The 453,743-nt window shown below is 68.3% G+C and carries 391 protein-coding genes, 1 tRNA gene, 2 pseudogenes and 2 riboswitches (2 of these 396 only partly in view); of the genes and pseudogenes, 206 read left to right on the top strand and 188 right to left on the bottom strand.

Annotated elements, in window-relative coordinates:
- From ACVN9Z_RS26105 to ACVN9Z_RS26075, 7 genes are all read right to left on the bottom strand, one after another.
- Positions 1-384, bottom strand: partial view of a peptidase M14 gene (locus tag ACVN9Z_RS26105; RefSeq protein WP_458212807.1) — the start only. Its footprint begins 1,356 nt before the window's first position; the window shows 384 of its 1,740 coding nt (coding positions 1-384); it begins with the start codon at positions 382-384; its stop codon lies beyond the left edge, outside the window.
- A gap of 57 nt (positions 385-441) precedes the next feature.
- Positions 442-1,308, bottom strand: coding sequence for an ABC transporter permease (locus ACVN9Z_RS26100; protein ID WP_024069588.1), 867 nt, complete (start codon positions 1,306-1,308; stop codon positions 442-444).
- A gap of 5 nt (positions 1,309-1,313) precedes the next feature.
- A complete protein-coding gene (locus ACVN9Z_RS26095) occupies positions 1,314-2,237 on the bottom strand; it encodes an ABC transporter permease (RefSeq protein WP_006385014.1) in 924 nt (307 codons plus the stop codon).
- A gap of 197 nt (positions 2,238-2,434) precedes the next feature.
- Positions 2,435-3,967: an ABC transporter substrate-binding protein gene (locus tag ACVN9Z_RS26090; protein ID WP_006385015.1), complete on the bottom strand. Its 1,533-nt coding sequence runs from the start codon at positions 3,965-3,967 to the stop codon at positions 2,435-2,437.
- A 53-nt stretch (positions 3,968-4,020) separates the two neighbouring features.
- Positions 4,021-5,874 (bottom strand): ABC transporter ATP-binding protein, encoded by a 1,854-nt coding sequence (locus ACVN9Z_RS26085; protein ID WP_054447735.1) that lies wholly within the window; start codon positions 5,872-5,874, stop codon positions 4,021-4,023.
- Between the two features lie 9 nt (positions 5,875-5,883).
- Positions 5,884-6,396, bottom strand: a complete 513-nt coding sequence (locus ACVN9Z_RS26080) for a winged helix DNA-binding protein (protein ID WP_006385017.1) — start codon at positions 6,394-6,396, stop codon at positions 5,884-5,886.
- Positions 6,397-6,555: 159 nt separating this feature from the next.
- Positions 6,556-7,044, bottom strand: coding sequence for an Lrp/AsnC family transcriptional regulator (locus tag ACVN9Z_RS26075; protein ID WP_006385018.1), 489 nt, complete (start codon positions 7,042-7,044; stop codon positions 6,556-6,558).
- A gap of 122 nt (positions 7,045-7,166) precedes the next feature.
- On the opposite strand from ACVN9Z_RS26075, the gene ACVN9Z_RS26070 reads away from it, so the two are divergent.
- Positions 7,167-8,648, top strand: a complete 1,482-nt coding sequence (locus ACVN9Z_RS26070; RefSeq protein WP_458212806.1) for an aminotransferase class V-fold PLP-dependent enzyme — start codon at positions 7,167-7,169, stop codon at positions 8,646-8,648.
- 55 nt (positions 8,649-8,703) lie between these two features.
- Here ACVN9Z_RS26070 and ACVN9Z_RS26065 read toward each other — a convergent pair whose 3' ends face one another.
- Positions 8,704-9,060 carry a hypothetical protein gene (locus ACVN9Z_RS26065; RefSeq protein ID WP_053500466.1) on the bottom strand — a complete coding sequence of 119 codons (357 nt, stop codon included), beginning with the start codon at positions 9,058-9,060 and terminating at the stop codon, positions 8,704-8,706.
- A gap of 136 nt (positions 9,061-9,196) precedes the next feature.
- Between ACVN9Z_RS26065 and ACVN9Z_RS26060 the strand changes: the two genes are divergently transcribed.
- From ACVN9Z_RS26060 to ACVN9Z_RS26050, 3 genes are all read left to right on the top strand, one after another.
- Complete coding sequence (locus ACVN9Z_RS26060; protein WP_081004584.1) at positions 9,197-9,814, top strand: class I SAM-dependent methyltransferase; 618 nt, start codon at positions 9,197-9,199, stop codon at positions 9,812-9,814.
- A 198-nt stretch (positions 9,815-10,012) separates the two neighbouring features.
- Positions 10,013-11,242 carry a formamidase gene (gene fmdA, locus ACVN9Z_RS26055; RefSeq protein WP_054485259.1) on the top strand — a complete coding sequence of 410 codons (1,230 nt, stop codon included), beginning with the start codon at positions 10,013-10,015 and terminating at the stop codon, positions 11,240-11,242.
- A 20-nt stretch (positions 11,243-11,262) separates the two neighbouring features.
- Complete coding sequence (locus ACVN9Z_RS26050; RefSeq protein ID WP_006385023.1) at positions 11,263-11,595, top strand: zinc ribbon domain-containing protein; 333 nt, start codon at positions 11,263-11,265, stop codon at positions 11,593-11,595.
- A 151-nt stretch (positions 11,596-11,746) separates the two neighbouring features.
- Here the strand turns inward: ACVN9Z_RS26050 and ACVN9Z_RS26045 are convergent, their stop codons facing one another.
- The 11 genes from ACVN9Z_RS26045 to ACVN9Z_RS25995 all read right to left on the bottom strand — a co-directional run bounded on the left by ACVN9Z_RS26045 (position 11,747) and on the right by ACVN9Z_RS25995 (position 21,718).
- Positions 11,747-12,493 (bottom strand): ABC transporter substrate-binding protein, encoded by a 747-nt coding sequence (locus ACVN9Z_RS26045; protein ID WP_020928518.1) that lies wholly within the window; start codon positions 12,491-12,493, stop codon positions 11,747-11,749.
- 41 nt (positions 12,494-12,534) lie between these two features.
- The gene (locus tag ACVN9Z_RS26040) at positions 12,535-12,960 is read right to left on the bottom strand and encodes a copper resistance protein NlpE (protein WP_006385025.1); all 426 of its coding nucleotides are present in this window, start codon (positions 12,958-12,960) and stop codon (positions 12,535-12,537) included.
- 133 nt (positions 12,961-13,093) lie between these two features.
- On the bottom strand, positions 13,094-14,011 hold the full coding sequence (locus ACVN9Z_RS26035) for an SMP-30/gluconolactonase/LRE family protein (RefSeq protein WP_006385026.1): 918 nt from the start codon (positions 14,009-14,011) through the stop codon (positions 13,094-13,096).
- Positions 14,012-14,027: 16 nt separating this feature from the next.
- Positions 14,028-15,026: a Bug family tripartite tricarboxylate transporter substrate binding protein gene (locus ACVN9Z_RS26030; protein WP_053500160.1), complete on the bottom strand. Its 999-nt coding sequence runs from the start codon at positions 15,024-15,026 to the stop codon at positions 14,028-14,030.
- A gap of 59 nt (positions 15,027-15,085) precedes the next feature.
- A complete protein-coding gene (locus ACVN9Z_RS26025) occupies positions 15,086-16,036 on the bottom strand; it encodes a Bug family tripartite tricarboxylate transporter substrate binding protein (RefSeq protein WP_006385028.1) in 951 nt (316 codons plus the stop codon).
- Between the two features lie 70 nt (positions 16,037-16,106).
- Positions 16,107-17,177 carry a cyclase family protein gene (locus ACVN9Z_RS26020; protein WP_006385029.1) on the bottom strand — a complete coding sequence of 357 codons (1,071 nt, stop codon included), beginning with the start codon at positions 17,175-17,177 and terminating at the stop codon, positions 16,107-16,109.
- A gap of 11 nt (positions 17,178-17,188) precedes the next feature.
- Positions 17,189-18,136 (bottom strand): NAD(P)-dependent oxidoreductase, encoded by a 948-nt coding sequence (locus tag ACVN9Z_RS26015; RefSeq protein ID WP_232067156.1) that lies wholly within the window; start codon positions 18,134-18,136, stop codon positions 17,189-17,191.
- A complete protein-coding gene (locus tag ACVN9Z_RS26010) occupies positions 18,133-18,816 on the bottom strand; it encodes an RraA family protein (RefSeq protein WP_006385031.1) in 684 nt (227 codons plus the stop codon). The genes ACVN9Z_RS26015 and ACVN9Z_RS26010 overlap by 4 nt, the downstream gene beginning before the upstream one ends.
- Before the next feature lie 37 nt (positions 18,817-18,853).
- Positions 18,854-19,849, bottom strand: a complete 996-nt coding sequence (locus tag ACVN9Z_RS26005; RefSeq protein ID WP_082387846.1) for a Bug family tripartite tricarboxylate transporter substrate binding protein — start codon at positions 19,847-19,849, stop codon at positions 18,854-18,856.
- 26 nt (positions 19,850-19,875) lie between these two features.
- Positions 19,876-20,742 carry an amidohydrolase family protein gene (locus ACVN9Z_RS26000; protein WP_110059071.1) on the bottom strand — a complete coding sequence of 289 codons (867 nt, stop codon included), beginning with the start codon at positions 20,740-20,742 and terminating at the stop codon, positions 19,876-19,878.
- Between the two features lie 7 nt (positions 20,743-20,749).
- Positions 20,750-21,718 (bottom strand): Bug family tripartite tricarboxylate transporter substrate binding protein, encoded by a 969-nt coding sequence (locus ACVN9Z_RS25995; RefSeq protein ID WP_054436884.1) that lies wholly within the window; start codon positions 21,716-21,718, stop codon positions 20,750-20,752.
- An 84-nt stretch (positions 21,719-21,802) separates the two neighbouring features.
- Here ACVN9Z_RS25995 and ACVN9Z_RS25990 point away from each other — a divergent pair, with 84 nt between their 5' ends.
- The 7 genes from ACVN9Z_RS25990 to ACVN9Z_RS25960 all read left to right on the top strand — a co-directional run bounded on the left by ACVN9Z_RS25990 (position 21,803) and on the right by ACVN9Z_RS25960 (position 25,873).
- Positions 21,803-22,552 (top strand): IclR family transcriptional regulator, encoded by a 750-nt coding sequence (locus ACVN9Z_RS25990; RefSeq protein WP_006385034.1) that lies wholly within the window; start codon positions 21,803-21,805, stop codon positions 22,550-22,552.
- Positions 22,553-22,754: 202 nt separating this feature from the next.
- Entirely contained in the window at positions 22,755-23,228 is a 474-nt protein-coding gene (locus tag ACVN9Z_RS25985; protein ID WP_049054242.1) for an OsmC family protein, read from the top strand.
- Positions 23,229-23,252: 24 nt separating this feature from the next.
- Complete coding sequence (locus ACVN9Z_RS25980) at positions 23,253-23,900, top strand: glutathione S-transferase family protein (protein WP_006385036.1); 648 nt, start codon at positions 23,253-23,255, stop codon at positions 23,898-23,900.
- Positions 23,901-23,977: 77 nt separating this feature from the next.
- Positions 23,978-24,553 carry a GNAT family N-acetyltransferase gene (locus ACVN9Z_RS25975; RefSeq protein ID WP_054516992.1) on the top strand — a complete coding sequence of 192 codons (576 nt, stop codon included), beginning with the start codon at positions 23,978-23,980 and terminating at the stop codon, positions 24,551-24,553.
- A gap of 64 nt (positions 24,554-24,617) precedes the next feature.
- A complete protein-coding gene (locus ACVN9Z_RS25970; RefSeq protein ID WP_049054241.1) occupies positions 24,618-25,163 on the top strand; it encodes a cysteine hydrolase family protein in 546 nt (181 codons plus the stop codon).
- A 6-nt stretch (positions 25,164-25,169) separates the two neighbouring features.
- Positions 25,170-25,394 (top strand): DUF3820 family protein, encoded by a 225-nt coding sequence (locus ACVN9Z_RS25965; protein ID WP_006385039.1) that lies wholly within the window; start codon positions 25,170-25,172, stop codon positions 25,392-25,394.
- A 146-nt stretch (positions 25,395-25,540) separates the two neighbouring features.
- The gene (locus ACVN9Z_RS25960; RefSeq protein ID WP_054505413.1) at positions 25,541-25,873 is read left to right on the top strand and encodes a hypothetical protein; all 333 of its coding nucleotides are present in this window, start codon (positions 25,541-25,543) and stop codon (positions 25,871-25,873) included.
- Positions 25,874-25,970: 97 nt separating this feature from the next.
- Here ACVN9Z_RS25960 and ACVN9Z_RS25955 read toward each other — a convergent pair whose 3' ends face one another.
- The gene (locus ACVN9Z_RS25955) at positions 25,971-27,197 is read right to left on the bottom strand and encodes an MFS transporter (protein WP_024069573.1); all 1,227 of its coding nucleotides are present in this window, start codon (positions 27,195-27,197) and stop codon (positions 25,971-25,973) included.
- A 101-nt stretch (positions 27,198-27,298) separates the two neighbouring features.
- Here ACVN9Z_RS25955 and ACVN9Z_RS25950 point away from each other — a divergent pair, with 101 nt between their 5' ends.
- The 7 genes from ACVN9Z_RS25950 (at position 27,299) to ACVN9Z_RS25920 (ending at position 36,760) form a co-directional block, all read left to right on the top strand.
- Positions 27,299-28,264 (top strand): GlxA family transcriptional regulator, encoded by a 966-nt coding sequence (locus ACVN9Z_RS25950; protein WP_458212805.1) that lies wholly within the window; start codon positions 27,299-27,301, stop codon positions 28,262-28,264.
- A gap of 65 nt (positions 28,265-28,329) precedes the next feature.
- The gene (locus ACVN9Z_RS25945) at positions 28,330-29,208 is read left to right on the top strand and encodes a helix-turn-helix transcriptional regulator (RefSeq protein WP_458212804.1); all 879 of its coding nucleotides are present in this window, start codon (positions 28,330-28,332) and stop codon (positions 29,206-29,208) included.
- A gap of 93 nt (positions 29,209-29,301) precedes the next feature.
- A complete protein-coding gene (locus ACVN9Z_RS25940; protein ID WP_458212803.1) occupies positions 29,302-31,446 on the top strand; it encodes a TonB-dependent siderophore receptor in 2,145 nt (714 codons plus the stop codon).
- Between the two features lie 178 nt (positions 31,447-31,624).
- Positions 31,625-33,757: a TonB-dependent siderophore receptor gene (locus ACVN9Z_RS25935; protein WP_458212802.1), complete on the top strand. Its 2,133-nt coding sequence runs from the start codon at positions 31,625-31,627 to the stop codon at positions 33,755-33,757.
- A 60-nt stretch (positions 33,758-33,817) separates the two neighbouring features.
- A complete protein-coding gene (locus ACVN9Z_RS25930; protein ID WP_024069568.1) occupies positions 33,818-34,225 on the top strand; it encodes a cupin domain-containing protein in 408 nt (135 codons plus the stop codon).
- A gap of 44 nt (positions 34,226-34,269) precedes the next feature.
- A complete protein-coding gene (locus tag ACVN9Z_RS25925) occupies positions 34,270-35,442 on the top strand; it encodes a RhtX/FptX family siderophore transporter (RefSeq protein WP_049055224.1) in 1,173 nt (390 codons plus the stop codon).
- 64 nt (positions 35,443-35,506) lie between these two features.
- The gene (locus ACVN9Z_RS25920) at positions 35,507-36,760 is read left to right on the top strand and encodes an Hsp70 family protein (RefSeq protein WP_149895273.1); all 1,254 of its coding nucleotides are present in this window, start codon (positions 35,507-35,509) and stop codon (positions 36,758-36,760) included.
- A 55-nt stretch (positions 36,761-36,815) separates the two neighbouring features.
- Here ACVN9Z_RS25920 and ACVN9Z_RS25915 read toward each other — a convergent pair whose 3' ends face one another.
- Positions 36,816-37,739, bottom strand: coding sequence for a LysR family transcriptional regulator (locus tag ACVN9Z_RS25915; protein WP_054485321.1), 924 nt, complete (start codon positions 37,737-37,739; stop codon positions 36,816-36,818).
- A gap of 475 nt (positions 37,740-38,214) precedes the next feature.
- Here ACVN9Z_RS25915 and ACVN9Z_RS25910 point away from each other — a divergent pair, with 475 nt between their 5' ends.
- A complete protein-coding gene (locus tag ACVN9Z_RS25910) occupies positions 38,215-38,802 on the top strand; it encodes an NUDIX domain-containing protein (protein WP_024069563.1) in 588 nt (195 codons plus the stop codon).
- Positions 38,803-38,820: 18 nt separating this feature from the next.
- Complete coding sequence (locus ACVN9Z_RS25905) at positions 38,821-39,156, top strand: 2Fe-2S iron-sulfur cluster-binding protein (protein WP_054443704.1); 336 nt, start codon at positions 38,821-38,823, stop codon at positions 39,154-39,156.
- A gap of 17 nt (positions 39,157-39,173) precedes the next feature.
- Here the strand turns inward: ACVN9Z_RS25905 and ACVN9Z_RS25900 are convergent, their stop codons facing one another.
- The 6 genes from ACVN9Z_RS25900 to ACVN9Z_RS25875 form a co-directional block, all read right to left on the bottom strand.
- The gene (locus ACVN9Z_RS25900; protein WP_458212801.1) at positions 39,174-39,620 is read right to left on the bottom strand and encodes an SRPBCC family protein; all 447 of its coding nucleotides are present in this window, start codon (positions 39,618-39,620) and stop codon (positions 39,174-39,176) included.
- Positions 39,524-39,961, bottom strand: a complete 438-nt coding sequence (locus ACVN9Z_RS25895) for an ArsR/SmtB family transcription factor (protein ID WP_458212800.1) — start codon at positions 39,959-39,961, stop codon at positions 39,524-39,526. The genes ACVN9Z_RS25900 and ACVN9Z_RS25895 overlap by 97 nt, the downstream gene beginning before the upstream one ends.
- A 132-nt stretch (positions 39,962-40,093) precedes the next feature.
- Positions 40,094-41,395, bottom strand: a complete 1,302-nt coding sequence (locus ACVN9Z_RS25890) for an MFS transporter (RefSeq protein WP_006385055.1) — start codon at positions 41,393-41,395, stop codon at positions 40,094-40,096.
- A 122-nt stretch (positions 41,396-41,517) separates the two neighbouring features.
- The gene (locus ACVN9Z_RS25885; RefSeq protein WP_458212799.1) at positions 41,518-42,720 is read right to left on the bottom strand and encodes a hypothetical protein; all 1,203 of its coding nucleotides are present in this window, start codon (positions 42,718-42,720) and stop codon (positions 41,518-41,520) included.
- A 14-nt stretch (positions 42,721-42,734) separates the two neighbouring features.
- A complete protein-coding gene (locus tag ACVN9Z_RS25880; RefSeq protein WP_026384438.1) occupies positions 42,735-43,463 on the bottom strand; it encodes a helix-turn-helix domain-containing protein in 729 nt (242 codons plus the stop codon).
- A 124-nt stretch (positions 43,464-43,587) separates the two neighbouring features.
- Complete coding sequence (locus ACVN9Z_RS25875; RefSeq protein WP_458212798.1) at positions 43,588-44,022, bottom strand: gamma-glutamylcyclotransferase family protein; 435 nt, start codon at positions 44,020-44,022, stop codon at positions 43,588-43,590.
- 152 nt (positions 44,023-44,174) lie between these two features.
- Between ACVN9Z_RS25875 and clpB the strand changes: the two genes are divergently transcribed.
- The gene (clpB, locus tag ACVN9Z_RS25870; protein ID WP_006385057.1) at positions 44,175-46,781 is read left to right on the top strand and encodes an ATP-dependent chaperone ClpB; all 2,607 of its coding nucleotides are present in this window, start codon (positions 44,175-44,177) and stop codon (positions 46,779-46,781) included.
- Positions 46,782-46,893: 112 nt separating this feature from the next.
- Here the strand turns inward: clpB and ACVN9Z_RS25865 are convergent, their stop codons facing one another.
- The 4 genes from ACVN9Z_RS25865 to ACVN9Z_RS25850 all read right to left on the bottom strand — a co-directional run bounded on the left by ACVN9Z_RS25865 (position 46,894) and on the right by ACVN9Z_RS25850 (position 51,144).
- Positions 46,894-47,334, bottom strand: coding sequence for a helical membrane plugin domain-containing protein (locus ACVN9Z_RS25865; RefSeq protein ID WP_110059077.1), 441 nt, complete (start codon positions 47,332-47,334; stop codon positions 46,894-46,896).
- Positions 47,331-48,521 (bottom strand): NAD(P)/FAD-dependent oxidoreductase, encoded by a 1,191-nt coding sequence (locus ACVN9Z_RS25860; protein ID WP_047991227.1) that lies wholly within the window; start codon positions 48,519-48,521, stop codon positions 47,331-47,333. The genes ACVN9Z_RS25865 and ACVN9Z_RS25860 overlap by 4 nt, the downstream gene beginning before the upstream one ends.
- 172 nt (positions 48,522-48,693) lie before the next feature.
- On the bottom strand, positions 48,694-50,340 hold the full coding sequence (locus ACVN9Z_RS25855; protein ID WP_458212797.1) for an S-layer protein: 1,647 nt from the start codon (positions 50,338-50,340) through the stop codon (positions 48,694-48,696).
- A 138-nt stretch (positions 50,341-50,478) separates the two neighbouring features.
- The gene (locus ACVN9Z_RS25850; protein WP_026384440.1) at positions 50,479-51,144 is read right to left on the bottom strand and encodes a TetR/AcrR family transcriptional regulator; all 666 of its coding nucleotides are present in this window, start codon (positions 51,142-51,144) and stop codon (positions 50,479-50,481) included.
- Between the two features lie 160 nt (positions 51,145-51,304).
- Between ACVN9Z_RS25850 and ACVN9Z_RS25845 the strand changes: the two genes are divergently transcribed.
- Genes ACVN9Z_RS25845 through ACVN9Z_RS25835 form a run of 3 tightly spaced genes read left to right on the top strand, consistent with a single transcriptional unit; the run spans position 51,305 to position 53,856 of the window.
- Positions 51,305-52,516, top strand: a complete 1,212-nt coding sequence (locus ACVN9Z_RS25845; protein ID WP_054514870.1) for a Tm-1-like ATP-binding domain-containing protein — start codon at positions 51,305-51,307, stop codon at positions 52,514-52,516.
- Positions 52,517-52,527: 11 nt separating this feature from the next.
- Positions 52,528-53,358, top strand: a complete 831-nt coding sequence (locus tag ACVN9Z_RS25840) for a phosphoenolpyruvate hydrolase family protein (protein ID WP_020928481.1) — start codon at positions 52,528-52,530, stop codon at positions 53,356-53,358.
- 54 nt (positions 53,359-53,412) lie between these two features.
- Complete coding sequence (locus tag ACVN9Z_RS25835; RefSeq protein WP_006385064.1) at positions 53,413-53,856, top strand: SRPBCC family protein; 444 nt, start codon at positions 53,413-53,415, stop codon at positions 53,854-53,856.
- Between the two features lie 69 nt (positions 53,857-53,925).
- Here ACVN9Z_RS25835 and ACVN9Z_RS25830 read toward each other — a convergent pair whose 3' ends face one another.
- Positions 53,926-54,894, bottom strand: coding sequence for a LysR family transcriptional regulator (locus ACVN9Z_RS25830; protein ID WP_038503978.1), 969 nt, complete (start codon positions 54,892-54,894; stop codon positions 53,926-53,928).
- A gap of 150 nt (positions 54,895-55,044) precedes the next feature.
- Between ACVN9Z_RS25830 and ACVN9Z_RS25825 the strand changes: the two genes are divergently transcribed.
- Complete coding sequence (locus ACVN9Z_RS25825; RefSeq protein ID WP_458212796.1) at positions 55,045-56,511, top strand: N-acyl-D-glutamate deacylase; 1,467 nt, start codon at positions 55,045-55,047, stop codon at positions 56,509-56,511.
- Positions 56,512-56,544: 33 nt separating this feature from the next.
- Positions 56,545-57,504, top strand: a complete 960-nt coding sequence (locus ACVN9Z_RS25820) for a tripartite tricarboxylate transporter substrate binding protein BugE (RefSeq protein WP_024069551.1) — start codon at positions 56,545-56,547, stop codon at positions 57,502-57,504.
- A gap of 65 nt (positions 57,505-57,569) precedes the next feature.
- Here the strand turns inward: ACVN9Z_RS25820 and ACVN9Z_RS25815 are convergent, their stop codons facing one another.
- From ACVN9Z_RS25815 to ACVN9Z_RS25795, 5 genes are read right to left on the bottom strand one after another with little or no spacing between them, the layout of a single operon-like run.
- Positions 57,570-58,940 carry a sulfite reductase subunit alpha gene (locus ACVN9Z_RS25815; RefSeq protein ID WP_110059079.1) on the bottom strand — a complete coding sequence of 457 codons (1,371 nt, stop codon included), beginning with the start codon at positions 58,938-58,940 and terminating at the stop codon, positions 57,570-57,572.
- A 3-nt stretch (positions 58,941-58,943) separates the two neighbouring features.
- Positions 58,944-59,957, bottom strand: a complete 1,014-nt coding sequence (locus tag ACVN9Z_RS25810; protein WP_082395049.1) for an FAD:protein FMN transferase — start codon at positions 59,955-59,957, stop codon at positions 58,944-58,946.
- Positions 59,958-59,971: 14 nt separating this feature from the next.
- The gene (locus ACVN9Z_RS25805; protein WP_458212795.1) at positions 59,972-60,772 is read right to left on the bottom strand and encodes a DUF4198 domain-containing protein; all 801 of its coding nucleotides are present in this window, start codon (positions 60,770-60,772) and stop codon (positions 59,972-59,974) included.
- A gap of 17 nt (positions 60,773-60,789) precedes the next feature.
- Complete coding sequence (locus ACVN9Z_RS25800; RefSeq protein WP_054471725.1) at positions 60,790-61,305, bottom strand: DUF2271 domain-containing protein; 516 nt, start codon at positions 61,303-61,305, stop codon at positions 60,790-60,792.
- Between the two features lie 27 nt (positions 61,306-61,332).
- Complete coding sequence (locus ACVN9Z_RS25795; protein WP_054482155.1) at positions 61,333-61,959, bottom strand: PepSY-associated TM helix domain-containing protein; 627 nt, start codon at positions 61,957-61,959, stop codon at positions 61,333-61,335.
- A 153-nt stretch (positions 61,960-62,112) separates the two neighbouring features.
- Here ACVN9Z_RS25795 and ACVN9Z_RS25790 point away from each other — a divergent pair, with 153 nt between their 5' ends.
- Positions 62,113-62,667: an HdeD family acid-resistance protein gene (locus ACVN9Z_RS25790; protein WP_006384303.1), complete on the top strand. Its 555-nt coding sequence runs from the start codon at positions 62,113-62,115 to the stop codon at positions 62,665-62,667.
- Positions 62,668-62,671: 4 nt separating this feature from the next.
- The gene (crcB, locus tag ACVN9Z_RS25785; RefSeq protein WP_269878267.1) at positions 62,672-63,064 is read left to right on the top strand and encodes a fluoride efflux transporter CrcB; all 393 of its coding nucleotides are present in this window, start codon (positions 62,672-62,674) and stop codon (positions 63,062-63,064) included.
- A 78-nt stretch (positions 63,065-63,142) separates the two neighbouring features.
- On the opposite strand, the gene hpnE is transcribed toward crcB (ACVN9Z_RS25785), so the two are convergent.
- The 3 genes from hpnE to hpnC are packed head-to-tail and all read right to left on the bottom strand — an operon-like array spanning position 63,143 to position 66,178.
- A complete protein-coding gene (hpnE, locus tag ACVN9Z_RS25780; RefSeq protein WP_020928474.1) occupies positions 63,143-64,468 on the bottom strand; it encodes a hydroxysqualene dehydroxylase HpnE in 1,326 nt (441 codons plus the stop codon).
- Complete coding sequence (hpnD, locus tag ACVN9Z_RS25775; RefSeq protein ID WP_006384298.1) at positions 64,465-65,328, bottom strand: presqualene diphosphate synthase HpnD; 864 nt, start codon at positions 65,326-65,328, stop codon at positions 64,465-64,467. The genes hpnE and hpnD overlap by 4 nt, the downstream gene beginning before the upstream one ends.
- A gap of 19 nt (positions 65,329-65,347) precedes the next feature.
- Positions 65,348-66,178: a squalene synthase HpnC gene (hpnC, locus tag ACVN9Z_RS25770; RefSeq protein ID WP_006384297.1), complete on the bottom strand. Its 831-nt coding sequence runs from the start codon at positions 66,176-66,178 to the stop codon at positions 65,348-65,350.
- Positions 66,179-66,342: 164 nt separating this feature from the next.
- On the opposite strand from hpnC, the gene alr reads away from it, so the two are divergent.
- Positions 66,343-67,473 (top strand): alanine racemase, encoded by a 1,131-nt coding sequence (gene alr, locus ACVN9Z_RS25765; protein ID WP_006384296.1) that lies wholly within the window; start codon positions 66,343-66,345, stop codon positions 67,471-67,473.
- Positions 67,474-67,737: 264 nt separating this feature from the next.
- Positions 67,738-68,457, top strand: a complete 720-nt coding sequence (locus ACVN9Z_RS25760; protein WP_020928472.1) for an SDR family oxidoreductase — start codon at positions 67,738-67,740, stop codon at positions 68,455-68,457.
- Between the two features lie 111 nt (positions 68,458-68,568).
- Here the strand turns inward: ACVN9Z_RS25760 and hpaI are convergent, their stop codons facing one another.
- Genes hpaI through ACVN9Z_RS25740 form a run of 4 tightly spaced genes read right to left on the bottom strand, consistent with a single transcriptional unit; the run spans position 68,569 to position 72,012 of the window.
- Positions 68,569-69,369 (bottom strand): 4-hydroxy-2-oxoheptanedioate aldolase, encoded by an 801-nt coding sequence (hpaI, locus tag ACVN9Z_RS25755; protein ID WP_054471728.1) that lies wholly within the window; start codon positions 69,367-69,369, stop codon positions 68,569-68,571.
- Positions 69,370-69,383: 14 nt separating this feature from the next.
- Complete coding sequence (gene hpaH, locus ACVN9Z_RS25750) at positions 69,384-70,187, bottom strand: 2-oxo-hept-4-ene-1,7-dioate hydratase (protein ID WP_006384293.1); 804 nt, start codon at positions 70,185-70,187, stop codon at positions 69,384-69,386.
- 25 nt (positions 70,188-70,212) lie between these two features.
- Positions 70,213-70,962: a fumarylacetoacetate hydrolase family protein gene (locus tag ACVN9Z_RS25745; protein WP_006384292.1), complete on the bottom strand. Its 750-nt coding sequence runs from the start codon at positions 70,960-70,962 to the stop codon at positions 70,213-70,215.
- A gap of 21 nt (positions 70,963-70,983) precedes the next feature.
- Positions 70,984-72,012 carry a fumarylacetoacetate hydrolase family protein gene (locus ACVN9Z_RS25740; RefSeq protein WP_076469102.1) on the bottom strand — a complete coding sequence of 343 codons (1,029 nt, stop codon included), beginning with the start codon at positions 72,010-72,012 and terminating at the stop codon, positions 70,984-70,986.
- Between the two features lie 210 nt (positions 72,013-72,222).
- On the opposite strand from ACVN9Z_RS25740, the gene hpaE reads away from it, so the two are divergent.
- Positions 72,223-73,689 carry a 5-carboxymethyl-2-hydroxymuconate semialdehyde dehydrogenase gene (hpaE, locus tag ACVN9Z_RS25735; protein ID WP_054497536.1) on the top strand — a complete coding sequence of 489 codons (1,467 nt, stop codon included), beginning with the start codon at positions 72,223-72,225 and terminating at the stop codon, positions 73,687-73,689.
- 39 nt (positions 73,690-73,728) lie between these two features.
- On the top strand, positions 73,729-74,580 hold the full coding sequence (gene hpaD, locus ACVN9Z_RS25730; RefSeq protein ID WP_006384289.1) for a 3,4-dihydroxyphenylacetate 2,3-dioxygenase: 852 nt from the start codon (positions 73,729-73,731) through the stop codon (positions 74,578-74,580).
- 1 nt (position 74,581) lies between these two features.
- On the opposite strand, the gene hpaR is transcribed toward hpaD, so the two are convergent.
- Both hpaR and ACVN9Z_RS25720 read right to left on the bottom strand, forming a co-directional pair.
- Complete coding sequence (gene hpaR / locus ACVN9Z_RS25725) at positions 74,582-75,028, bottom strand: homoprotocatechuate degradation operon regulator HpaR (RefSeq protein ID WP_006384288.1); 447 nt, start codon at positions 75,026-75,028, stop codon at positions 74,582-74,584.
- 113 nt (positions 75,029-75,141) lie between these two features.
- Positions 75,142-75,786, bottom strand: a complete 645-nt coding sequence (locus tag ACVN9Z_RS25720) for a hypothetical protein (protein WP_020928470.1) — start codon at positions 75,784-75,786, stop codon at positions 75,142-75,144.
- Positions 75,787-76,217: 431 nt separating this feature from the next.
- On the opposite strand from ACVN9Z_RS25720, the gene radA reads away from it, so the two are divergent.
- The 3 genes from radA (at position 76,218) to ACVN9Z_RS25705 (ending at position 78,808) form a co-directional block, all read left to right on the top strand.
- A complete protein-coding gene (gene radA / locus ACVN9Z_RS25715; protein ID WP_026384454.1) occupies positions 76,218-77,582 on the top strand; it encodes a DNA repair protein RadA in 1,365 nt (454 codons plus the stop codon).
- A 12-nt stretch (positions 77,583-77,594) separates the two neighbouring features.
- Positions 77,595-78,368: a sulfite exporter TauE/SafE family protein gene (locus tag ACVN9Z_RS25710; RefSeq protein ID WP_020928467.1), complete on the top strand. Its 774-nt coding sequence runs from the start codon at positions 77,595-77,597 to the stop codon at positions 78,366-78,368.
- A gap of 200 nt (positions 78,369-78,568) precedes the next feature.
- Positions 78,569-78,808 (top strand): hypothetical protein, encoded by a 240-nt coding sequence (locus tag ACVN9Z_RS25705; protein WP_006384018.1) that lies wholly within the window; start codon positions 78,569-78,571, stop codon positions 78,806-78,808.
- 202 nt (positions 78,809-79,010) lie between these two features.
- On the opposite strand, the gene ACVN9Z_RS25700 is transcribed toward ACVN9Z_RS25705, so the two are convergent.
- From ACVN9Z_RS25700 to ACVN9Z_RS25690, 3 genes are all read right to left on the bottom strand, one after another.
- Complete coding sequence (locus ACVN9Z_RS25700) at positions 79,011-79,967, bottom strand: 2-hydroxyacid dehydrogenase (RefSeq protein ID WP_047991214.1); 957 nt, start codon at positions 79,965-79,967, stop codon at positions 79,011-79,013.
- Positions 79,968-80,077: 110 nt separating this feature from the next.
- Positions 80,078-81,049 (bottom strand): Bug family tripartite tricarboxylate transporter substrate binding protein, encoded by a 972-nt coding sequence (locus ACVN9Z_RS25695; RefSeq protein WP_006384016.1) that lies wholly within the window; start codon positions 81,047-81,049, stop codon positions 80,078-80,080.
- A gap of 73 nt (positions 81,050-81,122) precedes the next feature.
- Positions 81,123-82,124 (bottom strand): tripartite tricarboxylate transporter substrate binding protein, encoded by a 1,002-nt coding sequence (locus ACVN9Z_RS25690; protein WP_006384015.1) that lies wholly within the window; start codon positions 82,122-82,124, stop codon positions 81,123-81,125.
- A gap of 229 nt (positions 82,125-82,353) precedes the next feature.
- Here ACVN9Z_RS25690 and ACVN9Z_RS25685 point away from each other — a divergent pair, with 229 nt between their 5' ends.
- The 5 genes from ACVN9Z_RS25685 (at position 82,354) to garL (ending at position 87,226) form a co-directional block, all read left to right on the top strand.
- Positions 82,354-83,283 carry a dihydrodipicolinate synthase family protein gene (locus ACVN9Z_RS25685; RefSeq protein ID WP_458212794.1) on the top strand — a complete coding sequence of 310 codons (930 nt, stop codon included), beginning with the start codon at positions 82,354-82,356 and terminating at the stop codon, positions 83,281-83,283.
- Positions 83,284-83,403: 120 nt separating this feature from the next.
- Positions 83,404-84,117, top strand: a complete 714-nt coding sequence (locus ACVN9Z_RS25680) for a FadR/GntR family transcriptional regulator (protein ID WP_006384013.1) — start codon at positions 83,404-83,406, stop codon at positions 84,115-84,117.
- Positions 84,118-84,171: 54 nt separating this feature from the next.
- Positions 84,172-85,278 carry an Ldh family oxidoreductase gene (locus ACVN9Z_RS25675; protein WP_458212793.1) on the top strand — a complete coding sequence of 369 codons (1,107 nt, stop codon included), beginning with the start codon at positions 84,172-84,174 and terminating at the stop codon, positions 85,276-85,278.
- 115 nt (positions 85,279-85,393) lie between these two features.
- Complete coding sequence (locus ACVN9Z_RS25670; protein ID WP_458212792.1) at positions 85,394-86,389, top strand: Bug family tripartite tricarboxylate transporter substrate binding protein; 996 nt, start codon at positions 85,394-85,396, stop codon at positions 86,387-86,389.
- 69 nt (positions 86,390-86,458) lie between these two features.
- On the top strand, positions 86,459-87,226 hold the full coding sequence (gene garL / locus ACVN9Z_RS25665) for a 2-dehydro-3-deoxyglucarate aldolase (RefSeq protein ID WP_020928461.1): 768 nt from the start codon (positions 86,459-86,461) through the stop codon (positions 87,224-87,226).
- 48 nt (positions 87,227-87,274) lie between these two features.
- Here garL and lysA read toward each other — a convergent pair whose 3' ends face one another.
- A complete protein-coding gene (gene lysA / locus ACVN9Z_RS25660) occupies positions 87,275-88,504 on the bottom strand; it encodes a diaminopimelate decarboxylase (RefSeq protein WP_458212791.1) in 1,230 nt (409 codons plus the stop codon).
- A 118-nt stretch (positions 88,505-88,622) separates the two neighbouring features.
- Here lysA and ACVN9Z_RS25655 point away from each other — a divergent pair, with 118 nt between their 5' ends.
- The gene (locus tag ACVN9Z_RS25655; protein ID WP_054482147.1) at positions 88,623-89,537 is read left to right on the top strand and encodes a LysR family transcriptional regulator; all 915 of its coding nucleotides are present in this window, start codon (positions 88,623-88,625) and stop codon (positions 89,535-89,537) included.
- A gap of 163 nt (positions 89,538-89,700) precedes the next feature.
- Here the strand turns inward: ACVN9Z_RS25655 and rpsT are convergent, their stop codons facing one another.
- The 7 genes from rpsT to ACVN9Z_RS25620 all read right to left on the bottom strand — a co-directional run bounded on the left by rpsT (position 89,701) and on the right by ACVN9Z_RS25620 (position 95,849).
- Positions 89,701-89,964, bottom strand: coding sequence for a 30S ribosomal protein S20 (rpsT, locus tag ACVN9Z_RS25650; protein WP_006396042.1), 264 nt, complete (start codon positions 89,962-89,964; stop codon positions 89,701-89,703).
- 378 nt (positions 89,965-90,342) lie between these two features.
- Positions 90,343-91,314 (bottom strand): FecR domain-containing protein, encoded by a 972-nt coding sequence (locus ACVN9Z_RS25645; protein WP_006384006.1) that lies wholly within the window; start codon positions 91,312-91,314, stop codon positions 90,343-90,345.
- A gap of 199 nt (positions 91,315-91,513) precedes the next feature.
- Positions 91,514-93,073: a murein biosynthesis integral membrane protein MurJ gene (gene murJ, locus ACVN9Z_RS25640; protein WP_006384005.1), complete on the bottom strand. Its 1,560-nt coding sequence runs from the start codon at positions 93,071-93,073 to the stop codon at positions 91,514-91,516.
- 177 nt (positions 93,074-93,250) lie between these two features.
- A complete protein-coding gene (locus ACVN9Z_RS25635; protein ID WP_006384004.1) occupies positions 93,251-94,009 on the bottom strand; it encodes a 3-hydroxyacyl-CoA dehydrogenase in 759 nt (252 codons plus the stop codon).
- Positions 94,010-94,140: 131 nt separating this feature from the next.
- Positions 94,141-94,797 carry an adenylate kinase gene (gene adk, locus ACVN9Z_RS25630; protein WP_006384003.1) on the bottom strand — a complete coding sequence of 219 codons (657 nt, stop codon included), beginning with the start codon at positions 94,795-94,797 and terminating at the stop codon, positions 94,141-94,143.
- A 92-nt stretch (positions 94,798-94,889) separates the two neighbouring features.
- Positions 94,890-95,654 (bottom strand): 3-deoxy-manno-octulosonate cytidylyltransferase, encoded by a 765-nt coding sequence (gene kdsB / locus ACVN9Z_RS25625; RefSeq protein WP_006384002.1) that lies wholly within the window; start codon positions 95,652-95,654, stop codon positions 94,890-94,892.
- 12 nt (positions 95,655-95,666) lie between these two features.
- Complete coding sequence (locus ACVN9Z_RS25620; RefSeq protein WP_006384001.1) at positions 95,667-95,849, bottom strand: Trm112 family protein; 183 nt, start codon at positions 95,847-95,849, stop codon at positions 95,667-95,669.
- 195 nt (positions 95,850-96,044) lie between these two features.
- On the opposite strand from ACVN9Z_RS25620, the gene ACVN9Z_RS25615 reads away from it, so the two are divergent.
- The gene (locus tag ACVN9Z_RS25615) at positions 96,045-98,282 is read left to right on the top strand and encodes an IgaA/UmoB family intracellular growth attenuator (RefSeq protein WP_024069538.1); all 2,238 of its coding nucleotides are present in this window, start codon (positions 96,045-96,047) and stop codon (positions 98,280-98,282) included.
- Here ACVN9Z_RS25615 and lpxK read toward each other — a convergent pair.
- From lpxK to ACVN9Z_RS25600, 3 genes are read right to left on the bottom strand one after another with little or no spacing between them, the layout of a single operon-like run.
- A complete protein-coding gene (gene lpxK, locus ACVN9Z_RS25610) occupies positions 98,279-99,328 on the bottom strand; it encodes a tetraacyldisaccharide 4'-kinase (RefSeq protein ID WP_024069537.1) in 1,050 nt (349 codons plus the stop codon). The genes ACVN9Z_RS25615 and lpxK overlap by 4 nt on opposite strands.
- Positions 99,325-99,738 carry an ExbD/TolR family protein gene (locus ACVN9Z_RS25605; protein ID WP_024069536.1) on the bottom strand — a complete coding sequence of 138 codons (414 nt, stop codon included), beginning with the start codon at positions 99,736-99,738 and terminating at the stop codon, positions 99,325-99,327. Before ACVN9Z_RS25605 ends, lpxK begins: the two co-directional genes overlap by 4 nt.
- Positions 99,735-100,352 (bottom strand): MotA/TolQ/ExbB proton channel family protein, encoded by a 618-nt coding sequence (locus tag ACVN9Z_RS25600; protein WP_020928454.1) that lies wholly within the window; start codon positions 100,350-100,352, stop codon positions 99,735-99,737. Before ACVN9Z_RS25600 ends, ACVN9Z_RS25605 begins: the two co-directional genes overlap by 4 nt.
- A 355-nt stretch (positions 100,353-100,707) precedes the next feature.
- On the opposite strand from ACVN9Z_RS25600, the gene xseA reads away from it, so the two are divergent.
- The 6 genes from xseA (at position 100,708) to pcaF (ending at position 110,969) form a co-directional block, all read left to right on the top strand.
- Positions 100,708-102,072 carry an exodeoxyribonuclease VII large subunit gene (gene xseA, locus ACVN9Z_RS25595; RefSeq protein ID WP_038503967.1) on the top strand — a complete coding sequence of 455 codons (1,365 nt, stop codon included), beginning with the start codon at positions 100,708-100,710 and terminating at the stop codon, positions 102,070-102,072.
- Between the two features lie 67 nt (positions 102,073-102,139).
- Positions 102,140-105,415: an ankyrin repeat domain-containing protein gene (locus ACVN9Z_RS25590; RefSeq protein ID WP_458212790.1), complete on the top strand. Its 3,276-nt coding sequence runs from the start codon at positions 102,140-102,142 to the stop codon at positions 105,413-105,415.
- 129 nt (positions 105,416-105,544) lie between these two features.
- On the top strand, positions 105,545-106,123 hold the full coding sequence (gene sodB, locus ACVN9Z_RS25585; RefSeq protein WP_006383994.1) for a superoxide dismutase [Fe]: 579 nt from the start codon (positions 105,545-105,547) through the stop codon (positions 106,121-106,123).
- A gap of 286 nt (positions 106,124-106,409) precedes the next feature.
- A complete protein-coding gene (locus tag ACVN9Z_RS25580) occupies positions 106,410-108,137 on the top strand; it encodes a methyl-accepting chemotaxis protein (RefSeq protein WP_024069532.1) in 1,728 nt (575 codons plus the stop codon).
- A 96-nt stretch (positions 108,138-108,233) separates the two neighbouring features.
- Positions 108,234-109,643 (top strand): chloride channel protein, encoded by a 1,410-nt coding sequence (locus ACVN9Z_RS25575; protein WP_458212789.1) that lies wholly within the window; start codon positions 108,234-108,236, stop codon positions 109,641-109,643.
- Positions 109,644-109,763: 120 nt separating this feature from the next.
- Positions 109,764-110,969, top strand: a complete 1,206-nt coding sequence (gene pcaF / locus ACVN9Z_RS25570) for a 3-oxoadipyl-CoA thiolase (RefSeq protein ID WP_006383991.1) — start codon at positions 109,764-109,766, stop codon at positions 110,967-110,969.
- 119 nt (positions 110,970-111,088) lie between these two features.
- Here the strand turns inward: pcaF and ACVN9Z_RS25565 are convergent, their stop codons facing one another.
- Positions 111,089-111,607 carry a DUF192 domain-containing protein gene (locus ACVN9Z_RS25565; protein ID WP_006383990.1) on the bottom strand — a complete coding sequence of 173 codons (519 nt, stop codon included), beginning with the start codon at positions 111,605-111,607 and terminating at the stop codon, positions 111,089-111,091.
- A 92-nt stretch (positions 111,608-111,699) separates the two neighbouring features.
- Complete coding sequence (locus ACVN9Z_RS25560; protein WP_006220277.1) at positions 111,700-111,945, bottom strand: cold-shock protein; 246 nt, start codon at positions 111,943-111,945, stop codon at positions 111,700-111,702.
- Between the two features lie 226 nt (positions 111,946-112,171).
- Here ACVN9Z_RS25560 and clpS point away from each other — a divergent pair, with 226 nt between their 5' ends.
- The 13 genes from clpS to ACVN9Z_RS25495 all read left to right on the top strand — a co-directional run bounded on the left by clpS (position 112,172) and on the right by ACVN9Z_RS25495 (position 135,483).
- Entirely contained in the window at positions 112,172-112,486 is a 315-nt protein-coding gene (gene clpS / locus ACVN9Z_RS25555; RefSeq protein WP_006383989.1) for an ATP-dependent Clp protease adapter ClpS, read from the top strand.
- Between the two features lie 231 nt (positions 112,487-112,717).
- Entirely contained in the window at positions 112,718-117,862 is a 5,145-nt protein-coding gene (locus tag ACVN9Z_RS25550) for an alpha-2-macroglobulin family protein (protein WP_227740243.1), read from the top strand.
- Positions 117,859-120,081 (top strand): penicillin-binding protein 1C, encoded by a 2,223-nt coding sequence (pbpC, locus tag ACVN9Z_RS25545; RefSeq protein WP_107315709.1) that lies wholly within the window; start codon positions 117,859-117,861, stop codon positions 120,079-120,081. Before ACVN9Z_RS25550 ends, pbpC begins: the two co-directional genes overlap by 4 nt.
- Before the next feature lie 55 nt (positions 120,082-120,136).
- Entirely contained in the window at positions 120,137-122,446 is a 2,310-nt protein-coding gene (clpA, locus tag ACVN9Z_RS25540; RefSeq protein WP_024069529.1) for an ATP-dependent Clp protease ATP-binding subunit ClpA, read from the top strand.
- Positions 122,447-122,717: 271 nt separating this feature from the next.
- Positions 122,718-124,034, top strand: coding sequence for a paraquat-inducible protein A (locus ACVN9Z_RS25535; protein ID WP_458212788.1), 1,317 nt, complete (start codon positions 122,718-122,720; stop codon positions 124,032-124,034).
- Positions 124,035-124,090: 56 nt separating this feature from the next.
- Entirely contained in the window at positions 124,091-125,755 is a 1,665-nt protein-coding gene (locus tag ACVN9Z_RS25530) for a PqiB family protein (protein ID WP_020928439.1), read from the top strand.
- Between the two features lie 4 nt (positions 125,756-125,759).
- Positions 125,760-126,452, top strand: coding sequence for a PqiC family protein (locus ACVN9Z_RS25525; protein WP_047991200.1), 693 nt, complete (start codon positions 125,760-125,762; stop codon positions 126,450-126,452).
- Between the two features lie 168 nt (positions 126,453-126,620).
- Positions 126,621-130,442, top strand: coding sequence for a trifunctional transcriptional regulator/proline dehydrogenase/L-glutamate gamma-semialdehyde dehydrogenase (gene putA, locus ACVN9Z_RS25520; RefSeq protein WP_047991199.1), 3,822 nt, complete (start codon positions 126,621-126,623; stop codon positions 130,440-130,442).
- Between the two features lie 187 nt (positions 130,443-130,629).
- Entirely contained in the window at positions 130,630-131,775 is a 1,146-nt protein-coding gene (locus tag ACVN9Z_RS25515) for a branched-chain amino acid ABC transporter substrate-binding protein (protein WP_006383980.1), read from the top strand.
- Between the two features lie 162 nt (positions 131,776-131,937).
- Positions 131,938-132,867: a branched-chain amino acid ABC transporter permease gene (locus ACVN9Z_RS25510; RefSeq protein WP_006383979.1), complete on the top strand. Its 930-nt coding sequence runs from the start codon at positions 131,938-131,940 to the stop codon at positions 132,865-132,867.
- A complete protein-coding gene (locus ACVN9Z_RS25505; protein ID WP_006383978.1) occupies positions 132,864-133,952 on the top strand; it encodes an ABC transporter permease subunit in 1,089 nt (362 codons plus the stop codon). Before ACVN9Z_RS25510 ends, ACVN9Z_RS25505 begins: the two co-directional genes overlap by 4 nt.
- A complete protein-coding gene (locus ACVN9Z_RS25500; protein ID WP_006383977.1) occupies positions 133,949-134,749 on the top strand; it encodes an ABC transporter ATP-binding protein in 801 nt (266 codons plus the stop codon). The genes ACVN9Z_RS25505 and ACVN9Z_RS25500 overlap by 4 nt, the downstream gene beginning before the upstream one ends.
- On the top strand, positions 134,746-135,483 hold the full coding sequence (locus ACVN9Z_RS25495) for an ABC transporter ATP-binding protein (RefSeq protein ID WP_006383976.1): 738 nt from the start codon (positions 134,746-134,748) through the stop codon (positions 135,481-135,483). Before ACVN9Z_RS25500 ends, ACVN9Z_RS25495 begins: the two co-directional genes overlap by 4 nt.
- Before the next feature lie 71 nt (positions 135,484-135,554).
- On the opposite strand, the gene ACVN9Z_RS25490 is transcribed toward ACVN9Z_RS25495, so the two are convergent.
- Entirely contained in the window at positions 135,555-136,838 is a 1,284-nt protein-coding gene (locus ACVN9Z_RS25490) for an MFS transporter (protein WP_038503956.1), read from the bottom strand.
- A 132-nt stretch (positions 136,839-136,970) separates the two neighbouring features.
- On the opposite strand from ACVN9Z_RS25490, the gene ACVN9Z_RS25485 reads away from it, so the two are divergent.
- Both ACVN9Z_RS25485 and ACVN9Z_RS25480 read left to right on the top strand, forming a co-directional pair.
- On the top strand, positions 136,971-137,600 hold the full coding sequence (locus ACVN9Z_RS25485; protein ID WP_024069526.1) for a TetR/AcrR family transcriptional regulator: 630 nt from the start codon (positions 136,971-136,973) through the stop codon (positions 137,598-137,600).
- Between the two features lie 176 nt (positions 137,601-137,776).
- Entirely contained in the window at positions 137,777-137,998 is a 222-nt protein-coding gene (locus ACVN9Z_RS25480) for a hypothetical protein (RefSeq protein WP_006383972.1), read from the top strand.
- A 65-nt stretch (positions 137,999-138,063) separates the two neighbouring features.
- Here ACVN9Z_RS25480 and ACVN9Z_RS25475 read toward each other — a convergent pair whose 3' ends face one another.
- Complete coding sequence (locus tag ACVN9Z_RS25475) at positions 138,064-138,948, bottom strand: LysR substrate-binding domain-containing protein (RefSeq protein ID WP_006383971.1); 885 nt, start codon at positions 138,946-138,948, stop codon at positions 138,064-138,066.
- Between the two features lie 177 nt (positions 138,949-139,125).
- Between ACVN9Z_RS25475 and ACVN9Z_RS25470 the strand changes: the two genes are divergently transcribed.
- Both ACVN9Z_RS25470 and ACVN9Z_RS25465 read left to right on the top strand, forming a co-directional pair.
- Positions 139,126-139,749 (top strand): glutathione S-transferase family protein, encoded by a 624-nt coding sequence (locus ACVN9Z_RS25470; RefSeq protein WP_024069524.1) that lies wholly within the window; start codon positions 139,126-139,128, stop codon positions 139,747-139,749.
- A 25-nt stretch (positions 139,750-139,774) separates the two neighbouring features.
- Positions 139,775-140,824 carry an LLM class oxidoreductase gene (locus ACVN9Z_RS25465; protein ID WP_049050840.1) on the top strand — a complete coding sequence of 350 codons (1,050 nt, stop codon included), beginning with the start codon at positions 139,775-139,777 and terminating at the stop codon, positions 140,822-140,824.
- Positions 140,825-140,827: 3 nt separating this feature from the next.
- Here the strand turns inward: ACVN9Z_RS25465 and ACVN9Z_RS25460 are convergent, their stop codons facing one another.
- Together ACVN9Z_RS25460 and ACVN9Z_RS25455 are read right to left on the bottom strand one after the other, a co-directional pair.
- Entirely contained in the window at positions 140,828-142,117 is a 1,290-nt protein-coding gene (locus ACVN9Z_RS25460) for an Nramp family divalent metal transporter (RefSeq protein ID WP_035181048.1), read from the bottom strand.
- Between the two features lie 124 nt (positions 142,118-142,241).
- A complete protein-coding gene (locus ACVN9Z_RS25455) occupies positions 142,242-142,667 on the bottom strand; it encodes an OsmC family protein (RefSeq protein WP_006383967.1) in 426 nt (141 codons plus the stop codon).
- Between the two features lie 249 nt (positions 142,668-142,916).
- On the opposite strand from ACVN9Z_RS25455, the gene lhpI reads away from it, so the two are divergent.
- From lhpI to ACVN9Z_RS25420, 7 genes are all read left to right on the top strand, one after another.
- Complete coding sequence (lhpI, locus tag ACVN9Z_RS25450) at positions 142,917-143,861, top strand: bifunctional Delta(1)-pyrroline-2-carboxylate/Delta(1)-piperideine-2-carboxylate reductase (protein WP_047991191.1); 945 nt, start codon at positions 142,917-142,919, stop codon at positions 143,859-143,861.
- A 37-nt stretch (positions 143,862-143,898) separates the two neighbouring features.
- A complete protein-coding gene (locus ACVN9Z_RS25445) occupies positions 143,899-145,071 on the top strand; it encodes an ABC transporter substrate-binding protein (protein ID WP_006383965.1) in 1,173 nt (390 codons plus the stop codon).
- Positions 145,072-145,248: 177 nt separating this feature from the next.
- Positions 145,249-146,160, top strand: coding sequence for an ectoine/hydroxyectoine ABC transporter substrate-binding protein EhuB (gene ehuB, locus ACVN9Z_RS25440; RefSeq protein WP_054471746.1), 912 nt, complete (start codon positions 145,249-145,251; stop codon positions 146,158-146,160).
- A 9-nt stretch (positions 146,161-146,169) separates the two neighbouring features.
- Positions 146,170-146,823 (top strand): ectoine/hydroxyectoine ABC transporter permease subunit EhuC, encoded by a 654-nt coding sequence (gene ehuC, locus ACVN9Z_RS25435; RefSeq protein ID WP_006383963.1) that lies wholly within the window; start codon positions 146,170-146,172, stop codon positions 146,821-146,823.
- Positions 146,820-147,491, top strand: a complete 672-nt coding sequence (ehuD, locus tag ACVN9Z_RS25430; RefSeq protein ID WP_006383962.1) for an ectoine/hydroxyectoine ABC transporter permease subunit EhuD — start codon at positions 146,820-146,822, stop codon at positions 147,489-147,491. The genes ehuC and ehuD overlap by 4 nt, the downstream gene beginning before the upstream one ends.
- Positions 147,488-148,258: an ectoine/hydroxyectoine ABC transporter ATP-binding protein EhuA gene (gene ehuA, locus ACVN9Z_RS25425; RefSeq protein WP_006383961.1), complete on the top strand. Its 771-nt coding sequence runs from the start codon at positions 147,488-147,490 to the stop codon at positions 148,256-148,258. Before ehuD ends, ehuA begins: the two co-directional genes overlap by 4 nt.
- Before the next feature lie 123 nt (positions 148,259-148,381).
- Positions 148,382-149,494, top strand: coding sequence for an NADH:flavin oxidoreductase/NADH oxidase (locus ACVN9Z_RS25420; protein WP_458212787.1), 1,113 nt, complete (start codon positions 148,382-148,384; stop codon positions 149,492-149,494).
- 68 nt (positions 149,495-149,562) lie between these two features.
- Here ACVN9Z_RS25420 and ACVN9Z_RS25415 read toward each other — a convergent pair whose 3' ends face one another.
- From ACVN9Z_RS25415 to ACVN9Z_RS25405, 3 genes are all read right to left on the bottom strand, one after another.
- Positions 149,563-150,213: a dUTPase gene (locus ACVN9Z_RS25415; protein WP_035181018.1), complete on the bottom strand. Its 651-nt coding sequence runs from the start codon at positions 150,211-150,213 to the stop codon at positions 149,563-149,565.
- A gap of 95 nt (positions 150,214-150,308) precedes the next feature.
- Positions 150,309-150,845: a hypothetical protein gene (locus tag ACVN9Z_RS25410; protein WP_026384481.1), complete on the bottom strand. Its 537-nt coding sequence runs from the start codon at positions 150,843-150,845 to the stop codon at positions 150,309-150,311.
- Between the two features lie 11 nt (positions 150,846-150,856).
- On the bottom strand, positions 150,857-151,495 hold the full coding sequence (locus ACVN9Z_RS25405; RefSeq protein ID WP_006383956.1) for a DedA family protein: 639 nt from the start codon (positions 151,493-151,495) through the stop codon (positions 150,857-150,859).
- A 105-nt stretch (positions 151,496-151,600) separates the two neighbouring features.
- Between ACVN9Z_RS25405 and ACVN9Z_RS25400 the strand changes: the two genes are divergently transcribed.
- The 6 genes from ACVN9Z_RS25400 to ACVN9Z_RS25375 all read left to right on the top strand — a co-directional run bounded on the left by ACVN9Z_RS25400 (position 151,601) and on the right by ACVN9Z_RS25375 (position 157,023).
- Positions 151,601-152,641 (top strand): metal-dependent hydrolase, encoded by a 1,041-nt coding sequence (locus ACVN9Z_RS25400; protein ID WP_172999586.1) that lies wholly within the window; start codon positions 151,601-151,603, stop codon positions 152,639-152,641.
- Between the two features lie 204 nt (positions 152,642-152,845).
- Positions 152,846-153,613: an IclR family transcriptional regulator gene (locus tag ACVN9Z_RS25395; protein ID WP_238926318.1), complete on the top strand. Its 768-nt coding sequence runs from the start codon at positions 152,846-152,848 to the stop codon at positions 153,611-153,613.
- 90 nt (positions 153,614-153,703) lie between these two features.
- Positions 153,704-154,408: a dipeptidase PepE gene (pepE, locus tag ACVN9Z_RS25390; RefSeq protein WP_020928418.1), complete on the top strand. Its 705-nt coding sequence runs from the start codon at positions 153,704-153,706 to the stop codon at positions 154,406-154,408.
- Positions 154,405-155,334, top strand: a complete 930-nt coding sequence (locus ACVN9Z_RS25385; protein WP_150100698.1) for a DUF1177 domain-containing protein — start codon at positions 154,405-154,407, stop codon at positions 155,332-155,334. Before pepE ends, ACVN9Z_RS25385 begins: the two co-directional genes overlap by 4 nt.
- Positions 155,331-156,020: an AroM family protein gene (locus ACVN9Z_RS25380; RefSeq protein ID WP_070781109.1), complete on the top strand. Its 690-nt coding sequence runs from the start codon at positions 155,331-155,333 to the stop codon at positions 156,018-156,020. Before ACVN9Z_RS25385 ends, ACVN9Z_RS25380 begins: the two co-directional genes overlap by 4 nt.
- A gap of 13 nt (positions 156,021-156,033) precedes the next feature.
- A complete protein-coding gene (locus ACVN9Z_RS25375) occupies positions 156,034-157,023 on the top strand; it encodes a Bug family tripartite tricarboxylate transporter substrate binding protein (RefSeq protein ID WP_047991185.1) in 990 nt (329 codons plus the stop codon).
- A gap of 106 nt (positions 157,024-157,129) precedes the next feature.
- On the opposite strand, the gene coaBC is transcribed toward ACVN9Z_RS25375, so the two are convergent.
- From coaBC to ACVN9Z_RS25355, 4 genes are all read right to left on the bottom strand, one after another.
- Positions 157,130-158,326: a bifunctional phosphopantothenoylcysteine decarboxylase/phosphopantothenate--cysteine ligase CoaBC gene (coaBC, locus tag ACVN9Z_RS25370; protein WP_006383949.1), complete on the bottom strand. Its 1,197-nt coding sequence runs from the start codon at positions 158,324-158,326 to the stop codon at positions 157,130-157,132.
- 155 nt (positions 158,327-158,481) lie between these two features.
- Positions 158,482-159,006: a signal peptidase II gene (gene lspA, locus ACVN9Z_RS25365; protein WP_458212786.1), complete on the bottom strand. Its 525-nt coding sequence runs from the start codon at positions 159,004-159,006 to the stop codon at positions 158,482-158,484.
- A gap of 2 nt (positions 159,007-159,008) precedes the next feature.
- A complete protein-coding gene (ileS, locus tag ACVN9Z_RS25360; RefSeq protein ID WP_269876732.1) occupies positions 159,009-161,870 on the bottom strand; it encodes an isoleucine--tRNA ligase in 2,862 nt (953 codons plus the stop codon).
- A complete protein-coding gene (locus tag ACVN9Z_RS25355) occupies positions 161,860-162,825 on the bottom strand; it encodes a bifunctional riboflavin kinase/FAD synthetase (protein ID WP_026384487.1) in 966 nt (321 codons plus the stop codon). The genes ileS and ACVN9Z_RS25355 overlap by 11 nt, the downstream gene beginning before the upstream one ends.
- Positions 162,826-162,888: 63 nt before the next feature.
- On the opposite strand from ACVN9Z_RS25355, the gene purN reads away from it, so the two are divergent.
- Positions 162,889-163,554 carry a phosphoribosylglycinamide formyltransferase gene (gene purN / locus ACVN9Z_RS25350; RefSeq protein WP_006383945.1) on the top strand — a complete coding sequence of 222 codons (666 nt, stop codon included), beginning with the start codon at positions 162,889-162,891 and terminating at the stop codon, positions 163,552-163,554.
- 961 nt (positions 163,555-164,515) lie between these two features.
- A complete protein-coding gene (locus ACVN9Z_RS25345; RefSeq protein WP_349666354.1) occupies positions 164,516-165,886 on the top strand; it encodes an RsmB/NOP family class I SAM-dependent RNA methyltransferase in 1,371 nt (456 codons plus the stop codon).
- 190 nt (positions 165,887-166,076) lie between these two features.
- Here ACVN9Z_RS25345 and ACVN9Z_RS25340 read toward each other — a convergent pair whose 3' ends face one another.
- On the bottom strand, positions 166,077-166,361 hold the full coding sequence (locus tag ACVN9Z_RS25340; protein ID WP_020928409.1) for a hypothetical protein: 285 nt from the start codon (positions 166,359-166,361) through the stop codon (positions 166,077-166,079).
- Positions 166,362-166,796: 435 nt separating this feature from the next.
- Here ACVN9Z_RS25340 and ACVN9Z_RS25335 point away from each other — a divergent pair, with 435 nt between their 5' ends.
- From ACVN9Z_RS25335 to ACVN9Z_RS25325, 3 genes are read left to right on the top strand one after another with little or no spacing between them, the layout of a single operon-like run.
- Positions 166,797-168,005, top strand: coding sequence for a DesA family fatty acid desaturase (locus tag ACVN9Z_RS25335; RefSeq protein ID WP_006384332.1), 1,209 nt, complete (start codon positions 166,797-166,799; stop codon positions 168,003-168,005).
- On the top strand, positions 168,002-170,293 hold the full coding sequence (locus ACVN9Z_RS25330) for a UvrD-helicase domain-containing protein (RefSeq protein ID WP_070539905.1): 2,292 nt from the start codon (positions 168,002-168,004) through the stop codon (positions 170,291-170,293). Before ACVN9Z_RS25335 ends, ACVN9Z_RS25330 begins: the two co-directional genes overlap by 4 nt.
- 5 nt (positions 170,294-170,298) lie before the next feature.
- Positions 170,299-170,604, top strand: a complete 306-nt coding sequence (locus ACVN9Z_RS25325; protein ID WP_006384334.1) for a chorismate mutase — start codon at positions 170,299-170,301, stop codon at positions 170,602-170,604.
- A 119-nt stretch (positions 170,605-170,723) separates the two neighbouring features.
- On the opposite strand, the gene ACVN9Z_RS25320 is transcribed toward ACVN9Z_RS25325, so the two are convergent.
- The 11 genes from ACVN9Z_RS25320 to dapC all read right to left on the bottom strand — a co-directional run bounded on the left by ACVN9Z_RS25320 (position 170,724) and on the right by dapC (position 186,348).
- On the bottom strand, positions 170,724-172,043 hold the full coding sequence (locus ACVN9Z_RS25320; protein ID WP_006384335.1) for a cytochrome-c peroxidase: 1,320 nt from the start codon (positions 172,041-172,043) through the stop codon (positions 170,724-170,726).
- Positions 172,044-172,232: 189 nt separating this feature from the next.
- Positions 172,233-172,895, bottom strand: a complete 663-nt coding sequence (locus ACVN9Z_RS25315) for a hypothetical protein (RefSeq protein WP_006384336.1) — start codon at positions 172,893-172,895, stop codon at positions 172,233-172,235.
- Between the two features lie 126 nt (positions 172,896-173,021).
- Complete coding sequence (locus ACVN9Z_RS25310; RefSeq protein ID WP_269876739.1) at positions 173,022-175,658, bottom strand: TonB-dependent receptor plug domain-containing protein; 2,637 nt, start codon at positions 175,656-175,658, stop codon at positions 173,022-173,024.
- Between the two features lie 191 nt (positions 175,659-175,849).
- On the bottom strand, positions 175,850-178,420 hold the full coding sequence (locus ACVN9Z_RS25305) for a TonB-dependent receptor plug domain-containing protein (RefSeq protein WP_458212785.1): 2,571 nt from the start codon (positions 178,418-178,420) through the stop codon (positions 175,850-175,852).
- Positions 178,421-178,705: 285 nt separating this feature from the next.
- Entirely contained in the window at positions 178,706-179,638 is a 933-nt protein-coding gene (locus ACVN9Z_RS25300) for a FecR family protein (RefSeq protein WP_200221527.1), read from the bottom strand.
- A complete protein-coding gene (locus ACVN9Z_RS25295) occupies positions 179,635-180,123 on the bottom strand; it encodes an RNA polymerase sigma factor (RefSeq protein WP_026384498.1) in 489 nt (162 codons plus the stop codon). The genes ACVN9Z_RS25300 and ACVN9Z_RS25295 overlap by 4 nt, the downstream gene beginning before the upstream one ends.
- 123 nt (positions 180,124-180,246) lie before the next feature.
- Positions 180,247-182,181: an ABC-F family ATP-binding cassette domain-containing protein gene (locus tag ACVN9Z_RS25290; protein WP_109421605.1), complete on the bottom strand. Its 1,935-nt coding sequence runs from the start codon at positions 182,179-182,181 to the stop codon at positions 180,247-180,249.
- Entirely contained in the window at positions 182,178-183,074 is an 897-nt protein-coding gene (prmB, locus tag ACVN9Z_RS25285; RefSeq protein WP_006386217.1) for a 50S ribosomal protein L3 N(5)-glutamine methyltransferase, read from the bottom strand. The genes ACVN9Z_RS25290 and prmB overlap by 4 nt, the downstream gene beginning before the upstream one ends.
- A gap of 10 nt (positions 183,075-183,084) precedes the next feature.
- On the bottom strand, positions 183,085-184,302 hold the full coding sequence (dapE, locus tag ACVN9Z_RS25280) for a succinyl-diaminopimelate desuccinylase (protein WP_020928398.1): 1,218 nt from the start codon (positions 184,300-184,302) through the stop codon (positions 183,085-183,087).
- On the bottom strand, positions 184,302-185,123 hold the full coding sequence (gene dapD / locus ACVN9Z_RS25275; RefSeq protein ID WP_006386215.1) for a 2,3,4,5-tetrahydropyridine-2,6-dicarboxylate N-succinyltransferase: 822 nt from the start codon (positions 185,121-185,123) through the stop codon (positions 184,302-184,304). The genes dapE and dapD overlap by 1 nt, the downstream gene beginning before the upstream one ends.
- Positions 185,124-185,151: 28 nt before the next feature.
- The gene (gene dapC / locus ACVN9Z_RS25270; RefSeq protein ID WP_200221526.1) at positions 185,152-186,348 is read right to left on the bottom strand and encodes a succinyldiaminopimelate transaminase; all 1,197 of its coding nucleotides are present in this window, start codon (positions 186,346-186,348) and stop codon (positions 185,152-185,154) included.
- Positions 186,349-186,395: 47 nt separating this feature from the next.
- Here dapC and ACVN9Z_RS25265 point away from each other — a divergent pair.
- A tRNA-Leu gene (locus tag ACVN9Z_RS25265) sits at positions 186,396-186,482 on the top strand.
- A gap of 251 nt (positions 186,483-186,733) precedes the next feature.
- Positions 186,734-187,009 carry a hypothetical protein gene (locus ACVN9Z_RS25260; protein WP_133434333.1) on the top strand — a complete coding sequence of 92 codons (276 nt, stop codon included), beginning with the start codon at positions 186,734-186,736 and terminating at the stop codon, positions 187,007-187,009.
- 102 nt (positions 187,010-187,111) lie between these two features.
- Here ACVN9Z_RS25260 and ACVN9Z_RS25255 read toward each other — a convergent pair whose 3' ends face one another.
- The 3 genes from ACVN9Z_RS25255 to ACVN9Z_RS25245 all read right to left on the bottom strand — a co-directional run bounded on the left by ACVN9Z_RS25255 (position 187,112) and on the right by ACVN9Z_RS25245 (position 188,488).
- Entirely contained in the window at positions 187,112-187,624 is a 513-nt protein-coding gene (locus tag ACVN9Z_RS25255; RefSeq protein WP_172999577.1) for a hypothetical protein, read from the bottom strand.
- A 10-nt stretch (positions 187,625-187,634) separates the two neighbouring features.
- A complete protein-coding gene (locus tag ACVN9Z_RS25250; RefSeq protein WP_020928346.1) occupies positions 187,635-187,994 on the bottom strand; it encodes a hypothetical protein in 360 nt (119 codons plus the stop codon).
- A 104-nt stretch (positions 187,995-188,098) separates the two neighbouring features.
- Positions 188,099-188,488, bottom strand: a complete 390-nt coding sequence (locus tag ACVN9Z_RS25245) for a lysozyme inhibitor LprI family protein (protein WP_054485211.1) — start codon at positions 188,486-188,488, stop codon at positions 188,099-188,101.
- Positions 188,489-188,710: 222 nt separating this feature from the next.
- On the opposite strand from ACVN9Z_RS25245, the gene ACVN9Z_RS25240 reads away from it, so the two are divergent.
- The 6 genes from ACVN9Z_RS25240 to aqpZ all read left to right on the top strand — a co-directional run bounded on the left by ACVN9Z_RS25240 (position 188,711) and on the right by aqpZ (position 196,395).
- The gene (locus tag ACVN9Z_RS25240) at positions 188,711-190,168 is read left to right on the top strand and encodes an MFS transporter (RefSeq protein WP_006386209.1); all 1,458 of its coding nucleotides are present in this window, start codon (positions 188,711-188,713) and stop codon (positions 190,166-190,168) included.
- A gap of 14 nt (positions 190,169-190,182) precedes the next feature.
- A complete protein-coding gene (locus ACVN9Z_RS25235; RefSeq protein ID WP_006386208.1) occupies positions 190,183-191,721 on the top strand; it encodes an FGGY family carbohydrate kinase in 1,539 nt (512 codons plus the stop codon).
- Positions 191,718-193,406, top strand: a complete 1,689-nt coding sequence (locus ACVN9Z_RS25230) for an FAD-dependent oxidoreductase (RefSeq protein WP_458212784.1) — start codon at positions 191,718-191,720, stop codon at positions 193,404-193,406. The genes ACVN9Z_RS25235 and ACVN9Z_RS25230 overlap by 4 nt, the downstream gene beginning before the upstream one ends.
- Entirely contained in the window at positions 193,403-194,959 is a 1,557-nt protein-coding gene (locus tag ACVN9Z_RS25225) for an FAD-binding oxidoreductase (protein ID WP_458212783.1), read from the top strand. The genes ACVN9Z_RS25230 and ACVN9Z_RS25225 overlap by 4 nt, the downstream gene beginning before the upstream one ends.
- Position 194,960: 1 nt before the next feature.
- Positions 194,961-195,542 (top strand): glycerol-3-phosphate responsive antiterminator, encoded by a 582-nt coding sequence (locus ACVN9Z_RS25220; protein WP_006386205.1) that lies wholly within the window; start codon positions 194,961-194,963, stop codon positions 195,540-195,542.
- Between the two features lie 142 nt (positions 195,543-195,684).
- Positions 195,685-196,395 carry an aquaporin Z gene (aqpZ, locus tag ACVN9Z_RS25215; RefSeq protein ID WP_024069446.1) on the top strand — a complete coding sequence of 237 codons (711 nt, stop codon included), beginning with the start codon at positions 195,685-195,687 and terminating at the stop codon, positions 196,393-196,395.
- A 43-nt stretch (positions 196,396-196,438) separates the two neighbouring features.
- Here the strand turns inward: aqpZ and ACVN9Z_RS25210 are convergent, their stop codons facing one another.
- The 3 genes and pseudogenes from ACVN9Z_RS25210 to ACVN9Z_RS25200 all read right to left on the bottom strand — a co-directional run.
- Positions 196,439-197,656 carry a DUF1444 domain-containing protein gene (locus ACVN9Z_RS25210; protein ID WP_053500960.1) on the bottom strand — a complete coding sequence of 406 codons (1,218 nt, stop codon included), beginning with the start codon at positions 197,654-197,656 and terminating at the stop codon, positions 196,439-196,441.
- Positions 197,657-197,679: 23 nt separating this feature from the next.
- Entirely contained in the window at positions 197,680-197,979 is a 300-nt protein-coding gene (locus ACVN9Z_RS25205) for a nuclear transport factor 2 family protein (protein WP_411469340.1), read from the bottom strand.
- Between the two features lie 90 nt (positions 197,980-198,069).
- Positions 198,070-198,639, bottom strand: a pseudogene (locus ACVN9Z_RS25200) (HD domain-containing protein); the annotation flags it as partial.
- A 236-nt stretch (positions 198,640-198,875) separates the two neighbouring features.
- Here ACVN9Z_RS25200 and kdsA point away from each other — a divergent pair.
- Positions 198,876-199,733, top strand: a complete 858-nt coding sequence (kdsA, locus tag ACVN9Z_RS25195) for a 3-deoxy-8-phosphooctulonate synthase (RefSeq protein ID WP_006386201.1) — start codon at positions 198,876-198,878, stop codon at positions 199,731-199,733.
- A 66-nt stretch (positions 199,734-199,799) separates the two neighbouring features.
- The gene (locus tag ACVN9Z_RS25190) at positions 199,800-200,108 is read left to right on the top strand and encodes a hypothetical protein (protein WP_006386200.1); all 309 of its coding nucleotides are present in this window, start codon (positions 199,800-199,802) and stop codon (positions 200,106-200,108) included.
- 23 nt (positions 200,109-200,131) lie between these two features.
- Here the strand turns inward: ACVN9Z_RS25190 and ACVN9Z_RS25185 are convergent, their stop codons facing one another.
- The 3 genes from ACVN9Z_RS25185 to ACVN9Z_RS25175 all read right to left on the bottom strand — a co-directional run bounded on the left by ACVN9Z_RS25185 (position 200,132) and on the right by ACVN9Z_RS25175 (position 201,740).
- On the bottom strand, positions 200,132-200,437 hold the full coding sequence (locus tag ACVN9Z_RS25185; RefSeq protein ID WP_020928338.1) for a hypothetical protein: 306 nt from the start codon (positions 200,435-200,437) through the stop codon (positions 200,132-200,134).
- 70 nt (positions 200,438-200,507) lie between these two features.
- A complete protein-coding gene (locus ACVN9Z_RS25180) occupies positions 200,508-201,035 on the bottom strand; it encodes a hypothetical protein (RefSeq protein WP_020928337.1) in 528 nt (175 codons plus the stop codon).
- 123 nt (positions 201,036-201,158) lie between these two features.
- Entirely contained in the window at positions 201,159-201,740 is a 582-nt protein-coding gene (locus ACVN9Z_RS25175; RefSeq protein ID WP_006386197.1) for a TetR/AcrR family transcriptional regulator, read from the bottom strand.
- 134 nt (positions 201,741-201,874) lie between these two features.
- Between ACVN9Z_RS25175 and ACVN9Z_RS25170 the strand changes: the two genes are divergently transcribed.
- Both ACVN9Z_RS25170 and ACVN9Z_RS25165 read left to right on the top strand, forming a co-directional pair.
- Complete coding sequence (locus ACVN9Z_RS25170; protein WP_047991169.1) at positions 201,875-203,065, top strand: MFS transporter; 1,191 nt, start codon at positions 201,875-201,877, stop codon at positions 203,063-203,065.
- 67 nt (positions 203,066-203,132) lie between these two features.
- Positions 203,133-203,531: a RidA family protein gene (locus ACVN9Z_RS25165; RefSeq protein WP_054445157.1), complete on the top strand. Its 399-nt coding sequence runs from the start codon at positions 203,133-203,135 to the stop codon at positions 203,529-203,531.
- Positions 203,532-203,714: 183 nt separating this feature from the next.
- Here the strand turns inward: ACVN9Z_RS25165 and ACVN9Z_RS25160 are convergent, their stop codons facing one another.
- Complete coding sequence (locus ACVN9Z_RS25160; protein WP_006386194.1) at positions 203,715-204,632, bottom strand: LysR family transcriptional regulator; 918 nt, start codon at positions 204,630-204,632, stop codon at positions 203,715-203,717.
- Positions 204,633-204,778: 146 nt separating this feature from the next.
- On the opposite strand from ACVN9Z_RS25160, the gene ACVN9Z_RS25155 reads away from it, so the two are divergent.
- The 3 genes from ACVN9Z_RS25155 to ACVN9Z_RS25145 all read left to right on the top strand — a co-directional run bounded on the left by ACVN9Z_RS25155 (position 204,779) and on the right by ACVN9Z_RS25145 (position 206,721).
- A complete protein-coding gene (locus ACVN9Z_RS25155) occupies positions 204,779-205,927 on the top strand; it encodes a DSD1 family PLP-dependent enzyme (protein ID WP_026384512.1) in 1,149 nt (382 codons plus the stop codon).
- A gap of 26 nt (positions 205,928-205,953) precedes the next feature.
- Positions 205,954-206,349, top strand: coding sequence for a RidA family protein (locus tag ACVN9Z_RS25150; protein WP_020928333.1), 396 nt, complete (start codon positions 205,954-205,956; stop codon positions 206,347-206,349).
- 99 nt (positions 206,350-206,448) lie between these two features.
- Positions 206,449-206,721, top strand: coding sequence for a hypothetical protein (locus tag ACVN9Z_RS25145; protein ID WP_006386191.1), 273 nt, complete (start codon positions 206,449-206,451; stop codon positions 206,719-206,721).
- A gap of 93 nt (positions 206,722-206,814) precedes the next feature.
- Here ACVN9Z_RS25145 and ACVN9Z_RS25140 read toward each other — a convergent pair whose 3' ends face one another.
- Entirely contained in the window at positions 206,815-207,102 is a 288-nt protein-coding gene (locus ACVN9Z_RS25140; protein WP_006386190.1) for a DUF2513 domain-containing protein, read from the bottom strand.
- 122 nt (positions 207,103-207,224) lie between these two features.
- Here ACVN9Z_RS25140 and ACVN9Z_RS25135 point away from each other — a divergent pair, with 122 nt between their 5' ends.
- From ACVN9Z_RS25135 to ACVN9Z_RS25115, 5 genes are all read left to right on the top strand, one after another.
- Positions 207,225-207,623, top strand: coding sequence for a hypothetical protein (locus tag ACVN9Z_RS25135; protein WP_006386189.1), 399 nt, complete (start codon positions 207,225-207,227; stop codon positions 207,621-207,623).
- A 90-nt stretch (positions 207,624-207,713) separates the two neighbouring features.
- Positions 207,714-208,034 (top strand): hypothetical protein, encoded by a 321-nt coding sequence (locus ACVN9Z_RS25130; RefSeq protein ID WP_006386188.1) that lies wholly within the window; start codon positions 207,714-207,716, stop codon positions 208,032-208,034.
- A 369-nt stretch (positions 208,035-208,403) separates the two neighbouring features.
- Positions 208,404-208,607: a cold-shock protein gene (locus ACVN9Z_RS25125; RefSeq protein ID WP_006220190.1), complete on the top strand. Its 204-nt coding sequence runs from the start codon at positions 208,404-208,406 to the stop codon at positions 208,605-208,607.
- A 224-nt stretch (positions 208,608-208,831) separates the two neighbouring features.
- Positions 208,832-209,395, top strand: a complete 564-nt coding sequence (locus tag ACVN9Z_RS25120; RefSeq protein ID WP_020928332.1) for a DUF924 family protein — start codon at positions 208,832-208,834, stop codon at positions 209,393-209,395.
- A gap of 292 nt (positions 209,396-209,687) precedes the next feature.
- Positions 209,688-209,894, top strand: coding sequence for a cold-shock protein (locus ACVN9Z_RS25115; RefSeq protein ID WP_006225311.1), 207 nt, complete (start codon positions 209,688-209,690; stop codon positions 209,892-209,894).
- Between the two features lie 98 nt (positions 209,895-209,992).
- On the opposite strand, the gene ACVN9Z_RS25110 is transcribed toward ACVN9Z_RS25115, so the two are convergent.
- Positions 209,993-210,538, bottom strand: a complete 546-nt coding sequence (locus ACVN9Z_RS25110; RefSeq protein WP_006386185.1) for a TIGR00645 family protein — start codon at positions 210,536-210,538, stop codon at positions 209,993-209,995.
- A gap of 261 nt (positions 210,539-210,799) precedes the next feature.
- Here ACVN9Z_RS25110 and loiP point away from each other — a divergent pair, with 261 nt between their 5' ends.
- The 5 genes from loiP to lon all read left to right on the top strand — a co-directional run bounded on the left by loiP (position 210,800) and on the right by lon (position 217,792).
- Positions 210,800-211,555 carry a metalloprotease LoiP gene (gene loiP, locus ACVN9Z_RS25105; protein WP_006386184.1) on the top strand — a complete coding sequence of 252 codons (756 nt, stop codon included), beginning with the start codon at positions 210,800-210,802 and terminating at the stop codon, positions 211,553-211,555.
- Between the two features lie 167 nt (positions 211,556-211,722).
- Positions 211,723-213,033: a trigger factor gene (tig, locus tag ACVN9Z_RS25100; protein WP_006386183.1), complete on the top strand. Its 1,311-nt coding sequence runs from the start codon at positions 211,723-211,725 to the stop codon at positions 213,031-213,033.
- Positions 213,034-213,037: 4 nt separating this feature from the next.
- Positions 213,038-213,691, top strand: a complete 654-nt coding sequence (gene clpP / locus ACVN9Z_RS25095; RefSeq protein WP_006386182.1) for an ATP-dependent Clp endopeptidase proteolytic subunit ClpP — start codon at positions 213,038-213,040, stop codon at positions 213,689-213,691.
- 101 nt (positions 213,692-213,792) lie between these two features.
- A complete protein-coding gene (gene clpX / locus ACVN9Z_RS25090) occupies positions 213,793-215,091 on the top strand; it encodes an ATP-dependent Clp protease ATP-binding subunit ClpX (protein ID WP_006386181.1) in 1,299 nt (432 codons plus the stop codon).
- A gap of 250 nt (positions 215,092-215,341) precedes the next feature.
- Positions 215,342-217,792 (top strand): endopeptidase La, encoded by a 2,451-nt coding sequence (gene lon, locus ACVN9Z_RS25085; RefSeq protein WP_020928331.1) that lies wholly within the window; start codon positions 215,342-215,344, stop codon positions 217,790-217,792.
- A gap of 110 nt (positions 217,793-217,902) precedes the next feature.
- Here the strand turns inward: lon and lexA are convergent, their stop codons facing one another.
- Both lexA and ACVN9Z_RS25075 read right to left on the bottom strand, forming a co-directional pair.
- On the bottom strand, positions 217,903-218,553 hold the full coding sequence (gene lexA, locus ACVN9Z_RS25080; RefSeq protein WP_024069438.1) for a transcriptional repressor LexA: 651 nt from the start codon (positions 218,551-218,553) through the stop codon (positions 217,903-217,905).
- Positions 218,554-218,707: 154 nt separating this feature from the next.
- Positions 218,708-219,907 (bottom strand): amino acid aminotransferase, encoded by a 1,200-nt coding sequence (locus ACVN9Z_RS25075; protein WP_006386178.1) that lies wholly within the window; start codon positions 219,905-219,907, stop codon positions 218,708-218,710.
- A gap of 170 nt (positions 219,908-220,077) precedes the next feature.
- Between ACVN9Z_RS25075 and uvrB the strand changes: the two genes are divergently transcribed.
- From uvrB to ACVN9Z_RS25015, 12 genes are all read left to right on the top strand, one after another.
- Complete coding sequence (uvrB, locus tag ACVN9Z_RS25070; protein WP_006386177.1) at positions 220,078-222,117, top strand: excinuclease ABC subunit UvrB; 2,040 nt, start codon at positions 220,078-220,080, stop codon at positions 222,115-222,117.
- A gap of 249 nt (positions 222,118-222,366) precedes the next feature.
- Complete coding sequence (locus ACVN9Z_RS25065) at positions 222,367-222,858, top strand: low molecular weight protein-tyrosine-phosphatase (protein ID WP_006386176.1); 492 nt, start codon at positions 222,367-222,369, stop codon at positions 222,856-222,858.
- Positions 222,859-223,050: 192 nt separating this feature from the next.
- Positions 223,051-223,593, top strand: coding sequence for a Fe-S cluster assembly transcriptional regulator IscR (gene iscR, locus ACVN9Z_RS25060; protein WP_006386175.1), 543 nt, complete (start codon positions 223,051-223,053; stop codon positions 223,591-223,593).
- Between the two features lie 18 nt (positions 223,594-223,611).
- Entirely contained in the window at positions 223,612-224,823 is a 1,212-nt protein-coding gene (locus tag ACVN9Z_RS25055; protein WP_238878987.1) for an IscS subfamily cysteine desulfurase, read from the top strand.
- A gap of 33 nt (positions 224,824-224,856) precedes the next feature.
- Positions 224,857-225,261, top strand: coding sequence for a Fe-S cluster assembly scaffold IscU (gene iscU, locus ACVN9Z_RS25050; RefSeq protein WP_006386173.1), 405 nt, complete (start codon positions 224,857-224,859; stop codon positions 225,259-225,261).
- Between the two features lie 2 nt (positions 225,262-225,263).
- Positions 225,264-225,587, top strand: coding sequence for an iron-sulfur cluster assembly protein IscA (gene iscA, locus ACVN9Z_RS25045; RefSeq protein ID WP_006386172.1), 324 nt, complete (start codon positions 225,264-225,266; stop codon positions 225,585-225,587).
- A gap of 3 nt (positions 225,588-225,590) precedes the next feature.
- A complete protein-coding gene (hscB, locus tag ACVN9Z_RS25040) occupies positions 225,591-226,103 on the top strand; it encodes a Fe-S protein assembly co-chaperone HscB (RefSeq protein WP_238878988.1) in 513 nt (170 codons plus the stop codon).
- Between the two features lie 65 nt (positions 226,104-226,168).
- Positions 226,169-228,031 (top strand): Fe-S protein assembly chaperone HscA, encoded by a 1,863-nt coding sequence (gene hscA / locus ACVN9Z_RS25035; protein WP_238878989.1) that lies wholly within the window; start codon positions 226,169-226,171, stop codon positions 228,029-228,031.
- Between the two features lie 9 nt (positions 228,032-228,040).
- A complete protein-coding gene (gene fdx / locus ACVN9Z_RS25030; RefSeq protein WP_006386167.1) occupies positions 228,041-228,382 on the top strand; it encodes an ISC system 2Fe-2S type ferredoxin in 342 nt (113 codons plus the stop codon).
- A complete protein-coding gene (iscX, locus tag ACVN9Z_RS25025) occupies positions 228,382-228,576 on the top strand; it encodes a Fe-S cluster assembly protein IscX (RefSeq protein WP_006386165.1) in 195 nt (64 codons plus the stop codon). The genes fdx (ACVN9Z_RS25030) and iscX overlap by 1 nt, the downstream gene beginning before the upstream one ends.
- Positions 228,577-228,679: 103 nt before the next feature.
- Positions 228,680-229,570 carry a methylglyoxal synthase gene (locus tag ACVN9Z_RS25020; RefSeq protein ID WP_006386163.1) on the top strand — a complete coding sequence of 297 codons (891 nt, stop codon included), beginning with the start codon at positions 228,680-228,682 and terminating at the stop codon, positions 229,568-229,570.
- Positions 229,571-229,830: 260 nt separating this feature from the next.
- The gene (locus ACVN9Z_RS25015) at positions 229,831-231,936 is read left to right on the top strand and encodes a TonB-dependent siderophore receptor (RefSeq protein WP_242609316.1); all 2,106 of its coding nucleotides are present in this window, start codon (positions 229,831-229,833) and stop codon (positions 231,934-231,936) included.
- Positions 231,937-231,951: 15 nt separating this feature from the next.
- Here ACVN9Z_RS25015 and ACVN9Z_RS25010 read toward each other — a convergent pair whose 3' ends face one another.
- On the bottom strand, positions 231,952-232,755 hold the full coding sequence (locus tag ACVN9Z_RS25010; protein WP_150100678.1) for an enoyl-CoA hydratase/isomerase family protein: 804 nt from the start codon (positions 232,753-232,755) through the stop codon (positions 231,952-231,954).
- Positions 232,756-233,012: 257 nt separating this feature from the next.
- Here ACVN9Z_RS25010 and ACVN9Z_RS25005 point away from each other — a divergent pair, with 257 nt between their 5' ends.
- From ACVN9Z_RS25005 to ACVN9Z_RS24970, 8 genes are read left to right on the top strand one after another with little or no spacing between them, the layout of a single operon-like run.
- Positions 233,013-233,810: an ABC transporter ATP-binding protein gene (locus ACVN9Z_RS25005; RefSeq protein ID WP_169538040.1), complete on the top strand. Its 798-nt coding sequence runs from the start codon at positions 233,013-233,015 to the stop codon at positions 233,808-233,810.
- Positions 233,810-234,688: a branched-chain amino acid ABC transporter permease gene (locus ACVN9Z_RS25000; protein WP_076410094.1), complete on the top strand. Its 879-nt coding sequence runs from the start codon at positions 233,810-233,812 to the stop codon at positions 234,686-234,688. Before ACVN9Z_RS25005 ends, ACVN9Z_RS25000 begins: the two co-directional genes overlap by 1 nt.
- Before the next feature lie 2 nt (positions 234,689-234,690).
- Positions 234,691-235,728, top strand: coding sequence for a branched-chain amino acid ABC transporter permease (locus ACVN9Z_RS24995; protein WP_458212782.1), 1,038 nt, complete (start codon positions 234,691-234,693; stop codon positions 235,726-235,728).
- Between the two features lie 41 nt (positions 235,729-235,769).
- Entirely contained in the window at positions 235,770-236,951 is a 1,182-nt protein-coding gene (locus ACVN9Z_RS24990; RefSeq protein WP_241061117.1) for an ABC transporter substrate-binding protein, read from the top strand.
- 40 nt (positions 236,952-236,991) lie between these two features.
- Complete coding sequence (locus tag ACVN9Z_RS24985; RefSeq protein ID WP_026384304.1) at positions 236,992-237,786, top strand: ABC transporter ATP-binding protein; 795 nt, start codon at positions 236,992-236,994, stop codon at positions 237,784-237,786.
- The gene (locus ACVN9Z_RS24980) at positions 237,783-239,636 is read left to right on the top strand and encodes an AMP-dependent synthetase/ligase (RefSeq protein WP_458212781.1); all 1,854 of its coding nucleotides are present in this window, start codon (positions 237,783-237,785) and stop codon (positions 239,634-239,636) included. Before ACVN9Z_RS24985 ends, ACVN9Z_RS24980 begins: the two co-directional genes overlap by 4 nt.
- The gene (locus ACVN9Z_RS24975) at positions 239,633-240,787 is read left to right on the top strand and encodes a thiolase family protein (protein WP_047991160.1); all 1,155 of its coding nucleotides are present in this window, start codon (positions 239,633-239,635) and stop codon (positions 240,785-240,787) included. The genes ACVN9Z_RS24980 and ACVN9Z_RS24975 overlap by 4 nt, the downstream gene beginning before the upstream one ends.
- Entirely contained in the window at positions 240,784-241,437 is a 654-nt protein-coding gene (locus ACVN9Z_RS24970) for a TetR/AcrR family transcriptional regulator (RefSeq protein WP_006386150.1), read from the top strand. The genes ACVN9Z_RS24975 and ACVN9Z_RS24970 overlap by 4 nt, the downstream gene beginning before the upstream one ends.
- Positions 241,438-241,456: 19 nt before the next feature.
- On the opposite strand, the gene ACVN9Z_RS24965 is transcribed toward ACVN9Z_RS24970, so the two are convergent.
- Both ACVN9Z_RS24965 and ACVN9Z_RS24960 read right to left on the bottom strand, forming a co-directional pair.
- Complete coding sequence (locus ACVN9Z_RS24965; RefSeq protein ID WP_020928314.1) at positions 241,457-242,284, bottom strand: YggS family pyridoxal phosphate-dependent enzyme; 828 nt, start codon at positions 242,282-242,284, stop codon at positions 241,457-241,459.
- Entirely contained in the window at positions 242,281-243,534 is a 1,254-nt protein-coding gene (locus ACVN9Z_RS24960) for a benzoate/H(+) symporter BenE family transporter (RefSeq protein ID WP_172999567.1), read from the bottom strand. Before ACVN9Z_RS24960 ends, ACVN9Z_RS24965 begins: the two co-directional genes overlap by 4 nt.
- A 175-nt stretch (positions 243,535-243,709) precedes the next feature.
- Here ACVN9Z_RS24960 and pdxR point away from each other — a divergent pair, with 175 nt between their 5' ends.
- On the top strand, positions 243,710-245,218 hold the full coding sequence (gene pdxR / locus ACVN9Z_RS24955; protein ID WP_049053728.1) for a MocR-like pyridoxine biosynthesis transcription factor PdxR: 1,509 nt from the start codon (positions 243,710-243,712) through the stop codon (positions 245,216-245,218).
- Between the two features lie 56 nt (positions 245,219-245,274).
- Here pdxR and ACVN9Z_RS24950 read toward each other — a convergent pair whose 3' ends face one another.
- The 4 genes from ACVN9Z_RS24950 to prfB all read right to left on the bottom strand — a co-directional run bounded on the left by ACVN9Z_RS24950 (position 245,275) and on the right by prfB (position 249,050).
- A complete protein-coding gene (locus tag ACVN9Z_RS24950) occupies positions 245,275-245,598 on the bottom strand; it encodes a hypothetical protein (RefSeq protein WP_020928310.1) in 324 nt (107 codons plus the stop codon).
- Between the two features lie 15 nt (positions 245,599-245,613).
- Positions 245,614-247,137, bottom strand: a complete 1,524-nt coding sequence (gene lysS, locus ACVN9Z_RS24945; RefSeq protein WP_006386145.1) for a lysine--tRNA ligase — start codon at positions 247,135-247,137, stop codon at positions 245,614-245,616.
- A gap of 10 nt (positions 247,138-247,147) precedes the next feature.
- The gene (locus ACVN9Z_RS24940) at positions 247,148-247,903 is read right to left on the bottom strand and encodes an SDR family oxidoreductase (RefSeq protein ID WP_054443669.1); all 756 of its coding nucleotides are present in this window, start codon (positions 247,901-247,903) and stop codon (positions 247,148-247,150) included.
- Positions 247,904-247,945: 42 nt separating this feature from the next.
- Positions 247,946-249,050 (bottom strand): peptide chain release factor 2 gene (gene prfB / locus ACVN9Z_RS24935; RefSeq protein ID WP_102949866.1). Its coding sequence is split into 2 segments (ribosomal slippage): positions 247,946-248,968 and positions 248,970-249,050, totalling 1,104 coding nucleotides; the frame shifts between segments, so codons are not numbered across the junction.
- Positions 249,051-249,314: 264 nt separating this feature from the next.
- Between prfB and ACVN9Z_RS24930 the strand changes: the two genes are divergently transcribed.
- The gene (locus ACVN9Z_RS24930; RefSeq protein ID WP_006386142.1) at positions 249,315-250,625 is read left to right on the top strand and encodes an MFS transporter; all 1,311 of its coding nucleotides are present in this window, start codon (positions 249,315-249,317) and stop codon (positions 250,623-250,625) included.
- 423 nt (positions 250,626-251,048) lie between these two features.
- Here the strand turns inward: ACVN9Z_RS24930 and recJ are convergent, their stop codons facing one another.
- A complete protein-coding gene (gene recJ / locus ACVN9Z_RS24925; RefSeq protein ID WP_006386141.1) occupies positions 251,049-252,749 on the bottom strand; it encodes a single-stranded-DNA-specific exonuclease RecJ in 1,701 nt (566 codons plus the stop codon).
- Positions 252,731-253,669 carry a Regulatory protein, RpfE type gene (locus tag ACVN9Z_RS24920; protein WP_024069420.1) on the bottom strand — a complete coding sequence of 313 codons (939 nt, stop codon included), beginning with the start codon at positions 253,667-253,669 and terminating at the stop codon, positions 252,731-252,733. Before ACVN9Z_RS24920 ends, recJ begins: the two co-directional genes overlap by 19 nt.
- A 178-nt stretch (positions 253,670-253,847) precedes the next feature.
- Here ACVN9Z_RS24920 and ACVN9Z_RS24915 point away from each other — a divergent pair, with 178 nt between their 5' ends.
- The 3 genes from ACVN9Z_RS24915 (at position 253,848) to ACVN9Z_RS24905 (ending at position 256,642) form a co-directional block, all read left to right on the top strand.
- Positions 253,848-255,080 carry a lipoprotein-releasing ABC transporter permease subunit gene (locus ACVN9Z_RS24915; RefSeq protein ID WP_230846718.1) on the top strand — a complete coding sequence of 411 codons (1,233 nt, stop codon included), beginning with the start codon at positions 253,848-253,850 and terminating at the stop codon, positions 255,078-255,080.
- Positions 255,073-255,762 carry an ABC transporter ATP-binding protein gene (locus tag ACVN9Z_RS24910; protein ID WP_006384955.1) on the top strand — a complete coding sequence of 230 codons (690 nt, stop codon included), beginning with the start codon at positions 255,073-255,075 and terminating at the stop codon, positions 255,760-255,762. The genes ACVN9Z_RS24915 and ACVN9Z_RS24910 overlap by 8 nt, the downstream gene beginning before the upstream one ends.
- Positions 255,763-255,826: 64 nt before the next feature.
- Complete coding sequence (locus ACVN9Z_RS24905) at positions 255,827-256,642, top strand: TatD family hydrolase (RefSeq protein WP_458212780.1); 816 nt, start codon at positions 255,827-255,829, stop codon at positions 256,640-256,642.
- 52 nt (positions 256,643-256,694) lie between these two features.
- Here the strand turns inward: ACVN9Z_RS24905 and ACVN9Z_RS24900 are convergent, their stop codons facing one another.
- Both ACVN9Z_RS24900 and ACVN9Z_RS24895 read right to left on the bottom strand, forming a co-directional pair.
- Positions 256,695-258,089 (bottom strand): sensor histidine kinase, encoded by a 1,395-nt coding sequence (locus ACVN9Z_RS24900; RefSeq protein WP_038503894.1) that lies wholly within the window; start codon positions 258,087-258,089, stop codon positions 256,695-256,697.
- The gene (locus ACVN9Z_RS24895; RefSeq protein WP_020928301.1) at positions 258,089-258,784 is read right to left on the bottom strand and encodes a response regulator transcription factor; all 696 of its coding nucleotides are present in this window, start codon (positions 258,782-258,784) and stop codon (positions 258,089-258,091) included. The genes ACVN9Z_RS24900 and ACVN9Z_RS24895 overlap by 1 nt, the downstream gene beginning before the upstream one ends.
- Positions 258,785-259,009: 225 nt before the next feature.
- Here ACVN9Z_RS24895 and ACVN9Z_RS24890 point away from each other — a divergent pair, with 225 nt between their 5' ends.
- From ACVN9Z_RS24890 to ACVN9Z_RS24870, 5 genes are all read left to right on the top strand, one after another.
- Complete coding sequence (locus tag ACVN9Z_RS24890; RefSeq protein WP_020928300.1) at positions 259,010-261,031, top strand: ligand-gated channel protein; 2,022 nt, start codon at positions 259,010-259,012, stop codon at positions 261,029-261,031.
- 65 nt (positions 261,032-261,096) lie between these two features.
- The gene (locus ACVN9Z_RS24885; RefSeq protein ID WP_054471787.1) at positions 261,097-262,059 is read left to right on the top strand and encodes a siderophore ABC transporter substrate-binding protein; all 963 of its coding nucleotides are present in this window, start codon (positions 261,097-261,099) and stop codon (positions 262,057-262,059) included.
- A gap of 36 nt (positions 262,060-262,095) precedes the next feature.
- A complete protein-coding gene (locus ACVN9Z_RS24880) occupies positions 262,096-263,085 on the top strand; it encodes an ABC transporter permease (protein ID WP_458213524.1) in 990 nt (329 codons plus the stop codon).
- On the top strand, positions 263,078-264,061 hold the full coding sequence (locus tag ACVN9Z_RS24875) for an iron chelate uptake ABC transporter family permease subunit (RefSeq protein WP_172965842.1): 984 nt from the start codon (positions 263,078-263,080) through the stop codon (positions 264,059-264,061). The genes ACVN9Z_RS24880 and ACVN9Z_RS24875 overlap by 8 nt, the downstream gene beginning before the upstream one ends.
- Complete coding sequence (locus ACVN9Z_RS24870; protein ID WP_458212779.1) at positions 264,058-264,816, top strand: iron ABC transporter ATP-binding protein; 759 nt, start codon at positions 264,058-264,060, stop codon at positions 264,814-264,816. Before ACVN9Z_RS24875 ends, ACVN9Z_RS24870 begins: the two co-directional genes overlap by 4 nt.
- Positions 264,817-264,915: 99 nt before the next feature.
- On the opposite strand, the gene ACVN9Z_RS24865 is transcribed toward ACVN9Z_RS24870, so the two are convergent.
- Positions 264,916-267,021, bottom strand: a complete 2,106-nt coding sequence (locus tag ACVN9Z_RS24865) for a 5'-nucleotidase C-terminal domain-containing protein (RefSeq protein ID WP_458212778.1) — start codon at positions 267,019-267,021, stop codon at positions 264,916-264,918.
- Positions 267,022-267,267: 246 nt separating this feature from the next.
- On the opposite strand from ACVN9Z_RS24865, the gene ACVN9Z_RS24860 reads away from it, so the two are divergent.
- The gene (locus tag ACVN9Z_RS24860; protein ID WP_054443668.1) at positions 267,268-269,373 is read left to right on the top strand and encodes a TonB-dependent receptor; all 2,106 of its coding nucleotides are present in this window, start codon (positions 267,268-267,270) and stop codon (positions 269,371-269,373) included.
- Positions 269,374-269,414: 41 nt separating this feature from the next.
- Here the strand turns inward: ACVN9Z_RS24860 and thiM are convergent, their stop codons facing one another.
- On the bottom strand, positions 269,415-270,236 hold the full coding sequence (thiM, locus tag ACVN9Z_RS24855) for a hydroxyethylthiazole kinase (RefSeq protein WP_054443667.1): 822 nt from the start codon (positions 270,234-270,236) through the stop codon (positions 269,415-269,417).
- A 61-nt stretch (positions 270,237-270,297) separates the two neighbouring features.
- A riboswitch (TPP riboswitch) is annotated at positions 270,298-270,433 on the bottom strand.
- 98 nt (positions 270,434-270,531) lie between these two features.
- On the opposite strand from thiM, the gene ACVN9Z_RS24850 reads away from it, so the two are divergent.
- Together ACVN9Z_RS24850 and ACVN9Z_RS24845 are read left to right on the top strand one after the other, a co-directional pair.
- Positions 270,532-271,560 (top strand): hypothetical protein, encoded by a 1,029-nt coding sequence (locus ACVN9Z_RS24850; RefSeq protein ID WP_006384968.1) that lies wholly within the window; start codon positions 270,532-270,534, stop codon positions 271,558-271,560.
- 73 nt (positions 271,561-271,633) lie between these two features.
- Positions 271,634-272,065 (top strand): bleomycin resistance protein, encoded by a 432-nt coding sequence (locus ACVN9Z_RS24845; protein WP_026384284.1) that lies wholly within the window; start codon positions 271,634-271,636, stop codon positions 272,063-272,065.
- A gap of 111 nt (positions 272,066-272,176) precedes the next feature.
- On the opposite strand, the gene ACVN9Z_RS24840 is transcribed toward ACVN9Z_RS24845, so the two are convergent.
- Positions 272,177-272,851 carry a MarR family winged helix-turn-helix transcriptional regulator gene (locus tag ACVN9Z_RS24840; RefSeq protein ID WP_080969265.1) on the bottom strand — a complete coding sequence of 225 codons (675 nt, stop codon included), beginning with the start codon at positions 272,849-272,851 and terminating at the stop codon, positions 272,177-272,179.
- 189 nt (positions 272,852-273,040) lie between these two features.
- On the opposite strand from ACVN9Z_RS24840, the gene ACVN9Z_RS24835 reads away from it, so the two are divergent.
- The 3 genes from ACVN9Z_RS24835 to ACVN9Z_RS24825 are packed head-to-tail and all read left to right on the top strand — an operon-like array spanning position 273,041 to position 274,822.
- Positions 273,041-273,499, top strand: coding sequence for a VOC family protein (locus ACVN9Z_RS24835; RefSeq protein WP_020928292.1), 459 nt, complete (start codon positions 273,041-273,043; stop codon positions 273,497-273,499).
- A gap of 21 nt (positions 273,500-273,520) precedes the next feature.
- Complete coding sequence (locus ACVN9Z_RS24830) at positions 273,521-274,198, top strand: flavin reductase family protein (protein WP_053500703.1); 678 nt, start codon at positions 273,521-273,523, stop codon at positions 274,196-274,198.
- Positions 274,199-274,207: 9 nt separating this feature from the next.
- Complete coding sequence (locus ACVN9Z_RS24825; RefSeq protein WP_006384973.1) at positions 274,208-274,822, top strand: ABC transporter ATP-binding protein; 615 nt, start codon at positions 274,208-274,210, stop codon at positions 274,820-274,822.
- 15 nt (positions 274,823-274,837) lie between these two features.
- On the opposite strand, the gene ACVN9Z_RS24820 is transcribed toward ACVN9Z_RS24825, so the two are convergent.
- Positions 274,838-275,599, bottom strand: a complete 762-nt coding sequence (locus tag ACVN9Z_RS24820; RefSeq protein ID WP_024069412.1) for an SDR family oxidoreductase — start codon at positions 275,597-275,599, stop codon at positions 274,838-274,840.
- 146 nt (positions 275,600-275,745) lie between these two features.
- Between ACVN9Z_RS24820 and ACVN9Z_RS24815 the strand changes: the two genes are divergently transcribed.
- Positions 275,746-276,477: an SDR family NAD(P)-dependent oxidoreductase gene (locus ACVN9Z_RS24815; protein ID WP_070542093.1), complete on the top strand. Its 732-nt coding sequence runs from the start codon at positions 275,746-275,748 to the stop codon at positions 276,475-276,477.
- A 5-nt stretch (positions 276,478-276,482) separates the two neighbouring features.
- On the opposite strand, the gene fdx (ACVN9Z_RS24810) is transcribed toward ACVN9Z_RS24815, so the two are convergent.
- From fdx (ACVN9Z_RS24810) to ACVN9Z_RS24800, 3 genes are all read right to left on the bottom strand, one after another.
- Positions 276,483-276,821 (bottom strand): ISC system 2Fe-2S type ferredoxin, encoded by a 339-nt coding sequence (gene fdx, locus ACVN9Z_RS24810; RefSeq protein WP_006384976.1) that lies wholly within the window; start codon positions 276,819-276,821, stop codon positions 276,483-276,485.
- A 207-nt stretch (positions 276,822-277,028) separates the two neighbouring features.
- Positions 277,029-277,586: a methyltransferase gene (locus tag ACVN9Z_RS24805; RefSeq protein ID WP_458213523.1), complete on the bottom strand. Its 558-nt coding sequence runs from the start codon at positions 277,584-277,586 to the stop codon at positions 277,029-277,031.
- 32 nt (positions 277,587-277,618) lie between these two features.
- Positions 277,619-278,053: a hypothetical protein gene (locus ACVN9Z_RS24800; protein WP_458213532.1), complete on the bottom strand. Its 435-nt coding sequence runs from the start codon at positions 278,051-278,053 to the stop codon at positions 277,619-277,621.
- 190 nt (positions 278,054-278,243) lie between these two features.
- On the opposite strand from ACVN9Z_RS24800, the gene ACVN9Z_RS24795 reads away from it, so the two are divergent.
- Positions 278,244-278,894 carry a LysE family translocator gene (locus ACVN9Z_RS24795; RefSeq protein ID WP_006384982.1) on the top strand — a complete coding sequence of 217 codons (651 nt, stop codon included), beginning with the start codon at positions 278,244-278,246 and terminating at the stop codon, positions 278,892-278,894.
- 30 nt (positions 278,895-278,924) lie between these two features.
- On the opposite strand, the gene ACVN9Z_RS24790 is transcribed toward ACVN9Z_RS24795, so the two are convergent.
- The 10 genes from ACVN9Z_RS24790 to ACVN9Z_RS24745 all read right to left on the bottom strand — a co-directional run bounded on the left by ACVN9Z_RS24790 (position 278,925) and on the right by ACVN9Z_RS24745 (position 291,783).
- Positions 278,925-281,462 carry a fused MFS/spermidine synthase gene (locus ACVN9Z_RS24790; protein ID WP_458212777.1) on the bottom strand — a complete coding sequence of 846 codons (2,538 nt, stop codon included), beginning with the start codon at positions 281,460-281,462 and terminating at the stop codon, positions 278,925-278,927.
- A gap of 76 nt (positions 281,463-281,538) precedes the next feature.
- Entirely contained in the window at positions 281,539-283,182 is a 1,644-nt protein-coding gene (locus ACVN9Z_RS24785) for an arylsulfatase (protein ID WP_026381991.1), read from the bottom strand.
- A 46-nt stretch (positions 283,183-283,228) separates the two neighbouring features.
- Complete coding sequence (locus ACVN9Z_RS24780) at positions 283,229-284,251, bottom strand: HAD family hydrolase (protein WP_155873421.1); 1,023 nt, start codon at positions 284,249-284,251, stop codon at positions 283,229-283,231.
- A complete protein-coding gene (locus ACVN9Z_RS24775) occupies positions 284,248-285,630 on the bottom strand; it encodes a BatD family protein (protein WP_458212776.1) in 1,383 nt (460 codons plus the stop codon). The genes ACVN9Z_RS24780 and ACVN9Z_RS24775 overlap by 4 nt, the downstream gene beginning before the upstream one ends.
- Positions 285,627-287,138, bottom strand: a complete 1,512-nt coding sequence (locus ACVN9Z_RS24770) for a vWA domain-containing protein (RefSeq protein WP_458212775.1) — start codon at positions 287,136-287,138, stop codon at positions 285,627-285,629. Before ACVN9Z_RS24770 ends, ACVN9Z_RS24775 begins: the two co-directional genes overlap by 4 nt.
- The gene (locus ACVN9Z_RS24765; RefSeq protein WP_368931231.1) at positions 287,123-288,142 is read right to left on the bottom strand and encodes a VWA domain-containing protein; all 1,020 of its coding nucleotides are present in this window, start codon (positions 288,140-288,142) and stop codon (positions 287,123-287,125) included. Before ACVN9Z_RS24765 ends, ACVN9Z_RS24770 begins: the two co-directional genes overlap by 16 nt.
- Positions 288,129-288,626, bottom strand: coding sequence for a DUF4381 domain-containing protein (locus tag ACVN9Z_RS24760; RefSeq protein WP_346507495.1), 498 nt, complete (start codon positions 288,624-288,626; stop codon positions 288,129-288,131). The genes ACVN9Z_RS24765 and ACVN9Z_RS24760 overlap by 14 nt, the downstream gene beginning before the upstream one ends.
- Entirely contained in the window at positions 288,623-289,567 is a 945-nt protein-coding gene (locus ACVN9Z_RS24755; protein WP_054497488.1) for a DUF58 domain-containing protein, read from the bottom strand. The genes ACVN9Z_RS24760 and ACVN9Z_RS24755 overlap by 4 nt, the downstream gene beginning before the upstream one ends.
- 4 nt (positions 289,568-289,571) lie before the next feature.
- Positions 289,572-290,543, bottom strand: coding sequence for an AAA family ATPase (locus ACVN9Z_RS24750; protein WP_346507494.1), 972 nt, complete (start codon positions 290,541-290,543; stop codon positions 289,572-289,574).
- Positions 290,544-290,634: 91 nt separating this feature from the next.
- A complete protein-coding gene (locus tag ACVN9Z_RS24745; protein ID WP_006386594.1) occupies positions 290,635-291,783 on the bottom strand; it encodes a formylglycine-generating enzyme family protein in 1,149 nt (382 codons plus the stop codon).
- A gap of 625 nt (positions 291,784-292,408) precedes the next feature.
- On the opposite strand from ACVN9Z_RS24745, the gene ACVN9Z_RS24740 reads away from it, so the two are divergent.
- Positions 292,409-293,176 (top strand): bestrophin-like domain, encoded by a 768-nt coding sequence (locus tag ACVN9Z_RS24740; protein WP_006386593.1) that lies wholly within the window; start codon positions 292,409-292,411, stop codon positions 293,174-293,176.
- A 41-nt stretch (positions 293,177-293,217) separates the two neighbouring features.
- Positions 293,218-294,204 carry a hypothetical protein gene (locus ACVN9Z_RS24735; RefSeq protein WP_458212774.1) on the top strand — a complete coding sequence of 329 codons (987 nt, stop codon included), beginning with the start codon at positions 293,218-293,220 and terminating at the stop codon, positions 294,202-294,204.
- A 27-nt stretch (positions 294,205-294,231) separates the two neighbouring features.
- Here ACVN9Z_RS24735 and ACVN9Z_RS24730 read toward each other — a convergent pair whose 3' ends face one another.
- The gene (locus ACVN9Z_RS24730; RefSeq protein ID WP_448685173.1) at positions 294,232-296,142 is read right to left on the bottom strand and encodes a tetratricopeptide repeat protein; all 1,911 of its coding nucleotides are present in this window, start codon (positions 296,140-296,142) and stop codon (positions 294,232-294,234) included.
- A 258-nt stretch (positions 296,143-296,400) separates the two neighbouring features.
- Between ACVN9Z_RS24730 and ACVN9Z_RS24725 the strand changes: the two genes are divergently transcribed.
- Entirely contained in the window at positions 296,401-299,835 is a 3,435-nt protein-coding gene (locus tag ACVN9Z_RS24725; protein WP_458212773.1) for an autotransporter domain-containing protein, read from the top strand.
- A gap of 79 nt (positions 299,836-299,914) precedes the next feature.
- Here ACVN9Z_RS24725 and ACVN9Z_RS24720 read toward each other — a convergent pair whose 3' ends face one another.
- The 5 genes from ACVN9Z_RS24720 to ACVN9Z_RS24700 all read right to left on the bottom strand — a co-directional run bounded on the left by ACVN9Z_RS24720 (position 299,915) and on the right by ACVN9Z_RS24700 (position 303,805).
- Entirely contained in the window at positions 299,915-300,301 is a 387-nt protein-coding gene (locus ACVN9Z_RS24720; protein ID WP_047991142.1) for an Hsp20/alpha crystallin family protein, read from the bottom strand.
- Positions 300,302-300,335: 34 nt separating this feature from the next.
- Complete coding sequence (locus tag ACVN9Z_RS24715; protein ID WP_020928274.1) at positions 300,336-300,779, bottom strand: Hsp20/alpha crystallin family protein; 444 nt, start codon at positions 300,777-300,779, stop codon at positions 300,336-300,338.
- A gap of 274 nt (positions 300,780-301,053) precedes the next feature.
- Positions 301,054-302,676, bottom strand: a complete 1,623-nt coding sequence (gene groL / locus ACVN9Z_RS24710) for a chaperonin GroEL (protein ID WP_448685169.1) — start codon at positions 302,674-302,676, stop codon at positions 301,054-301,056.
- 31 nt (positions 302,677-302,707) lie between these two features.
- Entirely contained in the window at positions 302,708-303,025 is a 318-nt protein-coding gene (locus ACVN9Z_RS24705; RefSeq protein WP_006386586.1) for a co-chaperone GroES, read from the bottom strand.
- Positions 303,026-303,184: 159 nt separating this feature from the next.
- Entirely contained in the window at positions 303,185-303,805 is a 621-nt protein-coding gene (locus ACVN9Z_RS24700) for a hypothetical protein (RefSeq protein WP_006386585.1), read from the bottom strand.
- 204 nt (positions 303,806-304,009) lie between these two features.
- On the opposite strand from ACVN9Z_RS24700, the gene ACVN9Z_RS24695 reads away from it, so the two are divergent.
- The 4 genes from ACVN9Z_RS24695 to ACVN9Z_RS24680 all read left to right on the top strand — a co-directional run bounded on the left by ACVN9Z_RS24695 (position 304,010) and on the right by ACVN9Z_RS24680 (position 307,089).
- The gene (locus ACVN9Z_RS24695) at positions 304,010-304,606 is read left to right on the top strand and encodes an NAD(P)H-dependent oxidoreductase (RefSeq protein ID WP_058664749.1); all 597 of its coding nucleotides are present in this window, start codon (positions 304,010-304,012) and stop codon (positions 304,604-304,606) included.
- A 19-nt stretch (positions 304,607-304,625) separates the two neighbouring features.
- Positions 304,626-305,231 (top strand): TetR/AcrR family transcriptional regulator, encoded by a 606-nt coding sequence (locus ACVN9Z_RS24690; protein WP_006386583.1) that lies wholly within the window; start codon positions 304,626-304,628, stop codon positions 305,229-305,231.
- Positions 305,232-305,304: 73 nt separating this feature from the next.
- Positions 305,305-305,697 (top strand): hypothetical protein, encoded by a 393-nt coding sequence (locus tag ACVN9Z_RS24685; RefSeq protein ID WP_127913728.1) that lies wholly within the window; start codon positions 305,305-305,307, stop codon positions 305,695-305,697.
- Positions 305,698-305,832: 135 nt separating this feature from the next.
- On the top strand, positions 305,833-307,089 hold the full coding sequence (locus ACVN9Z_RS24680; protein WP_070781364.1) for a hypothetical protein: 1,257 nt from the start codon (positions 305,833-305,835) through the stop codon (positions 307,087-307,089).
- Positions 307,090-307,152: 63 nt separating this feature from the next.
- Here ACVN9Z_RS24680 and ACVN9Z_RS24675 read toward each other — a convergent pair whose 3' ends face one another.
- The gene (locus tag ACVN9Z_RS24675; protein WP_458212772.1) at positions 307,153-308,706 is read right to left on the bottom strand and encodes a flagellin N-terminal helical domain-containing protein; all 1,554 of its coding nucleotides are present in this window, start codon (positions 308,704-308,706) and stop codon (positions 307,153-307,155) included.
- 331 nt (positions 308,707-309,037) lie between these two features.
- Positions 309,038-309,913 carry a LysR substrate-binding domain-containing protein gene (locus ACVN9Z_RS24670; RefSeq protein ID WP_458212771.1) on the bottom strand — a complete coding sequence of 292 codons (876 nt, stop codon included), beginning with the start codon at positions 309,911-309,913 and terminating at the stop codon, positions 309,038-309,040.
- 105 nt (positions 309,914-310,018) lie between these two features.
- Here ACVN9Z_RS24670 and trpB point away from each other — a divergent pair, with 105 nt between their 5' ends.
- From trpB to ACVN9Z_RS24655, 3 genes are all read left to right on the top strand, one after another.
- Positions 310,019-311,227, top strand: a complete 1,209-nt coding sequence (gene trpB / locus ACVN9Z_RS24665) for a tryptophan synthase subunit beta (RefSeq protein ID WP_026384386.1) — start codon at positions 310,019-310,021, stop codon at positions 311,225-311,227.
- Between the two features lie 17 nt (positions 311,228-311,244).
- Positions 311,245-312,015 (top strand): tryptophan synthase subunit alpha, encoded by a 771-nt coding sequence (trpA, locus tag ACVN9Z_RS24660; protein WP_458212770.1) that lies wholly within the window; start codon positions 311,245-311,247, stop codon positions 312,013-312,015.
- A gap of 184 nt (positions 312,016-312,199) precedes the next feature.
- Positions 312,200-314,635 (top strand): DNA internalization-related competence protein ComEC/Rec2, encoded by a 2,436-nt coding sequence (locus tag ACVN9Z_RS24655; RefSeq protein ID WP_458212769.1) that lies wholly within the window; start codon positions 312,200-312,202, stop codon positions 314,633-314,635.
- A 49-nt stretch (positions 314,636-314,684) separates the two neighbouring features.
- Here ACVN9Z_RS24655 and ACVN9Z_RS24650 read toward each other — a convergent pair whose 3' ends face one another.
- Positions 314,685-315,995: an ArgE/DapE family deacylase gene (locus ACVN9Z_RS24650; RefSeq protein ID WP_458212768.1), complete on the bottom strand. Its 1,311-nt coding sequence runs from the start codon at positions 315,993-315,995 to the stop codon at positions 314,685-314,687.
- 29 nt (positions 315,996-316,024) lie between these two features.
- Complete coding sequence (locus tag ACVN9Z_RS24645; RefSeq protein WP_024069373.1) at positions 316,025-317,350, bottom strand: MFS transporter; 1,326 nt, start codon at positions 317,348-317,350, stop codon at positions 316,025-316,027.
- 130 nt (positions 317,351-317,480) lie between these two features.
- Here ACVN9Z_RS24645 and ACVN9Z_RS24640 point away from each other — a divergent pair, with 130 nt between their 5' ends.
- On the top strand, positions 317,481-318,458 hold the full coding sequence (locus ACVN9Z_RS24640) for a LysR family transcriptional regulator (protein WP_054482090.1): 978 nt from the start codon (positions 317,481-317,483) through the stop codon (positions 318,456-318,458).
- 22 nt (positions 318,459-318,480) lie between these two features.
- Here ACVN9Z_RS24640 and ACVN9Z_RS24635 read toward each other — a convergent pair whose 3' ends face one another.
- The gene (locus ACVN9Z_RS24635; protein WP_172965840.1) at positions 318,481-319,404 is read right to left on the bottom strand and encodes a TonB family protein; all 924 of its coding nucleotides are present in this window, start codon (positions 319,402-319,404) and stop codon (positions 318,481-318,483) included.
- A gap of 113 nt (positions 319,405-319,517) precedes the next feature.
- A complete protein-coding gene (locus ACVN9Z_RS24630; RefSeq protein ID WP_458212767.1) occupies positions 319,518-320,405 on the bottom strand; it encodes a LysR family transcriptional regulator in 888 nt (295 codons plus the stop codon).
- Between the two features lie 131 nt (positions 320,406-320,536).
- On the opposite strand from ACVN9Z_RS24630, the gene ACVN9Z_RS24625 reads away from it, so the two are divergent.
- Entirely contained in the window at positions 320,537-322,180 is a 1,644-nt protein-coding gene (locus ACVN9Z_RS24625; RefSeq protein WP_458212766.1) for a GMC family oxidoreductase, read from the top strand.
- Positions 322,181-322,317: 137 nt separating this feature from the next.
- Here the strand turns inward: ACVN9Z_RS24625 and cfa are convergent, their stop codons facing one another.
- Entirely contained in the window at positions 322,318-323,496 is a 1,179-nt protein-coding gene (gene cfa / locus ACVN9Z_RS24620; RefSeq protein WP_053500533.1) for a cyclopropane fatty acyl phospholipid synthase, read from the bottom strand.
- 452 nt (positions 323,497-323,948) lie between these two features.
- Here cfa and ACVN9Z_RS24615 point away from each other — a divergent pair, with 452 nt between their 5' ends.
- From ACVN9Z_RS24615 to ACVN9Z_RS24570, 10 genes are all read left to right on the top strand, one after another.
- Entirely contained in the window at positions 323,949-324,497 is a 549-nt protein-coding gene (locus tag ACVN9Z_RS24615) for a P-loop NTPase family protein (RefSeq protein WP_054436730.1), read from the top strand.
- A gap of 59 nt (positions 324,498-324,556) precedes the next feature.
- Complete coding sequence (locus tag ACVN9Z_RS24610; RefSeq protein WP_020928257.1) at positions 324,557-325,492, top strand: alpha/beta fold hydrolase; 936 nt, start codon at positions 324,557-324,559, stop codon at positions 325,490-325,492.
- A 168-nt stretch (positions 325,493-325,660) separates the two neighbouring features.
- Positions 325,661-326,506, top strand: a complete 846-nt coding sequence (locus tag ACVN9Z_RS24605; protein ID WP_026384392.1) for a 3',5'-nucleoside bisphosphate phosphatase — start codon at positions 325,661-325,663, stop codon at positions 326,504-326,506.
- Positions 326,507-326,597: 91 nt separating this feature from the next.
- A complete protein-coding gene (greB, locus tag ACVN9Z_RS24600) occupies positions 326,598-327,149 on the top strand; it encodes a transcription elongation factor GreB (RefSeq protein WP_053501199.1) in 552 nt (183 codons plus the stop codon).
- 210 nt (positions 327,150-327,359) lie between these two features.
- Complete coding sequence (locus ACVN9Z_RS24595) at positions 327,360-328,073, top strand: TonB family protein (protein ID WP_054482086.1); 714 nt, start codon at positions 327,360-327,362, stop codon at positions 328,071-328,073.
- Between the two features lie 5 nt (positions 328,074-328,078).
- Positions 328,079-328,627: an RNA polymerase sigma factor gene (locus ACVN9Z_RS24590; protein ID WP_107315841.1), complete on the top strand. Its 549-nt coding sequence runs from the start codon at positions 328,079-328,081 to the stop codon at positions 328,625-328,627.
- A 16-nt stretch (positions 328,628-328,643) separates the two neighbouring features.
- On the top strand, positions 328,644-329,618 hold the full coding sequence (locus ACVN9Z_RS24585) for a FecR family protein (protein WP_223203195.1): 975 nt from the start codon (positions 328,644-328,646) through the stop codon (positions 329,616-329,618).
- Between the two features lie 17 nt (positions 329,619-329,635).
- Entirely contained in the window at positions 329,636-329,785 is a 150-nt protein-coding gene (locus tag ACVN9Z_RS24580) for a hypothetical protein (RefSeq protein WP_155512474.1), read from the top strand.
- Positions 329,782-342,237, top strand: a complete 12,456-nt coding sequence (locus ACVN9Z_RS24575; RefSeq protein WP_458212765.1) for a filamentous haemagglutinin family protein — start codon at positions 329,782-329,784, stop codon at positions 342,235-342,237. The genes ACVN9Z_RS24580 and ACVN9Z_RS24575 overlap by 4 nt, the downstream gene beginning before the upstream one ends.
- A gap of 2 nt (positions 342,238-342,239) precedes the next feature.
- The gene (locus tag ACVN9Z_RS24570) at positions 342,240-343,004 is read left to right on the top strand and encodes an RNA polymerase sigma factor (protein ID WP_458212764.1); all 765 of its coding nucleotides are present in this window, start codon (positions 342,240-342,242) and stop codon (positions 343,002-343,004) included.
- Between the two features lie 220 nt (positions 343,005-343,224).
- Here ACVN9Z_RS24570 and ACVN9Z_RS24565 read toward each other — a convergent pair whose 3' ends face one another.
- The 3 genes from ACVN9Z_RS24565 to ACVN9Z_RS24555 form a co-directional block, all read right to left on the bottom strand.
- On the bottom strand, positions 343,225-344,256 hold the full coding sequence (locus ACVN9Z_RS24565) for a DctP family TRAP transporter solute-binding subunit (protein ID WP_006385114.1): 1,032 nt from the start codon (positions 344,254-344,256) through the stop codon (positions 343,225-343,227).
- A gap of 85 nt (positions 344,257-344,341) precedes the next feature.
- Positions 344,342-345,640, bottom strand: coding sequence for a TRAP transporter large permease (locus ACVN9Z_RS24560; RefSeq protein ID WP_006385115.1), 1,299 nt, complete (start codon positions 345,638-345,640; stop codon positions 344,342-344,344).
- Positions 345,637-346,188, bottom strand: coding sequence for a TRAP transporter small permease (locus ACVN9Z_RS24555; protein WP_006385116.1), 552 nt, complete (start codon positions 346,186-346,188; stop codon positions 345,637-345,639). Before ACVN9Z_RS24555 ends, ACVN9Z_RS24560 begins: the two co-directional genes overlap by 4 nt.
- A 364-nt stretch (positions 346,189-346,552) precedes the next feature.
- Between ACVN9Z_RS24555 and purL the strand changes: the two genes are divergently transcribed.
- Positions 346,553-350,602: a phosphoribosylformylglycinamidine synthase gene (gene purL, locus ACVN9Z_RS24550; RefSeq protein ID WP_070781720.1), complete on the top strand. Its 4,050-nt coding sequence runs from the start codon at positions 346,553-346,555 to the stop codon at positions 350,600-350,602.
- Positions 350,603-350,710: 108 nt separating this feature from the next.
- Here purL and ACVN9Z_RS24545 read toward each other — a convergent pair whose 3' ends face one another.
- The 3 genes from ACVN9Z_RS24545 to ACVN9Z_RS24535 all read right to left on the bottom strand — a co-directional run bounded on the left by ACVN9Z_RS24545 (position 350,711) and on the right by ACVN9Z_RS24535 (position 354,652).
- A complete protein-coding gene (locus tag ACVN9Z_RS24545) occupies positions 350,711-353,101 on the bottom strand; it encodes a TonB-dependent siderophore receptor (protein ID WP_458212763.1) in 2,391 nt (796 codons plus the stop codon).
- 70 nt (positions 353,102-353,171) lie between these two features.
- Entirely contained in the window at positions 353,172-354,149 is a 978-nt protein-coding gene (locus tag ACVN9Z_RS24540) for a FecR domain-containing protein (RefSeq protein ID WP_458212762.1), read from the bottom strand.
- Positions 354,146-354,652, bottom strand: a complete 507-nt coding sequence (locus ACVN9Z_RS24535) for a sigma-70 family RNA polymerase sigma factor (protein ID WP_458212761.1) — start codon at positions 354,650-354,652, stop codon at positions 354,146-354,148. Before ACVN9Z_RS24535 ends, ACVN9Z_RS24540 begins: the two co-directional genes overlap by 4 nt.
- Positions 354,653-354,841: 189 nt before the next feature.
- Here ACVN9Z_RS24535 and ACVN9Z_RS24530 point away from each other — a divergent pair, with 189 nt between their 5' ends.
- A complete protein-coding gene (locus ACVN9Z_RS24530; RefSeq protein ID WP_054436709.1) occupies positions 354,842-356,467 on the top strand; it encodes a methyl-accepting chemotaxis protein in 1,626 nt (541 codons plus the stop codon).
- Between the two features lie 33 nt (positions 356,468-356,500).
- On the opposite strand, the gene ACVN9Z_RS24525 is transcribed toward ACVN9Z_RS24530, so the two are convergent.
- Complete coding sequence (locus ACVN9Z_RS24525) at positions 356,501-357,253, bottom strand: LysR substrate-binding domain-containing protein (RefSeq protein WP_149895218.1); 753 nt, start codon at positions 357,251-357,253, stop codon at positions 356,501-356,503.
- Between the two features lie 30 nt (positions 357,254-357,283).
- Complete coding sequence (locus ACVN9Z_RS24520; protein ID WP_020928248.1) at positions 357,284-358,045, bottom strand: MipA/OmpV family protein; 762 nt, start codon at positions 358,043-358,045, stop codon at positions 357,284-357,286.
- Positions 358,046-358,190: 145 nt separating this feature from the next.
- Between ACVN9Z_RS24520 and ACVN9Z_RS24515 the strand changes: the two genes are divergently transcribed.
- The 3 genes from ACVN9Z_RS24515 to ACVN9Z_RS24505 all read left to right on the top strand — a co-directional run bounded on the left by ACVN9Z_RS24515 (position 358,191) and on the right by ACVN9Z_RS24505 (position 361,581).
- The gene (locus ACVN9Z_RS24515; protein ID WP_006385125.1) at positions 358,191-358,859 is read left to right on the top strand and encodes a response regulator transcription factor; all 669 of its coding nucleotides are present in this window, start codon (positions 358,191-358,193) and stop codon (positions 358,857-358,859) included.
- Positions 358,856-360,217, top strand: coding sequence for an ATP-binding protein (locus ACVN9Z_RS24510; protein ID WP_054471822.1), 1,362 nt, complete (start codon positions 358,856-358,858; stop codon positions 360,215-360,217). The genes ACVN9Z_RS24515 and ACVN9Z_RS24510 overlap by 4 nt, the downstream gene beginning before the upstream one ends.
- Before the next feature lie 104 nt (positions 360,218-360,321).
- On the top strand, positions 360,322-361,581 hold the full coding sequence (locus tag ACVN9Z_RS24505) for a hypothetical protein (RefSeq protein ID WP_070668523.1): 1,260 nt from the start codon (positions 360,322-360,324) through the stop codon (positions 361,579-361,581).
- A 74-nt stretch (positions 361,582-361,655) separates the two neighbouring features.
- Here ACVN9Z_RS24505 and ACVN9Z_RS24500 read toward each other — a convergent pair whose 3' ends face one another.
- Positions 361,656-362,642 carry a Bug family tripartite tricarboxylate transporter substrate binding protein gene (locus ACVN9Z_RS24500; RefSeq protein ID WP_024069359.1) on the bottom strand — a complete coding sequence of 329 codons (987 nt, stop codon included), beginning with the start codon at positions 362,640-362,642 and terminating at the stop codon, positions 361,656-361,658.
- Positions 362,643-362,660: 18 nt separating this feature from the next.
- Complete coding sequence (locus tag ACVN9Z_RS24495; RefSeq protein WP_107315652.1) at positions 362,661-363,614, bottom strand: alpha/beta fold hydrolase; 954 nt, start codon at positions 363,612-363,614, stop codon at positions 362,661-362,663.
- 113 nt (positions 363,615-363,727) lie between these two features.
- Here ACVN9Z_RS24495 and ACVN9Z_RS24490 point away from each other — a divergent pair, with 113 nt between their 5' ends.
- A complete protein-coding gene (locus ACVN9Z_RS24490; protein ID WP_020928244.1) occupies positions 363,728-364,645 on the top strand; it encodes a LysR family transcriptional regulator in 918 nt (305 codons plus the stop codon).
- 130 nt (positions 364,646-364,775) lie between these two features.
- Positions 364,776-366,248 (top strand): M20 family metallopeptidase, encoded by a 1,473-nt coding sequence (locus tag ACVN9Z_RS24485; RefSeq protein ID WP_155866154.1) that lies wholly within the window; start codon positions 364,776-364,778, stop codon positions 366,246-366,248.
- 155 nt (positions 366,249-366,403) lie between these two features.
- Here the strand turns inward: ACVN9Z_RS24485 and crcB (ACVN9Z_RS24480) are convergent, their stop codons facing one another.
- Positions 366,404-366,775: a fluoride efflux transporter CrcB gene (gene crcB, locus ACVN9Z_RS24480; protein ID WP_053499411.1), complete on the bottom strand. Its 372-nt coding sequence runs from the start codon at positions 366,773-366,775 to the stop codon at positions 366,404-366,406.
- Between the two features lie 163 nt (positions 366,776-366,938).
- A riboswitch (Fluoride riboswitch) is annotated at positions 366,939-367,002 on the bottom strand.
- A 104-nt stretch (positions 367,003-367,106) separates the two neighbouring features.
- Here crcB (ACVN9Z_RS24480) and ACVN9Z_RS24475 point away from each other — a divergent pair.
- A complete protein-coding gene (locus tag ACVN9Z_RS24475; RefSeq protein ID WP_458212760.1) occupies positions 367,107-367,667 on the top strand; it encodes a DUF1415 domain-containing protein in 561 nt (186 codons plus the stop codon).
- 111 nt (positions 367,668-367,778) lie between these two features.
- On the opposite strand, the gene ACVN9Z_RS24470 is transcribed toward ACVN9Z_RS24475, so the two are convergent.
- The 3 genes from ACVN9Z_RS24470 to ACVN9Z_RS24460 form a co-directional block, all read right to left on the bottom strand.
- Positions 367,779-368,483: an SDR family NAD(P)-dependent oxidoreductase gene (locus tag ACVN9Z_RS24470; protein WP_053501239.1), complete on the bottom strand. Its 705-nt coding sequence runs from the start codon at positions 368,481-368,483 to the stop codon at positions 367,779-367,781.
- Positions 368,473-369,441: a Bug family tripartite tricarboxylate transporter substrate binding protein gene (locus ACVN9Z_RS24465; RefSeq protein ID WP_054444097.1), complete on the bottom strand. Its 969-nt coding sequence runs from the start codon at positions 369,439-369,441 to the stop codon at positions 368,473-368,475. The genes ACVN9Z_RS24470 and ACVN9Z_RS24465 overlap by 11 nt, the downstream gene beginning before the upstream one ends.
- A 78-nt stretch (positions 369,442-369,519) precedes the next feature.
- Positions 369,520-370,458 carry a dihydrodipicolinate synthase family protein gene (locus ACVN9Z_RS24460; RefSeq protein ID WP_006386315.1) on the bottom strand — a complete coding sequence of 313 codons (939 nt, stop codon included), beginning with the start codon at positions 370,456-370,458 and terminating at the stop codon, positions 369,520-369,522.
- Between the two features lie 141 nt (positions 370,459-370,599).
- On the opposite strand from ACVN9Z_RS24460, the gene ACVN9Z_RS24455 reads away from it, so the two are divergent.
- The 3 genes from ACVN9Z_RS24455 (at position 370,600) to ACVN9Z_RS24445 (ending at position 373,977) form a co-directional block, all read left to right on the top strand.
- Positions 370,600-371,523: a LysR family transcriptional regulator gene (locus ACVN9Z_RS24455; RefSeq protein ID WP_024069354.1), complete on the top strand. Its 924-nt coding sequence runs from the start codon at positions 370,600-370,602 to the stop codon at positions 371,521-371,523.
- Between the two features lie 153 nt (positions 371,524-371,676).
- On the top strand, positions 371,677-372,669 hold the full coding sequence (locus ACVN9Z_RS24450; protein WP_070781381.1) for a Bug family tripartite tricarboxylate transporter substrate binding protein: 993 nt from the start codon (positions 371,677-371,679) through the stop codon (positions 372,667-372,669).
- Between the two features lie 9 nt (positions 372,670-372,678).
- Positions 372,679-373,977, top strand: a complete 1,299-nt coding sequence (locus tag ACVN9Z_RS24445) for an alpha/beta fold hydrolase (RefSeq protein ID WP_054506264.1) — start codon at positions 372,679-372,681, stop codon at positions 373,975-373,977.
- Between the two features lie 84 nt (positions 373,978-374,061).
- Here ACVN9Z_RS24445 and ACVN9Z_RS24440 read toward each other — a convergent pair whose 3' ends face one another.
- From ACVN9Z_RS24440 to ACVN9Z_RS24430, 3 genes are read right to left on the bottom strand one after another with little or no spacing between them, the layout of a single operon-like run.
- A complete protein-coding gene (locus ACVN9Z_RS24440; protein WP_006386319.1) occupies positions 374,062-374,817 on the bottom strand; it encodes a SapC family protein in 756 nt (251 codons plus the stop codon).
- 9 nt (positions 374,818-374,826) lie between these two features.
- Positions 374,827-389,490, bottom strand: coding sequence for a filamentous hemagglutinin N-terminal domain-containing protein (locus ACVN9Z_RS24435; RefSeq protein WP_458212759.1), 14,664 nt, complete (start codon positions 389,488-389,490; stop codon positions 374,827-374,829).
- Between the two features lie 24 nt (positions 389,491-389,514).
- On the bottom strand, positions 389,515-391,170 hold the full coding sequence (locus ACVN9Z_RS24430; protein ID WP_006386324.1) for a ShlB/FhaC/HecB family hemolysin secretion/activation protein: 1,656 nt from the start codon (positions 391,168-391,170) through the stop codon (positions 389,515-389,517).
- Positions 391,171-391,653: 483 nt separating this feature from the next.
- Here ACVN9Z_RS24430 and ACVN9Z_RS24425 point away from each other — a divergent pair, with 483 nt between their 5' ends.
- Entirely contained in the window at positions 391,654-392,475 is an 822-nt protein-coding gene (locus ACVN9Z_RS24425; RefSeq protein ID WP_006386325.1) for a response regulator transcription factor, read from the top strand.
- Positions 392,468-395,152, top strand: a complete 2,685-nt coding sequence (locus ACVN9Z_RS24420) for a hybrid sensor histidine kinase/response regulator (RefSeq protein ID WP_458212758.1) — start codon at positions 392,468-392,470, stop codon at positions 395,150-395,152. The genes ACVN9Z_RS24425 and ACVN9Z_RS24420 overlap by 8 nt, the downstream gene beginning before the upstream one ends.
- Before the next feature lie 7 nt (positions 395,153-395,159).
- On the opposite strand, the gene ACVN9Z_RS24415 is transcribed toward ACVN9Z_RS24420, so the two are convergent.
- Positions 395,160-396,059: a LysR family transcriptional regulator gene (locus tag ACVN9Z_RS24415; protein WP_006386327.1), complete on the bottom strand. Its 900-nt coding sequence runs from the start codon at positions 396,057-396,059 to the stop codon at positions 395,160-395,162.
- Positions 396,060-396,170: 111 nt separating this feature from the next.
- Between ACVN9Z_RS24415 and ACVN9Z_RS24410 the strand changes: the two genes are divergently transcribed.
- On the top strand, positions 396,171-397,706 hold the full coding sequence (locus tag ACVN9Z_RS24410) for an MFS transporter (protein ID WP_458212757.1): 1,536 nt from the start codon (positions 396,171-396,173) through the stop codon (positions 397,704-397,706).
- An 18-nt stretch (positions 397,707-397,724) separates the two neighbouring features.
- Here the strand turns inward: ACVN9Z_RS24410 and ACVN9Z_RS24405 are convergent, their stop codons facing one another.
- Positions 397,725-398,393: an O-methyltransferase gene (locus ACVN9Z_RS24405; protein ID WP_458212756.1), complete on the bottom strand. Its 669-nt coding sequence runs from the start codon at positions 398,391-398,393 to the stop codon at positions 397,725-397,727.
- 83 nt (positions 398,394-398,476) lie between these two features.
- Between ACVN9Z_RS24405 and ACVN9Z_RS24400 the strand changes: the two genes are divergently transcribed.
- Both ACVN9Z_RS24400 and ACVN9Z_RS24395 read left to right on the top strand, forming a co-directional pair.
- Positions 398,477-399,139 (top strand): TetR family transcriptional regulator, encoded by a 663-nt coding sequence (locus ACVN9Z_RS24400; protein ID WP_053497957.1) that lies wholly within the window; start codon positions 398,477-398,479, stop codon positions 399,137-399,139.
- Between the two features lie 46 nt (positions 399,140-399,185).
- Positions 399,186-399,929: an SDR family NAD(P)-dependent oxidoreductase gene (locus tag ACVN9Z_RS24395; RefSeq protein WP_024069348.1), complete on the top strand. Its 744-nt coding sequence runs from the start codon at positions 399,186-399,188 to the stop codon at positions 399,927-399,929.
- A 19-nt stretch (positions 399,930-399,948) separates the two neighbouring features.
- On the opposite strand, the gene ACVN9Z_RS24390 is transcribed toward ACVN9Z_RS24395, so the two are convergent.
- The 6 genes from ACVN9Z_RS24390 to ACVN9Z_RS24365 all read right to left on the bottom strand — a co-directional run bounded on the left by ACVN9Z_RS24390 (position 399,949) and on the right by ACVN9Z_RS24365 (position 406,828).
- On the bottom strand, positions 399,949-400,944 hold the full coding sequence (locus ACVN9Z_RS24390) for an Lnb N-terminal periplasmic domain-containing protein (RefSeq protein WP_458212755.1): 996 nt from the start codon (positions 400,942-400,944) through the stop codon (positions 399,949-399,951).
- Positions 400,941-402,320, bottom strand: a complete 1,380-nt coding sequence (locus ACVN9Z_RS24385) for an HdeD family acid-resistance protein (RefSeq protein WP_054516917.1) — start codon at positions 402,318-402,320, stop codon at positions 400,941-400,943. The genes ACVN9Z_RS24390 and ACVN9Z_RS24385 overlap by 4 nt, the downstream gene beginning before the upstream one ends.
- 126 nt (positions 402,321-402,446) lie before the next feature.
- Positions 402,447-403,898, bottom strand: coding sequence for an NCS1 family nucleobase:cation symporter-1 (locus tag ACVN9Z_RS24380; protein WP_026382985.1), 1,452 nt, complete (start codon positions 403,896-403,898; stop codon positions 402,447-402,449).
- Positions 403,899-404,088: 190 nt separating this feature from the next.
- On the bottom strand, positions 404,089-404,883 hold the full coding sequence (locus ACVN9Z_RS24375; RefSeq protein WP_054436683.1) for an alpha/beta fold hydrolase: 795 nt from the start codon (positions 404,881-404,883) through the stop codon (positions 404,089-404,091).
- A 75-nt stretch (positions 404,884-404,958) separates the two neighbouring features.
- A complete protein-coding gene (locus tag ACVN9Z_RS24370; protein WP_006386335.1) occupies positions 404,959-406,260 on the bottom strand; it encodes a UDP-N-acetylglucosamine 1-carboxyvinyltransferase in 1,302 nt (433 codons plus the stop codon).
- Between the two features lie 91 nt (positions 406,261-406,351).
- A complete protein-coding gene (locus ACVN9Z_RS24365; protein WP_024069343.1) occupies positions 406,352-406,828 on the bottom strand; it encodes a hypothetical protein in 477 nt (158 codons plus the stop codon).
- 61 nt (positions 406,829-406,889) lie between these two features.
- Between ACVN9Z_RS24365 and ACVN9Z_RS24360 the strand changes: the two genes are divergently transcribed.
- The gene (locus tag ACVN9Z_RS24360; protein WP_054444087.1) at positions 406,890-407,687 is read left to right on the top strand and encodes a hypothetical protein; all 798 of its coding nucleotides are present in this window, start codon (positions 406,890-406,892) and stop codon (positions 407,685-407,687) included.
- A gap of 60 nt (positions 407,688-407,747) precedes the next feature.
- On the opposite strand, the gene ACVN9Z_RS24355 is transcribed toward ACVN9Z_RS24360, so the two are convergent.
- The 3 genes from ACVN9Z_RS24355 to ACVN9Z_RS24345 all read right to left on the bottom strand — a co-directional run bounded on the left by ACVN9Z_RS24355 (position 407,748) and on the right by ACVN9Z_RS24345 (position 409,896).
- Positions 407,748-408,422 (bottom strand): hypothetical protein, encoded by a 675-nt coding sequence (locus ACVN9Z_RS24355; RefSeq protein WP_054445321.1) that lies wholly within the window; start codon positions 408,420-408,422, stop codon positions 407,748-407,750.
- 242 nt (positions 408,423-408,664) lie between these two features.
- Positions 408,665-409,450 carry an APH(3') family aminoglycoside O-phosphotransferase gene (locus ACVN9Z_RS24350; protein WP_006386339.1) on the bottom strand — a complete coding sequence of 262 codons (786 nt, stop codon included), beginning with the start codon at positions 409,448-409,450 and terminating at the stop codon, positions 408,665-408,667.
- Positions 409,447-409,896, bottom strand: a complete 450-nt coding sequence (locus tag ACVN9Z_RS24345) for an EF-hand domain-containing protein (protein ID WP_049053095.1) — start codon at positions 409,894-409,896, stop codon at positions 409,447-409,449. The genes ACVN9Z_RS24350 and ACVN9Z_RS24345 overlap by 4 nt, the downstream gene beginning before the upstream one ends.
- 165 nt (positions 409,897-410,061) lie before the next feature.
- On the opposite strand from ACVN9Z_RS24345, the gene ACVN9Z_RS24340 reads away from it, so the two are divergent.
- The gene (locus ACVN9Z_RS24340; RefSeq protein ID WP_155866143.1) at positions 410,062-410,787 is read left to right on the top strand and encodes an NAD(P)-dependent oxidoreductase; all 726 of its coding nucleotides are present in this window, start codon (positions 410,062-410,064) and stop codon (positions 410,785-410,787) included.
- 34 nt (positions 410,788-410,821) lie between these two features.
- On the opposite strand, the gene ACVN9Z_RS24335 is transcribed toward ACVN9Z_RS24340, so the two are convergent.
- Positions 410,822-411,730, bottom strand: a complete 909-nt coding sequence (locus ACVN9Z_RS24335) for a DNA/RNA non-specific endonuclease (RefSeq protein WP_080981665.1) — start codon at positions 411,728-411,730, stop codon at positions 410,822-410,824.
- A 148-nt stretch (positions 411,731-411,878) separates the two neighbouring features.
- Positions 411,879-412,778, bottom strand: a complete 900-nt coding sequence (locus tag ACVN9Z_RS24330; protein WP_241122703.1) for a LysR family transcriptional regulator — start codon at positions 412,776-412,778, stop codon at positions 411,879-411,881.
- Between the two features lie 212 nt (positions 412,779-412,990).
- On the opposite strand from ACVN9Z_RS24330, the gene ACVN9Z_RS24325 reads away from it, so the two are divergent.
- A complete protein-coding gene (locus ACVN9Z_RS24325; protein WP_054516914.1) occupies positions 412,991-413,932 on the top strand; it encodes an aromatic alcohol reductase in 942 nt (313 codons plus the stop codon).
- A gap of 87 nt (positions 413,933-414,019) precedes the next feature.
- Here the strand turns inward: ACVN9Z_RS24325 and ACVN9Z_RS24320 are convergent, their stop codons facing one another.
- The gene (locus tag ACVN9Z_RS24320) at positions 414,020-414,835 is read right to left on the bottom strand and encodes a DUF7822 domain-containing protein (RefSeq protein WP_054444083.1); all 816 of its coding nucleotides are present in this window, start codon (positions 414,833-414,835) and stop codon (positions 414,020-414,022) included.
- Between the two features lie 392 nt (positions 414,836-415,227).
- On the opposite strand from ACVN9Z_RS24320, the gene ACVN9Z_RS24315 reads away from it, so the two are divergent.
- The 3 genes from ACVN9Z_RS24315 to ACVN9Z_RS24305 all read left to right on the top strand — a co-directional run bounded on the left by ACVN9Z_RS24315 (position 415,228) and on the right by ACVN9Z_RS24305 (position 419,640).
- A complete protein-coding gene (locus ACVN9Z_RS24315) occupies positions 415,228-417,393 on the top strand; it encodes a TonB-dependent siderophore receptor (protein ID WP_080564182.1) in 2,166 nt (721 codons plus the stop codon).
- A 142-nt stretch (positions 417,394-417,535) separates the two neighbouring features.
- The gene (locus ACVN9Z_RS24310; RefSeq protein WP_458212754.1) at positions 417,536-418,711 is read left to right on the top strand and encodes a diguanylate cyclase domain-containing protein; all 1,176 of its coding nucleotides are present in this window, start codon (positions 417,536-417,538) and stop codon (positions 418,709-418,711) included.
- Positions 418,712-418,845: 134 nt separating this feature from the next.
- On the top strand, positions 418,846-419,640 hold the full coding sequence (locus tag ACVN9Z_RS24305; RefSeq protein WP_458212753.1) for a hypothetical protein: 795 nt from the start codon (positions 418,846-418,848) through the stop codon (positions 419,638-419,640).
- Between the two features lie 64 nt (positions 419,641-419,704).
- On the opposite strand, the gene ACVN9Z_RS24300 is transcribed toward ACVN9Z_RS24305, so the two are convergent.
- Entirely contained in the window at positions 419,705-420,127 is a 423-nt protein-coding gene (locus tag ACVN9Z_RS24300; protein WP_053499589.1) for a hypothetical protein, read from the bottom strand.
- 228 nt (positions 420,128-420,355) lie between these two features.
- Here ACVN9Z_RS24300 and ACVN9Z_RS24295 point away from each other — a divergent pair, with 228 nt between their 5' ends.
- From ACVN9Z_RS24295 to fhuE, 5 genes are all read left to right on the top strand, one after another.
- Positions 420,356-421,501 (top strand): alpha-hydroxy acid oxidase, encoded by a 1,146-nt coding sequence (locus ACVN9Z_RS24295; RefSeq protein ID WP_458212752.1) that lies wholly within the window; start codon positions 420,356-420,358, stop codon positions 421,499-421,501.
- Between the two features lie 109 nt (positions 421,502-421,610).
- Positions 421,611-422,207, top strand: coding sequence for a hypothetical protein (locus ACVN9Z_RS24290; RefSeq protein ID WP_127481478.1), 597 nt, complete (start codon positions 421,611-421,613; stop codon positions 422,205-422,207).
- 241 nt (positions 422,208-422,448) lie between these two features.
- Positions 422,449-423,051 carry a hypothetical protein gene (locus tag ACVN9Z_RS24285; protein WP_458212751.1) on the top strand — a complete coding sequence of 201 codons (603 nt, stop codon included), beginning with the start codon at positions 422,449-422,451 and terminating at the stop codon, positions 423,049-423,051.
- A gap of 102 nt (positions 423,052-423,153) precedes the next feature.
- Positions 423,154-423,711: a hypothetical protein gene (locus ACVN9Z_RS24280; protein ID WP_458212750.1), complete on the top strand. Its 558-nt coding sequence runs from the start codon at positions 423,154-423,156 to the stop codon at positions 423,709-423,711.
- 200 nt (positions 423,712-423,911) lie between these two features.
- Positions 423,912-426,107 carry a ferric-rhodotorulic acid/ferric-coprogen receptor FhuE gene (fhuE, locus tag ACVN9Z_RS24275; protein WP_458212749.1) on the top strand — a complete coding sequence of 732 codons (2,196 nt, stop codon included), beginning with the start codon at positions 423,912-423,914 and terminating at the stop codon, positions 426,105-426,107.
- An 84-nt stretch (positions 426,108-426,191) separates the two neighbouring features.
- Here the strand turns inward: fhuE and ACVN9Z_RS24270 are convergent, their stop codons facing one another.
- From ACVN9Z_RS24270 to ACVN9Z_RS24255, 4 genes are all read right to left on the bottom strand, one after another.
- The gene (locus tag ACVN9Z_RS24270) at positions 426,192-426,794 is read right to left on the bottom strand and encodes a hypothetical protein (protein ID WP_458212748.1); all 603 of its coding nucleotides are present in this window, start codon (positions 426,792-426,794) and stop codon (positions 426,192-426,194) included.
- A 58-nt stretch (positions 426,795-426,852) separates the two neighbouring features.
- Positions 426,853-427,296 (bottom strand): DUF695 domain-containing protein, encoded by a 444-nt coding sequence (locus ACVN9Z_RS24265; protein WP_049053443.1) that lies wholly within the window; start codon positions 427,294-427,296, stop codon positions 426,853-426,855.
- Between the two features lie 170 nt (positions 427,297-427,466).
- On the bottom strand, positions 427,467-428,330 hold the full coding sequence (locus tag ACVN9Z_RS24260; protein WP_458212747.1) for a prephenate dehydratase: 864 nt from the start codon (positions 428,328-428,330) through the stop codon (positions 427,467-427,469).
- Between the two features lie 23 nt (positions 428,331-428,353).
- Positions 428,354-429,235, bottom strand: coding sequence for a LysR family transcriptional regulator (locus tag ACVN9Z_RS24255; protein WP_026382935.1), 882 nt, complete (start codon positions 429,233-429,235; stop codon positions 428,354-428,356).
- Positions 429,236-429,320: 85 nt separating this feature from the next.
- On the opposite strand from ACVN9Z_RS24255, the gene ACVN9Z_RS24250 reads away from it, so the two are divergent.
- From ACVN9Z_RS24250 to ACVN9Z_RS24225, 6 genes are all read left to right on the top strand, one after another.
- Entirely contained in the window at positions 429,321-430,166 is an 846-nt protein-coding gene (locus tag ACVN9Z_RS24250; protein WP_241122907.1) for an HpcH/HpaI aldolase/citrate lyase family protein, read from the top strand.
- Positions 430,167-430,200: 34 nt separating this feature from the next.
- Positions 430,201-431,472, top strand: coding sequence for a CaiB/BaiF CoA transferase family protein (locus ACVN9Z_RS24245; protein WP_458212746.1), 1,272 nt, complete (start codon positions 430,201-430,203; stop codon positions 431,470-431,472).
- A gap of 52 nt (positions 431,473-431,524) precedes the next feature.
- Positions 431,525-432,523, top strand: a complete 999-nt coding sequence (locus ACVN9Z_RS24240) for a cyclase family protein (protein ID WP_458212745.1) — start codon at positions 431,525-431,527, stop codon at positions 432,521-432,523.
- A 70-nt stretch (positions 432,524-432,593) separates the two neighbouring features.
- The gene (locus ACVN9Z_RS24235; protein WP_047991103.1) at positions 432,594-433,580 is read left to right on the top strand and encodes a tripartite tricarboxylate transporter substrate binding protein; all 987 of its coding nucleotides are present in this window, start codon (positions 432,594-432,596) and stop codon (positions 433,578-433,580) included.
- A 65-nt stretch (positions 433,581-433,645) separates the two neighbouring features.
- On the top strand, positions 433,646-434,101 hold the full coding sequence (locus ACVN9Z_RS24230) for a carboxymuconolactone decarboxylase family protein (protein ID WP_116792491.1): 456 nt from the start codon (positions 433,646-433,648) through the stop codon (positions 434,099-434,101).
- Positions 434,102-434,318: 217 nt separating this feature from the next.
- Positions 434,319-435,035 (top strand): hypothetical protein, encoded by a 717-nt coding sequence (locus ACVN9Z_RS24225; protein WP_458212744.1) that lies wholly within the window; start codon positions 434,319-434,321, stop codon positions 435,033-435,035.
- Between the two features lie 18 nt (positions 435,036-435,053).
- Here the strand turns inward: ACVN9Z_RS24225 and ACVN9Z_RS24220 are convergent, their stop codons facing one another.
- Entirely contained in the window at positions 435,054-435,452 is a 399-nt protein-coding gene (locus ACVN9Z_RS24220; RefSeq protein ID WP_144419122.1) for a hypothetical protein, read from the bottom strand.
- 218 nt (positions 435,453-435,670) lie between these two features.
- Here ACVN9Z_RS24220 and ACVN9Z_RS24215 point away from each other — a divergent pair, with 218 nt between their 5' ends.
- Entirely contained in the window at positions 435,671-437,584 is a 1,914-nt protein-coding gene (locus ACVN9Z_RS24215) for a B12-binding domain-containing radical SAM protein (RefSeq protein ID WP_458212743.1), read from the top strand.
- A 98-nt stretch (positions 437,585-437,682) separates the two neighbouring features.
- Here ACVN9Z_RS24215 and ACVN9Z_RS24210 read toward each other — a convergent pair whose 3' ends face one another.
- Positions 437,683-438,501, bottom strand: coding sequence for a leucine-rich repeat domain-containing protein (locus tag ACVN9Z_RS24210; RefSeq protein ID WP_458212742.1), 819 nt, complete (start codon positions 438,499-438,501; stop codon positions 437,683-437,685).
- A gap of 368 nt (positions 438,502-438,869) precedes the next feature.
- Here ACVN9Z_RS24210 and ACVN9Z_RS24205 point away from each other — a divergent pair, with 368 nt between their 5' ends.
- Complete coding sequence (locus tag ACVN9Z_RS24205; protein WP_006384150.1) at positions 438,870-439,085, top strand: hypothetical protein; 216 nt, start codon at positions 438,870-438,872, stop codon at positions 439,083-439,085.
- Between the two features lie 25 nt (positions 439,086-439,110).
- Here ACVN9Z_RS24205 and ACVN9Z_RS24200 read toward each other — a convergent pair.
- Together ACVN9Z_RS24200 and ACVN9Z_RS24195 are read right to left on the bottom strand one after the other, a co-directional pair.
- A pseudogene (locus ACVN9Z_RS24200) lies at positions 439,111-439,335 on the bottom strand (SAM-dependent methyltransferase); the annotation flags it as partial.
- Positions 439,336-439,603: 268 nt separating this feature from the next.
- Positions 439,604-440,443 carry a DUF4034 domain-containing protein gene (locus ACVN9Z_RS24195; RefSeq protein ID WP_458212741.1) on the bottom strand — a complete coding sequence of 280 codons (840 nt, stop codon included), beginning with the start codon at positions 440,441-440,443 and terminating at the stop codon, positions 439,604-439,606.
- A gap of 362 nt (positions 440,444-440,805) precedes the next feature.
- Between ACVN9Z_RS24195 and ACVN9Z_RS24190 the strand changes: the two genes are divergently transcribed.
- Both ACVN9Z_RS24190 and ACVN9Z_RS24185 read left to right on the top strand, forming a co-directional pair.
- On the top strand, positions 440,806-443,301 hold the full coding sequence (locus ACVN9Z_RS24190; RefSeq protein ID WP_458212740.1) for an SIR2 family NAD-dependent protein deacylase: 2,496 nt from the start codon (positions 440,806-440,808) through the stop codon (positions 443,299-443,301).
- A gap of 155 nt (positions 443,302-443,456) precedes the next feature.
- A complete protein-coding gene (locus ACVN9Z_RS24185; protein ID WP_458212739.1) occupies positions 443,457-444,866 on the top strand; it encodes a GrpB family protein in 1,410 nt (469 codons plus the stop codon).
- A gap of 475 nt (positions 444,867-445,341) precedes the next feature.
- On the opposite strand, the gene ACVN9Z_RS24180 is transcribed toward ACVN9Z_RS24185, so the two are convergent.
- From ACVN9Z_RS24180 to ACVN9Z_RS24150, 7 genes are all read right to left on the bottom strand, one after another.
- A complete protein-coding gene (locus tag ACVN9Z_RS24180) occupies positions 445,342-445,653 on the bottom strand; it encodes a hypothetical protein (RefSeq protein WP_458212738.1) in 312 nt (103 codons plus the stop codon).
- 205 nt (positions 445,654-445,858) lie between these two features.
- Complete coding sequence (locus ACVN9Z_RS24175) at positions 445,859-446,707, bottom strand: class I SAM-dependent methyltransferase (protein WP_458212737.1); 849 nt, start codon at positions 446,705-446,707, stop codon at positions 445,859-445,861.
- A gap of 150 nt (positions 446,708-446,857) precedes the next feature.
- Positions 446,858-447,652, bottom strand: a complete 795-nt coding sequence (locus tag ACVN9Z_RS24170) for a transporter substrate-binding domain-containing protein (RefSeq protein WP_240294710.1) — start codon at positions 447,650-447,652, stop codon at positions 446,858-446,860.
- 174 nt (positions 447,653-447,826) lie between these two features.
- Positions 447,827-448,597 (bottom strand): MBL fold metallo-hydrolase, encoded by a 771-nt coding sequence (locus ACVN9Z_RS24165; RefSeq protein WP_049073321.1) that lies wholly within the window; start codon positions 448,595-448,597, stop codon positions 447,827-447,829.
- 4 nt (positions 448,598-448,601) lie between these two features.
- Positions 448,602-449,573 (bottom strand): Bug family tripartite tricarboxylate transporter substrate binding protein, encoded by a 972-nt coding sequence (locus tag ACVN9Z_RS24160; RefSeq protein WP_054498768.1) that lies wholly within the window; start codon positions 449,571-449,573, stop codon positions 448,602-448,604.
- Between the two features lie 27 nt (positions 449,574-449,600).
- The gene (locus tag ACVN9Z_RS24155) at positions 449,601-450,647 is read right to left on the bottom strand and encodes an Ldh family oxidoreductase (protein ID WP_458212736.1); all 1,047 of its coding nucleotides are present in this window, start codon (positions 450,645-450,647) and stop codon (positions 449,601-449,603) included.
- 34 nt (positions 450,648-450,681) lie between these two features.
- The gene (locus ACVN9Z_RS24150; RefSeq protein ID WP_458212735.1) at positions 450,682-451,674 is read right to left on the bottom strand and encodes a Bug family tripartite tricarboxylate transporter substrate binding protein; all 993 of its coding nucleotides are present in this window, start codon (positions 451,672-451,674) and stop codon (positions 450,682-450,684) included.
- A 109-nt stretch (positions 451,675-451,783) separates the two neighbouring features.
- On the opposite strand from ACVN9Z_RS24150, the gene ACVN9Z_RS24145 reads away from it, so the two are divergent.
- Complete coding sequence (locus ACVN9Z_RS24145; RefSeq protein ID WP_006387054.1) at positions 451,784-452,683, top strand: LysR family transcriptional regulator; 900 nt, start codon at positions 451,784-451,786, stop codon at positions 452,681-452,683.
- Positions 452,684-452,823: 140 nt separating this feature from the next.
- On the opposite strand, the gene ACVN9Z_RS24140 is transcribed toward ACVN9Z_RS24145, so the two are convergent.
- Positions 452,824-453,743 carry the 3' portion of a CMD domain protein gene (locus tag ACVN9Z_RS24140; RefSeq protein WP_458212734.1) on the bottom strand. Its footprint extends 250 nt past the window's final position, so the window shows 920 of its 1,170 coding nt (coding positions 251-1,170); the start codon falls outside the window, past its right edge — the gene reads right to left on this strand; the stop codon is at positions 452,824-452,826.

Here is a 453,743-nt window from a genome sequence, read left to right as displayed (position 1 = left end):
GGCGTAGGCCAGGGCGACGTCGTAGTGCAGGTCCGACGCGCCCGGCTTCATCGTCACGCGCACGCCTTGCAACAGCGCCACCAGCGGGTAGGCTTCGAGGGTGAAGCGCTTGGCCTGGGCGTGCTCGTGCAGCGGGTAGCGCAGCTCGACCGCCACCAGGCCGTCGCGCTCGACCTCTTCCAGGAAGTAGTGCAGCAGCGGCTTGTAGGCGCTGCGAAAGCGCGCCGTCACGCCGGCCTGCGCCAGCCGCGCCTCGGCCTCGCGGCGCGCATCGACGCCCTCGAACAGCCAGCCTTCGACGGCCGCGCCGCGCCAGGCCGGGGCCTTGTAGGCATGGATCCAGGCGTCCAGCGTGCGGTCGAATGTCTTTTCCAGCAATGCCATCGTCAGTAGTCCTCAAGTGCCTGCCGCAGCAGGCCGCCCCAAGGCGGGGGCATACATTTACACCTTGCCGGTGGGGTCCAGGCGGTCGCGCAGCCAGTCGCCCAGCAGGTTCAGCCCCAGCACGGTCAGCATGATCGCCAGGCCGGGGAATACGCTCACCCACCACGCCGTCTGCATGTAGGTGCGGCCATCGGCCAGCATACCGCCCCAGCTCGGGATCATGGGATCCACGCCCAGGCCCAGGAAGGTCAGGCTGCTTTCCAGCAGGATGTTGTTGGCGACGTTCAGCGTCATCAGGATCACCAGCGGGCCCAGCAGGTTGGGCACGATGTGGTGGCGGATCATGGCCAGGTCGCGCACGCCGAAGGCGCGCGCCGCCAGCACGAATTCGCGTTCGCGCAGCGCCAGCACCTGGGCCCGCACCACGCGCGCGTATTGCACCCACTGCGAGATGATCATGAAGAAGATCACGTTGAACAGGCCGCCGCCCAGGATGGCGATGAAGGTGATGGCCACCAGGATGAACGGCAGCGCCAGTTGCACGTCGGCAAAGCGCATCACGATCATGTCCCAGAAGCCGCGGTAGTAGCCGGCGATCAGGCCCATGATGATGCCGAGCAGGGCGCCGCCCAGCACCGACGCGAAGCCCACCAGCAGCGAGATCTTGCCGCCGACGATGACGCGCGCCAGCACGTCGCGGCCCAGCGGGTCGGTGCCGAACAGGTGGGCGGCGCTGGTGAAGGGCGCCATCAGGCGGGCGGTCAGGTCCATGGACTCGCCGCCATCGGGGAACAGCCAGCCCGAGGCCAGCACCAGGACGATCATGATGCCGGTCAGCATGGCGCCCAGCACGAACTCCAGCGAGCGGTAGCGGCTGCGCGGCTTGATTGCCTTGGGGGCGGCGGGGGAAGTAGTGGTCTGCATGGGGCTCACCGCGTGCGGATACGGGGATCGACGATGCCGTAGGCGATGTCGACGATCAGGTTGACCAGGACGATGACGGCGGCCAGCACGGTGACCGTGCCTTGCAGCACCGGGTAGTCGCGGCCGGAGATGGCGTCGAACGCCAGCGTGCCCAGGCCGGGCCAGTTGAACACCATCTCGATGACGACGATGCCGCCGATCAGGCCGCCGAATTGCAGGCCCAGGTAGGTGATGAGCGGAATGGCGCAGTTGCGCAGCGCGTGCTTGTACAGCACGATGCGTTCCTTCAGGCCCTTGCTGCGCGCCACCATGATGTACTGGGCCGACAGCGTCTCCAGCATGGTGGTGCGCACCAGGCGGATGTTGGTGGCCGACAGGATGATGGCCATGGTCAGCGACGGCAGCACCAGACTGGCCGGACCGCTCCAGCCCGACGGCGGCAGCAGCGGGAAGGTGATCGACAGCAGCAGCACCAGCATCAGCGCCAGCCAGAAGTTGGGGAACGACAGCCCCACCAGCGACAGGATGCGGATGGCCTGGTCGGTGGGCTTGCCGCGCTTGATGGCGGCCTGGATGCCCAGCGGCAGCGAAATCAGGATCGAGGCGATCAGCGAGGTGAACGCCAGCATCAGCGTGGCCGGCAACGCGTCGCCGATCAGCTTGGCGACCGAGGTGCCGCCCATGAAGCTGCGGCCGAAGTCGCCGTGCAGCAGGCCTTGCATGTAGCTCAGGTATTGCTCGTGGAACGGCCGGTTCAGGCCCAGCGCCTGGCGGATGTTGGCCAGGTCCTGCTCGGTGACGCTGCCCGAGCCCTGGCTGAGCATCAGCGCGGGGTCGCCGGTTAGGCGCACGGCATAGGAGACGAGCAGCGTCACGGCCACGATCACGAAGACCGCCTGCAACACGCGTTTAATCAAAAATCCGGTCATGAGGCTCCGCCCGGGCTTTCGCCCCGGCGAATCAGTAGGGTTAATGCGTCAAATGCTTCAAGTGCTACACAGACATCACGACGCCCAATCAGGCATCGCCCCCCCCTAGCGGGATGCCGGGGAGCCGGCTTTGCCGGTCCCCTGGCATGCCCCCTCGAGGGGGAAGCGCGCAGCGCTTCGGGGGTGGGCTCTACCGTCTACTCCACCGCAGTTTCCAGGAACCGGAAGCGGATGTCGCCCGGCACCTCCAGGCCCTTCACGCGCTTGTTCACGCCGACGATGGTGTTCAGGCTGTACAGCGGCAGTTCCAGCGCCTGGTCGGCCACGTAGCCGGCGATCTCCTGCAGCATGGCTTCGCGCTTTTTCACGTCATAGACGGTGCGCTGCGCTTCCAGCATGGCGTTCAGCTTGGGATCGTTGTCGTACGGATTCCACTTCTGGCCCGAGTGGTACATCAGGTAGGCCGTGTTGTCGTAGTCGTAGGTCCAGCCGCCCCATTGGTTCTGCCACATCTCGCCGGTCTTGCCGCCGGGGATGATGTCGTTGAGCAGCACGCCGGTCTCATACGGCTTGATGGTGGCGCGCACGCCCACCGCCTGCAGATAGCCCGACACCGCCTGGGCCACTTCGCGGAAGTTCGAATCGCTGCCGCGCACGTCGATCTGCACCGTCGCGCCCGGCTTGATGCCGGCGCCGGCCAGCAGCTTCTTGGCTTCGGCGGGGTTGAAGGGCAGGGGTTTCTGCTCGGGGTTGTAGCCGAACGACTGCGGACCCTGGAAGCTGGCGATGGTCTTGGCCTGGCCCAGCAGGAGTTGCTTGACGATGGTGTCGCGGTCCACCGCCATGATCAGCGCGCGGCGCACGTCGCGGTTCTGGGTGATGCCGTTCTTGGTGTTGTAGCGCAGCGCGAAGGCCACCGGGCCGCCGGTCGAGATGACGTCGGCGTTGCCCGACTTCTTGACCGTCTCGATCAGGCCCAGCGGGATCAGCGTGGCGATGTCCACGCGCCCGGCCTGCAGTTCGGCGACCTGGGTGCCGGGCTCGCTGATGAAGCGGTACACCACCTTGTCCAGCTTGGGCTTGCCGCCCCAGTAGTCGTCATTGCGCGCCAGGGTCACGTTGACCTTGGGCTGGTAGCTCTCGAACTTGAACGGGCCGGTGCCGACCGGGTGGGTGTTGAAGTTCTCTTCGCCCTTTTCCTGAATGTACTTGGGCGGCACGATCATGGCGCCGTAGCCGGCCAGCTTGGTCAGCAGCACCGGATCGGGTTGCTTGAGGATGAAGTCGACGGTGTACTCGTCCACCACCTTGACCTCGCCGATCGAGTCGTAGTTCGACTTCTGCGGGCCTTTGGCCCCTTCCGCGCCCAGCAGGCGCTCGAACGTGAACTTGACGGCCTCGGCGTTGAACGGCTCGCCATTGTGGAACTTGACGCCCTGGCGCAGCGTGAAGCGCAGGCGCTTGTTGTCGTCCAGGTATTCCCACTTGGTGGCCAGGCCGGGTTGCAGCTTCAGGTCGGCGCCGCGCATGGTCAGGCCGTCGTACAGGTTGCTGCCGACCGAACCCCAGAACGTCACGAAGGTGTCGATCGGATCCCAGCTGCCCGGATCCTGGTTGATGGCGACGTTGAGCGTGCCGGCGGCCTGGGCGGTCGACAGGACCGCGGGCAGCGCGCCGCCCAGCGCCAGGGCCAGGGCGGTGGCGGTGAAGGTTTTGCGTAGGGAGAGCATGTTCAACTCCAGGACGGGAAATCGGCCGGGCCGACGTGTAGAAAACGGAAGGTTCAGGCGGCGCGGGCCACGCGGTGGCCGGGCGCGAATTCAACCAGGGGAATGATCGCCGGCTCGTCGCCCACGCGCCGCACCGGGCTGGGGATTTCGCCCTCGATCAGCGAGGTGTCGATGTGGCGGCCGGGCTCGGCCACCGGCACGGCGGCCAGCAGCTTGCGGGTGTAGGCATGCTGCGGCGATTCGAAGATCTGGCGGCGCGTGCCCAGTTCCACGATCTGGCCCAGGTACAGCACCGCCACGCGGTGGCTGACCTTCTCCACCACCGCCATGTCGTGGGTGATGAACAGGTACGACAGGCCGCGGTCCTTCTGCAGGTCCATCAGCAGGTTCAGGATCTGCGCCTGGATCGACACGTCCAGCGCCGACACCGATTCGTCGGCGATGATCAGCTTGGGGTCGCTGGCCAGGGCGCGGGCGATGCAGACGCGCTGGCGCTGGCCGCCGGAGAATTCATGCGGATAGCGGCGCGCGTGCTCGGGTTTCAGGCCCACCTGTTCCAGCAGCTCGCCGACGCGGCGCGCGATGGCGGCCTCGTCGGTCAGCAGGCGATGGGTGCGGATCGGCTCGGCGATGCTGAAGGCCACGGTCTTGCGCGGGTCCAGCGAGGCATACGGATCCTGGAAGATGTACTGGATCTCCTGGCGCAGGCGCTGGCGGCCGGCGGCGTCCATCGAGAAGATGTCCTGGCCGTTGTAGCGCACCGCGCCCGAGGTCGGCGCCACCAGCTGCTGCAGGGTCTTGCCGATGGTCGACTTGCCGCTGCCCGATTCGCCCACCAGCGCCAGCGTTTCGCCGGGGTAGACGTCGAAGCTGACTTCCTCGACCGCGTGCACGCGGTGGGTGACACGGCCGAACAGGTTGTGGCCGACGTCAAAGCGCGTGGTCAGCTTCTCGACGCGCAGCACCGGCTCGTCGTAGCGGGCCGTGTCCTGCTCGCGGGTCTCGCCCACTTCGCGCAGCGTGTCGCCTTCCAGCACCGTCTGCGGCGTGCGCAGCGGCAGGTCGCGGCCGGTCAGGCTGCCCAGGCGCGGCACGGCGGCCAGCAGGGCGCGGGTATAGGGATGCTTGGGCGCGCGGAAGATCTCTTCCACCGGGCCCTGCTCGACCTTCCTGCCGCGCAGCATCACCACCACGTCGTCGGCCATCTCGGCCACCACGCCCATGTCGTGGGTGATGAAGATCACGGCGGTGCCCAGGTCGCGCTGCAATTCGCGGATGGTGTTCAGGATCTGCGCCTGGATGGTCACGTCCAGCGCGGTGGTGGGTTCGTCGGCGATCAGCAGGCGCGGCTGGCACGACAGCGCCATCGCGATCATCACGCGCTGGCGCATGCCGCCCGACAATTGGTGCGGATAGCGGTCCAGCAATTGCTCGGCGTCCGGCAGGCGCACCTTCTCCAGCAGCGCGCGCGCCGCCTTGCGGGCGGCCGAGCGCGACAACTGCTGGTGCAGCATGATGGCCTCGATGATCTGGTCGCCGATGGTGAATACCGGGTTCAGCGAGGTCATCGGCTCCTGGAAGATCATGGCGATGTCGTTGCCTCGGATCGCGCGCATCCGCTCGTCGGACGCGGCCGTCAGGTCGACCTCGCGGTCGTCGCCGTCGCGGAACAGGATCTGGCCGGTGGCGATGCGGCCGTTGTTGTAGTCCGTCAGCCGCATGATGGCCATGGACGTCACCGACTTGCCCGAGCCGGACTCGCCGACGATGGCCAGCGTCTTGCCCGGCCGCACGTCGAAGTCCAGGTTCTCGACGGCGCGGAACACGCCGTTTTCGGTATTGAAGTCCACCGAGATGCCGCGCACGGAGAGCAGCGGCTGGGGGCAAGAGGCGGGAATGCTAGACAACGTGGATTCTCACAGCGAGGTGGCGGCGCGCGCGGCCTGGTCGTACAGGCCCGACAGGGCGCGCAGGGTATTGGCCAGCTGGTGGCTGGCATCGTCCGCGGCGGGGGAGTCGATGAAGGGTTTCACCAGGCATTGCTCGCGCACTTCGGCGTAGCGCTGGATCGCGGCGGCGCCGGCATCGGTGGTGGTGTAGATCACTTCCTTGCCGGTCTTGGCGCTTTGCACCACGCCCAGCCGCTCCAGCTTCTTGAGCGAATAGTTCACCAGGTGGGTGTCTTCGACATTGAGCGTGAAGCAGATGTCCGCCAGTTTCTTGCCGCGGCCGCGATGGAACACGTGGTTCAGCACCAGGATGTCCAGCGAGGTCAGCTCGGGCAGCCCGGCACAGGCCATGCAGCGGACCATCCAGCGGTTGAAGGCGTGCGAGGCGATGATCAGGCCGAACTCCACCTCGGACAGCTCCGGGGCGGACGAGGCGAGATGGGAGGAGGAAACAATGGCGTCCCGGACGGAAACGGACATGGGCGGCGGTGGGGACGGATCGACGACAAAACGTTGGCGAATTATTGACGATTTGTGGATATGGAGGCATCCGGGATAACCCGTGGATATAAGCCGCCCCGGGCGATCATGACCGCCGGTTATTCAAGCCGCCGCGCCGCCCGCGGCCAACCGTGGGCGCTACGCGTTGCCCACGGACTCCTGCAGCAGCCCCAGGTCGGGCGGCCGGTTCTCGATGATGGCTTCCATGCTGAAGAACCCCGTCACCGTGGACAGCTCGAAATCGGTGATCAGCTTCTGGTAGAAGCGGTCGTACCCCGCGATGCCGCGGCAGACCACCTGGATCAGGTAGTCCCAGTCGCCGCCGATGCGGTAGAACCCGGTCACTTCGGGCAGGCGTTCCACGTGCTTGCGGAAACCGTCGGCCCATTCCTTGGCATGGTGGCTGGTGCGGATCATCACGAACACCGTCAGGTCCAGCCCGAGTTCCGCCAGGTTCACCTCGGCGCGGGTGCCGCGGATGATGCCGCAGGCGTTCAGCCGCTGCAGCCGCCGCCAGCACGCGTTCTGCGACAACCCCACCCGATCGGCCAGCTCGCGCTGCGACAGCGAACCCTCGCGTTGCAGGCAGGAAATGATATTCAGATCAAACTTGTCTATTTTTTCCATATATTCGTTCAAACGATCGAATTTTGACGATTTTAAGGAAAATTTAGGTGAGGTTTCAAATTTCCTTCCATCGTATGATATTTCGCTAACTTTCCTGCCAGCCGTTTCATCGAATCCACACCATGTCCACCCAAGCGACCCCGGCCGCCACAGGGCCGTTGCGCCAGTTCCAGCAATCCCTGCAATCCCCCGACATCATCGCCAGCCTGGCCGACGGCCTGATCGGCAAGGACACCGTCATCGAAGGCCCGTTCGGCCTCAAGCCGCTGGTCTACGCCGATTACGTGGCCTCCGGCCGCGCGCTCATGCAGGTCGAGCGCTTCGTGCTCGAGCACGTGCTGCCGTACTACGCCAATTCGCACACCGAGGCCTCGTTCTGCGGCGGTTTCATCACGCGCCTGCGGCGCGAGGCGCGCGCCGTGGTCGGCCGCTGCTGCGGCGCGGGCGACGAGCATGCCGTGATCTTCTCCGGCTCGGGCGCCACCATGGGCATCAACCGCCTGGTGCACCTGCTGGGCGTGCCGGCCGCGCTGGCGACGGGCCGCAAGGTGCGCGTCGTCATGGGCCCCTACGAGCATCACTCGAACATCCTGCCGTGGCGTGAATGCGGCGCCGATATCGTGGTGTTGGCCGAAAGTGCGCAGGGCGGGCCGGACCTGGACGAACTCGATGCCGCGCTGCAAGCGCCGGCGGGCACGCTGGTCATCTGCGCGCTGTCGGCCGCCTCCAATGTCACCGGCATCGTCGCCGACGTCGAAGCGATCACGCGCCGCGTCAAGCGCGCCGGCGCCCGGATAATCTGGGACTACGCCGGCGGCGCGCCGTACCTGGACATCCGCATGACGCCCGCGGCCGACGCGCCCATCGACGCCATCGTGTTCTCGCCGCACAAGTTCATCGGCGGGCCCGGCGCCTCGGGCATCCTGATCGTGCGGCGCGACGCGGTCGTGCCGACCACGCCCACTTTCCCGGGCGGCGGCACCGTCAAGTTCGTCTCGCCCATGAACCACGACTACAGCGCCAGCCTGGAAGCGCGCGAAGAGGCCGGCACCCCCAACGTGGTCGGCGACATCCGCGCCGCGCTGGTGCTGCTGGTCAAGGAGGCGCTGGGCGCCGACCTGATGGCGCGGCGCAACGCCGCCTTCGTGCGGCACGCGCTGGCCCGCTGGCAGGACCAGCCCCGCCTGGAACTGCTGGGTTCATTGAGCGCGCCGCGCCTGCCGATCTTCTCGTTCCGCGTGCGCAACGGCCAGGGCGGCTACGTCCACCAGCAACTGGTCACGCGCATGCTGAGCGACCGCTTCGGCATCCAGGCCCGCGGCGGCTGCGCCTGCGCCGGTCCCTACGTGCATCATCTGCTGGAGATCGACGAGGCCGAATCGGCGCGCATGCGCCAAGCCATCCTCGACGGCCGCGAGATCGAAAAGCCGGGTTTCATCCGCCTGAACTTCAGCGTGCTGCTGTCGGACGCCAAGGCCGATTTCATCCTCGATTCGGTGCTGGCCCTGGCCGCGGACGCCACCGAGTTCGAAGACCGCTACGACTTCGACCCCGCCCGCGCCATCTTCTTCCCGCGGCCCGCGGCGGCGGCAACGGCCGCCTGACGCGCCTGGCCGTTGCGAAGCGCGCGGAGCCCGCCCGCGCGTTGCGGCGGCCGCGCTATTGCTTCATGTAGGGGCCGCAGGTGTCGATCCACGCGCTCTTGCGCGCGGCCAGGTTGTCCGAGCGGTCCTGCATCGCGCGCGCGGTCTGCTCGGGAAACTTCCCGCCGTGGCGCGCGCATTGTTCGTAGTCGTCGACCAGCGCGAACTCCATGTCCAGCAGGTCCAGCCGCCCCTGGCACAGCAGTCCGTTCAGTTCCTGCCAGTTGGCCGTCTCGCGCCCCTTCTGCACGCCCACGGCTTCCTGGTAGCGGGCCACGCCCGCGTCGAACCGCGCCACGCATTCCTCGGCCGCGTGGGCCGGCAGGGTACAGGCGAACAGGAAAAGGGCGGACAGGGGGCGAAGCGGGAACATGGACTGGGACTTCCGTTGCGGGCCGGCCGCGAATGCGATGGACGCATCATAACTGTCGTGCAATATCGGACCAGTCCAATAGGCAGGTCCGCGCGCGCAAAGCATATTGCTTTCCCTCGGAGCAGGAGGGAATGTGATGCGCAAGTTGCGCAAGTTGAAATATATCGCCAATCGGGCGCTGTTCAGGCTGTCGCCTGTTCTGGCCGAACGCGTGGGAATCGATTTCAGGCTGGATACGCCCAGCCGGGTATTTCTCGAGACGCGCGTGTTCGCCTATCTGAACCGGCTGGCCGCCTTCCAGCGCGAACCGCAACAGTTGCTGTTCCTCGGCCTGGATAAGCACAACTGGCACTATCCCAGGCTGCTGCGCGCGACCTTCCATTCGTTGGATATCTCGCCGCGCAATGCGGTCTACGGCCGGCCGGGGCTGCACCGGATCGGCGATGCGCTCGACATGGCGGAACACTATGGCGCGGACGCCTTCGATGTGGTGGTCGCCAATGGCCTGCTCGGCTTCGGCATTGACGGCGAGGCCGGCCTGCGCCGCCTGCTGGCGCAATGCCACGCGGTGCTCAGGTCTGGCGGCGTGCTGGTGCTGGGCTACAACGATCTGCCGGAGCGCACGCCGTTTCCGGTCGAAGTGGGCCCGGAATTCGAAGAGTTCGTGCCCGCCATCGATGGGGTCATCGCTTCGCGCCACATGGTCGACGATCCCTATCGGCACGTTTACTGCTTTTGCCGCAAGAGTGGCTGAGGCTCGGACCGGGGCCGGGTGTCGAAGGGGCGTGTGACGGCTTCACTGTGAAAAAACCCAGTTTACCGTCGCCCGAAACTGTCCTACCGTGCATGACGAATCAGTCGCTGGCGACGCGCCCCGGCACGTTGGGCACCTTGGCCGGCCTCTGATGGCAAGTTCTGTTTTATCAACACGTTGCGTTGGAGATGAAAGAGAATGGCAAACACCCTCATCCAGGTCGACCTGGCCCAGTCCCCCTACGAAAACAAGCAGATCCACAACCGCTGGCATCCGGATATCCCGATGGCTGTCTGGGTCAAGCCCGGCGACGATTTCATCCTGGAAACCTACGACTGGACCGGCGGCGCCATCAAGAACGACGACAGCGCCGATGACGTGCGCGACGTCGATCTTTCCACCGTGCACTTCCTGTCCGGCCCCGTCGGCGTCGAAGGCGCCGAGCCCGGCGACCTGCTGGTGGTGGACCTGCTGGACATCGGCGCCAAGCCCGACAGCCTGTGGGGCTTCAACGGCTTCTTCAGCCGCAACAATGGCGGCGGCTTCCTCACCGACCATTTCCCCCATGCGCAGAAATCCATCTGGGATTTCCATGGCATGTTCACCTCGTCGCGCCACATCCCGGGCGTCAGCTTCGCCGGGCTGATCCATCCCGGCCTGATCGGCTGCCTGCCCGACAAGAAGCTGCTGGACACCTGGAACCAGCGCGAGCAGGCGCTGATCGACACCAACCCGAACCGCGTGCCGCCGCTGGCCAATCCGCCCGCGCCCAAGACGGCGCACATGGGCGCGCTGCAAGGGGCCGACCGCGACCGCGCGGCGGCCGAGGGCGCGCGCACCGTGCCGCCGCGCGAGCATGGCGGCAACTGCGACATCAAGGACCTGTCGCGCGGCGCGCGGGTGTTCTTTCCGGTCTACGTCAAGGGCGGCGGCCTGTCGGTGGGCGACCTGCACTTCTCGCAGGGCGACGGCGAGATCACCTTCTGCGGCGCCATCGAAATGGCCGGCTGGGTGCACATGCGCGTCACGTTGATCAAGGGCGGCATGGACAAGTACGCTATCCGCAACCCGATCTTCAAGCCCAGCCCGATCACGCCGGCCTACAAGGACTTCCTGATCTTCGAAGGCATCTCGGTGGACGAGGGCGGCAAGCAGCACTACCTGGACGTGAACGTGGCCTATCGCCAGGCCTGCCTGAATGCCATCGAATACCTGAAGAAGTTCGGCTATTCGGGCGCGCAGGCGTACTCGATACTGGGCACGGCGCCGGTGCAGGGGCACATCAGCGGGGTGGTGGACATTCCCAACTCCTGCGCCACGCTGTGGCTGCCGACCGAGATCTTCGATTTCGACATCCAGCCGTCGGCCTCCGGTCCGGTCAAGCACATCAAGGGCGGCATCGACATGCCCTTGTCGCGCGACCGCTAGGCCTTGCGCAGGAGACCGACATGCCCATGTATGACTACGCCTGCGCCGATTGCGGCGAATTCACGGCGCTGCGGCCGTTGGCGCAGTGGCGCGACCCGGCCGACTGTCCGCGATGCGGCGCCGCCTCGAACCGCATCGTCGGCGGCGCGCCCGCGATCTCGGCGCTGTCGTCGGCCGTCAATCGCGCCCATGCCGCCAACGAACGCAGCGCCAACGAACCGCGCAGCGCGCGTTCGGGCCACGGCATGAACTGCGGTTGCTGTTCGGGCGCCCGCCGGTCCGGCAAGACCCGCGCCACGCCCGACGGCGCCAAGTCCTTCGCCGGTTCGCGGCCCTGGATGATCAGCCACTGACGGCGGTTGCGATCCCTGTCGCTGGCGGCCCGCGCTGCGGGCCGCCAGCGACGGTTCACAGCAGGCGGCGGCGCGGCCGGCAAGGCGCGTGATGCCACCGCGTGCAAGGCTCGCGGCGAGCAATCGAGCGGGGTGGCGGCTACGCTGCCTTTTATTGCGGCGCCGCTTCCAATGGCGCCACGGCGGCGCCCTGGATCTTGTGGCGCGCCAGCGCCTCGGCCACGAAGCCGCTTTTCTTCATCGCTTCGACAAAGGCGGCCAGGTACGCGCTGGCCTTGGCGCCGCGGCTCTTGGGCACGCCCATGGCCTGGCGGATCAGCATGAAGTGGCCGTCCAGCAGGCGCAGGCCGCCCAGGCGGTGCGCGTCGGCCTCCAACTGTTGCCTGACGCCGGCCGCCACTTCCATGTTTTCCTTCACGAAGGTGTCGACCACGGCGGGCGAGGTGGGCGCGCGAAAGAGTTCGGCGTGCTTGATCTCGCGCGTCAGGTACAGGTCATAGGCGCTGCCCTTGCCGACCACCACGCGCTGGCCGGCTCGGTCCACTTCTTCCATGCGGGTGATGGGGGAATCGTCGCGCACCAGGTAGGCGCCTTCGATCACCACGTAGGGCGCGGTGAAGGCGATCTGTTCGCCCCGCAGCGGATCGATCGCGAAGAAGCCCACGTCAGCCTGTTCGGCGGCGACCGCGTTGACCGATTCGCCGGCGGACTTGAACACCACCAGCTCCAGTTTCACGTCGAGCCGGCGCGCCAGTTCGGTGGCCAGGTCGACCGACACGCCGCCGGGCGCGCCGGTGTCGGGATGGGTGTTGGCAAGGATGGGATTGCCCAGGTTGATGGAGGCGCGCAGCGCGCCGGTCGGGGCAAACGCGTCGAGCAGTTCGTGATCGGTCTTCATGGATCTTCCTTCCTTGGGGGGCATTTTCCGGCGCGGCGGCGCTATTGCGCGCGCCGCAGCACGTAGTGCGGCGCCAGCGGGCCGGTGGGCCGGGTGCCGTCGCGGTACAGCATGATCACCTGGTTCTCGGCGATGAAATAGCGCTGGCTGTCGCCCGAGGCGTCCAGGCGGATGGTGCTGCCATCGGATTCCCAGCTGAAGGTGCCGGCGACCGTTTCAGGCTGCGGCTCGCGGTCCAGGTACTGGGTGGCGCGCTCGTAGCGGCCGTCCTGCATCAAGGTCAGGCGGGTGCGGATGCCGGGGCAATCGGCGCAAGGCAGGGTGCCTTCGTAGCTGCCCGGCCAGTCGAGCGAATCGCGCGCCGTGTGATTGTCCACGGGCACGGAACGCGCGCTGATCGGTTTGGAGGGGGCGCAGCCGGCAAGCAGGGCGACTGTCAGGGTGCAGGTCAAGGTGGTTCTCATCATGGCGAGCTCCTGTGTTGCGGTGCGCCCACGATACGGACGCATGCCCATCCTTGCTGAAACGGGATGTAAAGGCAAGCGCGGCGCGCCCGTCGTGGATGCGTGGGATCCCGCCGGGTCCGTCGCCCGGAGCGCGTCAGCGCGGGGCCGCGGCCAGCAGGCCCGGATGGGGCGCGCGGGCGATGAGGATGGTGCCCGTCACCGACTCGGTGCAGAACAGGGTGCGGCCGTCCTCGCCGCCAAAGGCCAGGTTGGTGGTCGACATGCCGTTGGGGCTGCGCCAGACGATCACCGGCTCGGCGCGATGGTTCAGCAGCCACACGTAGCCCAGGCCGGGATTGCAGACCAGCAGATTGCCTTCGCGGTCCACCGCCAGTCCGTCCGGGCCGCTGGGACCGTACGAGGTGAAGAACTGGCTCACCTTGCTGACGCTGCCGTCCGCCATCAGCGGCACGCGCCAGACGCAGTTGCCGCGCGTCACCGCCAGGTACAGCACCTTGCCGTCCGGCGACAGCGCCACGCCGTTGGGGCTGGGCACGTTGTCGAGCAGGCAATCCAGCCGGCCGTCGGGGCGCAGGCGGTACAGCCGGCCGCTGGGATCGTGCAGGCCGCTCTGGCCCTGGTCCGTGAAGTAGATATTGCCGTGCGCATCGAAGATCAGGTCGTTCACGCCCTTGAAGCGCTCGCTGTTGCGGCGGGCCAGGTAGGGCGCGACCTGGCCGCTGGCCACGTCCAGGACCATCAGGCCATTCTTGTAGTCCGTGATCAGCAGTCGGCCGTCGTCCAGGAACTTCATGCCGTTGGGCTCGCCGTCGTATTCTGTCACCAACGACCATTGGCCGTCGGGTCCGATGCGGAACACCCGCCCCCACGGAATGTCGGTGACGTACAGGTTGCCGTGGCGATCGAACACCGGGCCTTCCAGGAACGAATCGACCGGCGCGCCGCCGCGGTTGGCGTCGGCCCAGTCGCTGCGCTGGGGGCGGCGGAAGTGGTCGGGCATGGCGCTCCATGCGTCCAATTGCGCCACCTGGGGCGGTTGCGGGAAAAACATGGCGTCTCCTCGGTGTCTATTTGGCGTCGTAGCCGATGCTGCGGGCCACGTTGCCCCACATCACGTTGCTGTCGGCCAGGATGCGGCCGAATTCCGCCGCGTCGGCGGCGCGCGGCTCGGCGCCCATCTTGGTGGCGAAGGTCTGCATTTCCTCCGACGCCATGGCCTTGGCGACTTCGCGTTGCAGGCGTTCGGTGACTTCCGGCGGCGTGCCCTTGGGCGCCCACAGGCCGGTCCAGTTGACCACGCCGAAATCCTTCACGCCAGCCTGCGCGAATGTCGGCACGTCGGGAAGTACCGCCAGCCGCTTGGCGCCGCTCACGGCCAGCAGGCGCAACTGTCCGCCCTGCGCCGGCCCCATCAGGCCGGTGGTCGAGGCGAACTGGAAGTCGATCACCTTGCCCAGCACCGCCTGCGTGGCTTCGGCGGCGCCCTTGAACGGCACGTGCATGAATTTCACGCCCGTCGCCCGCGCCAGCCCTTCGGCGGCAAAGTGCGGCGTGGTGCCGGCGCCGCCCGAGCCGTACGTCACCGAGTCGGGCTTGGCGCGCGCCCGCGCCAGCAGGTCGTCGAGCGTGCGATAGGGGCTGTCGGCCGCCACCGCCAGCGCCATGGGCGCGAAGATGAAGGCCGTGACCGGCTGCAGGTCCGCCGCCGGATCGAAAGGCAGTTTCTTGAAGATGTGCGGCAGCAGCGAATAGGTGGTGTCGTTGGCCACCAGCGTGTAGCCATCGGCCGGCGCGCGGGCCACCTGGCTGACGCCGATGGTGCCGGTCGCGCCGGGCTTGTTCTCCACCACGAAACTCTGGCCGGTCTGCGTCGACAGCATCTGCGCGACCTTGCGCGTGGCCACGTCGACCGCGCCGCCCGGGCCGTAGGGCACCACGATCCGCACGGGGCGGTTGGGCCAGGCGTCGGCGGCATGGGCCACGCCGCCCGCCAGGAGTGTCGCGGCGGCCGCGACGAGCAGCGCGGCGCGCCGGGGCGAGAAGCGGGTTCGATTACGGTGATTCATTTGTCGTCCTCTGTTTTTATGCGGGAATGTCATTCGGCCTTGAGCCCTCGCTGGCCGCGTCATTCCTTGTGGATGCCGGCCTCGGCCAGAATACGGGCCGAGCGTTCCATCTGGTCGTCGATGAAGGCGCGGAATTCGGCGGCGGTCGAGCCCACCGGCTGCGCGCCGAGTTCCTGCAGGCTGTGGCGCAGCGCCGGGTCCTGCAGCGTGGCGCGCAACGCCTGCTCGATGCGCGCGGCCACCTCGGGCGGCACGCCGGCCGGCGCCAGCACGCCATTCCACTCGTACACCGAATACTGCGGCACGCCGCTCTCCGCGACGGTGGGCAGGTCGGGCAGCGCCGCGATGCGCTCGGGCGACGTGATCGCCAGCGCGCGCAGCTTGCCGCTCTTGACCAGTGGGTAGGACGCCGCCATGTTGCTGAACATCATGTCGATCTGGCCGCCCATCAGGTCGGTCAGCGCTGGCGCGCCGCCCTTGTAGGGGACGTGGGTGAGTTCCAGCTTGTTGCCCTGCGCGTACCAGGCGGCGGCGATGTGTTGGGCGGTGCCCTGGCCGGGCGTGCCGAACGTCAGGTGGCCCTTGCGCGCGGCGGTCGTGAGGTCTTCGATGCGCTGGTAGGGCGACTGCGCCGGCACCACCAGGAGGTTGGGCGTCAGGCTGATCAGCGAGATCGGCAGGAAATCCCGCCGGCTGTCGTAGCTGAGTTTCTTGTAGAGCGAGGGATTGATGGCGAACGCCGTGGCGTCGTAGAGCAGCGTGTAGCCGTCGGCGGCGGCGTGCGCCACGCTGGCCGCGCCGATGGTGCCGCTGGCGCCGGGCTTGTTCTCGACCACGACGGTCTGGCCCAGGCGCGCGCCCAGTTTCTGGGCCACCAGGCGGGCCTGGGCATCGGCGGCGCCGCCGGCGGAATAGGGCACCACCAGCTTGAGCGCGCGGTCGGGGTAGTCGGCGGCGGCCACGCTGGCGCAGAACGCAAGCGCCAGGGGTAAAAGGCGGAACAGTTTCACGAGATCGTCTCCTTGTGGAAAGCGCGCCGCCTGTGCCGGCGGCTGCGCCTGGTTTGCGGTTTTCAGCGTTTCAGACCGTGGCGATGGGCGTGGCTGGCGAGCCGGCCGCGCCTGGCAGGCGCAGCGGGGGCGCGGTCAGCAGGAAGCGGTGGCGCCCGTTGGCGCGCAGCCAGCGCGCCAGCGGCGTCAGCCACCACAGTTCACCCAGGTGGATGCCGTTCTTGAACAGGCAGTGCTCGTGCAGCGGCAGGCGCGGGCGGCGCAGCGGCGTGGCCGCGCCCCCCAGGGCTACCGGCCGCACCAGCTCGACGGCGGGGTTGTCGGCAATCAGGCACGCCAGGCGCGTGTCGACGATCCAGCGCAGCAGGCGCGCATCGTCGCCGTCCAGGCCGCTGCCGGTGGCGTGCAGGCGCGCGACGTCGGGCTGGCGGTTCATCGACATCAGCGTGTCGCCGAAGCCGGTGTGCAGGCACACCATGTCGCCCGGCTCGATGGCCACGCCGTCGGCCTCCAGGATGCGCATCAGCGCGTCGTAGCCCACGGCGGTGCGCGTGCGGCCGACATGGGCCTCCAGGTCGATCAGCACGGCGCGGCCCTGCACGCCATGTTCGGCCAGTTGCTCGATGCCGAGCGCCCCGGCGCGGGGGCCGGGAAAGCGGGCCCAGTCCGCCACGGCTTGCGGATCCTCCGCGGCCGCCAGGATTTCGGCGCCGGCCCGAAAGCCGTTGTAGAACACCGCCTCGGCCTGCCCGTCGCCATCGGCATCGAACCGGCTGCCCATGTGCGCCAGGCTGTCCCACTGGGTGGAATACTGTGTGTTCATCAGCAGCACGTCGTCGCACACCACGTCCGTGAGCAGCGGGTCTTCCGACGCGTAGGACCAGCAAAAGCCCTGGGCTCCGGCGCTCTTGCCATCGCGCAGCGTGGCGTAGCGCTGCGGCGGCAGGCGCCGCGGGTTCAGCGCCATGCCGCCCGGCACGTCCAGCGGCAGCGACAGGCAGAACGTCAGGCCCTCGCGGACCTCCGCGATGCCCTGCAGCACCTTGGCGCGGTCCACCAGATTCATGCGGCCGCGCTGGTCGTCGGGGCCGAATTCGCCCCAGTTGCTGTCCGGCGGCGCATGCTTCCATCGTTGCGGCATGGCGCGGCTCCTCAGGCGGGGGCGGCCGCGCGGGCCAGCACGTCCAGCGCATTGCGCGCGGCGGCCACGCCCATGTTGACGTAGGCGGCGCTGGTCACTCCGCCGACGTGCGGACTGAGGAGAATGCGCGGCTCCTGCTGGAAGGGGTGGCCGGCCGTCATCGGCTCGACGGCGAAGCTGTCCAGGCCGGCGGCGCGCACCTGGCCCGAGCGCACCGCCTGCAGCAACGCGTCTTCGTCGACCAGGCCGCCGCGCGCGGTGTTGACCAGGACCACGCCGGGCTTGCACTGCGCCAGCGTCGCCGCATTGACCAAGCCGCGGTTCTCGTCGGTCAGCGGGCAATGCAGCGACACCACGTCGGCCTCGCGCCAGATCGCGTCCAGCGGCACGCTGGCGATGTATTCGGGCAGATCGCGCGCGTAGGGATCGAAGCCGATCACGCGCATGTTCATGCCGTGCGCCATGGCGGCCATGCGCCGGCCGATGGCGCCCAGGCCCACCAGGCCGATGGTCTTGCCGTCCAGCTCCAGGCTCTTGTGCGTCGACTTGTCCCAGTGTCCGGCGCGCATGCGCCCATCCAGGCCCACGACCGATTTGGCGCAGGCCAGAAGCAGCGCCAGGGCATGTTCGGCCACGGCGGCGGCGTTCACGCCCACGGCGGCCACGACCTGGATGCCGCGCTGGGCGGCGGCGGCCTTGTCGATGGTGTCGGTGCCGCTGCCGTGCTTGGAAATCACGCGCAGCGCGGGCGCGGCGTCCATGGCGGCGGCGCCCACCTTGCTGTAGCGCACGATGATGGCAACCGGGTTGTGCTCGCGGCACAAGGACACGATGCCCTCTTCGCTGGGCGTCTTGCCGGCAAACACCAGATTGAAATCCTGCAGCAGCGCGACGGCTTCCGGGGCCAGGTCGGCCGCGGTCACGACGATGGCGGCCTTGCCTGTGGCGATGTTGTTCACAGCGCTTCCCCTTCCTTGAGCACGCCGGCGGCGCGCAGCGCGGCCGTCAGCCACTTGGCCTCGGTGTCGCCGGCCTGGATCGCGGCGATGCGCGCGGCCTCGTCGCGCACCTTCTTTTCGGCGGCCGGCAGCAGGCCTTCGATTTTCTCGCGTTCGACCACCACCACGCCGTCGGCGTCGCCGATGACGAAGTCGCCGGGATGCACGGTCACGCCGCCGACCGACACGGGATGGCCGATGCGGCCGGGCACGTTCTTGGTGGGGCCGTTCGGGTTGGTGCCGGCGGCGAACACCGGATAGTCCATTTCGATGATCTCCACGCTATCGCGCGCCGCGCCATCCATCACCACGCCGGCGATGCCCAGCTTGCGGCAGGCGTTCATCATGATGGTGCCCATCAGCGCCGAGCTGAGGTCGCCCTTGCCGTCGATCACCAGCACGTCGCCCGGCTTGGCCAGCGAAATCGCGGCATGGATCATGAGGTTGTCACCGGGGCGCACTTCCACCGTCAGCGCCGTGCCGGCCAGCTTCATGCCGGGGTGCAGCGGGCGGATGCGGCCGCTGAGCGCGCCGCGGCGGCCGGCCACGTCGGCCAGGATGGCCGGTTGCAGTGCCGCCGCGCGGCGCACGATGTCGGCGCCGACGCGCGGGAAGTCCTTGATGATGTCCTGGTTTGCCATGAGTGTTCCTGTGGAGGTGAGAGTCGGAAGGGCAGGGTCAGGCCGGCTTGATGCCGGCGTCGCGGATGACCTTGCCCCATTTGTCGAAGTCCGCCCTGCGGGTGGTGTCCAGGGCCTGCGGCGTGCCGCCGGCCAGCGTGATGCCGAACTGCTCGGCCAGCGCCGTCAGCGCCGGGCTCTGCAAGGCGCGTCCGATCCCGGCGTTGAGCCGGGCGATGACGGACGCGGGCGTGGCGGCGGGGGCGAACACGGCCTGCCATTGCTCCACCACGAAATCGCTGAAGCCGGCCTCGGCCATGGTTGGCACCTGCGGCAAGGCCTGCAGGCGCCGCGCCGACGTGGCGGCGAGCGCGCGCAGCGCGCCGGTCTGCACGTGCGGCAGCGCGGCCGCCGCGGGAATGAAGGCGAATTGCACCTGCCCGGCCAGCGTGTCCTGCAGCGCGGGCGTGTCGCCCTTGTAGGGCACGTGCAGGAACCGCGCGCCGCTCTTTTGCTGCAGCAGCTCGCCCTGCATGTGCAGGATCGTGCCCGTGCCGCCCGAGGCATACGCCAGGCTCTGCGGGGCCTTTTTCGCGGCCGCGATCAGGTCGGCGACCGTGTGGAACGGCTGCTCCCTGCCCACCACCAGAAGATGGGGAATGGTGCCGATCATGATGACGGGCGCGAAGTCCGCCACCGGGTCATAGGTCAGCTTGCCGAGCACGTGCGGCGCGATCGCCTGGGGTCCGATCGAGGTGCCCAGCAGCGTCAGGCCGTCCGGCTCGGCGCGCGCCACGCGGGCTGCGCCAATGGTGCCGGTGGCGCCGGGACGGTTGTCGACGATCACGCGCGTGGCCAGCAGCGCGTCCAGTTGCTGCGCGATGGCGCGGCCCAGCACGTCGGTGCTGCCGCCGGCCGGATAGGGCACCACCCAGGTGATGGCCTTGCCGCCGGGCCAATCCTGCGCGGCGCGCGCGCCGAAGGCCGCGCCGGCCGCCACGGCCGCGCCCAGCGCGAGGAAGCGCCGGCGCGAGAGGAAGTAAGAGGTCTGCATGCGTTGTCTCCGTGTTGTTCTGGTATTCATGCCGCAAAGCCGTACAGGGTCGCCGGGTTGTGCACCAGGACCTGGCGCAGCCGGGCGCTGCCGGCCCAGTCGGCCAGCCGATCGAGCTGGCGCGCGTCGTCGGGCATGGGCTGCATGCCGGCCGACGCCGAGGCGTGGGGCCAGTCGCTGCCCCAGACGATGCGTTCGGGATTGGCGTCGAGATAGCCGCGGGCCAGCGCGTCCAGCGCGGGATCCTCGACGCTGTGGCGCGGGCTGACGAGGTAGCCGCCCGACAGCTTGAGCCAGGCGCGGCCCTGGCAGAGCAGGCGCAGCACCAGGGCATGGGCCGGATGCGCGCCGGCCTGCGCCGGACTGATGCGGGCCATGTGATCGAACACGATCGGCGCCGGCAGGGCCGACAGCAGGCCATCCAGTTGCGCCAGCCGATCGGGCGGCATCAGCAACTGCACATGCCACCCGAGCGGGGCGACCCGCGCCGCCAGCGGCAGCACCTGGTCGATGGTGCTCGTCACCCCCAGCGAAAGGTTGAGCCGGATGCCGCGCACGCCAGCGTCGTGCAAGGCTTGCAGTTGCGCGTCACTTTCGCTGCCATCGATCACCGCCACCCCGCGCGCCTGCTCGCCCAGTTGCGCCAAGGCGTCGAGCATGGGGCGGTTGTCGGCGCCATAGGTCGACGGCGTGACCAGCACCGCGCGCTGGATGCCAAGGCGGGCCTGGATCGCGCGGTACTGCGCCATGGACGCGTCCGGCGGTAGCAGCCTTGCGCCCTTCACCGTCGGGTAGCGGGCGTCATACGCGTGGAGGTGGCAGTCGCACGCCCCGGGCGGGGCGGCGGTGGCCGGCCTGGCGTCGCCGCTGGAGTAGGCGTAAAGGGCAGCCACGGCCGAATCACTCCACCTTCGCGCCCGAGTCCTTGACGATCTTGCCCCAGCGGATGCGGTCGTCGTGGATCAGCCTGGCGAACGCTTCCGGGGTGTCAGTGAGCACGCGCGCGCCCTGTTCCTGGTACTTGACGCGCAGCTCCGGCGTCTGGAGCGCCTTGTTGAACTCGGCATTCAGGCGCTGCACGATGTCCTTGGGCGTGCCGGCCGGCGCGGCCAGGCCGAACCAGGTCACGGCCTCGAAGCCGGGGAAGCCGCGCTCGGCGATGGTGGGCACGTCGGGCATGTCGGGCACGCGCTGCGCCGAGGTCACCGCCAGCGCCCGCATCTTGCCGTTGCGCACGTGGCCGATGAGCGTCGGCACGGAAGACAGATACATGTCGATCTGCCCGCCGATCAGGTCGTTGGACGCCTGCGCCGCGCCCTTGTAGGGGATGTGCGTGAGCTGGATGCCCGCCGCGTTCTGCAACTGCACCGCCGCCAGGTGGGCCACCGTGCCATTGCCGGAGCTGGCGAAGTTCAATGTCCCCGGCTTGGCCTTGGCCGCCGCGATCATGTCCTCGAAGGTCTTGAGCGGCGAGTTGGCCGGCACCACGATCACCAGCGGCGCATCGGCGACCAGGCCGATGGCGGTGAGGTCCTTCTCGGGGTCGTAGGGCAGCTTGGCGTACAGGGTCGGGTTGATCGCCAGGTTGCTGGTCTGGCCCAGCACCAGGGAATACCCGTCCGGCGCCGACTTGGCGACGGCGTCCACGCCGATGTTGCCGCCCGAGCCGGGCCGGTTTTCGGTGACGATGTTCCAGCCGGTGTTGCCGGCCACCTTGATCGCCGCTTCGCGGGCCAGCACGTCGGTGCCGCCCCCGGGCGGGAACGGCACGATCAGCCGGATGGGTTTGTCGGGGTAGCCCTGGGCCGCGCCCAGGCTGCTCATGCACACAAGGGCCAGGCCCGACAGCAAGCGTGCGAACGGCTTCATGTTTTGTCTCCGATGTTTGTTTTTGATGGGAGGAATTGTCGAGGGATGTTCCACCTAATACAATACGAGTTCATACAGCGGAACATGTTTCATATGACGAACGATGACCTGACCCCGGAATCCCCCGACGCGCCGGGCGAAGAGGGCGTAGTGGCGGTGCGCCGCGCGATGCGGATCCTCGAAGCCTTTGGCGTGGAGGACCCCCATCTGTCGCTGGCGGAACTGAGCCGGCGCACCGGCTGCCATCGCTCCACCGTGCTGCGGCTGGCGCGCACGCTGGCCATGGACGATTACCTGGCGCAGCGGCCCGACGGCACCTGGCGCCTGGCGCGCGCCGCCGGCTGGCTGGGCGCGTGTTACCAGGCCACCTTCAACATCGTCGAGGTGGTCCAGCCGATCCTGCGCGAGCTGTCGGCGGCAACCGGCGAAAGCGCGACGTTCTACGTGCGCGAAGGCAAGCAGCGCATCTGCATGGCGCGGGTCGAGGGCCCCAAGTCGATCCGGCACCACGTGCGCGTCGGCGCGGCCCTGCCGCTGGAACTGGGCAGCCCGGGCCGCGTGCTGCTCGCCTTTTCCGGCGAACCGGGCGAACCGTATGAATCGGTGCGCCGCGCCGGCTACATGGTGTCGCTGGGGGAGCGCGATCCCGAGGTCTCCAGCATCTCCGCGCCGGTCTATGGCATCAACTGGACGCTGCAAGGAGCTGTCTGTATTTCGGGGCCGATTTCTCGCCTGGGCGAAAGCGTGCTGCATGAGTTGAAGGAACCGATCCTCGCCGCGGCCAGCCGCCTGTCGCGCTCGCTGATGGGGGCGCGGCAAGGGCAGGGGGCCTGACGCCGCTGCGGCGACCGGCCAGGCCTTGCGCCGAGGCCCGCATGTCCGCCGCCGCCCGCCATCCTGGCCGTATCGGCGCGGCGCGCCGAGGCGGCCCGCGCTACGCTCATCGGCGGTAGCGCTCGTCGCCGTCCCCCGCCCGGCGCATGCGCTACGCTATCTATCTTTGCGCGCCGGCGTGGCGCGCCGCGAGGAAGCCGCAATGAAAGGCGAACACCATTACGACGTCGGCGTGACCTGGACCGGCAATACCGGCAAGGGCACCGCCAGCTACACCGCTTATGCCCGCGACCACGTGATCCAGTCGCCGGGCAAGCCCGATATCGCCGGTTCGGCCGATCCCGCATTCCGCGGCGACGCGGCGCGCTGGAATCCGGAGGACCTGCTGGTGGCCTCGCTGTCGGCCTGCCACAAGCTCTGGTATCTGCACCTTTGCGCGGTCGAGAACATCATCGTCACGGCCTACCGCGATGACGCGCAAGGTGTCATGCGCGAAGATCCGCAGCGCGGCGGCGCCTTCGTCTCGGTCACGCTACGGCCCGAGGTCACCATCGCCGCGGGCGGCGACGCCGGCCTGGCCGAGGCCCTGCATGCCCGCGCGCATCATTTCTGCTTCATCGCCAATTCGGTCAACTTTCCCGTGCTGTGCGAGCCGCGCATCGTCGTGGCCGGCTGACGCGCCACTCGAAGGGGGCTTGCGATGCTGACGATCTGGGGCCGGCGCAGTTCCTTCAACGTGCAGAAGGTCCTGTGGCTGGCGGGCGAACTGGGCCTGGCGTATGAGCACGTGCCGGCCGGCGGCCAGTTCGGGCTGCTCGATACGCCCGACTTCCTGCGGATGAATCCCCATGGCCGGGTGCCGCTGCTGCGCGACGGCGACACGGTGGTGTGGGAGTCGCACGCGATCCTGCGCTACCTGGCCGCGCGCCATGGCGCCGACGCCTTCTGGTCGGCCGATCCGGCGCGACGCGCGCGCGCCGATGGCTGGATGGACTGGGCCCAGACCGCGTTGCAGCCGGCCTTCCTGGCCGGCGTGTTCTGGGGCTATTACCGCACCCCCGAAGCGCAGCGCGACCTGCCGGCCATCGCGCGCAGCCTGGCCGCCACCCATGCCTGCCTGCGCCAGCTCGATGCGGTGCTGGCCGCGCAGCCCTACCTGGACGGCCAGGCGCTGACACTGGCCGACATTCCCGCGGCCACCGCGCTGTACCGCTACTACGAGCTGGACATCGACCACGAGCCCCTGGCCCACGTGCGGGCGTGGTACGAGCGCCTGCGCGAACGCCCCGCCTACCGCGAACACGTCATGGTGCCGTTCGGCGAGTTGAAGGGCCGGCTGGATTTCTGAGGGCGCGCTGGCCTGTTAAGCTGTCCCATGGCCGGCGCGAAGGCGCGCCGGCACTATCTTTGCGACGTGGCTTCCCCATGCTCCTGCCTCTTGCCGACTGGCCGCAACGCGCGCCTGACCTGGGTATCTCCGGCCTGCGCCTGCGTCCCTTGCGCGACACCGACGCGACACACTGGTATGCCTATCTGCGCGACGACAACGTGACCCGCCACACCAGTTGGCAGCTGGACGGCCCGGACGCGCTGGCGCCATTGATCCGCGGCTATGCCGACCCTGCCGCCAGCCACTGCGTGCGCCTGGCCATCGTCGAGGCCGACGACCGCCTGATCGGCACGATCGGGTTCAACGAGATCACGCCGGGCGCGCGTCGCGCCGAAATCGCCTACGACCTCGCGCCTTCGCACTGGCGCCGCGGCATCGCGTCGCGGGCCTGCGAGGCCATGACCGCGTGGGCCCTGCAGACGCTGGGCCTGGCGCGGGTGCAGGCCACGGTGCTGGACACCAATACCGCCTCGGCCGGCGTGCTGGAACGCTGCCATTTCCACCGCGAAGGGCTGCTGCACCATTACCGGCAGGTGCGCGGCGAGCCGCGCCATTTCTGGATGTACGCGCGCATCTGGCCGCCCGCGCTGGTCGGCGCCGAATGCGGTTAGCCCGCCTTTCCGTTCCGGTGGGCCCGGCCTTGCCGGGCCGCGACCCACTTTTTCCGAGAGAACCATGACGTCCGCCCTGATCGTGATCGACGTGCAACGCGCCCTGTTCGAGACCACGCCTGAACCCGCCGATGCCAGCGCCGTGCTGGCGCGCATCAACGACCTGGCCGAGCGCGCCCGCGCCGCCGCCGCGCCCGTGGTCTACGTGCAGCACGAGGCGGCCGGCAGCCCGCTGGCGCAAGGCGAACCCGGATGGCAGCTGGATACGCGCCTGCGGCCGGCCGACGGCGACATCCGGATACGCAAGACCACCCCCGATTCGTTCCTGCGCACCGGCCTGGGCGAGGCCTTGTCGCAGGCGGGCGTCACGCAGCTGGTGGTGTGCGGCTACGCCAGCGAATTCTGCGTCGACACCACCGTGCGCCGCGCCGCGGCGCTGGGCTATCCGGTCACCTTGGCGGCCGACGCCCACACCACCCAGGACAAGCCGCACGCGCCAGGCGCGCAGATCCGCGCGCACCACAACACCACGCTCTCGTCGATGACCAGCTTCGGCGTGAAGATCGCCGCCGTGCCGGCGGCCGACATTGCCTTCGGCCAGGCGAGGTAGCGGCCCATGGATCCCGAACTGCTGCAGCTGCTGGTGACGCGCACCATGCCTTTCGGCAAGTACCAGGGGCGCCTCATCGCCGACCTGCCGGGGCCGTACCTGGCCTGGTTCGCGCGCAAGGGTTTTCCGCCGGGCGAACTGGGGCGCCTGCTGGCGTTGATGCACGAGCTGGACCACAACGGCCTGTCGTCCTTGCTGGCGCCCTTGCGCCAGCCGCCGGCGGCGCGCTGAACGGCGCCGGGGAAACCGCAAGAAACAAATCTCGCGGCTGGCGTAGCGTCTTGGCACGCCCCGCGGGCGCGCGTGGGGCTACGATAGACCGGCGCGTCACCGGGCGGGGTATCTGGCCCGGGCGCGACCAACAAAGAGAGGTCGTCATGAAGAAACTCCCGCTCACCGCCGTCCTGCTGGCCCTGGCCTGCCTGGGCGGCGCGGCCCAGGCGCAGAACGCGGCGCCGGTCACGCAGGAATTCCAATATCCCAGCCAGCGCTCCAAGGACGGCAGCCTGTCGCCGCCTTCCACCTTGCGCATGACCGTCACGCCCGATCCGAACTCGGCGCCGGCCGTGATCCGCGACACGCCCGAGAGCCAGGCGCAATACGTGCGCTGCCGCGAGGTCTCGGACCGCGCCGCCGTCTCCAACGCCCAGATGCAGGCCGGGGTCGCCCAGTGCCTGCGCGAACTGGAGCAGCGCCGCCAGCAGCAGTAAGCGCCGGGCCCGCGGGGCTTGGCCCGGCCGGCCCGCTGCACGTCGGGCTCGGTCAGGTCAGCCCGCTTCAGGTCAGCCCGCTTCAGGTCGGACCTGGTCAGGCCGGGCCGGCCGCCGTGGCGGCCCGGGCCGAGCCGCGCGCCCAGTGCCAGGTCATCAGGCCGGCCGCCAGCACCACCGGCAGCATGGCGGCGTTCAGGACCTCCCAGCCGAACGCGTCCAGCGCCGGCCCGGCGGCCAGCGTCGCCACCGCGGTGGCGGCATAGCGCAGCATCTCGGCCGCGCCCTGGGCGCGGGCGCGCTCGGATGGGCGGTACGACTGCGCCAGCAGCGTGGTGCCGCCCACGAACATGAAATTCCATCCCACTCCCAGGCAGAACAGCGCCGCGTAGAACGCTGGCAGCGACGGCGAGGCCATCGCGATCAGCGCGCAGGCCACGTTCAGCAGCATGCCCGCGCCCAGCACCTTGGCCAGACCGAAGCGCTGGATCAGCGCGCCCGCGAAAAAAGCCGGCGCGTACATGCCGACCAGATGCCACTGCATGATGTTGGCGCCGTCGCCGATGCTGTGGCTGCACGCCACCGCCGCCAGCGGCGCGGCCGTCATGATGAACATCATCGACACCGATCCCACCACGTTGTTGGCCAGCGCGGCGATGAACACCGGCTGGCGCGCCACCGCGCGCAGCGGCCGCGGCGGCAGCCCGGCCTGCGCCTCGCCCGCGGCCACGGACGTTTCGGTATCGCGATAGAAACCGAACAGCAGGGCGGCGGACAACAGCGCCAGCAGCGCCACCATCAGGTAGGCGCCGGCGAACGCCACCGGCGCGAACAGGTCGCGGCTCCAGGCCGCCAGCGCCGGCCCGGCGATCGCGGCGATGACGCCGCCGGTCATCACCACCGAAATCGCGCGGCTCTTGGCGGCCGGTTCCACCGCGTCCGCCGCGGCCAGCCGGTAGTACTGCGCGAACGCCTGGAACACGCCCACCAGCGCGGTGCCCGCGCAGAAGGCCCAGAAGTGGTCGTGGAACACCGCCCACACCGAGATGCCGCCGCCCGCCGCGCCGGCCAGGGCGCCCAGCGCGAAGCCGTTGCGGCGGCCGATGCGCTGCATCAGCAGCGAAGCGAACCAGGTCACGACAGCGCCGGCGACGGTGATCAGCGCGAACGGCAGCGTCGACAGCGCCTTGTCCGGCGCCAGCATGTGGCCGGTCAGCGCGGTCAGCGTCAGATCGATGGAAATCGCGGCGATGAACAGGCCCTGGCACACGGCCAGGATACGGGCGTTGCGGCGGCCCGTGGCGGGCGAGGGCGAGGAGGGCATGGGAAAGGAAGGGGCGGACAGGTCGGGTTTGACAGGCCCCACTGTATCGACGCACACTTTGGCGTGAATGACATAATTCCCTCAAAAAACGCCAATCCGTCATGACCCACCACGTCGCCTTCCTGCTGGTGCCCGATTTCCAGCTGCTGGACATGTCCGGCCCCGCGGCCGTGTTCCAGACCGCCGGCCGTTTCGCGCGGACGGCGGCTGGCCCGGCATACCGGGTCCACGTCGTGTCCGAGCATGGCGGCGAAGTGCGCAGTTCCTGCGGCATTGGCGTGCAGACGCGACCGTGGCGCGGCACGCCGGCCGATACCCTGGTGGTGCCGGGCGGCGAGGGCGCGCGCGAAACCGCCGTCACCGCCGCCTTGCGCGCCCGCCTGCTGGCCCAGCGCCACCAGGGCCGGCGGCTGGCCAGCGTGTGCACCGGCGCGCTGGTGCTGGCCGCCGCCGGCCTGCTCGATGGGCTGCGCGCCACCACCCATTGGCGCCATGCCGCGGCGCTGGCGCGCAACCATCCCACGGTCCGGGTCGAGCCCGACCGCATCCATGTGCGCGACGGCGACACCTGGACGTCGGCCGGCATCACCGCCGGCATCGACCTGGCGCTGGCCATGGTCGAGGCCGACCTGGGGGTGGACGTGGCGGCCGAGACCGCGCGCGAAATGGTGGTCTACCACCGGCGTTCGGGCGGGCAGTCGCAGTTCTCGGCCCTGCAGGACCTGGCGCCCGACAGCGAACGCATGCGCGCCGTGCTGGAGCATATCCGCGGCAACCTGGGCACGGCGCTGACGGTGGAACAACTGGCTGGGGTCGCCTGCGTCAGCCCGCGCCAGTTCCTGCGCAGCTTCAAGGCCGAGACCGGCGAAACGCCCGCCAAGGCGGTCGAGCGCATTCGCGCCGAGACCGCGCGCGCGCAGATCGAACAGGGCGATGGCAGTATCGACAGCGTCGCCCGGCGGGTCGGCTTCACCGACAGCGAACGCATGCGCCGCGCCTTTCTGCGGGTCTACGGCCAGCCGCCACAGGCGCTGCGGCGCGCGGCGCGCAATGCCGCGTTGGCATGAAACGGGTGAAACGGTAATAATAGTCACTCTCAATAAAGCGTCGGATCCCGCCCGGGCCCGCCACCGTGACCGCTTCGCATCCTGAACTCGACTGGGCCGTTCCGGCCGCCACGCCAGCCATGTCCCTGGCCGGCGGCACGTTGCGCTTCGAGCGCGGCGAGCGGGTGCTCGAAGACCTGACACCCGGCCTGAAGCTGGTGCTGGTGCTGGAAGGGGAACTGCGCTACCGCGTGCCGGGCGCGCCGACCGCGCAAGTCAGCGGACCGCTGCTGCACCTGAGCCTGTGCCGCGACCCGCTGCGCATGGAGCACGAGTTCGGCGCGCGCCGGTCGCTGCGCTTTGTCTCGCTGCGCACCTCGCTGGACCACCTGCGCGACTCCCTGTCGCTGGATCCCGCCGACATCGTCCGCCTGCTGCGCGCGCCGTGCCACGATGATTCCTACGCCGAGGCCAACCTGCGGCTGGCGCCGCCGCTGCAGGCCCTGGGCCGGCAGATGCTGGCCTGTCCCATGCAGGGCGCGCTCAAGCGCATGTACCTGTCCGCCAAGGCCCTCGAACTGACCGCGCTGGCGCTGGGCGCCCTGCAGCCGGCACAGGCCGCGGCGCCGCCGCCCGGCCTGTCGCGCGCCGATACCGAACGCCTGCACCACGCGCGCGACCTGCTGCTGGCCGATCTTCAGCATCCCCCCACCTTGCCCGAGCTGGCGCGCCGCGCCGGCGTCAACGTCAACAAGCTCACCACGGGCTTTCGCCGCGTGTTCGGATGCAGTGTCTACGCCTTCGTGCGCGAGCAGCGCATGGCCCAGGCGCACGCGCTACTCGCCGCCGGCGAGATGAGCGTGTCGCAGGCCGCCTATGCCTGCGGCTATACCGATTCGCACTTCACCAAGGCCTTCCAGCGGCGCTACGGGGTGCTGCCCAGCGCGCTGGTTCCTGGTCGCTGAACATAGCAAGAGTCTTACAAACGCTTGCGCGCTGCGGATTCTCCTTCAAATTGTATGAGAATAATTCTCAGTATCAAAGAAGGAGAAGTACCCATGCGTTCAATGTCCAGGAACAAGGCGCGGCGCGCGCGGGCGGCGCGCCATTGGCCGCTCTGGCTGGCGGTGGCGGCGGGGCCGGCGCTGGCCGGCGACGCCAGGGATGCCAAGGACGCGGCCACGCTGCCGGCAGTCACCGTCAGCGGCGAACGCGAGGCCGCCAGTGCGCAACAGCCGACATTGGGCAAGCTGCCCTTGAGCGTGCGCGAGACGCCGCAATCGATCTCCGTGATCGGGCCGGAGCAGATGCGCCAGCAGAACCTGCAAACCCTGGACGACGTCATGCGGCACGCCACGGGCATCACGGTGCAGCCGCACAGTCGCCTGACCACGGCGTACTACTCCCGCGGTTTCAAGATCGACTCTTTCGAGCAGGACGGCGTGCCGACCATGATGGGCAATGTCGCCGCTACGCCCGAAGACGTGGCGGTGTTCGAGCGCGTCGAAATTCTGCGCGGCGCCAATGGCCTGCTGCACGGCGCGGGCAATCCGGCGGCCACCATCAACCTGGTGCGCAAGCGCCCGCAACGCGAGACCACTTTCGGTGGCGAACTCAGCGCCGGCAGCTGGGATCGCTATCGCGCCATGGCGGACCTCGGCGGTCCGCTCAACGACAGCGGCAGCGTGCGTGGTCGTGTCGTCGGCGTCCTGGAGGATCGTGGTTTCTTCTATCAGGCGGCAAACCAGAAGACCGGTCTTTTCTACGGCGTCGGCGAGGTCGACCTGGGTCCGGGCACCGTCCTGTCGGCCGGACTGCAATATCAACGGGTGCGTTCCAATCCGCCGCCCAGCATGGGCGGCGTGCCGCGCTACAAGGACGGCAGTCCGCTCGGTCTGAAGCGCTCGACCAACCTGGAATCCATCGACAGCCATTCCAATTGGAACACCACGCGCTTGTTTGCCGACCTGGAACACCGCTTCGGCCCGGGCTGGACCGCGAAGCTCAGCTTCAATCATCTGAAGTCCGATTCCGAAATGAAGTACCTCACCGGCATGGGCGGCGTCGACCCGAAGACGGGCACCGGTACGACGCTGTACGGCCAGGGCATCCGCTACGACAACAGCCAGACCAGTTTCGACGCCTATGTCAGCGGGCCGATCGAATTGTTCGGCCGGCGCCACGAACTGCTGATCGGGGCCAATTCACTGCGCACCACCTGGGAGAACTCCAACGCGGTCGCGCTCGGGACCGTCCATGGCACGCCCATCGATGTGTTCAACTGGAACCCCCATGATGTGCCGAGTTATGACGTCGGCCCCTACAAGTCCGATGGCAGGAATCCCGAGCGCGAACAGGGCATCTACGGCATGGGCCGTTTCTCGCTCGCCGATCCCGTGACCCTGGTGCTGGGTGGTCGCTTCGACTGGAGCCGTCTGGCGTCGCCGACTGCCGAAAAGCGCGTCAATGCGAAATTCACGCCCTACGGCGGGCTGATCGTCGACCTGAATCGCCAATGGTCGCTTTATGGCAGCTATGCGCAAGTGTTCAAGCCGCAGAGCGACAAGGACCGCGATGGCAAGATGCTCGACCCGATGACGGGCACCAACTACGAGGTTGGCGTCAAGGGCGAACTGGCGGAGGCGTTGAACGTGTCGCTCGCGCTGTTCCAGATCGACCAGAAGGATCGGGCCCAGGTCGCGCCTTCGCCGGTGCCTTGCCGGGGCAGGAATTGCCCTTCGATCCCGGGCGGCAAAGTGCGCAGCCGGGGATTCGAAATCGAGGCCGCGGGCAACATCACGCCCTATTGGAACCTGGCGGCCGGCTATACCTTCAATACCACCCGCTACCTGACCGACACCCGCTCGGCGGGCCTGGCCCTCGCCAGCTTCACGCCCAGGCACATCTTCCGCCTGTGGACCGAGTACGCCTTGCCGGGACTGGGGCGGCGCCTGAGCGTGGGCGGGGGCATGCAGGTGCAATCGGGCTTCTACAACGTGGCCGGACCGATCACGCTGCGCCAGGGCGGCTACGCGCTGGCCGATATGCGCGTGGCCTACCGCGTCGACAAGCACGTGACGGTGGCGCTCAACGCCAACAACCTGTTCGACCGCGTCTACTACCAGCGCCTGAACGATGCCAGCTGGACCAACTACTACGGCGAGCCGCGCAATTTCATGCTGACGGTGCGCGCCGAGTATTGACCGTCGTCATCGGCTGAGGCGGCCGCGCGCGTCGCATGGCGCGTCCCGGCCGCCTCGGCCCGCCCGGTAAAAACTTCCGCAATCGCCAGCGAGACTTCCGCAATCGCCAGTGGCGCGCCGGGCCGCTCTCTAGAATGGTTTGAGAATAATTCTCAGTAACCAGGAAAGAGGAACGGCGGTGCGATCAAGGTTCAGGAACAGGGCGGCACGGCCGCGCAAGGGCGCGGCGCGCCATTGGCCGGTGTGGCTGGCGTTGACGGCGGTGGGGCCAGCGCAGGCCCAGCAGGCGGGCGATGCGGCAACGTTGCCGGCGGTGACGGTCAGCGGCGAATCCGCCGCGACCGCGCCGACGCCCACCATGGGCAAGCTGCCTTTGACGGTGCGCGAGACGCCGCAATCGATCACGGTGATCGGCCAGGAACAGATGCGGCAGCAGAACCTGCAGAGCCTGGACGAGGTGATGCAGCACGCCACCGGCATCACGGTGCAGCCCTACCAACTGCTGACCACCGCCTACTACGCCCGCGGCTTCAAGGTCGATTCGTACGAGCAGGATGGGGTGCCGGTGCTGATGGGCAACATGGCCGCGTCGCCCCAGGACATGGCGGTGTACGAGCGCGTCGAGATCCTGCGCGGCGCCAACGGCCTGTTGCACGGCGCCGGCAACCCCGCCGCCACCGTCAACCTGGTGCGCAAGCGTCCGCAGCGCGAATTCGCCTTCAGCGGCGCGCTCAGCGCCGGCAGCTGGGACCGCTACCGCGTCGAGGCCGACCTCGGCGGCCCGCTCAACGACAGCGGCAGCGTGCGCGGCCGCATCGTCACGGCGCTCGAGGACCGCGGCTATTTCTACGACGTGGCGGACCAGAAGTCGGCGCTGTTCTACGGCATCGGCGAGGTCGACCTGGGCCCGGACACCGTGCTCTCGGCCGGCCTGCAATACCAGCGCACCCGCTCCACTACCAACATGGCGGGCGTGCCGCGCTACAAGGACGGCGGCGATATCGGCCTGAAGCGCTCGACCTACCTGGACGCCGCCTGGGACCGCTTCAACTGGAACACGACGCGGGTATTCGCCGACCTGGAGCACCGCTTCGGCCAGGGGTGGAGCGCCAAGGTCAGCGCCAACTATCTGACCGCCGACAGCAACCTGAAGTACGCCGGCGCCTATGGCGCCATCGACCGCCAGACCGGCCTGGGGTCGGCGCTGATGGGCGGCGCCTACAAGTTCGACAACACCCAGGCCAGCGTCGATGCCTACGTCAGCGGCCCGGTGCAACTGTTCGGCCGCCGCCACGAACTGCTGCTGGGCGGCAACGCCCAGCGCACCACGACCGAGCAGTACACCGGCCAGTTGTTGCCGGCGCTGCGCGTGCCGGTCAACGTGTTCGACTGGGACCCGCGCAGCGTGCCGGAGCCGGGCGTGGGACCCTATACCTCGCCGGGCGAGACGCGCGCGCGCCAGCAGGGCGTCTACGGCATGGGCCGCTTCTCGCTGGCCGACCCGCTGACGCTGGTGCTGGGCGGACGCATGAGCTGGTGGAACCAGGACGCGCCCGCTTCGCGCCAGCGCATCGATCCCGAATTCACGCCCTACGGCGGGCTGATCGTCGACCTGGACCGCCAATGGTCGCTGTACGGCAGTTATGCCGAGGTGTTCCAGCCGCAGACCCAGCTGACGCGCGACGGCCAGGGGCTGGACCCGGTCACCGGCACCAACTACGAGGCCGGCATCAAGGGCGAACTGATGGACGGCGCGCTGAACGTATCGCTGGCCGTGTTCCAGATCCGCCAGAAGAATCGCGCGCAGCAGGATCCCGCCTGGCCCTGCGTCGGCCAGAACTGCTACTACGTGGCTGGCGGCGAGGTGCGCAGCCGCGGCTTCGAGGCCGAGGCCAGCGGCAACATCACGCCGTACTGGACGGTGGCCGCGGGCTACACCTTCAACACCAGCAAGTACCTGACCGACACGCAGGCGGGCGGCCAGCCGTTCGCCAGCTTCACGCCCAAGCACATCTTCCGGCTGTGGACGAACTATGCGCTGCCGACGATGCAGCGGCGCCTGAGCGTGGGCGGCGGCCTGCAGGTGCAGTCCGGCTACTCGACCGAGTCGGGCCCGGTCACGCTGCGCCAGGGCGGCTACGCGCTGGTGGACCTGCGCCTCGCCTACCGCGTCGACAAGCACCTGACCGCCGCGCTGAACGTCAACAACGTGTTCGACCGCGGCTATTACCAGAGCCTGTCGGGCACGGCCTGGAACAACCGCTACGGCGAACCGCGCAACCTCATGCTGACCCTGCGCGCCGAGTATTGAACGGCGCGCCCCACACGGGCGGCGCGCGCCGCCCGGCCATCATTCGAAGGAGTAAACGGATTGGCCACGCTCATCCCCCCGCCAGTGTTCGACTGGCTCGATCATTTCATGGCGCTCGGCGCCGACGGCGCCATGCGCGATATCGGCAAGCTGCGCCGCTTGGCGCCGCACGAAGGCTGGCTGGTCGGCGTCAAGGCCGCGGCCTGCGACGCCGACGTGCATGGCGACGTCTGGGAACGCCATCCCGCGGGCGAGGAAATGCTCTGCGTGCTGGAGGGCCGCGTGGTGCTGACGCTGATGGACGCGACCGGCGCCGAGACCGACGTGCTGCTGGACGCGCGGCGCAGCGTGGTGGTGCCGCGCGGCGTGTGGCACCGGCTGCACGTGGCCTGTCCGGCCCGCATCCTGTTCGTCACGCCCGGGCATGGCAGTGAACACCGCCGCGCCGGCGCGGCCTCGCAAGCTTGAAGGAAATCGACGTGAAGCCTATCGCCAATGCGCGCCTGTTCGTCATGATCGGCGCGCTGTATTTTTCCCAGGGCATTCCGCTGGGCGTGGCCATGGAGGCGCTGCCCACGCTGCTGCGGCGCGATGGCGCGCCCCTGCATGCGCTGGCCTGGCTGCCGCTGGTGGGGCTGCCCTGGGTGCTGAAGTTCCTGTGGGCGCCGCTGGTCGACAACCGCTGGCGCGCCACGCTCGGCCGGCGCCGCAGCTGGATCCTGCCGATGCAGGCCGTGGTGCTGGCCTGCCTGGCGGCGGTGGCCATGACCGGCATCGCCGCAGCCAGCGCGCCCTGGGTGGTGGGCCTGATGGCATTGGCCTCGCTGGCCAGCGCAACGCAGGACATCGCCACCGATGGCCTGACCGCCGAGCGCTTCCAGGGCCAGGCCCTGGCGCGCGCCAACGCCGTGCAGGTGGGCGGCACCATGGTCGGCTTCTTCGCCGGCGGGCCCGGTTGCCTGGTGCTGGCCGGCCGGCTGGGGCAGGGCGGCGCGCTGGCGCTGCTGGCCGCGGTGGTGGCGTTCAGCCTGCTGATGGCGCTGGGGTGGCGGGAAACCGCGCTGCCCGAACCCGCGGCCGCGCCGCGGCGCGCCTCGCTGGCCGGTTTCGCGCGCCGGCCCGGCGCCTGGGCGCTGGTACTGGCGGCGTTCCTGTCGGCGATGACGGCGGTGGCGGGCTATGGATTGTCCAAATTGTTCCTGGTCGATGCGGGCTGGCCGGTGGACGCGGTGGGGCAGCTCGGCATGGCCGGCGGCGCGGTGACGGTGCTGCTGGGGTGCGGCGGCGGCGCCTGGCTGGTCGGGCGCCTGGGCGCGCGCGGCGCATTGGCCCTGGGGCTGGCGGCCTCGGGCGCGGCCGCGGTGGCCTGGCTGGCGCAGGCGCGGGGCTGGGCCGCGCAGCCCGCGCTGATGGCCTACCTGGCCCAGGCGCTGGGTTCGTTCGGCGCCGGCGCCGCCTCGGTGGCGCTGATGACGCTGGCGATGCGCTTTGCCGCCCGCGGCACGCAGGCCGGCACCGACATGACGGCGGTGCAGAGCGCGCGCGACCTGGGCGAAATCCTGACCTCGTCGCTCATCACCGCGCTGGCCGCCCAGCTCGGCTACGCCGCCGGTTTCGGCGGCGGGCTGCTGGCGGCCGTGGTCACGCTGGTTTTCGTGGCGCTGGCGCTGCGCCGCCCCGGGTGACATGGCGTTTCGGGCGGTTGCGGCTACACTTGTGCGCCGTTTTGCTTTCAGCCCCCGAATTTCCATGATTTCCACCGCATGCGGCGTCGACTTCGGCACGTCGAACTCCACCGTCGGCTGGAGCCGCCCCGACCAGCGCGCGCTCCTGGCTCTTGAAGACGGCAAGACCACCTTGCCCTCGGCCATCTTCTTTCACGATGAAGACGCCGAGGTCAGCTACGGCCGCGCGGCCATCTCCGACTACCTGGCGGGCTACGACGGGCGCCTGATGCGCTCGATGAAGAGCCTGCTGGGCAGCTCGCTGATCGACGGTTCCACCGAGGTGCAGGGCCGCTCGATCCCGTTCCGCGTGCTGCTGACGCGTTTCATCGCCGAGCTCAAGCGCCGCGCCGAAACGGCCGCCGGCCGCGACTTCTCGCGCGCCGTGCTGGGCCGGCCGGTGTTCTTCGTCGACGACAACCCCGCCGCCGACCAGACCGCCCAGGACACCCTGGGCGAAATCGCGCGCAGCGTCGGCTTCACCGACATCGAATTCCAGTTCGAGCCGCTGGCCGCGGCCTTCGACTACGAGTCGCAGATCGACCGCGAGGAACTGGTGCTGGTCATCGACATTGGCGGCGGCACATCGGACTTTTCGCTTATCCGCCTGGGGCCCGGCCGTGCCGCCAAGCCGGACCGGCGCGACGACATCCTGGCCTACGGCGGCGTGCACATCGGCGGCGTGGACTTCGACAAGCAGCTCAGCCTGGCGCACGTCATGCCGCTGCTGGGCCTGGGCAGCCAGTTGCGCAGCGGCAAGGACGTGCCGTCCACGCAGTACGGCAACCTGGCCTGCTGGCACACCATCAACCAGGCCTACACCCGCAAGGCCGCCGAGCACTTCGCCTACATCCGTGCCGAGGCTGGCGACCGCGACAAGATCGACCTGCTGCTGAACCTGGTCAAGCAGCGCGCCGGCCACTGGGTGGCGGTGCAGGTGGAAGAGGCCAAGATCGCGCTGTCCGAGGCGCCGGCGGCGCGCATCGACCTGTCGCGCATCGCGCCCGAACTTGGCGTGGACGTGAGCCGGCCGTCGTTCGACAACAGCGTGGCGCGGCTGATCGAGAAGATCGAGCAGACCGTCGGCACCCTGCTGCGCGACGCGGGCGTCGCGCCCTCCGATGTGGACACGGTGTTCTTCACCGGCGGTTCGAGTCGCGTGCCGCGACTGCGCGAATGCGTCTCGGCGCTGGTGCCGCAGGCGCGCAGCGTCGAGGGCGACCTGTTCGGCAGCATCGGCGCCGGCCTGGCGCTGGACGCGCGCCGCAAGTTCGACTGAGGCTCGGGCGGCGCTTGCCGCCCACACCGCGCGGCCGCCGCGCCGCGCGCTTTCGTCACCACGTCGCCAGCATCGCCGGCACCCGTTCGGCCAGCGCGTCGATCGCGGTGCGCGTCTTCGACGGCAGGTAGCGCGCCTGGGGCCACACCGCATGCACCGGCTGCGCCGCCATGCGGTCGCCGTGCATCAGCACATCCAGTTCGCCGGTGCGCACGTAGTGCGACAGCATCCAGCAAGGCAGCCAGGCCAGTCCGACGCCCGCGATGGCCGCGTCGGCGATGGCTTGCAGATCGTCCATGCGCAGGCGCGGCGGCACGCGCAGCTGCACCACCTCGCCGTCCGCCTCCATCAACGACCAGCCCTTTTCGACGCCGCCACGGGCGTAGGCCACGCCCACGTGCTGGCGCATTTCATCCAGCGTTTGCGGGCGCCCATGCGCCGCAATGTAGGCCGGCGACGCGCCTATGCCCATGGTCTGCAGGCCCAGGCGCCGCGCCACCAGGCTCGCGCTGTCGGGTAGCGCGCCGATGCGGATGCCCAGGTCGTAGCCTTCCTCGATCAGGTCGACCACGCGGTCGTTGAACGAAATCTCGATCTGCAACTGCGGATGCCGCGCCGCCAGTTCGCGCAGTACCGGGGCCACGCAATGGCGGCCGAACACCACCGGCGCGCTGACGCGCAGGCGGCCCTGTGGCGAGCGGCGGCCGCTGTCCAGCTCCGCCTCGGCGTCGTACAGCTCGGCAAGCGCGCGCACGCAGCGGTCGTAATAGGCCTGGCCGGCGTCGGTCAGGCTCTGCTGGCGCGTGGTGCGATGAAACAGCCGCGCGCCCAGCCGGGCCTCGAGCCGCGCGATGGACTTGCCGACCGCCGAACGGGTCAGGTTCAGGCGCTCGGCCGCCAGCGCGAAACTGCCGGCTTCGGCGGCCTGCACGAAAACCTCGATGCCGCCGAGCCGGTCGTGGGGGAGGGGTGTAGCCATCATGCCTTCCTGGGCGTCGCCGCCTGCGATTGAATTGGTTCCTTAAAGGCAACATTGGTGAGAATGAATGCCGCCACTGGATCGTGTGGTTCCCATATATCGTACTGGCGCCAGGCCACGGCGTGAGGCTTTTTTTGCCGCCGGGCCGCCCCAAGGCAAAAACGCCCCCTCGGGGGGCAGCGACCCGCGCAGCGGCGAGCGTGGGGGGCTTTTTTTCCGCCGGGCCGCCCCAAGGCAAAAACGCCCCCTCGGGGGGCAGCGACCCGCGCAGCGGCGAGCGTGGGGGGCTTTCTCTGCCGCCGGCCGCGCCCGTGCCGGCCGCGTTCGAGCGCCTGGCCTCGGGCCGTCACTTCGGCAAGATCGTGATCCGCGTCGACGCCTGGACGGCGCGGAGCCGATGGTAAGCTGCAAGCTCTTCGCGCGCGGGCCGGCACGGTTTCGCGCTGCCCCCGCGCTGAACTCCATCACGCCCGCCATGACCGACAAGCCCGATTCCCATCTGTACGAAGAACGCGTCTCCAGCGAGGCCGCCTACGACGGCCGTTTCCTCAAGATCCGCAACGACGTGGTGCGCCTGCCCAACGGCAACACCTCCACCCGCGAATACGTGGTGCATCCGGGCGCGGTGGTGGTGATCCCGCTGCTCGACGACGGCCGCGTGCTGCTCGAGCGCCAGTATCGCTATCCGATCGGCCGCGTCATGACGGAATTTCCGGCCGGCAAGCTCGATCCCGGCGAGGACCCGCTGGCCTGCGGCAAGCGCGAACTGCTCGAGGAAACCGGCTATACCGCCACGCAGTGGGCCCGCGCCGGCGCCCTGCACCTGGCCATCGCCTATTCCACCGAGATCATCCACATCTACTTCGCGCGCGGGCTGCGCGCCGGGCCCCGGCAACTGGACCAGGATGAATTCCTGGACGTATTCAGCGCCGACCCCGCCGATCTGTACGCCGCCTGCGCCAAGGGCGAGGTCACCGACGCCAAGACGCTGACCTGCACGCTGTGGCTGCAGAACGTGCTGTCCGGCGCCTGGCAGCTGGACTGGCAGGAACACGCCGCCTGAGCGCCGGGGACAACGCCCATGCCGTCCTTTGCCGTGCTGTTGCAGCCGTCCGGGTGGCGCTTCGCCGCCGATGCCGACACCTCCGTGCTGGCCGCGGCGCAGGCGGCCGGCATCAAGCTGCCCAGTTCCTGTCGCAACGGCACCTGCCGCGCGTGCATGTGCCAGCTGCGCGCGGGCGCGGTGCGCTACCGCATCGAGTGGCCCGGCCTGTCGCGCGACGAAAAGGACGAAGGCTGGATCCTGCCTTGCGTGGCCCACGCCACGGCGCCGCTCGAGATCCTGTCGCCACACGCCGAACGCATCACGGCCGCGCCCGAGGCGCCGGCGCGGCCCTTGACGGGCGCGCGCCGTTAGCGGGGCCGGGAGGGCGCCTACGCCGCGCCGGCCAGGTCGGCCGCCAGCCGGTCCATCGCGCCGGCCCAGCCGCTGCCATGGCTGTCGCGGGTGGCCTCGTCGACGAACGGGGTCTGCAGGAAGTCCAGGTCGGTGCCGTGGTCCGCGGGCGTAAATGTCAGCGTGATCAACGACGTTTCCTGCGGCGCGTCGCGCCAGGTCCAGGTGAAGACCAGTTTGCGCTGCGGCTGCACTTCCCGGTATTGGCCCCGGGCGTAGTGCGCCAGCCCGTCTTCGGTCGCAAAGCCGATGTGGTAGGCGCCGCCGACCCGCAGGTCGGTTTCGGCCAGCAGCACTTCGCGTGTTTCGGCGGGGCCGAACCAGCGCATCAGCGCTTGCGGTTCGGTCCAGGCTCGCCAGACGCGTTCGACGGGGGCGTTGAAGCGCCGCCGGAGGCGCAATTGGAGTTCGGTGTCGGTGGACATGGGTGGGTCTCCTCTTCGTGGTAAAGGTAGCGGGCCAGCGAGTCGAGCTGCCCGTTCCAGAATTTCTCGTAGCGCGCCAGCCAGTCGGACGCCGACCGCATCGGCCCGGCCGACAAGGTGCAGCGGACTACCCGGCCATCCTTGGCCCGGGCAATCAGGCCGGCGTCCTCCAGCACCCGCAAGTGCTTCATGAAGGCAGGCAGCGACATTGCATGGGGCCGGGCCAGCGTGCCGACGGAAGCCGGGCCCGGCTCCAGGTCGGCCAGCACCCGGCGCCGGGTGGCATCCGCCAGGGCGGAGAACACACGGTCCAGTTGAGCGTCGTCGAGCGGGGAATTCATTAACTTAACCATAAGGTTAAGTATTGGCCGAAGCGGCTGCCACCGCAAGCCCCCGGGCCGCACGCTTACACTTTTTTTCAAGGGACCCCGGCGCGACGGGCGAATTGCCGCGCCGCGCCGTGGGAAGCCGGATCACTCGTGCCGGTGCATCGCCGACTGGTGCTTGGTGTCGCGCATGGTGGCGTACACCAGCAGCGAAATGAAGATCACGCCCGCCAGGTAGTAGTAGAACCACTGCTCGTGGCCCTGCTGCTTGAACCACAGGGCGATGGCCGGCGCGGTGCCGCCGAAGATGGACACGGTGATCGCGTATGGCACCGCCACGCCGGTGGCGCGGATGTTGGTGGGAAAGAGCTCGGCCTTCACCACCGCGTTGATCGAGGTGTAGCCGGCGGTGAAGAGCCAGGCCGCGCAGATCAGCAGGAAGGCGATGAACGGCGAGCGGGTATGCGACAACGTCATCAGCAACGGCACCGTGAGCAGCGCGCCCGCGATGCCGAAGAACACCAGCAGCGGCTTGCGCCCGATCTTGTCGGACAGCGCGCCGTACAGCGGCTGCAGGATCAGCGCGAAGATCAGCGACGCGGCGATCACGTAGGTGGTGACGATGTCGGAGAACCCGGCCGTCTGCCGCACGAAGGTCTGCATGTAGGTGGTGAAGGTGTAGAACGCCGCCGTGCCGCCGGCCGTCAGGCCGACCACGATCGCGACCTCGCGCGGATAGCGCAGCAGGCCGCGCAGCGAGCTGGTCTGCGGCTTGTGCTGGCTGGCCTGCTTGTAGGAATCGGTTTCCGGCATGTCGCGCCGCATGACGGCGGTGATGATGGCCAGCATGGCGCCGATCACGAAGGGAATGCGCCAGCCCCATTGCACCAGCTGCTCGTGCGTCAGGAACACGTTCTGCAGCAACAGCAGCACCAGGATGGCGCAGAGCTGCCCGCCGATCAGCGTGACGTACTGGAAGCTGGAATAGAAGCCGCGGTGGTTCGGATCGGCGATCTCGGTGAGATAGGTGGCGCTGGCGCCGTATTCGCCGCCCAGGCTCAGGCCTTCGATGACCCGCGCCAGCGCCAGCAGCGCCGGCGCCGCCAGCCCGATCGAGGCATAGGTGGGCGTGACCGCGATGATCAGCGACCCCACGCACATCATGCCCACCGACACCATCAGCGACAATCGTCGCCCGTGGCGGTCGGCCAGGTGGCCGAACAGCCAGCCGCCCAGCGGCCGCACGATGAAGCCGGCGGCGAACAGCGTGGCGGCGTTCAGTTGCTGCACGACCGGGTCGTGCGAGGGGAAGAAGGCGGGGGCGAAATACAGGGCGAAGGCGGTATAGGCGTAGAAGTCATACCATTCGACCAGGTTGCCCATGGAGCCGACGAAGATCGCCTTGATGCGGCGTTTGGCGTCGGGCATGTCGAGATACGCTTGGCTCATATCTGTCTTCCACGGAGACGGTACCCGCCTATGTTGCGCCTGTCGGCGCCAAAATGCACCCCTGCGTCCGTCCGGGATATTCGTTCAGTTTCGCGTCAATAACCAGCACATGGCTTTCCGGGCTATTTGCGCGGCGGCTCGATCACCGTGCAGGCGGCCGCGCCGGCTGGCGCGATCGCGTTTTCACCCAGCAGCGCGCGCGCGCCGCAGACCGAGCTGAACATGCCCTTGTTGTCGTGGCCGACGCCGGTCACTTCGAAGCCGGCCCGGTGCAGCGTCACGGGGTGGTTGCCGCGCGCCGCGACGATGCGCTCGTATTGCAGGTAGGCCGTGCCGCGCGCCAGCCGCGTGGCGCCTTGCGCTTCGGCGCCGCAGGTCTTGTCCAGCAGGCGGTGCTCGGGGTTGTTGTCCGCGCCGCCCAGCAGGTAGGTCACGTCGCGCTCCGCGTAGCGGATGAACAGGCGCGTGTCGTCGGTTTCCTGCGCGTACGCCGGCAACTTGTCGGTGCCGTACTTGTACTGGTTATAGGTGGGGCAGATGCCGCGTTCGTAGGGCGCGTAGCCCTTGCCGTCGGGGCGCGGGCGCTCGTGGGTCAGGTACAGGTAGGAGGAAGGATTCGCGATCACGTAGCGGATGGCGATGCCGTCGCGCCGCAGCGGGCCGTCGACGGGATTGAGCACCGCATAGCGCTGCACCAGCTGGCCGCCGCCGGAGTGGCCGGCCAGCACGATGCCGGCCAGTATCGGCAGGCGCTTGCGGTCGTCCAGGCTGCGCAGCAGGTCGTCGATCACCTGGAACGAGCTGACCGGCGCCGGTCGGCCGCTGGCCTGCACGCTGTCCTCGCCGTCCTCCCAGCTGGCCTTGCGCCACGCGGCCATGCCGGCGAAGCCCGAGTCGATCGAGCCGACGAAGCGCGGCGCCAGGATCAGCGTGTCATTGGCGCGGGCGGGATTGGCGGCCAGCAGCGTGGCGACGGTTTCGTAATAGGCGTCGGCGTTGCGCTTGACGCCGTGGAACACGATCACGATTTGCTTGATATCGCGCAGGTCGGCGCGCGCCAGGTTCCGGTTAGCATAGACCGGTACCTTGTAGCGATGGCCGGGCCTGCCCAGTTCGAGCGCCTGCCAGCGCGGCACCGCCACCCGCTTGGGCGCGGGCACGGGTTCGTCGTAATCGTAGGGATCGGGCAGCGGCGTCTGCGCATGCGCCGCCAGAGGTAGCAGGGCCGCCAGGGCCAGCGCCGCCGCGCACCAGGCCCGGGGCGAGCGCGACAGGCGCGGCGCCGGGCAGGGCTGTGAGGCGCCGGGTGCGGCGGTGCGGCGCATGGCGCGGGCGGGCGTCAGCAGCCCTCGTGGCCCAGCAGTTGCTTGAGCGCGGGCTGGTCCAGGATGCGGACTTCGCGCTGGTTGATGCGGATCAGGCCGTCGCGCGCGAAACGCGAGAACAGCCGGCTGACCGTCTCCAGCGTCAGGCCCAGGAAGTTGCCGATTTCCTCGCGGCTCATGCGCAGCACGAACTCGGTGGACGAGTAGCCCAGCGAGGCATAGCGCTGCGACAGGTTCAGCAGGAACGCGGCCAGGCGCTGTTCGGAACGCATCGAGCCCAGCGACGCCAGCATCTGGTGCGAGCGCGTGATCTCGCGGCTCATCAGGCGGCGGAACTGCTGCTGCAGCGAGGGCAGGTGGGCGGCCACGCGGTCGACTTCGTTCAAGCGGATCACGCAGACTTCGGAGTCTTCCAGCGCGACGGCGGCCGAGACGTGCTTGCCGTCGAGCATGCCGTCCATGCCGACGATCTCGCCGGGCAGGTGGAAACCGGTGATCTGGATCTGGCCGGTGGCGTCCTCGAGCTGCGTTTTCAGGCTGCCGAAGCGCACGCCGTAGACGGCGTCCAGGGGGTGATCCAGCGAATACAGCGTCTTGCCCTTTTCAAGGCGCACACGCTCTTTCACCAGCTCGTCCAGCTTTTCCACTTCGGCGGCTGCCATCCCGACCGGGACACACACGTGGCCCAACATACACGTGGAACAGTGGGCGGCATCAGGGGCAACGGGAACCCGTTTTTGCATACGATGACCTTTATAGTGCCCGGACCCGGCGGGTGGCCTGGACGGGCTTAAAGCGTGAAGACAGGTACCCATTGTAGTCCGTTGTTACTACGGGTGTCTTACGGGGCGGTTTTGCAGTAGAACCTTACGGCGATACGGGGTGTCCGCGGGCCTGGCGGTAGGCGATCCAGTCGTCCGCGGCGACGTCCGGCGCCGCCCCGCGCCAGGCCGGATCGATGGGGTAGTACTGGCAGGCCACCGCGGCGGCGCCGGGCGGCGCCAGCGGGCGGGCCAGCACTGGCCGGCGCACGAAGCAGCCGGGCCGGCCGGGCGCGTATTCCTCGATCTCGTCCATCAGGGCGAGCAGGGCCGGGCAGACCGCGTAGATGTCGCCGCGCACGCGGCGGCCGTCCCGCACCGGGACCAGTCCGGGCCAGTCGCCGAAGTCCACCAGCGCGCCCGGCACGGTGGCCGCGCCGAGATGGCGGGCGGGCGGCAGCGCGCGCCGCGCGGCCGCTTGCGTCAGGTCGTTGATTTCGCCCGCGCGTAGCGTGCCGTAGACAAAAACGTATATGCTCATAGTTCAGATTGTTGCTGCACGCGGATGTGTCCACGGACATAAAGCCATGAGGCCGGCGAGGTATTGAAATTCTCGCATCCGGCCGCATATTCAGGTCATCGAGCCCGCCGGCGCGTATCGGTCAGGCTCACCAACAAGCCACAACGACCATTATGCGATTCGACAAACTGACCACCAAGTTCCAGCAAGCCCTGGCCGACGCTCAGAGTCTGGCCGCCCGCAACGATCACCCCTACATCGAGCCCGTCCACGTGCTGTCGGCGTTGCTGTCCGACCCCGACAGCGGCGCCGGCAGCCTGCTGGCGCGTGCCGGCGTGGCCGTCAACCGGCTGCAGCCGGCCCTGGATGCCGCGCTCAAGGCGCTGCCCCAGGTGCAGGGCGATGACAACGTCCAGGTCGGCCGCGACCTGCAGGGCGTGCTGACCCGCACCGACAAGGAAGCCGCGCGCCGCGGCGACACCTACATTGCCAGCGAACTTTTCCTGCTGGCCCTGGCCGACGACAAGGGCGAGGCCGGCCGCATCCTGCGCGAGGCGGGCCTGCAGAAAAAGGCCCTCGAAGCCGCCATCGACGCCGTGCGCGGCGGCGAGAACGTCTCCGGCGCCGAAGGCGAATCCAACCGCGAGGCGCTGGCCAAGTACACCCTGGACCTGACCGAGCGCGCCCGCCAGGGCAAGCTCGACCCGGTGATCGGCCGCGACGACGAAATCCGCCGCACCATCCAGATCCTGCAGCGCCGCACCAAGAACAACCCGGTGCTCATCGGCGAACCCGGCGTGGGCAAGACCGCCATCGTCGAGGGCCTGGCGCAGCGCATCGTCAACGACGAAGTGCCCGAGACCCTGCGCGGCAAGCGCGTGCTGTCGCTCGACCTGGCCGCGCTGCTGGCCGGCGCCAAGTTCCGCGGCGAATTCGAAGAGCGCCTGAAGGCCGTGCTCAAGGAACTGTCGCAGGACGACGGCAGCAACATCGTCTTCATCGACGAGCTGCACACCATGGTCGGCGCCGGCAAGGCCGAAGGCGCGATGGACGCCGGCAACATGCTCAAGCCGGCGCTGGCGCGCGGCGAGCTGCACTGCATCGGCGCCACCACGCTGGACGAATACCGCAAGTACATCGAAAAGGACGCCGCGCTCGAGCGCCGCTTCCAGAAGGTGCTGGTCGACGAACCCGATGTCGAGTCCACCATCGCCATCCTGCGCGGCCTGCAGGAACGCTATGAGATCCACCACGGCGTCGAGATCACCGACCCGGCCATCGTGGCCGCGGCCGAACTCTCGCACCGCTACATCACCGACCGCTTCCTGCCCGACAAGGCCATCGACCTGATCGACGAGGCCGGCGCCCGCATCCGCATGGAAATCGATTCCAAGCCGGAAGTGATGGACAAGCTCGACCGCCGCATCATCCAGCTCAAGATCGAGCGCGAGGCCGTCAAGAAGGAAACCGACGACGCTTCCAAGCGCCGCCTGGGCGTGATCGAGGACGAGCTTGAAAAGCTGCAACGCGAATACAACGACTTCGAGGAAATCTGGAAGGCCGAGAAGGCCGCGGTGCAGGGCACCCAGGCCATCAAGGAAGAGATCGACAGCGTGCGCGCCGAAATGGCCGAGCTGCAGCGCAAGGGCCAGTTCGACAAGCTGGCCGAGCTGCAGTACGGCAAGCTGCCCGACCTGGAAGCGCGCCTGAAGGCCGCCGAGGTCGGCGCCGCTGAAGCGGCCGAGGAGGCCGAGGGCGGCGAAGGTCGTCCGCGCCTCTTGCGCACCCGTGTCGGCGCCGAGGAAATCGCCGAGGTCGTGTCGCGCGCCACCGGCATCCCGGTATCCAAGATGATGCAGGGCGAACGCGAGAAGCTGCTGCACATGGAGGAATACCTGCACAAGCGCGTGGTTGGCCAGGACGAGGCCGTGCGCCTGGTGTCCGATGCCATCCGCCGTTCGCGCGCGGGCCTGGCGGATCCGTCGCGCCCGTACGGTTCGTTCCTGTTCCTGGGCCCCACCGGCGTGGGCAAGACCGAGCTGACGCGCGCGCTGGCCGAGTTCCTGTTCGACTCCGAAGAGCACATGATCCGCATCGACATGAGCGAATTCATGGAGAAGCACTCGGTGGCGCGGCTGATCGGCGCGCCGCCTGGATACGTGGGCTACGAAGAGGGCGGCTACCTGACCGAGGCCGTGCGCCGCAAGCCTTACAGCGTGGTGCTGCTCGATGAAGTCGAGAAGGCCCACCCGGACGTCTTCAACGTGCTGCTGCAAGTGCTGGACGATGGCCGCCTGACCGACGGCCAGGGCCGCACGGTGGACTTCCGCAACACGGTCATCGTGATGACCTCCAACCTGGGTTCGCAGCATATCCAGACGCTGGCCGGCCAGCCGTACGACGTGGTCAAGGAAGTGGTCTGGGGCGAACTCAAGCAGACGCTGCGGCCCGAGTTCCTGAACCGCATCGACGAAGTGGTGGTGTTCCACGGACTGGAAGCGCAGCACATCGAGTCCATCGCCCGCATCCAGCTGCGCCGCCTGGCCGAGCGGCTGGAAAAGCAGGAGATGCGGCTGGAAGTGACCGAGCCCGCGCTGGCCGAACTGGCACGCGATGGCTTCGATCCGGTGTTCGGCGCGCGTCCGCTCAAGCGCGCGATCCAGCAGCAGATCGAGAACCCGGTCGCCAAGCTGATCCTGGAAGGCCAGTTCGGGCCGCGCGACGTGGTGCCGGTGGATTGGCGCGACGGCAAGTTCGTCTTCACGCGCACATTGCAATAAGCGCCTACGCGCCGCCCGTCCAGGCGGCGTGTACAGAAAGCCCCGCAGGCGATCGCTTGCGGGGCTTTGTTTTGCCGGGCCGGGACCCGGGGGGCGGTGCCGGCCTACCGCATCAGGAGGCGGCGTAGTCCTGCCGCTGATCACCCAATTGCCGGCCCAGCCCTTGCAGCGTCCGCAGCACCAGCGCCAGCCCGCGCCGCGTATCCTCGTCGCGCGAGAGCTGGAACAGTCCGCCCAGGCCCGGCGGGCGCGCCTCTTGCAACCCTTGCGCCTGGGCCGCGCGCCAGGCGTTGGACAGGGTCCAGGCGGCGCCCGTGGCCTGCTCCGACAGCGCGCCCAGTTTTTCCACCATCGACGCATCGAGCAGGTCGACCAGGTCGGACGCCAGCGCCAGCAGGTCGACGATATTGTCCAGGCGTCCGCTGTCGGCCAGCGGTTGCAGCTTGTCCGCCAGTTGCGCCAGCGCATCGTTGCCGCCGGCCGCGGGCGGCGCGTCGAACACGGCGGCGCATTGCCCGGCCGCGGGCAGGCTGTTGTCGTGCGGAGCGTTCATAGCATTCCCCTGGCGACGGACCAGTACAGGCCCCGGTTGAAACCATGGCGCAGCAACCCGCCCAGCTTGGTCGGCGGTGTCGGCCGCACGTCATGGGTGTAGTCGTACCAGAGCGGCATGCCGGCGTTCAGGCCCATCTGCGCCACGGCCTGCACCCGGCCGTCGTACGCGCTGCAGGGATGGCCCAGCCGGATCTCGCCGGCGATGTTGTTGGCGATGACGGGCGCCTGGTTGTGGCACGAGCCGCCGGCCTTGCTGACCGGCAGGTCCACGGTGTCGCCGATCACGTAGACGTTGCGCAGGCCGTAGACCTGCATGGTCTCGTGATCGGTCGGCAGCCAGCCTTCGTTGTCGGGCGCCTGCGAGGCGCCCGATTCCAGCACCGCATCGACCGCGCGGATCGGCGGCGTGGCCATGAGGATGTCGAAGGGTTGCTCGACGCCTTCTTCCGAATAGGCGATGCGCCGGTCGGGGTCCACCTTCGCCAGCGTGAAGCCGCGCTGGAACCGGATGCCGCGCTGTTCGAAGATGGCCGGCAGCACTTCGCAGGTGGGCTTTTGCAGGAACAGGCAGTTACGCAGCAGTTGCGAGGTGGTCGGGTAGGTGTAGACGATCTCGACGCGGTCGCGCACGCCGCGGCGGCGCAGATAGTCATCCAGCATCAGCGTGGTCTCGATCGGCGCGATGCCGCACTGGTGCGGCACGTTCGGCGTCTTGGGAAAGGTGACGCTGACGAATACGCGGCCGCGCTCGATCGTGGCCAGGCGGCTGGCCAGTTGCCGCGCCGGCTCGTACTGGTAGAAATGATCGCCCGCTTCGCGCAGTCCCTCGATGCGCTCGGGGGCGGGCACGCAGCCCGTGGCGATGACGAGGTAGTCGTAGCCGTGGCGCTTGCCGCCGCGGGTGTGCAGTTGCTGGGCATCGAAATCGAAGCGCGTCACCTTGTCGACGCGGAACTCGATCTCGGGCCGCAGCAGGGAACGTTCGGGGCGTTTGAGTTCTTCCTGAAAGAACAGATTGAACGCCACATACATGAAGGCCGGCTTGTAGTAATGATCCGGCGAATCGGACAGCAGCATGATGCTGACCTTGCCGGCCGTCACTTCGGGGTAGAGCTTGTGCACCAGTTGGTTGGCCAGCATGGTGCCGCCGACCCCGCCTCCCACGACAACAATTCGCTTGCTCATAAAAATCCTCCGATGAGAATAATCAGGAACCAAGTGCAGTTGCGCCCTCATATGTAGCAAGAGAGGGGTTGGTGGTCAACAAAATAACTGTGACTTATAAAAGAGAATCCGTGCCGCTCGCGTTTCGGGCCGGGCCGGCGCGGCTCGACATGCCGCGCCGGCGCGAGCCGTCCTACTGTTTGACGGTGACGAACACCGGATTCGAATAGAACCACAGGTCGTTGTAGTTGCGCGCGTTGATGGCGTTGAAGCGGGCCGCGTTGTCGGCCAGGTCGATCTTGGCGTCCGCCAGCGGTTCGCCGTTGGCGGTTTCACCGGCCACGTCGGGCGCCAGGTTGGTGCCGCGCAGGCGCAGGTACTGGCTCTTGTCCGCGGTCAGCTTGACCTTGATGACGCTGTAGCCGTCCTGGTCCACCGTCCAGTCCTTGCTGGTGTAGCGGCCCAGCACCCGGGTGCTCGGATTGGTGGCATTGTCATAGGCCGGGGTGCCGGCGGCGGCGCGGGCGCCGACGTCGCCCACGATCAGGTCGACGTGATGCACGGTCGGCTTGACGTAGGTCGGGTTGCCGCTTTCGATCGGGTATTCGTAATGGTTGCTGCCGGGGCTGCGGAAGCGGATGGTCACTTCCACCTGCTCGCCCTTGGCCGCCACCAGTTCGCCGCCCATCTGCGCGGTGCCCGAGGCGCCGCGCGCCTGGAATTCGAGCGCGTCGATCAGGTCGCCGAACACGCCGAACAGGCGGCCGCTCTTGAGGCCCGCGACCACCGCCGCCATGTCCTTGCCGTCCTTCCAGACATAGGTCTTGGCGTATTCGCCCGGCGCGTAGCCGCTGCTGTACTGGCCGGGGGCGTTGACGCGGAAATGGAAGTCCGAATCGGCCACGGTCCAGATGCGGCGGCCTTCGCCCAGCAGCGCGTCCCAGGTGCCGCCGAGCTTGGCCACCAGGTAGTCGACGCCGCCGTAGGTGCGGTTGGGCAGTTTGTCGGCCGTGTAGGCCTCGGCGTAGCCGCCGCGGTCGGGTTCCATCTGGTTGCCCACCATGCCTTCGATGGCGAAGAAGATCGACGGCGCCAGGTCGTGCATCTCACGCAATTGGCCGATGGTGTACTTGCCGGCGTAGCGCGACGGGTGATTCAGCAGCATGTAGCTGTCGGGGTGCCTGTCGCGCAGCCACTTGAGCGCCGTCAGCGAATCGGCGTGGGTGGTGTAGGCGCGCGCCTGGCCGGCCAGGTCCGATACCAGCTGCGGATCGAACAGGTTGGCGGCCTTGTTGGTGTAGAGGTATTCGAACTCGGCCACGGCGCGCAGCGACTTCTCGGACATCGGGTCGTTGGTGCCGATGCCGATGTTGACGTGATCGTGCGTGGGCATGTCCCACTCGAACGACGAGAAGATGATCTTGCCGGCGTAGCGGCCCGCGGCCTGTGCCTGCTTGATGAACGGCACTTCGTAGCGCGCCATGCCGGTCGAGAACGGAATCGATCCGCCCGGGATCGCCAGGCCGGTGTGGTCGCGCCCGGACATGCGCAGGTGGTTAGAGAGCGCGGCCCAGTCCAGTTTGTAGCGGTCGAAGGCCTGGTCCAGCACGCTTTCCAGCGTGGTCTGCGCGTCGTCGGACTGGATGGTGTGCACGTGCAGATCGCCGGCGCTCCAGGCGCCCGTGCGGACCGGCGGCGTGGGGTCGGTCACGACCGGGGGCGGCGTGACGGCGGGGGGCTCATCGTCGTCATCGCTGCCGCCACAGGCGCTCAACAGGGTTACGCAAGCCAGCGACAGCGGCATCAGGGTCCGCCGCAGGCGGGTTACTTCGAACTGCATTCAATGCTCCAGCGTCATGCGGGCCGCTAGGAGGCGCGGCGCCGCGAAGGCCCGCACTATGAGGCGCGCGGGTGACGTGGCAATGACAGGGTATGCGGGGCGAGGCCGTGGCTGCGCCTCGGGCGGCGCGCGCGGCGCTCAGCGCCTGCGCGGATCGGCCGCCGGCGCGTCGGCGACGTCGGCCAGCGCCTGCCGGATGATGGCATTGGCGGTCCAGCGGGCGACCTCGGTGACCTCGGCCTGGCCGAGGCCCCAGATGTCCTTGAGCACCAGGAACACTTCGGTGCCGTAGACCAGCGACAGCGCCTGCGCCACGCGATCCTGCTGCGCCGGCGTCAGCACGCCGGCCAGCGGCGCGATGGCGCGCCTGAGGATGTCGACGCGATGGCCGCGCACCAGCCGGGGTTCGTTGCCGGCGCGGCCGGCGCTGGCATCCGCATGCTGCTGCAACGACACCTGGATGGCGGCGCGCAGCGGCGCTTCGTGCGCTTGCAGGCGCGGATAGGCGAAACGCAGCAGTTCATCCACGCGGGTGGCGGCGTCCGGCGCGGCCGAGTCCCACGCCAGGATCGGGCCCAGGCTCTCGTCGACCACGGCGGCGATCAGCGCGCTCTGGCTGGGAAAGTAGCGGTAGGCGGTGGCGCGCGACACCTGGGCATGCTCGGCCAGCTCCGCCACCGACGGCGTGATGCCTTGCGCCATCAGCCGCTGCGCGGCGTCCAGCAGGATCTTGCGCATGCGCGCGCGCGGCCCGTGCGGCGGCTCGCCGCTGGCTGCGGCCTGGCGGCTGGCGGGCGCGATCAGGCGCGCGGGCGCGGCCGGCGGCTTGGGGGCGGGTGTCGTGGTTTGACGTGAGACAGGTGTCTCAGTATGATTCTTTCGTCTCATTTCTTGATTCTACAGGCCCTGGGCGGCCCCAGACATATCGAGGCGCGCACCGAGTGTAGCCGCCCGCGGAGGAGTCATGACGCATTCGAATCGGCGGGTCTTCGTGGCCGCCACCTACGATACCAAGGGCCACGAGGCCGAGTACGTGGTTGCGCTGCTCAAGCGCGAAGGCCTGGACGTGGTCTCGGTGGACGTGTCCACCACGGGCGCGGCCAGCGCGGCGCAGGTACAGGCGCGGGAAGTGGCCCGCAGCCATCCGCGGGGCGAGCAGGCCGTCTTCACCGGCGACCGCGGCACCGCCATCGCGGCCATGGCGCTGGCGTTCGAACGCTACGCGGCCGCCAACCCCGATATCGGCGCCTTGCTGGGCCTGGGCGGTTCCGGCGGCACCGCGCTCATCACGCCAGCCATGCGCGCGCTGCCCATCGGCGTGCCCAAGCTGATGGTATCGACCATGGCGTCGGGCAACGTCGCGCCCTATGTCGGGCCGTCGGACATCGCCATGATGTATTCCGTGACTGACGTGGCCGGCCTGAACCGCATCTCGCGCCGCGTGCTGGCCAATGCCGCCGGCGCCATCGGCGGCGCCTTCCGCCTGGCCGCCAGCGTGGCCGGCGACGACAGCCGTCCGGCCGTCGGCATCACCATGTTCGGCGTCACCACCGCCTGCGTGCAGCAGGTGACGCCGCTGCTCGAATCGCGCTACGACTGCCTGGTGTTTCACGCCACCGGCACCGGCGGCCAGTCGATGGAAAAGCTGCTCGACAGCCATCTGTTGTCCGGCGTGCTGGACCTGACCACCACCGAGGTCTGCGACTTCCTGTTCGGCGGCGTGCTGGCCTGCACCGAGGACCGCTTCGGCGCCGTGGCGCGCACCCGGGCGCCGTACGTGGGTTCCTGCGGCGCGCTCGACATGGTCAATTTCGGCGCCATGGATTCGGTGCCCGAGCGCTACCAGGGCCGCACCTTCTATCCCCACAACCCGCAGGTGACGCTGATGCGCACCACGGCGGAAGAGAACCGCCGCCAGGGCGAATGGATCGCTGAGCGGCTGAACCGCTGCGACGGCCCCGTGCGCTTCCTGATCCCCGAAGGCGGCGTGTCGGCGCTGGACGCGCCGGGCCAGGCATTCTGGGACCCGCAGGCCGACGCGGCCTTGTTCGAGGCGCTGCAGGCCAATCTGGTGCAGACCGCCGACCGCCGCCTGGTGCGCGTGCCCTGCCACATCAACGACCCGCTGTTCGCCCGCACCGCGGTTGAACAGTTTCTCGACATCGCCACACACTGAGGATTGCCGCCATGCCGCGCTTTGACCGTAACCAACTGCTGGACAAGTTCCGCGCCATGGTGCGCGACCGCACCCCCATCGTGGGCGGCGGCGCCGGCACCGGACTGTCCGCCAAGTGCGAGGAAGCGGGCGGCATCGACCTGATCGTGATCTACAACTCGGGCCGCTACCGCATGGCCGGGCGCGGCTCGCTGGCCGGCCTGCTGGCCTACGGCAACGCCAACGAGATCGTGGTCGACATGGGCCGCGAAGTGCTGCCGGTGGTCAAGCGCACGCCGGTGCTGGCCGGCGTCAACGGCACCGATCCGTTCTGCGACTTCGACGTGTTCCTGGACGATCTCAAGCGCCAGGGTTTTGCCGGCGTGCAGAATTTCCCCACCGTGGGCCTGATCGACGGCACCTTCCGCGCCAACCTGGAAGAGACCGGCATGGGCTACGCGCTGGAAGTGGACATGATCCGCCTGGCGCACGAAAAGGGCATGCTGACCACGCCCTACGTGTTCAACGAGGACGACGCCGTGGCGATGACGCAGGCCGGCGCCGACATCATCGTCGCGCACATGGGCCTGACCACCGGCGGCTCGATCGGCGCCGAGACCGCGCTGACGCTGGATGACTGCGTCGCCGCCATCGACCGCATCGCCGCGGCCGCGCTGGCCGTGCGTCCGGACGTGATCGTGCTGTGCCACGGCGGCCCCATCGCCACGCCCGAGGACGCCGCCCACATCCTGCGCCACTGCCGGCATTGCCATGGCTTCTACGGCGCCAGCTCGATGGAGCGCCTGCCCACCGAACAGGCGCTGACCGCCGCCACCCGCGAGTTCAAGCAACTGACATTCTGAGTTTTCCCCTTCATCCGTTTCCGCCGGGGCGCTGCGCGCCCGTCAGGAGTCCGCATGCCGCATACCGTCTACACCAGCGCCATCGTCCAGGCGCCGCTGGCCAAGGTCTGGCCGCTGTTTCGTGATTTCAACGGCCTGGCGGGATGGCATCCCGGCATCGCGCAAAGCCGTCTGGAAGAAGGCGGCCGCCATGATGCCATCGGCTCGGTGCGCTACCTGTCGCTCAAGCCCTCGGGCTTCGTGCGCGAGCAATTGCTGATGCTGGACGATCCGGGCACGGCGCTGCGCTATTCGATCATCGAGACCGACCTGCCGATGCGCGACTATGTCGCCGGCGTCGCCTTGCGCGCGATCACCGAGAGCGGTGCCACGCTGGTCGAATGGTGGGCCGACTTCCGCGTCGAGGATGGCGCCGACCTGCAGGCGGTGGCAACCGCCGTGGGGCAGGGCGTGTTCGCCGCCGGACTGGCGGCGCTGGACGAAAAGCTGCGCGCCTGAGCGGCGCGTATCGTCGCGGCGGGGCGGGCGCATGCCCCGCCGGCGTTGCCGTGGCGACGCCGATCCGCCTCAGGCGCGCCGGCGGGTCGCGCCCGCGGCCAGCTTGCAGCCGGCCGGCAACGGCGCGCCGCGCAGGTAGTCGCGGATGGCGCGGATCAGCGCTTCGGCCGCCGGGCTCAGCGCGTGCTCCTTGTGGCGGATGATGCACAGCGTGCGCACCACCGTGGGCCGCGCCAGCAGCGCGTAGTCCAGTCCGGGTTCCAGCACGCGTTGCGCCGCCAGCGCCGGCAGCAGCGCTACGCCCATGCCGGCCTTCACCAACGCTGCCTGGGAAGTGGTGCTGGAGGCCTCGTAGAACGGCGCGGCGGCTTCGATCGGCAGGTCCGCGCGGGCCCGCAGCAGTGCCATGATGCCGGTCTCGTCCACCACCCCCACCAGCTTGCGGCCCGCCAGGTCGGACCAGCGCATGGCGCCGTCGCGCCCCGGCCGCAGGCTGGCGTCGTCGCGCCGGTACAGCACGCCGAAGCGATCCTCCAGCAGCGCGTCGAACTGCAGGCCGGGCGCGTCGGCCCAGCGGCTGGTCAGGCCGAAATCGACTTCGCGCGCGGCCACCTTGCGCTGGATGCGGCCGGAGTTGTCGTCGCTCAGGTACAGGCGGATGGCGGGGTACTGCGCCGCGAATGCCGCCGCCGCCGGCGCGATCACCTGGGTGATGGCCGAGGGCGCGGCCGCCACGCCGACACGGCCGCGCTCCAGCGCGCCGAAGCGCACCACGTCCTCGATCGCGCCGTCGAAATCGGCCAACAGGCGCATCACGCGCGGCAGGAATTCCTCGCCCGCCGCGGTCAGCAGCACGCGCCGGCTGGTGCGCGCGAACAGCCGGGTGGCCAGCGCTTCCTCCAGCTGGCGCACCAGGCTGGTGACCGACGACTGGGTCTGGAACAGGCGCTTGCCGGCGTGGGTGAAACTGGACTCCTGCGCCACCGCGACGAACGCGGTCAGGTGCTTGAGGGTGACGTGCTTGGGCAGGCGATACATTTCAAATCACGATAGATGGATCAATAAAAACAATTTTTCCAGATTGATCGGCCGGACGATACTAGGGGCTTCATCAAGCACCAGGGCCGTCCACGGGCGGGCCGCACAAGCGGCCGGCGTCATCGCCGGCCCCATCAAGGCGGAAGTTGCATGCAGGAAAAACTGGATCTGGTCATCGAAGGCGGCTGGGTGATCGACGGGCTGGGCGGGCCGCGCCGCCGCGCCGACGTCGGCATCCGTGGCGAGCGCATCGCCGCCATCGGCGACCTGTCGGCCGCGCCAGCGGACCGGCGCCTCGATGCCGGCGGCAGGATCGTCGCGCCCGGCTTCATCGATACCCATGGCCACGATGACCTGATGTTCGTGGAAAAACCGGGCCTGGAATGGAAGACCAGCCAGGGCATCACGTCGGTGGTGGTCGGCAACTGCGGCATCAGCGGCGCGCCGGCGCCGCTGCCGGGCAATACCGCCGCGGCGTTGGCCCTGCTGGGCGACTCGCCGCTGTTCGCGGACATGGCCACGTACTTCGGCGCGCTGGAGGCGCAGCGGCCGATGATCAACGTGGCCGCCCTGGTGGGCCACGCCAACCTGCGCCTGGCCGCCATGCGCGATCCGGCGGCACGGCCCAGCGCCAAGGAGCAGCGGGCGATGGAGCGCATGCTGGCCGACGCGCTGGAGGCCGGCGCGGTGGGATTCAGCACGGGCCTGGCCTACCAGCCCGGCGGCGTCGCCGAGCAAGCCGAACTGGACGGCCTGGCGCGCGTCGCGGCGGCGCGCGGCGCGCTGCACACCAGCCACATCCGCAACGAGGGCGACGCAGTTGAGGCCGCCGTCGACGAGGTGCTGGCGGTCGGTCGCCGCACCGGCTGCGCCACGGTGCTGTCGCACCACAAATGCATGATGCCGGCCAACTGGGGCAAGAGCGCCGCCACGCTGGCCAACATCGACCGCGCCCGCGCCGCCGGCGTCGACGTGGCGCTGGATATCTACCCGTATCCGGGCAGCTCCACCATCCTGATACCCGAGCGCGCCGACCAGATCGACGACATCCGCATCACCTGGTCGACCCCGCATCCCGAATGCGGCGGCCAGTCGCTGGCCGAGATCGCCGCGCGCTGGGGCTGCGACGCGGTCACGGCGGCGCGCCGCCTGTGCCCGGCGGGCGCGATCTACTTCGCCATGGACGAGAACGAGGTGCGCCGCATCTTCCAGCACGAATGCTGCATGGTCGGCTCGGATGGCCTGCCCAACGACGCCCATCCGCACCCCCGCCTGTGGGGCAGTTTCACGCGCGTGCTGGGCCGCTACGTGCGCGAAGCCGAACTGCTGACGCTGGAGGCCGCCGTGGCCAAGATGACCGCGCTGCCGGCGCGCGTGTTCGGCCTGGCCGATCGCGGCCGGCTGGCCGTGGGCGCCTGGGCCGACGTGGTCGTGTTCGACGCCGACACGGTGTGCGACCGCGCCACCTGGGACGCGCCGACGCTGGCCTCGGCCGGCATCGAGCACGTGCTGGTCAACGGCTGCGCGGTGTTCCCGCAAGCCCCCCCGGCGCATCGCCCCGGCAGGATCCTGCGCCGCGACGCCAGCATCGCGGGCGCGCCGGAATTTTCCCGATAACAAGCAGAACCGATCCCCACAGGAGACAACCCCATGATCCGCAAGACTTGCGCCGCCCTGGCGCTGGCCGCCCTGTTGCCCGCGGCGCACGCCGAATTCCCCGACCGTCCCATCACCTTGATCGTGCCGTTCCCGGCCGGCGGCCCCACCGATATCGTCGGCCGCCTGGCCGCCGCCAAGGCGGGCGAGATCCTGGGGCAGCAGGTGGTGGTAGAGAACCGCACCGGCGCCTCCGGCACCATCGGCATGGCCGCCACCGCGCGCGCCAAGCCGGACGGCTACACCGTGGGGCTGGCGACCGTCAGCACCCATGGCACCGCGCCGCACTTGTTCCCCAAGCTGGCCTACGACCCGGTCAAGGACTTCACGCCCATCAGCAACCTGGTGACCAGCCCCAACATCCTCAGCGTCAACCCGCAATACCCGGCGAAGACGCTGGCCGAGTTCGTGTCGCACGTGCGCGCCAATCCGGGCAAGGACGGCTACGCCAATGCCGGCGCCGGCGGCGTCAATGACCTGGGCATGATCTGGTTCCTGCAGATCACCGGGGGCAAGATGAACAGCATCTCGTACCGCGGCTCGGCGCCGGCCTTGACCGACACGGTGGGCGGCGTGGTGCCGGTGATCTTCGACAACTTCCCGTCGTCGCTGCCCTACATCAAGAGCAATCACCTGCGGGCGCTGGCCATCACCGGGACCGCGCGCAACCCGCGCCTGCCGGACGTGCCGACCTTCGCCGAGCAGGGCTACAAGGATTACGACGTCACCGCCTGGTACGGCGTGGTGGGGCCGGCGGGCATGCCGGCGGACGTGCGCGACAAGCTCGCGCAGGCCTTCGCCCAGGCGGTGCGCGACCCCGCCACCGCCGCCAAGATGGAGGAGACCGGCGCCTTCCCGCTCGGCAATACGCCGGCCGAGTTCGGCGAACAGATCCGCGCCGAACGCGATCGCTGGAAGTCGGTGATCGAGCGCGCGCAGATCAAGCTGCAATAAGCCGGGTTGCGCGAGCCGCTTGCAACGGGCGGCCCGGCGCTCGCGCGCGCGACGCCGGCGCGGCCTCAGTACACGTCGCGCCGGTAGCGGCCGTCGTGCTGCAGGGCTTGCAGGCGTTCGGCGCCCAGGATGTCGCGCAGGGCGGCATCCACGCCGCCGGCCATGCCTTGCAGGCTGCCGCAGACATAGATCGCGGCGCCCTCGTCGATCCAGGCGCGCACGTCGGCGGCCTGCTCCAGCAGGCAATGCTGCACGTAGCGGCGCCCGGGCTGGTCGCGCGAATACACGCTGTCCACGCGCGCCAGCGTGCCGTCCCGGCGCCAGGCCGCGATCTCGTCGCCGCAGAAGTTGTCGTGCGCCGCGTGCCGTTCGCCGAACACCAGCCAGTTGCGCTCGTGCCCGGCGGCGCGGCGCGCCTTGATCAGGGCGCGCAGGCCGGCCAGGCCGGTGCCGTTGCCGATGAGGATCATTGGCCGGCCGTCGACGGGCGCATGGAAGTTGCGGTTGCCGCGGATGCGCAGCGCGATGCTGTCGCCTGGCTGCGCGATGTGCGTCAGCCAGCCGCTGCCCACGCCCAGCGTGCCATCGGGCTTGCGCATCTGGCGCACCAGCAACTGCAGCACGCCATCGGCCGGCAGCGATGCGATCGAATACTCGCGATGCGGTTGCAGCGCGCCGCCGCGCGCCAGGCGCGGGCCGATTTCGGCGATGTCGCCCGCCAGCCAGACGGGCGCGCCGCTCGCGGGCGGGGCCAGCGTCAGCAGGTAGCAGGGGCCGCCTTCGCTGCCGGGATTGAGCAGTTCGCGGCCGGCGAGCCGCCAGGCTTCGTAGGCAGGCGTCTCCCAGTCGGGCAGGTCGGCGCGGCCGGCCAGCAGGCCCAGGTGATGTTGCCAATGGCGCAGGTCCGCCGGATCGCCGCCGTCCACCTCGACCCGGTCGAACAGCGGCGTGGCGCCCTGTTGCCGCAGCCATTCATCGAGGCGGCGGCCGAAGCCGCAGAAATGCGCGTAGTCGCTGTCGCCCAGCGCCAGCACCGCGTAGCGCAGGCCGTCCAGCGGCGGCGTCGCGGCCTGCATCGTCTGGCTGGCGAAGGCCGCGGCCGCGTCGGGCGCATCGCCTTCGCCGTAGGTGCTGGCGATGAACAGGATGCGGCCGCTGGCGGCCAGGCGCGCGCCATCCAGTTGCGCCAGGGGCGCGACACGCACCGCCAGGCCGCCGGTCCGCAGCGATTGCGCGGTCTGCGCCGCCAGCGCTTCGGCCTGGCCGGTCTGGCTGGCGTAGGCCACCAGGATGGCGTCGTCCGCCTGGGGGGCGTCCAGGTCCCGCAGGGCCTGCGCCGCCTGCGCCTGACGTCGCCGCGCGCGACGCCAGGCCCAGCCGCACAGCAGCAGCCAGGCCAGCACCACGCACGCGGCGGCGATCCAGCGGGACGTCATGACTCAGCGCGCGGCCAGGGCCTGGAAGGCCGCGCTGGCGCCGACGCGGTAGCCATCGGCGTCGCGCACGATGAACAGCGCCGCCAGGCGGTGGCGCTCGGCGTAGGCCAGTCCATCGCGCTCGCCGAGCACCGTCAGCGCGGTGGCCAGCGCATCGGCCTGCATGCAGCCGGCATGCAGCACCGTGACCGAGGCGACGCCGTTGCGCACCGGCTGGCCGCTGCGCGGGTCGATGGTGTGGGCATAGCGGGCCGCGCCTTCGCCGGCGAAACGGCGGTAGTCGCCCGAGGTGGCGATGGCGAGGTCGCGCAGCGGCAGGGCCAGCGCGTGCGCGTCGCTGCCATCCGGCACTTCCACCGCCACGCGCCAGGGCTGGCCGTCGGGGCGCTGGCCGCGCGCGCGCAGCTCGCCGCCCACTTCGACCAAGTAGTCGGTGATGCCAAGCGCGTCCAGCGCCTGCGCGGCGCGATCCACGCCGTAGCCCTTGGCGATGGAAGACAGGTCCAGGTAGACGCCGCCCGGCTGGAAGGCGGCGCCGCGCGCCGCGTCCAGCGCCACCCGACGCCAGCCGCAGCGCTGGCGCGCGGCGTCGATCGCGGCGGGAGAGGGCGGTTCGAAGGCGCGCTGCCAGGGGCCGAAACCCCAGGCATTGACCAGCGGACCGACGGTGGGGTCGTAGGCGCCGCCGCTGTCCTCGGCCAGCGCCAGCGCGTGTTGCAGCACGTGGAAGAAGGCCGCCGGCAGCGCGCGCCAGCCGGGGCCGGCGCGGTTGTAGCGGCTGATGTCGGACTCGGTCTCCCAGGTGCTCATCTGCGCCACCACCTCGTCCAGGGCTGCCTGGATCGCCTGGCGCGCGGCGCCGTCGCCCAGGCCGGCGGGCAGGGACAGCCGCGCCGACCAGGTGGTGCCCATGGTGGCGCCCGCCAGCGCGGCGGGGCGCGCCGGCAGGCCGCCGAAGCTGACCCGCGGCGTTGCCGCGACCGCGCCGCGCGGCGCGTAGGAGGGCGTGTCCGGCATGCGGTCGGCGGCTGTCAGGGTTGCAGCACTTCGACGGTGCCGGCGTACGACAGGCGGCGCTTCTTGGCCTGGGCCACCGTCACCTTGGCGTCCTCGGCGCCGGCTTCGACCCAGTACAGGCCGGGTTGCGGCCACTTCACCGAGAACTTGCCGTCCTTGTCGGTCTTGACGGCGATCTCGCCGACCTTGTCGCGGTAGCGGGCGCCGCCCGGCACGATGGTGACGTCCAGGTCGGCGGCGGGCTTGCCGTCCAGCAGCATCTGGAAGCTGGCCGCTTCGCCGGCGTAGAGATCGTTCGGGTGCGTCACCGGCGCCAGTTCCAGGCCGCGGCCGACGGGCTTGACCGCGCTGGGCTTGCCGGCGGTGACGAAGGTCTCGACGCGGCCCAGGCTTTGCGTGACCTCCAGGTCGGCGGCGTTGGCCGGCACGGCCTGCGCCAGGCCCTCGGGCTTGCCGAAGTAGCGCTTGGGCTTGCCGTCTTCCTTCCAGCGCGCGAACACGCCGTCGTTGACCACGGCGATGCGGTAGGTGCCGGTCTGCTTGAGCTGCAGGTCGAAGGTGCTGCGCAGCTTGCCGCGGTTCAGGTTCTCGGCGTCGGCGGCGGAGCCGTCCGGCGCCACCACGGCCAGGCCGTCCAGGCGCAGCGGCGCGTGGTTGAAGTAGAACTTGTCGTTGCCGACGGCGGCGTCCACGGTGATCCAGCTGTCGGTGCCGGACAGCACCGTCGAGGACGGCACCATCCAGACGTCGTGGGCCTGGGCGGCGAAAGGCAGGCTCAGGGCCAGGGCGGCGGCCAGTTTGGCGGCGGATTTCATGGTGGCGTTCCTCAGGGTCAGGGTTTCAGTTCCAGGGCGATGGCGCCCAGCTCGTGTTCACCGCGAGCGGTCAATTGCTCGGCCTTCTGCGGCGGCCACTGGAAGGGGATGCGCAGCAGCTCGCGGCCGCCGACTTCGCGTGCCGCTTCCACCACCACCGCATACTGGCCGGGCTTCAGGCCGGCCAGCGGCTTGGCGGCGGCATCGAAGCGCAGGGCATGCTTGCCCACCGGCTTGGTGGCGCCACTGACGCCGTCGACCGGGAAGGTCTGGTTGCGGCCGCTGCGGCGCCACCACTGGCGCATGTCCTTGAGCCATTCGGTGCCTTCGTTGTTCTTCTTGGCCACGTCGTACCAGACGGCCAGGTCGGCGGCCACGCTCTGGTCGGGGTTCTCGATCCAGATGGCGACGTAGGGGCGGTGGTACTCGGCCACGTCCAGCCGCGGCACTTCGATGGACAGGCCGATGTCGGCCGCGTGGGCCGTTCGGGCGATCAGGCCGGCCAGCATGGCCGACAGCAACAGCTTGCGCATGGATATCTCCAGGGCGGATCGGATGGATCAGTGAATGAAAAGCAGCGCCAGTACCAGCGGGATCACGACGCCCAGGCCGACCATGGGCCAGGTGGCGCCGCGGTTGCCCGCGTGCATCTTGAGCAGTACCAGCCCGGTCAGGGCAAAGACCAGACAGGCGATGGCGAAGATGTCGAGGAACCAGCTCCAGGCCAGGCCGGTGTTGCGCCCCTTGTGCAGGTCATTCAGATAGGCGATCCAGCCGCGCTCGGTGCGTTCGTATTCGATGTCGCCGCTGGCGCGATCGATGGACAGCCAGGCGTCGCCGCCGGCGCGCGGCAGCGACAGGTAGACCTCGTCGGCCGACCATTCGGCCGGCCTGCCGCCGGTGGCCGCGCCCAGTTCGCGGTCGAGCCAGTCGGCCACGGCGACGGGCAGCGGGGCCTTTTTCTGTCCATCGGGCGCCGTCAGTTGCGCCCGCACGGTGTCGGGCAAGCGGGCCTCGCGCGTGGTGACGACGGCCTTCGATTCGATGTGGGAGGCGTTGTTCAGCGTCAGCCCGGTGATGGCGAACAGCAGCATGCCCAGCAGGCACAGCGCCGAGCTGATCCAATGCCATTGGTGCAGCGTCTTGAGCCAATAGGCCCGGCGGCGGGAGGAGGCGTGACTGTCCATGGGGGGCTGGAATTCAAGGGCCGGAGTCTAACATCCAATGAGAATGAATCTTATAAAACACATCGTTAATGTGCGAAGGAGATTTCAATCGGTTTCGGACGGATCGGGGCGGGGCTAAGATAAAGCACCCGTTACACACCACCGGAGGTCGTCATGCTTGACTCGCAAGTCGTGGATCAGATCGGTCGTCACTGGGGTTGGGTGGCATTGCGCGGCGTCGTCGCCATCCTGTTCGGCCTGATGGCCATGTTCATGCCGGCGATCACCTTGTCGGCGCTGGTGCTGGTGTGGGGCGCGTTCGCGCTGGCCGACGGCGTGCTGGCGCTGATCGCCGGCATCCGCATCCGCGAGCGCGGCAAGCCGCTGTGGGCGCTGATCATCGTCGGCCTGTTGGGCGTGGCGGCCGGCATCGTCACCTTCCTGTGGCCAGGCCTGACGGCGTTGATCCTGCTCTACATCATCGCCATCTGGGCGCTGGTGGCGGGTGTGTTCCAGATCGTCGCCGCAATCCGCTTTCGCAAGGAAATCCGCAACGAGTGGTTCCTGGCGCTGTCCGGCCTGGTATCTATCCTGTTCGGCGCCATGCTGGTGTTGCAGCCGGGCGCCGGCGCACTGGCCCTGGTGTGGGTCATCGGCATCTACGCCGTGTTCTTTGGCATACTGCTGCTGGTCTTTTCCTTGCGCCTGAAGCAGCACCGCGCGCCCTGAGTCCATGTCCGCCTACCAGACCCTGATTCCCCTGAACTTCCTGGCCGTGGGCCTGGGCGCCATGTTCGGCGCCTGGGCGCGCTGGCTGGTCAGCCTGTGGCTCAACACCGAGTCGTGGCCCTGGGGCACGCTGGCGGTCAATCTGGCCGGGGGATATCTGGTGGGACTGGCGCTGGCGCTGGTGGCCGGCCATCCCGAATGGCCGGCCTGGGTGCGGCTGGGGGCCATCACCGGTTTCATGGGCGGGCTGACCACGTTTTCGACTTTCTCGGCCGAAACCGTGGCGATGCTCGAGCGCGGCGCCTATGGCGGCGCGCTGGGCTACGCCGGCTTCAGCCTGTTCGGGTCCCTGTTGCTGACGGGCCTGGGACTGGCGACGGCCAACCTGTTGCGCTGAATCTGCCGCTGCCCGCGCCAAGGCGGCGCGGCGCGCGCGCCGATATGCGCCGGCGCATTGCCATGGGCGCTGCGCGCCTCAGTCGTCCGCCCGCGGATTCAGCACCCGCGCCGCGTCCAGGCCGCTGCGCACCGCGCCTTCCAGCACGCCGGGGTAGCCGGTGTCGGTCCAGTCGCCTGCCAGCGCCAGCGTCGGCCACGGCGTGCTGTTCAACGGCCGGGTCAGGCCCGGCACGGCCGCAAAGGTGGCGCGCTTTTCGATGAACAGTTCCGCCGCCGCGACTTCCGGCATCGGCGGCAGCCGCTGCGGATAACCGGCGGCCTGCTCGGCCACCTGGTCGATGAGGGCCTCGATGGCCTGCTGGCGGTTGCGTTCGGCCAGACCGGTGGCCGCGCTCGCCACCACCGCCAATTCACCGGCCTGGGCGTCGCCGGCCAGTTGCGCGCGGTCGAACAGCCATTGGCCGATATGGCCGCGGCCCGGTTCCTCGCGCAGCATCATCATGGGTTCGGGCAGGCGCCACGGGCCGGCCAGGCGCAGGTTGAGGGTGGCGATCGGCAGATAGTCGAAGGCCCGCAGCGCGTCCAGCAGGCCGGTCGCGCCCACTGCGCGCAGCGGCGCATCCAGCAGGCGCGCGGCGAACGCCGGCGGCACCGCCAGCACGGCGGCGTCGAAACGTTCCTGGTTGATGTCGATGCCGTCTTGCGAGGGCCGCAGCTGGCGCACCGTGCTGCCGTAGCGCATCGTGACCTGGCGCGCGGCGGCGTCGGGCCACAGCGCAGACAGGTCGGTGCAGGGCAGCAGCAGGTCGCTGTCTTCACGGCGGCCGGCCAGGCTGTCGCGCAGCACGCGGGCGAACAGCGCGGCGCTGGCGCTGGCCACCGGCGTGTTTAGCGCGGCCAGGCACAGCGGTTCCCAGACCTGGCGGATCAGGGCGTCGGACTGCGCGTGATAGTGCAGCAGCTGCTGCACGGTCCAGTCGCGCGGCGGGGTCCAGGACATGGCGCGCAGGCCGCGCATCAGGCGCAGCGTGGCGTAGCGGTCGGCCCACGACAGGCCGCGCGCGCCCAGGATCGCCACCGCCATGTGCAGGGGCGCGGGCAGGCGCGGCGCCGACAGGCGGAAGCGCCCATCCAGGCTGGCCAGCCGCAGCGGGCGGCGCATCAGCAGGGCATCGGGATTGCGGCCCACGCGGCGCATCAGCGCCAGCGTGTGCTTGTAGGCGCCCGACAGCAGGTGCTGGCCGTTGTCCAGCGGCGATTCGAAGCCATCATGGAATACGCGCCGGGCGCGGCCGCCGGGCGTGTGGCCGGCTTCGAACACGGTGACCTTGGCGCCGGCCTCGCGCAGGGCGACGCTGGCCGCCAGGCCCGCCCAGCCGGCGCCGATGACCGCGGCCTTCACCGCGCCAACCGGCGGACCAGCCCGCGTCCGCCGCCCACCCAGGTTTTCCACGCCAGCCACAGCTTGCGCAGCGGCGTCAGCGAGATGCGCTGGTGCAGCACCTGCCAGTTGTCGCGCTCGATCTCGTCGAGCAGGGCATGGTAGATCGCCGCCATCATCAGGCCGGGGCGCTGCGCGCGCCGGTCGGCTTCGGGCAGGCTGCGCATCGCCTCGCGGTACAGCTCGCGGGCGCGCTCGGCCTGGAACTTCATCAGCGCCGAGAAGCGTTCGGAATATTCGCCGTTCAGGATGTCCGAGGCCTTGACCTCGAACTGCTGCATGTCGTTGACCGGGATGTAGATGCGGCCGCGGCGGGCATCGTCGCCGACGTCGCGGATGATGTTGGTCATCTGGAACGCCAGGCCGAGCTTCTCGGCGTAGACCAGCGTGGCCGGATCGGTGTAGCCGAAGACGCCGGCCGACAGTTCGCCGACCACGCCGGCGGCGTGCCAGCAATACTTGCGCAGGCCGGGCCAGTCCAGGTAGCGGGTCTGGTCCAGGTCCATTTCCATGCCGTCGACCACCGCCAGCAGGCGCTCGCGGGTGATCGAACAGCTTTGCAGGTGCGGCTGCAGCGCGCGGGTCACGGGATGGTCGGGCTTGCCGTCGAACATCTGGTCGACCTGCGTGCGCCACCAGGCCAGCTTGATGCGCGCCAGCGACGGGTCGGTGCATTCGTCCACCACGTCGTCGACCTCGCGGCAATAGGCGTACAGCGCCGTGATGGCGCGACGCCGCTCGGGCGGCAGGAACAGGAAGGAATAGTAGAAGCTGGAACCGCTCTTGGCGGCTTTCTCCTGGCAGTACTCGTCAGGGGTCATAGTTGGCAGGGCCGGTTGCTTACTTGATGGAGCGCCAGAGCATGATGGCCCAGTCCTTGGCGCCCAATTCGGGTCGGTTCATGAATACATCGTAGCCGCTCGCCTCGATCCGCTCCAGCACGCGCAGCCCGCCTTGCACCACCAGGCGCAGCTCCAGGCCGATGCGGCCCGGCAGGCGGCGCGCCAGCGGAGCGCCGAAGTGTAGCAGTGCGCGGGCGCGTTCCACCTCGAACGCCATCAGGGCGCGCCAGCCCGGCGTCAGGCGGCAGGCGGCCAGGTCCTCTTCCGAGACGTCGAAGCGGTTCAGGTCTTCCTGCGGCAGGTAGACGCGGTGCTTGTGCCAATCGACCCGCACGTCCTGCCAGAAGTTCACCAATTGCAGCCCGGTGCAGATGGCGTCCGATTGTTCCACGTCGCGCGGATCGGTGGCGTCGAACAGGTGCAGCATCAGCCGCCCGACGGGGTTGGCCGAGCGGGTGCAGTAGTCGGCCAGCGTGGCGTAATCGTCGTAGCGCTTGACGCTGATGTCCTGCTCGAAGGCCGACAGCAGGTCGTAGAAGGGCGTGATGGGCAACTGGTGGCGGGCGATGGTGGCCGCCAGCGGCACGAAAATGCCGGCCAGTTCGGGGGCGCCGGGGGCCGGCACCGCGCCCGGTTCGGCGCCGATACGATGCAGCTCGGCGCGGAATGCGGCCAATTGGGCCAACCGTTCGTCGTCGCTGGCCGCGCCTTCGTCGGCGATATCGTCGGCGGCGCGGGCGAACCGGTACAGATCGGTCACGGCGCCACGCAGCCGACGCGGCAACAGCAGCGAGGCGACGGGAAAATTCTCGTAGTGATCGATGGGCATGGGTCTGGTCCTGCGGGGTTGCTTTTTTGCGCGGCGCTCCGGCCGCGCCGGCGCAAGTGCGGCCCAGGCGGGAGGCCGACCCATTTTAGATGACCGGCGCGCCCGCGGCCCCGCGCCGCCGCCGCGCCGATCAGTTAGACTTAAGCGCCACAGGATCTCATACCATGCCCCGCCCAATTTCCGCCACCGTTTCCGTTTCCGCCCTGGCCCACAATCTGGCCGCCGTGCGCCGCCACCTCGACCAGACCGCCGCCGCCGCGTCCGGCGTGGCGCCGTCGATCTGGGCGGTGATCAAGGCCAATGCCTACGGCCACGGCATCGAGCAGGCGGTCGCCGGCTTCTCCAAGGCGCAGGGCCTGGCCATGCTCGACCTGGACGAAGCGGTGCGCTGCCGCGAGGCCGGCTGGGGCGGGCCGATCCTGCTGCTCGAAGGCTTCTTCAATCCGTCCGATCTCGACATCGTCGACCGCTACCACCTGAGCGTCACGGTGCACCAGCGCGAGCAGCTCGACATGCTGGCCCGCGCGCGCCTGTCGCGGCGGGTCGACATCATGCTCAAGCTCAACAGCGGCATGAACCGGCTGGGTTTTTCCCCGGCCGCCTATCCCGCCGCCCACGAGCGCGCGCTGCTGCTGCAACAGCAGGGCGTGATCGGCTCGCTCGGCAAGATGACCCATTTCGCCTGCGCCGACGGTCCCCAGGGCATCACCGAGCAACTGGCCGTGTTCAATTCGGTGACGCATAAGATGGCGGCGGGACCCATCAGCGTCTGCAACTCCGCGGCCACGCTGCGCTTTGCCGAGATCGCCGTGGGGTCCGAGGCCCAGGCGCACTGGGTCCGCCCCGGCATCTGCCTGTACGGCGCCTCGCCATTCGCCGACGCCGAGGCCGCCGCCTTCGGCCTCAAGCCGGCCATGTCGCTGCGCTCCGAGATCATCGCGGTGCAGGAATTGAAGGCCGGCGATTCGGTTGGCTACGGCGCGCTGTTCCGGGCCGACCGGCCCATGCGGGTCGGCATCGTGGCCTGCGGCTACGCCGACGGCTATCCGCGCCACGCCGCCACCGGCACCCCGGTGGTCGTGGCCGGCATCCGCACCCGGTTGGTGGGCCGGGTTTCGATGGATATGCTGATCGTCGACCTGGACCCGATTCCGGCCGCGGGCGTCGGCGCCCCGGTTTCGCTGTGGGGCGAAGAGGGGCCGTCGGTGGACGAAGTCGCGCTGGCGGCCGGCACCATTGGTTACGAGCTGCTCTGCGCCCTGGCGCCCCGCGTCCCGGTCACCCGGGACGCCTGATGCGTTCCGGCGCGGTCGCTGGCCACCCCTTGATCGTTTTTTGAGCACTCCAGGCGCGTTTTTCCGGCGCCTGGGCAGCGGGCGCCTTCCAAGCGCCTGATTTTTCTCCGGAAAGCCGCGCGCCCGATCCGAGGCGGAGGGTGCCCGGCACGCAAGAATTGCTACGCAATTTACAAGACAGGTAACGCCGGATGGTGTCTACTTGAAGACCGGGCGCCCAAGCGCCCGTTTTCGCCCCAGTAACGAACAACGAGGTTTCGATCCATGAAGGACAAATGCGTGCTCATCACGGGCGCCACCAAAGGCATAGGCTGGGCCCTTACTCAGCGGCTGTCCGACATGGGTTGTCATGTGGTCGGTATCGCGCGCAATACCGGCGATGTGGACTTTCCCGGCTACCTCTATGCCTGTGACCTGGCCGACGCCGGCCGCACCGAGGAAGTGCTGCGCGAGATCCGCGAGAAATTCCCGGTCGATGCCGTGGTCAACAACGTCGGCATCGCCTCGCCCCAGCCGCTGGGCGAGATCGACCTGGCCACCCTCTACAACGTGCTGGACCTGAACGTGCGCGTCGCCGTGCAGGTCACCCAGGCCTTCATCGAATCGATGAAAGCGCGCCGTGCCGGCCGTATCGTCAACGTCTGCAGCCGCGCCATCCACGGCGGCCTGGAACGCACCGCCTATTCGGCCGCCAAGAGCGCGCTGGTCGGCTGCACCCGCACCTGGGCGCTGGAGCTGGCCGAATACGGCGTGACCGCCAACGCGGTGGCGCCGGGCCCCATCGAAACCGAGATGTTCCGCGCCACCCGCCCGGCGGGCAGCGAAGGCGAAAAGCGCGCGCTGGCCTCGGTGCCGATGAAGCGCCTGGGCACGCCGGCCGAAGTGGCCGCCGCCATCGCCTTCCTGCTGTCGGACGACGCCGGCTTCATCACCGGCCAGGTGCTGGGCGTGGATGGCGGCGGCAGCCTGGGCGGCCGCTCCTGATCGCCCGGATGGGGCCAGGCGGCACGGCCCATCTGGCTACACCGTTCCTGGCCTCCGATGGAAAAACCGGCGCCCGTGGGCGCCGGTTTTTTCTGTTGCTTCCCGCCGGGCTCAGTACGGCCCGCCGGCCTTGCCGACCGGCTTGAGGTCCTTGAACTCGCCGGCCAGCTTTTCGGCCGCGCGCGCCAGCAGCACCGCGTCCACGCCCACCGCGACGAAGGTCGCGCCCAGCGACAGATAGTGCCTGGCCTGCGCCACGCCGCTGTGCAGGATGCCGGCCGCCTTGCCCGACTTGACGATGCGGCCGATGGCCGCGTCGATGGCGCGGGTGACTTCGGGATGCTCGGGCTGGCCCAGGTAGCCCATGCTGGCCGACAGGTCGGCCGGGCCGATGAAGGCGCCGTCGACGCCGTCCACCGCCAGGATGGCTTCCAGCGCATCGACGCCGCGCGGCGTCTCGATCTGCACCAGCACGCACATCTCGTCGTTGGCGCGCTCCAGGTAGTTGGGGATGCGGTTCCAGCGCGACGAACGCGCCAGCGCGCTGCCCACGCCACGGATGCCGGCGGGTGGATAACGCACCGCGGCCACGGCGGCGGCGGCCTCTTCGGCCGACTGCACCATCGGCACCAGCAGCGTCTGGGCGCCCGTGTCGAGGATCTGCTTGATCTGCACCGGGTCGTTCCAGGCCGGGCGCACCACCGGCGCCACCGGATAGGCGGCCACCGATTGCAGCTGCGCCAGCGTGGTCTGCAGCGTGTTGGGGGCGTGCTCGCCGTCGATCAGCAGCCAGTCGAAGCCGGCGCCGGCGAGGATCTCGGAGGTGTAGGCGCTGGCCAGCCCGGCCCACAGGCCGATCTGGGGCGTGCCGGCGCGCAGCGCGCGCTTGAACTGATTGGTCAGGATATCCATGGGCCGCGTTGAGGTCAGATGAAATGGCAGTTGACGGAGCCGAGCACGCCGTAGTCGACGTTGAAGGTGTCGCCGGGGCGCGCGGCCACCGGACGGGTGAAGGACCCCGACAGGATGATCTCGCCCGCTTCCAGCGCCACGTCGTGCGCGGCCAGCTTGTTCGCCAGCCATACTACGCCATTGGCGGGATGGTTCAAGACGCCGGCGGCCACGCCGGTTTCTTCGATCACAGCGTTGCGCGACAGGATCGCGCCGATCCAGCGCAGGTCCAGTTCGCCGATCTTCACCGGCCGGCCGCCCATCACCACGCCGGCGTTGGCCGCGTTGTCGGCGATGGTGTCGAACACCTTGCGCGGGCGCTTGCTGTCGGGGTCGATGCCGTGCGAGCGGGCATCGATGATCTCCAGCGCCGGGATCACGTAGTCGACCGCGTCGTACACCTGGAACAGCGTCACGTTCGGGCCTTGCAGGCGCTTGCCCAGCACGAAGGCCAGCTCCACTTCCAGGCGCGGCAGGATGAAGCGGCCGGCGGGAATGTCGCCGCCGTCCTCGAAGAACATGTCATCGAGCAACATGCCGAAATCGGGCTCGTCGATCTGCGACGACAGCTGCATGGCGCGCGAGGTCAGGCCGATCTTGTGGCCGCGCTTGACGCGGCCTTCGCCCAGCTTGATGTCCATCCAGGCGCGCTGGATGGCGTAGGCGTCGGCGATGGTGATGTCGGGGTGCTCCAGCGAGATCTGGCGGATCTGCTGGCGGCTGCGTTCGGCGTCGTGCAGGCGCGCCGCCAGGGCGCGCACGGTGGAAGTGTCAAGCATGCGGGGAATATCCAGGTAAGGGAAATCAGGCGGGGCAGGGCACCAGCGTGTTGACGAGCCGGCCGATGCCGTCGATTTCGGTCACGACCTCGTCGCCCGGCTGCACGTTGACGATGCCGTCGGGCGTGCCAGTCAGGATCAGGTCGCCGGGCGACAGCGTCATGAAGCCGCTGAAGTAAGCGATCAGGGCGGGGATGTCGAACACCATGTCGCGGGTGTTGCCGCGCTGGGTCTCGACACCGTTGACTGTGGTGCGCAGGTCCAGGTTCATCGGGTCGGCCACGTCGTCGCGGTCCACCAGCCACGGCCCCAGCGGCGTGCAGGTGTCGCGGCTCTTGACGCGCAGGTTGGGGCGATACCAGTTTTCCAGGTAGTCGCGCAGCGCGTAGTCGTTGGCCACGGTGTAGCCGGCCACGTAGTCGTAGGCCTGCGCGCGCGTCACGTTGCGGGCGGTCTTGCCGATCACCACGGCCAGTTCGCATTCGTAGTGCATGAAGCCCACGTCGGCCGGCCGCAGCGTGCGCGCGCGATGGCCGACGAAGGTGTTGGCGGCCTTGAGAAAACCCAGCGGTTCGGCCGGCGCCTTGAACGCCAGTTCCTTGGCGTGGTCGGCATAGTTGATGGCCAGCGTGAAGGTGGTGCGCGGCTCGATCGGCGGCAGCCAGGTCACCGCGTCCTCGGCCAGCAGGCGGCCGTCCGCCAGGCGGATCTGGCCGTTGCCAGCGTCGGTGGCGGCGTGGATGGCGCCTTCGTAGGCGATGCGTGCGTGTTTCATGGCGGGTTCCGTGAGGGCGCCTCAGGCGCCGGCGATGAGCGTGTTGCCGAGCGCGCCGACCTGGGCGATGCGGATTTCGTAGCGTTGCCCGGCGTGCGCCAGCGGGGCGTCGGCGCGGGCGCCGGCCAGCAGGATGTCGCCGGGTTCGAAGCTCATGAATTCGGTGACGTCGGCGATCAGGCGCGCCACCGGCCGCACCAGGTCGGCGGTGCTGGCGCGCTGTGCCAGCGCGCCGTCGACCCAGACCTCGATGCCGAGCGCGTCGGGATCCGGCACCGCCGCGACCGGCGCCAGTTCGCGGCCGATCGGGCAGAAGCCGTCGCGGCACTGCTGCTTGAGCGCGGGCCGGAAATAGCTGTCGTGCGGCGCCGACAGGTCGGCCACCACGCGATAGCCGGCCACGTGGGCCAGGGCCTCGGCTTCGCTGACGCGGCTGGCGCGGCGGCCGAACACGATGCCCAGGCTGGCGCCGATGCGCACCTCGGGCACGTCGGCCGGCAACGCGATCGCATCGCCGTCGGCGGCATAGGTGTTGGCCGGCTTGATGTACAGCACCGGCGCGCGCGGCGCGGCCTGGTAGGGCGGCGCATTCATCGCCTCGCCCAGCGCGGCCAGCGCCTGGCGCGTATTGAGCGCCGCGCCCGCAACGGTGCGCGGCAGCGCGGCGGCGCGGGCCGCCAGGTATTCGCGATAGTTGCTGTGCTTGTAGTTGAGCACCGCGTCGGCTTCCTCGACCTGCAGCGACAGGCCCAGCGGCCGGCGCGCCATTTCCGGCGCCAGCGCGTCGCGCAGGGCCTGGAACGTGCGCTCGCCCAATGCCGCCTGCTGCGCGGCGCTGCGGCCGTGGCCGATGCGCAGCAGCACGTGCACGAAAGCGTTGTCGGGATGGCCGTCGGCGATCAGGTAGTCATCGATCCGCACGGCGCGGCTGCGGGCGCCCGCCAGCGGATACAGGCTGCCGTCGCCCACGGCGGCGTCCTGGACCGCGCGCATCAGGGCGCGGGTGTCCAGGTCGAGGTTGGCGGAATACTCAATCCAGATATGGGGCATGGCAGGCGCGGGACCGGGCCGATATAGTTAGCATGTTAATCATAATAGTGAAAAACCGAGGCCGCGGCAATCGACGCGGCTGGCGCGCGACAGGGGTTTTCCGCCGTTGACAGGGGCGCGAAGGCAAGCATAAAGTTAACTCGTTAACTAAATTTTCGCATCGCCGCCGGATTCCCTCCGGCGGCCATCGCGGGACCCGAGGAGACGCACGTGAGCATCAAGCACTGGATCAACGGCAGGCAGGTCGATAGCGCCGACCGCTTCACCACCTTCAACCCGGCCACGGGCGAGGCCATCGACGAAGTGGCCGCCGGCGGCCAGGCCGAGATCGATGCCGCCGTTGCGGCCGCGGCCGAGGCCTTTCCCAGGTGGGCCGGCACGCCCGCCAAGGAGCGCGCGCGCCTCATGCGGCGGCTGGGCGAACTGATCGACCGCAATGTGCCGCACTTGGCCGAGCTGGAAACGCGGGACACCGGCCTGCCGATCTCGCAGACGCGCAAGCAGCTGATCCCGCGCGCCTCCGAGAACTTCACCTTCTTCGCCGAAGTCTGCACCCGCATGAACGGCCACACCTACCCGGTGGACGACCAGATGCTGAACTACACGCTCTACCAGCCGGTGGGCGTGTGCGCGCTGGTATCGCCCTGGAACGTGCCTTTCATGACCGCGACCTGGAAGACCGCGCCCTGCCTGGCGCTGGGCAATACCGCCGTGCTGAAGATGTCGGAGCTGTCGCCGCTGACGGCCGACCAGCTCGGCCTGCTGGCGCTGGAAGCCGGCATTCCGCCCGGCGTGCTGAATGTGGTGCAGGGCTATGGCGCCACCGCCGGCGACGCGCTGGTGCGCCATCCCGGCGTGCGCGCGATCTCGTTCACCGGCGGCACCGTCACCGGCAAGAAGATCATGGCGAGCGCGGGCGGCATCAAGAAGTTCTCGATGGAGCTGGGCGGCAAGTCGCCGGTGCTGGTGTTCGACGACGCCGACGTCGAGCGCGCGCTGGACGCCGCGCTGTTCACCATCTTCTCGCTCAACGGCGAGCGCTGCACCGCGGGCTCGCGCATCTTCGTGCAGGAATCGATCTACGATGACTTCGTGCGCCGCTTCGCCGAGCGCGCCAACCGCCTGGTGGTGGGCGACCCGACCGATGAAAAGACAAACGTGGGCGCGATGATCACGCGCCAGCACTGGGAAAAGGTCACCGGCTACATCCGCCTGGCCGGCGAAGAGGGCGCGCGCATCCTGGCCGGCGGCGCCGACGCGCCGCAGGGCATGCCGGCGCACCTGGCGGGCGGCAACTTCGTGCGTCCCACCGTGCTGGCCGACGTCGACAACCGCATGCGCTGCGCCCAGGAAGAGATCTTCGGCCCCGTCGCCTGCCTGATTCCGTTCAAGGACGAGGCCCATGGCCTGGCGCTGGCCAACGACGTCAAGTATGGCCTTGCCTCTTACATCTGGACCAGCGACATCGGCCGCGCCCACCGGCTGGCGCGCGGCATCGAGGCCGGCATGGTGTTCATCAACAGCCAGAACGTGCGCGACCTGCGCCAGCCGTTCGGCGGCACCAAGGAGTCCGGCACCGGCCGCGAGGGTGGTGAATACAGTTATGAAGTGTTTGCCGAGATCAAGAACGTCTGCGTCTCGATGGGCAGCCACCACATTCCGAAGTGGGGCGTCTGAAGGACGCCCGGATACCGAGAACAACAGGAGACAAGCATCATGGGCAAGCTCGCGCTGGCGGCCAAGGTAACGCATGTGCCGTCCATGTATCTATCTGAAATGCCCGGCCGCCATCACGGTTGCCGCGAGGCCGCCATCGAGGGCCATCGCCGCATTGGCCAGCGTTGCCGCGACCTGGACGTCGACACGCTGGTGGTGCTGGACGTGCACTGGCTGGTGAACGCCGGCTACCACATCAACTGCAACGAACGCTTCGCCGGCCGCTACACCAGCAACGAACTGCCGCACTTCATAAAGGACATGGACTACGCCTACCGCGGCGATCCGGCGCTGGGGCGGCGCATCGCCGAATGCGCCGGCGCCGCCGGCGTGCCTGCCCGCGCGCACGAGATCGCCAGCCTCGAACTGGAATACGGCACGCTGGTGCCGATGCGCTACATGAATGGCGACGACCGCTTCAAGGTGGTGTCGGTGGCGGCCTGGTGCGCCTGGCACGCGTTGGACGACAGCCGTCGCTTCGGCGCGGCCCTGCGGCAAGCCATCGAGCAGAGCGACAGCCGCGTGGCGGTGCTGGCCAGCGGCTCGTTGTCGCACCGCTTCAACGATAACGGCAGCCCCGAGGCCGCCATGCACCAGATCAGCCGCGAGTTCTACCGCCAGGTCGACCTGCGCGTGGTGGACCTGTGGCGCCAGGGCGACTGGAAGACCTTCTGCGCCATGCTGCCGGAATACGCCGAGCTGTGCGTGGGCGAGGGCGGCATGCATGACACCGCCATGCTGCTGGGATTGCTGGGCTGGGACGCCTACGACCGGCCGGCCGAGATCGTCACCGACTACTTCACCAGTTCGGGCACGGGGCAGATCAACGCCATCCTGCCCGTGCCCGACTGATTCATTCCGAGGCGGGGTCGCGCTTGATCAGCTCGACCATCGCGTCGACGTCGGTGTACAGGCGCTCGAGCAATTCCTTGCCGATCCGGTCTTCGATTTCCTGGTACTTGGCGTCCACTTGCGGACGCATGCGGTCGATCAGCTTGTTGCTCTTGGGCGTCAGGGAAATCTCCTGGCGCCGCTGGTCCGCGCTCGAACGCACCCGCTTGATCAGGCCCTGTTCCTCCATGCCCGCCAGCATGCGCGTTAGGCTGGGGCTGAGGATCTGGCAACTGCGGGCGATCTGGTTGGGCTCCATCGCGCCCACTTCGCTCAGGGTGCGCAACACCCGCCATTGCTGCTCGGTGACGCCGGCGGCATGCAGGATGGGCCGGAAATGCGCCATCAGGGTTTCGCGCGCGTAAAGCAGCAGGTGGGGGAGGTTGCGGTGGTGGAAGCTGGGACTCATGGCGGCTATGTTAGCAAGAAGCCGTTCTTTTTCTGTTTGATTTCCGGGGACATCAACGTCCAGGCCCGCGACGGGCGCGGGCCTGGCAAACGAACGGGGGAAGGAAAAAAGGGTCAGGAAGCCGGGTTCTGCTGCGCCAGTTCCTGCAGGTCGTCGGGCAGCGTCAGGTCTGGCGCGCCTTGCTGCAGTTCACGCAGCGCGGCCACGGCGTCTTCCTGCTGATCGTCCTGCATCAAGGCACGGATGTGCGCCACGCGCGCCTCGATGTCCTGGTCGCTGAAGGCAACGGGCTCGGCGCTGGCGGTTTGTTCGGCCGCGGGCTCCAGCGCCGCCGCCTGGGGCGCCGGCTCGGCCGTGGCCAGCTGGGGCGGGACGTTGGCTTGCGACTCGGCCGGCGGTTGCGCGGCGCGCTGGATTTCCGGGGCGGCCGCCTGCTGCGGCGCGGGCGCGTCGGTGCCCACCAGGCGCGGTGCCGGCGCGCGTTCGGGGCTGGCCTCGGCTTCCTGCGACACGGCCAGTTGCGGCGTCATGTCGATCATCTCGGCGTTTTCGCGCATGTCGGTCCAAGCGAACAGGCCGGCCACCAGCGCCGCGCAGGCGGCCGCGGCCCAGCCCGGGTGCCAACTGTGGCCGGGATGCCAGGTGCGGCGCACGGCCGCGTCCAGTTCGGGGCTGCCGCCGGTCCTGGGCTTGCGATACACGGCGCGCAAATCCAGTTCGTCGTCTTCGTCGAAGGGGGGGCGATAGGCAATGCTCATGCGCGTACTCCTCGCGCAGACGCCTGGTGGCAGGGCGCATGCGCGTTTGACCTTTGCCCGCGCCGCGCCGGTGGTCCGGCGATCTCGTCCAGGCTGGGGGTCGTGTTCCGGTTTAGGTGGCCGCATGCACGGCCGACAGCTTGCAATGCGCCGCGATTTCCGTCGTGCCGTCGGGGTGGACGGCGGCGCCGGGTATGCCGCCATATAACCGACGGTTCAACATTGCGCATCACCCGGTGATTATGCGCGATTTGCAGAAATCTGCCAGTGAATTTCTTGTGTTTGCATGGTGTAACTGCATGGTGTCCCTGTTTCTGCAAGCAGATTGAAAGCGGTATGCACCGGCATGGGGCCAAATGGGCTGGAAAAGCGGTGTCGCGGCCGCGCGCTGGCGACCCCGCGGCCCGCCTGCTGCCGGTAAACTTGCGCCCATGGCCAAGACCCGAACCGTATACGTGTGCGCCGAATGCGGCGGCACCACCCCGAAATGGCAAGGCAAGTGTCCGCACTGCAATGCCTGGAACACCCTGGAAGAAACCGTCGAATCGTCCGCGCCCGCGGCGGCCGCCTCGCACCGCTACGCGCCGCTGGCCTCCAGCAGCCCCGTGCGCAGCCTGTCCGAGATCGAGGCGCGCGAAACCCCGCGCACCCCCACCGGGCTGGAGGAATTCGACCGCGTGCTGGGCGGCGGCCTGGTGGCCGGCGCCGTGGTGCTGATCGGCGGCGATCCCGGCATCGGCAAGTCGACCCTGCTGCTGCAGGCGCTGGCGTCGCTCTCGGAAAGCACCAACGTGCTTTATGTCACGGGCGAGGAATCGGCCGAGCAAGTGGCGTTGCGCGCGCGCCGGCTGGGTTTGCAGACCGGCAACGTCAACCTGCTGGCGGAAATCCGCCTGGAGGCGATCCAGGCGGCGGTGTCCGAGCAGAAGCCCAGCGTAGCCGTGATCGACTCGATCCAGACCCTCTACAGCGGCGAACTGACCGCCGCGCCCGGCTCGGTGTCGCAGGTGCGCGAGTGCGCCGCGCAATTGACGCGCCTGGCCAAGCAGACCGGCATCGCCATCGTCATGATCGGCCACGTCACCAAGGACGGCGCGCTGGCCGGACCGCGCGTGCTCGAACACATCGTTGATACGGTGCTGTACTTCGAGGGCGACACGCACTCGTCGTTCCGCCTGGTGCGCGCCTTCAAGAACCGCTTCGGCGCGGTCAACGAGCTGGGCGTGTTCGCCATGACCGACCGCGGCCTGCGCGGCGTGGCCAACCCGTCGGCGCTGTTCCTGTCGCAGCACGAGCAGCAGGTGGCCGGCTCCTGCGTAATGGCCACGCAGGAGGGCACCCGTCCGCTGCTGGTCGAGATCCAGGCGCTGGTGGACAGTTCCCACGCGCCCAATCCGCGCCGCCTGACGGTCGGCCTGGAGGGCAACCGCCTGGCGATGCTGCTGGCGGTGCTGCACCGCCATGCCGGCGTCTCGACCTTCGACCAGGACGTGTTCGTCAACGCCGTGGGCGGGGTGCGCATCACCGAGCCCGCGGCCGACCTGCCGGTGCTGCTGGCCATCATGTCATCGCTGCGCGACCGGCCCCTGCCGCGCGGGCTGATCGCCTTCGGCGAAGTCGGCCTGGCGGGCGAGATCCGGCCCGCGCCGCGCGGCCAGGAACGCCTGCGCGAAGCCGCCAAGCTGGGCTTCTCGATCGCGCTCATCCCCAAGGCCAATGCGCCGCGCCAGCCCATCGAGGGGCTGGAGATCTGGGCGGTGGACCGGCTCGACGCCGCGCTCGACAAGCTGCGCTGACGGGAGCCTCACGTGAGTCTGTTGCTGATCGCCCTGTGCCTGGGCGCGGGGTGCCTCATTGGCTTCATGGGCGGCGTGCTGGGCATCGGCGGCGGCATGATCGCGATTCCGGCGCTGGTGCTGCTGATGGGCATGTCGCAGCAGCTGGCGCAGGGCACCGCGCTGATCATGGTGCTGCCCACCATCATGATGGCGGTGCGCAAGTACAACCAGCAGACCCGCATCGACCGCCGCGTGGCGCTGGCGGGCGCGGGCGGCGCGGTGGTGTTCACCTGGGTCGGCGCGCGGCTGGCGCTGGGCATCGATTCGGGCGTGTTGCGCCTGAGCTTCGCCGTGTTCCTGTTCTTCATCGCGCTGTTCTACGCCTGGCAGACTTGGCGCGCCGGCCGCGCCCGGCGCGCGCCCAGGGCCGGCGGCAACGCCCCGGTGTTCACGCCGCGCCGCGCCACCGCGCTGGGCGTGCTGTGCGGCACGCTGGGCGGCTTCTTCGGCGTCGGTGGCGCGGTGTTGGCGGTGCCCATCATCACCACGGTGTTCCGGCTGCCGCAGACCACCGCGCAGGCGCTGGCGCTGTGCATGGTGATCCCGGGTTCCGCGGTGGCGCTGGTGACGTACTCATGGGCCGGCCAGGCCGACTGGCTGGTGGGCCTGCCGCTGGCGGCGGGCAGCCTGCTGTTCGTGCCGGTCGGCGTGCGGCTGGCCTATCGTCTGCCTGAACGCAAGCTGAGAGCCAGCTTCGCGGCGATGCTGTTCGCCACCGTGGCGCTGCTGGTATTTGAAAGCTGAGCGCCGCTCGCCGGGAGTCGATTGTCACGATCCCATGACGAAGCGTTAACGTCGGAAAGGGCGCGAAAATTTCCCACGGCGCGCTGAACCTTCGGCGGGGGGCCGGTTCCAACGGAGTACGGGTCATGCGGCGATGTTGCCGCCCCGTGTCGGAAAGGCCAGGGGCCAGCCCCGGGCTTTCACCATTAGGAGTTCATGTAATGACGACCCACTCCCGTATCGCTGCGTTCCTGTCCACTTCGGCCTTGTGCCTCGGCCTTGCCGCCGCGCCTTCGGCGTTCGCGGCGGGCGCCGATGCCACGACCAAGTCGGGCGAAACCAAGACCCAGGCGCAGCACAAGCATCACAAGTCCGACAAAACGTCCGCCAAGCAGGGCACCGAGAAATCGGGCGCCGCCAAGATGGACAAATCGGGCACCGCCACGGCGCCCGCGAAGTAAGGCAGTCACGCAGCATCGGACCGCGAGGTCCGGCAGTTCCTTTGCACGACGGACGGGTTTTCGGGCCTGGAAGTCGAAAGCCTCTCGGTATGGGCGCCGGGAGGCTTTTTCGTTTGTATTGCCTGCGTTTGTGTTGCCCGTATTCGAGCCACTTGCGTGGGCGCCGACGGCGCTGGCCGCGCCGCCGTTCCCGCCCGCGTCGTCAGTCCACCGGGGTGATCACGCGGCCGGTGTCGAAATACGCCGCCAGGTTTTCCAGCATCAGGTCTTCCATCGCCTGGCGCGTCTCCAGCGTGGCGCTGCCGATGTGCGGCAGCAGCACCGCCTGGTCGCTCTTGATCAGCGCCTCGGGCACCTTGGGTTCATGCTCGAACACGTCGAGCGCGGCGAAGCCGAGCTTGCCGGCCTCAAGCGCGGCCACCAGCGCGGCCTCGTCGATGACCGGACCGCGCGCGATGTTGACGATGATGCCGCGCGGGCCAAGCGCTTCCAGCACCTCGCGGTTGACCAGGTGGCGCGTGGCGGGACCGCCCACGGTGGCCACGACCAGGAAATCGGCCCAGGCCGCCAGGTCGGTCAGCGAGGCCTCGTAGCCGTAGTCGACGTCGTCGCGCTTCCTGCGATTGTGATAGCGCACCTGCATGTCGAAGCCGAGGCCGCGGCGGGCGATGGCTTCGCCGATGCGGCCCAGGCCGACGATGCCGAGCTTCTTGCCGCTGACGCGCTGGCCCAGTGGAATGCTGCCGTGCACCTGGCCCCACTGGCCGGCGCGCACGAAGCGTTCGCCCTGGCCCATGCGGCGGGCGCCGGCGATCATCAGGCCCCAGGCCAGGTCCGCCACGCAGTCGGTCAGCACGTCGGGCGTGTTGCTGACCTGCACGCCACGCGCATGCGCCGCCTGCACGTCGATGGTCTCGTAGCCCACGCCCCAGCTGCAGATGGCCTTCAGGTCGGGCAGGGCGTTGATGAGCTCGGCATTGGCGCCGAAGTTGGCCGAGGTGACGACGGCGGTGACGCCCTTGCCCAGTTCGGCCAGGGCGGCCTTGCGGTCGGGCTGCTTCCAGAGCTCGATGACGTCGTAGCGCTCCGCGAGGCGCTGGTTGGCGGAGGGCGAGCCGGCCAGCGAGCCGACCTGGATGATGCGATGCTTGGTGGTCATGTTGTCGTACAGGTGGGTGGCGAAACCTTCATGCTACTTGATCCGGCCTTGAATCCGGCTGAGAGGGGGCGGGCGGCGCGGCAGGCCGCCGGCCGCGCCGCCCGGCGGCCTTATTCCAGCTGGATGTTGGCCTTCTGGATCACGTCCTTCCAGCGCTTGACCTCGGCCTGCTGGAACGCGCTGAACTGCTGCGGCGTGTTGGCCACCACTTCGAAGCCCAGCCCCTGCAGCGTCTTTTCGGTCTGCGGGTCGCGCAGGGCGGCCTGCAGGGCCTTGGTCAGCTGTTGCACCACGTCCGGCGGGGTGCCCTTGGGCACCGCGAAGCCCTGCCACGAATACACCACCATGTCCTTGATGCCGGCCTCGGCCAGCGTCGGCACGTCCGGCAGATCGGCCGCGCGCGCATCGCCGGTGATGGCCAGCGCCTTGAGCTTGCCGGCCTTGATGTGGGTCTGCACCGCGCCCAGGTTCTGGAACGACACGTTGACCTGGCCGCCGATCAGGTCGGCGATGGCGGCGCCGCCGCCGCGGTACGGCACGTCCACGCCCGAGGTCTGCGTGCGCTGGCGGAACATCACCGCCGACAGGTGGTCGGACGAACCCGTGCCGGACGAAGCGTACGACACTTTGCCCGGATTCTTGTTCGCATAGTCCACCAGCTCGGCCACCGTGCTGGCCGGGAACGACGGCGAGGCCACCAGCACGTTGGGGTTGCGCACGGCCTGCGTCAGGTATTCGAAGTCCTTGCTGGGGTTGTACGAAAGATTCTTGTACAGCGCCTCGTTGATGGCGAAGGTGCCGATCGAGCCGACCATCATGGTGTAGCCATCGGGCGTGGAGCGGGCCAGCGCCTGCGCGCCGATGGCGCTGTTGGCGCCCGGCTTGTTCTCGACCACGAAGGTCTGGCCGAGCGCCTTCGTCAGCCCGGGCGTGACGCTGCGCGCGGTGATGTCGGACGAGCCGCCCGGCACGAACGGCACGATCATCGTGACGGGCTTGGTGGGATAGCCGGCGGCGTGGACCGCCGGCCCGGCAAGCAGGGCGGCGGCGGACAGCGCGACCGCGCATATCGATCTGTTCATGGTGTCTCCTGGTTCGCGTGATGATGAAGAACCCGGCGCCCACGCGTGGCGGCCGGGTCCGGACCGGCGCCGGTCAGTCGACCTTGGCGCCCGATTGCTTCACGACCGCGGCCCACTTGACGGTTTCCCGCGCCATGAACTGGGTGAACTGTGCCGGCGTGTTGCCCGACGGCGTGGCGCCCTGGGCCTGCAGCTGGGCGCGTACCGGCGCCTGCTGCAGCGCCGCGGCGACATCGCGCTGGATCTTGTCGACGATCTCGCGCGGCGTGCCGGCGGGGGCCAGCAGGCCGAACCAGCTGGAGGCCTCGTAGCCCGTCACGCCCGCCTCGGCCAACGTCGGCACGTCCGGCAGCGCCGGCGAGCGCGTGGCGGTGGTGACCGCCAGCGGCCGCAACTTGCCGCCCTTGATGAAGCCCATCGACGAGGGCAGGTTGTCGAAGATCAGGTCGGCCGAGCCCGCCATCACGTCGGTCAGCGCCGGGCTGCTGCCCTTGTAGGGCACGTGCGTCATGCGGGTGCCGGTCATGGCCTGGAACAGCTCGCCGGACAGGTGGGTCGAGGTGCCGTTGCCGGTCGAGGCCATGTTGACGCTGCCGGGATTGGCCTTCAGGTACTTGATCAGGTCCGCCACGTTGCGGATGCCGTGCTTGTCGGCGAAACCGGGATTCAGTTCGAGCACGTTGGGCACCGGGATCACCAGCGTGACCGGCGTGAAGTCCTTGACCGGATCGTAGGGCAGCTTGGCGTAGACGGACTGGTTGATGGCATGGGTGCTGACGGTGCCCATCAGCAGGGTGTAGCCATCGGGCGTGGCGCGGGCGGCTTCGGCGGTGCCGACGTTGCCGCCCGCGCCCGCCTTGTTGTCCACCACCACCGCCTTGCCCCAGGCCTTGCCCAGTTCGGCGGCCACCACGCGCGCGGCAATGTCGGCCGTGCCGCCGGCCGGGAAGGGCACGACGATCCTGACGTCGCGCGCCGGGTAATCGGTGCTGGCGCCGGCCGCGCACGGCAGCAGGGCTGCGGCGGCCAGGCAGGCGGCAAGGGCCAGGCGGCCGCGCAAAGGGGCTGCAAGCATGGAAATCGTCTCCTCGTGTGCGCGTGGCCGCGCATCGTTTGTGGGGTGTTCCTGCCGGGCCGGAGCCCGCTTGAATGCTGCCGGCGTCTGTCGCGCCCTGCCGTCGTGATGCCGATGACTTGTAAAACGAATATAGGTATTGAGGGTCTACTTGTCAACCAAGTATACTTTTTGGAAGCCACTCATCTAACAACTGGATTCCGCCGCGGAATCCACCAGGAGACCCGCCATGAAAACCTCCCCGGTCACCGTCCAGGACCTGCAGCGTTCCGTCATCGCGGTGCCGCCGCTGGCGCGCCACGCGGACCTGTCCCTGAACGAAGCCGCCAACCAGGCCCTGCTGTGGCACCTGGAGGCGGGCGGGGTGCGCAACGTGATGTACGGCGGCAATGCCAACTTCTACAACGTCGGCGTGGGCGAGTACGCGCGCATCGTCGACCTGCTGGCGTCGCTGGCCGGGCCGGACACCTGGATCCTGCCGTCGGTCGGTCCGGATTTCGGCAAGATGATGGATCAGGCGGCAATCCTGCGCAGCCGCGCCTTTCCGACGGCCATGCTGCTGCCCATGTCGTTTCCCTACACCGATGCCGGCCTGGCCGATGGCGTGCGCCGCTTCACCGATGCGCTGGGCAAGCCCGCCGTGGTCTACATCAAGTCGGCCGATTACCTGGCGCCGGCAACGGCGGCGCGCCTGGTCGAGGAAGGCCGCATCGTCGCGTTCAAGTACGCCGTGGTGCGCGAGAATCCGGCGCGCGACGCCTACCTGTCGGCGTTGCTGCAAAGCGTGGACAGCAACCGCGTGGTCAGCGGCATTGGCGAACGCCCGGCCATCGTCCACTACCGCGACTTCGGGCTGAAGAGCTTCACCTCGGGCTCGGTCTGCGTTGCGCCGCGTGGTTCGATGCGCCTGCTTCAGCTGCTCAAGGAAGGCCGCTATGACGAAGCCGAAACGGTGCGCGCCAGCTACCTGGGCCTGGAGGATTGCCGCGATTCGATCAGCCCGATCCGCGTGCTGCACGACGCCGTGACCCTGTCCGGCGTGGCCGACATGGGGCCGATGCTGCCGCTGCTGACCGGCATCTCCAGCGCCGAGCGCGAACGGGTGGCGCCGGTGGCGCGCGCGCTGGCCGCCTGGGACCGCGACGCCGTGGCGGCCTGATGGCCGCGCGCGCGGCATTGACGGTACGATGAGCGCTGCCGATACGCCCCAGGAGATTTCGTGGCCCGACCCAAAGCATCGCCCCCATCCGCGCCGCCCGCGTCCGCCGAGCCGGACGCCATGGGCGCGCTGGTGCTGGAACGCGGCCACCGCGTGCGGCTGGCCGACCAGTTGTACGGGCAGATCTTCGAGCAGATCGTCGCCGGCAATCTCAACGTCGGCGACAAGCTGCCTTCCGAGAACGAGATCTCCGAACGCTTCGGCGTATCGCGGCCGGTGGTGCGCGAAGCCTTGCTGCGCCTGCGCGCGGATGGCCTCATCACCGCCCACCAGGGCCTGGGCACCTTCGTCAGTCACCAGCCGGCGCCGCGCCTGACCGCCTTCAGCGACGTCGGCAACGTCGGCGCCTACCTGCGCGCGCAGGAACTGCGCGTGGCGCTCGAAGGCGATGCCGCGCGGCTGGCGGCGCTGCGCCGCACCGACGAGCAATTGCAAAAGATCGAAGCCGCGCACGCCGCCTTCGCCGACAGCCTGGCGCGCGGCCAGATGTCGGCCGAGGCCGACCTGGCGTTCCACGCCAGCATCACCGAGGCCACTGGCAACGACTTCTATCTCGGGGTGCTGGAAAGCATCCACGAGTCCATCAACGGCTTCATGCGCCTGACGCTCAACCTGACCCGCACCGGGTCGCGCCAGCGCGCCCAGCGCGTCCTCGACGAGCACGCCACCATCCTGGACGCGATCCGCGCCCAGGACGGCGAGCGCGCCCGGGTCGCCATGCAATTCCACCTGGGCCAGGCCCGCCACCGGCTGGTCGACCGCGAACGCGATTGACCGGCCGCTCGCGCCGTCCGGGAGCTTCACACTGACAACAGCAGGAGACATCGCGTGCAAGGCAATGGTTCGGCAGGAACAGCGGCATCGGCGGGGCAGGTGCGTGAACAGATTCTGATCGTGTTGCAGGCCTGGGGCATGGCGCCCGACCTGGCCGCCATCACCGCCGGCCTGATGGCCGAGACGGATCTGCTGGGCATCGATTCGCACGGCATCTCGATGCTGCCTTCATACGAGGAAAAGCTGCGCGCGGGCACGCTCAGGCTCGACGCGCGGCCGCGCCTGGTGCGCGACGGCGGCGCCAGCGCATTGCTGGACGGCATGGGCGGCCTGGGCTACCCGGTGTCGGCGCAGGCCATGAACCTGGCCGTCGACAAGGCGCTGGAACACGGCGTGGGCGCGGTGTCGGTGTGCAATTCCCACCACTTCGGCGCGGCCGGCGTCTATGCGCGCATCGCGGTCGAACGCGGCGTGGTCGGGCTGGTCACCAGCAGCGCCAACGGCGTCATCATGGTGCCCACGCGCGGCGCCATGCCGATGCTGGGCACCAATCCCATCGCTTTCGGCGCGCCGGCCGCGCACAACGAGCCGTTCGTGCTCGACATGGCCACCACCACCGTGGCGGCCAACAAGGTCAAGGTGTACGACTTCCTCGGCAAGCCGCTGCCGCCGGGCTGGGCGGTGGACGGGCGGGGCGAGCCGGTCATCGCGGCCGATACCGCCATGCAGTTCATCTTCAAGCATCCCGAAGGCGGGCTGACGCCGCTGGGCGGCACGCCGGCCATGAGCAGCCACAAGGGCTACGGCCTGGCGATGATGGTGCAGATCCTGGGCGGCACGCTCAGCGGCAGCGCGCTGGCGGCGCGCCGCAACGTCACCCGGCGGCCGGGCGAGCCGGACGACGTCGGCCATTTCTTCCTGGCGCTCAATCCCGACGCGTTCCGCGCCAGCGGCTCATTTGAATCGGACATGGACGACCTGATCGACACGCTGCACGACACCCCGCCGGCGCGGCCCGACGAGCCGGTGCTGGTGGCCGGCGAGCCCGAGGCCGCCGAGCGCGCGCGCCGCCGGATCGACGGCATCCCGATCCCGCCCGCGCTGGCCGTGCGCCTGCGCGAGATCTGCCAGCGCGCTTCGGTGCCTTATCTGCTGGACTGAATGCGCCGTCCGGTCGCATGACGTTTTCCCCGCCGCGCGGCAACGACCGCGCGGTGATCCACCGACCCGGCCCACCGGGCGGCAAGCATTAGAAAAACACGACAAGGAGACAACCATGCAACACAAGACATCGCCGGCGCGCCGCCGGCTGGGACTGGCCGCCATCGCATTGGGCGCGGCCGCCGCGCTGGCGCCGGGCCTGCTGCTGGCGCAGGACTGGCCGACGCGGACGGTCAAGCTGATCGTGCCGTTCCCCGCAGGCGGCAGCACCGACGCGGTCGGGCGCCTGCTGGCCGCCGAACTGTCCAGGGAACTGGGCCAGAGCGTGGTGGTCGAGAACAAGGGCGGCGCCAACGGCAACATCGGTTCCGACGTGGTCGCCAAGGCCGAGCCCGACGGCTACACGCTGCTGCTGTCGGGGGTGGGCTCGAACGCCATCAGCTATTCGCTCTACCAGAGCATGCCGTACCGCGACAGCGACTTCGCCCATATCTCGCTGCTGGCCACCGGGCCCAACGTGCTGGTGGCCAACATGGATTTCCCGGCCACCAACTTCGCCGACTTCATCAAGCTGGTGCGCGCCAATCCCGGCAAGTACACCCACGCCAGCTCGGGCAACGGGTCGTCGGGCCACCTGGCCATGGAAATGCTCAAGCAGGTCGCCAAGCTCGACCTGGTGCACGTGCCCTACAAGGGCGGCGCCGCGGCCATCACCGACATGATCGGCGGGCGCGTGTCGGTGATGTTCCTGAACCAGGACTCGCTGCTGCCGCAGGTCAAGTCGGGCAAGCTGCGCGCGCTGGCGGTGGCCAGCGCCCAGCGCAACCCGGCCTATCCGGACACGCCCACGGTGGCGGAATCGGGCTATCCGGGCTTTGCCGCCGAATCGTGGTTCGGTCTGTCCGCGCCCGCCAAGACGCCGCCGGCCATCATCCAGCGCCTGAACCAGGCCACCGTCAAGGCCCTGGCTTCACCGGATATCCGGCAGAAGCTGGAAAGCGTAGGCTTCGTGGTGGTGGGCGACGACCCCAAGGCGTTCTCGGCCTTCGTCCAATCCGAAATCACCAAGTGGGGCGCGGCGGCCAAGGCCTCCGGCGCCCGCATGGACTGAGGAATCGGTATCAACACACCCCGCGCGCCGGGCGGCGCCCGGGGTTCATTCGATGGGAAACACGCAGCGATGACTTCACCCTTGCCCAACCGCTTTCGCCAACGCATCCTGGCGCGCGAACGCCTGATCGGTTTCTGGATGTGCATGTCCAGCCACGTCACCGCTGAACTGGCGGGCCTGGCCGACTTCGACTGGCTGCTGCTGGACGGCGAGCATTCACCCAATACCGTGCCGATGTTCCTGCAGCAGTTGCAGGCCCTGCAGGGCAGCGCCAGCGCCGCCATCGGCCGACCCACCTGGAACGACCCGGTCGAAATCAAGCGCCTGCTGGACATCGGCTTCTACAACCTGCTGATCCCCTTCATCGAATCCGAGGACGACGCGCGCCGCGCGGTGGCCGCGACCCGCTATCCGCCGCAGGGCATCCGCGGCGTGGCCGGCATGCAGCGCAGCAACCGCTACGGCACCGTGCCGGATTACCTCAAGACCATCAACGACAACATCTGCGTGCTGCTGCAGATCGAGAGCCGTCCGGGCATCGAGGCGGTCGACGAAATCGCCGCGGTCGAGGGCGTGGATGGGGTCTTCATCGGCCCATCCGACCTGGCCGCGGCCCTGGGCCACCTGGGCAATCCGGGCCATCCGGAAGTGCAGGAAGCCATCCGCCACCTGTACCAGCGCGTCACCGCGCAGGGCAAGGCGGTGGGCATCCTGGCGCCGGTGCAGGCCGATGCGCGCCGCTACCTGGACATGGGCATGCACTTCGTCGCGGTCGGCACCGATCTGGGCGTGTTCAAGCAGGCCACCTTCGCCTTGCGCGAGGCCTTTCCCACCTGATCCTGCCTGATCGCGCGGCCGTCGCGTTCGCCACGGCCGCGCCTTGCCTTATTGTTCCAGCGCCAGCAGGTCGGCGACCGTCTGGCGGCGGCGGATCAGGCGCGCCTCGTTGCGGTCCAGCAGCACTTCGGCCGCCAGCGGCCGGGTGTTGTAGTTCGAGGACATCGACGCGCCGTAGGCGCCGGCGTTGTGGAACACCAGGAAATCACCGATGCGCGGCCGCGGCAGCGACTGGTCCGACACCACGCCGCCGGCATCTTGCGTGAACACGTCGCCCGATTCGCACAGCGGGCCGGCCACGGCGATGCGGGTCTCGGCCGTGGGCGGCGTGGCGCCGTCCGGCGCGTGCACCGAGATGCGGTGGTAGCTGCCGTACATGGCCGGGCGCATCAGGTCGTTGAAGCCGGCGTCCACCAGCGCGAAATTGCGCTCGGGGCGGCGGTTGATCGCGTGCACTTCGGCCACCAGCGCGCCGGCCTCGGCCACCAGGAAGCGGCCCGGTTCGATCTCCAGGCGCACCGCGTGGCCCAGGCGCTGTTCGATGCGCTTGCGGGCCGCGTCCCATTGCTCGAAGTAGTGGTCGCAGTCGATGCGCGGCTCGCCTTCGCGATACGGAATCGACAGGCCGCCGCCGGCCGAGATGGCCTCGATGTCGTGGTCCAGCGAAGCGACCACGTCGACCATCGCGTCGCACACGCTGGACAGGTGGCCGTAGTCCACGCCCGAGCCGATGTGCATGTGGATGCCGACCAGCTTCAGGCCGTAGCGGCGCACGATGCCGATGGCGGCGGCGACGTCGTCGATCCAGATGCCGTGCTTGCTCTGCGGGCCGCCGGTGTTGGTCTTGTTGCTGTGGCCGTGGCCGAAGCCCGGGTTGATGCGCAGCCACACGCGGTGCCCCGGCGCGTGCTGGCCGACGCGTTCGAGCATGTCGAGCGAGCCGGCATTGACCGTGATGCCGTGCTTGACGACGGTGGCCAGGGTGGCGTGGTCGATCAGGTCGGCCGTGAACACCACGCCGGCCGGCTCGCCCGCGGGCTCGAAGCCGGCGGCCAGGCTGCGCTCGATCTCGCCCAGCGACACCGCGTCCACCATCACGCCCTCGGCGCGCATCAGGCGCAGGATGTGCAGGTTGGAGCAGGCCTTCTGCGCGTAGCGGATGACGTCGAAGCGGCGCAGCTGGGCGATGCGTTCGCGGATGACGGCGGCATCGTAGACCCACAGCGGGGTGCCGTGCTCGGCGGCGAGTTGAGTGAGCTGGCGCGGATCGAAAGCCATCGCGGGTGAACCTTGTAGCGGGGGGAAAGGGAAATCAGGCCGGCATCATGCCCCAGTCAGGTCATCCAGTAAAATGCTTATATTTTCCACATCGATTCATTCCTGATATGGATAGGGCATGCTGACCCATCGCCACATCGAAGTGTTCCGCGCCCTGATGATCGCCGGCAGCGTCACCAAGGCCGCCGACCTGTTGTTCACCTCGCAACCCACCGTGAGCCGCGAGCTGGCGCGCATGGAACAGGCCATCGGCTTCGCGCTGTTCGAGCGCGTGCGCGGCCGCCTGCGGCCCACCATGCCGGCGCTGGCGCTGTATGACGAGGTCCGGCAGTCCTATGCCGGGCTGGAGCGGGTCGCATCGACCGCCGCGCGCCTGCGGGCATTCCAGGATGGCCAACTGGCCGTGATCGCGCTGCCGGCGTTTTCCCATTCGCTGCTGCCGGGCGCGTTCCGTCGCTTCAGCCAGGCCCATCCGGGCGTGAGCCTGGCGCTGGAGGCGCAGGAATCGCCGTTCCTGGAGGAGTGGCTCACGGCGCAGCGCTACGACCTGGGATTGACCGAACACGACCTGGAGCCGGCCGGCACGCGCCTGGAGCTTCTGGTGGAGGTCGACGAGGTCGCGGTGCTGCCCGACAGCCATCCGCTGCTGGCGCGGCAGGCGCTAGACCTGGCCGATTTCGCTGGCGAGCCCTTCGTCAGCCTGTCGGCCAGCGACCCTTACCGGATCCAGATCGACGAAGCCTTCGCGGCCCAGGGCGTCCTGCGGCGCGCCATCATCGAGACGCCGACGGCGGTCTCGGTGTGCGCGTTCGTGCGCCAGGGGCTGGGCCTGGCCATCGTCAATCCGCTCACCGCGCTCGATTTCGCCGGGCGTGGCCTGCATATCCGGCCGCTGCGGCGGTCGTTTCCGTTCCGGGTCAACCTGGTGTTTCCGGAGCATCGTCCCAGGAACCCGCTGGTTGATCCCTTCACCGCCATGCTGCGGGACGAAGCCGCGCAGATGCGCGCCCGGCTGGCGGCCCGGCCGCAGTGAGGGGCTGCTCAAAAACGGGTGGCTCAAAAACGGGCTGCTCAAAAACGGGCGGCCCAAAATCAAGAACGGGCAAAAGCGCCAGGCAACAAAAAAGGATGCCCGTGGGCATCCTTCTTCATTTGCCGTATTCATGACGCCCCGCATGGCGGGGCGGCAGAATGGCTTAGGCCAGCGCCTTGATGGCGGCGGCCAGGCGGCTCTTGTGGCGAGCGGCCTTGTTCTTGTGGATGATGTTCTTGTCGGCCACGCGATCGATCACGCTGCTGGCCTTTTGGAACACTTCGCCAGCCGCAGCCTTGTCGCCAGCGGCGATGGATTGGCGAACGCGCTTGATGGCGGTGCGCAGCATCGAGCGCAGGCTGGAATTGTGCTTGTTGCGCTCAACGGATTGGCGAGCGCGCTTGCGGGCTTGGGCGGTATTGGCCATGTTGCTATGTAAGTTGAATTCGGCAAAGTCGAACATTTTAGCAAGTCCCCGAGGGATTGCAAGCTTTAAATGCCGTGTCTGCCGATGGAGCGCCCGTCAACCGGGCGGGGGGCGCTGCGAGGAAAACCCCTCGGGCTGCAGAACCCGGGTGATATACCCGGGCTGAGACCTGATGGGCGTCGATGGGATCGATCCATGGAACTGCCCATGGAATATCCGTGGAAAACCTCCGCGGGAAAAATCCCTGGAATGGAACCATCGGATAAATCCCGGGCATCGACGCCTGACGGCGGTCCTGCCGCGCCTACTGGATAAAAATACGGTACTGAGTATACAACGAAGCGGCTTTTCGTTACAGCGCGGTGTCGGTGGCCGTGGTCAGGCCGCGACGTTGATCGAGACGAACCAGGGCGTATAGCGCCGCACGTGGATGGGCATCTGGTCCTGCAGCGCATCCAGCGCCGCGTCGGTGTCGTCCAGCGGGAAGTGGCCGGATACCGGCAGGCCGCCGGCGGCCATGGAGACGCGCAGCGTGCCGCTGCGGTAGGGGCGCAGGGCGGCGATGACTTCGGCCAGAGGGCGGCCGCGGGCGTCGACCCAGCCGGCTTCCCAGGCGGCTTCGGCCACCAGTTCGGCGCGTGGCGTGTCGATGCGCGAGACGTCGAAGCGCGCGCCGGTGCCGGCGCGGACGATGCCGTGGGCGCCGGCCATGGTTTCCACCACGACTTCGTGTTCATGCACCACCACCACCGTGCGCTGGGCCTGCTGGCGCACCATGTAGCGGGTGCCCAGGGCGCGCACGGTGCCCTCGGCGGTCTGCACCAGGAAGGGACGGCGCGCATCGGGCGCCACCGACACGGTGACGGCGCCATCCAGCAGGCGCACCTGGCGGTAGGCCGGGGTGAAATCGAGGTTGACGCGGCTGCGCGCGTCCAGCAGCAGCTGGCTGCCGTCGGACAGGATGTAGCGCCGGCGCTCGCCGGTGGCCGTGGCGGCATCGGCCGCGACATTGCTCAGGGGGTAGAAGGCATTGCCCACGTAGGCGGCGCAGGCGCCCGCGCTGGCGAGCGCCAGCGAGCCGGCCAGGAAGCGTCGGCGCGGCGGCACGCCGACGGCTGCGGGGGCCGGCGCAGGGGGAATCAACGGTGGCGGGGGCGCCGTGGCATAGCCGGCCGGATAGGCGTCGCCCAGTCGGCCGAAATTCGATCCCGTCAGAGTGCCGGTCAATTGCTGCCAGGCATTCTCATGAAGAGGATCTGCTGCTCGCCACGCCAGGAAATCGTTGTAGTCCTGCGCTGTCGCTTTACCGGAGCGCAGCAGCAGCAACCAATTGATTACTTGGTCCGCCATGGGGTGTCCTTGGGCGTACTTCACTTCATCACGCCGCCTGCGAAAGCGTCAGGCGGGAATCCTTTCGATGGCAATTTGTAAATAATAAAGGTTTTTTACCAAAGATTACCGCCTCCTTGTCAATTCTTGACGGATCAAATGCAAAAAAAGCCGGCGGGTAGCCGGCTTTTTGCGGAGGTTGTGGCGAGAATGCCCGAAATCAGCCCGCCGCCCGGCGTCCGAAATCTCGGGGACGGAACCCAAACAGTAACAACATGCCGAAGTAGACCGCGCCGCTGGCCGCCAGCACGCCGCCCAGCCAGAGCGCGCGGTATCCGGTATGGGCCTGCAGGCCGATCCAGTCAATACGGCCGTCGGCGTAGACCAGCAGGGCCGCCAGCGCCGCCAGGGCCGGAATCAGCCGCAGGGCGAAACGGCCCCAGCCCGTGCCGGGCTGGTAGACGCCACGGCGCCGCAGCCCGATCAGCAGCGCCAGCGCGTTCAGGCAGGCGCCCAGGCCGATGGCGAGCGCCAGGCCGGCGTGGGCCAGCAGCGGCACCAGCGCCAGGTTCATCAACTGGGTCAGGACCAGCACGCCGATGGCGATCTTCACGGGCGTGCGGATGTCCTGCTTGGCGTAGAAGCCGGGCGCCAGGATCTTCACCGCCAGCAGCCCGATCAGGCCGGCCGAATAGGAAATCACGGCCAGCCGGGTCTGCAGCACGTCCTGCGCCGAAAACGCGCCGTAGTGGAACAGCGTGGCCACCAGGCCGTCCGACAGCAGCGCCATGCCCACCGCCGCCGGCAGGCCCAGCAGCAGCACCAGCCGCAGGCCCCAATCCAGCAGGGCGCTGTAGCCGCCATGGTCGTCGCGGGCATGGGCCGCCGACAGGCTGGGCAGCAGCACGGTGCCCAGCGCCACGCCCAGCAGCGCGGTCGGGAATTCCATCAGGCGGTCGGCGAACGACAGCCAGGTGACGCTGCCGGGCGTGAGCCAGGTGGCGATGTTGGTATTGATCAGCAGCGAGATCTGCGCCACCGATACGCCGAGCGTGGCCGGCGCCATCTGCTTGAGGATGCGCTGCACCGTCGGGTCGGCCCAGGCCTGGCGAAAGCGCAGCGAGAAGCGCGGCGTCAGGCCCAGCCGCGCCAGCGCCACCCACTGCACGGCCAGTTGCGCCACGCCGCCTATCATCACCCCGATCGCCAGGGCGTAGACCGGCACGTCCATGCGCGGCGCAAGCCAGAGGCAGGCGCCGATCATGGACAGGTTCAGCAGGACGGGCGTGAACGCCGGCACCGCGAAGCGCCGCCAGGTGTTTAGCACGCCCGAGGCGAACGCGATCAGCGACATGCAGAAGATGTAGGGGAACATCACCCGCGTCATCCAGACGGCGGCGCCGAATTCGGTATCGCGGGCCGCGCCGCGCAGGCCGCTGGCCATGGCCGACACCACCCACGGCGCGGCCACGATGCCGATCAGCGTGATCGCCATCAGGGCCGCGGTCAGCAGCAGGGCCACGCGGTCGAGCAGGGCGCGGACCTCGGTTTCGGAACGGTTGTTGCGGGCATGCCCCAGGATCGGCACGAAGGCCTGGGCGAAGGCGCCCTCGGCGAACAGCCGGCGCAACAGGTTGGGAATGCGGAAGGCGACCCAGAAGGCGTCGGTGATGGGGCCGGCGCCGAAGGCGCGCGCCACCAGGATGTCGCGGACCAGCCCGGAAATACGGGACAGCAGGGTGAAGCTGCTGACGGTGGCCGCGGAACGGAACAGGCTCATGGAGTGACTGGATGGAGGCGGGCGGCCGTCAATAGGAAGTTGCCTTCCTCGAAGGGAAGAACCGTTGCATGCCTGGGCGCTTCAAAGGATGGCTTTTCCCCGCCGGGCCGCCCCAAGGGGAAAAAGCCCCCTCGGGGGGCAGAGAGCCCCCGCAGGGGGCGAAGCGTGGGGGCATTTTTACTTCGGGGGCATCCGGATGGCGCCATCCAGGCGGATGGTCTCGCCATTCAGCATGTCATTGGTGATGATGGCGTGCACCAGCTTGGCGTAGTCCTCCGGACGGCCCAGGCGGGCGGGGAAGGGGATGCTGGCGGCCAGCGAATCCTGCACTTCCTGCGGCATGCCGAAGATCATCGGGGTGCCGAAGATGCCGGGGGCGATGGTCATGCAGCGGATGCCGGTCTTGGCCAGGTCGCGGGCGATCGGCAGCGTCATGCCAGCCACGCCCGCCTTCGATGCGGCGTAGGCCGCCTGGCCGATCTGGCCGTCGAACGCGGCGACCGACGCGGTGTTGATCATCACGCCGCGTTCGCCGGTGGGCTCGGGCGTGTTGCCGCTCATGGCCTCGGCGGCCAGGCGCATCATGTTGAAGCTGCCGATCAGGTTGATCGAAACGACCTTCTGGAACAGATCCAGCGGATGCGCGCCGTTCTTGCCGACGATCTTGGCGGCGGGGGCCACGCCGGCGCAGTTGACCAGACCGAACAGGGTGCCGAGTTCCTTGGCGGCGGCAACGGCGCGCTGGCCGTCGGCCTCTTGCGTCACGTCGCAGTGCACGTAGCGCTGGCCGAGTTCCTTGGCCAGTTCCTCGCCGGGACCATCCTGCAGGTCGGCGATGACCACCTTGGCGCCGTTGGCCACCAGCATGCGCACGGTGCCGGCGCCCAGGCCGGATGCGCCGCCGGTAACGATGAATACCTTGTTCGCGATTTCCATGTCTCTACCACCAGATCAATTCAAGGGATGAAAACGGCGCGCCGGGCGCCGGATGCGACAAGGCCTTCGGGCCGGGGCCGGAACGCGTTGCGTCCGGCCGGCGCCGAAGGCCTGGGCCTGCGAAGCGCCGATCAGCTCTTGACGGCTTCGAACAGGCGCGACTTGATTTCCTCGACCGCGCCGACGCCGGAGATCTTGCGATATTTCGGCGCGTCGGCGGGGCTCTGCTGCGCCCACGACGAGTAGTAGTCGACCAGCGGACGGGTCTGCTGGCGATACACGTTCAGGCGGTTGCGCACCGTTTCCTCGCGATCGTCGTCGCGCTGGATCAGGTCTTCGCCAGTGATGTCGTCCTTGCCTTCGACCTTGGGCGGGTTGAAGCGCACGTGGTAGCTGCGGCCGCTGGGCTGGTGCACGCGGCGCCCGCTCATGCGTTCGATGATGTCTTCTTCGGGGACTTCGATCTCGACCACGTAGTCCAGCTTGACGCCGGCGCTCTTGAGCGCGTCGGCCTGCGGGATGGTGCGGGGGAAGCCGTCGAACAGGTAGCCGTTGGCGCAGTCGGGCTGCTTCAGGCGATCCTGGACCAGGCCGATGATGATCTCATCCGAGACCAGGCCGCCGGCGTCCATGACCTTCTTGGCTTCGATGCCCAGGGGCGTGCCGGCCTTGACCGCCGCGCGCAGCATGTCGCCGGTGGAGATCTGCGGAATGCCGAAATGCTGGGTGAGAAACGCGGCCTGAGTGCCTTTGCCGGCGCCGGGAGGTCCGAGCAAGATGAGACGCATGAGTGCTCCTGAATGGGGTTTATTTTTTGTGATCCGAGCGATTATGCCGCAATGCAACAGCCTCTGCGGGGCCGCGCCATGCGAAATAACCCTTATATACGATTGCTGTAGATCAAGCGAACGCGTTCCAGGTCGGCCGGGGTATCTACGCCAGCGGCCGGAGGATGCGACGCCTGGTGGACGACGATGACGTGGCCGTGCTCCATGGCACGCAACTGTTCCAGCGATTCGAACCGTTCCAGCGCGCCTTGCGGCAGGGTGGGGAAGCGGCGCAGGAATGACACGCGGTAGGCGTACAGGCCGATGTGGTGCCAGGCCGGCAGCCCCTCGGCCAGCACGCGCTCGCCGCCGGCCAGCGCATCACGCGCCCACGGGATCGGCGCGCGCGAGAAATACAGCGCGCGGCCGTCGGTGGCGCAGACCAGCTTGACCACGTTGGGATTGAACAGCGCCTGGGCGTCCGCCAGCGGACAGGCGCAGGTGGCGATGTCCGCCTGCGGGCTGTCGGCCAGGCGCGCGGCCACGGCGTCGATGAGTTCGGGTTCGATCAGCGGCTCGTCGCCCTGCACGTTGACCACGATGGCGTCGTCGGGCAGGCCGAGTTGTTCGACCGCCTCGGCCAGCCGGTCGGTGCCGGTGAGATGGTCGCCGCGCGTCATCAGCGCCCGCACGCCATGGGCCTGGGCGGCCTGCTGCACGCGCGCGTCGTCGGTCGCGACATAGACCTGCGCGGCGCCGGACTGCGCGGCGCGTTCGGCGGTGCGCACCACCATCGGCTTGCCGGCGATGTCGGCCAGCGGCTTGTCGGGCAGGCGGGTCGAGGCGGCCCGCGCCGGAATCAGGGCGATGAAGCTCACGATAGGGACGGGTCAGGAAGAAGCGGGGGCGTCGTCCAGCGAGCGCGCCTCGGATTCAAGCATGACGGGAATGCCGTCGCGCAGCGGGAAGGCCAGGCGGTCGGCGCGGCAGACCAGTTCGGCCTGGGTCCGGTCGTGTTCGAGGCGGCCCTTGCACAGGGGGCAGACGAGGATGTCGAGAAGGCGGGATTCCATGAGCGCGATTCTAAAACAGTTTGGGCGCGGGCAGCCCGCGAGCAGCCGCCCGGCACGCCGGAAAGGGCGGACGCCGGGCCGCCGGATTACTTGTTCTGTTAATTATTGTCATATTTTGATGCGGCCGTAAGAAATTGCGGGACGGATAGTGGCCTATGATCCGCCGCGACGTGAGGAAAGAGGAAAAACAGGACAATGGATTCCAACACCATACGCATCGGCCTGATGCTCATCATCCTGGTCTGGTCGGTCATCAGCGCCATCACCTACATGGCGCGCCGCAGCGGCAACAAGGGCGCGCTGCGCGAACTCAAGCAGGAAGGCCAGCCGCTGCGGCGCCTGAGCGCGCAGGAGCAGGCGCTGGTGCAGCCGTTCCTGGTGCGGCCCGCCAAGCCCACCCAAAGCGTCGCGCTGCTGAATGACGGCGTGTTCCCGCTGCGCGGCGCCTTCGTGCGCCACGGGCTGGAATCGGGCCACGGCGCGGCCACCATGCACGACACCCTGGGCGGCGTCGACGTGGTGCTGCCTTATGACGCCCGCGACTATCTGCGCGAGGACAACCAGGCCGAAGTCGTGATGACGGAGAAATTCGCCATCGTGGTGGCGCTGAACGGCGAATTCGACCTGGCCGGCGGCCGCGAGCGCGAGGCGCGCCGGCAGAAACAGAACCAGCAATGGTCCAGCGGCAAGCTGGGGGCGATGCAGAACGTGGTCGATGCCGACGCCGTCACCGCGGATGGCGCGGGCCAGGCGCCAGACGCCCAGGCCGAGCACGAGTTCGCCGAGGCCATGCGGGTCGAGATCCTGAGCCAGCGCGAGGAAACGCCCGCCGAAATCGCCTGGCGCCGTCCGGCCGGCATCGCCTTCTGGCCCGCCATGCTGTGGCTGGCCGCGTTCGTCTGCCTGGGCGTCGCCGCGGCGGGCGGCGGCATGGCGTGGCTGGCCTCGGCCGCCGCGCCCGCGCTGCTGGCGATCTGGCTGACCTGGCGCCGCCGGCCGCTGGGCGCGGCGCAGAAGGTGAACCGGGTGCGCGGCGAACTGAACGCGATCGTGCTGACCAATCCGGCCAACGCGCAGGCGGTGTCGACCCGGTTGTTCCTGGGCGACAAGGTGCCGGTGTCGCTGCCCGACCATTGGCGCGCCAACCTGGAGTTGCCGGACGACGGCCGCGTCGACGTGGACCTGCGGGTGGAAGACTATGCCGTGCTGCGCCTGGGCAATCGTTTTTCCGTGGATGAAGAGCAGCGCCTGTTCCCGCGGGTGGCCTGGGGCCGGCACGTGACGCTGGCGCTCGCCGGCCTGCTTGCCGGCGCGGCGCTGGGCCTGATCGGCGGCGGCGATCTGCATGGCGACATCGCGCTGGCGTCGGCCTGGGCGCGCGGCGCGCAGCCGCGGGTCTACGACACGGCCGCGGCGCTGGCCCAGGATCCGCCCGCGCCCGGCGACGTGGTGGCCTTGAAGGGCATGGGCCGCTGCCAGTTCCAGCCCGATGCGTACCGTCAGGACGAGGTGCGCTTCGACTGCGAGCGGATCCGTTGGCAGGGCGATGCGATCCAGGCCGACGAGCTGCGGGTGGCTCCGGCCGCGCTGGCGCTGTATTCCGGCGGTTTCCTCAAGACCCGGCCCAATCCGATGATGGACCTGCTGGTCCGCAACCAGATCTACGGCAGCATGGCCGGCAATCCGCTGGCCGCCTACAACGCCCGCAATGTGTCGGCGGTGACCGTGAACCGCGTGACCGACCTGGTGCTGACGATCGAACTGGCCTGCGAGGCCGCCACCGGCCAGGCCATTGCCGAGTGCGACCGCCTCAAGGCCGAGACGGCCGACAGCCTGATGCTGGCGCGCGACGAGCCGGACAGCTGGCTGGCACTGCTGCGGCTGGCACAGGGCGGGGCCCTGAAGCAGCGGGGCAATGCCGATGATGGCGTCATCATCACACGTGCCGCCAACCTGCTGCGCGGCCTGGCCAGGAGCAGCATGGAGCCGCAGGTGCGCGAGGCCCTGGCGCGCGCGGGCAATGACCTGATGGCGCGCCAGCGCGGCGGCGTGGTCCTGCAAGTGTGGCCGGGCCGCTACGCCGATCTGCCGCAATTGTCGCCGCGCGACGACATGCCTGATCTGTTGCAGTCGTGGGTCCACCAGACCGCGATGCTGGCGGCCGATGGGGCCCGGCCGTTCCAGGCAGGCGGCGTGGTCACCGCGGTCGGGCGCGAGGCGTCCGGCGCCACCGTCGTCGACATCGATGCGCGGCGTTCGCTGGACGATCCGTGGCCGTCGCTGGCGCGCGTGCTATGGCTGGCGTTGGCACTGCTGCTGGTGGCCGTGCACGTGCCCCTGGCGGCGCTGCGGCTGCGCGCGGCGGCGGCCCGCAAGCGCGGCCTGGCGGAATACGCGCGGCGTCCGGTCGCGGCGCGGCCCGCCTTCTTCTAGGACCGGCGCGGGGCGCGCTGGCGCAGCGCCTGCGCCAGCCAATCGAACAGTTGCGGGTCGGAAAAACCGGCCCGCACCGGCACTTCCCACAGGCGCGCATCGTGCAACGCGGCGCACTTGATCGCGTCCTTGGACGTGACCAGGATGGTCTGCGCGGCCAGCGCCTGGAACGGCGAACTGGCGTAGTCGTGGTGGTCGGGCAGCGGCAACGTCGCCGCCAGTGTGATGCCCTGCGAGCGCAGGGTGGTGAAGAAACGTTCGGGATTGCCGATGCCGGCGGCCGCTGCCACGTCCGGCTGGCCGGCGAAGGTGGCCAGCGGCCGGCGCGAGCCGCCCTCGATCTGGCGCGCCTCTCCAGGTTCCAGCCACATGTCGGCCTGGCGCGGCCCCGCGCCGGTCGGCGCCGCCGCGCGGCCGTCGGGCACGCCGATATTGGTGATCACCGCGTCCACTTCGCGCAGCCGGCTGGCCGGTTCGCGCAGGGGGCCGGCGGGCAGCAGCCGGCCATTGCCGACGCCGCGCCGGTCCTGCACCACGATTTCCACGTCCCGCGCCAACGCCAGGTGCTGCAGGCCATCGTCGGAGACGATCACGTCCACCCGCGGATGCGTCTGCAGCAGCGCCTGGGCCGCCAGCGCGCGGCGCGGGTGCACCGAGATGGGCGCGCCGGTGACGCGCGCGATCAGCGCGGGTTCATCGCCGAACCGGGCGGCGTCCAGCTCGCCCTGGCCGACCCGCGCCTGGGGCCCCAGCTTCACGCCGTAGCCGCGGCTGACCACGCCCGGCGTGTAGCCGCGGGCGCGCAGGCCCTCCACGGTGGCGATGACCATCGGGGTCTTGCCGGTGCCGCCGACGTAGATGTTGCCGATCACCACGACCGGCACGGGCGCGCGGTAGGCCGGCTTGCGGCCGTCGCGATAATCGGCGCGCTTGCGCGCCACGACGCGGGCGGTCAGCGCGGCCAGCGGCCGCAGCAGGGTGGAGAGCCAGCCGCCGTGCTGCCATTGGCGCGCAAGCAGCGAGGCCTTGGGGGACGGCGCGCTCACCGGGCGGTCTGGGCAGCGAAGTTGACGCGGCCGATGCCGGCCAGGCGGGCTGCTTCCATCACGTTGATCACGGACTGGTGCGTGGCCTGGGCATCGGCGTTGATGATCACCAGCGGTTCGGTCTTGCCGGCGGCGGCCTGGCGCAGCAGGTCGGCGATCTCGGGCGGCGTGGACACGTCGATCAGGGTGCCGTTGAGGGCGTAGCGCCCGTCCTGGCTGATGGCCACTTCCAGGGCCGGCGGGGTTTCCTGCTCGGCCGACGCCTGCGGCAGCGTGACCTTCAACTGGGTGTAGCGGGCGAACGAGGTGGTGGCCGCCAGGAAGATCAGAATGACCAGCAGGACGTCGATGAGCGGGATCAGGTTGATGTCCAGCTCGTCGCGGTCGCCCCGGACGCCACGGAAATTCATGGGCGGTCCTCGCGCGAGGCGGGCGAGACGGCGCGCGCCAGGCGCGCCGCGGCGATTTCCATGGTGTTCAGGTAACCCTCGACCCGGCCGCGCAGGTAGCGGTGGGCGATCATGGCGGGAATGGCGATGAGGATGCCGAAGCCGGTGTTGTACAACGCGATGGAGATGCCGCGCGCCAGCTGCGCCGGATCGCCGCCTTCCGGCGTGTACGAGCCGAAGATCTCGATCATGCCGACCACGGTGCCGAACAGGCCCATCAGCGGCGCCACCACGGCGATGGTGCCGATGGCCGGGATGTAGCGGCTCAGGTCATGGGCGACGGCGCGGCCGGTGTCCTCGACCACGCTGCGCAGTTCCTCGCGCGGCAGGTGGCGGTGGCGCATGACCTCGGCCAGCACGCGGCCCAGCGGGGAATTGCGTTCCAGGCGGTTCAGCGCGTCGGGGCTGTCCTGGCGGTTGCGCAGCATCTCGGCCACCTGCTCGTTCAGGCCGCGTGGCATGACCTGGCTGCGGCGCAGGGACAGGAAGCGCTCGAAGATCAGCGCCAGGCCCAGCACGGAAGTCGCCAGCAGGGGCCAGATCGGCCAGCCGGCCTCGCGCAAGATGGAAAGCAAAACGGTTAACTCCAGGGGAGGGCCGAAGGGCGCGAAGGGGGCCGCGCGTCGGCATCTGATCAAGCCGAAACTGTAACGGCGCGACGGGGATGTGGCAAGGGCGGCCGGCCGCCAAGCTATCCACAGAATTTGTGGATAATTCTGTGCAAAACTTCGCCGGAACGCTTGCGGGCACAGGGCTTGCGCTTGTTTGCGCTTATTTCGAGCAGCCGGTGTTGGGTAAAAATTCCATAAAAATCATATCCTTAGGTCGAATTTGCTGGCTTTCGGGCCAGCCGCGGCAAAAATGCCCGGACGCGGTATCATTGCGGCCCGCTACGTATGCCCTGTGGACAGGTACGCATCGGAAAGCCTTATGACAATTGAACTTGCAGTCACAAACAACGTATTCACGCGGGATATCCTGACAGTTGCCCAGCTGAACCAAGCAGTGGGGCAGTTGTTGGAGCGCAGCATCCCGGCGCTGTGGGTGCGCGGCGAGATTTCGAACTTCACGCAGGCGGCTTCCGGGCATTGGTACTTCACGCTCAAGGACAGCCGCGCCGCGGTGCGGGCCGTCATGTTCCGGGGGCGCGCCAGCGCGGTGGGTTTCGTGCCGCGTGCCGGGGACCAGGTTGAAATCAGGGTCAGGGTGTCGCTGTACGAGCCGCGCGGCGACTACCAACTGCAGGTCGACGCCATGCGCCGCGCCGGTATCGGCAACCTCTACGAGGCCTTCCTGCGCCTGAAGGAGCAGCTCAACGCGGAAGGCCTGTTCGATCCCGCCCGCAAGCGCGAACCGGTGCCGCTGCCACGCGCCATCGGCGTGGTCACCTCGCTGCACGCCGCCGCGCTGCGCGACGTGCTGTCGGCGTTGGCCCGGCGCGCGCCGCAGGTGCCCGTCATCATCTATCCGGCGCCGGTGCAGGGCGCCGACGCCGCCGGCCGGCTGGCGGCGCAGATCCGCCTGGCGAACGCCCGTTGCGAGGTCGACACGCTGTTGCTGGTGCGCGGCGGCGGCAGCATCGAGGATCTCTGGAGCTTCAATGACGAGGCCCTGGCGCGCGAGATCGACGCCAGCGCCATCACCACCATCAGCGGCGTCGGCCATGAAACCGACTTCACCATCGCCGACTTCGTCGCCGACGTGCGCGCGCCGACCCCGACCGCGGCCGCCGAGCTGGCCTGCGTGCCGCGTTCGGAACTGCTCGGTCGCGTCATGTATGCGGCCGAGACCCTGGCGCGCGGCCAACAGCGTCGACTGGAGCGGGCGGCGCAGCGGCTGGACCGCGCCGCCGCGCAACTGGTGTCGCCGGCCCAGCGCCTGGAGCACCAGCGCGAACGCCTGAACAGCCTGAGCTACCGCCTGGCCTCGGCCTGGGCCGGTCCGCAGGCCCGCCGCGGCGCCCGCGTCAATCTGCTGGCGCAGCGCCTGGCACACCGCGTGCCCGACGTCCGGCGCGGCGCCGAACGGCTGGCCGCAGTGACGCGTCAATTGGGCCAGGCGCACGCGCGCCTGCTGGCGCGTCGGCGTGACCAGCTGGCCGCGGCCGGCGCGCAACTGCGCGCGCTCGATCCCGGCAATACGCTGGCGCGCGGCTATGCCATCGCCCGCGACGCCGACGGCCGCATCGTGCGCGATGCGGCCGGCCTGGCGGCGGGGCAGGGCCTGGACCTGAGCTTCGCGCAGGGCGGCGCCCGCGTCGAGGTCAAAGAGGTCCGCGAAACGCGGGAGCCCTGACGCCGGCGCGGCAGGGCGGTGCAAGGTCAACTCGGCCCGCGCAATGGCCGGCCGGCGAGGTGGAACAATGCGGTTGAACACACGCAAGTCGGCGCGCGCGGCGCGCCCCGTTGCCCGGCGAGCGGCCCTGTGGGCGGCTCTGCTCGCCACCTCCATCGTGACGGCGCAACCGGCGCAAGCCGACGGCGCCCCGACCAGGACGGCAAAGGCCGCCACGCGCGCCGCGGCCGTCTCGGCGCCCGATATCCCGCTGGATCCGCCACCGCCGCCCGCCGCGCCCGTCACCGGGCCGGCATCCAAGGCCGATTGCGATTGCACCTCGCCCTATCGCGACTACCGCGCGGCCGAAACGTCCGACACCCGCGCCCTGTTCAGCGCGGTGGCCGCCGGCGACGAAGCCGCGTTCAGCGCCGCGTTGGGCAAGGTGGAGCGGCCGGGCGACTATGCCCTTGACGGCGTGCCGCTCCTGCACGCGCTGTTGACCCCAGCGGGCAAGCGCGGCAAACACGTGTATTGGGACATGCCGGCGCAAGAGGCCGCGCGCTTGCGCCAGGCCTATCGCGACGCGCTGCCAGCGCGCACGCGCATGCTCCAGGCCCTGCTGGCCACCAGGCCGGCGCTCGACGACATCACCTACGAATCGCGCCGCCCGTCGCTGCAACTGGCGCTGCTGTATGGCTCGCCCGAGATGATGGACATGCTGCTGGCCGCCGGCGCGCGGCCCGACCAGCGTGGCGACGAGAACAAGACCCCGCTGGAATTCCTGCTCAACCGCGACTTCGAATTCGCGGTGCGCATGACCTACCTGCCCAGGCTGCCCGATCGCCAGGAAACCACCCGCATGGTGCTGGCGCTGCTCAAGGCCGGCGCGGCGCGGCCGTTTGCCTACATCGACGAACATGCCGATGACGCCACGCGGCGCGCGTTCAAGGACGCGGACGGCCAGCCGCGCAAGGCCGCGGATTATCTCGCGTGGGGACCGCTGGTCGAACTGACCGAGGGCGCCGAGGTGGTGCGGGCTCTGGCCGCCACCGGCACCCGGCCGGCCTACGACGATGGCGCCAGCCCGTTGGCGCTGGCGGCCTACACAGGCAACGCCGGCGCGACCGCGGCGCTGGCCGAAATGGGCCCGCGCACCACGCCGGACAAAGCCTACGGCGCCACCGGCGACCTGGATCTTTGGCTGGACGCCGCGCAGGCCGCGGTCGTGGCGGGCCATGGCGACATCGCCGCGCCGCTGTTGCGCTCGGGCATGCCGTTCAGCCAGCGCGGCCCGCGCAACGGCACCGATCCCGCCGTCTTCGTCAGGATGCAGGCCGAGGAACAGCCCATCATGAACCTGGCCGCGGCCAAGGGCGACACGGCGACGCTGCAACGCCTGCTGGCATTGGGCGCCCCGGTCGACGGCGACGCCGGCGACGCGCATGGCGACACGCCGCTGGCGGACGCCGTGCGCGCGGGCCAGACCGATGCGGCGCGCGCGCTGCTGGCCGGGGGCGCGAATCCGGCCGCGTGGCGGCAAGGGTATGAGCGCAAATCGGCCATCGAGCGCGCCATCGAGGCGGACAACGCGGCGCTGCTGCGCGAACTGCTCGCGGCCACGCCGCGCGAGGCCTTGCAGGCTCTGCTGGCCGACTCCGCGCATTCGCCGCTGGCGCTGGCCCTGCGCCAGCCCGGCAGGCAGGGCGCTGCCATGTTGCGGCTGCTGGCCGATGCCGGGCTGGACCTGAAAACGCTCGATGCGGACGCCATACGCCAGGCGCTGGAGAATCGCGATGCGGCAATGGCCACGTACCTGATCGAGGCCGGCGTGCCCGTCAATCCGGCGCCCGCCGCCGCCACGTCGAACGATGCGTTCGACGGCAAGGGAATGCCGCCGCTGCTGGCGGCGGTGACTTCGGGCCAGGCCGCGATGGTCGACCTGCTGCTGGCCAGGGGCGCCGACCCGCTGGGCCTCGCGCCGGACGGTCGCAGCGCCTTGTACTGGGCCATTGCCGGTGGCGACGATGCGATGCTCGAGCGCCTGCTGCGCGCCGGCGCCAGGATGGACGATCCGCGCCTGCCTCGCGCGCCCGCGCCTCACGCCTTGCTGAATGCGGCGCTGCTCTCCGGCGACATGGCGCGGGTCGCGCGCGTGGCGCAAGGCAGCGGGCAATCCGCCGAGGCCGCGTGCCTGCCGTCGGGCGGCGAATATGTCCTGCTGGACTGGCCGGGCTATTTCGCGCAACTGCAGGCGGCCGGCTATCGCGGCGCGCGCGATGATTGCGCGCGCCAGGAAGGGGGGCTGCCGCAACGCCTGCTGTCGGCGTTGCTGCGCGACCGGCAACTGGCGGTCGCGCGACGCGACACCGTGGTCGACGTATTGCGGCGCGTGAAGGAAATGGGCGCGGACCTGGACGCGCCGCAAGGCGAGCGCGGCGTCACGCCGCTGGGCGCGGCCATCGAGCTGGGCCGCGCCGACCTGGCCGAAGCCCTGCTGGCCGCGGGCGCCAGCGCGGACGCGGCCGATGCGCAGGGGCGCAGCCCCGCCTGGTTGGCGCTGGCCAGCGGCCAGCCACGGATGCTGGCGTTGCTGGCGCGGCACCAGGCGCGCTTCGACGGCGCGGCCGCGCCGTCGGGGCAGTCCTTCAACCAGACGCTGGCATGCCAGGCGGCGCCGGACTTCGCGGCGGTGTTGCAGGCGGCCGGCGTCGTGCTTGAACAGGCCTGCCCGCGCGCGCGGGCTGCTGGCAAGGCGACGGCCAAGTCGGCCGCCCGTATCCCCGGCCATTACTATCTGCGCGGCGTGCGTGAAGTGGGCAGCGAGCTGCTGCTGTCGGCCGACGGCAGCTTCGATTACCTGATGAGCTACGGCGCCACGGACATCCAGGCCAGCGGCACCTGGCGCAGCGATGGCAAGCAGGTGATCCTGGACACGCCGCCGATCCAGCCGTTTTCGGCGATCGGCAAGGTCGGCGCGGATGCGCGCGCGGCCGATGGCGACCAATTGACGGTGCGCGTGTACTACCAGGGGCGGCCCGTGAAGGTCGACGTGGCCATGTCCTCGGCCAGCGCCGATTACGCCGGCACGCCCAAGCAGTCGGAAGGGGCCGATGGCGTCAGCGCGCCGATCGCGCCGGGTGACCTGAAGGCCCTGGCCGTGTTCGTGCCCTTGCCCTCCGGCGCGCGTTGGCACAGCGTGGATGTGAGCAAGTCCGATATCACGGCGCGTGCCTTGCGCATCGATCTGGAATTGCCAGAATCCGCCAGTCGCACGCCGTTGCATATGACATTGGCATTGCGCGCCGATGGCGCGCTGGTGGCCGCGCAGGGCGGGCGCGAGCTGCGCTATGAGAAAGAGTAGCGTTTACGCGCGCGGTCATAAACACATACCTGTTAACCCCGCGTCGCCGCGGGGTTAACGCGGTATCCTCGTAGAGTTGCCGATACAATTGAACGGCTTGATCGTGCACTCAACAGAAGGAACCGACACATGGCACATACTCTTCCCCCCCTGCCTTACGAACTGGACGCGCTGGCTCCGCACATCTCGAAAGAGACGCTGGAGTTCCACTACGGCAAGCACCACCAGACCTACGTCACGAACCTGAACAACCTGATCCCGGGCACCGAGTTCGAGAACCTGTCGCTGGAAGACATCGTCAAGAAGTCCTCGGGTGGCATCTTCAACAACGCCGCGCAGATCTGGAACCACACCTTCTACTGGAACAGCCTGGCTCCCAAGGCCGGCGGCGCGCCGACCGGCAAGCTGGCCGACGCCATCAACGCCAAGTGGGGCAGCTTCGACGCCTTCAAGGAAGCCTTCAACAAGTCGGCCGCCGGCAACTTCGGTTCGGGCTGGACCTGGCTGGTCAAGAAGGCCGACGGCTCGGTCGACATCGTCAACACCAGCAACGCCGCCACCCCGCTGACCACGGCCGACAAGCCGCTGCTGACCTGTGATGTCTGGGAACACGCGTACTACATCGACTACCGCAATGCCCGTCCCAAGTACCTGGAAAACTTCTGGGCCCTGGTGAACTGGGACTTCGCGGCCAAGAATTTCGCCTGATTCCGCTGCGCGCCCGTCGCGCATCGCCAAGGCCGAGGCCCCTCGCATCGCGAGGGGCCTTTTTGTTTTCCGTGCCGTGGAAATGCCGCCGTAATTCTGTATTACATGGTCAAATTTTGTATATTGTCGAATCCATTTTGTCGAAAATGAGAATGAATCTCCCGTTCCTCCGGCCTAACCCGGGGAAAGGCAGCCGCTATTGTTGATGGCAGTCTGCGGCTGAGCCATGGGGCCAAGGACCGCGGCATGGCCGCCCGGTACCGTGGTGTCTGACGGGAAGGCAAGCATGTTGCGGTTTTTTTCGAGATTGCATATCGGCGCGCGCATCGGCGTGCGCCTGTCGGGCGCGTTCCTGCTGGTGGCCTTGCTGGGCGGCATCATCGGCGCGTTCGGGGTGTGGGGGCTGGCCCGCATCAACGACATGAATGATCAGATCGCCCAGATCGAATTTCGCGGACTGTCCGACATCAAGGAAGCCAACATCAGCCTGATCGCGGCTGGCCGGGCGCGCAAGAGTTTCCTGGCGGCCACGTCCCAGGAGGAACGCCAGGCGCTGCGCGCCGAATTCGACCGCGATGTCGAAAACCTGGAGCGCCTGCGCGCCAAGGCCGCGCAGAACTTCATCCGCGAAAGCGGCAAACGCCTGCTGGCGCAATTCACCGAAGCCGAGGAGCTCTGGAAGCGCGAGGCCATCGAATTCTTCGACAACGCGCAATCGCTGCCCCTGGCGCAGGTCGATCCCGCCATTGCCAGCATCACCAAGCGCGCGGCGGCGTCGTCGGGCAAGGCCGAGAGCCTGATGAGCGAGTTGGCGCAGGCCAAGGAAGAAGCCGCCGATCAGGCGGTGCACGAAGTCACCGATCTGTATCGCAGCACCCGTCTCATCATGATCCTGCTGTCGCTGGCCGGCGTGGCCCTCGGCCTGCTGCTCGGCTGGCTGGTGACGCGCGGCATCACGCGGCCCCTGGGGCTGGCGGTGGACGCCGCGCGTCGTGTCGCCAATGGTGACCTGAGCGGCAACATCCAGGTCACTTCGCGCGACGAGACCGGCGACCTGATGGCCGCGCTCAAGGCCATGAACGAGAGCCTGTCGCGCATCGTGCGCGACGTGCGCGACGGCTGCGAAAGCATCGCCTCGGCCTCGTCGCAGATCGCGCAGGGCAACGCCGACCTGTCGCAGCGCACCGAGGAACAGGCCGCGTCGCTGGAACAGACCGCGGCCTCCATGGAACAGCTCACCAGCACCGTGCAGCAGAACGCCAGCAATGCCGGCGAAGCCGAGAAGCTGGTCACCCAGGCCTCCGAGGTGGCGATCCGTGGCGGCGAGGTGGTCGACGTGGTGGTGCAGACCATGAGCGCCATCTCCGAAAGCTCGCGCCGCATCGCCGATATCACCAGCGTGATCGACGGCATCGCGTTCCAGACCAACATCCTGGCGCTCAATGCCGCGGTCGAGGCCGCGCGCGCCGGCGAGCAGGGCCGCGGTTTCGCCGTGGTGGCGGGCGAAGTCCGCACCCTGGCACAGCGTTCCGCCGTGGCCGCCAAGGAAATCAAGGCCCTGATCGACGAATCCGTCCATCGCGTCGAAGGCGGCACGCGCCAGGCCGACGAAGCCGGCAGCACCATGCGCGAGGTGGTCGATAGCGTGCGCCAGGCGGCGATCCTGGTGCACGAAATCGCCAGCGCCTCGGCCGAGCAATCGACCGGCATCGGCCAGGTCAACCAGGCCGTGGCGCAAATGGACACCGTGACCCAGCAGAATGCCGCGCTGGTGGAGCAGGCCGCCGCCGCGGCCGGCAGCATGCAGGATCAGGCGGGCCGGCTGTCGCAACAGGTGCGCCGCTTCAAGATCGATGCCGGCGTGGTGACGATGGGCGCGGAGCCGCAGGCCCGCCTGATCCAGGCCGGTCGCGCCACGCCGCATCCGGCGCCGGTGGCGCCGCGCCAAGAACCGGTGGTGGCGCGCCCGGCGCTCAAGCACAGCCCGGACGAGGACGACTGGTCGTCGTTCTGAAGCGCGGATGCCGCGGTTTGTGGGCTGGCCGTCAGGCGGCGATGGTAAGGTGTAGCCACTTCCGGTTCAGCCTTGTCCTGCCGCCTGGCTTCGCTCATGTCCCTGCCCACACCTTTGCGCCGCGTCGCCACCGGCTCGCGCCATCTCCTGCGCCGCAAGCTGCGCCAAACCAACCGTCTGTCGCGCAAGAGCCTGCCGATGGCCCTGTTGCTCGGCGGCGCGGCATTGGTGGCGCTGGTGTCGCTGGGCTTTGCCTATCTGGCCGACCTGGCGTTGGAGTGGAATCGCGAATGGGTCGGCCGCGCCGGCTGGCTGGCCTTGCTGGTGCTGCCTTGCGCGCTGGCCGTCCTGCGCTGGGCCACGCTGCGGTTCGCGCCCAATGCCGCGGGCAGCGGCATTCCGCAGGTCATCGGCGCCTTGTCGCTGCCGCCCGGGCCAAGCCAGCGCAGCCTGGTGTCGCTGGCGCAGGTGTTGTGGAAGATCCCGCTGGCTTTTTGCGGCATGCTGGCCGGCGCCTCGATCGGACGCGAAGGGCCGTCGGTGCAGGTCGGCGCGGCCGTGATGCTGGCCTGGGGCGACTTCTGGAAACGCCGCGGCCTGCAGCTGCGCGGCTTCCATGCCAACGAATTGCTGGCGGCAGGCGCGGCCGGGGGGCTGGCCGCGGCATTCAATGCGCCGCTGGCCGGCGTCATCTTCGCCATCGAGGAACTGGGGCGCGGCACCGTGCTGCGCTGGCAGCGGCTGGTGCTGATCGGCGTGCTGGCCGCCGGCTTCCTGGTGGTCGCCGTGCAAGGCAACAACCCCTATTTCGGCACCTTTGCCGGCGCGCCGCTGGCCCACGGCATGCTGTGGTGGGTACTGATCTGCGCCGCGCTCAACGGCGCGCTGGGCGGCATCTTCGCGCGCCTGCTGGGCAAGGGGCCGGCGGCGATGGCGCCCGCGTCGTGGCGCGCCTGGATCCGCGCGCACCCCATCTGGACCGCCTTCGCCATGGGCCTGGCCCTGGCGCTGATCGGCCTGGCCACGGCCGGCAGCGTCTACGGCACCGGCTACGGCGCGGCGGCCGACCTGCTGTCGGGCGAAACCCAGCACGCGCTGCCCGCCGGCTTTGGCCTGGCCAAGCTGGCCGCCACCGTGGCGTCGTATTGGGCCGGCATTCCGGGCGGCATCTTCACCCCCGCGCTCACCACCGGCGCGGGCATTGGCCATCACATCTGGGAGCTGGCGGGCGAGGGCGTGGACCAGCGCGTGCTGGTGCTGGTGTCGATGGCCGCATTCCTGGCCGCCGCCACCCAGGCGCCGCTCACGGCGAGCGTGGTGGTCATGGAGATGACCGGCAGCCAGCCGATGCTGTTCTGGCTGCTGGTCGGCTCGCTGCTGGCCTCGGGCGTGTCGCGCCAGTTCTGCCCGCAGCCGTTCTATCACCTGGCCGCCGGGCGCTTTCGGCGCCAGGCCATCGTCGAGGCGGGGCGCGCGGCGCGCACGGGCACATCAGCCGTACGGTGAGTGAACAGCTGCTGGACACCGTCCGTGCAGCGGACATCCGGGGAATGCACCAACTTGGCGCGAAAACCGCTGCGTTAAGATCGACCGCATTCCATTTTTCCACTTCAATCCGAGCATCCCATGACCGTGCATGCCTTTATCTGTGACGCGATCCGCACCCCCTTCGGCCGCTATGGCGGCGCGCTGGCTTCCGTGCGCCCCGACGACCTCGCGGCCGTCGCCATCAAGGCGCTGGTGGCGCGCAACCCCGGCGTGCGCTGGGAAGAGCTCGACGATGCCATCATGGGCTGCGCCAACCAGGCCGGCGAAGACAACCGCAACGTCGCTCGCATGGCCACGCTGCTGGCCGGCCTGCCGGTCGAAGTGCCCGGCGCCACCGTCAACCGCCTGTGCGGTTCGGGCCTGGACGCCATCGGCAGCGCCGCGCGCGCCATCCGCGCCGGCGAAGCCGGCCTGATGCTGGCTGGCGGCGTCGAAAGCATGAGCCGCGCGCCGTTCGTCATGGGCAAGGCCGACAGCGCCTTCTCGCGCAACGCCGCCATCTACGACACCACCATCGGCTGGCGCTTCATCAACAAGCTGATGAAGGCCCAGTACGGCGTCGATTCCATGCCGGAAACCGCCGAGAACGTCGCCGACGATTTCAAGATCAACCGCGAAGACCAGGACCTGTTCGCGCTGGCCAGCCAGCAGAAGACGGCCCGCGCCCAGCAGGAAGGCTTCTTCGACGCCGAAATCGTGCCGGTCTCGATCGCCCAGAAGAAGGGCGATCCGATCATCGTCGCCAAGGATGAACACCCGCGCGAGACCAGCATCGAGGCGCTGGCCAAGCTCAAGGGCGTGGTGCGCGAGGGCGGCACGGTCACGGCCGGCAACGCCTCGGGTGTCAACGACGGCGCCGCCGCGCTGCTGCTGGCCGACGAAAAGGGCGCTGCCCGCCACGGCCTGACCCCGCGCGCCCGCGTCGTCGGCATGGCCACCGCCGGCGTCGCGCCGCGCATCATGGGCATCGGTCCGGCGCCTGCCACCCGCAAGGTGCTGGCCCAGACCGGCCTGACGCTGGACCAGATGGACGTGATCGAACTGAACGAGGCGTTCGCCGCCCAGGGCCTGGCCGTGCTGCGCCAGCTGGGCATCGCCGACAACGATCCGCGCGTCAATCCCAATGGCGGCGCCATCGCCCTGGGCCATCCGCTGGGCGCCAGCGGCGCGCGCCTGGCCACCACCGCGATCAACCAGTTGCATCGCACCGGCGGCCGCTATGCGCTTTGCACCATGTGCATCGGCGTGGGCCAGGGCATTGCCCTGATCATCGAACGCGTCTGATTTTGCGGCGGCCTCCGCCCGGGCCGCGTCCGCCGGCGCAAGCCGCCCGGCGCGCCGGGCGGACATGCAAAAAAGGGAGCCCGCGGGCTCCCTTTTTTGCATGTCTCGCGGCGGCCGTCTCAGGGCAGGCCGTCGATCTTGCGGCCAGACTTGATGCCGTGCGCCTCGTACCAGCCCTGCGCCATTTCCAGCGCGTAGCGCACCGGTTTCTTGGAACAATGGGCGTCGTCGGTCTGCGGGGCCATGTCTTCGATGTTGACGATCGTGCCGTCGTCGGCGATAAAAGCGATCGACAGGGGCAGCAGGGTATTGCGCATCCAGAAGCACTGCACGTCGGGCTGTTCGAACACGAACAGCATGCCGTCGTTGCCGGGCAGTTCCTTGCGGAACATGAGGCCATCGCGGCGGGTGGCTTCCGTGTTGGCGACTTCTGCGCGGATAATATGGATACCGGCCGCCAGTTGCGTGGTGGGCAGCGGCGCCTGCGGACCCGACGGGACCTGCGCGCCGGCCGCCAGCGGCAGGGCCAGCGCGGCGGCGCTCAGCAGTGCCGTTGCCGTCCTGCGCGATGCCGCTTTAATGAACGCCGTCTTGAACAACGTACGACCGACATGAAACAAAGCAGCATTCTTCAGCATAACCCGACGCAGTAATAAGAAAATAACAAGGCGGGGCCCGAAAGCCCCGCCTGATAATGGCGCAACCTTACCGTTGCGCTGTAAAGGGTAACTCAGGCAGCGGTGATATTGAGCGCCTGTTTGCCTTTGGGCCCCTGGATTATCTCGAAAGCCACTTTCTGGCCTTCTTTCAGGGTTTTAAAACCATTCATCTGGATGGACGAGAAGTGGGCGAACAGATCTTCACCGCCGTCGTCGGGCGTAATGAAGCCGAACCCCTTTGCATCGTTGAACCATTTGACGGTACCCGTCGATTTGGGATTGTCCCCTTGGACGGCGGTTGCGGTCGTATCAGACATGCGGACTGCCTCATTGAATCGTATGTTGACAGAAGGGCATCGCGGCCTAGACCCCTGTCCCCCCTCCGGCTTCCTGGCAGATTTTCGATGAGTTGAAAACCCCAGAATGCGTGGATAATGCGCCGCTTTTCTTTGCGGAGTCAAGTATGGAAACTACGCATTTCTACGTGTAATTTTGCGTAAGTTACATGCAAGCCGTCCCCTGATTAAATAGAATAGCCGCCCTATGAGTTCTACCTTGGATACCCAGCACGATTTGGCCGTCGAAAAGGCACCGGCCCGCGCCGCGCCGCCTCCGATGTACCAGGTCCTGTTGCTCAATGACGACTACACCCCGATGGAGTTCGTCGTGAAGGTGCTGCAGAAGTTCTTCAATAAGAATCATGAAGAGGCCACGCGCATCATGTTGCAGGTGCATCACGAAGGCCGCGGCGTTTGCGGCGTCTATCCGCGCGACCTCGCCGCCACCCGGATCGCCCAGGTGGCGCAGTATGCGCGGGCCCGCCAGCATCCCTTGCAGTGCGTGATGGAACCGGTCTGAACTCGCAGGAACAGCGCCGCCACGACTGGCGGCGTTCTGCTGTACAGGGTTGCAAAAGCAGGAACCGCGCACCGAGAAGCGCGCGGCATTATCAGGTCGGCAGCTCCGCCGCAAAGGAGCATTGCATTCGAGTAGGCGGGGAGGTTTGCCGTGAGTGGAAAGAACAGCAAGACCTGGCTGGCGGTAGCCGGCGCGATCGTGGTGGCCGGCGCCATCGGCGTGGGATGGTGGATGGGCAAGGGCGGCCAACCGTCCGCGCCCGCAACGCCGCAGACGGCTACGCCGGCGGCGACCACGGCCGCGCCCGCCGCGACGGGCGGCGCCGCCAAGCCCGAGGCCCTGCCGGCCACGGCCACGGTTGGCACTGCCGACGCCTTCGCGGTGCTCAATTGCCAGCCGCGCCAGTACAACGATTCGCTGGCGCTGGCGGTCACCTTCACGCAGCCGGTCGAGGCCAAGGCCGACCTGAGCAAGTTCCTGCAGGTCACCGACACGGGCGCCGCCTCGGGCAAACCCGACCAGGACACCGAGCGCAGCGCCAACGGCCAGCAGCCGAGCTCCGTCCAGCCGGGCGACGCCGCGCCCAAGGGCAAGATCGTCCAGGGCAACTGGGTGGTCGGCTCCAATCCGCGCATGGTGTATTTCCCCTACGTCCAGCCGCAACGCTCGTATTCGGTTTCGGTGCGCGCGGGCCTGCCGGGCCAGGGCGACAAGGTTGCGCTGGCCACGGGCTCGCACTGCGACGTGGTGACCGACGCCATGCCGCCTTCGTTCTATTTCGCCAGCCGCGGCGTGGTGCTGCCGGCCGGCCAGAACGGCGGCCTGCCGGTGGCGACCGTCAACATGCCCGAAGTCGACGTGCAATTCCTGCGCGTCGCGCCCGAGCGCGTGCCGGAACTGTTCGAGTCGGTGCTGGGCATCGGCCGCAGCACGGCCTCGTCGGATGAAGAGGAATCCGGCGGCTACGACGAAGACGATTGGCGCTATGCCGGCAACCGCAGCCTGAAGGGCTCGGTCAGCAACTGGGACCTGGACCGCCTGAACACGCTGACCACCAGCGTCTACCAGGGCCGCTTCCTGACGGACGACAAGCCGAACCGCCGCCACGTCACCTTCCTGCCGGTCGAAGGCATCAAGGAATTGCAGGAACCCGGCATCTACGTCGCGGTGATGAGCCAGCCCGGCCGTTTCCGCTATGAGTACCAGGTCACCTATTTTTATGTCAGCGACATCGGCCTGCACGCGCGCCGCTACAGCGATCGCATCGAGGCCTACTCGGTGTCGCTCAAGAGCGGCCAGGCGATCTCCGGCGCGCTGTTCGAACTGGTGGACGGCGCCGGCAAGGTGCTGGCCAAGGCCCAGGCCGACGGCCAGGGCCACGTGCGCTTTGACGGCAGCTTCACCAACGCCCGCGTCATCCGCGCCTCGCGCGACAAGGAAATGACCGTGCTGGCGCTGGCCGAACCGGCGCTGGACCTGTCCGAATTCGATACCGGCGGCCACATTTCCCGCCCCAACAACCTGTTCGTCTACGCCGGCCGCAACCTCTATCGCCCCGGTGAAACCTTCCACGTGTCGGTGCTGCCGCGCGACCTCGACGGCCGCGTGATGCCGCCGTCGCCGCTGACAGCGACCCTCAAGCGCCCCGACGGCCGCGTGGTCTCGACCAATCTGTGGCAGCCCGCCAAGGACCTGCAGGGCTACGTCGAACGCGCCATCGATCTGCCGCCGGACGCCCAGACCGGCGCCTGGATGCTGGAATTGCGCGTTGATCCCGCTTCGCGCGCGCCGGATGCCTCTTGGAAGTTCCAGGTCGAGGAATTCCTGCCCGAACGCATGAAGATGGCGCTGACCTCCGACCAGGACGTGTTGTCGCCGGACGACACCCTGACCGTCGACGTGCAGGGCGACTATCTGTATGGCGCGCCGGCCGCCGGCAACCGCCTGCTGTCCAGCTTCCAGGTCAAGCGCGACCGCTACGCGTTGCCGCAGCAATGGCCCGGCTTCATTTTCGGCGACGTGGACGATGATTCCCGCCGCCATTTCGAGGAACTGCCGGAAGCGGCGCTGGATTCGACCGGCGCCGCGCAACTGGAGGTCGAACCGCGCACCGAAGGCACCCATTCGCCGATGAAAGTGCGGGTTTCGGCCAGCCTGCTGGAATCGGGCGGCCGCCCGGTGGTGCGCTCGATCGAGCGCAGCGTCTGGCCCGCCGACAAGCTGATTGCCGTGCGTCCGCAGTTCGACAGCGATGTCGCGCGCGAAGGCGCCCCGGCCGCCTTCGAAGTGCTGCGCGTGGACGCGCAGGGCAAGATCGCGCCGCTGGCGCAGGCCCAGATGCGCCTGTACCGCGAGGAACGCCAGTACTACTGGCGCTTCGACGACCAGCGCGGCTGGAACAGCGGCTACACCGAAACCGAGGAACTGCTGGACTCGCGCGAGATCGCGCTGAAGGACCGCAGCCAGTTCACGGTGCCGGTCAAGTGGGGCCGCTACCGCCTGGAAATCGCCGATCCCGAGACCGGCGAAACCCTGCGCTACCGCTTCTACGCGGGCTGGGACGCCCAGGACGCCGACGCCATGGGCAACCGCCCCGATCGCGTCCAGATGAAGCTGGAAGGCGTGCCCGCCAAGCCGGGCGACAGCGTCAAGCTGACCCTGACGCCGCCGCACGACGGCCAGGCCCTGATCACCGTCGAAGGCGACCGCATGCTGTGGTCGACCTGGGTGGCCGTGAAGGCGACCGGCACGCAAGTGGAAATCCCGATCGACAAGAGCTGGAAGCGCCATGACCTGTACGTGGCCGCGGCGGTGTTCCGCCCCGGCAGCGAAGGCGACCGCGTGACGCCGGCGCGCGCGCTGGGCCTGACGTTCCTGCCGATCGCCAGCGCCGACCGCAAGCTCGACGTCAAGCTGAGCGCCGCCGCCAAGACCGAACCCGAGACCAAGACCACGGTCCGCGTGAAGGTCGATGGCGCGCAGGGCAAGCAGGCCATGGTGACGCTGTCGGCGGTCGACGTCGGCATCCTCAACATCAACCAGTACCGCACGCCCGATCCGCTGGACTTCTTCTTCGGCAAGCACCGCTACGCGCCCGAACTGCTGGACATGTACGGCAAGCTGATCGAGAAGATGGACGGCACCAAGGGCAAGCTGAAGTGGGGCGGCGACGCCGCCATGCGCGGCGACAGCAAGAGCCTGCCCAAGAAGGTCAAGCTGGTCGACCTGTTCTCGGGTCCGGTCAAGCTCAACGACAAGGGCGAGGCCGACATCCCGCTGGACCTGCCCGACTTCAACGGCACGCTGCGCCTGATGGCCGTCGCGTTCACCGCCGACAACTACGGCAGCACCGACGCCGAAATGGTGGTGGCGGCGCCGATCGTGGCCGAGCTGAACACGCCGCGCTTCATCACCCCGGGCGACCAGGCCGCCATCGCGCTGGACGTGACCAACCTGAGCGGCTCCGACCAGAAGGTGACGGTCAAGCTGGAAGCGCTGGATCCGGTCGGCATCGTCGACGGCACCCGCACCGTGACGCTCAAGGACAAGCAACGCACCACGCTGCGCTTCACCGCCAGCACCACCGGCTCGTATGGCCTGGGCCTGATGCGCCTGACCGTGGACGGGCAGGGCGGCGCCAAGCCGATCCACATCGTGCGCGAATCAGTGCTGCAGGTGCAGCCGGCCTACGCGGCCGAGCGCCAGGTGCGCCGCCTGCGCCTGAACCCGGGCGAGTCGAACACGCCGCAGGCGTCGTGGGTGGCGTCCTACTATCCGGACTCCACCACGGTCAGCATGACGGTCTCGAACCGTCCGCCGATCAACGTCAACCGCGTGGTCGAAGGCCTGCTCAACTACCCCTATGGTTGCACCGAGCAGACCATCAGCGCGACCCTGCCGTGGGTGCTGATCGACGAAGAAGCGGCCAAGCAGTTCGGCCTCAAGCCGCGCACCCAGGCCGAGCGCGAAGCCAAGGTGGCTGGCGCCATCGGCCGCCTGTCCGGCATGCGCAACGCCGTCGGCTCCTACAATCTGTGGAGCAGTTCTTCGGCGCGCGACGTGTGGCTGACGGCCTACGCCGTGGGCTTCCTGCAGGATGCGCGCGACAAGGGCTTCACCATCCCCGAGGCCTCGCTGGACCGTTCGCGCCAGTGGCTGCTGGAGCAGGTGCAGCAGAGCAGCGGTTCGTTCGGCACCTGGTCGGCCAACCTGAAGCGCGACTTCGAGTCGGGCCGCCTGGACAGCAGCGGGCTGAGCGTGCTGCGCGAAGACCATCGCCGCTTCGCCGGCCTGGCCACGGCCGCCCTGGCGCTGGCGCGTGACAAGAAGGCGCCGCTGTCGACGGTTCGCCAGCTGTTCGACAACTACCAGGACCGCGCGCGTTCGCCGCTGCCCCTGATCCAGCTGGCCGCCGCGTTCAAGCTGATGGGCGACGAAGGGCGCATGAAGAGCGCGCTCGACCTGGCCATGACGCGCGAATACGGCATCACCCGCCGCGCCAACAGCTACTACGACGACTGGCTCGGCGACTACGGCAGCGCCGTGCGCGACTACGCGCTGGCGTACGCGCTGGCCAACCAGTACGAGCTGCGCCATGACCGCGTCGAGAACCTGATGACGCAACTGGCCGCGCGCATGGGCAACCGTTCGTACCTGTCGACGCAGGAACAGATGGCCCTGCTGCTGGCCGCGCGCGCCGCCGGCGGCGACAAGTCGACTCCGTGGCAGGCCGCGCTGACCGTCAACGGCGTGCGTAAGGAGCTGGAAGGCGGCAGGTCCGACCGCACCGTGTCGCTGAGCGCGGCCGAGCTGGCCGGCACGCAGTTGCTCAACACCGGCAGCCAGTCGCTCTTCATCGAGTACGACATCCAGGGCAGCCCGACCACGGTGCCCGCGCCGCGCAACGACGTGATCCAGCTCAAGCGCGGCTGGTACCGTCCGGACGGCAAGCCGTGGGATGGCGGCACGCTGCAGACCGGCGACATGCTGGTGGTGTGGGTCCAGGCCAGCGCCAACCAGAACATCCCGGATGGCCTGCTGGTGGACCGCGTGCCCGCCGGCTTCGAGGTCGAGAACCTGAACCTGTCGCAAAGCCCCGAAATGCAGGACTGGAGCATCGGCGGGCGCCGCGTGGCCGACGCAATGGCCGACCCCAACATCAAGCACCGCGAATTCCGCGATGATCGTTATGTTGCGGCGGTTTCGCTGGGTCGCGGCAAGGTGGACGTGTTCTACCTGGTGCGGGTCGTGACGCCGGGCCGCTACGCGGTGCCGTCGACCGTGGCCGAAGACATGTACCGGCCCGAGATCCGTGGCGTAGGCGAGCAATGGAGCACGGTCGAGATCCGCGATCGCAGCGCCAAGCAGCGTCCTTGAACACCGCCGCCACCCCGCCGGCGGGCGCCTCGCGCGCCCGCCGCTGGCGGCGGCGCGGACTCTTCGCGGCCAGCGTGTTGTCAGCGCTGGCCGCGTTGTTATTCGTGCTCGACCGCCTCTATCCCTTGCCGACCATCGACTCCGGCGGCGCGGCCGTGGTGGTCGCCGCCGACGGCACGCCGCTGCGCAACTATCCCAGCCGCGACGGCATCTGGCGCTACCCGGTCAAGCCTGACCAGGTGTCGCCGCACTACCTCGATACGCTGCTGACCTACGAGGACCGCTGGTTCTACTGGCACCCCGGCGTCAACCCGGTGTCGCTGGCGCGCGCCGGCTGGCAATGGGCCACCAACCGCCGCATCGTTTCGGGCGGTTCGACCCTGACGATGCAGGTGGCGCGCCTGATCGACCCGCAACTGGCCGGCAAGCCGTCGCGCTCGATGAGCGCCAAGCTGCGCCAGGCCTGGCGCGCGGTGCAGCTGGAAATGCACTACAGCAAGGATGAGATCCTGTCGCTGTACCTGACCCACGCGCCCATGGGCGGCATTGTCGAGGGCGTGGAAATGGGCTCGCGCCTGTGGCTGGGCAAGCCGGCGCGCGATCTCAGCCCGGCCGAGGCCGCCATGCTGACCGCCTTGCCGCAGGCCCCGTCGCGGCTGCGGCCGGACCGCCATCCCCAGGCCGCGCAGGCGGCGCGCGACAAGGTCCTGGATCGCATGGTGGAGCTTGGCCGCTGGACGCCGGCCGAGGTGGCTGACGCCAAGATCGAGCAGGTGGTGGCGCCGCCGCTGCGGGCCCGCTGGCTGGCGCCGCTGGCGGCGCAGCGCCTGTTGCAGGAGGCCGGCCGGCCGCAGGCGGGTTCGCGCCGTCCCGGCAGCCGTCCGCCGCTGCTGACCTCGACGCTGGACGCCGACATGCAGGCCGCGGTCGAGCGCATGCTGCTGGACCGCGTCGACAACCTGCCGCCCAAGGTTTCGATGGCGGTGCTGGTGATGGACAACGACACGCTGGAGGTCAAGGCCTACGCCGGTTCCGCCGATTTTTCCGATGATTCCCGCTACGCCCACGTGGATATGGTGCGCGGCGTGCGCTCGCCCGGCTCGACGCTCAAGCCGTTCCTGTACGCCCAGGCGCTGGACGACGGCCTGATCCACTCGGAAAGCCTGCTGATCGATGCGCCGCTGTCGTTTGGCGGCTACGCGCCGGGCAATTTCCAGGCGTCGTTCTCGGGGCCGGTCAGCGTGGCGCAGGCGCTGCAGCGCTCGCTCAACGTGCCGGCGGTGGACCTGCTGGACCGCGTCGGGCCGACCCGCTTTGCGTCGGTTATGCTGACGGGCGGGGTCTGGTTACGTTTGCCCGCCGGGGCCGAACCGAATCTGAGCTTGATTTTGGGCGGGGGCGGCACCACATTGGAAGAACTGGTGGGTGCTTATCGGGCCCTGGCCCGTGGCGGCATTTCCGGGCGCGCGCGCCTGCGGCCGGAGCAGCCCCGGGTCGAGTCCCGTATGATGAGTGCTGGCGCGGCCTGGATTGTGCGTGACATCCTGGAAGGCGGCGGCCACCCGGACCGGCCCTTTTATCAGTCGGGCAGCCCGGCGCGGCAACTGGCCTGGAAAACCGGGACGAGTTTCGGATTCCGGGATGCCTGGGCGGTCGGTGTGACCGACAGCTGGACGATCGGCGTGTGGGTAGGCCGGCCGGACGGCACCCCCAACCCCGGATTTTTCGGGGCGAATGTGGCGGCGCCGCTACTACAGGATATCGTGGCGGCCCTGCCGGAAGGCGCCCAGCACGTGCGCGTGCGGCCCGCCACGGTGCAGCCGGTCGTGACCTGCTGGCCGCTGGGTTACCGGCTGGGCAGCGTGCCGTCGGGCGAATGCCCCGAGCAGCGCGCGGCCTGGGCCTTGAATGACACGGTGCCGCCGTCGTTCGCCGGCTATGCCGATGCCACCCAAGGGCCGTTGCGCCTGGGGGGCGTGGCCACCGGGTCGGTATTGCGGCCGGTGCCTGGCAGCGCGCAGGTGGCGGTGGATGTGGATGTGCAGGGCGCCGAAGGCGAAGTTTGGTGGATGCTCGATGGTCGCGTGGTGGGTCATGCCGCGTCGGGTCGTCCGTTTAATCTGGTGCTGACGCGGGACGGACGGTATACGCTTACCGTCATGGACGCGCAAGGCCGTCATGACAGCGTGGTTTTTGAAATCGCTGGCGTTACGCCCTGATCGGCATAGAATATGAATCGTGTATTTGCCCGCTTCGATGCGTTACGGAGGAAGCGTGATTTCCCAAGAGCTTGAAGTCAGCCTGCATATGGCTTTTGTCGAGGCCCGTTCGGCCCGGCACGAATTTATTACCGTCGAGCACCTGTTGCTCGCGCTGCTCGATAACGCTTCCGCCGTCGAAGTGTTGCGCGCCTGCGCCGCCAACCTGGATGACCTGCGCCGCAACCTGCGTCAGTTCGTTTCGGAAAACACGCCGGTGATCCCCAGCGGCGCGGAAGTCGACACCCAGCCCACGCTGGGTTTCCAGCGCGTCATCCAGCGCGCGATCATGCACGTGTCCGCGGGCGGCACCGGCAAGAAGCCGGTCACCGGCGCGAACGTGCTCGTGGCCATTTTCGGCGAAAAGGATTCGCACGCCGTGTACTACCTGCAACAGCAGGGCGTGACGCGGCTGGACGTGGTGAATTTCCTGTCGCATGGCATTACCAAACAGCCACAGGTGGAGTCCGCCGCCGTGCAGAAAGAGCAGCAAACCAATGGTGAAGAACAGGGCGAATCGCGCCAGTCGCCGCTGGACCAGTATGCGACCGACCTGAACGCCGCGGCGTTGGCCGGGCGCATCGACCCGCTGATCGGGCGCGAGCACGAAGTCGAGCGCGTGATCCAGGTGTTGTGCCGCCGCCGCAAGAACAACCCGCTGCTGGTCGGCGAGGCCGGCGTGGGCAAGACCGCCATCGCCGAGGGCCTGGCCTGGCGCATCACGCGCGGCGAGGTTCCCGAGATCCTGCAGGCCGCGCAAGTGTTCGCGCTGGACATGGGCGCGCTGCTGGCGGGCACCAAGTACCGCGGCGATTTCGAGCAACGCCTGAAGGGCGTGCTCAAGCAGATCCGCGGCAATCCCGACGCCATCCTGTTCATCGACGAAATCCACACGCTGATCGGCGCCGGCTCGGCGTCGGGCGGCACGCTGGACGCGTCCAACCTGCTCAAGCCGGCCCTGTCCTCGGGTCAGCTCAAGTGCATCGGCGCCACCACGTACACCGAATACCGCGGTGTCTTCGAGAAAGACCACGCGCTGTCGCGCCGCTTCCAGAAGATCGACGTGGCCGAGCCCAGCGTCGAGCAGACCGTGCAGATCCTGCGCGGCCTGAAGAGCCGCTTCGAGGAACACCACAACGTGCGCTATTCGGCCGCGGCGCTGTCGGCCGCCGCCGAGCTGTCGGCGCGCTTCATCAACGACCGCCACCTGCCCGACAAGGCCATCGACGTGATCGACGAGGCCGGCGCCGCGCAGCGCCTGTTGCCGCGTTCGCGCCAGAAGAAGGTGATCGGCAAGGTCGACATCGAGAACATCGTTTCCAAGATCGCGCGCATTCCGCCGCAGTCGGTTTCCAACGACGACCGCAGCAAGCTCGCCACGCTCGACCGCGACCTCAAGACCGTCGTGTTCGGCCAGGACAACGCCATCGAGGCCTTGTCCGCCGCCATCAAGATGGCGCGCTCGGGCCTGGGCAAGCCGGAAAAGCCGATCGGCGCCTTCCTGTTCTCCGGCCCCACCGGCGTCGGCAAGACCGAAGTCGCGCGCCAGCTGGCCTTCACGCTGGGCGTGGAGCTGCTGCGCTTCGACATGTCCGAGTACATGGAACGCCATGCGGTGTCGCGCCTGATCGGCGCGCCGCCGGGATACGTCGGTTTCGACCAGGGGGGCTTGCTGACCGAGGCCATCACCAAGCAGCCGCATTGCGTGCTGCTGCTCGATGAAATCGAAAAGGCCCACCCGGACGTCTTCAACATCCTGCTGCAGGTCATGGACCATGGCACGCTGACGGACAACAACGGCCGCAAGGCGGACTTCCGCAACGTCATCCTCATCATGACGACCAACGCGGGCGCCGAGACCTTGAACCGTCCGTCCATCGGCTTCGCCAATTCGCGTGTGGTGGGCGACGAAATGGCGGAAATCCGCCGCATGTTCACGCCCGAGTTCCGCAACCGGCTGGATGCGATCATCCCGTTCGCGCCGCTGGATCGCGAGATCATCCTGCGCGTGGTCGACAAGTTCCTGATGCAGCTCGAAGACCAGTTGCACGAGCGCCGCGTCGAAGCCGTGTTCACCACGGCCCTGCGCGAGCACCTGGCCAAGGAAGGCTTCGACCCGCTGATGGGCGCCAGGCCGATGCAGCGCCTGATCCAGGACACCATCCGGCGCGCGCTGGCCGACGAGCTGCTGTTCGGCAAGCTGGTCGATGGCGGCACCGTCACGGTGGACCTGGACGAGGCCGGCAAGGTCACGCTGGACTTCGACGACCACGGCAAGCCGCCGTCGGCCGCCCCGGACAAGCAGGAAGTCGAACTCGTCGAATGAGGGCCTGCTCCCCCTAAAAGAAGCCTCGCATGAGTACCCAAATGAGTGACTATCAAGGCGCGAAGCGCAGTCGTGGCGGCCCCCCGGCGAGCATTCGCAACGCTGAGAGGCGCTCATTTGGGTACTCACCCTTCGGGCAGGCCTGTAATCGGCTGCCAGGCGTCGTTGCGCTCACCTTGCGTGGCGGAGCCACGCGGCGGCGATCACGCCTAGCCTGGCAGCCGATTACAGGCCTGTGCGAGGCTTCTTTTAGGGGGAGCAGGCCCTGCCTATGACGACCGCGGAGAGCCAGCCGCTGATCGAGTGCGAGCACTGCGCAAGCATCTATCGCCGACATCAGCTCGAACCTGGCGAGACCGCCAATTGCGCCCGCTGCGGTGCCACCCTGTGGCGCTACAGCGGGCTTACTTTGTCCAATTGGCTGGCGCTTGCCATCGCCGCGCTGATCATCTTCGGCGTGGCCAATGCCTATCCGGTCGCCTCGATGTCGGTGCAGGGCATGGTGCAGCAGGCCTCGCTGCTCGATGCCATCGACATCACCTGGCGCCAGGGGCATTACACCGTGGCCGTCATGACCGGGCTGGCGGGCTTCGTGCTGCCGCTGGTCCAGCTGGCGGTGTTGTTGTGGGTGCTGGGCCCGCTGTCGCGCGGCGTCGAGCCGGCGGCGTTCCGGAGCGCGATGCGATTGCTGGGCCTGTTGCGGCCATGGTGCATGGTGCCGGTGTTCCTGCTCGGCGTGCTGGTGGCGGTGGTCAAGCTGGCCGGCATGGCGGCCGTTTCGCCCGGCATCGGCCTGTTCGCCTTTGGCGTGCTCACCATCTTCCTGACCATGCTGGGCCGCCTGACGCCGCACGTGCTGTGGCGCTACGCCGAAAGCGAGGGCGTGGTGCCGGTGCACGTGCCCGAGGCCGGCCCCGACGTGGTGCTGACAGGCTGTCATGTCTGTGGCCAGGTGCAGGCCGTGCCGCGCGACGCCGATCCCGAGGAAGAACACCACTGCGTGCGTTGCCACGCCGTGGTCCATTACCGCAAGCCTGATCACCTGAATCGCACCTGGGCCCTGTTGCTGGCGGCCGTGGTGTTCTATATTCCCGCCAACGTGCTGCCGGTGATGAAAGTCAGTTCGGTGCTGGGCGACAGCGCCCACACCATCCTGGGCGGCGTGGTGGAACTGTGGGACATGGGCTCCTGGGACATCGCGCTGATCGTCTTCATCGCCAGCGTGGCGGTGCCGCTGACCAAGTTGCTGGCGCTGATCCTGTTATTGTTGACCGAGCAGTGGCGCAGCACCACCAACCTGCGCCCGCGCACGCGGCTGTACCAGATGGTCGAATTCATCGGCCAATGGTCGATGCTGGACGTGTTCGTCGTGATCCTGCTGGCGGCCCTGGCCGATTTCCAGGGCCTGATGGAAATCAGTGCCGGCGCGGGCGCCGCGGCCTTCGGCGTGGTGGTCATCCTGACCATGCTGTCAGCCATGAGCTTCGACCTGCGCCGCAGTTGGGACCTGGAAGCGGTAAGTGAGTTGGACGCCACGGAGCCGGCAGCGGGCCGGCGCCCGGCGTCCGCTGGCGTGGAAGCGGGCTGAGTCCGGCGCGGCGCTGTCTGCCGCCTGGCGTTGTTCAAGAAGAAAAGGAAAAACCGATGTCCGACCAAGCACCTGGATCTGGTGAAGGGAAGTACGCGTCACCCACGATCTCGCGCAAGCGCAAGAGCCGGATTTCATGGATCTGGCTGGTGCCCGTCGTTGCGGCGCTGATGGGCCTGTCGCTGGTGGTGCGCACCTGGATGCAGGCCGGCCCCGACCTGTCGATCGAATTCAATACGGCCGAGGGGCTGGAAGTCGGCAAGACCCAGCTGCGCTACAAGGACGTGAACGTCGGCACCGTCAGGTCCATCGGTTTCAACGCCGATCGCAGCAAGGTGGTGGTGCAGGCCGAGCTGTCCAAGGATGTGGCCGATCTGGCGCGCGAGGGCACCAACTTCTGGGTGGTGCGCCCGCGCCTGGACGTCAGCGGCGTGTCGGGCCTGGGCACCTTGTTGTCCGGCGCCTACATCGGCGTCGATGCGGTCGAGGGCAAGGACTCGTCCAAGAAGGCGACCAAGTTGCATTTCGTCGGCCTGGAAACCCCGCCCGCCGTGACGCATGACCGCGCCGGCAAGCGCTTCAAGCTCAAGGCGGCGGACCTGGGGTCGCTGGACATCGGTTCGCCGGTGTATTTCCGCCGCATCAACGTGGGCCGCGTGATCGGCTACGAACTCGACAAGACCGGCAATGCCGTCAATGTCGAGGTATTCGTCGACGCGCCCAACGACAAGTTCGTGACCAATGGCACCCGTTTCTGGAACGCCAGCGGCGTGGACTTCAGCGTCAACGCCGAAGGCCTGAAGGTCCGCACCCAGTCGCTGGTGTCGATGGCGGTGGGCGGCGTGGCGTTCGAGCCGGTCTACAGCGCGCGCGACGCCAACACGCCGGCGGCGGCCGATACGCACTTCGAGCTGTATGCCACGGAGGCGGCGGCCAAGGCCAACCCGGACGGCGAAGCCTTCCCGATCCGCATGCGCTTTGATCAGTCGATCCGCGGTCTGGCGGTGGGCGCGGCGATCGACTTCTCGGGCATCACGCTGGGCAACGTCACCCAGATCAACATGGATTTCGATCCCGTCAGCAAGCGCTTCTTCGCGCTGGTGGACGCCACGCTGTATCCGGAACGCCTGGGCCGGGTCTACGACGAGGTGCGCGAGCACGCCATCAAGGACGGCGACGAGGCCGGCGGACGCCTGCTGGGCATCATGATCAAGCATGGCCTGCGCGCCCAGTTGCGTACCGCCAACCTGCTGACCGGCCAGCTGTACGTGGTGCTGGACGAGTTCCCCAACGTCAAGCCGGTGGAATTCAAGATGACCACGCCGGCCATGATCCCGACCGTGCCGGGCCAGCTCGACCAATTGCAGCAGCAGGTCAGCAACATCGTCGCCAAGATCGACAAGATTCCGTTCGACAAGATCGGCGAGGACCTGCGGACCACGCTGGCCAGCACCTCCAAGCTGATGAACCGCCTGGACAAGCAGGTCGCGCCCGAGGCCCAGGGCGTGCTCAAGCAGGCGCGCGACTCCATGGCCAACCTCAATGCGCTGCTGGCCTCGGATGCCTCGCTGCCGGTCAACGCCGAGAAGGCCATGCAGGAATTGAGCCGCGCCGCCCGTTCGCTGCGGGCGCTGGCCGACTTCCTGCAATCGAATCCCGAATCGCTGCTGCGCGGCCGCGGCCAGGACCCGATCCCCGGCGCCGGCCCCGTCAGGAACTGAACCCATGACCCGACTCCGTTTCCGCCCCTTCCCGACTTCCCGTCCCGGCGCGTTTGGCCGCGGCCTGGCGTTGCTGGCCCTGCCGCTGCTGCTGGCCGCCTGCGCCTCATCGCCGCCCGTGCATTACTACACGCTGCAAGGGCCGGCGCCGAAGCCCCCGGCCGTGCCTCGCGCCGCCGCGCCGTTCCTGCTGGAAGTGCAGGGTGTCAACGTCGCGTCGCAGGCGGATCAGCCGCAATTGATGGTGCGCACGGGCGACGGCAGCGTGGCGGCGATGTATTCCGAGCGCTGGAGTTCGCCCTTGGGTGACGAGATCCGCGGCGCGCTGTCCGACGCGCTCAAGCACGACCTGGGCGCGCTGGACGTGCAGGTGGTCAAGCCTGGTCCCGCCGCGCCGGTGTGGCGGGTCCAGACCGACGTGCAGCGGTTTGACCTGGTGTCGGGCAGCATGGCGCAACTGGACGCAACCTGGCGGGTGCGGCCGGTAAACCTCAAGGGCCAGGGTCTGCTGTGCCGCAGCGTCGTCACCGAAACCGTGACGCAGGCCGGCATACCGGCGCTGGTCGCCGCGCAGCAGCGCGCGGTGGCCGCGCTGGCGGGCGCCATGGCGTCCGCCATGCGCGGGCAGACGCCGGATAGCGGCGGCGCGGTACAGATGCTGGGCTGCTCGCCGCTGCCCGATGCGGACAAGTCATAAACGGGGACGGGCAGGGCGCCAAAACCTGCCGTGATCTCAAACGGTTAACCCCTAGGGTTAACCTTAATACAAACCAGGTTGCAACCTGACTAGCATACGGTCCTACCGATGCCGGGCCCCTTTGCGTGCCCGGTGTGACCTCTGCCATGCGACAGGAAGCAATCTCTTATGGCCAGCACCACCCTCGGCGTCAAGGTCGATGACGCGCTGCGCGACCGCCTGAAGGCCGCCGCGCAAAAACTCAATTGCACGCCGCACTGGCTGCACAAGCAGGCGATTCTCGCCTACCTGGACAAGATCGAGCGTGGCCACCTGCCGGCCGAGATGTCCCACCTGGGCGGCGACGAGGGAGGCGATGAAGACGGCGGTGAGCACCAGGCCGCCGCCACGCCGCCGTTCTACGAGTTCGGCCAGGACGTGCAGCCGCAATCGGTGCTGCGCGCGGCCATCACGGCGGCCTATCGCCGGCCCGAGCCCGAGTGCGTGCCGCTGTTGCTGGGCCAGGCTCGCATGCCGAACCTGGAAAAAGTGCATGCCATGGCCAGCGACCTGGTCAAGAAGCTGCGCGGCAAGCGCAGCGGCGGCGGCGTCGAGGGACTGATCCAGGAATTCTCGCTGTCCAGCCAGGAGGGCGTGGCGCTGATGTGCCTGGCCGAGGCGCTGCTGCGCATTCCCGACCGCGCCACGCGCGATGCGCTGATCCGCGACAAGGTCTCGCGCGGCGACTGGAAATCGCACATGGGCGGTTCGCAGTCGCTGTTCGTCAACGCCGCCACCTGGGGCCTGATGATCACCGGCAAGCTGGTGGCCGTGAGCAGCGAGCAGTCGCTGTCCAAGGCGCTGACGCGCCTGATCGGCAAGGGCGGCGAGCCGCTGGTGCGCAAGGGCGTGAACATCGCCATGCGCATGATGGGCGAGCAGTTCGTGTCGGGCCAGACCATTTCCGAGGCGCTGGCCAACAACCGCAAGATGGAAGGCCGCGGCTTCCGCTATTCGTACGACATGCTGGGCGAAGCGGCCACCACGGCCGAGGACGCCGAGCGCTATTACGCTTCGTACGAGCAGGCCATCCACGCCATCGGCAAGGCCGCCGCCGGCCGCGGCATCTATGAAGGCCCCGGCATCTCCATCAAGCTGTCGGCGCTGCACCCGCGCTATTCGCGCGCCCAGCGCGAACGCGTCATGGCCGAGCTGCTGCCGCGCGTGAAGGCGCTGACCATCCTGGCGCGCAGCTACGACATCGGCCTGAACATCGATGCCGAAGAAGCCGACCGCCTGGAAATCTCGCTGGATCTGCTGGAGGCGCTGTGCTTCACGCCCGAGCTGGAAGGCTGGAATGGCATCGGCTTCGTGATCCAGGCCTACCAGAAGCGCGCGCCGTTCGTCATCGACTACGTCATCGACCTGGCGCGCCGCAGCCGTCATCGCGTGATGGTGCGCCTGGTCAAGGGCGCCTACTGGGACAGCGAGATCAAGCGCGCCCAGGTCGATGGCCTGGAGGGCTATCCGGTCTACACCCGCAAGGTCTACACCGACGTGGCCTACCTGGCCTGCGCCCGCAAGCTGCTGGGCGCGCCGGAAGCCGTATATCCGCAGTTCGCCACCCACAACGCCTACACGCTGTCGGCGATCTACCAGCTGGCTGGCCAGAACTACTACCCGGGCCAGTATGAATTCCAGTGCCTGCACGGCATGGGCGAACCGCTGTATGACGAGGTGGTCGGGCCGCTGGCGCAGGGCAAGCTGAACCGTCCGTGCCGCATCTACGCCCCGGTCGGCACGCACGAAACGCTGCTGGCCTACCTGGTGCGCCGCCTGCTGGAAAACGGCGCCAATACCTCGTTCGTCAACCTGATCGGCGACGAGAGCATTCCGGTCGAGACCCTGGTGGCCGACCCGGTCGAGGCCGCCTCGCGCATCGTGCCGCTGGGCGCGCCGCACGAGAAGATTCCGCTGCCGCGCGAGCTTTACGGCAATCCGCAACAGGGCGCGCGCGCCAACTCCGCGGGCCTGGACCTGAGCAACGAACACCGCCTGGGCTCGCTGTCGGCCGCGCTGCTGGCCAGCGCCGCCACGCCCTGGCGCGCCGCGCCCATGCTGGGCGAGGGCGACGGCGCCTGGGACGCGGCGCGCGCCATCGAGGTGCGCAACCCCGCCAACCTGCGCGACGTGGTCGGCCATGTCATCGAGGCCAATGGCGAAGAGGCCGAGGCCGCCCTGCGCGCCGCGGCCAATGCCGCGCCCATCTGGCAGTCGACCCCGGTGGCCGAGCGCGCGCAATGCCTGCGCCGCGCCGCGCAACTGCTGGAAGAGCAGATGCAGACCCTGCTGGGCCTGATCGTGCGCGAGGCCGGCAAGTCGCTGCCCAACGCCATCGCCGAAGTGCGCGAGGCGGTGGACTTCCTGCGCTACTACGCCGACCAGGCCGACCGCGAATTCAGCAACGACACGCACCGCCCGCTGGGCACGGTGCTGTGCATCAGCCCCTGGAATTTCCCGCTGGCCATCTTCACCGGCCAGGTCGCGGCCGCGCTGGCCGCCGGCAACACCGTGCTGGCCAAGCCCGCCGAGCAGACGCCGCTGATCGCGGCGCAGGCGGTGGCGATCCTGCGCGCCGCCGGCGTGCCGGCCGGCGCGGTGCAACTGTTGCCCGGCCGTGGCGAGACCGTGGGCGCGCAACTGGTGGCCAGCCCCGGCGTGCGTGGCGTGATGTTCACCGGCTCGACCGACGTGGCGCGCATCATCGCGCGCACGCTGGCCGATCGGCTGGACGACGACGGCCATACCATTCCGCTGATCGCCGAGACCGGCGGCCAGAACGCCATGGTGGTGGATTCGTCGGCGCTGTCCGAGCAGGTGGTATTCGACGTGCTCAGCTCGGCCTTCGATTCGGCCGGCCAGCGCTGTTCCGCGCTGCGCGTGCTATGCGTGCAGGAAGACAACGCCGATCACGTCCTGACCATGCTGCGCGGCGCGATGCGCGAACTGAGCGTGGGCAACCCGGACCGCCTGTCGGTCGACGTCGGCCCGGTCATCGACACCGAGGCGCGCAACGGCATCCAGCGCCACATCGACGCGATGCGCACGGCCGGCCACCGGGTGGACCAGGTCGAGCTGAACGGCGAATGCCGCCACGGCACCTTCGTGGCGCCCACCATCATCGAGATCGACCACATCAGCGAACTGACGCGCGAAGTGTTCGGCCCGGTGCTGCACGTGGTGCGCTACGCCCGCGATGAGCTGGACGCGTTGCTGGACGCCATCAATGGCACCGGCTACGGCCTGACCTTCGGCGTGCACACCCGCATCGACGAAACCATTGCCCACGTGACCGGCCAGGTCCATGCCGGCAACGTCTACGTCAACCGCAACATCGTCGGCGCGGTGGTCGGGGTGCAGCCCTTTGGCGGCGAGTGCCTGTCGGGCACCGGCCCCAAGGCCGGCGGCCCGCTGTATATGTACCGCCTGCTGGGCACGCGGCCCGAGGGCCTGCCGCCGGCGCTGGACGCGGCGGCGCCGCTGCCGCAGCGCATCGCGCTGCCGGGTCCCACGGGCGAGACCAACACCTATATGGTGGAACCGCGCGGCGCGGTCTACTGCGTGGCGGCCACCGAGGCCGGCGCGCGCGCCCAGTGGGCCGCGGCGCGCCTGACGGGCAACCACGCCTGGTTCGCCGACACGCCGGCGGCGCAGGCGCTGCTGGCCACGCTGGATGCCGAGCAGCAGGGCCAGGCGGGTATCCTGGCCGATGCCGAGGTCGACCAGGCCGACTACCACGCGGTGCTGTTCGAGGGCGACGGCGACACGCTGCGCGCCCTGAACCAGCGCATCGCGCAGCGTCCGGGCGCGATCCTGGCGGTGCATGGGCTGACCTCGGACGCGTTGGCGGCCGGCGCCGCGTATGTGCCGGAACGCCTGCTTACCGAACGTTCCATCAGCGTCAATACGGCCGCGGCCGGCGGCAACGCCAGCCTCATGACCATCGGCTGAGCGTGACCGAGGGGTAACCCTTGGGAAACCAAGGGTTATCTCCAATATCTAGCGAGGTTGCACTGGAAGCAAAATCCGGTCGCACCTGAAGTTCGATTGTGGCAACCCGGCAATCGCACTCAAATAGATCACCTGGCCCAAAAGCCCAGGTATAACAAAGCCACATCCGACATACCGGAGGATTCCAATGAAGTTTCGCACCACTTTGAAGCTTGTCGCCGCCAGCATCGCCGCCGTCGGCATGGCCGCGGCCGCGCAGGCCGCCGACGTCAAGTTCGGCTTTGCCGCGCCCCTGACCGGTCCCCAGTCGCACTATGGCGAGGACATGCAGAACGGCCTGAACCTGGCGCTGGAAGAAGCCAACAAGAAGGGCGTGAAGGTCGACGGCCAGCCCGCCAAGTTCGTGCTGGTGTCGCGCGACGACCAGGCCGACCCGCGCGTCGGCGTGCAGGTGGCGCAGCAGCTGGTCGACGAGAACGTCGTCGGCATCCTGGGCCACTTCAACTCGGGCACCACGATTCCCGCTTCGCGCGTCTACCACGAAGCCGGCCTGCCGCAGATCGCCATGGCGACCTCGCCCGAGTACACCAAGCAGGGCTACGAAACCACCTTCCGCATGATGACCAGCGACACCCAGCAGGGCGCCGCGGTCGGCAAGTTCATGGTGCAGAGCCTGAAGGCCAAGAAGGTCGCCATCATCGACGACCGCACCGCCTACGGCCAGGGCCTGGCCGACGAGGTCGAGAAGGCCGTCAAGGCCGCCGGCGGCCAGGTGGTGCGCCGCGAGTACACGACCGACAAGGCCAACGACTTCACGGCCATCCTGACCAACATCAAGGGCTCGGCGCCCGACGCCATCTTCTACGGCGGCCTGGACGCGCAGTCCGGCCCGATGAAGCGCCAGTTGGCCACGCTCGGCCTGAAGGCGCCGCTGGTCTCGGGTGAAATGACCCGCAGCGACACCTTCATCAAGCTGGCCGGCGACGCCGCCGACGGCACCTACGCCTCGCTGGCCGGCGTGCCGCTGGACAAGATGGCCGCGGGCAAGGACTTCGAGCAGCGCTACCAGGCCCGCTTCAAGAAGGCCCCCGGCGTCTACGCGCCGTACGCCTATGACGGCGCCTGGAACATGATCGCGGCGATCGAAGCGGCCGGTTCGGCCAAGCCCGAGAAGTACCTGCCGGAACTGGCCAAGCTGAACCGCAAGGGCGCCACCAGCGAGCACATCGCCTACGACAAGAACGGCGACCTGAAGGAAATCTCGGTCACCATCTACGAAGTCAAGAATGGCAAGTGGGAGATGGTTGAAACGATGGTCAGCCAGGCCAACTAAGGCTGCCTGACCCGGCCAGGACGCGGCGCCGCCGCGCCTGGCCATCTTGATTGACCCCGCGCGCGCCGCCCGGCGCGGCGGCGATTTGCGCGAAGGCGGCCCCCGGGGCCGCGCCGCATCCGATCCTCGCGCGATTTTTCCAGGCTTATTTCCACGGCCCCTATGGATATCTTCATTCAACAACTGATTAACGGCGTCACGCTCGGCAGCGTGTACGCCCTGGTCGCCCTTGGCTACACCATGGTGTACGGCATCATCGGGCTGATCAACTTCGCGCATGGCGACGTCGTCATGATCGGCGCGATGGCGGCCACCACGATCGCCATCTCGCTGGTCGGCGGCGACCCGTCCGCGTCCGCCTTCATGGTGCTGGGCCTGGGCCTGCTGGTGTCCGTGCCGCTGTGCATGGCCGTGGGCTGGACCGCCGAGCGCGTGGCCTACCGGCCGCTGCGCCGCGCGCCGCGCCTGGCCGCCCTGATCACCGCCATCGGCGTGTCCATCATCCTGCAGAACGTGGCGATGATGGGCTGGGGCCGCAACTATCTGAACTTCCCGCAGGTGCTGACGCCGCAGGTGTTCGAGATCTTCGGCGCCCGCATGAGCACGCTGCAGATCGCCATCGTCGCGATCGCCGCGCTCATCATGGGCGGGCTGCTGGCCGTGGTGCACAAGACGCGCCTGGGCACTGCCATGCGCGCCACCGCGCAGAACCGCGAAGTGGCCGGCCTGATGGGCGTGAACATCAACACCGTGATCTCGGCGGCGTTCCTGATCGGCTCGGCGCTGGCCGCGGTGGCCGGCATGATGGTCGCCACCTACTACGGCGTGTCGCAGTACACCATGGGCTTCATGCTGGGCCTGAAGGCCTTCACGGCCGCGGTGCTGGGCGGCATCGGCAACCTGGTCGGCGCCATGGCGGGCGGCCTGCTGCTGGGCATCATCGAATCGCTGGGCGCCGGCTACATCGGCGACCTGACCGGCGGCTTCCTGGGCAGCCACTACCAGGACGTGTTCGCGTTCTTCGTGCTGGTGCTGGTGCTGATTTTCCGTCCGTCCGGCCTGCTGGGCGAGCGTGTGGGGGACCGCGCATGAGCACCACCCTGAAAAACAGCGGGCTGTCGACCCGCAACCTGATCGGCATCGCGCTGATCGGCATCGTGCTGGCGGTGCTGCCGTTCGTGATCGGCATGGCCGGCCAGAGCTGGGTCCGCATCCTGAACTTCGCGCTGCTGTACGTGATGCTGTCGCTGGGCCTGAACATCGTGGTGGGCTTTGCCGGCCTGCTGGACCTGGGCTACATCGCGTTCTACGCGGTGGGCGCCTACACCTGGGCGCTGCTGGCTTCGCCGCACTTCGGGCTGCATCTGCCGTTCTGGGCGATCCTGCCGATCGCGCTGGCGGTGGCGTGCCTGTTCGGGGTGCTGCTGGGGGCGCCGACGCTGAAATTGCGCGGTGACTACCTGGCCATCGTGACGCTGGGCTTCGGCGAGATCATCCGCATCTTCCTGAACAACCTGAACGCGCCGGTCAACATCACCAACGGCCCGCAGGGCATCAACCGCATCGACACCTTCAAGGTGGGCGAGTTCGCCTTTGGCCGCACCGAGAGCCTGCTGGGCATCCGCGTGACCGGGCCGGAGAAGTACTACTACCTGCTGCTGGCGCTGACGCTGATCATCATCCTGGTGTGCGTGCGCCTGCAGAACTCGCGCATCGGCCGCGCCTGGGAAGCCATCCGCGAAGACGAGATCGCCGCCAAGGCGATGGGCATCAACACCCGCAACATCAAGCTGCTGGCCTTCGCCATGGGTGCCTCGTTCGGCGGCGTGGCGGGCGCGCTGTTCGCGTCGATGCAGGGTTTCGTCAGCCCCGAGAGCTTCTCGCTGATGGAGTCCATTTCCATCCTGTGCATGGTGGTGCTGGGCGGCATGGGCCACATCCCGGGCGTGATCCTGGGCGCGCTGATCCTGGCCGCGTTGCCGGAATTCCTGCGCGCCGTGGTCGAGCCGGTGCAGCAGATGGTGTTCGGCGCGGTGGTGCTGGATCCCGAGGGCATCCGCATGCTGCTGTTCGGCCTGGCGATGGTGTGCGTGATGCTGTTCCGTCCCGCCGGCCTGTGGCCGTCGGCCGTGCGCAAGCGCGAGCTGGCCACCAAGACGCAGGGAGGCGCGGCATGAGCAAACTGCTGCAAGCCCAGGGACTGGGCAAGCGCTTCGGCGGCCTGCAGGCCCTGTCGGACGTCAGTTTCGACATCGAGCAGGGCGAGATCTACGGCCTGATCGGCCCCAACGGCGCCGGCAAGACCACGCTGTTCAACGTGCTTACGGGCCTGTACATCCCGGAAGACGGCAGCTGCACCTTCAACGGCGCCTCGATGTCGGGGAAGAAACCGCACGAGGTGGCGCACGCCGGCCTGGCGCGGACCTTCCAGAACATCCGTCTGTTCGCCAACCTGAGCGCGATCGAGAACGTCATGATCGGCCGCCACATGCGCACCCGCGCCGGCGTGCTGGGCGCCGTGTTCCGCACCCGCGGCACGCGCGCCGAGGAAGCGGCCATCGAGGCCCGCGCCCAGGAGCTGCTGGACTACGTCGGCATCGGCCACCGCGCCAACGACGTGGCGCGTTCGCTTCCCTATGGCGACCAGCGCCGCCTGGAGATCGCGCGCGCCTTGGCCACCGATCCCAAGCTGCTGGCGCTGGACGAGCCGGCCGCCGGCATGAACGCCTCGGAAACCGTGGTGCTGCGCAAGCTGATCGAGAAGATCCGCGACGATGGCGTCACGGTGCTGCTGATCGAGCACGACATGAAGCTGGTCATGGGCCTGTGCGATCGCGTGCTGGTGCTGGAATACGGCAAGGTGCTGGCCATGGGCAAACCCGCCCAGGTGCAGCGCGACCCCAAGGTCATTGAAGCGTATCTGGGCGCGGGCGCCGCCCAGGATCCGCTGATTCATCAGGAGCGCCCGGCATGACGACGGCAAGCAAACCCCTACTGGAACTGCGCGGCCTGCAGGTCGCGTACGGCGGCATCCGCGCGGTGCGCGGCATCGACCTGCGCGTGGACGAAGGCGAACTGGTGTGCCTGATCGGCGCCAACGGCGCTGGCAAGAGCACGACGCTGCGCGCCATCTGCGGCCTAGTGCCGCTGGCCGGCGGCGAAGTGGTCTACGGCGGCCAGTCCATCGGCGGCCAGAAGTCGCACGAGCTGGTGCGCCAGGGCCTGGTGATGGTGCCCGAGGGACGCGGCATCTTTGGCCAGCTCACCATCGAGGAAAACCTGGCGATGGGCGCCTACATCCGGCGCGACGCCGCGCAGGTGCGGCAGGACACCGACCGCGTGTTCACGCTGTTCCCGCGCCTGGCCGAACGCCGCAAGCAGGCGGCGGGCACGCTCTCGGGTGGCGAGCAGCAGATGGTGGCCATGGGCCGCGCGATGATCGCGCGTCCGAAGCTGCTGTTGCTGGACGAACCCTCGATGGGGCTGGCGCCGCTGATGGTCGAGAAGGTCTTCGAGGTGGTGCGCACCATCGCCAGCGAAGGCGTCACGATCCTCTTGATCGAGCAGAACGCGCGCCTGGCGCTGGAGAACAGCCACCGCGGCTACGTGATGGAATCCGGCGAGATCACGCTGTCCGGTCCTGCCGCCGACATGCTGCACGATCCCAAGGTGCGCGCCGCGTACCTGGGGGAAGTGGAAGAGGCGTAGCCGCGTTCCGCTTGCCGCATGAGAAAAGCCCGGCCGCCAGGCCGGGCTTTTTTTTGTGCCGCGCTGGCGGGCTACGCGGGTTGCGCCACGACCCGCTCGCGCCCGATCAGCAGGGCGATGACGGCGGCGACGAGACCTGTGGCGCCGGCCGCGACGAAGGCCATCAGGTAGCTGCCTTGCGACTCGCGCACCACGCCCGCCATCCAGGCCGCGCTGGCCGCGCCCAACTGGTGGCCGGCGACGATCCAGCCGAACACGATGGGCGCCTCGCGATCGCCGAAGGCTTCAGTGGCCAGGCGCAGCGTGGGCGGCACGGTGGCGATCCAGTCCAGGCCGAAGAACACCGCGAAGATCGCCAGGCCGTAGAACGAGAAGTCGGAATAGGGCAGATAGATCAGCGCCAGGCCGCGCAGCCCGTAGTAGACGAACAGCAGCTTGCGCGGATCGTAGCGGTCGGTCAGCCAGCCGGAGGCGGTGGTGCCGAACAGGTCGAAGATGCCCATGATCGCCAGCAGCCCCGCCGCCTGCACTTCGGGCATGCCATGGTCGCCGCACAGCGCGATCAGGTGCGTGCCGACCAGCCCATTGGTGGTGAAGCCGCAGATGAAGAAGGTGGCGAACAGGAACCAGAAGGTGCGGGTGCGGGCGGCGCGGGACAGGGCGCCGAAGGTGGCGGCGATCATGCCGGTGCGCGGCGTGGCGGGCGCGGGCGGTTCATGCGGGTCGCTGCCGAAAGGAACCAGGCCGACGCTGGCGGGGCGGTCGGGCACCAGCCACCAGGCCACCGGCACCAGCGCGGCGGCGGCGCCCGCCACGGTCCAGACCACCCGGGTCCAGTCGCCGGACGACGCCAGCGCCGCGAGGATGGGCAGGAAGATCAGCGTGCCGGTGGCGGTGCTGGCGGTCAGCAAGCCCATCATCAGGCCGCGATGCTTCGTGAACCAGCGGTTGACCACCGTGGCGCCCATGACCACGGCGACCGCGCCCGAGCCGACGCCGGAGAACACGCCCCAGGTCAGCAGCAGGTGCCACGGCTGGGTCATGTAGGCGCTGGCGGCGGTCGAGAGGGACATCACCGAGAGCGCCGCGATCAGCACGCGGCGCACGCCGAAGCGTTCCATCGCGGCCGCCGCGAACGGCCCCACCAGTCCATACAGGAAGATGCCGACGGCGGCCGAGAACGAAGTGGTGCTGCGATTCCAGCCAAAGCTTTGCTCCAGCGGCACCAGCAGCACGCTGGGAGATGCGCGCAGGCCGGCCGAGACCAGGAGCGCCAGGAAGATCACGCCGACGACCACGAAAGCGTACTTCTGTCCCGCGCGGCGGAAGGGGATGGGGGGGTGGGCTATACTCATGTTACTGACCGGTACGTAATTGGGTTTGCGAATGGTACGTACCGGTCAGTAACGCCGTCAAGCGATATTTTCTGACGGCCGGTTTTCAGGGCTGCCGGCGTATGACGACCGGTCTCAGCAAGGAGTTTTCGAATGGCCAGCAAATCCCCCGCGGGCGGCAACGACGTCAAATCTGCCGCCACACCCGCCGCCAAGCCGCCCCTGGCGGCCGACCGCATCCGCCAGACGGCGCGCGAGATGTTCTACCGCGACGGCATCCGCGCGGTGGGGGTGGACGCCATCGTCAACCAGGCCGGCGTCACCAAGCCCAGCCTGTATCGCAGCTTCTCGTCCAAGGACGAGTTGGCGGCGGCCTATCTGCGCGACTACGACGCCGAATTCTGGGCGCGTTTCAACGCCGCCTGCGATGCCCACCCGGGCGACCCGCAGGCGCAACTGCGCGCCTACCTGTCGGGCCTGAGCGTGCGGGCGGTGCAAAGCGGCTATCGGGGCTGCGGCCTGACCAACGCGGCGGTCGAGTATCCGGAGGCCGGCCACCCGGCGCGGGAAGTCGCCGTCGCGCACAAGCTGGAACTGCGCCGCCGCCTGACCGCGATGGCGGCCGAAATGGGCGCGCCCGATGCCCAGGCCCTGGGCGACGGCTTGCTGCTCCTGATCGAAGGGGCCTTCGTGTCGAGCCAGTTGTTCGGCGAGGGCGGGCCGGCCGGCCGGGTGGCGGACATGGCGGACATGATGATCGACGCTCATCTCGGCCGCCGTTGATTGTTGCGATGCACAATAATGGTGCCGGATACGGTGCCGGATGCACCGATGTGGTGGTGTTTGTACCCATTTCGCAACGCCGAAAATAATGCTAGGCATTTTTATTGCAACGCAGCAACCACGGATCTAAGATGAATTCGTGTTGTTCCCCATCGCGCTTTCTCAAGGAGAGAATCATGAGCGATACCGCGTTGAAAAATGCCCGCATGTCGGATGCGCTGGAGCAGTCCTTGATCCGCGAGGCCATCAAGGCGGAAACCCTGTCCGGGCCGTTCTCGCGCTCGGGTTGGCGCCGGCTCAAGCTGCGCATGCGCCGGTTCGGCGGCGCCATCGGTGAAGTGCTGCACGACATGGACGCCGGCCGCCGCCAGCATCCTGTGATTTCCGCCCACCGTTGAGCGGCGCATCCGCGCCAGGAGAAAAACGCCAGCTTTCGCTGGCGTTTTTTTATGCCCGACAGCCTTCAGGCCGTGCCCGCCGCGGCGTCGATGATCCAATCCAGGAAGGCCCTGACTTCCGGCCGTTCGGCCGCGCCCGGCACGGTGACGGCGTAGTAGGCGAATCGCGCCGGCCACGGCTTGTCCAGCACCTGCGCCAGCCGGCCGGCGGCGATCTCCTGCTGCGCGTACTGCTGCGGCACCAAGGCCAGCCCCTGGCCGGACTCCGCCGCGCGGATCAGCAGGAAGTCATCCTCGAAGGCATTGCCGCGTTCGGCGCGCGCATCCGCCGCCACGCCGCTGGCCGCCAGCCACAGCGGCCAGTCGGCGCGGTCCGAGTCATGCAATAGCGGGTAATCCAGGCAGTCGGCGGGTTCGCGGATCGCGCCCGGCGGTACCAGTTGTGGACTGGCCACGGGCACCAGCACCGGCGCCATCAGGCGCACGCTTTCCAGTCCCGGGTAGTCGCCCAGGCCGTGGCGCAGGGCGACATCGACCCGGTCGCGGCGCAGGTCGGTCAATGCCGAGGTCGCCTCCACGCGGATCTCGATTCCCGGATGCAATTGCTTGAACGCGCCCAGCCGCGGCACCAGCCACGAGGCGGCGAAGGTGGCGACCGTGCTGATGGTCAAGGTGTGTTGCCCCTTGCTGGCCTCCAGCGCCGCCATGGCCTGGTCGATCTGCGCGAAGGCCTGCAACAGGGCGGGATGCAGCGTGGCGCCGGCCGGCGTCAGGCGCAGGCCCTGGCGTTCGCGGGTGAACAGCGCCAGGCCGACGCGGTCTTCCAGCAGGCGGATCTGCTGGCTGATCGCGCCCGGGGTGACGTGCAGCGCCTGGGCCGCGGCCTTGATGCTGCCGCGTTGGCCGACTTCGACGAAGGTGCGCAGGGTCTGGAGCGGGACGGAGGACATCGAGTTTAGTTTTTCTAAAGCATGAGGGCAGAAATCATCGCTTCTGATTATAGGAGCTTGTTGCCATCATGGCGCGGTCGGTTTGAATTTCCGACGCCACGAAAACTAAACCGAGAGGATCGCTTTGATGACCCCTGCAACCCGTGTCCGGCAGCCTGTCCAGGTCGGGGCACAGCCATGATCGACCTGTATACCGACAGCTCCCCCAATGGTTTCAAGATCACCATCGCGCTGGAGGAACTGGGCCTGCCCTATACCCTCAGGCACGTGCATATCGACGCGGGGGAAAACCGGCGGCCGGCATTCCTGCGGCTCAATCCGCACGGCCGCATCCCGGTGCTGGTCGACCATGCCACCGGCATCACCCTGTTCGAGTCGGCGGCGATCCTGCTGTACCTGGCCGACAAGACGCGCCAGTTGTTGCCGATCGATCCCCCGGCGCGCTGGCAAGCGATCCAGTGGCTGATGTTCCATGCGGCCAGCGTCGGCCCCATCATCGGCCAGCGCGTGCACTTCGAGATTTTCTCCGCCACCCCGCAGCCCGAGGCGATCGAACGCTACCGCGGCCTGTGCGACGCCGCGTTCGGTGTGCTCGACGGGCAGCTGGCGCGGCATTCCCATGTCGCGGGCGAAGACTATTCGATTGCCGATATCGCGCACTTCGGCTGGACCCATATCGCCCGCATCGTCGGCTTCGATTTCAGCGCCCACGCCCATTTGAGCGCGTGGCATGAACGCATCGCCGCCCGGCCGGCGGTCCAGCGTGGCGTCACCTTGCCCGCGCCGGCCGTCGGCGCCTGAACCTGCTCAATCATGGAAACGCAAAATGCTTGAATCCACCACGACGTCCTCCGTATCCATCCCCACCGGCGCTTCCGCGCCGGCGTTCGCCGCCCATCCGGGTTATTGCCGCATGTTCGCGCCCGGCCAGCTCACCCTCGGCATGTTCCTGCCGCTGCGCTTCTACAACGGCGACATGCAGGTGCTGGCGGGGCAGTCGGAGCTCGTGACCGAGATCGACCGGCTCGGCTTTGCCGCCGTCTGGGTACGGGACGTGCCCTTGATGGACCTGGGCTTCGGCGATGCCGGACAGGTGTTCGATCCCTTCACCTACCTGTCGTTCCTGGCGGCCCGGACCCGTTCGATCGCGCTGGCCACCGGCAGCGCCATTTTCTCGTTGCGCCATCCGATCGACCTGGCCAAGGCCGCCGCCACCATCGACCAGTTGTCGGGCGGCCGGCTGGTGATGGGCATCGCCTCGGGCGACCGGCCCTCGGAGTTTCCGGCCTATGGCATCGAACACGAGCAGCGGGCCGAGCGCTTCCGCGATGCGGTGGCGTACTTCCGGCGGCTGCTGGGTAGCGCGGGCGGCGCCATCGAATCGCCGTTGGGCCGCACCCTGAGCGGCACGCTGTTGCTGCCCAAGCCGGCAACGGGCGTGATCCCGCTGATGGTGACGGGCGGCTCCGGCCAGTCGCCGGCGTGGATCAGCGAACATGCGGACGGCTGGTTGAGCTATCCCGGCCCGTCGCACGACAAGAGCGGGCCGGCGCGGCTTGCCGACAAGATCCGCATCTGGCGCCAGGGTATACCGGACGGCGGTTTCCGGCCGCACATGACCAACGAGTGGCTGGATCTGGTCGACGACCCCGACCATCCGCGCACGCCGCTGCAGGGCGGCTTCGTGTTGCGCACGGGCAGGAACGGCTTGATCGCGTTGTTGCGGGAGTGGCAGGCCGCCGGGGTGAACCACGTGGCCCTGGGCATCCAGTTCTCGGAACGGCCGGCGGCCGAGATCATCCATGAGCTGGCCGAGGAGGTACTGCCGCATTTTCCGTCGCTGCCGGGGCCGGCCCCGCGCGACGGCCGCTGGTGAGGATCACAGCACCATGTCCACCAGCAGGTAGCCGTCCAGCAGGATGATGCCAACGGTGGCGACCACGGCCGCCCAGGCCCAGGCGCCGCGCAAGACGTGGCGGCCCATCACCTGCCTGCGGCGGGCCAGCACCACCAGCGGACCCAGCGCGAAAGGCAGGGCCAGGCTCAGGATGACCTGGCTCAGCACCAGCAACTGGTCCGGGTCCTGGCCGCCGGTGAAGGCCAGCAGGGCGGCGGCCACGGCGCCGGCGATCAGCCGCGTGGCCAGCGCGCGGCGGCGGTCGGACCAGCCGCTGTTGATCTGGAAGCCTTGCGACAGCATGCGGCCGGCCAGCACGCCGGTGATGGTGGAGCTTTGGCCCGCCGCGTACAGCGCGATCGCGAACACGATGGCGGCGCCGATGCCGAAAGTCTGGCCGATCACGGCATGGGCGTCGTCCAGGCTGGAGACGATGATGCCGGAGCCGGACAGCGAGGCCGCGGCGACGATCATGATGGCCGAGTTGATCAGCATGGCCACGCCCAGCGACAGCACGGTGTCGTTGCGCGCCACGCGCATGGCCAGGTCGCGCGCGTCGGCCGGCAGCACGCGGGCGCGTTGCGCCAGCGAACCGGAGTGCAGGTAGAGGTTGTGCGGCATCAGGGTCGCGCCCAGGATGCCCAGCGCGATCAGGAAGCCCTGCGGATCGCGCAGTGCCTGGCCGGTGCGCGCCATGCCGTGGGCGACGTCGGTCCAGGCGGGATTGGCCTTGAACAGGAGGAACACGAACGAGGCCGCCACGATCGACAGCAGCACGGCGATGACGCGCTCGTGGCGGTCGGCGTTGCCGCGCGTCAGGGCCAGCACGGCGAAGGTGCCGACGCCGGTGACGGCCACGCCGCCCAGCAGCGGCAGGTTGAACAGCAGGCGCAGCGCGATGGCGCCGCCGATGAGTTCGGCCAGCGCGGTGGCCAGGATGGCGGCCTCGCCGGCCAGCCAGGCCGCCTTGGCGGTGCGCGGCGACAGGTGGCGGGCGGTGAGGGTGGCCAGGTCTTCGCCGGTGGCCAGCGCCAGGCGCGAGACCAGCACCTGGAAGCCCAGCGCCAGGATCGCCGATGCGATCACCACCAGCAGCAGGCCATAGCCGAAGCCGCTGCCGCCGGCGATGTCGGTGGCCCAGTTGCCCGGATCGATGTAGCCCACCGCCACCAGGATGCCGGAGCCGACCACGCGGCGCAGGTTGGCGGTGACCTGGGCGTCCTGGCCGTAGGCCGCATTGCCGCCTGAAATCGCGTAGATGAATCGGGTCATGGTTATTTCCTGAGAATGGTTCTCATTTTCCATTTCTCGGGCATGACCGTCAAATTGATTTTCAGCAAGCGCGGGATAGGGCGGGCCAATGGCGCCGCCCGTGCCGCGGGCCGGCCGCGGCCGTTCAGGCCTTGAGCTTGGCGTCCATGGTGATCTTGGCGTTGAGCACCTTGGAGACCGGGCAACCCTTTTCGGCCTTGCGCGCGGCATCCTCGAAGGCCTGGGCGCTGGCGCCGGGAATCACTGCTTCCACGGTCAGGTGGACGGCGGTGATGGCAAAGCCCCCCTCGACCTTGTCGAGCGTGACCTCGGCCTTGGTGTCCAGGCTTTGCGCCGTCAGGCCGGCTTCGCCCAGGATGTTGGACAGCGCCATGGTGAAGCAGCCGGCGTGCGCGGCGCCGAGCAGTTCTTCGGGATTGGTGCCCGGGGTGTCGCCGAAGCGCGTATTGAAGCCGTAGGGCTGGTTCTTGAGCGCGCCGCTCTGCGTGGAAATCGTACCCTTGCCCGTTTTCAGATCGCCCGACCAGGCGGCGGTTGCGGTTTTCTTCATGCGTGACTCCTGTTGAGGGAACGCGCCCGCGACGGACGCGTCCGGTTGGGGGAGAGCGCGGCCCGCCTGGCGGCGGCGCGCGTTGCCGGAAGGGGCACGGACCATGATACGGCGCGCGCGCCGGGGCGTCGCCTGCCTGGCGCCCGCATCCGGCAAGCCGATGTAACCGCCGCTTGCGCCGCCTTGCCAGCGCCGCGTGGCGCCGTCACACTTCGCCCCTGGATCAACCCGAACAGGCATTGGATACAGATGGTAGTGATCGACACCGAACAAACCCGCCGCGCATTGTCGTTCGACGCGGCGATCCCGGCCTTGCGCGAGGCGTTCCGCCAGGGCGCCCACGTGCCCCCGCGCCACGTCCACGCCATCGAGTCGGGCGGCGCGCACGGCACCACGCTGATCATGCCGGCCTGGAACGAGCAGGGGTATTTCGGCGTCAAGGTCATCAACATCTTTCCCGAGAACACGCGCCAGTCGCTGCCCGGGCTGCATGCCACCTACAACCTGTACAGCGCCCGCACCGGCGTGCCGCTGGCGCAGGTGGACGGCGACCTGGTGACGGTGTTTCGCACCGCCGGCGCGGCGGCGCTGGGCGCGTCCTACCTGGCGCGCGAGGATGCGCGGGTGCTGACCATCGTCGGCTCGGGACGCATTGCCGGGCTGGTGGCGCAGGCCATGCGCACGGTGCGGCCGATCGACAAGGTGTGGGTCTGGAACGTGCGTCCGGCCGGCGCCGAAGCGCTGGCGGCGGCGCTGCGCGAGCAGGGCTTCGACGCCAGCAGCACCGTCGACCTGGAACAGGCCGTGCGCCAGGCCGACATCGTCAGCTGCGCGACGTTGTCGACCGTGCCGCTGGTGCGCGGCGACTGGCTGCGCCCGGGCACGCACCTGGACCTGATCGGCAGCTTCAAGCCCGACATGATCGAGACCGACACCGCCTGCTTCGACGGCACCACGGTCTACGTGGACACGGACGAGGCGCCCACCAAGGCGGGCGACCTGCTGGCCGCGTTCGAGGCCGGCGTGCTGGCCCGCGACGAGATCCGCGGCAATCTCACCGACCTGGTGCTGGGACGCGCGCCCGGCCGCACGCAGGCGAGCGAAGTGACGGTGTTCAAGGCCGTCGGCAGCGCGCTGGAGGACCTGACGCTGGCCGCGCTGGTCTACGAGGCCTGCAGCGGTCAGGCAAAATAACGCCATCCGCTGTTTTTCCATCCTGCGAGCTGTCGTCATGTCCCGTTTCTTCCTTCGCTACGCCTGCGCTGTCGCGCTGGCGGTTCCCGCCCTGTCCGTCCAAGCCGAGATCGTGATCGGCGTGGATGTCTCCACCACCGGCCCGGCCGCGGCGATCGGCATCCAGACCAACAACGCCATCCGCCTGTGGCCCAGCACGCTGGGCGGCGAGCCGGCGCGCTACGTGGTGCTGGACGACGGCACGGACGTCAGCCGCGCGGTCAAGAACCTGCGCAAGCTGACCTCGGAAGACAAGGTCGACGCCATCGTCGGTCCCAACACCACCGCCGCGGCGTTGGCCGCGCTGGACGTGCTGGCCGAGACCCGCACGCCGATGATCGCGCTGGCGGCCTCCAGCGTGATCGTCGAGCCGCTGTCCGACCCCAAGCGCGCCTGGGCCTTCAAGATGCCGCAGAACGATTCGCTGATGGCGACCGTGCTGGTCGAGGACATGAAGAAAAAGGGCTTCAAGAATGTGGCCTTCATCGGCTTCGCCGATTCCTACGGCGACAGCTGGTGGAAGGAGTTCTCCGCGGCCGCCGGCAACGACGTCAAGGTCGTGGCGCAGGAACGCTTCCAGCGCACCGACGCGTCGGTGGTGGGCCAGGTGCTCAAGGTGATCGCCGCCAAGCCCGATGCCGTGCTGATCGCCGGCGCCGGCACGCCGTCGGCGCTGCCGCAGAAGACGCTGCTCGAACGGGGCTACACCGGCGCCATCTACCAGACCCACGGCATCGGCACGCTGGAATTCCTGCAGGTGGGCGGGCGCGATGTCGAAGGCACGCTGTTCCCCACGGGCCCGGGCGTGGTGGCGCGCGAGCTGCCCGACTCGAACCCGGTCAAGAAGGTGGCGGTGGACTTCGCCGACAAGTACGAGCGTCAGTACGGCGCCAACACCCTGACGCAGTTCGCCGGCGACGCCTACGGCGCCTGGATGCTGCTGGATTCGGCCGTGGCGCGCGCCCTCAAGACCGGCGCCAAGCCCGGCACCCCGGAGTTCCGCGCCGCGCTGCGCGACGCCCTGGAAAGCACCCGCGACCTGGTCGTGCCCAACGGCGTGCTCAATATTTCCAAGGACAACCACCAGGGCTTCGACGAACGGGCCCGCGTCATGGGCGTGGTGCGCAACGGCAAATTCTCGTATGCGGAGGCGGCCCCGGCGCAGAAATAGGGGACGACATAGTCGTCTACCCTTCGTAACGAGTTTTCACCCGCCATAGGGTGGAGATAGGGAAAAGCAGGCTTCGGCCTGCTTTTTTTCGTCCATATCATTAGAGGTGAAATGATTTAATGTCGTATCATTTTTAGCGAAGCGATGTACCTAGAAATAAATCAGGGAGAAAAAACCATGATCGTCCAACGCACCCGCCGCGTCCTGCTGGCCCTGGGCCTGGGCCTGCTGGCAGCCTGCTCAGACTCCGGTTCGGACAAGCCCGTCCAGGGGGCCAGCGCGCCCGCCGCCAGCGCCAGCACGCTGGAAGCCGCCAAGGCGGCCGGCAAGATCCGTATCGGTTACGCCAACGAAGCGCCGTTCGCCTTCATGGACAGCAAGGAGGCCAAGGTCACCGGTGAATCGGTGGAAATCGCCCGGGTAGTGCTCAAGCGCATGGGCATCAACGAGGTCGAAGGCGTGCTGACCGAATTCGGCTCGCTGATCCCCGGCCTGCAGGCCAAGCGCTTCGACATCATCGCGGCCGGCATGTACGTCACGCCGGAGCGCTGCGGCCAGGTGGCGTTCTCGAACCCGACCTATGGCGTGGGCCAGGCGTTCCTGGTCAAGCAGGGCAACCCGAAGAACCTGCACAGCTACGAGGACGTGGTGAAGAACCCCGACGCCAAGCTGGGCGTGGTGGTCGGCGCCATCGAGGCCGAATACGCCGCCAAGGTCAAGGTGCCCGCCGGCCAGATCGTGGTGTTCCCGGATGCGGTCAGCGCGCTGTCCGGCGTGCAGGCCGGCCGCGCCGACGCCTACGCGGCCACGGCATTGACGGTCAACGACCTGATGGGCAAGACCGACGCCGGCAGCGGCCTGGAGAAGGCCGAGCCGTTCACCGATCCGGTGATCGACGGCAAGGGCGTGCGCGGCTACGGCGCCTATGCCTTCCGCACGGACGACAAGGCCTTTGCAGATGCCTTCAATGCCGAGCTGGCCAAGTTCATCGGCACCGAGGAACACAAGAAACTGGTGGCGCCGTTCGGCTTCACGCCCGAGGAACTGCCCAAGGACGTCACGGCCGCCAAGCTCTGCGCCGCGAACTAGGGGGCGCCGATGCAGCTCATATCCGAACATATCGCCGAGCTGGTGCCGCCACTGCTGGAAGGCCTGGCGGTGACGCTGGAGATCATGGCGGGCGCCGTGGTGCTGGCGGTGCCGCTGGCGCTGGTGGCCGGGGTGGGGCGCCTGTCGACCGTGCGCCCCGTGCGCTGGCTGGCGTCGATCTACGTCGAGGTGTTTCGCGGCACCTCGGCGCTGGTGCAGCTGTTCTGGTTCTATTTCGTGCTGCCGCTGTTCGGCGTGCAACTGCCGGCCATGCTGGTGGGCATCGTTGTGCTGGCGCTCAATGCCGGCGCCTATGGCGCCGAGGTGGTGCGCGGCGCGATCCGCGCGGTGCCGCCGGGCCAGCGCGAGGCCGGCGTGGCCCTGAACCTGACGCGTGGCCAGATCATGCGCCGCATCGTGGTGCCGCAAGCCATTCCGGCCATGCTGCCGCCGGCCGGCAACCTGCTGATCGAACTGCTCAAGAACACCGCGCTGGTGTCGCTCATCACCATCACCGACCTGACCTTCCGCGGTCAACTGCTGCGCAGCGAAACCCTGCGCACCACCGAGATCTTCACGCTCATGCTGCTGCTGTACTTCGCGGTGGCGCTGCTCATCACCGCCGGCGTGCGCCTGCTTGAACGGAGGGTCCGCGTCCGATGAAACCGATATTCGACTGGTCCTTCGCGCTGGAGATCCTGCCCACGTTGGGTTCGGCGCTGGTCATCACCATCCAGGCCACGGTGCTGGGCATGCTGGTGGCCGTGACGCTTGGCTTGGCGCTGGCGCTGCTGCGGCGTTCGCGCCTGGCGCTGCTGTCCTTGCCCACGGCCTTCGTGATCGAGTTCGTGCGCAGCACGCCGCTGCTGGTGCAGATGTATTTCCTGTTCTACGTGCTGCCCCTGACCGGGGTGCAGATGTCGCCGCTGGCGACCGGCATCGTGGCGCTCGGGCTGCACTACGCCACCTATTGCGCCGAAGTCTACCGCGCCGGCATCGAGGCGGTGCCGCGCGGCCAGCTGGAGGCGGCGCGGGCGCTGAACATGTCGCCGTGGCGCACCGCCGTGGGCGTGGTGCTGCCGCAGGCGATCCCGCCGGTGGTGCCGGCGCTGGGCAACTACCTGGTGGCGATGTTCAAGGACACGCCGCTGCTGTCGGCGATCACGGTGGTCGAGCTGCTGCAACAGAGCAAGATGATCGGCTCCACCACCTTCCGCTACACCGAGCCCCTGACGCTGGTCGGCGTGCTGTTCCTGGCGCTGAGCCTGATCGCGGCCTGGGGCGTGCGCGGCCTGGAGGCCCGCCTGCAACGATATGGAGGAAAGCGATGAGTTCCAGCATCACCATCAAGAACCTGCACAAGCGCTATGGCGAGCTGGAGGTGCTAAAGGGCATCAACCTGGAGATTCCGGCAGGCCAGACCGTGGCCGTGATCGGGCCGTCGGGTTCGGGCAAATCGACCCTGCTGCGCGTGCTGATGACGCTGGACCGGCCGACCAGCGGCGAGATCGAGATCGACGGCGAGCCGATGTGGACCGACGCCCAGGGCCGCCCGGCCGGCCCCAATTCCGAGCACCTGCGCAAGGTGCGCGGCAAGATCGGCATGGTGTTCCAGCACTTCAACCTGTTCCCGCACATGACGGCGCTGGGCAACGCCATGGAGGCGCCGGTGCACGTGCTGGGCCTGCCGCGCGACCAGGCGCGCGAGCGCGCGGTGGAATACCTGGAGATGGTGGGGCTGGGCGACAAGCTCGACGTCTACCCGGCGCAGTTGTCGGGCGGCCAGAAGCAGCGCGTCGGCATCGCCCGCGCGCTGGCGATGTGCCCGGAGATCATGCTGTTCGACGAGGTCACCTCGGCGCTCGACCCGGAGCTGGTGGGCGGCATCCTGCAGATCCTGCGCGACCTGTCGGCGCGCAAGAGCATGACCATGATCATCGTCACCCACCAGATGAAGTTCGCCGAACGCAGTTCCGACCGCACGCTGTTCTTCGACGAGGGCAACATCGTCGAGGACGCCGAGTCGCAGACGCTGTTCAGCGCGCCCAAGGAAGCGCGCACGCGCCAGTTCCTGGACAGCGTGATCGAGGGGCAATAAGCCGCGGTAATAAAGGGCGGGCCTCGTCCCGCCCTAAACCCCCACGCGGGCGTCGGGATTGGCGGCGCGGGCGGCTGCCGGCGCTATGCTGTGCATCCGCGTCCATCGCCCGGAGCCTTACGCATGAGTCATCTTTTCAGTCCCACGTCAGTCGGCAATGTCCAACTGGCCAACCGCATCGTCATCGCGCCCATGTGCGAGTACTCGGCCGACGAGGGCCGCGCCACCGATTGGCACATGATCCACCTGGGCCACTTGGCGCTGTCGGGCGCGGCGCTGCTGTTCACCGAAGCCACCGCGGTCGAGGCCGACGGCCGCATCTCCCCGGGTGACCTGGGCCTCTGGTCCGACGAGACCGAGGCCGCGCTGGGCCGCGTGGTGCAGGCGGTGCGCCGTTATTCGCCCATCAAGCTCGGCATCCAGCTTGGTCACGCCGGCCGCAAGGCGTCGAGCCATGCGCCCTGGGAGGGCGGCCAACTGGTGCCGCCGGAGCAGGGCGGCTGGCAGGGCTGGGCGCCGTCGGCGCTGCCGCACAAGGCGTCCGAGCCGGCGCCGCGCGCGCTCGACGCGGCCGGCCTGGCGCGGGTGCGCGACGCCTTCGTCGACAGCGCTCGCCGCGCCATCCGCCTGGGTTTCGACGCCATCGAGCTGCATGCGGCCCATGGCTATCTGCTGCACCAGTTCCTGTCGCCGCTGGCCAACCAGCGCGACGACAACTACGGCGGCTCGCTGGAGAACCGCATGCGCTTCCCGCTGGAAGTGTTCCGCGCGGTGCGCGAGGTGACGCCTTCGTCGGTGGCGCTGGGCGTGCGGGTATCGGCCACGGATTGGGTCGAGGGCGGCTGGGATCCGGCGCAGACCGAAGCGTTCGCGCTGCGGCTCAAGGAATTGGGCTGTGAGTTCATCGACGTCTCCAGCGGCGGCGTTTCGCCATTGCAGAAGATCCCGGTGGCGCCGAACTACCAGGTGCCGTTCGCCGACGCCATCAAGCGCGCGGTCGGCCTGCCCACCATCACGGTGGGCCTGATCACCGAGGCGCAACAGGCCGAGGACATCCTGGCGCAAGGCCAGGCCGACATGGTGGCGCTGGCGCGCGGCATGCTGTACGACCCGCGCTGGCCCTGGCATGCCGCCGCGCAACTGGGCGGGCAGGTCGCCGCGCCGCGCCAGTACTGGCGGTCGCAGCCGCGCGAGCTGAAGGAACTGTTCGGCGAGACGCGCTTCGGCCAGCGCTAGCGCGCGACCGTCGTCCAAGCAAAAAACGCCGCGTGATGCGGCGTTTTTCATGGGAGGACCGTGCGCGCTTACAGGCGCGAATAGGCCGCTTCCAGTTCGCGGTGCAGGACGTCAGCGAAGTCGGCGCGGGCGGCGTCGTGCTGCGCCAGCAGGCGCGCCAGCACCACGTTGTCTTCCTCGCCGTTCCAGATCTTGATGTAGGTGCCTTCCTTGTAGCCATGTTGCTGGCGGAAGATGTTCAGCACGTTCTTGGAAACGTACTGGGTATAGGCATCGTTCCAGCTCATTTCGCAGGCGGTCATGCTCTGCTCGAGCAGCTTGAAGCTGGCGCGGCCGCACACCGCCAGGCCGCCGATCAGTTCGAGCAGTTCGGGCACGTTCAGGCTGGCCAGCGCGTAGCTCTTGCCGTCCAGCGTGATCGAGGCGGGGCCGGCCAGGTCGGCCACCAGCGCCGCAGCGGCGGCGTTGACATCGCCCTTGGCCTGCACGATGGTGTGCGACAGGTAGAAATGCAGGATGTCGACCAGTTCCATCTGCACCTGGGGCAGGTCGATGGTCTGCTTCTTCCACCACTTCCAGCCGTAGTGTTCCAGGGCCTCGGCCGATTCGACGAAGGCGGCGCGCAGGAAGCGGGCGCCGCCGTTGATCCAGTCCGGATTGATCATGCTGTTCAGGTCGCCTTGCAGCTTCAGCATCGTGGCCGCCTGGGCCTGGTTCAATCCGACAACGTTATTCACTTTCACTCCGGGTATTCATGGGGTCTATGCGAGGGCGGCGGAAATGTTAGCACCATTGCCGCCGAGGCCGGGCCGCTTCAGCCGTCCTTGCGGTACGACGAGGTCTTGAGCGGCGGCAGCTTTTCCAGCGGTCGCTTGCGCGGGTCGCGCGCGCCGCTGGCCGCCTTGAACAGCATCAGCGCGAAAAAGCCCAGGAACACCGCCGGCATGAAGTCGTCCAGGTCGAAGCGCGGCGCGTGCAGCGCCTTGAAGGCGACGTTGACGGCGGCCCAGCCGGCCACGGCGCCGGCGATGGTCAGGAAGATGCCCTGCTTGCGCTGGCGCGCGCGCTTGGCCAGCGAGACCGCTTCGGCTTCGGTCTGGCCCGGGGCGACGGTGGACGGCACGCTGTCGGCGCGGTGCGATTGCGGCGGCGCCGTCTTGCCCCAGGCCAGGTCATTCAGGGATCCCGGGCTCGGGGCGGGCGCCGGCGTGGGCGTGGCGACCGGCGCGGTCGCTTGGCGCCTGGTCTCGGCCTTGCTCGGCACCCGTCCGGGCGTGGCGCCGCCCGCGCGCGACAGGTTTTCGATGTAGCGCGCGAAGTCGCCGTTCTTCGGCTCCATGTCGATGGCCATGCTGTTCTCCGCTAATTGCCGCGACGGATGCGCGCCGGCTGCCGGCGTTTGCGCATCATCGCGACCAGGAGTCCGCATCCTAGCAGCACCGAGAGTCCCGCGCCGATCATCATGGCGATCTGTTGCGCGTTTTCGGCCGCGCCCAGGCTGCGCGCGGTGATGTAGCCGGGCGCCAGCATCAGCGGCATCCACAGGATCGCCGACAGCACGTTGGCCATCTGGAAGCGGCCGTGGGCCATGCCCATGACGCCGGCCACCGTGGGGATGGTCGAGCGGATCGGTCCCAGGAAGCGGCCGACCAGCACCGAGGCGAAGCCATAGCGGTAGAAGAACAGGCGCGCCCGTGCCACGGCGGTACGCTGCTGCTTGAGCGGCCAGCGCCGCAGCACGTTGGGGCCGGCCCAGCGCCCCAGCCCGTAGGACAGCGCATCGCCGACGATGGCGCCGGCGATGCCCCATGCCATGATGCTCCACGGATCCAGCGTGCCGGCGCCGATCAGGCCGCCGGTCAGCAGCATCAGCGCGGTGGCGGGAATGAACAGGCCCAGCAGCACCATCGATTCTCCCAGCGTCAGCAGGAAGGTGATGGGGCCGGCCCAGGCCTGGTTGGTCTCGATCAGCACGCCGATCTTGTCGATGTATTGGTCCATGAGGCAGAAGTTGAAAATTAGCTGAACGCAATCGGGTATCTTAACGCCTGCATTGTGGACGCCGCGTGAAAGCGGCGCGCCACAGAAGGCTATCGTCGGAGTTCTATGGATTCGGTTACACAAGCCGTGCTGGGCGCGGGCATACAGGGGGCGCTGCTGGGGCGCGTGCAGGGGCGGAGGGCGCTCATCTACGGCGCGGCGCTGGCCACCGTGCCGGACCTGGACGTACTGATGCGCTACCCGGATCCGGTCTCGCTGATGACCTACCACCGGGGCTTCTCGCATTCGATCTTCGTGTTGACCGGCCTGGCGGCGCTGCTGGCATGGTTGATACGCAAGTACTGGCCGCAAGCGCAATACAGCGCGGGGCGGCTGTTCCTGACCCTGTGGCTGGTATTGGTGACGCATCCGCTGCTGGATGCTTTCACCGTCTATGGCACGCAGCTGTTCTGGCCATTGCCATCGATCCCGGAAAGCTGGTCGGCCATCTTCATCATCGACCCCGTCTATACCGTGCCATTGCTGTTGGGGGCGGTGTACGCGGTGATCGTCGGCATGACCCGCAACGCCCGCCGCTTCCTGGCCGGGGCGCTGATCTTCAGCACCGCCTACCTCGGGTTCGGGCTCGCCGGCCGCATCGCCGCCGAACACCGGGTGCGCGATGCGATGCAGGCGCAGGGCATCGCCATTACCGAGCTGCGGGCTATTCCCATGCCGCTCAATACCTTGCTGTGGCGCGTCGTCGCCAAGACGCCCGACGGCCATTACTACGAGGCCGTCAGCAGCTGGTTCGACCGCGAGCCACCGGAATGGCTGCGCCTGCCGCTCAACCCGGAACTGGGACAGGCGCTGGCCGATATGCCGCTGCTGCAGCGCCTGCGTTGGTTCACCGATGATTGGCTGCGTTATGACGCCGTGGGCGATGCGCTGGTGGTGACCGACCTGCGCATGGGCGTGGCCGGGCACTACAACTTCCGCTTCAAGATGGCCGAGCGGCAGGCCGACGGCGGCTGGCGGCCGGTGACCCCGTCCAGTTGGCCGGGCGACCGTGGCGGCTGGGCGGAGTTCAAACTGGTGCTGGGACGCATCCTGCACGCGCAACCGCCGCTGCCGCTGGCGCAATGGGCCGAGACCGCGACGCGCTAGAGCGCGCCGATCGGCGCCATCGGGAAGGCCCGCCCGACATGGCGGGCTTTTTTTCGTCCCGTCGGCATGGGGCCTGGTGAGAGGCCGCGCTTCGCGGACGGTGCTGCCGCCAACCCGAGGGACCGCCCGTATTGACCGGAAATCCGCCGTTGCATTATTCTTGTTCCCTATTAAGGAACAGTAGTTCCGATTTTTGGAACAATAATGAGCATTCTCGATGGCGTCCAGCGGGTGTTGGCGCTTTACGCGCAGGGCGAGGCGGAACTGAGCTTCACCGACGTGGCGCAGCGCCTGGCCATGCCCAAGAGCACGGCTTCGCGCCTGTTGAACCAGATGCAGCACTACGGCCTGCTGGACCAGGACACCGCCACGCGCCGCTATCGTGCCGGCGCCTTGCTGTCGCAGGCGGTGCGCGCCGGGCAGGCCGCGACGCCGCTGGACGAGGCCTGCCGCAAGGTGCTGGCGCGCCTGTCCGACGACAGCGGCCTGACCGCCTACCTGTCCACCTTGAACCAGCGCGAAACCGTGGTGCTGCAACGCCTGAATGGCTCGCATCCGGTGCAGGTGCTGTCGCCGCCGGGTTCGCGCCGCGCCGCCTCGGACACGGCCATGGGACGCGCGCTGCTGTCGCGCCTGACCCAGGACGAGTTCGACGCGCTGTACGGCACCGATCCAGCCCGCCCCCTGCCGATGGAGGGCAAGGATTGCCCGGCCACCGTGGGCGAACTGGCGCAGCGCGTGGCGCAGATCCGCGCTGACCATTACGGCGTCGCCATCGACCAGGCCATGCCTGGCATCGGCGCCGTGGCGGCGGCGGTGCGCGATCCCTCCAGCGGCGAACTGCGCGGCCTGTGCCTGTCCTTCGTGTCGTTCCAGGTCGACGCCGCCCGCGTGGCGGCGCTGCGCGAGTCGCTGACGCGGCAGGTCGCGGCGCTGGGCCGCGAATTGAACGATCCCTATTGGCTGGCCTGACGCGCCGGCGCGAACCCGATTGACCGTATTGCCCTATCCAGCCGCGCGTGCGCGACACCCCGACTTTCCCGATTCCACGGAACTCCACTCATGAACCTTCTGCTTCTCAGCAATTCCAGCAGCGACGCCGGCTACCTGGTGCACGCGTTGCCCGACATCCGCGAACTGATCGCCGCGCTGCCGGCCGGCGCGCCGGCGGTGTTCGTGCCGTACGCGGGCGTCACCCGCAACTGGGACGACTACACCACCTTGGTCACCACGGCGCTGGCCGACACCGGCCTGGACATCCAGCCGCTGCATCGCGCCGCCGATCCCGTGGCCGCGCTGGAGAATGCCGCCGTCATCATCGTCGGCGGCGGCAACACCTTCAACCTGCTCGGCCAATTGCGCCGCCAGGGCCTGCTGAGCGTGGTGGCGCGCCGCGTGCGCGAAGGCGCCGCCTACCTGGGCTGGAGCGCCGGTTCCAACCTGGCGTGCCCCAGCATCTGCACCACCAACGACATGCCGATCACCGACCCCGAAGGCTTCGATGCGCTCGGCCTGCTGTCCTTCCAGATCAACCCGCACTACACCAATGCCCATCCTCCCGGCCATCGCGGCGAAACGCGCGCGCAGCGCCTGGCCGAGTTCTGCACGCTGAACCCGACCATGCCGGTGCTGGGCCTGCCCGAAGGCGCCGGGCTGCGCGTGCGCGGGGCCGCCATCACGCTTGTCGGCCCGCACGATGCGCCGCTGTTCATCGGCGCCGCCGAGCCGCGCGTGTTCACGCCCGGCCCGCTGGAGATCCCGGCATGAAGCAGGTCATCGACACCATCGAACTGCTGTCTTCGGCCCACATCACGGGCGATGCGGTGGCACAGGCGCTGCGCGCGGCCGGCGACTGCGAGGTCGAGGTCACGCCGCTGGAGCGCGACGGCGCGGCCACCGAGTTCCTCTCCATCGTCATCCCGGGCGCCGACCCCGCCGCGCCGCAATTGGGCATCGTCGGCCGCCTGGGCGGCATCGGCGCGCGTCCGGCCGTCACCGGCCTGGTGTCCGACAGCGACGGCGCCGTGGTCGCCATTGCCGCCGCGCTCAAGATCATGGCCATGGCGCGCCAGGGCGACGTGCTGCCCGGCACCGTGCGCATCCGCACCCACATCTGCCCGCGCGCCGGCACCCGTCCGCACCATCCCGTGCCGATGATGCGTTCGCCGTTCCCGATGCGCGAAATGATGTCGCACGAAGTCGATCCGCGCATGGACGCGATCCTGTCCGTCGACACCACCCGCGGCAACCGCCTGGTGAACCGCCGCGGCGTGGCGCTGACGCCGGTGGCCAAACAGGGCTATCTGCTGCGCATTCCGGAGACCATGCTGGACGTGATGGGCTGGGTCAGCGGCGAGCTGCCCCTGACGCTGCCGCTGACCACGCAGGACATCACGCCCTACGAAAACGGCCTGTGGCATGTCAATTCGCTGATGCAGCCGGCCATCGTCACCGGCGCGCCGGTGGTCGGCGTGGCGCTGACCGCGCAGACCACCGTGCCGGGTTGCGCCACCGGCGTGACCAACGCCGTCGACGCCGACGTGGCGATGCGTTTCTGCATCGAGATCGCCAAGCTCTTCGGGCAGGGCGCCATGACCTTCTTCGACGCCGCTGAATGGGACGCGCTGCAGGGCCGCTATGGCTCGATGGCGCATCTGCAGACCACCGGCCGCGAACCGGGCGCCGCGCAATGAGCGCGCGTCGCCCGCGCCGCGTGGCGTTCTTCACCATCGGCCAGTCGCCGCGCAGCGACGTGGTGCCGGAAATGGCGCCGCTGCTGGGCGAACACGTGCGCATCGACGAGTTCGGCGCGCTCGACGGCCTGGATGCGGCGGCGCTGGCCGCGCTGGCGCCGCGCCTGGGCGAGTATCGCTTCGCCACGCGCATGCGCGACGGCGCCCAGGTCGAACTGGACGCCGCCGCCGCCGAGGCGCGGCTGGCAGAGGTGATGCGCGAGGCCGACGCCGCCGGCTACGACGTGCTGGTGCCGCTGTGCACTGGCACCGCGATCGCGCCGATGCGCACGCTGGTGGTCGAGCCGCAGCAGGTCGTCGACCACCTGGTCGCCGGTTTGGCGCAGCACTGCCGCAAGGTTGGCCTGGTGGTGCCGCTGCAAGCCCAGGTCGACGCCTTCCACATGGCCGTGCCGCTGGAATGCGCGACCACGGTGGTGCACGCCTCGCCCTACGAGGCCGACGCGGGACGCGCGGCGGCCAGTTTCAAGCAGGCCGGCCAGGACCTGGCCGACTGTGATTTTGTCGTCATGCATTGCATGGGTTACGCCGAGCGCATGCGGCAGGCGGTGGCACAGGCATCGGGTCGCCCGGTGCTGTTGTCCAACCGCCTGGTCGCGCAGGCGCTCGCGCAAATATTGGAATAAGGGAATCGACTTCATGTTCAGCCGTACTTTGCAACGCGCCGCGGGCGCACTGTTCGCCGCCAGCACCCTGGCGGCCGCGCCGGCCCTGGCCGCCGACGCCTGGAAACCGACCAAGCCGGTGCGCTTGCTGGTGGGCTTTGCGCCCGGCGGTTCGGCCGACACGCTGGCGCGCCTGCTGGCCGAGCCGCTGTCGCAGCGCCTGGGCCAGACCGTGGTGGTGGAAAACCTGGCGGGCGCCGGCGGCAACATCATGGCCTTCCGCCTGTCGCAATCGCAGCCTGACGGCTACACCATCGGCATCGCCGCGGCCGGTTCCATGGCCATCACCCACGTGCTCAACGCCAAGGGCACCAGCTACAAGCCGACCGACTTCACGCCCATCACGCTGGCGGCGGTGCAGCCCAACGTGGTCATTGTCAACAAGGACGTGCCGGCCAACAACCTGGCCGAATTGAAGGACTACTTCCAGAAGACGCCGACCGCCACCTACGGCACCGCCGGCGTGGGCATCTCCAATCACCTGATCGCCGAAACCATGCTGTACAAGCTGGGCGTGAAGGTGCCGCACGCGGCCTATCGCGGCGCGGCGCCGGTCATCACCGACCTGCTGGGCGGCCATATCGCGATGACGATGGACAACATCTCCACCGCCGCGCCGCTGGCGCTGCAGGGCAAGGTCAAGGCCATCGGCGTGGCTTCGCTCAAGCGCTCGGCGCAGTTGCCCAACGTGCCCACGCTCGACGAGCAGGGCCTGAAGGGCTTCGATATGCCGACCTGGCAGGGCGTGTTCGCCCCGGCCGGCCTGCCGGCGGACGTGCTGGCCGCCTATTACGCGGCGCTGCAGGACGTGCTCAAGCAGCCCGCCGTGAAGGAAAAGATGGCCGGCCTGGGTTCGGAACCCGTCACCGGCATGACGCCCGAGCAGTTCGGCCAGTTCCTGGAGAACGACCGCAAGCAGTGGGCCGACATTGTGCGCGCCGCCAACATCAGCCTGGAGCAATAAGCAGGCTGTCGCGTCCGCCGTTGCCGGCAGGCGCGGCGCGCGCCGCAAACAAAAACGCCAGACTCGCGTCTGGCGTTTTTTTTTGGCGGTTCGCGGATGGGCGGGATCAGGCCGGCAGCCGCGCCGCGATCTCGGCGATCAGGCGGCGCGCGGCGTCCAATTTGTCAGCCGCCGGCAGCGGGTGCGCGCCCTGCGCGTCGAACAGCACCAGTTCGGTGGTGTCCGCGTCCATCACCTTGTGCGCCAGGTTGCCCACCAGCAGCGGGATGCCCTTGCGCTGGCGCTTGGCCTCGGCGTGCTCGGCCAGTTTTTCGGTCTCTGCCGCAAAACCCACGCACCACGGCCCGTCCTTCAGTTTGGCCACTTCGGCCAGGATGTCCGGGTTGGGCTCGAACTCCATCTGCGGCGCGCCGCCGCCTTCGCTGGTCTTCTTCAGCTTCTGGTTGCTGACGTTCTTCACGCGCCAGTCGGCCACCGCGGCCACGGCGATGAAGATGTCGGCATCGGCGGCGCTGGCCATCACCGCGTCGTGCATCTGGCGTGCCGTCATGACCGACAGCGCGGTGACGCCGCGCGGCACCGGCAGGGCGGTGGCGCCGGTGATCAGCGTGACGCGGGCGCCGGCCTCGCGCGCGGCGCGGGCCAGGGCGTAGCCGGTCTTGCCCGACGAGCGGTTGCTCAGCACGCGCACCGGATCGACCGGCTCGGAGGTGGGGCCGGCGGTCAGCAGCACGTGGCGGCCGGCCAGCAGCTTGGGCTGGAAGAACGCGATCAGGTCGGCCAGGATCTCGTGGGCTTCGAGCATGCGGCCGTCGCCGGTCTCGCCACAGGCCTGTTCGCCGGCGGCCGGGCCCAGGATGCTGATGCCGTCGGCGCGCAGTTGCGCCACGTTGCGCTGGGTGGCCGGGTTGGCCCACATCTCGCGGTTCATGGCGGGCGCCACCAGCAGCGGGCAGGCGCGCGCCACGCACAGCGTCGACAGCAGGTCGTCGGCCATGCCGTGGGCCAGCTTGGCCATGAAGTCGGTGCTGGCCGGCGCGATCAGCACGGCGTCGGCGCCGCGCGTCAGGTCGATGTGCGCCATGTTGTTGGGCACCCGCGGGTCCCACGCATCCACGAACACCGGGCGGCCGGACAGGGCCTGCATGGTCACGGGCGTGATGAAGTGCGTGGCGGCTTCGGTCATTACCACGTCGACGATGGCGCCTTGTTCGGTCATGCGCCGCACCAGCTCGGCGATTTTGTAGCAGGCGATGCCGCCGGTCAGGCCGAGGACGATGCGTTTGCGGGCGAGGTCGAGCATGGGCGTCGGACGGCGTTTGGATACCGTCGAATCAGGGAACGGACAGTGATTTTATTCCGCATTGCCGCATCGCGCCGTTCGCCATGCATGCAGGGGGGCTCAAATAGACAAAAACCCGGCCGAGGGCCGGGTTTCGAAGGGGCGGGGAGGGCGCGTCAGGCGCGCGGCTTGCGGGCCCACAGCAGCTCGTCCAGCACCAGCAGCACGGCGCCGCAGCTGATGCCCACGTCCGCCAGGTTGAAGGCCGGAAAATACCAGTCGCGCCAGTAGAACAGCAGGAAGTCCACCACGTGGCCATACACCACGCGGTCGATCACGTTGCCGATGGCGCCGCCCAGGATCATCGCCAGCGCCAGGCAGAAGCGCGGCTGGCCGCGGGTGCGGCGCAGGATCACGGTGATGACCACGGCGGCAACGATGCCCAGGCCGGTGAACAGCCAGCGCTGCCAGCCTTCCTCGGACGCCAGGAAGCTGAACGCCGCGCCGCGGTTGTACAGCAGCGTGAAGTCGAAGAACGGCAGCAGGTTCAGGCGCTCGCCATACTGGTACGAGGTGTTGAAGTACACCTTGGTCAGCTGGTCCAGCACGATGATGGCCAGCGCGATGCCCAGCCAGCGGCCCACCCTTGCGGGGGGCGCGCCGGCGGACGCCGCGGTGGCCGTGCCTTGAGGGCCGGCCATGCTCAGGCCTTGTCGCGGGCTTCGCCCGAGCCGAACAGGTTGGACACGCAGCGGCCGCAGATCTCGGGGTGGTCCGGGTCCTGGCCGACGTCCAGGCGCCAGTGCCAGCAGCGCTCGCACTTCTTGTGCTTGGAGGGCGTCACCTCGATGCGCGTCTCGCCTTCGCCGGCGTGCACGGTGGCGCGCGAGACGATCAGCACGAAGCGCAGGTCGTCGCCCAGGCTGGCCAGCAGTTGCTGGTCTTCGCCGCTGGCGTAAAGGTCGACCTCGGCCTGCAGCGACGAACCGATGTCGCCGGCCGTGCGCACTTCTTCCAGCTTGCGCTGGACCTCGGCGCGGATGGCGCGCAGGCGCGCCCACTTGGCCGACAGGGCCTCGGCGTCCGCGAACGGCGGCAGCGCGTGGTAGACCTCGGTGAAGATGGTGACGCGGGCCGCGTCGGCCTGGTGCTTCAGGGCCGAGCCGACCAGTTCCTTCCAGGCCTCTTCGGCCGTGAACGACAGGATCGGCGCCATCAGCTTGAGCAGCGTCTGGGTGATGTCCAGCAGCGCGGTCTGGGCCGAGCGGCGGGCCGCGCTGTCCACCTTCGAGGTGTACAGGCGGTCTTTCAGGATATCCAGGTAGAACGCGCCCAGGTCTTCCGAGCAGAACGTCTGCAGGCGCGAGACCGCCGGGTGGAAGTCATAGCGCTCGTAGTGGCCCTGCACCTCGGCCTGCATCTGCGCGGTCATGGCCAGCGCATAGCGGTCGATCTCGAACAGCTCGCCGTAGGGCACGGACTGCGACACGGCGTCGAAGTCGGCCAGGTTGGCCAGCAGGAAGCGCAGCGTGTTGCGGATGCGGCGGTAGCCCTCGACCACGCGCTTGAGGATCTCGTCGGAGATCGACAATTCGCCCGAATAGTCGGTGGAGGCGACCCACAGGCGCAGGATCTCGGCGCCCAGCGAATCGGACACCTTCTGCGGCGCGATCACGTTGCCGACCGACTTGCTCATCTTGCGGCCCTGGCCGTCCACCACGAAGCCGTGCGTGAGCAGCGCCTTGTAGGGCGGCTGGCCATACAGCATGCAGCCGGTCAGCAGCGACGAATGGAACCAGCCGCGGTGCTGGTCGGAGCCTTCCAGGTAGAGGTCGGCGGGCCAGCCCAGTTCGGCGCCGTGCGAGCCGGCGAAATCGCCGTCCTTGCCGCCCAACACGGTGGCGTGGGTGCTGCCCGAGTCGAACCACACGTCCAGCGTGTCGCGGTTCTTTTCGTATTGATCGGCTTCGTCGCCCAGCAGCTCGCGCGGGTCCAGCGTCTGCCAGGCCTCGATGCCGCCTTGCTCGACGCGTTGCGCGACCTGTTCCAGCAGCTCGGAAGTGCGCGGGTGCAGCGCGCCGGTTTCCCTGTGCACGAAGAAAGCCATCGGCGTGCCCCACTGGCGCTGGCGCGACAGGGTCCAGTCCGGACGGTTGGCGATCATGGCGTGCAGGCGGGCGCGGCCCCAGGCCGGGTAGAAGGCGGTGGCGTCGATGCCGGCCAGCGCCGATTCGCGCAGGGTCGGGCCGCCGTCCTTGGGCTTGATGTCCATGCCGGCGAACCATTGGCTGGTGGCGCGGTAGATGATGGGCGTCTTGTGGCGCCAGCAGTGCATGTAGCTGTGCTTGTGCTTTTCCACGTGCATCAGCGCGCCGGCTTCCTGCAGGGCCTCGACGATCTTGGGGTTGGCGTCCCAGATCGACAGGCCGCCGAACAGCGCCAGGCTGTCGACGTACTTGCCGTCGCCCATGACGGGGCTGATGAAGTCGGTGTCCTTCATGCCGTGCTCCTTGCACGAGATGAAGTCCTCGATACCGTAGGCGGGGGCCGAGTGCACCACGCCGGTGCCGGAGTCGGCCGTGACGTAGTCGCCCAGGTAGACCGGGGCCTTGCGGTCGTAGGCGGCTTCGAACTGCGCCAGCGGATGCCGGAATTCGATGCCCGACAGCGCCGCGCCGGGGGCGGTGGCGATGACTTCGCCTTCCAGGTTCCAGGCCTTCAGGCAGGCTTCGACGCGTTCGCGCGCGATCAGCAGCAGCGGGCCGAACTTGGGCGCGGGCGACACGCGCACCAGCGCGTATTCGATTTCGGGGTGCAGGTTCAGCGCCTGGTTGGACGGGATGGTCCAGGGCGTGGTGGTCCAGATGACGATGGCGCCATCGTCGACCTTGTCCAGGCCGAAGGCCTTGGCCAGCTTGCCGTGCTCGGCGAACGGGAAGGCCACGTCCACCGCCGGATCGACACGATCGGCGTATTCGACCTCGGCCTCGGCCAGCGCGGAACCACAGTCGAAACACCAGTTCACGGGCTTGAGGCCGCGGAACACGTAGCCCTTGTCCAGGATGCGGCCCAGGGCGCGGATCTCGTCGGCTTCATTGCTGAAGTTCATCGTCATGTAGGGACGATCCCACTCGCCCAGCACGCCCAGGCGCTTGAAGTCCTTGCGCTGGCGGTCGATCTGCTCGAGCGCGTAGGCGCGCGCCTTGGACTGCACCTCGGCCACGGGCAGGTGCTTGCCGTACTTCTTTTCGATCTGGATCTCGATCGGCATGCCGTGGCAATCCCAGCCCGGCACGTAGTGCGCGTCGTAGCCGGCCATGTTGCGGCTCTTGACGATGATGTCCTTCAGGATCTTGTTGACCGCGTGGCCGATGTGGATGTCGCCGTTGGCGTAGGGCGGGCCGTCGTGCAGCACGAAGCGCGGACGGCCGCGGCTGGCGGCGCGGATCGCCTGGTAGACGTGGTTTTCCTCCCACTGCGCAATCCAGGCGGGCTCGCGCTTGGCGAGGTCGCCCCGCATGGGGAAGGGGGTATCGGGCAGGTTGAGGGTCTTTTTATAGTCCATGAACGGCAAAATAGGCGCGCGCGTTTCGCGCGTCTTCGGCGATGGCGGCAGTCAGGGAAGGGAGATCAGGAAATTTTTCTTCGTCCCGCAGCTTTTGCAGGAATTCGACACGCACGAGTTTACCGTATGCGTTGACGGTCTCGTCGAGCAGGTGCGCTTCCAGCAGCACGCGGCCGCGGTCCTCGACCGTCGGGCGCACGCCCAGGCTGGCCACCGCGGGCAGGGCGCGTTCGGCCAGGCCGTAGACCTGCACCACGTAGATGCCGGAACGGGCCGCGCAGCGTTCGGCCACCCGCAGGTTCATGGTTGGAAAGCCCAGGGTGCGGCCCAGTTTCTGGCCGTGGATCACGTGGCCGCTGATATGGAAGGGGTGGCCCAGCAGGTGGCGGGCGCGGTCCAGGTCGCCCACGGCCAGGGCGGTGCGCACCTCGGAACTGGAAATGCGGTGGCCGTGGCGGTCGGTGACGTCGGCCAGGGTCTGCACCTCGAAGCCATGGCGCAGGCCGGCTTCGCGCAGCAGGTCGATGTCGCCGCTGCGCTTGTGGCCGAAGCGGAAGTCCTCGCCCACCAGCAGCCACTTGGTATCCATCCCCCGCACCAGCAGGTTCTCGATGAAGGCGTTGGCCGACATTTCGGCCAGGCGGGCGTTGAAGCGCTCGACCACGACCTGGGAAATGCCGTAGCGCGCCAGCGCCGCCAGCTTGTCGCGCAAGCCGGAAATGCGGGTCGGCGCCAGTTCGGGGCGCTGGTTGAGCGTGGCGAAGTACTCGCGCGGGTGCGGCTCGAAGGTCATCACGGCAGGCGTCAGGCCCCGGTCGCGCGCGACCTGGCAGACGCGCGCCAGCATGGCCTGGTGTCCTCGGTGGACGCCGTCGAAATTGCCGATGGTCAGCGCGCTGGGAGCGCGCTGGGCGGGCGGCGGAAGGGATCGGTGGATGCGCAGCGGTGGTTTCACGAGCGAGAGTTTACAATTTTGGATTACGGGATTGTTCGTCATCCCCAATTTGGATCGCTCATCTTGCCGGAAACCTCTACACCACCGCGTCGCATCGTCATCCTGATCTCGGGACGAGGCAGCAACATGCAGGCGCTGGTCCAGGCCTGTCGCCAACAGGGCTGGCCCGCCACGATCGCCGCCGTGATCGCCAGCCGCCCGGACGCCGCCGGCCTGGAATGGGCCGCGGCGCAGGGCATCGCCACCGCGGCCCTTTACCACAAGGACTACGCCAGCCGCGAGGCCTTCGACGCAGCACTGGCCGCTGAAATCGACCTGCACGCGCCGGATTACGTCATTCTGGCCGGCTTCATGCGGGTGCTGACCCCGGGCTTCGTCAACCGCTACAGCGGCCGGCTCGTCAACATCCATCCGTCGCTGCTGCCGGCGTTTCCGGGGCTGCACACCCACGCGCAGGCGCTGGCCACCGGCGTGCGCGTGCATGGCTGCACCGTGCATTTCGTGACGCCGGTGCTGGACCACGGCCCCATCATCGCCCAGGGCTGCGTGCCGATCCTGGCCGGCGATACGCCGGAAAGGCTGGCCGAGCGCGTGCTGGAAGTCGAACACCAGGCTTTTCCGGCCGCCGTGCGCTGGCTGGCCGAAGGCCGGGTTACCCTGACGAATGACCACCGGGTGGACGTGCAGGGCGATCCCGACCGCCTGTTCACCTGGTCCGCGGCGGCCTGAGCCGACGCCCGCCGCGCAGCCGGGCCGCCGACGGCCCTGAATCGCATTTATCGGGCGGCATGTGTCCGCCCCACTGGAATACACCATGAGCAAACCCCAATCTCCGCGTTCCCGCCCGGCAGCCGCCGGAGAGCGTGACGGCCGGTCCTTCTTCTCGCGCCCCAAGGGCGAGGCCCGCGCCGCCCAGGAGCGGGCGCCGCGCCCCGAGCGCGCCGCCGGTGGCCGGGAAGGCCGCGAAGGCCGTTCGGACGAGCGCCGCGACAGCCGTCCGACCCCGCGTCCGTCCTATGACGCGCCGCGTGGCGAGCGTGGCGCGTACGGCTCGGACCGCCGCGAAGGCCAAGGCCGTGGCGGTGAACGGGGTTCCTTTGGCTCGGACCGCCGTGAAGGCCAGGGCCGCCCGGATTCACGTCCCTCCTATGGCTCCCCGCGTGGCGAAGGCCGTGGCGGCGAGCGCGGTTCCTTCGGTTCGGACCGTCGCGAAGGCCAGGGCCGCCCGGATTCACGTCCCTCCTATGGCTCCCCGCGTGGCGAAGGCCGTGGCGGCGAGCGCGGTTCCTTCGGTTCGGACCGCCGTGAAGGCCAGGGCCGCCCGGATTCGCGCCCGTCCTACGGCGCTCCGCGTGGCGAAGGCCGTGGCGGCGAGCGCGGCTCCTTCGGTTCGGACCGCCGTGAAGGCTTCGGCCGTCCGGATTCGCGTCCCTCCTATGGCGCTTCGCGTGGCGAAGGCCGTGGCGGCGAGCGTGGTTCCTTCGGTTCGGACCGCCGTGAAGGCCAGGGCCGTTCGGATTCACGTCCTTCCTATGGCTCCCCGCGTGGCGAAGGCCGCGATGGCGAGCGTGGGTTCCACGGTTCCGACCGCCGCGAAGGCCAGGGCCAGCGTGACGCCGCCCCGCAGAAGCCGCAATTCAACCGGCCGCGCCTGTCGTATGCCGCCAGCCGCATCGACCAGGTGCAGCGCGTGCTGGGCGAGATCCTGCAATGGACCTACCCGGCCGACGCGGCCCTGTCGCACTGGCTGCGTGGCCATCCCGGCCTGGGCGCGCGTGACCGCTCGGAAGTGGCCGAAGCCGTTTACGACGTGCTGCGCCACCTGCGCCGCTATCGCCAGTTCGGCGAAAGCGGCGTCGGGCCGGCTTCGCGCCGCCTGGCCATCCTGGGCCTGGCCGCCACCCTGGGCAAGGAAACGCTGCAGGAAGGCCTGGACCCGGCCGAAGCCGAATGGCTCCAGCGCGTCCTGCAGATCGACCTGGCGACGCTGCCGCGCGCCGTCCGTGGCAGCATCCCCGACTGGCTCGACGAGCGCCTGGGCGCCATGGACAGCCCCGAAACCCTGATCGAGGCGCTCAACCGCCAGGCCAGCCTGGACCTGCGCGTCAATCCGCTCAAGGTCGAGCGCGACGCCATGCTCGCCGAACTGCAACAGAGCGCCGGCCGCTACGAACCCGTGGCCATGCCGTACTCGCCCTGGGGCATCCGCATGGAAGGCCGCCCGGCCATCAACCGCTGGCCGCAGTTCGAGAACGGCAGCATCGAAGTACAGGACGAGGGCAGCCAGTTGCTGGCCCTGCTGGTGGCCCCGCGCCGCGGCGAAATGATCATCGACTTCTGCGCCGGCGCGGGCGGCAAGACCTTGCTGCTGGGCGCGCTGATGCGGTCCACCGGCAGGCTCTACGCCTTCGACGTCTCGGCCGCCCGCCTGGCGCGCGCCAAGCCGCGCTTTGCCCGCAGCGGCCTGTCCAACGTGGTGCCGGTGGCGATCGACAGCGAAAACGATGCCCGCGTCAAGCGCCTGGCCGGCAAGGCCCAGCGCGTGCTGGTCGACGCGCCGTGCAGCGGCATCGGCACGCTGCGCCGCAATCCCGACCTGAAATGGCGCCAGCACCCCGAAGCGCTGGCCGAGCTTGGCCAACTGCAGGAACGCATCCTCAACAGCGCCGCGCGCTGCGTCGCGCCCGGCGGGCGGCTGGTCTATGCCACCTGCAGCCTGCTGGCCGAGGAAAACGAAGTGCAGGCAGAACGCTTCCTGGCCAGCCATCCGGACTTCGAGCGCCTGGACGCCGCCGAGATCCTGGCGGGCCGTTGCGACAACCTGAAGCTCGAAGGGCCGTACGTCCAGCTGCGTCCGGACGTCCACGGCACCGACGGCTTCTTCGCCGCCGTTTTCGAGCGCCGCAAGAAGAACGCCGCCGCGGCCGAGGACGCGACGCAGGCCGCCATCGAGGCCGATGCCGAGGTGCTGCCGGAAGAAGAGGCCGAAGCGGCGGTTGCGGATGCGGATGAGACTGTCCCCGCAAGCGCTGCCGCCGACCAGGACAAGCCTTCGGCTTGAATCCGCTGCCGGTCAGGCCAACGGCGGGTCCATCGATGGGCCCGCCGGCGGCGGCACGGCCGCCTTCCCGGCGGATGACTTGCGGAAGCGGCGCGGCAGCCGCGCACGGCGGCCATGCGGGGAGGCGCTGAAAGAGCAGCTCAGGGTGCCGCTCAGGCGCCGCTCGGGGGCGTTCGGGGTGGGGAAGCGCTCAGGGAGCCGGCGCGATGCCGAGCGTGGCGCTGTAGCGGCGTGTTCCCACCGTCTTATTCTGGTATTTGACTTCCCACGCCAGCGAATCGGACCCAGGCTGCATGGCCTGGTAGACCAATTGCGCTATCGGCACTGTCTTATATGCGCAACGTCCCGAGTCGCTGGACTGGCCACGGGTCTGCACGATGCTGGCGGTGCCCAGCCGCGGCTGCAGGGTGATGGTCACGCGCGGCGCGCGCAGCGCCAGGCAGTCCGACCCGCGGATCTCGTAATAGGACGCCAATACGGCTATGTCCCCGGTTTTCAGCGACTGCGCGGCGGCCGGTGCAGCCACGGACGCGATTGCGGCGCTCAAGGTGGCAACGAAATGGGGATGGGTTATTTTGCGGAACATCGTATGACGGTGGGAGCAGTGACGGCGGACCGAAGTGTGCGCCAGGCGCGTGGCGCCTGCAAGACAGCGGCCCAGCCTGACAGGAACTTTAATCGCGAAAGAAGGCCAAAACCCAGTGACTGCGCGAAGACGATTCCCCGCCAGGAAAGCGCTAGTCGCGTCGCGAACGGGCCGCCAACCCGGCCGCGAGCTTGCCGTCAAAATGTCAAAAGCAGGGCTTAGTCCTTGATTTCGCTCAACAACTATTTTGAAACTCCGTTGTCATAACGCGGCAAAGGTAAGCTAAACTTCAGGCACTCTTCAAGCGAGGCTCACTACAGCTTTATGGATTACATCCTCTCCTTCATTGCCGGCGGTTTGACCCAAGCCACTTGGTGGCAGATCGTCGTTTTCACCCTGGTCATGACGCACATCACCATTGTGTCCGTCACCGTCTTCCTGCACCGCAGCCAGGCGCACCGGGGCCTGGATCTGCATCCGGCCGTCATGCACTTCTTCCGCTTCTGGCTCTGGATGACGACCGGCATGGTCACCAAGGAATGGGTTGCCATCCACCGCAAGCATCACGCCAAGTGCGAAAAGGAAGGCGATCCCCATTCGCCCATCCTGTTCGGCATCTGGAAGGTGCTGTTCCGCGGCGCCGAGCTCTACCGCGAAGAATCCAACAACAAGGAAACCATGGCCAAGTTCGGCCACGGCACGCCTGACGACTGGCTCGAACGCAACGTCTACAGCAAGCACAGCCTGTGGGGCGTGCTGACCATGCTCGCCATCGACATCGCCCTGTTCGGCGCGATCGGCGTCACGGTGTGGGCGGTGCAGATGGCCTGGATCCCCTTCTGGGCGGCCGGCGTCGTCAACGGCATCGGCCACTACTGGGGCTATCGCAACTACAACAGCCCGGACACCAGCACCAACGTGTTCCCGTGGGGCATCGTGATCGGCGGCGAAGAGCTGCACAACAACCACCACGCCCACGGCACGTCGGCCAAGTTCTCGGCCAAGTGGTACGAGTTCGACATCGGCTGGTGCTACATCAACATCCTGAAGTTCCTGGGCCTGGCCAAGATCAAGAAGGTCGCGCCCAAGCTCAAGCTGGATGACTCCAAGACCGGCATCGACCTGCGCACGCTGCAAGGCGTGATCACGCACCGCTACGAAGTCATGGCCCGCTACGCGGACGTGATCAAGAGCGCCGCCCGCGAGGAACTGGCCAAGCTGAAGGCCTCGCGCCAGGACGGCAACGCCGAATGCGGCTGGAACAAGCTGCACAAGGTGCGCCGCGCCATCCACCGCAACGAGGACATCCTGCAACCGGAGCAACTCGAAGCCGTGGACAAGGCCATCGCCCAGAACAAGTCGCTGTCGACGCTGGTGCAGATGCGCCGCGAACTCGGCCGCATCTGGGAAAGCTCCAGCGCCAGCAGCGAACAGCTCCTCCATGACCTGCAGGCCTGGTGCCAGCGCGCCCAGCAAAGCGGCATCGCCGGGCTCGAGCAATTCGCTCAACGTCTGCGCCGCTACGCGGCATGATGCTAGAGAAACTCAATCCTGAACAACGCGCCGCAGTAACGTTAGAACCGCAGCACGCCCTGGTCCTGGCCGGGGCGGGCAGCGGCAAGACCCGGGTGCTCACCACCCGCATGGCCTGGCTGATTCAAACCGGCCAGGCCTCGCCTTTTGGGCTGCTGGCGGTCACGTTCACCAACAAGGCCGCCCGCGAAATGCTGGCGCGCATGTCGGCCATCCTGCCGATCGATACGCGCGGCCTCTGGATCGGCACCTTCCACGGCCTGTGCAACCGCATGCTGCGCGCGCATCATCGCGACGCCGGCCTGCCGCAGACCTTCCAGATCCTCGACGTCACCGACCAGCTCGCCGCCATCAAGCGGCTGATGAAGGCCAACGGCGTCGACGACGAAAAATACCCGCCGCGCGACGTGCAGCGCTTCATCAACGGCGCCAAGGAAGAGGGCCTGCGCCCCGCCGACGTCGAAGCCTATGACGCGCATCGCCGCCGCCTGATCGAGATCTACCAGCTCTACGAAGCCCAGTGCCAGCGCGAAGGCGTGGTCGACTTCGCCGAGCTGCTGCTGCGCGCCTACGAACTGCTGTCGCGCAACGCGCCGGTGCGCGAGCACTACCAACGCCGTTTCCGCCACATCCTGGTCGACGAGTTCCAGGACACCAACACGCTGCAGTACAAGTGGCTGCGGCTGCTGGCCGGCGGCGGCGCGGCGATCTTCGCCGTGGGCGACGACGACCAGTCGATCTACGCGTTCCGCGGCGCCAACGTCGGCAACATGTCCGACTTCGAGCGCGACTACGCGCACGGCACCGTCATCCGCCTGGAGCAGAACTACCGCTCGTACGGCCACATCCTGGATTCGGCCAACGCGCTCATCGGCCACAACAGCGGCCGCCTGGGCAAGAACCTCTGGACCGACCAGGGCGAAGGCGAACCGGTGCGCGTCATCGAGCAGCCCTCGGACGGCATGGAAGCGCAATGGATCGTCGACGAGATCCGCTCGCTGATCCACGAAGGCAGCCTGCGGCGCGAGATCGCCGTGCTCTACCGCAGCAACGCGCAGTCGCGCGTGATCGAACACGCCATCTTCTCGGCCGGCATACCCTACAAGGTCTACGGCGGCCTGCGCTTCTTCGAGCGCCAGGAAATCAAGCACGCGCTCGCCTACCTGCGCCTGATGGCCAATCCGCACGATGACACCTCGTGGATGCGGGTGGTGAATTTCCCCACGCGCGGCATCGGCGCGCGCACGCTGGAACAGCTGGCCGACGCGGCCCGCGCGCATGATTCCAGCCTGTACTCGGCCGTGGCGCTGGTGGCCGGCAAGGGCGGCTCCAACCTGGCCCAGTTCGCCCAGCTGATCCATCGCATGACCGAGGAAACGCGCGACCTGCCGCTGCCCGAAATGGTCGAGCACATGCTCGAGGCCAGCGGCCTGAACGCGCACTACAAGGCCGAGCGCGAAGGCGCCGAGCGCCTCGAAAACCTGAACGAACTGATCACCGCCGCGGCGGTGTTCGCGTCCGAGGAAAACTACGACGGCATGCCCGCCGGCGTGGTGCCCGAGCAGGCCACCTCCAGCACGCTGATGCCCGGGGTGGTCGATGCGGCGCCGGTGGCGTCCGACGGCCTGACGCCGCTGGCGGCTTTCCTGTCGCACGCCGCGCTCGAGGCCGGCGACAACCAGGCCCAGCAGGGCCAGGACGCCGTGCAGCTCATGACCGTGCACGCGGCCAAGGGCCTGGAGTTCGACGCCGTCTTCATCACCGGCCTCGAGGAAGGCCTGTTCCCGCACGAGAACAGCATCCTGGAGCAATCCGGCCTGGAAGAAGAACGCCGCCTCATGTACGTGGCGATCACCCGCGCGCGCCAGCGCCTGTACATCAGCCTGGCGCAAAGCCGCATGCTGCATGGCCAGACGCGCTACGCCATGCGTTCGCGCTTTCTCGACGAAATTCCCGAGCAGCACCTCAAGTGGCTGTCGCCCAAGGCCGGCCTGGCGCCGGCGCTCAGCGCCGGTGGCGGCTGGAACGGCAACCGCGGCGACGCCTTCGGCCGCAAGCCCACCAACACCATTGCGCCGCGTCAACCGCGCGGCACGGCGTCCGGCGTCACCGTCGGCGACAAGCAGTATCGTGTAGGGCAGGGCGTGCACCACGCCCGTTTCGGTGACGGCACCATCGTCAGCCTGAGCGGCGCGGGGCAGGACGCCCAGGCGGAGATCCATTTCCGCGATGTCGGGTCCAAGACGCTGGCGCTGGGCATCGCCAAGCTGGATATCGTTCAAGGTTGAAAGACATGGCCAATCAAGATTCCCCGAAAGCCGAACTGGCATCGCTGCGCGCCGAAGTCGACGAGATCGACCAGCAGATCATCCTGCTGCTGGGGGTGCGCTTTCGCTGCACGGACATGATCGGTGAGCTCAAGCAGGCCAACGACATGGACCTGGTGGATCCGGTGCGCGAGGACCAGCAGGTCCAGCGCATCCGGCGCCTGGCCGAAGAGGCCGGCGTGCCGCCGGCCCTGGCCGAGACCATTCTGCGCGAAGTGATCGACACCGTGGTCGATCACCACACGCGCCTGCGCGAACGTCCCTATTCGTGATGCGCGCCTGACGGCCGCTGTCCGCCAGGGCGCGGCCGTTCGCGCAGCGAAAGGTCCAATGGCCGCGGCTTTCGCCGCGGCCATTCTTTTTTCCAGCGCCGCGTTGTCGGCGGAGCGCATTACAAGGTCTTCAGGAACGCCAGCAGGGCGTCGATCTCGGCCGGGCTCAGGTCGAGCGGCTTGATGTGCGCCGACTTGCGCGGCGCATGCGGGTCCGGGGGATCGGCCGGCGGCGCTTCGCGGCCCATGCCGGCGTTGTACATCCGCAGCAGCCCTCGCAGGTCCGGGAACAGGCCGTTGTGCATCCATGGGCCGGCTTGCGCCACGTTGCGCAGGCTCGGCGTGCGGAACCTGCCCAGGTCGGCGGGATCGCGCGTGGCCTCGTAGCGCCCCAGGTCCTGGTTGCGGCGGCCATAGAACGACAGGCCGATGTTGTGGAACTGGTGGTCGGTCAATAGCGGGCCGTTATGGCAGTTCATGCAGCGCGCCTGGGTGCGGAACAGGTGCAGGCCCAGCAGTTCGGTGTCGTCCAGCGCATCGGCGCGGCCGGCCAGGAAGTCATCGAAGCGCGTCTTCTCGGGGCGCAGCGAGGCCACGTAGGCGGCCAGCGCGCGCGCCAGGCGGTCGGCGTCGATCGCGGATGCCGGTGTCGATGCCGTCGTGGATGCCGTTGAGGTAGCCGCCGATGAAGCCGATGCAACTGTTGGTGAAGTCGATGCAGCCGCTGGAGACGCCGCCGGCGCGCCGCCGAACGCCTCCAGGAAGCGCTTGGGATACATGTCGGTCTGCCGCAGTCGCGCCACCGCTCCGGCGGCGTCGTGGTTCATTTCCCGAGGGTCGTGCAGCGGCCCCATCACCTGTTCCCTGAGGCTGGCCGCGCGGCCATCCCAGAACAGCCGTGGCGCGAACGGCGCGGCATACAGCGGCGTGGAGCGGCGTCGGCCCATCAGCTTGTCCTCGCCCACCGCGAGCGGCAGGCCGTCGGTGAAGGCGCGCTGCGGTTGGTGGCAGGAGGCACAGGACACCTCGCCCTTGCGCGACAGGCGGGTATCGAAGAACAGCATCTGGCCCAGTGCCACGACTGCCGGCCGCGCCACGTCGGCGGCCAGTTCGGCCTGGCCGGGGTTGGCGGCGGTCCATTGCAGCGGGGGGCTGGCGACGGGAGGGACCGGCGCCCATTCATGCCATTGCACGCCGGCGTCGATGGTGGGCGCGGGCCAGGCGGCCGCGGGTCCGGAATAGCGCGCGCGCAGGCAGGCGATGTTCCAGCCCGTCGGGTCGTGGCAAGCGGCGGCGCCGGACGCGATGCCGGATGGCGTGGAGGCGGGCTGCTGGCCAGATGCGCTGGACACGGTGGCCAGCAGGAGGGCCAGCGGGATGGCATGCAGGACGGTGGCCAGGGCGTTCGGCCGGAGCCGGGATTTGCCACGCAGAGGCATCGATACGTTCCGTGTCGCGTTGGTGTCAGGCGTAGGACGCTGCGATGATTGCAATACCTCAGCACGCAATCGATGAATAATCTATATGGATTTCGATTTTTTGATTGATGCGTGAGATTCGATCGCTGATCCGTGCCAGGCGCCTTTTGATTGGCGCCGCGTCGTGGCCGGCCCTGCCTTGCCGGTCCCTCATTCGCCAAGAAGGCGGAATGCCCCGTCGGGATCCCGTTCGACGATGCCGCGCCGTTCCGCTCGCGACAGCAGGGGTTCCAGGATGTAGTCGATATACGCCATGCCATCCGGGCCCATCTTGATGCATCCCGCGCTGTCACCCGCCACCGGATAGCCGGTGTAGGCCTCGGCGTCGAGCACGAGCGCGCCGGGGCAGGGGGAGGGATGGGCGGCGGTCAGCAACCGGGTGTCGTCGGTGACATGCTTGCGGTAGAGATCGCGCGCGGTGTCCTTGAACAGGACCGGCCCGCCCCGCCCGCCGTGGTGCATGACGAAAACGAATTCCCCCAGCGGCATGTCGTCGGGGATATGGCGATTGGTGGCGGGACTGTGGTACCAGGCCACGTAGGTCGCCAGGTCGGTGTAGAAGGCGGCGATCTGGCTGCCGGGGGCGTCCTTTTCGCCGGCGGCTTGATGGTGCGCGTACCAGGCCTCGTCCGTGTACTGGAACAGGCCCGATGCGCTCGAACCGGCGTCGGCGGAGCGCGGCGAGGCGCCGAACGCCGATTCGATATAGGCTATGTCCGCCGCGATCTGGATGGTCGGGGGGCTGACGCCGCGCTGTCGGCCATGGTCCACGATGGCGGCTTTGATTTCGGTCTGGGATCGGCTCAATGCCATGCAAATGCTCCTGCGTGACGGCGCGGCTGGCGTCCCCATGGAGAACCCGCGCCGTGGCCGGGATGGCCACGGCGCATGTTAGGGATGAAGGCTGCGACGCTCCATGGCGCATGGTCTGATTTGTCGTCAGAAGCGGTAGCCGACCTGCAGCCAGAGTTCGCGTCCGGATTGATAGGTACGGTGGTCCGCCGTGAGTTTGGGTCTATTGCCCGTGACTGCTGGCATGCGATTGAGCAGGTTCAGAACTTCGATCGTCAGTTCCAGGTTGCGCGCGAAGGTGGGCTGCCATTTCAACTTGGTGTCCCAGGTCCAGTAGGATGGCAACCTTTCCGATGTGTAGCTGTTGAGAAAGTCCGGAGCCGGTCCTTTGCCTGCATAGAAAATCGCGTCGCGGGCACCGCGCCAGTTGAATGCGTTGCTCCACGTGAGGCCCGCTCCCGGATACGCGCCGGTCACGGTCAAGGTGGCGACTTGCGGTTGGAAGAATGAATTGGTTGGCAGGTCGAAGGCGCGAATCTGCGCATTGTTATAGAGCACCTGTTCATCAGGGTCCCCCGCGTGGTCGTTATAGCCCTTGGCCAACTCGGTATTGGCCCGGCGCCGCTGCCAGCCCCAAGTGGCGCGCATGGTCCAGCGGGTTCTTCCCAGGGCCATCGGATGAAGCGTATGCACGGTCAGGTTGATGCCGTCGGTCGTGGAACGACCATCGCTGTTGTAGCGGGAAGCATTGGCGTCGATGTTGACGTTTGTCCACTGGTCCCGCCCGTCGCGATGCACATAGTTCAGCGCGCCCTCCAAACCCGCCAATCGTTGGCGCAGCGATATCGCCCATTCATCGTCATACGGCGTGCGCAGCCCTTTGTAGTCCACCGTGTACGGTTTGCGGCCATTCGCCCTCGGGTTTCCGTCCTTGTCCGTCTCGTTTATTTTCAGGCGCGCACGCTCCGCCTCCATGGCGATGCCCAGTATCTGTGCGCCGTAGTAGCGGGACCATCCCATGCTCAGCACGGTGTTGTCCGTTCCGAACATGTCCCAATCCAGGCGCGTGCGGGGCGCCAGATTGTTGTTGCCAAGAAAACTGTCGCGGTCGTAGCGCAGCCCGGCATCCAGGGCCAGCCGTTTCCATTCGATACGATCCGACAGATACAGGCTGGCAGTGTGATGCTTTACCTCAGCTGTGCCGGGCAGGTAGTGGGTTCTATTGCTATCTTGGACAGTGCCATCGGGGAACTGGCTGCGGCGGTACGCATACGCGTCCTGAAATCGCTTGAATCGGGCGTGGGTCTGCTCCAGCTCGGAACCTGCGTAGACCGTATGGGTAAACATGCCGGTGCGTCGCGGATCCAGGTCAACGCGACCCTTGAGAACTTCCGTGTCCTGCAGCGTCTGTTCCTTGCCAAAGCCCACCACCGAGTACTGCACTTTTTTGATCGGCGGAGTGAAATAGGATACGAACTCTTCACGAACGGACTGCCGGTGGCTGGTGGCGCGATCCCATCCCGCTTGTAGTGAGAAGCGCCCACCCTGGAATCGATGTTCCAGTTTGCCGTTGACGCCGCGTCCGCTGTGATAATTGTCCCAGGTTGTGTCGCGGAAATAGGCGTCGGCCAGAGCCTGGTGATACTCGCTGTATTTCAGCGTCAGGTCGGCGACGGTGTCTGAGGACGGACGCACACTGAATTTTCCCAGGAGATTATCGATCTGGTTGCTGTAGGTTCCTTCGCGCAACTCCGGTTGGCCCTTGCCATCAACGCCCATGGCTGCTCGCGTGATGTCGGATTGGCGACGAGATAATGCCAATACCATGCCGGCCTTTTCGCTGAATGCGACATCGCCTAGTGCCGAGTAAAAGCTCTTCTTCCACCTGGGTGAATAGTCGAAGTGGCCCTGTGACCACTTCTGTTCGTCGCCATGCGCCGTGCGCTGTTGTGTCATGTTGGAGTTGTTCCAACGGTAGTCCAGTTTCAGATGGTTCTGCCCGGAGAAGCGGCGCAATTTTGCATCCACCACGCCGCCAGTGAAGTGACCGTATTCCACAGGCACAAAGCTGTCATGCACTTGCACCGCTTCCAGCAGACTGGTGTCGACGAAGTAGGACTGCGAATTGCTGGGTACGTTGTTTACGACCAGGTTCGGATTCTTGCTAGCCGGATCAACGCGGTTGGTGGCGTCAATGCCATCGATCTGGAACAGATTCTGGTAAGGGCTGGCGCCATGGAATGAAATGTCCTCGACGTCCAACGATCCCCGATTCTTCGAACCGGCCACGCCCGGGTCGGTGCGCACCGCCGGATGCGTGGCCACCAAGGTGCTCAGATCCCGGTTCGACGATGGCGTTTGCGCGATTTCCTCGCGGCTGTAGACGCGTTCGCCGATCTGCTCGCCATAGATCCGCACCGGCTCCAGCCGCGATACGGAGAACGGATTGGTCTTGTCCACGAACACGATATAGCGGCCCGGCCCGTCGGCGCGCAGCGCCAGGCCGGAACCTGCCAGCAACTGGTTCAGCGCCGCCAGCGCCGAGGTTTCGCCCCGCAGGGCGGACGAGACCTTGCCGGCCACGGCGGCCGGCGGAAACGAAATCTGCAGGCCCGACTGGCGGCCCAGCGCCAGCAAGGCGTCGCCCAGCGGTTGCGCTGGAATGTCGTAGGCGAAGGTGCGGTCGGGCGACTGGGCCAGGGCGGGCGCGGTCGTGGCCAGCATGGCGCAGAAGATCGCGATCGACGCGGAGGGGCGGAAACGGCCGTTGAAAGAGCGGGGCATGCAAGCGTCCTTGGCTGAATGAAAACCAGCCATAGGACGCCGCGGTCGGCGCAGTACCTCAGCGCCAAAACGGCGAATGTGCGCGGCGGCGTGTCGAAGTCAGACCAGATGAATGCTCGCGCCGAATGTAAGGCCCGTTTGTCAGGTCCGTTTTTCAGGCCCGTTTGTCAGTCCCGCTGGTCAGTCCCGTTTCAGAACCGATATCCCACCTGCAGCCACAGTTCGCGTCCCGACTGGAAGGTGCTGCGGTTGGTCTTCAGGTTCGGGTTGCTGGCGGTGACCGCCGGCATGCGGTTCAGCAGGTTCAGCACTTCCACCGTGAATTCCAGGTTGCGCGCGAACGTCGGCTGCCAGGCCAGCTTGGTGTCCCAGGTCCAGTACGACGGCAATTCGCCCGATTCGTAGCGGTCGAGGGATTGCGGCCGCGGGCCGACGCCGACGTAGATGGTGGCGTCGCGCTTGCTGCGCCAGTTCAGCTTGTTGCTCCACGTCAGTCCCATGCGCGGGTAGGCGCCGATCAGTGTGAGCGAGGCGACCTGGGGCTGGTAGAAGGTGCTGGGCGGCAGGTCGATGGCGCGGATCTCCGAGCCGTTGTAGATCACCCGGTCGTCCGGGTCGCGCGCATCGGCGGTGTAGCCCGTGACCAGGTCGCCGTTGGTCTTGCGCTTCTGCCAGCTCCACGATGCCTGCATGTTCCAGCGCGTTGGCCCCAGGCGCCAGGGCTCCAGCGTGCGCAGCGTCAGGCTGACGCCGTCGGTGGTGGAAAAGCCGTCGTTGGCATAGGTGTAGCCGGCCGCGTCGGTGCCGCTCTTGGTCCATTGGTCGCGGCCGTTGCGATGCACGTAGCTCAGCAGGCCTTCGATGCCCGCCATGCGCTGGCGCAGCGACACCGCCCATTCGTCGTCATACGGCATGCGCAGGCCGCGGTAATCGACGAAGTACTCCTTGCCGCCATCGGCCACGGGCCTGCCCTTGCTGTCGAGCACCTGGCGGCGCAGGCGGCTGCGTTCGGCCTCCAGCGCCGTCTCCAGCACCTCGCTGCCGTAGTAGCGCGACCAGCCCGCGCTCAGCAGCGTGTCGCCGGAGCCCAGCACGTCCCACTCCAGGCGGGTACGCGGCGACACGTTGGTGTTGCCCAGGAAGGTCTCGCGGTCGTAGCGCAGCCCGGCATCCAGCGCCAGCCGTTGCCACTCGATGCGGTCGGACAGGTACACGCTTGCCATGCTGTATTTCACGTTGACCGTGCCAGGCAGATAGTGGACCTTGCTGAAGTCCTGGTAGGCGCCCTTGTTGTCGTAGACGCGGCGGAACGAATACGAGTCCTGGAAGCGCTTGAAGCCCGCCTCGACCTGCTGCAGGTCGGCGCCCGCGTACAGGCTGTGGGTGAAGATGCCGGTGCGCACCGGATCCAGGTCGACGCGGCCCTTGAGGGTCCAGGTGTCCTGCCGCGTCTGCTCCTTGCCGAAGCCGCCCGCGGTGTATCGCGGCAGCCTGTAGGGTTGGTAAGTCACCAGCTCGTCGCCGACGGACTGCCGGTCGCTGGTGGCGTGGTCCCAGCCGGCCTGCAGCGCGAAGCGCCCACCCTGGAACAGGTGCTCGAGGTTGCCGCTCAGGCCGTAGGCGCCGTGGTTGTTGTCCCAACGGGTGTCGCGGAACAGGTAGCTGGACAGGGTCTCGCTGCGGTCGCTGTATTTCAGCGTCAGGTCGGCGGTGGTGTCGGCGCTGGCGCGCACGCTGAACTTGCCCAGGAAGTTGTCGACGCGGTCGCGATAGGTGTCCTGGCCCTGCTGCGGCTGGCCGTCGTCGTCCACCCCCATGTTCCAGCGCGTGATGTCGGATTCGCGGCGCGACATGGCCAGCACCACGCCGGCTTTGTCGTTGAAGGCGAAATCGCCCACGGCCGAATAGAAGCGCTTCTTCCATTCGGGGGAATAGCCCGGCTGCCCCTGCGCCCAGCTGTTCTCCTCGCCCTCGGACACGTGCTGTCGCGTCATCTTCGACGTGTTCCAGCGGTAGTCGAACTTCAGGTGGTTCTCGCCGGAAAAGCGGCGCAGCCGCGCATCCACCACGCCGCCGGTGAAGCGGCCGTACTCGACCGGCACGAAGCTGTCGTAGACGCGCACCGATTCCAGCAGGCTGGTGTCGATGAAGTACGACTGCGGATTGCTGGGCACGTTGCCGACCTGCAGGTTCAGGTTCTTGCTGGCCGGGTCGACGCGGTTGGTGGCGTCGATGCCGTCGATCTGGAACAGGTTCTGGTAGGGGCTGGCGCCGTGGAAGGAAATGTCCTCGACGTTGAGCGAGCCGCGATTCTGCGAACCGGCGGCGCCCGGGTTGGTGCGCACCGCCGGATGGTTTGCCACCAGCGTGCTCAGGTCGTGGTTGGAGGAGGGCGTGGTGGCGATCTCCTCCTTGTCGAAAACGCGTTCGCCGGTCTGCTCGCCATAGACGCGCACGGGCTCCAGCCGCGAGGTCGAGAATGGGTTGGCCTTGTCGACGAACACGATGTAGCGGCCAGGACCGTCGGCGCGCAGGGCTAGGCCGGAGCCGGCCAGCAGGCGATCGAGCGCCAGCAGCGCCGAATATTCGCCGTGCAGGGCGGGGGCCATCTTGCCGGCCACCGCGGCCGGCGGGAAGGAGATTTCCAGGCCGGACTGGCGCCCCAGCGCGAGCAGCGCATTGCCCAGGGACTGGGCCGGCATGTCGTAGGTTTGCGTGCGCGCTGGCGGCTGGGCGCCAACGGGCGCGGCAATGGCCAGCATGAGGCAAAGAAGGGCGGCCGGGACGCCGGACCGGCGCCTGCCGTCAAGAGGAAAAGGCATGAAAACGTCCTACGCTGTGGTGATGTCAGCCGTAGGACGCGACGTAGGACGAAACCCCTCATTGCGGAATTGATGAATAATTTATATTGATTCTTATTTACCGATTGGGAAATGCCTGGAACGGGGGAGGGACGCGGCTGGTTTTGCCTGACCCAGGCAACGCGCGGGGCGGTCCAGGCACATGCAGACCGCGCCCGCCGTGCCATGCCCGCGGCGGGGCCGTGGTCAGCGCAGGATCAGAAGGCCGGGCAGGTCGGTGATCTCGACCTTGGTCTGCGCCAGCAGCAGGTCGAGCGCGCGCCTGGGATCGGCGATGCCGGCCGTGCCGGACACACGCGTGGCGCGCGCCCGCTCGCCCCATACCAGGATGCGCTTGCCGGTGTAGCGCGCCAGTTGCGCGGCGACGTCGGGCAGCGCGGTGTCGTTGAAGGCCAGCAGCCCCTGGCTCCAGGCGGGCGCGGTTTCGGGGGGGGCCGGGTCGCGATCGATGCCGTTGGCCGAAACCGTCATGCGTTGCCCGGCGTCCAGTGTCTGCGGTTGCCGGTCCGCGCAGGCCAGGCATTGCACCGCCACCTGGTGCGTGTAGACGGTGATGCGGGTTGTGTCGCTGTCGCGAGCGACCGTGTAGCGGGTGCCCAGGGCCGTGACGGTGGCGTCCGCCGTGACGACGGTGAAGGCGGGCCCGTCGGCGCCGCGCGGCGCGGCTTCGAACAGCGCCCGGCCGGCCAGCAGGCGCACCTCGCGCCTCTCGGGGCCGAAGTCCAGGGCGATCGCCGAATGCGCGTCCAGGATGGCGCGTGAACCGTCGGGCAGGGCGACGCGCAGCGGCTGCGTGTCGCTCGCGTAGTCGGCGCCGGGCTGGAAGTCGCGCAGCGTATAGGCGGTGATGCCGGCGGCGGCGACGAGCGCCAGCGCCAGCGCCGTGCGGCGCTTGCGGGGCGGGCGCGCGGCCAGCTTGCCACGATCGATCTCGCCCATGCGGCGCCACACCCGCGCCAGCCGCTCGTAGGCGGCGGCATGGCGCGGATCGGCGTGGTACCAGGCGTCGAATTCGGCCTGCGCCTGCGGGTCCAGCGGCTGGCCGCTGCGGCGGATGACCCAGCGCGAGGCCTGCTCGTCGGCGCTCGCGGCGGGGCCAAGGGCGTCAGTCCTGCTCACGCCGACAGCGCCAGGTCGCAGGCCAGCAGGATGCGCATCATGTGTTTCTCGACCGCGCTGACCGAGATCGCGAGGCGCTCGGCGATGGCGCGGTAGGTCAGCCCTTCGTGGCGATGCAGGACGAACACGTCGAGGCTGCGGCGCGGCTGGCGCAGCAGCGCCTTTTCGAGCCGGCGCAGCAGCTGGTTGGCCGAGGCTACTTCCAGCGTGTCGGCCTCGAAGGCGGGCGGCTGCGCCGCGGCGTAGTCGGCGACCGTGCTAAGTTCGCGGCCGCGGCGCCGGTGCCAGTCGGTGGCGATATTGGCCGCCACGCGAAACACATAGGCGCGGTCGTTGTCCGGCAGGGTCTTGTCCTGGAACTCTGCCAGCTTGATCCAGGTGTCCTGGGCGCAGTCCTGGGCCACGTCGCGCGAGCCCGTGCGCATGGCCAGAAAGCCCAGCACTTCGCGGTAGTGCCGGAGAAATACGTCGGTAAGCGAAGACATGTCGCTGACGCCTCGCGCCAGATAGAGTCAGATTCGCGTCAAATTATAAATGATAATTATTATTGTTATTGAGTATTGCCTGCCGATGGCAAGGGCGGACGGCGCATGCCGTCCGCCCGCGGCTCAGGCTTCGCCCTGCTCGATCTCTTCGAGCGAGCCCTGCAACTCCAGCCACTGTTCTTCCAGCGTTTCCATGCGCTTGCCGTGTTCGCCATGTTCGGCCATGACCTTCTGGCGCTCGGCGCGGCGCGCGTCGGAATACAGGTCCGGGTCGGCGATGACGCCGTCCAGCGCCTGCAGCTTGGCCCGCAGTTTCTCCATCTCGGCCTCGACCTTGGCCAGCTTGGCTTCCAGCGGCTTGCGCAGCGCCGACAGGCGCTGGCGCTGCTCGGCCTCGGCGCGGCGTTGCGCCTTGCGGTCGACCACGGCCTCGCCGTTCTCGGCGTTCTCGCGGGCGGCCTCGGCGCGTTCGCCGGCGTTGCGGGCCGCCAGCCAGTCGCGGTAGTCCTCCAGGTCGCCGTCGAATTCGCGCACGGCGCCGTCGGCCACGATCCAGAAGCTGTCCACGGTGGTGCGCAGCAGGTGGCGATCGTGCGACACCAGCAGCATGCTGCCGCCGAACTCGGCCAGCGCCGCGGCCAGGGCCTCGCGCGTTTCGACGTCCAGGTGGTTGCTGGGCTCGTCCAGCAGCAGCAGGTTGGGCTTCTGCCAGACGATCAGCGACAGGGCCAGGCGGGCTTTCTCGCCGCCCGACATGGGGCCGACCTTGCTGTTGACCGTGTCGCCCGAGAAGCCGAAGCCGCCCAGGTAGTTGCGCAGCTCCTGCTCGCGCGTTTCCGGCGACAGCCGCGCCAGGTGGGCCAGCGGCGTGCTGTCCACGTCCAGCATGTCGAGCTGGTGCTGGTGGAAGTAGCCGATCGCCAGCCCGCGCGAGGCGCGGCGTTCGCCGGCCTGCACCGGCAGTTCCTCGGCCAGGGTCTTGATCAGCGTGCTCTTGCCGGCGCCGTTGGCGCCCAGCACGCCGACGCGGCTGCCGGCGCGCACCATCAGCGTCACGTCGCGCAGGATCGGCACGTCGTTGCCGGCCGCGTCGGTGTAGCCGGCCGACAGGTGTTCCAGCGTCAGCAGCGGATCCGGCACCTGCTCGGGCGAGGGGATGCGGATGTCGATGCCGGCCTCGGCGTGCAGCGGCGCCAGCACCTGCATGCGCGCCAGGGCCTTGACCCGGCTCTGGGCCTGCTTGGCCTTGGAGGCCTTGGCCTTGAAGCGGTCGATGAAGCCTTGCAGGCGCGCCGCTTCGCGGGTCTGGCGTTCGTAGGCGATGTTGGTCTGGCGCAGGCGTTCGGCGCGCTGCGTCAGGAAATCGCCGTAGCCGCCGCGGTAACGCACCAGCTTGGCGTGGTCGAAATGCAGGATGGACTTGGCCACCGCGTCCAGGAACTCGGTGTCGTGGGAGATCAGCATGACGGTGCCGGGATAGGCGGCCAGCCATTTCTCCAGCCACAGCATGGCGTCCAGGTCCAGGTGGTTGGTGGGTTCGTCCAGCAGCAGCAGTTCGGACGGCGCCATCAGCGCGCGCGCCAGCGCCAGGCGCATGCGCCAGCCGCCGGAGAAACTCGCCACCGGCTGGGTCCATTCGGCCGGCTTGAAGCCCAGGCCGGCCAGCAGTTGCTCGGCGCGCGAGGCCGCGCTCCAGGCGCCGGCCTCCACCAGCGCCGCTTCGACCTCGGCGATCTGCGTGCCCTGGTCGTCGGTCAGCTCGGCGCGGCGCGCCTGCAGCGCGCGCAGCGGCGTGTCGCCGTCGATGACGAATTCCCGCGCGGGGCGGTCGTCGGCATGCAGTTCCTGTTCGACGCTGGCGATGCGCCAGCCGGCCGGCAGCGCCAGGTTGCCGGCGTCCAGGTCCAGCGCGCCGGTCAGCAGCGCGAACAGCGACGACTTGCCGGCGCCGTTCTTGCCGACGATGCCGACGCGTTCGCCGGGGTGCACCACGAATTCGGCGTCGTCCAGCAGCACCTTGGTGCCGCGACGCAGGGTCAATCCAGAGGCGCGGATCACGTCGTCAACTGCTCGCGGGTCAGCAACAGCAGCTGGTCGGAGGCTTGCTCCGTATCCAGCCACACCGGCGACAGTTCAGGGAAGGCGGCTTCGAAGAAATCGCGCTCGTGGCCGATCTCCAGCACCAGCACGCCGTTCTCCGACAGGTAGCGCGGGGCCGCCTGCAGGATGCGGCGCACCAGGTCCATGCCGTCGGCGCCGCCTGCCAGGGCCAGCTGCGGCTCGTGGCGGTACTCCTGCGGCAGCACGTCCATCGAGCCGCTGTTGACGTAAGGCGGGTTGCAGACGATGACGTCGTACTGGCGTTCGGGCAGGCTGTCGAACAGATCGCTCTGGTGCAGCGCCAGCCGGTCGGCCAGGCCGTAGTCGTCGACGTTGCGGCGGGCGACCTCGAGCGCGTCGGGCGACACGTCGACGGCGTCCACCTGCGCGTACGGGAAGGCCAGCGCCGACAGGATCGCCAGGCAGCCCGAGCCGGTGCACATGTCCAGCACGCTGTCGACGGCCTGCGCGTCCTGCACCCAGGGCGACAGGCCTTCGTCCAGCAGTTCCGCGATGGGCGAGCGCGGCACGATGACGCGCGCGTCCACGTAGAAGCGATGCCCGCGCAGCCAGGCCTCGTTGGTGAGATAGGCGGCCGGCACGCGCTCGGTGACGCGGCGGTCGATCAGGTCCAGCACGCGGTTGCGTTCTTCGTCGAGCACGCGGGCGTCCAGGAAGGGTTCCAGCGTGTCCAGCGGCAGGTGCAGCGCGTGCAGGACCAGGTAGACCGTCTCGTCCCAGGCGTTGTCGCTGCCGTGTCCCAGCGCCACCTGGGCGGCGTTCAGGCGCGATACGCCGTAGCGGATCAGGTCGCGCAGGGTCAGCAGTTCTTGGCGGGCGTTTTGAGGCATGAGAGGCTTTTTACTTGGCGGGCAGGAGGAGGTTTTCCAGCGTGCGCCGATAGATGTTCTTGAGCGGGTCCAGCGAGGCCAGCTCGATACGCTCGTTGACCTTGTGGATCGTGGCGTTGCACGGGCCGAACTCGATGACCTGCGGGCAGATCTTGGCGATGAAGCGGCCGTCGGACGTGCCGCCGGTGGTCGACAACTCGGCCGTCACGCCGGTCTCGTCGCGGATGGCCTTGACCAGCGCATCGGTCAGCGAACCGCGCGGGGTCAGGAAGGGCTCGCCGCCCAGTTCCCAGTCCAGCGTGTATTCCAGGCCATGGCGGTCCAGCACTTCGTGCACCCGCGCCTTCAGGCCTTCCGGCGTGCTGGCGGTGGAGAAGCGGAAGTTGAACAGCGCCACCGCCTCGCCCGGCACCACGTTGGTGGCGCCCGTGCCCGAGTTCAGGTTCGAGACCTGGAACGTGGTCGGCGGGAAGTACTCGTTGCCCTGGTCCCATTCGATCGCGACGATCTCGGCCAGCGCCGGTGCCAGCTGGTGCACCGGGTTGCGCGCCAGGTGCGGGTAGGCCACGTGGCCCTGGATGCCCTTGACCGTGAGCTTGCCCGACAGCGAGCCGCGGCGGCCGTTCTTGCAGGTGTCGCCGAGCACGTCGCCCGAGGTGGGTTCGCCGACGATGCAGTAGTCCATCTGCTCGCCGCGCGCCTTGAGCGCGTCACAGACGATGGCGGTGCCGTCGATCGACGGGCCTTCCTCGTCGGACGTGATCAACAGGGCGATCGAGCCGCCGTGCCGCGGGTTGGCCGCCACGAATTCCTCGGCCGCCACCACGAAGGCCGCGATCGAGCTTTTCATGTCGGCGGCGCCGCGGCCATAAAGGTAGCCATCGCGCTCGGTGGGCACGAACGGATCGCTTTCCCACTTCTCGCGCGGGCCCGGCGGCACCACGTCGGTGTGGCCGGCGAAGACCGCCAGCGGCGCCGTGTCGCCACGGCGCGCCCACAGGTTGGTGACACCGCCCTGGGCGATGGTCTCGCAGGTGAAGCCGATGCGCGCCAGGCGCGCGGCCAGCGTCGCCTGGCAATCGGCGTCCGCCGGGGTGACCGACGGACGGGCGATCAGGTCCTTGACCAGATCCAGAACAACCGAAGGAGGTTGGCCCTCCTGCCGCTGCGCGGCTGCCTCCCCAAGGGAGGGTGCACGCCCTTCGGGCGGCCGTGCGGTCGTGCGCATTACGCCCTCAGCAGATCGTTGATGCTGGTCTTGGCGCGGGTCTGCGCGTCGACACGCTTGACGATGACGGCGCAGGCCAGGCTGTGCGAGCCGTCGGCCGAGGGCAGCGAGCCCGGCACCACCACCGAACCCGACGGCACGCGGCCGTAGGTGACCTTGCCCGTGGCGCGGTCATAGATCTTGGTGCTTTGCGACAGGTACACGCCCATGGCCAGCACCGAGTTCTCTTCGACGATCACGCCTTCCACGACTTCCGAGCGGGCGCCGATGAAGCAGTTGTCTTCGATGATGGTGGGGTTGGCCTGCAGCGGCTCGAGCACGCCGCCGATGCCGACGCCGCCGGACAGGTGGACGTTCTTGCCGATCTGGGCGCACGAACCGACGGTGGCCCAGGTGTCGACCATGGTGCCTTCATCGACGTAGGCGCCGATGTTGACGTAGGAGGGCATCAGCACCACGTTGCGGCCGATGAAGGCGCCGCGGCGGGCGACGGCGGGCGGCACCACGCGGTAGCCGCCTTGCTTGAAGGCGTTGTCGCCGTATTCCGAGAACTTGAGCGGCACCTTGTCGTAGAACTGCAGCGGGGCCTGGCCCATGATGGCGTTGTCGTACAGGCGGAACGACAGCAGCACGGCCTTCTTGATCCACTGGTGCACGACCCAGTCGTCGTTGATTTTCTCGGCCACGCGCAGGCGGCCCAGGTCCAGCCCGTCGATGGTGTGTTCGACGGCTTCGCGCACTTCGGCGCTGGCGTCGACGGGCGACAGGTTGGCCCGGTCGTCCCAGGCTTTTTCGATGGTGGTCTGCAGGTCGAGAGTCATAGCGGCTCAGCTTTTCAAAAAAGGTTGATCAAACAGAAGTATGTACGAAATGGGCGATGCGTTCGGCCGCCTGCACGCAGTCGGCCAACGGCGCCACCAGGGCCAGGCGGATGCGGCCCTGTCCCGGATTCACGCCATGCGCTTCGCGCGCCAGGAAGCTGCCCGGCAGCACGGTAACACCGGTACGGCCGTACAGGTCGCGCACGAAGGCGGTATCCGAGCCCGGCGTGGCCGCCCACAGGTAGAACGAGGCTTGCGGCCGCGAGACGTCCAGCACGTTCTGCAGGATCGGCAGCACGGCCTCGAACTTCTCGCGGTACAGGCGGCGGTTGTCCTTGACGTGGGTCTCGTCGGTCCAGGCGGCGATGCTGGCGGCCGACACCAGCGGGCTCATGGCGCTGCCATGATACGTGCGGTACAGCAGGAAGCGGCCGATCAGCGCGGCATCCCCGGCCACGAAGCCCGAGCGCAGCCCCGGCACGTTGGAACGCTTGGACAGGCTGGAGAACGCCACCAGGTTGCGGTAGTCGTCGCGGCCCAGGCGGCGCGCCGCCTGCAGGCCGCCCAGCGGCGGATTGCCTTCGTCCAGGTAGATCTCGGAATAGCACTCGTCGGAGGCGATCACGAAGCCGTAGCGGTCGGACAGGGCGAACAGGTCCTTCCATTCCTCCAGCGACATGACGTTGCCGGCCGGGTTGCCCGGCGAGCAGGCGAACACCAGGCGGGTCTTTTTCCAGATGTCTTGCGGCACCTGGTTCCAGTCGCAGGCGAAATTGCGCAGCGCGTCGGCGTTGACGTAGTAGGGCGTGGCGCCGGCCAGCAGGGTGGCGCCTTCGTAGATCTGGTAGAACGGGTTGGGGCAGATCACCACCGATCCGGCCGACGGATCGATCACCGTCTGGGTGAAGGCGAACAGGGCCTCGCGCGAGCCCAGCGCCGGCAGCACCTGGGTCTCGGCATCGGGCGCCGGGATGCTGTAGCGCCGCGCCAGCCAGTCGGCGATGGCCCGGCGCAGTGCGGGATCGCCCTTGGTTGACGGATACACCGACAAGCCGCCAAGATGATCGCGAATGGCCTGCCCCACGCGTTCGGGCGCGGCGTGCTTGGGCTCGCCGATCGACAGGTTGATGGGCGTCAGGCCGTCCGGCTGCGCGCTGGCCGAGGCCAGCAGGGCGCGCAATTTTTCGAACGGGTAGGGGTGCAGGGCATCGAGGCGCGGATTCATGACGCAAGATTTTAACAAGCAAGCTACAATAGCGGGCTTGGCTTAACGCGAAGGTGGCGAAATTGGTAGACGCACCAGGTTTAGGTCCTGACGCCGTAACAGGTGTAGGGGTTCGAGTCCCCTCCTTCGCACCAACCCCATTCAGGCACTGATGTGGCGATACGCCGGCAGCAGTGTCCCCCAAACCCCGAGACATCCTTGTGTCCCGGGGTTTTTCATTTGGCGGGCCATCTGCCGCTCTTGAATCCCCGTATTGAGGGCCGGAGCCCCATACCGGCCCCAACACCGGCCCCACACCGGCCCCCGCGCCGGACCCAGCGCCTGTACCGCCGATCCCCTGCTTGTTATAAAGAGCCCTGAAGCTTTTCTTGTCGAGCGAGGATAAATGTTGTCGATTCAAATGCTTAGCCGCGGCGGCCTGTTGTTGCTTGTCGCGCTCATGTCCGGCTGTTCCTCCTCGTCCATCAATCCCTGGTCTTCGCCCGCTGCCCCCGGTTCCGGCTCCGACTCGTCACGGGTCAGCCTGGAATGCCGGGTCAGCCGCAGCAGCTGCATCTACGAAGGCAAATACGAGACGGGCGAGCGTGACTATGCCGAAGACGAGGCCAAGCGCTTGAATCGGGCCGAAATGGAACGGTTGCGCCGCGCTTTCGGCGGTTGAGCCGGGGGGGTGAAAATGCCCGCCGGCTGGCGGGCGTTGACGCCGCCATCGGCGGCGCGCCGAATGCGGCGCCTTCGGAGAGGGCGAAGGCAGGGCCGGCGCTCACGCGGCCGCGGGGGTGGTGGCTTGCGGTTTGCCGTAGAACACCCGAGCGCAGGCCACGCCGCTTATCAGTCCGGGCACGCCGCCCAGGAACAGCGGAAAGCCCAGTTCGGGCAGCGTGTTCTCGCGCACGGCGAAGCCCGCGAGGAAAACGAAGGCATAGAGACCGCCCAGCAACCCCGGCCAGCAATACGAGCGCCATGTCACGACGGCGGGCCGGCAGGCGCCCGTCACCAGGCCGCACAGCAGCGCGGGCACGCCGCCGTACAGGTACGACCAGGGCACCAGGAAGACCGACGTGAACAGCGATTCCAGGCTCATCGCGGCGGTGGCCAGAAACAGCGCGAACACCAGGGTGCCTACGGGGGGACCCAGCGCGGCGAACAGGGCGGCGCCAGCGGCGCCTGCGCGGGCAATGTCGCCGCGCGTCTTGCCTTCGGGCCGGCGCACGATGCGCCACGTCAGCACGCCCAGCGACGCGGCGGCCAGCACACATACGGATAACAACAGCACGGCGTGCCTTTTAAGTGTCGGTGGGTCGGTTGGGGAACAGGTTCAATGACAGGATGGCATCGGGATAGGTCGCCAGCAGCATCCCCGACAGGTGGCCGTGCAAGGCGCCGAACAGCGGCCAGCTCAGCGCCTCACTGCCGGGCAGCAGGTCCAGCAGCATCAACTGGCCGGTGCGCACGGTGCCGACGAAATAGGCGCGTTCGTCATGCTGGCCCGTGGGCGTGGCGCGATAGATCTTGGTGGCTCGGCCGCTGTCGTCCTTGCGCCAACTGTTGCCGCTGGTCGTGGCGCGGGCGCCGATGGGGGCGATGTCCGCCTGGATGGTTTCCCAAAGGGCGCGGGCGTTGGCGGCGTATACGACGATGGTCATGGTGGGCGCTGTCCTATGCGGAAAATTGGGAACGCGAGGCCGGGCACGGCAAAGTTACCAACGTGGCCGTGGCACGGCAAGCGCCGGCGCGTTGCGCCGCGGGCTCAGTCGCCTGCCAGTTCCCGCAGTTCATCGGCGCGGTTGATGTTGAGCAGCATCGGACAGTACTCGTACATGGGTGAACCGACATGCGCCCCGGCCAGCGCGCAATGGCCGTTGCGGTACGCCAGCCAGGCCTTCTGGGTCTGTTCCAGCTTGGCGGCGTCGTCCGGGTAGTCGGTGGCCAGGCGTGCCTGGATCCGGGCGTAGAGCGTGTTGATTTCACGCTTGGCCGCCGCCGAGACGCCTTCCGCGCAGGCGCCGACGGTGCCGTTGTTGGTGACGCCGGCATCGCGCAGGCAGCGGTCGTACTGGCCCATGTAGTCCGGCGTGGAGGCGCCCAGGGCCAGGGCGGGAGACAGCATCAGGGAAAGCGCGAGGGCGTGTCGGATCATGGTGGCGCGAAGGTGAAAGTGAACGGATCGGGTGCGCTGGAAGCGGCGCGCAGCGCAAGCATACCGCCAGTCCCGGCTTGGTGTTTTCCCGGTTGACACTATGCTGGATAGTCCATAAAGTCACTCGCACAGATCTAGATAAAAGACCATCTGTAAGATGGTCTTTTATCGCGCGCACGCTGCGTCGACCTCTTACAGAAATAATTCCAAGAGGAGACCGCCGTGCAATCATTACCCGTCAAGCTGCGTGGCATCGACGATGTCATCGCGTATATCGATTCATGTCCGGGCATCGTCGGCCGGGCCGGCCTGATATGGTGGCTCGCCCTGGGCGGATTGTTCCTGGATGCGTTCGCCAATTCCGCGCTCAGCGCGGGCCTGGGGCCCATGACGCGCGACCTTGGCCTGAGCGCGGGCCAGGTCGCGTTGATGACGTCCTTCGCGTCCTGGGTGGCCATCGCCTTCAATCCGATCGGCGGCTGGATGGCGGATCGCTGGGGCCGTATGCGGCCTCTCATCACGGCCAAGCTGCTGGCGCTGATCGGCGCGCTGCTGGTGGTGTTCGCGCCGTCGTTCGACGTCATCCTGGCGGGCCGTTTCTTCGTGGGCGCGGCCTACGGCATCGACTTCGCCATCGCGATGGCGGTGCTGGCGGAATTCACGCCCGTCAGGCTCAAGAGCCGCCTGAACACCTGGCAGGGCATGTGGTACACGGCGGTCTGCTCCAATCTGCTGCTGGCGCTGCTGTTCCATTCATGGGAAGTGGGCGACGCGATCTGGCGCTATTCGGTCGCGGCCACCGCGGTGTTCGCGCTGGCCATCCTGGTGCTGCAACTGCGCTACATGGTCGAAAGCCCGATCTGGCTGGCGCGCAAGGAGCGCGTCGACGAGGCGGCCGTGGCGATGACCCGCATCTACGGCCAGCCGTTCACGGCGGCGCCGCCGCATGAGCGCGTGCCGGTGGTCAACCAGGCGCGGCGCGGCCTGGCCAATGTGCTGCTGATCTTCCGCGGCGTGTACCTGCCGCGCACGATACTGGCGGCCACTGTACAGATCGGCCAGTCCATCCAGTATTTCGCGGTGGGCTGGTACCTGCCGCTCATCAGCGCGGCACTGTTCGGCAAGGACTTCGTCTACGCCACGGTGGGCGCGCTGGTGTTCAACATCTTCGGCATCTTCGGCGGCTTCATGTCGCCCTACATCGGTCGCAAGCTGGGCTTGCGGCGCGCCTCGGCGTTCGGCTTTGCGGCCGTCTTCCTGATGCTGCTGATCCTGGGCACCTTCCACGGCAAGATGCCGTTGTGGCTGGCGGTGGCGGTGCCGTCGCTGTTCATCCTGTTCCATTCAGGCGGTCCGGGCGCCAACGGCAAGAGCCTGTCGTCGCTGTCGTTCCGCGGTGAATTGCGGGCCGGCGCCAACGGGGTCATCGGCGCGCTCGGCTCGATCGGCGCGGCGGTCGGCCTGCTGGTGTTCCCGCTGTTCCGCGAAAGCTATGGCCTGGAGAAGACCTTCCTGATCCTGTCTGCCGTCCCGCTGGCGGCCAGCATCATCTGCTTTGCCATCAAATGGGATCCCACCCGCAGCGGCATCAATCCGGACAACGAAGCCGGCGCGCCGCAGTTCAAGGGGGACGAGAACCTGCCCGCGCTCGATCCGGCGCTGGGGAAAACCGCAAGATGACGCACGGAGACAACATGTCGAACAACGTGATCCTGGCCATCGACGCCGGCACCTCGGGGACACGCGCCGCCCTGGTGTCGGGCGACGGCCACGTGTCGGGCCAGGAATACCTGGCCCTGCAGGTCGATACGCCGCGCCCCGGCGTGGTCGAGCAGGATGCCGATGCGATTCTCGAAAGAACGCTGCAGGTGTGCCGCAAGGTGATCGCGCAGGCGCGTCGCGACGGCCAGGCCATCGTGGCGTTGGCATTGGCCACGCAGCGCGCCACCGCGGTGCTGTGGGATACCGCCACGGGCCGCGCGCTGGTGCCGGCCATGGTGTGGCAGGACACGCGCTATGTCGATGAACTCGATCGCCTGGCGCCCGCCTGGAACCCGCGCCTGCTGGAGCAGGTGGGCCGCCCGGCCGGTGTGCGTTCGCCGTATCTGTGGGCGGCGCGCCACCTGCGCGATTCACCGGCCGTGGCACAGGCCTGGCGCGAGCGCCGGCTGGCGTTCGGTACCGTCGACACCTGGCTGCTGTGGCATATGTCGGACCGCCGCGAATGCGTGACGACGCCCACCAATGCCACCTCGGCCGGCGCCTATGTTTTGTCCGGGCACCGCTACTACCTGGACTGGATCGACGCGCTGGAGTTTCCGCGCGAGCTGCTGCCGGCCTTGCGCCAGGAAGCCGACGATTTCGGCCAGACGCGCGCGGACCTCCTGGGCCTTGCCGTGCCGATACGGGCGTCGGCCGGCGACCAGCACGCGGGCGCGGTGGGCCTGGGCTGCCTGGATCGCGGGCAGGCGATGTGCGTGCATGGCACGGGCAGTTTCGTCGACCTGATCATCGGCCCCGAGGCGCCCGTCAACAGCGGCCGCTACGAAGGCTCGCTGACGATGACGGCGCGGCGCCAGGACCAGGTGTCGCATTTCGCGGTCGAGACCTTCGTCGCCACCACCGGTTCGGCCTTGAACTGGGTCTGCGACAAGCTGAAGTGGTTCAGGAACGCGCAGGAGATCAGTGAACTGGCCGCCACCGCGCAATCGGCGGGCGGCGTGACATTCATCCCGGCCTTGACCGGGTTGCGCGTGCCGCGCATGGCGGCCGGCGCGCGCGCCTCGCTCACCGGCATCTCCATGGCTACCACGCAGGCCGAAGTGGCCTACGCGATCCTGGAAGGCATCGCCCATTCGGTGGCCAGTTGCATCGAGGCGGACGAGGAAGTATCGGGCGTGCAGGTGTCGGAACTGGTGGTGGGCGGAGGCCTGTCCAGCAGCGATCCGTTGCTGCGCATCCAGGCCGACCTGCTGGGGATACCGATCCGCCGCATGCAGGAGGCCGATCGCGCCAGCCTGCGCGGCGCGGCGTTCCTGGCGGGGGCGTCGGGCCTGCTGTGGCCATCGTTGCAGGCCGCGCGCCAGACCGCCGCCACCGATGCGGTATTCCAACCCACCCTGGCGGCCGAGGCCCGCGCCCGCCGCCGCGCGCTGTGGCATTCGCGCGTCGAATCCGAACTGGCCCACGCGGGCCTGTATTCCCAGGACAAGCAGGAGGCATTGCGGACATGATCGGGTTGCCATCGAGAAAGCCCAGGAAGGATCGGGCCGGCATGACCCGCGGCGAACCGTTGCGGCTGGCGCGGCAGGAACAGGCGGACCGGCTGGGCGGCGAACACTTCGACATGCTCATCGTCGGCGGCGGCATCACGGGCGCCTACGCGGCGCTGGACGCCAGCCTGCGCGGCTACCGCGTCGCGCTGGTCGAAAAGGACGACTTCGCCTCGGGCACCTCGTCCAAGTCGTCCAAGATGGTGCATGGCGGACTGCGCTACATCGAGCAGGGCAACCTGGGCCTGGTGCGCCATTCCCTGCACGAACGCCAGCGACTGCGGCGCAACGCCCGCCACCTGGTGCAGCGCCTGCCGTTCCTGTTTCCGCTGCTGGAACGCGACGGCGTCTTCGACAAGCGGCTGGCCAAGGCGTTCGAGAGCCTGCTCTGGACCTACGACCTGGCCGGCGGCTGGCGCGAGGGCATCCTGCACCAGAAGCTGACCCCCGAGGAAGTGCTGTCGCATTGCCCCACCTTCAAGCAGGACGGCCTGCTTGGCGGCTTCCTGTATTTCGACGCGCGGGTCGATGACGCGCGCCTGACGCTGGCGGTGGCGCGCACCGCGGCGTTCCACGGCGCGGCGGTGCTGAACCACGCCCGGGCCATTGAAGTCACGCGCGACACGCATGGCAAGGTCGACGGCGCCATCGTGCAGGCCGGGCAGGCCGGGCAGGCCGAGATCCGCGTGCGCGCCAACGTGGTGATCATGGCCACCGGCGTCTGGCTGCGCGACTGGAACGGCAGCCGCAAGGGCGATCCCCAAGCCTTGCACATCCGCCCCGCCAAGGGCGTGCACGTGGCCGTGCCCTGGCTGAAGGTGCGCAACGACTGCACGGTGACGATCCCGGTGCCGGGCCGCAGCCGCCGCGCCACCATCACGCGCTGGGGCAATGTCTCGTACCTGGGCACCACCGACGAAGACTACGCGGGCGACCTCGACGATGTCCATTGCACCCGCCGCGAACTCGATTTCCTGCTGGAAGGGGCGCGTTCGGCGCTCAAGACCGACCTGCGCGCCGAGGATGTGGTGGGCAGCATCGCCGGCTGCCGGCCGCTGGTCGCGCCGCCGGGCGGCAAGACGCTGGAGATCAAGCGCAACCACGAAATCCGGATCGCGGCCGATGGCCTGGTCACCATCGTCGGCGGCAAGCTGACGACCTCGCGCCACATGGCCGAGCAGACCATCGACGCCGCGCAGAAGGTGCTGGGGCGCAAGGCGCGCTGTGTCACGGCCAGCGCCTTCCTGCTGGGCGCGGCCGGCTACGACCCGCAGGCCATCGTGGCCTCGGGCGGCCTGTCCGCGCACCTGGGCGAACGCTATGGCACCGAGGCGCGCTTCGTCAGCGACCTGATGCAGCAGACGCCGGCGCTGGCGGCGCCGCTGGTGCCGGGGTTGCCGTACACCGAGGCCGAGGCGCTGTACGCCGTGCGCCACGAGCTGGCGGCCACGGTCGAAGACGTGCTCTCGCGCCGCATGCGGGCAAGGCTGATGGCGCGCGACGCCTCCGCCGAGGCCGCCGAACGCGTGGGCAAGATACTGCAGGCCGAACTGGGCCTGTCCGACGCCGCGGTGGCGCAACAGGTGCGCAGCTACCGCGCCGCCATCGAGCATGAAAAGTCCGTACTAATGGGAGACGACTCGTGATCAGTAAAGAAGCTATCAGGCGCGGCTACAACCGCGGCAACTACGTAGTGGGCGCGCACACGCCGCCGGCCTACGCGGCGGGCCTGACGCAGGCTGGCACCGAGCCGGGCCTGCAACGCGATCCCGTGTCCGTATCGGCCGCGCAGGTCGAGGCGCTGCGAGCGGCCGCCGACGAGGTGTTGACCACCACCGCCGACGCCGTGGCCTGGACGCGCGATTGGTGGGCCGGCTCGATGATGACCGAGACCGCCGGCCGCCCGGCCGCGCCGCACGCGGTGATCGTCAAGGTGTCGACGGTGGAGCAGGTGCAGGCCGTGATGCGCATCGCGCACGCGGCCGCCATTCCCGTCACCGTGTCGGCGGGGCGCAGCAACGTCACCGGGGCGGCGCTGCCGCTGCGCGGCGGCATCGTGCTGGACGTCTGCCAGTTGAACCGCTTCATCGGGATTGACCGCGAAAGCCAGATCGTCGAGGTCGAGGCGGGCATGTTCGGCGACGTGTTCGAGCAGGCCATCCAGCGCGAGCATGGCCTGACCATGGGCCATTGGCCGTCCTCGTTCGGCATCAGCACCGTCGGCGGCTGGGTCGCATGCCGCGGCGCGGGACAACTGTCCACGCGCTACGGCAAGATCGAGGACATGGTGTTCGGCATGGACGTGGTGCTGGCCGATGGCAGCCTGATCACGGTGGGCGGTTATTCGCGCGCGGCGCTCGGCCCCGACCTGCTGCAGCTGTTCATCGGCTCCGAGGGCACGCTGGGGGTGGTGGTGCGGGTCCGCCTGAAGCTGCATCGCCTGCCCGATTACGGCCGCGCCATCGCCTACGGTTTCGAGACCTTCGCGGCCGGCCTGGAGGCCTGCCGCCAGATCATGCAGCGCGGCGCCAACCCCGCCGCCTTGCGACTGTACGACGCGCTGGAAAGCGGCGTGCAGTTCAACCGGCCCGACCTGAACGTGCTGCTGGTGGCCGACGAGGGGCCGCGCCCGATCGTCGACGCGGTCATGGGCATCAGCGAAGAGGTCTGCCGCGAATCCGGCGTGGCGCTGGATGGCAATGAGGTGTTCGAGCGCTGGCTGGATACGCGCTACCTGACCGGCAAGAGCGCCGAAGGCTTCAAACGCAGCCCCGGCTTCGTGGCGGACACGCTGGAGATGGCGGGGCGCTGGAGCGACCTGTCCGCCATCTACGACGAGGTGGTTGCCGCGGTCAATGCCGTGCCCGGCACGCTGGCCGGTTCGGCGCACCAGTCGCATGCCTACGTCGATGGCGCCTGCCTGTATTTTTCGCTGCGCGGCGAGGTCGCGGTCGACGAGCGGGCACAGTGGTATCGGCGCGCCTGGGACGCGGCCAACGCGGTGTTGATCAAATACAATGCCGCGCTCAGCCACCACCATGGCGTGGGCCTGCTGCGCTCGCCCTACATGCGCGAATCGCTCGGGCCGGCCTTCGCCGTGCTGCATGCCGTCAAGCAGGCGCTGGATCCGCACAATATCCTCAACCCCGGCAAGCTCGGCCTGACGGACGAAGGCCCCTACGATCAAGGCAGGCGATAACATGGACAGGTCACTCGGCGCATGCCTGGCGCGGCATCCGGTCATTGCCACGCTCTACGGACCGGAGCAGGTCAACGCCTTCGTCGGCAGCGTGGCCGAGATCGGCATCGTCGCCAATGTCGAGCTGCGCCGGCTTGCGCCGGTGATCTCCGCCCTGAACCGGGCGGGCAAGTACGTCATCGTCAATATCGACAGCTGCGAAGGCCTGTCGCAGGACAAGGGCGGCGTCGAATACCTGGCGGACATCGGCGTGGCGAGCCTGGTGTCGACCCGTGTGGCCACCATCCAGCGCGCCAACCGCGCCGGCATGGTGACGATGCAGAAGGTGTTCGTGACCGACCGCTCCACCTGGCCGCGCAGCGTCAAGGCGCTGGAGCAGAGCGATCCCAACCTGGTGCAGATCATGCCGGCGCCGATGCTGGCCCACATGGCGCCGCAGGACCTGAAGGCACTGCCGCCGATCGTGGCGTCGGGCTTCGTCTGCAACCAGGCCGACGTGGCGGCCGCATTGCGCCAGGGCGCGGTGGCGGTGTCGACCAGCGACGTCGCGTTGTGGAGCGTGGACCCCAGAACGCCGCGATGAGCGGGGCTCGCGCGACGCCGGCCGGCCCGATACCGGCCGACATCGTCAAGCAACGTCAAGAATCGCGCGGAATTTGCATTGCTTTGAAATCGTAACGCCCGCGCCGCGCTACCTTCGCGTTTTCAATCGCGGAGGGCGAAACATGTACCCACTATCCAAGCGCTGCGGCGCGGAATTCTTCGGCACCTTCTGGCTGGTGCTGGGCGGCTGCGGCGCGGCGGTGCTGGCGGCGGGGTTTCCGCAACTGGGCATCGGCTTTGCCGGTGTCGCGCTGGCGTTCGGCCTGACGGTGCTGACCATGGCGTTCGCCGTCGGCCACATTTCGGGCGGGCACTTCAATCCCGCGGTCACGGTCGGCCTGGTTGCCGGCGGGCGTTTCCCCGCCCGCGAAATCCTGCCCTACGTGGTGGCGCAGGTGCTGGGCGCCATTGCGGCGGCCGCGGTGCTGGCGGTGATCGCCAATGGCCAACAGGGCTTCGACCTGCAGGCCAGCCGTTTCGCTGCCAACGGCTTTGACGCCTATTCGCCGGGCAAGTACTCGATGGCTGCCGCGCTGGTCACCGAAGTCGTGATGACGGCCGGTTTCCTGTTCGTGATCCTGGGTGCGACCTCCAAGCGCGCGCCGGCCGGCTTCGCCGCGATTCCGATCGGCCTGGCGTTGACGCTGATCCACCTGGTCAGCATTCCGGTCACCAACACCTCGGTCAACCCGGCGCGTTCGACCGGCCCGGCGCTGTTCGTGGGCGGCTGGGCGCTGGAGCAGCTGTGGCTGTTCTGGGTGGCGCCGATCGTGGGCGCGATCATCGGCGCGATCGCCTATCGCCTGGTGAGCCAATCGGAAGCGCAGCCCTGAGGTGATGATGCGCCCGCCGGACGGGTCGACCGTCCGGTTGCGCTCAATCCGCTTCGGGCAATTGCGCCAATTGCGCGTCGCTGGGAAATCCCCGGGTGCGGTAGCGCGCCGGATAGAGATCTTCGGGTTCGAGCAACGGCGCCAGCACCGGCGCCGCCTGCTCCCAGCTGACAACCCGCACTTCGCCGATATCGTCGTTGGCCTCCGGGCGCACCAGCGCCAGCCGGTCGACCTTGGGCAGGGAGGTGTCCACGCCGCGCGTCCAGGTCGCCAGCGAGAACGACGTGGCGGAATCGTCGTTCTGCATGAACAGATTGTAGGTGGCGACGAACACATCGATGCCCCGTTCCTCGTGCAGGCGGTCCAGCGCTTCCTTCTGCGCGTCGTAATCGCCCTGCGCCAGCACTCGCGCCAGGTGCGCCTGCAGGTGGATGATGCGCTCCTGGCGCGGCAGGTAGCGTTCGACGCCGGTTTCGCCATAGTGGTACATGTATGGCGACACCGGGCGGCCGTGGGCCACCACCTGCTGGCTCAGTTCCATCATCTTCAACAGGCCGGCGTCGTCGTTGTCGCCGCTGACCAGCAACAGATCCCGCGTGGGCATCATGAACACCGGACGCCCGCGGACCGCGACGCGTTCCAGCATGTCCGGCAGCAGCGCGCGGCTGATGTCGTAGCCGTCTTCCCAGGCCCCGCCATGCACGCCCGGCGCCACTTCCACGAAGTGGTCGGCCGAGTCACGCAGGTTGTCGATGGCGATGGCCAGCGACTGCTCGAACGACAGGCCCCAGTCGGCATCGGGGCCGTTGGTGAGCGTGGCGATGGATTCCGGATGGTCCAGCGCCAGCAGCACCACGCAGTCGTCGCCGAACGGCCGCAGGGCGGGGCGGAAGTCGGTGTCGTTGCCGTCCGTGCGCAGGTGGTGCATGCGGATCGCCTCGATCATGGCCCGGGCCCGGATCACCGGCCGCAGCAGCGGGCGGGCCTCGGCCAGCGAGGCCGGCCTGGCCTGGTCGCTGGTCAGCAGGGTCGAGACATAGCCCTGCAACGCGCCCTGGCGCTGGCCGCTTCGGGCTTCGCAATAGGCGTTATAGGCGTTGTGCAGGTTGAAGTACGAGCCTTCGCCGTGAAGCAGCCGGAATTCATCCGCTTTGTAGTCCAGCGTGCCGGTGTAGCCCCGCTGTCGGACGGCGTCGATGAAAAGCCGGGCGAACTGGTCTTGCGTGGGCTTGCGCCGGAACAGCGAGTCGAGTAATCCCATGCTTTTCCCGGGCCTTGCGGCCGCTATGCGGGCCCGCCGTGCAGTCGCGGCGCGCCCAGCCTGAACCAGGCCTTGGCGATCTGGCCGTCGCGCACTTCGTAGATCGCGACGACGTCGACTTCACCGCGGCCGTCGGCGAAGTTGCGGGTGACGACTTCCTGGTCCACCACCATGTCGCCGTTGACCATGCGATGGACCAGCCTGCCGTGCAGATCGGGTTCCTTGAAACGTTCGAGGTGACGTTCGCGGACCTGGGCGCTGCCACGCGCCAGCAGGGTGCCGGGGAACGCGTAATACTCGCAGTCCTGCGCCCATGCCGGCATGAAGGCGTCGATGTCCCGGGCATTGTAGGCGTCCAGCTGGCGCTGCACGACATCGGCCGGCGAGGGCGCTGGCCGCGCGGCGCGTTCGGCGGCCTGCTGGCGGATGCGCGCTTCGGTATCGGCATCCAGCAGCCGGCGGATCTCGCGGAACAGCGGCAGGGCATCGGTGTGCTTGCGGCCGTAGTCCAGGTTGAACGCGTAGTCGAAGTCCGGCGCGTTGGCGCCCTGGTTATGTTGCAGCAGCGTCTCCAGCTTGTCCATGGCCTTGACGGCGCGGGCTTCGGGCGAGGCGGCATTCTCGTAGTCGTCCCACAACGCCAGCAACCGGTCGCGCGCCGGGGCATCGAGCGGGCTGGCCAGTTGCAGCAGGTCCAGCCGTTCCTGGGCGCCCTTGCCGGCGCCGGGGGACTGTTGCGTCGCCGGAATGTCGCCGTGGATGGCTTCGCCCAGGTCATGGATCACGCACAGGCGCAGGATGCGGGTGAAATCCAGGTCCGCCAGGTCTTCCTCCAGCATCATGGCCATGAGGCAGAGGCGCCAGGTGTGTTCGGCGGTGCTTTCCTGGCGTCCGCCCGAACTGCGGGCGCTGCGCAGCACGTCCTTGAGCTTCTCGGCTTGCCGCAGGAATTCGAGTCGGCGGGACAGGGTGTCGGTGTCCATGAATCAGGTCGTCGTAAGTCCGTTGTCAATACGCTCGCGGGTATCGTCCCCCGTCAGCGAGTGTATCTTGCGTTCGTCCCGACCGCGCGGATCGGACGGCGCAGCGCCGCGGCGGCGCCACATGGCGTCCTGTCGCCGGACCGAGGCAAAAAAGCGGCGGCGGCGGCCGGAACCGGGGTGGGCAGGTTGTACATTACGCACTATTACCTGCTTCATCCCTACAGGACAGCCCCATCATGACCGCCCCGGAAGTCATCATTTCGCCCTCGATCACGTGCGCCAACGACCAGCCTTTCGTGCTGTTCGGCGGGATCAACGTGCTGGAATCCAAGGACCTGGCGCTGCGCGCCTGCGAGGAATACCAGCGCGTGACCACCAGGCTGGGCATTCCCTACGTGTTCAAGGCGTCGTTCGACAAGGCCAATCGTTCCTCGATCCATTCCTACCGGGGGCCGGGACTGGAAGAGGGCATGAAGATCTTCGAGGCGGTCAAGCAGAACTTCGGCGTGCCGGTGATCACCGACGTGCACGAGCCCTGGCAGGCGGCGCCGGTGGCGGAGGTCGCGGACATCCTGCAATTGCCGGCGTTCCTGGCCCGCCAGACCGACCTGGTGGTGGCGCTGGCCAAGACCGGCCGCGTCGTCAACATCAAGAAGCCGCAGTTCCTCAGTCCTACCCAGATGCTCAATATCGTCGAGAAATTCACCGAGGCCGGCAACCAGCAGATCATCCTGTGCGATCGCGGCACCAGCTTCGGCTACGACAACCTGGTGGTGGACATGCTGGGCTTCGGGGTCATGAAAAAGGTGACAGGCAACCGGCCCGTGATATTCGACGTCACCCATGCCCTGCAGCAGCGTTCGGCCCTGGACGCCGCCTCGGGCGGGCGCCGGGAGCAGGTGGCGGAACTGGCGCGGGCGGGCATGGGCGTGGGGCTGGCGGGCTTGTTCCTGGAGGCCCACCCGGACCCCCGGAACGCCAAATGCGACGGCCCCAGCGCGCTGCCGCTGGACAAGCTGGAGCCGTTCCTCACCCAATTGAAACAACTGGATGACTTGGTGAAATCCTTTGAGCCCATCGACATCGAACCCTGACGGCTGTCATCGCGAATCAGCCAAGTTGTTATACGATCCGGGCCACCAAACCTGAGGGAGGCCCGGATGTCGTTTTACGCGATCGTCGCCGTTCGTAAAGAAGCCGTTACCGGCCATGTCGCCTACGTGCGCTGGGGGCTGGCCGAGCGCGGCGTGCCCGGTTGGGTCAGCGAACCCGTGACCGCGGCGGCTTCCGAAGTGATCGAAGCCATCAAGGCCGGCGCCGACGTCGAGACCGTCGTCAGCGTGGACGGCCTGTCAGTGGCTTCGCGCCCGGTGCGGGTGCTGACCGACGAGGACGGCCGCGAGCATCTGGCTTCCGTGCCGGCGCCCAGTTCCACCCTGCATACGGTGTTCGACCTGCCCGAGTTCTAGCCGCCCGCGCCAATCGCCTTGTTTCACAGGCACTGGCGCAGTGCAAACTTGCGGCCGAAGGCGCGGATCACGTCGCCATCGACCGACGCCGCCACGTCCCAGTGATCGCCCCGCGTGACCAGCACCGACTGCGCCGACAGGGCGTGGCGCAGCGCGAACATCCAGAACGCCGCCTCGGAACCGACCGGCGCCAGGTCGTGCGGGCCGATCCGCAGGCGCGCCGGCCGGGGCGTCGCGCCCAAGGACCAGCGCAGCGCGATCGCCAGGAAGGCGAAGCGGGCCGACATCGACGACGGCTGGACGCGCAGCACGCGGATCTTGGGTTTCATGGCCTGGTGCCCTCCATGGGGATGACTCAGCGTAGCAAAGACGGTCTCATCCTTCCATACCGCGTTTGGCCTAGCGGTGACCCGCGCCGCCCGCGGGCGCGGATGGATTCGGCTCCGCCGGCAACCGGGTGAAGACGTTGGTGACGATCAACTGGTCAGGGCGGCGCACGTTCGGCCCGGGCGGCGGCATCAGCTTGTCCATTTCCCTGCGGTCCTGCACCCGCGTCAGGCTCAGGTGATCGCCCTGGATCTTCACGTAGCGGATGGAGGCCACGCCAAGTTCATGCTTGCTGGTGGATTGCTCCAGCGTCTGTTCGATGCGCTTGGCATCGAGCCATCGGTAGGTGCCGCTGGAAACCATGTCCGGGCCTTGCATCGACCAGGTGCCGTCGCCGCGAAACTCGACCACGCCCGCGCCGCCGGAGGGCTGGGGCGGCTGCGCCTTGCCGTCGACGGTGCGCAGCATGGTCTGGTGCCGCCACTTGCCCACCAGGGCCTGCGCGGCGTCCGGCGCGGGCGGTTGGGCGGGCGCGGCGGCCGGCAGCAGCACGGCGCCGCACAGCAGGGCGGCCAGGGCGTAATGACGCGGAAGCTTCATCTCGAATGATCGTGGATCCGGGTTCAGGGAAGGGGCGCGGGCCGGTGGGGCACTGAGCGCGCTGAGCGCATTATGCGCGACGATGGCGTTTGCGGCGAGGGCCGGCCACGGGCATCGATCCGGTCAGCGCCGGCGCATGCCCTGCAGCAGCAGATCGAGCGCCTGCAAGGCCTGCGCCAGGCGCGCCGGGCCATCGTCCTCGGCGATCCAGAATGCGCTTTCGGCCAGGCCGCCATGCAACATCCGGGCGAGCGCGCGCGGGGGCGCGGCGACGATCACGCCTTGGTCCATCAGGTCCTGCAGCAACTCGCCCAGCGACGCGGTGCATTGTTCCTGGGCGGCGGCGCCGGCATGGCCCAGCACGGCGCGCGCATCCTGCAGCACGATGCGGCGGATCTCGGGGTCGGCGGCCATTTCCAGATACGCGCGGCAGCGCTCGCGCAGCGCGGTCCAGGCGTCGGGCGCATCCCGCGAGATGGCCTGCAGCCGCGCCTCCATCTCGGCGTCGATCTGCGCGGCCACCGCGGCGAGCAGACCTTGCTTGTCACCAAAATGGTGATACAACGCTCCCCGGGTCAGGCCGGCGGCGGCGGTCAGGTCATCCATCGAGGTGCCGGCGTAACCGGCGCGGCGAAACGACTCGCGCGCCGTCGCCAACAGTTTTCCGCGGGTTTCCTCGATCATCTCGGCGCGCGATCGCGACATGGCTGGCTCCAATGACATACGAGTCGTATGTTAATTGACATGCGCCATGCAGGTGAATACCATCTCACATACGTCACGTATGTAAATTTCTCCGGCTGGCTGTCGCCGGCCCGCAACATCCCCAGAGGTTCCGGGTGTCCAATCCCTATCGCGAATTGTTCCAGGCGCCCGGCGCCGCCGGTTTTGTCGCCGCATGCGCCGTGGCGCGGCTGGCGCTGCCGATGATCGGCATCGGCATCATCACCATGCTGTCGCAAGTGCGGGGCGCCTACACCCTGGCGGGCGCGGTCGCGGCCACCTTCGCCCTGGCCACGGCGCTGCTCGCGCCGCGCATTTCACGTCTGGTGGATCGCCACGGGCAGGGCAGGGTGCTGCCGCTGGCGGCGGGCGCCAGCGTGGCGGGGCTGATCGGCCTGGCCGCCTGCGTGCGCCTGCAGGCGCCCGACTGGACCCTGTTCGTGTTCGCGGCGCTGGCGGGCAGCCTGCCCAGCATGCCGGCCATGGCGCGGGCCCGCTGGACCGAGATCTATCGCGACCGGCCGCAACTGCGCACCGCCTATGCGCTCGAATCGGTGCTGGACGAATTGAGCTTCATCATCGGCCCGCCGCTGGCCGTGGGCCTGTGCGTCATCCTCTTCCCCGAAGCCGGCCCGCTCGGCGCGGCGCTGCTGCTGGGCCTGGGCGTCACCGCCTTCGTGCTGCAGCGTGCCACCGCGCCGGCGGTGCAGCCGCGCGAAGCGGGCCGTGAGTCCTCGGTGCTGGGCGTGCCGCTGATGCGACAACTGACCGCGATGATGGCCGCCATGGGGGTCATCGTCGGCACCATCGACGTGATGAGCGTGGCCTTCGCACGCCAGCAGGGCCTGCCGGCCGGGGCCAGCATGGTGCTGTCGGCCTACGCGCTGGGATCGTGCGTCGCCGGCCTGGCGTTCGGCGTGCTCAAGTTCCAGACGCCGCTGGCGCGGCTACTGGCCGTGGCCGCCAGCGTGACCGCCTTCACCACCTTGCCGCTGCTGTGGGTCGGCGACCTGCTCACGCTGTCCCTGGGCGTTTTGCTGGCTGGGCTGTCGTTCGCGCCGACCATGATCATCGCCATGGCCTTGGTGGAGAGCACCGTGCCGGGCCGCCGTCTCACCGAGGGATTGACCTGGCTGGTGACGGGCCTGGGCGCGGGCGTCGCGGCTGGCGCCGCGCTGGCGGGCTGGATCGTGGATCATCATGGCGTCGGCGCGGGCTTCTGGACCGCGGTCGGCGCGGGCGCGGTGGTGTTGCTGGTGGCCGTGTACGCGGCGCGTGGCGCGCGGCCGGCGCCCGCGGCCGCCTGATGGCGGGCGCCTCTAGAATGGCGCAAGCGCCGCGCCGCGGGGCGCGCCGCCCACCAGGAGAATCCACATGTCCCGAACCGTCGTCAATCCCGATACTGTCTTCAATACGGTGCAATATGGCTTCAGCCAGGCCGTGATCGTGACCGGCCAGCGCCGCATGCTGCTGTCGGGCCAGGTCGGCGTCGATGCGCGGGAGCGCACGGTCAGCCCAGGGCTGCGCGAACAGGCCGACGCGGCGATCGACAATATCGAACGCGTGCTGGCGGCGGCCGGCGGCACACTGGCGCAGGTCATCATGCTGCGCATCTACATTTGCGAAACGGCGCGCGAGGACCAGGAGTCGATCGCGCAAGTGCTGCGCGACCGCTTCCCGAACGATCCGCCACCCTCGTCATGGATCATCGTCAGCGGCCTGTCGTTGCCGGAATGGCTGGTCGAGATTGAAGCGGAAGCCATGCTCGATTGAGTGTGGCGGGGGGGATCGAGAAGTCCGATTTATCGGAAGCGCCTGCCCCGGGCGTCCCGCGATCTGGCATCCTGCGAACGTTCATCCGGCTCGCGCCGGCAGGCACGGCTTTGCAGAGTCCACCGACTTTCCGGCGCCGCGTCGGATGAACACGCCTCCCGCTGGTTCCCCTTTTTCACACCGCTACGCCTGGCCCTTGTCGCGCCATGGCGTGGCCGCAAAAGCTTCGCGCAGGTGGGCCAGAAAGCCCGCGGTGCGCGCGGGCAGGTCCTGGCGTGATTTCACCAGCGCCACCACATTCGCCTCGGGCAGGCTCCAGCCCGGCAGCAACGGCACCAGCGCGCGGCGCTTCACGTGCTCGGCCACATCCCATTCCGATCGCGCCACGATGCCATGCCCCGCCAGCGCCCAGGCAACCGCCGTGGCCCCGGTATTGCTCGACAGCACGGGGGCAATGCGCACGCCCACCACCGGGCCGCGACCGCGCTTGAAGCGCCACAGCGTCACGTCCTCTTCATTTTCACGCAACGCGATGCAGTCGTGGTCGCGCAGGTCTTCGGGCTTGGCGGGCGCCCCGTGGCGAGCCAGGTATGCGGGCGACGCGCACAGGATGCGCCGATTCGGCGCCAGGGGATACGCCACCAGCGTGGAATCGCGCAGCTCGCCGATGTGAACCATGACGTCCCAGTCATCGCTTGCCAGCCGCGGCGGACCGTCGGACAGCACCAGGCTGGCGGTCACGTTGTCGCTGTGCTGGCGAAACTCCGCCACCAGTCCCGCCACGTACCGCTGGCCGAATCCCAGCGGCGCGACAACGCGCAGATGGCCGGCCACCACGCCGCGCCGCCCCGCCAGCTCATCGGCCAGCTCGTTCAGTTCCCCGCAGATCTGCCCGGCGCGCAGCGCCAGCAGGCGGCCCTCGTCGGTCAACGCGGTGCCGCGCCCGGAACGATTGACCAGGCGCACGCCCAGGCGTTTTTCCAATGCATGCAAGCGCTGGGTCACGGCGGGCGGCGTCACGTCGAGCGCGCGCGCGGCTTGCGCCAGCGAGCTGGTGGCGGCCAGGCTCAGGAAAAAGCGCAGGTCATCCGTGGTGATCATTCAGAATCGCCTTAATGATTGATTAAGCATTGATTAAACACGCAAGCGCCCTGGCGCGCCATACTTCGAACCTGCGGACGGATACCCGGGCGCCATCCGCGTTGCATTCCTTTCCGCACGCCCGTTTCAGTTTCGCCGATATCGCCATGACCACTGCCTCCGTCACCCTGGATACGCTGGATACGCCCTGCCTGCTGCTGGACGAAACCCGCATGACACGCAACATCGAGCGCCTGAACCGCCTGATGGCCGGCCATGGCGTGCAGCTGCGTCCGCACCTGAAGACGCCCAAATCGATCGAGGTCGCGCGCCGCGTCATGGCGCGGCCCGAAGGGCCGGCGGCGGTGTCGACGCTGCAGGAGGCCGAGCAATTCGCGGCGGCGGGCGTGACCGACCTGCTGTATGCCGTGGGCGTGGCGCCCGCCAAGCTCGAACGCGTATTGGCGCTGCGGCGTGGTGGTGTCGACCTGACCGTGGTGGTCGACAGCGTCGAGGCGGCGCAGGCCGTGGCCGCGCGCGCGCTCGAAGAGGGCGCAGCGATTCCGGCGCTGATCGAAATCGATTGCGATGGCCACCGCGCCGGGGTGCAGCCGGGCCAGGCCGGACAGTTGCTGGAGATCGCGCGAGCGTTGCATGCCGCCGGGTGCCTGCGCGGCGTCATGACCCATGCGGGCGAGTCCTATGGCTGCCGCAGCGTGGAGGCGATCGCCGACATGGCCGAGCAGGAACGCCTGGCCGCCGTCGGCTGCGCCGAAACGATTCGCGCCGCCGGCCTGCCGTGCCCGGTGGTCAGCGTGGGCTCCACGCCCACCGCCCATTTCGCCCGCAACCTGGAGGGCGTGACCGAAGTGCGCGCCGGCGTCTACGTGTTTTTCGACCTCGTCATGGCGGGACTGGGCGTGTGCGCCGTGGACGACATCGCCGCGAGCGTGCTGACCACGGTGATCGGCCACCAGCCCGACAAGGGCTGGATCCTGGTCGATGCCGGCTGGATGGCCATGTCGCGCGATCGCGGTACGGCCCGGCAGCCGGTGGACCAGTTGTACGGGCTGGTGTGCGACGTGGATGGCCAGGTCTATCCCGACCTGCTGCTGGCCGAGACCAACCAGGAGCAGGGCATCATCAAGCTGCGCGCGGGCAGCGGCGCCGCCTTGCCCGATCTGCCGCTGGGCACCCGGCTGCGGATCGTGCCGAACCACGCCTGCGCCACCTGCGCCCAGCATGACGCCTACGCCGTGGTGCGTAGCGGCGATCGCCAAGTCGTGGCGCAATGGCAACGTTTTCGCGGCTGGTAGCCCGGCCGCAGCCTCCAGGAGTCAAGATGGACATCATATCCACCCCTCATGCGACGCCGCCGGCCGGCCACTATTCGCAGGCCGTGCGCGCCAATGGCTTTGTCTTCGTTTCCGGGCAGTTGGGTTTCCTGCCGCCCGTCCAGCCCGGCGAGCCGCCACGGCTCGCGCAAGGCGTGGCCGCGCAGACCGAGGCCGCGCTGCGCAGCCTGGCGGCCATTCTGCAAGCCGCGGGGACGTCGATGTCCGCGGTGGTCAATGTCACGGTGTACATCCCGGACGTTGGCATGTGGAACGAGGTGAATGGCGTCTACGAACGCAGCTTCGGCGATCACCGGCCCGCTCGCGCCATCGTGCCGACACGGGAATTGCACTATGGGGCGCTGGTGGAAATCAGCGCCGTCGCGGTCGCGCCGCAGGCCTGAGGCGGGCGCCGGCGGTTCACGTCCTGGGTCTCGGGGACGGATGGGCGGCGCGCCCGCCTATAATGCGGTCGCCTCAATACCGCAGGGGAGTCCGTCCGCATGCACTACGAATATCTGTTCTGGTCCATGGCCGCCATGGTGGCCGCGGCGCTCGTGGGTGGGTCGCTGTGCGGCCGGTTGCGCACACCGGGCCGCGTGCTCGCGGGTGTGGTGGTATGGGCCGCGGCGGTCTGCGCCGTGGTGGTGGTGTTGTCGCGATCTGCCGGTTTCGGCGATCAGGCGGCGATGCTCGCGGTTGCCGCCTTCATGTTCAGTCTGGTGATCGGCGCCGCGGCCGCATTGTTGACGCGGCGCATCCTGCGGCGCCACTGAGCCGCTCCGGAACCTGGCCGGGCGTGGCCGCCGGGCTGTCGGCGGGGCGCGATGACACACCCGCCGGCCGCGTCGCGAGGGCCGGGGCGCGCCTCATTCCTCGGCGTCGAAATCCTCGTCGTCGTCTTCTTCGTCCTGTTCCAGCGCGTCGTAGCCCTTCCAGGTGATGCGCCAGCGGGTATCGCCGGCGGTCGCCGCCGTTTCGCTGACCTGCTTGACCAGGCCCGCGTCGGCCAGCAGGTCGAGGTGGTGCGCGACCAACTGCAGGCCTTGTTCGTGGGCCAGGGCCGCTTCCTTGATGTCATGGGTGCTCAGGTTGGGGCCAGGCGCGTCGCGCAGGGCTCCCAGGATGGTGACGACCAGATCGAAATCGCGTTGCATGATGTCCGCCGTAGAGTTGGGGAAAAACAGGCCGACGATAGCAGAGTTCCGTGGCGCCCACGCGACAGCGGCGGGCGCGGGTTACATTGCAGGGTTACCGATAACCGATACAGGCAGTACCCATGAAGAAACCCGCCGAGCGCGATTGCATTGCCCTGGTCCCGGGCTACAGCGGCCAGGCCGCCAAGCTCTTCCTGACGCGCGCCGAGGACGGCGCCATCGCCGGCGTCACCGTGTTCGACCTGCTGGGGCACGTCAAGCACCAGGGCGACGCGCAGGCGGCCGCCGACTGGGTGGCCGCCTGGCTGGCCCAGGAGGCCGACAATCGCAAGGCTCGCCGCACGCAGTTGCTGGCGCAGATGTTCCTGTGCAAGTTGGCGGACGACGAGAAGGCCGCCTTCCTGGATGCGCAGAAGCCGCTGCTGGCCGCGCTGGCCGCCGCCGGTGTGCGCAGCCGCAGCGTGGCGGCCACCTCCGGCGCCGCCCGCCGCTCTTTGGGGCCGGCTGTCAGGAAGCCTTAGCATAAGGCTGTTATAGTCGCGCCTGGGCGTGTGCGCACCCGTGCGGGCGCGCCCAGGCGGGCCCGGCCCGCAAGTCTAGGAAGAGTGATCATGGAAATACTGAGTCGGCATGTTGCCGACGTGGCGGGCGGCGTTGAGCTGCACACAACGCTGGATGGCGAGAGCATCAGCGCCTATGTCGTGACCGGCATGGACGATCTCGAGGCGATCGCCGACCTCGTGCCCCGCGAGAAAGTCGAAGCCGGCGCGGACATTCACGCCGCTGGTGTCGACAATGTTGATAATGCGCAAGACCAAATCGACCAGGTCCTGGAGAATATGAATCCCGGCGACGTGGCGGTTTTCCTTTGCTCGGGCCCCGAAGCTTTCAACGCGGCGCTCGATCTGTTGGGTTTACCTATCGAAGAGTAAGCCTGACGGCAAACCAAAGTGCCATCCAAACGGCGTATGTGTGAGCGACGCCCTTTGATGGCATTTATATAAGCCTTGATTGTTTTTTTATGATGCGTGGGTGTTTACACCTATGCAGGCCTTCTTTTTGCCTATGAAAACGTGTAAATTTTGTTCGCAGTTTCTCTTTGTTGCATTATTGGCACGTATTTTTTAGGATTATGTTGACTTGTGAGGGGAACATAACGATAGTGTCGGCACACGATCACAAGCGTTGCGATTTTCGTTCAGTGCCGTGCCTTTTCCGGCTCAGCGTTATTGTTCTACTGTCCCCTCCTTGATTGATTCGTGACCTCCGGGCATTTGCCCATTATCTCTAGGAAATACAGTATGGAAACCGGCGTCGTTAAGTGGTTCAATTCGGAAAAAGGCTATGGCTTCATCACCCCGGAAGCGGGTGGTAAGGATCTGTTCGCTCACTTCTCCGAAATTCAGGGCTCGGGCTTCAAGTCTCTGGAAGAGAACCAGCGCGTCAGCTTTGTGACGGCCAATGGCCCCAAGGGCCCGCAAGCCACGAAGATTCAGGTCCTGTAAGGCTCTGACTTTTCGGAAAAGCCCCTTCGGGGGCTTTTTTGCATCTGGGCTCCCCACCAGGGAGCCCTTTTGCTGTCCGGCGGCGCCTGTGGCCTCTTGGCGGGGCCGCCGCAGTCGCTGCCAGTGTTCCTGGCTCGCGGTATCCTTGCGCCAGTTCCCCGTCCTTCCGCCCGCCTGGCGGCGGACCCGCACCCCGCACCCGCAATCGATCGAGGATGATCTCCATGACCCAACCTGGCCAAGAACCTGTTTCCCTGCGCGCGGCGGACATCGTGGCGTTCTGGCGCGACGCCGGGCCGCAGCAGTGGTTCACCAAGGACGCGGCCTTCGATGAGCGCTTCCGCCAGCATTGCGGCCCGGCCCACATGGCCGCGGCGGCACGCCAGCTCGATGCCTGGATGGACGAGCCCGAGGGGGCGCTGGCGTTGATGATCCTGCTGGACCAGTATCCTCGCAACGCCTATCGTGGCACCGCGCACATGTTCGCCACCGATCCGCTGGCGCTGGTGTTCGCCGAGCGCGCCATTGCCGCCGGCCACGATCTGGCCGTCGATCCGGCGCTGCGCCAGTTTTTCTATATGCCCTTCGAGCATGCGGAAACCGTCGCCGCGCAGAACCGGGCGGTGGCGCTGATGGAACCGCTGGGCGCCGACGCGGTGCGCTGGGCCGTCCTGCATCGCGACATCATCAAGCGCTTTGGCCGCTTCCCCCATCGCAACGCCGCGCTGGGCCGGCAGACGACGCAGCCCGAGCAGGAGTTCCTGGACGCCGGCGGCTTTGCCGGATGAGGCAGGGCGGCGGCGCGGCATGCCTTGCGCGCGAGCGTATCCGCCTGTATCGACGCATGGCGAGTTGAAAAAAAGCGATCGCGGCCTCGTCGCGGGCAGGGCGCGACGCTTGCGATGATCGTCTATTTGACGTTTTTCGAGGTTCGCCAATACACTGGGTCCAGCGAGATTTTCAAGAGACGCGGTCTGCGTTCAACTTGTCGCGGTCAGTGGTGCTGCGTTGCTTTCCTCTCCCATCCTTGATCATCTGGCGCCCCGCGAGCAATCGCTTCTTTAGGTTCGAGGAAATTCCATGGCAACCGGCATCGTCAAGTGGTTCAACGCCGAAAAAGGGTATGGCTTCATCATGCCCGACGACGGCAGCAAGGATCTGTTCGCCCACTACTCGGAAATCCGCAGCGAAGGCTACAAGTCGCTGCAGGAAAACCAACGGGTCACGTTCGAGGTCGGTACCGGCCCCAAGGGCCCGAGCGCCAAGAACATCAAGGTGGCCGCCTGAGTCCAGGTCCGTGGCGCGCCCCTGGCGGCGCGCCACAATGAAAAAAGCCCCGCACGCGAGTGTCGGGGCTTTTCTTTTTGCTGCGGCGCGCCGGGCGCTCAATGCTTGGGATGCGAAGGCGTCGACAGTTTGTCGACCAGGGCGATGCCCAGCGCGGACAGGATGAACAGCGCGTGGATGATGGTCTGCCACATCACGCCCGCCTCCGAGAAGCGCGCATTGGGGGTGCCCAGCGTGCCGGCCTCGATGAAGGTGCGCAGCAGGTGGATCGAGGAGATGCCGATGATCGCCATGGCCAGCTTGACCTTGAGGACGCTGGCGTTGACGTGGCTGAGCCATTCCGGCTGGTCCGGATGGCCTTGCAGGCGCAGGCGCGACACGAAGGTCTCGTAGCCGCCCACGATCACCATGACCAGCAGGTTCGATATCATCACCACGTCGATCAGGCCCAGCACCAGCAGCATGATCTCCATTTCACCGAAGCTGGTGGCATGCGTCAGCAGGTGCCACAGTTCCTTCAGGAACAGCATCACGTAAACGCCCTGGGCGACGATCAGTCCCAGATAAAGCGGCAGTTGCAGCCAGCGCGAGCTGAAAATCAGGCTGGGCAGCAGGCCCAGGCGGGGAGGGGTGTTGGGGGTCATGGTGGTTGCGAGCCGTTATGAGGAAGTGCGGAAAAAACTGCGGCGGCAATTCTAACAACGCCGGCCTGCGCCGGTATTTGTTTTTGATGACGGTTTGACGTCGCAGGCGCGGTACTTACCACGGTAAGGAGTCTTTTGCATGCCTTTTGTGTAAGTGAAGTTCGCATTTGCGAAACTCTGTGGCGAAACGGTTTGAGAGCTTTGGGCGTATATAGAATTGCGGCCTCACTCGCACCCGAGTCAGTCAAGAGGAGTTTTTTCATGAAGATCCGCTACACCGTTGCCGCGCTGGCCGTTGCTCTCGCCCCTTACTCCGCGTCGCATGCCCTCGATATCGGGGGACTGGTGGGCGCCGGCAGCAAGGTGGTGCAGGCCGCCACCCTGAGCGATGCCGAAATCAAGACTTTGTCCGACAAGGCTTGCGCGCAGAGCGATTCGCAGGAAAAGATCGCCGCGCCGGGCAGCAAGTATGACGTGCGCCTGCAGAAGATCGCCAAGCAGCTGGGCGGCACCGTCAACGGCCAGAAGGCCAACTACAAGGTCTACATCACCAAGGACGTCAACGCCTGGGCCATGGCCAACGGCTGCATCCGCGTCTACAGCGGCCTGATGGACATGATGACCGACGACGAAGTGCTGGGCGTGGTCGGCCATGAAATCGGCCACGTGGCGCTGGGCCACAGCAAGAAGGCCATGCAGACCGCCTACACGGTCTCGGCCGCGCGCGATGCCGCCGGCGCCGCCGGTGGCGCCACGGTCGCCGCCCTGAACTCGTCGCAGCTGGGCGACCTGACCGAGAAGTTCATCAACGCGCAGTTCTCGCAGTCGCAGGAAAGCGCCGCTGACGACTACTCGTTCGACCAGCTGCAGGCCAAGAAGCTGAACACCCGCGGCCTGGTGACGGCGTTCCAGAAGCTGGCCGAGCTGGACGGCGGCAAGAGCGATATGATGAGCTCGCACCCGTCCTCGGCCAAGCGCGCGCAGCACATCGAAGATCGCATCGCCAAGGCCAAGTAAGCGCCCTGGCGGGCAATTTGCCGCCCTTTCCGGGTGGAAAACGGGGCGCGAGCATCCGGGCTTATCCGGGTGCTCGCGCCCCTTTGCGTCAGGGGTCCGGAAGTTTCCGGTAAAATGCCGCGTTTATCCGCCCGTCATCTCATATCTTTCGGAAAATAGGTCTTTTAATGCAGCCTGTGGTTGAAACCCTCTCCGGCCTCGAGCGCCGTGTTGATCTGGCCGTCTCGGTGGCCGACGTCGAAAAGGAAGTCCAGGCGCAGTTGAAGCGCGTGGCCCGCACCGCCAAGGTCCCTGGCTTTCGTCCCGGCAAGGCGCCGCTCGCCATGCTCGAGCGCAGCCATGGCCCCGGCATCCGCTACGACGTGATCAACAGCCAGGTCGGCCGTGCATTCGAACAAGCCGTCGACGGCGCCAAGCTGCGCGTCGCCGGCGCCCCGAACCTGGAACCCAAGACGGAAGGCGTCGGCGAAGACACGCTGGCCTTCACCGCCACGTTCGAGGTCTACCCCGAAGTCGCCGTGCCGGACCTGTCGGCCCTGGCCGTGACCCGCTATGAAACCGCCGTCACCGACGCCGAAGTGCAGCAGACCCTGGACGTCCTGCGCAAGCAGCGCGCCACGTTCGAAGCCCGTGAAGGCCGCGCCTCGCAAGACGGCGACCGCGTCACGCTGGACTTCGCCGGCACCATCGACGGCGTGCCGTTCGACGGCGGCAAGGCCGAAGACTTCCCCTTTGTGCTCGGCCAAGGCCGCATGCTGCCGGAATTCGAAGAAGCCGCCCGCGGCCTGAAGGCTGGCGAAAGCAAGGTCTTCCCGCTCAAGTTCCCCGATGACTACCAAGGCAAGGAAGTCGCCGGCAAGACCGCCGAATTCACCATCACCGTCAAGGAAGTGGCCGAAGGCGTCCTGCCCGAACTGAACGCCGAATTCGCCAAGTCGCTCGGCCAGGCCGAAGGCGACATCGAAAAGCTCAAGGCCGACATCCGCAGCAACATCGAACGCGAAGTCAAGGTGCGCTCGCAAGGCCGCACCAAGGCCAGCGTGATGGACGCCCTGGTCGAAGCCGGCAAGTTCGACGTGCCGAAGGCGCTGGTCGACAACGACGTGCAAAGCCGCATCGCCGCCGCCCGCGAAGAGCTCAAGCAGCGTGGCGTGCCGAACGCCGAGTCCGTGCCGATCCCGGCCGAGGCCTTCTCGACCGAATCCGAGCGCCGCGTGCGCCTGGGCCTGCTGGTGTCCGAACTGGTCAAGCAAGCCCAGCTGCAGGCCAAGCCGGAACAGGTCCGCGCCCGCATCGAGGAATTCGCGGAAAACTACGAACAACCCGCCCAGGTTGTCAGCTATTACCTGGCCGACCGCCAGCGTCGTGCTGAAATCGAGGCGATCGTGCTCGAAGACAACGTCGTCGCGCACGTTCTGGAAAAGGCCAAGGTCACCGACGAAAAGGTGCCTTTCGATCAGTTGATGGGGATGGCGTAACACTATGCAGAGATTCACCGATTTCTATGCGGCAATGAATGGCGGGTCGTCGGTGACCCCCACCGGCCTGGGCTACATTCCCATGGTGATCGAGCAGTCGGGGCGCGGCGAACGCGCCTACGACATCTATTCGCGCCTGCTCCGCGAGCGGCTCATCTTCCTGGTGGGCCCGGTCAACGACGCGACGGCCAACCTGGTCGTGGCCCAGTTGCTGTTCCTGGAATCGGAGAATCCTGACAAGGACATTTCCCTGTACATCAACTCGCCCGGCGGGTCGGTGTACGCGGGCATGGCCATCTACGACACCATGCAGTTCGTCAAGCCGGACGTGTCGACCCTGTGCACCGGCCTGGCGGCCAGCATGGGCGCCTTCCTGCTGGCGGCTGGCAAGAAGGGCAAGCGCTTCACCCTGCCCAACTCGCGCATCATGATCCACCAGCCCTCGGGCGGCGCCCAGGGGCAGGCCTCCGACATCCAGATCCAGGCTCGCGAGATCCTGGACCTGCGCGAGCGTCTCAATCGCATCCTGGCCGACAATACCGGCCAGTCGATCGACCGCATCGCCCTGGACACGGAACGTGACAACTTCATGTCCGCCGAAGATGCGGTATCGTATGGACTGGTGGACAAGGTGATGACCTCCCGCTCGGAAGGCTGACTTCCCGGCTGAGTCCCATCCGCTGCCGCCTTGTTTGAGTAAGCGCAGGCGCCGGGCCCTTTACCCGGTCCGGCGCTTCTTTACCTGAGATACGACTACATATGCCTGAAAAAAAGGGATCGGCAGACGCAAAAGTGCTGCATTGCTCGTTTTGCAATAAAAGCCAGCACGAAGTCCGCAAGCTGATCGCGGGTCCGTCGGTATTCATCTGCGATGAATGCATAGACTTGTGCAACGACATCATCCGCGAGGAAGCGCAGGCGACCGCGCGCGCGGCGATTCGTTCCGAACTGCCCACTCCGGCTGAAATCAAGACGTTCCTCGACCAGTACGTGATCGGGCAGACCTCGCCCAAGCGCATGCTGGCGGTGGCCGTCTACAACCACTACAAGCGCATCCGCCACGGCGAGATCAAGGGCGACGAAGTGGAGTTGTCCAAGAGCAACATCATGCTGATCGGCCCCACCGGGTCGGGCAAGACGTTGCTGGCGCAGACGCTCGCGCGCATGCTGAACGTGCCGTTCGTCATGGCAGACGCCACCACGCTGACCGAAGCCGGTTACGTCGGTGAAGACGTCGAGAACATCATTCAGAAGTTGCTGCAGAACTGCAACTACGAAGTCGAGAAGGCGCAGCGCGCCATCATCTACATCGACGAAATCGACAAGATTTCCCGCAAGTCCGACAACCCGTCCATCACCCGCGACGTGTCGGGCGAGGGCGTGCAGCAGGCCCTGCTCAAGCTGATCGAAGGCACGGTGGCCTCGGTGCCGCCGCAGGGCGGGCGCAAGCACCCCAACCAGGACTTCGTCCAGGTCGACACGACCAACATCCTGTTCATCGTCGGCGGCGCCTTCGACGGGCTGGAAAAGGTCATCCGCGACCGCACCGAAAAGTCCGGCATCGGCTTCTCCGCCTCCGTGCGCGCCAAGTCCGAGCGCGGCGTGGGCGAGCTGTTCTCGGAAGTCGAGCCCGAAGACCTGATCAAGTTCGGCCTGATCCCCGAGCTGGTCGGCCGCCTGCCCGTGGTCGCCACGCTGGACGAACTCGATGAAGCTGCCCTGGTGCAGATCCTCACCGAGCCCAAGAACGCCCTGCTCAAGCAATTCCAGAAGCTGTTCGCCATGGAAGGCGCCGAGCTGGACGTGCGGCCCGCCGCGCTCAAGGCCATCGCCCGCAAGGCGCTCAAGCGCAAGACCGGCGCCCGCGGCCTGCGCTCCATCATCGAGCAGGCCCTGCTCGACACCATGTATGACCTGCCGTCGCAAGGCAACGTCAAGCGCGTGGTGCTCGACGAAGGCGCGATCGAAGGCGAGGGCAAGCCCCTGCTGATCTACGCCGACGAGGAAGGGACGGCCGAAAAGCCCGAGCGCGGAGAAGTTCGCGACGCCGCAGCCTGACGGATATTTCAAAAAAACCCGTTTCCGTAACGGGTTTTTTTGTCTCCGGCGCCTGATTGAACGCACACTCCCAGGGTGCGTCCAATATAACGGGATGGCGGCCGCCGATTTTTTTTCCGTTTTGTTTATCGGGCCGCCGGGATCTTGAATTTTCGGCTATTGTTCCCATAACAGACGTAACTGACGGGGCTGTCCGGGTATACCCGGTCATCCTGTCCCCGATACGCCGAGTCATACCGAGGAACCTCCTATGTCTGCCAGCCAGACCCTGCCTTCCGACCCGATCGACCTTCCCCTGCTGCCGCTGCGCGACGTCGTGGTGTTCCCGCACATGGTCATCCCGCTGTTCGTCGGCCGTCCGCGCTCCATCCGCGCGCTCGAGGTTGCGATGGAAGCGGGCAAGAGCATCATGCTGGTGGCCCAAAAATCCGCCGGCAAGGATGATCCCACTCCCGAAGACGTCTACGAGATCGGCTGCGTCGCCGGCATCCTGCAGATGCTCAAGCTGCCCGACGGCACCGTCAAGGTGCTGGTCGAGGGCACCCAGCGCGCCCGCATCAACAGCATCGAAGACGCCGATTCGCACTTCACCTGCCAGGTCACCCCGATCGAGCCGGACGCCGTCCAGGGCTCCGAGACCGAGGCCCTGCGCCGCGCGATCGTTGCCCAGTTCGAGCAATACGTAAAACTCAACAAGAAGATCCCCCCGGAGATCCTGACCTCGCTCGCCGGCATCGATGACGCCGGCCGCCTGGCCGACACGATCGCCGCGCATCTTCCGCTGAAACTCGAGCAGAAGCAGAAGATGCTCGAGATCGTCGGCACCTCCGAGCGCCTCGAAGGCCTGCTCACGCAGCTGGAAACCGAAATCGACATTCTCCAGGTCGAAAAGCGGATCCGCGGCCGCGTGAAGAAGCAGATGGAAAAGAGCCAGCGCGACTACTACCTGAATGAGCAGGTCAAGGCCATTCAGAAGGAGTTGGGCGAAGGCGAAGAGGGCGCCGACATCGAGGAGCTCGAAAAGAAGATCATCGCCGCGCACATGCCCAAGGAGGCGCGCAAGAAGGCCGATGCCGAGCTCAAGAAGCTCAAGCTCATGTCGCCCATGTCGGCCGAAGCCACCGTGGTGCGCAACTACATCGATACGCTCATCAATCTCCCCTGGAGGAAGAAGAGCAAGATCAACAATTCCATCTCCAATGCCGAGACGGTGCTCGACAACGACCACTACGGCCTGGAGAAGGTGAAGGAACGCATCCTCGAATACCTCGCCGTGCAACAGCGCGTGGACAAGGTCAAGGCGCCGATCCTGTGCCTGGTCGGTCCTCCGGGGGTCGGCAAGACCTCGCTGGGCCAGTCCATCGCCAAGGCCACGAACCGCAAGTTCGTGCGCATGGCCCTGGGCGGCGTGCGTGACGAAGCCGAGATCCGCGGCCACCGTCGTACGTACATCGGCTCGATGCCCGGCAAGATCGTCCAGAACATGTCGAAGGTCGGCGTGCGCAATCCCCTGTTCCTGCTCGATGAAATCGACAAGCTGGGCATGGATTTCCGCGGCGATCCCTCGTCGGCGCTGCTCGAAGTGCTGGACCCGGAACAGAACCACACGTTCCAGGACCACTACATCGAAGTCGACTTCGACCTGTCGGACGTCATGTTCGTGGCCACCAGCAACACGTTGAACATTCCGCCGGCCCTGCTGGACCGGATGGAAGTGATCCGCCTGTCCGGCTACACCGAGGAAGAAAAGATCCACATCGCCCGCGACCATCTGCTGCCCAAGCTGATGAAGAACAACGGCGTCAAGGATACCGAGCTGACCGTCGACGACAGCGCGCTGCGCGACATCGTGCGTTACTACACCCGCGAAGCCGGCGTGCGTGCGCTCGAACGCGAAGTGGGCAAGATCTGCCGCAAGGTGATCAAGCAGCTGCTGACCCAGAGCGACCGCGCCAAGGCCGAAGGCAAGACCTTCGAACTCAAGCCGGTCAACGTCACGGGCGAGAACCTCAGCGACTACCTCGGCGTGCGCCGCTACACCTTCGGCATGGCCGAAAAGGAAAACCAGATCGGTCAGGTGACCGGCCTGGCCTGGACGGAAGTCGGTGGCGACCTGCTCACGATCGAAGTGGCGGACATGCCCGGCAAGGGCGTGATCCAACGCACCGGTTCGCTGGGCGACGTGATGAAGGAATCGGTCGAGGCGGCCCGCACCGTGGTGCGCTCGCGGGCGCGTCGCCTGGGCTTTGCCGACAGCGTGTTCGAGAAGCACGACATGCACGTGCACGTGCCGGAAGGCGCGACCCCCAAGGACGGTCCGTCCGCCGGTATCGCGATCACCACGGCCATGGTGTCGGCCCTGTCGCGCATCCCGGTGCGCGCCGACGTTGCCATGACCGGCGAGATCACGCTGCGTGGCGAAGTCCTGCCGATCGGCGGCCTGAAGGAAAAGCTGCTGGCCGCCCACCGCGGTGGCATCAAGACGGTCTTGATCCCGGAAGAAAACGTCAAGGATTTGGCGGAGATCCCGGACAACGTCAAGAACCATCTCGAGATCGTGCCGGTCCGCTGGATCGACAAGGTGTTGGAGCTGGCCCTGGAACGCCTGCCGGAGCCGCTGGCTGAAGACGAAGCGGTCAAGGAACCGCTGGTCGCCAAGCCGGCCGAACCGGGTTCCACGGATCCGGTGCTCAAGCACTGATGTCCGGCCCACGGCGCCCCGCGAGGGGCGCCGTCAAAAATAAACCCCGCTTGCGCGGGGTTTGTTTTTTGGCGCGGCCGTCGGGCGGGCGCCAGGTTGGGGCGGAAGGATCAGTGCAGCGCGTGCGGACGGATCAGTCCAACGGCAATGCCTTCCAGCGCGAATTCCTGGTCGGCCTCGACCACGATGACGTTGAAGTCGGGATTCTCGGGCAGCAGTTCGATGCGGCCGTTCTGGCGCTGTAGGCGCTTGACGGTGACGTCGTCGCCCAGCCGGGCCACGACGATCTGGCCGTTGCGGGCCTCGGACGCTTTCTTGACGGCCAGCAGGTCGCCTTCGAGGATGCCGGCGTCGCGCATGCTCATGCCGCGCACCTTGAGCAGGTAGTCCGGCGCCTGGGCGAACAGGCTGGAATCGACGCCGATCTCGCGTTCGACGTGTTCGGTGGCCAGGATAGGGCTGCCGGCCGCCACGCGGCCCACCAGCGGCAGCAGCAGCTGCGCCAGGCCGGGCAGGGGCAACGGCGCCTGGGACGGCGTCGGGGAGTTGTCCTTCAGGCGGATGCCGCGCGAGGCGCCGGCCGTGAGTTCGATGGCGCCCTTGCGGGCCAGGGCCTTCAGATGGTCTTCGGCCGCGTTGGGCGAGCGAAATCCCAGGGCCTGGGCGATTTCGGCGCGGGTGGGCGGAAAGCCGGTGCGCGCGACGGTCTGCCGGATGAGGTCCAGGATTTGCTGTTGACGATCAGTGAGTTTGCTGGCCATGGCGATGATCCGTTGGGTGTCGGACTGTACATATATACAGCGGCATTCTGGGGGACATAACGCAAAAAAGCAAGCGTTGATCGGGCATGGTTTTGTGACAGGCAATGAAAACGGGACCCGAAGGTCCCGTTTGGGGTGACGCTGGCGCTGAGTCTTAGAGCACCGCGGCGATGCCCTTGGCCACCTGGTCGATGTTGCCGCTGTTGAGCGCGGCCACGCAGATGCGGCCGCTGGAGACGGCATAGACGCCGTGCTCTTCGCGCAGGCGGTCGACCTGGGCCGAGGTCAGGCCCGAGTACGAGAACATGCCGCGCTGCTGCAGCACGAAGCTGAAGTCCTGCTTGCCGCCGTGTTCCTTGATCTTCTCGACCAGCTGCTTGCGCATCAGGCGGATGCGGTCGCGCATGGCGCCGAGTTCCTCTTCCCACATGGCGAACAGTTCGGGCGAGTTCAGCACCGTGGAGACGATCGTGCCGCCGTGGGTGGGCGGGTTGGAGTAGTTGGTGCGGATGACGCGCTTGAGCTGGCTCAACACGCGGGCGGCTTCGTCCTTGCTGCCGGCCACGACCGTCAGGGCGCCGACGCGCTCGCCGTACAGCGAGAACGACTTCGAGAACGACGAGCTGATGAACATGGTCAGGTCGAGGTCGGCGAACAGGCGCACGACCGCGGCGTCTTCATGCAGGCCTTCGCCGAAGCCCTGGTAGGCGATGTCCAGGAACGGCACCAGCTTGTTTTCCTTGACGACCGCGGCGATCTGCTTCCATTGGTCGAAGGTGGGGTCGACACCGGTGGGGTTGTGGCAGCAGGCGTGCAGCACGACCACGGTGTTGGCCGGCGCGGCCTTCAGGGCGGCCAGCATGCCGTCGAAGTTCAGGCCGCGGGTGGCCGCGTCGTAGTAGGCGTAGGTGCCGACTTCGAAACCGGCGCGCTCGAACAGCGCGCGGTGGTTTTCCCAGCTGGGGTCGCTGATCAGGACCTTCGAGGTCGGCAGCAGCTGGCGCAGGAAGTCGGCGCCGATCTTGAGCGCGCCGGTGCCGCCCAGGGCCTGGGTGGTCAGGACGCGGCCGGCGGCGGCCAGCGGGGAATCCTTGCCGATCAGCAGGGCTTGCGCGCCCTGGTTGTAGCCAGCGATGCCTTCGATCGGCAGGTAGCCGCGGGCGGCGGCGGCCTCGATGCGGGCGATTTCCGCCTTGCGCACGGCGCCCAGCAGGGGAATCCGGCCCTGGTCGTCGTAGTACACGCCCACGCCCAGATTGACTTTACCGGGGCGGGTGTCCGCGTTGTATTGTTCGTTCAGGCCAAGAATGGGGTCGCGCGGCGCGAGTTCGACGGAATCGAAAAGGGTGCTCATGGGACTCTGCTGAGGGTGAGTGGACGCAGTCGGAAGTGCTGTGGATAATGGGGGGTTTACCCTGGGAACAGTCTAGCATGCCTAAGAGCGCAATAGACCCGAGCGCGGCGGGTGCCGCAGCCGTTGGCGCGGTCACCGACGGGGCGACCGATGGGCCCTCTGGCGCTGCCGTGGCGGCTCCGGAGGCCGGCCCGGGGTATGTCGATTTCCCGGACAGCCCATTCCACCTGTATCAACCCTATCCGCCTGCCGGCGACCAGCCGGGCGCAATAGAGGGACTGATCCAGGGCGTGCAGGACGGCCTGATGTACCAGACCCTGCTGGGCGTGACCGGTTCGGGCAAGACCTACACCATGGCCAACGTCATCGCCCAGCTCGGGCGGCCGGCGCTGGTGCTGGCGCCCAACAAGACGCTGGCGGCGCAGCTGTACGCCGAAATGCGCGAGTTCTTTCCCAAGAACGCCGTGGAATACTTCGTTTCGTACTACGACTACTACCAGCCCGAGGCCTACGTGCCGACGCGCGACCTGTTCATCGAGAAGGATTCGTCCATCAATGAACACATCGAGCAGATGCGGCTGTCGGCCACCAAGAGCCTGCTGGAACGGCGCGACACCATCATCGTGGGCACCGTGTCGTGCATCTACGGTATCGGCAACCCCGGCGACTACCACGCGATGGTGCTGATCCTGCGTGCCGGCGACCAGATTTCGCGGCGCGAGATCCTGGCGCGGCTGGTGGCCATGCAGTACACCCGCAACGACGCCGAGTTCACCCGCGGCGTGTTCCGGGTACGCGGCGAAACCATCGACATCTTCCCCGCGGAAAGCGCCGAGCTGGCGCTGCGCCTGACGCTGTTCGACGACGAAATCGAAAGCCTCGAACTGTTCGATCCGCTGACCGGCCGTATTCGCCAGAAGCTGCCGCGCTTCACCGTCTACCCGGGTTCGCACTACGTGACGCCGCGCGACACCGTGCTGCGCGCCATCGAGACCATCAAGGAAGAGCTGCGCGAGCGCACCAAGCGCTTCGTCGATGACGGCCACCTGGTGGAAGCCCAGCGCCTGGAGCAGCGCACCCGCTTCGACCTGGAAATGCTGCAGGAACTGGGGTTCTGCAAGGGCATCGAGAACTACTCGCGCCATCTGTCGGGCGCCGCGCCCGGCGAGCCGCCGCCCACGCTGATCGACTACCTGCCCGCCGACGCGCTGATGTTCATCGACGAAAGCCACGTCACCATCGGCCAGCTCAGCGCCATGTACCGCGGCGACCGCTCGCGCAAGGAAACCCTGGTGCAGTATGGTTTCCGGCTGCCCTCGGCGCTGGACAACCGCCCGCTCAAGCTGGAGGAGTTCGAGGCCCGCATGCGCCAGTGCGTGTTCGTGTCGGCCACGCCGGCGGCCTACGAAAAAGAGCATGCCGACAACGTGGTCGAGCAGGTGGTGCGTCCCACCGGCCTGGTCGACCCGATCGTCGAGGTGTTGCCGGCCCGCACGCAGGTCGACGACCTGCTGGGCCAGATCAAGGCGCGCACCAGCCAGGGCGAGCGGGTGCTGGTCACCACGCTGACCAAGCGCATGGCCGAGGACCTGACCGACTTCCTGACCGAGCACGGCGTGCGGGTGCGCTACCTGCACTCGGACATCGATACGGTCGAGCGGGTGGAGATCATCCGCGACCTGCGCCTGGGCACGTTCGACGTGCTGGTGGGCATCAACCTGCTGCGTGAAGGCCTGGACATCCCGGAAGTGTCGCTGGTGGCCATCCTGGATGCCGACAAGGAAGGTTTCCTGCGTTCCGAGCGCAGCCTGATCCAGACCATCGGCCGGGCCGCCCGCAACCTGAATGGCCACGCCATCCTGTATGCCGACCGCATCACGGATTCGATGCAGCGGGCCATGGAAGAGACCAGCCGGCGCCGCGCCAAGCAGTTGCAATTCAATGCCGACCACGGCATTACCGCGCGCGGCGTGCAGAAGGCGGTGCGCGAGCTGATCGACGGTATCGTGGCCCCGGTGCAGCACGATGCGCTGGAAGCGGCGGTGCCGGCCGAATTGCTGAAGGACGAGAAGGCGCTGGCGCGCGAAATCAAGCGGCTTGAAAAGCTGATGATGGACCATGCCCGCAACCTGGAATTCGAGCAGGCCGCGGCCGCTCGCGATGCCCTGACGGCCTTGAAGCAGCGGGTGCTGCTGGACGGCGCGGTATGAGGGTAAAGCTGTATCTTTATGTGTCTTTTCGCTGACGGGTTGCTGAAATTGATGATGAGGCAAGTGTTGCAGAAGCGGGGCCCGGAATTTGCGTAACCGAAGCGGCTCGCGGCCCTGGGCTGAAGTTAAATATAGCGTTTAACTATTTGATTTATAGGGTAAATTTTCGAGGATGCATCGCCGCTAAAGAGAGTCTCTGAGCGCAAAAAAAGCTTGCCTTATCTCGGGTTTTCCCGCACACTTACTCCCATGATGACCAAGGTACTTTTCGTTTGCATGGGCAATATCTGTCGCTCGCCGAGCGCAGAGGGCGTGTTTCGCCATTTGGTGAACGACGCGGGTTTGGGCGATGTGGTTCGCATCGACTCCGCGGGCACGCACGCGTTTCACATCGGCGAGGCGCCTGATGCCCGGGCGCAGGCCGCAGCGCGTAAGCGCGGCTACGAGATCACGCACTGCGAGGCCCGCCAGGTCACCGCGGAAGACTTCCGCGACTTCGACCTCATCCTCGCCATGGACTGGGACAATCTGTCCGCCATGCAGCAGCAGTGCCCCAAGGCCTATCAGCACAAGTTGATGCTGCTGATGCGCTTTGCCAACGAGTTCGAAGAAGCCACCGTGCCCGATCCCTACTATGGCGGCGCCGATGGTTTCGGCAAGGTGCTGGACTACCTCGAAGACGCCTGTCAGGGCGTGCTCGAACTGGTCCGCAAGCGCGCTACCCAATACCAGGCGGCCTGAGGTCTCCTGTGCGCCGGGGCGCCCTGTGGGGCTCCCGGTGAATTGGCAGTGAAAAGAACCGCGCGACAGCGCGGTTTTTTCTAGCCGGGAGCCATACCAAATTACTCGGGAATTTGCTATACTTGAGCCAATTACTCGGGTATTGACCGCCGGATTCGCCGGCGGCCATTGCCGAATCACAGGGAATTCACCATGCGGCTAACTACCAAAGGGCGTTTCGCCGTGACTGCCATGATCGATCTGGCTATGCGGCAGCATAGCGGCCCGGTCACTCTTGCGGCCATCAGCCAGCGTCAGAATATTTCGCTTTCCTACCTGGAACAGCTGTTCGGGAAACTGCGTCGCCACGAACTCGTGGACAGCGTGCGCGGCCCCGGCGGCGGTTACTCGCTCGCCCGCCTGGCGCGCAACGTGACCGTGGCCGACATCATCTTCGCCGTGGACGAGCCGCTGGACGCCACCAGCTGTGGCGGCAAGCGGGACTGTACGAGCGGCAACGACGGCAAGCCTGGCAAGTGCATGACGCATGAACTCTGGGCCACGCTCAATCGCAAGATGGTCGATTACCTGGATTCGGTGTCGCTGCAGGATCTGGTCGATCAGCAGCGCGTGCGCCAATTGCAGGAAGCCAACAATCAAGCCCAGGCGTGCGCGGTACGCGTGAATCGGGTGGGCGGCGCCAACACCGCCGCCAATGCCCCGACCACCACCGTCGCGGCCAATGCCACCGTATAAGCAGTAGGAGTTGTAGAAATGACCACCCGCCCGATCTATCTGGACTACTCGGCCACCACCCCCGTCGACCCGCGCGTCGTCGAGAAAATGGTGCCCTGGCTGTACGAGAACTTTGGCAATCCCGCTTCCCGCAGCCACTCGTTTGGCTGGGAGTCCGAGGACGCCGTCGAGCGTGCCCGCGAGGAAGTCGCCAAGCTGGTGAACGCCGATCCGCGCGAGATCGTCTGGACCTCCGGCGCCACCGAATCCGACAACCTGGCGATCAAGGGCGCCGCCAACTTCTACGCCGAACGCGGCAAGCACATCATCACCGTCAAGACCGAGCACAAGGCCGTGCTCGACACCTGTCGTGAACTCGAGCGCCAGGGGTTCGAAGTGACCTACCTGGACGTCAAGGACAACGGCCTGATCGACCTGGACGTCTTCAAGGCGGCGCTGCGTCCCGACACCGTGCTGGTGTCCGTGATGATGGTGAACAACGAAATCGGCGTCATCCAGGATATCGAAACCCTGGGCGAGATCTGCCGCGAGAAGGGCATCATCTTCCACGTCGACGCCGCGCAAGCCACCGGCAAGGTCGAGATCGACCTGCAGAAGCTGAAGGTCGACCTGATGTCGTTCTCGGCGCACAAGACCTACGGCCCCAAGGGCATCGGCGCGCTGTACGTGCGCCGCAAGCCGCGCGTGCGCATCGAGGCGCAGATGCACGGCGGCGGCCATGAACGTGGTTTCCGTTCGGGCACGCTGGCCACGCACCAGATTGTCGGCATGGGCGAATCCTTCCGCCTGGCCCGCGAGGAAATGGGCACCGAGAACGAGCGCATCCGCATGCTGCGTGATCGCCTCTGGGCCGGCCTGTCGCAGATCGAAGAGGTCTACCTCAACGGCGACATGGACCAGCGCGTGCCGCACAACCTGAACGTCAGCTTCAATTATGTCGAAGGCGAGTCCCTGATCATGGCGATCAAGGAACTGGCCGTGTCCAGCGGTTCGGCCTGCACCTCGGCCAGCCTGGAACCTTCCTACGTGCTGCGCGCCCTGGGCCGCAACGACGAGCTGGCGCACAGCTCGATCCGCTTCACGCTGGGCCGTTTCACCACCGAGCAGGAAGTGGACTACACCATCGAACTGCTCAAGAGCCGTGTCGGCAAGCTGCGCGACATGTCGCCGCTGTGGGAAATGGCCAAGGAAGGCATCGATCTGAATACCGTGCAGTGGGCCGCGCACTGAGCGCCCGAGCCAAAGAATACGTGGAGAACTAACATGTCTTACAGCACCAAAGTCCTGGATCACTACGAAAACCCGCGCAACGTCGGTTCGTTCGACAAGTCGGACGACTCGGTGGGCACCGGCATGGTCGGCGCCCCTGCCTGTGGCGACGTCATGAAGCTGCAGATCAAGGTGAACGAAGCCGGCGTCATCGAAGACGCGCGCTTCAAGACCTACGGCTGTGGCTCGGCCATCGCCTCCAGCTCGCTCGTGACCGAGTGGGTCAAGGGCAAGACGCTGGACGAAGCCATGAACATTCGTAACACGCAGATCGCCGAAGAACTGGCCCTGCCGCCGGTGAAAGTGCACTGCTCGATCCTGGCCGAAGACGCGATCAAGGCCGCGGTGCAGAACTACAAGGAAAAGCATTCGGTTCCGGCCGAAGCTGTTGCGAGCTGAACATGTCCGTTACCCTGACCCAACAGGCTGCCACCCACATCGGCCGCTACTTGCAAAAGCGCGGCAAGGGGATCGGCTTGCGCCTCGGCGTTAGGACGACGGGTTGTTCCGGCATGGCCTACAAGCTGGAGTATGTGGACGACGCGGCGCCCGAGGACCAGGTGTTCGAGAGCTTCGGCGTGAAGGTGTTCGTCGATCCCAAGAGCCTGGCCTACCTGGACGGCACCGAGCTGGACTACGCCCGCGAAGGCCTGAACGAAGGTTTCAAGTTCCGCAACCCCAACGAGAAGGCGACCTGCGGCTGCGGCGAGTCGTTCACGGTGTAAGTCTTGGCTGGAGACGATCACTTCAGCCTGTTCGGCTTGCCGGCACGCTTCGACCTGGACGCCCAGGCGCTGGAATCGGCGTGGCGCACCGTCGCCGCGCAGGTGCATCCCGACCGCTATGCCACCGCCAGCCCCGCGGAACGCCGCGTGGCCATGCAGTGGGCGGCGCGCGCCAACGAGGCCTATCGCCAGTTGCGCGATCCGCTGTTGCGGGCGCGCTACCTGTGCGAACAGGCCGGCGTGGATCTGCAGACCGAGAGCAATACGTCGATGGACACGGCTTTCCTGATGCAGCAGATGACCTGGCGCGAAATGATGGACGACGCGCGCAATGACGCCGGCGTGCTGGCCGAGCTGCGGACCGAGCTGGAGGATGCCCGGCAGCAGATGCGCGCCGCGTTGACGCGCCTGCTGGACGAACAGCGCGACTACGCCGCGGCGGGTCTCAAGGTGCGGGAATGGATGTTCGTGGAGAAGCTGGCGCAGGAGCTGGCCCAGGCCCACCCCGATTCCTAGTCCCCCAGGATGGCCCGGCCGCGGGGCGCCCGGACTTCGCCGCCTACTGAGTAGAAAAAACAATCATGGCCTTATTGCAGATTTCCGAGCCCGGCGAATCGCCCGCGCCGCACCAGCGCAAGCTGGCGGTGGGGATCGACCTGGGCACCACCAATTCCCTGGTTGCCGCCGTGCGCAGCAGCGTCGCCGAGGTCCTGCCTGATGCGCAGGGCCACGTGCTGCTGCCGTCGGCGGTGCGCTATTTCCCCGGCGGCAAGGTCACCACGGGGCGTGAACCCCTGGCGCAGCAAGCCGAGGACCCGCTGAACACGGTGGTGTCGGTCAAGCGTTTCATGGGCCGTTCGCTGGAAGAGGCGCGCGCCACGCGCGCCCCTTACGAATTCGTGGATGCGCCCGGCATGGTGCGTATCCGCACCGCGCAGGGCGACCTGAGCCCGGTGGAAGTGTCGGCGCAGATCCTGGCGGTGCTGCGCCAGCGCGCCGAGGACGTGCTGGGCGATGACCTGGTGGGCGCCGTCATCACGGTGCCGGCCTATTTCGACGACGCCCAGCGCCAGGCGACCCGCGACGCGGCGCGCCTGGCCGGCCTGAACGTGCTGCGCCTCTTGAACGAGCCGACCGCCGCGGCGATCGCCTACGGCCTGGATAACGCCGCCGAAGGCGTGTATGCCGTCTATGACCTCGGTGGCGGCACGTTCGATATCTCCATCCTGCGATTGACGCAGGGCGTGTTCGAAGTGATCTCGACCGGCGGCGATACCGCGCTGGGCGGCGATGATTTCGATTCGCTCATCGTCGACCACGTGGTGGCGGCCGCGGGCGCCAAAGCACTGACGCACGCCGACCGGCGCGGCCTGCTGATGGCGGCGCGCGCGGCGCGCGAGGCGCTGTCGGACGCGCAGGAGGCCAATCTGAATCTGACGCTGGCCAATGGCCAGGTGATCGATCACACGCTGACCCGCGCGCAGTTCGAGGCGCTGGCCCAGCCTCTGGTGCAGCGCACGCTGGACAGCGCGCGCCAGGCGCTGCGCGACGCCGCGCTCAAGCCGGCCGACGTGCGCGGCGTGGTGATGGTGGGCGGCGCCACGCGCATGCCGGTGGTGCGCGCCGCGGTGGGCGAGATGTTCGGCACCGAGCCGCTGACCGATCTGGATCCGGACCAGGTGGTGGCGCTGGGCGCCGCGCTGCAGGCCAATCTGCTGGCCGGCAACCGCGCGCCGGGCGAAGACTGGCTGCTGCTGGATGTGACGCCGCTGTCGCTCGGCCTGGAAACCATGGGCGGGCTGGTCGAGCGCGTGATCCCGCGCAACAGCACCATTCCGGTGGCGCGCGCGCAGGAATTCACCACCTTCAAGGATGGCCAGACGGCCATGAGCATCCACGTGCTGCAGGGCGAGCGCGACCTGGTGTCGGATTGCCGTTCGCTGGCGCGTTTCGACCTGCGCGGCATTCCGCCGATGGTGGCGGGCGCCGCGCGGATCCGCGTGACGTTCCAGGTGGATGCCGACGGACTGCTGAGCGTGACCGCGCGCGAGCAGAGCACAGGCGTGGAAGCGGCGGTGTCGGTCAAGCCGTCGTACGGCCTGAGCGACGACGAAGTCGCGCGCATGCTGGCCGACAGCGTGGCGCAGGCCGACAACGACGCCCGCGCCCGCATGCTGCGCGAGCAGCAGGTGGAAGCGCGCCAACTGGTCGAGTCGGTGCAGGCCGCGCTGGCTGTCGACGGCGACCTGCTGAATGCCGAGGAACGCCAACGGGTCGATGAATGCCTGCAGGCGGCCAGCCGCGCCCAGGAGGCGCAGGACGTGGACGCGGTGAAGGCCGCGGTCGAGGCTTTGTCGGCCGCGACCGATGAATTTGCCGCGCGCCGCATGGACCGCAGCATCCGCGCCGCGCTGGCCGGCCGCAAACTTGACGAGATCGCCTGATAACACGCTATGCCGAAACTGACCGTACTGCCTCATCCCGACTACTGCCCCGAGGGCGCCGTGATCGAAGACGCGCCCAAGGGCGTGTCGATCTGCCGCGTCCTGCTGGACAACCATATCGACATCGAGCATGCCTGCGAACTGTCGTGCGCGTGTACGACCTGTCACGTGGTGGTCAAGCAGGGTTATGCTTCGCTGGAAGACGCGACCGATGACGAAGAGGACCTGCTGGACAAGGCCTGGGGCCTGACGCCGACCTCGCGCCTGTCTTGCCAGGCGCGGGTCGAGGATGCCGATCTGACGATCGAGATCCCCAAGTACACCATCAACCACGCGAAAGAGGGCCATTGATGAAGTGGACCGATACTTACCAGATCGCCGAGGCGCTGGCGGACGCCCACCCGGACGTCGATCCCAAGACGCTACGCTTCACTCAGCTGCGCGAATGGGTGCTGGCCTTGCCCGGCTTCAGTGACGACCCGGAACGCAGCGGCGAAAAGATCCTGGAGGCCATCCAGATGGCCTGGATCGACGAGGCCGACTGAACCTTCTGCGAAACGCTCCTTCGGGAGCGTTTTTGCATTGGGGGCGCGGGCGGCGGGGTATCATCAAGACTCTCTTCGTTGTCCTTGCCATCCGAGTCTACCGATGCCCGCTGCCCAATTGCGCTTTGGCCTGGCCGCCAACCGACTGCACCACGAAACGCCCGATGCCGCCTTGTTCACCTGGCTGCGGGCCTGCTCATCCACCATCCGCGAACTGGGCGTGCAGTTGCATACCGTGGGCCGCACGCACGACGCGATCGTGCGCGAGGGCATGCTGCAGGGCTATCCCGGCCTGATCCGCTATCCGTATGGCCGCGAGGGCGGGTTGATGAAGCTGGTGGCGCGCGTCACCGAAGGACGCGACGGGCAGGCGCCGTTCGACGGCGCGATCTACCTGATCGATCCGGTGGACCCGTCTTCGATCTTCCCCGAGGCGCTGGCGCTCAAGCGCCAGTGCATCACGCATGGCCGTCCGTTCATCTCGACGCTCGCGGGCGCCATCGAATGGATGGAGGTGGAGCGGGTGCACGCCGGGCTGGCGCCGGATGCGGCGGCATCGCGCCTGTTCAACTACGCTGGCCAGACGCTGGCGTTGATCGCGCACGATGCGCTCAAGGACGAGATGGTGGCGTTTGCGGCCGAACACTTCGACGTGCTGTCGCAGTTCGCGCGGCGCGTGGCCACCGGCACCACCGGCGGCCGCCTGAACGAGCTGGCGTGGTCGCGCGGCTGGCCCAAGGATACGCCGTGGGTGCATCGCTACCTGAGCGGGCCGCTGGGCGGCGACGCGCAGATCGCGGAACTGGTGCTGGAGCACCAGTGCCAGCGCGTCATCTTCTTCGAGGATCCGCACGTGGCGCGCCAGCATGAAGCGGATATCCAGCTGCTGGAGCGCGCCGTGCGGGTCGTGACGGAGTCCGCGACCTGCGCGACCTCGCCGTCGGTGGCGCGGCGCTGGGCCAAGGCGGTCGAACTGCGCGCCGGCCGGGGCTGAATCGGCGGGGAGCCGAGCGGGGGCAGGGGGCAAGGGCTGAGCCGACGAGGCCTGAGCCGACGAGGGCCGGCGGGGCCTCGATGAGGGTTTTCTTTTTTTGGGGCCGGGTGGCTTGTCGCGCGCAAGCCACGCCGGCCCTGTTGCAAACAGGGGAAGACTTTCCTTTTGTAGGGAAAAGGAACCATTTCAATAACGAGAAACATTAACATCTGGCTCTCGAAAATCCATCAAGGGGAGCCACGTCGATGTTTGATCCTGTCATGTCCCGCCGCGCCAGCCTGGCGGCGGCGTTGAGCCTGCTGCCGGCCGCGCTGGTCGCGCAGTCGGCGCCCACCGAGCCGACGACCTTGCCGTCCGTCAGGGTGGAGGCCGGCGCGGAGGAGACGGCGACCGGCCCGGTGCTGGGCTATGCCGCCACCCGGTCGGCCACGGCCACCAAGACGGATACGCCGCTGAACGAAACGGCGCAATCGATCACCGTGGTGCCGCGCGACCAGATCGTGGACCAGGGCGCCACCAGCCTGCAGGAGGCACTGGGTTATGCGGCGGGCGTGCGGTCCGACGCCTACGGCCTGGATTCGCGCAGCGACAGCGTGCGCGTGCGCGGGACCGATGTGGACGTCTACCTGGACGGCATGCGCCAGGCGTTCGACTACTACACCAGCACGACCCGTCCCGATCCATACATGCTGGAGCGCATCGAGGTGCTGCGCGGGCCGGCGGCCATGACTTACGGCCAGGGCAGCACGGGCGGCCTCATCAACATGGTGAGCAAGCGTCCGTTGGCCGAGGCGCAGCGCGAAGTGGGCGTGCAGCTGGGCAACCACGGGCGCAAGCAGGCGCAGATGGACCTGACGGGGCCCATAACCGAAGATGGCCAGTGGCTGTACCGCCTGGTGGCGCTGCAGCGCGACGCCGATACCCAGGTGCACCATGTGCCGGACGACCGCACGTTGGTGGCGCCGTCGCTGACGTGGCGGCCGAGCGCGGCGACGACACTGACCTTGCAGGCGCTGTACCAGAAGGACAAGTCGGGCTCGACCGCGCAGTTCATGCCGTGGTCGGGGATGCGCACGCCCAATCCGAACGGCATGATTCCGACCTATCGCTTCATCGGCGAGCCGGATCACGATCGCTACGATTCCGAGCGCCGCAGCTTCGGCTGGTTGTTCGAGCACAAGTTCAACGACAAATGGGCGTTCAGCCAGGGCTTTCGCCACGCGAACAACAAGGTGACGTATTTCACGCACTATGCGGATTCGTTCAGCGTCCCGGGCGGCTGGGCCGCGGATCCGATCAACCAGCGCATCATCGGCCGCTACGCCGACGACACCATCACCAAGGTCCGCATGGATACGCTGGACCAGCATCTGACGGGCGAGGTCGGCACCGGTATCGTGACGCACAAGCTGCTGCTGGGCCTGGACTGGTCGCGCTATCGCCGCGACCGCGAGAGCGGCAGCGGCATGGACACGATCGATGCCTACTCGCCCGTATACGGCAATGGCTACATTCCCGAGCTTACCGGCGAGCCGCAGTTCAACCAGCGCCAGACCGGCATCTATCTGCAGGACCAGATGAAGATCGGCCAGAACTGGATCGTGACGGCGGGCGTGCGCCACGACCGCGCCCGCAGCCAGCTCGAGGGCGGCGACGCGGACAAGGCCCAGGCTACCACCAAGCGTTTCGGGTTGATGTACGCGGCCAGCAACGGCTGGTCGCCCTACATCAGCTACAGCGAATCGTTCACGCCGGTGGCCAGCACCACGCGCAAGACGCCCGATGGCGCGGTGCCCGAGCTGTACAAGCCGCTGCGCGGCAAGCAATGGGAAGCGGGCGTGAAATACCAGTCGCAGGATGGCAGCCACCTGGCCACGGCGTCGGTGTATGACCTGCGGGAGAAGAACCGCCTGGTGCCGGATCCGACGGCGGCGCTGAACAACGTGCAGACGGGCAAGACGCGCACCCGCGGCCTGGAGCTGGAATGGCGCGGCCAGGTGACGTCGTCGTTCGACGTGATCGCGCACTACAACTACATCGACCTGGATCCGCAGCTGGAAGGCATTCCGCGCCACCAGGCCGCGGCGTGGGGCCGGTACCGCTTCGCGCTCGACAACCTGGACGGACGCTTCACGGTGGGCGCGGGCACGCGCTGGATGTCGTCGTTCCGCGATGGCGATGGGCCCAAGCTGTCGCCGGTGTGGCTGGTCGACGCCATGATGGCGTATGAAACCAGCCACTGGCGCTATGCCTTGAACGTCAACAACCTGACGGACAAGACCTATCTGGCGACGTGCCTGTCGCGCGGCGACTGCTGGTACGGAGCGCGCCGCAGCGCGATTGCCAGCGTCACCTACAAGTTCTGACGCGGGCGCCGCGCTTTACCGGCCCTGGAAGCGCGGCGCGCGTTTTTCGCGGAAGGCGCGCACGCCTTCGGTGAAATCCTCGCGCCGTGCGGTTTCCAGGAAGCAGGCGGTTTCTTCGGCCAGCTGCGTTTCCAGCGTGGCATGGGCGGCGTTGCGCAGCAGGTGCTTGGCGCCGGCGATACCGTGCGGCGCGTGGCTGGCCAGCTGTTGCGCGTAGGCCTGCGCTTGCGGCGTGAGCTGGCCGGCGTCGGCGATGCGGTTGACGAGTCCCCAGGCGTGCGCATCGGCGGCGCTGAAGGCGTCGTGGCGCAGCAGCAGGTCGAGCGCGCGGCGCGGGCCGAGCAGGCGGTTCAGGCCATGCGTCATGCCGGCATCGGGCGTGGCGCCGAGTTTCAGGTAGGCCGTCATGAAGCGCGTGTCGGCCTCGGCGATGGCGAGGTCGCAGGCCAGCGCCAGCGACAGGCCGGCGCCGGCCGCGACGCCGTGTATCTGCGCCAGCCACAGCTTGTCCATGCGCGCGACGTGCGCGACGAAATCGTTGAGCGGGGTGAACAGGGCGAGCAGTTTCGCGCGCACCGCGTTGACGTCGCCTTCGAACAGCGTGATGTCGCCGCCGGCGCAGAAGGCCTTGCCGGCGCCGCGCAGCAGCACGACGCGGATGTCGGCGCGCGTATCGAGCCATTGGGCGGCGCGCTGCAGGTCGAGCGCCATGGCGACGTCGATGGCGTTGAGCGTGGCGGGCTGGTTCAGCGTGAGCGTGGCGATGCCGTCGCCGGTTTCCAGCAGCAGGGTTGGAAAGACCGGAAGGGGTGGGTTCATGGCTTGTCTCCGTTATCGGGTAAATACCAACTTTCGATCCAAAAACCACGATGCTATGTTCGGAACCAAGCGCTTGCTCGGTTGCCGTCCGCCACACAAGCGTAACGCATAGAACGATTTTCCGGCGCTGTACAGCGTAGGTAAAGACAGGTTCGCCGCATCGCCTGCCTCGGGGCTACGCTGATTCACCGCCAATAGAAAAACAGCTTCGCGACCAAAGCGAGGAGACAAAGGTGGATCAATCCGACAGCCCTCCCTTGCTGGAGGTGGATGGGGTCACGTTGGCGTTCGGCGGGGTCAAGGCGCTGACGGGCGTGGGCTTTCGTGTCGCGCCCGGATCCATCACCACGGTCATCGGCCCCAACGGCGCGGGCAAGACCTCGCTGTTCAATACCATCTCGGGTTTCTACCGGCCAGCCGCGGGCACCATCCGCTTCCTGGGCCGCGACATCACGCGCGTGGCGGCGCCCGAGCGCGCCCGGCTGGGGCTGGCGCGCAGCTTCCAGAACATCGCGCTGTTCCGCGGCATGACGGTGCTGGACAACATCAAGCTGGGGCGCCACGCCCACCTGCGCACCAATGTGCTCGATGCGCTGCTGTACCTGGGCCGGGCGCGGCGCGAAGAGATGGCGCTGCGCGCCGATATCGAAGAACGCATCATCGACTTCCTGGAGATCGACCACATCCGCCATGCGCCGGTGGCGGCGCTGTCGTACGGGCTGCGCAAGCGGGTGGAGCTGGCGCGGGCGCTGGCGATGCAGCCCAAGGTGCTGATGCTGGACGAGCCGGTGGCGGGCATGAACCGCGAGGAGACCGACGACATGGCTCGCTTCATCCTCGATGCGCGCGCCGAGTGGGGCGTGACGGTGCTGATGGTGGAGCACGACATGGGCATGGTGATGGACCTGTCGGACCATGTGGTGGTGCTGAACTTTGGCCAGGTGATCGCCGATGGCACGCCGGCGGCGGTGCAGGCCGATCCCGAGGTCATCAAGGCCTATCTGGGCGCGGGTGACGTCGGCGACCTGCGCCGGCGGCTGCGCGAGGCGGCCTGATGGACGGCCTGTTCTTCCTGGAGGTGACGCTGGCCGGGCTGGGCAGCGGCGGCCTGTACGCGCTGGCGGCGCTGGCGTTCGTGATCGTCTACAAGGCGACGCGGGTGGTGAACATCGCCATCGGCGAATTCCTGATGATGGGCGCCTACGTGTTCTATGCGTTTGCCGCCGGCATGGCCTGGCCGGTGTGGGCGGCGATCGCCGGGGCGGTGGCGTTGTCTGCCGCGCTGGGCGCGGTGGTGGAGCGGGTGACGATCCGGCCGATGCTGGGCGAGTCACCGATCTCGGTGTTCATGATCACCGTGGGACTGGCGTCGATCCTGGTGGGCGTGGTGGAACTGATCTGGACCGCGGATCAGCGCCGCCTGCCGGAGTTCATGCCGCGCGCGCCGGTGATGGTGGGCGAGGCGTTTGTCGCGCCCAAGGTGTTCTATGGCTTCTGGGTGGCGCTGGCGCTGGTGTTGCTGGTGCTGGCGGTGTTCCGCTACTGGCGCGGCGGGGTGGCCCTGCGCGCCACCGCCTCGGACCAGGGAGCGGCCTACGCGATGGGCATCAACGTGCCGCGGGTGTTCTCGCTGTCGTGGGCGGCGGCGGGCGCGATCGCGGCGGTATCGGGGGTGATCGTGGGGGCGATCGGGGGGATCTCATCGTCGATGGGCGTGTTCGGCCTGTCGGTGCTGGTGGTGGTGATCGTGGGCGGGCTGGACAGCGTGGCGGGGGCCCTGGTGGGAGGCATTTTCATCGGGCTGCTGGAGGCCTGGGCCGGCGCCTACCTGGGCGGCGAATACAAACTGCTGGCGACCTTCGTGGTGCTGGTGGCGGTGCTGATGATGCGGCCCTATGGGCTGTTCGGCACGCGCGAAATCGAGAGGCTGTAGCCATGCGCATCGCGACCGCGAAAGAGACCTACCGGGCCGACGAGGCGCTGTTCGATACGGCAACCCAGCGGCTGTGGCTGGCGCTGCTGGCGGCGTCGCTGGCGCTGTTCCCGTTCGTGGCCGACGCCTACTGGCTGTACCTGGCGTGCCTGGTGGCGATCAACGTGGCCAGCGCCACGGGGCTGAACATCCTGACGGGATACACCGGGCTGGTGAGCCTGGGGCAGGCGGCGTTCATGGGGCTGGGCGCCTATACGGTGGCGGTGATGGAACTGCGGCTGGGCACGCCGGTGCTGCTGAATCTGCTGGGGGCCGGCGTGGTGGCGATGCTGGGCGGGCTGCTGGTGGGCATCCCTTCACTGCGGGTCAAGGGGCTGTACCTGGCGATCTCGACCATCGCGGCTTCGTTCATCGCGCACTTCGTGTTCGCGAATTGGGCCTTCACGGGCGGGACCGGCGGCTTGCAGGTGCCGCCGGCGCGGCTGCTGGGGATCGATCTGGACACGTCGTTCAAGATCTATTGGCTGATCGTGCCGTCGACGGTGCTGATGGTGCTGGGCGCGGCCAACCTGTTCCGCACGCGCATCGGCCGCGCCTTCATCGCGATACGCGACCGCGACATTTCCGCCGAGGTGCTGGGCATCCACCTGCTGCGCTACAAGCTGCTGTCGTTCGGGCTGTCGTCGTTCTATGCGGGCGTGGCGGGCGGGCTGTGGGCGTATTTCTTCCGCGTGGTCACGCCGGAGAGCTTTCCGCTGATCATGTCGATCTTCTTCCTGGCCGCGATCATCGTGGGCGGCATGGGGTCGATCCTGGGTTCCATCCTGGGCGCCGTGTTCATGACCATGGTGCCCGAACTGCTCAAGCTGGTGGTGGGCTGGCTGCCGGTGGGGGGCGATGCCCTGCGGCTGATATCGCCGGTGCGCACGATTGTGTTCGGCCTGCTGATCGTGGGCTTTCTGATCTTCGAGCCGCACGGGCTCGCGGAAATCTGGCGCCGCGCGCGCCGCTACTTCCATCTGTGGCCATTCCGCACCTAGACGGCGGCCGCGTATTCCCAAGAGAACCAGGAGACGAAACCATGAAGCGCATCCGGATAGGCAGCGGTTTATCGAAGTTGCTGGCCCCCTTGGGCGTGGCATTGGCGCTGGCCGCGGCGCCGGCGGCCCAGGCCGAGGAGGACCTGGTGCTGGGCGGCTCGATCCCGCTGAGCGGCGTGTTCGCGTTCGCCGGGCAGGGCATCCATGCCGGCATCACCGACTACGTCAAGATCGTCAATGACCAGGGCGGCGTCAAGGGCCGCAAGCTGCGCTACGTGCCGGAGGACACCGCCTATAAGGTGGATGCTTCGGTGGCGGCCTTCAAGAAGATCACCAGCCAGAACAAGGTCAATTTCTACTACGGTGATTCGACCGGGTTTTCCAAGACCATCAATGCCGAGCTCAACCGTTCGGGCAACATCCTCATGACGGGCGCGTCGTTCGCCACCGAGCTGAACGACCCGGCCAAGTATCCGGCGCAGTTCATGCTGGGGCCGGACTACACGGAGATGTTCGGCATCCTGTTGCGCTACATCGCCAAGGAAAAGCCGGGCGCCAAGGTGGCGTTCGTGTATTCGGATACCGAGTTCGGCCGCGACCCGATCGCCAGTTCGCGCGCGGTGGCGCAGAAGCTGGGGCTGACGGTGGCCACCGAGATCATGACGCCGCCGGGCAGCGTCGACGTGTCGACCGAGGTCATCAAGCTGCGCCGCGCCGATCCGGACTTCACCATTTTCCACGGCTACGTGCTGGCGCCGATTCCCGAGTTCGTCGGGCAGGGCAAGCGCATGGGGTTGAAGACGCGCTACATGGGCACGTTCTGGACCATGGACAACTCCACCGTGATGCAGATGGGCGAGGACGCCGAGGGCTTCATGGGCGTGATGCCGTACCGCTATTACTACGACGAGACGGCGGACGCGCCGATGCTTAAGAAGATCCGAGAGATGCGGCCGCAATACCAGAGCACCGGCTACATGCAGGGCTTCCTGGCGGCGATGCTGTTCACCGAGGTGGCCAAGCGCACGCTGGAGGCGGGCAAGGAGCTGACCAGCGCCAACATGAAGGCGGCGCTGGAGGGCATCAAGGACTTCGACACCGGCGGGCTGATCGGCGTGCCGATCACCATCAAGGGCAATTCGATTCCGGTGGGCCGCATCTATCGAGCCGATACCAAGCAGAAGCAGATGGTGCCGGCATCCGACTGGATCGTACTGCAGTGAGGCGCCCGTGAATCCCGGACACGCTGCGTTGCCGCCGACGGTGCTGGACATCAACAACATCGAGGTGGTCTACAACAAGGCGGTGCAGGTGCTGCGCGGCCTGTCGCTGTCGGTGCCGGCCGGCGCCATCGTGGCCCTGCTGGGCAGCAACGGCGCCGGCAAGTCGACCACGCTGAAGGCGGTGTCGCGCCTGCTCGACCTGGAGGATGGCGAGCTGGCGCGCGGGCGCATCCTGTTCGACGGCGGCGACACCGCGGGGGCGCGGCCGCAGAACCTGGTGCGCGCCGGGCTGGCGCATGTGATGGAAGGACGGCGCGTGTTCGAGGATCTGTCGGTCGAGGAGAACCTGGTGGCCGCGACCTATGCGCTGAGCGGCAGGTCCGGCGCCAAGGCCGATTTCGACCTGGTGTACGGATATTTTCCGCGGCTGTACGAACGCCGCCGCGGCCTGGCGGGCTATCTGTCGGGCGGCGAGCAGCAGATGCTGGCGATCGGGCGGGCGCTGATCGCGCAGCCCAAGCTGATGCTGCTGGACGAGCCGTCGCTGGGCTTGTCGCCGATGCTGGTGGAAACCATTTTTTCCATCATCGCGCGCATCAACCGCGAGCAGGGCGTGTCGATGCTGCTGGTCGAGCAGAACGCCTCGGTGGCGCTGGCGGTGGCGCATTATGGCTACATCATGGAGACCGGCAAGGTGGTGATCGACGGCACGGCCGAAAAGCTGGCGGCCGACCCCGACGTGCGCGAGTTCTACCTGGGCGTGGGCGGATCGGGCGAGGCGCGCGGCTTTCGCGACATCAAGCACTACAAGCGCCGCAAGCGCTGGCTGTCATGAACGGGCCGCTCGAATCCGCCCGCGCGCCTGAGGCCTGGCCGGCGCTGACGCTGCCGCAGATGCTGCGCGAGCAGGCGCGCCGGCAACCGGACGCCGTCGCGGTGCGGCAGAAGGATTTCGGCATCTGGCGGCCGGTGTCTTGGGCGGAGTACTGGCGCCGCGCCTGCCGTGTCGGGCTGGGCTTGCGGGCGGCCGGCCTGTCGCGCGGCGGGCGCGTGGCCATCGTTGCCGAGAACCGGCTGGAATGGCTGTTGACGCAGCTGGGCGCGGGCGCCGTCGGGGGCGTGGCGGTAGGGGTATACGCCACCAGCCCGGCCGAGGAAATGGGCTATGTGCTGGAGCATGCCGACGTCGAACTGGTAGTGTGCGAGGACCAGGAGCAGACCGACAAGGTGCTGCAGGTGGCGCACCGGCTGCCGCTGCTGCGGCGCATCGTGGTGATGGAGACCAAGGGCCTGCGTTCCTACGCGCCGGCCGAACGCGCCCGCATCGTCGCCTTCGCCGAGCTGGAGGCCGACGGCCAGCGGCAGGAGGCGGAAGGGTTGCAGGCGTTGAACGAGGTGCTGGACACGCAGGGGCTGGACGACCTGGGCCTGATGATCTACACCTCGGGTTCGACCGGCAAGCCCAAGGGCGCGATGCTCAGCTACCGCAACATGCGCGGCGTGGCGCCCGGCATTGCCGAGCGGCTGGGCATGGACGCGCGCAGCGTGCATCTGTCGTACCTGCCGCTGTGCCACGTGGCCGAGCAGATGCTGTCGACGTTCGTGCCGATCTACCTGGGGGCGCAGGTCAATTTCGGCGAGTCGATCCGCACGGTGCAGGAGGATTTGCGCGAAGTGGCGCCGACCGTGTTCCTGGGCGTGCCGCGCATCTGGGAAAAGCTGCACGCGTCCATCTCGATCAAGATGCAGGAAGCGGGGCGATTGCAGCAATGGCTGTACCGGCGCGCGTTGGCCGCGTGCGCGCCGTTCGCGCACAAGTCGGCGCGCCAGCGCGGCATGCGCGAGCGGATGACCTATGCGCTGTGGTACTGGCTGGTGTTGCGCGCCTTGCAGAATTTCATCGGCCTGCGGCGGGTACGGGTGGCGATGACCGGGGCGGCGCCGATCGCGCCCGAGGTGGTGCGCTACTTCCGCAATCTCGGCGTGCCGCTGGTGGAGGTATACGGCCTGACCGAGTCGACCGGCATGATCTTCGGCCAGCATCCGGACCGCGTGCAGGCGGGCACGGTGGGCGAGCCGATCCTGGGCGTGGATTGGCGCCTGGGCGAGCAGGGCGAATTGCAGGTGCGCGGCGAGATGGTGTTCGCCGGCTATTACAAGAACGAAACCGCCACCGCCCAGACCGTGCGCGACGGCTGGCTGCATACCGGCGACGTGGCCGAGGTTCGCGAGGGCCAGTTGCGCATCGTGGACCGCTTGAAGGACATCATGATCACCGCCGGCGGCAAGAACCTGACGCCGTCGGAGATCGAGAACGCGGTCAAGAGCAGCCCCTATGTGAAGGAATGCGTGATCGTGGCGGACGGCCGGCGCTATGTGGCGGCGCTGATCCAGCTGGAGTTCGAGACCGTGGGCAAGTGGGCCGAATCGCGCCGCATCGCCTTCACCCATTTCCGCTCGTTGGCCGAGTGCGCCGAGGTGCGCGAATTGGTGGCCGGCGAGGTGGCGCGCGCCAACGCGGGCCTGGCGCCGGTGGCGCAGATCAAGCGCTTCCATCTGCTGACCAAAGAGCTGGACCATGACGATGGCGAGGTGACCGCGACCATGAAGGTGCGCCGCGCCAGCATTTACCGCAGCTACGCGGACGAGATAGAACGGCTCTACGCCGAGGAGGCGCCAGCATGAACGAAGCGGTGATCGTGGAGGCGGTGCGCACGCCGTTCGGGCGTCGCGGCGGCTGGTGGGCCGACAAGCGGCCCGATGACCTGCTGGCCGAGGTGATCCAGGGCCTGCTGGCGCGCGCCGGTCTGCCGGGCGGCCAGGTGGACGATGTGATCGCCGGTTGCGTCAGCCAGGCGGGCGAGCAGGGCGCCAACATCGGCCGGCTGTCGGCCCTGCTGGCCGGCCTGCCGGAGACGGTGCCGGGCGTGGCCCTGAACCGCATGTGCGGTTCGAGCCAGCAGGCGGTGCATGCGGCGGCCCAGGCCATTGCCGCCGGCGATATGCGCTACGTGGTCGCCGGCGGCGTCGAGAGCATGAGCCGCGTGCCGATGTTCCTGGACGTGACCTTGGGCCAGCGCGAGTTCCGCGGCTTCGAGTCGCTCAATCCCGGACTGTTGCAGCGCTATCCGCTGATCCACCAGATCGAGAGCGCCGAACGCATCGCCGAGCAGTGGCAGCTGGGGCGGGCGGAACTGGATGCCTGGTCGATGCAGAGCCATGCGCGCGCCTGGGCGGCGGCCAGCGCCGGCCGCCACAGCGAATTGCTGCCGGGTCCGGCCGGGACGCCGGCGCGCGACGAGGGCATCCGCGAGCATGCCGATCCCGCCAAGATGGCCGCGCTGGCGCCTGCCCTGCGCCCGCCGGGGCAGGGCAACGTGACGGCGGCGCAGTCGAGCCAGCTGGCCGATGGCGCGGCGGCGGTGTTGCTGGCCGACCGCCAGGCCGCGCTGGCGGACGGGCTGCGGCCGCAGGCGCGCTTTCGCGCGCGGGTGGCGATCGGCTCGGATCCGGTGTTGCAGCTGACCGGCGTGATCGCCGCCACCGAGCGCGCCCTGGAGCGGGCCGGCCTGCGCCTGCGGGACATCGACTGGATCGAGATCAACGAGGCCTTTGCCAGCGTGGTGCTGGCCTGGTTGAAGACGCTGGATGCGGATCCGGCCAAGGTCAACCCATGGGGCGGCGCCATTGCCCACGGCCACCCGTTGGGCGCCACGGGCGCGGCGCTGATGGCCAAGATGCTGGCGGGCCTGCGCGCCACCGGCGGCCAGTTCGGCCTGCAGGTCATGTGCATCGGGCACGGCATGGCGACGGCGACCATCGTCGAACGGCTATGAACCGATCCGGCAAGGCCGCGGCGCAGGCGGCCCCGCAGGGCCACGAGGACGGCGCGGAATCGCTGCGCCGCGCCGAAGTGATCCTGACGGCGGCCCGGCTGTTCCGCAAGCACGGCTACGAACGCACCACCGTGCGTGAACTGGCGCGCGCCGTGGGCCTGCAATCGGGCAGCCTGTTCCATCATTTCCGCAGCAAGGAGGAAATCCTGGTGGCGGTGATGAACAACGGCATCCAGGAGGTGCTGGACGAAGGCCGCCAGGCGCTGGATCGTTACCGGACGCCGGCCGACCGGCTGGCGGCGCTGTTCCGCGTGCACATGTGGAGCATGCTGCATGGCGCTGGCGGCGATGCGATGAACGCGCTGGTCTACGAATGGCGCAGCCTGTCCGCGTCGAGCCAAGCCAGCGTCAAGGCGCTGAGCGACCGCTACGAGGCCATGTGGCAGGACGCGGTGGCGGCGGCGGTGGCCGCCGGCGTGCTGCGGGGCGATGCGCGCGTGATCAAGCGCTGCGTGCTGGGGGCGATGAACCTGACGGTGCAGTGGTACAAGCCGGAAGGCCGGTTGCGGCCGGCGGCGTTCATCGATGAGATGTTGCGGGCCAGCCTGCCGGCGCTGCCGGAGGGAGCGGGGCGCTGGCCGGTGGCCTAGGGCCGTCCCGTTGCGCAGGCTACGCCGCGCCCGGCCAGTAGTGGCTGTCCGGCAGCGCGCGGGCGCCAAAGATGGCCTGGCCGACGCGCACGACGGTGGCGCCTTCCTCGATGGCGATCTCGAAGTCGCCGGACATGCCCATCGACAGTTCATCCAGGCTGATGCCCGCCGGGGCATCCTGGCGCAGGCGGTCGCGCAGGCCGCGCAGCAGCACGAAGCACTGACGCACCCGCTCGGCCTCGCTGGAGAACAATGCCAGCGTCATGAAGCCGCGCACCCGCAATGAGGAAAACGCCGGCAGCGCCTGGATGAAGGCGGCGACATCGTCGGGCGCCAGGCCGTATTTGCTGGGCTCGCCGGAGGTGTTGACCTGCACGTAGACATCCAGCGCGCGGCCTTCGGCCTGCAGGCGGCGATCCAGCGCTTCGGCCAGGCGCAGGCTGTCCAGCGCCTGGAATTCGCTGGCGAACTGCGCCATCAGCTTGGCCTTGTTGGTCTGCAGGTGGCCGATCACCGACCAGCGCAGGTCGGGCAGGTCCGCGGTGTTCTGCCATTTGCGGTGGGCTTCCTGGATCTTGTTTTCGCCCAGCAGGCGGCAGCCCGCGGCATGGGCCAGCCGGATGCGCGATTCGTCCATGGTCTTGCTGACCGGCAGCAGCCGCACGCCGGCCGGGTCGCGGCCGACGCGCCGGCAGGCGGCGTCCATGCGCGCGTGGATGGCGGCCAGGTTGTGGCGGAAGTCCTCGACGCTCAGCGCCTGCGGATAGCGGCCGTGCTGGTCGTGGCGAGTCTGCGTGTCGGCGCCGCCAGGCGCGGCCTGGGCGGGATCGGTCGGGAGCGTCATCATTTCACCATTTCCTTGCCGGTGGCTTGGGGGCGCGGCAGATCAGTGTAGCGGGGCGGGCGCAGGCGTCGCGGCAGGCGGCCATTGAGCGCGGCATGGGCGAGCAGGCCGATCACCAGGCCCCAGAAGGCGCCGCCGATGCCGAACAGCTTGATGTTGGCCGCGGCCGCCAGGAAGGTGATCAGCGAGGCCTCGCGTGTTTTTGGATCGGCCAGGGCGCCGGCCAGGCTGCCGCCGATGGTGCCCAGCAGCGCCAGGCCCGCCAGGGTGGTGATGAAGGTGGCGGGCAGGGCCATGAACAGGGCGGCCAGCGTCACGCCGAACACGCCGACCAGGATGTAGAACAGGCCCGCGGCGATGCCGGCGATCCAGCGCTTGGACGGGTCGTCATGGGCTTCGCGGCCGGTGCAGATGGCGGCGGTGATCGCGGCCACGTTGAAGGCATGCGAGCCGAACGGCGCCATCAGCAGCGAGCCCAGGCCGGTGAGGGTGACGATGGGGTTGGCGCTGGTCTTGAAGCCGTCGTTGCGCAGCACCAGCATGCCCGGCATGTACTGCCCGGTCAGCGTGATCAGGAACAGCGGCAGCGCCACGCTCAGCAGGCCATTGAGCGAGAATGCGGGCGCGGTGAAGACCGGCGTGGCGAATTCCAGCCGCAGACCCGACAGGTCGAGCCTGTCCTGCAACAACAGCAGGGCCAGCCCCGACACCAGGATGCCGACCACGGCGTAGCGCGCGGTGTAGCGCTTGAGGGCGACGTAGGCCAGGATCAGCCAGCCCGTCAGCAACGGGTCCAGCGACATGCCGCCAAAGGCGCCGATGCCGAACGGCAGCAGGATGCCGGCCAACAGGCCGGCGGCCACGCCGGGCGGGATCAGGCGGATGGCCTTGTCGAAGCAGCCGGACAGCCCAAGCGCGACGAACGCGGCGGCGGAGATCAGGTAGGCGCCGACGGCTTCGGCGTAGGGCGTGGTGGCGAGCGCCGTGACCAGGAAGGCCGCGGCGGGCGTGGACCACGCGGTGATGATGGGTTCGCGCGCGGCCCAGCTCAGCAGGATGCCGGTGACGCCGACGCCGATGGACACCGACCAGACCCAGGAGGCGGTCAGCGCTGGACTGAGGCCGGCGACCTTGGCGGCCTGGAACACCAGGATGAAGGTGCCGCCATAGTTGACGATGACCGAGATCAGGCCGGCGACGACGGGATGGAGGAGATCGCGCGCGAGCAGGGGGGAAGCGCTGGGGGAAGACATGGGCGAGACAGGTTGGAAGGGTTGAGTGGCAAGCCACTTTGTAACGCCGTATTGGACTGTCTGGACCGTACACTTTGAGTGGTCTGGCCAGACCACTTTATTGCTCCCGGCGCGCTCGCCGCCGACTAGAATGGTCGGTCGTCATTGACGCTTTCATCGCCCTTGGGCAGACCGCATGAGCAAGACTTTCACGCTTGAGACACTGAAGATCCGCATGGGCGACGCGGACCTGGCGCCGCTCGACCTGCACCAGCGGATCCAGCGCGCGCTGCGCGCGCTGGTGCTGGACGGCGACCTGGATCCCGGCGTGAAGCTGCCCGCCACCCGCGCGCTGGCGCAGTCGCTCGGCGTGGCGCGCGACACGGTCGAAAACGCCTACGTGCAGTTGCAGCGCGATGGGTTCATCGCGCGGCGCAAGGGCTCGGGCAGCTATGTATCGGAAACCATCGGCACCGAACTGCGCGGTTCGGCGCGGCGTCGCGCGCTATCGCGGGAGCGCCGGCCGGCGTCGGCGCAATCGATCGCGCCGGCGGCCGGCCTGAGCCGGCGTGGCCGGGCGATCTTCGACAGCGGCGGCGTGGCCGACCAGCAATCGGTCCAGGCCTTCGCCACGGGGCTGCCCGAGACCCGCAGCTTTCCGCTCGCGGTCTGGGAGCGCTTGCAGCGGCAGGTACTGCGGGACCACCGCGGCCACGTGTTGCTGCATGGCGACCCGCAAGGCGCCGAGCCCCTGCGCCGCGCGATCGCCACCTACCTGAACCTGGAACGCGGCGCCAAGGTGCGCGCCGAGCAGATCGTGGTGCTGAGCAGCACGCGCCAGGCCCTGTTCCTGTGCGCGCAGTTGCTGGTGGATGCCGGCAAGCCGATCCTGCTGGAGAATCCCGGCTATTTCGGCGCGCGCAAGGCCTTCGAGTTCGCCGAGGCCCGCGTGGTGCCGGTCGACGTCGATGCGCAGGGCATCCGCACCGACCTGCTGCGCGCCGACCGCAGCGGCGCCGCGTGCGTCTACGTGACGCCTTCGCACCAGTATCCGACCGGCGCCACGCTATCGCTGGAGCGCCGGCTCGAACTGACACGCTGGGCGGCCGAGGGCGGCAGATGGATCATCGAGGACGACTACGACAGCGAATTCCACTACGACGGCCTGCCCACCGCCTGCGTGCAGGGGCTGGACAAGCACGGCCGCACGATCTACCTGGGCACGTTCAGCAAGACCCTGTACCCCGGCCTGCGGATGGGCTACATGGCCTTGCCGGAAGAACTGGTGTCGGCTTTCACCCGCGCGCGCAGCATTGTCGATGGCCATACGCCGCAGATCCTGCAGCTGACGCTGGCGCGTTTCATGGCCGACGGCCACTACAACGCCCACGTGCGCGCCATGCGCAAGCTGTATGCGGCGCGGCGCGAAGCCATGCTGGAAGCGGTCGGCCGGCACCTGGCGGGCGTGGCGCGGGCGTTGCGGCCGGAGGGGGGATTGCAGGTGCCGTGCCTGCTGGAACCGGGCTGGTCCGAAGCGGACACGATCCGCCGGGCGGCGGCGGCCGGCCTGGCGCTGCCGGGACTGGGGCGCCTGTATGCCGGCACGCCCGCGTTGCAGGGCTGGCTGCTGGGCTATGCCTCGCTCAGCGCGCACGAGATCGATCTTGCCATGCGGCGCCTGGCGGCGGCCCTGGGCGGGAAGTAGGGGGCGGGGGGACGCGCCGGCGCCAGAGAGGCGCGGGACCACGGGGTCCGTCGGCGCTAGGCCTTGCGCTTGAGGAAGGCGCCGACGCCGCAGGCCACCGCGATCGCCAGCAGGGCGCCGGCGATGGTCAGGAGGAAATCGGCTTCGCCATGATAGCCGCCGCCGGTCACGCCGCCGGCGACGCTGCCCATCCACAGGACCGCCGTGACCAGCGCGCCCGTGATCGACAGCGCGGTGGCCAGGCACAGGGCGATGAACAGCGGCGCGCGGCGCACGGGCGCCGCGGCGCCGTGGTAGCCGCCGCGGGCGCGACGCGGTTGCATCACCATGTAGAACAGGGCGGCAACCACCGCCGCCAGCATCAGGATCTTGAGGATCACGATGCCGACCGCGTCTTAGTCTTCACGGCGCAGGTGCGGGAAGAGGATGACGTCGCGGATGCTGGGGCTGTCGGTCAGCAGCATCACCAGGCGGTCGATGCCGATGCCGCAGCCGCCCGTCGGGGGCATGCCGTATTCCAGCGCGCGGATGTAGTCGGCGTCGTAGTACATCGCTTCCTCGTCGCCGGCGTCCTTGGCCTCGACCTGCGAGCGGAAACGCTCGGCCTGGTCTTCGGGATCGTTCAGCTCGGAGAAGCCGTTGGCGATCTCGCGGCCCGTCATGAACAGCTCGAAGCGCTCGGTGATGCCCTCGCGGGTATCGGAGGCACGCGCCAGCGGCGACACCTCGACCGGGTAGTCGATGATGTAGGTGGGGTTCCACAGCTTGGCTTCGGCCGTTTCCTCGAACAGCGCCAATTGCAGCGCGCCCAGGCCGGCGCGCGCCAGCACCGGGCCATCGGCATCGGCGCCCAGCTTCTTGAGTTCGGCGCGCACGAAGGCGACGTCGTCCAGTTGCGCCTGGGTGTAGCCGGGGGCGTACTTGAGGATGGCTTCGCAGATGGTCAGGCGGTCGAACGGCTTGGACAGATCCAGCTCGCGTTCCTGGTAGGTCAGCACGGCGCTGCCGGTGGCCGAGATGGCGGCCTGGCGGATCAGTTCCTCGGTGAAGTCCATCAGCCAGCGGTAGTCCGCGAAGGCCGCGTAGAACTCCATCATCGTGAATTCCGGGTTGTGGCGCGGGCTCACGCCTTCATTGCGGAAGTTGCGGTTGACTTCGAACACGCGTTCGAAGCCGCCGACGATGAGGCGCTTGAGATAGAGCTCGGGCGCGATGCGCAGGAACATTTCCATGTCCAGCGCGTTGTGGTGCGTGACGAAGGGCTTGGCCGCCGCGCCGCCCGGAATCGGGTGCAGCATGGGCGTTTCGACTTCGAGGAAGCCGGCGTTCAGCATGAACTGGCGGATGCTGCCCATGGCCTTGCTGCGCGCCTCGAAGGTGCGGCGCGTGGCGTCGGTCATGATGAGGTCGACGTAGCGCTGGCGGTAGCGCAGTTCCTGGTCGGCCACGCCGTGGAACTTGTCCGGCAGCGGGCGCAGCGACTTGGACAGCAGGCGCGCCGTGGCGGCGTGCACCGACAGTTCGCCCTTGTTGGTCTTGAAGACCGACCCTTCGACCGCGATGATGTCGCCGATGTCCCATTGCTTGAACGCGGCGTAGCTGTCTTCGCCCAGCGTGCCGCGGTCCAGGTAGATCTGGATGCGGCCGGTGCTGTCCTGCAGCGTGGCGAAGCTGGCCTTGCCCATGACGCGCTTGAGCATCATGCGGCCGGCGACCTTGACGGTGACGGGCGCGGCGGCCAGGGCTTCCTGCTCCTGGTCGTCGTACTTGTCGTGCAGGGCCGCGGCGCGGGCGTCGGGGACGAAATCGTTGGGATACGCGACCCCGGTCTCGCGCAGTTTGGCCAGCTTGGCGCGCCGTTCGGCGATCAAGCGGTTTTCATCCTGGGCGGTTGCCGGAGCGGTCGTGTGGTCGGTCATGGTCGGGGGATCAGTCGTAATTGCGGATGTCGTCGATTTCGGTGGTGCCGAAGTCGTCGCGATCCAGGTAGGCGAGGATGCGGGAGGCCACGTTGGCGGGCGAGGACAGTTTGCCGCTGGCGTGGAAGTCCTGGAACTTGGCCAGCGCCGGGAAGCTCTTGGGGTCGCTGGAACGGATGGCGGCCTGCATGTCGGTGTCGACGATGCCGGGGGCCAGCGAGACGACGCGCGCGCCGCCTTCGCCCTGTTCCTGCTTGACCACGCGCGAGTACATGTCGAGCGCGGCCTTGGTGGCGCAGTACACGCCCCAGCCGGCATTGGGATTGCGGCCGGCGCCGGACGAGATGTTGAGCACGCGGCGGTCGGCCTTGAGGTCCGCGACCGCGGCCAGGAAGCGCGCGGTCAGCAGCATCACGGCCGTCACGTTCAGGTTGAAGGCCGCGGCAATCGCCGGGCCGTCGATCAGCGCGTCGGTGCCGGACACGGGATGCACGGTGCCGGCGTTGTTGATCAGCAGATAGCGGCCGGCGTCGCGCGGCAGCGCGTCGCAGATGCGGCGCGCGGCCGCTTCCGCCGCGGCCAGGTCCGACAGGTCCACGGACAACTGTTCAAGCTGCGCGTCCTGCGAGCGGGCGTAGGCGGCCAGCTCGGGGTCTTCGCGGCGCGCCAGGGTGATCAGGCGGGTGCCCGGTTTGGCCAGGCCGCGCGCCATGGCGGCGCCGATGCCGCGCGAGGCGCCGGTGAGAATTGCGATGGTGTCGGACATGCGTGGACCCTCGGGGGACGGTGGACGGAAGTATCGCGGAACTTACACGCCTTGCTTGAGGCTGGCCTGGATGAAGGGATCCAGGTCGCCGTCCAGCACTTTCTGCGTGTTGGAGATTTCGACGTTGGTGCGCAGGTCCTTGATGCGGCTCTGGTCCAGCACGTACGAGCGGATCTGGTGGCCCCAGCCCACGTCGGTCTTGGAGTCTTCCAGCTTTTGCTGCTCGGCCATGCGGTTGCGCATTTCCAGTTCGTACAGCTTGGACTTGAGCATCTGCATCGCTTCGGCGCGGTTGCGGTGCTGCGAGCGGTCGTTCTGGCACTGCACCACGATGCCGGTCGGGATGTGCGTCAGGCGCACCGCCGAGTCGGTCTTGTTGATGTGCTGGCCGCCCGCGCCCGAGGCGCGATAGGTGTCCACGCGCAGGTCGGCCGGGTTCACTTCGACTTCGAAGGAATCGTCGACCTCGGGGTAGACGAAGACGCTGGCGAACGAGGTGTGGCGGCCGCCCGAGGAGTCGAACGGGCTCTTGCGCACCAGGCGGTGCACGCCGGTTTCCGTGCGCAGGTAGCCGAAGGCGTATTCGCCCTCGAGCTTGATGGTGGCGGACTTGATGCCGGCGACTTCGCCCTCGGATTCTTCCAGCACTTCGGCCTTGAAGCCCTTGCGCTCGGCGTACTTGAGGTACTGGCGCAGCAGCATCGAGGCCCAGTCCTGCGCTTCCGTGCCGCCCGCGCCGGCCTGGATGTCCAGGAAGCAGTTCAGCGGATCGGCCGGGTTGGAGAACATGCGGCGGAATTCGAGGCTTTCCAGCTTTTCCTGGAAGCCGTTGGCGTCCAGCTCGATGGATTCGAGGGTGGCGTCGTCGTTGTCGGCGGCGGCCAGCTCGAACAGCTCGTTGGAGTCGGCCAGGCCCGTGCCCAGGCCGGTGAGCGTTTCCACCACGTCTTCGAGGGCTTTCTTTTCACGGCCCAGGTCCTGGGCGTGCTTGGGGTCGTTCCAGACCGCCGGGTCTTCGAGCTCGGCGTTTACGACTTGCAGGCGTTCGGCTTTGGCATCGTAGTCAAAGATACCTCCGTAGAGCCTGTTCGCGCTCCGCGTAGTCGGCGAGGCGGGCTGCGAGCTGGTTCTGACGTTCGGCTTCCATGATGATTCCTGATGACTTTTGTGCGAAACCGGACATTTTACCGTGGTTGGGGCCACCCTGTGGGCCCTGCCGCGGAATGGGAGGGACGGATCGAAGCGAAAACACACTAGGGGTTTGCACGCACAGCGGCAAGTTGTTCAGTTTTTTGTCAACTACGGGGTTCTAGGCTTGATGCGCCGGTCCATGCGTCCCCTCGGGGGCGGCGGGACCGCGCAAGCCGCCGGCAGACAGAGCCGGCCTGTCCCGTTAGAGGAGGAGACATTGATGGAACACACTATGGCCCCCGGGGTCTCGCCGGCGATCCCGGCGGCTGAGGAGGACCGGATCTATCGCAAAGTGGGGTGGCGGCTGGTGCCGCTGTTGGTCGTCTGCTACGTCGTGGCCTACCTGGACCGCGTCAACGTGGGCTTCGCCAAGCTGCAGATGCTGCAGGAACTCCAGTTCAGCGAGACGGTGTACGGCTTGGGCGCGGGGATATTCTTCATCGGCTATTTCCTGTTCGAGATCCCCAGCAACATCATCCTGCACAAGGTCGGCGCGCGGGTCTGGATCGCGCGCATCATGATCACCTGGGGCATCATCTCGGCCTGCATGATGTTTGTGACCAGCGTGCACATGTTCTATTTCCTGCGTTTCCTGCTGGGCGCGGCCGAGGCCGGGTTCTTCCCGGGCATCATCCTTTACCTGACCTACTGGTATCCCGCCGCCCGGCGCGGGCGCATCACCACCTTCTTCATGACCGCGGTGCCGATGTCCGGCCTGATCGGCGGCCCGATCTCCGGCTGGATCATGAATACCTTCCACGGCGACCACGGCCTGTCGGGCTGGCAATGGCTGTTCCTGCTCGAAGGCATCCCGTCGGTGATCATCGGCGTGCTGGTGCTGATGTACCTGGATGACCGCATCAACAAGGCCAAGTGGCTGACCGCCAATGAAAAGGCGGTGCTGATCCGCAATATCGCGGCCGAGGAGCAGCACAAGGAAGACCCGCCGATCCGCGCCGCGCTGGCGCATCCGCGCGTGTGGGCGATGGCGCTGATCTACTTCTCGTTCGTGATGGGGCTGTACGGGGTGGGGTTCTGGATGCCGACGCTGATCAAGAGCACCGGCGTGCAAAGCCCGCTGGCGATCGGCCTGCTGACGGCGGTGCCCAACCTGTTCGCGGTGATCGGCATGATCCTGATCGCGCGCAACTCCGACCGCAACCGCGAGCGCCGCTGGCACGTGGCCATCCCGGCCCTGTGCGGCGCGCTGGGGTTGCTGTTCTCGGCGATCTGGAGCGGCAACACGGTGCTGGCCATCCTGGCGCTGACGGTGGCCAACATCGGCATCTGCACGGTGCTGCCGCTGTTCTGGAGCCTGCCGACCGCGCTGCTGGGCGGCACGGCGGCTGCTGCCGGGATCGCGCTGATCAACTCCGTGGGCAACCTGGCGGGCTTCGTCAGTCCCTACCTGGTGGGCTGGCTCAAGGACATGACCGGCACCACCAATACCGGCCTGTACATGCTGTCGGCGTGCCTGGTGATTGGCGCGCTGGTGGCGTTGGCGCAACCGGCCAGGCTGGTCAACAAGTAGCCGCGCGCGCGCCGCGCGGCGGGGTCGGCAAAAGAAAATGGGCGCATCCTCGCGGATGCGCCCATTTTTATTCGGTATCGGCGAGAAGGCCTTTTGCCGCCGGGCCGCCCCAAGGCAAAAGCGCCCCCTCGGGGGGCAGCTAGCCCGCGCAGCGGGCGCGGCGTGGGGGCAACCTTTTGCCGCCGGGCCGCCCCAAGGCAAAAGCGCCCCCTCGGGGGGCAGCTAGCCCGCGCAGCGGGCGCGGCGTGGGGGCAACCTTTTGCCGCCGGGCCGCCCCAAGGCAAAAGCGCCCCCTCGGGGGGGCAGCTAGCCCGCGCAGCGGGCGCGGCGTGGGGGCAACTTTTGCCGCCGGGCCGCCCCAAGGCAAAAGCGCCCCCTCGGGGGGCAGCTAGCCCGCGCAGCGGGCGCGGCGTGGGGGCAACATCATGCAGCGTGTTCGATTACCAGCTGCACCGACACCATCCCGTTCCACACATTCTGCTCCAGCCGGTAGGCCGCCTGGATGCGTTCGGGCAGCGACTGATCGTGGCCGAACCAGATGGCGTCGAAGCGCTGCTGGCCGCGTTCGAGCGACAGTTTCAGGTGTTTCTCGCCGACCAGGCGCTGGTTGCGCACCACGAACTCGTCCAGGAACAGCGGCGCGGCGAAACCCGCGCCCCACACCTGTTGCTGCAACAGGCCGGCAACCTCGGCATTGGCGTAGCCGGATTCCAGCGAGCCATCGGTCTCGATGACCGGCTCGAAGCTGTCGCGACCGGTCAGTTCGCGCACGGCCGCGTCGAAGGCGGGGGCGAAGGCCGGGAAGTCGTTGCGGCCCAGCGTCAGGCCGGCCGCCATGGCGTGGCCGCCGAACTTGCGGATCAGGTTGGGGTGGCGCTTGGACACCAGGTCGAGCACGTCGCGCAGGTGCACGTCGGGAATCGAACGGCCCGAGCCGCGGATTTCGTCGTCGCCGGCCGGGGCGAAGGCCAGGGTGGGGCGCCAGAATTTCTCTTTCAGGCGCGAGGCCACCAGGCCCACCACGCCCTGGTGCCAGCCCGGGTCGAACACGCAGACCGTGGCGCCGGGCGCGGCGTCGGGCGCCTCCATGGCGGCCAGCGCCTGTTCGCGCATCTCGGCCTCGATGCTGCGGCGCTCGCGGTTGATGTTGTCCAGTTCGCGCGCCATTTCCAGCGCCTGGGCCTCGTCGTCGGTGGTCAGGCAGGCGATGCCCAGGCTCATGTCGGCCAGCCGGCCGGCGGCGTTGATGCGCGGGCCCAGCGCGAAGCCCAGGTCGAAGCCGTTGGCGCTGCGCGGCTCGCGCCCGGCCACGGCGAACAGGGCGCGCAGCCCGGGTTGCAGGCGGCCGCTGCGCATGCGTTGCAGCCCCTGGGTCACCAGCAGGCGGTTGTTGGCGTCCAGCTTGACCACGTCGGCCACCGTGCCCAGCGCCACCAGGTCGGACAGCGCGTCCAGGCGCGGCCCGCCATCGGGGGCGTAGACGCCGCGGCGGCGCAGTTCGGCGCGCAGCGCCAGCATCATGTAGAAGATGACGCCGACGCCCGCCAGGTTCTTGGACGGGAAGCCGCAGCCCGGCTGGTTCGGATTGACGATGGCCAGGGCGTCCGGCAGCGTGTCGCCGGGCAGGTGGTGGTCGGTGATGACCACGCCGATGCCGGCGGCGTTGGCCGCGGCCACGCCGTCGACGCTGGCGATGCCGTTGTCCACGGTGATGATGATGTCGGGCTTGCCGGCGCGATGGCGGCAGGCCAGCTCGACCACGGCGGGCGACAGGCCGTAGCCGGTCTCGAAGCGGTTGGGCACCAGGAAGTCGACGTCGGCGCCCATGGCTGACAGGGCGCGCAGGCCGACGGCGCAGGCGGTGGCGCCGTCGCAGTCATAGTCGGCCACGATCAGCAGCTTCTTGCCGGCCTGGATGGCGTCGGCCAGCACGCCGGCGGCGTGGGTCGAATGGGTCAGGCCGGCCGGCGGCAGCAACGAGGGCCAGGCCAGCCTGGTCTGGTCGGGATGGACGACGCCGCGCGCGGCCCACAGGCGCGCCAGCAGGGGATGGATGCCCGAGGCTTCCAGGACATGGCAGGCGGCGAGGTCGGCGCGGCGGACGGTTAAGCGGGGTGAGACCACCAGGCGCTCCAGTTTTTCTTGGGCGCGGGCAGCAAGCCGAGCAGGCCCCCGCGCGGTTTCAGGGTGAGGGTGGCGCTGCGATCGTCGCCCAGCAGCAGCAGTTCGGCGGGCGCGTCCGGCAGGCCCTTGGGACCGGCCAGCGCTTGCAGGCGCCGGTCGAGCGCGGCCAGGGCGTCGAGCCAGGCGGCCCAGTCGCCGGCGCGCTGCGCAGCGTCCAGCTCGGTCATGACCTGTTCCGGGCCGGCCGGGCGCATGGTCCAGGGCGTGCCGCCGCCATACAGCCAGAGGGCGTTGACCGGCGGCAGGCCGCGCGCGGCGCGGGCCTCGTTGGCCGGGTGCTCGTGCCACGACATCTGGATCTCATTGAGCAGGCGGCGCCATGGCCGGGTTTCGGCATCCTGGCGCCACCAGTCGTTCAGGCGCTGGCCGGCCACCGCCAGGGGGCTGGCGGTCTGCGGCCGCAGGCCGTCCGGCAGGCGCAGGCGCCAGCGGGAGGCCGACAGCGCCTGGACCGCGAAGCCGGTGTCTTCGAACAGGGGGCGGGCGGTGTCCAGCAGCGCGGCGGTTTCGTCGTCGCGCAGTTCCATCAGGGCGGGATCGAGCAGGGTGGCCTGGTCGGTGCCCAGGGCCAGGTGGACCAGTTCGGCCAGCCAGACAGGGCCGTCTGCGGGCTGGCCGGCGGCCAGCAGCGGGCCCAGTCCGGCGCCCGGCAGCAGGCCGGCCTCGGGCGTGTAGCCCGCCCGGCGCAGTTGCCAGGCTTCGAACGCGGTGCAGCCCTGGGTACGGATATCGTGGGCCTGGACCCGGGCGCTGCCGGCCTGCAGCCAGCGGTGCAGGGTGGGCGCGCGCTGGGGCAGCAGTTTGGCCAGTTCCGCGGCGACGGGAAGGGCGGGCAAGGCGCCCGGGATGACGATCAGCATGGGCAGGATTGTAGACGCAGGCCGGCATGGGAACTAAGCCCGGCTCCGACTGCCATAGCTTGTCACGGCTTGTCTTGCCTTCCCGCATTCCGGGGACGGTTTTACGGCCGGTTAATGCCATAATGCGCTCGTGCTGAAAATACCCTACGAACTCTGGATCGGCGCCCGCTATGCCGGGTTGGCCCGGATCCGCCAGCGACGCGGCCGCCGCGATCGCTTCATCTCTTTCATCGCGGCCAGTTCCATGGCCGGCATCGCGCTGGGCGTCGCCGCCCTGATCGTGGTGCTGTCGGTCATGAACGGCTTCCAGAAAGAGGTCCGTGACCGCATGCTGTCGGTGCTGCCGCACATCGAACTCTACATTCCCGGCGCCGCGCCCGAGCGCGTGCTGGAACAATGGCAGCAGTTCGCCGATGCCGCCAAACGCAATCCCGAGGTCAAGGCCGGCGCGCCGTTCGTGGCCGCGCAAGGCATGCTGGTGCGCGGCCAGGCGCTGCGCGGGGTGCAGGTGCGCGGCATCGACCCGGCCACCGAAGGCAACGTGTCCGACCTGCCGCGGCAGATGGTGTCGGGCAAGCTGGCCGACCTGAAACCGGGCGGCTTCGGCGTGGTGCTGGGCAACGAGCTGGCCGACGGCATGGGCGTGAAGGTGGGCGATACGCTGCTGATGCTGGCGCCGCAAGGCTCGATCAGCCCGGCCGGCTTCGCGCCGCGCATGCGCCAGTTCACCGTGGTGGGCGTGTTCTCTTCGGGCCACTACGAATATGATTCCTCGCTGGCCTTCGTCGACAACGAAGACGCCGCCAAGGTGTTCCGCGACAGCGGCACCGCCGGCGTGCGCCTGCGCATCGCCGACATGCAGAAGGCCCCCGAAGTCGCGGCCGAGCTGCGCAACGTGCTGCCGCCGTACGTCATGGCCAGCGACTGGTCGCGCAACAACCGCACCTGGTTCGCCGCCGTGCAGACCGAAAAGCGCATGATGTTCCTGATCCTGGCGCTGATCGTCGCGGTGGCCGCGTTCAACCTGCTGTCGTCGCTGGTGATGGCGGTCAAGGACAAGCAGTCGGACATCGCCATCCTGCGCACGCTGGGCGCCGGACCGGGCGAAGTGGCCCGCATCTTCCTGGTGCAGGGCGCGCTGATCGGCGTCATCGGCACGCTGCTGGGCGTGGCCGGCGGCATCCTCATCGCCTACAACGTCGACGTGATCGTGCCGTTCATCGAGCGCCTGCTGGGCGTGCACTTCCTGCCGCGCGAAATCTATTTCATCAGCGCCTTGCCGTCCGATCCGCAGGTGGGCGACATCGTGACCATCGGCGTGACCTCCCTGGTGCTGTCGCTGCTGGCGACCTTGTATCCCAGTTGGCGCGCCTCGCGCCTGCAACCCGCACAGGTGCTGCGCCATGATTGATTCCCTGTCCCCGGCACTGCAGGCCGATGATCTCGTCAAGATCTACGACGAGGGTCCGGCCCGCATCGAGGTGCTGAGCAACGTCAGCCTGAGCGTGGCGCGCGGCGAGATGGTCGCCATCGTCGGCGCGTCCGGCTCCGGCAAGAGCACCCTGCTGCACATCCTGGGCCTGCTGGACGTGCCCACCAGCGGCTCGGTCGCGGTCGATGGGCAACTGGCCGTCGGCCTTTCCGAAGCGAAGAAGAGCCAGGTGCGCAACCGCAGCCTGGGCTTCGTCTACCAGTTCCACCATCTGTTGCCGGAATTCTCGGCGCTGGACAACGTGGCCATGCCGCTGATCGTGCGGCGCGAGAACCGCGACAAGGCCCGCGCGGCGGCGCGCGAGGTGCTGGGCCTGGTGGGCCTGGCGGCGCGCGAAGGCCACTTCCCCGGCCAGCTGTCGGGCGGCGAGCGCCAGCGCGTGGCGCTGGCGCGCGCGCTGGTGACGCGGCCGGTCTGCGTGCTGGCCGACGAGCCCACCGGCAACCTCGACCGCCACACCGCCCACAACATGTTCGAGCTGCTGACCCGCGTCAACCGCGAGTCGGGCACGGCGTTTGCGATCGTCACCCACGATCCCGAGCTGGCGGCGCGCGCCGATCGCCAGCTGCTGATGGAAAACGGCCGGCTGGTCTCGGGCTGAGGCCTGCCCGCGGGCCGGGCGGCGCGATGATTGAGCAGGAAACCGGGGCAAGGAGGCCGCGCCCATGCTGATCGACACCCATTGCCACCTGGATGCCGCCGAGTTCGATGCCGACCGCCCCGAGGTGGCCGCGCACGCGCTCGACTCCGGCGTGCAGGCCATTGTCATTCCCGCCATCGAACGCGCCAATTTTGCCGTCGTGCGGGACCTTGCCGCACAGGTCGCCGGCGGCGCCTACGCGCTGGGCATCCATCCCCTTTACGTGCAGCGCGCCGATGACGCCGACCTGGACGCCTTGCGCGAGGCCATCCGGCAAGCGCTGGGCGATCCGCGCTTCGTGGCCATCGGCGAGATCGGGCTGGATTTCTTCGTGCCTGAAATCGCTTCGGGCGAGCCGCGCGCGCGCCAGGAGCGTTTCTACGCCGCCCAGTTGGCCATGGCGGCGGAATTCAAGCTGCCGGTGCTGCTGCACGTGCGCAAGTCGCAGGACTTCCTGCTCAAGTACCTGCGGCGCCACGACCGTATCGGCGGCATCGCGCACGCCTTCAACGGCAGCGCGCAGCAGGCCCAGGCCTTTGTCGAACAGGGCTTCGCGCTGGGGCTGGGCGGCGCCATGACCTACGAGCGGGCGCTGCAGATCCGCCGCCACGCCACCGACGTCGACCTGCGCCACCTGGTGCTGGAGACCGACGCGCCGGACATCCCGCCGGCCTGGCTGCACCCGCCGCGGCGGCGCAACCGGCCGGGCGAGTTGGCGCGCATTGCCCAGGTGCTGGCCGAACTACGCGGAATCACGCCGGCGCAGGTGGCGCAGGCGACCACGGCCAATGCCTTGCGGGTATTGCCGCGGCTGTCGGCAGCGATCCTGGCGGACGACTGAGACCGGGCGCCAGATGCCCGATGACGGCGCGGCGCCGCCATCGGGACACAGCTCAGGCCGCCACGCGCGGCAGTTCGATGCGCACGCTCAGGCCATGCGGCGCGACATTGCGCGCCGAGATCCGGCCCTTGTGCGCCGCGACGGCGGCGCGCGCAATGCTCAGGCCCAGGCCGGCGCCGCCGGCAGGCGCGCCAGCGGCCGGGGCGCCCTGGTAGAACGGTTCGAACAGATACGCCAGTTCCTTTTCCGGAACGCCGGGGCCGTTGTCCTCGATTTCCAGGCAGGCCTCGCCGGCGTCCACCAGCAGGCGCGCCTGGATCGCGCCGCCCGCCGGGGCGAAGCGCAGGGCGTTGCGCAGCACGTTTTCGATGGCGCTGGCCAGGCTGTCGCGGTCGGCCGCGATGCGCAGCGGCGCCGGGCGGTGCCAGGCGATGGCAATGCGGCGTTCGCCGGCCTCGAAGCGCGCGTCCTGCACCACCTCGTCGACCACCTCGGCCAGGTCCAAGGGCGTGGTGGGCTGGGGCAGGGCGCCCATGCGGGCCAGCCGCAAGGTGCTGCCCACCAGCGTATCCAGCCGTTCGCATTCCCGTTCGATGCGGTCCAGCTGCAGGTCCTGGCGTTCGTCCTTGCGGCGCGCCAGTTCGACGCCCAGGCGCATCCGCGCCAGCGGCGAGCGCAATTCATGGGCGATGTTGCGCAGCAGCTGCTCGCGCGTATCGACCAGCGCCTGCAGGCGGCCTGCCATGGCGTCGAAGTCGCGCGCCAGCAGGCCCAGTTCGTCCTTGCGCAGCGGCAGCGCCGCCGGCGTGCGGGTATCCAGCCGGCCGGCGGCCAGCGAGCGGGCCGCGCCCCGCAGTTGCTCCAGCGGCGCGGCCACGTGGCGGGTCAGGGCCCAGCAGAAGGGCGCCGTGACCGCCAGCGCGAACAGCAGCAGCCCCAGCGTGACCGGCGTCAGGCCCAGCACCTCCCAGTGCGAGGAGTCGAACGGCAGGAACAGCATCAGCAGTTCGCTGTGATCCGGCAATACCAGCAACTGTGGATCCCACCACGATACGCGCAGCGCGTCCGGGTCGGCGGGCACGTCGATGGCGGCGATCAGGCCGTGATCGGGCGAGGCGCGGAAGGCGGCCAGCCAATCGTCCAGGCGGGTCGGCAGGCGCCGTTCGAGGATGTCGCGGTCCTGCGTGTCGACGATGTAGATCTTGAGCGCCGAATAGCGCGCGTCCATGGCCCCGACCCAGCGCCGCAGGCCCTCGGCGCCTTCACGGCGCGCGATCTGGGCGGCATCGCGCGTCAGGTTGCCGGGGTTCAGGCCGTCGAGCGAATCGACGCGGTACCAGGCGACCGCCGCGGTCAGCATCATGCCGCAGACCATGATGACGGCCATCGCGCCCCAGAAGGTCAGGAAGGCGCGCCAGAAGAGGGAGCGGACCGGCAGCCAACGCATCAGGCCGCGCCGGCCAGCACGTAGCCCAGTCCGCGCAGGTTGCGGATGGCGGGGGCGTCGCCGGCCTGGTCCAGCTGCAGCTTCCTGCGCAGGCTGCTGATGTGGGTGTCGATGCTGCGGTCGTAGCGGTCGGCGGCGCGGCCCAGCGCATACAGACTGATCTGCTCGCGCGGCACCACCTGGCCCGGGGTGCGCATCAGGACTTCGAGGATGCGTTGCTCGGCGCCGGTCAGCAGGACTTCCTGGGCGCCCAGGCGGGCGCGGCCGCTGGCGGCATCCAGCGACAGCGCGCCCACGCTCAGTTCGGGCGGGGCAGGTTCGGGTTTTTCCTCGAAGCGGCGCAGCACCGCGCCGATGCGGGCCTTGAGCTCACGCGGGCCGAAGGGCTTGGTCAGGTAGTCGTCGGCGCCCAGTTCGAGTCCCAGCACCCGATCGGTTTCGCCGCCGTGGGCGGTGAACATGATGACGGGACGGCGCGAATGGCGGCGCAGATGGCGCAGCAGATCGAGGCCGTTGCCGTCGGGAAGCATCAGGTCGAGCAGCACCAGATCGAAGCATTCCTGCATTGCAAGCGGCAGACCTTGGGCGCTGTTATGCGCCAGCGTCAGTTCGATGTGGGTGGGCTCTAGGTACTCGCGCAGCATCAATGCCAGGTCGACGTCGTCGTCGATCAACAGGATGCGGCGCGTTGCCATGGGGGTGGGTATGGACATGCGCTTGGGTTCTGTTGCCACGGCAGCATAGCGGGTCGCCGGTGGCCGAAGTGTCAAGAAGTGCGAAGAAAGTAAAAGTTGCGGAAAGCGTGTTGCAGCTCACGGATGGGCTCAATTCTAATATGAGAATAGTTTTCATTAAAAATTGAAGCGGAACGGGGCTGCGCGTGGGGCGCGGTGCCGTCCGGGACGGGAGAGTCTGAAATCATGAGCAGCAACGATCTGGCCGCGCGCCGCGCATTCGGCCCGCGTACCCGCCTGGCTGTCGCCCTGTGCGCCACCGGCCTTGCCACCGGTCATCCGGCCTGGGCGCAATCGGCCGCGTCGGCCGACCCCAAGACGCTGGATACCGTGGTGGTCACGGCCAGCGGCTACGAGCAGCAGATCCAGGACGCGCCGGCCTCGATCAGCGTGATCACGCGCCAGGATCTGGAAAAGAAGTTCTACCGCGACGTCACCGACGCGCTGGTCGAAGTGCCGGGCGTGGTGGTCACGGGCGGCGGCGACCGGCAGGACATCAGCCTGCGCGGCATGGGCCCGAAGTACACGCTGATCCTGATCGACGGCAAGCGCCAGAATTCGCGCGAAACCCGCACCAACTCCGACTCCAGCGGCGTCGAAGGCGGCTGGACGCCGCCGATCTCCGCCATCGAGCGCATCGAGGTGGTGCGCGGGCCGATGTCGTCGCTGTATGGTTCCGACGCCATGGGCGGGGTGATCAACATCATCACCCGCAAGGTGCCCAACGAGTGGGGCGGTGAAATCCGCATGGACACCACCATCCAGGAAAGCAGCAAGTCCGGCGACATCTACCAGGGCAACTTCTACCTGGCGGGCCCGATCAAGAACGACCTGCTGGGCCTGCAGATCTACGGCCAGGCGACCCAGCGCGACGAAGACAGGATCATCGACGGCTACCGCAAGCGCAATGCCACCAACATCACGGCCAAGCTGGCGCTCACGCCCAACCGCGATCACGACATCGTGCTGGAAGCCACTTCCAGCCGCCAGAAGTACGAGAACACGCTGGGCAAGACCGTCGCGCCGCTGGCTCCCGGCGTGGCGTGCCCGCGCAACGGCTGCCCGGCCTCGTCGGAAACCGATTACCGCAGCAACAAGTGGGCGTTGTCGCATACCGGCCGCTGGGGTTGGGCCGTGTCCGACAGCTACGTGCAGCAGGAAGAGTTCGACAACCGCTCGCGCCAGATGAAGATCAAGAACCTGGACCTGCAGACCAGCTGGACGCTGCCGCTCGGTTCGCACATGCTGACGCTGGGCGGCACCTACCTGACGCAGCGCCTGACCGACCAGACCGGCAACCAATTGGCCGGCGGCCCCAGCAAGGTGGAACGCTACCAGTGGGCGCTGTTCGCCGAGGACGAATGGCGCCTGGCCGAGAGCTTCGCGCTGACCGGCGGCCTGCGCATGGACCAGGACGAGAACTTCGGCAGCCATTTCAGTCCGCGCCTGTACGGCGTGTGGCACATGGCCGAACGCTGGACCCTGAAGGGCGGCGTGTCCACCGGTTTCCGCGCGCCCGACCTGCGCCAGACCGTGGCCGGCTGGGGGCAGGTCAGCCGCGGCGGCAACATGTACGGCAACCCCGACCTGACGCCCGAGAAGTCGGTGACCCAGGAACTCGGCCTGCTGTATGACGACGGCGAGGGCTTCAATGCCGGCCTGACCCTGTTCAACAACAACTTCAAGGACAAGATCACCCGCGTCGCCTGCCCGCTGTCGCAGTGCACCGATGGCCCAAACCAGTTCGGCTCCAACCCCACCACCTACATGAACGTGGACAAGGCGGTGTCGCGCGGCGTCGAGGCCAACCTGAAGCTGCCGCTGGGCCGCGACTGGTCGCTGACCAGCAGCTACACCTTCACCAAGTCGGAACAGAAGTCCGGCCAGTACCAGGGCCAGCCGCTGAACCAGCTGCCCAAGCACCTGTTCACCACCACGGTCAACTGGCAGGCTTCCGACGCGCTCGAAGCGTGGGCGCGCCTGAACTACCGCGGCAAGGAAAGCCAGCCGATCACCGGCCCGTCCTCGTCGTCGCTGGTGGCGCCGTCGTACACCTTCGTCGACCTGGGCGGCTCGTACGCCGTGAACAAGAAGGTGTCGGTCTACGCCGGCATCTACAACCTGTTCGACAAGCAGGTCGGCTACGACGACTACGGCTACGTCGAGGACGGCCGCCGCTATTGGCTGGGCGTGGGCGTGAAGTTCTGAGCCCGCGCGCAACACCAGGGAACCGCCGCCGCCAGGCGGCTTTCCCGCTACATAAAGAGGCAAGCATGACGATGAATCAAGCACAAGCAGGACGCGCCGGCCGCTGGCTGGCGCGCGCCACCGCGGTCCTGGCCCTGGGCGCGGCCAGCGCTTTGAGCGTGGCCCAGACCATGCCGGTCAAGCATGCGCGCGGGGAGACCGCCGTGCCGTCCAACCCGGCCAAGACCGTGGTGCTGGACCTGGCGGTGCTCGACACGCTGCATGCGCTGGGTGTCGACGTGACCGGCGTGCCCAGCGCCGCCAAGCTGCCGCCGCAGCTGGCGCAGTATGCCGACAAGCGCTACCTGAAGGTCGGCAGCATGTTCGAGCCCAACTACGAAGTGATCCACGCGGCCCAGCCGCAGGTCATCTTCGTGGCCGGGCGCTCGGCGCCCAAGTACGACGAGCTGGCCAAGCTGGCGCCCACGGTCGACCTGACGGTCAACGCCAAGGACCTGGTCGGCAGCGTCACGCGCAACACGGAAACCCTGGCCGCCATCTACGGCAAGCAGGCCGTGGCCAAGGAAAAGCTCGACGCCCTGCGCGCCTCGATCGCGGCGCTGCATGGCCAGGCGGCCAAGGCCGGCAGCGCGCTGATCGTGCTGACCACCGGCGGCAAGATGAGCGCCTACGGCCCCGGCTCGCGTTTCGGCGTGATCCACGACGCCTTCGGCTTTGCGCCGGCCGCCAAGGACCTGAACGTGTCGAACCACGGCCAGGCGATCTCGTTCGAGTTCATCGCCCAGACCGATCCCGACTGGCTGTTCGTGATCGATCGCGACGCCGCCATCGGCCGCGAAGGCACTTCGGCCCAGCGCATGCTGGACAACGACCTGATCCGTCCGACCAAGGCCTGGAAGCAGCAGCGCGTGGTCTACCTGAACGGCTACAACTGGTACCTGCTGGGCAGTGCCGGCCTGAGCGCCATGCAGCAGAACGTGGACGATATCGCCCGCGCGCTGTCTGCCGCCAAGCCCGCGGTCAAGTAAGCGCAAGGCGGGCATGACGGAGTCGAAGTGGCGGTTGTGAGGGCAGGCGGGGCGATCACCGGTTGGGCCGGACTGGCGGCATTGCTGCTGTTGCTGCTGCTGTTGTGCGCGGCCAGCATCGGCCTGGGCGCGGGGTCGTTCTCGTTCGCCGCGCTGGCCGGCGGGCCTGACGCCGAACGCGCCTGGCGCCTGCTGCTGGTGAGCCGCGTGCCGCGCACGCTGGCGCTGCTGCTGGCCGGCATGGCGCTGGCGGTGGCGGGGCTGATCATGCAGATGCTGGTGCGCAACCGCTACGTCGAGCCGACCACGGCCGGCACCGTCGAATCGGCCACGCTCGGCATCCTGGTCGTGACCCTGCTGGCGCCGGACACGCCGGTGATCGGCAAGATGCTGACGGCCACCGGCTTCGCGCTGGCGGGCTCGCTGCTGTTCCTGGCGCTGTTGCGGCGCGTGCCGCTGCGCACGCCGTTCATCGTGCCGCTGATCGGCCTGATCCTGGGCGGCGTGATCCACGCCGTCACCACTTTCGTCGCCTACCGCTACGACCTGCTGCAGTCGCTGCACGCCTGGACCACCGGCGATTTTTCCGGGGTGCTGCGCGGCCGCTACGAACTGCTGTGGATCGGCTTCGGCCTGGCGGCCGCGGCCTACCTGGCGGCGGATCGCTACACCGTGGCGGGCATGGGGCGCGAGTTCGCCGCCAATCTCGGCCTGAACCATGCGCGCCTGACGCTGGTGGGCCTGCTCATCGTGTCGGCGATTTCCGCGGTGGTGGTGGTCACGGCCGGCGGCATTCCCTTTCTGGGGTTGATCGTGCCGAACGCCGTCAGCCTGGTGCTGGGCGACAACATGCGCCGCTCGATTCCCTGGGTGGCGATGCTGGGCGGCGTGTTCGTGCTGACCTGCGACATCATCGGCCGGCTGGTGATCCATCCCTACGAGGTGCCGCTGGGCACGGTGGTGGGCGTGGTCGGCAGCATCCTGTTCCTGTGCCTGCTGCGTAGCCGGGGAGCGCGCCGTGGCTGAGTTCATCGCGCGCGCCGTGCCGCTGCGTTCGCCCCAGGCGTGGCGCCTGGCGCTGCTGGCCGTGGCCGCGCTGTCGTGCATCGTCGGCTTCATGGCGTTGGGCGCGAACGGCCAGTGGGCCTTCGTGCTGCCGTTTCGCGGCGCCAAGCTGGTGGCGATGCTGCTGGTGGCGTACGCGGTGGCGGTGTCGTCGGTGCTGTTCCAGACCGTCACGCACAACCGCATCCTGACGCCGGCCATCATGGGTTTTGACGCGCTTTACCTGCTGATCCAGTCGGTGGTGGTGTTCGGCTTCGGCCAGGCGGCGGGCGCGGTCAACCATCCGGTGGCGGCCTTCGTGCTGGAAGTGTGCGCGATGACGGCGTTCGCCTGCCTGCTGTTCCGCTGGCTGTTCACCGACGCCGTGCGCAGCCTGCATTTGATGATGCTGGTGGGCATCATCTTCGGGCTGCTGTTTCGCAGCCTGTCCAGCTTCGTGGTGCGACTGATCGATCCGAACGAATTCCTGGTGCTGCAGGACCGCCTGTTCGCCAACTTCAATTCGGTGCGCACCGAACTGCTGCCGATCGCGCTGGCGGCGGTGGCCGCCGCCACGCTGCTGGTATGGCGCATGCGGCGCCGCTATGACGTACTGGCGCTGGGCCGCGAGATCGCGCTGAACCTGGGCGTGGACTACCGCCGCACCCTGCTGCTGACGCTGGCCGCCATCGCCGTGCTGGTGTCGGTGTCCACCGCGCTGGTGGGGCCGGTGACGTTCTTCGGCCTGCTGGTGAGCAACCTGGCCTATCAGGCGATGGGGTCGGACCGGCATCGCCACACCGTGCCCGCCGCGGTGCTGCTCAGCGTGATCTTCCTGGTCGGCGGGCAGACGCTGCTGGAGCGGGTGCTGCAACTGAGCACCACGGTCAGCGTGGTCATCGAATTCGTGGGCGGAGTGATGTTCCTGGCCCTGATCTTGCGCAGGGGACGCCAATGATCGATATCCAACAAGTCAGCAAGCAGTACGGCGACAGCGTGGTCGTGGACCAGGTCTCGCTGGCCTTGCCGGCCGGCGGCGTGACCGCCATCATCGGCCCCAACGGCGCCGGCAAGTCGACGCTGCTGTCGATGATCAGCCGCCTGCTGCCGATGTCCGCCGGCCGCATCCAGGTGGACGGCCTGGACGTGACGCGCAGCGACAGCCGTGAATTGGCGCGGCGCCTGGCCATCCTGCGGCAGGACAACCACCTGCCGCTGCGCCTGACGGTGCGCGACCTGGTGGCGTTCGGCCGCTATCCGCATTCCGGCGGCCGGCTGACGCTGGACGACAAGGCGCATATCGACCGGGCCATCGCCTATCTGGACCTGGAACTGCTGGCCGGCCGCTACCTGGACGAGATGTCCGGCGGCCAGCGCCAGCGCGCATTCGTGGCAATGGTGCTGTGCCAGGACACGCGCTACGTGCTGCTGGACGAGCCGCTCAACAGTCTGGATATGAAGCACGCCGTGGCCATGATGGGCACGCTGCGCCGCGCCGCCGACGAGCTGGGCAAGACGGTGGTGCTGGTGCTGCACGACATCAACTTCGCCTCCAGCTATGCGGACCGCATCGTGGCGATGAAGGCGGGCAGGGTGGCGCACTGCGGCACGCCCGCCGAATTGATCCGCCCCGAAGTGCTGGGCGCCTTGTATGAATTGCCGATAGACGTGCACGAGATCGACGGCAAGCGCATCTGCGTGTATTACCGCTGAAAGCCGCCATGACGCGGGCGCGATTCGCGCGCCCGCGTCGACTGCGATGCGTTGCCTTCAACGCGTCACTTTCACTGCGTCAACATCAACGCGCGAGTCTCAACGCGTCAGGTCCACCGCGTAGCGCGACAGCTGCGTCGTCGCGTCCGGCGTCGGGTCGTACACCGACACATTGGTGACGCCATGCGCCGTGGCCAGCGCCAGCGTGTTCGGCACCGACGCGAACACCACCGGGCCGGCCAATGCCGCCACGGGCTTGAAGCCCCAGCTGCGCGCCAGGCCGTAGGTGGCCAGGTCCAGGTTGGGGTGCTTCTTGATGTAGCTGATCAGCACGTCGCGGCTGGCGTCGGGCGCCTGCAGCACGATGTCGCCCTTGCCGCCGGCCAGTCCCGGGAAGTCGCCGCCGCCGCTGGCGCGGTAGTTGTTGGTGACCACCAGGAATTGCGCCGCCGGATCCAGCGGCGCGCCCTGGTAGGTCAGCGCGGCGATGCGCGAGCCCTTGGGTTGCGTCACGTCGATCTGGTAGCGCAGGGCGTTGCCCTCGGCGTAGAGCACGTCGAAGTTGAAGGTCGGAAAGCCGGTGTCGATCAGGTCCTGCAGCGCGACCTGGGCCGGATCGATGCGCTTGAACTGTTCCGCCGTCTTCTCCAGCCACTGGCGCACGATGTCGCCGCTGACCCGCACCACCTGCAGGGTGTTCGGATACAGGTACAGGTCGGCCGCGTTGTTGATGGCGATGTTGCCTTGCGGCACGAAGGTGAAGTCGCCCGGGCCGTTGCGTCCGCCCTTGAACGGCGCGGCCGCCGACAGGATCGGCAGGCCGGCGTAGGCGGGGCTGTTGCGGGCGATGTAGTCCTTCAGGTAGTCGATCTGCGCCATGTTGACGATCTGCAGCGCCGACACGTCGCCGGCCAGCGCGTAGTAGGTGGCCATGTCGAACTGGCTCTGGCCGATCGGCGTCTTGACATAGGCGATGGTGGCGCTGTGCTCGGCCTGCACCAGTTGCTGCGCGGCGCTGTCGGGCGCGACGTAGGTGGCGGGCGTGCCGCCGTTCTGCGCGGTCAGGCGGGTCGGGATGCGCTGCACCTGGGTGGCGTTCTTCTGCACCTTCCAGCCCTGGTCGTAGGCCAGCTTCAGCGTGATCTGGCCGAGGTTGTTGCCCCATTGGCCGGCCTGCACCGCGGGCACGCCGTCGATCAGGCCCTTTTCGAGGTCGATGCCCGGCTGGCCGGCGAATTGCGACTTGGGATTGGTGTCGGGAAACAGCAGGTGCTGGTGGCCGGTGATCAGGGCGTCGATGCCCGCCACCTGGCTCAGGTAGCCCGCGCCGTTTTCCATGGACGGACTGTAGGGCGTGACCAGGTCGATGCCGCCATGCGCCAGCGCCACGACCAGGTCGGCGCCCGCCGCTTTCATTTCGGGCACATAGCGCGCGGCGGTTTCCTTCCAGCCGGCGACGGTCACGTGGCCTTCCAGGTTGGCCTTGTCCCACTGCATGATGGGCGGCGGCGCGAAACCGATCACGCCCACCTTGAGGGCGACGTCGAGCGCCTTGCCATCCGGGCCGGTTGCCTTGAAGGTGCGCGTCAGCAGCGTCCACGGCTTGAAGATCGGTTGTTGCGTGGCGGCCGCCACCACGTTGGCCGACACGAACGGAAAGCCCGGCGCGGCGCAATCCTTGGCGCCGGTCGGGTTGGTCTGCGCCGTGCCCTTGCCGATGCCCGGCAGGCCGAAGTCCACGTTGGTGACCTGCGACAGATAGGGCAGGCCATAGTTGAATTCGTGGTTGCCCAGGGTGGCCGCGTCATAGGCCAGCAGCTTCATCTGCTTGTAGATCGCCAGCATGTCCGAGCACTGCACCGGCGCCACCAGCGCCTGGTAGTCCGACAGGGCGGTGCCCTGGATGGTGTCGCCGTTGTCGAACAGCAAGGTATTGGCGTGCTGCTTGCGGGCGTTGCCGATCAGGGTGGCGGTGCGGTCGACGCCGTAGCTCTTGTCCTCGGCCAGCTTGTAATAGTCGTAACCCAGCACGTTGGCGTGCAGGTCCGTGGTGGCCAGGATGGCCAGGTCGAGCGTGGCGCCCCGGGGCACCGACGCTGGCGGCGCGTCGTCGTCATCGTCATCGCTGCCGCCACAGGCGGACAGGCTGGCCAGCAGCAGGGCGCTGGCCGACAGTGCAAAGATCTTTCGGAGGGGCTGCTTCACCGTCGTTCCTTTCGTGTCGGGGGAACGCAAAATTCTGGGGACGGGTTATGACCCGCTGGTGACATGCGGATCGCCGGCAACGCCGCGCACGCGTTGCATGGGCAAGCTTAAAAACATCTGAATTGGACGCGCGTCTCATTTATCGTCGTCTCAAGGCAACGGAACGATAAAAGCATTGCGACTGATTCTCGTTGTCAAGAGAATGGCGAATCCTTCCATTTCAAACGACTTCGATACCCGCTGGCCATGCACGTCCTTCGTCCCCTCTCCGCCGCCTTGCTCGTCCTGGGCCCGCTGGCCCCCCTGGCCGCCCAGGCCCAGGCGGCTGCGCCCACCGCCACCTTGCCCGCCGTCAGCGTCGTCGGCACCGATGACACCGCGCAAAGCTACAACCCGCCGGCGTCCACCAGCGCCACCAAGATCGACGCGCCGCTGCGCGACATTCCGCAGACGGTGAACGTGGTGCCGGCGCAGGTGCTGCGCGACCAGCACGCCATGTCGGTGCAGGACGCGCTCAAGAACGTGCCCGGGGTCAGCTTCTCGACCGGCGACGGCCAGCGCGACCAGGTCTCGATCCGCGGCTTCACCGCCATCGCCGACCAGTTCGTCGACGGCTTCCGCGACGACGCGCTGTACTTCCGCGACCTGTCCAACGTCGAGCGCATCGACGTCATCAAGGGCCCGGCGGCGGTGCTGTATGGCCGCGGTTCGTCCGGCGGCCTGATCAACCGCGTGACCAAGAAGCCGGGCGAAGACATTTCGCAGGTCGGCCTGAGCTACGGTTCGTGGAACGACCGCCGGCTCGACCTGGACCTGGGCCGGGCCAACGAAAGCGGCAGCATGGCCTGGCGCCTGACCGGCGCGGTGGAGAAGGGCGACAGCTATCGCGACAAGCAATTCATCGACCGCAAGGCGATCGCGCCGTCGGCCCAGTTCAAGCTGGGTGAGAACACCACCTTCCTGCTGCAGACCGAGTTCCTGGAAGACCGCCGCCTGACCGACTTCGGCATCCCGGCCTACCATGGCCGTCCGGTCGATGTGGACCCGTCGACCTATTACGGCGCCGAGAACGCGCGCGACACCGACTACACCCAGACCCGGGTGCAGTCCTATGCCGCCACGCTGACGCACCGCTTCAACGACAACTGGTCGCTGCGCAACGCCACGCGCTACTACCACTACACGCTCAACCGCAACAACACGCTGCCGGGTTCGGTCAACGAAGCCGCGCGAACCGTGTCGCTGACCCACGGCAACGTGCTGCGCGACGAGCACGGCTGGACCAACCAGACCGAACTGATGCAGCGCGCCCAGTGGGGCTCGGTGCGCCACGACATGCTGTACGGCATCGAGGTGGGCCAGCAGAACAAGGACCTGCTGAACTGGTCGGCCGCCAATGTCGCGGTGGTCGACCTGTTCGACCCGCGCCTGCCGACCTTGCAGCGCCAGGTGAGCGGCGCGCCGGGTTCCGACAGCCTGGGCCGCTTCAACACCCTGGGCCTGTACGTGCAGGACATGATGTCGCTGGGCGAGCACTGGAAGGTGCTGGCTGGGGTGCGCCACGACCGCTTCGAGCAGGAAACCGAGGACCGCCGCAGCGGCCGCAACCTGTCGCGCACCGACTCCAACTTCAGCCCGCGCCTGGGGCTGGTGTTCCAGCCCGACAGCGTGCAGTCGTACTACGTGTCGTGGAGCCGTTCCTACCAGCCCTCGGGCGAGACCTTCGCGCTGGCGGCCAACAACGTCGACCTGGCGCCGGAGAAGACCACCAACTACGAAGTCGGCGCCAAGTACGATTTCCTGGATGGCAAGCTCTCGACCACGGTGTCGGTGTTCCGCCTGGAGCGCACCGACATCAAGGTCACCAATCCGGTGACCAACACGCTGGTGCCGGTGGGCACGCAGCGCACCGACGGCGCCGAATGGACCCTGTCGGGCGACCTGTCCAACGGCTGGCGCGCGATGCTGGGCTATGCCTACCTGGATGCGCGCGTGACGCAGTCGGTGGCGCGCGACGCTGGCAAGGACGTGCAAGGCAAGCGCGCCACGCTGACGCCGCGCCATGCCGGCAACGTCTGGATCACCAAGGACCTGGGCGAGGGCTTCGGCGTCGGCGCCGGCTTGAACCTGGTGGGCGCGCGCTTCGCCAATCCGGGCAACACCGTCAAGTTGCCCGGCTACGTCACGGCGGATGCCGCCGCGTGGTGGCGCCAGGGGCCGTATTCGGTGCAGTTGAACGTCTACAACCTGTTCGACGCCGGCTACATCGTGTCGGCGCACGGCAGCAGCCCCAACCTGAACATGCCCGGCGCGCCGCGCAACGCCATGCTGAGCCTGCAGTACCGCATGTAGAGGCAAGCGTCCGCGCGCCGGTCCGGCGCGCGCAGGGCGGATCAGCGCAGCGGCGATTCCGCCGTCAGGCTGTCCGTTTCCAGCGCCGCCAGCGCGTCCAGGAAGCGCCACGCGAACGAACCCGGGCCTTCGGCCAGCGCGCCGGCGCGGCGGCCGGCGATGCCGAAGCAGGACAGCGCCGCCACCGCCGCCGTGTAGGCGTCATCGCGCGCCACCGCCGCGAAGGCGCCGACCACCGCCGTCAGTGCGCACCCCGTGGCGGTGACCCGCGGCATCAATGGCGAACCGCCGGTCACGCGCACCTCGCGCCGGCCGTCCGTGACGAAATCGACTTCGCCCGTCACCGCCACCACCGTGCCGCACGCCCGCGCCAGTTCGCGCGCGGCCGCTTCGGCCAGTTGCACCGGATCGCGCGCGTCCACGCCCTTGCTGGCGCTCTGGCCGCCGGCCAGGGCGATGATCTCCGATGCGTTGCCACGGATCACCGTGGGCCGCAGGTCCAGCAGGCGCCGCACCGCGTCGCGCCGGAAGCCGGTGGCGTGATGCGCCACCGGATCCAGCACCCAGGGCGTGCCGGCCTTGGCCGCCGCGGCGGCCGTCAGTAGCATGCTGTCCAGCCAGGGGGATGAGAGCGTGCCGATGTTGATCACCACCGCGCCGCTGATGGCGGCAAATTCGGGCGCTTCCTCGGCCGCGTGCACCATGGCCGGCGACGCGCCGATCGCCAGCAGCGTATTGGCCGCGGTATTCATCGACACGAAGTTGGTCAGGCATTGCACCAGCGGCGCGTCGCGGCGCACGGCCGCGTACAGGTCGCGCGAGGCGAGCGCCAGCTGGGACAGGGTGGGGGCGTTGGAGGCCATGCCGCAGGTCCTTGCAAGGGGACAACGGGCGGGGCGGGGCGTCATGGCGCGGCATTGCGGGCCGGCGGGTTGCGCACCTTCCCTACGCCAGCATTGTCTGGATCAGGTTCGACGGGTCTCTCGCGCCGCGCGCCGCGCGCGGGGCGCGGCCGCCATCGGAATCTCAGCTTCTTGCCGAAGCTCCCCGGGTGGATGGGGCTATGTTCGAAGGAGGGAGGGGGGCTTGTCAAGCCAGCCGGGCGCGGCGGACGGCGCTTCTGTCATCATGGCGGTTCGACACGGGGAGGAATGGGGAATGCAGACCCACGACGAGGCGTTGAGCGCGCAGGACCTGTCATGGTTGCGCCGGCATGCGCGCCATCACGTGGCGGACACGGTGCTGGGCGGGGTGTTCTTCACGTTGTTCTTCGCCATGACGGCATTCCTGGCCTGGCTGTGGCTATCGAACGCCACGAGCATCGCGCGCGATCCGGTGCTGTCCGCGATGATCCTGGTGCTGGCTGGATTCACGCTCTATCTCGGCCGCCGCTTGCTGCGCGGCCCGGCGGCCCGCCAGCGCCTGCGGCAGGTGCTGCGCGGCGCCGTGCCCAAGCAGGTCGTCACCGGCGCGGTCACCGATTTCGCGCCGGCCCCCGGCGGCGGCGTGCGATACGGCATCGATGGCCGCAAGCTGGAGGTGGCGCTGCCATTCATGAACGGCTTCACGATGCCGGGGGACGGGGGCAGGAGCCCCGAACGCTGCGCCGCCCGGCTCGGCGCGCCGCTGCGGCTGCACCTGCTGGCGCTGTGGCCGGGCGAGGCGCCGGTGCTGCTGCGCGCGGACTACGACGGTCCTGGCGATGTGCAGAAGGCCTTCGAGGCCCTCAGCGATGCCGATCGCGCGCAGGTGCGCAACGGCGACACCCTGTTGCGCAACGCGTTCCTGGGCGCGGCGCTGATCCTGCTGGGAGGAGGCTGGTTCCTGTGGCCGCTGTATGGCGTTGCCGCCTTGTGTCTGCTGGCCGGCCTGTGGGTCGGGTGGTCGAGCCGGGCGCTGCGGCGCGCCACGGTCAAGTATGGCGTGCGCGGACGGGTCGACGAGGTCCTGACCTACAAGGTGCGGACGCCGGAATCGACGTCGTGGACCGCCGTGCATGCCTATCGCCTGGGCGGCGAGCTGTATAGCGTCAGCCACGGCGGCGGGCCGGCCCAGCCCGGCGAAAGGGTGACGTTCGAATACCTGGACCGGGGCAGGAAGGGGTTGCGACCGTTGTTCTTCCGCCGCGAGGGCGGCGCGCCGCAGGCCGCGGCCCACATGGTCGCCAACGACCGCGCCGGGCCTTGATTGCCGGGCATGGCGTGCTGCAGCGTCCGCGGTTCTGTCATCATGCCGGACACGCAAAAGAGGGGAGACACGAATGACCGGATTTCTTCGCGCCCGGATGGTGCCGGAACTGCTGGTGGCCGACCTGCCGCGCAGCCTGGCTTTCTGGATGGACCATTGTGGATTCCAGATCGCCTATCGCCGCGAGGCCGAGGGGTTCGTGTACCTGGACCTGGATGGCGCGCAGTTCATGCTGGAAGAAGTGCGCGGCGACGACAACTGGATTACCGCTGCGCTCGAGGCGCCGCGTGGCCGCGGCGTCAATTTCGAGATCAAGGTGTCCGCCATCGAGCCTTTGCTGGAACGCTTGGCGCGGGCACGCTGGCCGTTGTACCGGGAACCGGAAGAACGCTGGTACCGCAGCGACGCCGTCGAAGTGGGGGTGCGCCAATTCCTGGTGCAGGATCCGGACGGGTATCTGCTGCGATTCTCGGCCAGGATCGGCGAGCGGCCGGCGGCAAGATGAAGCCGCGCGCCGTGCTCCTGCTGCTGGCGCTGCTCTGTACGATGACGGCGCACGCGGCGAACTATCCGTGTTCCGGCAGGAAGTCGTACCCGCGCAAGTGACGCAACCCCGTCAGGCGGCCGGGCCCTTCAACTGCCGCCAGACTTTCGCCAGGATGCCCTGCAAGGCCTTGCGGTCGTTCTCGTCCAGGCAATCCACCAGCGACGCGCACATGGTCCAGAACGCCGGCAGCGCCTGCGTGAGCAGTTCGCGTCCGGCGTCGGTCAACGCCAGCGAGATGCTGCGCCGGTCTTCGTGGTTGAGCGCGCGCGTGAGCAGCTCGCGCTTTTCCAGCCAGTCCAGCAGGCCCGTGACCGTCGAGCGCGTGACGCCGAAATAGTCGGCGATGTACGACGGCGTCACCGCGCGGCTGTCGATCAGTCCGCGTTCGGCCAGGCCGAAGATCATCAACACGTCGAGCTTGCTTTCCGATATGCCGAACGGCGCCAGCGCGGCGTTGGCGCGCTGTTCGACGTCGTCGGCCAGCCATAGCAGCAGCAGTCCCAGTCCTGCCGCGCCCGCGTCGGTGCCGCGCGCGGCGGTTTGCGCCATCAGCGCCAGGTGTGGCCGGGCGGCGGCGGCGGCGCCGTCGCGCTCGGCGCGGGCCTGGCGGGTGGCGGGGATCCCGGGCAATTCCGGCGCGACACGGGCGTCTGCCGGAGCGGGGGATTTGGGGGCAGGGGCCTTGGCGGCGCGCCCGGCCTTGGCAGCCGGGGCGGCGGGGGCGGGGGACTTGCGGACGGGCATGGGGCAGGGGTTGTCGCGGGGAATGAGGGACGCCGGGGCGGCAAATTCGGATTATACGTCGATCAAATAATACGATTTGCATATAGTACGTTTAACGTACTATATTCGCCGCTGCGGCGTTCATGCCGTGTCCGCAGCCCCGGCGCCGTCGCCCGGCGCACTGCGCTGCCCCTAACGAGGAGACTCCCCATGCCCGTCAAAGTGCTTGAACTTCACCACGTCGGATTCGGTGTGAACCACGCCCAGGCCGACGCCATGCTCGATTTCTACCGCGATGTCCTGAACCTGCCGCAGGATCCCGCGCGCTGGAAGATTCCGGGCATCTATGGTTCGTGGATCAACCTGCCCAATGGCACCCAGCTGCACATCCTGGGCAGCGAGGGCCCGTCGCGCTACGCCAAGGGACCGGGCAAGGATCCGGTGTCCAACCACATCGCGCTGGCGGTCGAGGACGTGCTGGCCGCCGAGCAGGAACTGATCGCCCGCGGCATCGAGTACTTCACGCTCGACAACGTGGCCTCGCCCAGCCTCAAGCAGCTGTTCCTGCGCGACCCCGCCGGCAACCTGGTGGAACTGCACCAGTCCAGCGCCCGCCGGGCCGGCGTCGAAAAGCCGGAGCAGGATCCGGCGCGCGCGGGCAACGAATAAACGACCAGGATCTGCCAGCCCATGTACTTCGACATGCAAGCGCTCAGCGGTGAGCAGCGCAGCAAACTCATGCATTCCACCGTCCTGCCCCGGCCCATCGCCTGGGTCGGGTCGCGCGATGCGCGGGGCGCGTTGAACGTCGCGCCGTTTTCCTTTTTCAACGTGATGTCCGGCGATCCGCCGATCCTGTGTTTCTGTGTCGGTTCGCGCGATGGGCGGCTGAAGGACACCGCGCGCAACATCGCCGCGCGCGGCGAGTTCGTCGTCAACCTGGTGTCGGCGACGCAGGCGCGCCGCATGAACGTGACCGCCATCGACTTCGATGCCAGTATCGATGAGTCGATGGAGGCGGGGCTGCTGCTGGCGCCAGGCCGCAATGTGGATGTGCCCCGGATCCAGGACAGTCCCGCGTCGATGGAGTGTCGCGTGCGCCAGCTGGTCGATATCGATGCGCGCCGCACGCTGGTCATCGGCGACATCGTGGGCATGCACCTGATCGACGCGGCCGTGACCGATCCCGATCGCATGTTCATCGATCCCTTGCCGATGCAGCTGATCGGCCGGCTGCACAATCCGGGCTGGTATTGCGAAGTGACGCGCGCCTTCCAGATGGCGACGCCGTCGGTGGCGCAGTGGCGCCAGATGCAGCAGGACGGCGTGGCGCAGCAGTACCTGGAGGAATCGCCGGTTCCTGCGTAAACTGGCGCCATGCTACGCATCGACAATCTCACCAAACGCTACGGCGACCATCTCGTCTTCCAGGGTCTGACGCACGCCTTCGGGCCGGGCTGCGTGGCGCTGTGCGAAGAGGAAAGCACCGGCAAGTCCAGCCTGCTCGGCATCATCGCGGGCGCGATCGCGCCGGATGAGGGCGAGGTCTGGATAGATGGCCAGCCGCTGGCGCAAGCGCCGCGGCAGGCCAGGGCGCGCCTGGCCTACGTGCCCGACAACTGCCTGGCGCTGCCGCAGCAGACCGGGCGCGGGCTGCTCGAACAGGCGGCGGCGGAAAAGGGCGTGGCGGTGGACGACGCGGTGCTCGACCTGGCCGCCCGGCTGGGACTGGAGCCGCACCTGGACAAGCGCTTCGAGCAGATGTCCACGGGCACGCGCCGCAAGGTCTACCTGACCGCGGCCGCCCTGGGCGACCCGGCCGTCGTCATCGCGGACGGCCCCAGCAACGGGCTGGACACGCCGGCGCGGCGCGCGCTGGCCGAGTTGTTCAAGACCTGGGGCAGGGACCGGCTGGTGCTGTTCGCCAGCCATGATCCCGAGCTGGTGCAGGCCTGCGGGGCAACCGTCGTGGACGTTGCCGCGCTGCGCTAGCGGGCGGTTCCGGGCTTACTTGCCGCCCGTGACGTCGACGAAGGTGCCGGTGACGTACGAGGCCTCGGCGCCGGCCAGCCACAGGATGGCCCGCGCCACCTCTTCGGGCTGGCCGCCACGGCCCATGGGCACGGTGTCCTTGATGCGGTCCACCCGTCCCGGTTCGCCGCCGCTGGCGTGCATTTCGGTGTAGATGTGGCCGGGGCGCACGCAATTCACGCGGATGCCCTCGCGCGCCACCTCCTTGGAAAAGCCGATCGTGAAGCTCTCCAGCGCGCCTTTCGAGGCGGCGTAGTCCACGTATTCATTGGGGCTGCCCAGGCGCGCCGCGGCCGAGGATATGTTGATGATGGCGCCGCCGCGGCCATTGTGGCGCTGCGACATGCGCCGGGCTGCCTGCTGCGCGCACAGCATCGGGCCGAGGGAATTGACCGCGAAGATCCGCTGCATGCGCTCGAAGGCCAGGTCCTCCAGGCGCGACTGGCGCGCGATGATCGCGGCATTGTTGACCAGCACGTCGAGACGGCCGAATTCGCGGTCGATCGCGTTGAACAGGCCGGCGATCTGGTCCGGGTCGGCGCTGTCGGCGCGCACGGCCAGGGCGCGGCGGCCCAGCGCCCGCACGTCCGTCACCACCGCCTGCGCGGCCGCCTCGTTGGCGACATAGCTGATCGCCACGTCATAGCCCTGCGCCGCGGCCAGCCGCGCGGTCGCGGCCCCGACACCGCGACTGCCTCCGGTGATGAGGATAACGGGGGCTTGAGCGTCGTTCGTCATGGGAAATCTCCGTGTATGGGGCAAGGTCGTGGCAACCGGCGCGCGGGCGCCGCGTCGATGACTATACTTCCCCGGGAACCGCAGCATCCATTGCCGGCGTCCCCGCAATGGACGGGCGCCGGCCCTGTTTTCCGAGGAGTTTTTCCATGGCACGCATCTTCATCACCGGTTCGGTCGACGGCCTGGGCCTGGCGGCCGCGCGCGCACTGCAGGCGGACGGACACCAACTGGTCGTGCACGGCCGCAGCCGCGAGCGCCTGGAGGCCGCGCGCGACCTGCTGGCGCGCGGGGCGCGGGCGGTCGTGGGCGACCTGGCCGATCTGACCCAGACGCGGGAGCTGGCCGAACAGCTCAACGCCCTGGGCCAAATGGACGCGGTCATCCACAATGCCGGCGTGTTCACCGGCGCCGCCATCCTGCCGGTCAATGTGGCGGCGCCCTATGCGTTGACCGCGCTCATCACGCGGCCGCGGCGCCTGATCTACCTGAGCAGCGAAATGCACTACGACGGGCGGCCCGAGCTGGGCGGCCTGGCCTGGGACGGGGCGCGCGAAACCGCTTCGTATTCCGACAGCAAACTATTCGTGACGGCCCTGGCCGCCGCGGTGGCGCGGCGCTGGCCGGACGTGATCAGCCAGGCCGTCGATCCCGGTTGGGTGCCCACCAAGATGGGAGGCCCGGACGCGCCGGGAGACCTCCGGCTGGGCCACGTGACGCAGGCGTGGCTGGCCACGACCGACGATGCCGCGGCCCGCGCGAGCGGCGGCTATTGGCACCACCAGGAGCGGCGCGAGCCGCATCCGGTCGTGCATGACGAGGCCTTCCAGGCGCGCCTGCTCGACGCGCTTTCCGGGGCCACGGGGATCGACCTGGCGTGACCGCCTCAGTGGTTCTCCTTGGCATGATTGAGCGTGTATCTGGGAATATCGATGGTCAGGTCCTGCTCGCCGACGATGGCCTGGCAACTCAGGCGTGACTGCGCTTCCAGACCCCACGCGCGGTCCAGCAGGTCTTCCTCGGTTTCGTCCATTTCGTTGAGCGCGTGAAAGCCCTTGCGGACGATGCAGTGGCAGGTCGTGCATGCCCGGCTTTGCTCGCATGCGTGTTCGATGTGGATGCCATGGTCGAGCAGGGCGTCGCAGATGGACGCGCCTTGCCTGGCGTCCACAACGGCGCCCTCGGGCGCGAGGTCGGGGTGGGGGAGAACCGTGATTTTCGGCATGTCGGGGTACCTTTGTTCGTCGGGACGGCAGTGAAACGCCCGCGCACGCTGAAAGGGGCGGCGTTTCACCGTGCGACCAGCGTAAAGGTGGCCACCTTGGCAAGGTCAAGCGTGTCCCGGGGACCGATACCCTGGGCCGCGGCATTGCCGTGCCCGGGGCTGCTCGGTGTATTGGCCGGAACGCCGTCGAGTTTCGTCTTGCCCAGCTTATCGAGCGCCGGCGGCGCTGGCGCGGAAGGCAAAAAAGCTGTCGCCGGGGATCAGCCGCGATACCTCCACGTTTGCATAACCGGCGTCGCGCAACTGCTGCCGCATTTCGTCGCTGTCGGGCAAGCGGCCGCCGTGCCGGTTCGACGCGCCCCATAGATTGAGGGCTTCCATGCCGGCGTTGCCGCCCTGGCAGCAGGTGGCCAGCAGGAGCTGCCCCGCAGGCTTGAGCAGTTGTCTTACCCGGGCCAGCAACGCGACCCGCTCGTGGACCGGGAAATAGTAGATATTGTTGTACAGCGTGACCAGGTCGTAGGTCGGACTCAGCTCCCCGTGTCGTATGTCGCCGGTTTCGATGGTGACGCGGTCCCGCAGCCCCCAGGCCTGGATGTTCTCTTGGGCGACGCGCGCGACCCGGGGTTGCAGTTCCAGCCCGGTCGCGGTCAGGTCGGGATTGTGCAGGGCGGCGTGGCGGATGTAGATCGCCGAGCCGCAGCCCACTTCAAGCAGCCGGCAGGGCCCGGTGCGCGGCACGAAACGCCGGATGGCCTCGACCAGGAAAGGCTCGAGCGCGCGCGATGAGCGCGCGGTCAGTTCGCCGTCCTGGTTTTCCAGGTCCCAGAGTTCCCCCTGGCGCAGCTTGGCCGCGTCTGCAGGATCAGGCGGTGATGCATGCTGGCCGCTTCCTGGACCAGCGCCAGCGTGGCGTCGTTTTCGGGCCGCGCCAGTTTTCTGGCCAGGCCGCGCAATGCATATCCCTCGGGCCCCAGTTGCAGCAGGCCGAGCCGGCAGCCCATCTGTAGCCAGGCGCGCAGGGCTTCGCGCGCGCCGGCCGCGTCGCCCGCGGGGTTGCCGGCCGCCAGTTGCGCCAACGAGATCGGCCCGTCGGCCAGGCGGGCCATCAGTCCGGACGCGCTCAATGCCGCCAGGAAACTGAGCCGGTAGAACGGCCGGTACAGCGCATTGGCGGCCAAAGCCGGCAAGAGCTGTTTGTTCCTCAGCATCTGCAACAGCGGTCTGAACATGATGATCGATCCAATTATTCAACGTCGTTAAATATTAGACGTCGTTCAATATTATGGTCAAGTTGCGGGAAGGCGAGTCCCTCGCGCTGGTATGGCGGCGCGCATGCCGGGCGGGCGAACGCGCCGGAACGGGGCGCGCTGCGGTACAGTGGGATTCCCATTCCACCTGCCCACCGCTGGAGCCTGAACCATGGAATTCGTGATTCCCAGTACCGCAAACCTGGCGCTGTTCGTCAGTGCCGCGCTGATCCTGTTGGCGATTCCCGGACCGGCCGTGCTCTATATCATTGCCCAGTCGGTCGAACAGGGCCGCAAGGCGGGGCTGGTGTCGGACCTGGGCATCCACGCGGCCACGCTGGTGCACGTGCTGGCGGCCGCGCTCGGATTGTCGGCCTTGTTGGCTTCCTCGGCGCTGGCGTTCAGCATCGTCAAGTATGCTGGCGCCGCCTACCTGATCTGGCTGGGCCTCAAGAAAATCTGTACGCGCCCGGCCGCCGCCTCCGTCGACGCGCCGTCCAAGGCGCGTGGTTACGGCAGGATGTTCCGCGACGGCTTCATCGTCAATCTGCTCAATCCCAAGACGGCCCTGTTCTTCATGGCGTTCCTGCCGCAGTTCGTGGACGTCAGCCGCGGCCATGTGGCCGCGCAGGTGGTATTCCTGGGGCTGGTCTTCACCTTGCTGGGCCTGGCCAGCGACGCGTGCTACGCCTTTGCCGCGAGCGCCGCCGGCCAATGGCTGCGGCGCAGCCGCGGCTACCTGCACTTCGAGCGCTATGTGGGGGGCGCCATGTTGATCGGTCTGGGCATCACGGCCGCATTCGCCGGCAACAACAGGAAATGACCGCGCGGTAGCGATGGCCGGGGGCCGGCGTCAGTCCGCCGTCTCCGTGCCGCTCATGAACCATCGCAGGTAGGCGTTCTCGCGGCTGGCGCGGGCCAGCACGGGGGCGTCGCGCGACCAGCTTTCGCGGTCGCCGCGATACGCCGCCAGCGCGCTGCGATAGAACAGGTCCAGCACGGCGCGTTCGCCGTCGATGTCGGCGGCCCAATCGGCCGGCGGGCCTTGCAGGGGCGGCGCGCCGCGCAATGCCATCAGCGCAGGCAGCGTGCGGACGATCTCGCGCGGGCGGACCCAGGGGGCATATTCGATCGAGGGCCTGTCGTCCGTCACCGGCGCGGCGTCCTCCGCAAAGCGCGCCAGTCCCTCGCGGTCGGTCACCCAGGTCGCCATCAACGCCGCCACCGAGGACACGCCGACTTGCGCCAGGGCGGCATGCAGGGCCGGCGCGGCAAAGCGCCGCGCCATGCGTTCGGGCACCAACGGCAGCGGATCCGGCGACCCGACCAGCAACATTTCATGTAGCTCGGTGGTCCACAGCGAGGCGTGCGGGAATACCGCGATGAAGCTGGCCACCAGGGCGCGAGTCTCGTCCAGGTTCTGCGTCGGCAGGGGCAGCCACTGGGCCACGATGCCTTGCGGATTGAGCCGGCGCGCCGCCAGCTCGTAGAAGTCGCGGGAATACAGGTTGACCACGCCCGCGGCCGACGGCGGCGGCGGCTCCAGCGTGATCAGGTCGTACGTGTCGGCGCTGGCCAGCAGCTCGCGCCGGCCGTCGCGCAGCCGCACTTGCAAGCCGCTGTCGCGATAGGCGTCGTAGGTGCCCTGGAAAAACGGCGCGGCCTGCAGCACGCCGGGCAGCAGTTCGGCCACCACCCGGCGTTTCAGGCCGGGATAGCGCGATAGCGCGCCCGCCGTGATGCCGGTGCCATAGCCGATGACGAGGGCGGATTCCGGTTCGCCGGCATGCACGATCAGCGGCAGCAGGGCTTGCAGCCGCATGTAGCGCAGCGATGGCATGGCATCGCCCGAGTTCGACACGCCCTGGATGTAGAGGCGGTTGAAGCGCTGCCCGCCGCGGCCGTTCTCGACCACGGCAACGGTGCCGCCATGGCTCTCGTGGTGGAACACCAGGGGCTTGCCGCGCGCGCCCGGCATGAGCCGCGCCAGATGATCCTGCGGCAGGGCCCAGCCGACGATGAGCGCGGCGACGCCGAGCGCGCCGGCCAGCGCCGGGGCCATGGGGGCGACCGCGCGGCCGCGCCAGGCGGCCGCCACGCCCACGGCGCACGCGGTCGCGGCAAGCAGCGTCAGGCTGCGGATCGTGCCCAGCCAGGGCAGCAGCACGAAGGCGACCAGCGCGGTGCCGGCGATGCCGCCCAGGGTGTTGGCCGCCAGGGCCAGGCCCGCGCCACGGCTGCGGCGCTCGCCCGGGGCGACGATCTGCAGCACCGCCGGAAAGGCCGCTCCCAGCAGCAGGGTGGGCAGCAGCACCACCGCGCCGGCGGCGACGGCGAAGCGCGCGCTCATTCCGGCCAGGCCATTGTCGAAAATCCTGCGCATGCCGGCTTCGGCCAGATCCTGGGCCGGCACCAGCCAGAGGCCCAGCAGCGCGGCCTCGGCCAGGGCGATCAGGCCCGCGCCCGCGATCAATGTCGCGAACACGCGCCACGGATCGCCGAACCGGTGGCCCCAGCGGGCATAGCATGCCGCGCCCAGCGCCAGCCCGGCCAGGTAGACCGCCAGCACCACCGAAAAGGCGAAAGCCCGCGTGCTCATGAAGGGGATGATCATCTGCGACCACAGCACCTCATAACCCAGCGCCACGGCGCCAGCCACCGCATACAGCGCCACGGCCAGCCGGCCCTGCGGCGACAGGCGCGACGCCTCGCGGGCGGCGGGGCCGTCGACCGCCGGGGCCGGCGGCCGGCCGCGCAGCGACCACGCGCCGCAGGCGGCCGCCAGGTTCAGCGCGGCGGCGGCCAGGGCGCTGCCTTGCACGCCGAGGACGGGAATCAGCAGGAAGGCGGGCAGCAACGCGCCGGCGATGGCGCCGGTGGTGTTGGCGGCGTACAAGGAGCCGCCATCATGGCCGCTGCGGCCGGCGCTGACCGCGCGCATCAGGATGGGCAAGGTGCCGCCCATGAAAAAAGGCGCCAGCGCGACCACCGCGAACAGGATGGCCCAGGCCAGCAGCGGCTGCTGCGGCTGCCAGCGGGCGAACAGGCCGGCGCCGTGCGCCAGCAGGAAGGTGACCCCCAGCGCGGCCAGCCCGATCGCCAGTTCGACGGCGGCATACAGGCGCCAGGGGTTGGCGTGCCGTTCCGCCAGCCTGCCCAGCCACCAGCTGCCCGCCGCCAGCCCCAGGAAAAAGGCGCTGACGGCCGTGGCGATGGCGTGGACTTCGACCCCGACGATCAGGGAAAGCTGCTTGATCCACAGGATCTGGAATATCAATGAGGCCGCGCCCGACAGTCCCAGCAGCGCGCAGGCGGGCGCCAGGCTCGCGCCCGCGCCCGTCAAGGTTCCGGCTTCGTTCGGTGACGCGCTTGCCACGCCTGCTTGTGCCATGCGGGACGCTCCATGGATTGAGGGACTGCCATTACACGGCAGGTGGCGCCCGGCGCGGCGGGCGCCACCTGGCGCGCTACGAGCCGGACTTGCCTTGCTTCCTGGCCTGTTCCTCGAAGTGCTTCTCGATGGCCTTGTCCACCGCTTCCTGCACCTGGTCGACGCTGAAGCTCGCCGGCCGCTGGCTGGGCGGGTACTCGACGAACGTCTGCAGGAACTCCGACGCCTTGGCCGAGCCGATGAACGCCAGATAGGCGTTCTTGGACAGCCAGTCGTTGTACTGGTTGGAGACGATGTCGGCGCGTTCGTACGGATCCATGCGCAGGTTGAACACCTTCGGCACGCGCAGGCACACGAACGGGTCGCTCCAGACCGCGAAGCCGCCTGGCGCGCGCTGTTCGCAGAACACGACCTTCCAGTTCTCGAACCGCATGCCCACCAGCAGGCCATCGTCGTTGAAGTAGTAGAAATCGTCGCGCGCGCTCTTGTCCGACTTGCCGGTCAGGTAGTCGAGCTGGTTGTAGCCGTCCAGATGAACCTTGTAGTTCTTCTGCCCGCCGCTGGGCGTCCAGCCCTTGAGCAGACGGTCCTTCACGTCGGTGTCGCCCACCGCGGCAAGCAGGGTCGGAAACCAGTCCATGCCCGACACGATGCCGTTCTTGACGGTGCCCGGCTCGATCTTGCCCGGCCATCGCACCATGGCTGGCACCCGGAACGCGCCTTCCCAGTTCGAGTCTTTCTCGTTGCGGAACGGCGTGGTGGCGGCATCGGGCCAGCTGAACTGGTTCGGCCCGTTGTCGGTGGTGTAGACCACGATGGTGTTGTCGGCGATGCCCAGGTCGTCGAGCTTCTTGAGCAGCTTGCCCACGTCCTGGTCATGCTCCCACATGCCGTCGGCGTAGTCGTTGCCGGGCATGCCGCTCTTGCCCTTGTACTCGGGCCGGATGTGGGTGTAGATGTGCATGCGCGTGGTGTTCATCCACACGAAGAACGGCTTGTCGTCCTTGGCGTGCTTGTCGATGTAGTCCAGCGCCGCGCCCACGGTCTCGTCGTCGATCGTTTCCATGCGCTTGGTCGTGAGGGCGCCGGTGTCTTCGATCTTGCCGTCGGCCGAGGCCTTGATCACGCCGCGCGGCTTGTAGGCCGCGATGATGGGATCCTTGGGATTCTGCGGCCAGTAGGGGCGTTCCGGCTCCTCTTCGGCGTTCAGGTGATAGAGGTTGCCGAAGAACAAATCGAAGCCGTGCTTGGTCGGCAGGTACTCGTCGCGGTCGCCAAGGTGGTTCTTGCCGAATTGCGCGGTGTTGTAGCCATGCGACTTGAGCGCCTGTGCCAGGGTGATGTCGCGATCCTGCAGGCCCACCGTGGCGCCCGGCACGCCGACCTTGGACAGGCCGGTGCGCCGAGGCGACTGGCCCGTGATGAAGCTCGACCGCCCGGCCGTGCAGCTGTTCTCCGCGTAGTAGTCCGTGAATATCGCGCCTTCCTTGGCGATGCGGTCGATGTTCGGCGTCGTGTAGCCGACCACGCCGCGCGTGTAGGCGCTGATGTTCGCCTGTCCGATGTCATCGCCGAAGATCACCAGGATGTTTGGTTTCTTCCCGGATGCATCGCCCTGGGGCTTGGCCTGCCCCGTTGTCGCCTGCGCCTGCGCGCCGCCCATGGCCACCAGGCTGCTGGCGGCCAACAGCGCGGCGCCCCACCATCGTCTTGCCTTCATGACTGTTCTCCTTGCCCGCTCGGGGCGCGTTGATTCACCACAATCACTACTGGTCGAACGAATACACCTGCTTCCACTCCTGCTGCATGTCCACCACGGTCCACCCCTGGCGGCGAGCCTCGTCCAGCGCCTTGTCCAGGCGGCCGATCTTGGAATCCCGGTCGTAGGCCCATTCGCGCCGGGCATCCGTGTGATGCACCAGCGCCGCCAGCCGCGGTCCGGGGCCGGCGGCGGTCCACTGCAGCATCTGCAGGTCGCCGTCCGAATTGCCGAAAGCCAGGATCGGCCGCTTGCCGATCTGGCGCTGGATCGACACGGGCTTGCCCGGGCCGTCATCGTTGAATTCCAGCTTGGCCGTGCGCCACAGGGTGGGCTTGCCGTCACGCATGTCGAAGGTCGTCACGAAGGTCGTGCCGATGACCTGTTCGGGCGGAATGCCATAGGCCTGCTGCGCCCAGGCGCGCATGAATTCGACCTCGCCGCCCGACACGATGTAGGTCTTGAAGCCGTTCGCCCTCAGGTAATCGAGCAGTTCGCGCATCGGCTTGTAGGTCATGGCGGTGTAGGGCTGCTTGAAGCGCGGATGGCGCGCCGTGCCGACCCAATGCCTGACACTGTCGGTGAAGGCCTCGGTCGTCATGTCGGCATGGGTGACGCCGACAATCTTGATCAGGCCCTCCGTGCCGCTGGCCGCCAGCGCCGCATGGTCGCCCGCCAGCGCCGCCTGATAGGGTTGCTCGCGCCGCCACTGCGGATGGCTGGGCGCCATTTCCTTGACCCGGTCGAGCGAGAACAGCAGTTCGAAGTACGCCGGTTGCTCGCTCCACAGCGTGCCGTCATTGTCGAACACCGCGATGCGGTCCGCCTCGGCCACGTAGCCCGCGCCGCCCGGCGTGGTCACGGTCCGCACGAAGTCCACGATGGCGCGGCGCGACGGCCCGTCGTTCCATGAAGGCAAGGTGGCTGCCGGGTCGGCGCGGTGGCCCGCGCAAGCCGACAACAGCCCGATCGCCATCACGCCACACAGCAGGCGCCAGCGGCGCCACACCTGCATTCCCCAGTCGCTCATGGGTTGCTCCTTGCGGGCCCGCGGCCCGTTGCCGATGCGCCGTCCTGGCGCGGATTCAGGTGGCGCGGCAAGGCGTGCGGCGCCGGGTGCGCCGCCGCGGCGCGCCACGCCCGACGCCAGTCGCGCGACAGCGCCAGCCACTGCGCGCGCGGCGCCGCGCCCTGGCGCTGCGGGCCATAGGTGGCTTCGAGCAGCGCGTTGCCGGCGTCCCGCTGCGATGCCTGCGCGGCGCGCAGCGCGCCGCGCAGGTCCGGGCTGTGGGCGGCAAGGCCGAGCCAGCGGTAGAACGCGGTCAGGCCGGCGGCCGCGTTGCCGGGCGCGCGCCGCCACTGCCGCCAGGCATAGCGCTCGCCCGCGCGGTAGCGCGCCCGCGCCGCGCGCAACCGGGCGCGCGCCGCCGTCGCCAGCCGCCGCAGCGGATAGCGGGCCGACCAGGCAAGCAGCGCCAGTGCGATCACGGCGGCCGCGGCATGTAGCCAGGCGGCCGGAATCACCCAGCGCAGGCCCTGGCGCAGATGCGCCAGGTCATCGGCCAGCGAAAACGGCGGCGCGGCGGCGGGCGCGGCGCCGACCTGGAAGCTGCGTCCCGGCAGGCGGGCCTGCGCGCCGCCGGCGCCGCTCGCGTCCCGCGAGTCCCAGGACAGGGCGGGCAGGGCGGCTTCGCCGGCCGCCAGCGGCTCGTAGTCGCTGCGGTCGACGCGCTGCCCGCCCAGGAAGCCGCCGCGGCCGTCGGTCAGCGTCGTCACTTCCGGCTCATGCGGATAGCGCTTGAAGCCGGGCACGTCGCGCAGCGGGGCCGGGGGCAGCATCATCGGCTGCACCCCCATGGCGCGCTGTGTGACCGACCGCGTGATGCGCCCGCCCACGACGGCCGGATCGGGCGCCAGGCTGAATGCCTGGGATACCTCCGGCGCGGGTGCCGGTGCGGCTGCGCCGCCCGCCGTGGCGGGCGTGGCCGTCACCTCGAACGTGAGCGGCTGGCTGGCGCCCGCGGCGTCACGCTGGCCCGGACCGACCTTGGCGCTGACCCGCAACGGCGGCACCGTCACCGTGCCGGCCGCGGCGGGGCTGAGCAGGTAGGTGTAGCGCAAGCCGCTGTAGGCCACGCCGTCGATGGTTTCATGCAGGATCGCGCCTTCACCGGTGGCGGGCGTCACCATGACGCCCGGCAGGCTCAGCGCGGGCAGTTGCGGCGGCTGGGTGAACCAGGTCGATGTAAGCACGTCCAGTTGCAGCGGCACCGTGGCGCCCGGCGCGATCCGCGCCGCGTCCTGGATGGCGGCGCGCACGCGCAGCGCCGGCGCGGCGTCCTGCGCCCGGGCGGGGACGCACGCCAGGGCCAGCGCCCACAGCAGGGCGGCGAGCATGGCGGTCTTCATGGCGTGGCCTCGCGCATGCTGTCTTCCACCGCGAACTTGCCGCGCAGGAACTGGGCCGGCGACAGCGTCAGGTTGCGCAGCCATACGTCTTCGGAGACGGCCTTGGGCGCCGCGGCCGTCTTCATCCTGGCGTCCTTGGCGGCGCGGTCCTGGCGGCTCTGGTCGGGCGGTTCGGCCTGGTCGCCCTGGTCTTCCTGCGTCATGGCGGCCAGCAACCGGCGCAGGATGTCGCGATTGAAGACGGCGTCGGGCCATTCCGGACGCAGGGCCAGCGCCTTGTCGTAGGCCGCCAGCGCGGCGTCGTATTGGTGCAGGCGGGTCTGACAGTTGCCGACGTAGAAGTGGGCCTCCGGCGTGTCCAAGGCGGAGAATGCCGTCAGCGCCGCGGCATAGTCGCCAGCCGCATAGGCGGCGCGGCCCTTCCAGTACGGATCGGCGAAACGGGCCGCGGCAGCCGCATAGTCGCGGTGGTCGAACGCCCACCGGCCTTGCTGGTCCGGCGTGAGGAAGGCGTCCGCCCAGGCTCCCGCCTGGACCGGCTGTGGCGCCGTCCAGATGCCGGCCGCCAGCAGGCAGGCCGACCACGATACGCGCCAGCCCCGCCGCAGCGCCATCAGCGCCAGCAAGGCCAGCGGCCAGCACAGCCAGTAGCCGGCGTCGCGCCAGTGCGGTTGCGCCGTGGCGGCGTCCTGGACCGCGCGGAAATGCTGTTGCGCATGCAGCCGGACCCAGTCCAGATCGTCGGCGCTGCGCGTCAGGCTGCCCAGGGGGGCGTGCGCGGCCTGCGCCAGGTCGCGCAGCGCGCCGGTGTCCAGGCCGTTGATGCCCACGGCCATGACCAGCACCTGCAGGTCGGGCGCGGCGCGGGCGGCCTTGCCCACCGCGTCCAGGGTGGCGGGATCGGCGCCATCGGTCAGCAGCAATACCGAACCGCCGGCGCGCTCGGCGCGCAGCACCTGATTGGACAAGGCGATCGCGCCCGCGACATCGCGGCCGCGCGCCGGCAGCAGATCGGTGGCCAGCGCCTGCGCGAACAGGTCGAGCAGGGCGGCATCGTCGGTCGGTGGCAGCACCAGATGGCTGGTGCCGGCATACACCACCAGGCCGGTCTTGGCGCCCTTGCGCTGGGCGGCGATGTCGCGCACGCTGCGCTTGACGGCTTCGAGCCGGCTGGGCGGCACGTCCGCCGTGTCCATCGAGGCGGACAGGTCCACCGCCAGCACCAGCGGCGCCACATTGTCCAGATAGCCGGGTTCATCGCGCTGCCAGGTGGGCCCGGCCGCGGCGATCGCGCCCAGGGCCAGCAGCGCCACCAGCACGTCGATGGGGCGCGGTCCACGGCTGCCCGCCGATTGCAGCAGCAGATAGGGCAACAGCTGCGGCGCGATGCCGCTGTGCTGCGGCCGCACGCGCAGGGCGCGCCACCCGGCCCACAGTAGCGCGGCGGGCACCAGGCCCAGCAGCCACAGGGGCCGCAGGAAATGGAAGGCGCTCAGGTCGAGGTCCATGCGCCGTCCTCTTTCGTCCGCGCCACCGGCTGCCCATCCCGCCGCCATGCCAGCAGCGCCGCAATCGCATGCCACAGCGCCAGCAGCAGCACCGCCAGGCCCACTGGCACCCAGAAGAAATCGCGCTTGGGCTGGTGGCTCAGCGTGTCGACCCGGCGCGGCGTGATCTGGTCCAGGGTCGCATACACCTGTTGCAGGCTCTCGCGGTCGTTGGCCTGGAAGAAGCGCCCGCCGGTGGCTTGCGCAATGTGTTCGAGCAGGCCGAAATCGACCTTGTCGTCGCCGCGCGCTTGCGGGTCGCCCATGCCGATGGTGTGGATGCGGATGTGATGCTGCGCGGCCAGGGCGGCGGCGCGTTGCGGCGGCACCGCGCTGCCGGTGTCGTTGCCGTCGGTCAGCAGGATCAGCACCTTGTCGGGTTCGTCCACGGCATCCAGCATGCGGATGGCCAGGCCGATGGCGTCGCCGATGGCGGTATTGGGCCCGGCCATGCCAACCGCCGTGTGCCGCAGCAGCAGTTGCAGCGCCGCGTGGTCCAGCGTCAGCGGCGCCTGCGGATAGGCGGCCGTGCCGAATACGATCAGCCCCAGCCGGTCGTCGCCGCGCCGGGTGATGAAGTCCGCCACCACGGCCTGCACTGCGCTCCAGCGGCTGACCGGGCGCCCCTGCGCGTCGCGGAAATCCGTGCTGTCCATGGACTGCGAAATATCGAGCGCCAGCAGCACGTCGCGCACCGGCCGGCTGTGCGTGAGCGGCGGCTCTACCCATTGCGGTCGTGCCAGCGCCAGCACCAGCAGCAGCCAGACCGCCACCCCGAGCCACGCCTGGGCGCCGCCGCGCGACGCTTCGGGCCGGTGCGGCGAGCGGCCGGTGAGCGTGGCGATCTGCTCGAAGAAAGGCATGCGCAGCGCCGAGCGGGCGGGTCGATAGGGCGGCAGCAGGCGCCAGGCGACCCAGGCCAGGGGCGCCAACGCCAGCAGCCACGGATATTCAAGCCGCCACATGGTGCCGCTCCATCCAGACGCGCGTTTCGCGCAGCAACTGCCGCGTCTGCGTCGGCGCGAGGCCGCGCAGGCGATCATCGGGCGCATAGGCGATGACCGCCAGCAGCCGCGCGCTGTCCGGCGCCAGCGCGACGCTGCCGGTCGCCAGCGCGCGCACCCAGGCGTCGCCGCTGAGCGCGCCGACGCCGCCGGCCTTGTGGCCTCCTTGCGCCGCTAGCGCGGTGCGCTTGATCAGTCCGGGCAGGGCGCGCAGCGCAAGCGGATCGGCCTGCACGGCCCGATCGAGCCGGCCGAGTTCGGCCAGCGCCTCGCGCCGGTAGCGGTTGCGGCGGCGGTGGCGCAGTGCGGCAAACAAGCCGCCGCCCAGCAGCGCCAGCAGAATCACGCCCAATACCAGCCAGCCCCAGGTCTGCGGCCAATAGGGCACCGCCGCCGGCAGCGGCAGCTCGCGCAGTTGATCGAGTCCGGGCGCCTCGGCGCTCATGCGCGGCCTCCCGGCGCCGGCATGCGCCCGAGTTCGCGGCGCAGTTGCATCAGCGCATCGTCGGCCGTGTCGATCGAGAGCAGCGGCACCTGGCTGCGGCGCAACAGGTCCGCCACCTCGCGCAGGCGGCCGCTGAAGAAGTCGGCCAGCGGCCGGCGCTCGCGCTCGCGGCCGATGGCCACTTCGATCTGCAATTCACCCTGCGATACCACCAGCCGGCCCCGCCGCGGCAGGTCCTGGGCCATGGGGTCGTACACCAGCATCGCCAGCACGTCGTTGTGCGCGGCCAGCAGCCGCAGCAGGCGCAGCGTCTGCGCATCGGCGCCGACGAAGTCGCTGATGACGCAGACCAGCCCATCGTGCGGCATCAGGGCCTGGGCGGCCCGCAGCGCCTGGTTGAGCGCGCCTTCCGCGTCCCGCGCGGCGCTGTCGGCCGAGAGCGCGCCGTTGGCGCGCGCCACCGCGGCGAGCATCTCACGCACCCGGTCGCGGCTGCGCAGCGGAGCGATGGCGTGGCTGCCGTCATCGCCGAAGACAATGCCGCCGACGCGGTCGCCAGCGCGGTAGACGGTCCAGGCCGCCAGGGCGGCCAGCCGCGCGGCGACGGCGCACTTGAAGGCGCGCACGGAGCCGAAATACATGCTCATGCGCTGGTCCACCACGATCAGCGCGGGCCGGTCCCGTTCCTCGGTGTAGGTGCGCACGTAGGGCTTGCCGTAGCGTAGCGAGGCGCGCGCGTCCAGTTGCCGCAGGTCGTCGCCCGCGACATAGCGGCGCAGTTCGGAGAAATCCAGGCCGCGCCCGCGCAGGCGGGAGGCGTGCAGGCCGGCCAGCACACTGTGCGGTTTCTGGCGCGCGCCCAGCGAAAGCCCCTGGACGGCCGCCTCCAGCCCGACGAGTTCGGACAGGGGCGGATGCACGGGATGCGGGGGCGCGCTCATGGATCTAGGCCGGCACGGCGACGGTATCGAGCAGGCGACCGATCACGGCCTCGGGCGTCAGCCCATCCGCCACGGCGTCGTACGAAAGGTGCAGGCGGTGGCGCAGCACCGGCAAGGCCACGGCGCGCACATCGTCGGGCGTGCTGAAGGCGGCGCCGCTCAGCCAGGCATGCGCGCGCGCGGCGCGATCCAGGGCGATGGCGCCGCGCGGACTGGCGCCGATCTGGAGCCAGCGCCCCAGGTCCGCGTCGTAGTCGGCCGGCCGGCGCGTGGCATTGACCAGGTCCACGATGTACTCGTCGACCGCGGGCGCGACCTGCACCGCCGCCACCTCATCGCGACAGGAGAACAGGGCTTCCTGAGACAAGGGCGCCGCCGCGCGCGTGCCGTCGGCCGCGGCCGGATGGCGCAACAGCGCCAGCATGGCGGCCTCGTCGGCGGCGGCCGGGTAGTCCAGCCGGATCTTCATCAGGAAGCGGTCCATCTGCGCTTCCGGCAGGGGATAGGTGCCTTCCTGCTCGATCGGGTTCTGGGTGGCCACCACCATGAACAGCGCCGGCATCGGGCGCGTGGTGCCGCCCACCGTGACCTGCCTTTCCTCCATGGCCTCCAGCAGCGCCGACTGCACCTTGGCCGGGGCGCGGTTGATTTCGTCGGCCAGGATGATGTTGCCGAACAGCGGTCCCTGCTGGAACTGGATGCGATGGCCGCCCGCGCCATCGGCTTGCAGCACGTCGGCGCCGGTGATGTCCGAAGGCAGCAGGTCCGGCGTGAACTGGATGCGGCTCATGCGCGCGTCCAGGTTGGAGGCCAGTGCCCGCACCGTGCGGGTCTTGGCCAGGCCCGGCAGGCTTTCCAGCAGGATATGGCCGTCGGCCAGCAGGCCGACCACGATCATCCGGACGACCGCGTCCTGGCCCAGCACCTGTTGATTGATGGCGCTTTCGAGCGCGAGAATGGCATCGCGTTGACTCATGAAGACAAGCCCCTCCCCAAGTGGTGGCTTCATTCATGCGGGCGCACGCCGCGGACGGCGCGGCGGCGCGGCAGTTCGACTGCGTGTTATTTCAACGTTGCGCCAGGGCGTCCTGGCGGGCGCGCGCGACCTTCCATTGTTCCGGCGTCATCACCGTGCGAAAGCCCAGGTGCGACATGCCGTTCATGGGATCGTTGCCGCGCCTGGCGCTGGCGCGATAGCTGATGCAATAGGTGTCGCTGCACAGGAACGATCCGCCGCGCACCACCCGTTTGGGCGCATTGCGCGGCACGTTGCCGTCGTCCGGATCGAAGCTGTCTTTCGGCCCGGCAGGGTCCAGCGGCGGCCGGCGGTATTGCGATTGGGTCAGGAAGGCATCCGCGCGATACCAGTCCGCGGTCCACTGCCAGACGTTGCCCGCCATGTCGTAGAGGCCGTAGCCATTGGGCGGAAAGCTCGCCACCGGCGTGGTGCCGACCTGCACCTTTTCATCGGTCACCACCGGGAAGGGCTGGCGTTGCTGCGTATCCCAGATGTTGGCCATGGCCTGGCCGCGCGGGGCGAGTTCGTCGCCCCAGATATAGGTGGCCTGCTCCAGTCCGCCGCGCGCCGCGAATTCCCATTCGGCTTCGGTGGGGAGCCGTTTGCCCGCCCAGGCGGCGTAGGCCTGGGCGTCTTCGTAGGAGACCTGCACGACCGGATGGTCGTCCTTGCCTTCGATGCTGCTGGCGGGCCCCTGCGGGTGCCGCCAATTCGCGCCCGCCACGAAGCGCCACCAGCGGCTGTAGTCGCGCAGCGAGACTTCCTGTTCGGTGCCGGTGAAGACCATGGCGCCGGGCACTAGGGCGGCATCGATGGGGCGGGGCGTGCCGGGCGGCAATTGCACCGCCAGGTCTTCCCAGCGGGGTTTGCGTTCGGCGGTGGTGAGGTAGCCGGTGGCGTCGACGAAGCGGCGGAATTCGGCGTTGGTGACGTCGTGGGCGTCCATCCAGAAACCCGTCAGGCGCACCCGATGCGCGGGCCGCTCGTTCGGTTGCGACATGCGGTGGTCGTTGCCCATCAGGAATTCCCCGGCGGGAATCCAGGCCATGCCTTGCGGGCCGTTCTTGCCGTCGCCCATTCTGGCGACACCCTGCTGTGACGGGGCGGGGGTGGACGTGCTGGCGACGTAGCCGCCCAGCGCGGTGGCCGCGGCGATGATGGACGCGACCGTCAAACCGATCTTCAATTGCTGTTTCACGTGACCTCTCCGAATTGCTGCCAAAACGGACTGCCAAGCCTTGCAGCTGGCGGGACACCACAAACCTGCCTGATCGTACTGACTGAACCGATTATCGAATTAATGCGAATATTACATAAATGAGGATACAAAGCTAATACGACTGATCAGCGCCGGCATAGCGCATTATCGAAACAACATGTAATCAGGGTGGCTGTTGCGGCGCGGAATATCGCCAACGGTAAACCGCGGCGGTCCGCAAGGCGAAAACATCTGGCGCTGTCGCACGCCCGGGATATTCGCAAAAATGTTGATATCGCCGGGCGGATCGGTTAATAACTGAAAACCTCGCCACGAGAAACCAGGGCGCGGCGCGGAAATAATGCGGATTATTCTCCGTGCGCGTTCGCCCTGGCCGCAGTTTGCAGGTTGTCATTGGCCTCTTTCCAGGGTGATCGATGAAACACGCTGCACCGCCTTCCCGAAGTCACGTGCCATTCATGGCGCGGCAAGGCCCGCGCATCGGCCCGCCGCCGCATCGACGAGCATTGCCGCCACGCTCCGCGACCGCGCCATCCGCCGGCCGCCCCAGGCACGAAACACATCCGGTTGGATTCAAGGCGCATGACTACGCACAGGTGACGGCATGGACTATTCCCTGATTCTGTTTTTCCTGGCGCTGGCGTTCTTCCTGCTGCTGTTGCTGGCCATGAATATCGGCAGGCGGCTCGGCCGGGGCGGCGACGAGAAGAGCCGCGCGGGATCGGCGGCCGTCGAGGCCTCGGTGTTCGCGCTGCTCGGGCTGTTGATCGCCTTCACCTTTTCCGGCGCAGCGCAGCGCATGGCGGAGCGCCGCAACCTCCTGGTGCTGGAGGTCAACGCCATCGGCACGGCCTGGCTGCGGATCGACCTGCTTGCCGCGCCCGCGCAACCCGCGCTGCGTGACGCGTTCCGCCGCTATGTCGACGAGCGCATCAACTACTACCGACATGTGGCCGACCTCGAGGCGCGCGAGGCGATCGCCGCCAAGGTGGCGGGCTTGCAGAAGCAGATCTGGCAGGGCTCGATCCAGGCCGCCAACGACAGCGTGCCGCCGTTTGCCGCGTCGTACATCAACGCGGTCAACGAGATGTTCGACGTCGCCACCACGCAATCGGTCGCGCAGAAGGTGCATCCGCCCATCATGGCCTACCTGTTCCTGGGGCTGCTGGCGCTGGTCAGCGCCGCACTCGTCGGCATGAACCTGGCCGTCGCCAACCGTTCGGGCTGGATGCACCAGGTGGTCTATGCGCTGGTCATGACCGCCGCCCTCTACATCATCATCGATTTCGAATTCCCGCGGATAGGCACCATCCGCATCGACCAGAGCGACGCGCTGCTGCTGTCGCAGCGGCAGGCCATGGTGGACCCATAGCGCGCGCCGACGCGCGCTGTCTCCCACGCATTTTCCTTCTCATGGCGAGGATCCGGATCGTGGCGGCATCGAGGTTGCGGTGGCGGCGGTCGCAATGGTGGCTGGCGGGGCTGCTGGCCTGTGCCGCGCCGCCGTTGGCCGGCGCGCAGGGCCTGCGGCTGACGCACGATGATCTGCAAAAGCGTGCCAACGGCGTGCTGGCGCTGATGTCGTTTTCGATCGTGCCCGACATCACCACCAGTTCGCTGAAAATCGGCAGTGGCGGCGGTTCGACCGCGGGTTCCAACGACTTCTTCATGACCCAGCTGGGCGGGGGCGACACGATTTCCCAATCGGTGCCGATCTACCTGGAAGGCGTGCTGGCCGCGAGCCGCTACGATCCGACCTTCGTCGCCACGCAGGGCGCCGAAACCCGCCGGATCCCGACGCGCTGGAACAGCATTTCGGCAACCGGCGGGATCGGCTGGGATTTCAAGCTCGCCGACGAACTCAAGCTGCGCCCCATCTTCAACTTCGCGCTGGGCAATGTATCGAGCGACCTGCGCGCGGCCAGCTGGTACGTGGGCCGCCAGACCGGTCGCGATATCGATTTCCTGGACAAGGGATCGCTCAACGCCTATGGCCTGGGCGGGTCCCTGATGCTCGACTACGAGCACTATCGCCCGGGCTATGAAGTCGACGTGGAACTGCGCTATTCCGATATCCGCCTGCAAAGCTTCGACAGCTCGGCCGCCGTCAAGGGCCGCGCCACCGCGCAGTCGGCCAACCTGTGGGCCCGCTACCGCGCGCCCACCGGGCTCACGGCGCTGCAGCGGCCGGTGCGCTATGTGCTGGAACTGACTCATTCGGAATTCCTGGGCGACCAGCGCGGCATTCTGGGGTTCGACCGGCTGACCTCGCTGGGCGCCGGGCTGGAGTTGGACTCCAGCGCCTACGACGTCTTCATCACCCGCACCCGGTTGGTGGGCCGCTATGTGTTCGGCACCAATGTGCGCGGCTTTTCGGTGGGGCTGGCCGTCAGTTTTTGAAGTTGGCCGGGCGCGAGGGCCGGGACGTTATTCGTCGGCGGAACGTGCCGTATGCAAAACGCGCAGCGCGTCAGCCACCTCCTCCAGCACCGGCTGCCACGCATGCGGAGCCGGTTGGCGGAACAGGCGTATTGACGGATACCAGGGACTGTCGCGGCGCTCCCGCAGCCAGCGCCAGTCGGACGCGAAGGGCAATAGCGCCCAGGCCGGGCAGCCCAGCGCGCCAGCCAGGTGGAGCGGCGATGAGTCCACCGACACCAGCACATCCAGCTGGGTCAGAATGGCCGCGGTGTCGTCGAAGTCGCGGATATCCTGGCTCAACGGCACCATGCTCAGGCCCGGCGGGGGCGAGGCCGCCTGGGCCGACGCCTCGCCCAGTTGCAGGCCGACGAAGGTGACGCCGGCCTGCGCCAGCGGGGCCAGATCGGCCAGGGCCAGGGAACGCTGGGCGTCGCGCGGATGGGTCGGCCGGCCGGCCCAGACCAGGCCGACCAGGGGGCGCGGCAAGTCAGCCAGCCGCGCGCGCCAGAGAGCCACACAGGCCGGGTCGGCGCGCAGGTAGCCAGTGCGCACGGGCAGGTCGTCAAGCCGCAAGCCCAGCGCCAGCGGCAGGCTCATCAGTTCGCAGTGCGAATCGAACGGCGGCGGCGGCGAGCCAGTGACGATGACTTCATCAATCCCGTCGCCGCGCCGCGCCAATGCGTGGCACGGCTCCTTGACCTCCAGGACGATGCGGGCGCCGCTGCGCGCGCGGGCCAGCGCCACCAATTGCAGGAATTGGAAGGTATCGCCGTAGCCTTGCTCGTCATGCAGCAGCAGCGTCTGGCCGGCAATGGGGCGGCCGTCCCAGCGCGGCTTTTGCACGTGGCGGGCCAGCGCCGCCGTGTGCGCCAGGTGATAGCGGTAGCGGTATTCGCGCCAGCCGGCATCGAAATCTCCTTCCGTCAGCAGCACCTCCGCCAGCTCGAAACGCGACCCCGCGTCGCCCGGCTCCGCGCGCAGCACGCGCTCCAGGGCGTCGCGCGCTTCCCGCAGTTTTCCCTGCGGCCGCAGGGCCTGGACCAGCAGGCGCAGCAGCGCGACATGATGCCCCGCCTGCGTCAGCGCGTCGCGCAACAACGTTTCGGCCTGGGCGTGTTGGCCCTCGCGGAGCAACGCCTCGGCCTCGCGCAGCGTGTGTTCGTCGTGCGGTGGGGGCTGCTTCGAATGTGTGCCCGGAACCCCCTGTAGCGGGGACTGCCGTGGCCGCGCGCGTTCCAGCGCGGCCAGATTCAGGTGCGCCTGCGGCAGCAGCGGATCGATCTCGATGGCGCGCCGGATGGCGGCCAGGGCGGCGTCGTGCCGGCCGTCGTCGCCCAACGCCACCGCCATGTTGCTCAAGGCCTGCGCGTAGTCCGGGTCCAATTCCAGGGCGCGGCGGTAATGCGCCAGCGCCTGCGGGTTGTCGCCCAGGCGCTTGCAGGTGTTGCCCAGGTTGTTGTGGGCCTGCGGGCTGTCGGGCAGCAGCGCGGCCACGCGCTGCAGGCAATCGAGGCTGGCGGCCAGCTGGCCTGCCTCCTGCAGGATGATGCCCAGGTTGTTCCAGCCCTCGGCCAGCCCCGGGTCGGCGGCCACCGCGCGCCGGGCGGCCGCCTCGGCTTCGTCGAGCCGTCCCTGCTGGCGGCACACTTCCGCCAGATTGCTGCAATAGGCGGCCGGCGCCGCGGGCGGCTGGCAGGCCGCGCGCAGGTGCGCCAGCGCCAGCGCTGGATGGCCGTACGCATGCGCGATCAGGCCAAGCAAATGCCGCGCGTCGGGCTGGTCCGGAACCGCGTCCAGCACGCGCAGGCAAAGGTCTTCGGCTTGCGCGGCCTGACCGGCGTTCCAGTGCGTGCGGGCCAGGGCGATGGCCTCGCGGACGGTCAACGGCGGGGCGGCGCGGTCGGCGGTCGGGCCCAAGAAGGTCGCTCCTTGTAAATCGGCATTGGCGGCAAAAGTGTGATTATCTTCGCGGTGGGCAGGAATTGACCAGTGATTGCGCCTTTTCTTTTCGCTTCAGCCGCCGTGGCGCCGGCTATATTGTGCGCAAATATTCCACCCGTTGGCCGAAAAGGCCGCTCGTCCCGTCGTGGATGCGCCGCGCTGTCGCATGCGTCCGCACCACGTTCACAGTGCACCGGGATGACGCCGGCCATCGCAAATACAAGGGCCCCCGCTGTGAACCACATCTACCGTCTGGTATGGAACCGCCGCCTGCGCGTCTGGCAAGCGGCCTCGGAATTGGCATCGCAATCGCGCGCGGGCAAGAGCTCGCCAGGCGCCGTTCTGCCTTTCCTGCCGCGCCGCCATGCGCTGGGCGCCGCGCTGGCGCTTGCCCTTGCCGGGGCGGGAGGGGCGGCCCAGGCGGACTGTATCCGCGTCGGCGTTCTCGTCCAATGCGCCTCGCCGGCCAATCCTGCCGCGCCGTCCTATACGGATCCATCCAATAACCTGAGCGTCACCGTGACCGACGGGGGATCGTTGGGCGTCAAACTGTCCACCGGCGGCACCGCGCTGAACCTGGCCGGCAGCAACGTGACCGTGGAGAACTACGGCACGATCGACCCCAACCTGCTTGGCGTGAATTCACTCGGATCGACCGGCATATTCGTCGGCAACGCTTCGGCCGGCGTCACGCGGGTGATCAACGCGAAGGCGGGGAAGATCGCCGGCGTCACCCCCGGCGTCGGCGGCGGCTCCAGCCTGCCATCGCTCCTCGGCATGGCCCTGGTCGTGCACAATGGCAGCGGCGGGACGAGCTACCTCACCAATGCCGGCATGATAAGCGGCAGCGATGTGGACGGCACTGTCTCGGCGGCGGCGGACAAGGCCGTCATTGCCGCTTACGGCGGCGCGAAGGTGGAATTCCTCAACGAGCCCACCGGCACCATCGTTGGCCGCGTCGCGTTCGAAGCGGCCGGCGCTCCGGGCGTGGGACACAGTTTCACCAATGCCGGGACCATCGTCGGCGGTGTGTCGCTGGGCCAGGGCGGCAACAACACGTTCACCGCCGTCTCCGGTTCCATCGTGTTTCGCGGCGGGGGATCGTCGTCAGCTGATCTGCCGGTGACCGGCCATGACGGCCTCGCGTTCGCGCCTGCCGGCAGGGTCGATGGCGGCGCGGGCGGGGGTAACACGCTGGTGCTGCAGAACGCGCTGCCGTCCACTGGCACCGGCAGCGGCACGGGAGGGGCGGTCACCGCCATCTCGGGGCTGACCTACGTCAACTTCCAGAACCTGCGTATCAACAGCGGTTCCTGGATATTGCAGGACTCGCCCCTGGTCTCCGGCGGCAGCGTGACGCTGAACGGCGGCCTGGCGACGTTGCAGCACGGCGCCATGCTAGGACTCGGCCCGATCAGCGCGAATGGGGGCGCGATTGCCGCCGCCGGTGTGCCGGGAACGTTGAGCATGTCGAATGACTTCGTGCTGGGCCCTGGCGGGCTGACGGTCACCGGCGCCAACGGCATGACGCTGTCCGGCACGCTGTCCGGCGCGGGGAGTCTGAGCCTGACTGGCAGCGGCACCGTCATCCTCACCGGCGCCGGTAACCATGCCGGTGGCACTTTCGTGCAAGCCGGCACCCTGCAGATAGGCAACGGCGCTAACTCGGGCAGCCTGGCCGGCGACGCGGACATCGCGGCGGGCGCGGCGCTGGTCTTCAATCGCAGCGATACGGTCCGCTTCGACGGGATACTGCGCGGCGCCGGCCAGGTGCGCCAGGCCGGCGCCGGCACCCTGGTGCTGGCCGGCGAGAACGCCTTCGCGGGCACCACGGTGGTCGACGCGGGCACGCTGCAAGTGGGCGATGGCGGCAATCGCGGCTCGTTGCGCGGCAATATCGTCAACAACGCCAACCTGCGGTTCGATCGCGCGGACGACTCCGCCTACGGTGGCGCGATTTCCGGCGCGGGCGCAACGACGAAGCTGGGAGCCGGGACGCTCGCGCTCACCGGCGACAGCAGCGCCTACACGGGCGCCACGCAGGTGGCGGCCGGCACGTTGCAGGTGGACGGCAAGCTTGGCGGCCAGGTGCTTGCCGCGAGCGGGTCGACGCTGTCCGGCTCCGGAACGCTGGGCGCGGTGACCATCGCATCCGGCGCCACCCTGGCCCCGGGCAGCGCCAACCTTCCCACGGGCCGCATGAACGTGCAGGGGGACCTGACCTTCCAACCGGGCTCCGTCTTTCGCGTCGCCACCACCCCCCATGGCATGGCCAGCAGTGTGCGGGTGGCCGGCAGCGCCAGCCTGGCCGGCTCGGTCGTGCACATCGGCCAGAACGGCAACTATGCGCCTTCCACCACCTATACCATCCTGACCGCGGACAATGGCGTGCTGGGACGCTTCGACAGTGTCTCGAGCAACCTGGCGTTCCTGACGCCGTCGCTGGCCTACGACAGTCAGCGCGTCGATCTGGTGGTGAGCCTCAAGCAGGTTCCGTCCGATGACGGCGGCTCGCGCCCGATCCAGTTTGTCGACGCGGCGGCCAGCGGTAACCAGCGCGCGGTGGCGCGGGCCCTGCAGAGCCTGGCGCCGGAGAGCGCGTTGTACCGGCACGTGTTGAACCTGCCGGACGGCATGCCCGCCCAGGCCTTCAATGCGCTCTCGGGCGAGGCCCATGCCAGCGCGATGTCGATCCTGCAGGGCGCCACCGGCGCCATGGCGCAGATGCCGCTGTCGCGGCTGCGCGCGAACCTGGGCGCGGGCTGGGCGCCGGGCGCGCCGACGGCGCAGCTGGGCAGGGGCGATGCCGCGTCGCTGCCGCAATCGAATGCGCAACCGCTCTGGACCCAGGTGTTCGGCAATTGGACCACCCTGGGCGGCGACGGCAACGCCGCCCGTACCACGCAGACTGACTCGGGCATGATCCTCGGCGGCGACGTGGCGGTCGGCGCGCAATGGCGCCTGGGCGGCGCGCTGGGCTACACCAACAGCCGCAGCCGCACCAGCGACCGGGCCTCCAGCGCCGACGTCGACAGCTACAGCGTCACGCTGTATGGCGGCCGGGCCTTCGAGGCCGGCGCGGGCCGCATCAACCTCAGCCTGGGCGCCGCCTATACCTGGCACGATGTCGACACCCGCCGCAGCACCGCCGCCGCCGGCCTGGACCAGACGCTCAAGGCCGGCTATGGCGCCAGCACCGGCCAGGTCTTCGGTGAACTCGGTTATGCCGTGCCGTTGAATGACCGGGTCACGCTCGAGCCATTCGTCGGCGCCAACTTCAGCGACCTGCGTACCCGCGGCTTTTCCGAAGCCGGCGGCGACGCGGCGCTGCGCGGCGAGAGCGGCCGCAGTCGCATCACGACCACCACACTGGGCCTGCACGCGCGCAGCGATTTCGAAAGCGCCGGCGCGCGCGGCGCGGTGCAGGGCACGCTGGGATGGCGGCATGCTTTCGGTGATCGCAACCCGCTCAGCACGATGTCCTTCGTCCAGGGCGGGGACGCGTTTTCGGTAACGGGGGCGCCGGTGGCGCAAGACGCCGTCGTGGTCGAACTCGGCGTGGGCATCGACGTCAGCAAGCGCACCACGGTAAGCGCACTGTATGGCGGGCAGTTCGGCGATGGCAACCGGCAGAACAGCGGCACGCTGGAAGTGAAATACCGCTACTGACTCCGGCAGCGTCCCGCGCGGCGCGAGCCCGGATTGTGAAAACGCCGCGCCACGGCAGTGCCGCGGCGCGGCGCATCGTTTACGCCACCGTCACCGGAATCTGCCGCGGCTGCGCTTCGCGCACACGCGGCACGCGCAGCGTCAGGACCCCTTGCTTGAGGTTGGCGCTGATCGCGTCCTTGTCGAATTCCGGCCCCAGCCGGAACGAGCGGCGAAACAGCGGCTCGCGCAGTTCGCTGTGGATCAGGCGCAGTTCCTGCGGCACCGGCACGGCGGCTTCGCCTTCGATGACGAGCACGTCGGATTCGACCTTGATGTTCAGGCGTTCCTTGGTGACGCCGGGCAGGTCGGCCAGCACCGTGACGCCGGTGGTGTCCTCGAAAATGTCCACGGCGGGCAGGGTGGCGGGGCGCCGCTGCGCGGCGCGGCCTTCTTGTTCGACAACGAGTTCGTTACGCGTATTCATGATGCTATCTCCTGAATAGTGCGATGGGCGGGCGTTACTGCACCGGGATGAGACGCGGCTTGGACGACTCCTTCTTCTTGATGGAGACCAGCAGGCAGCCGTCGACATAGCGCGCCTGCACGTTGTCCGCGTCGACGTCGGCCGGCAGTTCGATGGCGCGGGTGAATGAACCGTCGGCGCGTTCACGCGCGTAGTAGCGCGCGTTCTCGGGCAGCGCCTGCGCTTCGCGCGTGCCGCTGATCGTCAGCAGGCCTTTCTCGATGGACACTTTCAGGGTGTCCGGATCGATGCCGGGGATGAATGCCACCACGACCGCGGCCTCATCCGACACGCCGATATTGACCGGCGGGAAATGTCCGCGCGGCAGGGCGCGCAGGGTGGCGGGCAGGCCCGCGCCGCGCAGGATGCGGTCCATCTGTTCCTGGACCGCGTCGAAGAAGGACTCGACACCGGTGTCGGTGAATGGGTAGTTCGCCATGATTACCTCCCAAGATGGTTGGACAGGATCGGGGCCGCTTCATGCGTCGCAATCGCCAGCCGCTCGACCGCTTCAACAGAGATATGAGTGCGGTCCGCGCGGATTCAAGACCCGCCATTTTTGATTCGTGAAATCGTGTGGCGCAAGCGCATAGACAGCATCGAACGGCGGCTCGCGAGGACGCGGGGACGACGGTTTTTTCGCGCCGCGCACGCAAAAAAAAGGCACCGCGCCAGTGGCGCGATGCCTTCACGCTGCTCCGGTCCGAGAGGGGTCAGAAGTCCATGGCTTCGGCCGGCGCCGCCTGCGGCTTGGGCTCTTCGGCGGCCTGCGCGACGGTGGCGTCCGTCGTCAGGATCAGGCCCGCGATCGAAGCGGCATTCTGCAGCGCGGTGCGCGTGACCTTGGTCGGGTCGACCACGCCGATTTCCACCAGATCGCCGTACTCGCCGGTGGCCGCGTTGTAGCCATGGTTGCCCTTGGCGTCCGCCACCTTGGCCACCACCACCGACGGTTCCTCGCCGGCGTTGGCCACGATGGCGCGCAGCGGCGCCTCCAGGGCGCGGCGCACGATGCGGATGCCGGCGTCCTGGTCGGCATTGGCGCCCTTGAGGTCCTGGATGGCCGCGCGGGCGCGCAGCAATGCCACGCCGCCGCCGGGCACGATGCCTTCCTCGACGGCCGCGCGGGTCGCATGCAGGGCATCGTCGACGCGGTCCTTCTTCTCCTTCATCTCGACTTCCGTGGCGGCGCCGACCTTGATGACGGCCACGCCGCCAGCCAGCTTGGCCACGCGTTCCTGCAGCTTCTCGCGGTCGTAGTCGCTGGTGGCGTCTTCGATCTGCTTGCGCAGCGTCTTGACGCGGGCGTCGATGGCTTCCTGCTTGCCGGCGCCGTCGATGATGATGGTGTCTTCCTTGCGCACCTCGATGCGCTTGGCGCTGCCCAGGTCCTGCAGCGTGGCCTTCTCGAGCTGCTTGCCGGTCTCTTCCGAAATGACCGTGGCGCCGGTGAGGATGGCGATGTCCTCCAGCATGGCCTTGCGCCGGTCGCCGAAGCCCGGCGCCTTGACCGCGGTGACCTTGAGCACGCCGCGCATGGCGTTGACCACCAGCGTGGCGAGCGCTTCGCCTTCGACATCCTCGGCCACGATCAGCAGCGGTTTGCCCGCCTTGGCGGCGCCTTCCAGCACCGGCAGCAGTTCACGCACGTTGGAGATCTTCTTGTCGTACAGCAGCACCAGCGGGTCGTCGAGCTGGGCCACCTGCTTCTCGGGATCGGTGATGAAGTAGGGGCTCAGGTAGCCGCGATCGAACTGCATGCCCTCGACGATATCGAGCTCGTTGTCCAGCGACTTGCCGTCCTCGACGGTGATCACGCCTTCGCGCCCGACCTTGTCCATCGCGTCGGCGATGATCTTGCCGATGGCTTCATCCGCGTTGGCCGACAGCGCCGCCACCTGCGCCGTTTCCTTGCTGGTGGAAATTGGCTTGGAAAGCTTGCGCAAGGCCTCCACCACGGCCGACACGGCCTGGTCGATGCCGCGCTTCAGGTCCATCGGATTCATGCCGGAGGCCACGTACTTCATGCCTTCCTGCACGATGGCCTGCGCCAGCACGGTGGCGGTGGTGGTGCCGTCGCCGGCCACATCGGCGGTCTTGGAGGCGACCTGCTTGACGATCTGCGCGCCCATGTTCTCGAACTTGTCCTTCAGTTCGATCTCCTTGGCGACCGAGACCCCGTCCTTGGTGATGGTGGGCGCGCCGAAGCTGCGTTCCAGCAGCACGTTGCGGCCCTTGGGGCCGAGCGTCACCTTGACGGCATCGGCCAGGATGTTGACGCCCTTGACCACGCGGGCGCGGGCGTTATCGTGGAATTTGACGTCTTTGGCACTCATTTCTTGCTCCTCGATTTGCGATGGCCGGGCCTCAGGCGGCCTTCTTCAATTGCTTGTCCTGCGGCGTGAGCACGGCGAAGATGTCGTCTTCGCGCATGACCAGCAGCTCCTCGCCGTCGACCTTCACGGTCTGGCCGGCATACTTGCCGAAAAGCACGTGGTCGCCCACCTTGAGTTCCGGCTCGCGCAGCGAGCCATCGGCGTTGCGCTTGCCCTGGCCGACGGCGAGTACTTCGCCTTGCTCGGGCTTTTCGGCGGCGGAGTCCGGGATGACGATGCCGGATGCGGTCTTGCGCTGTTGTTCGATTCGCTTGACGATAATCCGGTCATAGAGGGGACGGATCTTCATGACTCTATCTCCTGAAGTCTTGATCATCAAAAAGTGAATACCGGCGCGTTGCGCGCCGCACGGCGGCGCCACGCATCGGGCATCCACGATCGGGATGCGCAAAAAATCTATGGGCGGGCCACAGACGCTTCAAGAGTCAAAAATGCATCAAAATGAAACTTAAAGAATCAGAAAATCCTTGCCTCGTCCCAGCCGGTAAAGCACCTTGCGGCGCAGTTCGCGACCGTCCGGTTGCAGCGGCACCGGGCAGGGCAGGGTGCGTCCGCCGTCGGCGTCCAACGTATCGTCGTCGCCGTCCAGCTGGCGCCACAGGCCGCCCTTGCGTGGCCTGAACAGCCAGCGCACGTAGCCCTTGCGCGCCGCCAGTTCAAGCAGGTCTTGCTGATCCGGCGCTTCCACCACGACGGTGTCGTCCGATGGCGGCAGGTCGGAATAATCGGCGAAGGCGCGGTGGCCGGCCACGGCTTCCGAGGCTGGCGCGTTCAGGCGCCACCACGGCGGGCGCGCCACGCGCTCGACATCCCAGGCGCCGAGCGCCCATCCGGCGTCGATGATCGCGCGGTCCAGCACGGCAAAATCGTGCCAGCGCAGATTGAGCTGGACCGCCGACCCGGCGACGGAGCGCAGTCCGCCGTCCGCCGTGCCATCACGGTGAAAGCCATGCCAGTGCAGCGTGAGAATGAGCGGCGTGTCGGCCTTGCGGATGGCGCTGGCCGTCACGGCATACAGCGGCATGCGCAGGGCCGCGGTGTGCGAAGCGATCGTCTCGATGATATCCATGCGTGCGACTCCAACGACAGGCCTGCGTGGCAGGCCATGGCAACGATTTCGCTGGAGCAAATTTATCGCTTCGGGCGGGGATGCTCAAGATCGCGGCGGACACCGTCGGACGAACATGCCGGAAGCGCGCGGGTGATTGATCTTTCAATAACTACTAAAAGTAGGCTACTATTCGTATATAGAAACTCTGTACGGAAGATCCGCATGCACGCGCTTATCGTTGTCGCACATCCCGACCCCGCATCCCTGACCCACGCCATCGCCGCCCAGCTCGCGCAGGGCGTTGTCGCCCGCGGCCCGGAACATTCCTTCGAGATCGCGGATCTGGCCGCGGAAGGGTTCGATCCGAGGTTCACCCAGGCCGATGCGGCCCTGCATCTGAAGCAGGCCGCGCCGTCGCCGGACGTCGTCGCCGAGCAGGCGCGGATCGACCGCGCGGATGCATTGGTGTTGGTCTATCCGGTTTACTGGTGGTCGTTCCCCGGCCTGTTGAAAGGCTGGATCGACCGCGTGTTCACCAACGGCTGGGCCTATGACGCCAGCGCGGACGGCAAGCTGGTCAAGAAACTGCAGCGCCTGCCGGTGCATCTGGTTGCCAGTGGCGGCGCCGATATGCGAACCTACGGCAGGCATGGCTACTTCGGCGCCATGAAAACGCAGATCGACCACGGCATCTTCGGCTACTGCGGCGCGCGCGTCGCGACATCGGAATTGCTGCTGCCTTCGGATGCCGGCTTTCCGGCTTCCCATCTCGACGCGGCGCACGCCATCGGTCAGCGGATTTTTGCCGTGCAATCCTGATCGATACCCGAGAATACAGATGTCCGCCGTTCCCGCTCCCGCTTCCCCGCCACGCCGCCGCCTGTCGAAAGACGAGCGCTCGCGCCAGCTGATGGAGGTTTCCTGGAAACTGGTCAGCGAGGAAGGCACCGACGCCTTGACCCTGGGACGCCTGGCCGAAGCGGCCGGCGTCTCCAAGCCGGTGGTCTATGACCACTTCGGCACACGCAATGGCCTGCTGGCCGCCTTGTACCAGGACTTCGACGCGCGCCAGACGGCGATCATCGATGACGCCATTGCCGCCAGCAAGCCGAGCCTGAAGGACAAGGCCGGCGTCATCGCCGAGCGGTACGTCGCATGCGTGTCGACGCAGGGGCGCGAGATTCCCGGAGTGCTGGCGGCGCTGGACGGCTCGCCGGAACTGGCGGCCGTGAAACGGCAGTACCAGTATGCCTTCATCGAAAAATGCCGGCGGCTGTTTGCGCCCTTCGCCGGGCCGCAAGGCATTGCCACGGCCAGCCTGTGGGCCATGCTGGGCGCGGCCGACGCGCTGTCGACCGCGGCCGTCGCCGGTGAAATTTCCGAGGCGCAGGCGTGCGACGAACTCCGCAAGACCATCCTGGATATGGTCAAGCGAAACAAGTGACGCGCGGCGCGGCCAGCGCCGCGCGAATGAGGCCCGTCAGTACAATACCGGCCTGCCCGAAAAAGGAGTTTTCATGGACGTCGCACTCGGCGCAAGAATGGGAGGGCCGGAGGTCGGCTCGCGGTTCCTGCCCGCCGTCGTCGCGTACCGGCCCAGGCTGAAAGCCGCATTGGCGCCGGTCGTGGTGCCTGGCGCCGCCACGCTGGATATCGAGCTATTCGTGGGCGGCAGCATCAGCGACTACGCCGAGTCGGGGTTCAGCGCCGTGGCGAAGTACTCGGGCAAGAAAGTGGCCCTTACGGTTGCCATCCAGGTCCCGCGCCACGACGCGATGGCAGTGGCCGACGCGGACGCGAATGCGGCGGTGGCCAGTTGGGTGGTTCGCGGGCTCGAATCCATGAAACGCTCCGCCAGCGCCGGCGCGCTGGATCTGACCGGGGTGCTGGCGGCGCTCAAGCGCGCGTAAGCGCCGGCCGGCCGCCTCGGTCCGATTGCTGGCTCGGCGGCGCGCGGTCGCGTTATGTCCGTCGGACACAGCGGGAAGGCACAGAGATGGCTCGGGTATAGTGGGCCCACCTCAATTTCCGGCCGTGCCCGCCCCATGCCATCGTCCCTCTTCCGTCCTCGTCTCCCTTCCCTTGGCGCCCTGGCGCTGGCCCTCCTGGCGCTGCCGGGGGCGCAGGCCGACGCTGCCCAGCGCACCGTCTACAAGGGCACGCTGCAAGGCGCCGGCGAGGTGGTGCTGGAACTGGATGATGCGGCCGGCGCCAACGGGGTCGTGAGCGGGCGCTATTTCTACCCGAAGAGCGGCGTCGACATTCCCCTGCGCGGCGCGGGCGACGTCCTGTACGAGCCCAAGCCGCACCCGGCGCGGCCTCCGGCTTCGGACACGGCCGAGATCGACGCGCCCGACCGCGCCGCCAGCTGGCAAGGCACGCGCGACGAGAAGGGCTATCGCGGGCAGTGGACCGACACCCGCACCGGCAAGCAACGCCGCTTCGACCTGCAGCGCGTGGCCGGCTACGACACCGCGCAACTCGAACGCGACCGCGCCAAGGCGCGCGCCACGCAGGCCGACCTGGGCGACATCGACCTCAAGGCGGGCATCGACGCCACCCGCGCGCCCTATGAAACACTGAAGCTGGCCGGCCACGCCAAGCCGGTGGGCAAGGACGTCGGCGCGGGCGCGGTGGCCTACCGCATGTGGCAAGATCCGCGCACCGGGTTTGCCTATCCACGGCTCAGCCGTCATCCCGATCCGCAGGTCATGCGGCGCGTCAATGACCTGCTGGAACAACGCCACTGGCGCAAGAGCCTGGGCGCGCTGGAATGCATGGCCTCTGCCTACACCAGCACGAATCCCGGCGCGGGCACGCTGGGCGGGTTCGACGAAGAGAACATCAACGTCACCTGGCTGTCGCGCGCGCTGCTGACCGTGACCGAAGCGGGCAGCCTGGATTGCGGCGGGGCGCATCCCGCCAACCATTTCGAGCCATACACCTTCGACTTGCTGCGCGGCGAATACCTCGATTGGAACCGCGTCTTCGACGCCTACGCGCCGGGCAAGCGCAGCTTCGGCCGCGATCCCAGCGCGGCACTGCTGGGGCTGGTGGAACAGGTGGTCAAGGCCGGCCCGCCCGAGGACCGCGCCGAGCAGCATCCCAACCTGGAAGACTGCGCCGACCTCTGGCCGCAATACCTGGCCCTGGGCGCCTCTTCGCCGGGGGCATTGAGCCTGTCGGTGTCCGGCGTGGGACACGCCTCGGGCGCCTGCCTGGGCACGCACGGCAGCGTGCCGTTCAAGGCACTGCAACCCTACCTGAAGCCGGGCGGACAGGCGTATCTGGTGACTGACTGAGCGGGCGGGGGGGCGGCTTCTGCGGCGGACAAGCGCTAGGCGATGACGCCTGCCAATGACGCGTCAATCTTCCTTCAACAACGCCAACACGTTCTGCGCCAGCTGGTTGGCCTGGGTCAACGCCACCTTGCTGGCCTGCTGCAGGATCTGCTGGCGGGTCAGGTTGGAGGTCTCCACCGCGTAGTCCGCGTCCTCGATGCGGCTGCGGGCCTGGCTGAGGATGCCGGCGGTGTGGTTGAGGTTGGTGATGACCGAACCCAGGCGGTTCTGCATCGCGCCCAGTTCGCCGCGCAGGCTGTCCACCTGGCCCAGGGCGTTGTTCACCCGCTTCATGGGCGCGACCTTGAGGTTGACGGTGGGCGGCGCATCCTTCGGCTTGAATTCCACGACGCCGGTGGACGAGATGCTGATGTCGTAGAAATTGCCGTCGCTGCCGCTGATGACGTAGTCGCCGTTGGCGTTGCCGCTGGCGTCGGTCAGGTAATGCACCTTGCTGTCCTGGTCGAACAGGGGACGGCCGTCGTCCGTGAGCGGCACCGGCGCCAGGCTCTGCAGGAAATCGAACAATCTGATGGGCGTGTCTTTCTTGACGCCATCGGCGGTGGGCGGGGCGACGGGGGCCACGGCGGGCGGCGTGGGGGCCACGGGTAGCGTGGCCGGCGGCGTGACGGGAAGAGTGATCGTGCCGCCTGGCAGGTAGGCCGTGCCAGCGGCTATCGCCGCGCGTTCCGCCGCGCTGACTGTCGTCAGGTCCAGAACGGGCAAGGTCGTGACGTCGATATCGAAAACGCCTCCAGTGGGGGCGGGCACGGGCGTGAGCCGGTAATTGACGGTGACGCCGGTGGTGGGGAAATCGTGCGTCTGCGCGTTGTAGTAGGTCGCCCCATTGAAGTCGTACCGGACCAGAAAGGCCTGGAACATCGTGAGTGTCGTGGAGCCCGACCGGATGTTCACGGTGGCGGTGGTGGTGGTCGGTGGCGCTATCGCGGGTGGTGGCGCGACGGCCGGCGGCGGGGCGGCTGGCGCGGGCGCGGGCGCGGGTTCAGTGTCGATCACCGTCTTGTCCACCGCGCCACCCAGCCGCGGATCATGCACCACGTCGATCCGGTCCAGGTTCAGGGTCTTGGTATTGACGAGCCGGGTGTTGATGTCGAGGGTGTCGCCATCATGCGCGCCGATCTGCAAGGGAATGCTGGCGTCCTCGGCCAGCACGTTGAGATTGTTGAATCGCGTCTGGTGGGAAATGCGTTCGATCTCGCCCAGCTGCTGGTCGATCTCGGCCTGGATGGCGCGCAGGTCTTCGAGCGAGTTGCTGCCGTTCTGCGATTGCACCGCCAGTTCGCGGATGCGTTGCAGGCTCTGGTCCATCTGACCGAGCGCGCCTTCGATGGTCTGCGTCAGCGAGATGCCGTCGCTGGCGTTGCGTGCGGCCTGGTGCTGGCCGCGGATCTGGGCGGTGAAGTGGTGGGCGATGGCTTCGCCGGCGGCGTCGTCCGCCGCGTGGTTGATGCGCAGGCCGGACGACAGGCGTTCCGTGGCCACCGCCTGCGCGGATTCCGATTTGCCCAGGTTGGTACGCGCCCGTAGCGACGGGGCCTGGTTTCGGATCGAGGGCATGAGGTTCTCCAATGCAAGGTTGCGACAGGGCCATGCCGCGGCAGCAGCGGGCACGGTGCGCATGTTGTTGCGAACGGGATGACGTGGGTCGATTCGCGCCGTCGTCGTGTCCCCCGGGGACGGCGCCACGCGCGACGGATCAACGCGATGACCGGGATGGGGTTGATGATGGCACGCGGCCAGCTTGCGGTGACCCGCCACGGGCCGCCAGGACGCGGGTTGGCTTATCCAATCTGGAATAGATCATTCCGAAAATGCTAAGCCAATCATCCGCCGGGCGTCTCGCTGCGAAGACAAATCCCGGATCGGTCCGACGCGGCGGGGCCAGCGGTCAGGACGCGTTGGATTGCGCTTCCGTTGTCAGCCAGCGCTTGATGTCGTCCACGATCTGCCCGGCATCGGCGCGGGCGTAAAGGCTGAACCGACCACCGGTTTCGTGGAACCCGAGGGGCGCGGCCAGCCGGCCCGCGCGGATGTCGGCCTGCGCCAGTTCCCTGGGCGCCATGCCGATGCCCAGGCCGGCCGCCGCGGCTTCGAGCATGTGGCCGAGCTGGTCGAACTGGCGCCTGGGTTGGCGCGTGTCGAGCGTCAGGCCGCGGGCCTGCGCCCAGTGTTCCCAGATGGCGGGGCGCGAGGCGGTGTGCAGCAGGGGCGCGCCCGCCACGTCGGCGGGCTGGCGGATGCGCCGGGCAAGATCGGGCGTGCAGACCGGGCCGATGGCCTCCCGGAACAAGGGCAGCGCCTCAATAGCCGGCGACTGGTGCGCGTCGGCCACGATCAGCACGTCGACCACGCGCCGCTCCAGCAGGCCAATGTCCGTGGCGGTTTGCAGCCGGACCTGGACGTCGGGATGGTCGCGCTCGAAATGCTCCAGCCTGGGGATGATCCAGTTCGACAACAGGCTCGCCGGCGCGCCGATCACCACCTCTGGCGACGCCGATCGGCCGAGCAGTTCGGCCAGGCGTTGTTCCAGCATGTCGAAGGCCGGCAGGCTGGCGCGGTGCAGGTCCTGGCCCGCCGCGGTAAGCCGCACGCCCTCCGAGTGACGGTCGAACAGCTTGCGGCCCAGCCAGGTTTCGAGCTGCCGGATCTGCTGGCTGACCGCGCTGTGCGACACGCCCAATTCCTGCGCCGCCAGCGACAGGTTCAGGTGCCGGGCGGCGCTGTCGAAAAAGCGCAGCGAGTTCATCGAGGGCAGGTTACGCATGCTGTCGATATTAGAAAATCTGACACCGGTGCGCAAGAAATCTATGATTTATTCCGCCAATTTCCCTGGATACCATGGTGCCCATGTTCCCGAAGGGCTGAAGCCATGTCTTTTACCTTACATCCAGAATTTCCCGACGCGTCGGGGCAGTTCGGCGGCTACGGCGGCCGCTACATGCCCGAGACGCTGGCGCCGGCGCTGGACTCGCTTGAACGCACCTATCGCGCCGTCCGGGCGGAACCCGGGTTCTGGGCCGAGTACCGCGCCATGCTGGCGGACTACGTGGGCCGCCCGAGCCCGCTGCTGTATGCCGCGGCGATCAGCGACGAGCTGGGCGGCGCCCGCCTGTTCCTCAAACGCGAAGACCTGAACCACACGGGCGCCCACAAGATCAACAATTGCCTGGGTCAGGCGCTGCTGGCGCGGCGCATGGGCAAGCGCCGCATCATCGCCGAGACCGGCGCGGGGCAGCACGGGGTCGCCACGGCCACGGTGTGCGCGTTGTACGGCCTGGAATGCGTGGTCTACATGGGCGCCGTCGACGTGGCGCGCCAATCGTCCAACGTGGCGCGCATGAAGATGCTGGGCGCCCAGGTGCGTCCGGTGCGGGACGGCAGCGCCACCTTGAAGGACGCGATGAATGCCGCCATCCGCGACTGGATCGCCCATCCGGACGACACCTACTACCTGCTGGGGACCGGCGCCGGCCCCCATCCCTATCCCTGGCTTGTGCGCGAATTGCAGAAGGTGATCGGCGAGGAAACGCGGGCGCAGATCATCGAGAAGACGGGGCGGCTGCCGGACGCGATGGTGGCCTGCGTCGGCGGGGGCTCCAACGCCATCGGCTTTTTCCATCCGTTCCTGAACGATGCCGGCGTGCGGCTGTTCGGGGTCGAGGCGGGCGGACGCGGCACCGAGACCGCCGAGCACGCGGCCAGCATCGGCGAGGGGGCGCCCGGCGTCCTGCATGGCTGCCGCAGCTATTTCCTGCAGGATGCGGATGGCCAGATCCGGAATGCCCACTCGATTTCGGCGGGCCTGGATTATCCGGGCGTTGGCCCCGAACACGCGTTGCTGCACGATACCGGGCGCGTCATCTACGAGTCGATCACCGATGCCGAGGCGGTCGACGCATTCGTCTGGCTGACGCGGCGGCAGGGCATCATCCCCGCGCTGGAAAGCGCGCACGCCCTGGCCTACGCCCGCAAGCTCGCGCCGCGCATGGCGCGCGACCAGACGCTGGTGGTGTGCCTGAGCGGGCGCGGCGACAAGGATATGGATTCGGTGCTGCAATTCACGGGGGAAGCGCGATGAACCGGCTTGAACGAACCTTGGCGGACCTGCGCGCCGCCGGCCGGCCGGGCCTGGCGGCCTACTTCACGGCCGGCGATCCCTGCTACGACGACTGCCTGGCCTTGCTGCGAGCGCTGCCTGCGGCGGGCGCAGACGTGATCGAGTTGGGCATGCCGTTCAGCGACCCGATCGCCGACGGCCCGGTGCTGCAACGGGCCAACGCGCGCGCGCTGAAGGCGGGGCAGACGCTGCGGCGCACCCTCGACCTGGTCGCCGCCTTCCGCGAGGAAGACGCCCACACGCCAGTCGTGCTGATGGGCTACCTGAACCCATTGATGCGCTATGAAGCGGCCAGCTTCATGGCCGACGCAGCCTGGGCCGGCGTCGATGGCCTGATCGTGGTGGATTTGTCGCCCGAGCATGCCGCCGGCATCGAACGGCTGGCGCGGCGGCACGGCATCGCCATCATCAGGATGACCGCGCCAACGACGCCGGACGACCGCCTGGAGCGGGTGCTGGCCGGCGCCGGCGGCTTCGTGTACCACGTCATGCTGGCGGGAACCACGGGGGCCGCGCTGCCCGCCGACGAAGTCATCGCCGCTTCGCTGGCGCGGCTCCGGGCGCGAACGCGGCTGCCCATCGCCGCCGGCTTCGGCGTGCGGACGGCCGACCAGGTGCGGGCGGTGGGGCGCCATGCCGATCTCGTCGCCGTCGGCACGCGGCTGGTCGAAGTGCTGGCGTCCTCCGGCGTGCCCGCGGCGCTGGCCGAAGTCCGGTCGCTGGCCGCCGCCGCCAAGGCGGGGCGCTAAACCGCGGCGATCCCGCGGCTGGCTTGCGCGCGGCGCCCTGGCGTTCCTCATTGCGAGCGCCGCGCCCCGCGGTCCGCCGAGGTGGGCAAATCCGTTCACTGGCCCATCCCCGGCGGGGCGGCGCGTCCTACGCTGATCCGTTTCTTGGGAGACGGATATCAAAGGGCGCATATTCTGCCTGGCCATGGTGGCGGGCGCCGGGGCGGTGCAAAGCCTGGCGGTGTTGCCGGGCACGGCGTTGCGCCTGGTTGCGGGCGCGACCTGCCTGCTGTTGGCGTGGGTGGCCCGCCGTTGGCGCAAGGGCGCCGCGGGCGTGCTGGCGGTTTTGGCGGCGGGGCTGCTGGCCGGGGCGCTCAATGCCATGGTGCGGGCGCAATGGCGCCTGGATGACGCGCTTGCCGACGAACACCAGGACGCGGTGGCGCGACTGGTGCTGCGCGTGGCCGAACTGCCCGACGCCGACGCGCGCGGGGTGCGCTTCACGGCCGAGCAGGCGGGGCCGGGCCTGCCCGGCGTTCCCCGGCGCATCCTGGTCTCGTGGCTGGCGCCGCAGGCGGGCCGGCAGGAAGGGGCGCGGACCGCGCCGCCGGCGCTGGCGCAGGTGGTGCCGGGACAGGTGTGGCGCATGGCGCTGGTGCTGCGCCGGCCGCATGCGCCGCTCAATCCCGAGGCGGCCGATGGCGAGGCGCGGCTCTTCGCGCGCGGCTTGCGGGCCACCGGCACGGTGCGCGGCCAGCCGCGCCTGCTCGATGACCAGCCCTGGGCCTCGGCCGGCGTCGCCATCGAACGGGCCCGTCATCAGGTTCGCGAAGGCATGCGGCGCGCGTTGGGCGGGCACCGCTACGCGCCGGTGCTGATCGCGCTGGCAATCGGCGACCAGGCGGGGGTGTCGCGCGAGGACTGGCGCATTTTCAATCGCAGCGGCATCACTCACCTGGTGTCGATCAGCGGCATGCATGTGACATCGATCGCCGGGCTGGCGGCGTGGCTGGTGGCGGCGGCCTGGCGGCGCGCGCGGTGGCGCGGGTGCGGCCTGGCCGAACGGGTTCCGGCGCGCATCGCCGGCGGCGTCGCGGCGGCGGCGGTGGGCCTGCTGTATTGCCTGTTGGCGGGGTGGGGCGTGCCGTCGCGCCGCACCTTCTTCATGCTGTCGGTGGTGCTGGCGGCCGCGTGGTCGCGCTTGCGGGTATCGGCGGGGCGGGTGCTGGCGTTCGCCGCCGCGGCGGTGACGCTGCTGGATCCCTGGGCGCCGATGGCGGCGGGATTCTGGCTGTCGTTCGGCGCGGTGGCGATTCTGTTGCGCGTTGCGCAGGCGCCGCGCGACGCCGACGCCGGCTGGCGGCAACGCTGCGGCGCGGCCCTGGCGCAGGCCACGCGGCTGCAACTGACCGTGACGCTGGGATTGACGCCGCTGCTCGCCTTCCTGGTACACCAGGTATCGCTGGGATCGCCGCTGGCCAATGCGGTGGCGATTCCGGCGGTGACTTTCCTGGTGACGCCATTGGCCCTGTTGTGCGCGCTGCTGTCGGTGACCCCGGCGATGGCGGGGGCCGCCGCCGTCGCCGGGCAGGCGGGGGCGCGGGTATTCGAGCTGGCAATGACGGTGGTGGCGTGGGTGGGCAACGCCGAGTGGGCCAGCTTCACCGTGGCGGCGGCGCCCTGGCCATGGCTGGCGTGGGCGCTGGCGGGCATGGCGTGGGCATTGCAGGCGCCGGGCTGGCCGGCCCGGCGCCTGGGATGGCTGTGCATGCTGCCGCTGTTGTGCTGGCGGCCGGAGCGGCCCGCGCCAGGCGAGTGGCGCATGAGCGCATTGGATATCGGACAGGGCAGCGCGATCCTGGTCGAGACCGCGACGCAGGTCCTGCTGTTCGATGCCGGCCCGCGCCATTTCGGCGGAGGCGACGCCGGCGAGCGGGTGATCGCGCCGCAATTGCAGGCGCGCGGCATCGGCCGGCTGGACGTGCTGGTGCTGTCGCACGCCGACCTGGACCACGTGGGCGGGACGCGTTCGGTGCTGGCGGCGGTGCCGGTGGCGCGTAGCTATGCGTCGTTCGATGTGGCGGCATGGCTGCGGCGCGACGCACGCCTGTGGCCCGGGCAGGACGGCGCCGGGGCGGACGGCAGGACGCCGGCGCGGATGTTGCGTTGCGAGCGCGGCGACAGTTGGCAGGCCGATGGCGTGACCTTCACGTTTCTGCATCCCGCGGCGGGCGCGCCGGTCGCCGGTGGCGACCGCAACGCCAACAGCTGCGTGCTGCGAGTCGGGGGCGCCCATCATTCCCTGCTGTTGACGGGCGATATCGGCGTCGCCCAGGAGCGCGAGCTGGCCGCCCTTGGGCTGCCGCCCACCAATATCGTGCTGGCGCCGCACCATGGCTCGGCGTGGTCATCCGGGCGCGAGCTGGTGGCGGCGGCGCGGGCCGGCCATGCGATTGCGCAGAGCGGCTACCTGAATCGCTTCGGGCATCCGGCGCCGGCGGTGGAGCGGCGCTGGCTCCGCGCCGGCGCGGCGTTCTGGCGCAGCGATCGCGACGGCGCGGTGATGGCCGAGTCGCGCGCCGCCGGCCTCGACGTATGGGCCCAGCGGGCGCGCCACCGGCGCTATTGGCACGGGCGCTGAGCCGGCGCCGTCCGCCTCGGGCGCGCCGGCGCGCGGGGCGCCCTGGCGCTCAGGCGCCCGTCTCGCTGACGCCGCACCACTGCGCGATGAACAGCGCGATGGTCTTGGTGATCAGCCGCAGCGACTCCAGGTGCACGCGTTCGTCGAAGCCATGGATATCGAGCGATTTCGGGCCGTAGACCAGCGTGGGCATGTCGCCATAGATCACGAACACCCGGGCGTCGAGATAGCCGGGCGTGGTGAAACTCTGCAACTCGCTGTTGAAGGCCTGCTGGTGGCACGCGCGCAGGGTGTTCTCGGCGGCGCTGCCTTCCTCCAGCACATAGCCTTCGGCGTAGAAGCCGGTGTAGGTGACCTGAGGCGGCGTGCCGCCCAGGCGCGGATCGGCGACGGCATCGCGCAGGCAGGCGTCGATCTGGGCGCGGGCCTCGTCGGCGGTGGTGCCGGGATAGATCGCGGCGCGCACGTCGAATTCACACCAGGGCGGCACGGTCGACGGCCAGTCGCCGCCTTCGATCTTGCCGATGTTGAAATTGATCGGATGATCCAGGTGCTCGAAATGGCGGTGGCAGTGATGTTCGGCGTTCCACTTGGCCTCGATGCCGCGCAGGGCTTCGATGGCGGCGTAGGCGGCATCGATGGCGTTGAAGCCGTTGGCCATTTCGCGGGTGTGGGTGGGATGGCCCTGCACCCGGACCTTGAACCACAGCACGCCCACGTTGGCGCGCACCAGCATGTTCTCCTCGGGTTCCGGGATGATCACGGCATCGGCGCGGTAGCCGCGCAGCAGCGCCGCCAGGGCGCCGTTGCCGGTGCATTCCTCTTCGACCACCGACTGGAAATAGATGGGGGCGCCGGGCGCGTAGCCCGCCGCGCGCACGGCATCGTAGGCGTACAGGTTGGCAACCAGCCCGGCCTTCATGTCGGCCGCGCCGCGACCGTACATCCAGCCGTCGATGATGGCCGGGTCCCAGGGCGAGCGGGTCCACATGTCGACCGGTCCGGTCGGCACCACGTCGATGTGTCCGTTCAGGATGAGCGAGCGGCCGGTCTGCTGCTCGGGACGATAGGTGCCGACGACGTTGAAGGCGTTTTCGTACGACACGGTCACCGGGCCGAAGCCGGGATGCGACTCGATGTCGCGCACGTCGATCTTCCAGCGGTCCATGGCGAAGCCGCGCGCGCGCATCGCTTCGAACAGGAAGTCCTGCGCCGTGTGTTCCTGTTCGCGCAGCGACGGAAAGCGCACCAGATCCTGGGTGAAGGCGAGCTGGGCGTCGAACCGGGCATCGACGGCCTGCAGGATGCGGCGGGTCTGTTCTTCGGAAAGCGCCGGCGGGGTGGAGGTTTGTTGCGTCATCGTGTTTCCTTGGGGAGGCGGATTCAGGTTCAGGCGGCCGGCGCGTGCGCGGCGCGGGGCGTGTCCAGCGCCAGCCGGCGCTTGTGGCCGGCCAGGGCCCAGATCGACACCAGCGTGATCGCCGACAGGGTCGAGTAGAAGATCGCCAGCGGCAGCCATTGGCCGGGATAGTGGTAGGTCAGCCAGGTGCCGATCAGCGGCGTCATGCCGCCGGCGACCGCGCCGCAGAGCTGGTACGAAAGAGAGATGCCGGAATAGCGCACGTGCGCCGGAAACGCCGCGCTGATGTAGCCGGCCATCGCCGAGTAGATCGCGGCCATGAAGACCAGCACGATGGCGATGCCGCCGACGATGCTGTAGGACGTGCCCTGCGTGACGAGCATGAACATCGGGTAGGGCGCCAGCACCGAACAGACCGCGGCCGTGATGAGCACGCGGGTCGGACCGAGGATGTCGGCCAGCCACGCCGCCAGCGGCTGCACGAAGAACTGGATGATGGCGACCGCGAACAGGCAGTCCAGGATCAGCTTGCGGTCCAGGCCCATCGTCTGCGTGGTGTAGGACAGCATGAAGGTGTTGGTGAAATAGATGCCGCCGATGGCCACGGTGCACACGCCCATGCACAACAGCACGGTGCGCCAGGCGGTGCGCAGCACTTCCTTGGCCGGGACCTCGGCGCGTTCCTGGCGTTCGAGCACCTGGGCGAAGTCGGGCGATTCATTGACGCCGACGCGGATGAAGTAGCCGACCAGCAGCAATACCGCGCTGATCAGGAACGGCACGCGCCAGCCCCAGCTGACGAAATCGGCTTCGTCCAGCGCGGTCAGCAGGCGGAACGCGAGCAGCGACAGGATCAGGCCGGCCGGGCTGCCCAGCTGCGCGAACGAGGCGGCGAAGGTGCGGCGCCGCTGCGAGGCGTGTTCGCCCGCCATCAGCACCGCGCCGCCCCATTCGCCGCCGACCGCCAGGCCTTGAGCCAGGCGCAGCAGCAGCAACAGAGCGGGGGCCCACAAGCCGGCGCTGGCGTAGCTGGGCAGCAGGCCGATGCCGACCGTGGCCAGGCCCATGATGACCAGGGTGGCCATCAGCGCCTTCTTGCGGCCGACGCGGTCGCCCAGGTGGCCGAAGATGACGCCGCCCAGCGGGCGCGCCAGGAAGCCGGCCGCAAAGGTGCCGAACGAGGCCATGGTGCTGATGAACGGGTCGGCCGTGGGGAAGAAGACCTTGCCGAACACCAGGGCGGCGGCGGTGGCGTAGATGTAGAAGTCATACCACTCGATGGTGGTGCCGACGAAGGCGGCGGTCGCGGCGCGCACGGGCTGGCGCGCCGCCGGAGCATGGGCGGGAGCGGTCATGGGTTTCCTCTTGGGGTGTTGTCGTTGTTCGAAGGCGTGTTTATCGCTCCCGCCTCGATATAACGTCAATTTATGATTTTTAATTTTTCACTTAAGTAAAATTGATGTTTTGATTCCGCGCCCGCCATCGATGAAGCAGACCCACCCCGATCCCCGCAGCGGCGACCGCCTGGACTGGAACCTGCTGCGCACCTTCCTGGTCATCGTGCAGGAGCGCAGCATCAGCGGCGCGGCCGCCAAGCTGCACCTGACGCAATCGGCCGTCAGCCAGGCGCTCAAGCGGCTCGAGGAGCAGCTGGACCGGCGCCTGGTCGAGCGGCACAACCAGGCGTTCACGGTCACCAACGCCGGCGAGGAGGTGCGCCGCGCGGCCGAGGCCATCTACGGCAACGTGGCGCAGTTGCTGACCGACGTGTCGCAGACCGAGGTGGAGGCGAGCGGCCGCATCCACCTGCTGGTGGCCAGCCGCATCCATTCCCAGGTCTATGACAATTTCTGGGCCGCGTTCCACGCCGCCTATCCGCGCGTCGAGGTGCAGTTGGACGTGCTGCCCAGCAGCGAGATCGTCACGCTGATGCAGCAGCGCGTGGGCACGGCGGGCATCGCGCTGTGCCGGCAGATGCCCAAGCGCCTGGAGAACAAGGTGTTCCTGCACCAGCGCTATGCCTTGTTCTGCGGCCGCAATCACGCGCTGTTCGGCCGGCAGGACCTGCGCATCGAGGACCTGATGGGCGAGAACTTCGTGTCTTTCGCCAGCGATGCGCTGGGCGACAGCCTGTCGCCGCTGACGATCTTTCGCGACCAGCGCGGTTTTTCAGGGCGGGTGGTGGCGACGTCGACGCAGCATGACGAGGTCAAGCGCCTGCTCATCGCGGGTTTCGGCATCGGTTGCCTGCCCGAGCACAGCGTGCGGCGCGACCTGGCCGAGGGCCGGCTGTGGCGCCTGCCGCCTGGCGAAGGGGTGTGTTCGGTCGACCTGCACCTGCTGTGGCATCGCGATGCGCCGCGCAGCCCGGCCGAAAAAGCCTTCCTGACGCATTTTCGCGACTATATCGATGGGTTCACCATGGCCGAGCGGCTGGCGTCCGACAACCTGCCGCCGCTTTGAAGCGCGCGGCCGGCTGGGGGTATCAGCGCGGCGCGATCCGGATGCCGTCGCGCACCTGCCTGAACATCGTCATGGCGGCCGGCATCGCGTCGCGCTGGGTGGCGCAGGCCATGCGGACGCGGCCCTGCGGCAGCGGCAGCTCGGCGTAGTACTCCAGCGTGTCGGCGTGGCCGGGACCGGCGCCGGGCGCCGCCACGTAGTCGATGCCGGCGCTGCCGGCCAGCGTGTAGTGGTCGTACAGCTCGATGCTCGCGCGTCGCTGGCGCTGGCGGCGTTCGGCGGCCTTGAGCTGGGCCTGCCAGGTCGGCGCGGCGGGCGCCTTGGCGCCCCGGGCCAAGGGCGGGGCGGCCACGAAGCCGACGCGGCACAGGTATTTGGCGTCCTGCGCCCGTGGCGGGAAGCCGTCGGGGCTGGAGATCTCGATCAGGGCGTCGAAGCGGCCGCGCGCCGGCGCGCGGCCGACCCGCAAGGGTGACGGCACGGTGACGGTCAGTCCGCTGGCGGCGTCGGCGTAGCGGCGCGGCGCAATGTCGGCGGGCGGCCCGCGGTCGTCCGCGCGATCGCCCGCGGGCTCGTCTTCCTCTTGCTGGAAGCGCAGCGGCAGGCTCAGCGCGGTCTTTTCGCCCGTCATGTCGGCGGAAAAGGCGGGCAGCGGCCCGGCGCGCTGCACCATCCGGGTGGCGGCGCGGTCGACCGCCGCATCGCCGGAGGAGCGGTCGACGCTGACATCGGCGATGCTGCCGTCGCGCCGCACGATGATCTTCAGCGACAGGCTGATCGGGCCGCTCAGGCGCCGGGCTTCCGGCGGAAACTTGAAGCTGCTGATCATGCGCCGCTGCACGGCTTGAGTCCACTCGGCCTGATTGGCGGGGGCGGCTGCGAACACCGGCGGCGCGGCGCAGGCCAGGGTGAGGGCCAGGCTACAGGCAAGCACGCGCCAACGCATACGCAGGTCTCCGGTCAGGGGGGGCGGCGCCGGCGTGGCCGGCAAGAATTTGAAAGCGAGCATACCCGAGTGGCGCGCGTGGCGTGGGCCGGGCTGGCGCGCATCCGCCTGGCCTACGCAAACGCGGCCCGCACCCCATCGAACGCGGCCATCACCAGCGGCTCCTCGCGCCGCGCCGCGAGCGTGATGAAGGCCAGTTCGGCCTGGATCGACAGGTCCGGCGCCAGCGCCAGGCCGTGGGCCTGCGATTCGCGCAGCGCGATCGAGTCGCGCGCCAGGGTCAGCCCGACGCCGGAACGCACCAGATCCAGCATCGAGGCCTCCTGGTCGACCTCGGCAACGGTGTTGGGCGTGACGCCCAGTTCGGCGAATTTCGCGGCGAGCAGGCGATGGTGGACCGAGTCGGGCGGCGTCCATATCCAGGGCAGCGCGGCGATGTCGCGCCAGTCGCGCCCGGCCAGTTGCGGCCCCCAGCCCTTGGGCGCCACCACGTAGTAGGAAAAGCCTGCCAGCGGCAGGGCGTGCAGCGCCGGCTGGCCACGGGCCGCGTCGCGCGGGCCGAGGAAGAAGCCGACGTCCAGTTCGCCCGCGCGCACCTGGCGGCCGACCGAGCCGGACATGCCGTGGCGCAGGGTGGGGCGGATCTTGGGATAGTGCTGCACCAGGTATTGCAGCGTGGCGCCCAGCCGCAGGAATTCCGGATCCAGGATGGTGCCCAGGCGCAGCTCGCCCTGCACCGTGGTGCGCAGCGCGCCGATGGCGCGCTCGAAGTCCTCGAGCGCGTCCAGCACGCGCTGGGCCGAGGGCAGCAGGGCGCGTCCATCGGCATTGGGCGCCAGGCCCTGGGCGGTGCGGGTGAACAGCGGCAGGTCCAGGGCTTCCTGGAAGCTCTTGAGTTGCAGGCTGAGCGCCGGCTGCGTCAGGTGCAGGTGTTCGGCCGCGCGCGTCAGGTTGCCGACGCGCGCCACGGCGGCGAAGGTGCGGATGTGCTTGAGGTCCATGGCTCCGGTCCCGGCAGGGCGATACCCATTATTAAAGAGCCTTATAAAGCGCTTTTCAACAATTCATTGGACAGGGGCGGCCGGCTGCGCGACAGTGGCACAGCCCCTTGAGACTCAAAAGAAGAAGCGCAATGGAGACATACGACTACATCATCGTGGGCGCGGGGTCGGCCGGCTGCGTGCTGGCCAACCGCCTGAGCCGCGACCCGGCGGTGCGCGTGCTGCTGCTGGAGGCGGGCGGACGCGACAACTACCACTGGATCCACATTCCGGTCGGCTACCTGTATTGCATCGGCAATCCCCGCACCGACTGGATGTACCGCACCGGCGCCGAGCCGGGGCTGGGCGGGCGGTCGCTGATCTATCCGCGCGGCCGGGTGCTGGGCGGCTGCTCGTCGATCAACGGCATGATCTACATGCGCGGGCAGCGCCAGGACTACGACCAATGGGCCGAGATCGCCGGCGATCCGTCCTGGCGCTGGGACCAGGTGCTGCCGGTGTTCAAGCGCAGCGAAGACCATTATCGCGGGGCCGATGAATTCCACGGCGCCGGCGGCGAATGGCGGGTGGAGGCGCAGCGGCTGCGCTGGGACATCCTCGATGCCTTCGCCAGCGCGGCGGAACAGGAAGGCATTCCGCGCGTGGCGGACTTCAACCGGGGCGACAACTTCGGCGTCGGCTATTTCGACGTGAACCAGCGCCGCGGCTGGCGTTGGAACACCGCCAAGGCGTTCCTGCGGCCGGTGCGCGAGCGGCCCAATCTGCGGGTGATGACGGGCGCGCATGCCGAGCGCCTGCTGTTCGAAGGCACGCGCTGCGTCGGCGTGCAGGTGCGCCGCGACGGACAGTCCGCCAGCGTGCGCGCGGCGCGCGAGGTGGTGCTGGCGGCGGGCGCCGTCAATACGCCGCAACTGCTGGAACTGTCGGGGATCGGCGAGCCGGCGCGCCTGCGCGAAAGCGGCATTGCGCTGCGCCACGCCTTGCCCGGCGTGGGCGAGAACCTGCAGGACCATTTGCAGCTGCGCGTGATCCTGAAGGTGCGCGGCGTCAAGACGCTGAACCGCGTCGCCTCGACCTGGTGGGGCAAGGCCGGCATCGGGCTGGAATACCTGCTGAACCGCAGCGGGCCGATGAGCATGGCGCCGTCGCAACTGGGGGCGTTCGCCAAGTCCGACCCGGGCCAGGCGCGCGCCAACCTGGAATTCCATGTGCAGCCCTTGTCGCTGGGCGCGTTCGGCGAGCCGCTGCATGGTTTCGATGCGTTCACGGCCAGCGTCTGCAACCTGCGGCCTGTGTCGCGCGGCAGCGTGCACGCGCAGGGCGCGGACGGTTCGCTGCCGCCCGCGATCACGCCGAACTACCTGAAGGAAGAACAGGACCTGAAGGTGGCGGCCGACGCCATCCGCCTGGTGCGGCGCATCAGCGCGGCGCCGGCCTTGCAGCGTTACCAGCCCGAGGAATGGCTGCCGGGCCCGGCCTACCAGAGCGAGGCCGAGCTGCGCGAGGCGGCGGGCAAGATCGGCACCACCATCTTCCATCCGGTCGGCACCTGCGCCATGGGCCGCCGCGCCGACGACGGCGCGGTGGTGGATGCGCGCCTGCGCGTGCATGGTCTGCAAGGCCTGCGCGTAGCCGACGCGTCGATCATGCCGACGATCACCTCGGGCAACACCAATTCGCCCACCATCATGATCGCGGAGCGGGCGGCGCAGATGATCCTGGAGGATGCGGTGCGCGTCGGCGCCGAGGCGCGGGCGGCCGAGCTGGTCGAGTGACGCGGAGCGGGACGCGTCCGTGGCGATCCGGGCGTGGCGCGTTGGAGGGGGCGGCCAGGCCCGACATTTCACGCCTGGCGCCCGGGCGGCGCCTTCCAGAGGGGCAGACCCCGGGGAAGGCGCTCTCCGGGTTCGCTTCAGCGCAGAGAGCGGTACATTTCCTGGCGCTGCGGATGCGTCAGGATCACCTGCCACAGCTGCCCTTCGCGCGAGCGGAAGAAGCCCGCGCAACACATCAGGTAGTACTGCCACATGCGGTAGAAGCGCGTGCCGTAGCGTTCCTGCAATTGCGGCCAGGCGCGCTGGAAGTTGTCCCACCAGGCCATCAGCGTGCGATCGTAGTCGGCGCCGAAGTTGTGCCAGTCCTCGATGATGAAGCGGCCTTCGACCGCGGTGCTGATCTCGCGCGCCGAGGGCAGCTTGCCGTTGGGGAAGACGTAGCGGTCGATCCAGGGATCGGTGCTCTGGCTGGTCGAGGCGATGCCGATGGTGTGCAGCAGGAAGATGCCGCCGGGCGCCATCAGCCGTTGCACATTGGTGAAGTAGGTGTCGTAGTTCTTGGGGCCGACGTGCTCGAACATACCGACCGACACCACCTTGTCGAAGCTGCCCTGCAGGTCGCGGTAGTCCTGCAGCAGCAGTTCCACCGGCAGGCCGCGCACGCGCTCCTGCGCCAGCGCCAACTGTTCCTTGGACACGGTGACGCCGGTGACCTTGACGCCATAGCGCTCGGCCGCGAATTTGGCCAGCCCGCCCCAGCCGCAGCCGATGTCCAGCAGCGTCTCGCCGGGCTTGAGCTGCAGTTTGCGGCAGATCATGTCGAGCTTAGCTTCCTGCGCGGCTTCCAGCGTGTCGGCCTGTTCCCAGAAGGCGCAGGAATAGATCATGCGGCTGTCGAGCATGGCTTCGAACACGTCGTTGCCGGCGTCGTAGTGCTGTTCGCCGACCTCGAAGGCGCGGCTCTTGGATTGCAGGTTGAACAGCTTGTGGCGCAGGTGTTCGGCGATCAGCTTGACGCGCGCCAGGCCCAGCGCGGCCGAGCCCATGTCGGCGCGCAGCAGGCGGGTGAACAGTTCGTCGAGCTGCTCGCAGTCCCATTCGCCGTCCATGTAGGATTCGCCCAGCCCCAGCGACCAGCTGGCGAAGACGCGCTCGTACATGTGTTTGTCATGAACCTGGATGTCCCAGGGGCGCGAGCCGTTGATCTGCACGTCGGCCCGGCCCAGCAGGTCCTGCAGGACCTTGGGCGGTTCGGGCGGCGGTGCGGCCTCCGGGCGGGAGGGGGTTAGCTGAGTAGTCGGACTGCTTTGGTGCATAGTGGCTCCATATCAATTCTGGACTGACTGATCTGGCAATGCTCGAAGCGCATAACTCTCGCCCGGACCGGCGGATGGAATCCAATTTAATGATTGAATCGGCTCGATAGGCAATCGTAATTTCAGCGGGATGTCAGCGCCGTGACACCGCGGTCGCCGAACCGGGACCCGCCAATCTTAACCAACGTATGCTGCTGCGCAAGGCCCAGGCGCATCCTGCCACCAACAGGGGCGGCCCAATGACAAGACCATGGAGGCAATGGTGTCGTTGGCCCGCGCCATGCAATGCAGGCGTGGGCGCCGGGCGATCGCCGCTACACTGGTCGCCTGCACCGGTGTTCGCCACGGTGGCGTTGCCCGCCTGCGTGGCGGCGGCATCCGCAATGGCTGCATCGTGCCTGTCGTCGGCGGATCGTGATCCGCCGTGTCGCGTCCGTTTCAAGGAGAGTCCCATGGCTGCGCGCATACATCTGTTCGGCGCCTCCGGCTGTGGCGCCACCACGCTGGGCGCCGCGCTCGGCCAGCGCCTGGGCGTGCCCCATCTCGAAGCCGATGACTATTATTGGCTGCCGACCGATCCGCCCTTCACGGACAAGTATCCGAAGGAGGAACGTTGGCGCCGCATCCGCGAACGGCTGCAAGGGCACGACGATTGGGTGCTCAGCGGCGGTTCGGTCTACAACTGGGGCGAGGGCCTGATTCCCGAGTTCACGTTGGCGGTGTTCCTGCGCCTGCCGGCGGCCGAGCGCATGGCGCGGCTGCAACGGCGCGAGGCCGAGCGCTACGGCGCGGCGCTGGCAAACGACCCCGCGATCGGCGACAAGAGCCGGCGTTTCCTGGAATGGGCGGCCGGCTACGACACCGGCGCCGAGGGCACCCGCACCCCCGAGCGGCACCGCGAATGGATCCGCCAGCTGCACTGTCCGGTATTGACGCTGGACACGCGCGCCAGCGTCGACGACCTGGCCGACCAGGTGCTGGCCGCGCTGCGCTTCCGATAAGATACCGGCCATGCGCGGCGCCGCCGTCGCGGCGCGCGTTGGTCTTTTGGAGCACAACGATGCTGGATGCGAGCCTGGAACCCCGATTGGAATTCGTCACCTGCGCCAGCCCGGCGGGCCTGCACCGCATGGCGTACTGGGAATGGGGCGATCCGGCCAACGACCAGGTGCTGGTCTGCGTCCACGGCCTGACGCGCAGCGGCCGCGACTTCGACACGCTGGCGCGGCGCCTGGCCGGCCAGTACCGCGTGGTATGCCCGGACGTGGTCGGCCGCGGCCGATCCGACTGGCTGGCCAATCCGGCTTTCTACACCGTGCCGCAATACGTGTCCGACATGGTGACGCTGGTGGCGCGGCTGCGGCCGGCCACGCTGGCCTGGGTCGGCACCTCGATGGGCGGGCTGATCGGCCTGGGGCTGGCCGGCGCCGCCGCTTTTGCGCGGGCGATGCTGCCGCTGCGCCCGCACGCAGGCATGTTGCCGCCGCAGGACGGCATCCGCCTGTCGCGGCTGGTGCTCAACGATGTCGGCCCGCGGCTGGAAACCAGCGCGCTGGCGCGTATCGGACAGTACGTGGGCGAACCCGGCGCGTTCGCGTCGTTCCCCGAGGCGGTGGCGGCCATGCGCGCCAATTCCGAGACCTTCGGCCCGCACACGGATGCGCAGTGGGATCACCTGGCGCGTTTCGTCTACCCCGAGCAGGGCGGACAATGGGTCAAGCACTACGACCTGGCGCTGGCGCAGCCGATGGCGCTGCAGACCGGCGATGAACTGGCCGCCGGCGAGCAGATCCTGTGGCGCTCGTACGATGCGGTCGACTGCCCGATCCTGATCGTGCGCGGCGAGCATTCCGACCTGCTGACCCGCGCCACCGTCGACGAAATGCGCCAGCGCAATCCGCGCGCGCGGGTCTACGAGGTGCGCGGCGTCGGCCACGCGCCGACGCTGATGGCCGACGACCAGGTGACGGCGGTGGCGGACTTCCTGCTCACCTGACCACCGCAAGCGGCGCCTGCGCGCCGCGGGCCGAGCGCAACGCGGGCCGCCCCGGGATGGTCCGCCAGCCGCCTTGTGGTCGGCATCCGTTGATCCATCCGTTCATATTGGGGACGCCGCTGCCCGCGCCGCTACCCAGGGGGGCGGGGCTTCTCTACAATAGGTTCCATGAATACGCCCGTGCTCAACATCGATCTGCATTGCCATTCCACCGTGTCCGATGGCGCCCTGGCGCCGCGCGACGTGGCGCAGCGCGCGCACGCCAACGGCGTCGATGTCTGGGCCCTGACCGACCACGACGAGGTCGGCGGCCTGGCCGAGGCCGCGGCCATGGCCGGTGAACTCGGCATGCGCTTTGCCACCGGCGTCGAGATCTCGGTGACCTGGGCCGGCTTGACGGTGCACATCGTCGGCCTGCGTTTCGATCCCTCCAATGCCGCGCTGATCGAAGGCCTGCGCAAGACGCGCTCGGGCCGCGCCGAGCGCGCCCGCCGCATCGGCGAGCGCCTGGCCGAAATGGGCATGCCCGGCGCCTACGAAGGCGCGCTGCCGTTCGCCGGCAATCCCGAACTGATCAGCCGCACGCACTTCGCGCGCTACCTGGTCGAAGCCGGCTACTGTCCCGACGTGCAGACCGTCTTCACCAAGCACCTGGGCGATGACCGCCCGGGCCACGTGCCCATGCAATGGGCCACCTTGGCCGAGGCGGTCGGCTGGATCCGCGGCGCCGGCGGCATCGCCGTCATCGCGCATCCGGGGCGCTACAAGTACACGCCGCTGCAGTTCGCCGCGCTGTTCGACGAATTCCTGCAGTTGGGCGGCGTGGGCATCGAAGTGACGACCGGTAGCCACACCGTTGAAGAGGCGCGCCAGTATGCCGAGGTGGCGCGCCGCTATGGTTTCCTGGCCTCGCGCGGCTCCGACTTCCACAGTGCCAAGGAAAGCCGCATGGACCTGGGCCGGCTGCCTCCGCTGCCGCCGGACCTGAAACCGGTCTGGCACGACTGGTTTTAGCGCGGGCGGCGCGCCGCTGCCCGGCTCCTGGCATGGCGCGTCCATGCCGTCTTTGAACTGATTTGATCGCGCGCCGAGCGCGCTGCCCGCCATGAACAAAGCATTTGTCAAAGAATCCGACAACGAGGACGACGATGACCTGCCGCAGGCCCAGGCCTTGCCGGCCGGCACCAAGAACTACATGACGCCGGAAGGCTACGAGCGCCTGCGCGGCGAGCTGACGCATCTGATGAACGTGGAGCGGCCGGCGGTGGTGCAGGTGGTGTCGTGGGCCGCGTCCAACGGCGACCGTTCCGAGAACGGCGACTATCTCTACGGCAAGAAGCGCCTGCGCGAGATCGACCGCCGCATGCGTTTCCTGACCAAGCGCCTGGACATCGCCGAGGTGGTCGACCCGGCCGCCCAGCCGAACCGCGACCAGGTCTTCTTCGGCGCCACGGTGCTGTATTCCGACAAGGCGGGCGAGGACCACACCGTCACCATCGTCGGCGTGGATGAGGCCGAGCCGCTGGCCGGCAAGATCAGCTGGATCTCGCCGGTGGCGCGGGCGCTGATCAAGGCGCGCGAAGGCGACACGGTGGTGCTGCGCACACCAGGCGGGGTCGAGGAGCTGGATATCCTGGAAGTGCGCTACCCGCAGTAGCGCAACGGGCGGCGGCGCGGCGCGATTGCGTCGTTGCCGTTGCAGCCGCGCGCCCATGACGCGTCGCGGGTGTCGCGCGCTTGTCATGGCCGGGTCATGTCGACAGGGTAGCCTGCGGCCGGCGTCGCCCAAGGGGGTGGCGTCCATGCTTTTGGCTCCGATCCCCATGCCCGATTTCGCGCGATGAGATGCATCCCGGCACCGTTCCGTGTGCTGGCACTGGCAGGCGTGTGCCTGATGTGCCCGGACGCGCCTGCCCTGGCGGCGGACGCGGCCGGGGCGCGGCCAGCCAGCGCGCCGGCCGACCGCCTGGCGGGGGAACGGCATGACTACGCGCTGCCGGCGCAATCGCTGGGCGACAGCCTGGAGGCGATCGGGCATGCGGCCGGCGTGGCGGTGCTGACCGAGGAGCGCCATGCCCGCCGCCGCGCGCCGGCGCTGTCCGGCCGCTATTCGGTGCTCGAAGCCCTGCGGGTGTTGCTGGCGGGCTCCGGCCTGCGCATCCGCCAGACCGACGGCGCCGCCATCGTGGTGTATGAACCCGCGCCGGCCGCACCCGCCACGCCGGCCGCGCCCGTGGTCGCGGCCGGCGACATTCCCGGCGCCCGCGGCCGCGGCGCGGATTTCAGCGGCTATGTCGGACGGGTGCAGAAGGCCCTGCTGCGCACCTTGTGCGGCAATGCCAGCGCGCGGCCGGGGGCCTACCGGCTGGCGCTGCAATTGCGGCTGGACGACGCGGGCCAGGTGACCCGCCTGCGATTGCTCGATAGCACCGGCAGCGCGCGCGTCGATGCCGCCGTCACACGTGCGTTGCAGGGCATGGAGGTCGGCGCCGCGCCGCCGGCGGGCATGCCGCAGCCGGTGTCGGTGCTGCTGCTGCCGGGCGGCGCCAACTGTCCGGCCGCGGGTCGGCAGGCGGGGTGAGCGGCATGTCGATCCTGTCCTCGGCCCTGCTGCGCCTGCGCCTGATCGCCCGCTATGCGGAGCTGCGCCGCAGCCTGGAGCGCATCGTCGGCTCGCGCGACCAGGCCTCGGCGGCGCTGCACGAAACCTGGCTGCGGCTGGACACGGCCAAGCCGGCCAGCCCGGTGCTCAATCCCGACGCCTATCTGCTGCGCATGGCCGCGCGCATCGCCACCGATGACTGGCGCCGCAACCGCGAGCCGCTGGGCGACGACGAGCGCGAGGCGCTGCTGCAAGTGGCCGACGAGACCGCCGACCCCATGCGCGTGGTGGCCGCGCGGCGGGACGTGCAGGCGCTGGAGGCGGCCATGCAGGAGTTGCCGCCGCGCCAGCGCGCCATTCTGGCGGCGGCGCGGGTCGATGGCCTGCTCAACGCGGAGATCGCCGATCGCTTCCAGATTTCGGTGGCGATGGTGAAGAAGGAACTGGGCGCCGCCATGCGCCATTGCCGTGCGCGCCTGGCCGATAGCGACGCCGTGGCCAACGGCGAGCTTGTTGGCCGCCGCAAATTCTGACACGATGATCGGCGCCATGAATCCCCCCGACACCCCCGACCGCCTGCGGCGCGAAGCCGAGCAATGGTGGTTGCGCCTGCGCGACCGGGACGCCACGCGCGGCGACGCCGAGGCCTTCCGCCAATGGCGCGCCAGCAGCCCGGCGCATGGGCGCGCCTGGGACGAGGTGGCGCGGCTGTGGCAGGAGATGGGGCCCGCGCTGGCGCGGGCGGCCGCGCGCGAACCGGGCCTGGCGCATCCGCCGGCGCGGCGCGCCGGCCACGCGCCCCGCCACCCTGGTCGGCGCGCCTTCTTCGGCACGGCGCTGGCCGCCGGCGGCGCGGCGCTGGCGGTGTGGCCGCCGTTGTCGCTGTGGCCGTCGCTGCTGGAGTTCTCGGCCGACTTCCGCACCGGCACCGCCGAGCAGCGCGAACTGGCGCTGGCCGACGGCCTGCGCGTGCAGATGAACACCCAGACGCGCATCAACCGGCGCGCGGCCGAGGGCGGCGGCGCGGCCATCGAGCTGGTGGCCGGCGAAGCGCAGGTGCAGGCGGGTGTGGGCGAGGCGGTGGCGGTCTACGCCGGCGCCGGTGTCACGCATGCGCGCCAGGCGCGCTTGAACCTGCGCTACACCGGGCCGCAGGTCTGCGTCACCTGCCTGGAGGGACGGGTCGACGTCGAGCTGAATGGCCGCCGTCAGACCCTGGCGCAGGGGCAGCAGCTGTATTACGACCAGGCCGGCCTGCGCGAGGTGGCGGTCGCCGACCTCGGCGAGGTCGAAGGCTGGCGTAGCGGTTCTCTCAGCTTCTCGGGCCAGACCCTGGCCGAGGTGGTGGACGAGATCAACCGCTACCGTCCGGGCCGGGTGCTGCTGCGCAATGCCGAGCTGGCGACGCGGCGCGTGCGCATGCGCTTTGCCATCAACGAGACCGACCTGGCGCTGCGCATGCTGCGCGATCTTTACGGCGCGCAACTGACCCGCCTGCCGGGCGGCATCGTGCTGCTGAGCTGACCCGCCGCGGCCGGCCCATGCCGCTGTTACAAAAAACCTTCCTGATTCCGGTAGCCATTCCCGATCCGATCCGCGTCATTGGGATATGGGCCGCCGTCACGCGCCGCGAGGCAATGACGGCAGGCCGCTTCCCAATTGGCTACTCGGATCAGGATTGCCCGTCATGACATCGCCTTCCCGCAAGTTCCCCTTGGCCCGTTCCGCGGCGGCCAGCCCCTGGCGCGGACGGCTCAAGCCCGTGCCGGCGGCGTTGCTGCTGATGCTGGCGGCGGGGGGCGCCCAGGCCGCGCCCGCCGCGTTCAGCAGCGGCTGGTTCGCGGCCAAGGGCGCGACGCAGGCGCAGACGCAGGCCACCGGCCGCGCGCCCGATGGCAGCATCGCGGGCGTGCCGACGGCGGCGCGGCAACAGGCGCAGGCGCGCCAGCAGCTGCAGCATTCGCTGACCAACCTGAACCGCACCGCGGCCGCCATCGCGGCCCAGCAGGCGGCGCAGGCGGCCGCGCGCCAGGCCGCCGGCGGCGCGGCGCCGGACGGGCTGGTCGAGGGCGGACTGAAGGTCGACACGCAGGCGCTGACGCGCGGCTGGCTCAACGCGCAGGCGCCGGTCGCCAGCGTGGCGGACGGGCGCACCACGGTCACGGTGACGCAGACGGCGGACCGCGCCATCCTCAACTGGGAGACGTTCAACGTCGGCCGCAACACCACGGTGGATTTCCGCCAGCAGGCCGAGTGGGCGGTGCTCAACCGCATCAACGATCCGGCCGGACGTCCCAGCCAGATCCAGGGGCAGGTCAAGGGCCAGGGCACGGTGCTGCTGGTCAACCGCAACGGCGTGGTGTTCGACGGCGGCAGCCAGGTCAACGTGCGCAACCTGGTGGCGGCGGCCGGCAGGATCAGCGATGAGCAGTTCCGCGAGCGCGGCCTGTATGGCGCGCAGGGCACGACCGCCACGTTCACCGACGCGCTGGGCCGGATCGACGTGCGGCCCGGCGCGCGCATCGACACGCACGCGCCGGCCAGCGTGACGCAGGGCGGCGGCTACGTGCTGCTGGCGGGCAGCGAGGTCCACAACGCCGGCGCCATCACCACGCCGCGCGGCCAGGCGCAACTGGCGGCCGGCGACAGCTTCGTCATCCGGCGCGGCGTCGGCACCCAGGACAACACCCTGTCGACCACGCGCGGCAACGAGATCGCGCCGCGCCAGGGCGCGACCGGCGGCCTGGTGCGCAATACCGGCCTGATCACCGCGGCCGAGGGCGACGTCACGCTGGCGGGCCGCGAGGTGCGCCAGGAAGGCGTGGCGCTGGCGACCACCACCACGCGCACGCGCGGCACCATCCATCTGCTCAACTCCGCCGCCGACACGCAGGGCAGCATCGTGCTGGGGGCGCAATCGGTGACCGCGGTGCTGATCGATGACGACGGCAGCAGCGCGCTCGACAGCCAGCGCAGCGCCTTGATCAAGGAATCGGCCGAGCAGGACCTGCTGCGCCAGCGCGCGGCCTTTGGCGTCTTCGACAACCTGTCGCGCCTGTCGGACCGGCGCGACCAGTCGCGCATCGAGATCGTCAGCGGCGGTGACATCCAGTTCCAGGGCGGGGCGCTGGCGTTGGCCACCGGCGGGCAGATCGCGGCCAGCGCGACGCGCCGCAGCTTCGTCGCCGACGGCGCCGAGCTGGACGTGGCCGGCCTGGTGGGCGCGCGCATTTCGATGGAGTCCAACAGCGTCAAGGTCAACGTGCAGGGCAATGAGCTGCGCGACGCGCCGGGCAATCGCGATGCCGGCAAGCTGTTCAACGGCGATGTGTGGATCGACCGCCGCTCGCTGATCAAGGTGGCGGCCGGCACCGGCGGCTACGAGGGCGAGCGCTGGTACACGGCCGGCGGCTTGCTGGAAGTGGGCGGCTACCTGGGCAACCTGGGCCACGGCATCGGCGAATGGGCGGCGCAGGGCGGCACGGTCACGCTGGGCGGCAAGGAAGTGGTGGCGCAGGCGCGGGCGCGCATCAACCTGGCGGGCGGCACGCTCGACGTGGCCGAAGGCAGCGTCAACCTGAGCTGGCTGCGCGGCGCCGACGGCCGCCTGTACGAGGCGTCCACGGCGCCCGCCGACGTGCTCTACAGCGGCATCTACAAGGGCTACGAGGACCGCCACCAGCGCTGGGGCGAGAGCGCCACGCGCTATTTCGACAACCCGCTGCTGGCGCCGCGCACGCGCCTGGAGGCGGGCTACACGGTGGGCCGCGACGCCGGCCAGTTGCTGCTGTCGGCGCCGACCGCGGTGCTGGAAAGCGAGATCGTGGCCACGGTCTACGACGGCGTGCGCCAGACCCGGGCGCGCGAGGCGGCGGCCGATGGCTACCAGCAGGGCCATCTGGCGGTGGCGCGCGCGGGCACGCTGGCCTCCGGGCGCTATGGCGCCCTGGGCCGCATCGACGTCTACGCCACCGATGTGCGGCTGGGCCGCCATGGCGGCATCACGGCCGGCATGGCGGCGGACGACGCGCTCGATGCCGCGCGCATCGGCACGCTGTGGCTGGACGCGGCCACCTTGTCCGCGCGCGGCCTGGGCGGGCTGGACCTGGCCACGGCGGGCACGCTCACGGTGGCGGACGCGGTGGCCCTGGCCGATGGCGGGCGGGTGGCGTTGACCGCCGGCAGGATCGACGTGGGCGCCGGCCTGGCGGCGCGCGGCGGCGCCATCAGCCTGAGCAACACCTTCGTGTCGCCGGATGCGAGCGCCAAGCCGCGGGCGCTGTCCACGGCGGGCGCGGCCGCCATCGTGCTGCGCGATGGCGCGGTGCTGGACGCCAGCGGCCGCTGGGTCGACCTGCGGCGCCAGGAAGGCGCGACGCCGCAACTGGGGCGCCTGGACGGCGGCAGCGTGACGCTGGCCTCGCCGCATGCCATCACGCTGGAACGCGGCGCGCTGATCGATGTGTCGTCCGGCGGCGCGCTGTTGCAGAAGGGCGCGACGCGCGGCGGCAAGGGCGGCGATGTGAGCCTGCGGGCCGGCACGCCGGAAGTCGAGGGCGCGGCCAATGGCGCGCTGGCGATGGACGCGCAACTGCGCGGCTACGGCATGACGGGTGGCGGCACGCTGACGATCGAGCGCGATGGCGTGGTGCAGATCGGCGGCGCGCGCGAGGCCGCAGCCGACGGCGCGCTGTGGCTGGATCCCGCGATGTTGCGGACCGGCTTTTCGCACTACGACATCAACGGCCGCGGCGGCCTGCGGGTCGCGCCCGGCGCGGTGCTGGCGGTGGCGGCGCCGGTCTATCGCTATGGGGCGCCTGGCGCCGACGCCGCCGCGCTGCCGGAACTGTGGCTGCCGCCCGAATACCAGGACGATCCGGTCAAGGCGCGCCTGACGCCGCGCGCCGGCGCGGACCTGACGCTGCGTTCGCAGCGCATCGAGGACGGCGCCGACATCGTCATCGGCGCGGGCGCGCAGGTGATGGTCGATCCCGGCCGCGCCATCCGCCTGCTGGGCGGGGGCAACAGCCGCATCACGGTGGACGGCACGCTGCGGGCGCGCGGCGGCCGCATCGAGGCCGACATCGTGGCGCCGGATAGCGACCGGCGCGACAGCCCCGCGTCCAAGGCGCACAACCGCGCCATCTGGATCGGCGGCGGCGCCGTGCTGGACGTGTCCGGCCAGGCGGCGGGCGCGCTGGACGCGCAGGGCCTGCGCTACGGCAAGGCGCCCGCCGGCGGCAGCATTCTGCTGGGCGGCGCGCTCGACTGGGACGCCAGCGGCGCCGCCCCCGCCGCGCGCGACCTCGCCATCGTGATCCGGCCCGGCGCGCTGCTGGACGCCTCCGGCTCGCGCATCGCCATCGATGCCGCGCGCGGTAACGGGCTGGGCGCGCGTGACCTGGCCGGCGACGGCGGCCAGATCGTGCTGAAGACCACCTACGGGCTGTTCCTGGATGGCGAGATGCGCGCGTCCGCCGGCGGCGCCGGCGCGGCCGGCGGCACGCTGGCGCTGGCGCTGGAGACGCCGACCTTCCCGCTGTCGGTCAGCGTCGACGATGCCGTGCGCGGCGTGCGCGAACTGATCCTGTCGCAGACGACCCAGTCCAGTGGACTGGCGGCGAACCTGTCGCCCGGCCAGGCCGACCCGGCGCTGCGCCATGGCGCGGCGCGCCTGTCGGTCGAGCAATTCGAGGCGGGTGGCTTCGGTAACTTGTCGCTGCTGGTCAACGGCATCCTGGGTTTCGACGGCAAGGTGTCGCTGTCCGCCTCGCAGAGCCTGCGCATCTATGCGGGCAGCTATGCGGTGACCGACCGCGCGCCGGCGGATGTCGCGGTCAGCCTGGCGGCGCCGTACCTGCGGCTGGCGGGCGCGTCGCGCGCCAGGGGGGATGGCGTGACGCCCACGGTGGGATGGCGTGACGGTCCGTCGACCCGTGCCGGGATCGGCACTTTCACCGCCAGCGCCGACCTGATCGACGTGCGCGACCGCGTCGGTTTTGGCGCGCTGGGCGCAATCCGCATGGCCGACGGCTCCGCGGTGCAGGTCGACCGGCGCGGCTTCGATCAGGTGCGGCTCGACAGCCGCGGCGACGTGCGCCTGCTGGACGGCCAGACCGGCCGCGGCCTGTCCGGCGATGCCTCGACGGAATTGGGCACGGTGGGCGACCTGCGCATCACCAGCGCGCAGCTGTATCCGGCCACGGGCGCCAGCGCCACCATCTGGGCCGGCTACGCGCCGGGCCGGCGCCTGGAAATCCTGCGGCAGGCCGGCACGGATGCCGCGCCGCCGCTGTCGGTGTTCGGCAAGCTCAGCCTGGGCGCGGACACGGTGATCCAGGCCGGCACGATCCGCGCGCCGATGGGCGAGATCATGCTGGGGCAGGATGCGCTCCACGTCGACGGCGCGCGGGCCGCGTCGGTCGAACTGATGCCGGGCAGCCTGACCTCGGTCAGCGGCGCGGGCGTGATGGTGCCCTACGGCGGCACCGCCGACGGGCTGGCCTATACCTACGCGGGCAAGGCGCTGGAAATGCGCCAGCAGAATGCCGGTGGCATCGAGTTCACCGGCCGCGCGCTTACCGGCTACGCGGGCGCGGCGCTGGACCTGGGCGGCGGCGGCGACCTGCGCGGCGCGGCTTTTGTCACCGGCCGCGGCGGCTCGGTGGACATCCTGCGCACGCCGCTGGTCAACGCCAATCCGGTGTTCCGCCACAGCGCGGCCGGCAACCGCGTCTACGCCATCGTGCCGGGCTATGCCGGCCAGTATGCGCCGGTGGCGCCGGATACCGCCGGCAACGAGCCGGAGGTGGGCCAGACCCTGACGCTGGCGCAGGATGCGGGCGGACTGAAGGCGGGCGTCTACACCCTGATGCCGGCGGCCTACGCGTTGATGCCCGGCGCCTATCGCGTCGAACTGGGTGCCGAGACCCTGGCGCCGGGCGCCGCGCCGACGCCGCAAGGGTCGCTGGTGGCGTCCGGCTACCTGGGCGTGGCCAATACCGGCCTGCGCGCCGCGCTGCCGCGCCAATTGCTGCTGACGCCGGGCGACCAGGTGCGCAAGCACTCCGGCTACAACGAGATGAGCCACGATGCCTTCGTCGCCGCCGATGCGCAGCGCCGCGGCGGCCTGCGCGGGCAGATCGCGGCCGATGCACGCACGCTGCGCCTGAGCTACGGCCGCAGCGTGGCGCAAGATGGCAAGCCCATGCTGGCCTTCGACGGCTCGGCGAATTTCGCCGCCGCCAAGGGCGGCACGGACGGCACGCTGGAAGTCAGCGGCACCGGCATCGAGCTGCTGGCGGACGGCGTCGGCCCGACGGCGGGCTACAGCGGCGCGTCGTTGTCGGCGTCGGCGCTGAACCGCTTCAACCCGGTCCGCATGCTGATCGGCGGCACCGTGTCGCTGCGGCCTGGCGACAATTTCGCCACCTTCCAATCCACCACCAATACCGTCGACCTGCGCGCGGGCGCCACGCTGCGCGCGGCCGAAGTGTTCCTGGTCAGCGGCGCCACCTGGGGCGGCATCACGGTGGAGGAGGGCGCGAGCATCTCCACCATCGGCCGCGGCAAGCCGGCCTACGATTCGAGTTCGGGCCTGGTGTACGCGGCCGGCATGACCGGCGTGCTGGGGGTGTCGAACGGCTGGGTCAACCTGTTGCCGGCCAATCCCAATGGCACGCAGGGCCCCGGCTACATCAACGTCGGCGCCTGCGCCGGGGCATGCACCGGCGCCGCCACCACGCTGGCCGGCGAGGGCACGCTGCTGATCGCCACCGACAAGGTCTTCACGCTGGCGGACAACGCGCGCTATGGCGCGCGCAACCTGCTGCTGGCGATGTCGGCGCTGAACCTGGGCGATGCGGCGGCGCTGGCGCAGGCGGCCGCGCAGGGCGTCCTGCCCAGCGGCCTGGCCATGAACCAGGGCGTGCTCGACCGGCTGCTCAAGGGCAATGCCGGGCCGGGCATCCCCGTGGTCGAGACCCTGGTGCTGAATGCGCGCGATTCCGTCAACGTGTTCGGTTCCGTGACGCTCGACACCTCCGGCGGCAAGGGCGTGGGCCGGCTGGTGCTGGGCGCGCCCGCCATCTACGGCTATGGCGGCGCCGGCGATACGGCGGTGATCCGTTCGCGCGACCTGGTGTGGACCGGCATCTCGGCCCGACCGTTGAGCCAGACCGGCGAGTACGACCCCAGCATGCCCGGCGCGGCCATCGCCGACCGCCTGGGCGACGGGCGCCTGCAACTGGCCGCCGAACGCATCGTGTTCGGCTACGGCCCCGAGAGCCAGCCGCTGAACTGGCTGTCGGCCGACCGCCTGGCGCTGGGCTTCGCCGGCGTCGACCTGCTGGGCAGCGCCAGCGTCGGCGCCAACGGGCTCGGCACGCTCAAGGCCTATCATCGCCAGGGCGCGTATGAGGCGGGCAAGGGCTACGCCTACCGCGGCGGCGACCTGAATATCGTCACGCCGCTGCTCACGGGCGACGCCGCTTCCTCGCTCACGCTGGCGGCCGGCGGCGCGCTGACGCTGCGGCGTCCGGACGGCGCGCCGGTCCAGCCCGCCAACGCGGGCGCGCTGGGCGCCAAGCTGGCGCTGGAGGCCGGCTCGGTGGACCTGGACGGCACCATCGTGTTGGCCTCGGGCAAGCTCACGGTCAAGGCGCGCGACGACCTCCGCCTGGGCGCGCAATCGCGCCTGGATCTGTCGGGCCGCGAGGTCGGCTTCTACGAGCAACTGGGCTACACCTGGGGCGGCGACCTGGTGTTGGAGAGCGCCGCCGGCAACATCGAGCAGGCGGCCGGCGCGGTCATCGACCTGTCGGCGCGCCACCAGCGCGGCGGCACGCTGGCGGCGACGGCGCTCGGCGCCACCGCCGGCCGGGTGAACCTGGCCGGTTCGATCCTGGGCGGCGCGTCGGGCCAATATGACGCGGGCGGCACGCGGGTGCCGTACGACGGCGCCGAGATCACCGTGCGGGCGCAGGCGCTGGCGGACTTCGCCGGCCTGAACGCGCGATTGAACCAGGGCCAGGTGTTCGGCGCGCGCCGCTTCCAGACCAAGCAGGGCGACCTGACGGTGGGCGACGAAGTGCGCGCGCGGCAGGTCGCCATCACCGTCGACGGCGGCAATCTGACCGTGGCGGGGCGCATCGATGCCAGCGGCTTCCAGCCGGGCGTGATCCGCCTGGCCGCCAATGGCGACCTGACCGTGCTGGGCACGCTGGATACGCATGGCGCCGGCCTGCGCCGCGACAGCTACGGCAAGATCATCGACAGCCCCAACCGCGCGCTGGTCTCGCTGACCTCGCGCAACGGCACGCTGACCCTGGGGCCGGCGGCCGCCATCGACCTGCGCGCCGGCACCGAGGCCGAGGGCCATGACGGCGTGGCGCGCGGCACGCTCGACCTGAACGCGCGCCGGATCGGCGGCGCGGGGCCGCGCGGCGATGGCGCCGGCGCCAACGACGTGGCCCTGCGGGTGCAGGGCGCGCCCAGGGTGCGCGGCGCCGCGACCGTCGCGGTCAACGCCTTCCGCGAATACGCCGACGCGCCGCTGGCGGACACGCCCGATGTCTCGGGCAGCAAGCCGCAGCTGATCACGCAGGACATGCTGATCCGCATCGACGGCGACAGCCAGACCTTCATCAACGCCGCGCTGGGCAACGGCGCGCTGCGCGCGCGGCTGGCCGGGCTGGATGGCTACCGGCTGCGGCCGGGGGTGGACATCGTCAGCGATCCGCTGGTCAATCCCGCCGGCAACCTGACGGTGGCGGGCGACCTGGACCTGTCCGGTTTCCGCTACGGGCCGGGCGCCGACCGGCTCGATCCGGCGCGCCGCGGCTTTGGCGAACCGGGCGTGCTGAACATTCGCGCCGCCGGCGACCTGACCCTGCACGGCAGCATCAACGACGGCTTCGCGCCGCCGCCGGCCACGCCCGACGACCAGGGCTGGTATCTGGTCGAATGGCGAACCAAGCTGGGCGACGGCACCACGCCGTTCGGCAGCGACGTGGTGATTCCCATCGACGGCGTGTCGCTGGACAAGGGCACGGTCTTCCCCAGGCATGCGGTGCTGAACTACGACCTGCCCGCCGACGGCATGGCCCTGCCCAAGGGCGTGGCGCTGCCGGTCATGGCCGAGCTGGCCGGCTCGTATGTGCTGCCGGCCGGCATGGTGCTGGCGGCCGACGTGTACTACGGCGATGGCTCGCTGGCCTGGCGCGCCGGCACCGTGCCGACCGCCGACATCACGCTCAGCCCGGGCATGAAGCTGGGCGCCGGCACCGTGCTGCGCGCCGAGACGCTGGTGGCGGCGCTGACCTGGCCCAAGGGCGTGGCGCTGCCGGTGGCCATGACGGCCAGCGGCGTCGTGCCGCTGGCGCGCGGCGCCGTGATCCCGGCCCTGACCAAGGTCGAGTTGCCGGGAGACAAGCCGATCGACCTGCGTCCCAAGACGGGCGAGTTCCAGGGCGCCAACTGGGCCCTGGCGCCGATGCTGCCGCAGGGCGCGACCAGCTGGAGCCTGCAGCTGACGGCCGGCGCCGACCTGGGTTCGGCCGATCCGCGCGCCGTCGATCCGGCCTCGCGCGGTTCGCTGGTGCTGGCCGATTCGCATAGCTCGTCGCGCTTGAAGGTTACGCCGGGCGGCGTCGGCATGGTGTACGCGCCCAACGACTACGGCTATCCGGAAGGCGAGCCGGTCGATCCGGACTGGGTCAGCGATTGCGACATCCTGCCGGGACTGTGCGTGATCGATCCCAAGCGCATTTCGCTGGTGTGGGGACCCGCCGCCTACGACATTATCGGCGAGGTCGAAGGCACGCCGGTGCTGGAAGGCATGGAGGGCGTCTGCGACCTGGTGCCCGGCATGTGCAAGACCGAAATCGCGCCCATCAAGGACATCGTGGCGTCCAAGCTGCTGGCGCCGATGTTCAGCGTGGTGCGTACGGGCGCGGCGGACCTGGGCCTGACGGCGGCGGGCGACCTGCGCATGCCGTCGCCCTACGGCGTCTACACGGCGGGCACGCCGTCGGCCGCGCTGTTGCGCGCCGATGGCGTCGATCCCTACGACCAGCCGCGCGGCAAGCACGTGTTCGACGCCGCCGGCGGCAGTGAACGCGTGTCGCTGCTGGGGCCTCAGGAAGGCGACTACGCCGCCGCCAATGGCAGCTATCGCGCCTGGTATCCGGAGCACGGCGGCAATCTGGACATCGCGGTGGGCGGCGGCATCAGCGGCGACCTGTGGAGCGGATTGCGCGCGCCCGAACGCGCCCAGACCGCCAACGCCAGTGTCGGCAACTGGCTCTGGCGCCAGGGCTCGGACGCGCTGCCGGCGTCGTGGTGGATCAACTTCGGCGCCTATGCGGTGCCGATGGGCGTGACCGAGGCCAACGGCAACGAGCCCTATCTGGTCGGCTTCACCGGCTTCGGCACCCTGGGCGGCGGCAACCTCAGCCTGCGGGCGGGCGGCGATGCCGGCGTCATGGCGACGCGCCCGGCGGACATATACGGCGCGCGGCCGCCGCGCAGCCAGGGCCTGGCCGTCGCCGTGGGCAGCACCGGACGCGTGGGCGCCGATGGCGGCCTGACGCTGACGGGCGGCGGCGACCTGACGGTACGCCTGGGCGGCGCGTGGAATCCGGATTTCGACGCCACCCAGCACGCCACGCAGTACATGACCAACAGCCAGAAGCCGGATCTGGACGGCATGGTGACCAACCTGCGCGGCACCATCCAGATCGCCGCCAGCGCCATCGGCGGCGCCCGCCCGCTGTACCGCAAGCACTTCCTGCAGCAGCCCGGCCTGGAAGGCGACGCGCTGGATGCGCGGACGATCGACCCGTTCACGCCGACCCTGGCGGCCGCCAGCGGCGGCATCACGCTGGTGCCGGGCGATGCCGGCGTCTATCTGGAAACGCTGGGCGACCTGGTGCTGTCCGGCGTCTCCGACGCCGGCCGGGTGCGCACGCTCAACACCTCGGTGCAGTCGCCGGGCGCGGCCCTGACCGCCGGCGGCGGCCAGAGCTGGTTCACGCTGTGGACCCCGGCGACCGCGATCAACCTGTTGAGCGCGGGCGGCAACGCCACGCCGTCCACCGCGCAGGCCTACCTGCCGGAGGCGTCGCTGTCCGTCATCAACGGCGACGGCGTCACCGTGTACCCGTCGATTCTGCGGGTGACGGCGGCATCGGGCAGCATCTACTTCGGGCGTTCCATCCGGAGCGGAAACCCCGACGCCGCGTCTCGCGGCGGCCTGTTGCTGGCGCCGTCGGCCAGTGGCGAGCTGAGTTTCCTGGCGCGGCAGTCGATCTATGGCGGCGGCTCGCCGGTGAGCATGTCCGGGGCCGACACGGCGTTGCCGACGCCGTTCCAGCCCGCCTATGCCGGTTTCGACGCCAGCGGCGCGGTTCAGGCCGGCAAGCACAACCTCGGCATCGACGCGTCGGCGCCGTTCGGTCCGGACGTGCCGGTCAGTCCCGCGTCGAACTGGCATCCGCTGTTCGCCTTCGGGCCCGATACGCCGGGCGTCCGTCCGCTGCACGCGGAAGGCGGCGCGCCGGCCCGCTTCTACGCGGTGCGCGGCGACCTGGTCGGCCTGAGTCCCGGCATGGCGGCGGACTTCGGGCCGCAGTCGAACCGCACGATCCTGCACTGGCTGCGCGCGGCCACGCCGGTGCGGGCGCTGGCGGGACGCGACATCGTCGCCCTGGACGGCACCTTCCTGCACAATGGCCCGTCCGACGTATCGCTGCTGCGCGCCGGCCGCGACATCTGGTATGCCGACGTCAAGGTGGCCGGTCCCGGCCTGCTCGACGTGATCGCGGGCCGCAACCTGCTGCAGGAAGACCGCGCCAGCATCGTCAGCGTCGGTCCGGCGCTGCGCGGCGACCGGCAGCCCGGCGCCAGCATTGCCATCACCGCGGGCGCCGGCGCGGCCGGCCCCGACTACGACGCGCTCGCCAGGCTGTACCTGGATCCGGCCAACCGCGCACTGGCCGGCCAGACCCTGTCCGGCCAGCCTGGCAAGGTGGTCCACACCTACGAACGCGAACTGGCGGACTGGCTGCGCAGGCAGGACGGCTTCAGCGGCAGCGACGCCGAGGTGCTGGCGCGCTTCGAGGCGATGCCGCTGGCGCTGCGCCAGGGCTTCCTGCGTTCGGTGTATTTCGCCGAACTGCGCGCCGGCGGCCGCGAGTACAACGATGCCCAGGGGCCGCGTCCCGGGTCGTATCTGCGCGGCCGTCAGGCCATCGCCGCGCTGTTCCCCGAGGGCGCGGCGCGCGAAGGCGGCATCGCCATGTCCGGCGCTTCGGGCGTGCGCACCGTGGCCGGCGGCTCGATCCAGCTGCTGGCGCCAGGCGGCCAGATCGTGGTCGGCGTGCCGGGCATCGCGCCGCCCGGCAGCGCGGGCCTGATCACGCAGGGACAGGGCGACATCCAGGTCTACTCGCAGGGCAGCCTGCTGCTGGGCCTGTCGCGGGTGATGACGACCTTCGGCGGCGACATCCTGGCGTGGTCGGCCGAAGGCGACATCAACGCCGGCCGCGGCGCCAAGACCACCGTGGTCTACACCCCGCCGCGGCGCGAGTACGACGCGATGGGCAACGTCGTCATGGCGCCGCAGGCGCCGTCCTCGGGCGCCGGCATCGCCACGCTCAACCCGATTCCGGAAGTGCCGCGCGGCGACATCGACCTGATCGCGCCGCTGGGCACCATCGATCCGGGCGAGGCGGGCGTGCGCAGTTCGGGCAACGTCAACGTGGCGGCGCTGCACGTGGTCAACGCGGCCAACATCCAGGCGCAGGGATCCAGCGCCGGGGTGCCGGCGGCAGCCGCGGTGAATACGGGCGCGCTCAGTTCGGCCAGCGCGGCGTCCAGCGCCGCGGCGGCCTCGGCCGAGAACGACGCGGCGCGCACCCGGTCGGCGTCGCGGCAGTCGCAGCCGTCCATCATCTCGGTGCAGATCCTGGGCTATGGCAATGAGCCGGCGCCGGGCGAGGGCGCGGCGCCGGCTGCGCCGGCGGGCGCGTCGGCGGTCTACGACCCGGCCAGCGCGGTGCGGGTGCTGGGGCTGGGCGAGCTGCCGGCGCAGGCGCGCCAGCAACTGACCGAGCGCGAGCGCGACAACCTGGGTCCGCTGTAGCCATGATGAACCCGATCCCTAGCGCGAGCCGCCGGGGCCGGCCCGCGCCGCCGCCGGCCTGGCGCGACGCGCCGGACTGGGGCGCGGCGCGAGCCGCGCCCTGGCCGGACACGGACACCGATCTGGCGCCGGACTGCCGGGTGGGCGGTTATGCGCGGCTGGCGGGCGCGCGGCCCGCGCCGGCGGCGAACGCGGCAAATGCCGCAAATGCCGCCGCCGCGGCAAACGCGGCGTGGCTCGACGCATCGCCATCGGCCGAGACCGCGGCGCGCCTGCGCGACCATCTGGTGCAGGGCTACGCGGCCCTGCATGGCCGCCTGGCGCGGCGGCTGGGCTGCGCCGACCTGGCCAGCGAAGGCCTGCATGGCGCCTGGCTGCGGCTGGCGCGCCCGGTGGCGGGCGAGGTCGCCAACGCCGACGCCTATGTGTTCCGCATGGCCTGCCACCTGGCGATCGACATCGTGCGCGCGCGGCCGTCCTGCGTCTCGCTCGATGATCCCGAGGGCGGCTGTCCGGACCTGTGCGACGACGCGCCCGGCCCGCAGGCCCGCGCCGAGGCCCGCTCGACACTGGCGGCGCTGGCGCGCGCCATGGACGGCCTGTCGCGCCAGCAGCAGGCGGTGCTGGTCGCGTTGCGGGTGGAAGGGCGCTCGCGCGACGAGGTGGCGCGCTGGCTGGGCCTGTCCACGCGTTCGATCGACACGGCGCTGCGGCAGGCGTTGCGGCATTGCGCCAAGGGCCTGGGCCGGCCCGTTTCCTGCGCGTGACGATGCGGCGGCGCCGGTAATCGCCGCGCGGGCGGTCGCGGGGTTCGCGGTGGGGCCGCGCGCCGTCACGCTCGCTGAAAAGGCGACGGGCGCCGGCTTGTGGCCGGCGCCCGTCTTTGGTGGGCGGGATCTGACGTCCCTGCCTCGGTTGGCGGCTTGCGCCGCCCGTTCCCCTGGGGCTTGCTGCTTGTTCGGTTGGCGTGCCGTCGTTTCGGCGGAATTACTTCTTACGCGCCGCGATGGACTTCTCGGCCAGGTTGACCAGGTCTTCGCCGATCTGCTTCTTCCACTTGTCGTAGACGGGCTGGGTGACCTTGGCGAAGGCGTCATGCTCGGCCTGGTTCAATGAAGTCACGGTGACGCCGTGGCCCTCGATCTCCTTGAGCAAGGACGGGTCTTCCGGCGTGACGCCCTTGCGCGCGATCACGATCTGCTGCTTGCCGGCGTCCAGCGCGGCCTGGCGCACGATGTCGCGGTCCTTTTCCGACCACGAATTCCAGACCTCGCGGTTGACCACGAAGATCAGCGGATCGGCCACGTAGTTCCACAGCGTCAGGTATTTCTGGCCGACGGTGTAGAGCTTGGAGCCGGTGTAGATCGACAGCGGGTTCTCCTGGCCGTCGACCGCGCCGCTGGCCAGCGCCGGCTGGGCGTCGGCCCAGCTCATCTGGGTCGGGTTGGCACCCAGCGCGGTGAACGTGTCGATGTAGAGCGGCGAGCCGACCACGCGCAGCTTCATGCCCTTCATGTCCTCGGGCCGCTTGATCTCGCGCTTGGAGTTGCTGAGCTGGCGGTAGCCGTTCTCGCCCCAGGCCAGCGGCACCACGCCGGCCTTCTCGATCAGCTTGAACATTTCCTTGCCCACGTCGCCCTGCACCAGCGCGTCGATGGCGGCGTAGTCGGGCATCAGGAAGGGCAGGGAGAACAGGTTGAGCTGCTTGACCTGCGGCGACCAGTTGATGGTCGAGCCGACGGCCATGTCGATCACGCCCTGGCGGATGGCGGTGAATTCGCGGGTCTGGTCGCCCTGCACCAACGAGGTGCCGGGGTAGACCTTGATGTTGATGCGGCCCTGGGTGCGCTCGCGCACCAGGTTCGACCAGATCTCGGCGCCCTGGCCCCACGGGAAGGTGGTGCCGACGACGATGGAGAGCTTGTACTCGGGCTTGTAGTTCTGCGCCTGCGCGGCGGCGGGCAGGCCAACCACGGCGGCGGCGCACAGCGTGGCGCCGATCAGCTTGCGGAAATTCATGTTGCGTCTCCTCTCTTTGCGGGTCTGTCTGTTGTTGTCATGAATGCATGCCGGGCGGTGGCGTCCAGATCCCCGTCCGGTTCCCTCAATATCCCAGCTTGTGCGGCAGCCACAGCGCCAGCTGCGGGAACACCAGCACCGCCACCAGCACCAGGAACATCGCGCCCAGCAGCCACACCACCCAGCGCACCGTCGATTCCATCGGCACGCGCGCGATGCGGCACGACACCATCAGGTTGACCGCCAGCGGCGGGGTGAACTGGCCCAGCGCCACCTTCAGCGTCAGGATCACGCCGAACCACACCGGGTCCCAGTTGTAGGCCTTGGCGATCGGCATCAGCAGCGGCACGAAGATCAGGAAGATGGAGATGCCGTCCAGGAACATGCCGACGGTCATCAGCAGCAGGATCAGCAGCGCCAGCACGCCCCATTCGCCCAGCCCGGAATTGACGATGGCGTGGGTGATCGGGTCGATCACGCTGAGCGTGGACAGGGCCCAGGCGAAGATGCCGGCCAGCGTCACCACCAGCATGATCACGGCCGACAGCTCGGCCGCCTCGCGCAGGATCACGTACAGGTCGCGCAGCTTGATGGTGCGGTGGATGCACATGCCCACGAACAGGCCGTAGAACACCGCCACCACGGCCGCCTCGGTGGGCGTGAACCAGCCCATGCGCATGCCGCCCAGGATCAGCACCGGCGCGGCCAGGCCCCACGAGGCCTCGCGCAGGCTGCGCCAGAACGGCGGGCGCGGCAGGTGCGCTTCCAGCATGCCCATCTTGTGCTTGCGCGACAGCCACACGGCCGGCACGATCAGCGCCAGGCCGGCCAGGATGCCGGGCACCATGCCGGCGGCGAACAGCGCCGGCACCGAGGCCTCGGGCACCAGCACCGAATAGATGATGAAGGCCACCGAGGGCGGGATGAGGATGTCGGTGGCCGCGCCCGCCGCCACCACCGAGGCCGAGAACGCGCCCGGATAGCCGGCGCGCGACATGGCCGCGATCATCACCGCGCCCACCGCGGCGGCGCAGGCCGGGCCGGAGCCCGAGATGCCGCCCAGGAACATGGCCACGGCGATCGACACCAGCGGCAGCATGCCGGGGCCGCGGCCGACGATGGCGATGGCGAAATCCACCAGCCGCTTGGCCACGCCGGAGCGGTCGAAGATGGAGCCGACCAGCACGAACATCGGAATCGCGAGCAGCGGGTACTTGGCCAGCCCGGCGTAGAAATTCTGCGGCACGGTCAGCAGGCCATACCAGGGCGTGTCCAGGTTGGACAGCACGATGGCCACGGTGCCGCCGATGCCCAGCGCCACGCCGACCGGCACGCCGATCAGCATCAGCGCGATGAAGACGGCGAACAGGATGCCGGCGATCATGCCTGGCCCCCGTCGGCCTTGGGCAGCGGCGCCCGCCACAGCCGCCGCAGCGTGCCCAGCGTGCGCAGCGAGATGGCTGCGGCCATCACCGGCAGCCAGATCGAATACCACCAGGTCGGCACGCCGATGGCGGGCGAGGTTTCCTCATAGACGAATTCGTCGGACACCAGCTTGATCGACAGCACCGTCAGCAGCACGAAGAACGCCAGCACGCAGAAGTTGGCGATCAGCGCCATGATGCGCTGGCGCCGCGGCGAGCCGTTGTCGGCCAGGATCTCGATGCGGATGTGGTGGTTGCGCACGAAGGCCACGCTGCCGCCGGCCATGGTCAGCACGATCAGCAGGAACACCGAGATTTCCTCGGTCCAGGCGAACGACTGGTCGGTGAAGTAGCGCACCAGCACGTTCAGGAAGGTGATGATGGCCAGCGCCGCCAGCAGGATCACGGCCAGCCAGTCCTCGATGGCCAGCGGCACTTTCACGGCGGGGTCTGCTTCGGCGGGGATGATCGGTTCGACAGGCTCGGCGGGGGCTTCGGGGCGTGACATGTGAGGCAACGGCCAGCGCGGCGGGCGCTTTCTTGGTATGGGGTCGCTGCATCCTACCGTCGGGGCAAGGGCAGGGGTGTTCGTGTTTTCCCGCGCTGCGGTATGGCCGCAACATGGTGCGTCGCAATACCGCGGCCGCCGGCGCGGGGCGGGTGCACGCCATAACCCGCGATGCGGACAGGGATTTGGTGGGGATATTGCTGTGCAGCAGGCCGGTCGTTGCGTCGCGGAATTCTTTTGTAACAATGGCCAAAGCCGGACGAATTCGGGCCGGATCGGGACATGGCTGTCCTTCCGTCCGGGAAAACCCGCCAAGCGGGGTAAAATCCTTGTTTTGCTCCCTTCCTTATACGGCGCCCGCATCGTGTCCCTTGTTCAGCATCTGCCTGGTTCCTCCGTCCTGTCCTCCTTTCGTCGTGACCGCCTGCTGGCGCAATTGAAGGAAGCCGGCCTGCCCGTGGCCGACATTTCCGCCCGCTACGAGCACTTCGTCAGCACCGACGCCGCCCTGACGGCCGAACAGCAGCAGCAACTGACCCAACTGCTGGATTACGGCACGCCCGCCACCGGCGAGGCGCCGGCCAAGAGCCTGGCGCTGCTGGTGATCCCGCGCCTGGGCACGATCTCGCCGTGGGCCAGCAAGGCCACCGACATCGCCCACAACTGTGGCCTGTCGGCCGTGCACCGCATCGAGCGCGGCGTGCGCTACGTCATCACGCCCGAACGCGGCCTGCTGGGCAGCAAGTCGTTCGACGCCGACATGCTGGCGCGCGCGGCCGACTGCCTGCACGACCGCATGACCGAAACCGTGGTCGACGCCAGCTTCGACGGCCAGGCGCTGTTCCAGCCGCTGGCCGGCAAGCCGATGCGCACGGTCGACGTGCAGGCGCGCGGCGCCGCCGCGCTGGTCGAGGCCAACAGCACGCTGGGCCTGGCCCTGTCCGATGACGAGATCGAATACCTGGCCCAGTCGTTCAGCGACCTGGGCCGCGATCCCACCGACGTCGAACTGATGATGTTCGCGCAGGCCAACAGCGAACACTGCCGCCACAAGATCTTCAACGCGCAGTGGGTGATCGACGGCCAGGAGCAGCCCAACACGCTGTTCGGCATGATCCGCGCCACCCACAAGGCGCAGCCGGAAGGCACCGTGGTCGCGTACTCGGACAACGCCGCCATCATGGCCGGCGGCCCGGCGCAGCGCTTCCAGGCCGGCGTGCCGGGCGTGACCGGCGAGGGCGTCGACGGCGCCAGGTACATCCGCCGCGACACCACCGTGCATACCCTGATGAAGGTCGAGACGCACAACCACCCGACCGCGATCGCGCCGTTCCCCGGCGCCTCGACCGGCGCCGGCGGCGAAATCCGCGACGAAGGCGCCACCGGCCGCGGCTCCAAGCCCAAGGCGGGCCTGACCGGCTTCACCGTCTCGCACCTGCGCTTCGACGACGCCACGCAGCCCTGGGAAGCCGACCACCACGGCCTGCCGGACCGCATCGCCTCGCCGCTGTCCATCATGATCGACGGCCCCATCGGCGGTGCCGCCTTCAACAACGAATTCGGCCGTCCCAACCTGCTGGGCTATTTCCGTTCGTTCGAGCAGACCGCCGGCGGCACGCGCTGGGGCTACCACAAGCCCATCATGATCGCGGGCGGCCTGGGCAGCATCGACGCCGGCCTGACGCACAAGAACGAGATCCCTCCCGGCGCGCTGCTGATCCAGCTGGGCGGCCCGGGTTTCCGCATCGGCATGGGCGGCGGCGCCGCCTCCAGCATCAGCATGGGCAGCAACTCGGCCGAGCTGGATTTCGATTCGGTCCAGCGCGGCAACCCCGAACTGGAGCGCCGCGCCCAGGAAGTGATCGACCGCTGCTGGCAGCAGGCCGAGAACAACCCCATCATCGCCATCCACGACGTCGGCGCGGGCGGCCTGTCCAACGCTTTCCCGGAACTGGTCAACGACGCCGGCCGCGGCGCCATCTTCGATCTGAAGCGCGTGCCGCTGGAAGAATCCGGCCTGTCGCCCGCCGAGATCTGGAGCAATGAATCGCAGGAACGCTACGTCCTGTCGATCCTGCCGCAGGACCTGGAGCGTTTCGACGCCATCGCCCGCCGCGAACGCTGCCCCTACGCGGTGGTCGGCGTGGCCACCGAAGAGCGCCAGCTGCGCGTGGTGGACGGCGAAGGCCTGCCGGGCCTGGACACGATCCGTCCGCAGGGCGAGGCCGAGGTGCGTCCGGTCGACGTGCCGATCGACGTCATCCTGGGCAAGCCGCCGCGCATGACGCGCGACGTGCGCCGCCTGCCGGGCGTGTCCGAGCCGCTCGACCTGGCCGGCATCGACCTGACCGAAGCGGCCTACCGCGTGCTGCGCCACCCCACGGTGGCCAACAAGTCGTTCCTCATCACCATCGGCGACCGCACCGTCGGCGGCCTCTCCAGCCGCGACCAGATGGTCGGCCCGTGGCAGGTGCCGGTGGCCGACTGCGCCGTCACCCTGGCTGACTACCAGGGTTTCCGCGGCGAAGCCATGGCCATGGGCGAACGCACGCCCATCGCCATGCTGAACGCGCCGGCCTCCGGCCGCATGGCCGTGGCCGAGGCCCTGACCAACCTGGCCGCCGCCGACGTGGCGCGCCTGGAAGACATCAAGCTGTCCGCCAACTGGATGGCCGCCTGCGGCGTCGACGGCCAGGACGCCGCGCTGTACGACACCGTGTCGGCCGTCAGCGAGCTGTGCCAGGCCGCCGGCCTGTCGATCCCGGTGGGCAAGGATTCGCTGTCCATGAAGACCTCCTGGGAGCAGGACGGCGAGCAGCGCCAGGTGGTGGCGCCGGTGTCGCTGATCGTCACGGCCTTCGCGCCGGTTGGCGACGTGCGCGCCAGCCTCACGCCGCAGCTGCGCACCGACGCCGGCGACAGCGTGCTGATCCTGATCGACCTGGGCCGCGGCCTGCACCGCATGGGCGGCTCGATCCTGGCGCAGACCTACAACCAGGTCGGCGAAACCGTGCCGGACATCGACTCGCCGGAAGCCCTGCGCGCCTTCTTCGTCACCATCCGCACCCTGGCCGAGGCCGGCACGATCCTGGCCTACCACGACCGCTCCGACGGCGGCCTGTTCGCCACGCTGGTGGAAATGGCCTTCGCCGGCCGCACCGGCATCTCGGTCAACCTCGACATGCTGACCTTCGACCCGCAATCGGCCGATTGGGGCGACTACAAGATCCGTCCGGAACAGGTGGCGGTGCAGCGCGACGAACTGACGCTCAAGGCGCTGTTCGCGGAAGAAGCCGGCGCCGTCATCCAGGTGCCGGCCGCCCAGCGCGACGCCGTCATGCAGGTGCTGCGCGGCGCCGGCCTGTCGGCCCACTCGCACGTCATCGGCGGCCTGAACGGCGGCGACGAGGTCGAGTTCTACCGCGACGGCAAGAAGGTCTGGGGCCAGCCGCGCGCCGACCTCGGCCGCGCCTGGAGCGAAGTCTCCTACCGCATCATGGCGCGCCGCGACAACCCGGCCTGCGCCCAGGCCGAGCTGGACGTCTGGAACGACACGCAGGATCCGGGCATGAGCCCCAACGTGGCCTTCGACCCGCAGGAAGACGTGGCCGCGCCGTTCATCAACAGCGGCAAGCGCCCGCGTGTGGCGATCCTGCGCGAGCAGGGCTGCAACAGCCAGGTGGAAATGGGCTGGGCCTTCGACACCGCCGGTTTTGACGCGGTCGACGTGCACATGACCGACCTGCTGTCGGGCCGTGTCGACCTGGCGCAGGTGCAGGGCCTGGTGGCCGTGGGCGGCTTCAGCTACGGCGACGTGCTGGGCGCCGGCGAGGGCTGGGCCCGCACCATCCGCTTCAACAGCAAGCTGTCGGATCAGTTCGCGGCATATTTCGCGCGCCCCGACACCTTCGCGCTGGGCGTGTGCAACGGCTGCCAGATGATGGCCGCGCTGGCCCCGATGATCCCGGGCGCCGAGCACTGGCCGCGCTTCACCCGCAACCTGTCCGAGAAATACGAGGCGCGCCTGTCGATGGTCGAGCTGGCCAAGTCGCCGTCGATCTTCTTTGCCGGCATGGAAGGCGCGCGCATCCCGGTCGCGGTGGCGCACGGCGAAGGCTACGCCGACTTCTCGCAGCAGGGCGACGCCGGCCGCGTGCTGGCGGCGGCGCGCTACATCGATAACCGCGGCAACGCCACCGAGGCCTATCCGTTCAACCCGAACGGCAGCCCGGGCGGCCTGACGTCCGTCACCACCGCCGACGGCCGCTTTACCGTGATGATGCCGCACCCGGAACGCGTGACCCGCAACGTCATGATGTCGTGGGCGCCCGAGAAGTGGGGCAACGCCGACAGTGGCGGCCAGTTCAGCCCGTGGATGCGCATCTTCCGCAATGCGCGCGCCTGGCTGAAATAGAAGGGGCCTCCGCGCCGCGCGCTTCGCGCTAGTTGCCCCCCGAGGGGGCGGCCTGACGCAAAAAGCCCCACCGGAAAACCGGTGGGGCTTTTTTCATGCACGCCGTTTTCAGAAGCGGTACTTCACCCGCCCGATCACGCTGCGCCGGCTGCCCGGGTAGCAGTCGGTCAGGTCCGAGCACGTCGCCAGGTACTCCTTGTCGAACAGGTTGGTGGCGTTGACCGACAGCGTCAGGTGCTTGTCCACCGCGTACGACACGCCGGCGTCGATCAGGGTGTGGCTGTCGATCTTCAGCGTGTTGGCGTTGTCGCCATAGGTCGAGCCGACGTAGCGCGCGCCCACGCCCAGGCTCAGGCCGGCCAGCGCGGCGTTGCGCACGGTGTAGTTGAGCCAGCCCGAGGCGCTGTGCTCGGGCACCAGCGCCGGGCGCTTGCCCTGGGTGGCGTCGTTGGCGCGGCTGATGCGGGCGCGCACGTAGGTGTACGAGCCGGTGAAGTCCCAGCCGTCGCCCAGGCTGAACTTGCCTTCCAGTTCCACGCCGCGCGACTGCACTTCGCCCGAGGCCACCTGGAAGCCCGGGTTCTGCAGGTCATTGGTCAGCACGTTGCTCTTCTTGATGTCGAACACGGCCAGCGTGTACAGCGCGTTCGAGCCTGGTGGCTGGAACTTGATGCCGCCTTCCCACTGGCGGCCGCGCGACGGCGCGAAGGCGGCGCTGCCATTGGCCAGCGCGGTCACGCCGGTGTTGGGCAGGAACGACTGCGCGTAGCTGACGTAGGGCGCGAGACCATTGGGCATGACGTAGTTCAGGCCGGCGCGGCCGCTGAAGCGCGAGCCGTCCTGGTCGGCGGTGTTGCCCAGCAGGCGGTTCTCGTTCTTCTGGCGGTACCAGTCGTAGCGGCCGCCCAGCGTCAGCACCCAGCGTTCGGCCAAGCGCACCTGGTCCTGCACGTACAAGCCGGTCTGGTGGGTGGTTTCCAGATAGTTGGCCATCGGCGTGGTGGGCGTGGGCACGTGCACGCCATACACCGGGTCGTAGGGATTCAGGCTGGGGGCGGGGCCGTAGGTGCGCGAGACGTCGGCGCTGCTGCGGTTGAAGTCCAGTCCCAGCAGCAGCGTGTGGGCCAGCGGGCCGGTGTTGAAATCCAGCTGCGCCTGGTTGTCCAGCGCCAGCGCGGTCATGCTTTCGTCGTAGCGGCGCGCGGTGCGGGTCAGGCCCGCCGGACCGATGCCCGACAGCAGGATGTTGTCCAGCAGCGCGTCGACCTGGCCGTAGCGCAGGTTCTGGCGAACCTGCAAGGTGTCGTTGAAGCGGTGCTCGAACAGGTAGCCGATGCTCTTCTGTTTCTGCGTGTAGCGGTTGAAGTCCGGATCGCCGTTGCGCAGGTCGGTCGGCTTGCCGTTGATGGTGACGGTGCCGATGGTGCCGCCGGAGCGGTCGTGCAGGTACTCGGTCTGCAGCGTGAAGCGGGTGGCGGCAGACGGCGCCCAGGTCAGCGACGGCGCCAGGAACAGGCGGTCGTCGGCGATGCGGTCGCCGTTGGGGTAGGTGAACTGGGTGTTGGCGTCGCGCGCCACGCCGATCACGCGGTACAGCAGCGTGCCGTCTTCGGTGGCCGGGCCGGTCAGGTCGACCGCGGCCTGCTTGCGCTGGAAGCTGCCGTACTCCAGTTCGGCCTCGTATTGCGGCGTGGCGGACGGCAGCTTGCTGACGCGGTTGATGACGCCGCCGGCATCGCCCTGGCCGTACAGCACCGACGACGGGCCGCGCAGCACCTCGATGCGTTCCAGTGCGTAGGGCTCGCTGCGGAACAGCGTGTAGCCCGACGTGATCTGGCGCAGGCCGTCCTTGTAGTCGCTGGTGGCCTGGGCATTGAAGCCGCGCAGCATGACCCAGTCAAAGCCCTTGGGATCGACGCCGTAGGTTTCCACCGCCACGCCGGGCACGTAGCGGAGCACCTCGGTCACGCTCTGCGCGTTCTGCGCCTCCATCTGCGCGCGCGTCACCACAGAGATCGACTGCGGCACCTCCAGGATCGGCGTGTCGGTCTTGGTGCCGGCGCGGCTGGCCTCGGCCACGTAGCTGTCGGGCGCCACGCCGCCGGCGCTGACCGTCACCGGTTCCAGCGTGGCGACGCCGCCGGCGCCGGCCGGCAGCCGGCGCAGCACGTAGCCGCCGCCTTGCGCTTGGGCCGCCAGGCCGCTGCCGGCCAGGATGGCGGCGAAACCGTCGCGCAGCCCATAGGCGCCGCGCAGGCCGGCGCTGCGCCGGCCTGCGGTCAGGGCGCCGTCGATGGCGATCATCACGCCGGCCTGCTGGGCGTAGGCGTTGAGCACTTGGTCGAGCGAACCGGCCGGAATGTCGTAGCGGACGGCGGCCGGGCCCGGGCGGACCGGCGCGTCGGCGGCAAGGGCGGCGGGCGGCGCGGCCAGCGCCAGGGCTGCCAAGGCCAGCGCCAGGGTGCCGCGGGCGGCGTTCAGGGGAGTGCGGACAGGCATGAAAAAGGATCCTCGTTGCGGGCGTGAATACTGCGGTTATGCAGGGTTCCCGAACGAGAACGAAAAAGTGCTACGGTTGGCCCGGATTTTTAGGTTCCACCACCACCCAGTAGCCGGTGTAGTGCGACACCCGCAACGGCAGCGCGGCCGCCAGCGATGCCAGGATGCGGTCGGTGTCGGCCAGCGGATAGACCCCCGAGACGATCAGGTCGGCCACGCGCGGGTCGCAGCGGATCACGCCGTGGCGGTAGCGCTCCACCTGGTCGAGGAAGTCGGCTAGCCGCAGGCGGTCGGCCACCAGTTGGCCCCGCAGCCAGGCGGGCGCGGCGGCGGAGGCGGCCGGCAGCAGCGCGGCCGTATCCGCGGTGAAGCCGGCGGCCTGGCCGGCCTGCAATCGCAGCGCGGCGCCTTGCCGCGGCTGGATCTCGACCGCGCCTTCGTACACGCCGACCCGCATGCGGTCGCGCTGGATCTCGACGCTGTAGCGCGTGCCCAGCGCCAGCACGCTGCCGTATTCCGTGGCGACCGAGAAGGGGCGGCCGGCGGCCAGCGCGCCGTGGCCGGTGGCCACGTACAGTTCACCACGGCGCAGCACCAGGCGGCGCGCGCCGGCGCTGTATTGCACGTCGACGGCGCTGTCGCTGTTCAGGGTGAAGCGGGTGCCGTCTTCCAGCAGCACCTCGCGCCGTTCGCCGACGGCGGTGCGGTAATCGGCGGCATAGGCGGCCCAAGGCAGGCGGCCGGCCGCGAGGCCGGCGGCGCCGGCGCCCAACAGGCCAAAGCCCATCAGGCGCAGCGCCTTGCGGCGGCCGGCCTGGCGCCCGGACGACGCCAGCGCCCGGGCCGAGGCTTCGGGCGACACGCCCAGCAGGCGCGCGTCCAGCCGCTGCACCTGCTGCCAGGCGCGTTCGTGATCGGGATGGGCGTTGCGCCAGCGCTGCCAGGCGGCGCGCTCGTCGGCGGTGGCTTCGCCCGACCACATGACCACCAGCCACTCCAGGCCCTGGGCCAGGATCGGTTCGGGGATGCCCGCTGCGCCGGCGCTCATAGCGCCGCCAGGCAGGCCTGGGCGGCGCGCAGCATGTGCTTGCGCACCAGCGCCACCGAGACGCCCAGCTGCGCGGCGATCTCGGAATAGGTCAGGCCCTCGAAGCGGGACAGGATGAAGACCTGGCGCGCGCGGGCGGGCAGGGCGTCGAGCGCGGCGTCCACCGCCATCAACGTTTCCAGCGCCAGCGCGCGGGCCTCGGCAGACGGCATGTGCGGTTCGGGCAGTTGCGCCAGCGCTTCGAGATAGGCGGTTTCGAGGGTGCGGCGGCGGAACAGGTCGATCACCAGGCCCTTGGCGATCTGGGTCAGGAAGGCGCGCGCCTGGCCGGCCTCGGGCAGGCGGCCGGACACTATCAGGCGTTCGTAGGTGTCGTGCGACAGGTCGGCGGCGTCGTGCGCGCTGCCCAGCCGTCGCCGCAACCAGCCGGCCAGCCAGCCGTGGTGGTCGCGGTAAAGCGCACTCAGGGAGGGGGGCGCCGTGGGCTGGTTGGCCGCCGTCACGATGGAAGTCCTTCTCTCGCGGGGTTCAAAGACTGGAAATGATAATCGTTGTTAATTCTGTTGGACAAGTCGGAAATTGCGCGTTGTCGATGTAACCCAATGAGATATTTAACTTTTCATTGCAATAAGCCGTAAACACTTCGACAGCCGCCCAAGGCTGCCCTCCGCAACCCCCGAGTGGCCTTCCCCATGTTCAAGAATCTGAGTATCCGCGCCGTCCTGACGACCGCGCTCTGTGTTTTTTTCGCCCTTTTCCTGGTCACCGGCATTGCCGTATACCAGCAACTGACCTCCAACCGCACCTCGATCGAGGTGATGCTGGATACCAACCTGGTGCGCGCCAACGCCGTGGACGACGCCGGTTCCGAGCTGCTGCGCGCCCGCCTGGTGCTGCTGGCTGCCCAGACCACCTTGCTGGAAGGCAAGAGCATCGACAACCTGGCCAGCATGCAGCGCCTGGACGGCTACACCAGGAAGGCCGCCGACCTGATCCAGAGCGCGCGCCAGAATCCCGAGACCTCGCCCGTGGGCAAGCCCCTGTTCGATGATGCGCTGGCCGCCTATGACGTCTACCAGCGCGACGCCATCGTGCCGATGATCGCCGCCATCCGCGCCGGCAAGGCCCAGGATGCCAGCCGCCTGAACCTGGAGAAGGTGACGCCGCTGGGCATCACCTTCACCCAGGCGATCCAGAAGTACGTGGACTACGCCGACGAAGTCGGCCAACGCGTGGCGCGCGAGGCCAACACCCGCATCAATGGCGCCATCGCCTTCCTGATCGGCCTGCTGGTGGTGGTGGCCGTGCTGGTGGTGGGGCTGTACGCGGTCTTTGCCCGCTCGGTATTCCGGCCGCTGCACGAGGCCGGCCGCCTGTTCGACCGCATCGCCGGCGGCGACCTGACCAACCGCATCGAGCAGCGCGGCAACAATGAAATCGGCGTGCTCTACGCCGCCGTCAAGCGCATGCAGGACAGCCTGGCGCGCACCGTGGCCGCCGTGCGCCAGGGCGTGGAAGAGATCCACACCGGCTCGCGCGAGATCGCGGCCGGCAACATCGACCTGTCCTCGCGCACCGAACAGCAGGCCGCCTCGCTGGAGGAAACCGCCGCCAGCATGGATGAACTGTCGTCCACCGTGAAGAACAACGCCGACAGCTCGCGCAGCGCCTCGCAATTGGCCGGCGCGGCTTCCGACGTGGCCACCCGCGGCGGCCAGGCGGTGGGTGACGTGGTGGGCACCATGCGCGCCATCGCCGACAGCTCCAACCGCATCGCCGACATCGTCGGCGTGATCGACGGCATCGCCTTCCAGACCAACATCCTGGCGCTCAACGCCGCGGTCGAGGCGGCCCGCGCCGGCGAGCAGGGCAAGGGTTTCGCGGTGGTGGCCAGCGAAGTGCGCGCGCTGGCGCAGCGCAGCGGCCAGGCCGCCAAGGAGATCAAGGGCCTGATCGACGATTCGGTGCAGAAGGTGTCCATCGGTTCCGACCAGGTCGAAGCGGCCGGTGCGACGATGCAGGAGATCGTGGTGTCGGTGCGCCGCGTGACCGACATCATCAACGAGATCTCCAGCGCCTCGGAAGAGCAGTCGCAGGGCATCCAGCAGGTCAACCAGGCGGTCTCGCAGATGGACAGCGTGACGCAGCAGAACGCCGCGCTGGTCGAGCAGGCGGCCGCGTCGGCGGCGTCGCTGGAGACCCAGGCGCAACGCCTGCGTGACGCGGTGGCGGTGTTCAAGCTGCAGACCGGCCGCGTGATCGACGCCGAGGCCGCTGCCCTGGGCCGCGCGGGCGAACCGGCATTGCTGGGCGCCTGACGCGGCATCTTCGAGGCGCCGGCGCGGGCGCCTTCAGGCCAGCGTCCGCGCCAGCCAGTCGATCAGGGCATGGGCTCGCGCCGGCAGGCGCCGGGAACCCGTCAAGGCGTATAGGGTGACCGGCTCCAGTTCCCATCGCGGCAGCACCGGCACCAGCCCCGCGCCCCGCCAGACGGCCGCGCCCAGCGCGTGCAGCGCGGCGATGCCGACGCCGCGGGCGGCCAGTTGCAGCGCCATGGCGGGCGTGTCGACGCCATAGCGCTCGCGCGCCAGGACCACGACGCGCTCGGGGCCGCACCACAGGCGCCAGCGGGCGGGTCGTGTGTCATGGGCGCGATGCGCGCCGACGTGCAGGCCGATGCAGTCGTGCATCGCCAGGTCGGCGGGATGCTCGGGCGCGGGCCGTCGCGCCAGATAACCGGGCGCCGCGTACAGGCTGGCGCGCAAGGCGCCCAGCCGGTGCGCCATCCATGCCGGGTCCGCCGGCGGTTCCAGACCGATCGAGATATCGCAGGGCTGCGGCGCCGCGTCCGCGCCGCCGGGCGAGTCCAACTGCATGGCCAGGTCCGGATGGCGCTCGGCGAAGGCCGCCAGCGCGGGGGCCAGCGCATGCCGCACGCTGGCGTCCGGCAAGCGCACGCGCAGCGCGCCGGCCTGGCCCACCGGCCGGTCGCGCAGGGACCCGTGCCAGCATGCGCGGGCCGGGGCCGCGTCGGCCGGAATGCGGCGCTGTTCCTGGTCGAGGCGGCCGTGTCCGCCCTGCGCCATGTCTTGCGTGAATTTCATCGATCCCGCTCCCGGCCCCTCCGCGTTCGTTCAGAACGCGTAGACCACCCCGACGCTGCCGAACACGTTGGCGCGGCGCTCGGTCAGCGGGCTGTCGCGGGCGTCGCCCAGCAGCGTGTTCACGCCCACGGTGGTGACGGTGCTCCAGCTGGCGTCGATGCGATGCGACCAGGTGGCGAACAGGGCGGCGGATTTGAAGCCGGACGACGGCGAGTAGGTCGACAGCCCTTCGCGGCTGCGCGCGGCCTGCGAGGACGTGACGCCATACCAGGTCTGCATGTCGTCGTGGCTGGCCCACTGCGTGCTGGCGCCGAGGTTGACGCGGTTGGCGCCGTCCTGCCAGGCGGCATAGGTGGCGCGCAGTTCGAGCGTGCCGCCGTAGCCGCTGCGCGCCGCCTGGCGGTATGCCGCGCCCAATGAAAACGGACCCGGCGCCCATTCGACGAAGGCGCCATAGGTGCCGTGGAAATCGATGTCGTCCAGGCCCTTGGTGCGGTCGGCGTCGCTGGAATCGCGGCCCAGCGCCATGCCGACGAACACGCCGGCCTTCCAGTCGGGCGCCAGCGTGGTCTGCAGGCCCATCGCCGGCAGGCCGGCGCGCGGCGAGATGAAGAAATTGCCGGAATGGTAGTTGATCAGCGGCACCGGCAGGGCGCGGTATTCGCTGGAGCCCTGGTACACCGGCACGTAGCCGACGCCCAGGCCGATGAAATTGGTGCCGGATTGCTCGGCCTGCGCCGTGCCTGCGGCGCAGGCCAGGGCGGCGCCAGTTGCTAACATAGCCAGCTTCATTTGCGGGGAATTTCCTTTCTTTCGTGAACCGGTGCCCTGGCGCGAGCCAGGGGCACGACGAGCCGCCATTGTCGGAGCCGGCTTTTAAAAATTCTTTAAATCCAGGGCGCCACAATGGCGCGCCATGGACAGTCTGGGAGCGTTCTTGCAAGTTCTGCTGGTCGAAGATGACGCCATGCTCGGAGACGCCTTGCGATCCAGCATGGTGGGCGCGGGCCTGCGCGTCGATTGGGTGCGCGACGTGCCCGCCGCCCGGCTGGCGCTGGTCGAGCATGGCTACGGCGCGGTGCTGCTGGATCTGGGCCTGCCGGGCGGCAGCGGGCTGGCGGTGTTGAAACACCTGCGGGCGCGCTACGACGCCACGCCGGTGCTCATCATCACCGCCCGCGACCGCCTCAGCGAGCGGGTGCAGGGCCTGGATGCCGGCGCCGACGACTACATCGTCAAGCCGTTCCAGCTGGACGAACTGCTGGCGCGGCTGCGCGCCGTGGTGCGCCGCAGCAGCAATTCGGTGGTGTCGGTCCTGCGCTGCCGCGACGTGCAGCTGGATCCGGCGCGGCGCGTGGTGACGCGGGCCGGCGCCGAAGTGGTGCTCAGCGCCAGCGAGTACCGCACCCTGCTGGCGCTGATGGAACGCGCCGGCCAGACCGTCAGCCGCGAACAGCTGGAGGCCGCGGTCTACGGCGGCAGCGGCACCATCGAAAGCAATACCGTGGCGGTGTACGTCCACCAGCTCAGGCGCAAGCTCGGCGACGACCTGGTCGCCACCGTGCACGGCCTGGGTTATCGCATCGCCGCGGCGGACGCGGCATGAAGACGCTGCGCAAACGCCTGACCGTCACGCTGCTGCTGACCCTGCTGTTGACCTGGGCGGCGGTGTTCATGTGCCAGCAGCACGCCATGAACGAGGCGCGCACCGGCATCCGCGACCAGTCCCTGGTCGACTCGGCCAACCAGACCATCCTGTCGCTGCGCCGCAGTCTGCTGGAGGAACGGCCCGATGAGCGTTTCAAGCTGCCGCCGTCCAGCCATTTCCGCGGCGAGCGGACCACGGTGCAGATCTGGTCCAAGGGCGACCGGCGCCTGGCCCTGCGTTCGCCCGAGGCGCCGGACCAGCCGCTGAACCCGGACTTCGAAGACGGCTTTCGCGACAGCGTGATCGGCGACGACACCTGGCGCGTGTACTCGCTCAGCGACGCTTCCGGCCAGGTGCAGGTGCAGCTGGCGCGCGCCGACAGCGACCGGCGCGCCGAAGCCGTGGCCGCCTTCAAGCGCGGCCTGGTCATCGTGTCGGCGTTGTTCCTGCTGCTGGCGGCATCAACCTGGATCGTGGTGCGGCTGGCGTTCCGTCCGGTCGATCGCGCCGGTGACGCGATCCAGCGGCGCACGCCATTCGACCTGGCACCGTTGCCGCTGGACCGCCTGCCGGGGGAATTGCATCCCTTCGTGCGCTCCATCAATGCCCTGCTGGTCCGGCTTCAGGCCGCCATGGACCACGAGCGCCGCTTCCTGGCCGATGCCGCGCATGAACTGCGCACGCCGCTGGCCGCGCTCAGCGCGCAGACCGAACTGCTGTCGCAGCGCATCGCCGACACGCCGGCCGCCGACGCCGCCGCCCAGTTGCGCGCGGTGGCGCAGCGCACGGCGCGCCTGGCCGAACAATTGCTGGACCAGGCGCGCATGGACGCGGTCAGTGAAACCGGCGCCGATCTCGACACCGTGTCGCTGGACGCGCTGGTGGTCCTGCTGGTGCGCGACGGCGAGGCGGCCGCGGCGCGCAAGCGCCAACGCATCCAGCTGGACGTCCAGGCCTGCGAGGTGCGCGGCGGCATGGATACGCTGGGCGTGCTGGTGCGCAACCTGCTCGACAACGCCCTGCGCTACACCCCCGAGGGCGGCCAGATCGCCGTGGCCTGCGGGCCGCACGAGCGGGGCGGGGCCTGGCTGCGGGTGGCCGACGATGGCCCCGGCATCGCGCCGGCCGAACGCGCGCGGGTGTTCGACCGCTTCTATCGCGCCCCGGGCGCCAACGGCGGCGGCAGCGGCATCGGCCTGTCGCTGGTGGCGCAGATCGCGGCGCGCCATGGGGCGGCGGTGGCGTTTGTCCCTGGCCTGAATGCGCGGGGCGTGGGACTGTTGGTGACATTTCCCGGCAACCACGCGCCGGCCTGAAAGCGGGCCGCAATGCGCCGCGAGGGAACTGTGCCGGCCGCGTTGTTACTTACCGGGATGCGGGCAGCTCCCTGCCCGTGGTCAATGATGCGCGGAGGAGTCCCATGAACGACATTGCGGCTTTGCGGTCAGGCGCGAATTTCCTGCAACATGAAGTTGGGGAATTGCAGCAAGATCATGCCAGGACGGCCAATAATTACTCTCGGCTGGCGCAACTGCTGGACGGCCTCGCGGTCTCCAAGCAGGAGCACCGGGCCAATCTTGAGGCGCAATATCCCACGGCGTTCCAGCCCGATGCCAGGAACGGCGAGGCGGTTGCCAGGGGCGCCGACGAAATCCTGCAGCAGCAGCGATTGGTCCATGAATGCCTGTCCCTGGTGGGCGCGTTGAGCGAAGATGAACAGATGCACGGCGAACGGCTCAATCGCGTCAGCGAGCGCCTGCACGACGCCTTGGCGCTGGTCCGGCATGGCCATACGCCCTCTGTCGAGGATGCGACCCGGCTGCGCAGCCATCTGCAGGAAGTGCGCGACGACGTGTCCGCCATGGCCGACCGTCACCAGGTGATGCTCCAGGCCAACGTGGCGTTGATGGATATGATCGGCCAGTTGAAGGCCGAGGCGCCGAACGTGCCGCCGCCGGTGCGGGATCCCCGGCAGGCCCTGGACAACATGCGGGCGGAAGGGGATATCCAGATTCCCCAGGGCGGTGTGGCGGCGGTGTCCACGTCGACGTTCACCGTACCCACGTCGTTCGCGGTGAGCAGCCGCATCGCGGAGGGATTGCAACCTGGCAGCTCGCTGGGTTCGCGCGCCATCGTCAGTGCCGACGAGTCGAGCAGCCAGGTCGTCTGCAACAACCTGGTGCGTATTTCGGCGCAGGACCTCGAGAACCCCGCCCGCCTTGAGCGGATCGTTCACACGCTAACCCACAATCCCGCCCGGGGTTGCTTTTCGGTCGCAGCGGAACGGCAGGGGGAGTTGACCGCGCCCTCCGCGCAGACATTGTCGGGTCGCATGTTCAACACCGCGATCCTCGTCATCGATCCGAAGAGGCTCGGCCAACAGGATCAGGAGGGCCTCGGCGGCCTGCTGTTCGAGCCGACGGTCAGCACCGAATGCTCCGTGGCCTCGGTCGGCCAGGACGCGATCATTGCCGCGATCGTGCCACAGCGCACGGGCGGCCACGCGGGCGTTCCCACCCTGCAGGTGGGTGACACCACCGCCAATTTCGAAATGCGCGTTGGCGGCGGCAGCACCGCATTCCAGAACTTGACCATGCCTGATTACGCCCAGGGCTTGACCGATTTGCTGCGCGCCAACCCGGACCGGACGATGCTGATCCATCTGACACGGTTCAAGTAAGCGCGGGTATCAGTCCTCCCTGCCGCGTGCGGCGCGGCAGGGGAGGACGCGAGAGGGTCGCGGGGTGGACAGCCTTACTGATCCAGCTGGATCCTGGCGTCGGCCGCCACGTTCTTCCACTTCTTCACGTCGCTGGCGATCACGTTCTTGAACGCGTCGGACGTGCCGGCCACCACCGTGCCGCCCAGGCTGGCCAGCTTGGCCTTGACCTCAGGATTGTTCAGCGCCTTGACCGAGGCGTCGTGCAGCTTCTGCGTCACGTCGGCCGGCAGGCCCTTGGGCGCCAGCAGGCCGTTCCAGGCGTTGGCCTCGTAGCGCGGCAGGCCGGCTTCCTTGAAGGTCGGCGTGTCGGGCAGTTCCGGCGAACGGGCGTCGGCGGCGATGGCGATGGGACGGATCTGGCCGCCCTTGATGTACGGAAGCGAGGCCGGCACCGGCTCCCAGATCATCGACACCTGGCCGCTGATGACGTCGGTGAAGGCCGGGCCCGCGCCGCGGTAGGCGATGTGCATGAGCTTGGCGCCGGTCATCGACTTCATCAGCTCCATCGCCAGGTTGCCCAGGCCGCCCGCGCCCGACGAGGCGTAGGTGTACTTGTCCGGGTTGGCCTTGGCGGCGGCGATCAGGCCGTTCAGGTCGGCGGCGGGAAAGTCCTTGGTCACGCTCAGCACGCCGGGAACGGTCACCAGTTGCGTGATGGCGGTGAAGTCCTGCGCCGCGTCGTAGGTCAGGTTCTTGTAGACCGCCGGATTGGTGCCGTGGGTGCTGGACGAGGCCAGCAGCAGTACGTAGCCGTCGGGCGCCGCGTCGGCCACGAAGCGCGTGCCGATCGAGCCGCCCGCGCCGGCCTTGTTCTCGACCACCACGGTGGCGCCCAGTTCGGTGCCCAGCTGCGCCGCAAATACGCGGCCGATGATGTCGGCGGTGCCGCCGGGGGCGAACGGCACGATCAGGCGCACGGGCTTGTTGGGGTAGTCGGCCTGCTGCGCCGAGGCCGGGCCGGCGATCAGCGAGGCGCCGCTCAGCAACGCCACGGCGATTGCGGTTTTGGTCAGTTTCATGGTGTCTCCAGGCGAAGGTTAGTCGAGGCCGTTGAGCCAGTCGACGATGAGTTCGGCGATGCGGTCGCTGTTGCGGTCCAGCATGCAGAAATGGGAATTGCCGGCGATGCCGGCGGCGGGCAGGTCCAGCACGTCGGCGCGGCGGCCGGCCCGCCGCAGGGCGTCCCAGTAGGCGTCGGTCTGGGCGCGGTAGCGCTGCCAGGTGTCGTGGTGGTCGAAGTGGTCGCCCCACACCAGCAGTTGCGGGGGCAGGGAGCCGTCGACGCGTTCGGGCGTGCCGGTCGGTTCCACCGCCACTACCGCGCGGATCGGGCCGGGGCATTCGCGCGCCAGTTGCGTGGCGTAGCCGCCGCCCTGGCTGTGGCCGATGACGATGCAGGGGCCGGCCAGGTCGAGCAGTTCGCGATAGGCGTCCAGCGCCATGGCGTCATGCGCCAGCCAGCGCGGCACGAACTGCTTGGCGAAGGTGTCGAAGGCGTCGGCCGGGAATTGCTGCCCCGGATGGGCGCGACGCGGCTGGCCGCGGGGCGCGTAGCCGTTGGCCGGGCCGATGCGGAACAGGTGCCAGGCTTCCTCCTTGGAACGGAAGATCGGCGCCGCGTCGTAGATCTGCGGGTACATCGCCCAGGAAGCGCGGCCGCGCTCGGGCGCGTCGGCCACGAACACGTCATAGCCGGATTGCAGCAGCCGCCAGAGCCAGCCCTGGCGGCCGTCGGGAGTGCTTTCCCACTGCGCGCCGCTCATGCCGCCGCCGTGCCACAGCAGCACCGGATGCGGATGGCGCGGCTCGGCCAGGCGGTATTCCTGCACGTACAACTGGCCGGCGCAGTAGCTGCCGTTCATGTCGATGGCGCGCGCGGCGCCGTTGCCCACCACCTGCCTGCGCAGCACCGGCAGCCCGCTGGCCACGGCCTCGCGGCCGCCCAGGAAGTGGCTGCGCAGGGATTTCAGCAAAACGGGGGAGTCGGGCATCGGCATCTCCAGGGGATGCCGTAATACTAGTTGTAACAAACGCTGGGTTTGTGCAGAATGTGCAGCGCTTGTGCCGATACGGCACAACCCCACGACAGGACAACGGAGACGAAATGGACATCAAGTGGCTGGAGGACTTCGTGGCGTTGTCGAAGTCGCGCAACCTGTTCCAGGCGGCCGAGGCGCGCAACGTCACGCATCCGGCCTTCGGGCGCCGGATCAAGGCGCTGGAGGACTGGGCCGGCGTGCCGCTGGTCGAGCGCGGCCACCAGGTGTCGACGCTGAACGCGGCCGGGCGCAGCATGCTGGCGGCCGCCATCGACGTGCTGGACATCCTGCGCGAGACGCGCCAGGGCCTGCAGAAGCCCGAGCTGGAACGCAGCCGCCGCATCGCCATCGCCTCGGGCAAGACGCTGGCGCATTCGGTGCTGCCGGGGCTGATGGCCAAGGTGCAGCAGGGCATGCAGCCGTTCCAGTTGAAGGTGGTGACCACCACGCTCAACTACGGCATCGACATGCTGGCCGACGGCGAGGTCGACTTCCTGCTGTGCCACGCGCACGAGCCGCTGTACGCGCAGATCGACAATCCCGACTACCGCTGCCGCCGGGTTGGCGCCGACAAGCTGGTGGCCGTCAGCGCGCCGCTGGCGCCGGGCAGCCGCCATCCGCGCCACGCCGTGCCCAAGCTGGCCTCGGATCCGGCGGTGCCGTTCCTGGCGTACGCCGACAGCATGTCGCTGGGCCGCATCCTGCGCGACCGCCTGCGCGGCCTGTGCGTGCCGGCGCGGTTGCAGACCATGTACGAGTCGGACCTGGCGGACGCGCTGCATGCCATGGCGCGGCAGGGCTTCGGCCTGGCGTGGCTGCCCCACACGCTGGTCGAGTCCGACCTGCGCGCCGGCGTCCTGGCGCGGGCCGACAGCGCGCGCAACGACATCCACATGGAGATCCGGCTGTACCAGTCGGTGGCCAACGCCAAGCCGCTGGCGCGGCAGGTGTGGAGCCGGATCGAGGCGTACGCGGCGCGCTAGGGTGGAGGGCGGCGCCAGCCGGCACCGTTTTTCCGGCGCCGCGCGACAAACAAGGACAAAAGATGCCGGCGGCGCCCGGCAGGCATAAAATGGCGGATTATTCCGCTTCCCGACCACAGGATCCCGCGCCATGAACGCACGCATCCCCGACGACGCACTACCTCCTACCCTCGATCCGAAGGCTCTGCAGGCTTTTGTGGACGACAAATGGGACAACGAGATCATCCCCGCGCTGACCGACTACATCGCCATTCCGGCCAAGAGCCCGGCGTTCGACGCCGACTGGGAAAAGAACGCGTTCATCGAGCGCGTGGTGCGCGACGCGGCGCAGTGGGTCGAAGCCCAGAAGGTCTCGGGCCTGAAGCTGGAAGTGGTGCGCCTGCCGGGCCGCACGCCGGTGATCTTCTTCGACGCGCCCGCTACCCGCAGCGATAACGGCGACACCGTGTTGCTGTACGGCCACCTGGACAAGCAGCCGGAATTCTCCGGCTGGCGCGCCGGCCTGGGTCCCTGGACCCCAAAGTACGAAGACGGCAAGCTCTACGGCCGCGGCGGCGCCGACGACGGCTACGCCGTGTACGCCTCGCTCACCGCCATCATGGCGCTGGACAAGCAGGGCATCCCGCGCCCGCGCTGCGTCGGCATCGTCGAGACCTGTGAGGAATCCGGCAGCTACGACCTGCTGCCCTACGTCGACGCGCTGCGCGACCGCCTGGGCAACGTGGCCCTGGTGGTGTGCCTGGATTCGGGCGCCGGCAACTACGACCAGCTGTGGATGACCACCTCGCTGCGCGGCATGGTCTCGGGCACGCTGGAAGTGCAGGTGCTGGACGAAGGCGTGCACTCGGGCGATTCCAGCGGCGTGGTGCCGTCGTCGTTCCGCATCCTGCGCCACCTGCTGGACCGCCTGGAAGACAGCGCCACCGGCCGCCTGCTGCCGCAAAGCCTGCATTGCGAGATTCCCGCCGACCGCATCGAACAGGTGCACGCCACCGCCCGCATCCTGGGCGACGAAGTCTGGCGCCGCTTCCCCTGGAGCTGCGGCGCCGACGGCGGCTTCGTGCTGCCCATGACCACCGAGCCGGAACAGGCGCTGTTGAACCGCACCTGGCGTCCGACCCTGTCGGTGACCGGCGCCGAAGGCCTGCCGCCGCTGTCCAGCGCCGGCAACGTGCTGCGTCCGCGCACCGCCTTCAAGCTGTCGCTGCGCCTGCCGCCGCTGGTCGACGCCATTGCCGCCTCGGAGGAGATCAAGGCCTTGCTGGAAGCCGACGCGCCCTACAACGCCAAGGTCATCTTCAAGGCCAACGAGGGCGCCGCCACCGGCTGGAACGCGCCGGCCTCGGCGCCGTGGCTGACCCAGGCGCTGGATGCCGCCTCGCAGCAGTACTATGGCGCTCCCTGCGGCTACATCGGCCAGGGCGGCACCATTCCGCTGATGAGCATGCTGCAGAAGGGCTTCCCCAAGGCGCAGTTCATGGTCTGCGGCGTGCTGGGCCCCAAGTCCAACGCCCACGGCCCGAATGAATTCCTGCACGTGCCCTACGGCAAGAAGCTGACCGCAGCGGTCGCGCAGACCATGGCGGCGATGCCGGCGGCCTGATCGGCGTTGGCGGAGGAAAGAAAGCCCGGCCTGGCCGGGCTTTTTTCATGGCGCCACGCTAGCGCGGCCCTTCCGCGCGGCGCCACGGGCGCCGGCAATGTCGGACGGACGGCGAATGGCGAGCGCGACCGTCAACGGCGCCCCGGCCGCCGCCGTCACAGCGTCCGCACCAGCGCCATCGCCCCGAACAGCGCCGCCAGCCCCAGGCCGAGCGACAGGCCGGCGTACAGCAGCGCCAGGCCGGTGCGGCCCTGTTCCACATGCAGCGCCGTTTCCAGCGCGAAGGTCGAGAAGGTGGTGAAGCCGCCGACGATGCCGGTGGTCAGGAACAGCCGGGTCGGTTGCGACACCGAGAACTTCAGCGCCAGCAGTTCGGTGATCAGCCCCATGACGAAGCAGCCGATGACGTTGGTGGCCAGGGTGGCGTAGGGGAAGGCAATCCAGCCCAGGCGCAACGCGGCCAGGCTCATGCCGTAGCGGGCGGCCGAGCCGAGGCCGCCACCGATGAAAACCAGCAATAGATTCAAGATTTCTCTCCAGGTGAAACGATGGAGAGCAACAGCCTGGGGCTTGTCCACGGGCCGCGCCGGTTGAAGGCGCGGGCGGCCAGCGACGAGGTCGCGGCCCGAAAAACAAGAAACCCGCCGCGGCGGGTTTTGTCTGGACGGCACCCGCTGCGGGCATGTTGCCCGGTCAGCAGGAGCCATCAGCCGAGGGATCGGCGGTTTTGGGAAGCTCCATTCCCATTGCGATCGATTGTATCCCAGGCGTGGCGGCAGGGCGTTGGCCCACGATGAACCCGGTCGCGGCGCCTCCCACCTGGTCGCCTATACTCGCGTTTTGCCAGGACTGCCCGCCATGATTTCCACTTCCGACGCCTACGCCAACGTGGTTGCCGAAACCCGCCATTGGCTCACCCAGGCCGTGATCGGCCTGAATCTCTGTCCGTTCGCCAAAGCGGTCCAGGTCAAGGACCAGATCCGCTTTGCCGTCAGCGATGCCACCGACGCCGAAGGCGTCCTGACCGACCTGCAGGACGAACTGGCCCTGCTGGCCGAGGCCGATCCGGAGAAGATCGACACCACGCTGCTGATCATTCCCGACGCGCTCGACGATTTCCTGGAGTTCAACGACTTCGAAGACCTGTCGGACCGCCTGCTCAAGCGCATGCGCCTGGTGGGGGAGTTGCAGGTGGCCACGTTCCACCCGCAGTTCCAGTTCGCCGACACCCAGCCGGACGATATCGAGAACTACACCAACCGGTCGCCGTATCCCATCCTGCACCTGCTGCGCGAGGACAGCATCGACCGCGCGGTCGAGTCCTTCCCGGACGCCGCCGAGATCTACGAGAAGAACATCGACACGATGCAGCTGCTGGGCCTGGAAGGCTGGAAGCGGTTGATGAGCAAGCCCGCCTGAAGCCGGGCGCGGCCGGCGGCGAAGGCCGTCGGCGCGGTTGTCGCATCTGTCGGGACGCCTCCGCATAAGGGCGCGACCGCGCGGGGCACGGTCGGCCGTGCGAACCTGGGTTCAGCGGGGCAACGAAGCCCCGCCGCAGATGGCGATGTCCTGACCGGTGATGGCGGCCGCCTCGGCGGACAGCAGGAACGCCACCAGGGCCGCGATCTCGCCGGGCTGTATCAGCCTGCCGATCGGGGGCATGCGGGCCGGACTGGCGGCCCGGGCGGGGTCTTCCAGCATGCCCGTCTGCGTGGCGGCCGGGGACACCACGTTCACCGTGACGCCCTGGCCGGCCAGTTCCGCGCCCCAACTGCGCGCCAGCGCCACCAGCGCCGCCTTGGACGCGGCATATTGGCCGCGGCCGGGCATGCCCTGGGCCACGCGGCTGCCGACCAGCACCACGCGGCCGCCGCCTTGCGCGACCATCGCCGGCGCCAGATCGCGGGTCAACCGGACCGCGGCATCGACGTGCAGTTTCCACATTAGTTCGCCATCGGCGGATTCCGATTGCGCCAGCGGCGCCACCCGCAACAGCCCGGCCGCATGCACCAGGGCCGTGGCATTGTCCAGACCCTGCAAGGCCCGATGGGTGGCGGCGTCGTCACACAGGTCGACCGTGACATGCCGGTAGGCGGGATGCCGCGTCACGGCCGGCCCGAGGTCCAGTCCGGTCACGCGCCAGCGGCCATCCAGCAGCCGCTGCACGATCGCCTGGCCGATGCCGCCGGTGGCGCCAGTGACGACCGCGTGGCCTGGGGTGGGATCAGTCGACATGGATGTGGCCTTCTTCGATGATTTTGCGCGAGCGCGCCATATCGTCCTTCTGGAAACGCGTGAACCCGGCCGTGGTGATAGGCGTGATCGTCACGCCCAGCTGTTCGTACTTGGCCGCCATGCCCGAGGACAGGGCCTTGTTGACCTCGGCGTTGAGCTTCTCGACGATCGTCGCGGGGGTGCCGGCCGGCGCCCACAGGCCGTACCAGCTGTAGTACTGGTAGCCGGGCAGCACTTCGCCCACCGTGGGCACGTCGGGCAGGTTGGGCAGGCGCGTTTCCGAGGTGACGGCGAGGATCTTCAGCATGCCGCCCTTGTAGTACGACAGGGCGCCCAGCACCGGGTCGATGAATCCGTCGATGCGCCCGCCCACCAGATCCTGCAGCGCGGGCGAGGTGCCGCGGTACGGGATGACCATGTAGTCCAGGCCGCCCTGGCGCTTGAGCAGTTCGGTGGCCAGGTGACCGGCCGATCCGATCGAGCCGACGGCGAAGGTCAGTTTGCCCGGATTCTGCTTGGCATAGGCCAGCAGGCCGGCCAGGTCGGACACCGGCAGGTCCTTCTTGACCGAGACCGACAGTGGCGCCTTGCCGGCCATGGCGACGGGCACGAAATTCTTGTCGACGTCGAAAGGCACGGACTTCATCGTCATCGGCGCCGTGGTGAAGGTCGAGGCGTTAAAGAGCAGGGTGTAGCCGTCGGCCGGCGACCGGGCCACGACGTCGGCGCCGATGATGCCGTTGCCGCCCGAACGGTTTTCCACCACGAAGCTCTGGCCGGTCTGCTCGCTTAGTTTCTGCGCCACGTCGCGGCCCAGCATGTCGAGCGTGCCGCCCGGCGGGAAGGGGATCACGAACCGCACCTGGCGCGCGGGGTAGGCGGCCTCGGCGTGCGCCGCGGCGGCGCCAAGCGCCGTGCACAGGGCCAGCGCGGCGCGCAACAGAATGGTTTTTCGCATGATGTGTCTCCTCTGGTTTTGGTGTCGTCGCGGCGTGGCCCGGGCTGTCCCGCCCCTGGGCCGCCGCGCGATGCGGCGTCAGCGCGCCAGCAGTTCCGCCTTGGCCAGCGCGGCGCGCAGCGCGTCCATCTCGGCCGCGCCGGGGGCTTCGGTGGGCGGACGCACCGCGGCGCTCTCCAGCACGCCGGCCAGGTACATGCCGGCCTTCATGCGGGCATGCGCTTCGCCAGTGGGTTCGCCGGCGCCGTACACCGCGTCCTTGAGCGGGGTGATCAGCGCCTGCACCGCCTGGGCGCGCTTCAGATCGCCGGCCTTCACCGCCTCCCACAGGTCGATGATGAGCTGCGGGATGAAGGTGGCGAAGCCGACCAGCGCGCCGTCCACGTCCTGCACCATCGAGGCCAGCAGGTATTCGTCGTGGCAGGTGAGAATGGCCTTGGAGGCATCGGCGTCGCGCAGCGCCTGAATGTCGCGGGCATACTTGTTCATGTCGCGCTGGCCGACCTTGAAGGCCTGCACGTAGGGCAGCCGCGCCAGGTCGGCCAGCAGGCTCGACGAATAGGACGCGCGCGTCCACGCCGGATAGACGTGGCAGACCAGGTCGAGATCGGGCGCGGCCTCGTGGATGGCCTGGAAGTACTCCAGCGCGTGGCCGGGCGTGAAGCCGAAACGCAACCAGTGGTGGGGCGGCATCACATCCAGCGCGGCGGCGCCGGCGGCGCGCGCGGCGCGGGCGTGTTCGGCAGCCTCGGCGATGCCTTCGCACACGATCGAGGAAATCACGGGCAGCCTGCCGCGCAGCTCGTCGGCCACGATGCGGGTGACCTGCGCGCGTTCAGCGGGCGTCAGCGAAAACACCTCGCCGGTGTGGCCGTTGGTCATGATGGCGACCACGCCATCGTGGCCCGCCAGCCAGCCGGCCAGGCGGCGCAGCGCGGGCTCGTCGATGCGGCGGTCGGCGGTGAACGGGCAGGCGATCGCGGGGATGATGCCACGGTAATTCGGGATGGAAGGCATGGGTGTTTTCCAGGTCCTGTGGGTGGGGGAATGGCCGCTATGATTGCGGCATCCCCTTTGGGCCGTCCAATACTCGAATTGCATAGAATTATCTATGCTGCGCTGCAAACAATCATGGGACCTGGAAACCGACCTCTGGACATGAATTGGCTGGAGGATTTCCTCGCGCTGGCCGACACCGGAAGTTTCTCGCGCGCGGCGGAAGCGCGCGCCATCGCGCAGCCGGCGTTCAGCCGCCACATCCGCGCGCTGGAGGAATGGGTGGGCGCCGACCTGTGCGACCGCAGCTCGCATCCCACCGAACTGACCGCCGCCGGCCGCCGCTTCCTGCCGCTGCTCAAGCAGGTGCTGGCCGACCTGGAGGCGGCGCGCATCAAGGCGGTCGCGGCCCATGCGCAGGATGCCGCCAGCCTGCGCTTCGCGGCGACCCATCTGCTGTCGCTGACGTTCTTTCCGAAATGGCTGGCCGGCCTGGAAGCGGACATGGAAGTCGGCGCGATCCAGATGATGTCCGACAGCTTCCAGGCCTGCGAAGACCTGATGGCGCAGCGCCGCGTGCAGTTCCTGCTGTGCCACCGGCATCCGCGCGTGGCCAGCCGCCTGGATGAAACCGCCTATCCCATGGTGCGGCTGGGCACCGATACGCTGGTGCCGGTCAGCGCGCCGGGCGGATCGGCCGCGCCGGCGCATCGCCTGGCGGGCGAGGGCGCCGTGGACTTCCTGGCCTATGGGCCGGCCTCGGGCCTGGGGCGCATCGTGGCCAGCCAATTGCGCAAGAAAGACCTCGGCGAGGAACGCATACGCGCCACCTTCGTCGGGCCGCACGCCACGTTGCTGCGGACCATGGCGGTGCAGGGTCGTGGCGTCGCCTGGCTGCCGAACATGCTGGTGCGCGAGGACCTGGCGCAGGGCAGGCTGGTGCGCGCCGGCGGCCAGGAATGGGACATTCCGCTGGAGATCTGCCTGTTCCGCCAGCCGACCGATATGGCCGCGGTGGCCGAGCAACTGTGGCGGCTGGCCGCGGCGCGCGCGGCGGGGCAGGCCGCCGACCCGGGATATCCCTAGATAGCCCCCGCGCCATATTGCATACAAGATACCGTCATTGAGACCCCCCGCCGTTCGGCGGGCGGCCTGTGCTTCCTTCCCCCTTGTTCATCGCATGGCTCGCGCGGCCGCCTGTCGCGCGGTCGTCGTGCGCGCCTGTCTGGAGAGAGCCTTATGCCGTTCACCCGCCGCCACGCCCTGGGCGCGCTTGCCGCGCTGCCGTTGATGCCTCGCCTGGCGCATGCCCAGGCCCAGGCCAATTTCCCCACTCGGCCCGTGCGCCTGCTGGTCGGCTTCGCGCCCGGCGGCCTGACCGACATCGCCGCGCGCGCGCTGGCCGAACGCATGGGCAAGGTCCTGAAGGGCAGCGTGGTGGTCGAGAACCGGCCGGGCGGCCAGGCCATCATCGCCACGGTGGCGGTGGCGCGGGCCGAGCCAGATGGCTACACGCTGGGCTTTGCCGGCACCAACGGCATGATCCTGAACCCCTTGCTCTACAACAACCTGCCGTACCAGCAGTCGGACTTCAAGCAGCTGGGTTCGATGGGCAAGTCGCCGATGCTGCTGATCGTGCATCCGGCGCTGGGCGTCAAGAACGTGCAGGAATTCATCGCGCTGGCCAAGAAGAAGCCGGGCGACATCACTTGCGCCCATGCCGGGCGCGGCGTCATCAACCACCTGGCGCTGCTGCATTTCCAGTCCAAGACCGGCACCCAGTTCCAGGACGTGCCCTACAAGGGCAGCGGCCCGGCGCTGCTGGACCTGATGGCGGGCACGGTGCAGAGCACCTTCGATTTCCCGACGTCGGCGCTGCCTAACATCCAGTCGGGCAAGCTGCAGGTGCTGGCGGTGACGGCCGACAAGCGCCTGTCGAGCCTGCCGGACGTGCCGACCATGAAGGAGGCCGGCGTCGACGGCTTTGAACTCTATACCCGCATGATGATCTCGGGGCCGGCGGCGATGCCGGCGGAGGTGGTCAGGACGCTGGAGCATGCGGTGCGCGAAGGCACGCGCGATCCCAGCCTGGTCAAGCAGTTCGCCGAGCAGGGCGTGACCGTGGAGTTCACCTCGTCGGCCGACCTGGACCGCGTCATCGCCGAGGAATCCGCCATGTGGGCCGGCGTGATCCGCGCCAACAACGTGCCCAAGACCGACCTGAAAGGCTGAGGAAGCGCCATGACCGAGCAAGCCCGCATCACCGTCAGCCCCGAAACGGCGCTGATCGACGTGCCGCGCCAGATCCGCATCGACGGCTTTCCCGCCTACGCCTTCGTCACCGTCACGGCCCGCATGCGGATGAGCGGCGTGCCGTGGCGTTCGCAGGCGGTGTTCATGGCCGGCCACGACGGCAGCCTGGACCTGGCGCGCGATTGCCCCGTGTCCGGCAGCTATGCCGAGCCGTCCGCCATGGGGCTGGTGTGGTCGATGACCTGCGAGGAGATGGACCGGGTGGTGTTTCCGCCCGATCGCACCGAGCCGCTGGCGATCGACCTGCACGCCACCGACGGCCGGCATGAGGCCACCGCGCGGCTGGTGCAGACCTTCGTGGCCGAGGGCGTCACGCACCGCGCCGTGCGCGAACAGGTCGGCGGCATGACGCTGTCGGGCGAACTCTACACGCCCGCCGGCCCCGGCCCGCACCCGCTGGTGATCTACATGAACGGCTCGTCCGGCGGCGTCAACGCGCCGCGCGCGGCGCTGTTCGCGGCCCGCGGCTACCAGTGCCTGGCGCTGGCCATTTTCAACTACGACGGCCGGCCCAAGTACCTGAACGACATGCCGCTGGAGTATTTCGAGCAGGCGCTGCGCTGGGCCCGCGCCGAACTCAAGCCGCGCGACGGCTTCGTGGCGCTGTCGGGCATCAGCCGCGGCGGCGAGACCTCATTGCTGGTGGCGTCGCACTATCCCGACCTGGTGAGCGCGGTGGTGGCCTACGTGCCGTCGCCCGTGACGCACGGCGTGGTCAGCGCGGGCGAGCCGGGCACCGGACGCAATGCGCAGGTCTGGCGCAAGGGCGGCGAGCCCTTGCCGCACCTGTGGCAGGACAACGCCAGCGCCGATTGGGAGGCGGCCTACGCCTCGGACCCGCCGTACCGGCAGACCCATGCGTTCCTGAGCGCCAGCCGCGATGCCGCGGCGTTCGAGCGCGCCCGCATTCCGGTTGAATGCTATCCGGGCCCGGTCCTGCTGGTGAGCGCGTCGGATGACGGCTTCTGGCCCAGCACCGCATATTCCGAGATCGTCATGCGCCAGCGCGAGGCGCACGGGCTGCCCACGTCGCATTATGTGTGCAAGGGGGCGGGGCATCACGTGCACTATCCGTGCCTGCCGGCCACGCTGATCAGCAAGCCGCACGCCATGTCGGGCCTGTTGCTGGACGCGGGCGGCACGCCGCCGGCCAACGCGGCCGGCAACGAGGGGTCCTATCGCGCGGTGCTGGAATTCCTGGCGCGCGCGGCCGGGCAAGGCCAGTAATGCACACGGCCCCGACCGGCGAGGCCGGCGGGGCCGTGGGGGCGCGGGTTGGCGCGTGCGCCGGCCCGCGGGCGTTCCGGAAGATCACGCCTCGGCGGCTTCCTCGGCCGCGACCACCGGCTGCACCTGATCGATCAGGCTGGGCCAGGTGTTGATCGACAGCAGGTGGCAATAGACCAGCGGCAGCCAGCCATTGGCGCGCCAGCGCAGGAATTCCGCTTCCGGCAGCTTGTTGAACCTGGCTTCGTCGATCACCTTGAAGCCGGACATGGCCAGGCGCTGGCCGTCGGCCAGGGTGATGTCGGCGCGGTTTTCGACCAGCAGGTCGGCGTCGGCCAGGGCGCGCGCGAATTCCAGCGTGTAGGCGTGCTGGTTCTGGTAGTCGCGGCAGAATTCCAGGGCGCTGCGGGCCAGCGCGGTCGGCTCGCCGGCCTCGTCGAAGAACGGGTTGTCACGGCCCTCGACCACCGCGGCGGCCTTCTCGTCGATACACAGCGTGTACTGGCTGCGGTCTTCGTTCTCCATGAAGATGAAGGGATAGCGGCGCACGTAGGCCGGGATGTAGGTGCCGGGGCGCCATTGGCCCTGCGCGTCGACGAACAGGTTTTCCTGGCCGCGCACGCCCAGCACGGCGACCGGCGTGGGCTGCTCGCCATCGGTGAAGACGATGGGGAAGTGGCGGCACGCGGTCGGCAGCTCGGTGGCCACCAGCGGCACGGCGTTGGTCTTGGCGGCGTAGGCGAAGCCGGTATTGCCGGCCAGCGACAGGTTGGCGTGCACGCCGGCGGCGAGCGGACGGGGTTGTTCGTAGAACAGGGGAAGCGAAGTCTGCGTGGTCATGGTGTTGGATCAGAGAGTACGTGAGGGAGTGTCGGTGTCGCGGCGCGCATCATCGGATGACGGCACGCCTTCGGCGGCGGGGCGCTGCGGATTGGCGCCGGGCGTCTGCAGCACCGGGTTGTTGCCGGCCGGCACGCTCAGGAGCGCATTGTCGCCGGAAGGCAGCTGCCAGGTAAACGCGGAGGCCACGGTCAACACCTGCGGATCGGTGTACGCGCCCAGGGCGTCGGGGCCGAAGCCCTTGGACGGAACCGTGCCCTGGAACAGCGGGTTGGCGGTGGGCGTGGTGGGGATCACCGTGCGCGGCGCCGTCACGGCGGCCAGGCGGTCGATCACGTCCGTCGGGCCCCAGGTGGCGCCGTTCATGTAGTACGGCGCGCCGACCAGCGAACTGCGGACCATGGTGGCGGCCATGGAGCCGGTCTTGCCGCCGATCGCGCCCCACATGTCGGCCGAGCCGGCGTTCGGCACGGTCAGCCCGGCCACGTCCAGCTTGTGGCTCGGATCCGCGTCGTTCAGGCCGATGCGCAGCGCGCCCACGCCGGAGGCCAGCGTCAGCGAGGTCTGCGGGCCGCTCAGGCCGATGGCGGTGATGTCGCCGTTGGTCTGGATGACCGCGTTGCCGCCTTGCAGCTTCGCCGGCGCGCCCAGGTTGATGGGGCCCTGCGTCACCAGCAATTGCGCCGGCAGCGTCAGCCCGGCGCCGCCGGTCTGGGTGAAGCCGGTGGCGGCCCTCACGGTGCTGCCCGCGCCAAAGGACGTGGTGCCGGTCGGGCTGGTATTGGCGATGCGGATCGAACCCGTGTCGGCGGTGACGTTCTTGCCGAACGACAGCGTGTCGCCCGCGATGTCGATGCCGTCCGGGCCGGAGGCGCGCACCGCGCCGTTGTAGCTGGCGGACTTGGCTTCCAGCTGCTGCACGCGGTAGGCGCTGACATCGCCGTTGAACACGATGGTGTCGACGGCGCGCAGGGTCAGCGAACCCAGGCCGGTGGCGTCGCCCGCGACCTGGATATTCTTGCCGGCGTTGACGTTCAGGTTGTTGCCGTTGCCGCCATCCAGCTTGCTGCCCAGGATCACCGAGCCGGTGTCGCTGGCCAGGTCGCGGTTGCCAGCCAGGGTCACCGCGCCGTTGTAGACCTGGTCGCCGGTGGTGTGCGTCTTGCCCGGACCCATGGTCGTGGCGCCGGAGACGGCCAGGCCGCGCAACGGCGTGGTGGCGCCCACGTCGCCCTGGATATCGGCGTTGCCGACGATGACCAGGCCTTGCTGGCCCGGCTGGGTGCCGTCGACGCCGGCCTTGAGCTGCACGTCGGCGCCGCTCAGGGTGGTGTCCACGCCGCTCAGGATGACGTGCTGGCCGTATTGCTGCGAACCGGTGGTGTCCACCGAGCCGCCGTTGATCAGCACGTCGCCGTTGCCGCCGGTCTGCACCGAGGCGGCGCGCACCGGGCCGTCCAGCACGATGTCGCCGGCGGCGCTGACCTTCAGGTCGCCCAGGCGCGAGCCCTGGCCGACCGGGCCGGCGAAGGTCACTTCGCCTTGATTGGCGACGACCGTCAGGCCGTGGCCGCCGTCGACCGCGCGGTCGAAGCCGATGTCGCCCTGGCGGCTGGTCACCGACACGTCGCCGCCCACGGTCACGTTGCCCTGGTACGACTGTTCGCCGTCGGTGACGATGCTGCCCGCGCCCAGCGTGGCGTTGCCCTTGACCGTCAGGCTGGCCAGCGGATCATTGGCGCCCAGCGGCCCCTTGAGCACGGCGTCGCCATCGATGGTCAGGTCGTGCTTGCCGTCGCCGCCGCCCAGCAGGCTGACGGTGCTGCCCTTGAGCACGGTGTCGGTGCCGAACAGGGCGCGTTCGCCATAGGATTGCGTGCCGGTGGTGTCCACCAGGCCGCCGTTGATGGCCACGGTGCCGCCGGCGTCGGTGTTGACCGAGGCGGCGTACACGGCCTTCTCGAAGGTGGTGGCGCCGTTGCTGTTGACGGCCAGGGCGCCCAGGCGGCCCGTGGCGGCGTCGCCGACCTGTTCGGCAAAGCGCACGTCGCCGCTGCCGCTGCTGACCGTCAGGCTGCTACCGTTGCCGCTGGTGACCGCATCGTTGAAGGTCACCTTGGCGTCGGCGGTGCTCAGTTGCGCATTGCCGGACAGTTCGACCTTGCCCTGGTAGGACTGTTCGCCCACCGTCTTGAGCGGGCCGCCGCCGAGCGTCGCGTCGCCGTCGACGGTCAGGTAGGCCAGGCGGCCATTGGCGCCGGCGCCCACCGGGCCGTTGATCGTGGCCGGACCTTCGATGGTCAGGCCCTGGCGCTCGTCGGTCGCGTTCGCGCCGCCGGCCAGGGTGACGCTGGCGCCCTTGAGCGTGACGTTGCCGCCCAGCGTGACCAGCTCGCCGAATCGCATGACGCCGGTGGTGTCGACGCGCTCGCCCGTGATGGTCACGGCGCCCGGGTCATCGGTCTGCACCGATGCCGCGTAGACCGAGCCATTGAAGGCGGTGGTGCCGGCCGTGTCGACCGTCAGGCTGCCCAGGCGTTGCGTGGCGCCGCCGACCGCGTCGAAGCTGACGTCGCCGCCGGCCGTGGACACGACGTGCAGGTCATGCGCGCCGTCCAGCGCGCCGTCGAAGGCCACGCCGCCGGTGGTGGTGCTCAGCGTGTGATCGCCGCTCAGCGTCACGGCGCCCTTGTAGCGCTGGTTGCCGGTGGTGGCGATGCTGCCCGCATTGAGCGTGGCGGCGCCGTCCACGGTCAGGCTGGCCAGCTTGGTGGTGGCGCCGATGGCGCCGGTCAGCAGGGCCGTGCCGTCGATTTCCAGCGCATGGGCGCCGTCGGCGCCGTTGGCCAGGGTGACGGTGGCGCCGGTCAGCACCGCATCCTCGCCCAGCGTCACGTGGCCGACGTAGGTCTGCGTGCCGCTGGTGGTGACGCTGCCGCCGTTGAAGGCCGTGCCGCCGGAGCCCGCCTGGTTCAGCGAGGCGATGTCGACCGCGCCGCCGTAGGTGGTGGTGCCGATGCTGGTGACGGTCAGCGCGTTGGCGCCCGACATGGCGCCCGTGAAGGTGACCGCGCCGCTGCCGGTGGTCACGCTCACGGTGCTGGCCAGCGTGGTGGCGCCGTCGACGCCGAAGGCGCCGTTGGCGGTGGTGTACGCGCCGCGCAGCGTGGTGGCGCCGTTGTACTGCTGGGCGCCGGTGGTGGCGACCTGGCGCAGGTCGATGTTGTTGCCGGTGATGGTCAGGCTGGCCAGGTTGGAGGCATTGCCGCCCAGCGTGACGTCGCCGTCGCCGGCCACGATCACGGCCTGCTGCGCGCTGCCGTTCAGCGCGCCCGAGAGGGCGACGCCGCCGTTGGCGCCGTTGGCCGTCAGGGTGCGCTTGCCGCCGGCCAGCGTGGCGTTGCCGGTGATGCCGATGGCGCTGCCGGTCAGGTCGCCGTTGAGGGTGACGTTGCCGGTGTAGGTCTGGCTGCCGCTGGTGTTGGCGGCGGCCATGGCGATGGCCGCGCCGCTCACGGACAGGTCATGCGCGTCGGCGCTGGCGATATCGTGGCTGACAGTGACGTTGCCGGCGGTGGAGGCCAGCGCGACGTCGCCGCCGTTGCCGGCCGACAGGCCGACCGTGCTCGCCAGGTTGCCGGCGGAGGCGATGCCGATGTTGCCGTCGGCCGTCGCGACGCGGCCCAGCGTCAACGGACCGGAGGCGTCCACATAGATGTCGCCGCTGCCCAGGACATTGGCCTTGAGATTGCGGGCCGACGTGGTGAAGTGGTCGGCCCGGGTGCCGATGCCGGTCTTGCTGGTCAGGTCCAGGCTGTTGGCCGTGAGGGTGTTGTCCAGCCCCAGCAGCGAGCCCTCGGCGGCGCTCAGGATCACGGTGCCGCTGGCGGCGCCGGCGTTGACGATGCCGATCTCGACATCGCCGTGCTGCGAGGTCAGCGCGATGGTGCGGTTGCTGCCGACGGCGGTGGCCGAGGCGTTCAGCGAGCCGGTGGCCGTGGCGCTGATGTCGCCGTTGGCGGCGCTCAGCGACGCGTCGAGCGCGCCGGTGTTGGTCAGCGTCAGGTTGGCCGGCGTGCTGGTGCCGGTCAGGCTGGCCCCGATGGTGCGGGCTTCGGTCACCAGCGTGGTGTTGCCGCCCGCGGCGCCGCTGCTGAAATTCAGCGTGGTGCCCTTGACGTTGATCGTGCGCGGCGTGGCGCCGGCGGCCACCACGTCCTGCGTGCCCTTGAGCGTGATGGTGCCGTTGGCCTGCACGCCGGCGCTGGCCAGCGTCAGCTTGCCGCCCGAGGACAGCAGCAGGTTGGCGGCGGTGTTCGACATGCCGCCGCTGGCGTCCAGATCGCCGGCGGTGGTCAGGTAGACCGAGCTGTTGGCGCCGCTCTGCTGGATGTTGCCGCTGTTGGCGCTGAGCGCCCGCGTGCCGATGTTGTTGACCACGATGACCGCGCCGTCGGCGGCGGTCGACAGATTGCCCAGGGCGCCGAGGTTGGTGCGCAGCGCGATGCCGCCCGAGCCATTGCCCGGGTAGGCGGCCGAGCCGATGCTGCCGCCGGCGACGGCCGTCAGCGTGTTGCCCAGGACCAGGTTGTTGGCCACCGCGCCGAGGATGGAGCCGGCCGCATTCAGGCTGATGTCGCCGCCCGCCGAGGCGTCGATCGTGTTGACCGACAGGTCGCCGCTGGTGGTGGCGATCGAGATGCTGTTGCTGGCCGAGCCGTTGCGGCTGATGGCGCTGGTGACCAGGGTGGGGCCGGCGGTGGTGATGCCGATCGCGCCGTTCTGGGTGATGACCGATGCCAGCGTGGTGCCGGCCGCGCGGTTGTCGTTCAGGTAGATCGCGCCGGCGCCGGTGACTTCGGCGGTGATGTTGGCGGCGGTCGTCTGCAGATTGTCGGGCGAACCAGCGGCGCCGCCGATGCCCGCGCCGGCCTTGAGCACCACGTTGTTGCCGATGATGCGCGTGGATTCCTCGCGGTCGTCGACGATGGTGCTGCCCGCCTTGCTGAAGTCGATGTTGACGCTGCCGGCGCCGGCGTCGATGTTGCCGGCCACCAACTGGCTGTTGGTGCCGTTGCCGGTGATCTTGATCGCGCCATTGGACGAGATCGCGTTGGCGATCTGCAGATTGCCGGCGGCCGCGATGTCGATGGTGTTGCCCGACAGGTACGAGTAGACGGAATTGTTGTCCGCCGCCAGGTACATGCCGCCGCCGGTGGTGGCTTCGACGCGCTGGCCGGTCGCGTTGATGCGGCCGTTGCTGGCGCCGATGGCGTTGGCGGCGTTCAGCGCCACGCCGTAGGCCTTGACGGTGGCGCCGGCGGCGTCGGCCAGTATCGAACCGTTCTCGGCGTTGAGCGTGACCTGGCCGTGGTTGGCGCCGGCCTGCAGGTTCTTGACCGTGATGTTGCCCGAGGTGGTCTTGACCGAGATGTCGTTGCCGGCCGCGTCGGTGCCGGAGGTGACGCTGGTCAGCGCCAGGCTGCCGTTGCCGGTGATGCGGGTTTCGCCATTGGCGACCGAGGTCGTCAGGCCGCCCAGCAGGTTGCCGCTGCTGTCCAGGTAGAGCGAGCCGTCGCCGGTGACGGTGGCCGACACCGGGCTGTTCGGGGCGGCGATCTTGATCGCCGCGTCGCGCGTGCCGATACCGTTCTGCGCCGTCAGCGTGATGGCGCCGGCGCCCGCGCCCGAGAGCGTGCCGCCGCCGTACAGGATGCTGCCGGTCTGGGCGTTCAGGGTCAGGGCATTGCCGGTGCCGTAGCTGACCGTGCCGACCAGGATGTCGCCGGTGGTGGTGGTGACCGACAGGTCGCCGCCGGCGCGCAGGTTGCCCAGGTTGATCGAGCCGGTTTGCTTGAGCCAGATGCCGCCCGAGGCGGTGGAGGCGATGTTCTTGACCTGGGTGTTCAGGGCCAGGCCGGCCGAGCCGATCGTGTTGGGCGCGTTGCCCGAGGCGGTGGACAGCGTCAGGTCGCCGGCGACGATCTTGGAGGACGCGTTCATGCCCTGGATCGAGCCGCCCGTGGTGTAGTACGGGTTGGTCGACAGGTTGACCGAACCGTTCTGGGTGACGTCGATGTCGTGTACGTTGATCGCGCCGATGGCCTGATAGGTGAAGTTCAGGCCGGTCGTGTCGCGCACGATGGTCAGCGCGGTGGCATTGCCGCTGTCGGCGCCGCTGAACGTCAGGTTCTGGGCGTCGATGGTCAGGAAGCCGGCGCTGCCCAGGTTCGAGCCCTGCGCGTTGTTGCGGATGATGGTCAGGTCGGACAGGTCGGCCAGGTTGTCGATGTAGATGCTGCCGGGCGTGGCCATCGTCAGCTTCTCGGTGTTCAGATGCAGGCGCGCCGAGTTGGAGGAGCCAATCTTCGAGGCCGTGCCGTAGTTGGCCGTCAGGCTGACGCTCTTGCCGGTGACCAGGTTGCCGTTGTCGATGCCGGTGATGCTGCCGCGCGCGGTCGACAGCGTGACCGCGCCGTCGGTGGACGTGACGGCGCCCACGGTCAGGTTGCGGCCGTTGTTGCCGGTGTCGGCGGCCAGCGTGATGTCGCCAGCCGCGGTAACCGAGGTCGCCTGCAGGCCATAGGTCTCGTTCAGCGCGATGCTGCCATCGGCGCGGTCGGTCCTGGTGGCGCTGAGGGTGACCGTGGTGGTGCCGCCGTTCAGGGCATTGGTGCGGATGGCGCTCTTGTTGCCGATCGAGCCGTTGGCCGTCAGGTTGACGCTGGTGGCGTTGTTGATCGTGCCGCTCAGGATCGAGCCGCCGGTGTTGTTGACCGAGAAGGCATTGCCATTGGTGTTGACCGTGCCCAGCTCGATGTCGCCGAGGGTGTTGCCCACCGAGCTGGCGCCGGTCGAGGTCAGGCTCGGCAGGCTGGTGTTGCCTTCCACCGTGATGAACGCGCCGCCGTTGTCGGCGCGGCCGCTCAGCGTGCTGACGCGGGTGTCGATGGCGTTGCCCGTGCCGGCGGCGCCGATGGCGTTGGCCGCCGTCAGGGTCAGGCCGGCCGCGTCGATCTTGCTGTTGGCGTCGCCGTCGCCCAGCAGCGAGCCGCCGCGCGAGTACAGCGCCACGTTGTCGTAGCCGACGTTGATCGCGCCGACAGTGATGCTGCGGTCGCTGGTCACGCTCAGGTTCAGGCCGCCCGTGTCCTCGACTTTGGTCAGGACCAGCCCGGCGCTGCTGCCGCTGCCGCCATCCGCGGCCTGGAACACGATGTTGCCGCCGTCGCGCGTGGGCGAGGTGATGCCATAGCTGCGGGCGCCGTTGCCGGTGGAATACAGCGTCAGCGCGTCGATGTGGCGGTCGGAGTCGATGTAGACGTCGCCGGCGTTCTGGATGTTCACCAGCGGCGCCGACAGGTTGATCTCGCGGCCCACGGCGCCGATGGCGCCCGAGCCCTGGGTGGTGATCTGCACCGACGCTGCGGTGATGCGCTGGCTGTCGTCGGCGCTGCCCAGGATGCTGTTGTTGCTCGACAGGCGCACCGTGCCGTTCTGGGTGGTGTCGATGATGCCGATGTCCTGGCCGACGTTGCTCGACAGCATCAGGTTCAGCCCGGTGTTGTCGCGCACCTCGTTGACCTGCAGGCGGCTGCCGTTGTGGGCCACGTCGAACAGCAGTTCGTTCGACACGATCTGGTAGGTGGCCGCCGACGAGCCGGTCGCGTACAGCGACAGGCTGGCCAGGTCGCGGTCGTTGTCCAGGTAGACGTGGCTGCCGGCCGTCAGGTACAGCTCGCCGGTAGTGGTGTGGATCGAGCCCGAGTTGTCGCCCGACGCCACGCCGATCTGGCCGCTGGCGCCCAGCGTGACCACGTCGCCGGTGATGTGCGAGGTCGGCGTCAGGTTCAGGATGTGGGCGCCCGAGCCAAAGGCGCCCAGGCTCACGGTGTTGGCCGGGCCGACGTCGACGTTGCCGACGTACAGCGTCCGGTCGCCGTTGAACGAGAAGTTCAGGCCGGTCAGGTCGCCGACCTCGGTCATCGTGTAGACGCCGGCGTCGGTGACGTTGAACGTCAGGCCCTTGGCCGCCACCTGCACCACGTTGTCCACGGCGCTGTTGGCGTGGTTGGCGGTGATGTTCAGCGAGAACAGGTCGCTGGCGTTGTTGACGTACAGGTTGCCGCCCGACTGCGTGGTCAGCTGGCGGGTGTCGGTCTGCATCGCGTTGCCGGCGGCGCCGATCGACTGCGTGGCGGTCAGCGTCAGGACCGGCGTAACGAAGCGGCCGGCGCCCTGCGTGATCGAGCCGTTGGTCACGTTGACCTGGGCCGAACTGGTGGCGCTGTTGTCCAGCAGCGTCAGGTTCTTGTTGTTCGACACCCACAGGCTGCCGCGGACGTTGGACGAGAGCGAGTCGACGCTGACGAACAGCGGCTGGTTGGTGGCGTAGGTGCCCGTGACCGAACCGGCATTCAGGGTCAGTGCGCCGGTGGTGATGTTGGGCGAGCTGGCGCTGGAGCTGTTGCCATAGATGGTGCCGTTGCTCGCCAGCGTCACCGAGCCGCCGGCGGCGGTGCTGACGTTGGTGACCGTCAGCGCGCGGTCCGACGAGATCGACAGCGCCAGGTTGCCGGTATTGGTGATGTTGTTGAGCGTCAGGCCGGCGACGCCGGTGGAGTCGCTCAACGAGAACGCCGTCATGCCGCTGGCGCTGATGTTGTACGTGTTGTTGATCGAACCGCTGCTGCTGTTGTGGTTGGCCGTCAGCGACAGCGCGGTCAGCGCCTTGTTGTTGGCGACGGACACGTTGCCGGCCGAGGCGATCGACAGGTTGGACGCGCTGGTCTGCGCCGAGACGCTGCCATTGGTGCCCAGGGCGCTCAGGCTGACATTGTTGCCGGTGATGAGGCCCGAGCCGCCGATGGTCGGGGCCAGGTCGGTGTTGGCGTAGCGCGAGGTCAGCGACACCGAGCCGCTGCCGGTGTTGATGGCGTTGGCGGTGATGGCGGTATCGGTGTTGATGGTCAGCGCCGCGCCGGCCATGCTGGCGCCGATCGACAGGTTGGTGCCGCCGGAGATGGCCAGCGTCTGGCTGCCCAGGCCGCCGAAGGCGTAGCTGTTGGTGTCGAAGTTGACGCTGCCGGCGTCGCGGCGCGACAGGTACAGGTTCAGGCTGTTCAGCGCCAGCCCGCCGTTGTTCAGGTTGATGTCGCCGTTGTTGGTGATGGCCAGGTTGCTGGTGCTCAGGCGCAGGGCCCGGCCGCTGGCGCCGATGGCGCCGGTATTGGCGTCGCGCGCGGTGTAGCTGTCCGCGCCGGTGGCGGACAGCGTGACGCTGCCGGCCGTGATGCGGCCGCTGCCGCCGTCGCTGGTGATGCTGGAATTGACGCCGCCGCCGGCGGTGGTCAGGCTGACCGTGTTGCTGGCCGAGAGGGTTCCGACCTGGATGTTCTTGCGGCCGCTGAAGCTGAAGTCGGTCAGGCCGCCCGTGACCTGCTCCAGGTACTGGGTGGTGCCGTCGTCGCTGAGGGTGATGACCTGGCCGGCGCCGCCGCCGATGGCGAAGGTGCTGGCGCTGCCGGCGTTCTTCAGGCTGTTGATGGCCAGGCTGCGCAGCACGGTGTCGCTGCCGACGTACATGTTGTTGCCGGCGGTCAGGCTGAGCGCCGAGGTGCCGCTCAGGGCCAGCGTGCCGCCCGTGATGGACGAGCCGATGGAGCCGTTCGCGCCGGCCGTCAGCGCGACGGTCGCGGCGCGGATGACGCCGGGGCTGGCCGGATTGTCGTTGCTGATGTTCTGGGCCGATGCCAGGCTGACCTTGCCGTTGGCGCCCGCGTCGATGTTGCCGACCAGCAGGTTCTTGTTGTTGGCGGTGAAGCCGAAGTCCAGGTTGGTCGAGCTGGCGATGTCCGCCAGGTGGATGCCAAGGCTGTCGTCCGTGACGGCGAAGGCCGTGAGGTTGGGCGCGGTGATGCTGTACACGCCGTTGGCGCTGCCGTTGCGCGTGACATTCAATCGCGTCAGGCCGGTGAGGCTGTCCACGGCGATGTTGCCGCCGCTGGTCAGGCTGACGTCGGGCGCCTGCAGCGTCAGCGCCGCGCCGGCCGCGCCGATCGCGCCGCCCGCCGTCAGGGCGATGTTGCTGGCGCGGATCACGGTGGCGGCGTCGCCGTCGTCCAGCAGCGAGCCGCCGCTATTGGCCAGCGTGGCCGCGCCGCCGGCGCTCAGGCTGCCGATGGTGGTGGTGCCCGAGGACTGGGTGTAGCCGATCTGGCCGGTGCCGGCCTGCAGGCGCGTCAGCTTGATGTTGCCGGTGGTGCCGTTCAGGTAGATGTCGGTGCCGGCGGTGGCCTGCACGTTGGCCTGGCCCGCCGCGCCCACGCCGACGTAGCGCAGGGTGCCGCCGTACACGCCGCCGATCGTGCCCGCGGCCGACAGCGTGATGTCGTTGGCGCCCGCACAGACCCCGCCGCCGCTGCCGTACAGCGAGCCGTTGGCCACGTTCAGCGTGACGTTGCCGGCGTTGCTGCGCACCGTGCCGGCCAGCAGCGCGTCGCCCTGGCGCAGGTCGATCTGCACGGCGTCGCTGGCGGTGATGTTGTTCAGGGTGACGATGCCGGTGTAATTGGCGTAGCCGGTCGGATTGGGCAGCTGCACATAGAAGCCGCCATTGCTCGCCGTGCCGCTCAGGTAGCCGGTCAGCACGTCCAGATAGCCCGTGCCGGTCGCGCCGACCGCCTTGCCGGCGATCAGGCTGACGGAATTGGCCAACAGGCGGGTCTGCTTGTTGCCGTCGTCGCGCAGGTCGCCCGCGGCGTTCAGCGTGATGCTGCCGCTGTAGCCGGCGTCGATGTTGCCGACGGTGATGTCGCGGTCGCTGTTGAAGCTGAAGTTGACCCAGTTGCTGTCGCGGACTTCATGGATCGTGTGGCCGCCGACGTCGTCGGTGATGTTGAACAACAGCGACGGCGCGCGCACGTCCAGCGTGTAGCGGTCGTCCACGTCCTTGTGGCGCGCGTACACCGTCAACGAGGTGAGGTCGGCGATGTCGGTGGCGTAGAGGTTGCCGCGCGTGTCCAGCGTCAGGCCCGGCGCGTTGACGGCGACGAAATTGGCGCTGGTGCCGATGTCCTGGGCGGCCCGGAGGCTGACGTTGTTGGCGGTGACGCGCGTGTCGGCGATGCCGTCGTCCAGGATGCTGCCCTGGTTGGAGACCAGCGTGATGTTGCTGCCGGCGCGGATGTTGCCCAGCTTCAGGCTCTGGTCGCCGGTGAACGAGAACTGGCTCAGCAGCGAACTGTAGACCTGGCGCAGCTCGTAGGCGTTGCCCAGGTCGTCATTGACGTCGAAATTCAGGAACGGCGCGGTCACCTGGATGGTGTTGCGGCGGGCCGGGTCGGCGTGCGAATTGGTGATGGCCAGGTAGGTCAGCGTCTTGGCGGGGTTGTCGACGTAGATGTCGCCGCCGCTGCCCAGCGTCAGGCTGGTGGTGGCCGCCGTGAGGTGGTCGCTGGCCGTGCCGATGTGTTGTTGGGCTTGCAGGAGGATGCTGCTGCCCGCCAACGCGCTGTTGGCATTGGCGCGCACGATGCTGCCGCCCTGCGCATTGAGCGAGAGCGTGCCGGTGCCGGCATCGAGCATGTTGGCGCTCAGGTTCGCCACGCCGGTGACGAAGATGCCGTTGTTGGCCTTCAGGTCGTCCAGCAGCACCGAGCCCTGGGCCTGGTTCAGGTAGATGCTGCCGCCGGTCGCGTTCAGCACGCCGGCGGCCGTGCGCAGGTAGGTGCCCGCGGTGCCGACGGTGTAGCTGGTGTTGGCGGCCGGGGCCAGCAGGGTGACGACGTTGCCGGTGATCAGCGAGGCCGAGGTGCCGGTGATGCTGCCGGCGCGCGCGGTCAGCGTGACATTGCCGGCGCCCGCGTTGATCTGGCCGGCGGCGATGCTGTTGCCCGTCAGGTTGATGGCGCCGCCGCCGGAGCTGACGTTGTTGGCCGAGACGCTGCCCGCGCCCGTGATCGTGACGGGACCGCCGTTGGCCTGCGCCTGCGTGATGTTCAGGTTGGCGCTGGCGCTGTCCAGGTACACGCCGCTGGCGCCCGCGGTGACTGACAGGGTGCTGGCGTTGGTCTTGAGGGCGCGCGCGGCGCTGCCGATGATGCCCTGCGCGGCCGACAGCGTCAGCGACGAGGTGGAAATGCTGGTGGCGTCGTTGCCGTCGTCGACGATGCTGCCGAGCATCGATGTCAGCGCGGCGGCGCCGCCCGCCTTGATATCGCCCAAGGTCAGCGTGGCGGTGGCCTGGATGGCCAGGTTGCCGGTGGTGTCGATTGCCTTCAGGTTCAGCGAGCCCAGGCCGTTCACATAGACGCCGCCAGTGCCGCTGGTGGCGGTCAACCCCACGGTCTGCATGCGCAGGGCCTGCGCGGACGAACCGATCGCGCCGTTGCGGCCGTCGCTGCCGGCGGCGCTCAGCGTGACCTGGTTGGCGTTCAGCAGGCCGCCGGCCGTGCCGTAGATATTGCCGGCCGTCGACGTCAGCGCCAGCGTGCCGGTGCCCAGGGCCACGTCGCCGACGGTGATGGTGCGGTCGCCGGTGAACGAGAAGTGCAGGGCCGACTGGTTGACGGTGTTCAGCTGGTAGCCGCCGTTGTCCTGCAGCGCGAAGGCCAGGTCCGGCGAGGTCAGCAGGAAGCTGTTGTTGACGCCCGGTTGCGCGTGGCGGCTGGTGATGTCCAGCGAGGTCAGGGCCTGGCGGTTGGCCACCGCCAGGTTGCCGCCGGTCGCCAGCGACAGCTGCGCCGTCTGGGTGTTGACCGGGGCGGCCAGGTCGCCGATGCTGCCGCCGCTGGCGTCCAGCTTGACAGTGCTGCCCGCCACCACCTGGTTGGCGCCGCCGGTGTTGCGGATCGAGCCCGCGCTGGTGCGGATCTGCGCCGCGCCGGTGCCGGCATTGATGACGTTGGCCAGGTTGATGTCGCCGGTGGCGTTCAACGTGATCGTGCCGCCGCGGCTGGTCAGCTTGCCGATATTGTCCAGCGTGCTGCCCACGCCCAGCGCTTCGAGCGTGATGGAGCCGCCCTGGGTGCTGATCTCGGTGTTCGAATTCTCGAAGCGGATGCCGCCCGTCTGGGTCGAGCGCATCGTGAAGCTGTGGCCGGCGGTGGTCTTCAGGTTGATCGCGGCCATGTCCGCGACCGTGATCTGGCCGGTGGCTTCCAGCTTGATGTTGGTGGTGCCGGCCAGGCTTTCGAGCAGGCCGCGCGATACGGTGTTGTTGGCGGTGTTGGCGTCGCCGCCGTTGATGGTGCCGTCGCCGGCCGCGCCGTCCTGCGAGCCGCTGCCGCTGGCGGAATCGACGATGCGCAGGTCGGTCGGGTCGATCAGCAGCAGGCCGGTCTTGCCCTTGGGCGCGCGCAGGTCGGCCGAGCCGGTCAGGCCGATGTTCTTGTTGCTGGAGACTTCGGCGAAGCCGCCATCGCCGCCTTGCGCGCCGCCGCGCGCCGACAGGCTGCCGGCAAACGCCGTGGCGTCGTTGGACCACATCGTCACGTTGCCGCCCTTGCCGTTGACCAGCGCGTCGGCCTTGAGCGTGGCGCCCGCCGCCACCTTGACGGTGGAGGACTTGCCGCTGAACGCGGCCGAGCCGTCGTCGGGCGCGACGCCCTGGCTGCCCAGCGCGATCTCGCCGCCGCCGGCCGCGCCGGACACGTCGATGGCGGCGCCGCGCGCCACGTTGACGTGTTCGCCGGTTACCACCACCTTGCCGCCACGCTCGCCGGCGTTGGCGCCGGTGGCCTCGACCGTGCCCGCCACATTGACCGTGCCGGCGTCGCCGCCGGACAGCACGATCTTGCCGTTCTGCGTGCCCACCGCCTTGGCGCTGACGATGCCGTCGGTGTTGACCACGTTGTCGATCACGCCCTTGACCGCGCGCGCCGTCATCAGGACCGTGCCGCCGTCGGCGCGGATCACGCCGGCGTTGGTCACCAGCGCCGAAACCGGCTTGCCATCGGCATCCCTGGGCAATTCGTTGACGGTCGAAGTGGCATCGAAGCTCAGCAGCCCGTCGCCATGGAAGTCGACCGTGACGGTCTTGGCGCCGGCCAGGGCCACGCGGCCCAGCTTGGCCTCGATCACGCCCGAGTTCCGCACGGCAGGCGCCACCAGCACCGCCAGGCCGCTGTCCTTGATGCTGATCGTGCCTTCGTTGACGATCATGGCGTTGGCCTTGGACGACGGCTTATCGAACTTGTACTTGCCGGCCAGGAAGTCCTTGTCGCTGATGTTGGCGGTGGTGGCGACCAGGCCGCCCACGTCGATGCGGGCGCCCTTGCCGAACAGCACGCCGTTCGGGTTGACCAGCATCACCGTGCCGTTGGCGTTCAGGCGGCCGAAGATGGCCGACGGATCGTTGCCAACCACCCGGTTCAGCGTGATGCTGTTGCTGCCCGGCTGGCGGAAATTGACCGTCTCGTTGGCGCCGATGCTGAAGTCTTTCCAGTTGATGATCGCCTTGCCGGTCGACTGGTTGATGTCCAGCGTGCCGTTGCCGCGGTCATTGATGGTCGCGCCGCCGGCCACGACGTTGCCGCCGGTGGGGGTGGCGTGGGCGCCGCCGGAGACCAGCGAGCCGATCACCATCGCCATGGTGGTGAGCGCGGGCAGGGGCGGGGCCTTCAGGGATTGGCGGCGGGCGGATTGGGCGAGGATGCGGGATTGACGATTCATTGTCGGTCGCTTTTCTGTCGCGGATTAGTACTGGGCCGAGAGGCTGAAGAACACGCGGGGATCCTTGTTGCCCTGGGTCAGGACGTCGCTGCTCATGGGCTTGGCCACTTCGATCGTGGCGTACAGGTTCTTGGTCAGGTTGGCGCGCATGCCGGCGCCATACGAGGAAAGCTTGGCGCGCGTCAGCGGGGCGCTTTCGCTGCGCGACCAGATGTGGCCGCCGTCCACGAACGTGTAGACGTGCGCGCCCTGCGGCAGGAAACGGTCGCTCGACACGGCGTAGCGCAGTTCCAGCGAGGCCGCCACGCCCGAGTCCGCGGACATTTCGCCGTCGTCGTAGCCGCGGCCGAAGTTGGGGCCGCCCAGGGCGAATTCCTCGCTGGCCAGCAGCGGGCTGGCGCTGTACTGGCCGGCAAAGGTGGCCACCAGGCTGAAGCGGTCGGACAGCTGCTGCAGGCGGGTCAGTTCGGCCGTCAGTTTCAGGAAGTCGGGGCGGCCCTTGGCGCGCGAGGCCAGCTCATTGCCTTCCTGCGAGGCGCCCATGGCGTCCAGGCCCTGGTGCACGGTGCCGCGCACGGCGGTGATCCCGTTCCAGCTGTCGGTGCGGTCATAGCTCAGGCCGGCGCGCAGCACCCGCAGGCGGTCGCGCGTGAAGGGAATGCCGGTGATGTCGGTGGTGACGTTGCGCACGTCCAGCATGCCGAACGCGCGCAGGTTCTCCAGCCGCGAGCGGATCACCGGATAGGTGACGGTGGCCGAATACGCCTGCACGTCGCTGGCGACGTTCAGGGGAGCCAGTTCGCGGCCCGGTTCGCTCTTGGCGTAGCTGGCCGCGACGTCGACCGTCATGCCGCTGTCGCTGACCAGCATGTCGTAATTGGCGCCCACGGCTTTGCTGCGGTAGGCCGGAAAGCCCACCCTGCCGGTCAGGGTGAGGCTGTCGGCGCGCCCGCCGAACGAGTTCAGCGTGACCTGGCCGGTCATTTCGCTCCAGCCGAGGTAGGGCGAGGCGCGGTTGTCGATGCCCAGGCGCGCATCGACCGGCTTGCGCTCGCTGCGCACCACCAGCACCGAGCCGCCCACTTCCTTGGGCGAGGCCTCCAGCGAGGCGCGCACGGTCAGGCCGTTCAGGTCGTTGGCCAGCAGCAGCTGGCGCTCGACTTCGGCCACGTTGATGGGACGCACGCCGCGCAGGCGCTGCACCAGTTTTTCGACCGCCGCCTGCGCCGGGCCGATGTCGCCGTCGTACTTCACGTCGGAGATGTAGCCCTCGACCACCATGATGCGGAACTGGCCGCCTTCGATCGTCTGCGCCGGCACGATCACGCGCGTGGTGACGTAGCCGTCGTTGCGGTAGCGCAGCTCGATGTCGCTGGCCACCTTGAAGGCGTCCGCCACGGTGATGGTCTTGCCGACCAGGTCCTGGTAGAGCGGGCGCAGCGTGTCGGCGGGGTAGCGGGTCACCCCTTCGACACGCATGTCGGTCAGCGTGAACGTCAGCTTGTCCGCGCCGGCGGGCGCTTCGGTCGCGCCACCTTGCTGCACCGTCACCGGTGGCGCGGTGGGCGTGCTTTCGGGCATGACCGGCTGAGGCAGCTGGCGGCCCGGCTCGGCGCCCGAAGGCAGGTGAAGCTGCACGTTCTGCGCCGCCACGGGGCCGGCGGCTAACGCCAGCAGCACGGCGGCAACGCCGGCGCGCAGGGAGGAAGGAGGCTGGCGGAACAGGGCGGGGCGGCGGAGTGGAATAGGGCGGCGCATGGATGCTTGGGTGATAATTCGTTACATTCAGGCTTAAATGAAGCTATTTGATATATTTCGTAAACATAAAAAACAAAATTTCTAAAGTTCTTTACAACTGTGGGGCACTGCGGGATTCTTGCTTGGGCAGTGGCATCCAGGAGATGCCACGGAGGGACGACCTGCCAGCGTGCTGTCGAGGGTGTTTACGTGATGTTGTTGTCGTGGGACGCTGCCGAAGATCGATGGGACGCCACGGTTTCCCGGTCCATGGCTTGATGTAACAAACACTATCATGTGTGAATAATGATTGCGCCCGCCAGGTTTGCCGGAATGCACGACACGTTTGCCGCAAGGAAAAATATTCACAAAACCGGCACGGTTCTGTGGGCTGTTACCAACGCGTCCAGCGGCCGGCATGAAAGAATGCGCGGCATGAATGACGCCTCCTATCCGCTTATCCCGGGCCAGCTTGCCGGCCTGCGCGTGCTGGTCGTCGAGGACCGTCCCGAGGACCGCATGCTGCTGGTGGATTTCCTGACCAGCCAGGACTGCCGGGTGTATGTGGCCGAGGACGGCAACGACGGCTATCGCAAGGCGCAACTGGTGCAGCCCGACATCATCCTGATGGACGTGAACATGCCGGTCTGCGACGGCCTGGCGGCCTGTCGCCTGCTCAAGGCCGACCCGGCCACGCGGGCCATTCCCGTCATCTTCCTGACCGCGGCGTCGTTGCCCATGGAGCGCGTGGCGGGCTTGTCGGCGGGCGCCGTCGACTACGTCGCCAAGCCGTTCGATTTCGAGGAAGTGCGCCTGCGCCTGCTGATACACCTGCGCGTGACGCCGGTGGCGCAGCCCGCCAGCGCGGCCGGCCCTTGCGAGGACGGCGCCCCGGCCGCGGGCACCGGGTCGACGCTCGATGGCGTCCTGTTCCGCGCCGCGCGCAAGCTGTTGCGCGAACGGCTGGACCACACGCCGGAGCTGGTGGCGCTGGCCCAGGCGCTGGGCACCAACGCGCGTCGGCTGAACCAGGCGTTCCGGCGGTGCGCCGGCACCACTGTGTTCGAATTCCTGCGCGAAGAACGCATGCGCGAGGCGCGCCGCCTGCTGTGCGAGACCGGCCTGGACATCCAGGCCATTTCGCAGGCGGTGGGCTATGGCAACCGCGGCAATTTCTCCACCGCTTTCCGCGAGCGTTTCGGCATGGCGCCGACCGCCCTGCGCCAGGAGCAGGATCCCCATGCCTGATCGTCGCGTGGGCTGGCTGGCCTGGTTGCTGTGGCTGGCCCTGTCCTGCCTGAGCCTGCCCGCGCGCGGGCAGGATCCCCAGCCCGTCATCGACCTGAGCACCGTGGGCGGCACCCTGCCGCTGGTCGGCGAGCTGCGGGGCATCGAAGACCAGGCCGGCGACCAGGACGCCAGCCAGGTCCTCGATGGCGCCTGGCAGCCGGTCACCGCCCGCTGGCTGAACCGGGGGTATTCCGCCTCGGCGTTCTGGCTGCGGCTGGAGGTCAGCAACACGTCCGGCAGCGCCCAGGAACGCTGGCTCTCGTTCGGCGTGCCGCGGCTGGAGGACGTGCGTTTCTATCTGTTCGCGCCAGGGCAACGGCAGCCGTCCGGCATCCTGCTGGCCGGCAACCGCGAGCCGCTGGCGCGCCGCGAGATCCCGGCCACCGTCTCGGTGGTGCCGTTGCGGCTCGAACCGGGCCAGCGCATGACGGTATTGGTGCGGGTGCAGAGCCGTTCCGCCATCAGCATGGAGCCCACCCTGAGGACGCCGGCGGCGTTCGTCGGCGTGACCCAGCGCAATACCATGGTGGTGGCGCTGCTGATCGGCGCCCTGATGATGGTCGGCCTCTACGCCGCGGTGCTGGGCGCGGCCCAGCGCGACCCGGTCTACCTGTTGCTGTCCGCCGCCATCTTCATCGAGATTCTCTACAGCCTGTCGTTCCAGGGGCTGCTGTACCGCTACGTCCTGACCGGCGGCGGCGAGATGGTGTTGCGCGCGCCCAGCGTGCTGGCGACGCTGGCGGCGTCCCTGTTCGGTTTCATGGCGATGCTGTTCGCCGACCTGCACCGGGTGCGCATCTGGCGCGGCGTCTATCGCGGGCTGATCGCCGCCGGCGTGGCGGGCGCGGTCTGGGCCGCGCTGGGCGACTACCGCGAGGCGGCGCAGGCGTTGATCGGGCTGATTTTCCTGTGGGCGCTGGTGTGGCTGGTGTCCATGGCCGACGGCTGGCGCCGCGGCCATGCCAACGCGCGCATCTTCCTGCTGTCCTTCGCCATCTACTGTTCCTGCCTGTTCCTGCGGGTGGCTTACATCCAGGGGCTGCTGCCGGGCCGCTGGGCGGGCGGGCCGGAAGTCGCCTGGGACCTGCTGTCGGTGTCGCTGATGCTGGCCGTGCTGTTGCATGGCCGCTCGCGCCAGCATCGCCAGGAGCGGCTGGCGGCACAGCGGGAACTGGCGCAGGCGCGCGAACGCGAACACCAGCGGCTGGACCAGGCCGTCACCGAGCGCACCCAGGCGTTGCAGGCGGCGCTGATTCTGGCCGACGAGGCCGGCCGGGTGCGGCAGGACTTCCTGGCGCGCATCAGCCACGATCTGCGCACGCCGCTGACCTCGATCATCGGCTTTGCCGACCTGATCCAGGCCGGCGGCCGCGACGACGCGCCGCGCGGCGCCGTCATCCGCCGCAGCGCCGACCACATGCTGGGCATGGTCAATGACCTGATCGACTACGCCGCCGGCGCCGGCGGCCAGGCATTGCGGCTGGCGCCCGAATACGCGCACGCCTTGCTCGATGCCGTGGCCAAGGAAGCCGCGCCGATCGCGGCGCGCCAGGACAACCGCTTCGAACTGCGGGTGCCGGACAGCGTGCCCGCCGTGCTGGAGATGGATGGCAAGCGCGTGCGGCAGGTGCTGTCCAACCTGATCGACAATGCCGCCAAGTTCACCCGCGGCGGCGTGCTCACGCTGACCGCGGACTACGCCGCGCCGGCGGCGGGCGAGGCCGCGGGCTGGCTGACGCTGTCGGTGCGCGATACCGGCTGCGGCATCGCGCCCGAAGACCGGCAGCACATCTTTGAACCGTTCCAGCGGCTGACGTCCGCCGACAGCCAGCCCGGCGTCGGGCTTGGCCTGGCGATCGTCCAGCAATGGGTGCAGCGCATGAACGGCCGCATCCACGTCGACAGCGAAGTGGGCCAGGGCACAACGATCAGCGTGGCCCTGCCGGTCAGGCAGGTGGACGAATCACGCGTGTCGCACCACTACATCGCCGCCGCGGCGCACGTGCTGCCCTTGCTGGATGGCGCGGGCAAGCGCATCTGGCTGGCCGAGGACACCCCGGAAATCCGCGAGTTCCTGGTCGAGGAACTGGCCAGCCTGGGCTTCCTGGTGGAAAGCGAAGCCGACGGCCGCGGCATGGTGGCGCGCATCCAGGCCGACGACGCGCGCCGGCCCGACCTGATCCTGACCGACCACCGCATGGAAGGCGCCGACGGTTCCGCCGTGCTGCGTGCCGCGCGCGCGCGCTGGCCGGACCTGCCGGTGGTGGCGGTATCGGCGACGCCGCAGGAGACGCCGCCCCTGGACGGCGCAGGCTACGACGCCAGCCTGCTCAAGCCCATCAACCTGGTGGAATTGCGGCATCTGCTGGGCCGCCTGCTGCATCTGGCGACGAATCCCGCGGCCAATGAGCCGGCGCCGGCGGCATCGCCGCTGCCGCGCCTGTCGCGCGCCGAACTGGAACAGGTGCAGCGGCTGCTGGATATCGGCGGCATTTCGGACCTGATGGATTGGGCGCGCGCCGTGCAGGCGCGCGATCCGGCCTTCACGGATTTCAGCCAGCAGGTGCAGCGGCTGGCGCGGCAGGGCGATCTCGCGGCCATCGGCGAACTGTGCGGGCGGATGCCCGTGGCCTGAGCGGGCGTCAGGGCGGGCTGTCGCGAAACAGCCGCTCAGCGAGGAAGTCGACGAACACCCTGACCTTGGGCGACAGGTTGCGGTTGGAGGGCCACAGCGCCTGGAAGCGCCCCGCGCCATTGACCTGCGCGTCCAGCAGCGCGCGCAGCCTGCCGGCCGCCAGCGCCTCGCGCGCCAGGAAATCCGGCATGCAGCCGATGCCGAACCCCTGGATGGTCGCGCCCAGCAACGCTTCCATGTTGTTGCAGGTGAACGCGGCCGTCAGCCGCGGCGCGGCCTCGCCCGCGGCCAGCGCCAGCGGCCATTCCTGCAGCGTACCGGCGTTCGGATAGCGGAACCGCACCGCCCGATGCCGTTCCAGGTCGCGCGCGCGCTGCGGCGTGCCATGGCGCGCCAGGTAATCGGGCGCCGCGTACAGCCGCAGCCGGAAGCTGCCGAGCGTTCGGGCCGCCAGGCGCGAATCGGGCAGGTCGCCGCTGCGGATCGCCACGTCGACGCGCTCGCCGATCAGGTCCACGATCCGGTCGTTGAAGTCCATGTCCAGTTCGATGTGCGGATAGCGCGCCGCGAAGGCCGGCAGCACCGGCAGCAGGAAGTGGTAGCTGACCAGCGGCGCGCTGACGCGCAGGCGCCCGCGGGGTTCGCGCAGCGTCTGCGACAGCATGGCGTGCGCATCGTCCAGGTCTTCCAGGATGCGTTTGCAGCGCTCGTAGAACAGCCGGCCTTCCTCGGTCAGCTGCATGCGGCGCGTGCTGCGCTGGAACAGCCGCACATGCAGGTCCTGTTCCAGCCGGGCCACGGCCTTGCCGACGGCCGAGGGCGACAGGTCCAGGTCGCGTCCGGCGGCGGCGAAGCCACCCAGTTCGGCGCTGCGGACAAACGGCAACAGGCCGCTCAAACGGTCCATGGCGATTCCATTGAAGAAATTAATTCCCGTATGTGTGGATTTTTACCCTATTTATCCGCCCATTGCGCACAGGTATCTTCAATGCCGTTGCCTTCCACATCGATGCCTGCCATGCCGTCTGTCGTTTCGCCGCCGCTGTCCGCGGCCCGCAAGTTCCTGGTCCTGGCCGCCGTATGCCTGGCGTGCGCGGCCATGCCGTTCACCTTTACCGGCCCCGCCATCGCGCTGCCCGCCATCGCGCGCGACCTGGGCGGCAGCCCGGTCGCGCTGAACTGGATCACCAACGCCTTCATGCTGGTGTTCGGCAGCTCGCTGCTGGTGGCCGGCGCGCTGGCCGACCGCTACGGGCGCCGCCGCGTCTTCCTGGCGGGCGCCGCGATCTTCATCGCGGCCTCCCTCGGCCTGGTCCATGCGCCGGACATCGTCGCCTTCGACCTGCTGCGCGCCGCGCAAGGCCTGGGCGGCGCGGCGATCTTTTCCGGCGGCGCCGCGGCCTTGGCGCAGGCGTTCGACGGGCCCGGGCGCATGCGGGCCTTCAGCCTGCTGGGCGCCAGTTTCGGCGCGGGCCTGTCGTTCGGGCCCATCGCCTCGGCCTTGCTGATCGAACGCTACGGCTGGCGCAGCATCTTCCTGCTGGTGATCGGCCTGGCCGCCGTTGCATTGCTGCTGGGCGCGCGTTGCCTGCGCGAATCGCGCGATCCGGCGGCGGGGCGCCTGGACTGGCCGGGCGCCGCCACGTTCAGCGCGGCGCTGGCGTTGCTGACCTGGGGCATCATGCGGGCGCCGCAAAGCGGCTGGGGCGATCCTTCCACTTTGGCGATGCTTGCGGCGGCGGTTGCGTTGTTCGCCGCGTTCGGCGTGATCGAGTTGCGCGCGGTCCGGCCGATGCTCGACCTGACGCTGTTCCGCTATCCGCGTTTCCTGGGAGTGCAGCTGCTGGCGGCCGCGCCGGCCTATGCCTTCGTGGTGTTGCTGATCCTGCTGCCGGTGCGTTTCATTGCCGTCGACGGCCTTGGCGAAATCGAGGCGGGCCGCATGATGATCGCGCTGTCCGCTCCTTTGCTGTTGTTGCCGATCGTGGCTGGCCAGCTGACGCGCTGGCTGGCGCCGGCGCTGATCTGTGGCGCGGGGTTGCTGCTGGCGGCCGCCGGCCTGGCCTGGCTCAGCCTGGCCATGACGGCCGGGCAGGTGACGGCGCTGGTGGGGCCGATGCTGCTGATCGGCATCGGCATCAGCCTGCCGTGGGGTTTGATGGATGGGCTGGCCGTCAGCGTGGTGCCCGTCGAGCGCGCCGGCATGGCGACCGGGATCTTCAGCACGACCCGGGTGGCGGGCGAAGGCGTGGCGCTGGTCGTGGTCAGCGCGCTGCTGACCGGCTTGACCGCAAGCCACCTCGCCACGGCGTTGCCCGGCGCCGCGCCGCGGGCGACGCAGGCGGCCCAGCGCTTGGTCGCCGGCGACTTCGACGCGCTGGCCGCGATCCTGCCCGGGACCGGCCGCGCGGTATTGGCGCACGCTTCCGCGGATGCCTTCGCCGTGCTGCTGTGGATCCTGGCGGCGATCACGGTGCTGACCGCCCTGGTGGTGTTTCTCTTCCTGGGCAAGCCCGAGGCGCGCGAGGCGGCGCCGGCGGCGGCGCGGGCCTGAGACCGGTGTGGCGGCGCCTCACCCCAACCGCATCGACAGCTCGACGTCGTCGCCGAACGGCGTCGACAGGTAGCCCGAGTCCGGCGAACGCACGCGCGCCAGGTACTCGGGGCAATGGTCGGCATTGTCCGCCACGATCAGCGCGCCGGGTCGCAGCCGGCTTTCCAGCAAGGCCAGGATGTCGGAGTACAGCGCCTTGGCGCCGTCCAGCAGCACCAGGTCGATGCGCTCGGGCAGGTCGGCGGCCAGCGTCTGCAACGCATCGCCCTGGCGCAGTTCGACCAGGTCCGCCAGCCCGGCTTCAAGCAGATGGCCGCTGGCCAGGGCGACCTTGGAAGACTCGAATTCAGTGGTGATCAGCCGGCCGCCGCCGTTGTCGCGCAACGCCGCCGCCAGGTGCAGCGTCGAAATGCCGAACGAGGCGCCGAATTCGATGATGGAGCGGGCCTGCGTGCTGCGCGCCAGCATGTACAGCAGGGTGCCGGTCTCGGGCGACACCGCCAGCGGCAGTTCCTTCATGCGGCCGTAGAACTCGCGGTATTCGGTCTTGCTGCGCATCAGCCGCGCCTGCTCGGCGTCGGACATATTGGCCAGGGCGGGGTCGGCATTCGACCAGGAGGCGTCGGCCTGGGTGAACAGGCGGTCCAGCAGCGCGGGCAGGGGCGCAGAGGTCAGGGTGTTGGTCATGATGATGGGTTTCCAGTCGGGAGGTACGGGTTTAGAATACGATGAATTCGTCGCATTTCCCTATTCGCATTTCGCGCGCCGCCATGACCACACGCCGCAGCACCCGGCTTTCCGAGAGAAAACAACCGCAGCAGGCCCGCTCGGCCGAGCTGGTCGCGGCCATCCTGCAGGCGGGGGCTCAGGTTTTGGCCAAGGAAGGGGCCGCGCGCTTCACCACCGCCCGCGTGGCCGAGAAGGCCGGCGTCAGCATCGGCTCGCTCTATCAATACTTCCCCAACAAGGCCGCCATCCTGTATCGCCTGCAGACGCAGGAATGGCAGCAGACCTCGGATCTGCTGCGGCGCCTGCTCGAAGACGCGCGCCACGCGCCGCCGCAGCGCTTGCGCAACCTGGTGCACGCCTTCGTCCGCTCGGAGTGCGAAGAGGCCGTGATGCGTGTCGCCCTCAATGACGCGGCGCCGCTGTATCGCGATGCGCCCGAGGCGCGCGCCACCAAGGAAGAGGGCGGCCGCATCGTGCTCGCGTTTCTCGAAGAGGCCCTGCCCAACGCTTCCGACGCCACCCGCGTCCTGGCGGGCGATCTCATCACCCACACGCTCAGCGCCGTCGGCAAGCAGTTCTCCGAAAGTCCGCGCACCGACGCCGAGATCGAGGGCTACGCGGACGCGCTGGCCGACATGCTGTGCGCGTATCTGGACAGCCTGGCGCGGGGCGTCGGCCAGGCACGCCGGCAAGCCCGCAAGTAACCTGTGGCATCCTCCTTCCGTGATGCACTCTCATACGACTGACACGATGCACGATTCCCTTCCCGTGGCGCTGGTGACCGGCTCCACCTCCGGCATCGGCGCCGCCATTGCCCGGCGCCTGTCGCGCGATGGCTATGCCGTGGTGCTGCATTCGCGCCAGTCGGCCGAGGCGGGCCGGGCGCTGGCCGCGGAGCTGGGTTCGGCCGTCTATGTGCAAGCGGACCTGGCCGTCGACGCCGACCGTGTGCGTCTGGTCCGCGAGGCGGTGGCGGCGTGGGGCCGGCTGGACGTGCTGGTCAACAACGCCGGCATCAGCCGCGTGATCGCGCACGGCGACCTGGCCGCGGCCACGCCCGCGGTCTGGCACGAGATGCACGAAGTCAACGTGGTTGCGCCGTTCCGCCTGGTGGCCGAGGCGCAAGCCGCGCTGTCGGCGGCCGCGGCGCGGGGCCGGCCGGGGTGCGTGGTGAACGTCAGCTCGCATGCTGGCGTGCGGCCCAAGGGCGCGTCGATTCCGTATGCGGCGGCCAAGGCGGCGCTGAACCATGTGACGCGTCTGCTGGCGGTGTCGTTGGCGCCGTCGATCCGGGTCAACGCGGTGGCGCCCGGATTGGTGGACACGCCGTTGACGCGGGATTGGACCCAGGCGCAGCAGCTGTGGCGCGAACGGGCGCCGATGCGCCGCGCCGCGCAGCCGGACGACATCGCCCAGGCAGTGGCGTGGCTGGCGCAGTCCGACTACCTGACGGGCGAGATCCTGTTGTCGGACGGCGGGCTGAACCTGACCTGAGGCGCGGCCATCGCCACGGTCACGCGTCCGCTTCGGCGGGCGGCACGCCCGGCACGCCACGCCGGATATTGCGCGAGTATTGCGCCGCATCGCGCGTGGCGCGGGCGCGGTCGGTGTAGCGGCCGGCGGCGCGGTAGGCCTGGACGCTGCCAGCGCCTTGCAGCGCTCCCAGGCGGTACAGGTATTCCGGCAGATATCCCGACAGCAGCAGGCGGTAGTCCAGCGGCAGGCCCGGCACGATCTTGTCGGCCAGCCGGTACACGATGGTGATGCAGTTGGCCGTCAGGGTGTTGTAGAAGCGCGGCTGGCGCCGCAGGCGCGTGGCCGTGTCCACGTACGACAGCAGCAGCTTGCGCGGCGCGCCGGGCGGCATGTGGACGCGGTACAGATAGCCGTCCTCGCCCCGCACATTGGTGCGCACGCGCAGGCTGTCTTCCTCGGCCGAGGCCAGCACCGACAGCTCATACTGGCGGAAAAAACCGCCGATTTCCGAGAACGTGTCGTTGCGCTTGCGGCGGATCTCCACTGAGAACACCACGTACTGGCCGTCGCTGAAGCCGAACGACACCAGGGCATGCGCAATCGCCGGGCGGCCCCAATACGACAGCGCCAGGTCCACCGATGCCAGTTTCGACAGGTCGTAGTGGCGGGTTTCCCAGCGCGCGTCGAAGTCGGTGCGCGAGCGCCAATCGAAGTTGCGCACGTCGTGCAGCGTCAGGTGGTCGCCGTCGACCTCGCCATGGGTGGCGCGAGCCACTTCGGGCATCCAGTCGCGGTCGTTGGATGGCCGCATGCCCCAGATCCACCACGCCAGCAGCGCCAGCAACAGCGCGCCGAACAGCGCGGCCGGCAGCAGGTAGCCCCATGCCAGTCCCGCCAGCGCGGCGGCGGCCAACGCCATCCAGGCCAGCGGCGCCAGCAGGCGGGCGCGGCCCCGGCCTGGCGACTGGAACCACAGCGCCAGCGCGCCCCACAGGGCGCCGGCGACGACGGCGGCCGCCAGCAGCGCCGTCATGACTGGGTCTGGGTATTGCGGGCGACCGCCTCGCGGTCCTGGCGGCGCCAGCCGGCGCGCAGCGCCGCGATCTGGCGCAGCGCCGCCTGCGACATCTTCCACCAGCCGAACGGCCGCGGATCGGCCAGCATGCTGAGCGCGCGCGCATAGTCCAGCGTCAGGCCCGGGGTCCAGGCCATGGTCAGGGCGCGCTTGCGGATCTGCGCCGCCACCCACAACTCGGGCGTGAACAGCAGCCGCCACAGCACCGCCCAGCCGGCCCGCGGGCCGTGCAGGCGGCCCACCACGCCGTCCAGCGCCGCTTCCAGCGCGGCCGAGACCGAACTGGAGCAGTTGCGGTGGGTCAGGTTGTAGATCTCGGTCTTGCGGTACTGGTCCCAGAACGCCTGCAGCTTGGCGGCGTCGTAATTGCGGATGCGCACCTGCATGGTCGACGGGCACCAGGCCTTGGATTCGGTGGCGTAGTCGGGCTGGTACACGCCGGGCACGTTGTTGTCGGCGGTGGCGCGCAGCAGCGTGCCGAACTGCTCGGGCGAGTGGTCGATCTCCACGGCCGGATAGAGACTGATGTAGATGCCCTCGGGCGATTCCAGCGCGGCATGGCCGGTGGACACGACGCCGTTGATGTCCACCGCCGCGATGTAGCGGTCGACCACCGGGTAGTTGCGCGTCTCGGTCTTGGCCGAGCCCGAAGGCGTCCATACGTGCACGGTCAGGGCGCGCTCGCTGGCTTGCGGCGGACCGTCGAACACCTTCTGCGCCGGGCCGTCGGCGCGCGTCGGCATGAAGGCGGGGTCGGGGTTGGTGGCCAGCGCCGGATTGGCATCCAGGTTGCGCACGCGGCGCGCCAGCCACAGCAGCTTGAGGCCCGAGATGGCCAGGAACAGCCCGATGCAGTAGGGCACTGTGCCGACATAGTGGGTGGGGTAGGGCTGGAAGAAGAAGATCGCCAGCAGCACCTCGGCCACGCCCGAGGCGAACACCACGCGCCAGCGCTGGTAGCGCACCACGTAGGCGGCGATGCACTGGATCAGCCCGTCCACCAGGAACAGCAGCCCGAAGATCATCGACAGCACGAAATGCCCGTGATGATGGCCCGCCAGCACCAGTGTGCCGGCCACCAGCACGAACACCCCCTTGGTGTAGCGCAGCACGCGCTGGCCGCCCACGCCGGACTTGGCGATGGCCAGGGTCGCGATGCCCTCGGCCACCAGCAGCGCGGCGAAGAAATTCAAGGGAAAGTACAGCGCGTTGTCCAGGGCGTCGAGGAACACGAACGCGCCTGCGGCCAGCATCAGCCAGCCGCCGATCATCAGGGCGCGGGCGCGCTTGTGCAGATAGTCGACACCGAGCAGCAGCAAGACCAGGTGACTCATGGGGCGGGTCTCCATGCAAGGGCGCAATGCCACGGGACGGCAAGTATCGCATGCAGGGTACCGCGACTGCGGCCCGCGCGTCGAGTTGCGCGGCCACCGGCGCCGAGGGCGCCGGCGGCGGGCCGGTCAAGCGATGGCCGGCATGGCCCGCGGGCGCAGCGTGGCCAGCACCCAGTAGACGCCGCCGCCGATCCCCACGCCGAAGAACCAGCCATAGGTGGCCCACCAGGCCGGCAGCAGGTCGGTGAAGTTGGGCAGGATGGTCGAGAACACGCTGCCGATGCCGGTGGCCGCCAGCGCGTTCATGTTCCACCCGCCCTGGTAGCGGTATTCGCCATGCTCGTCATACAGCGCCGCAACATTGATGCGGCCCTTGGCCACCAGGTAGTAGTCCACCAGGATGATGCCCAGCAGCGGTCCCATGGTGGCGCCGATGGCGTTGACGAAGTGGGCCGCGCCGCCTTCCCACGGCGCGAACGGATACAGCACCAGCGCGATCAGCGCCGCGATGTAGCCGCCGCACTTGAAATTGATGCGCTTGGGAAACACGTTCGAAATATCGAAGGCGGCCGACACGAAGTTCGCCACCACGTTGATGCCCAGCGTGGCCACCGCGAAGGTCAGCGCGGCCAGCAGCGCCAGCACCCAGCTGTCGAACTTGGTGGAGATCTGCTCGGGGTGCAGCAGCACCTCGCCGTAGACCTTGTAGGCGGCGATGGTGGTGACGCCCGCCACCAGCGAAAAGGCCACCAGGTTCACCGGCAGGCCCCACAGATTGCCGCGCTTGACCGCCTGCTTGTCGCGGGCGTAGCGCGAGAAATCGCAGAAGTTCAGGTACAGCGCGGCGAAGTAGGTGATCCAGGTGGCGCCCACCGCCATCAGCGCCCAGAAGCTGCCCGGCGCGCCCGTCACGCCGGCGTCGCGGGTCTTGTCCAGCAGCACGTCCATCGGGATGCCGTGCTCCAGGCTGAAGCCGCCGGCCTTGATGCACAGGCCGACCGCCAGCACCAGCATGGCGATCCACACCGCCGGGCCGGCCCAGTCCTGGAAGCGGCGCACGGTTTCCATGCCTTTCTGGATGATGAGCAGCTGCAGCGCCCAGATGCCGACGTAGCAGATCAGCTCCAGGCCCGAATGCCCCAGCCATTGCGTGTTCTGGTGGAAGGCCAGCAGGCTGTCGTTGCGCACCAGCAGCGCCACGATGGCGCCCGACGCGGCCGCCGTCTGCGCGCCATACCAGAAGCACGCCACCACCGCGCGCACCAGCGCCGCCAGGTTGGCGCCCCAGATGCCGAACGAAGCGCGCGCCAGCACCGGGTAGGGCACGCCGGTCTTTTCGCCGGCATAGCCCATCAGGTTCATGAGGAAGAAGATCACCAGCGAACTCAGGCCGATGGCGATCAGGAAGTTGACGAAGCTGCCGCACAGCAGGAACAGGCTGGCGGCCAGGTAGTAGCCCCACAGGCTGTGCACGTCCGAGGTCCAGACGTTGAAGATGCTGAAGGCGCCCCAGCGGCGTTCCTTCGTGGGGGCCAGGTCTTCGTTGTAGAGACCGGGGGAAGGATTTCGGATATCGATGGCGAGCTCCCTGGCCCAAGGTTGGGCATGGCCGTAAAGGAAGCCGGGCGGACCAATTACAGCAGCAACACTTGGACGGAGCCTGGCGCGTACTATGGTGTGCAAAGAGTGTATACAACCTTTGCGCCAATACGCCCCTGGGGTTTTCCCTTCCGGCAAAGGGCCCGCCTGCGCAGGCCCTGGCGGCCAATCAGCCTGGCACCGCGCCTCGCAGCCACTGGCCGGCCAGGTCCAGCACGATGCGCGCCTGCTCGCGGTGCGGCACGTGGCCGCAGTTCTCCAGCAGCGCCTGCTTGCCGCCGGTCAGGCGGGCGATGATTTCGGGGTGCGCGGCCGAGCCGTACTCGTCCACTTCGCCGTGCAGCGCCAGCACCGGGCATTTGACCTGGCGCAGCGCGTCGTCGAGCTTCCAGTCGGCGAAGGCCGGCGACAGCCAAGTGTCGACCCAGGCGCTCAGCACCCACGCGGCCTTGTCGCCGTGATACTTCTTCAGGCGGTCCAACTGGCCCGGCTCGGCGAAGTTGCGCTGCGCCGCGCGGATGCCATCCAGGGTGCGGTCCTCGGCGAAGGTCTGGGCCGACTCGGTGATCAGGGCGTCGCAATCCTGGGGATGGGTCGCCGCGCAGCAGATGCCCATGCCGCCGCCGACGCTGTGGCCGAAGGCGATGAAGCGGCCGATGCCAAGCGCCTGGCGCACGGCCTGGAAACCGTCGCGCGCCTCGGCCTCGACGAAGCCGGTGGTCAGCGTGGCGGGGTTGGGATCGGAGCGGCCAAAGCCCAGGCGGTCATAGGCGATGACGGCGCGGCCCGTGGCCGCGGCCAGCTGTTCGGGGAAGTCGCGCCACAGTTCGACGCAGCCTAGCGAATCATGCAGCAGCACGATCGGCGCCGCGTCCGCATCCCGCCCGGCGGGATCCCAGCGCCGCGCGAACAGGCGGCCTTGCGGGGTGGACACGTGGACATCCTGGCTGGCAATCGACGACATGTAGGGATCCTGGGAAGCAAAAGGGCGCCGAAGCGCCGTTTGAAGGAATCCCGGGATTATAGGAAACCGCCCGCGCTATTCCTCGGCGGTCCATTCGACCTGCACGCCCAGGCTGCGCAGGTTCTCGACGAAGCGCGGGTGGGCGCGGCGGATCGGCGTGGCGTTGCGGATCTCGGAACGCCCCTTGATGCTGCTGGCGATCATGAACAGCGCGATCGCCACGCGGATGATGTAGGGGCTTTCGACCACCGCCGGCGTCAACGGATTGCCACCGAAGGTGATGACGCGGTGCGGATCCGACGAGAACACGTGCGCGCCGAACTTGGACAGCTCGCCGGTCCAGCCCAGCGCGCCGTCGTAGACCTTGTTCCAGAACATCGCGTTGCCCTCGGCGCACACGCCCAGCGCGATGAAGATGGGTAGCAGGTCCACCGGGAAATACGGCCACGGCGCGGCCTCGACCTTGGTCAGCACGTTGCTGGTGAAGGGCGTCTGCACCTTCAGCGGGCCGTCGCGCAGCGCGCGCGACCAGCCGTTCTCGTGCACGATCCTGACGCCGAACTTGGCGAAGGTGCGGTCGATCAGCGGGAAATTGGACGGCGTGCTGTTGCGCACCACCACGTCGCCGCCGGTGATCGCGCCCAGCGCCAGGAAGGTGGTGATCTCGTGGAAGTCTTCCTCGAAGGTGAACTCGCCGCCGCGCAGGGTGGCGCCGCCGCGCACCGTCAGGCGCGAGGTGCCGATGCCGTCGATGTTGGCGCCCATCATCGTCATGAAGCGGCAAAACTCCTGCACGTGCGGCTCGGACGCGGCATTGGTCAGCGTCGATTCGCCGGCCGCGGCGGCCGCGCACAGCACGAAGTTCTCGGTGGTGGTGACCGAGGCGTAGTCCAGCCAATGGTGGGTCGGCTTGAGCGGGCCGGCGCTGCGCACCAGCAGCGAGCCGCTGGCGCGTTCGACCTCGCCGCCGAACGAGCGGAAGATGTCGACGTGCGGATCGATCTCGCGCACGCCCAGCGTGCAGCCCTTGACGTTGTCCTCCAGCCGCGCCACGCCGAAGCGCGCCAGCAGCGGCGACACCAGCATGATGGACGAGCGCATCTCTTCCGGCAGGCGATGGCGCGCGGCGTCGAACGTGGTGTCGCGGTGGTGCAGGTCCAGCGTGCGGGTGCTTTCATCCAGCCGCACTTCGCTGCCCAGCGTGCGGAAGATGTCGAGGATCTTGCGCACGTCGGTGATGTCGGGCACGCCATGCAGCCGCAGCGGCTGGTCGGTCAGCAGCGTGGCGCACAGGATCGGCAGCACCGCGTTCTTGTTGGCCGACGGGATGACGCGGCCGCGCAGGGGCGTGCCGCCGTGGACGATGAGATTGGACATGGGCGAGAAGCTTGGACGACAGGTGGAACGGCAAGGGGGATGGCAAGGGCAAGCGCGGGGGAAATTGTACCCGGCATGCCCCGGGGCCGCGTCAGGCCGCCGACCTTGGCGCGTTGCGGAACTTGCGCAGCATGACGGCGCCGCCGATCGTCAGCGCCAGGCCGCCGCCCAGGTAGGGCAGGCCGAAGATCAGCATCCAGAAGAAGAACGCCGTCTTGGCGTCGCGCGCCTCGGAGGACCCCGCCGGATGCGAACCCAGGTCCATCGTCGGCAGGGCGGCCGCCAGCGTCAGTATCAGGGTCACGCCCAGCACCAGGCAGCCCCACGCGATGCGGCGCCGGTTGTCGGCCACGCGCAGCAGCGCGGCCGCCGTCACCCCCGCCACCACCAGGCACAGCACACTGCCGGTGATCAGCATGCGATCCAGCGCCTCGGGGTCGAAGGGGGCGCCGGGCTGGTCCACGCCGAAGACCATCTGCAGCAGCGAGTTGATGACACCGTAGGCGGCGCGGCCGATGACCAGGCCAAAGCCGACGCTGGTCAGCCACTTGATTAAGGTCGGGTTCATTCAAGATATCCTTGCGGTTGCCTGAACGTCAAAGAATACGCTATTACGAGGCTTGCCCAGGATGTCCGAACATCATCAGTTCATCTTTCCCCGCTACCCCCATCTGCCGCCGCCCGACTGGCCGGCGCTGCAAGCGCGCCTGCTGGCCGGCGGCTACCTGCTGGAGCCGCGCGGCGATCGCGTGCCACGCGAGGCCCTGGACACCCTGAGTCTCGGCCTGGCCGGCCTGAAAGAGGGCTCGTTCCAGTACCGCGAAGGCCTGCGCACGACCGGCGACGTGATCGCGCTGTACCAGTCCGCCGGCCACCTGCCGCCCGAAGTGCCGGTGCGGCATCACGACACCATGGAAGAGACGCTGGCGCTGCTCGCGGCGCATGGCATCGTGCCCGATCCGTCGTTCGACGATGAGTGCAGCAGTTGGCGCAGCCCGCATTTCTGCCTTGGACCGGCCGCCCGCGCGCTGCTCAATCCCGGGCAACGCGCCCATTACGACGCCGACCCGACGGGGTTCAGCGTGATCCTGCTGGCCTACGAGGGGCCCGAGCCGTACGTCGGCGTGGGCGAGAACCTGGAAATGCCGAGCCTGCCGGGCTCGGATGAACCATTGGAGGAACTGCCGCCGTTCGGCTCGCACGTCGACTTCATCGGCGCGGCGTACGAGGACCCGGCGGTGCGCTGGCGCAATCCGGCCGACGGGCGCGATTACCACCTGTTCGACCTGGACTGGCATTTCAGCATGGCGCTGGGGTTTCGCATGATCCGCGCCAACTGCCTGGAAGAAGGCAGCGCCGAGGCGCTGGCGCGGCTGGTTGGCGAGCTGGTCGGCCAGCCGATGGCGTGCAGCCATCGCCATTTGTAGACACGGGCATTGAACCCGGCGCGGCGGCCCGGGGGCGCCGCGTCGGGGCCAGCGCGTCGATCAATAGTAGATGTCGACGTAGTCGGTCAGGCCGCCGCACGCTTCCATCTGCTGCAGGCGCCAGTACTTGCGCTTGCCGGTGGCGCGGAACTCGTAGTCGCCGGTGCGTTCGCAGCGGCGGCCCTTGTCCGGCGCGTCCACGATCAGGATGGTGCCGCGGAACGTGAAGCGGTCGGCCGAGATCGACAGCACCTGGCCCTTGATCGTCACCGAGCCGTTTTCGTTGGTGTGGCCGCCTTCCAGGCGCACCACGTCGTTGTCGTCGACCGCGTTCAGCTTGCCGCGCGCGTCGGTCCACAGCCATTGCACGCTGATGCCGCTGTTGTGCAGCAGGCGCTCGTAGGCGGCCTGGCTCTTGATCTCGGTCTTCTGTTCGGTGCCGGCGGGGGCCTGGGCTTGCTGCTGCGCGGGGGCCGGGGCCGGCGCGCGGGCCGGCGCCTGCTGGGCCGGCGCGCCGCGCGGCGGCAGGCGGCCTTCGTCCTGGGGTTGCGCCTGTTGTTGCGTCTGCGGCTGTTGCGTCTGCGGCTGGGTGGCGGCGCCGCCGCGCGGCGGCAGGTCGCCCGCCAGGGAGGTGGCGGCGGTCGCGGCCAGGGCCAGGCCCAGGGCGACCGCACGCAGGCCGGCTATCCGTTTCTTGCCGGCCAGGGCCGGGGCGCGATCTTGGTTGTTGTGCATGATGGTCGTGAAGAAAGGAAGGGGGAAGCGCATCGCCGTTGGCGCGCCGCATGGCCGCATCAACGGGGACGTAACTTAGCACGCGCGGTCCGGCGGGGTAATTGCCGATTTCCGTCTTGTGTATCCAATCGTTAACAGAATCGCCACGAGGATACCAGCGGCCCGTGACGGCGGCGAGCACGGCCGCGCGCCAAGGCCGGTGCGCTGTCCCGTGGATGCGCGCGTATCCGCGGGCCAGCGCCCTAGAACAGCTCGTCCAGCTGTTCGAAGAAGCGGCGCTTGGCCGGGTCGTCCGCGACGTCCAGGGTGCCGAGAAAAGTGGCCGCCGCGTCCTCGGAAATGTCGCGCAGGTTGCGGTGGATGAAGGCCACGTCCTGCCAGCGGTCGGCCACGCCACCGCGGCCCAGGTCGATGAAATGCAGCCGGTCGCGTTCGTCGACGAACACGTTGTTGTCGCACAGGTCGCCATGGCTGAACGCCGGGTCTTCCCGCGGCAGGGTGGCATGCAGCCGCGCCACCAGGTCGGCCGGCGTCGCCAGGCCGGGCCATTGCGTCAGGTCGTGGTCGTCGGCGCACAGGCCGCGCGCCAGCAGATAGTCCAGCTCGCGCAGCCGCATCGGCGCGCCGGCGTCGAACGGGCAATCGTCCGCCGGCACCGCGCGCAATTGGCGCAGGGCCTCGCCGAACAGCCCGATGGCGGTGTCGGCATCGTCCATGCGCGCCTGCAGCGGCACGCCGGGCACGCGCCGCGTCAGCATGAATTCGCCATCGGCGTTGTCCGCCACCCGCACCACTTCCGGCACGTTCAGATGGCCGGCCAGCCATTGCAGCACTTGCGCCTCGCGCCGCACGCTGTAGGTGGTGGGCGCATACACCGCCGCCGACGCCTTGAGAAAGAAGACGTCGTTGCCGCGGGTGAAGTGGTAGACCCGGCTGGGCGATTCGCCGACCTGGTCGGCGATGAGCGGAGCGTCGCCGATGAAGTCGGCGATGGGGCCCGGCAGGGTGTAGCGGGCCTGGGCCTTCAACGCTTGATGCCGTGCTCGAATTTGGGCCGGGCGCGGAAGTTCTTCAGCATGTAGGCCAGGTACTCGGCCTTGCTGATGCGCCCGTCGCCGTCCGTGTCCATGGCCACGACCTGTTCGACGGTGGCTTCCTGGAGCAGGGGGCTGCGGCTGAGATAGCCGTCGGCGTTGACGTCGCGCTTGTTGAACGACATCTCCGCCCGGGTCATGTATTCGGCCTCGCTGATGGGGCCGGTATTGGCGTTGTCCAGGGCGTCGTCGGTGGCGGGCGCGGGCTGGGCCGGCGTGTCTTTTGCCGGCGTTTCCTTCGCTGGCGTTGCCTGCGCCGGCGCGGACTTGGCCGGGGCCGGGGAGGCGGCGGCCGGCGTGGATGCCGCCATGGCATTGCCGGCAACGCAGGCAAGCAGCAACGCGGCGGTCAGGCTGCCCATGCGGGTGGCGTTCTTCATCGTTTTCCTTTTTATGCGACAGATGCGGCGCGCGTCGCCTTGCCGTGCCCGACGCCGGGCCGCAACGCGGTCTCGCGCGCGGCTCATTTTGCCTGAATCCGCGATGAAGGGGCCAGATACAATCCTTGGTTACCAATCACGCCATGCATATCAAGAGGATCGGCGATGACGACACTCGTGGTCGGCGCCAGTGGGGCGACCGGGCGGCTGCTGGTCGGCCAACTGCTGGAACGCGGCGAGCCGGTCAGGGCGCTGCTGCGCTCGCCGGATGCGCTGCGGGCGTGGGCGGGCGATCCGCGGCTGTCGCTGGTCCAGGCCAGCGTGCTGGACCTGGACCCGGCCACGATGGCGCGCCACGTGGCGGGCTGCACGGCGGTGGCGTCGTGCCTGGGCCATGGCATGAGCTTGCGCGGCATCTACGGCCAGCCGCGGCGGCTGGTGGCCGATGCGGTGCGGCGCCTGTGCGAGGCCGTCATGGCGAATGCGCCGGGCCGGCCGGTCAGGTTCGTGCTGATGAACACCGCCGGCAACAGCAACCGCGACTTGCGCGAGCCGCTCTCGCTGGCGCAGCGCGCCGTGGTGGCGCTGGTGCGCGCGCTGGTGCCGCCGCACGCCGACAACGAAGCGGCCGCCGACTACCTGCGCGTCGTGGTGGGCCAGGCGCATCCCGCGATCGAATGGGCCGTCGTGCGCCCCGACAGCCTGGTCGACCGGGATGCCGTCAGCGGCTACGAGGCGCATCCTTCGCCGGTCCGCAGCGCCATTTTCGACGCGGGCCGCACCAGCCGCATCAACGTCGCGCATTTCATGGCGGAGCTGGCCCTGGGCGGCGCGGCCTGGGAGCGGTGGCGCGGGCGCATGCCGGTGATCTACGACACGGCGCCGGGCTGAATCGCCAGAGGGCGCGGGCGCGCACCGCCCGCGCTTATTGCGGCAGCAGCCGCAGCCCCGTGCGCTTGACGAATTCGTCGTAGCCGATCGGCGGCCCGGCCTTGGTGCCGGCGCTGTTGGCCTGCCAATGCACCCACGAGCGGTGTGTGGTGGCGTCGTACACGACCTTGTACAGATAGGTGGGCACGGCCACGCCGGCGCCGATGGTTTTGGGGCGGTCGCCATACACCGGCCCGGTGAACACGTACACGTCGCCCGCCGCCCGCATCACGTATTGGCGCGTGTCCTGCTCGATGCGGCTCCACGGGCCGGCGTTGTGGCTCTGGTCCTGCGGCACCATGTTGGCCAGCGAAAAGCTCTGCGCCATGGCCTCGGGCGTGGCCATGTCGCCGGCCGGCGCCATGTGGCCGCGCGAGTAGCCCGAGCCGCGGTAATCATCCAGCTCCGAACGCTCGGCGCGCGGCACCCGCGCCTCGGCGTAGAACTTGTCGGTGCGGTGCAGTCCCTTGGCCTGCGCCAGGTTCTGGCGGTTCAGGCGCTCGGCCACGAACACAGGCGTCTTGGTCGCGCCGTTGTGCAGGATGGCGAACGAGGAAAAACAGACTTCGCGCAAGCGTTGCGCGGCGGGCACCGCGGGCGGCTGCGCGTTCGGGAAGAACTGCGGACAGTCGCTGAAGGCGGTCTGCACCAGCGCCGCGTTGGGCGCGGGCAGGGCCACCGGCGCGCTGCGTTGCAACGACGGCCATTCCAGGCGCGACAGCATGTCGCCGACCGCCGCGGGCATCTTCCATTGAGGATGCAGCACATAGGTGGCGGCGCCAAAACTGGCCAGCGAGCTGACGATCAGCGCGCGCAGGAAACGCGGCACACGGCCGGCGGCGCGGCTTTGGGAGCGGGAGGTGGAGCTTCTCTTTCTGGGAGCGGGTTTCTTCGCGCGGGTCATGCTACCTGGGGCTACGGACCTGCCGCCCTGGCGGGCGACCACTATGACCCCGGATTGTAGATGAGTGATGGATTTGTCACGCCGTGCGGCATGCGCGCCGCGGGCGATGCGATGTCGCACCCGGCGAGGCCACGCCGGCTGGCGCGTTTCAGGCGGGCAGGTCCTGCCGCGCGATCGTGATGACCCACTCCACGAACGTCTTCACCGCCGCCGTCGCGCGCGCCTGGGGGTAGACGATGGCGATCGGCACCGGCGCGCAACGCGCCTGCGCCAGCACCTCGCGCAGGCGTCCGCTGCGCAGGTAGATGCCTGCGGCCAGCTCGGACAACTGGATCAGGCCCAGCCCCTCCAGGCCGCAATGCAGATAGGCCTCGGTCTCGTTGACCGCGTAGCGTCCGGGCAGCGCCAGCGCCACGTCCTCGCCATCGACACGGAAGCGCCAGTCCAGCGGCCGGCCGCTGGCGTTCGACAGGTAATTGACGACGCGATGCGCCGCCAGCGCGGCTACCGAGTCCGGCTCGCCGAATCGGGCCAGGTACAGCGGCGATGCGCAGGTGAGCCAGCTCAACCGGCCCAGCGGCCGGGCCACCAGCGTGGAATCGGCCAGCGCCCCGCTGCGGATCGCGCAGTCGATGCCTTCATGCACCAGGTCCAACGGGCGGTCGTTCAGGCCCAGCACCAGCTCGATATTCGGATAGCGCGCCTCGAACTCGCGCAGGCGCGGCACCACCAGGGCGCGGCCGATGGCGCCCGGCATGTCCACCCGCACCCGGCCGCGCGGTGTCTGCGCGTCGGCGGCCAGGGCATGCTCGGCTTCGGCGATCTGCGCCAGGATGGCCTGGCACGAGGCGTAGTAGCGCGCGCCGGCCTCGGTCAGGCTGAGGCTGCGCGTCGTGCGCCGCAGCAGCGGCGTGCCCAGCAGCGCTTCGAGCTGTTTGATGGTCGTCGTCACCGACGAGCGCGGCAGCGCCAGCGTGGCCGCGGCCTTGCTGAAGCTCTGTGCCTGCACGACCCGCACGAAAGTCGTCATCGCTTGAAGTTTGTCCATGGGCGGCCTGCGGCGATGCGGATAGGGAAGGGCGATGTTAGCAAGCGCCCGGCCAAGCGGGGCGGCGCGGCCGGTTCGCGGATCGCGCTTTGTGTGTTCAGGCGCGGCGAACAATGGCGCTGGCGGGCGCTCCTACACTGCCTGCGTCCGACGGCCGGGCCGCGGCGCGATGTCCGCGCCGGCCGCATTCATCCTTGTCTGTGGAGTTTCCTATGTCGAATCCCGATGCAACCCTGGTGCTGGGCGCGGGCCAGCTCGGCCTGGCCATGCTGCGCGGCCTGGCGCCGCGCGCGGCCCCGGGCACGCTCGCGGTGCTGTTGCGCCCGTCGTCCCTGCGCACCGACGATCCGCAAAAGCAGCGCGATCTCGCCACCCTGCGCGCGCTGGGCGTGCAGATCGTGAGCGGCGACCTGCTGGCGCAACCGGCCGCCGAACTGGCCGCGCTGTTCGGCCGCTTCGGCACCGTGGTGTCGTGCACCGGCTTCGTGGGCGGCCCCGGCGTGCAGCGCAAGATCGCGCGCGCCGCGCTGGACGGCGGCGTGCGGCGCTTCGTGCCCTGGCAGTTCGGCGTCGACTACGACCTCATCGGCCGGGGCAGTCCGCAGGACCTGTTCGACGAGCAGCTCGACGTGCGCGACATGCTGCGGGCGCAGTCCGCCACGGAGTGGCTGATCGTCTCGACCGGCATGTTCACCAGCTTCCTGTTCGAACCGGCCTTCGGCGTGGTCGACCTGGCGGCGCGGCGGGTGAACGCGCTGGGCGGCTGGGATACGCAAGTGACCGTCACCACCGCCGACGACATCGGCGCCCTGACCGCCGCGATCCTGCGCGCCGAGCCGCGCCTGGCCAACCAGGTGGTGTACGTGGCCGGCGATACCGTGAGCTATCGCCAATTGGCCGACACGGTGGACCGGGCGCTCGGCATCGAGACACAGCGCCAGGCCCGGACGGTGCCGGCGCTGATGCGCGAGCTGGCCGCCGCGCCTGGCGATCCGATGCGCAAGTACCGCGCCGTGTTCGCGCAAGGGCGGGGCGTGGCGTGGGATCCGGCGCGGACCTTCAACGCCGCGCGCGGCATCGCCACGCAGGGCCTGACGGCGTGGGTGCGCGAGAACCGGCAGGCGTTGCGGCGGGCGGCGGGCGTCGTGCCGTAGGAGCGGGGCCGAAGCGGGCAGGGGGCAAAGCGGGCAGGGGGCAAAGCGGGCAGGGGCAGGGGCCGGCGCACGGCCGCCGGCCGGGTGTCACTCCGCCTGCGCCTCGCGCTGGCGCGCCTCGAATTCGGCGCGGTCGAGCAGGTCGAAGTACAGCACCTCGCTCCACATCAGCCCCAGGATGTAGTCCACGCGCTGGTTGCGGCCGCCATCGAAGCTGTCGTCCAAACGCAATCCGTGCAGGGCATCCAGCGGCGCGGCGCCGCGTTCCCGGGTGGCCGCCAGCAACTGCCGGCCGGCCTCGGCCGGATCGGCCGGCAGCGCGTCGAGCGCGGCGCCCGCCTGGCGGCAACGCGCCAGCTCTTTTTCCACGCTCGCCTTGAGCGCGGCCTCTTCCGATTCGGCCATCACGTCCAGTTCGATGGTCTCCAGCAGCAGGTAGTCGTCGCGGTGCGCCTCGAGAAAGGCGATGGTCTCGTCCAGGGCCGCCAGCAGTTCGGTCGGGGCCGTGGTCGCAGGCCCGGCCGGCGCGGCGTCGGCGGACGAGAACAGCCGCCGGATCCTGCCGAGCAGCGACGGCGCCGGCTCGGCCGCTGGCGTCGCTGCCGTCGCGGGCGCGGCGCCGCCCACCGCCGCCCGCACGATCTCGGCAAAGCGCTTGATGCGCGCCAGGCCGGGCTCGAAGCGGCTGCTGATGGCATACAGCCGGGTGCGCCGATGCGGCTCGTCGTCTTCCAGGCCGTCGGCGATCAAGGACGCGCACAACTGCGGATCGCCCGACATCAGCAAGCGGTAGGAGAACGGGACGGCATACGGCCATTCGGACAGGCCGCAGATCGTTTCGGGCCGGTCGGCATAGCTGGCGGGGCGGTTGCTCAGGCTGTACAGATAGGATCGATTGGCCATGGGGGCGGGACCTCGAAAGGGGGAGGGGCGCCGGCGCAAGCGCGCGGCGGGGCCGCGGCGGGATTGTCCGGGCGCCGCGTGGCGCTATTGAACCCCAGCCAGCGCGGGGCACCGTTGCAGGCTGCCACGGTTTGCCACCAGGTGTTTCGGTGGAGTCTCGGGCGTCAAACCGCCCGCGGCCCGCGCGAGTTCCCGGCCGTCCAAAGGTCGGCTTATCCGCGGCGCGAGATGCGTCACGGATCGGAGGCGGCGGTCATCATAATTCCGGGATCAATTCCCATTGTCATAAAACCATTGATCCTGGCATTCAGCTGAAACAGTGTGGCTATAATTCCGCTCCTAAATGTAATAAGACTGGTTCTTATTATTATTCACGTGTGAACGGAGTTTCCATGGCTGTACGCCTTTCGTCCCGCCGGCGCCCGGTGCATTTCCGTGCCCGGCAATTGTCTCTGATCGTGTTCGGCCTGGGGATCCCGGGCGCCGCCCTGGCGCAGTCCGCTCCTGCCGAAGTTCATTTGCCCGCCGTCACCGTCACGGGCAGCGACGTCGAACAAACCGCGGTCGGCCCCGTGCAGGGCTTTGTCGCCAAGCGTGCCGCCACCGCCACCAAGACCGACACCCCGGTGATGGAAACGCCGCAGTCGATCAGCGTCATCACCCAGGATCGCATGACGCTGCAGGGCGCCCAGTCGGTGCAGCAGGCGGCGGGCTATACCGCCGGCGTCACGGCCGGCGCGTTCGGGCCGGACAATCGCGGCGACTCCATCAAGATCCGCGGCACCGATTCCACCCAATACCTCGACGGCCTGCTCAACGCCGTGGGGTCCTACAACAACACCCGGCCCGACCCCTACGCGCTGGAGCGCATCGAGATCCTGCGCGGGCCGTCCGGCATGCTGTACGGGCAGGGCGCCATCGGCGGCATCGTCAACCAGATCAGTAAGCGGCCACAGCCCGAGGCGATGCGCGAGATCGGCGTCAGCTACGGCAACCACAACCGCAAGCAGATCCAGGCCGACCTCACCGGCCCGATCGACGAAGACGGCAAGTGGCTGTATCGCGTGGTCGCGTTGGGGCGCGATAGCGACAGTTCGGTCAAATACGTCGACGACGACCGCTATTTCATCGCGCCGTCGTTGACCTGGCGGCCCAGCGCCGCGACCTCGTTGACGCTGCTGGCCAATTTCCAGAAAGACAATAGCGGATCGATGGTCGGTTTCTTCCCCTGGCGCGGCACGCTCACCAGCACGCCGGCCGGCCGCATCCCGCAGGACTTCTTCGTCAGCGAACCCGACTTCGACAAGTACACCGCCAGGCAGAGCGCGGTGGGCTACCAGTTCGAGCACGCCTTCAACGACAATGTCACGGTGCGGCAGAACCTGCGCTACACGCACAGCGAGGTCGACTATCGCAGCATCTACACCGCCGGCTTCAACGGCGCCGGCCACGGCTGGGTGCCGGGCAGCGACACGCTGCTGCGCCGCGTGATCTACCAGAACCAGCCGACCCTCAAGCAGTTCGTGGTCGACACCCAGGGCCAGTTCAAGTTCCAGACCGGCCCGATCCGCCACACCCTGCTGACCGGCATCGACTACCAGCGTTCCGTGCTGGATGCGCGCCAGGGGGTGGGCGGTACGGTCGCGCCCATCGACGTGCACAACCCCGTGTATGGCAACTTCACGCCGCCCACCTCGACGGTCAGCGCGCCGACCTCGCGCGGCAACCAACTGGGCCTCTATATGCAGGACCAGCTCGAATGGGAGCGTTGGCTGCTGATGCTGGGGCTGCGCCACGATCGCTCGCGCGCGTCGGTGGACGATACGCCGTCCGGGTCGCGCGATGACAGCGAAATGAGCAAGCGTTTTGGCCTGATGTACCGCTCCGAGGCCGGCCTCAATCCCTATCTGAGCTACTCGGAATCGTTCCAGGGCCTGGCCGGCTTCAACCGTGCCAACCAGGCGTTCAAGCCGCTGCGCGGCAAGCAATGGGAGGCGGGCCTGAAGTACCAGCCGCCGGGTGAAAACCTGACGGTCACCGCCAGCGTGTTCGACATGACCGAGAAAAACCGCAAGGTCGCCGGCGTGGTCAACGGCATTGCCGACACGGTGCAGGTCGGCGAGGCCCGCACCAAGGGCGCCGAACTGGAAGCCCTGGCGTCGCTGGGCAATGTCGATCTGGTGGCCACCTACACTTTCCTGGACGCCAAGGTGGCCAAGGGCACGCCGGCCGAACAGGGGCGCCAACTGGCCAGCATTCCCCGGCACATGGCGTCGTTCTGGGCCAACTACCGCTTCAGCGTGATGGGAACCCCGGGCTTCCTGGCGGGGGCGGGCGTGCGCTACAACGGCAGCAGCGACGACGGCACCGGCCAGAACGGCGTGCCCGCCGTCACCCTGTATGACGCCGTGCTGGCCTACGATGCGGGTCCCATGCGCCTGGCGCTGAACGTCACCAACCTGTTCGACAAACAGTACGTGGGCACCTGCCTTGCCCGTGGCGATTGCTTCTTCGGCACCCGCCGCACCGTGGTGGGCAGCGTGACGTATCGCTTCTGACACCAAGCGGGCGGGGCGGCCTAATTGGGGACTTATTGCCCCCGATAGCGGCCGCCCCGTCACATATCCGCGGCGGATTTCCCCCTAAAATTGCGAACGCCGCCGCAATTTCCTCCTGGCGTGCCACCTCTTTCCGGCCGAGATGCACGTCGATCTCCTCACCCTTTACTTCATCACCATCGGAACGCTGCTGGCCAGTGCCGGCCTGACGTTCTGGGAGCATCGGACCCATCCCAATCGCAGCCGCTCGCTGGGTATCCTGGCGGCCGGTTTCGGCACGTTGGCCGTGGGCTGTATCTGCGCCTTGTTCCGCGCCGACATGCCTGCCGCGATCGGCGCGTCGCTGAGCAATCTGGTCATCCTCAGCGGCTACCTGCTGGTGCTGAACAGCGTCGCCTCGCTCAGCGGGCGCCATTACCGCAAGCGTTCGGTGGGCCTGCTGGCGGTCATGGCGCTGATCTGGCTGGCGGCCGGCGTGCCGGGGCAGGACGTGGTCTGGAAATACGTCAGCGCCTTGCCCATTGCGCTGGTCAGCGCGCTGACCGCCTGGGAACTGCTGCGCTGCGATTCCATGAAGACGCTGAAGACCCGCAACTTCGCCATCGCCGTCGCGGGCATCCATGCGTTGGTCTATTTCTGCCGGACCTTCCTGCTGCCGTGGTGGGTCGCCGTCGAGGGTCCGTCGGTGCAGTTGCTGGCCAGCAATATCACCATGTACGAAGGGGTGTTGTATTCGGTGCTGCTGCCAATGACGCTGATCAAGCTGATCCGCGAGGAAACCCATGCGCAGTTGGTGCGCGAGTCGCAGACCGACTACCTGACGCGGCTGGGCAACCGCCGCTGGTTCTTCGAGCAGGGCGCGCGCCTTATCGCGGCCAGCGCGGGGCGCGAGCCCATCGCCGTGCTGGCGTTCGACCTGGACCAGTTCAAGGCCATCAACGACCGCTACGGCCACCACACCGGCGATCTGGTGCTGGCGGCGTTCGCCACGGTGGCCCGGGATGCGCTCGGGCCGCAGGTCATCCTGGCGCGCCTTGGCGGCGAGGAATTCGCCGCGCTGCTGGCGGGTGACGACGCCCGCCGCGCCCATCAATTGGGGGCGGCCGCGGCCCGCCGTTTTGCCACCACCATCGCCAACCCGGCCGATGGCCTGGGCATCGCCGCCACCGTCAGCATCGGCCTGGCCTGTTTCGACGAGGACGCGCCGCCGCTGGCCGATGCGCTGGCGCGTGCGGACCTGGCGCTGTATCGCGCCAAGTCCCTGGGCGGCAACCGGCTGGAGGAGGCCCTGGCGCCCGAACGGGCCGCCGCGGATTGAGGCGCCGCCGTCCCAGGCAATGACGCGGCCCGAGGGGCAGGATGCCCGGTGGCCGTTCGCGCGCCGGCCGCCGCTTTGGATCGACGCTTTGGGTCGATGCTTTGGACCGACGCTTTGGACAGATAATGACGGCCATGACGACTTCCACGCCCGCCTCTTCCGACCGCGACGGTTTCTGGTTCGACGCCGCCGATCCCGACATGGCGCTTGAACGCGCCGGCAACCACGTCCGCCTGGCGCGCGCCGAGCCGCCCTGGCTGGTCGTCGATCAATCCATTGCCACCATGACGCTGGGCCGCCGCTGGCCCGGGCAGTTGTGGCGCGTGCGCGTGACGCAACTGGGCGACATGTCCGGACTGGTGGCGCAACCCGGCTACTGGCGCGCCGCCGCGATCGAACTGCTGCAACCGCTGCCGCTGGGCGCGCTGTTCGGCCCGCACGGCCAGGCGGTGGTCGACATCCTGGCCCGCATTCCCGAACTGACGCGCGAACAGGCGCGGGCGTTGGGCGCCGATCTGCCTGCCGACGGCTGGGACCGCTACGGTCGCGTCTGGGAGCGCTGGTCGAAAGACGAAGAGGGCGTCCCCACGCCTGCCGATGCGCCGCCGCAATCGGAATGGTATGGCGTGCTGGCCGCCGCGCGCCGCCGGGGCGGAGCGCGTTCGCCCGTGCATGGCGGCTTGCTGCAGATCCACGGCCTGCTGCGGCAACGCGCCCAGGCCGTCGATGGCGACGCCGCGTTCATTCGCGAAGTGGACGAGGACGGCGAGGTCGACGAGTCGCTCGCGGCGCCGTGGGACGGGGCCAGCGACGCCTTGCTGTTTGCCGCCATGGCGCGGGGGGCGCCGCAATACCTGTCGACGGCGGACGCCGATGTGCTGTCGCGGCCCTGGCGCGAGGTGTTTGGCGACCCGGTCGGATCGATGTGAGCCAATTCGGCCATGGCTGCCGTAAGGGCATGCCACGCGCGGCGCAAGGGCGCGCCGGCCCGCGTTATTCCTCGCCCCGCCAGGACTTGCGCCGCGGCGTCCGCGGCTTGGGCGCCACGCCCAGGCGCGGATCGCGCGCCAATGCCAGTTCCACCAGTTGTCCGGCCAGCCTCTCGAACGCCTCGTCGGTCTGCGGCAGGTACAGCCACTTGCCCAGTTCCGGGTGCGGCAGCAGGCTCGGCATGTCGGCCTGCAGCGCCGCGTGGCGGTCGCGCGAGGTGCACACCATCACGCCGTTCCAGGGCGCTTCGCGGTCGGCCACCACCAGGTACAGCGCGCCGTCCAGGTAGGCGGCGTCGCAGCCGAACATTTTGCGGCGCAGATAGCCGGGGTCACGCTCCAGCGGATCCAGGAGCCAAAGCAGCGAGTTGGCGCGGGCGGCGCGTTGGCGGGGCGGCGGCGAGAACAGATCGGGGCGGTGGGGCATGACGGCGGCAAGGGCGGGGCGACAACGCAAACGGTATCAGACTCCAGGGCCGTGCTGTCCGAGATGTGATGTCTGCAAGCGGCCGCCCCGGCGCGTCGGACTACAATTCCGCTCCATGCCCTGGCGCCCGGCCCGACCCGGACCGTCAGCGGCCCAGTGGTTTGCACCGCCGGCGAGGTGGCAACCGGTATGTCGTTTGTACGTGCAGCGTAGATAAAAGGTCTTCCGATGCGTCTGAACCAGTGCCAGAATTTCCACGACTTTCGCCGCATGGCGCGCCAGCGGCTGCCCGGCCCGATCTTCAACTACATCGACGGCGCCGCCGACGATGAGACCACCTACCGCCGCAACACCGAGGCCTTCGAGGCCTGCGACCTGGTGCCCGACGTGCTGCGCGGCGTGGCGAATGTGGACATGTCCGTCACCGTCATGGGCCAGAAGCTGGCCATGCCGGTCTATTGCTCGCCCACCGCGCTGCAGCGCCTGTTCCACCACGACGGCGAACGCGCCGTGGCCGCCGCCGCCGGCAAGTTCGGCACGATGTTCGGCGTGTCGTCACTGGGCACCGTCAGCCTGGAAGAGGCGCGCCAGATCAGCGGCGGCCCGCAGGTCTACCAGTTCTACTTCCACAAGGACCGCGGCCTGAACCGCGACATGATGGCGCGCGCCAAGGCCGCGGGCGTGCAGGTCATGATGCTGACGGTCGACAGCATCACCGGCGGCAACCGCGAGCGCGACAAGCGCACGGGTTTTGCCATCCCGTTCCGCCTGAACCTGGCCGGCATCGCCCAGTTCGCCATCAAGCCGGCCTGGGCCATCAACTACGCCACCCACGAGCGCTTCCGCCTGCCGCAGCTGGACGGCCACGTCGACATGGGCGGCGGCGCCATGTCCATCAGCCGCTATTTCACCGAGATGCTGGACCCCGCCATGACCTGGGACGATGTCGCCGCCATGGTGCGCGAGTGGGGCGGCCAGTTCTGCCTGAAGGGCATCATGTCGGTCGAGGACGCCAAACGCGCCGTCGACATCGGCTGCACCGGCATCGTGCTGTCCAACCACGGCGGCCGCCAGCTCGACGGCTCGCGCAGCGCCTTCGACCAGTTGGCCGAGATCGTCGACGCCGTCGGCGACCGCATCGACGTGATGATGGACGGCGGCGTGCAGCGCGGCACGCACGTGCTCAAGGCGCTGGCGCTGGGCGCCAAGGCCGTGGGGCTGGGCCGCTACTACCTGTTCCCGCTGGCTGCCGCCGGGCGGCCCGGCGTGGAAAGGGCGCTGGAACAGATGCGCGTGGAGATCGAGCGGGCGATGAAGCTGATGGGGTGCCGGACGGTGGGGCAGTTGCAGCGGCGGCACCTGCGGTTCCGGTGATTGAGGGAGCTATGGGCGGCCGGGCAGGGGATCAAGTTGCCGAATGATTTGCCGTCGAATCTGAGGAATGCTTGCTTGGCGCTGTGTCCAGAACTATGGAAGGTGAAAAATGGCCGAAGAAGTTAATTTTCAAATCCGAATTCGAGCGACCGAGGAGGGCGAGCCCAAAAATCTGACGATTGCAGAACTAGGTGTTTTGCTCACTGGGATAAACCGCGCAATAAATAAAGCGTCGACCTCAGGAAGAGCGGCTGGGTATTCTCCTCTTAGCCAGGAACCGATAAAAATCCGGTCTGAAATAACTAGCGTTGAAAATGGATCCATTCTGTTTTCCGTTGTCACTTCCGTCTCCGATTTCGTGCGGGAGAACGTGATTCAGACAACCTTCCTGGCCGGTATTCTCGGAAATGCCGCGTGGGACTTTACGAAGATCTTGAGCAAGGAAATTCGTCGAGCTCTGAATAGGGTAGGCAACGAAGCTGCCCAAGTGACTGAGCGAATTGAACCCGTCCTTGGTTTGAATCAGGGTACGGTTTCCGAGGAGAGCAAGGCCGCTTCCCTTCAATCGCCGATGAAAGACGTGGCCGACGCCTCGGAACGTTCCAACGAACTATCTTCGCGCCCGAAAACGATATATTCGTTTTCCTTTGAGCAGAATGGGAGCGTTAAGATTGCGGTATCCTACTCTGCAATCAAGCGGGTATAGCTTGAAATGGGCTGGGTAACACTTCAATTGGGATTTCCGTCAGGATACTCGTGTGCACGCAATGTCCTAAATGGCTCTGCTATTTTGTGATGGCACTAAACTGCTTGACATCGCTGCGGATGAAAGGCATCTCTCTCATGTGCCCTATTCAAATAGTCGATGTTCCGGAGCCGTTATGCATATTCGTCCTCGTCTGACCGCTTCAATCGCCGTCCTCTCGCTCTTTGCGGGGTCGGCCGCCATGGCCGCCAATTCCCAGGCCGAAGCCCCCAAGGGGCCGACCGCCTGCGCCTTCAGCGCCTGGGCCAACTACGACAAGCCCTCGATCACCGTGCGCGCCGCGCCGTCCGCCGGTGCCAAGGTCCTGGGCCAGATCCCCGCCAAACCCGCCGCGGGCGAGCCGGAGTATTCGTACAGCGTCACCTTCGACGTGAAGGAAGCCAGGGATGGCTGGCTCAGGATCGCCAACGCCAGCGATGCCTACAACGAGGAAGAATATCCGGAGCGTGCGCCGCGCAAGGTCTACAAGGGTGAAGGCTGGATCCGCGCGGACGATGCGCGGGTCGGCATCCAATCCGCGCGCGGCTATGCCAGGCCCGACGCCGCCAGCCAGCGGCTGGTGGACCTGGGCAGCGACTGGCTGACCGAAATGGGCAAGATCCAGGGCATCCGCGCCTGCCACGAGGACTGGGTGCTGCTGGACTATCTGGTTGACCGCAAGCGCTCGCCGCAGGATGAAATCGTCGAGCGCGCCAAGGGCGAACAACTGGCCGGGCGTGCCTGGTTCCGGGGGCTGTGCGACGTGCAGGAGACGAGCTGCGACATGAAGTCGGTGGATCGGTAAGGGCAGGGTTCATGCCAGTGATCCTGGCGTGGGCGCATGTATTGCGGAACCGGAACAGGGCGACCCGTGGCTGACTCCAAGATGGTTCAACAGTGCTTATTCATGACTTCAGCGGATGAGGCTGAATTCGCCGCCGCGCTCATGAAAGCCCGCCCCTCTATCCGGTTCATCAACATGCAGGAGCAGCCGGACGTCGAGCGGCCGGGATACAGGACTCGAATCGATGCGTGTGAAGGGGTTCATGTAACGATCGTGGATTCCTCCATCATCTCCGAAGAGGATTTTCACAATCGCTACGTGAAACGTCATCCCTCGGGAAAGGGGTGGATCTACGCGCTGGTTGGGTCAGGGCTGGTCAGCCTTTTGAGGTCAAGAGCGGCGGACTTTCTTCCGGATTCCATGCTCAACGGCGAGCTGCGGGCATCAATTCCGGCGGGTGACGAGAATACCGAGGTATTCGTGGCGATCGTGCTGCGCGAGGCAAAGGCGCGCGCGGAGAAGTTGGTATCCGTCGACGCGGCTACCGGTCAGCGCGGAACCAGGGTTGACCGGAAATTCATAGCATGGCCGGACGCGGCACGCAGATTCGATGGCGTGAACGGGGCATACCTGGCCAATGGCGCGCACGCATTATTTGTTCCGAAGGGTGTTGGGAAGTAGTTCCCGACAAGCCAGGCCCGACGCGGCCAGGACGGCGGCACCATAGCCCGGACGCGCGCGTGCCACGCGTCGAAAACCCCTACAAGGCCTGGCCCAATCGGGGCAATCCCTATTGTGCATATCAGCAACATAAATGCACATGATAAGAGTTCGCATTACACTTCCTTGCCAATCGTTCACCAATCCTGCAAGGAAGCGTCATGCAAGACCCGCGGCCCGCCAGCCTGATTTCCCCCATTCGTCCACGCCTCGCCCTGCGGCGCACCACCAGCCTGGTGCTGATGGCGCTGGCCAGCGGCACAGCGCTGGCGCAGGAGTCGGGCGTCGCCACCTTGCCCGCCGTGCAGGTCCAGGCTGACGGCGACCCGACCACCACCGAGGGCACGGGTTCGTACACCCCGCGCGCCACGGCCGCCAGCACCGGTCTGCCGCTGACGCTGCGCGAAACCCCGCAGTCGGTCACCGTGGTCACGCGCCAGCGCATCGAGGACCAGGACATGCGCTCGCTGACCGACATCCTGGGCAACACGCCCGGCATCTCGGTGCAGAACTACGACAGCGAGCGCTACACCTTCAGCTCGCGCGGCTTCGCCATCAGCAACTATCTGTACGACGGCGTGCCCACCAGCTTCGAGACCGGCTATTCGGCGGGCGAATCATCCATCGACCCCATCATCTACGACCGCGTCGAAGTGGTGCGTGGCGCAACGGGCCTGCTGACCGGCACCGGCAACCCGTCCGCCTCGGTCAACCTGGTGCGCAAGCACGCCACCAGCCGCGAATTCACCGCCGACCTGAGCGTCAGCGCCGGCACCTGGGACACCTACCGCGCCAGCGCCGACCTGTCCTCGCCGCTGAACGCCAGCGGCAGCGTGCGCGGCCGTATCGTCTCGGCCTACCAGGACAATCATTCCTACCTGGACGGCTACCAGAACCGCAAGAAGGTCTTCTATGGCGTGGTGGACGCCGACCTGACCGCCCACACCACCTTGAGCGTCGGCTTCAACTACCAGGACAACGACCCGCAACGCAGCAGCTGGGGCGGTTTCCCGCTGTGGTACGCCGACGGCGGCCGCACCGACTGGAAACGCTCGCTCAACACCGGCGCCGACTGGACCAAGTGGGCCAGCACCACCGAAGGCGCCTTTGCCAGCCTGGAGCACCGCTTCGACAACGGCTGGCGCGTGCAGGCCGTCGGTTCGCACTCCAAGCACGAAATGGACGGCAAGCTGCTCTACCTGACCGGTTGGCCCGACCGCGTCACCGGCCTGGGCATGGGCGCGTCGGCCCAGCGCTACTACGGCGACCGCAAGCAGAACAGCCTGGACCTCAAGGCTTCTGGCCCATTCTCATTGTTCGGCCGCCAGCACGAAGCGGTGGTCGGCGCCAGCTTCACCCGCCAGTACGCCGATTTCCGCAACCGTGGTGCGGTCTCGCCGGCGCCCATCGGCAATTTCCTGGACTGGGACGGCTCGTATCCCGAGCCCCAATGGAGCGACACCTCCACCCTGGCCAGCCGCTATACCACCAAGCAGGCCGGTTGGTACGGCGCGCTGCGCTTCAGCCTGGCCGACCCGCTCAAGCTGATCGTCGGCGGCCGCTACAGCACGTGGAAGACGGATGCGGTAGGGTGGGGCGGCGGCAGCCGGCAGGCGTTCGACAAGGACGCGTTCGTGCCGTACGCCGGCCTGCTGTACGACATCAACGAGAACTACACGGCGTACGTCAGCTATACCGGGATCTTCAACCCGCAGGACAAGCAGGACCGCAACGGCAACTGGCTCGATCCGCTGGAGGGCAAGGCCTACGAGGCCGGCATCAAGGGTGAATTCCTCGAAGGCCGCCTGAATGCCTCGGCGGCGGTATTCCAGATCAACCAGGACAATCTGGCGCAGGACGACGTCGGCTATCTGGTGCCCGGCACGCTCAACCAGGCCTCGCGCGCCGCCAATGGCACGCGCAGCCGGGGCTTCGACCTGGAAGTGTCGGGGGAAGTCTCGCCCGGTTGGAACGTGGCGGCGGGATGGTCGCACTGGACCGCGCGCGACGGCGACGGCAGCCCCATCCAGACCGACCAGCCGCGCAGCCTGGTGCGCTTGTTCACCACCTACCGATTGCCGGGCGACTGGAACCGGTTGACGGTGGGCGGCGGCGTCAACTGGCAGAGCCACGTCTACACGATCGCCAACGGCCCCAATGGCGAAGAGCGCGTGGGGCAGGGCAGCTACGCGCTGGTCAACCTGATGGCGCGCTACCGGTTCGACAAGAGCCTGTCGGCGCAGCTGAACGTCAACAATCTGATGGACCGCAAGTACTACTCGCAGATCGGCTTCTACAGCCAGGGCGCGTGGGCGGCGGGGCGCAGCGCGACGTTGACGATGCGGTATCAGTATTGAGCGCAAGCCCGGCCGGTTCGGACGGGCTTGCTTATGGTCCACGCGACGGCGCCCGCCATGCGTATCGCGGGCGCCGGGCCAACGTCAGAAGCTCGGCTTGCGGCTGTTCGACTGGTTGATGAACTCGATCCGCGCGTTGGTCCAGGCCGGGTCATACAGCTGCACGCTCACGCCGCTGTATTTCAACACCGCCTGCGTCATGTCGGTCGAGCAACCCATGCCGGGATTGGTGCTGGGCTTCTGGCACCACTCCAGGTTCAACTGGTTGGGAAAGTTCGACTGCTTGCCGTATTTCTGCACCACGGCCTGCGCCATGGCGTCCTTGTTGGCCGGCGTCCACGGCATTTCGTAGCTGACCTGGGACACCGCCAGCGGCCGCTGCTTGTCGACCGGCACGCGCGGCTCGAAATGCACCACCAGCCGAACGCCATCTTTTTCGTAGCTGAAATTCTGCGGTTGCTTGGTGTTGGTGACGGGGTTCAGCGTCGGGTAACCCGCCTTGATCTGATGCTTGCCCACGCCAAAATTCTTCGCTGCGGCGGCGACCGCTTCGTCGTAGTCCATGCCCGTCTTGACGCCGGCGATATCGAAGCTCCGGGCGTCCACCGAGCGCGGCGGCTCGGCATTCGCGGGGGTGGCAACCATGGCGGTGATGGCGGAGATCAGGAGTGCGGCTTTGAACTTCAAAATAATATCCTCTGCAAATGGCGACCGGCCTGATCGAGGGCGCGGCCGGGGGGGCCTTTCAGTGAAGCTGGTCGGAGCCTTCCGGCTGTAGTCCCGCCAGGCCATTCCAGTCGGGATCCTTGTATGTGCCCAGTCGGATGGGATAGACCGGATGCCCCGCCAGGCAGGCATTGAACGCGTCCAGGAACGCTTCGACGTCGTGCGTGTAGAAGCGCCATTCCTTCTGGTGATTGCCGGTCAGGCAAGCCACCTGCACGCCGATGTCGGAGTCGTCGAAAGCCTGTTCGATGGCTTCTTCGAAGCGGTTGGTGCTTTGCTTGTCTTCTTCATTGGGCATGCCGTTTTCGATGCCCGTGTACGGCCAGGAAATGATGACCAGGTTCTCATTGACCTGGCGTGTGGGCGCCGGCGGCAGGCCGGTGCGCAAGCGGACCACGACCAACAGATCGTTGATGCGGGCTTCGCCCACGGACCAGAGGTCGCCTGGAAAAATACGGCTCATTGAATGGGATCCTGGGTTGCTGGCCGGGCCCGCGGGCCCGGCGCTTCTTATTGCCCGGCAATGTTGTGCGCACGCGCTGCCGAGGGAAGGTCCGCATTATCAAGGGCGTATTTGCGTATGTCCCCAATAAAGTGCAACCGGATCTTTCGCCAGATCGGCGAGCGCGGGAATCACTGGCGGGGGTACGAGCCCAAAAGCCGTATCCCCGGATGGGCCGCCAACACCGACGCCAGCGGCTCCTGCCGGGCATGGCCGGCCACTTCGACCACGTAGCGATGCGTGTCCAGCGTCTTCTTGCTGGGCCGTTCGTAGATCGTCAGCACCGGCACCTTGGCATCGACCAGCGCCGCCAACGTGTCGTTGAACCTGTCGTCGGATGTGTCGACCAGCAGCGAGGTCTTGTCGCGCCCGGTCGGCGCCGGCATCGCTCGGCCCAGCACCCACCAGCGGGTCACGTTGTGCGGCCCTTGCTCGATGCCATCCACCAGCGATACCAGCGAATAGACCAACGCGCCCACCTTGGGCCCGAACGACGCCTTGTCATGGCCCGGGCTGTCGGCCACCGTCTTGGCGGCGGCGCCGCCGCTGGCGGCCTCGGTGCGCTTGACCTTGGGCATCTCGCGGTCGACCCACGGCTTGACCTCCTCGAACGCCACCGGGTGCGCCAGCACCTCCGTGACGTCCGCCAGTTTGGTGCCCGGCTTGGCCAGCAGGCTGTAGCCCAGCATCTTCGGATACTCGGCCACGATCATCACGTCCGGCAGGGCCAGCACAGCGTCCAGGTAGGGCGTCACGCCCACCACCGACGTGGTCACGGGCACGCAGGCGCGCTCGATCTTGCCGGACTGGTAGCCCTTGAACAGGTCGTCGCGCGTCAGCGGCACCAGGTCAGCGGGGCCGAACAGATCCAGGCAGGCCTGGTGCGTCCACGAACCCGCCGGCCCCAGGTAGCCGATCTGGCCGGCCGCGCTGGCGGCCAGCGGCAGTGCGAACATCGAGCAGCCGACGAGCGTCGACAGAATGGTCTTCTTCATGCTTTCCCCTTGTAGCGCGCGGGTCAGGCGCCCGCGTTGGCATACTCTACAACGGCAATGTCGCGAAAGGCGCGGATCAACGCCAGCCGTGGCGACCCGCGCGACCAGATCAGGCCGAAGCGGCGAGGCTCGCAGGGCTCGGGCAGCGGCAGGGCGAGCAGGCCGAGCCGTTCGATCGCGCCGTTGGTGGAGCGCGGCAGGATCGCCACCCCCAGGTCGCGGCTGACCATCACCGCGATGGATTCGATGGCGTTCAGCTCGAAGCGCTCGCGCGGCGTGATGCCCACGCGCCGCAAGTAATCGTCGATGTGCTGCCCGCCCCAATCGCTGCGCTGGTAGCGGATGAAGGGTTCGGCCGTCAGCAGGCTGTGCGGGTGCCGACCGGCATGGCGCGGCGCCGCCGCCAGCACGTAGGGTTCTTCGCGCAGCAACTGCCAGCCCAGACTCTTGGACAGCGGGTAGGGCGCTTGCAGCGCGATGGCGGCGTCCAGTTCGCCGCTTTCGATGGCGGGGTAGAAGCGCGCCGAATGGCCCGGCTGGATCTCGACGTTGATGAGCGGATGGCGCCGCACCAGGTGTTCCAGGATGGCCGGCACCATCGAATTGAGCGCCGTATTGCCGGCGCCCAGCCGCAGCTCGCCCATCATCTCGTCGGAACGGGCCAGGTAGCGGATCTTCTCGATCCGTTCCAGCACCTCGCGCATCGGCTCGATCAGTTCGGTGGCCTTGGCGGTCAGGTGCACGGTGCGGCCGGCGCGCGCCACCAGCGCCACGCCCAGTTCCTGTTCCAGCTTGCGGATCTGCTGCGCCACCGCGCCGTGGGTCAACCCCAGGCGGCGGGCGGCCTCGGCCATCGAGCCATGGCGCGCCACGGCGGCCAGCGTGTGCAGGAAGTCGGTGTTCATGATGATAGATATTCTATCGTCTTATCGTAATTTGGCTGTCCCCGATCGCACGTCTCCAGCGCCACAATGCGGCCAGGAGACATCAATGAGAAGCAAGCTTTTCGTTCCCGCCTCGCGTCCGGAACTGTTCGACAAGGCCCTGGCCAGCGCGGCCGACGCGCTGTCCTTCGACCTGGAGGACGCGGTCGCGCCGACCCGCAAGCAGGAAGCCCGCGCCGCCTTGGCGGCCTGGCTGGGCGCCCCCGCGTTCGCCGCCGTCCGTGAACAACATCCCAAGAAAATTATCGTCCGCGTCAACGCCGCCGACACGCCCGACTTTGCCGCCGACCTGGCCGCGCTGCGCGGCCTGCCCATCGACGTGCTGAACCTGCCCAAGGTCGAAAGCGCCGCCGCGCTGCGCGCCGCGATCGACGAGGCCATGGACGCCGGCTTCGCCGGTGAATTCCTGGTCACCGTCGAAACCCCGCTCGCGCTGGCCGACGCCGCGCAACTGGCGGCGGCCCATCCGTGCGTCGCCGGCCTCCAATTGGGTCTGGCCGACCTGTTCGAGCCGCTCGGCATCGAGCGCTACCAGCCCGACACGCTGCGCGCGGTGATGCTGTCCCTGCGCCTGGCCGCCGGCTGCGCCGGCAAGTACGCCATGGACGCGGCCTACGCCCGCGTGCGCGATGCCGAGGGCTTTCGGGCCGAGGCGCAACTGGCGCGCTCGCTCGGGTTCCTGGGCAAGTCGTGCGTGCATCCCAGCCAGATAGCCATCGCCAACGAAGTGTTCGGCTTCAGCGCGGACGAGATCGCCCAGGCCGAGCGCATCGTGTCCGCCAGCCGCGAGCATGACGGCGTCGGCGCCTTCGTGCTCGACGGCAAGATGATCGACGCCCCCTTCGTGCGGCGCGCCCAGGACGTGCTGCTGGCCGCCGGCCGCGCCGCCTGACGCGGCCGCGCTACCGATTTTGAGTGAATCCGCAATGCAACAAGCATCCCCCGCCGACCTGCCGCTGGCCGGCATCAAGGTCCTGGACCTGAGCGCCTACATCGCCGGCCCCTATGGCTGCGCCCTCTTGGGCGACATGGGCGCCGACGTCATCAAGGTCGAGCCGCCCGAAGGCGACAACCTGCGCAAGTACCCGTCGACGCTGGCCAGCGAAAGCCGCGCCTTCCTGGGCATCAACCGCAACAAGCGCGGCCTGTGCCTGAACCTGAAGGAAGCCGCCGGCCACGAGATCCTGCTGCGGCTGGTGCGCGAGGCCGACGTGCTGGTCCACAACTTCCGGCCCGGCGTGCCCGAACGCCTGCGCATCGACTTCGCCACGCTGTCGGCGGTCAACCCGCGCCTGGTCTATTGCGCCATGACCGGCTATGGCGCGGTCGGCCCGATGGCGCGCCACGCCGGCTACGACCAGGTGCTGCAATCGATGACCGGCATGTGCGCCGCCCAGGCCAAGGCCGACGGTCCGCCCGAAGTGCTGTACGGCTCGGTGGTCGACTACTACGGCGCCGCCTTGATCTCCAACAGCGTGGCGGCGGCCCTCTACCGCCGCGAAAAGACCGGCCGTGGCCAGGCGATCGAGGTCTCGCTGCTGGGCAGCGCGCTGGCGATGCAGTCGGCCCGCCTGGTGTGGGCCGACGGCGAACCGCGCCATATCGAACGCGACATGCGCTCGGGCGGCATCACCGGCATCCATCCCACCCGCGACGGCTACCTGTACCTGTCGGCCAACACGCCGCACTTCTGGCGCGCGCTGTGCGGCCACCTGGACCTGCCGGAGCTGGCCGAACACCCTGACTACGACTCCGTCAAAAAGCGCGCCGCCCAGGCCGCCGTGCTGGTGCCCCTGGTGCGCCAGGCGCTGGCGCGCGCTTCGGCGCGCGAATGGGCCGAGCGCTTCGGGCAGAGCGTGCCTTGCGCCGAAGTGCGCCCGGTCGAGGACATGTTCGACCATCCCCAGGTCGAGGCCATGGGGCTCATGCGGCCGTACCACAACCCGCAGGCCGGCAACTACCTGGGCCTGGCGCAATGGGCCCACTTCGGCGGCGCCGCGCCAGCGCCTGCCGATGAGTCGGGGGAGGGGCGCGGCGAATCTGGAGCAGGGCGCGGTGACTCCGAGGCGGCGTGCAACGAGTCCCGAGCAGGGCGTGGCGCGCCCGGCCTGGGCGAGCACAGTGAAAAAATTCTGTCCACCCTGGGATACACCGCGTCCGAAATTGCCCAATTACGGCAATCCTCGGTGGTGCAATAGCCGCCACAACGATCATAAGACTCGTCCGAGACAGAACGAGGAGACAAAAAAAATGCATCCACGCTACCAGCAGCGTCCCGACGGCTCCAACTGGGGCGACTTCGGCGACGACGACCAGCTCGGCACCCTGAACCACCTGAATCGCCAGGCGCGCCTGGCCGCCGTCGCGGAAATCCGCGAAGGCCTGTCGTTTTCCCTGAGCCTGCCGCTGACGGTGCCGCGCGCGCCCGTGCTCAACCCACGGCGCAAGGGCCCCGTGATCCAGCCCGCCGAAAAGAACGGCGTGCCCGTGTACCGCTATCCGCTGGCGCGCGACGTGCCGGGCGCCACCGACGTCGTCAGCGACGACCGCGTCACGCTGTCGCCGCAGTACTCCACCCAATGGGACGCCCTGGGCCACGTCGGCGCGATGTACGACGCCCATGGCACCGGCCAGCCGCAGCCCACCGGCTACAACGGCTTCACCGTCAGCGAGCCGCGCGCCGACGGCTTCACCGGCACCCAGGATCTGTCCATCGCGCCCATGGCGCGGCACGGCATCCAGGGGCGCGGCGTCATGGTCGACCTGCGCGCCCGCTTCGGCGACGCGCACCGCAAGGTCTCGTACCAGGACCTGATGGACGTGATGCACGCCGACGGCGTGCAGGTGCGCCCCGGCGACATCCTGTGCCTGCATACCGGCCTGGCCGACCTCGCGCTCACGCTGCGCGATGACGAGCAGGACCGGCTCAAGACCAGCTGCTGCGTGCTGGACGGCGCCGACGCGCAATTGCTCGCCTGGATCAAGGACAGCCGCATCGCCGCCATCGCCGCCGACAACCACGCGGTGGAATTGCGCAATCATCACCTGGAGAGCGGCAGCGGGCCGCTCTTGCCGCTACACGAACAATGCCTGTTCAAGCTGGGTTTGCCGCTGGGCGAACTCTGGCACCTGACCCCGCTGGCGCATTGGCTGCGCCAGCACGACCGCCACGCCTTCTTCCTGACCGCCGCACCGATGTACGTGCCCGGCCTGGTGGGCGCGCCGGTCAACCCCATCGCGACCGTCTGACCTCGGACGGACCGCGCCACGATCCTGGATCGATTCAACATCCCCTGCAGGGGAGACGTGAGGAGCACACATGAAGAAAACCCATCACGCGGCCCTGGCCGCACTGCGCCCCGTGGCCGCCGCATTGGCCCTGGCCGGCACCCTGGGCGCGGCCCACGCCGCCGGCTACCCCGACCAGCCCATCACCGTGGTGGTGCCGTACTCGGCCGGCGGCGGCGCCGACAACGCCGCCCGCATCATCGCCCAGGGCATGGGGGAAGTCGCCGGCCAGAGCGTCGTCATCGAAAACAAGGGCGGCGCCAGCGGCTCCATCGGCGCCGCCTACGTGGCCCGCGCCAAGCCCGACGGCTACACCGTGCTGTACGACGCCTCCGCGTTCTCCATCAACCCCGTGCTGCGCAAGCTGCCCTACGACGCCAAGAAGGACTTCATTCCCGTCTCGCAGGCCGTCAGCGTGCCCAACATCCTGGTCGCCGCAACCGGCTCGGCCTTCAACAGCCTGCCGGACTTCATCAAGGCCGCGCGCGCCAACCCCGGCCGCTATACCTTCGCCTCGTACGGCCCCGGCAGCCTGGCGCAGATGGCCGCCGAACTGCTCAAGAAGGATGCCAAGATCGACGTCGTGCACGTGCCGTACAAGGGCGGCGCGCCCGCCATCGTCGACGTCATGGGCGGGCAGGTCGACGTCTACTTCGCCAACGCCGCGTCCAGCCTGAACTACGTCAGCACCGGCAAGCTCAAGGCGCTGGCGGTCTCGTCGGCCGCGCGCATGCCCGACCTGCCCAACGTGCCCACCGTCAGCGAAGGCGGCGTCAAGGCCTTCGACGTCGTCGAATGGAACGGCTTCTTCCTGCCGGCCGGCACCGATCCGCAGGTCGTCGCCAAGCTGCAGGACCTGGTGCAGAAAGCGCTGGCCCGCCCCGAAACCCGCGACAAGCTCGCCAAGCTCGGCCTGACCCCGGTCGGCAGCAGCGCCGCGGACTTCGCCAAGTTCGTCGACGCCGAACAGGTCCGCTGGGCCGAGGTCGTGAAAACCAATAACATCACCGTGAACTGATCGGCCGGGGCGGGCAGCGCCGTTGCCCGCCCCGCCGACGCAAGCACCCAAGGGGAGATGCCGCAATGAGCCGGGAAGACGATTTCGAGCGCGGCCTGGCCAACCGCCGCGCCGTGCTGGGAGAAGAATGGGTGCAGCGCTCGCTGGACCGCGCCACCACCTTCACCGCCGACTACCAGAACCTGATCACCCGCTACGCCTGGCACGACATCTGGAGCCGCCCGGGCCTGCCGCACAAGGCACGGCGCATGATGGTGCTGGCGGTGACCTTGTCTTTAGGGCGGTGGGAGGAATTCGAGCTGCACGTGCGGGCCGCGCTGACGGCGAAGGACGAGTCGCGGCTGAGTCCGGATGAACTGAAGGAAGTGTTGCTGCAGAACGCGATCTACGCGGGCGTGCCGGCGGCCAATACCGCGTTCAACCTGGCGCAGGGGATTCTGCGCGAGGTGGCGGGGGAAATTGGGTATGTGTTGGAGCCGGCGGATGCGCGGGGGGCGGATTTGTTTGGTGGGGGAAATTGAGGTTTTAGGCGCGAATGGCGAACAGATACCGTTATCTGCCTGATAATGGGAATTCCATAGCGCTTAGATGTTGGCAGTGTAAGATTGCTCGCTTTCCTAATAATGCAAGGTTATGCAGCTCCCTACGCTTACGGAAGAACAAGTCGGCAAGTTCCGATGGATATGCGAACGCTTTGGGCACGATATCCGACTGCCGCCAGCGGATCATTGGAAAACGATGTCCGATACCGATATTTGGATCCGCGTCGTAAGCCAGGTTGTCGTGGTGGGAAAATCCGATCCCGCCAAGCGGCTTTCCGAGGCCGCCATCCGGGAAAAATTGAACTACGAACGTCTATGTGCCATGCCCGAAGCCCAGGTGGCAATGGTGCTTGGCGAAGTGTTGCGTGAAATAGGTGCGCGCTATGTGTCCGACGTTAATCCGGAGCTTTCGCCAAAGGTCCTTGCCCTGATAAAGAACTTCGCCTTTCTTAAGGCGTACAAAGGCGGGCCGAGCGGTTTCATACGCTACGTGGTGGCGCTGAAAACGTCAGAGGAACGCTGGCAATATGTTGCGAAGTCTCTGGCCTATGTCAAGAACAAGGGAGCGCGTGACTTTCTTACATCCGGCTTTGGTCTGGCCACTGATCGCATTGCATTGGATAGCCGGGTCATGGGAGTGGTGAACAGAATCGTTCCTGAACTTCCAACAAAGGTACCTGCAACCTCATATGCCGCCGTCGAGGCTCTTCTCGCGCAGGATGTATGCAAACCGCTTGGCATCACCCCTGCATTTTTGGATCAACTCCTGTTCAAAAATTATGGCTCGATTCTTGAAGGGCTTGGGTCGTCGATGGGTGACGCAGATCTGACTCGCGTGAGTACCGAATCCCTACTGCTGCAGTATCGTCAAATACAGCATGAATTGAAACGACGGGAAGTCCTGTACGAATAGCGAGAGAGTTAGGGTGCGTCAATCGAGGGTATCGCACCCGCAATCGAGCCGGGCAATATCAAATTCGACGTGTCCGGTCTCGGGTGTTTCTCCGAATTCGATCAAGAATCCCATCGTTTCAACCAAGCCTTCAGACGCCTTGGCTACGCGCCCGCGGCCTCGATAGGCGTAATGTCCGGTACGCTCCAGTTGTTCCGCCGACGCGGCGTCTTTCTCACCCTGAGGCCAGTCAACTCCGTAGGCGCCGCCGACTTCACCATCCATTGCAGACAGGCGATTCATGACGACGTCACCGGCCTTGACGGAGCAGGGCCAGCAGAAAACGGTGACTTCCCCTTGGTCGCTGCGAAGCGTGACCGAGGCGGCATCGTCGTCTGGTGCGTATCTTTCTACTGATACAACGGTGAGTGGTTTCATATCTCGACTGCTCGCCTCTGTTGCCAATGCAGGATCATAAATCGCTGTTTATGTCGTTCCCGGTTCGGCACGAAACACTCCTTGTGGTCGAGGGAGGAATGGGGAAGCCGGTTGCCCACGTTATGCCCCTTGATTTCCCGTGTTACGCCGATGAGAACTCGCCGGTAACTATAATCCCCCCTCGATCCCCGCTTTGACGGCATTTCCCGCCGTGTCTCATGTCTGCCACGCCCCTTCGCGTGCTGTCCGTCATCCCGCCGATGACGCAGCTCAATACGCCATACCCGTCCACCGCCTACCTGACCGGCTTCCTGCGCTCCCGCGGCGTCACGGCCACGCAGGAAGACCTGGCGTTGGCGCTGGTCTTGCGCCTGCTGTCGCCCGACGGCCTGCGCGCCGTGGCGGCCAAGGTGGACGCGTTGCCGCTGGACAAGCACACCCCCGCGATCCAGGCCTTCGTCGCCATGCAGCCGCGCTACCTGGCCACCATCGCCCCGGTGATCGCCTTCCTGCAAGGCCGCGACTCGACGCTGGCCCACCGCATCGTTGGCCGTAACTTCCTGCCTGAAGGCCCGCGCTTCGCTTCGCTGGATGTGTACATGGACGACGAGGGCGGCGACCCCCTGGGCTGGGCCTTCGGCGCCCTGGGCCTGCAGGATCGAGCCAAGCACCTGGCCACGCTGTACCTGAACGACCTGGCCGACGTGCTGCGCGACGCCATCGATCCGCGTTTTGAATTCGTGCGCTACGCCGAGTCGCTGGCCGGCAGCCAGCCGACCTTCGACCCGCTGGCCGAAGCGCTGGCCGCGCCGCTGAACCTGGTCGACGACACCCTGCGCGACCTGACCCTGGAAGCCCTGGCGCGCCACCAGCCCACCATGGTGCTGCTGTCGGTGCCGTTCCCGGGCGCCGTCTACGCCGCCTTCCGCATCGCCCAGGCGATCAAGGCGCAGGACCCCAGGATCATCACCGTGCTGGGCGGCGGCTTCGTCAACACCGAACTGCGCGAACTGAAAGACCCGCGCGTCTTCGACTATTTCGACTTCGTCAGCCTCGATGCCGGCGAGCGCCCCTTGCTGGCGCTGATGGAACACGTGCAAGGCAAGCGCTCGCGCCAGCGCCTGGTGCGTACCTTCCTGCGCGACGCCGACAGCGGCGCGGTGCGCTACGTCAACCTGGTCGAGCCCGACGTCGCCTTCGCCGAAGTCGGCACGCCCACCTGGGACGGCCTGCCGCTGGACCGCTACCTGTCGCTGCTGGACATGCTCAACCCCATGCACCGCCTGTGGAGCGACGGCCGCTGGAACAAGCTGACCGTGGCCCACGGCTGCTACTGGAAGAAGTGCAGCTTCTGTGATGTCAGCCTGGACTACATCGGCCGCTACGAAGGCGCCTCGGCCACGGTGCTGGCCGACCGCATCGAGACCATCGTGCAGGAAACCGGGCAGACGGGCTTTCACTTCGTCGACGAGGCCGCGCCGCCCAAGTCCCTCAAGGCCCTGGCCACGGAACTGATCGCGCGCAACGCCGGCATCTCGTGGTGGGGTAACATCCGCTTCGAGAAGACCTTCACCCCCGAGCTGTGCGAACTGCTGGCCGACAGCGGCTGCATCGCCGTCTCCGGCGGCCTGGAGGTCGCCTCGGACCGCTTGCTGAACCTGATGAAGAAAGGCGTGTCCGTCGACCAGGTGGCGCGCGTGACCCGCGCCTTCAGCGACGCCGGCATCCTGGTGCACGCCTACCTGATGTACGGCTTTCCCACGCAGACCGTGCAGGACACCGTCGACGCGCTGGAATACGTGCGCCAGCTGTTCGAAAACGGCTGTATCCAGAGCGGGTTCTTCCACCGCTTCGCCTGTACGGTGCATTCCCCGGTGGGGCTGAACCCCGAGGAATACGGCGTGACGCTGCGGCCGCTGCCGGACGTGACGTTCGCCAAGAACGACATCGGCTTCGACGACCCGACCGGGGTGGATCACGACGCGCTGGGACGGGCGTTGAAAAAGGCGATCTACAACTACATGCACGGGATCGGGCTGGACGAGGACGTGCGCACGTGGTTTCCGTTCAAGGTGCCGAAGACGACGGTGGGGCGGCATCGGATTGCCAAGGCGTTGAGCGTGCGGGCGTAGGGAGCTGGCCATGGTCGCGTGGGGCTGGCACGGGCGCTAGTGGTTCACCCGCGCTCCTGTCTGGATAGACGACGGTCAGGCGGTCGACAGGCGGGCCTTCAGGTCGTCGCCGCGATGTTCGAATGCCGCAACTGGGTGCGTAATCCGGCTTCCAACTCACCCAGCCCAATATTGCCGCAGCCCACCAGGGTCAACTCCTGCAAACTGGTAAGTTCTTCCAGGACATCGATATCGGCAATTTTCTTGCAATATTGGATGTTCAGCCATTCCAGCGCGGGCAGGGCGGCGATGGGCCGGATCGTCTCCAATGCCCCTTGATTCTTCAGCCGCAACGAGCGCAGCCCGGATAATTGTTCTATACCCGCCAGCGTCTGCAACGAACGCCCCGCCATCAACCCCAGCGACACCAGCGGCAACGCCGCGATGCGATCAAACACGGTCGCATCGAAGGGCACGTTGTACAGATTCAGTTCCGCCAGCGGCAGCCGCAAGGTCTGGTCCAGCAGCTTGCCTGGCTTGTCCGGCAATATCGACAGCGACCGCAGCGCGGGGAAATCCTCTGCCTTGAACCGCATCGGTACATTTACTTCCAGCGATTCCAGTTGCGGCATCGCTCCCGCCGACCAGGTATGCGAACCGGGGCAATCGAAAATCGACAGATGCCGCAGGCTGTCCGGCAGCATATCGGCGCGCAGGTTCTCGATCACCGAGGCCTGGATATTGCCGGGTCCGATGGACAGATGCGTCAGGGACGGCAGGCGCGCGATCAATGCCGGCAATTCCTGCACCGGGTCCAGGGGTGGCGCCCACAGATGGATATATTCGATCGTCGCCAGCGTTGCCGGGTCCGGCGGCGCATCGTGGAAAAGGACTTGATCCGAGGTGTGCGTCTGCGCGGCCTGGCGGCTGTGCAGCATCAGCCATCGCTTGTCGCGGCCGGATAGGGGCGTCGAAAACGGGACTAGTGGCATACGGGCTCCGGAGTCATGGCGTCTGTCGGCAGCTCGGGCATGGCGACAGCGAGGCGGGCATTCTCGAAGGGTAGAACAATAAAGCAGAACGGCAATCCCGCGCGAGCCGGATTGCCGTTCTGTTTGGGTGGCGCCGTGATGGCCTCCGCTTTTGCACTGTTCCAATGCCGTGATGCGGTCGGTACTCGGTTTTCAACCGCGCTGGCCGGTGTTGCTGCCAGCCGGCGCCGACGGTTGACACTATTTTTTACCCCGCCCCGAGGTTGAGGTTGCCATCGTCGCCGGTACACTACCGTGATTCCCCAAGGAGCCATATGTCGATTCAAACATTGGGCCGTTACGGTATTGTGCTATTTCTCGCTGCGTTGAGCTCGGGCTGCTCTTCAATCATCGGCGAGTGCGGCTTGGCCCGCAGCAGCTGCATGTATGAAGGCAAATACGAACAGGGCGAGGAAGACTACGCGGAAGCCGAGGCAAAGCGGCTGAACAAGCAGTCGACGGATCGGTTGCGCCGAAGCTCCGGGGATTGAATCCGGCGACGTCCTGCCGTTGCGCTCAGGACGTCGTCACGGGTTCCGGCAGGAAGAACCGATCCTTCAACTCCTGCAACCCGATCCGATCCAGCATCTCCGTCAGCCGTTCAGCCGGCTTGCGACGCGGCAGATCCTTGTACTGCGCGATGATGAGCTCATTCTTCATCGAATGCTCCCAGCCCACCAGCTCCGTCACGCTGACCTGGTACCCGTGCGCCTCTAGCTACAGGCACCGCAGCACGTTCGTGAATCAGCGTCACGTGCGCAAAACTGCGGAACGGCCCGCCCACCTCGCCGAAATACATATTCCCGGGTACGTCGCCACGCTCTGTGTATGCAATTGACGCGCGCCCACGTGGTCGCCCAGCGAATAACTGACGAAAACTTCGCGAACCGACCCGGCGCCTCGCCGTGTTCCTGGGGCCGCAGGTCGCGCTGCAGGAACGATTCGAAGGCCTACGATGGGACCGCACAGCCTGCGTTTCTTCGGGTTGCGGAAAATCGCTCAGCTCGTCCTACACGCCGATCCAGCGGATCGCGTTGCGCTGCGGCTTCGTCAGCGTCTCGCACAGTGGGCCGCTGGCCAGGCCGTCGATATCCTCGTAACTGCCGCCCCAGCGCGGTTGCAGATACTGCGCATACGCGATCAGCGTTTCCAGATGGCCCGGGCGCAATTCCAATGCGCGCAGCAGCCAGTAATCCTTGCCCTGTTCCATTTCATGCTCGGCGCGCGGCGCGAGCCATGCGGGCAGGGAATGCGGCGCCTGATCCGGTTGCAGGCGCGGCACGCCGTATCCCGCCAGATGCGCCAGCGCGGCGTCCATCAGGCCGGGTTGCTCGACATCGTCGTGGGTAATGGTTTCCGGAGGATTGCCTTCGAACAACTGGCGCAGCCAATACGGCTCTTTGAAATGCGCCGCCATTTGCATCATGGTCACGCAGGCCGCGACGGGACGCGGCGAAAGTGTCATGGCTTTCAACAGCGCGGCGGCGGCGGTTTCGCAGGCCAGGGCGGCGCCGATCCAGCGATCCTGCGTCACACTGTCCGCCCAGCCAAAGCCGCGGATATCCGCGGCGCGGCCGAAGCAGAAGTTACCTAGGACTAGGTGCGCGTGGTAGGAGTTGGGGCAGGCGGCGATCCAGGCCTGGAGGACGTCGGCGGCCTGCGGGTAGGAGACGGTGCTGTAGTCGAAGAGGGTGCCGGAGAGGGCGGCTTCGGAATAGGGTGAGTCCTGGGTGTCGGTGGCGGCCCAATCTAGCTGTTCCAGATCGCTGTAGTAGGAGTCGATTTGAAGGAAGGCGCAGGAATTGATCAGAGCGCGGAAATGACGGTGGATAGAAGGAGAGGCGTGCACGGGCAGAGTACGCGTCGGCAGAGGAGATGAACGTTGGAAGAGGGGCGGGTCGTGAGGAGAGACAAAAATCAAAAGATAAGAAAAGGTTTCTATATGTTATATATACAAGCGAGGATCGTCGACTTTCTCCGTTAGTCATTGAAGCTGGAGCGCCCTGACGTCAGATAAAAGAAAAATTAACCATTACGATATTAATCTATGCTATTTGAAAGCGTGCAATGGTTTCAATGATCAGGCTTGATTTTATTGATTAAAAACAGTGTTTTGGTTCGTGGTGATGAGAAAAGTATTCGGATAAATAATAGACCAGTGCAGCACATCGATCTAATTATTGCTGATCTAATCTTTTATAGGATATTCATATGAAATCTGAATTGTGTCGTCGAATCAAGAACGGTCAATGCATGCTTCTATTAGGGGCTGGCGCATCCTATGGATCGAAAGATTATAAAGGTCGTGAAGTTTTGATGGGTGAGAAATTATCCGAATTGCTTTGCCAAGAAGTCGGCTTGACCTATCAGCCTGGTGTTTTGGGGAAAGTGTATGGGGTCGCTAAACAGGAAATGGGTTCCATGTTAATTAGAACCCTAGAAGAACGATATAAAAATACTAAGCCATGTCTGTCGCTGGAGAGATTGGCTATGCATGTGTGGCCAAGAATCTATACTTTAAATATCGATGATGCGACTGAAACTGCGCTTAGGAGAAAATCTCCACAAAAAATATCAGTGCGTGCTTTTGGGGATTCTTGGGAGGAAATAGATGGATTATATAATAGGTTGGATCTTATAAAGCTTAATGGCTGTATAACTAGGCCGAGTGATGGCTTCATTTTTTCTCCGTCTGAATATGCCTCTGCGGCGAATAAATCCCCAGAGTGGTACAGGCAATTGGGAAGAGATTATCTGAACTATACCTTCGTGTTCATTGGGACTAGATTGGATGAGCCTCTCTTTTATCAGCAGATAGAGTATTTCAAAAATATCTGGTCAGGATCTCCTGGCGTTGCAGGAAAAGCCTATTTGATTACGCCAGAGATAAATGAAATAGATCGACGATCACTTTTGGCATCTAATATCGAGCATGTGGAAGGCACGCTTGAAGATTTTGTTCAATGGTTAGATGCAAATATAAACAATAAAAGGGGGGCGGTGGATGTGGCGCTAGAAAAAATGCCAGAACTCGCCCTGGCAGGAGGGGATGCAGCTTCGGAAGACCTGGCGAAAATCGCGAAAGTACAGGCAATTCGGCGGCCTGCAAGTGATGTCGATCGAGGAAAAACACGCGAGTTCTATTTAGGCTTTAAGCCGACTTGGGATGAAATATTTGAGGGAGTCCCGGCCAAGCTAGGCTTTCATAAGAACTTAAACCAAGCAGTGTCTGCGGAAAATAGGTTGTATGTACTCACAGGTCCTGCGGGGTCGGGTAAAACAACCGCGTTAATGCTATTGGCCGCGAAATTGGCGGATAAAGGCGAGTCTGTTTATTATTTGCAGGAGCCTATAGCTAGCTTGGAGAATGCGATAAAGCACCTTGAGGCGGTTAACGATAAACCTTATTATTTTTTTATTGATCGAGCAGCTAGCGTGTTGGATGGAATTATAGCTTCACTAGAGGATGCTCGACTTGAAAAGACGATATTTGTTTGCGGAGATCGCCTCAATGTATGGAGACGCCGAACGGAGTGGGCTTTATCTGCATTCAGTCCTGTGCAGATAGGAACCACCGACATTACTCCGATAGACGCAGATCGTATATTGGAAAAGCTTGAAAAATTTGGGCCATGGTCGAAGGTTTCAAAAATGTCTCAATCTCAGCGTAGAGAACTTTTATTGGAGAAATCGAAAAGGCAGCTTCTTATTGGGCTTTTGGAGTTGACGTACGGATATGGTTTCGAAAAAATAATAGAGAATGATTTTCAGCGTCTGAATTCAGAAGATGCTAAGTTGTTTCTGGTTATGGTCGGACTAGCAACTATTCATGGTTTGGCTTTGTCGAAAGATATATGTCTTTCTGCGCTAAATAGCCTTGGAATTAGATCTCATATTAATAAGTTGTTGACTGAGACTCAAGGCGTAATTCACGATATTGGCGGAGTGCTGCGTGCTAGGCATCCTGTCTACGTAGATAAGTTATTTGATGGTAGAACTCCTTTTGAGATGAAGGAGCGGGCGGTTCACGGGCTGTTACTTTCGATGACGCGGCATTCCAAGCCAATAACAAGAAATATGTCCAGAAATGAATTGATGCTGTTCAAGTTGACGATTAATCACAACTTTCTATCGAATTATTTTCATGGAAAAAAAGATGTGATATTGGATTTATTTAAAAATCATGAGAAGCACTTCGAGTTGGATGGGTTGTATTATCTGCAGTATGGCCTGGCATTGAGGGATATGAATGAGCATGAAGAAGCCCTAAGAAAATTGACTTCCGCTGTCGATTCTTGGCGAATGAAGCAAACTGAACATGCTTACGCCCATCAACTTTTGATCTGTGCCTTGCTTGGCGAGAAGGAAATCGCATTTCGTAATTTGCAGGCTGCTAAGGAAATTTTGTTGAGACTTGATGCGGGACATTCGGATGAAGATACTGACTATCCAATGGTGACTTTGGCCGAGCATCATGTCCAAATTGTTAAGGTATTTGATACTCCTGAGTCTCTGGCGGAAGTGGCGAATTTCTATATTCGTGAAATTACAAATAGACAGCGGAGGGGGCGATCAAATGAACGATTGGAAAGAGCTAAGTTGGAGCTCATAAAAATTGCATCTGTCCGTGACGAACATGGTGTTGCTGACAGATCTCGCAGGCGTCGGGGGTACTCTCAACGCGTGCGCCGTTCTGCACAGACATGAACGATTTTAAATTTGAGTATGCATTGCGAATTATTTAATATAAGACTATTTGATATTATAAATTACATGTGCTATGTGATTTTATTGTTTGCGCTTATGTTTAATAATTAAACTGTATTTCTGGTATTTGCAAAATTCATTTTGAGGGATTTAGAATGGGTGGTTGTAAAAATAATAATATTATATTTAATGGTGACGATGTGAGAGATGGTGATGGTTCTGGGGTGGTAAATATTTGCGAATTCACTCCCATCTGGAAAGATCTTTTTTCAAAAGAGGCGCAGGCTATTAAATTGTTGGGAATGCATGCAAAAATATATGTTGATCATGTCGGATCTACCGCTGTTGAGGGGGTGGCGGCAAAACCAATTATAGATATATTGATATCTGTTTGTGATTGGAGCTTAATCGAAAGCGTGTTGTCGGAATTAAAAAAAATAGGCTATACGATTAGCGAAAAATGTGATGTAACTCCGAGAATATTCTTAACAAAATATATTTCAGATGTGGAAAATTACCATGTGCATGTGTGCAAGCCTCAGAGTCGCTGGGGGCGGGATATGGTGGCTTTCCGGAACGAATTGGCAGCTGATAGAAAATTTGCTGATGATTATATAACTTTAAAAAAGAGGCTTGCAAAAAAATATTGTTGTGATGTGCCTTCTTACACGTTGGGTAAAAAAGATTTAATAGAGACACGATTGCGGAAAATTAAAAGCGAATTTGGTGTCAATGGTCTGCTAACGCTTCAGCGGACAGAATCGAATAGAGCTGAATTTCTACAGTTATGTATGATGTTTACGCAATTTCTGATAGCGGTGGTTGCTGCTATATCTGTATATTCAAATGACAATAAATATCTATTTTTATTGGCTATTTTTGGTTTTGTATGCATGCTGTTTTTGTTGTTCTTAAGTAAAAACCAACAGCGACATCGGGCTGCTGGTGATCAGGCGCGTCGTGCTGTTCTACTGATTAGTGGATTAGATATGGAACCCTCGGCAGAGCAAAGGCTCCGTATTAGAGACAGTTTTAGTCTCCCTATATCTAATAATAATTTGAGACGAGAAGAAGATCACTTTTCTAGTCGAGAGGTGCCAAGCTATAAGAGGCTGTCTGAGATGGTGGAAGAGTCGTCTTATTGGACGGGAGATCTTCAGCGCACTAGTGCTAGGGCGATGACGGGGATGTTATTTTTTTTGGCGGCAATTGTATCGATAACGATCGGTGCGGCGGTTGCATCTTTAGAGTCCGATGGTTTGATATCTCTGTCTCGGGCTATGATAGCTATTATAATTTTTATTATTTCATCTGATTCACTAGGGTTGCTTCTTGCCTATCGAAGTTCAGCGGTTGCCATAGGTGAGGTCTTTAAGAGGGTTGAGAGCACAGCCGCAAGAGGTTATTTGGAATCCGATGTTCTTCTTCTTATGTCTGATTACAATGCTGCTGTTGAAAAGGCTCCGAGCCCTTTGCCGTGGGTGTACCGATTTCGGCAAGAGAGATTAAGTCGGCGCTGGCAAGAGTATGTCGATGCGAAACTATCCGGCAGTGTGTCCGGTTGATTTCATGTTTAGGTTTTGATGAGTTTTTTTAAATAATTAAAATTCTCCTGTCGGCAAGCTGAATTCCTGCGCGCCAAAATTAAAAGTTGGTTAGCTAGGTTTGTCTATCATCTTCATCCCTCACTCTATGCTGATTGCTAGGGATATATATGCCTATTCAAACGTTGGGCCGTTGTGGCGTTGTCTTTTTTCTCGTCGCACTGACGTCCGGCTGCTCGTTGGGCGGCGAATGCCGCTGGTACCGCAGTAGCTGTATGTATGACGGCAAGTACGAACCTGGAGAGGAAGACTACGCGGAATCCGAGGCGAAGCGTCTGAACAAGGCTTCGACCGATCGGTTGCGTCGAAGCTCGGGGGATTGAGCGATAGCTCAGCTCAGGCGGTGGCGTGGCGGGTGGCCCGGCATCCTGTCGATTGCCCACCCTTGCGACGTGCTGGCATCCCGATGGCGCCAAGCACACCGCAACCGCGCCAATCAATGCAATGACCCTTCAGTCATCGCTACCCCAAGGTCCAACCGCGCCCCGTCCATAGCCGATTCTGCAAGATCCGCAATGTGATCGCAGAGGCTCTCGATTCCGCCTAACAGGTTGGCGCTAACCCAAGGTTCCAGCGGTGCCGCCCCGGTACTCTCAGGTTCAGTCGCGCAGTTCCCCACAATCCGGGCGATGGCCCAGATGCCCTGGCAAGCCCGCTCAATCTTCCGAAGATCGGTAGACCGGATCGATACGCTCTCCGGATCATCCGGCGTGGCCCAGCGGTCAAGGGTGTAGGAATGGTGGCTCATTGCACGCTCCTTTGGGGTGTGAACTATGGCTGTGGCTGTTTGCTCCCTTGGCTTTCCGGCTGTCATCCCGGGCGATCATTGGTGTGATTGCAGGGCGAGTTTAGGCACAACGCACATTGGTGCCAGTGCTAACGGTGGCGTTTTCATCCCTTCCCAAGACGAGCGCTCAAAACAAAAAGGACCCCACAGGGTCCTTTTTCAATTATCAAGCCGCTTGCGGCAGGAAAAACCGATCCTTCAGCTCCTGCAACCCGATCCGATCCAGCATCTCCGTCAGCCTTTCCGCAGGCTTCCGACGCGGCAGATCCTTGTACTGCGCAATGATCAGCTCATTCTTCATCGAATGCTCCCACCCCACCAGCTCCGTCACGCTGACCTGGTACCCGTGCGCTTCCAGTTGCAAGCACCGCAGCACGTTCGTGATCTGGCTGCCGAATTCCCGCGTATGCAGCGGATGCCGCCAGATCTCCGCCAGCGGATCGGCCAGCGCCTTGGCCTTGTTCTTTCTCAGCACCGACGCCACTTCCGCCTGGCAGCAGGGCACGACCACGATGTACTTGGCCATTTTCTCCAGCGCGAAATGGATCGCGTCGTCGGTGGCGGTGTTGCAGGCGTGCAGGGCCGTGACCACGTCGATGGTCGCGGGCAGCTTGTCGGAGGTGATGGACTCGGCTACCGACAAATTCAGGAACGACATGCCGCCAAAGCCCAGGCGCTTGGCCAGTTCTTCGGATGACTTGACCAGTTCCTCGCGGGTTTCGATGCCGTAGATGTGCGAGCCGTTCTTCAGCGCGTCGGGCTGTTCCTTGAAGAACAGGTCATACAGGATGAAGCCCAGGTACGACTTGCCCGCGCCGTGGTCGGCCAGGGTGACGGCGCCGCGGTGTTGCTGGACGTCCTTGAGCAGCGGTTCGATGAACTGGAACAGGTGATAGACCTGCTTGAGCTTGCGGCGGCTGTCCTGGTTCATCTTGCCGTCGCGGGTCAGGATGTGCAGGGCCTTGAGCAGTTCGATCGACTGGCCGGGGCGGATGTCGTGGGTTTTGTCGGACATGGGGGTAAGGCAATGCGCCCCGCGTGGGGCGGGGCGCAGTGGAAGGCGGAAAGCGTCATTTTAACGAAACCGCTGACTCTCCGTCCGGCTGCCGACAGGGCGGGCCTGCTTGGCGTTGAGCCGTGCGCGGGTCGGCCGACTATCCGGCGGCTATCCGCCGGCAGCCGGCGCGACGGCGGCGCCGTCGATGCCATGGCGGGCCAGGGCTTGGGCCACGAAGCCGCTGCGTTTCATGTCTTCGACGAAGTCGGCCAGGACGCGCGCCGCCGCTTCGCCGCGCCCGCGCGGCAGGCCCATGGCCTGGCGGATGGTCATGAAGCTGCCGGGCAGCAGGCGCAGGCCGCCCAGGCGGCGGGCGTCGGCTTCCAGTTGCTGGCGCACGCCGGCGGCGACGTCGGTGCCGGTCTGCAGAAAGGTGTCGACCACGGTGGGCGAGGTGGCGGCGCGGGTGATGGCGGCGCGTTGCAGTTCGCGCGTCAGGTAGAGGTCGTAGGCGCTGCCCAGGCCGACGGTGACGCGGTGGCGCGGGGCGTCGACCTCGGCGATTTCGCGCAGGGGCGAATCGTTGCGCACCAGGTAGGCGCCTTCGATCAGGACGTAAGCGTCGGTGAAGGCGATGCCGGCGGCGCGCTTGGGGTCGATGGCGAAGAAGCCGATGTCGGCGGCGTCCTGGCCGACGGTGTCGACGGCCTTGCCGGCGCTGTCCAGGACGATGAGTTCCAGGGCCACGCCGAGCCGCTGCGCGAAGGCGCGGGCCAGGTCGACGGAGACGCCGGCGGCCGCGCCGCTGCCGTCGCGGGTGGCCAGGATGGGGTTGCCGAGGTTGATGGTGGCGCGCAGCGCGCCGGTGGGGGTGAAGGCCCTGACGATGTCGGCGGGGATGCTGGTGGCGCCGGAATGGGCGGGGGCGTTGGAAAGGGCGGCGGTACTGGAAAGCGCAGTCATGGTGGTGTTCGCGGAGGGCAGTGGGAGGTTCAAAGGCGGTTGCGGATGGCAGCCTGCCGTGGCGGAAGGCTCACAGGCGGCTGCGGACGGCTCAAGGCCATAGCGGATAGTTCACGAGGCGACAACGACGGCTGAAGGGTGATAGCAGATGGCTCTCTCCGTTTAGCCGCCAACTCACACGCTGTACCGCCCCGCACCCGGCGCACAGCACAGGTCGATCCGTTGCGGCTCCAGGTCATCCCCGAACCACGCATTGATCGCGGCGCGGCGCTCGCCGACATAGACCGGCGCGCCATCGGCGTCGAGCTTCATGCCCAGGTCATGGCCCGGCACCAGCAGCGTGCCGGGCCGCTTGCGCCACCATTCCCAGATGCGTTCCAGGCTGGCATGGCTGGCGGCGGCGTCGGCGGTGTCGACCACCTGGCCCGAGACCAGTTCGGCGCGGTTCTTGGCGGCGTCGCCGGTGAAGAGGATGGGCTGGCGCGGATCGTCGACGTAGAACAGCAGATGCCCGGGGGTATGGCCGGGCGCGGCGATGGCGGTGATGCCGGGCAGGAAGGCGTCGCCGTCGCCGATACGGCGCACGCGGTCCAGCCGGTCGAGTTCGCGCACGTACAGTTCGGGCAGCGGGTTGAAGCCGGGCGGTTGCGCGGCGGCCCATTCCATTTCCCGCGCGCCGATCCAGACGGTGGCGTTGGGGAACAGCGTGAAGTTGACGGCGTGGTCGTAGTGGGCGTGCGTGAGGACGACGTCGGTGATGTCGGCCGGCGCGACGCCGCAGGCGTCCAGGTGGCGGCCGAGCAGGTGGCGCACGCCGAACGCGCCGACGTCCACCAGGATCCTGTGGCGGTCCGAGCGCAGCAGGGTGCTGGTGCTCCAGCCCAGGCCGCCATGGCAGACGGCGCGGCCGGGGTAGCCCTGGATCAGGATATCGATCTGGTACATGGGGTCACTCCGCGGTGATGTGGGCTTCGCTGATCAGTTGGCGGTAGCGTTGCAGGTCGTCGCGCAACTGGCGCGTGAATTCCTCGGGCGTGCCGGCGATGATTTCGTTGCCGCCTTCGGTGGCCAGCTTGCGCACCACTTCCGGGTCCTTCACCGCCTGGACCACGGCGTCGTGCAGGGTGGCGATGATGCGCGGGTCGGTGCCGGCGGGCGCCAGCAGGCCCTGGAACTGGGTGATGACGAAGTCCTTGTAGCCGAGTTCCTGCATGGTGGGCAGGTCGGGCAGGCTGGAGGCGCGGCGCGGGCCGGTGACGGCGTAGGCGCGCAGCTTGCCGGACTGGATGTGCGGGGTGGCGGTGACGGTGGTGTCGAAGGTGAAGGACAGTTGTCCACCCAGCACGTCGGTCAGGGCCTGGGCGTTGCCCTTGTAGGGCACGTGCGTCAGTTGGGTGCCGGTGCGCAGGGCCAGCAGTTCGCCGGCCAGGTGGCCGCCGGCGCCCAGGCCGGCCGAGCCATAGGTGACGGCGCCGGGTTTCTTGCGGGCGGCGGCGAGCAGGTCGTCGATGCTGTGCGCGGGCGATTGCCGCGGCACCACCAGCGCGTACTGGTAGCTGGTGATCTGGCTGATCGGGGCGAAATCCTTCAGCGGGTCATAGGGCGTTTTCTTGTACAGCGACGGGTTGACCACTAGCGGGCCGCTGGCGTCCAGCAGCAGGGTGTAGCCGTCGGGCGCGGCCTTGGCGACGAAGTCGGTGCCGATCATGCCGTTGGCGCCGGGCTTGTTCTCGACCACGATGGTGCCCTGCAGGGTCTTGGCCATGCGGGCGGCGACCACGCGCGCGGTGATGTCGGCCGCGCCGCCGGCCACGTACGGCACGATCAGGCGGATCGGCTGGCTGGGATAGTCGGCGGCGCGGGCCAGCGGCGCGGCCAGGGTCGCCGCCAGGACCAGGGTGAGTCGGGCGATGTTCTTCATGTTGTCGGTCTCCTCCGGGATGCCGGCTCAGCCCTGGCCGGCGTGTTGGCGCAGCTGGGCCAGGACGTCCGCGGCCACTTCGATGCCGTGGGCGCGCTGGCGCGCCAGCTTGGCCAGTTCGATCTCGCCGGGCTGGATCACGGGGCGGGCCGGGTCGGCGGCCGGGCTGGCGTGCAGGATGGCGGCGAAGTCGTTCATGCGTTCGGCCAGCCATTGGGTCGAGCCCAGGCGGCGGGTGTCGATCAGCAGGAAGAAGTGGCCCAGGTTCTGCGGTTCGTCGGGCGCGTCGACCCAGGATTTGACGTGGGTGAGGTAGGCGGCGTTGGACAGCAGGCCGGCGAACAGGTCCACCATCAGCGCCAGGCCGTAGCCCTTGTGGCCGCCGATCGGCAGCAGGAAGCCGTCCAGCGCCTGCCTGGGATCGGTGGTCGGTTGGCCCTGGGCGTCGGTGGCCCAGGTGTCGGGGATGGCCTGGCCGGCCTTCAGGGCGTTGCGGATCTTGGCGCGGGCCACCACGCTCATGGCCATGTCGAGCAGGAAGTGCGCGCCGTCCGGATTCGGCACGGCAAAGCCGATGGGGCTGTTGCCGACGCGCGCGTCGGTGCCGCCCCAGGGGGCGATGGTGGTGGTGGCGTTGCTGCCGATGATGCTGGCGTAGCCGGCCTCGGCGGCGATCAGGCCGTAGGGCGAGATCGGGCCGAAATGGTTGCTCTGGCGGGCGAACGCCAGGCCCACGCCGCATTCGCTGGCGGCTTGCATGGCGGCGCGCAGCGCGTGCATGCCGACCAGCGGGCCGACGCCGTTGTCGCCATCGACGAGGCGCAGCGCGGGGGCGGGGCTGTCCACGCGGATGCGGGCCTGGCGGTTGATGCCGCCGACCTGCAGGCGCTCGCCGTACGATTCGATGCGCGACAGGCCGTGGGTGGACAGGCCGAACAGGTCGGCCAGCACCAGGATGTCGACCACGTCGACGGCGTCCTGGCGCGGCAGGCCCAGGCCTTCGAAGGCGCGCACGCCAAGCTCGCGCAGTTCGGTTTCCGGGACGAGGGGGGGGGAGCCAGCAGTGGCGGCCATGATCAGCAATCCTTGTGTGAGAAAAGAGGGGGACTTATTCGGCGGAAAGACGGGCGTCTTTCACCACCTGGCTCCAGCGGCGCTCTTCGGCGTCGATGAAGGCGGCGAATTCGGCCGGGCCGGCGCCGGAGGGATCGGCGGCGTCATGGGCCAGGCGCTGGCGCACGGCGTCGGTCCGCAGGGCGCGCTGGGCGGCGGCCTGCAGGCGCGAGATCGCTTCCTGCGGCGTGCCGGCCGGGGCCAGCAGGCCGAACCACTGCGAGCTTTCGAAGCCGGGGTAGCCCTGCTCGGCCACGGTGGGCACGTCCGGCAGGATCGGCAGGCGCTGGGCCGAGCCGACGGCCACGATCTTGATCTTGCCGGCCTGCGCATGCGGCAGCAGGCCAGGAATACCGGCCGCGGCGGCGTCGATGTTGCCGGCCAGCAGGTCGGTGACCTGGGCGCCGGTGCCCTTGTACGGCACGTGCACCACGTCGATGGCGGCGGCGGTCTTGAGCATTTCGAAGGCCAGGTGGCCGGCGCTGCCGTTGCCGGCCGAGCCGTAGTTCAGGACGCCCGGCTTGGCGCGCGCCAGCGCCACGAATTCGGGCAGGGTGGCGGCCGGCACCTTGGCGCCCACGGCGAACACCATGGGCAGCTTGGCCAGCAGGATGATCGGGGCGAAGTCGCGGCGCGGGTCATACGACAGGTTGGGCATCATGGTCGGGTTCACCGCGAGGGTGCCGACGTGGCCCAGGATCAGCGTGTAGCCATCGGGCCGGGCGCGCGCCGCTTCCACCGTGGCGATGCTGCCCTGGCCGCCGCCCTTGTTCTCGACGATGACCTGCTGGCCCAGGTCGCGCGACATCTCCACGGCGACGGCGCGCGCCACCACGTCGGAACTGCCGCCTGGGCCGTAGGGCACCAGCAGGCGGATGGGGCGTTGCGGCCAGGCGTCGGCGTGGGCCGAGAAGGGGGCGGACGACAACAAGGGGGCGGCGGTCAGCGCCAGCGCGGTGCGCAGGCAGGCTCTCCGTAGCGGATTCATGGGTGGGGTCTCCTGTTCGGGCCGCTATTGGTTGCGGCTGGGAGACATCGTGCCCCGCCCTCGGAATCGAGTAAAGTGCAAAAATTCGTTCAATTCTTGATGAAAACGCATGAATTTCGATCTTGCCGATCTGCGCGCCTTTCTGGCCGTGGCCGACCTGGGCAGTTTCCGCGCCGCGTCCGAGGCGCTGCACCTGTCGCAGTCGGCGCTGTCGCGCCGCGTGGACAAGCTGGAGGCGGCGCTGGGCGTGCAGCTGATGACGCGCACTACGCGCAAGGTCGAGCTGACCACCCTCGGCCGCGGCTTCGTGCCGCGTGCCCGCAGCGTGCTGAATGAGCTGGAGAGCGCGCTGGTCGGCATCCGCGACGTGGCCGAGCGGCTGTCGGGCATGGTGACGATTGCCTGCGTGCCGTCGGCGGTGGCGTATTTCCTGCCGGATGTGATCCGCGAATACCACGCCAGCTATCCGCGCATCCGCATCCGCATCATCGACGAGTCGTCCTCGCAGGTGCTGACGGCGGTGGCGCGCGGCGACGCGGATTTCGGGCTGACCTACATCGGCGCCAATGACGCGGAGATCGAGTTCAAGCCGCTGCTGGAAGAGCCGTTCGTGGCGGCGGTGAGCCGCAAGCATCCGCTGGCCAAACGCAAGTCGGTGGATTGGGCCGACCTGGAGGCGCATCCGTACATCACGCTGGCGCAGGGCAGCGGCAATCGTTTCCTGATGGACCAGGCGCTGGTGCACAGCGGCAGCCGGCCGCGCCATTTCTGCGAGGTGCAGCACGTGCCGGCGCTGGTCAGCATGGTGGAGGCGGGCCTGGGCGTGGGTGTGGTGCCGCGCCTGGCGATGCCGGATGAGGATCACGGCACGCTGGTCAGCGTGCCGCTGCGCAATCCCGCCGTGAGCCGCACGATCGGCCTGATCCATCCGCGCGGCAAGACCTTGAATCCGGTGGCGCGGCTGTTCTACGACCTGCTGTCGCAGCGGGTGGAGGCGCGGCAGAAGTAGGCGGGCGCGCGGTTCAACCGACACGCCGCTGCGTTGTCGGCCGCCTGCGGATGACGGGCATCAACCGCGAGCCGCAAAGCAGACAGGCCGCGAAAACGCGGCCTGTCCAGGTACTGCGCGGCGCGATGCGCGCGCGATCGTCAGACCTGCACGACCACCGGCTCGCCCAGGTTCAACATCAACCGGTTGGCCCACGCGAAGATCGCGTCCGAATGCAGCAGGTCCAGCACTTCGCCGTCGCTCAGGCCCACGTCCTTCAACGCCTGGATGCTGGCCGCATCCACCGAGGCCGGCGCGTCGGTGATCTGGATCGAGAACTTGCCGATCGCCAGCTCGCGCGCGGTGGTGCCGGCGGTGGCCGGATCCTCGAACACCTGCGCGATCACGTCGTTGCGCTTGGCCAGTTGCTCGAAGCGCTGCGCGTGCACCGAGGCGCAGTAGACGCAGCCGTTGACGCGCGACACCACGGTCGCGCCCAGTTCACGCTCGGCGCGCGACAGGCCGCCGGGCGCGTACATGATGGCGTTGAACGCGGTGGAGCGCTGGCGCAGGATCTCGGGCTGGTGCACCAGGAACAGGTAGTAATCCGAGACCTTGGCCTTGGGGTGGCTTTCTTCCAGGACCGCGATCTGCTCGGGCGTGGCGCTGTCGACCTGGACCACGTCCAGCCACGCCTTCCACTCCAGCACTTCGTTGGTGAAGCCGTGGGCCTTGATGACGGCGCCCGGTTCGGTGGCGGCGGTGTTGGCCGGGAAGGGCGCGGGCGGCGTGCCGGCCGCGGCGGGCTTGGCTTCCAGCGCCAGCATGGCCTGCAGGCCGGCGACGAGGCGCACCTGATACGACAGGAACGCCACCAGTTGCGACAGCGTGACCACGGCAGGCGTGGAGACGCCGGCGGCCGGCAGGGTCTTGAGCGCGGCTTCGTCGCCTTCGACGGGCTTTTCGATCAGCTTGCGCGTGAATTCCAGGATGGCGGCCAGGCGCGGGTCGGCGGCGTCCGCCGGCTTGCCGGACTCGGCCACCTGGATGTCGGCGGCGCTGGCGCCCGCTTCCACCAGGC

It is taken from the genome of Achromobacter sp. KK8 (genome assembly GCF_054188005.1).
Note: the sequence above shows the minus strand (reverse complement) of the source record. Positions and strands in the feature narration are given on the sequence as shown.

Excerpts from the sequence above, each read along its gene's own strand:
- ACVN9Z_RS24640 (WP_054482090.1), top strand. The coding sequence starts at position 317,481 with ATGAAGCAGACCCACCCCGATCCCCGCAGCGGCGACCGCCTGGACTGG.
- ACVN9Z_RS24360 (WP_054444087.1), top strand. The coding sequence starts at position 406,890 with ATGTCCGAACATCATCAGTTCATCTTTCCCCGCTACCCCCATCTGCCG.
- ACVN9Z_RS26040 (WP_006385025.1), bottom strand. The coding sequence starts at position 12,960 with ATGATGAGAACCACCTTGACCTGCACCCTGACAGTCGCCCTGCTTGCC.
- ACVN9Z_RS25815 (WP_110059079.1), bottom strand. The coding sequence starts at position 58,940 with ATGACGTCCCGCTGGATCGCCGCCGCGTGCGTGGTGCTGGCCTGGCTG.
- ACVN9Z_RS25875 (WP_458212798.1), bottom strand. The coding sequence starts at position 44,022 with ATGAGCATATACGTTTTTGTCTACGGCACGCTACGCGCGGGCGAAATC.
- ACVN9Z_RS25455 (WP_006383967.1), bottom strand. The coding sequence starts at position 142,667 with ATGAAGAAAACCGCAACCGCCGCCTGGTCGGGCGATCTGAAAACGGGC.
- fmdA (WP_054485259.1), top strand. The coding sequence starts at position 10,013 with ATGGCAAACACCCTCATCCAGGTCGACCTGGCCCAGTCCCCCTACGAA.
- ACVN9Z_RS24860 (WP_054443668.1), top strand. The coding sequence starts at position 267,268 with ATGCACGTCCTTCGTCCCCTCTCCGCCGCCTTGCTCGTCCTGGGCCCG.
- ACVN9Z_RS25745 (WP_006384292.1), bottom strand. The coding sequence starts at position 70,962 with ATGAAACACGCACGCATCGCCTACGAAGGCGCCATCCACGCCGCCACC.
- ACVN9Z_RS25995 (WP_054436884.1), bottom strand. The coding sequence starts at position 21,718 with ATGAAGCCGTTCGCACGCTTGCTGTCGGGCCTGGCCCTTGTGTGCATG.
- ACVN9Z_RS26100 (WP_024069588.1), bottom strand. The coding sequence starts at position 1,308 with ATGCAGACCACTACTTCCCCCGCCGCCCCCAAGGCAATCAAGCCGCGC.
- ACVN9Z_RS25820 (WP_024069551.1), top strand. The coding sequence starts at position 56,545 with ATGATCCGCAAGACTTGCGCCGCCCTGGCGCTGGCCGCCCTGTTGCCC.
- ACVN9Z_RS25535 (WP_458212788.1), top strand. The coding sequence starts at position 122,718 with ATGACGACCGCGGAGAGCCAGCCGCTGATCGAGTGCGAGCACTGCGCA.
- radA (WP_026384454.1), top strand. The coding sequence starts at position 76,218 with ATGGCCAAGACCCGAACCGTATACGTGTGCGCCGAATGCGGCGGCACC.
- ACVN9Z_RS25835 (WP_006385064.1), top strand. The coding sequence starts at position 53,413 with ATGCCGCATACCGTCTACACCAGCGCCATCGTCCAGGCGCCGCTGGCC.
- ACVN9Z_RS25480 (WP_006383972.1), top strand. The coding sequence starts at position 137,777 with ATGAGCGATACCGCGTTGAAAAATGCCCGCATGTCGGATGCGCTGGAG.
- ACVN9Z_RS25465 (WP_049050840.1), top strand. The coding sequence starts at position 139,775 with ATGCTTGAATCCACCACGACGTCCTCCGTATCCATCCCCACCGGCGCT.
- ACVN9Z_RS26090 (WP_006385015.1), bottom strand. The coding sequence starts at position 3,967 with ATGCTCTCCCTACGCAAAACCTTCACCGCCACCGCCCTGGCCCTGGCG.
- ACVN9Z_RS24680 (WP_070781364.1), top strand. The coding sequence starts at position 305,833 with ATGCCATCGTCCCTCTTCCGTCCTCGTCTCCCTTCCCTTGGCGCCCTG.
- trpB (WP_026384386.1), top strand. The coding sequence starts at position 310,019 with ATGTCTTTTACCTTACATCCAGAATTTCCCGACGCGTCGGGGCAGTTC.
- ACVN9Z_RS24425 (WP_006386325.1), top strand. The coding sequence starts at position 391,654 with ATGCGCGGCATGAATGACGCCTCCTATCCGCTTATCCCGGGCCAGCTT.
- hpnD (WP_006384298.1), bottom strand. The coding sequence starts at position 65,328 with ATGACCCCTGACGAGTACTGCCAGGAGAAAGCCGCCAAGAGCGGTTCC.
- ACVN9Z_RS25895 (WP_458212800.1), bottom strand. The coding sequence starts at position 39,961 with ATGAATTCCCCGCTCGACGACGCTCAACTGGACCGTGTGTTCTCCGCC.
- ACVN9Z_RS24280 (WP_458212750.1), top strand. The coding sequence starts at position 423,154 with ATGACTTCAGCGGATGAGGCTGAATTCGCCGCCGCGCTCATGAAAGCC.
- ACVN9Z_RS26020 (WP_006385029.1), bottom strand. The coding sequence starts at position 17,177 with ATGCCGCAACGATGGAAGCATGCGCCGCCGGACAGCAACTGGGGCGAA.
- ACVN9Z_RS25800 (WP_054471725.1), bottom strand. The coding sequence starts at position 61,305 with ATGCGCAAGCTGTTGCTGTCGGCCATGCTGGCCGGCCTGATCGCCCGA.
- sodB (WP_006383994.1), top strand. The coding sequence starts at position 105,545 with ATGGCACATACTCTTCCCCCCCTGCCTTACGAACTGGACGCGCTGGCT.
- ACVN9Z_RS25130 (WP_006386188.1), top strand. The coding sequence starts at position 207,714 with ATGGAAATACTGAGTCGGCATGTTGCCGACGTGGCGGGCGGCGTTGAG.
- alr (WP_006384296.1), top strand. The coding sequence starts at position 66,343 with ATGCCCCGCCCAATTTCCGCCACCGTTTCCGTTTCCGCCCTGGCCCAC.
- clpP (WP_006386182.1), top strand. The coding sequence starts at position 213,038 with ATGCAGAGATTCACCGATTTCTATGCGGCAATGAATGGCGGGTCGTCG.
- ACVN9Z_RS24580 (WP_155512474.1), top strand. The coding sequence starts at position 329,636 with ATGCCGCTGTTACAAAAAACCTTCCTGATTCCGGTAGCCATTCCCGAT.
- ACVN9Z_RS24755 (WP_054497488.1), bottom strand. The coding sequence starts at position 289,567 with ATGAGCGCGCCCCCGCATCCCGTGCATCCGCCCCTGTCCGAACTCGTC.
- groL (WP_448685169.1), bottom strand. The coding sequence starts at position 302,676 with ATGAGTGCCAAAGACGTCAAATTCCACGATAACGCCCGCGCCCGCGTG.
- ACVN9Z_RS25590 (WP_458212790.1), top strand. The coding sequence starts at position 102,140 with ATGCGGTTGAACACACGCAAGTCGGCGCGCGCGGCGCGCCCCGTTGCC.
- ACVN9Z_RS24260 (WP_458212747.1), bottom strand. The coding sequence starts at position 428,330 with ATGAAGAAGACCATTCTGTCGACGCTCGTCGGCTGCTCGATGTTCGCA.
- ACVN9Z_RS25515 (WP_006383980.1), top strand. The coding sequence starts at position 130,630 with ATGAAGTTTCGCACCACTTTGAAGCTTGTCGCCGCCAGCATCGCCGCC.
- ACVN9Z_RS24930 (WP_006386142.1), top strand. The coding sequence starts at position 249,315 with ATGGAACACACTATGGCCCCCGGGGTCTCGCCGGCGATCCCGGCGGCT.
- ACVN9Z_RS25695 (WP_006384016.1), bottom strand. The coding sequence starts at position 81,049 with ATGAACAGATCGATATGCGCGGTCGCGCTGTCCGCCGCCGCCCTGCTT.
- ACVN9Z_RS25955 (WP_024069573.1), bottom strand. The coding sequence starts at position 27,197 with ATGCCCTCCTCGCCCTCGCCCGCCACGGGCCGCCGCAACGCCCGTATC.
- ACVN9Z_RS26075 (WP_006385018.1), bottom strand. The coding sequence starts at position 7,044 with ATGGAAAAAATAGACAAGTTTGATCTGAATATCATTTCCTGCCTGCAA.
- ACVN9Z_RS25205 (WP_411469340.1), bottom strand. The coding sequence starts at position 197,979 with ATGCCGGCATGGGCGCAGGACTGCGAGTATTACGCGTTCCCCGGCACC.
- ACVN9Z_RS24440 (WP_006386319.1), bottom strand. The coding sequence starts at position 374,817 with ATGACCACGCAGACTTCGCTTCCCCTGTTCTACGAACAACCCCGTCCG.
- putA (WP_047991199.1), top strand. The coding sequence starts at position 126,621 with ATGGCCAGCACCACCCTCGGCGTCAAGGTCGATGACGCGCTGCGCGAC.
- ACVN9Z_RS24300 (WP_053499589.1), bottom strand. The coding sequence starts at position 420,127 with ATGCCCCACCGCCCCGATCTGTTCTCGCCGCCGCCCCGCCAACGCGCC.
- ACVN9Z_RS25860 (WP_047991227.1), bottom strand. The coding sequence starts at position 48,521 with ATGAGCAAGCGAATTGTTGTCGTGGGAGGCGGGGTCGGCGGCACCATG.
- ACVN9Z_RS25135 (WP_006386189.1), top strand. The coding sequence starts at position 207,225 with ATGAAGAAACCCGCCGAGCGCGATTGCATTGCCCTGGTCCCGGGCTAC.
- ACVN9Z_RS24540 (WP_458212762.1), bottom strand. The coding sequence starts at position 354,149 with ATGAGCGCCGGCGCAGCGGGCATCCCCGAACCGATCCTGGCCCAGGGC.
- ACVN9Z_RS24790 (WP_458212777.1), bottom strand. The coding sequence starts at position 281,462 with ATGGCACAAGCAGGCGTGGCAAGCGCGTCACCGAACGAAGCCGGAACC.
- ACVN9Z_RS24155 (WP_458212736.1), bottom strand. The coding sequence starts at position 450,647 with ATGGCCGCCACTGCTGGCTCCCCCCCCCTCGTCCCGGAAACCGAACTG.
- ACVN9Z_RS25490 (WP_038503956.1), bottom strand. The coding sequence starts at position 136,838 with ATGAGTATAGCCCACCCCCCCATCCCCTTCCGCCGCGCGGGACAGAAG.
- iscA (WP_006386172.1), top strand. The coding sequence starts at position 225,264 with ATGTCCGTTACCCTGACCCAACAGGCTGCCACCCACATCGGCCGCTAC.
- murJ (WP_006384005.1), bottom strand. The coding sequence starts at position 93,073 with ATGAGCCTGTTCCGTTCCGCGGCCACCGTCAGCAGCTTCACCCTGCTG.
- ACVN9Z_RS25460 (WP_035181048.1), bottom strand. The coding sequence starts at position 142,117 with ATGACCCGATTCATCTACGCGATTTCAGGCGGCAATGCGGCCTACGGC.
- ACVN9Z_RS24255 (WP_026382935.1), bottom strand. The coding sequence starts at position 429,235 with ATGAACACCGACTTCCTGCACACGCTGGCCGCCGTGGCGCGCCATGGC.
- ACVN9Z_RS24900 (WP_038503894.1), bottom strand. The coding sequence starts at position 258,089 with ATGCGTTGGCTGCCGGTCCGCTCCCTCTTCTGGCGCGCCTTCCTGACC.
- lhpI (WP_047991191.1), top strand. The coding sequence starts at position 142,917 with ATGGTAGTGATCGACACCGAACAAACCCGCCGCGCATTGTCGTTCGAC.
- ACVN9Z_RS24740 (WP_006386593.1), top strand. The coding sequence starts at position 292,409 with ATGGACTATTCCCTGATTCTGTTTTTCCTGGCGCTGGCGTTCTTCCTG.
- ACVN9Z_RS26080 (WP_006385017.1), bottom strand. The coding sequence starts at position 6,396 with ATGTCCGTTTCCGTCCGGGACGCCATTGTTTCCTCCTCCCATCTCGCC.
- ACVN9Z_RS25635 (WP_006384004.1), bottom strand. The coding sequence starts at position 94,009 with ATGGAAATCGCGAACAAGGTATTCATCGTTACCGGCGGCGCATCCGGC.
- ACVN9Z_RS25185 (WP_020928338.1), bottom strand. The coding sequence starts at position 200,437 with ATGAAACCCAAGATCCGCGTGCTGCGCGTCCAGCCGTCGTCGATGTCG.
- ACVN9Z_RS25525 (WP_047991200.1), top strand. The coding sequence starts at position 125,760 with ATGACCCGACTCCGTTTCCGCCCCTTCCCGACTTCCCGTCCCGGCGCG.
- ACVN9Z_RS24800 (WP_458213532.1), bottom strand. The coding sequence starts at position 278,053 with ATGTTCAGACCGCTGTTGCAGATGCTGAGGAACAAACAGCTCTTGCCG.
- ACVN9Z_RS25900 (WP_458212801.1), bottom strand. The coding sequence starts at position 39,620 with ATGTCCACCGACACCGAACTCCAATTGCGCCTCCGGCGGCGCTTCAAC.
- hpnC (WP_006384297.1), bottom strand. The coding sequence starts at position 66,178 with ATGCCCATCGATCACTACGAGAATTTTCCCGTCGCCTCGCTGCTGTTG.
- ACVN9Z_RS24845 (WP_026384284.1), top strand. The coding sequence starts at position 271,634 with ATGACCGGATTTCTTCGCGCCCGGATGGTGCCGGAACTGCTGGTGGCC.
- ACVN9Z_RS26045 (WP_020928518.1), bottom strand. The coding sequence starts at position 12,493 with ATGAAGACCGATCACGAACTGCTCGACGCGTTTGCCCCGACCGGCGCG.
- ACVN9Z_RS25840 (WP_020928481.1), top strand. The coding sequence starts at position 52,528 with ATGCCGCGCTTTGACCGTAACCAACTGCTGGACAAGTTCCGCGCCATG.
- ACVN9Z_RS25830 (WP_038503978.1), bottom strand. The coding sequence starts at position 54,894 with ATGTATCGCCTGCCCAAGCACGTCACCCTCAAGCACCTGACCGCGTTC.
- ACVN9Z_RS25920 (WP_149895273.1), top strand. The coding sequence starts at position 35,507 with ATGATTTCCACCGCATGCGGCGTCGACTTCGGCACGTCGAACTCCACC.
- ACVN9Z_RS24455 (WP_024069354.1), top strand. The coding sequence starts at position 370,600 with ATGAATTGGCTGGAGGATTTCCTCGCGCTGGCCGACACCGGAAGTTTC.
- ACVN9Z_RS25120 (WP_020928332.1), top strand. The coding sequence starts at position 208,832 with ATGACCCAACCTGGCCAAGAACCTGTTTCCCTGCGCGCGGCGGACATC.
- ACVN9Z_RS25565 (WP_006383990.1), bottom strand. The coding sequence starts at position 111,607 with ATGCTGAAGAATGCTGCTTTGTTTCATGTCGGTCGTACGTTGTTCAAG.
- ACVN9Z_RS24250 (WP_241122907.1), top strand. The coding sequence starts at position 429,321 with ATGAGAAGCAAGCTTTTCGTTCCCGCCTCGCGTCCGGAACTGTTCGAC.
- ACVN9Z_RS24180 (WP_458212738.1), bottom strand. The coding sequence starts at position 445,653 with ATGAGCCACCATTCCTACACCCTTGACCGCTGGGCCACGCCGGATGAT.
- ACVN9Z_RS24570 (WP_458212764.1), top strand. The coding sequence starts at position 342,240 with ATGATGAACCCGATCCCTAGCGCGAGCCGCCGGGGCCGGCCCGCGCCG.
- prmB (WP_006386217.1), bottom strand. The coding sequence starts at position 183,074 with ATGCCTCAAAACGCCCGCCAAGAACTGCTGACCCTGCGCGACCTGATC.
- ACVN9Z_RS25020 (WP_006386163.1), top strand. The coding sequence starts at position 228,680 with ATGCCCGCTGCCCAATTGCGCTTTGGCCTGGCCGCCAACCGACTGCAC.
- xseA (WP_038503967.1), top strand. The coding sequence starts at position 100,708 with ATGACAATTGAACTTGCAGTCACAAACAACGTATTCACGCGGGATATC.
- ehuC (WP_006383963.1), top strand. The coding sequence starts at position 146,170 with ATGCAGCTCATATCCGAACATATCGCCGAGCTGGTGCCGCCACTGCTG.
- ACVN9Z_RS24465 (WP_054444097.1), bottom strand. The coding sequence starts at position 369,441 with ATGCGAAAAACCATTCTGTTGCGCGCCGCGCTGGCCCTGTGCACGGCG.
- ACVN9Z_RS24940 (WP_054443669.1), bottom strand. The coding sequence starts at position 247,903 with ATGTCCGACACCATCGCAATTCTCACCGGCGCCTCGCGCGGCATCGGC.
- ACVN9Z_RS25310 (WP_269876739.1), bottom strand. The coding sequence starts at position 175,658 with ATGCCCCGCTCTTTCAACGGCCGTTTCCGCCCCTCCGCGTCGATCGCG.
- ACVN9Z_RS24495 (WP_107315652.1), bottom strand. The coding sequence starts at position 363,614 with ATGCCCGACTCCCCCGTTTTGCTGAAATCCCTGCGCAGCCACTTCCTG.
- ACVN9Z_RS25145 (WP_006386191.1), top strand. The coding sequence starts at position 206,449 with ATGCACTACGAATATCTGTTCTGGTCCATGGCCGCCATGGTGGCCGCG.
- ACVN9Z_RS24450 (WP_070781381.1), top strand. The coding sequence starts at position 371,677 with ATGCCGTTCACCCGCCGCCACGCCCTGGGCGCGCTTGCCGCGCTGCCG.
- ACVN9Z_RS24370 (WP_006386335.1), bottom strand. The coding sequence starts at position 406,260 with ATGTCCAATCTCATCGTCCACGGCGGCACGCCCCTGCGCGGCCGCGTC.
- ACVN9Z_RS24625 (WP_458212766.1), top strand. The coding sequence starts at position 320,537 with ATGGAGACATACGACTACATCATCGTGGGCGCGGGGTCGGCCGGCTGC.
- ACVN9Z_RS25015 (WP_242609316.1), top strand. The coding sequence starts at position 229,831 with ATGTCCCGCCGCGCCAGCCTGGCGGCGGCGTTGAGCCTGCTGCCGGCC.
- ACVN9Z_RS24290 (WP_127481478.1), top strand. The coding sequence starts at position 421,611 with ATGGCCGAAGAAGTTAATTTTCAAATCCGAATTCGAGCGACCGAGGAG.
- ACVN9Z_RS24585 (WP_223203195.1), top strand. The coding sequence starts at position 328,644 with ATGAATCCCCCCGACACCCCCGACCGCCTGCGGCGCGAAGCCGAGCAA.
- ACVN9Z_RS25530 (WP_020928439.1), top strand. The coding sequence starts at position 124,091 with ATGTCCGACCAAGCACCTGGATCTGGTGAAGGGAAGTACGCGTCACCC.
- ACVN9Z_RS24210 (WP_458212742.1), bottom strand. The coding sequence starts at position 438,501 with ATGCTGCACAGCCGCCAGGCCGCGCAGACGCACACCTCGGATCAAGTC.
- ACVN9Z_RS24340 (WP_155866143.1), top strand. The coding sequence starts at position 410,062 with ATGACGACACTCGTGGTCGGCGCCAGTGGGGCGACCGGGCGGCTGCTG.
- ACVN9Z_RS24960 (WP_172999567.1), bottom strand. The coding sequence starts at position 243,534 with ATGTCTTCCCCCAGCGCTTCCCCCCTGCTCGCGCGCGATCTCCTCCAT.
- clpS (WP_006383989.1), top strand. The coding sequence starts at position 112,172 with ATGAGTTCTACCTTGGATACCCAGCACGATTTGGCCGTCGAAAAGGCA.
- ACVN9Z_RS24320 (WP_054444083.1), bottom strand. The coding sequence starts at position 414,835 with ATGGCCAATCGATCCTATCTGTACAGCCTGAGCAACCGCCCCGCCAGC.
- ACVN9Z_RS25420 (WP_458212787.1), top strand. The coding sequence starts at position 148,382 with ATGAGTCATCTTTTCAGTCCCACGTCAGTCGGCAATGTCCAACTGGCC.
- ACVN9Z_RS24965 (WP_020928314.1), bottom strand. The coding sequence starts at position 242,284 with ATGATGACGCTCCCGACCGATCCCGCCCAGGCCGCGCCTGGCGGCGCC.
- ACVN9Z_RS25410 (WP_026384481.1), bottom strand. The coding sequence starts at position 150,845 with ATGGCCATCGACATGGAGCCGAAGAACGGCGACTTCGCGCGCTACATC.
- ACVN9Z_RS24735 (WP_458212774.1), top strand. The coding sequence starts at position 293,218 with ATGGCGAGGATCCGGATCGTGGCGGCATCGAGGTTGCGGTGGCGGCGG.
- ACVN9Z_RS24415 (WP_006386327.1), bottom strand. The coding sequence starts at position 396,059 with ATGGACCGTTTGAGCGGCCTGTTGCCGTTTGTCCGCAGCGCCGAACTG.
- ACVN9Z_RS25010 (WP_150100678.1), bottom strand. The coding sequence starts at position 232,755 with ATGAACCCACCCCTTCCGGTCTTTCCAACCCTGCTGCTGGAAACCGGC.
- ACVN9Z_RS24785 (WP_026381991.1), bottom strand. The coding sequence starts at position 283,182 with ATGAAGGCAAGACGATGGTGGGGCGCCGCGCTGTTGGCCGCCAGCAGC.
- ACVN9Z_RS24750 (WP_346507494.1), bottom strand. The coding sequence starts at position 290,543 with ATGAGTCAACGCGATGCCATTCTCGCGCTCGAAAGCGCCATCAATCAA.
- ACVN9Z_RS25890 (WP_006385055.1), bottom strand. The coding sequence starts at position 41,395 with ATGAGCCAAGCGTATCTCGACATGCCCGACGCCAAACGCCGCATCAAG.
- ACVN9Z_RS24365 (WP_024069343.1), bottom strand. The coding sequence starts at position 406,828 with ATGAACCCGACCTTAATCAAGTGGCTGACCAGCGTCGGCTTTGGCCTG.
- ACVN9Z_RS24605 (WP_026384392.1), top strand. The coding sequence starts at position 325,661 with ATGAATACGCCCGTGCTCAACATCGATCTGCATTGCCATTCCACCGTG.
- ACVN9Z_RS24995 (WP_458212782.1), top strand. The coding sequence starts at position 234,691 with ATGCGCATCGCGACCGCGAAAGAGACCTACCGGGCCGACGAGGCGCTG.
- ACVN9Z_RS25905 (WP_054443704.1), top strand. The coding sequence starts at position 38,821 with ATGCCGTCCTTTGCCGTGCTGTTGCAGCCGTCCGGGTGGCGCTTCGCC.
- ACVN9Z_RS25320 (WP_006384335.1), bottom strand. The coding sequence starts at position 172,043 with ATGCCTCTGCGTGGCAAATCCCGGCTCCGGCCGAACGCCCTGGCCACC.
- ACVN9Z_RS24530 (WP_054436709.1), top strand. The coding sequence starts at position 354,842 with ATGTTCAAGAATCTGAGTATCCGCGCCGTCCTGACGACCGCGCTCTGT.
- ACVN9Z_RS24230 (WP_116792491.1), top strand. The coding sequence starts at position 433,646 with ATGAGCCGGGAAGACGATTTCGAGCGCGGCCTGGCCAACCGCCGCGCC.
- ACVN9Z_RS25175 (WP_006386197.1), bottom strand. The coding sequence starts at position 201,740 with ATGTCGCGATCGCGCGCCGAGATGATCGAGGAAACCCGCGGAAAACTG.
- ACVN9Z_RS25975 (WP_054516992.1), top strand. The coding sequence starts at position 23,978 with ATGCTCCTGCCTCTTGCCGACTGGCCGCAACGCGCGCCTGACCTGGGT.
- ACVN9Z_RS25305 (WP_458212785.1), bottom strand. The coding sequence starts at position 178,420 with ATGCTGGCCATTGCCGCGCCCGTTGGCGCCCAGCCGCCAGCGCGCACG.
- ACVN9Z_RS25155 (WP_026384512.1), top strand. The coding sequence starts at position 204,779 with ATGACCACTGCCTCCGTCACCCTGGATACGCTGGATACGCCCTGCCTG.
- ACVN9Z_RS25990 (WP_006385034.1), top strand. The coding sequence starts at position 21,803 with ATGTTTCATATGACGAACGATGACCTGACCCCGGAATCCCCCGACGCG.
- kdsA (WP_006386201.1), top strand. The coding sequence starts at position 198,876 with ATGACCGCCCCGGAAGTCATCATTTCGCCCTCGATCACGTGCGCCAAC.
- ACVN9Z_RS24460 (WP_006386315.1), bottom strand. The coding sequence starts at position 370,458 with ATGCCTTCCATCCCGAATTACCGTGGCATCATCCCCGCGATCGCCTGC.
- ACVN9Z_RS25400 (WP_172999586.1), top strand. The coding sequence starts at position 151,601 with ATGGATTCGGTTACACAAGCCGTGCTGGGCGCGGGCATACAGGGGGCG.
- ACVN9Z_RS24690 (WP_006386583.1), top strand. The coding sequence starts at position 304,626 with ATGTCCGCCGTTCCCGCTCCCGCTTCCCCGCCACGCCGCCGCCTGTCG.
- ACVN9Z_RS25220 (WP_006386205.1), top strand. The coding sequence starts at position 194,961 with ATGGACAGGTCACTCGGCGCATGCCTGGCGCGGCATCCGGTCATTGCC.
- hpaD (WP_006384289.1), top strand. The coding sequence starts at position 73,729 with ATGGGCAAGCTCGCGCTGGCGGCCAAGGTAACGCATGTGCCGTCCATG.
- pcaF (WP_006383991.1), top strand. The coding sequence starts at position 109,764 with ATGACCGTGCATGCCTTTATCTGTGACGCGATCCGCACCCCCTTCGGC.
- ACVN9Z_RS24220 (WP_144419122.1), bottom strand. The coding sequence starts at position 435,452 with ATGAAACCACTCACCGTTGTATCAGTAGAAAGATACGCACCAGACGAC.
- ACVN9Z_RS24685 (WP_127913728.1), top strand. The coding sequence starts at position 305,305 with ATGGACGTCGCACTCGGCGCAAGAATGGGAGGGCCGGAGGTCGGCTCG.
- ACVN9Z_RS25475 (WP_006383971.1), bottom strand. The coding sequence starts at position 138,948 with ATGTCCTCCGTCCCGCTCCAGACCCTGCGCACCTTCGTCGAAGTCGGC.
- ACVN9Z_RS24895 (WP_020928301.1), bottom strand. The coding sequence starts at position 258,784 with ATGGCAACGCGCCGCATCCTGTTGATCGACGACGACGTCGACCTGGCA.
- ACVN9Z_RS24630 (WP_458212767.1), bottom strand. The coding sequence starts at position 320,405 with ATGGACCTCAAGCACATCCGCACCTTCGCCGCCGTGGCGCGCGTCGGC.
- ileS (WP_269876732.1), bottom strand. The coding sequence starts at position 161,870 with ATGGACTATAAAAAGACCCTCAACCTGCCCGATACCCCCTTCCCCATG.
- ACVN9Z_RS25965 (WP_006385039.1), top strand. The coding sequence starts at position 25,170 with ATGGATCCCGAACTGCTGCAGCTGCTGGTGACGCGCACCATGCCTTTC.
- ACVN9Z_RS24770 (WP_458212775.1), bottom strand. The coding sequence starts at position 287,138 with ATGGACCTCGACCTGAGCGCCTTCCATTTCCTGCGGCCCCTGTGGCTG.
- adk (WP_006384003.1), bottom strand. The coding sequence starts at position 94,797 with ATGCGTCTCATCTTGCTCGGACCTCCCGGCGCCGGCAAAGGCACTCAG.
- ACVN9Z_RS24475 (WP_458212760.1), top strand. The coding sequence starts at position 367,107 with ATGATTTCCACTTCCGACGCCTACGCCAACGTGGTTGCCGAAACCCGC.
- coaBC (WP_006383949.1), bottom strand. The coding sequence starts at position 158,326 with ATGCTCGACCTCGCCCGCAAACGCATCGTCCTCGGCCTGACCGGCGGC.
- ACVN9Z_RS24355 (WP_054445321.1), bottom strand. The coding sequence starts at position 408,422 with ATGCACAACAACCAAGATCGCGCCCCGGCCCTGGCCGGCAAGAAACGG.
- ACVN9Z_RS24160 (WP_054498768.1), bottom strand. The coding sequence starts at position 449,573 with ATGAAGAACATCGCCCGACTCACCCTGGTCCTGGCGGCGACCCTGGCC.
- ACVN9Z_RS24435 (WP_458212759.1), bottom strand. The coding sequence starts at position 389,490 with ATGAATCGTCAATCCCGCATCCTCGCCCAATCCGCCCGCCGCCAATCC.
- ACVN9Z_RS25575 (WP_458212789.1), top strand. The coding sequence starts at position 108,234 with ATGTCCCTGCCCACACCTTTGCGCCGCGTCGCCACCGGCTCGCGCCAT.
- ACVN9Z_RS24410 (WP_458212757.1), top strand. The coding sequence starts at position 396,171 with ATGCCGTCTGTCGTTTCGCCGCCGCTGTCCGCGGCCCGCAAGTTCCTG.
- ACVN9Z_RS24820 (WP_024069412.1), bottom strand. The coding sequence starts at position 275,599 with ATGACGAACGACGCTCAAGCCCCCGTTATCCTCATCACCGGAGGCAGT.
- ehuA (WP_006383961.1), top strand. The coding sequence starts at position 147,488 with ATGAGTTCCAGCATCACCATCAAGAACCTGCACAAGCGCTATGGCGAG.
- ACVN9Z_RS24405 (WP_458212756.1), bottom strand. The coding sequence starts at position 398,393 with ATGACCAACACCCTGACCTCTGCGCCCCTGCCCGCGCTGCTGGACCGC.
- ACVN9Z_RS25230 (WP_458212784.1), top strand. The coding sequence starts at position 191,718 with ATGATCGGGTTGCCATCGAGAAAGCCCAGGAAGGATCGGGCCGGCATG.
- ACVN9Z_RS24420 (WP_458212758.1), top strand. The coding sequence starts at position 392,468 with ATGCCTGATCGTCGCGTGGGCTGGCTGGCCTGGTTGCTGTGGCTGGCC.
- ACVN9Z_RS24470 (WP_053501239.1), bottom strand. The coding sequence starts at position 368,483 with ATGTCGACTGATCCCACCCCAGGCCACGCGGTCGTCACTGGCGCCACC.
- ACVN9Z_RS24375 (WP_054436683.1), bottom strand. The coding sequence starts at position 404,883 with ATGTCGTCGATTGCCAGCCAGGATGTCCACGTGTCCACCCCGCAAGGC.
- ACVN9Z_RS24345 (WP_049053095.1), bottom strand. The coding sequence starts at position 409,896 with ATGAAGAACGCCACCCGCATGGGCAGCCTGACCGCCGCGTTGCTGCTT.
- ehuD (WP_006383962.1), top strand. The coding sequence starts at position 146,820 with ATGAAACCGATATTCGACTGGTCCTTCGCGCTGGAGATCCTGCCCACG.
- ACVN9Z_RS24175 (WP_458212737.1), bottom strand. The coding sequence starts at position 446,707 with ATGTCCGACAAAACCCACGACATCCGCCCCGGCCAGTCGATCGAACTG.
- ACVN9Z_RS25705 (WP_006384018.1), top strand. The coding sequence starts at position 78,569 with ATGACGACCCACTCCCGTATCGCTGCGTTCCTGTCCACTTCGGCCTTG.
- ACVN9Z_RS24205 (WP_006384150.1), top strand. The coding sequence starts at position 438,870 with ATGTCGATTCAAACATTGGGCCGTTACGGTATTGTGCTATTTCTCGCT.
- rpsT (WP_006396042.1), bottom strand. The coding sequence starts at position 89,964 with ATGGCCAATACCGCCCAAGCCCGCAAGCGCGCTCGCCAATCCGTTGAG.
- ACVN9Z_RS24240 (WP_458212745.1), top strand. The coding sequence starts at position 431,525 with ATGCATCCACGCTACCAGCAGCGTCCCGACGGCTCCAACTGGGGCGAC.
- lysA (WP_458212791.1), bottom strand. The coding sequence starts at position 88,504 with ATGGCTTTCGATCCGCGCCAGCTCACTCAACTCGCCGCCGAGCACGGC.
- ACVN9Z_RS24815 (WP_070542093.1), top strand. The coding sequence starts at position 275,746 with ATGGCACGCATCTTCATCACCGGTTCGGTCGACGGCCTGGGCCTGGCG.
- ACVN9Z_RS25375 (WP_047991185.1), top strand. The coding sequence starts at position 156,034 with ATGTTCAGCCGTACTTTGCAACGCGCCGCGGGCGCACTGTTCGCCGCC.
- ACVN9Z_RS25250 (WP_020928346.1), bottom strand. The coding sequence starts at position 187,994 with ATGACCATCGTCGTATACGCCGCCAACGCCCGCGCCCTTTGGGAAACC.
- ACVN9Z_RS24650 (WP_458212768.1), bottom strand. The coding sequence starts at position 315,995 with ATGACGCAACAAACCTCCACCCCGCCGGCGCTTTCCGAAGAACAGACC.
- ACVN9Z_RS25720 (WP_020928470.1), bottom strand. The coding sequence starts at position 75,786 with ATGAGCATTGCCTATCGCCCCCCCTTCGACGAAGACGACGAACTGGAT.
- ACVN9Z_RS24695 (WP_058664749.1), top strand. The coding sequence starts at position 304,010 with ATGCACGCGCTTATCGTTGTCGCACATCCCGACCCCGCATCCCTGACC.
- pepE (WP_020928418.1), top strand. The coding sequence starts at position 153,704 with ATGAACCTTCTGCTTCTCAGCAATTCCAGCAGCGACGCCGGCTACCTG.
- lysS (WP_006386145.1), bottom strand. The coding sequence starts at position 247,137 with ATGACCGACCACACGACCGCTCCGGCAACCGCCCAGGATGAAAACCGC.
- ACVN9Z_RS24645 (WP_024069373.1), bottom strand. The coding sequence starts at position 317,350 with ATGACCGCTCCCGCCCATGCTCCGGCGGCGCGCCAGCCCGTGCGCGCC.
- ACVN9Z_RS25325 (WP_006384334.1), top strand. The coding sequence starts at position 170,299 with ATGGCCAATCAAGATTCCCCGAAAGCCGAACTGGCATCGCTGCGCGCC.
- ACVN9Z_RS25380 (WP_070781109.1), top strand. The coding sequence starts at position 155,331 with ATGAGCGCGCGTCGCCCGCGCCGCGTGGCGTTCTTCACCATCGGCCAG.
- ACVN9Z_RS24520 (WP_020928248.1), bottom strand. The coding sequence starts at position 358,045 with ATGAAGCTGGCTATGTTAGCAACTGGCGCCGCCCTGGCCTGCGCCGCA.
- ACVN9Z_RS24610 (WP_020928257.1), top strand. The coding sequence starts at position 324,557 with ATGCTGGATGCGAGCCTGGAACCCCGATTGGAATTCGTCACCTGCGCC.
- ACVN9Z_RS25315 (WP_006384336.1), bottom strand. The coding sequence starts at position 172,895 with ATGGCATTGAGCCGATCCCAGACCGAAATCAAAGCCGCCATCGTGGAC.
- ACVN9Z_RS25395 (WP_238926318.1), top strand. The coding sequence starts at position 152,846 with ATGAGCATTCTCGATGGCGTCCAGCGGGTGTTGGCGCTTTACGCGCAG.
- ACVN9Z_RS25405 (WP_006383956.1), bottom strand. The coding sequence starts at position 151,495 with ATGGACCAATACATCGACAAGATCGGCGTGCTGATCGAGACCAACCAG.
- aqpZ (WP_024069446.1), top strand. The coding sequence starts at position 195,685 with ATGTACCCACTATCCAAGCGCTGCGGCGCGGAATTCTTCGGCACCTTC.
- ACVN9Z_RS25795 (WP_054482155.1), bottom strand. The coding sequence starts at position 61,959 with ATGGACAGTCACGCCTCCTCCCGCCGCCGGGCCTATTGGCTCAAGACG.
- ACVN9Z_RS25065 (WP_006386176.1), top strand. The coding sequence starts at position 222,367 with ATGATGACCAAGGTACTTTTCGTTTGCATGGGCAATATCTGTCGCTCG.
- ACVN9Z_RS25445 (WP_006383965.1), top strand. The coding sequence starts at position 143,899 with ATGTCCCGTTTCTTCCTTCGCTACGCCTGCGCTGTCGCGCTGGCGGTT.
- ACVN9Z_RS24765 (WP_368931231.1), bottom strand. The coding sequence starts at position 288,142 with ATGTGGCGGCTTGAATATCCGTGGCTGCTGGCGTTGGCGCCCCTGGCC.
- ACVN9Z_RS24840 (WP_080969265.1), bottom strand. The coding sequence starts at position 272,851 with ATGCCCGTCCGCAAGTCCCCCGCCCCCGCCGCCCCGGCTGCCAAGGCC.
- ACVN9Z_RS26070 (WP_458212806.1), top strand. The coding sequence starts at position 7,167 with ATGTCCACCCAAGCGACCCCGGCCGCCACAGGGCCGTTGCGCCAGTTC.
- ACVN9Z_RS24920 (WP_024069420.1), bottom strand. The coding sequence starts at position 253,669 with ATGCTGATCGTCATCCCGGGCGCCTTGCCCGCCCTTCCCGTCGCCGCG.
- ACVN9Z_RS24485 (WP_155866154.1), top strand. The coding sequence starts at position 364,776 with ATGAACGCACGCATCCCCGACGACGCACTACCTCCTACCCTCGATCCG.
- ACVN9Z_RS25110 (WP_006386185.1), bottom strand. The coding sequence starts at position 210,538 with ATGACCCCCAACACCCCTCCCCGCCTGGGCCTGCTGCCCAGCCTGATT.
- hpaI (WP_054471728.1), bottom strand. The coding sequence starts at position 69,369 with ATGGATATCCTGACCAATCAGTTCAAGCGCGCGCTGCGCGCCGGCACG.
- hscA (WP_238878989.1), top strand. The coding sequence starts at position 226,169 with ATGGCCTTATTGCAGATTTCCGAGCCCGGCGAATCGCCCGCGCCGCAC.
- ACVN9Z_RS24145 (WP_006387054.1), top strand. The coding sequence starts at position 451,784 with ATGAATTTCGATCTTGCCGATCTGCGCGCCTTTCTGGCCGTGGCCGAC.
- fhuE (WP_458212749.1), top strand. The coding sequence starts at position 423,912 with ATGCAAGACCCGCGGCCCGCCAGCCTGATTTCCCCCATTCGTCCACGC.
- ACVN9Z_RS24525 (WP_149895218.1), bottom strand. The coding sequence starts at position 357,253 with ATGAAATTCACGCAAGACATGGCGCAGGGCGGACACGGCCGCCTCGAC.
- ACVN9Z_RS26005 (WP_082387846.1), bottom strand. The coding sequence starts at position 19,849 with ATGCAGACCTCTTACTTCCTCTCGCGCCGGCGCTTCCTCGCGCTGGGC.
- ACVN9Z_RS24445 (WP_054506264.1), top strand. The coding sequence starts at position 372,679 with ATGACCGAGCAAGCCCGCATCACCGTCAGCCCCGAAACGGCGCTGATC.
- ACVN9Z_RS24590 (WP_107315841.1), top strand. The coding sequence starts at position 328,079 with ATGTCGATCCTGTCCTCGGCCCTGCTGCGCCTGCGCCTGATCGCCCGC.
- ACVN9Z_RS24795 (WP_006384982.1), top strand. The coding sequence starts at position 278,244 with ATGGAATTCGTGATTCCCAGTACCGCAAACCTGGCGCTGTTCGTCAGT.
- hpaR (WP_006384288.1), bottom strand. The coding sequence starts at position 75,028 with ATGAGTCCCAGCTTCCACCACCGCAACCTCCCCCACCTGCTGCTTTAC.
- ACVN9Z_RS24830 (WP_053500703.1), top strand. The coding sequence starts at position 273,521 with ATGTACTTCGACATGCAAGCGCTCAGCGGTGAGCAGCGCAGCAAACTC.
- fdx (WP_006386167.1), top strand. The coding sequence starts at position 228,041 with ATGCCGAAACTGACCGTACTGCCTCATCCCGACTACTGCCCCGAGGGC.
- ACVN9Z_RS24980 (WP_458212781.1), top strand. The coding sequence starts at position 237,783 with ATGAACGGGCCGCTCGAATCCGCCCGCGCGCCTGAGGCCTGGCCGGCG.
- crcB (WP_269878267.1), top strand. The coding sequence starts at position 62,672 with ATGTCCGCCTACCAGACCCTGATTCCCCTGAACTTCCTGGCCGTGGGC.
- iscR (WP_006386175.1), top strand. The coding sequence starts at position 223,051 with ATGCGGCTAACTACCAAAGGGCGTTTCGCCGTGACTGCCATGATCGAT.
- thiM (WP_054443667.1), bottom strand. The coding sequence starts at position 270,236 with ATGGCCTCCAACGCCCCCACCCTGTCCCAGCTGGCGCTCGCCTCGCGC.
- dapD (WP_006386215.1), bottom strand. The coding sequence starts at position 185,123 with ATGACTCTCGACCTGCAGACCACCATCGAAAAAGCCTGGGACGACCGG.
- ACVN9Z_RS25115 (WP_006225311.1), top strand. The coding sequence starts at position 209,688 with ATGGCAACCGGCATCGTCAAGTGGTTCAACGCCGAAAAAGGGTATGGC.
- ACVN9Z_RS24505 (WP_070668523.1), top strand. The coding sequence starts at position 360,322 with ATGAACGACATTGCGGCTTTGCGGTCAGGCGCGAATTTCCTGCAACAT.
- ACVN9Z_RS25865 (WP_110059077.1), bottom strand. The coding sequence starts at position 47,334 with ATGAACGCTCCGCACGACAACAGCCTGCCCGCGGCCGGGCAATGCGCC.
- ACVN9Z_RS24235 (WP_047991103.1), top strand. The coding sequence starts at position 432,594 with ATGAAGAAAACCCATCACGCGGCCCTGGCCGCACTGCGCCCCGTGGCC.
- greB (WP_053501199.1), top strand. The coding sequence starts at position 326,598 with ATGAACAAAGCATTTGTCAAAGAATCCGACAACGAGGACGACGATGAC.
- ACVN9Z_RS25845 (WP_054514870.1), top strand. The coding sequence starts at position 51,305 with ATGACGCATTCGAATCGGCGGGTCTTCGTGGCCGCCACCTACGATACC.
- ACVN9Z_RS25500 (WP_006383977.1), top strand. The coding sequence starts at position 133,949 with ATGAGCAAACTGCTGCAAGCCCAGGGACTGGGCAAGCGCTTCGGCGGC.
- ACVN9Z_RS25915 (WP_054485321.1), bottom strand. The coding sequence starts at position 37,739 with ATGGCTACACCCCTCCCCCACGACCGGCTCGGCGGCATCGAGGTTTTC.
- ACVN9Z_RS25645 (WP_006384006.1), bottom strand. The coding sequence starts at position 91,314 with ATGGCGGACCAAGTAATCAATTGGTTGCTGCTGCTGCGCTCCGGTAAA.
- ACVN9Z_RS25335 (WP_006384332.1), top strand. The coding sequence starts at position 166,797 with ATGGATTACATCCTCTCCTTCATTGCCGGCGGTTTGACCCAAGCCACT.
- ACVN9Z_RS25855 (WP_458212797.1), bottom strand. The coding sequence starts at position 50,340 with ATGCAGTTCGAAGTAACCCGCCTGCGGCGGACCCTGATGCCGCTGTCG.
- dapE (WP_020928398.1), bottom strand. The coding sequence starts at position 184,302 with ATGCGCACGACCGCACGGCCGCCCGAAGGGCGTGCACCCTCCCTTGGG.
- garL (WP_020928461.1), top strand. The coding sequence starts at position 86,459 with ATGACTTCACCCTTGCCCAACCGCTTTCGCCAACGCATCCTGGCGCGC.
- clpB (WP_006385057.1), top strand. The coding sequence starts at position 44,175 with ATGCGATTCGACAAACTGACCACCAAGTTCCAGCAAGCCCTGGCCGAC.
- lspA (WP_458212786.1), bottom strand. The coding sequence starts at position 159,006 with ATGGCCGGCCCTCAAGGCACGGCCACCGCGGCGTCCGCCGGCGCGCCC.
- ACVN9Z_RS25940 (WP_458212803.1), top strand. The coding sequence starts at position 29,302 with ATGCGTTCAATGTCCAGGAACAAGGCGCGGCGCGCGCGGGCGGCGCGC.
- ACVN9Z_RS24170 (WP_240294710.1), bottom strand. The coding sequence starts at position 447,652 with ATGACTGCGCTTTCCAGTACCGCCGCCCTTTCCAACGCCCCCGCCCAT.
- ACVN9Z_RS25560 (WP_006220277.1), bottom strand. The coding sequence starts at position 111,945 with ATGTCTGATACGACCGCAACCGCCGTCCAAGGGGACAATCCCAAATCG.
- ACVN9Z_RS24400 (WP_053497957.1), top strand. The coding sequence starts at position 398,477 with ATGACCACACGCCGCAGCACCCGGCTTTCCGAGAGAAAACAACCGCAG.
- ACVN9Z_RS25330 (WP_070539905.1), top strand. The coding sequence starts at position 168,002 with ATGATGCTAGAGAAACTCAATCCTGAACAACGCGCCGCAGTAACGTTA.
- ACVN9Z_RS24390 (WP_458212755.1), bottom strand. The coding sequence starts at position 400,944 with ATGACGGCGCTGCTGGCGGCCGCCGTCGTCGCCGGCGCCCTGTGGGGC.
- fdx (WP_006384976.1), bottom strand. The coding sequence starts at position 276,821 with ATGCCGAAAATCACGGTTCTCCCCCACCCCGACCTCGCGCCCGAGGGC.
- ACVN9Z_RS24575 (WP_458212765.1), top strand. The coding sequence starts at position 329,782 with ATGACATCGCCTTCCCGCAAGTTCCCCTTGGCCCGTTCCGCGGCGGCC.
- ACVN9Z_RS25190 (WP_006386200.1), top strand. The coding sequence starts at position 199,800 with ATGTCGTTTTACGCGATCGTCGCCGTTCGTAAAGAAGCCGTTACCGGC.
- ACVN9Z_RS24385 (WP_054516917.1), bottom strand. The coding sequence starts at position 402,320 with ATGAGTCACCTGGTCTTGCTGCTGCTCGGTGTCGACTATCTGCACAAG.
- ACVN9Z_RS24780 (WP_155873421.1), bottom strand. The coding sequence starts at position 284,251 with ATGAGCGACTGGGGAATGCAGGTGTGGCGCCGCTGGCGCCTGCTGTGT.
- ACVN9Z_RS24330 (WP_241122703.1), bottom strand. The coding sequence starts at position 412,778 with ATGGACAAACTTCAAGCGATGACGACTTTCGTGCGGGTCGTGCAGGCA.
- ACVN9Z_RS24970 (WP_006386150.1), top strand. The coding sequence starts at position 240,784 with ATGAACCGATCCGGCAAGGCCGCGGCGCAGGCGGCCCCGCAGGGCCAC.
- ACVN9Z_RS24150 (WP_458212735.1), bottom strand. The coding sequence starts at position 451,674 with ATGAATCCGCTACGGAGAGCCTGCCTGCGCACCGCGCTGGCGCTGACC.
- ACVN9Z_RS24705 (WP_006386586.1), bottom strand. The coding sequence starts at position 303,025 with ATGAAGATCCGTCCCCTCTATGACCGGATTATCGTCAAGCGAATCGAA.
- ACVN9Z_RS24670 (WP_458212771.1), bottom strand. The coding sequence starts at position 309,913 with ATGCGTAACCTGCCCTCGATGAACTCGCTGCGCTTTTTCGACAGCGCC.
- ACVN9Z_RS24635 (WP_172965840.1), bottom strand. The coding sequence starts at position 319,404 with ATGCGTTGGCGCGTGCTTGCCTGTAGCCTGGCCCTCACCCTGGCCTGC.
- ACVN9Z_RS24700 (WP_006386585.1), bottom strand. The coding sequence starts at position 303,805 with ATGGATATCATCGAGACGATCGCTTCGCACACCGCGGCCCTGCGCATG.
- ACVN9Z_RS24190 (WP_458212740.1), top strand. The coding sequence starts at position 440,806 with ATGAAATCTGAATTGTGTCGTCGAATCAAGAACGGTCAATGCATGCTT.
- ACVN9Z_RS25260 (WP_133434333.1), top strand. The coding sequence starts at position 186,734 with ATGTTGTCGATTCAAATGCTTAGCCGCGGCGGCCTGTTGTTGCTTGTC.
- ACVN9Z_RS24285 (WP_458212751.1), top strand. The coding sequence starts at position 422,449 with ATGGCCGCCAATTCCCAGGCCGAAGCCCCCAAGGGGCCGACCGCCTGC.
- ACVN9Z_RS25295 (WP_026384498.1), bottom strand. The coding sequence starts at position 180,123 with ATGTCTTCGCTTACCGACGTATTTCTCCGGCACTACCGCGAAGTGCTG.
- ACVN9Z_RS25470 (WP_024069524.1), top strand. The coding sequence starts at position 139,126 with ATGATCGACCTGTATACCGACAGCTCCCCCAATGGTTTCAAGATCACC.
- ACVN9Z_RS25985 (WP_049054242.1), top strand. The coding sequence starts at position 22,755 with ATGAAAGGCGAACACCATTACGACGTCGGCGTGACCTGGACCGGCAAT.
- dapC (WP_200221526.1), bottom strand. The coding sequence starts at position 186,348 with ATGAATCCGCGCCTCGATGCCCTGCACCCCTACCCGTTCGAAAAATTG.
- ACVN9Z_RS25910 (WP_024069563.1), top strand. The coding sequence starts at position 38,215 with ATGACCGACAAGCCCGATTCCCATCTGTACGAAGAACGCGTCTCCAGC.
- ACVN9Z_RS25000 (WP_076410094.1), top strand. The coding sequence starts at position 233,810 with ATGGACGGCCTGTTCTTCCTGGAGGTGACGCTGGCCGGGCTGGGCAGC.
- ACVN9Z_RS25210 (WP_053500960.1), bottom strand. The coding sequence starts at position 197,656 with ATGGGATTACTCGACTCGCTGTTCCGGCGCAAGCCCACGCAAGACCAG.
- ACVN9Z_RS25125 (WP_006220190.1), top strand. The coding sequence starts at position 208,404 with ATGGAAACCGGCGTCGTTAAGTGGTTCAATTCGGAAAAAGGCTATGGC.
- ACVN9Z_RS25235 (WP_006386208.1), top strand. The coding sequence starts at position 190,183 with ATGTCGAACAACGTGATCCTGGCCATCGACGCCGGCACCTCGGGGACA.
- ACVN9Z_RS24335 (WP_080981665.1), bottom strand. The coding sequence starts at position 411,730 with ATGACCCGCGCGAAGAAACCCGCTCCCAGAAAGAGAAGCTCCACCTCC.
- ACVN9Z_RS25925 (WP_049055224.1), top strand. The coding sequence starts at position 34,270 with ATGATCGGCGCGCTGTATTTTTCCCAGGGCATTCCGCTGGGCGTGGCC.
- ACVN9Z_RS24850 (WP_006384968.1), top strand. The coding sequence starts at position 270,532 with ATGCAGACCCACGACGAGGCGTTGAGCGCGCAGGACCTGTCATGGTTG.
- ACVN9Z_RS24510 (WP_054471822.1), top strand. The coding sequence starts at position 358,856 with ATGAAGACGCTGCGCAAACGCCTGACCGTCACGCTGCTGCTGACCCTG.
- ACVN9Z_RS24555 (WP_006385116.1), bottom strand. The coding sequence starts at position 346,188 with ATGTCACGCCCCGAAGCCCCCGCCGAGCCTGTCGAACCGATCATCCCC.
- ACVN9Z_RS25495 (WP_006383976.1), top strand. The coding sequence starts at position 134,746 with ATGACGACGGCAAGCAAACCCCTACTGGAACTGCGCGGCCTGCAGGTC.
- ACVN9Z_RS24185 (WP_458212739.1), top strand. The coding sequence starts at position 443,457 with ATGGGTGGTTGTAAAAATAATAATATTATATTTAATGGTGACGATGTG.
- clpX (WP_006386181.1), top strand. The coding sequence starts at position 213,793 with ATGCCTGAAAAAAAGGGATCGGCAGACGCAAAAGTGCTGCATTGCTCG.
- ACVN9Z_RS24395 (WP_024069348.1), top strand. The coding sequence starts at position 399,186 with ATGCACGATTCCCTTCCCGTGGCGCTGGTGACCGGCTCCACCTCCGGC.
- ACVN9Z_RS26035 (WP_006385026.1), bottom strand. The coding sequence starts at position 14,011 with ATGTTTTTCCCGCAACCGCCCCAGGTGGCGCAATTGGACGCATGGAGC.
- ACVN9Z_RS24990 (WP_241061117.1), top strand. The coding sequence starts at position 235,770 with ATGAAGCGCATCCGGATAGGCAGCGGTTTATCGAAGTTGCTGGCCCCC.
- ACVN9Z_RS24225 (WP_458212744.1), top strand. The coding sequence starts at position 434,319 with ATGTCCGATACCGATATTTGGATCCGCGTCGTAAGCCAGGTTGTCGTG.
- ACVN9Z_RS25790 (WP_006384303.1), top strand. The coding sequence starts at position 62,113 with ATGCTTGACTCGCAAGTCGTGGATCAGATCGGTCGTCACTGGGGTTGG.
- ACVN9Z_RS25580 (WP_024069532.1), top strand. The coding sequence starts at position 106,410 with ATGTTGCGGTTTTTTTCGAGATTGCATATCGGCGCGCGCATCGGCGTG.
- ACVN9Z_RS24905 (WP_458212780.1), top strand. The coding sequence starts at position 255,827 with ATGCTGATCGACACCCATTGCCACCTGGATGCCGCCGAGTTCGATGCC.
- ACVN9Z_RS24310 (WP_458212754.1), top strand. The coding sequence starts at position 417,536 with ATGCACGTCGATCTCCTCACCCTTTACTTCATCACCATCGGAACGCTG.
- ACVN9Z_RS25510 (WP_006383979.1), top strand. The coding sequence starts at position 131,938 with ATGGATATCTTCATTCAACAACTGATTAACGGCGTCACGCTCGGCAGC.
- ACVN9Z_RS25885 (WP_458212799.1), bottom strand. The coding sequence starts at position 42,720 with ATGCGCCGCACCGCCGCACCCGGCGCCTCACAGCCCTGCCCGGCGCCG.
- ACVN9Z_RS24720 (WP_047991142.1), bottom strand. The coding sequence starts at position 300,301 with ATGAATACGCGTAACGAACTCGTTGTCGAACAAGAAGGCCGCGCCGCG.
- ACVN9Z_RS25605 (WP_024069536.1), bottom strand. The coding sequence starts at position 99,738 with ATGAATTTCCGTGGCGTCCGGGGCGACCGCGACGAGCTGGACATCAAC.
- ACVN9Z_RS25740 (WP_076469102.1), bottom strand. The coding sequence starts at position 72,012 with ATGCCCCATATCTGGATTGAGTATTCCGCCAACCTCGACCTGGACACC.
- ACVN9Z_RS24890 (WP_020928300.1), top strand. The coding sequence starts at position 259,010 with ATGAGCAGCAACGATCTGGCCGCGCGCCGCGCATTCGGCCCGCGTACC.
- ACVN9Z_RS24500 (WP_024069359.1), bottom strand. The coding sequence starts at position 362,642 with ATGAAACTGACCAAAACCGCAATCGCCGTGGCGTTGCTGAGCGGCGCC.
- ACVN9Z_RS25620 (WP_006384001.1), bottom strand. The coding sequence starts at position 95,849 with ATGGAATCCCGCCTTCTCGACATCCTCGTCTGCCCCCTGTGCAAGGGC.
- ACVN9Z_RS25485 (WP_024069526.1), top strand. The coding sequence starts at position 136,971 with ATGGCCAGCAAATCCCCCGCGGGCGGCAACGACGTCAAATCTGCCGCC.
- ACVN9Z_RS24910 (WP_006384955.1), top strand. The coding sequence starts at position 255,073 with ATGATTGATTCCCTGTCCCCGGCACTGCAGGCCGATGATCTCGTCAAG.
- ACVN9Z_RS24825 (WP_006384973.1), top strand. The coding sequence starts at position 274,208 with ATGCTACGCATCGACAATCTCACCAAACGCTACGGCGACCATCTCGTC.
- ACVN9Z_RS26095 (WP_006385014.1), bottom strand. The coding sequence starts at position 2,237 with ATGACCGGATTTTTGATTAAACGCGTGTTGCAGGCGGTCTTCGTGATC.
- ACVN9Z_RS24835 (WP_020928292.1), top strand. The coding sequence starts at position 273,041 with ATGCCCGTCAAAGTGCTTGAACTTCACCACGTCGGATTCGGTGTGAAC.
- iscX (WP_006386165.1), top strand. The coding sequence starts at position 228,382 with ATGAAGTGGACCGATACTTACCAGATCGCCGAGGCGCTGGCGGACGCC.
- ACVN9Z_RS25505 (WP_006383978.1), top strand. The coding sequence starts at position 132,864 with ATGAGCACCACCCTGAAAAACAGCGGGCTGTCGACCCGCAACCTGATC.
- ACVN9Z_RS25150 (WP_020928333.1), top strand. The coding sequence starts at position 205,954 with ATGGACATCATATCCACCCCTCATGCGACGCCGCCGGCCGGCCACTAT.
- ACVN9Z_RS25810 (WP_082395049.1), bottom strand. The coding sequence starts at position 59,957 with ATGCCGGACACGCCCTCCTACGCGCCGCGCGGCGCGGTCGCGGCAACG.
- ACVN9Z_RS26030 (WP_053500160.1), bottom strand. The coding sequence starts at position 15,026 with ATGAATCACCGTAATCGAACCCGCTTCTCGCCCCGGCGCGCCGCGCTG.
- ACVN9Z_RS25880 (WP_026384438.1), bottom strand. The coding sequence starts at position 43,463 with ATGCAAAAACGGGTTCCCGTTGCCCCTGATGCCGCCCACTGTTCCACG.
- ACVN9Z_RS24885 (WP_054471787.1), top strand. The coding sequence starts at position 261,097 with ATGACGATGAATCAAGCACAAGCAGGACGCGCCGGCCGCTGGCTGGCG.
- ACVN9Z_RS24870 (WP_458212779.1), top strand. The coding sequence starts at position 264,058 with ATGATCGATATCCAACAAGTCAGCAAGCAGTACGGCGACAGCGTGGTC.
- ACVN9Z_RS25160 (WP_006386194.1), bottom strand. The coding sequence starts at position 204,632 with ATGATCACCACGGATGACCTGCGCTTTTTCCTGAGCCTGGCCGCCACC.
- cfa (WP_053500533.1), bottom strand. The coding sequence starts at position 323,496 with ATGCACCAAAGCAGTCCGACTACTCAGCTAACCCCCTCCCGCCCGGAG.
- iscU (WP_006386173.1), top strand. The coding sequence starts at position 224,857 with ATGTCTTACAGCACCAAAGTCCTGGATCACTACGAAAACCCGCGCAAC.
- ehuB (WP_054471746.1), top strand. The coding sequence starts at position 145,249 with ATGATCGTCCAACGCACCCGCCGCGTCCTGCTGGCCCTGGGCCTGGGC.
- ACVN9Z_RS24615 (WP_054436730.1), top strand. The coding sequence starts at position 323,949 with ATGGCTGCGCGCATACATCTGTTCGGCGCCTCCGGCTGTGGCGCCACC.
- pdxR (WP_049053728.1), top strand. The coding sequence starts at position 243,710 with ATGAGCAAGACTTTCACGCTTGAGACACTGAAGATCCGCATGGGCGAC.
- ACVN9Z_RS24305 (WP_458212753.1), top strand. The coding sequence starts at position 418,846 with ATGACGACTTCCACGCCCGCCTCTTCCGACCGCGACGGTTTCTGGTTC.
- loiP (WP_006386184.1), top strand. The coding sequence starts at position 210,800 with ATGAAGATCCGCTACACCGTTGCCGCGCTGGCCGTTGCTCTCGCCCCT.
- ACVN9Z_RS25615 (WP_024069538.1), top strand. The coding sequence starts at position 96,045 with ATGGATTCCAACACCATACGCATCGGCCTGATGCTCATCATCCTGGTC.
- ACVN9Z_RS24715 (WP_020928274.1), bottom strand. The coding sequence starts at position 300,779 with ATGGCGAACTACCCATTCACCGACACCGGTGTCGAGTCCTTCTTCGAC.
- ACVN9Z_RS25550 (WP_227740243.1), top strand. The coding sequence starts at position 112,718 with ATGGGCAAGGGCGGCCAACCGTCCGCGCCCGCAACGCCGCAGACGGCT.
- ACVN9Z_RS25690 (WP_006384015.1), bottom strand. The coding sequence starts at position 82,124 with ATGCTTGCAGCCCCTTTGCGCGGCCGCCTGGCCCTTGCCGCCTGCCTG.
- ACVN9Z_RS25385 (WP_150100698.1), top strand. The coding sequence starts at position 154,405 with ATGAAGCAGGTCATCGACACCATCGAACTGCTGTCTTCGGCCCACATC.
- ACVN9Z_RS25685 (WP_458212794.1), top strand. The coding sequence starts at position 82,354 with ATGAAAACCTCCCCGGTCACCGTCCAGGACCTGCAGCGTTCCGTCATC.
- ACVN9Z_RS26050 (WP_006385023.1), top strand. The coding sequence starts at position 11,263 with ATGCCCATGTATGACTACGCCTGCGCCGATTGCGGCGAATTCACGGCG.
- ACVN9Z_RS25245 (WP_054485211.1), bottom strand. The coding sequence starts at position 188,488 with ATGATCCGACACGCCCTCGCGCTTTCCCTGATGCTGTCTCCCGCCCTG.
- ACVN9Z_RS26010 (WP_006385031.1), bottom strand. The coding sequence starts at position 18,816 with ATGGCAAACCAGGACATCATCAAGGACTTCCCGCGCGTCGGCGCCGAC.
- ACVN9Z_RS25960 (WP_054505413.1), top strand. The coding sequence starts at position 25,541 with ATGAAGAAACTCCCGCTCACCGCCGTCCTGCTGGCCCTGGCCTGCCTG.
- ACVN9Z_RS25075 (WP_006386178.1), bottom strand. The coding sequence starts at position 219,907 with ATGAGCACCCTTTTCGATTCCGTCGAACTCGCGCCGCGCGACCCCATT.
- ACVN9Z_RS24565 (WP_006385114.1), bottom strand. The coding sequence starts at position 344,256 with ATGAATTTCCGCAAGCTGATCGGCGCCACGCTGTGCGCCGCCGCCGTG.
- ACVN9Z_RS24655 (WP_458212769.1), top strand. The coding sequence starts at position 312,200 with ATGGTGGCGGGCGCCGGGGCGGTGCAAAGCCTGGCGGTGTTGCCGGGC.
- ACVN9Z_RS25970 (WP_049054241.1), top strand. The coding sequence starts at position 24,618 with ATGACGTCCGCCCTGATCGTGATCGACGTGCAACGCGCCCTGTTCGAG.
- ACVN9Z_RS25980 (WP_006385036.1), top strand. The coding sequence starts at position 23,253 with ATGCTGACGATCTGGGGCCGGCGCAGTTCCTTCAACGTGCAGAAGGTC.
- ACVN9Z_RS24165 (WP_049073321.1), bottom strand. The coding sequence starts at position 448,597 with ATGTACCAGATCGATATCCTGATCCAGGGCTACCCCGGCCGCGCCGTC.
- ACVN9Z_RS24245 (WP_458212746.1), top strand. The coding sequence starts at position 430,201 with ATGCAACAAGCATCCCCCGCCGACCTGCCGCTGGCCGGCATCAAGGTC.
- ACVN9Z_RS25680 (WP_006384013.1), top strand. The coding sequence starts at position 83,404 with ATGGGCGCGCTGGTGCTGGAACGCGGCCACCGCGTGCGGCTGGCCGAC.
- hpaH (WP_006384293.1), bottom strand. The coding sequence starts at position 70,187 with ATGCTTGACACTTCCACCGTGCGCGCCCTGGCGGCGCGCCTGCACGAC.
- ACVN9Z_RS25950 (WP_458212805.1), top strand. The coding sequence starts at position 27,299 with ATGACCCACCACGTCGCCTTCCTGCTGGTGCCCGATTTCCAGCTGCTG.
- ACVN9Z_RS25805 (WP_458212795.1), bottom strand. The coding sequence starts at position 60,772 with ATGAAATCCGCCGCCAAACTGGCCGCCGCCCTGGCCCTGAGCCTGCCT.
- ACVN9Z_RS26060 (WP_081004584.1), top strand. The coding sequence starts at position 9,197 with ATGCGCAAGTTGCGCAAGTTGAAATATATCGCCAATCGGGCGCTGTTC.
- ACVN9Z_RS24265 (WP_049053443.1), bottom strand. The coding sequence starts at position 427,296 with ATGAGCCGTATTTTTCCAGGCGACCTCTGGTCCGTGGGCGAAGCCCGC.
- ACVN9Z_RS25700 (WP_047991214.1), bottom strand. The coding sequence starts at position 79,967 with ATGACCACCAAGCATCGCATCATCCAGGTCGGCTCGCTGGCCGGCTCG.
- ACVN9Z_RS24775 (WP_458212776.1), bottom strand. The coding sequence starts at position 285,630 with ATGAAGACCGCCATGCTCGCCGCCCTGCTGTGGGCGCTGGCCCTGGCG.
- tig (WP_006386183.1), top strand. The coding sequence starts at position 211,723 with ATGCAGCCTGTGGTTGAAACCCTCTCCGGCCTCGAGCGCCGTGTTGAT.
- ACVN9Z_RS24545 (WP_458212763.1), bottom strand. The coding sequence starts at position 353,101 with ATGCCTGTCCGCACTCCCCTGAACGCCGCCCGCGGCACCCTGGCGCTG.
- ACVN9Z_RS26065 (WP_053500466.1), bottom strand. The coding sequence starts at position 9,060 with ATGTTCCCGCTTCGCCCCCTGTCCGCCCTTTTCCTGTTCGCCTGTACC.
- ACVN9Z_RS24675 (WP_458212772.1), bottom strand. The coding sequence starts at position 308,706 with ATGCCCTCGATCCGAAACCAGGCCCCGTCGCTACGGGCGCGTACCAAC.
- ACVN9Z_RS24295 (WP_458212752.1), top strand. The coding sequence starts at position 420,356 with ATGCGTCTGAACCAGTGCCAGAATTTCCACGACTTTCGCCGCATGGCG.
- ACVN9Z_RS24490 (WP_020928244.1), top strand. The coding sequence starts at position 363,728 with ATGGACATCAAGTGGCTGGAGGACTTCGTGGCGTTGTCGAAGTCGCGC.
- ACVN9Z_RS24325 (WP_054516914.1), top strand. The coding sequence starts at position 412,991 with ATGTCGAATCCCGATGCAACCCTGGTGCTGGGCGCGGGCCAGCTCGGC.
- ACVN9Z_RS25180 (WP_020928337.1), bottom strand. The coding sequence starts at position 201,035 with ATGAAGCTTCCGCGTCATTACGCCCTGGCCGCCCTGCTGTGCGGCGCC.
- lon (WP_020928331.1), top strand. The coding sequence starts at position 215,342 with ATGTCTGCCAGCCAGACCCTGCCTTCCGACCCGATCGACCTTCCCCTG.
- ACVN9Z_RS24560 (WP_006385115.1), bottom strand. The coding sequence starts at position 345,640 with ATGATCGCCGGCATCCTGTTCGCCGTCTTCATCGCGCTGATGCTGATC.
- lexA (WP_024069438.1), bottom strand. The coding sequence starts at position 218,553 with ATGGCCAGCAAACTCACTGATCGTCAACAGCAAATCCTGGACCTCATC.
- ACVN9Z_RS24975 (WP_047991160.1), top strand. The coding sequence starts at position 239,633 with ATGAACGAAGCGGTGATCGTGGAGGCGGTGCGCACGCCGTTCGGGCGT.
- ACVN9Z_RS24215 (WP_458212743.1), top strand. The coding sequence starts at position 435,671 with ATGTCTGCCACGCCCCTTCGCGTGCTGTCCGTCATCCCGCCGATGACG.
- ACVN9Z_RS25655 (WP_054482147.1), top strand. The coding sequence starts at position 88,623 with ATGCTGACCCATCGCCACATCGAAGTGTTCCGCGCCCTGATGATCGCC.
- ACVN9Z_RS25760 (WP_020928472.1), top strand. The coding sequence starts at position 67,738 with ATGAAGGACAAATGCGTGCTCATCACGGGCGCCACCAAAGGCATAGGC.
- ACVN9Z_RS25055 (WP_238878987.1), top strand. The coding sequence starts at position 223,612 with ATGACCACCCGCCCGATCTATCTGGACTACTCGGCCACCACCCCCGTC.
- ACVN9Z_RS24760 (WP_346507495.1), bottom strand. The coding sequence starts at position 288,626 with ATGAGCGCCGAGGCGCCCGGACTCGATCAACTGCGCGAGCTGCCGCTG.
- ACVN9Z_RS24315 (WP_080564182.1), top strand. The coding sequence starts at position 415,228 with ATGGCTGTACGCCTTTCGTCCCGCCGGCGCCCGGTGCATTTCCGTGCC.
- ACVN9Z_RS25825 (WP_458212796.1), top strand. The coding sequence starts at position 55,045 with ATGCAGGAAAAACTGGATCTGGTCATCGAAGGCGGCTGGGTGATCGAC.
- ACVN9Z_RS25670 (WP_458212792.1), top strand. The coding sequence starts at position 85,394 with ATGCAACACAAGACATCGCCGGCGCGCCGCCGGCTGGGACTGGCCGCC.
- ACVN9Z_RS25140 (WP_006386190.1), bottom strand. The coding sequence starts at position 207,102 with ATGCAACGCGATTTCGATCTGGTCGTCACCATCCTGGGAGCCCTGCGC.
- ACVN9Z_RS25165 (WP_054445157.1), top strand. The coding sequence starts at position 203,133 with ATGTCCCGAACCGTCGTCAATCCCGATACTGTCTTCAATACGGTGCAA.